The 461,373-nt window shown below is 57.5% G+C and carries 360 protein-coding genes, 14 tRNA genes and 7 pseudogenes (2 of these 381 running past the window's edge); 287 read left to right on the top strand and 94 right to left on the bottom strand.

What is annotated here, in order from left to right; translation table 11 throughout:
- The 5 genes from atpD to nucS form a co-directional block, all read left to right on the top strand.
- Positions 1-1,165, top strand: the 3' portion of a protein-coding gene (gene atpD / locus OZX71_RS07590) for a F0F1 ATP synthase subunit beta (RefSeq protein WP_277156820.1). 329 nt of this gene lie to the left of the window's left edge; the window shows 1,165 of its 1,494 coding nt (coding positions 330-1,494); its start codon lies beyond the left edge, outside the window; its stop codon occupies positions 1,163-1,165.
- Complete coding sequence (locus tag OZX71_RS07585; RefSeq protein WP_277159880.1) at positions 1,165-1,458, top strand: F0F1 ATP synthase subunit epsilon; 294 nt, start codon at positions 1,165-1,167, stop codon at positions 1,456-1,458. The genes atpD and OZX71_RS07585 overlap by 1 nt, the downstream gene beginning before the upstream one ends.
- A gap of 158 nt (positions 1,459-1,616) precedes the next feature.
- Complete coding sequence (locus OZX71_RS07580) at positions 1,617-1,889, top strand: type II toxin-antitoxin system RelB/DinJ family antitoxin (protein ID WP_277146165.1); 273 nt, start codon at positions 1,617-1,619, stop codon at positions 1,887-1,889.
- Positions 1,882-2,160 carry a type II toxin-antitoxin system YafQ family toxin gene (locus tag OZX71_RS07575; protein WP_277159879.1) on the top strand — a complete coding sequence of 93 codons (279 nt, stop codon included), beginning with the start codon at positions 1,882-1,884 and terminating at the stop codon, positions 2,158-2,160. The genes OZX71_RS07580 and OZX71_RS07575 overlap by 8 nt, the downstream gene beginning before the upstream one ends.
- A gap of 37 nt (positions 2,161-2,197) precedes the next feature.
- Positions 2,198-3,034 (top strand): endonuclease NucS, encoded by an 837-nt coding sequence (gene nucS / locus OZX71_RS07570; protein WP_277159878.1) that lies wholly within the window; start codon positions 2,198-2,200, stop codon positions 3,032-3,034.
- 229 nt (positions 3,035-3,263) lie between these two features.
- On the opposite strand, the gene OZX71_RS07565 is transcribed toward nucS, so the two are convergent.
- The gene (locus OZX71_RS07565; RefSeq protein ID WP_277159877.1) at positions 3,264-4,229 is read right to left on the bottom strand and encodes an FKBP-type peptidyl-prolyl cis-trans isomerase; all 966 of its coding nucleotides are present in this window, start codon (positions 4,227-4,229) and stop codon (positions 3,264-3,266) included.
- 307 nt (positions 4,230-4,536) lie between these two features.
- Here OZX71_RS07565 and OZX71_RS07560 point away from each other — a divergent pair, with 307 nt between their 5' ends.
- The 3 genes from OZX71_RS07560 to OZX71_RS07550 all read left to right on the top strand — a co-directional run bounded on the left by OZX71_RS07560 (position 4,537) and on the right by OZX71_RS07550 (position 8,413).
- A complete protein-coding gene (locus OZX71_RS07560; protein ID WP_277159876.1) occupies positions 4,537-6,300 on the top strand; it encodes a hypothetical protein in 1,764 nt (587 codons plus the stop codon).
- On the top strand, positions 6,297-7,304 hold the full coding sequence (locus OZX71_RS07555; RefSeq protein ID WP_277159875.1) for a hypothetical protein: 1,008 nt from the start codon (positions 6,297-6,299) through the stop codon (positions 7,302-7,304). Before OZX71_RS07560 ends, OZX71_RS07555 begins: the two co-directional genes overlap by 4 nt.
- 137 nt (positions 7,305-7,441) lie before the next feature.
- Complete coding sequence (locus tag OZX71_RS07550; RefSeq protein ID WP_277146171.1) at positions 7,442-8,413, top strand: tetratricopeptide repeat protein; 972 nt, start codon at positions 7,442-7,444, stop codon at positions 8,411-8,413.
- A 41-nt stretch (positions 8,414-8,454) separates the two neighbouring features.
- Here the strand turns inward: OZX71_RS07550 and OZX71_RS07545 are convergent, their stop codons facing one another.
- Positions 8,455-9,081 carry a hypothetical protein gene (locus tag OZX71_RS07545; RefSeq protein WP_277146172.1) on the bottom strand — a complete coding sequence of 209 codons (627 nt, stop codon included), beginning with the start codon at positions 9,079-9,081 and terminating at the stop codon, positions 8,455-8,457.
- A gap of 66 nt (positions 9,082-9,147) precedes the next feature.
- On the opposite strand from OZX71_RS07545, the gene OZX71_RS07540 reads away from it, so the two are divergent.
- Positions 9,148-9,221, top strand: a tRNA-Arg gene (locus OZX71_RS07540).
- Between the two features lie 51 nt (positions 9,222-9,272).
- Here the strand turns inward: OZX71_RS07540 and OZX71_RS07535 are convergent.
- Positions 9,273-9,626 (bottom strand): hypothetical protein, encoded by a 354-nt coding sequence (locus OZX71_RS07535; RefSeq protein WP_277146173.1) that lies wholly within the window; start codon positions 9,624-9,626, stop codon positions 9,273-9,275.
- A gap of 204 nt (positions 9,627-9,830) precedes the next feature.
- On the opposite strand from OZX71_RS07535, the gene OZX71_RS07530 reads away from it, so the two are divergent.
- The 12 genes and pseudogenes from OZX71_RS07530 (at position 9,831) to OZX71_RS07470 (ending at position 24,989) form a co-directional block, all read left to right on the top strand.
- Positions 9,831-11,033 (top strand): ATP-binding protein, encoded by a 1,203-nt coding sequence (locus OZX71_RS07530; RefSeq protein ID WP_277159874.1) that lies wholly within the window; start codon positions 9,831-9,833, stop codon positions 11,031-11,033.
- A gap of 189 nt (positions 11,034-11,222) precedes the next feature.
- Positions 11,223-13,925 (top strand): hypothetical protein, encoded by a 2,703-nt coding sequence (locus tag OZX71_RS07525; protein ID WP_277159873.1) that lies wholly within the window; start codon positions 11,223-11,225, stop codon positions 13,923-13,925.
- A gap of 45 nt (positions 13,926-13,970) precedes the next feature.
- A complete protein-coding gene (locus OZX71_RS07520) occupies positions 13,971-14,873 on the top strand; it encodes a hypothetical protein (RefSeq protein ID WP_277159872.1) in 903 nt (300 codons plus the stop codon).
- Between the two features lie 126 nt (positions 14,874-14,999).
- The gene (gene argS / locus OZX71_RS07515) at positions 15,000-16,877 is read left to right on the top strand and encodes an arginine--tRNA ligase (protein ID WP_277159871.1); all 1,878 of its coding nucleotides are present in this window, start codon (positions 15,000-15,002) and stop codon (positions 16,875-16,877) included.
- A gap of 120 nt (positions 16,878-16,997) precedes the next feature.
- Complete coding sequence (locus tag OZX71_RS07510; RefSeq protein ID WP_277159869.1) at positions 16,998-17,408, top strand: GNAT family N-acetyltransferase; 411 nt, start codon at positions 16,998-17,000, stop codon at positions 17,406-17,408.
- A 177-nt stretch (positions 17,409-17,585) separates the two neighbouring features.
- A complete protein-coding gene (locus OZX71_RS07505; RefSeq protein ID WP_277159868.1) occupies positions 17,586-19,256 on the top strand; it encodes a diaminopimelate decarboxylase in 1,671 nt (556 codons plus the stop codon).
- 307 nt (positions 19,257-19,563) lie between these two features.
- Positions 19,564-20,946, top strand: a complete 1,383-nt coding sequence (locus OZX71_RS07500) for a homoserine dehydrogenase (protein ID WP_277159867.1) — start codon at positions 19,564-19,566, stop codon at positions 20,944-20,946.
- Positions 20,947-20,999: 53 nt separating this feature from the next.
- On the top strand, positions 21,000-22,154 hold the full coding sequence (locus tag OZX71_RS07495; protein ID WP_277160691.1) for a homoserine kinase: 1,155 nt from the start codon (positions 21,000-21,002) through the stop codon (positions 22,152-22,154).
- A gap of 128 nt (positions 22,155-22,282) precedes the next feature.
- The gene (locus tag OZX71_RS07490; RefSeq protein ID WP_277159866.1) at positions 22,283-22,561 is read left to right on the top strand and encodes a type II toxin-antitoxin system RelB/DinJ family antitoxin; all 279 of its coding nucleotides are present in this window, start codon (positions 22,283-22,285) and stop codon (positions 22,559-22,561) included.
- A 164-nt stretch (positions 22,562-22,725) separates the two neighbouring features.
- Complete coding sequence (locus OZX71_RS07480) at positions 22,726-22,995, top strand: type II toxin-antitoxin system RelB/DinJ family antitoxin (RefSeq protein WP_277146177.1); 270 nt, start codon at positions 22,726-22,728, stop codon at positions 22,993-22,995.
- A pseudogene (locus OZX71_RS07475) lies at positions 22,988-23,266 on the top strand (type II toxin-antitoxin system YafQ family toxin). Before OZX71_RS07480 ends, OZX71_RS07475 begins: the two are co-directional and overlap by 8 nt.
- Before the next feature lie 85 nt (positions 23,267-23,351).
- Entirely contained in the window at positions 23,352-24,989 is a 1,638-nt protein-coding gene (locus OZX71_RS07470) for a Maf family protein (protein WP_277159864.1), read from the top strand.
- Positions 24,990-25,078: 89 nt separating this feature from the next.
- Here OZX71_RS07470 and OZX71_RS07465 read toward each other — a convergent pair whose 3' ends face one another.
- Positions 25,079-26,020, bottom strand: coding sequence for an AEC family transporter (locus OZX71_RS07465; RefSeq protein WP_277146180.1), 942 nt, complete (start codon positions 26,018-26,020; stop codon positions 25,079-25,081).
- Between the two features lie 251 nt (positions 26,021-26,271).
- Here OZX71_RS07465 and dapE point away from each other — a divergent pair, with 251 nt between their 5' ends.
- The 13 genes from dapE to OZX71_RS07400 all read left to right on the top strand — a co-directional run bounded on the left by dapE (position 26,272) and on the right by OZX71_RS07400 (position 41,763).
- Entirely contained in the window at positions 26,272-27,459 is a 1,188-nt protein-coding gene (dapE, locus tag OZX71_RS07460; RefSeq protein ID WP_277159863.1) for a succinyl-diaminopimelate desuccinylase, read from the top strand.
- A gap of 582 nt (positions 27,460-28,041) precedes the next feature.
- Entirely contained in the window at positions 28,042-31,146 is a 3,105-nt protein-coding gene (locus OZX71_RS07455; RefSeq protein WP_277159862.1) for an Rne/Rng family ribonuclease, read from the top strand.
- 228 nt (positions 31,147-31,374) lie between these two features.
- A complete protein-coding gene (rplU, locus tag OZX71_RS07450) occupies positions 31,375-31,683 on the top strand; it encodes a 50S ribosomal protein L21 (protein WP_277146183.1) in 309 nt (102 codons plus the stop codon).
- 43 nt (positions 31,684-31,726) lie between these two features.
- A complete protein-coding gene (gene rpmA, locus OZX71_RS07445) occupies positions 31,727-31,978 on the top strand; it encodes a 50S ribosomal protein L27 (protein WP_277146184.1) in 252 nt (83 codons plus the stop codon).
- 207 nt (positions 31,979-32,185) lie between these two features.
- Positions 32,186-33,883 (top strand): GTPase ObgE, encoded by a 1,698-nt coding sequence (obgE, locus tag OZX71_RS07440; protein ID WP_277159861.1) that lies wholly within the window; start codon positions 32,186-32,188, stop codon positions 33,881-33,883.
- A gap of 461 nt (positions 33,884-34,344) precedes the next feature.
- Entirely contained in the window at positions 34,345-35,478 is a 1,134-nt protein-coding gene (gene proB / locus OZX71_RS07435; RefSeq protein WP_277159860.1) for a glutamate 5-kinase, read from the top strand.
- 322 nt (positions 35,479-35,800) lie between these two features.
- Positions 35,801-37,006 carry a pyridoxal phosphate-dependent aminotransferase gene (locus OZX71_RS07430; protein WP_277159859.1) on the top strand — a complete coding sequence of 402 codons (1,206 nt, stop codon included), beginning with the start codon at positions 35,801-35,803 and terminating at the stop codon, positions 37,004-37,006.
- 669 nt (positions 37,007-37,675) lie between these two features.
- Positions 37,676-37,751 (top strand) — tRNA-Trp (locus OZX71_RS07425).
- 29 nt (positions 37,752-37,780) lie between these two features.
- Positions 37,781-38,008: a preprotein translocase subunit SecE gene (secE, locus tag OZX71_RS07420; RefSeq protein WP_277146188.1), complete on the top strand. Its 228-nt coding sequence runs from the start codon at positions 37,781-37,783 to the stop codon at positions 38,006-38,008.
- Between the two features lie 31 nt (positions 38,009-38,039).
- On the top strand, positions 38,040-38,936 hold the full coding sequence (gene nusG, locus OZX71_RS07415) for a transcription termination/antitermination protein NusG (RefSeq protein WP_277159858.1): 897 nt from the start codon (positions 38,040-38,042) through the stop codon (positions 38,934-38,936).
- 560 nt (positions 38,937-39,496) lie between these two features.
- Positions 39,497-39,925, top strand: coding sequence for a 50S ribosomal protein L11 (gene rplK, locus OZX71_RS07410; RefSeq protein ID WP_277146190.1), 429 nt, complete (start codon positions 39,497-39,499; stop codon positions 39,923-39,925).
- Between the two features lie 13 nt (positions 39,926-39,938).
- Positions 39,939-40,634 carry a 50S ribosomal protein L1 gene (rplA, locus tag OZX71_RS07405; protein WP_277159857.1) on the top strand — a complete coding sequence of 232 codons (696 nt, stop codon included), beginning with the start codon at positions 39,939-39,941 and terminating at the stop codon, positions 40,632-40,634.
- A gap of 451 nt (positions 40,635-41,085) precedes the next feature.
- Entirely contained in the window at positions 41,086-41,763 is a 678-nt protein-coding gene (locus OZX71_RS07400; RefSeq protein ID WP_277160690.1) for an HNH endonuclease family protein, read from the top strand.
- Positions 41,764-41,873: 110 nt separating this feature from the next.
- Here OZX71_RS07400 and OZX71_RS07395 read toward each other — a convergent pair whose 3' ends face one another.
- Entirely contained in the window at positions 41,874-43,706 is a 1,833-nt protein-coding gene (locus tag OZX71_RS07395; protein WP_277159856.1) for an MDR family MFS transporter, read from the bottom strand.
- A gap of 254 nt (positions 43,707-43,960) precedes the next feature.
- On the bottom strand, positions 43,961-45,700 hold the full coding sequence (locus tag OZX71_RS07390; RefSeq protein WP_277159855.1) for a sugar transferase: 1,740 nt from the start codon (positions 45,698-45,700) through the stop codon (positions 43,961-43,963).
- A 254-nt stretch (positions 45,701-45,954) separates the two neighbouring features.
- Here OZX71_RS07390 and OZX71_RS07385 point away from each other — a divergent pair, with 254 nt between their 5' ends.
- The 6 genes from OZX71_RS07385 (at position 45,955) to OZX71_RS07360 (ending at position 53,071) form a co-directional block, all read left to right on the top strand.
- On the top strand, positions 45,955-47,787 hold the full coding sequence (locus OZX71_RS07385) for a DUF4012 domain-containing protein (protein WP_277159854.1): 1,833 nt from the start codon (positions 45,955-45,957) through the stop codon (positions 47,785-47,787).
- Positions 47,788-47,828: 41 nt separating this feature from the next.
- Complete coding sequence (locus OZX71_RS07380; RefSeq protein WP_277159853.1) at positions 47,829-48,956, top strand: glycosyltransferase family 1 protein; 1,128 nt, start codon at positions 47,829-47,831, stop codon at positions 48,954-48,956.
- A 66-nt stretch (positions 48,957-49,022) separates the two neighbouring features.
- A complete protein-coding gene (locus tag OZX71_RS07375) occupies positions 49,023-50,117 on the top strand; it encodes an EpsG family protein (RefSeq protein ID WP_277159852.1) in 1,095 nt (364 codons plus the stop codon).
- 65 nt (positions 50,118-50,182) lie between these two features.
- A complete protein-coding gene (locus OZX71_RS07370) occupies positions 50,183-51,190 on the top strand; it encodes a glycosyltransferase family 2 protein (RefSeq protein WP_277159851.1) in 1,008 nt (335 codons plus the stop codon).
- Between the two features lie 187 nt (positions 51,191-51,377).
- A complete protein-coding gene (locus tag OZX71_RS07365) occupies positions 51,378-52,187 on the top strand; it encodes a LicD family protein (RefSeq protein ID WP_277159850.1) in 810 nt (269 codons plus the stop codon).
- A gap of 530 nt (positions 52,188-52,717) precedes the next feature.
- Positions 52,718-53,071, top strand: a complete 354-nt coding sequence (locus OZX71_RS07360) for a hypothetical protein (protein WP_277159849.1) — start codon at positions 52,718-52,720, stop codon at positions 53,069-53,071.
- A gap of 43 nt (positions 53,072-53,114) precedes the next feature.
- Here the strand turns inward: OZX71_RS07360 and OZX71_RS07355 are convergent, their stop codons facing one another.
- The 4 genes from OZX71_RS07355 to OZX71_RS07340 all read right to left on the bottom strand — a co-directional run bounded on the left by OZX71_RS07355 (position 53,115) and on the right by OZX71_RS07340 (position 59,237).
- Positions 53,115-54,347: an oligosaccharide flippase family protein gene (locus OZX71_RS07355; RefSeq protein ID WP_277159848.1), complete on the bottom strand. Its 1,233-nt coding sequence runs from the start codon at positions 54,345-54,347 to the stop codon at positions 53,115-53,117.
- A gap of 316 nt (positions 54,348-54,663) precedes the next feature.
- A complete protein-coding gene (locus tag OZX71_RS07350) occupies positions 54,664-55,611 on the bottom strand; it encodes a DMT family transporter (protein WP_277159847.1) in 948 nt (315 codons plus the stop codon).
- Complete coding sequence (locus tag OZX71_RS07345) at positions 55,608-57,383, bottom strand: phosphotransferase (RefSeq protein ID WP_277159846.1); 1,776 nt, start codon at positions 57,381-57,383, stop codon at positions 55,608-55,610. Before OZX71_RS07345 ends, OZX71_RS07350 begins: the two co-directional genes overlap by 4 nt.
- 81 nt (positions 57,384-57,464) lie before the next feature.
- Entirely contained in the window at positions 57,465-59,237 is a 1,773-nt protein-coding gene (locus tag OZX71_RS07340) for a phosphotransferase (protein ID WP_277159845.1), read from the bottom strand.
- Positions 59,238-59,386: 149 nt separating this feature from the next.
- Here OZX71_RS07340 and OZX71_RS07335 point away from each other — a divergent pair, with 149 nt between their 5' ends.
- A complete protein-coding gene (locus tag OZX71_RS07335; protein ID WP_277159844.1) occupies positions 59,387-61,537 on the top strand; it encodes a hypothetical protein in 2,151 nt (716 codons plus the stop codon).
- A 139-nt stretch (positions 61,538-61,676) separates the two neighbouring features.
- Positions 61,677-62,420, top strand: a complete 744-nt coding sequence (locus OZX71_RS07330; RefSeq protein WP_277146207.1) for an NUDIX hydrolase — start codon at positions 61,677-61,679, stop codon at positions 62,418-62,420.
- A gap of 12 nt (positions 62,421-62,432) precedes the next feature.
- On the opposite strand, the gene OZX71_RS07325 is transcribed toward OZX71_RS07330, so the two are convergent.
- Positions 62,433-63,371, bottom strand: a complete 939-nt coding sequence (locus OZX71_RS07325; protein WP_277159843.1) for a DMT family transporter — start codon at positions 63,369-63,371, stop codon at positions 62,433-62,435.
- A complete protein-coding gene (locus tag OZX71_RS07320) occupies positions 63,368-65,140 on the bottom strand; it encodes a phosphotransferase (protein ID WP_277159842.1) in 1,773 nt (590 codons plus the stop codon). The genes OZX71_RS07325 and OZX71_RS07320 overlap by 4 nt, the downstream gene beginning before the upstream one ends.
- Before the next feature lie 155 nt (positions 65,141-65,295).
- Between OZX71_RS07320 and rfbB the strand changes: the two genes are divergently transcribed.
- Both rfbB and galE read left to right on the top strand, forming a co-directional pair.
- A complete protein-coding gene (gene rfbB, locus OZX71_RS07315; RefSeq protein ID WP_277159841.1) occupies positions 65,296-66,318 on the top strand; it encodes a dTDP-glucose 4,6-dehydratase in 1,023 nt (340 codons plus the stop codon).
- Between the two features lie 248 nt (positions 66,319-66,566).
- Complete coding sequence (galE, locus tag OZX71_RS07310) at positions 66,567-67,586, top strand: UDP-glucose 4-epimerase GalE (protein WP_277159840.1); 1,020 nt, start codon at positions 66,567-66,569, stop codon at positions 67,584-67,586.
- Between the two features lie 142 nt (positions 67,587-67,728).
- Here the strand turns inward: galE and OZX71_RS07305 are convergent, their stop codons facing one another.
- Both OZX71_RS07305 and trxA read right to left on the bottom strand, forming a co-directional pair.
- Complete coding sequence (locus OZX71_RS07305; RefSeq protein WP_277159839.1) at positions 67,729-68,727, bottom strand: G5 domain-containing protein; 999 nt, start codon at positions 68,725-68,727, stop codon at positions 67,729-67,731.
- Positions 68,728-69,121: 394 nt separating this feature from the next.
- Positions 69,122-69,472 (bottom strand): thioredoxin, encoded by a 351-nt coding sequence (gene trxA, locus OZX71_RS07300; RefSeq protein WP_277159838.1) that lies wholly within the window; start codon positions 69,470-69,472, stop codon positions 69,122-69,124.
- Between the two features lie 159 nt (positions 69,473-69,631).
- Between trxA and OZX71_RS07295 the strand changes: the two genes are divergently transcribed.
- The 17 genes from OZX71_RS07295 to OZX71_RS07215 all read left to right on the top strand — a co-directional run bounded on the left by OZX71_RS07295 (position 69,632) and on the right by OZX71_RS07215 (position 91,986).
- Positions 69,632-70,264 (top strand): NUDIX hydrolase family protein, encoded by a 633-nt coding sequence (locus OZX71_RS07295; RefSeq protein ID WP_277146214.1) that lies wholly within the window; start codon positions 69,632-69,634, stop codon positions 70,262-70,264.
- A gap of 146 nt (positions 70,265-70,410) precedes the next feature.
- Positions 70,411-71,265, top strand: a complete 855-nt coding sequence (locus OZX71_RS07290; RefSeq protein ID WP_277146215.1) for an alpha/beta hydrolase — start codon at positions 70,411-70,413, stop codon at positions 71,263-71,265.
- Positions 71,266-71,324: 59 nt separating this feature from the next.
- Entirely contained in the window at positions 71,325-72,500 is a 1,176-nt protein-coding gene (nudC, locus tag OZX71_RS07285; protein ID WP_277159837.1) for an NAD(+) diphosphatase, read from the top strand.
- A gap of 181 nt (positions 72,501-72,681) precedes the next feature.
- A complete protein-coding gene (locus OZX71_RS07280) occupies positions 72,682-74,214 on the top strand; it encodes a L,D-transpeptidase (RefSeq protein WP_277159836.1) in 1,533 nt (510 codons plus the stop codon).
- A gap of 196 nt (positions 74,215-74,410) precedes the next feature.
- Positions 74,411-74,821: a glycine cleavage system protein GcvH gene (gene gcvH / locus OZX71_RS07275; protein ID WP_277160689.1), complete on the top strand. Its 411-nt coding sequence runs from the start codon at positions 74,411-74,413 to the stop codon at positions 74,819-74,821.
- A 348-nt stretch (positions 74,822-75,169) separates the two neighbouring features.
- The gene (locus OZX71_RS07270) at positions 75,170-77,701 is read left to right on the top strand and encodes a S9 family peptidase (RefSeq protein ID WP_277159835.1); all 2,532 of its coding nucleotides are present in this window, start codon (positions 75,170-75,172) and stop codon (positions 77,699-77,701) included.
- A gap of 327 nt (positions 77,702-78,028) precedes the next feature.
- Entirely contained in the window at positions 78,029-79,066 is a 1,038-nt protein-coding gene (locus OZX71_RS07265) for a 3-isopropylmalate dehydrogenase (RefSeq protein WP_277159834.1), read from the top strand.
- A 324-nt stretch (positions 79,067-79,390) separates the two neighbouring features.
- On the top strand, positions 79,391-80,167 hold the full coding sequence (locus OZX71_RS07260) for a TM2 domain-containing protein (RefSeq protein WP_277159833.1): 777 nt from the start codon (positions 79,391-79,393) through the stop codon (positions 80,165-80,167).
- A gap of 162 nt (positions 80,168-80,329) precedes the next feature.
- Positions 80,330-81,412 (top strand): lipoate--protein ligase family protein, encoded by a 1,083-nt coding sequence (locus tag OZX71_RS07255; RefSeq protein ID WP_277160688.1) that lies wholly within the window; start codon positions 80,330-80,332, stop codon positions 81,410-81,412.
- A gap of 74 nt (positions 81,413-81,486) precedes the next feature.
- Complete coding sequence (locus OZX71_RS07250; protein WP_277147538.1) at positions 81,487-82,206, top strand: Crp/Fnr family transcriptional regulator; 720 nt, start codon at positions 81,487-81,489, stop codon at positions 82,204-82,206.
- 207 nt (positions 82,207-82,413) lie between these two features.
- On the top strand, positions 82,414-84,681 hold the full coding sequence (locus OZX71_RS07245) for a transglycosylase domain-containing protein (protein ID WP_277159832.1): 2,268 nt from the start codon (positions 82,414-82,416) through the stop codon (positions 84,679-84,681).
- 317 nt (positions 84,682-84,998) lie between these two features.
- Positions 84,999-85,796, top strand: a complete 798-nt coding sequence (locus tag OZX71_RS07240) for a DeoR/GlpR family DNA-binding transcription regulator (RefSeq protein ID WP_277146221.1) — start codon at positions 84,999-85,001, stop codon at positions 85,794-85,796.
- 46 nt (positions 85,797-85,842) lie between these two features.
- Positions 85,843-87,096, top strand: coding sequence for a galactose-1-phosphate uridylyltransferase (gene galT, locus OZX71_RS07235; protein ID WP_277159831.1), 1,254 nt, complete (start codon positions 85,843-85,845; stop codon positions 87,094-87,096).
- 116 nt (positions 87,097-87,212) lie between these two features.
- Positions 87,213-88,478 (top strand): galactokinase, encoded by a 1,266-nt coding sequence (gene galK, locus OZX71_RS07230; protein WP_277160687.1) that lies wholly within the window; start codon positions 87,213-87,215, stop codon positions 88,476-88,478.
- A gap of 275 nt (positions 88,479-88,753) precedes the next feature.
- Positions 88,754-90,076 carry an MFS transporter gene (locus tag OZX71_RS07225; RefSeq protein WP_277159830.1) on the top strand — a complete coding sequence of 441 codons (1,323 nt, stop codon included), beginning with the start codon at positions 88,754-88,756 and terminating at the stop codon, positions 90,074-90,076.
- A 259-nt stretch (positions 90,077-90,335) separates the two neighbouring features.
- Positions 90,336-90,608, top strand: coding sequence for an ACT domain-containing protein (locus tag OZX71_RS07220; RefSeq protein WP_277159829.1), 273 nt, complete (start codon positions 90,336-90,338; stop codon positions 90,606-90,608).
- Between the two features lie 13 nt (positions 90,609-90,621).
- Positions 90,622-91,986: a PFL family protein gene (locus OZX71_RS07215; protein WP_277159828.1), complete on the top strand. Its 1,365-nt coding sequence runs from the start codon at positions 90,622-90,624 to the stop codon at positions 91,984-91,986.
- Positions 91,987-92,147: 161 nt separating this feature from the next.
- Here OZX71_RS07215 and OZX71_RS07210 read toward each other — a convergent pair whose 3' ends face one another.
- Positions 92,148-92,816 (bottom strand): tRNA (cytidine(34)-2'-O)-methyltransferase, encoded by a 669-nt coding sequence (locus OZX71_RS07210; RefSeq protein ID WP_277159827.1) that lies wholly within the window; start codon positions 92,814-92,816, stop codon positions 92,148-92,150.
- A 303-nt stretch (positions 92,817-93,119) separates the two neighbouring features.
- Here OZX71_RS07210 and OZX71_RS07205 point away from each other — a divergent pair, with 303 nt between their 5' ends.
- On the top strand, positions 93,120-94,007 hold the full coding sequence (locus OZX71_RS07205; protein WP_277160686.1) for an A/G-specific adenine glycosylase: 888 nt from the start codon (positions 93,120-93,122) through the stop codon (positions 94,005-94,007).
- Between the two features lie 156 nt (positions 94,008-94,163).
- Complete coding sequence (locus OZX71_RS07200) at positions 94,164-94,913, top strand: hypothetical protein (RefSeq protein WP_277159826.1); 750 nt, start codon at positions 94,164-94,166, stop codon at positions 94,911-94,913.
- Between the two features lie 223 nt (positions 94,914-95,136).
- On the opposite strand, the gene OZX71_RS07195 is transcribed toward OZX71_RS07200, so the two are convergent.
- Entirely contained in the window at positions 95,137-96,303 is a 1,167-nt protein-coding gene (locus tag OZX71_RS07195; RefSeq protein WP_277159825.1) for an FAD-dependent oxidoreductase, read from the bottom strand.
- A 368-nt stretch (positions 96,304-96,671) separates the two neighbouring features.
- Here OZX71_RS07195 and OZX71_RS07190 point away from each other — a divergent pair, with 368 nt between their 5' ends.
- The 5 genes from OZX71_RS07190 (at position 96,672) to OZX71_RS07170 (ending at position 107,120) form a co-directional block, all read left to right on the top strand.
- Positions 96,672-97,379 (top strand): TetR/AcrR family transcriptional regulator, encoded by a 708-nt coding sequence (locus OZX71_RS07190; RefSeq protein WP_348519538.1) that lies wholly within the window; start codon positions 96,672-96,674, stop codon positions 97,377-97,379.
- A gap of 5 nt (positions 97,380-97,384) precedes the next feature.
- A complete protein-coding gene (locus tag OZX71_RS07185; protein WP_277159823.1) occupies positions 97,385-98,365 on the top strand; it encodes a DUF5692 family protein in 981 nt (326 codons plus the stop codon).
- A 245-nt stretch (positions 98,366-98,610) separates the two neighbouring features.
- The gene (gene rpoB, locus OZX71_RS07180) at positions 98,611-102,177 is read left to right on the top strand and encodes a DNA-directed RNA polymerase subunit beta (RefSeq protein ID WP_277146231.1); all 3,567 of its coding nucleotides are present in this window, start codon (positions 98,611-98,613) and stop codon (positions 102,175-102,177) included.
- Positions 102,178-102,291: 114 nt separating this feature from the next.
- Complete coding sequence (locus tag OZX71_RS07175) at positions 102,292-106,365, top strand: DNA-directed RNA polymerase subunit beta' (protein ID WP_277159822.1); 4,074 nt, start codon at positions 102,292-102,294, stop codon at positions 106,363-106,365.
- 158 nt (positions 106,366-106,523) lie between these two features.
- Positions 106,524-107,120, top strand: coding sequence for an FHA domain-containing protein (locus tag OZX71_RS07170; RefSeq protein WP_277159821.1), 597 nt, complete (start codon positions 106,524-106,526; stop codon positions 107,118-107,120).
- 168 nt (positions 107,121-107,288) lie between these two features.
- On the opposite strand, the gene OZX71_RS07165 is transcribed toward OZX71_RS07170, so the two are convergent.
- From OZX71_RS07165 to OZX71_RS07135, 7 genes are all read right to left on the bottom strand, one after another.
- Positions 107,289-107,885 carry a hypothetical protein gene (locus tag OZX71_RS07165; RefSeq protein ID WP_277146234.1) on the bottom strand — a complete coding sequence of 199 codons (597 nt, stop codon included), beginning with the start codon at positions 107,883-107,885 and terminating at the stop codon, positions 107,289-107,291.
- 157 nt (positions 107,886-108,042) lie between these two features.
- On the bottom strand, positions 108,043-108,900 hold the full coding sequence (locus tag OZX71_RS07160) for a serine/threonine-protein phosphatase (protein WP_277146235.1): 858 nt from the start codon (positions 108,898-108,900) through the stop codon (positions 108,043-108,045).
- Positions 108,901-108,902: 2 nt separating this feature from the next.
- Positions 108,903-111,671, bottom strand: a complete 2,769-nt coding sequence (locus OZX71_RS07155; RefSeq protein WP_277159820.1) for a transglutaminase domain-containing protein — start codon at positions 111,669-111,671, stop codon at positions 108,903-108,905.
- Positions 111,668-112,954 carry a DUF58 domain-containing protein gene (locus OZX71_RS07150; RefSeq protein ID WP_277146237.1) on the bottom strand — a complete coding sequence of 429 codons (1,287 nt, stop codon included), beginning with the start codon at positions 112,952-112,954 and terminating at the stop codon, positions 111,668-111,670. The genes OZX71_RS07155 and OZX71_RS07150 overlap by 4 nt, the downstream gene beginning before the upstream one ends.
- Before the next feature lie 85 nt (positions 112,955-113,039).
- Complete coding sequence (locus tag OZX71_RS07145; protein WP_277146238.1) at positions 113,040-114,566, bottom strand: MoxR family ATPase; 1,527 nt, start codon at positions 114,564-114,566, stop codon at positions 113,040-113,042.
- Positions 114,567-114,741: 175 nt separating this feature from the next.
- Positions 114,742-120,789, bottom strand: coding sequence for an Ig-like domain-containing protein (locus tag OZX71_RS07140; protein WP_277159819.1), 6,048 nt, complete (start codon positions 120,787-120,789; stop codon positions 114,742-114,744).
- A gap of 84 nt (positions 120,790-120,873) precedes the next feature.
- Positions 120,874-122,325 carry a serine/threonine-protein kinase gene (locus OZX71_RS07135; RefSeq protein WP_277159818.1) on the bottom strand — a complete coding sequence of 484 codons (1,452 nt, stop codon included), beginning with the start codon at positions 122,323-122,325 and terminating at the stop codon, positions 120,874-120,876.
- Between the two features lie 255 nt (positions 122,326-122,580).
- Between OZX71_RS07135 and OZX71_RS07130 the strand changes: the two genes are divergently transcribed.
- The 20 genes from OZX71_RS07130 to OZX71_RS07035 all read left to right on the top strand — a co-directional run bounded on the left by OZX71_RS07130 (position 122,581) and on the right by OZX71_RS07035 (position 149,602).
- Positions 122,581-123,453, top strand: coding sequence for an aldo/keto reductase (locus tag OZX71_RS07130; protein WP_277159817.1), 873 nt, complete (start codon positions 122,581-122,583; stop codon positions 123,451-123,453).
- Between the two features lie 348 nt (positions 123,454-123,801).
- Positions 123,802-125,292: a U32 family peptidase gene (locus tag OZX71_RS07125; protein WP_277160685.1), complete on the top strand. Its 1,491-nt coding sequence runs from the start codon at positions 123,802-123,804 to the stop codon at positions 125,290-125,292.
- Between the two features lie 382 nt (positions 125,293-125,674).
- Positions 125,675-126,913 carry a polyphenol oxidase family protein gene (locus tag OZX71_RS07120; protein WP_277159816.1) on the top strand — a complete coding sequence of 413 codons (1,239 nt, stop codon included), beginning with the start codon at positions 125,675-125,677 and terminating at the stop codon, positions 126,911-126,913.
- 114 nt (positions 126,914-127,027) lie between these two features.
- The gene (locus OZX71_RS07115; protein ID WP_277159815.1) at positions 127,028-127,741 is read left to right on the top strand and encodes a pyroglutamyl-peptidase I; all 714 of its coding nucleotides are present in this window, start codon (positions 127,028-127,030) and stop codon (positions 127,739-127,741) included.
- Positions 127,742-127,938: 197 nt separating this feature from the next.
- Positions 127,939-129,747 (top strand): cell division protein, encoded by a 1,809-nt coding sequence (locus tag OZX71_RS07110; protein WP_277159814.1) that lies wholly within the window; start codon positions 127,939-127,941, stop codon positions 129,745-129,747.
- A gap of 213 nt (positions 129,748-129,960) precedes the next feature.
- Complete coding sequence (locus tag OZX71_RS07105) at positions 129,961-131,298, top strand: C1 family peptidase (RefSeq protein ID WP_277159813.1); 1,338 nt, start codon at positions 129,961-129,963, stop codon at positions 131,296-131,298.
- Positions 131,299-131,868: 570 nt separating this feature from the next.
- Positions 131,869-132,066, top strand: a complete 198-nt coding sequence (locus tag OZX71_RS07100) for a hypothetical protein (protein ID WP_277159812.1) — start codon at positions 131,869-131,871, stop codon at positions 132,064-132,066.
- 103 nt (positions 132,067-132,169) lie between these two features.
- Positions 132,170-133,309: a 3-deoxy-7-phosphoheptulonate synthase gene (locus tag OZX71_RS07095; RefSeq protein ID WP_277159811.1), complete on the top strand. Its 1,140-nt coding sequence runs from the start codon at positions 132,170-132,172 to the stop codon at positions 133,307-133,309.
- A gap of 280 nt (positions 133,310-133,589) precedes the next feature.
- Positions 133,590-134,855, top strand: coding sequence for a 3-deoxy-7-phosphoheptulonate synthase (locus tag OZX71_RS07090; protein ID WP_277146248.1), 1,266 nt, complete (start codon positions 133,590-133,592; stop codon positions 134,853-134,855).
- 139 nt (positions 134,856-134,994) lie between these two features.
- A complete protein-coding gene (mtnN, locus tag OZX71_RS07085) occupies positions 134,995-135,687 on the top strand; it encodes a 5'-methylthioadenosine/S-adenosylhomocysteine nucleosidase (RefSeq protein ID WP_277159810.1) in 693 nt (230 codons plus the stop codon).
- Positions 135,688-136,038: 351 nt separating this feature from the next.
- Complete coding sequence (gene pstS, locus OZX71_RS07080; protein ID WP_277160684.1) at positions 136,039-137,160, top strand: phosphate ABC transporter substrate-binding protein PstS; 1,122 nt, start codon at positions 136,039-136,041, stop codon at positions 137,158-137,160.
- Positions 137,161-137,420: 260 nt separating this feature from the next.
- Positions 137,421-138,482, top strand: a complete 1,062-nt coding sequence (gene pstC, locus OZX71_RS07075) for a phosphate ABC transporter permease subunit PstC (protein ID WP_277159809.1) — start codon at positions 137,421-137,423, stop codon at positions 138,480-138,482.
- A gap of 89 nt (positions 138,483-138,571) precedes the next feature.
- Positions 138,572-139,606 carry a phosphate ABC transporter permease PstA gene (gene pstA / locus OZX71_RS07070; protein WP_277159808.1) on the top strand — a complete coding sequence of 345 codons (1,035 nt, stop codon included), beginning with the start codon at positions 138,572-138,574 and terminating at the stop codon, positions 139,604-139,606.
- Positions 139,607-139,842: 236 nt separating this feature from the next.
- Entirely contained in the window at positions 139,843-140,622 is a 780-nt protein-coding gene (pstB, locus tag OZX71_RS07065) for a phosphate ABC transporter ATP-binding protein PstB (RefSeq protein WP_277159807.1), read from the top strand.
- A 236-nt stretch (positions 140,623-140,858) separates the two neighbouring features.
- Entirely contained in the window at positions 140,859-142,253 is a 1,395-nt protein-coding gene (locus OZX71_RS07060; protein WP_277160683.1) for an NCS2 family permease, read from the top strand.
- Positions 142,254-142,708: 455 nt separating this feature from the next.
- Positions 142,709-143,230 carry a 50S ribosomal protein L10 gene (gene rplJ / locus OZX71_RS07055; RefSeq protein WP_277146253.1) on the top strand — a complete coding sequence of 174 codons (522 nt, stop codon included), beginning with the start codon at positions 142,709-142,711 and terminating at the stop codon, positions 143,228-143,230.
- 126 nt (positions 143,231-143,356) lie between these two features.
- Positions 143,357-143,740, top strand: a complete 384-nt coding sequence (rplL, locus tag OZX71_RS07050) for a 50S ribosomal protein L7/L12 (protein WP_277146254.1) — start codon at positions 143,357-143,359, stop codon at positions 143,738-143,740.
- Positions 143,741-144,015: 275 nt separating this feature from the next.
- A complete protein-coding gene (locus tag OZX71_RS07045) occupies positions 144,016-145,782 on the top strand; it encodes an FHA domain-containing protein (protein WP_277159806.1) in 1,767 nt (588 codons plus the stop codon).
- On the top strand, positions 145,779-149,396 hold the full coding sequence (locus tag OZX71_RS07040) for a helicase (protein WP_277159805.1): 3,618 nt from the start codon (positions 145,779-145,781) through the stop codon (positions 149,394-149,396). The genes OZX71_RS07045 and OZX71_RS07040 overlap by 4 nt, the downstream gene beginning before the upstream one ends.
- Entirely contained in the window at positions 149,396-149,602 is a 207-nt protein-coding gene (locus OZX71_RS07035; RefSeq protein WP_277146257.1) for a hypothetical protein, read from the top strand. Before OZX71_RS07040 ends, OZX71_RS07035 begins: the two co-directional genes overlap by 1 nt.
- A 101-nt stretch (positions 149,603-149,703) precedes the next feature.
- Here OZX71_RS07035 and OZX71_RS07030 read toward each other — a convergent pair whose 3' ends face one another.
- The 3 genes from OZX71_RS07030 to OZX71_RS07020 all read right to left on the bottom strand — a co-directional run bounded on the left by OZX71_RS07030 (position 149,704) and on the right by OZX71_RS07020 (position 152,218).
- A complete protein-coding gene (locus tag OZX71_RS07030) occupies positions 149,704-150,456 on the bottom strand; it encodes an SAF domain-containing protein (RefSeq protein WP_277159804.1) in 753 nt (250 codons plus the stop codon).
- A gap of 459 nt (positions 150,457-150,915) precedes the next feature.
- Positions 150,916-151,119, bottom strand: a complete 204-nt coding sequence (locus tag OZX71_RS07025) for an FmdB family zinc ribbon protein (protein ID WP_277146259.1) — start codon at positions 151,117-151,119, stop codon at positions 150,916-150,918.
- Between the two features lie 457 nt (positions 151,120-151,576).
- Positions 151,577-152,218 carry a 5-formyltetrahydrofolate cyclo-ligase gene (locus tag OZX71_RS07020; protein WP_277159803.1) on the bottom strand — a complete coding sequence of 214 codons (642 nt, stop codon included), beginning with the start codon at positions 152,216-152,218 and terminating at the stop codon, positions 151,577-151,579.
- A gap of 137 nt (positions 152,219-152,355) precedes the next feature.
- On the opposite strand from OZX71_RS07020, the gene OZX71_RS07015 reads away from it, so the two are divergent.
- The 13 genes from OZX71_RS07015 (at position 152,356) to OZX71_RS06955 (ending at position 164,534) form a co-directional block, all read left to right on the top strand.
- Positions 152,356-152,946 carry a GNAT family protein gene (locus OZX71_RS07015; RefSeq protein ID WP_277160682.1) on the top strand — a complete coding sequence of 197 codons (591 nt, stop codon included), beginning with the start codon at positions 152,356-152,358 and terminating at the stop codon, positions 152,944-152,946.
- Positions 152,947-153,016: 70 nt separating this feature from the next.
- The gene (locus OZX71_RS07010) at positions 153,017-154,663 is read left to right on the top strand and encodes a hypothetical protein (RefSeq protein ID WP_277159802.1); all 1,647 of its coding nucleotides are present in this window, start codon (positions 153,017-153,019) and stop codon (positions 154,661-154,663) included.
- A gap of 242 nt (positions 154,664-154,905) precedes the next feature.
- Positions 154,906-155,199 (top strand): co-chaperone GroES, encoded by a 294-nt coding sequence (gene groES / locus OZX71_RS07005; RefSeq protein WP_277146262.1) that lies wholly within the window; start codon positions 154,906-154,908, stop codon positions 155,197-155,199.
- A gap of 127 nt (positions 155,200-155,326) precedes the next feature.
- Entirely contained in the window at positions 155,327-156,409 is a 1,083-nt protein-coding gene (locus tag OZX71_RS07000) for a histidinol-phosphate transaminase (RefSeq protein ID WP_277159801.1), read from the top strand.
- A gap of 310 nt (positions 156,410-156,719) precedes the next feature.
- Positions 156,720-156,801 (top strand) — tRNA-Tyr (locus OZX71_RS06995).
- Position 156,802: 1 nt separating this feature from the next.
- A tRNA-Thr gene (locus OZX71_RS06990) sits at positions 156,803-156,874 on the top strand.
- A gap of 4 nt (positions 156,875-156,878) precedes the next feature.
- A tRNA-Met gene (locus OZX71_RS06985) sits at positions 156,879-156,952 on the top strand.
- Positions 156,953-157,001: 49 nt separating this feature from the next.
- Positions 157,002-157,172 carry a 50S ribosomal protein L33 gene (rpmG, locus tag OZX71_RS06980; RefSeq protein WP_277143788.1) on the top strand — a complete coding sequence of 57 codons (171 nt, stop codon included), beginning with the start codon at positions 157,002-157,004 and terminating at the stop codon, positions 157,170-157,172.
- Positions 157,173-157,270: 98 nt separating this feature from the next.
- Complete coding sequence (locus OZX71_RS06975; RefSeq protein ID WP_277159800.1) at positions 157,271-158,491, top strand: UDP-N-acetylmuramate dehydrogenase; 1,221 nt, start codon at positions 157,271-157,273, stop codon at positions 158,489-158,491.
- Positions 158,492-158,604: 113 nt separating this feature from the next.
- On the top strand, positions 158,605-160,143 hold the full coding sequence (locus OZX71_RS06970; protein WP_277159799.1) for an amino acid permease: 1,539 nt from the start codon (positions 158,605-158,607) through the stop codon (positions 160,141-160,143).
- 93 nt (positions 160,144-160,236) lie between these two features.
- Positions 160,237-161,796, top strand: coding sequence for an amino acid permease (locus OZX71_RS06965; protein ID WP_277146266.1), 1,560 nt, complete (start codon positions 160,237-160,239; stop codon positions 161,794-161,796).
- Between the two features lie 258 nt (positions 161,797-162,054).
- Positions 162,055-162,378, top strand: a complete 324-nt coding sequence (gene fdxA, locus OZX71_RS06960; protein WP_277146267.1) for a ferredoxin — start codon at positions 162,055-162,057, stop codon at positions 162,376-162,378.
- A 755-nt stretch (positions 162,379-163,133) separates the two neighbouring features.
- On the top strand, positions 163,134-164,534 hold the full coding sequence (locus tag OZX71_RS06955) for an aminotransferase class I/II-fold pyridoxal phosphate-dependent enzyme (RefSeq protein ID WP_277159798.1): 1,401 nt from the start codon (positions 163,134-163,136) through the stop codon (positions 164,532-164,534).
- Between the two features lie 171 nt (positions 164,535-164,705).
- Here OZX71_RS06955 and OZX71_RS06950 read toward each other — a convergent pair whose 3' ends face one another.
- Positions 164,706-165,689, bottom strand: coding sequence for a hypothetical protein (locus OZX71_RS06950; protein WP_277159797.1), 984 nt, complete (start codon positions 165,687-165,689; stop codon positions 164,706-164,708).
- A 327-nt stretch (positions 165,690-166,016) separates the two neighbouring features.
- Between OZX71_RS06950 and OZX71_RS06945 the strand changes: the two genes are divergently transcribed.
- Positions 166,017-166,997, top strand: coding sequence for a type II CAAX endopeptidase family protein (locus OZX71_RS06945; protein WP_277159796.1), 981 nt, complete (start codon positions 166,017-166,019; stop codon positions 166,995-166,997).
- Between the two features lie 607 nt (positions 166,998-167,604).
- Here the strand turns inward: OZX71_RS06945 and dinB are convergent.
- Positions 167,605-168,771: pseudogene (gene dinB / locus OZX71_RS06940) on the bottom strand (DNA polymerase IV); the annotation flags it as partial.
- A gap of 506 nt (positions 168,772-169,277) precedes the next feature.
- Between dinB and OZX71_RS06935 the strand changes: the two are divergent.
- The 3 genes from OZX71_RS06935 (at position 169,278) to OZX71_RS06925 (ending at position 170,938) form a co-directional block, all read left to right on the top strand.
- Complete coding sequence (locus OZX71_RS06935; RefSeq protein WP_348519537.1) at positions 169,278-170,171, top strand: EamA family transporter; 894 nt, start codon at positions 169,278-169,280, stop codon at positions 170,169-170,171.
- A 181-nt stretch (positions 170,172-170,352) separates the two neighbouring features.
- Positions 170,353-170,439 (top strand) — tRNA-Ser (locus OZX71_RS06930).
- Between the two features lie 304 nt (positions 170,440-170,743).
- The gene (locus OZX71_RS06925) at positions 170,744-170,938 is read left to right on the top strand and encodes a helix-turn-helix domain-containing protein (protein WP_277159793.1); all 195 of its coding nucleotides are present in this window, start codon (positions 170,744-170,746) and stop codon (positions 170,936-170,938) included.
- Positions 170,939-171,013: 75 nt separating this feature from the next.
- Here OZX71_RS06925 and OZX71_RS06920 read toward each other — a convergent pair whose 3' ends face one another.
- Complete coding sequence (locus OZX71_RS06920; RefSeq protein ID WP_277159792.1) at positions 171,014-171,820, bottom strand: GNAT family N-acetyltransferase; 807 nt, start codon at positions 171,818-171,820, stop codon at positions 171,014-171,016.
- Between the two features lie 357 nt (positions 171,821-172,177).
- On the opposite strand from OZX71_RS06920, the gene OZX71_RS06915 reads away from it, so the two are divergent.
- From OZX71_RS06915 to OZX71_RS06890, 6 genes are all read left to right on the top strand, one after another.
- Positions 172,178-172,822, top strand: coding sequence for a YigZ family protein (locus OZX71_RS06915; RefSeq protein ID WP_277159791.1), 645 nt, complete (start codon positions 172,178-172,180; stop codon positions 172,820-172,822).
- Positions 172,823-173,166: 344 nt separating this feature from the next.
- Positions 173,167-173,844 carry an AbrB family transcriptional regulator gene (locus OZX71_RS06910; RefSeq protein WP_277160681.1) on the top strand — a complete coding sequence of 226 codons (678 nt, stop codon included), beginning with the start codon at positions 173,167-173,169 and terminating at the stop codon, positions 173,842-173,844.
- Positions 173,845-174,175: 331 nt separating this feature from the next.
- A complete protein-coding gene (gene rplM / locus OZX71_RS06905) occupies positions 174,176-174,625 on the top strand; it encodes a 50S ribosomal protein L13 (protein WP_277146276.1) in 450 nt (149 codons plus the stop codon).
- 21 nt (positions 174,626-174,646) lie between these two features.
- Complete coding sequence (gene rpsI, locus OZX71_RS06900; protein WP_277146277.1) at positions 174,647-175,138, top strand: 30S ribosomal protein S9; 492 nt, start codon at positions 174,647-174,649, stop codon at positions 175,136-175,138.
- A gap of 437 nt (positions 175,139-175,575) precedes the next feature.
- On the top strand, positions 175,576-176,580 hold the full coding sequence (locus tag OZX71_RS06895) for a zinc-dependent alcohol dehydrogenase family protein (protein WP_277159790.1): 1,005 nt from the start codon (positions 175,576-175,578) through the stop codon (positions 176,578-176,580).
- A 142-nt stretch (positions 176,581-176,722) separates the two neighbouring features.
- On the top strand, positions 176,723-177,121 hold the full coding sequence (locus OZX71_RS06890) for a VOC family protein (protein WP_277147553.1): 399 nt from the start codon (positions 176,723-176,725) through the stop codon (positions 177,119-177,121).
- Between the two features lie 233 nt (positions 177,122-177,354).
- On the opposite strand, the gene OZX71_RS06885 is transcribed toward OZX71_RS06890, so the two are convergent.
- Positions 177,355-178,485, bottom strand: a complete 1,131-nt coding sequence (locus tag OZX71_RS06885) for an ROK family transcriptional regulator (RefSeq protein ID WP_277159789.1) — start codon at positions 178,483-178,485, stop codon at positions 177,355-177,357.
- 253 nt (positions 178,486-178,738) lie between these two features.
- On the opposite strand from OZX71_RS06885, the gene OZX71_RS06880 reads away from it, so the two are divergent.
- The 32 genes and pseudogenes from OZX71_RS06880 to OZX71_RS06725 all read left to right on the top strand — a co-directional run bounded on the left by OZX71_RS06880 (position 178,739) and on the right by OZX71_RS06725 (position 197,068).
- Entirely contained in the window at positions 178,739-179,695 is a 957-nt protein-coding gene (locus OZX71_RS06880; protein WP_277159788.1) for a glycosyltransferase family A protein, read from the top strand.
- Between the two features lie 210 nt (positions 179,696-179,905).
- Positions 179,906-180,214, top strand: a complete 309-nt coding sequence (rpsJ, locus tag OZX71_RS06875) for a 30S ribosomal protein S10 (protein WP_003808013.1) — start codon at positions 179,906-179,908, stop codon at positions 180,212-180,214.
- A 13-nt stretch (positions 180,215-180,227) separates the two neighbouring features.
- Entirely contained in the window at positions 180,228-180,881 is a 654-nt protein-coding gene (gene rplC, locus OZX71_RS06870) for a 50S ribosomal protein L3 (RefSeq protein ID WP_277146281.1), read from the top strand.
- 6 nt (positions 180,882-180,887) lie between these two features.
- Positions 180,888-181,547 carry a 50S ribosomal protein L4 gene (gene rplD / locus OZX71_RS06865; protein WP_277146282.1) on the top strand — a complete coding sequence of 220 codons (660 nt, stop codon included), beginning with the start codon at positions 180,888-180,890 and terminating at the stop codon, positions 181,545-181,547.
- Positions 181,548-181,552: 5 nt separating this feature from the next.
- Complete coding sequence (gene rplW, locus OZX71_RS06860; protein WP_277146283.1) at positions 181,553-181,849, top strand: 50S ribosomal protein L23; 297 nt, start codon at positions 181,553-181,555, stop codon at positions 181,847-181,849.
- Positions 181,850-181,884: 35 nt separating this feature from the next.
- Complete coding sequence (gene rplB / locus OZX71_RS06855) at positions 181,885-182,715, top strand: 50S ribosomal protein L2 (protein ID WP_277146284.1); 831 nt, start codon at positions 181,885-181,887, stop codon at positions 182,713-182,715.
- 14 nt (positions 182,716-182,729) lie between these two features.
- Positions 182,730-183,008 (top strand): 30S ribosomal protein S19, encoded by a 279-nt coding sequence (gene rpsS / locus OZX71_RS06850; protein WP_091847714.1) that lies wholly within the window; start codon positions 182,730-182,732, stop codon positions 183,006-183,008.
- A gap of 15 nt (positions 183,009-183,023) precedes the next feature.
- Positions 183,024-183,383 carry a 50S ribosomal protein L22 gene (rplV, locus tag OZX71_RS06845; protein WP_277146285.1) on the top strand — a complete coding sequence of 120 codons (360 nt, stop codon included), beginning with the start codon at positions 183,024-183,026 and terminating at the stop codon, positions 183,381-183,383.
- Between the two features lie 2 nt (positions 183,384-183,385).
- Positions 183,386-184,219 (top strand): 30S ribosomal protein S3, encoded by an 834-nt coding sequence (gene rpsC / locus OZX71_RS06840; RefSeq protein ID WP_277146286.1) that lies wholly within the window; start codon positions 183,386-183,388, stop codon positions 184,217-184,219.
- A 6-nt stretch (positions 184,220-184,225) separates the two neighbouring features.
- A complete protein-coding gene (gene rplP / locus OZX71_RS06835; protein ID WP_277146287.1) occupies positions 184,226-184,645 on the top strand; it encodes a 50S ribosomal protein L16 in 420 nt (139 codons plus the stop codon).
- A complete protein-coding gene (rpmC, locus tag OZX71_RS06830) occupies positions 184,645-184,902 on the top strand; it encodes a 50S ribosomal protein L29 (RefSeq protein ID WP_277146288.1) in 258 nt (85 codons plus the stop codon). Before rplP ends, rpmC begins: the two co-directional genes overlap by 1 nt.
- A 2-nt stretch (positions 184,903-184,904) precedes the next feature.
- Positions 184,905-185,171 carry a 30S ribosomal protein S17 gene (rpsQ, locus tag OZX71_RS06825; protein ID WP_277143842.1) on the top strand — a complete coding sequence of 89 codons (267 nt, stop codon included), beginning with the start codon at positions 184,905-184,907 and terminating at the stop codon, positions 185,169-185,171.
- Positions 185,172-185,242: 71 nt separating this feature from the next.
- A complete protein-coding gene (gene rplN / locus OZX71_RS06820) occupies positions 185,243-185,611 on the top strand; it encodes a 50S ribosomal protein L14 (protein WP_091847708.1) in 369 nt (122 codons plus the stop codon).
- 1 nt (position 185,612) lies between these two features.
- Entirely contained in the window at positions 185,613-185,948 is a 336-nt protein-coding gene (rplX, locus tag OZX71_RS06815; RefSeq protein ID WP_277146289.1) for a 50S ribosomal protein L24, read from the top strand.
- Positions 185,945-186,517 (top strand): 50S ribosomal protein L5, encoded by a 573-nt coding sequence (rplE, locus tag OZX71_RS06810; protein WP_277146290.1) that lies wholly within the window; start codon positions 185,945-185,947, stop codon positions 186,515-186,517. The genes rplX and rplE overlap by 4 nt, the downstream gene beginning before the upstream one ends.
- A gap of 1 nt (position 186,518) precedes the next feature.
- On the top strand, positions 186,519-186,704 hold the full coding sequence (locus OZX71_RS06805) for a type Z 30S ribosomal protein S14 (protein WP_091847705.1): 186 nt from the start codon (positions 186,519-186,521) through the stop codon (positions 186,702-186,704).
- A gap of 88 nt (positions 186,705-186,792) precedes the next feature.
- Complete coding sequence (gene rpsH / locus OZX71_RS06800; RefSeq protein WP_277146291.1) at positions 186,793-187,191, top strand: 30S ribosomal protein S8; 399 nt, start codon at positions 186,793-186,795, stop codon at positions 187,189-187,191.
- 16 nt (positions 187,192-187,207) lie between these two features.
- Entirely contained in the window at positions 187,208-187,747 is a 540-nt protein-coding gene (gene rplF / locus OZX71_RS06795) for a 50S ribosomal protein L6 (protein WP_277146292.1), read from the top strand.
- Position 187,748: 1 nt separating this feature from the next.
- Positions 187,749-188,120, top strand: coding sequence for a 50S ribosomal protein L18 (gene rplR / locus OZX71_RS06790; RefSeq protein ID WP_277146293.1), 372 nt, complete (start codon positions 187,749-187,751; stop codon positions 188,118-188,120).
- Positions 188,117-188,902: a 30S ribosomal protein S5 gene (gene rpsE / locus OZX71_RS06785; protein WP_277146294.1), complete on the top strand. Its 786-nt coding sequence runs from the start codon at positions 188,117-188,119 to the stop codon at positions 188,900-188,902. Before rplR ends, rpsE begins: the two co-directional genes overlap by 4 nt.
- Entirely contained in the window at positions 188,902-189,081 is a 180-nt protein-coding gene (gene rpmD / locus OZX71_RS06780) for a 50S ribosomal protein L30 (protein ID WP_277146295.1), read from the top strand. The genes rpsE and rpmD overlap by 1 nt, the downstream gene beginning before the upstream one ends.
- Before the next feature lies 1 nt (position 189,082).
- Entirely contained in the window at positions 189,083-189,544 is a 462-nt protein-coding gene (gene rplO / locus OZX71_RS06775) for a 50S ribosomal protein L15 (RefSeq protein ID WP_277159787.1), read from the top strand.
- A gap of 238 nt (positions 189,545-189,782) precedes the next feature.
- Positions 189,783-191,114: pseudogene (secY, locus tag OZX71_RS06770) on the top strand (preprotein translocase subunit SecY); the annotation flags it as partial.
- 310 nt (positions 191,115-191,424) lie between these two features.
- Complete coding sequence (locus OZX71_RS06765) at positions 191,425-191,985, top strand: adenylate kinase (RefSeq protein ID WP_277159786.1); 561 nt, start codon at positions 191,425-191,427, stop codon at positions 191,983-191,985.
- Between the two features lie 199 nt (positions 191,986-192,184).
- Positions 192,185-192,403: a translation initiation factor IF-1 gene (gene infA, locus OZX71_RS06760; protein ID WP_003808114.1), complete on the top strand. Its 219-nt coding sequence runs from the start codon at positions 192,185-192,187 to the stop codon at positions 192,401-192,403.
- Between the two features lie 20 nt (positions 192,404-192,423).
- Positions 192,424-192,537 carry a 50S ribosomal protein L36 gene (gene rpmJ / locus OZX71_RS06755; RefSeq protein WP_043164480.1) on the top strand — a complete coding sequence of 38 codons (114 nt, stop codon included), beginning with the start codon at positions 192,424-192,426 and terminating at the stop codon, positions 192,535-192,537.
- A gap of 127 nt (positions 192,538-192,664) precedes the next feature.
- Positions 192,665-193,042 (top strand): 30S ribosomal protein S13, encoded by a 378-nt coding sequence (gene rpsM, locus OZX71_RS06750; RefSeq protein WP_277143870.1) that lies wholly within the window; start codon positions 192,665-192,667, stop codon positions 193,040-193,042.
- A gap of 105 nt (positions 193,043-193,147) precedes the next feature.
- On the top strand, positions 193,148-193,546 hold the full coding sequence (rpsK, locus tag OZX71_RS06745) for a 30S ribosomal protein S11 (RefSeq protein WP_277146299.1): 399 nt from the start codon (positions 193,148-193,150) through the stop codon (positions 193,544-193,546).
- 79 nt (positions 193,547-193,625) lie between these two features.
- Positions 193,626-194,621, top strand: a complete 996-nt coding sequence (locus tag OZX71_RS06740) for a DNA-directed RNA polymerase subunit alpha (RefSeq protein WP_277146300.1) — start codon at positions 193,626-193,628, stop codon at positions 194,619-194,621.
- A gap of 91 nt (positions 194,622-194,712) precedes the next feature.
- On the top strand, positions 194,713-195,366 hold the full coding sequence (gene rplQ / locus OZX71_RS06735; protein ID WP_277159785.1) for a 50S ribosomal protein L17: 654 nt from the start codon (positions 194,713-194,715) through the stop codon (positions 195,364-195,366).
- A 371-nt stretch (positions 195,367-195,737) separates the two neighbouring features.
- Positions 195,738-196,913, top strand: coding sequence for a tRNA pseudouridine synthase A (locus tag OZX71_RS06730; protein ID WP_277159784.1), 1,176 nt, complete (start codon positions 195,738-195,740; stop codon positions 196,911-196,913).
- A 70-nt stretch (positions 196,914-196,983) separates the two neighbouring features.
- Positions 196,984-197,068: transfer RNA gene (locus tag OZX71_RS06725), tRNA-Ser, on the top strand.
- 214 nt (positions 197,069-197,282) lie between these two features.
- Here the strand turns inward: OZX71_RS06725 and OZX71_RS06720 are convergent.
- The 3 genes from OZX71_RS06720 to OZX71_RS06710 all read right to left on the bottom strand — a co-directional run bounded on the left by OZX71_RS06720 (position 197,283) and on the right by OZX71_RS06710 (position 200,304).
- Positions 197,283-198,032, bottom strand: coding sequence for a hypothetical protein (locus OZX71_RS06720; protein ID WP_277159783.1), 750 nt, complete (start codon positions 198,030-198,032; stop codon positions 197,283-197,285).
- Positions 198,029-198,916 carry an ABC transporter ATP-binding protein gene (locus tag OZX71_RS06715; RefSeq protein WP_277159782.1) on the bottom strand — a complete coding sequence of 296 codons (888 nt, stop codon included), beginning with the start codon at positions 198,914-198,916 and terminating at the stop codon, positions 198,029-198,031. The genes OZX71_RS06720 and OZX71_RS06715 overlap by 4 nt, the downstream gene beginning before the upstream one ends.
- A gap of 185 nt (positions 198,917-199,101) precedes the next feature.
- Positions 199,102-200,304, bottom strand: coding sequence for a histidine kinase (locus tag OZX71_RS06710; protein WP_277159781.1), 1,203 nt, complete (start codon positions 200,302-200,304; stop codon positions 199,102-199,104).
- Positions 200,305-200,473: 169 nt separating this feature from the next.
- On the opposite strand from OZX71_RS06710, the gene OZX71_RS06705 reads away from it, so the two are divergent.
- The 4 genes from OZX71_RS06705 (at position 200,474) to OZX71_RS06690 (ending at position 202,636) form a co-directional block, all read left to right on the top strand.
- Complete coding sequence (locus tag OZX71_RS06705; protein ID WP_277159780.1) at positions 200,474-201,139, top strand: response regulator transcription factor; 666 nt, start codon at positions 200,474-200,476, stop codon at positions 201,137-201,139.
- 287 nt (positions 201,140-201,426) lie between these two features.
- Entirely contained in the window at positions 201,427-201,612 is a 186-nt protein-coding gene (locus OZX71_RS06700) for a hypothetical protein (RefSeq protein ID WP_277146312.1), read from the top strand.
- The gene (locus tag OZX71_RS06695; RefSeq protein WP_277146313.1) at positions 201,605-202,345 is read left to right on the top strand and encodes a Fic family protein; all 741 of its coding nucleotides are present in this window, start codon (positions 201,605-201,607) and stop codon (positions 202,343-202,345) included. The genes OZX71_RS06700 and OZX71_RS06695 overlap by 8 nt, the downstream gene beginning before the upstream one ends.
- Before the next feature lie 159 nt (positions 202,346-202,504).
- Complete coding sequence (locus tag OZX71_RS06690) at positions 202,505-202,636, top strand: ribbon-helix-helix protein, CopG family (protein ID WP_277146315.1); 132 nt, start codon at positions 202,505-202,507, stop codon at positions 202,634-202,636.
- 414 nt (positions 202,637-203,050) lie between these two features.
- On the opposite strand, the gene OZX71_RS06685 is transcribed toward OZX71_RS06690, so the two are convergent.
- Positions 203,051-203,965, bottom strand: a complete 915-nt coding sequence (locus OZX71_RS06685) for a hypothetical protein (protein ID WP_277159779.1) — start codon at positions 203,963-203,965, stop codon at positions 203,051-203,053.
- 83 nt (positions 203,966-204,048) lie between these two features.
- Between OZX71_RS06685 and nusA the strand changes: the two genes are divergently transcribed.
- From nusA to OZX71_RS06655, 5 genes and pseudogenes are all read left to right on the top strand, one after another.
- Positions 204,049-205,116 (top strand): transcription termination factor NusA, encoded by a 1,068-nt coding sequence (nusA, locus tag OZX71_RS06680; RefSeq protein ID WP_277159778.1) that lies wholly within the window; start codon positions 204,049-204,051, stop codon positions 205,114-205,116.
- A 183-nt stretch (positions 205,117-205,299) separates the two neighbouring features.
- Positions 205,300-208,128, top strand: a pseudogene (infB, locus tag OZX71_RS06675) (translation initiation factor IF-2); the annotation flags it as partial.
- Positions 208,129-208,620: 492 nt separating this feature from the next.
- Positions 208,621-209,103: a 30S ribosome-binding factor RbfA gene (rbfA, locus tag OZX71_RS06670; protein WP_277146319.1), complete on the top strand. Its 483-nt coding sequence runs from the start codon at positions 208,621-208,623 to the stop codon at positions 209,101-209,103.
- A pseudogene (locus OZX71_RS08710) lies at positions 209,081-210,190 on the top strand (hypothetical protein); the annotation flags it as partial. The gene rbfA and the pseudogene OZX71_RS08710, both read left to right, overlap by 23 nt.
- 502 nt (positions 210,191-210,692) lie before the next feature.
- Positions 210,693-211,982: a riboflavin kinase gene (locus OZX71_RS06655; RefSeq protein WP_277159777.1), complete on the top strand. Its 1,290-nt coding sequence runs from the start codon at positions 210,693-210,695 to the stop codon at positions 211,980-211,982.
- Positions 211,983-212,287: 305 nt separating this feature from the next.
- Here OZX71_RS06655 and OZX71_RS06650 read toward each other — a convergent pair whose 3' ends face one another.
- The gene (locus OZX71_RS06650; protein WP_277159776.1) at positions 212,288-212,914 is read right to left on the bottom strand and encodes a cupin domain-containing protein; all 627 of its coding nucleotides are present in this window, start codon (positions 212,912-212,914) and stop codon (positions 212,288-212,290) included.
- A gap of 415 nt (positions 212,915-213,329) precedes the next feature.
- On the opposite strand from OZX71_RS06650, the gene OZX71_RS06645 reads away from it, so the two are divergent.
- Positions 213,330-213,614, top strand: a complete 285-nt coding sequence (locus OZX71_RS06645) for a hypothetical protein (RefSeq protein WP_277159775.1) — start codon at positions 213,330-213,332, stop codon at positions 213,612-213,614.
- Between the two features lie 169 nt (positions 213,615-213,783).
- On the opposite strand, the gene radA is transcribed toward OZX71_RS06645, so the two are convergent.
- Entirely contained in the window at positions 213,784-215,208 is a 1,425-nt protein-coding gene (gene radA / locus OZX71_RS06640; RefSeq protein ID WP_277159774.1) for a DNA repair protein RadA, read from the bottom strand.
- Between the two features lie 446 nt (positions 215,209-215,654).
- Here radA and OZX71_RS06635 point away from each other — a divergent pair, with 446 nt between their 5' ends.
- The 3 genes from OZX71_RS06635 to tpx all read left to right on the top strand — a co-directional run bounded on the left by OZX71_RS06635 (position 215,655) and on the right by tpx (position 217,246).
- The gene (locus OZX71_RS06635; RefSeq protein WP_277159773.1) at positions 215,655-216,278 is read left to right on the top strand and encodes a hypothetical protein; all 624 of its coding nucleotides are present in this window, start codon (positions 215,655-215,657) and stop codon (positions 216,276-216,278) included.
- Between the two features lie 171 nt (positions 216,279-216,449).
- Positions 216,450-216,539, top strand: a complete 90-nt coding sequence (locus OZX71_RS06630) for an AURKAIP1/COX24 domain-containing protein (RefSeq protein ID WP_004268639.1) — start codon at positions 216,450-216,452, stop codon at positions 216,537-216,539.
- A gap of 200 nt (positions 216,540-216,739) precedes the next feature.
- Positions 216,740-217,246 (top strand): thiol peroxidase, encoded by a 507-nt coding sequence (tpx, locus tag OZX71_RS06625; RefSeq protein WP_277146328.1) that lies wholly within the window; start codon positions 216,740-216,742, stop codon positions 217,244-217,246.
- A gap of 96 nt (positions 217,247-217,342) precedes the next feature.
- Here tpx and rpiA read toward each other — a convergent pair whose 3' ends face one another.
- The 3 genes and pseudogenes from rpiA to pgm form a co-directional block, all read right to left on the bottom strand.
- Positions 217,343-218,041, bottom strand: coding sequence for a ribose-5-phosphate isomerase RpiA (gene rpiA, locus OZX71_RS06620; protein WP_277159772.1), 699 nt, complete (start codon positions 218,039-218,041; stop codon positions 217,343-217,345).
- Between the two features lie 1,181 nt (positions 218,042-219,222).
- Positions 219,223-219,831, bottom strand: a pseudogene (locus OZX71_RS06615) (ribonuclease H); the annotation flags it as partial.
- 113 nt (positions 219,832-219,944) lie between these two features.
- A complete protein-coding gene (gene pgm, locus OZX71_RS06610) occupies positions 219,945-221,621 on the bottom strand; it encodes a phosphoglucomutase (alpha-D-glucose-1,6-bisphosphate-dependent) (protein ID WP_277159771.1) in 1,677 nt (558 codons plus the stop codon).
- Positions 221,622-222,097: 476 nt separating this feature from the next.
- Between pgm and OZX71_RS06605 the strand changes: the two genes are divergently transcribed.
- Both OZX71_RS06605 and OZX71_RS06600 read left to right on the top strand, forming a co-directional pair.
- Positions 222,098-222,538, top strand: coding sequence for a DUF3290 domain-containing protein (locus OZX71_RS06605; RefSeq protein WP_277159770.1), 441 nt, complete (start codon positions 222,098-222,100; stop codon positions 222,536-222,538).
- A 9-nt stretch (positions 222,539-222,547) separates the two neighbouring features.
- The gene (locus OZX71_RS06600; RefSeq protein WP_277146334.1) at positions 222,548-223,183 is read left to right on the top strand and encodes a DUF421 domain-containing protein; all 636 of its coding nucleotides are present in this window, start codon (positions 222,548-222,550) and stop codon (positions 223,181-223,183) included.
- Between the two features lie 130 nt (positions 223,184-223,313).
- Here OZX71_RS06600 and OZX71_RS06595 read toward each other — a convergent pair whose 3' ends face one another.
- Positions 223,314-224,417 (bottom strand): diacylglycerol kinase family protein, encoded by a 1,104-nt coding sequence (locus OZX71_RS06595; protein WP_277159769.1) that lies wholly within the window; start codon positions 224,415-224,417, stop codon positions 223,314-223,316.
- 51 nt (positions 224,418-224,468) lie between these two features.
- On the opposite strand from OZX71_RS06595, the gene OZX71_RS06590 reads away from it, so the two are divergent.
- The 4 genes from OZX71_RS06590 (at position 224,469) to OZX71_RS06575 (ending at position 227,999) form a co-directional block, all read left to right on the top strand.
- Positions 224,469-224,738, top strand: coding sequence for a hypothetical protein (locus OZX71_RS06590; protein WP_277159768.1), 270 nt, complete (start codon positions 224,469-224,471; stop codon positions 224,736-224,738).
- A 141-nt stretch (positions 224,739-224,879) separates the two neighbouring features.
- Entirely contained in the window at positions 224,880-226,262 is a 1,383-nt protein-coding gene (locus OZX71_RS06585; protein ID WP_277159767.1) for a hypothetical protein, read from the top strand.
- A gap of 168 nt (positions 226,263-226,430) precedes the next feature.
- Positions 226,431-227,717, top strand: coding sequence for a serine--tRNA ligase (serS, locus tag OZX71_RS06580; RefSeq protein WP_277159766.1), 1,287 nt, complete (start codon positions 226,431-226,433; stop codon positions 227,715-227,717).
- A 197-nt stretch (positions 227,718-227,914) separates the two neighbouring features.
- Positions 227,915-227,999: transfer RNA gene (locus OZX71_RS06575), tRNA-Ser, on the top strand.
- 235 nt (positions 228,000-228,234) lie between these two features.
- Here the strand turns inward: OZX71_RS06575 and OZX71_RS06570 are convergent.
- The gene (locus tag OZX71_RS06570; RefSeq protein ID WP_277159765.1) at positions 228,235-229,476 is read right to left on the bottom strand and encodes a choice-of-anchor L domain-containing protein; all 1,242 of its coding nucleotides are present in this window, start codon (positions 229,474-229,476) and stop codon (positions 228,235-228,237) included.
- 388 nt (positions 229,477-229,864) lie between these two features.
- On the opposite strand from OZX71_RS06570, the gene OZX71_RS06565 reads away from it, so the two are divergent.
- From OZX71_RS06565 to OZX71_RS06540, 6 genes are all read left to right on the top strand, one after another.
- Positions 229,865-233,071 (top strand): BspA family leucine-rich repeat surface protein, encoded by a 3,207-nt coding sequence (locus OZX71_RS06565; protein WP_277159764.1) that lies wholly within the window; start codon positions 229,865-229,867, stop codon positions 233,069-233,071.
- 142 nt (positions 233,072-233,213) lie between these two features.
- Positions 233,214-234,953, top strand: a complete 1,740-nt coding sequence (locus OZX71_RS06560) for an isopeptide-forming domain-containing fimbrial protein (protein ID WP_277146341.1) — start codon at positions 233,214-233,216, stop codon at positions 234,951-234,953.
- A gap of 105 nt (positions 234,954-235,058) precedes the next feature.
- Positions 235,059-236,339, top strand: a complete 1,281-nt coding sequence (locus OZX71_RS06555; RefSeq protein ID WP_277146342.1) for a SpaA isopeptide-forming pilin-related protein — start codon at positions 235,059-235,061, stop codon at positions 236,337-236,339.
- Positions 236,340-236,342: 3 nt separating this feature from the next.
- The gene (locus OZX71_RS06550; protein ID WP_277159763.1) at positions 236,343-238,382 is read left to right on the top strand and encodes an isopeptide-forming domain-containing fimbrial protein; all 2,040 of its coding nucleotides are present in this window, start codon (positions 236,343-236,345) and stop codon (positions 238,380-238,382) included.
- A 194-nt stretch (positions 238,383-238,576) separates the two neighbouring features.
- Entirely contained in the window at positions 238,577-239,620 is a 1,044-nt protein-coding gene (locus tag OZX71_RS06545; RefSeq protein WP_277159762.1) for a class C sortase, read from the top strand.
- 504 nt (positions 239,621-240,124) lie between these two features.
- On the top strand, positions 240,125-240,277 hold the full coding sequence (locus OZX71_RS06540) for a hypothetical protein (RefSeq protein WP_277146345.1): 153 nt from the start codon (positions 240,125-240,127) through the stop codon (positions 240,275-240,277).
- Between the two features lie 88 nt (positions 240,278-240,365).
- Here the strand turns inward: OZX71_RS06540 and OZX71_RS06535 are convergent, their stop codons facing one another.
- Positions 240,366-241,811, bottom strand: a complete 1,446-nt coding sequence (locus tag OZX71_RS06535) for a hypothetical protein (protein ID WP_277159761.1) — start codon at positions 241,809-241,811, stop codon at positions 240,366-240,368.
- A 264-nt stretch (positions 241,812-242,075) separates the two neighbouring features.
- Positions 242,076-242,261, bottom strand: coding sequence for a hypothetical protein (locus tag OZX71_RS06530; RefSeq protein WP_277159760.1), 186 nt, complete (start codon positions 242,259-242,261; stop codon positions 242,076-242,078).
- 610 nt (positions 242,262-242,871) lie between these two features.
- Between OZX71_RS06530 and OZX71_RS06525 the strand changes: the two genes are divergently transcribed.
- From OZX71_RS06525 to OZX71_RS06510, 4 genes are all read left to right on the top strand, one after another.
- The gene (locus OZX71_RS06525; protein ID WP_277159759.1) at positions 242,872-244,578 is read left to right on the top strand and encodes a SpaH/EbpB family LPXTG-anchored major pilin; all 1,707 of its coding nucleotides are present in this window, start codon (positions 242,872-242,874) and stop codon (positions 244,576-244,578) included.
- Between the two features lie 200 nt (positions 244,579-244,778).
- Positions 244,779-246,518, top strand: a complete 1,740-nt coding sequence (locus OZX71_RS06520) for a SpaA isopeptide-forming pilin-related protein (RefSeq protein WP_277159758.1) — start codon at positions 244,779-244,781, stop codon at positions 246,516-246,518.
- Positions 246,519-246,579: 61 nt separating this feature from the next.
- Positions 246,580-247,731 (top strand): class C sortase, encoded by a 1,152-nt coding sequence (locus OZX71_RS06515; protein WP_277159757.1) that lies wholly within the window; start codon positions 246,580-246,582, stop codon positions 247,729-247,731.
- 493 nt (positions 247,732-248,224) lie between these two features.
- On the top strand, positions 248,225-249,382 hold the full coding sequence (locus OZX71_RS06510) for an ATP-binding protein (protein WP_277159756.1): 1,158 nt from the start codon (positions 248,225-248,227) through the stop codon (positions 249,380-249,382).
- A 408-nt stretch (positions 249,383-249,790) separates the two neighbouring features.
- On the opposite strand, the gene OZX71_RS06505 is transcribed toward OZX71_RS06510, so the two are convergent.
- Complete coding sequence (locus OZX71_RS06505) at positions 249,791-251,218, bottom strand: ATP-binding protein (RefSeq protein ID WP_277160679.1); 1,428 nt, start codon at positions 251,216-251,218, stop codon at positions 249,791-249,793.
- Between the two features lie 545 nt (positions 251,219-251,763).
- Here OZX71_RS06505 and OZX71_RS06500 point away from each other — a divergent pair.
- Positions 251,764-252,294, top strand: a complete 531-nt coding sequence (locus OZX71_RS06500; protein WP_277159755.1) for a LytTR family DNA-binding domain-containing protein — start codon at positions 251,764-251,766, stop codon at positions 252,292-252,294.
- A gap of 65 nt (positions 252,295-252,359) precedes the next feature.
- Here OZX71_RS06500 and OZX71_RS06495 read toward each other — a convergent pair whose 3' ends face one another.
- A complete protein-coding gene (locus OZX71_RS06495) occupies positions 252,360-253,094 on the bottom strand; it encodes a response regulator transcription factor (RefSeq protein WP_277159754.1) in 735 nt (244 codons plus the stop codon).
- Positions 253,094-254,629: an ATP-binding protein gene (locus tag OZX71_RS06490; RefSeq protein WP_277159753.1), complete on the bottom strand. Its 1,536-nt coding sequence runs from the start codon at positions 254,627-254,629 to the stop codon at positions 253,094-253,096. The genes OZX71_RS06495 and OZX71_RS06490 overlap by 1 nt, the downstream gene beginning before the upstream one ends.
- Positions 254,630-254,741: 112 nt before the next feature.
- Here OZX71_RS06490 and OZX71_RS06485 point away from each other — a divergent pair, with 112 nt between their 5' ends.
- Entirely contained in the window at positions 254,742-256,712 is a 1,971-nt protein-coding gene (locus OZX71_RS06485) for a PspC domain-containing protein (protein ID WP_277159752.1), read from the top strand.
- A gap of 38 nt (positions 256,713-256,750) precedes the next feature.
- Positions 256,751-257,449 (top strand): hypothetical protein, encoded by a 699-nt coding sequence (locus OZX71_RS06480; RefSeq protein WP_277159751.1) that lies wholly within the window; start codon positions 256,751-256,753, stop codon positions 257,447-257,449.
- Positions 257,450-257,521: 72 nt separating this feature from the next.
- On the opposite strand, the gene OZX71_RS06475 is transcribed toward OZX71_RS06480, so the two are convergent.
- The 3 genes from OZX71_RS06475 to OZX71_RS06465 form a co-directional block, all read right to left on the bottom strand.
- Positions 257,522-259,279, bottom strand: a complete 1,758-nt coding sequence (locus OZX71_RS06475) for an alpha/beta hydrolase (protein ID WP_277159750.1) — start codon at positions 259,277-259,279, stop codon at positions 257,522-257,524.
- Positions 259,280-259,354: 75 nt separating this feature from the next.
- Positions 259,355-259,951 (bottom strand): DUF4125 family protein, encoded by a 597-nt coding sequence (locus tag OZX71_RS06470; protein WP_277147557.1) that lies wholly within the window; start codon positions 259,949-259,951, stop codon positions 259,355-259,357.
- Between the two features lie 187 nt (positions 259,952-260,138).
- Positions 260,139-262,202 (bottom strand): DUF4037 domain-containing protein, encoded by a 2,064-nt coding sequence (locus tag OZX71_RS06465; protein ID WP_277160678.1) that lies wholly within the window; start codon positions 262,200-262,202, stop codon positions 260,139-260,141.
- A 480-nt stretch (positions 262,203-262,682) separates the two neighbouring features.
- Between OZX71_RS06465 and OZX71_RS06460 the strand changes: the two genes are divergently transcribed.
- Positions 262,683-264,974: a DUF6020 family protein gene (locus tag OZX71_RS06460; protein WP_277159749.1), complete on the top strand. Its 2,292-nt coding sequence runs from the start codon at positions 262,683-262,685 to the stop codon at positions 264,972-264,974.
- A 239-nt stretch (positions 264,975-265,213) separates the two neighbouring features.
- Here OZX71_RS06460 and OZX71_RS06455 read toward each other — a convergent pair whose 3' ends face one another.
- A complete protein-coding gene (locus OZX71_RS06455; protein WP_277159748.1) occupies positions 265,214-266,401 on the bottom strand; it encodes an MFS transporter in 1,188 nt (395 codons plus the stop codon).
- A gap of 179 nt (positions 266,402-266,580) precedes the next feature.
- Positions 266,581-266,657 (bottom strand) — tRNA-Pro (locus OZX71_RS06450).
- Positions 266,658-266,964: 307 nt separating this feature from the next.
- Here OZX71_RS06450 and lysS point away from each other — a divergent pair.
- The 3 genes from lysS to OZX71_RS06435 all read left to right on the top strand — a co-directional run bounded on the left by lysS (position 266,965) and on the right by OZX71_RS06435 (position 270,757).
- Positions 266,965-268,629, top strand: coding sequence for a lysine--tRNA ligase (gene lysS, locus OZX71_RS06445; RefSeq protein WP_277159747.1), 1,665 nt, complete (start codon positions 266,965-266,967; stop codon positions 268,627-268,629).
- A 120-nt stretch (positions 268,630-268,749) separates the two neighbouring features.
- Positions 268,750-269,796, top strand: a complete 1,047-nt coding sequence (gene menA / locus OZX71_RS06440; RefSeq protein ID WP_277146373.1) for a 1,4-dihydroxy-2-naphthoate octaprenyltransferase — start codon at positions 268,750-268,752, stop codon at positions 269,794-269,796.
- Positions 269,797-270,010: 214 nt separating this feature from the next.
- Positions 270,011-270,757 carry a phosphoglyceromutase gene (locus OZX71_RS06435; protein WP_348519524.1) on the top strand — a complete coding sequence of 249 codons (747 nt, stop codon included), beginning with the start codon at positions 270,011-270,013 and terminating at the stop codon, positions 270,755-270,757.
- A gap of 199 nt (positions 270,758-270,956) precedes the next feature.
- Here the strand turns inward: OZX71_RS06435 and phoU are convergent, their stop codons facing one another.
- Positions 270,957-271,634, bottom strand: a complete 678-nt coding sequence (phoU, locus tag OZX71_RS06430; RefSeq protein WP_277146376.1) for a phosphate signaling complex protein PhoU — start codon at positions 271,632-271,634, stop codon at positions 270,957-270,959.
- A gap of 182 nt (positions 271,635-271,816) precedes the next feature.
- On the bottom strand, positions 271,817-272,074 hold the full coding sequence (locus OZX71_RS06425; protein ID WP_277146377.1) for a hypothetical protein: 258 nt from the start codon (positions 272,072-272,074) through the stop codon (positions 271,817-271,819).
- A 118-nt stretch (positions 272,075-272,192) separates the two neighbouring features.
- On the opposite strand from OZX71_RS06425, the gene manA reads away from it, so the two are divergent.
- The 4 genes from manA to OZX71_RS06405 all read left to right on the top strand — a co-directional run bounded on the left by manA (position 272,193) and on the right by OZX71_RS06405 (position 277,176).
- A complete protein-coding gene (gene manA, locus OZX71_RS06420; RefSeq protein WP_277159746.1) occupies positions 272,193-273,854 on the top strand; it encodes a mannose-6-phosphate isomerase, class I in 1,662 nt (553 codons plus the stop codon).
- A gap of 354 nt (positions 273,855-274,208) precedes the next feature.
- Positions 274,209-275,099: a CHAP domain-containing protein gene (locus OZX71_RS06415; RefSeq protein ID WP_277159745.1), complete on the top strand. Its 891-nt coding sequence runs from the start codon at positions 274,209-274,211 to the stop codon at positions 275,097-275,099.
- Positions 275,100-275,298: 199 nt separating this feature from the next.
- Positions 275,299-276,012, top strand: a complete 714-nt coding sequence (locus OZX71_RS06410) for a C40 family peptidase (RefSeq protein WP_277146381.1) — start codon at positions 275,299-275,301, stop codon at positions 276,010-276,012.
- Between the two features lie 156 nt (positions 276,013-276,168).
- Positions 276,169-277,176, top strand: a complete 1,008-nt coding sequence (locus OZX71_RS06405; protein ID WP_277159744.1) for a universal stress protein — start codon at positions 276,169-276,171, stop codon at positions 277,174-277,176.
- A 250-nt stretch (positions 277,177-277,426) separates the two neighbouring features.
- On the opposite strand, the gene OZX71_RS06400 is transcribed toward OZX71_RS06405, so the two are convergent.
- Positions 277,427-277,843: an OsmC family protein gene (locus tag OZX71_RS06400; RefSeq protein ID WP_277146384.1), complete on the bottom strand. Its 417-nt coding sequence runs from the start codon at positions 277,841-277,843 to the stop codon at positions 277,427-277,429.
- A 473-nt stretch (positions 277,844-278,316) separates the two neighbouring features.
- Here OZX71_RS06400 and OZX71_RS06395 point away from each other — a divergent pair, with 473 nt between their 5' ends.
- From OZX71_RS06395 to OZX71_RS06385, 3 genes are all read left to right on the top strand, one after another.
- Positions 278,317-279,189, top strand: a complete 873-nt coding sequence (locus tag OZX71_RS06395; RefSeq protein ID WP_277160676.1) for a thymidylate synthase — start codon at positions 278,317-278,319, stop codon at positions 279,187-279,189.
- A gap of 220 nt (positions 279,190-279,409) precedes the next feature.
- Positions 279,410-280,069, top strand: a complete 660-nt coding sequence (locus OZX71_RS06390; RefSeq protein WP_277159743.1) for a dihydrofolate reductase — start codon at positions 279,410-279,412, stop codon at positions 280,067-280,069.
- A 265-nt stretch (positions 280,070-280,334) separates the two neighbouring features.
- The gene (locus tag OZX71_RS06385) at positions 280,335-280,844 is read left to right on the top strand and encodes a low molecular weight protein-tyrosine-phosphatase (protein ID WP_277159742.1); all 510 of its coding nucleotides are present in this window, start codon (positions 280,335-280,337) and stop codon (positions 280,842-280,844) included.
- A gap of 161 nt (positions 280,845-281,005) precedes the next feature.
- On the opposite strand, the gene OZX71_RS06380 is transcribed toward OZX71_RS06385, so the two are convergent.
- The 3 genes from OZX71_RS06380 to OZX71_RS06370 form a co-directional block, all read right to left on the bottom strand.
- Positions 281,006-281,081, bottom strand: a tRNA-Phe gene (locus OZX71_RS06380).
- Between the two features lie 46 nt (positions 281,082-281,127).
- Positions 281,128-281,201, bottom strand: a tRNA-Asp gene (locus OZX71_RS06375).
- 217 nt (positions 281,202-281,418) lie between these two features.
- Positions 281,419-282,141: a DUF4190 domain-containing protein gene (locus tag OZX71_RS06370; RefSeq protein ID WP_277159741.1), complete on the bottom strand. Its 723-nt coding sequence runs from the start codon at positions 282,139-282,141 to the stop codon at positions 281,419-281,421.
- Positions 282,142-282,205: 64 nt separating this feature from the next.
- Between OZX71_RS06370 and trmB the strand changes: the two genes are divergently transcribed.
- The 8 genes from trmB to cydC all read left to right on the top strand — a co-directional run bounded on the left by trmB (position 282,206) and on the right by cydC (position 293,371).
- Positions 282,206-283,003, top strand: a complete 798-nt coding sequence (gene trmB, locus OZX71_RS06365; RefSeq protein ID WP_277159740.1) for a tRNA (guanosine(46)-N7)-methyltransferase TrmB — start codon at positions 282,206-282,208, stop codon at positions 283,001-283,003.
- 274 nt (positions 283,004-283,277) lie between these two features.
- Positions 283,278-283,349, top strand: a tRNA-Glu gene (locus OZX71_RS06360).
- 625 nt (positions 283,350-283,974) lie between these two features.
- On the top strand, positions 283,975-285,147 hold the full coding sequence (locus tag OZX71_RS06355; protein WP_277159739.1) for an NAD(P)/FAD-dependent oxidoreductase: 1,173 nt from the start codon (positions 283,975-283,977) through the stop codon (positions 285,145-285,147).
- 504 nt (positions 285,148-285,651) lie between these two features.
- On the top strand, positions 285,652-286,833 hold the full coding sequence (locus OZX71_RS06350) for an NAD(P)/FAD-dependent oxidoreductase (protein ID WP_277146391.1): 1,182 nt from the start codon (positions 285,652-285,654) through the stop codon (positions 286,831-286,833).
- A gap of 46 nt (positions 286,834-286,879) precedes the next feature.
- Complete coding sequence (locus OZX71_RS06345; RefSeq protein WP_277159738.1) at positions 286,880-288,346, top strand: cytochrome ubiquinol oxidase subunit I; 1,467 nt, start codon at positions 286,880-286,882, stop codon at positions 288,344-288,346.
- Positions 288,343-289,413, top strand: a complete 1,071-nt coding sequence (cydB, locus tag OZX71_RS06340; RefSeq protein ID WP_277159737.1) for a cytochrome d ubiquinol oxidase subunit II — start codon at positions 288,343-288,345, stop codon at positions 289,411-289,413. Before OZX71_RS06345 ends, cydB begins: the two co-directional genes overlap by 4 nt.
- A gap of 195 nt (positions 289,414-289,608) precedes the next feature.
- A complete protein-coding gene (locus tag OZX71_RS06335; RefSeq protein ID WP_277159736.1) occupies positions 289,609-291,456 on the top strand; it encodes an ABC transporter ATP-binding protein/permease in 1,848 nt (615 codons plus the stop codon).
- Positions 291,457-291,523: 67 nt separating this feature from the next.
- Positions 291,524-293,371 (top strand): thiol reductant ABC exporter subunit CydC, encoded by a 1,848-nt coding sequence (gene cydC, locus OZX71_RS06330; protein WP_277159735.1) that lies wholly within the window; start codon positions 291,524-291,526, stop codon positions 293,369-293,371.
- A gap of 164 nt (positions 293,372-293,535) precedes the next feature.
- Here the strand turns inward: cydC and OZX71_RS06325 are convergent, their stop codons facing one another.
- The 3 genes from OZX71_RS06325 to OZX71_RS06315 form a co-directional block, all read right to left on the bottom strand.
- Positions 293,536-294,507: a polyprenyl synthetase family protein gene (locus OZX71_RS06325; RefSeq protein WP_277159734.1), complete on the bottom strand. Its 972-nt coding sequence runs from the start codon at positions 294,505-294,507 to the stop codon at positions 293,536-293,538.
- Positions 294,508-294,640: 133 nt separating this feature from the next.
- On the bottom strand, positions 294,641-295,360 hold the full coding sequence (locus tag OZX71_RS06320) for an MgtC/SapB family protein (protein ID WP_277146400.1): 720 nt from the start codon (positions 295,358-295,360) through the stop codon (positions 294,641-294,643).
- A 183-nt stretch (positions 295,361-295,543) separates the two neighbouring features.
- A complete protein-coding gene (locus OZX71_RS06315) occupies positions 295,544-296,413 on the bottom strand; it encodes a glycosyltransferase family A protein (protein WP_277159733.1) in 870 nt (289 codons plus the stop codon).
- Positions 296,414-296,469: 56 nt separating this feature from the next.
- On the opposite strand from OZX71_RS06315, the gene OZX71_RS06310 reads away from it, so the two are divergent.
- The 10 genes from OZX71_RS06310 (at position 296,470) to OZX71_RS06265 (ending at position 309,238) form a co-directional block, all read left to right on the top strand.
- Complete coding sequence (locus OZX71_RS06310) at positions 296,470-298,074, top strand: AI-2E family transporter (RefSeq protein WP_277146403.1); 1,605 nt, start codon at positions 296,470-296,472, stop codon at positions 298,072-298,074.
- A gap of 1 nt (position 298,075) precedes the next feature.
- Positions 298,076-299,299: a glycosyltransferase family 2 protein gene (locus OZX71_RS06305; protein ID WP_277146405.1), complete on the top strand. Its 1,224-nt coding sequence runs from the start codon at positions 298,076-298,078 to the stop codon at positions 299,297-299,299.
- A gap of 81 nt (positions 299,300-299,380) precedes the next feature.
- Complete coding sequence (locus OZX71_RS06300) at positions 299,381-300,817, top strand: D-alanyl-D-alanine carboxypeptidase (RefSeq protein WP_277159732.1); 1,437 nt, start codon at positions 299,381-299,383, stop codon at positions 300,815-300,817.
- A 14-nt stretch (positions 300,818-300,831) separates the two neighbouring features.
- Positions 300,832-301,953 carry a tRNA lysidine(34) synthetase TilS gene (tilS, locus tag OZX71_RS06295; protein ID WP_277159731.1) on the top strand — a complete coding sequence of 374 codons (1,122 nt, stop codon included), beginning with the start codon at positions 300,832-300,834 and terminating at the stop codon, positions 301,951-301,953.
- Complete coding sequence (gene hpt, locus OZX71_RS06290) at positions 301,922-302,485, top strand: hypoxanthine phosphoribosyltransferase (protein WP_277159730.1); 564 nt, start codon at positions 301,922-301,924, stop codon at positions 302,483-302,485. The genes tilS and hpt overlap by 32 nt, the downstream gene beginning before the upstream one ends.
- Entirely contained in the window at positions 302,482-304,617 is a 2,136-nt protein-coding gene (ftsH, locus tag OZX71_RS06285; RefSeq protein ID WP_277159729.1) for an ATP-dependent zinc metalloprotease FtsH, read from the top strand. The genes hpt and ftsH overlap by 4 nt, the downstream gene beginning before the upstream one ends.
- A 3-nt stretch (positions 304,618-304,620) precedes the next feature.
- Complete coding sequence (locus tag OZX71_RS06280; protein ID WP_277159728.1) at positions 304,621-305,619, top strand: hypothetical protein; 999 nt, start codon at positions 304,621-304,623, stop codon at positions 305,617-305,619.
- Positions 305,616-306,173 carry a DUF3180 domain-containing protein gene (locus tag OZX71_RS06275; protein ID WP_277146414.1) on the top strand — a complete coding sequence of 186 codons (558 nt, stop codon included), beginning with the start codon at positions 305,616-305,618 and terminating at the stop codon, positions 306,171-306,173. Before OZX71_RS06280 ends, OZX71_RS06275 begins: the two co-directional genes overlap by 4 nt.
- Positions 306,174-306,272: 99 nt before the next feature.
- Entirely contained in the window at positions 306,273-307,604 is a 1,332-nt protein-coding gene (locus tag OZX71_RS06270) for an MFS transporter (RefSeq protein ID WP_277159727.1), read from the top strand.
- Between the two features lie 188 nt (positions 307,605-307,792).
- On the top strand, positions 307,793-309,238 hold the full coding sequence (locus OZX71_RS06265) for an amidohydrolase (RefSeq protein ID WP_277159726.1): 1,446 nt from the start codon (positions 307,793-307,795) through the stop codon (positions 309,236-309,238).
- A gap of 159 nt (positions 309,239-309,397) precedes the next feature.
- Here OZX71_RS06265 and OZX71_RS06260 read toward each other — a convergent pair whose 3' ends face one another.
- Complete coding sequence (locus OZX71_RS06260; protein WP_277159725.1) at positions 309,398-310,324, bottom strand: acyl-CoA thioesterase domain-containing protein; 927 nt, start codon at positions 310,322-310,324, stop codon at positions 309,398-309,400.
- A 552-nt stretch (positions 310,325-310,876) separates the two neighbouring features.
- Entirely contained in the window at positions 310,877-312,553 is a 1,677-nt protein-coding gene (ettA, locus tag OZX71_RS06255; protein ID WP_277146418.1) for an energy-dependent translational throttle protein EttA, read from the bottom strand.
- Positions 312,554-312,895: 342 nt separating this feature from the next.
- On the opposite strand from ettA, the gene OZX71_RS06250 reads away from it, so the two are divergent.
- From OZX71_RS06250 to OZX71_RS06240, 3 genes are all read left to right on the top strand, one after another.
- On the top strand, positions 312,896-313,774 hold the full coding sequence (locus OZX71_RS06250) for a dioxygenase (protein ID WP_277159724.1): 879 nt from the start codon (positions 312,896-312,898) through the stop codon (positions 313,772-313,774).
- A 188-nt stretch (positions 313,775-313,962) separates the two neighbouring features.
- Positions 313,963-315,996 carry a DEAD/DEAH box helicase gene (locus OZX71_RS06245; protein ID WP_277159723.1) on the top strand — a complete coding sequence of 678 codons (2,034 nt, stop codon included), beginning with the start codon at positions 313,963-313,965 and terminating at the stop codon, positions 315,994-315,996.
- A 343-nt stretch (positions 315,997-316,339) separates the two neighbouring features.
- The gene (locus tag OZX71_RS06240) at positions 316,340-319,231 is read left to right on the top strand and encodes an excinuclease ABC subunit UvrA (protein ID WP_277159722.1); all 2,892 of its coding nucleotides are present in this window, start codon (positions 316,340-316,342) and stop codon (positions 319,229-319,231) included.
- Positions 319,232-319,409: 178 nt separating this feature from the next.
- On the opposite strand, the gene msrA is transcribed toward OZX71_RS06240, so the two are convergent.
- From msrA to OZX71_RS06220, 4 genes are all read right to left on the bottom strand, one after another.
- On the bottom strand, positions 319,410-320,387 hold the full coding sequence (gene msrA / locus OZX71_RS06235; protein ID WP_277159721.1) for a peptide-methionine (S)-S-oxide reductase MsrA: 978 nt from the start codon (positions 320,385-320,387) through the stop codon (positions 319,410-319,412).
- A gap of 161 nt (positions 320,388-320,548) precedes the next feature.
- Positions 320,549-321,562 (bottom strand): alpha/beta hydrolase, encoded by a 1,014-nt coding sequence (locus OZX71_RS06230; protein WP_277159720.1) that lies wholly within the window; start codon positions 321,560-321,562, stop codon positions 320,549-320,551.
- An 85-nt stretch (positions 321,563-321,647) separates the two neighbouring features.
- On the bottom strand, positions 321,648-322,889 hold the full coding sequence (locus OZX71_RS06225) for an MFS transporter (RefSeq protein WP_277159719.1): 1,242 nt from the start codon (positions 322,887-322,889) through the stop codon (positions 321,648-321,650).
- A 199-nt stretch (positions 322,890-323,088) separates the two neighbouring features.
- Positions 323,089-324,012: an AraC family transcriptional regulator gene (locus tag OZX71_RS06220; protein ID WP_277159718.1), complete on the bottom strand. Its 924-nt coding sequence runs from the start codon at positions 324,010-324,012 to the stop codon at positions 323,089-323,091.
- A gap of 314 nt (positions 324,013-324,326) precedes the next feature.
- Between OZX71_RS06220 and OZX71_RS06215 the strand changes: the two genes are divergently transcribed.
- Positions 324,327-329,054: a DEAD/DEAH box helicase gene (locus OZX71_RS06215; protein WP_277159717.1), complete on the top strand. Its 4,728-nt coding sequence runs from the start codon at positions 324,327-324,329 to the stop codon at positions 329,052-329,054.
- Positions 329,055-329,199: 145 nt separating this feature from the next.
- Here OZX71_RS06215 and OZX71_RS06210 read toward each other — a convergent pair whose 3' ends face one another.
- Together OZX71_RS06210 and OZX71_RS06205 are read right to left on the bottom strand one after the other, a co-directional pair.
- On the bottom strand, positions 329,200-330,048 hold the full coding sequence (locus OZX71_RS06210) for a nucleotidyl transferase AbiEii/AbiGii toxin family protein (RefSeq protein WP_277146425.1): 849 nt from the start codon (positions 330,046-330,048) through the stop codon (positions 329,200-329,202).
- On the bottom strand, positions 330,045-330,650 hold the full coding sequence (locus OZX71_RS06205; RefSeq protein ID WP_277146426.1) for a type IV toxin-antitoxin system AbiEi family antitoxin domain-containing protein: 606 nt from the start codon (positions 330,648-330,650) through the stop codon (positions 330,045-330,047). Before OZX71_RS06205 ends, OZX71_RS06210 begins: the two co-directional genes overlap by 4 nt.
- Before the next feature lie 399 nt (positions 330,651-331,049).
- On the opposite strand from OZX71_RS06205, the gene OZX71_RS06200 reads away from it, so the two are divergent.
- Positions 331,050-332,006, top strand: a complete 957-nt coding sequence (locus OZX71_RS06200; RefSeq protein ID WP_277146429.1) for a restriction endonuclease — start codon at positions 331,050-331,052, stop codon at positions 332,004-332,006.
- A gap of 101 nt (positions 332,007-332,107) precedes the next feature.
- Complete coding sequence (locus tag OZX71_RS06195; RefSeq protein WP_277146430.1) at positions 332,108-333,367, top strand: hypothetical protein; 1,260 nt, start codon at positions 332,108-332,110, stop codon at positions 333,365-333,367.
- Between the two features lie 28 nt (positions 333,368-333,395).
- Here OZX71_RS06195 and OZX71_RS06190 read toward each other — a convergent pair whose 3' ends face one another.
- A complete protein-coding gene (locus tag OZX71_RS06190) occupies positions 333,396-333,731 on the bottom strand; it encodes a nucleotide pyrophosphohydrolase (RefSeq protein WP_277146432.1) in 336 nt (111 codons plus the stop codon).
- 168 nt (positions 333,732-333,899) lie between these two features.
- Between OZX71_RS06190 and OZX71_RS06185 the strand changes: the two genes are divergently transcribed.
- The 4 genes from OZX71_RS06185 (at position 333,900) to OZX71_RS06170 (ending at position 341,398) form a co-directional block, all read left to right on the top strand.
- Complete coding sequence (locus OZX71_RS06185; protein WP_277159716.1) at positions 333,900-336,152, top strand: DUF2075 domain-containing protein; 2,253 nt, start codon at positions 333,900-333,902, stop codon at positions 336,150-336,152.
- 36 nt (positions 336,153-336,188) lie between these two features.
- A complete protein-coding gene (locus OZX71_RS06180) occupies positions 336,189-339,260 on the top strand; it encodes an SIR2 family protein (RefSeq protein WP_277160675.1) in 3,072 nt (1,023 codons plus the stop codon).
- 53 nt (positions 339,261-339,313) lie between these two features.
- Complete coding sequence (locus OZX71_RS06175; protein WP_277159715.1) at positions 339,314-340,264, top strand: zinc-binding dehydrogenase; 951 nt, start codon at positions 339,314-339,316, stop codon at positions 340,262-340,264.
- A gap of 534 nt (positions 340,265-340,798) precedes the next feature.
- Positions 340,799-341,398, top strand: a complete 600-nt coding sequence (locus OZX71_RS06170) for an NAD(P)H-dependent oxidoreductase (RefSeq protein ID WP_277159714.1) — start codon at positions 340,799-340,801, stop codon at positions 341,396-341,398.
- A 290-nt stretch (positions 341,399-341,688) separates the two neighbouring features.
- On the opposite strand, the pseudogene OZX71_RS06165 reads toward OZX71_RS06170, so the two are convergent.
- Positions 341,689-342,891 (bottom strand): annotated as a pseudogene (locus OZX71_RS06165) (CapA family protein); the annotation flags it as partial.
- Positions 342,892-343,144: 253 nt separating this feature from the next.
- On the bottom strand, positions 343,145-344,404 hold the full coding sequence (locus OZX71_RS06160) for a hypothetical protein (protein WP_277159713.1): 1,260 nt from the start codon (positions 344,402-344,404) through the stop codon (positions 343,145-343,147).
- A gap of 350 nt (positions 344,405-344,754) precedes the next feature.
- Between OZX71_RS06160 and OZX71_RS06155 the strand changes: the two genes are divergently transcribed.
- The 4 genes from OZX71_RS06155 (at position 344,755) to OZX71_RS06140 (ending at position 349,008) form a co-directional block, all read left to right on the top strand.
- On the top strand, positions 344,755-345,291 hold the full coding sequence (locus tag OZX71_RS06155) for an NAD(P)H-dependent oxidoreductase (RefSeq protein ID WP_277159712.1): 537 nt from the start codon (positions 344,755-344,757) through the stop codon (positions 345,289-345,291).
- A 384-nt stretch (positions 345,292-345,675) separates the two neighbouring features.
- Positions 345,676-346,314: a CE1759 family FMN reductase gene (locus tag OZX71_RS06150; RefSeq protein WP_277159711.1), complete on the top strand. Its 639-nt coding sequence runs from the start codon at positions 345,676-345,678 to the stop codon at positions 346,312-346,314.
- A gap of 231 nt (positions 346,315-346,545) precedes the next feature.
- Positions 346,546-347,967: an NAD-dependent succinate-semialdehyde dehydrogenase gene (locus OZX71_RS06145; protein WP_277159710.1), complete on the top strand. Its 1,422-nt coding sequence runs from the start codon at positions 346,546-346,548 to the stop codon at positions 347,965-347,967.
- A 396-nt stretch (positions 347,968-348,363) separates the two neighbouring features.
- On the top strand, positions 348,364-349,008 hold the full coding sequence (locus OZX71_RS06140) for a sugar O-acetyltransferase (protein ID WP_277159709.1): 645 nt from the start codon (positions 348,364-348,366) through the stop codon (positions 349,006-349,008).
- 195 nt (positions 349,009-349,203) lie between these two features.
- Here OZX71_RS06140 and OZX71_RS06135 read toward each other — a convergent pair whose 3' ends face one another.
- Entirely contained in the window at positions 349,204-351,162 is a 1,959-nt protein-coding gene (locus OZX71_RS06135) for a right-handed parallel beta-helix repeat-containing protein (RefSeq protein ID WP_277159708.1), read from the bottom strand.
- Between the two features lie 220 nt (positions 351,163-351,382).
- On the opposite strand from OZX71_RS06135, the gene OZX71_RS06130 reads away from it, so the two are divergent.
- From OZX71_RS06130 to OZX71_RS06115, 4 genes are all read left to right on the top strand, one after another.
- Complete coding sequence (locus OZX71_RS06130; RefSeq protein ID WP_277159707.1) at positions 351,383-352,687, top strand: extracellular solute-binding protein; 1,305 nt, start codon at positions 351,383-351,385, stop codon at positions 352,685-352,687.
- Positions 352,688-352,772: 85 nt separating this feature from the next.
- The gene (locus OZX71_RS06125; protein WP_277146445.1) at positions 352,773-353,714 is read left to right on the top strand and encodes a sugar ABC transporter permease; all 942 of its coding nucleotides are present in this window, start codon (positions 352,773-352,775) and stop codon (positions 353,712-353,714) included.
- 2 nt (positions 353,715-353,716) lie between these two features.
- Positions 353,717-354,547 carry a carbohydrate ABC transporter permease gene (locus OZX71_RS06120; protein WP_277146446.1) on the top strand — a complete coding sequence of 277 codons (831 nt, stop codon included), beginning with the start codon at positions 353,717-353,719 and terminating at the stop codon, positions 354,545-354,547.
- 29 nt (positions 354,548-354,576) lie between these two features.
- Positions 354,577-355,287: a TetR/AcrR family transcriptional regulator gene (locus tag OZX71_RS06115; RefSeq protein ID WP_277159706.1), complete on the top strand. Its 711-nt coding sequence runs from the start codon at positions 354,577-354,579 to the stop codon at positions 355,285-355,287.
- A 149-nt stretch (positions 355,288-355,436) separates the two neighbouring features.
- Here the strand turns inward: OZX71_RS06115 and OZX71_RS06110 are convergent, their stop codons facing one another.
- Positions 355,437-356,957: an FGGY family carbohydrate kinase gene (locus OZX71_RS06110; RefSeq protein ID WP_277160674.1), complete on the bottom strand. Its 1,521-nt coding sequence runs from the start codon at positions 356,955-356,957 to the stop codon at positions 355,437-355,439.
- 331 nt (positions 356,958-357,288) lie between these two features.
- Here OZX71_RS06110 and OZX71_RS06105 point away from each other — a divergent pair, with 331 nt between their 5' ends.
- The 3 genes from OZX71_RS06105 (at position 357,289) to OZX71_RS06095 (ending at position 359,864) form a co-directional block, all read left to right on the top strand.
- A complete protein-coding gene (locus OZX71_RS06105) occupies positions 357,289-358,512 on the top strand; it encodes an ROK family protein (RefSeq protein WP_277159705.1) in 1,224 nt (407 codons plus the stop codon).
- 496 nt (positions 358,513-359,008) lie between these two features.
- Positions 359,009-359,614 carry an ECF transporter S component gene (locus tag OZX71_RS06100; protein ID WP_277159704.1) on the top strand — a complete coding sequence of 202 codons (606 nt, stop codon included), beginning with the start codon at positions 359,009-359,011 and terminating at the stop codon, positions 359,612-359,614.
- A gap of 176 nt (positions 359,615-359,790) precedes the next feature.
- Positions 359,791-359,864 (top strand) — tRNA-Ile (locus OZX71_RS06095).
- 75 nt (positions 359,865-359,939) lie between these two features.
- Here OZX71_RS06095 and OZX71_RS06090 read toward each other — a convergent pair.
- Positions 359,940-361,151 (bottom strand): aldose epimerase family protein, encoded by a 1,212-nt coding sequence (locus OZX71_RS06090; RefSeq protein ID WP_277159703.1) that lies wholly within the window; start codon positions 361,149-361,151, stop codon positions 359,940-359,942.
- On the bottom strand, positions 361,148-362,008 hold the full coding sequence (locus tag OZX71_RS06085) for an AraC family transcriptional regulator (protein ID WP_277159702.1): 861 nt from the start codon (positions 362,006-362,008) through the stop codon (positions 361,148-361,150). Before OZX71_RS06085 ends, OZX71_RS06090 begins: the two co-directional genes overlap by 4 nt.
- Before the next feature lie 144 nt (positions 362,009-362,152).
- Here OZX71_RS06085 and OZX71_RS06080 point away from each other — a divergent pair, with 144 nt between their 5' ends.
- The 5 genes from OZX71_RS06080 (at position 362,153) to OZX71_RS06060 (ending at position 371,418) form a co-directional block, all read left to right on the top strand.
- On the top strand, positions 362,153-365,500 hold the full coding sequence (locus OZX71_RS06080; RefSeq protein ID WP_277159701.1) for a DUF5107 domain-containing protein: 3,348 nt from the start codon (positions 362,153-362,155) through the stop codon (positions 365,498-365,500).
- 160 nt (positions 365,501-365,660) lie between these two features.
- Entirely contained in the window at positions 365,661-366,998 is a 1,338-nt protein-coding gene (locus OZX71_RS06075) for an extracellular solute-binding protein (protein ID WP_277146453.1), read from the top strand.
- A 140-nt stretch (positions 366,999-367,138) separates the two neighbouring features.
- Entirely contained in the window at positions 367,139-368,071 is a 933-nt protein-coding gene (locus tag OZX71_RS06070; protein ID WP_277159700.1) for a sugar ABC transporter permease, read from the top strand.
- Positions 368,068-369,087 carry a carbohydrate ABC transporter permease gene (locus OZX71_RS06065; protein WP_277159699.1) on the top strand — a complete coding sequence of 340 codons (1,020 nt, stop codon included), beginning with the start codon at positions 368,068-368,070 and terminating at the stop codon, positions 369,085-369,087. The genes OZX71_RS06070 and OZX71_RS06065 overlap by 4 nt, the downstream gene beginning before the upstream one ends.
- Positions 369,088-369,111: 24 nt before the next feature.
- Positions 369,112-371,418 carry a beta-galactosidase gene (locus tag OZX71_RS06060; RefSeq protein ID WP_277159698.1) on the top strand — a complete coding sequence of 769 codons (2,307 nt, stop codon included), beginning with the start codon at positions 369,112-369,114 and terminating at the stop codon, positions 371,416-371,418.
- 66 nt (positions 371,419-371,484) lie between these two features.
- On the opposite strand, the gene OZX71_RS06055 is transcribed toward OZX71_RS06060, so the two are convergent.
- Positions 371,485-371,718, bottom strand: coding sequence for a hypothetical protein (locus OZX71_RS06055; RefSeq protein WP_277146456.1), 234 nt, complete (start codon positions 371,716-371,718; stop codon positions 371,485-371,487).
- Positions 371,719-372,028: 310 nt separating this feature from the next.
- Here OZX71_RS06055 and rpmE point away from each other — a divergent pair, with 310 nt between their 5' ends.
- The 8 genes from rpmE to OZX71_RS06015 all read left to right on the top strand — a co-directional run bounded on the left by rpmE (position 372,029) and on the right by OZX71_RS06015 (position 380,934).
- Entirely contained in the window at positions 372,029-372,241 is a 213-nt protein-coding gene (gene rpmE / locus OZX71_RS06050) for a 50S ribosomal protein L31 (RefSeq protein ID WP_277146457.1), read from the top strand.
- Positions 372,242-372,366: 125 nt separating this feature from the next.
- Positions 372,367-373,455, top strand: a complete 1,089-nt coding sequence (gene prfA / locus OZX71_RS06045) for a peptide chain release factor 1 (RefSeq protein WP_277159697.1) — start codon at positions 372,367-372,369, stop codon at positions 373,453-373,455.
- A gap of 109 nt (positions 373,456-373,564) precedes the next feature.
- Positions 373,565-374,635, top strand: a complete 1,071-nt coding sequence (gene prmC, locus OZX71_RS06040) for a peptide chain release factor N(5)-glutamine methyltransferase (protein ID WP_277159696.1) — start codon at positions 373,565-373,567, stop codon at positions 374,633-374,635.
- 191 nt (positions 374,636-374,826) lie between these two features.
- On the top strand, positions 374,827-375,489 hold the full coding sequence (locus tag OZX71_RS06035) for an L-threonylcarbamoyladenylate synthase (RefSeq protein WP_277159695.1): 663 nt from the start codon (positions 374,827-374,829) through the stop codon (positions 375,487-375,489).
- The gene (locus OZX71_RS06030) at positions 375,486-376,631 is read left to right on the top strand and encodes an MraY family glycosyltransferase (RefSeq protein WP_277159694.1); all 1,146 of its coding nucleotides are present in this window, start codon (positions 375,486-375,488) and stop codon (positions 376,629-376,631) included. Before OZX71_RS06035 ends, OZX71_RS06030 begins: the two co-directional genes overlap by 4 nt.
- Before the next feature lie 51 nt (positions 376,632-376,682).
- The gene (guaB, locus tag OZX71_RS06025; RefSeq protein WP_277146462.1) at positions 376,683-378,233 is read left to right on the top strand and encodes an IMP dehydrogenase; all 1,551 of its coding nucleotides are present in this window, start codon (positions 376,683-376,685) and stop codon (positions 378,231-378,233) included.
- A 493-nt stretch (positions 378,234-378,726) separates the two neighbouring features.
- A complete protein-coding gene (orn, locus tag OZX71_RS06020; protein WP_277146463.1) occupies positions 378,727-379,377 on the top strand; it encodes an oligoribonuclease in 651 nt (216 codons plus the stop codon).
- A 144-nt stretch (positions 379,378-379,521) separates the two neighbouring features.
- The gene (locus tag OZX71_RS06015) at positions 379,522-380,934 is read left to right on the top strand and encodes a PIF1 family DEAD/DEAH box helicase (RefSeq protein ID WP_277159693.1); all 1,413 of its coding nucleotides are present in this window, start codon (positions 379,522-379,524) and stop codon (positions 380,932-380,934) included.
- 85 nt (positions 380,935-381,019) lie between these two features.
- Here the strand turns inward: OZX71_RS06015 and OZX71_RS06010 are convergent, their stop codons facing one another.
- Positions 381,020-381,397 (bottom strand): XRE family transcriptional regulator, encoded by a 378-nt coding sequence (locus OZX71_RS06010; protein ID WP_277146465.1) that lies wholly within the window; start codon positions 381,395-381,397, stop codon positions 381,020-381,022.
- Positions 381,384-381,587, bottom strand: a complete 204-nt coding sequence (locus OZX71_RS06005; RefSeq protein ID WP_277159692.1) for a hypothetical protein — start codon at positions 381,585-381,587, stop codon at positions 381,384-381,386. Before OZX71_RS06005 ends, OZX71_RS06010 begins: the two co-directional genes overlap by 14 nt.
- 289 nt (positions 381,588-381,876) lie before the next feature.
- On the opposite strand from OZX71_RS06005, the gene OZX71_RS06000 reads away from it, so the two are divergent.
- The 3 genes from OZX71_RS06000 (at position 381,877) to OZX71_RS05990 (ending at position 386,080) form a co-directional block, all read left to right on the top strand.
- Complete coding sequence (locus OZX71_RS06000; RefSeq protein WP_277160673.1) at positions 381,877-383,691, top strand: proline--tRNA ligase; 1,815 nt, start codon at positions 381,877-381,879, stop codon at positions 383,689-383,691.
- Between the two features lie 263 nt (positions 383,692-383,954).
- On the top strand, positions 383,955-384,821 hold the full coding sequence (locus tag OZX71_RS05995) for a 3-hydroxyacyl-CoA dehydrogenase (RefSeq protein ID WP_277159691.1): 867 nt from the start codon (positions 383,955-383,957) through the stop codon (positions 384,819-384,821).
- Positions 384,822-385,429: 608 nt separating this feature from the next.
- Entirely contained in the window at positions 385,430-386,080 is a 651-nt protein-coding gene (locus OZX71_RS05990) for a single-stranded DNA-binding protein (protein WP_277159690.1), read from the top strand.
- Between the two features lie 140 nt (positions 386,081-386,220).
- Here OZX71_RS05990 and OZX71_RS05985 read toward each other — a convergent pair whose 3' ends face one another.
- Positions 386,221-388,299 (bottom strand): M13-type metalloendopeptidase, encoded by a 2,079-nt coding sequence (locus tag OZX71_RS05985; protein WP_277159689.1) that lies wholly within the window; start codon positions 388,297-388,299, stop codon positions 386,221-386,223.
- A 493-nt stretch (positions 388,300-388,792) separates the two neighbouring features.
- Here OZX71_RS05985 and OZX71_RS05980 point away from each other — a divergent pair, with 493 nt between their 5' ends.
- From OZX71_RS05980 to OZX71_RS05970, 3 genes are all read left to right on the top strand, one after another.
- A complete protein-coding gene (locus OZX71_RS05980) occupies positions 388,793-389,641 on the top strand; it encodes a DUF308 domain-containing protein (RefSeq protein ID WP_277160672.1) in 849 nt (282 codons plus the stop codon).
- A 217-nt stretch (positions 389,642-389,858) separates the two neighbouring features.
- Positions 389,859-390,635: a type I methionyl aminopeptidase gene (map, locus tag OZX71_RS05975; protein ID WP_277159688.1), complete on the top strand. Its 777-nt coding sequence runs from the start codon at positions 389,859-389,861 to the stop codon at positions 390,633-390,635.
- 283 nt (positions 390,636-390,918) lie between these two features.
- Positions 390,919-392,214: a citrate synthase gene (locus OZX71_RS05970; protein ID WP_277159687.1), complete on the top strand. Its 1,296-nt coding sequence runs from the start codon at positions 390,919-390,921 to the stop codon at positions 392,212-392,214.
- A gap of 88 nt (positions 392,215-392,302) precedes the next feature.
- Here OZX71_RS05970 and dapD read toward each other — a convergent pair whose 3' ends face one another.
- Entirely contained in the window at positions 392,303-393,307 is a 1,005-nt protein-coding gene (gene dapD / locus OZX71_RS05965; RefSeq protein WP_277159686.1) for a 2,3,4,5-tetrahydropyridine-2,6-dicarboxylate N-succinyltransferase, read from the bottom strand.
- Positions 393,308-393,443: 136 nt separating this feature from the next.
- Between dapD and OZX71_RS05960 the strand changes: the two genes are divergently transcribed.
- From OZX71_RS05960 to OZX71_RS05910, 11 genes are all read left to right on the top strand, one after another.
- Positions 393,444-393,575 carry a hypothetical protein gene (locus tag OZX71_RS05960; RefSeq protein WP_277146473.1) on the top strand — a complete coding sequence of 44 codons (132 nt, stop codon included), beginning with the start codon at positions 393,444-393,446 and terminating at the stop codon, positions 393,573-393,575.
- Between the two features lie 207 nt (positions 393,576-393,782).
- Positions 393,783-394,946, top strand: coding sequence for a peptide chain release factor 2 (gene prfB, locus OZX71_RS05955; RefSeq protein WP_277159685.1), 1,164 nt, complete (start codon positions 393,783-393,785; stop codon positions 394,944-394,946).
- Between the two features lie 94 nt (positions 394,947-395,040).
- On the top strand, positions 395,041-396,300 hold the full coding sequence (gene ftsE, locus OZX71_RS05950; protein ID WP_277159684.1) for a cell division ATP-binding protein FtsE: 1,260 nt from the start codon (positions 395,041-395,043) through the stop codon (positions 396,298-396,300).
- The gene (gene ftsX / locus OZX71_RS05945) at positions 396,297-397,220 is read left to right on the top strand and encodes a permease-like cell division protein FtsX (RefSeq protein WP_277146476.1); all 924 of its coding nucleotides are present in this window, start codon (positions 396,297-396,299) and stop codon (positions 397,218-397,220) included. Before ftsE ends, ftsX begins: the two co-directional genes overlap by 4 nt.
- Before the next feature lie 101 nt (positions 397,221-397,321).
- The gene (locus OZX71_RS05940) at positions 397,322-398,647 is read left to right on the top strand and encodes a CHAP domain-containing protein (RefSeq protein ID WP_277159683.1); all 1,326 of its coding nucleotides are present in this window, start codon (positions 397,322-397,324) and stop codon (positions 398,645-398,647) included.
- A 140-nt stretch (positions 398,648-398,787) separates the two neighbouring features.
- On the top strand, positions 398,788-399,267 hold the full coding sequence (smpB, locus tag OZX71_RS05935; RefSeq protein WP_277146478.1) for an SsrA-binding protein SmpB: 480 nt from the start codon (positions 398,788-398,790) through the stop codon (positions 399,265-399,267).
- 354 nt (positions 399,268-399,621) lie between these two features.
- A complete protein-coding gene (locus OZX71_RS05930; RefSeq protein ID WP_277159682.1) occupies positions 399,622-400,551 on the top strand; it encodes an ABC transporter substrate-binding protein in 930 nt (309 codons plus the stop codon).
- A gap of 368 nt (positions 400,552-400,919) precedes the next feature.
- Positions 400,920-401,909 carry an amino acid ABC transporter permease gene (locus tag OZX71_RS05925; RefSeq protein WP_277159681.1) on the top strand — a complete coding sequence of 330 codons (990 nt, stop codon included), beginning with the start codon at positions 400,920-400,922 and terminating at the stop codon, positions 401,907-401,909.
- Between the two features lie 23 nt (positions 401,910-401,932).
- The gene (locus OZX71_RS05920) at positions 401,933-402,793 is read left to right on the top strand and encodes an amino acid ABC transporter ATP-binding protein (protein ID WP_277159680.1); all 861 of its coding nucleotides are present in this window, start codon (positions 401,933-401,935) and stop codon (positions 402,791-402,793) included.
- 469 nt (positions 402,794-403,262) lie between these two features.
- The gene (gene glmS, locus OZX71_RS05915; RefSeq protein ID WP_277159679.1) at positions 403,263-405,152 is read left to right on the top strand and encodes a glutamine--fructose-6-phosphate transaminase (isomerizing); all 1,890 of its coding nucleotides are present in this window, start codon (positions 403,263-403,265) and stop codon (positions 405,150-405,152) included.
- A gap of 7 nt (positions 405,153-405,159) precedes the next feature.
- Positions 405,160-405,897, top strand: coding sequence for a pseudouridine synthase (locus OZX71_RS05910; RefSeq protein WP_277159678.1), 738 nt, complete (start codon positions 405,160-405,162; stop codon positions 405,895-405,897).
- 79 nt (positions 405,898-405,976) lie between these two features.
- Here the strand turns inward: OZX71_RS05910 and OZX71_RS05905 are convergent, their stop codons facing one another.
- Together OZX71_RS05905 and OZX71_RS05900 are read right to left on the bottom strand one after the other, a co-directional pair.
- Positions 405,977-406,963, bottom strand: coding sequence for a LacI family DNA-binding transcriptional regulator (locus OZX71_RS05905; protein WP_277160671.1), 987 nt, complete (start codon positions 406,961-406,963; stop codon positions 405,977-405,979).
- 236 nt (positions 406,964-407,199) lie between these two features.
- Positions 407,200-408,531 (bottom strand): sugar ABC transporter substrate-binding protein, encoded by a 1,332-nt coding sequence (locus tag OZX71_RS05900; protein ID WP_277146483.1) that lies wholly within the window; start codon positions 408,529-408,531, stop codon positions 407,200-407,202.
- A 145-nt stretch (positions 408,532-408,676) separates the two neighbouring features.
- On the opposite strand from OZX71_RS05900, the gene OZX71_RS05895 reads away from it, so the two are divergent.
- The 8 genes from OZX71_RS05895 (at position 408,677) to OZX71_RS05860 (ending at position 420,818) form a co-directional block, all read left to right on the top strand.
- Positions 408,677-409,747 carry a LacI family DNA-binding transcriptional regulator gene (locus OZX71_RS05895; RefSeq protein ID WP_277159677.1) on the top strand — a complete coding sequence of 357 codons (1,071 nt, stop codon included), beginning with the start codon at positions 408,677-408,679 and terminating at the stop codon, positions 409,745-409,747.
- Between the two features lie 108 nt (positions 409,748-409,855).
- Positions 409,856-411,979: a beta-galactosidase gene (locus OZX71_RS05890; protein ID WP_277159676.1), complete on the top strand. Its 2,124-nt coding sequence runs from the start codon at positions 409,856-409,858 to the stop codon at positions 411,977-411,979.
- A gap of 85 nt (positions 411,980-412,064) precedes the next feature.
- A complete protein-coding gene (locus OZX71_RS05885; RefSeq protein ID WP_277159675.1) occupies positions 412,065-413,378 on the top strand; it encodes an extracellular solute-binding protein in 1,314 nt (437 codons plus the stop codon).
- Between the two features lie 160 nt (positions 413,379-413,538).
- Positions 413,539-414,468: a sugar ABC transporter permease gene (locus OZX71_RS05880; RefSeq protein ID WP_277146487.1), complete on the top strand. Its 930-nt coding sequence runs from the start codon at positions 413,539-413,541 to the stop codon at positions 414,466-414,468.
- Positions 414,465-415,484, top strand: coding sequence for a carbohydrate ABC transporter permease (locus OZX71_RS05875; protein WP_277159674.1), 1,020 nt, complete (start codon positions 414,465-414,467; stop codon positions 415,482-415,484). Before OZX71_RS05880 ends, OZX71_RS05875 begins: the two co-directional genes overlap by 4 nt.
- Before the next feature lie 32 nt (positions 415,485-415,516).
- Complete coding sequence (locus OZX71_RS05870) at positions 415,517-417,598, top strand: beta-galactosidase (RefSeq protein ID WP_277159673.1); 2,082 nt, start codon at positions 415,517-415,519, stop codon at positions 417,596-417,598.
- Positions 417,599-417,892: 294 nt separating this feature from the next.
- Complete coding sequence (locus OZX71_RS05865; protein WP_277146489.1) at positions 417,893-419,248, top strand: extracellular solute-binding protein; 1,356 nt, start codon at positions 417,893-417,895, stop codon at positions 419,246-419,248.
- A gap of 160 nt (positions 419,249-419,408) precedes the next feature.
- Complete coding sequence (locus OZX71_RS05860) at positions 419,409-420,818, top strand: sugar ABC transporter substrate-binding protein (protein WP_277159671.1); 1,410 nt, start codon at positions 419,409-419,411, stop codon at positions 420,816-420,818.
- A gap of 49 nt (positions 420,819-420,867) precedes the next feature.
- Here the strand turns inward: OZX71_RS05860 and OZX71_RS05855 are convergent, their stop codons facing one another.
- Positions 420,868-421,644: a type III pantothenate kinase gene (locus OZX71_RS05855; protein WP_277159669.1), complete on the bottom strand. Its 777-nt coding sequence runs from the start codon at positions 421,642-421,644 to the stop codon at positions 420,868-420,870.
- Between the two features lie 191 nt (positions 421,645-421,835).
- Between OZX71_RS05855 and OZX71_RS05850 the strand changes: the two genes are divergently transcribed.
- The 5 genes from OZX71_RS05850 to OZX71_RS05830 all read left to right on the top strand — a co-directional run bounded on the left by OZX71_RS05850 (position 421,836) and on the right by OZX71_RS05830 (position 427,698).
- Complete coding sequence (locus OZX71_RS05850) at positions 421,836-423,668, top strand: ABC transporter substrate-binding protein (protein WP_277159668.1); 1,833 nt, start codon at positions 421,836-421,838, stop codon at positions 423,666-423,668.
- 311 nt (positions 423,669-423,979) lie between these two features.
- Complete coding sequence (locus OZX71_RS05845) at positions 423,980-424,951, top strand: ABC transporter permease (protein WP_277146493.1); 972 nt, start codon at positions 423,980-423,982, stop codon at positions 424,949-424,951.
- A gap of 173 nt (positions 424,952-425,124) precedes the next feature.
- Entirely contained in the window at positions 425,125-425,949 is an 825-nt protein-coding gene (locus OZX71_RS05840) for an ABC transporter permease (protein ID WP_277160670.1), read from the top strand.
- A 107-nt stretch (positions 425,950-426,056) separates the two neighbouring features.
- Entirely contained in the window at positions 426,057-426,845 is a 789-nt protein-coding gene (locus OZX71_RS05835) for an ABC transporter ATP-binding protein (RefSeq protein ID WP_277159667.1), read from the top strand.
- On the top strand, positions 426,838-427,698 hold the full coding sequence (locus tag OZX71_RS05830; protein ID WP_277159666.1) for a dipeptide/oligopeptide/nickel ABC transporter ATP-binding protein: 861 nt from the start codon (positions 426,838-426,840) through the stop codon (positions 427,696-427,698). Before OZX71_RS05835 ends, OZX71_RS05830 begins: the two co-directional genes overlap by 8 nt.
- 183 nt (positions 427,699-427,881) lie before the next feature.
- On the opposite strand, the gene OZX71_RS05825 is transcribed toward OZX71_RS05830, so the two are convergent.
- The 3 genes from OZX71_RS05825 to OZX71_RS05815 all read right to left on the bottom strand — a co-directional run bounded on the left by OZX71_RS05825 (position 427,882) and on the right by OZX71_RS05815 (position 429,595).
- Complete coding sequence (locus OZX71_RS05825; protein ID WP_277159665.1) at positions 427,882-428,874, bottom strand: NAD(P)-dependent oxidoreductase; 993 nt, start codon at positions 428,872-428,874, stop codon at positions 427,882-427,884.
- Positions 428,875-428,985: 111 nt separating this feature from the next.
- Positions 428,986-429,189, bottom strand: a complete 204-nt coding sequence (locus tag OZX71_RS05820; protein WP_277146497.1) for a helix-turn-helix transcriptional regulator — start codon at positions 429,187-429,189, stop codon at positions 428,986-428,988.
- Positions 429,176-429,595: a hypothetical protein gene (locus OZX71_RS05815; protein WP_277159664.1), complete on the bottom strand. Its 420-nt coding sequence runs from the start codon at positions 429,593-429,595 to the stop codon at positions 429,176-429,178. Before OZX71_RS05815 ends, OZX71_RS05820 begins: the two co-directional genes overlap by 14 nt.
- 412 nt (positions 429,596-430,007) lie before the next feature.
- Between OZX71_RS05815 and OZX71_RS05810 the strand changes: the two genes are divergently transcribed.
- From OZX71_RS05810 to OZX71_RS05740, 15 genes are all read left to right on the top strand, one after another.
- Complete coding sequence (locus OZX71_RS05810; RefSeq protein WP_277159663.1) at positions 430,008-430,382, top strand: type II toxin-antitoxin system RelB/DinJ family antitoxin; 375 nt, start codon at positions 430,008-430,010, stop codon at positions 430,380-430,382.
- Positions 430,379-430,888: a PIN domain-containing protein gene (locus OZX71_RS05805; RefSeq protein WP_277159661.1), complete on the top strand. Its 510-nt coding sequence runs from the start codon at positions 430,379-430,381 to the stop codon at positions 430,886-430,888. Before OZX71_RS05810 ends, OZX71_RS05805 begins: the two co-directional genes overlap by 4 nt.
- A gap of 97 nt (positions 430,889-430,985) precedes the next feature.
- Positions 430,986-431,609, top strand: a complete 624-nt coding sequence (locus tag OZX71_RS05800) for an isochorismatase family protein (RefSeq protein ID WP_277159660.1) — start codon at positions 430,986-430,988, stop codon at positions 431,607-431,609.
- Between the two features lie 260 nt (positions 431,610-431,869).
- Positions 431,870-433,879: a RecQ family ATP-dependent DNA helicase gene (locus tag OZX71_RS05795; RefSeq protein ID WP_277160669.1), complete on the top strand. Its 2,010-nt coding sequence runs from the start codon at positions 431,870-431,872 to the stop codon at positions 433,877-433,879.
- Between the two features lie 92 nt (positions 433,880-433,971).
- Entirely contained in the window at positions 433,972-434,442 is a 471-nt protein-coding gene (locus OZX71_RS05790; protein ID WP_277159659.1) for an ASCH domain-containing protein, read from the top strand.
- A 250-nt stretch (positions 434,443-434,692) separates the two neighbouring features.
- Positions 434,693-435,973, top strand: a complete 1,281-nt coding sequence (locus tag OZX71_RS05785) for an HRDC domain-containing protein (RefSeq protein WP_277159658.1) — start codon at positions 434,693-434,695, stop codon at positions 435,971-435,973.
- A 49-nt stretch (positions 435,974-436,022) separates the two neighbouring features.
- A complete protein-coding gene (gene tig, locus OZX71_RS05780; RefSeq protein WP_277146505.1) occupies positions 436,023-437,402 on the top strand; it encodes a trigger factor in 1,380 nt (459 codons plus the stop codon).
- A 415-nt stretch (positions 437,403-437,817) separates the two neighbouring features.
- On the top strand, positions 437,818-439,122 hold the full coding sequence (locus OZX71_RS05775) for a chloride channel protein (RefSeq protein ID WP_277159657.1): 1,305 nt from the start codon (positions 437,818-437,820) through the stop codon (positions 439,120-439,122).
- 52 nt (positions 439,123-439,174) lie between these two features.
- A complete protein-coding gene (locus OZX71_RS05770) occupies positions 439,175-439,798 on the top strand; it encodes an ATP-dependent Clp protease proteolytic subunit (protein ID WP_277146507.1) in 624 nt (207 codons plus the stop codon).
- Positions 439,799-439,802: 4 nt separating this feature from the next.
- The gene (locus OZX71_RS05765; protein ID WP_277146508.1) at positions 439,803-440,474 is read left to right on the top strand and encodes an ATP-dependent Clp protease proteolytic subunit; all 672 of its coding nucleotides are present in this window, start codon (positions 439,803-439,805) and stop codon (positions 440,472-440,474) included.
- A 275-nt stretch (positions 440,475-440,749) separates the two neighbouring features.
- Positions 440,750-442,171, top strand: coding sequence for an ATP-dependent Clp protease ATP-binding subunit ClpX (clpX, locus tag OZX71_RS05760; protein WP_277159656.1), 1,422 nt, complete (start codon positions 440,750-440,752; stop codon positions 442,169-442,171).
- Positions 442,172-442,281: 110 nt separating this feature from the next.
- Positions 442,282-442,355, top strand: a tRNA-Arg gene (locus OZX71_RS05755).
- A gap of 286 nt (positions 442,356-442,641) precedes the next feature.
- Entirely contained in the window at positions 442,642-443,643 is a 1,002-nt protein-coding gene (locus tag OZX71_RS05750) for an ABC transporter ATP-binding protein (protein WP_277160668.1), read from the top strand.
- 3 nt (positions 443,644-443,646) lie between these two features.
- Positions 443,647-445,329 carry an ABC transporter permease gene (locus tag OZX71_RS05745; RefSeq protein WP_277159655.1) on the top strand — a complete coding sequence of 561 codons (1,683 nt, stop codon included), beginning with the start codon at positions 443,647-443,649 and terminating at the stop codon, positions 445,327-445,329.
- Positions 445,330-445,491: 162 nt separating this feature from the next.
- Positions 445,492-446,370 (top strand): TIGR00730 family Rossman fold protein, encoded by an 879-nt coding sequence (locus tag OZX71_RS05740; protein ID WP_277159654.1) that lies wholly within the window; start codon positions 445,492-445,494, stop codon positions 446,368-446,370.
- Positions 446,371-446,379: 9 nt separating this feature from the next.
- Here OZX71_RS05740 and OZX71_RS05735 read toward each other — a convergent pair whose 3' ends face one another.
- From OZX71_RS05735 to OZX71_RS05725, 3 genes are all read right to left on the bottom strand, one after another.
- The gene (locus tag OZX71_RS05735) at positions 446,380-447,024 is read right to left on the bottom strand and encodes a methyltransferase (RefSeq protein WP_277159653.1); all 645 of its coding nucleotides are present in this window, start codon (positions 447,022-447,024) and stop codon (positions 446,380-446,382) included.
- A 113-nt stretch (positions 447,025-447,137) separates the two neighbouring features.
- Positions 447,138-448,217, bottom strand: coding sequence for a 2Fe-2S iron-sulfur cluster-binding protein (locus tag OZX71_RS05730; RefSeq protein ID WP_277159652.1), 1,080 nt, complete (start codon positions 448,215-448,217; stop codon positions 447,138-447,140).
- Between the two features lie 100 nt (positions 448,218-448,317).
- A complete protein-coding gene (locus OZX71_RS05725) occupies positions 448,318-450,285 on the bottom strand; it encodes an FAD-binding protein (protein WP_277159651.1) in 1,968 nt (655 codons plus the stop codon).
- 95 nt (positions 450,286-450,380) lie between these two features.
- On the opposite strand from OZX71_RS05725, the gene OZX71_RS05720 reads away from it, so the two are divergent.
- Positions 450,381-450,725: an MGMT family protein gene (locus OZX71_RS05720; protein ID WP_277146516.1), complete on the top strand. Its 345-nt coding sequence runs from the start codon at positions 450,381-450,383 to the stop codon at positions 450,723-450,725.
- A 59-nt stretch (positions 450,726-450,784) separates the two neighbouring features.
- On the opposite strand, the gene OZX71_RS05715 is transcribed toward OZX71_RS05720, so the two are convergent.
- From OZX71_RS05715 to OZX71_RS05700, 4 genes are all read right to left on the bottom strand, one after another.
- Positions 450,785-452,479, bottom strand: a complete 1,695-nt coding sequence (locus OZX71_RS05715) for a DNA-processing protein DprA (protein WP_277146517.1) — start codon at positions 452,477-452,479, stop codon at positions 450,785-450,787.
- Positions 452,476-454,008, bottom strand: a complete 1,533-nt coding sequence (locus tag OZX71_RS05710) for a YifB family Mg chelatase-like AAA ATPase (RefSeq protein WP_277146518.1) — start codon at positions 454,006-454,008, stop codon at positions 452,476-452,478. Before OZX71_RS05710 ends, OZX71_RS05715 begins: the two co-directional genes overlap by 4 nt.
- A complete protein-coding gene (locus OZX71_RS05705) occupies positions 454,008-454,682 on the bottom strand; it encodes a YraN family protein (RefSeq protein ID WP_277159650.1) in 675 nt (224 codons plus the stop codon). The genes OZX71_RS05710 and OZX71_RS05705 overlap by 1 nt, the downstream gene beginning before the upstream one ends.
- Positions 454,683-455,118: 436 nt before the next feature.
- Positions 455,119-455,994: a pyridoxamine kinase gene (locus tag OZX71_RS05700; RefSeq protein ID WP_277159649.1), complete on the bottom strand. Its 876-nt coding sequence runs from the start codon at positions 455,992-455,994 to the stop codon at positions 455,119-455,121.
- Between the two features lie 636 nt (positions 455,995-456,630).
- Here OZX71_RS05700 and OZX71_RS05695 point away from each other — a divergent pair.
- On the top strand, positions 456,631-457,953 hold the full coding sequence (locus OZX71_RS05695) for an O-acetylhomoserine aminocarboxypropyltransferase/cysteine synthase family protein (protein ID WP_277159648.1): 1,323 nt from the start codon (positions 456,631-456,633) through the stop codon (positions 457,951-457,953).
- Between the two features lie 202 nt (positions 457,954-458,155).
- Here OZX71_RS05695 and OZX71_RS05690 read toward each other — a convergent pair whose 3' ends face one another.
- Complete coding sequence (locus OZX71_RS05690; RefSeq protein WP_277159647.1) at positions 458,156-459,067, bottom strand: hypothetical protein; 912 nt, start codon at positions 459,065-459,067, stop codon at positions 458,156-458,158.
- A gap of 170 nt (positions 459,068-459,237) precedes the next feature.
- Here OZX71_RS05690 and OZX71_RS05685 point away from each other — a divergent pair, with 170 nt between their 5' ends.
- Entirely contained in the window at positions 459,238-460,233 is a 996-nt protein-coding gene (locus OZX71_RS05685; protein ID WP_277159646.1) for an ABC transporter ATP-binding protein, read from the top strand.
- Between the two features lie 54 nt (positions 460,234-460,287).
- Positions 460,288-461,373 carry the 5' end (the start) of an FtsX-like permease family protein gene (locus OZX71_RS05680; RefSeq protein WP_277159645.1) on the top strand. It continues 1,560 nt past the right edge of the window, so the window shows 1,086 of its 2,646 coding nt (coding positions 1-1,086); it begins with the start codon at positions 460,288-460,290; its stop codon lies off the right edge, out of view.

Raw genomic sequence — 461,373 nt, 5'->3', positions numbered from 1 at the left:
CGACGTGACCAAGGGACATGTATTCGATGTCACGGGCAACATTCTGAACGCAAAGCCCGACGAGCATATCGAGATCAAGCAGCGGTGGTCCATCCACCGCAATCCGCCGGCCTTCGACCAGCTCGAGAGCCGAACCAAGATGTTCGAGACGGGCATCAAGGTCATCGATCTGCTGACCCCGTACGTCGAGGGCGGCAAGATCGGCCTGTTCGGCGGCGCAGGCGTCGGCAAGACCGTGCTGATTCAGGAGATGATCCAGCGCGTGGCGCAGAACCACGGCGGCGTCTCCGTGTTCGCCGGCGTCGGCGAACGCACCCGTGAGGGCAACGACCTGATCGGCGAGATGGGCGACGCAGGCGTCTTGGAGAAGACCGCGTTGGTCTTCGGCCAGATGGATGAGCCTCCGGGGACGCGTCTTCGCGTGCCGCTGACGGCCCTGACGATGGCGGAGTACTTCCGCGACGTTGAAAACCAGGACGTGTTGCTCTTCATCGACAACATCTTCCGCTTCACGCAGGCGGGCTCCGAGGTCTCCACGCTGCTCGGCCGTATGCCGTCCGCTGTGGGCTATCAGCCGAACCTGGCCGACGAGATGGGCTCCCTGCAGGAGCGCATCACCTCGACCCGCGGCCACTCGATCACCTCGTTGCAGGCCATCTACGTGCCCGCCGACGATTACACCGATCCGGCCCCGGCCACGACCTTCGCTCACTTGGACGCGACCACCGAGCTCTCTCGTGACATCGCCTCCCAGGGCATCTACCCGGCCGTCGACCCGCTCTCCTCCACCTCGCGAATCCTCGATCCGCGCTATGTGGGCCAGGAGCACTACGACACCGCGAACCGCGTCAAGGCGATTTTGCAGCGCAACAAGGAGCTCCAGGACATCATCGCCCTGATCGGTATCGACGAGCTCGGCGAGGAAGACAAGACCACCGTCAACCGCGCCCGCAAGATCCAGCAGTTCCTGGGCCAGAACTTCTATGTCGCGAAGAAATTCACCGGCTTGGAAGGCTCCTATGTCAAGGCCGACGAAACGGTCGAAGCGTTCAAGCGCATTTGCGACGGCAAGTATGACGACGTGCCCGAACAGGCGTTCAGCGGCATCGGCGGTATCGACGACCTCGAGCACAAGTGGCACGACATGCAGAAGGAATATGCGTGATGGCTGGCTCGCAGATGAAAGTGAATATCGTCGCTTCCGACCGTCCCTTGTGGAGCGGCGTCGCGAAGTCCGTTTCCATCCCCGCCAGCGAGGGTGGCATGGGCCTTCTGCCCGACCACGAGCCGATTCTGACGGTGATCGACAAGGGCACGGTTTCGGCCATTGACGTTGGCGGCAACCGTCACAGCTTCGAGGTGACCGACGGATTCGCGTCCTTCGATTCCAACAAGCTGACTATCGCCGTCGAAACCGGCGTCGACACCAAGAAGGATCCGACACAAGCGGCAGAGTAGTTCGTCCGGTTCGTCGGCAACTTTCGTCAATAAAGCGGGGGCATCGATACGTTCGGTGCCTCCGTTTTTGCATATTCTCTGGTGATTATATTGTCTTAATTTGCTTATTATTGTTCTTTGCTGTAATTTTAGAGCTAAATAAACAAAGTGAGGCAATAATGAGCAACGCAGCATCATCTCCAGTATCTCGTGTGCAATTGCGTATGGATTCAGGACTCAAAGAAAAAGGTGAGCGCCTTTTCCGCAGCATGGGCCTTGATTTCAGCAGTGCAGTCAACATGTTTGTGGCCCAGGCCGTGCGTGAACAGCGTATACCATTCCAGCCCTCGGCTCAGACTTCGTTTGAGCGTTCTGTGTTGGCAACTGAAGATGAGCCGCTGAGTGAACCGATGAGTCTCGAGGAAGTGAAGTCGAGGATACGCCATGTATAGCTTTCGTACCACGAAACAATTCGATCGTGATATCAACAAGATGCGAAAGCTGCATCGAGACTTGACGAAGATGGATAAAGCTCTCGATGCTTTGACAAGCAATGACATAGATTTATTGGCGGGGCATTACCGTGACCATAAACTTACCGGGGCTTTGCAAGGGTATCGTGAATTGCATATCGAAGGCGATTGGCTTTTGGTGTACAAGAAAATAAAAGAGACGATTACCATAGTTCTCACACGCACCGGAACTCACGACACTTTATTGTGAGCCCTTTTCGCCTAGAGGCTCGGGTAAGGTAGCCAGCGTGCGAATTATTGTTGCTGACTGCTCCGCCGTCTACTCCGGGCGGCTCAACGCCTCGCTGCCCATGGCCAAGCGGGTGCTCATGATCAAGGCCGACCAGAGCCTGCTGATTTTCTCCGAACTCGGTTCCTACAAGCCGCTCAATTGGATGGCAGCGCCCTGTACGATCCGTGAGGTGACGCCCGAAAATGAGGCTGAGAACGGCGAGGAAGGAAATGCTTCGACTACACCAAAAGAAGCGACTGAAACCGAAGCGATGGCGGATTCGGATGAAGGCGCTGTTGGGGATAGCACCGTGCAAACCACCGTCGACGCGGCGATAAACATTGATGTAGCTGCCGAACCATTGCCCGAAAAGGTCTTTCGCGTCGCCTCGCAGAAGTCGACCGACGTGCTCGAAGTGACGGTGCAGCACGTCTATTCCGACGAGACCTACGATCTGGGAGAGGATCCGGGCCTGACCAAGGATGGTGTGGAAGACCATCTCCAGTATTATCTGGCCGCTCAGATTGAGCGGATCGGCAAGGGAGCGAAACTGGTGCGCCGCGAATACCCCACGCCGATCGGCCCGGTCGATATCATGGCCATCGACGGGGCCGGCCAGCACGTCGCCATCGAGATCAAGCGTCATGGCGGCATCGACGGTGTCGAACAGCTCACCCGTTACGTGAAGCTGCTCAACAAGGATCCGTTGCTCGCCCCGGTTCGTGGTATGTTCGCCGCCCAGACGATCACCCCGCAGGCCAAAGTCCTGGCCACTGCGCGTGGTTTTGATTGCCTTATCCTCGACTACGAGGACATGAAAGGTACTGACGACGACAGCCTGCGTCTGTTCTGAGGCAGACCAACGTCGGGCAGGCTTGCGATTCTATGAATTTGCATGATATGGATTCGTGCCTTGGTTTCGTGCGTTGGCATTGCGCTGATGATTTTGTCCGATTTCGCTGTATTTCAGCCGGCGCTTTGTTATGATATGAAAATTCCCGAACATCACACGATGGTGAATGCTCGGGAATTTCTATGGTCTGGTGTGCGCTCAGACTACTTGTCGAATTTCGGCGACCGACTCACTGAGCCGTCTGCGTGGCTCCGTAATCGTAGAGGATGTCGACCACGAAGTAGAGCGTCGAATTGGCGGGAATCTTGGCCTGTGCGGTCTTGCCGTAACCCAAATCCGGGGGGACGACCAGCAGCACCTGAGAGCCGACCGTCTGACCGGCAAGGCCCTTCTTCCAACCGTCGACGACCTGCTGCAGCGAGAACTGCGAGGACTTGCCGCGATCCCACGAGGAATCGAACTTCGACGGCTTGCCGTCCTTGTCCATCACCCAGCCGGTGTAATGCGCGTCGATGGTGTCTGTTTCGGCGACCTTCTTGCCCGTGCCGCGGATCAGCGGCTGGACGACGAGATCATTGCCTGGTTTGTAACCGTTGAAATCAATGGAAGGCGCACCCTTTTTGTCGAGCGTCACCTTCGGCAGGTCGGCAGGAACGTCGGTCACCTTGGTGCCTTTGGCCTTCGTCAGCGGCTTGGATTGCGAAACGAGAGTGATCGCCATGATGTACGAAGTGCTGGCTTTGTTGTGGTCGTTGACGCCGAAAGCGATGGTCGAGTTGATCTTCTGGTCTTTGAGCACGTTGTAATAGGTTTTGCCCGCGCCGTCCTCGTTCATCACCATCGAGCAGTCGGGCGTGTTCTTCTCCCAGGTGCTGATCATCTCGCTGCCGTCCTTGGCGTTCAGCGCGATGCCTTGGATGCAGACGTGATTGTCTTTTTTAATTGCGGCGCCATTCCCTTTTTGCAGTACGGCATAGGAATTATTGACCACGGTCATGGGGGTGTGGAAAGTGATTTTCGGCTTTTTGCCAAGCGTTCCGGTGGCCTTGACTCCGGCCATCTGCGTGTCGGAAGAGGAATCGGCGGATTTGCTGTTGTCGCTGCCCGACCCGCAGGCGACCAAGCCGAATGACAGGGCGATGGCGCAAGCCGCTGCGAGCATGCGGCCGAATGTTCGGGGGTGTTTGTTGCTCATGGTTCACCACATTAGCCCTGAACCTTGATTTAGCGCATAGTCGGAGATGGCTGAGCCGATATCGTCGGCTGGCTGATGGTGATTGGCCATGGTGGAGATGTGATTTTTTCTGTATCTATCCCTGCGATACAGAGTAAATCACAGAATTCGGCTCAAAAGTGTGATTTGCTTTGTATTCGTCGTGAGCTTACAGAGTAAATCACATAATCGGACCTAAAAGTGTGATTTACTCTGTATGCAATAATGTAATACCGTGATAATCGCTCACAGAATTCTATCGGATAGACCTTGTAGAATATAAGGCAATATGACTTCACAACAGGATAAAAAGAATAAGCGCAACGCAAAGCCGACCAGACACGCGGTGATCATGCGTGGCGTTGTCGCGCCGATTTTCGGCCTTCTTGCGGTGTTGTTCATCGTCTTGGGCACCTTGAACATGACCGTTTGGAAGCCGGCGCGTGAGGTCAGTGCGACTACCTCGGTTTCCGGAACCCGTTATGTCGTCACTGATTCCGGGATGTTGAATCTACTCGCCAAATCCGTCGATGTAGAAGTGAGCACTCACGGCGACCGGGCAAAAGCCGCATCCCGCTCCGATAAAACGAAGACAGCAAAATCTAGCGCGCGGACCTGTGTGGCCTTGGGCAATGCCAAAGACGCCGCCGGCTGGCTGGCCGGTCAGCAATATGTACGAGTGACCGGGCTGGATGGCTGGAAAGCGCTTTCCACCAAAACCGATACAGGGTCCAGGATCGACACCTCGAAAAGCGGCGATGAGGTCGCTTTCAAGGATTCGGATATGTGGACGAGCGTGAAGTGCGGAGACTCTGCCATCAAGCTGAACCTCAATGATGTGAGAAGCGATCAGGTGATGGTCGTGGACATGGGCGCGACGCCCAAGAAATCGGCGAAACCGAGTGCCATCATCACCATGCATTGGGTGCGCGATCAGGTGCCCAATCATGCGCTTCCGTTCTTCGTCGCGGCCGGCGTATGCGGGGTGCTGACCATATTGTCTGCTTCTATTTTTGCGATTATGGCCAACGAATCGTTCAAGCGCAAGCGTGCGAAGCGTCGTGAGGAGCGTGAGAAGGCGAAGGCCGAGGAAGTCTCGATTTCCGAGGCCATGACCGGAAGCATCGCTGTGCTTCGGACGAGTCTGACGCACTCGAGTCATAACCATCGTCCCTCTCATAAGATTCGTCCTTCCGACATTGGGGCTTCGGACGAGGCGTCGAGGGCCGAAGGCGGCGCTGACGCTGCGTCGGGTGAGGGGTCATTGTTATCTGGTACTTCGGAAACCGGACTTTCGGCGCCCAGTATCATCGATCCAACCAGACGCAATCTCGTCGCCGATATGCAGATGAAGAACGATACCGATGGAAACGACGACAGCACGGATAACGTTGACGACGCCGATGCCGACGGTAACGACGACAAAACGGAAACCGCTCGACCTCAGAGTTCTGAACCTGAGCGTTCCGGTGAGGGCGAAACGGTTGCAGGTACGGACTCTGAACACTTGGCTGAGGGTGCGAAAGCAGTCGATAGTGATGAAAAGAATCACGGCGTGAAACGGTCCGGGCGCCATTGCGGCAAACCGGAACAGGAAACCGAATCGGATGCCGCCGCGACCCCGGCCCATGTAGGAAGGCACGCGCGGCATACCACAGCAAGCCGTGTCGACGATAGTAGTGCCGGTAATCTCAATAATGGCAACAATACTGATGGCCGCAAGAAAGAGACCACTGACTTTAGAGATGCCAACGTATCCGTGTCTCTTCAACAGTCGGCAGGAAACGCCGGCTCTGATAATGCTGAACACTCTGATGCCCGCAATGGCGAAGGCCGCACGGCCTCAAGTGCCGATGAGCTGATTGACGAAGGCCACGCGCAAGCCGAAACCACGGTGATTTCAATGAGTGACCTGCGTGCGTATTTTGCCCGTCTCTCTTCGGAAACGTCGGAAACGTCGGAAACGTCGAACGGTGAGGCCGACGCCGCCAACGCTACGTCGAAGCAAACCAGTGAAACACCGACCGTGAATGAGGACGAAAAGAACGTATGAGTACGAAGAAACTGTTGAAAACATTGACGGCGGTGGCGCTCGCTGCAGCCACACTGGTCGGGGCGGCCGCGTGCGGCGAGAAAACCCCGCAACCGCAAGGGGCCGAATCGTCGACCCAGACTCCGGATATCACCGAAGCCCAGGAAAAAGCGATACGCAAGTCGATCCTGGACGTTCTTGACGCTTCGGACAACGCCAAAAAACCGGACGGACTGTCGGCACGCGTCACCGGGCCGGCCCAACAGGTGCGTACCAGCGAGCTGTCGATTGCCCAGGCCACCGGTGCGCTCGACCCCAAGGCCACCATTCCCAAAGACATCGCGCAGACGATTATTCCCACCCAGTCGGGTTGGCCGCGTTCGGTGTTCTCGATCACCACCACCACAAAGGACCAGCAGTCCAAGCGTCTTCTGGTGATGACTCAGCAGGGCCCGCGAAGCAATTACAAACTGTGGGGCGTGGTGAGACTGTTCCAAGGGGCGAAGCTTCCGGAATTCGCCATTCCTTCAATCGGTGCCAGTTTGGGTTCGCCGGATGATTCCGGATTGTCGATGACCCCGCAACAGGCGGTGGATGAGTATGCGGACGTTTTGACGCACGGGCAGCAGAGCAAGTTCGCGGCGAGATTCAGCAACGATTATTTCCGCCAAGATCTTGACAAACTTTCCGCAACGGTCCAGCAGGGCATGGAACGCAACCATGGCACGCAGACCCAGACGTTCACACCGGTCAAAAACGAAATCGCGGTGATGCGTTCCAGCGAGGGCGGCGACCTGGTGGTCTCGCAGATCAATTCGGAATGGACCCGTATCGCCGGCGAAGGACGCGAATCGCAGCCGGCCAGCGACGCCGAGCGCGCGTTGTTCGGTCAGGGCAAGGCCACCGGAACGATGAAGGTGACGTATGTCAACGTCTTGGCCTTCTACGTGCCGCCGGCCAAGTCAGGCAAAAAGGTGGTCGCGGTAGGTGCCGAACGTCAGCCGATCAAGGTCGAAGCGCTCTAGATCATCGGCCCCGGTCCGCCATCAGACAAAGCGGTGTCCTGCGGGGCGGGCGGCAGGTAGATTAGATGGTGTTTATACGCGTATCGGATAGATAGTGACCCCTGTGTCGAGCCGACGCAGCGAGAAAGAAGGCACTTTTGGCAGCAGCAAACAATTCAGGGACGAATCCGGGCATTTCATTGGCGGGTGCGGTTGATTTGAGTTCGATCAAGCATCAGGTGCAGGCCGAGCCGGGTCAGGCCGGCGGTGCGCCGAGCGCAGGTGGCTATGTCATCGACGTCACCGAATCCACGTTCCAAGCGGTTCTGCAGACCTCCGCCACCTATCCGGTGGTGCTGTTGCTGTGGATTCCCACTGACGACCGCCTGTTCGCGATGGCCAAAAAACTCGGGGATACCATCAATGGGATGAAAGGGCAGCTGCAGCTGGCCCGTATCGATATCAACGCGGAACCTGGTATCGCCCAGGCCTTCCAGATCAAGGGCGCGCCTGCATTGTTCGCGCTTATCGGAGGCCGGCCCATGCCGATTCTCGAGGGGCTGCCGAGCGACGAGGAATTGAGCCAGATCAGCGACACCTTGCTGCCGCAGATCGTGCAGTTGGCCCAACAGGCCGGAGTCACCGGCACCGCGCCGTATTCCGGCGATCCGGATGCCGATGCTGCTGCCGGTGAGGGAGCGGATGCGGCCGAGCAGGTGCCGCCGGAGCATCAGCAGGCCCACCAGCTCGCGGCCGACGGCGACTATGCCGGTGCCGCCGAGGCTTATGCTCAAGTACTTGAAGCGAATCCGAACGATACCCTGGCCGCCCGCGAACGTTCCAAGGCATTGCTGCTGGCGCGTTCCGGCAGCGCGGATGTGCGCGTGGTCCGCGCCGCCGCGGCCGAGCATCCCGACGATGTCGACGCCCAGCTTGCCGTCGCCGATATCGACATGATCGGCGGCCAGATCGAGGACGCGTTCTCGCGCCTGCTTGATTTTCTCGCGGCCGGTCACAAGGCCGATTTGGAGCCGGTGCGCAAGCGCCTGCTCGAGTACTTCGCCATTCCCGCGCCGGACGACCCGCGCTTGAAGGCCGCTCGCCGCCGCCTGTCCACGTTGATGTACTAATTATTCGTGCCGATTGCGGTCGTAAATGCCTCAGCGGTCGTCTATTCGTGCCGATTGCGGCCGTAGATCTGCTCAAAATGCGGGCCCTGCTTGGCCAGTTCTTGCTCGAAGTCCTCGCTCCAGGTCGCAAACGGCCTGCCGGCGAGCCCGTCGTTGGAGAACCGCGCCTGATCGGTGATTTCGGTGACGCAGAAATCAGGGATGATGAGGTTGGTGACCGGCCGCGAACGTTTGGCCTCGGCCACCACCAGCGGCGCGTTCAATCCGCCGAAGACGTCGATGTCCCAGCCGTCCTCGCCGATCCAGGCCGCAAAGCGGTTTTTGATGATGACCTCGCCGCCGCGTTTGATCAGCTCAGCGGCGATGTTGGCATCGATCTCGCGCTCCGCCTCGTAGCGCGTGCCGCCCACAGACGGGCCCTTGATGGCCACCGACGCCTCGGAGAAATCGTCACGATATTGGTCGAGCACCGCCATCGCATCGGTGTCGGCGTCCATCTCGATGCGGTTTTTCCGGCTCAACAGACGCACGCGCAGCGCGTAGTTGTCGGAGTGCACGTAGTAGCTCTGCACAATCAGTGTCGGCGCGCTGCCGTCGTCCAGTTCCGCAGGCATGGTTCGGCAGAAGAACCGCCGGTCGAATTCGAAGTCGTTCATTTCAGGAGCCATATATCAAGTCTAGACGGATGCCACGCCGTTTGGTCGGCTGCGGTGCTATGCTGAAACCTGTTGTTTGGGTCCGTAGCTCAGCTGGATAGAGCGTTCGCCTCCGGAGCGAAAGGTCGCGGGTTCGAATCCCGTTGGGCCCACAAAATTGCCGATGACTTACTGGCTGCGGTCTGCCTGCGGTCTGTCTGCGGTTATTGTGCGCAAATCGATGGTTCCAGCTTTTGATCAAGTTCGCTGAAGAACAGCTTGATGTCCTTTTTGTTCTTATGAATCTGGGTGAGCGGCGCGCGCTTCGTCTTGGAACGCACCAACGCGCTCACGCTCGATCCGCCTTCGGCCTCGTCCACGGTCGCCACGAGGTCTTCGCCCCACGCGAACGCGGTGACGCCGGTGGTGAAGATGCACGCCTGCTTCTCGTCGTTGCGGGCTTTCAACGTGAAGGTTTTGCTGCCGCGTAGCAAATTGAGCATAACGTTGTAGGTCTCTTCGGGCTTCGTTGCGTATGTGTGGCGTTCCGCTTTGATTCCGCCATTCAGAATTCCCATGATTCCTTCTTCTTGGAGGGTTGGTTGGATATCACGATCATGATATCTCTCGATTATGAAGAACGAGCCAAGGCTTTTACGAACATGCAAAAAATTATAAGTATAAGTGAAACAATCCCAAAAAAAAGAAAAGTTTTCAGTATACTTTAAACTTTTTGGATTATATAGTAAAGTTTAAAGTACAGGTGAAAGTAAAGAGGACTTATGGTCATTGAACGGCCCGCATATCTTGAACGCATCAAGCCGTACGTTGGCAAGAACATCATCAAAGTGCTTACCGGCGTCAGGCGCTCCGGCAAGTCGACGCTGTTGTATTTGCTGAAGCGGCACATGCTGTCGCAGGGTGCTGCCGAAGCCAATATGCTCCATCTGCGTTTTGAATCCGCGCAGCTGGCCGATGTCAAAAACGACAGGGACCTCACGCAATATGTGTATGAGCGCATCGATACCAAGAAACCTGTGTGCCTGTTCCTCGATGAGATTCAGGAAGTCGAGCATTGGGAACGTGCCTTGCGCGCGTTCATGGTGGATTGCGATGCCGACATTTATATCACAGGTTCCAACGCGAGTGTGCTCTCCAGCGATTTGGCGACGTTCATCACCGGCCGCTACGTGACCATCGAGGTCTTCCCGCTTTCGTTCAAGGAATTCGAGCCGGCGTATCGCGTTGCTCATCCCAAGGCGGACAAGCGGGAAGCGTTCCGTGCGTATGCGGTTCAGGGTGGGTTCCCTTTCCAGAATGAGCTTGATTTTGACCGGGATGCTTCGTTGCATTACTTGGATGATCTGTTCTCGACGATTCTGCTGAAGGATGTGGTCAAGCGTAATGATATCCGCGATGTGGATATGCTCGAGCGAATCGTGCGCTACGCCGTAGCCGAAGAAGGACATCTTTTGACGACCAAACGTATTTCCGATTACCTGAAAAGCGAGCAGCGCAAGGTCAGTGCGGCAACGGTGGCCAATTATCTTGAGGCTGCCGCGCAGGCGTATCTTCTGTATCGCGTCCGTCGCGAGGATACGGTCGGCAGAAAAATGCTATCGTTTAACGATAAATATTATGTCGTCGACCAGGGGTTGCGTCAGGCTCTTGGTCTTGACAATGCCGCGAACATCGACCAGGTGCTGGAAGGCATTGTGTACGTTGAGCTTTTGCGCCGGGGCTATAAGGTCAACGTCGGCAAAGTGGGAGATGCGGAGGTCGATTTCGTCGCACGTCGCAATGGCGAGACCGAATATTTTCAGGTCTCGTATCTGGTCGCCGACGAGCAGACGCGGAATCGTGAGTTCGGGGTATTGGCCAAGATGGATGACAACTATCGCAAGACGGTGCTTTCTCTCGACGAGTTCCCCTACAGCGTCGACGGCATCCGCGGCATCAATCTGGTCGATTGGTTGCTGGAGTAGGTAGGGATTGATTGAGTATGAGAATGATGGAAGTTCCATGACGGCTGGTATGCCACTCTATGGCAGCCGGAAGGTGTTGGTTTTGGTTGCTCGGTTTACGACATTTGTGAGTAGATGATGACGTTCCTTGTGTGTATTTGTCCGTTGTGCTGATAGGATGAAATACTTTACTCAAAGAAGCAAGGAGAAGTGAGCACGTTGGATTTTGATTCTTTGGTGGAAAGGCTTGGAACGGCTTCGACAATAAAAGATATCGAGGAGGCTGTCTTTTACGATTTCAAATGCGAGGCATATGGCTATTACGAGCCAAGACTTACCGCTGCTGCCAAAGACGGGCAAGCTATCTTGGACAAATATGCGTTCGTCGCCAACAACGGTCCATTTGACGACAATCAGTCGATACTCAATTGGCTGAAGAATATTACCCTTAGCGTGGAAGCCATCAAGCGAGGAGTTGATCCGTTTTTCTGTATATCGGCCCCTTCCGCGCTGCGTGCTTATTCTGTGCTTGGCTGGAACCGGGACGGATCCGGCAGTTCGCAGCTGATTAATATGTTTGGCAGGGCCTTATGGGGCGAGTTTTCCTCTGATTATCCGCATGCGAATATTGGGAAACCGTATTATCAGAATTTCATTGACCGATTTTCTGAGTTCTCGAAAGTGAACGACAACCGTCAACTCAAGAAATTTGCCAGATTGGTCCATACCATCGGCAATTTCATGGATGGGCCTCGTCAGGGGCGCCTCGAACGGTCAAACGAGTCCCTAGGCTATTTTTCAGCGCAAATGGATTGCTTTAATGGTCGTCCCGACATGTTGCTTTCCTGGCTTTATGGATACGGCAAAGGAAACGTTCCGGCCAGCTTGCACAATGAGGAGGTGCGCAAGCAGTGGCGCGACTGGATTGGGCAGCACAAGGAAGCCTATCTGCTCGATTGCTACTTCGACAGCGAAGGCAAGCCGATATCGCTGGATGGCCGTGGTTCGGGAAGCCGGGGGCAACAGCTTGATCGCTATCTCCGGACGGTCAATTCGCTGATAGAATTCCGTGGATTGCGCATTGTCGAACGGCTTAATCCCGCCTTGACGGGCAATAGGAATTTTCAGAAACGCATCAATGAACTGAGCCGGGAATTGCCCGGTGCCGGAAAGACGTCTGAGGCGCCGACTTCGCTCGCGTCGCCTTCAAAGCGAATGAGTGCTGTACCTCTGCCGCAGTCTTCGGTGAACAACACTCATGTTGTGCCAGCAAGCGCTGTTCCTTTGTCGCACACTCCAACAAGTAATCCGGTTGTGCCAGTGAACGCTGTTCCACTGCACACAATTCCGGCGAACAGCCACGTTATCTCGATGAATGCTGTTCCTTTGCCCAAGACTTCAACGATTAACCGTAGCGTGCCGTCAACTGCTGTTCCTTCATCGCCTCGTTCGGATATCCATTTGATTGATGAGCCTCCTATCGCCCAAGGGTTCAGCGGTGGCCGGTCGGCTCGGCAAAAGCATGAAGCGCAACCATCTAGGCAAAGCGTGCTGAAGCTCAACCCGAATGATATTGACTTCATGAAAGAGCCAGAACCTGATAAGGGCGTGAACGAAAATCCGCATACTGAACCGCGGATATTCGGACAGCGGAAGGCCGAAAATCGTCAATCGACGACAGTCAAAGCAAAGAAGTCCAAGCCGATATTCAGAAAAGCCAAGAAGCAACCGTCGATGGCGACTGCCCAGCGTGATGCTCGTTTGCAGGGTGAGCCAAGTGAATTTGCTGGTTTGCCGCGCTACGTCAAGGACGCCTTCCCGGATGTGGCGGATGGCTATGCGACTGCGTTCGGCGCAAATCCAATCGCCTGCTTGAGCGAGAGCTTTGCCGCGCTGGCCGTTGTAGTGGCTGCGTTTACGTTCCTTATCGGCTTTGTCGAGCTGTTCACATCCGGTCTTTTTGCCCATCAGATTTCGCACGCGACTTCAGAACTTTTCTCGATGAGCGGCTTTGTGAGCTCGTACAAAGGCGTGACTTCACCGGTGTATAGCAGCGCGGTTGTGCGTAATGCAACTTTGCTTCTGTTCCTGCTTGCATATCTGCTGGCGTACGTCGAATTCTTCCGAGCGGGCAGATACGACAGGAAGGGCAAGCCGTTGCGGATTATGGCGATTGTCCTTGTGGCGATTTTTGTGGTCCTAGCAATGATTCCGCTTGTTTTGGCTCTTTGGTATACGGACACGAATAAGCACTATCTTGCGGACAGGGCGACATTGAAATCCTCTGAATCCCGAGGGTTCCTGTCCGTGGTCAATTTGCTGTATAAGCAGAGAGGCCTTGTCGGGGCTTATATCGTTGCTTTGATTATCGTCCTGATTCTTCTGATTGTGTTCCCGCTGTTTCTCAAAGCTTCGCGGAAACTGGTCGGCTTCGTGCTGTTGTCTGCGGGCATTGTCTATGCGGCTGTGCCGTTGGCGTTTTTGCTGATTGAAAACCTGATCCCTCTGGTGTACACGGTTATCGCATTGGCGGTATTTGCGTTGATATTCTGGCTGGTGGTCAAAGTGGGGAATGTCAGTGATAGCCAATCGGAATCGTCGTCAAGTACCTCGCACGATGACCGGGCACGTAAGCCTTCGAAAGAGGAAATGGCTAAACAAGAAGCTAGTGCCAAAGAGCTTGCTAAGCACACATTCAAGTTTAACGAGCGTTGCGTTTGCAATAAAGATCTCTCGGATTTTGCGTGGGTACTTGTGCCAAAAGGTGCCCATGGCATAGTTAAGTCAGATTTTAAGAGCAGCAATGTAAGTTTGAAAACGGTATACGAAGTTGATTTCGGTAAGGCACGAAATGAACATGGTGAGCAAATCGGTAGACAGCACATTGTGGCAACCAACTTAGATAAGTGCTGATTTTTATAAACTCTGAAGGTTATTAAAAGTGTTGTGGGAGGAAACATGAATATTGATTTAAAAGATTATTTAGTTAGTGCGGATGCGCCAATCTCCAACGACTTGGAATCCATGTGGGCCCAGCAAGATCCCATCAAAAAGTTTCTCTATTACAAGGCAATCAATGACCAGAATGGTTGGAGCCTCGACGCCGATTGCTGGCCGACAGTGATGTCGGTCGAAAAGCGGTTGCTGTTGAAGTTGGGATTGGTCGATGAATCCGAGCTCACGCAGGATCGAGGCCGTACGATAAAGCTCAATGATCAAGACGGAAATATGGTCGAAACCGATACGTGTTTCTCGGCTTTCCAGATTATCAAGGGTTTTATCAAACGGTCTGGCGCAGACGCTGATATCAGGAAGAAATATGATATTCCAGCTACTGAGGATTCGGTGACCAACTACAAGCTACAGAAGTATGGCTTTGACTACGTGGATTTCGTGGTCGATTCGTTGGAATCTCGTCTCGATGAACATGACGATGTAACACGGACGGCGCTCGCTCGTTACGTCGGTCTTACCCATACGCTTGGCGATATTATTTTGATACCGTGCCACTGCAATGTGGCCAAGAACATGTTTTACCAAGAGAATATTCTCAATCTTTACGCCGCGCTCAAGACGGGTGTTGTACAAGTAAAGAACGCCGTTTTGAATGGTGATTTCTCTTGGTATTGCGAACCGTCTGATGCCAAGCGGCTCGGTTTCGGAACTGCTTTGGCCGACGAATCGATACAGGGTTTTGACCTTACTAAGGGTTGTGCCGAAGTCCCAGATTCTCAAGGTTCACAGAACGAGGAACCGCGACTAATGACAGCTGCGGATTTGGATGCCATATCTAAGCTCGTCGAAAATCGCAACAATCATCTCGAAGAATATGTGCAATCGGATTGGTTCAAGGTTTCCTGATGATTCGTCAATAGATTAACTATATAATACAATTAGCCGGTTGAAAAACCGCGATACTATAGACTTGGGCCCCAGCTATTTTGGCTGGGGCCCAGTTGGTTCACTCGACACGCTAGACTGAGGTGCATGAATCCTGAAGCGTTGAGTGAACTTATTTCTGATATTGCACATGGGCTGGTTGCGGCCGGTCAGGCCGGCGAGCTGAGCGACGAGCTGGTGCCGCCGGTCGAGAAGCTGGCTGTGATGCGGCCGAAGGACCGCGCGCACGGCGACTGGTCGTCGAACGTGGCGATGCAGCTGGCCAAGAAGGCTGGTATGAAGCCACGCGATCTGGCCGAGGCGTTCGCCGCCAAACTGCGTGACGCCGATGGCATCGCCTCCGTCGAGGTGGCCGGGCCCGGTTTCATCAATATCACGCTTGATTCGGCCTCCGCGGCCGCCGTGGTCTCGCAGATTCTGGACCAGGCCGTCGACGTCGATTCCGTCGATAAGGGCGTCGAGGTCTGGAAGGGCAAGGATAGCGATACCACCACTTCTACCGCGAAAACCGTACATTCCACCAAGTTCGGCCTGAACGACCATTTGGCCGGCAAGACGCTGAACCTTGAATTCGTCTCGGCCAACCCGACCGGCCCGATTCATATCGGCGGCGTGCGCTGGGCGGCGACCGGCGACTCCATGGCCCGCGTGCTCGAGGCCAACGGCGCCAAGGTCGTGCGCGAATACTACTTCAATGACCACGGCGAGCAGATCAATCGCTTCGCCAAGTCGCTGGTGGCTGCGGCCCACGGTGAGGAAACCCCGGCCGATGGCTACAAAGGCACGTATATCAACGAGATCGCCGACCGCGTGATCGCCGAGGCCAAGGCGGACGGCGTGGATGTGCTCGCACTGCCCCGCGTCGACGGCGGCAAGGACAAGGACGGCAATGCGCTCGGCGAGGGCGATTCCGAGCAGCGCGAGGAGTTCCGCAAGCGCGCGGTGCCGATGATGTTCGCCGAGATCCAGCAGTCGATGAAGGATTTCCGCGTCAATTACGACGTGTGGTTCCACGAGAACAGCCTTTATCAGGACGGCGCCGTCGAAAAGGCCATCGCCTGGCTGCGCGAGCACGGCGACATCTACGAAAAGGACGGGGCCACCTGGTTCGCCTCGACCAAGCACGGCGACGACAAGGACCGCGTCATTATCAAGTCCAACGGTGAGTATGCCTACTTCGCTGCCGACATCGCCTATTATTACGACAAGCGCCACCGCGAGGTGAATCCAGCTGACGTGGCCATCTACATGCTCGGTGCCGACCACCACGGCTATATCGGCCGCATGATGGCGATGTGCGCCGCGTTCGGTGACAAGCAAAACGTCAACATGCAGATCCTCATCGGTCAGATGGTCAACGTGATGAAGGACGGCAAGGCCGTGCGCATGTCCAAGCGCGCCGGCAACGTCGTCACCATCGACGACCTTGTGGAGGCCGTGGGCGTGGATGCAGCGCGCTATTCGCTGGCCCGAACCGACTACAACACCAGCGTCGACATCGATCTCGACGTGCTCGCCTCGCACACCAACGAGAACCCGGTGTATTACGTACAGTATGCGCACGCGCGCAGCTGCAACGTCGACCGCAACGCGGAGGCGGCGAAGATTGACACCAACGCCGCCGACCTGTCGCTGCTCGACACTCCTGCCGACGGCGAGGTACTGGGCTCGCTGGCCCAGTGGCCGTCCGTGGTCACCGACGCCGGCGACCTGCGCGCCCCGCACAAGATCGCGCACTACCTCGAATCGCTCGCCGGCACGTACCACAAGTGGTACAACCTCGAGCGCGTGGTGCCGATGGAACTGACCGGCTTGGACGAGCGCAAGATGGACGAGGCCGAGCGCGTCGCCAAGTGCCCGGAACCGGCCCGTGCCGCCGCACGCTTGCAGTTGAACGACGCGGTCCAGCGCGTGATCGCCTCCGGCCTGGCGATGCTCGGCGTCACCGCCCCCGACAAGATGTAGTACTGATTGGCGTTAAATCGGCCACGTTTTCCATTGTGGAATGACGCGGCCGATTTCTTTATACGGTATTTATCATTGTTTGCACGCGGATAGGCGATAGGGAAGAACAAAGGAGAGAATATGGCCGACGAAACCATCAAATTCACGGACGAAAAATGTTTCACACAGGCGCAGGTCGAGCGTCTTTTCCTTTCCGTCGACTGGGTTTCCGGAAAGTACCCGGAACGTTTGTACAAGGCCTTGATGGGTTCTTCCACGGTCTTTTCGGCGTGGGACGGCGATCGGCTTGCCGGGCTGGTGCGCGTTTTGGATGACGGGGCGATGATGGCCTATATGCATTACGTTCTGGTCGATCCCAAATATCAGGGCAGAGGCATTGCCGGTCATATGGTTGAAATGGTCAAGCAACGTTACTCCGATTACTTCTACATCGAAGTCATGCCGGAGGAAAGCAAAAACGCGGCGTTCTATCAAAAACACGGGTTCGAAATCATGCAAGATGGCGTAGCCATGCAGATTTGCAATGGATGAGTGGACTTGCCGTTGGTTCTGCCAAGTGCACAGGATATTGCGATTTTCGACTGATCTCTGTGCGAGCTCAATAGGTAAATCGCTGTGTTGAGATGATTCCACCATTTTCACCGCGATTCGCTATCGTTAGGTAGAGCTTCAAACCAGCGACAGACGAAGAAAAAGGGGACGAACGATATGGGTATCACTCCGATTTGGCCGGAAGCGACAGCATTCAATAGTGACGGCGAACTGACTTTCCACGGGCACAGCGCTGCATCGTTGCTCGACGAGTTCGGATCGCCGCTCTATCTGATCGACACCGACGAGGTGCGTGCCCGTGCGCGCAAATTCGTGCGTGCCGCCGCTGACGCGTTCAACACCTCGACCACCCACGTCAGCTTCGCGGGCAAGGCGTTCCTCTCCAAGGAGGTCGTGCGCATCGTCACGCAGGCCGGCATGTCCGTCGACACCTGCTCGATGGGGGAGATCAAAATCGCGCTCGCCGCCGGCGTCCCCGGGCGCCGTCTCGTGCTGCACGGCAACAACAAATCCGACGAGGAGATCGAGCTGGCCGTTCGTGAAGGATTCTCGAAGATCGTCGTCGACTCGGCCGACGAGCCCGCACGCATCGCCGCCATCGCGCACCGTCTCGGCAAGCGTGCCCGCGTCATGCTGCGCGTCACCTCCGGCATCCACGCCGGTGGCCACGAATACATCTCCACCGCCCACGAAGACCAGAAATTCGGCGTGCCGCTGCTGCCGGCCGGTGTCGGCCCGGAAGTGCTCGATATCTTGGGCTCGCTCGGCGATGTGAACGCCGGTAATGGTAATACCGATGATTCCACCGCGAATGCCGACGGTTCTGTTTCGCAGAGCCACGTAGGCTCGGTCGCCGCCGACGCGGTCGCAGCCGCAGCCAACGATCCCGCAAACGGCAGCGGTCGTAAGCTCGATTACTCCATCAAATATCCCTACGACATGAGCCACGTCAAAGTCTCCGATGCTGACCGCGAACTGGCCGAAGCCATGAACGCTGTGGCGGACGGGCCGGCGCTCGCGGTGCTCAAAGACATCTACTCCCGCCAGGACGATCTCGAGCTGGTCGGCATCCATTCGCATATCGGCTCCCAGATTCACGACGCCAACGCCTTCATCGAAGCCGCGCGGCGCATGATGCTCTTACGCAAGACCTTCTACGCCACCGATGCCTACACCCTGCCCGAGGTCGATTTGGGCGGCGGCTATTCCGTGGCCTACACCGACGCCGAGGATTCCATGGACATCGACGCCGAGCTCGGGCGCCTGGCCCAGGCCGTCACCTCGATCAACAAGGCGCTGGGCATGCCGGCTCCGGTCATCTCCTTCGAGCCCGGCCGCTGGATTGTCGCTCCCGCAGGCGTCACGCTCTACCGCGTCGGTACCATCAAGCGCGTCATGCTGCCAAAGGGCACGAAAGACGCAGCCGGCAATCCCATCGCCGAACGCACCTACGTTTCGGTCGACGGCGGTATGAGCGACAACATCCGCCCGGCGCTCTACGGCGCGGATTACACGGCCCTGCTCGCCAACCGCGACCGCGGCGGCGAACGCGACGAAAACGGCAATCTCAAGGATTCCATGCTCGCCCGAGTGGTCGGCATGCACTGCGAATCCGGTGACATCCTCGTGCACGAATGCCGCCTGCCCCGCAGTCTCAAACGTGGCGATATCCTCGCGATTCCCGTCACCGGAGCCTACGGCCGCACGATGGCCAGCAATTACAACCAAGCGCTGATTCCCGCCGTGGCGGCCGTCAGCAGCAAAGATGCGCATCTCATGCTCCGCCGCCAGACCATCGACGACCTGCTCGCCCTCGACGTCAGCTGACCCAGCTGCCATAGGCTGAATGCAACAGTCCGAAACGAAATTATTCGTTTTGTGTCGCTTTTTTACTTGCTTGCTGGTGCCAGCTAAGTAAAAAGCAACTTTTAGGGTGGCTAAGTGTGACTTTTTACTTGCTTAACGTCAGCAAGCAAGTAAAAAGCGACATCTAACAAGTTGCAATGATATCGGCGATATTCGAGTGTAGCGTGGCGACGAGGTTATGGGGACAGACTCCTGTCGGATTCATTTTCTAGGATTGATAAGGCTAGGCATGTTTGATGCAGTAAAAGCGGTTGAGTGGGAGAGTGGTATGGGCCAGGTGAACAGTTCGGCGCAACGGCGCGCTCAGGATGAAGACGGTCAGGTGGAAGTGTTGCCCAAAGGCATTCACGACAGCTCGACCCCGATACGCGTGGGGTTGCTCGGTGTGGGCACCGTCGGCTCGCAGGTCGCCAGAATCCTGACCGAGCAAAAGGAAGAACTCCAGCAACGCATCGGCCAGCCACTCGAAATTACGGGAATCGCCTGCCGCAATCCCGAAAAGGTTGCCTTCCCTTGGATCGACAAAACGCTTCTTACCACCGATACCAAATACGTCGCCACCCACAGTGACATCCTGGTCGAGCTCATCGGCGGCCTCGAGCCTGCCCGGTCGCTGGTCTTGAAGGCCCTTGAAAGCGGCGCATCGGTGGTCACCGCGAACAAGGCGCTGCTGGCGAAATACGGTCCGGAAATCTACCGCACCGCAGAGGAAGACGGCGTCGATATCTACTTCGAGGCTGCCGTGGGCGGCGCGATTCCGCTGGTCCGTCCCTTGCGTGAATCGTTGGTCGGCGACAAGGTCACCAGCGTTCTGGGCATTCTCAACGGCACGACCAATTACATTCTTGACGAAATGACCACCAAAGGCCTCGATTTCGAGGTGGCACTGAAGGACGCGCAGGCCAAGGGCTACGCCGAGGCCGATCCGACCGGCGACGTCGAGGGCGAGGATGCTGCGAACAAAGCGGCCATTGTCGCCTCGCTCGCGTTCCATACTCCGGTGAGCATCGATGATGTCACGACGGAGGGCATCACCAACATCACCGCCGACGACATCGCGTTGGCACAGGCCGAGCACAAGGTCATCAAGCTGCTCGCCGTCGTGGTCAATGGTGAGCATGGCGTGTCCGCGCGTGTCTACCCGGCGCTTATCCCCGACAATCATCCGCTTGCCAGCGTTCACGGCAGCTATAACGCGGCGTTCGTGCACGCGCAGGCGGCCGACGACCTGATGTTCTACGGTCGTGGCGCAGGCGGCGCTCCTACCGCTTCGGCGGTGATGGGCGACATCGTCACTGTCGCCCGCCATATCGTCCAAGGCGGCACCGGTCCGCAGATTTCGATGTACCAAAACCTACCCAAGGCTCCGTTGAGCACTTCGCGCGCCGCGTTCGCCGTCCGTTTCCGCATCTGCGACCGCCCAGGTATCCTCGCCGCGATTTCCAAGACGTTTGCCGACCACAACGTCTCCATCAACGGCATCAACCAGGATCTGAAGCCGACTCCGCACGATCCCGGCTATTCGGGTGAGCAGCAGACCCTGCGCGTGGTGACGCATCAATGCAACGAGACCAAGTTGCGCGAAACGGTCGAGGATGTTTGCAAGTTCGATTTCGTGATTGGCGAGCCCTCGATCTTGCGCGAGATGTGAGCGGATTCGCCGTTGAGCAACCATGACCAAGTGAGGGGAACAATATGGCGGGGATGATGCCGAAAGTCAAGCAGGTCAAGGTGCGGGTGCCCGCCACGAGCGCGAATCTCGGTTCAGGTTTCGATGCTGTCGGTTTGGCGCTGGATTATCACGACGAGCTCACTTTTACTATCAATGAAGATGAATTGGGCGATAACCAAACAGGCAATCAAAGCAGCCATGGTAATCAAGGCAAGTCAGACGGCTTTTCAAACACTGCTGCCAAGGTGATCATTCACGGCGAGGGCGAGGACACGTTGCCCCGCGACGAGACGCATCTGGTCGTTTCGGCCTTTCGTCGCGCGTGCGAGGCGTTCGGCCTGCGTCGTTTCGGGTTTACTTTAGAGGCGTATAACAACATTCCGCAGGCCCGTGGCATGGGTTCGTCGGCCGAGGCCATCGTCGCCGGCATCGCGGCCGCGGCCGCTTTCGCACAGGGTGACGCCGACTTCAACCGCGAGACGATTTTCCAGATGGCCGCCTCGATGGAAGGCCATCCCGATAACGTGGCCCCCGCAGTTTACGGCGGGCTCACGGTTTCATGGAATTTCAAGACGGCGGAAGGTGTGGGATCTGTAGGTATTCCCGGTGGCGAGCCGCTGCGTGCCGGGTTTCATACCGTCAACTACCCGGTGTCGAAAGCCATGACCGCTGCCGTCTTCGTCCCGGATTTCGAGCTTTCCACGCAAAAGGCGCGCGAGGCCCTGCCGCAGAAGTTGCCGTACGCCGACGCGGTGTTCAACGTTTCCCGCGTTGCGCTGCTTCCGGCCGCGATGAATCCGGTGAGTCTTGTGAACGATTCCGCTGGCCAATCGCCAAGTGTCGCCCCATCCGTTCATGATGCCGGCGATGATCTCGTCGATGATTCCGCCATCGCCTCGCGTTCCAACGCCATGCTGTTCGCCGCCACGCAAGACAGGCTTCATCAACCCTATCGCAAATCCTTGATGCAACCTTCCTGGAAATTGATCGAAACGTTGCGTACGCATGGTTTCGCCGCCGCGGTCTCAGGAGCCGGCCCGTGCGTACTAGTGCTTCACTACGGCGATGCCGCCGCGCAAATCGACAACATCGCCGCCGCCGAACTGTCAAGCGGTCACTGGCGCGTCCTGCACCTTCCCGTCAGCCCGCGGGGCGTTGAGGTCGAGGTTGAAATCGAACCGAACTGAATGTGGATTAGTGCAATCTCAGCATTGAAGGCTATTCTGCTTATATTTTGTTCTTTATGAGCCAAAATGACTCAATTCTGTCTATAATTAAACAGTAATTGGGTTTATTGATTAGGCAAGGAATGAACATGGCACAGGCTGCACAAGGTATCTCTCGTATTCAGATCAGGACAAAGAAAACCCTCAAGGACCAGGCCACGGAGCTGTTCGACAAACTCGGGCTTGACATGGGCACTGCCATCAACATGTTTCTGGCACAATCGGTGCGTGACGGCGGCCTTCCCTTCCGTGCTAGCCTGACACCGTTGGAGCGCGACATCGACGAAGTCGAGCCTTTTGCTTCCGAGTCCGAAGCGACGGATTTCGCTTCTCGAATGGCGGGAAGGATGATGGATGAAACGCGGTGAAATCTGGACGGTACGGGCTGACGGATACGCCAGCAAACCTCGTCCGGTTGTGATTGTGCAAAGCGACAAGGTGGCCGGTTTTCGAATTTCTAAATGATAATATGCTTATAATGGAGTCGTTTATACCGACAAAAGACTCCAATATCGTATATAAGGTGGTTATTATGGCTCACACAGCAGCACAGCAGACGCGTATTCAGGTGCGCACGGACAAGACGTTGAAGGAGCAGGCCGTCAAGGTATTCGCAGGTATGGGCATTGATTTGAGTGCTGCCATCAACATGTTTCTTTCGCAGGCCGTCAAGGAAGGTGGCATGCCTTTCCGCCCGATGTCGCTGACGCCGTTGGAAAAGGCGGTGCGTAAGGCCGAGAACAGCGGATTTGTTTACGCCGGGGATGCCGATGCCGCCCAAAGGATGATTGAAGATGTATGAGATCTCCCTTTCCAAGGAGTTTCTGCGTGATGCTAAGCGCCTGAAACGGAAACATTACGAAATGGGGAGGCTGTATAAGGTCTTCCACGTTCTTGCGCAGGGAGATACCGATACATTGCGTCGCAGATATCGTGATCACCAGCTCAAAGGGAATCTTCGATAGTACCGCGAGTTGCACATTGCCGCCGACTGGCTGCTGATTTATCGTATCGATGGTACCGAGCTTCTCATTACGATGATGCGTACTGGGAGTCACGACGAGTTGTTATAGCGTTTTTAACAGGCTAGGTAACCTCCACGAGGACGAGTAGCATGAAGGAACCGATTCTTTTGGGTTTCCGCAACTTTGGAGTGTTATGTCGATTCCGCTGATTCTTGCCTCGCAGTCGCCTTCGCGGCGCAATGTGCTCAATGCCGCCGGCATTTCTCCGATTATTCACGTCTCGCATGTCGATGAACCCGCTGCGGTGGCTGCCGAGGCAAAGGCGCGGGGGGTTGCGGTCGACGACCTCAGTTGCGAGCAGCGCGTGATGATATTGGCGCAGGCCAAGGCGCGCAGCGTCTATCAGGCCTATCTTCAGGTCGCCGAAGCCGCCCGAAACGCCGACGGCGAGCAGGTGACCGCTTTCCCGCTGCGCACCGAGGGTGCTGCGGATGCCGGATCGGGCAACGCAAGTGTCGGCAACGGTTCCGTCGCAGGTGACGGCAGCGCGGGTGCGGGCAACGGCAACACCGATCAATACGGTGAGAAGGTTTATGATCATCATTCGACCTTGACCCGAGATTTCTCTGGTGTCGAGGTGCCCACCGAGGCCGAACCGATGGAGCGGGCCCTGGCCGAGCATCCGGGATTTGCCGACGCCAAGGTCGGCCCGCTGATCATCGGCTGCGATTCCATGTTCCTTTTCGAGGGCGTCGCGTTGGGCAAACCGCATACGCCGGAGGTTGCGCGGGAACGGCTGAGCGCGATGCGCGGCAAGTCGGGGGAGTTGTGGACCGGCCATTGCCTCATCGATTTCGCCACCGGCCGGCAGAAGCTTGAATCCAGCCATGCCGTGGTGCGGTTCGGCGATTATTCCGACCGTGACATCGAAGCGTATATCGCGTCCGGCGAACCGTTGGAAGTGGCGGGATGCTTTACACTGGAAGGTCTCGGCGGAGCGTTCATCGCCGGCGTCGACGGTGACCCGAGCGGCGTGCTCGGCCTGAGTCTGCCGTTGCTGCGCCGCATGGTCGGCAACATGGGCGTGGCGTGGCCCGATCTGTGGAACGCCGGCCTCGGCAGGGTGGCTGCGGCGAAACTCAGTGCGCAAACCGCGTCGAGTGTTGCGAACGGCATGGCAGATGATGCCGAATCGGTTTCATCGACCGATACAAATTGTAATACTAACGGCAGGTCGTTGTCGGCAAAAAACAAGGCCAAAGCCGTTGCGGCAAAGGCGAAAGCAGATGCCGAAGCGCAGGCCGCGTCAATCGTGCCTCCCAAAGACAACGTTCACCAGCCCGGCGACGGCTGGGTGCAGTGCGCCTGCGGCCGTCGTCACTGGGGTCTGAACGGCGCCGCCGGCGTGTTGCTCGCCCGCCGCAGCGAGGAGACCGGCGAGGTGACGGACGTGGTGATGCAGCACCGTGCGATGTGGAGCGCGGAAGGCGGCACATGGGGCATTCCCGGCGGGGCGCTCGCGGACGGCGAAAGCCCGATTGAAGGTGCGTTGCGCGAGAGCTACGAGGAAGCCAATATCACCCCGGAGGACATTGAGGTGGTCGGCACGCATCGCGAGGAGCATGGCCCTTGGGCCTACACCACGGTTTTCGCCTTCGAGAAGCCGGGGTGCAGGGTCAGCCCGCATCCCAACGACGACGAGAGCATGGAGATTGCGTGGATTCCGGTTTCGGACGTGCCCAACCGCAAGCTGCTGACCGCCATGAACGCGGATTGGCCGCATTTCGTCGAGCGCTTGGGCGATTTGGCGCGCGAATATCGGCATATGTGATTTGTTCAGGTTGCAAAAGGCGAAGATATAAATGCAGATTAGCGCGATTCCGCGATTTGTAATTTGTATCTTCGACTTTTGTAACGCTGCTAACTCAACAGTGCGGCGATAATGGCGATGACGATAGGGCTGGAAACGGTCGAGATCAGCACGCCGTCGCGGGCGAAGGTCATGCCGACATTGTAGCGGGCCGCGTAATTATAGACGTTCTGGCCGGCAGGCAGCGCTGCGAGCACGACGCACGCGTAGAGCACCTTGCCGGTGAAGCCCATGATGAATTTGGCGATGAGGAAGGCGATGATCGGCATCACGATGTTCTTCAGAACGGTGACGGCGATGACCGCCGAGCGTGAGCTCTTGTTCTGCATCGGCTTGGTGCCGCGCAGCGACATGCCGAACGCCATCAGGATCATCGGAATCGCGGCCTGCCCGATCATGTTGACCGGGTCGTAGATGAATTTCGGAATGGGGTAGTAGCCGATCCATGCGGTGATGGCCGCGACGAGAATGCCGCCGAGCGAACCGATCAGCAGCGGCTGGTGCAACGGCTGCATCAGCGCTTTTTTCACCGACATCTTGCCGGTGGTCGTATAGTCCAGAACCGTCAGGGCGATGGGGGTGAAAATCGCTTGCTGCATCACCAGAATCGGTGCCACGAGCGCCCCATTGCCCAAAATGTAGGTGGCGATGGGCAGGCCGATGTTGTTGGAATTGAGATACAACGAGTTGAGCGCGCCCACCGTCGCATCGGCAGGTCCCATATGGTAGAAGATCTTGTTCAGGATCAGGAACAGCACACCCACGGCCAGCGCGGAGAAGAATGCGACGAAAATCGAGGGATGGAAAATCTCCATGATCGGCTCTTTGGAGAGGATCGCGAACATCAAAAACGGGTTGGTGACGAAGAACGCGTAGCGGTTCAGGACCATCTGGGCGGTCGGGCCGCCGATGTTGAAACGTGCCGCGACGTAACCGGTGCCGATGATGACGGCGATGACCACAAACCCTTGCATCGCGCTCAGCAAACCCATGAATCTCTCCCTTGGCCACGGCCTTAATGATCAACCACGTTTACCTTAGTATGATGCCTCGTTTTTGCCGGTTTGTGAAGATACGTCTCACGGCATAACACACGAAAACCGGTATGGGACCTTGACCACGATACCTACCGATTAATGGTGTCATGACGTTCATGGTGCATTCAATCGTGAACGCGCCATGCGAATCGCAGATGTGAGCAAACATGGAAGATCCGTATGCCGGTCCGCTAGGATAAGAAGCCATGAGTCTGACGATACAAGAGGGATCCGCGCGCGAGACCGCGCTTAACGGGCTGTTCGAGGAATTGATGAAGTCGTATTCCGTCTCCGACGACGAGACGGCGCTCGCCGATGAGGTCGAGACGTTCCTGCGCGGGCAGCCACATCTGACGGTTCACCGTCTGGGTGACACGGTGGTCGCGTCCACCTCGCTTGGGCGAGGGCAACGGGTCGTGCTCGCCGGACACCTCGACACGGTTCCGGTCATCGACAATTTCCCGCCGGTCTGGCTCGAGCCGGGAGACGAGCGTATCCGCGGTGACGTAGCGAAGGCGAATCCCGGAGAACGCGTGATGTTCGGCCGCGGCGCGACGGATATGAAGGCCAGCGACGCGGTGATGCTCTATCTCGCGGCGACGATGACCGCGCCGAAATACGACCTTACCTACGTTTTCTATGACCATGAGGAGGTCGTGGCCGAAAAGAACGGCTTGGGCAAGGTGGCGCGTGCCCACCCAGAGTGGATACAAGGCGATTTCGCGATCATCGGCGAACCCACCGATTGCGGCATCGAAGGCGGGTGCAACGGCACCATGCGTTTTGACGTGGTCACCCACGGCGTTGCCGCCCATTCCGCCCGCGCGTGGATGGGTGAGAACGCGATTCACAAGGCCGCCCCGGTCCTCGACCGGCTCGCCGCCTACGTGCCGCAGGATGTCGAGGTGGACGGTCTGACCTACCGCGAAGGTGTCAACGCCACCCTGATCTCCGGCGGCAAAGGCACCAACGTCATCCCCAACGAGTGCCGTATCCACGTCAACTATCGTTTCGCGCCCGACAAGGACCTGCCGACCGCAAAAGCACTGATGATGGGAGCCGATGCCGGCGCCGAGATGGGCAACGGCGAGCACAAGGCCACCGGCGGCATGTTCGAAGGCTTCGATATCGAGATGAAGGACGAATCGCCGTCCGCGCGCCCCGGCATGGATGCCCCGTTGGCGGTTTCTTTGGCCAAACTGGTCGAGGAGAAGACGGGACTTGCCCCCCAGGCCAAGCTCGGCTGGACCGATGTCGCCCGCTTCTCGTCCATCGGCGTCCCGGCCGTCAACCTCGGCGCTGGCTCCCCTCTTCTGGCGCACAAGGCCGATGAGCAGATACCATTCAGCCAGCTCATGTTGCTTGCCGACATCCTCGAGCAGTGGCTACGTTAGCGAACGTTTGCGTATCCGGGATTCCTGCGTTGCAATGTTGCCGGACTGTTGTAGCGCTTCCGGTTAGTTGTGGCGCTTATCGCGCACGACCTATGTTTGCCCCGCCATTTGTGAATTCTTCATTTTTTGGGGTATCTTGGTGCACCAAGTCCGCCAAAATTTGGGAATTGCCCATCAATTTTGCGTTTTAGCGTGTTCTTGGTGCACCAAGATACCCCAAAAATGGAGAATTGGCCGTAAATTGCGTGAATACAGGCAACTTGGTGGCACCAACAGGGTTGTTTTGGGTGGAATTATAAAATTTGGGTGCGTCGGTGATCACAGCATAGTGCATCTGTTGTCACTTCTACCCCAGTGGACGTATAATAAAAGCTGGTGATTCTGCAAGTTGCCGAATTCCGATGGCGTTGATCCCCTTGCGTGCTAATCCGCAAGTGCCGGTGTCCGCTGTGACGAACGTAATGACTTTTAGATTGCCGACTACGAACGCAACTGTTGCGTGGCCGCGGTGAGAGCGCGGTGTGAGAGCCGTAGACGGCCAAGATAAGCCGACATGATTGCAGCATGTCGACAAGGAGCATTGTGCCCAGAGTAACCCGAGGCGGGGTCGGTCAAACCGATGACGCCAAACAAAACGATACCAATTTACCTTCTTCATCCCCATCTGCGGATAGTGAGCCCGCAACGCGTCGCCGTACGGTTCGCCGCCGCGTAGTCCGTGGTGCCGGTGCCGCCGGTGCCGCCGTGGCATTGAAAGTGGAAGAGCGCGAAAGTGCTGAATCCGCTAGTGGCGAGAAGCAATCCGACGAAAGCGGAGTCGAGGCAGGTTCAAGAACGTCTGGAACGAGAACCGGCAGGAAGGCCGCTTCGTCGCGCGGCACGGATGACTCGTCATCCAGCACGACGAAAAGGACACGGACGCGTAGTCGTGCCCGTGACGATGAAGAGGCGGATGAGGGGCCTCAAACGTCTCGCCGAAACGCCCGAACTCGCAAGTCTGATGACGAGTCGAAGAAATCTTCCGCTTCAGGCCGCAGCCGCCGTACAGGTGTTGCAAAGTCGCGTGGCAGGTCCGACGATTCCGTATCGGCAAGCGAGGCAAAGACGGAAGTTGCCGTCGAAACCGCCGAGGAACGTGTCATTGACGCCGTCGAAGGCCTTCCCGAAGGCCACGAGAGCCATCACACCCCTCATCCGATGACATCGCTGCTCTTCCAGGAGCCTGTGCTTCCCGGTGAAGGCGAAGACGATGAAAACGATGAGCCTAAGACGACTCGGCGACGTTCTCGCGCTCGTGCGGACGAGGACGACGAAGGCGGCGAGCGCGGTTCACGCCGCTCGACGCGCAGCAACCGTTCGCGCCGTGGTTCCGAACGCGACGATGAACGGTCGGACGAGGAACAAGATGAGCGACGGAGCCGTTCGGGTTCCAGACGTGGCAGGTCGAATGACCGTGACCGCGATTATGAGGACGAAAGCCGGAATGCTTCGCGCACGACCCGTCGTTCGCGCCGGAGCGAGGATGACGATGACATCTATGACGAGGAAGCCGCCGAACGCAGCGAACGTCGCACCCATCGTCGTCGCAGGCTCAACGCCGAGGAGCGTCATGCGGCCGACGAGATCGAGCAGATCGAGGAAGACCTCGAAGACGACGACATCACCTATCGTCCCATCGACGATGTGGAAGCCGAGCAATCCAGAGCGAGGCGTCGTGGGCGTGGCAGTGAACGGGCGACACGCCGTGAGCGCAGTGGCCGTGGTTCTTCGCGAGCCGATCAGGACGATGCCGAATTTGATGAAGAGGACGAAAGCGAAGAGCACGGTTCTCGCCGCAGCCGCAAGGGCAATGGTGATCGCAACGATCGCAATAGCCGCAACGATCGTGGCGAGGCTGACCGCGGCGATTCCCGTCGGCGCCGTAGGCATGAATCCGAAGAGGACAGTGACGACCAGCCGCTGACCCGTCGCCGTCGTCGTCATCGCGGTTCCAAAGGCGAGGAAAGCGAAAGCGGTTCGTCTCGTTCCACCTCGCGCCGCAGTCGCAAGCAGCAGTATATCGACGAGATCACCGATATCGAAGGCTCCACCCGCCTCGAGGCCAAGAAGCAGCGTCGCCGCGACAACCGCCGCGAGCGCAGCCGTCAGAACCAGCTGATCGAGCAGGATTTCCTCGCCCGTCGTGAGAACGTCGACCGCCTGATGGTGGTGCGCGAGAAAGGGCAACATACCCAGATTTCCGTGATCGAAGACAACGTGCTCGTCGAGCATTACGTCTCCGATATCCAGGAGGTCGCCACCGTCGGCAATATTTACTTGGGCCGCGTGCAGAACGTGCTGCCCAGCATGGAGGCCGCGTTCGTCGACATCGGCCAGCCCCGCAACGGCGTGCTCTACGCCGGCGAGGTCAACTGGGACGCCACGCGCCTGGAAGGCCAGCCGCGCCGCATCGAACTTGCGTTCAAATCCGGCGATCCCGTTCTGGTACAGGTCACCAAGGATCCGATCGGCCACAAGGGCGCGCGACTGACCTCGCAGGTCACGCTCGCAGGCCGTTTCCTGGTGCTTGTCCCCTCCGGCGGTATGACCGGCGTGAGCCGCAAGCTGCCCGAGCGTGAACGTGGGCGCCTGAAGTCCATTGTCTCCAAGATCGCCCCGAAGGATATGGGCGTCATCATCCGCACCGCCGCCGACGGTGCCAGCGAAGACGCGCTGAAAAAGGACCTCGAGAATCTCAAGCGTCAATGGCAGAAGATCGAGGACAAGCGCAAGCTCTATCACAACGGCAAGCGCGCGAAGCTTTTGCAGGGCGAGCCCGACGTGGCCATCCGTGTGGTGCGTGATATCTTCAACGACGATTTCTCCAAGCTCATCGTCGAAGGCGACACGGTTTACGAGCGTATCGAGGAATATCTTGACACGATGGCCCCCGACTTGAAGGACCGCCTCGAAAAGTGGGATCCCGAGGAGCATCAGGGCAAGGACGTCTTCGATAAGTGGCAGATCGATTCCCAGCTTCGCAAGGGCATGGAACGTCAGGTCTACCTGCCCAGCGGCGGCTCGATCGTCATCGACCGCACCGAGGCCATGACCACCATCGACGTCAACACCGGCCGGTTCATCGGCAAGGGCAAGTCGCTTGAGGAGACGGTCACCCGCTGCAACCTCGAGGCCAGCGAGGAGATCGCCCGCCAGCTGCGGCTGCGCGACATCGGCGGCATGATCATGATCGATTACGTCGACATGGTGATGCCCGCCAACCGCGATCTTGTGCTGCGGCGCTTGGTCGAATGCCTCGCGCGTGACCGTACCAAGCATCAGGTGGCCGAGGTCACCTCGCTCGGCCTGGTGCAGATGACCCGCAAGCGCATCGGCCAGGGCCTGGTGGAGGCCTTCAGCGAGGAGTGCCCGACCTGCAAGGGCCGCGGCTTCATTCTCCATGACGAGCCCACGATTTCCGCCGATTACGCCGATCCGTACGCGATGAAGGGCGGCGACCCGTTCGTCCACACCAACAAGCACGGCCATGGCAGTGCTCCCGAGGTGCAGGCGCCGAAGGGTTCGAGCCCGGCGGTCAAGGCCAAGCTCGCGCAGATCGCCGCGGCGGCTGTGGCGGCCAACGACGAGGAGAAGGAAGAAGCATCCGATTCGGATTCGTCTGCTGATTCTTCGGCCGACAAAAGCTGAAATCGCGCTGAAATAATAAGGTAATAAATCTACGTTCCCGGTTTCGCTTTCACTTGTCTTTTGTGAAATCGGGAACACAACACCCCGACCATGCGCAACGTAGGGACATGCCGTTAGTATGGATTGACGTTAGTACGTGGGTCGGTGTACTCTAAAAGACTGGTGTCTGGCCGTGGAAGTCGAAGACGTGCTGGGCAGTTTAGCTTTCGAAATAGCAAGGAACGAGATATGTACGCGATTGTGAAGGCCGGTGGCCATCAGGAAAAGGTCGAGGTCGGTGACGTCATCCTGGTCAACCGTCTCAATGCGAAGAAGGGCGATACCGTGGAGTTCCCGGTCGCGCTCGTGGTCGACGGCGCCAAGGTGACGCTGAACGCCAAGGATCTTGCCAAGGTTTCCGTCAAGGCTGAAGTCGTTGACGATGAGGCCAAGGGCCCGAAGATCAACATCCAGAAGTTCAAGAACAAGACCGGCGTTGCCCGCCGTAAGGGCCATCGTCAGCCGCTTTCCGTCATCAAGATCACGGCAATCGCCTGATTTCGGTAGCGTAAGAGCAATCAAAGCCTGAAAGGAACAGACAATGGCACATAAGAAGGGCGCATCCGCTTCCCGCAACGGTCGCGATTCAAGCGCGCAATACCTTGGCGTCAAGAAGTTCGGTGGCGAGGCTGTCGTCGCCGGCAACATCATCGTTCGTCAGCGTGGCACCAAGTTCCACGCCGGCCAGAACGTCGGCACCGGCAAGGATCATACCTTGTTCGCGCTGTCCGACGGCAACGTGAAGTTCGGCGTTCGCCGCGACCGCAAGGTCGTCGACGTAGTCGCCGAGTGAGACTTCAAGCCAACTAGCTTTTCATCAAGAAGGTCGTACCTATGTGGGTGCGACCTTCTTGTATTTTTGATGATATGGCCGGCGGGAAGCGATTGCGATGCCGGAATGTGCTTGCGACGCGCCTCATACTTTTGCCCAAAACGATAATTTCGGGACTCGTCGCCAGGGTTATGGGAAGATGAATACCCATCGGTAAGGTAAGGAAACATGACAGACTTTGTAGATAGAGTGACCGTCCACGTCAAGGGCGGGGACGGCGGCAACGGGTCCGCAGGCGTCAAGCGCGAGAAATACAAGCCGTTGGCCGGGCCGAACGGCGGCAATGGCGGCGACGGCGGTTCCGTCATTTTCGTCGCCGACGCGAACGCGAACAACCTGCTCGACTATCGTTTCGTCCCGCATCGCCGGGCGGAAAGCGGCACGATGGGCCTGGGCGACACCAAGGACGGCTCGAAAGGCGCGGACGTGGTGCTGCCGGTCCCGCCAGGAACCGTGATTTTCGAAGCCAGGGGTGCGCAGGGCAAAGCCAAGCATCCCGGCCGGGAATTGGCCGACCTGCGTCACGCGGGCGATCGGTTTGTCGCCGCAGCGGGCGGCATGGGAGGCTTGGGCAACGCCGCGCTGGCCAACAAGACGCGTCGCGCCCCCGGATTCGCGTTGCTCGGCGAACCGGGCGAGGAACGCGACGTGATCCTGGAGCTCAAATCCATCGCCGACGTGGCGTTGGTGGGCTTCCCTTCGGCCGGCAAATCCAGCCTGATCGCCGCGATGAGCGCCGCGAAACCGAAGATCGCCGATTATCCGTTCACCACGCTCGTACCGAACCTCGGCGTAGTGAAGCTCGAGGAATACCGCTATACCATCGCCGACGTGCCGGGCCTGATTCCCGGAGCCTCGGAGGGCAAGGGGCTCGGCCTCGAGTTCCTGCGCCATATCGAACGCACCGAGATCATCGCGCATGTCATCGATTGCGCCACGTTGGAGCCGGACCGCGATCCGATTTCCGATTACCACGCGCTGGAAGACGAGCTGGCGAAGTACGCCGCGAAACTCAAGCTTCCGCTCGGCGTCATCCCGATTCCCGAACGCCCGCGCGTCATCATCCTCAACAAGGCCGACGTGCCCGAAGCCAAGGAATTGGCGGAATTCGTACGCCCGGAGTTCGAGAAGTTGGGACTCAAGACCTTCATCGTCTCCACCGCCTCGCACGAGGGCTTGAAGGAACTCGGTTACGCTCTAGGCGAGATGGTCACCGAGCTGCGCGCAAAGCTGGCCCGCGAAGAAGCCGAGCGCGACGAAGAGCGCGTGGTCATCAAACCGTTGGAGCAGCCGGCGCGTCGTCGCCGTCGTGCCGATGACGAACGCGGCACCTCGCTTGATTTCACTGTCGAGCGCGAAAGCAACCGCAGGGGAGCGGTGTGGTTCACCGTCACCGGTGCGAAGCCGGAACGTTGGGTGCGTCAGACCAATTTCGACAACGATGAGGCCGTGGGCTATCTCGCCGACCGTCTGGCCGGCTTGGGTGTCGAGGACGAGCTGCGTCGCCACGGTGCCAAGCCAGGTGACGAAGTGCGTATCGGCAAGGGCGAGAACGCGGTCGCTTTCGATTGGGATCCGACCATCGCCGCCGGCGCGGAAATGCTCGACGGCGCCCAGTTGGGTGCCCGCGGCAAGGACCTGCGGTTGGATGACGGGTCTGATGGTAACCGTGTCCGCCGCCGCACCAACGCCGAACGCCGCCGTCAGTATCACGAGATGATGGACGCCAAGACCGCCGTGCGCGAGGCCATGCGTCAGGAACGAACGGCTGGTCACTGGGCCGATCCGAGCGTTGACGACGACAGGCACGACGAGCACGCGATTCTCGGTGGCCACGAATCCGATGACGGCGACGATGACGACTAATACTGATTCGTGTCCTGCGAGACGGGCAAGCAGCGTCGACTGACGTTAGGCAGCGTGAGATATGAGCATCGATTTTGCATATCTCACGCTGTAGTTTATTTGGTTCTCTGTTGCCCTATTGGGGGAGATAGACTCCTTGGTCGTGTTCAAAATCAGTTGTAATATATCATGAAATGGCGGAAAGTGATTGCGGTCTTTCCAAGCAGTTCTTGAACGGTTTTAAGCCATATGGCAGAATGATTCCGGTGTTATTGTGAACATGTTTTTTGATCTATGGCCTTTTCGCTGGATTCCTGCAATGGGTTCCGACATGATGAATGTTGATCATATTGGTAAAGCCTCTTCGCTCACGTCGCTCCCGGCGTGTTTCCTATGGTTTATGAGGGCAAGGAAGTAGGCTGTTGCTGACTGGAATATCCGTCAACACATAAAGCGGTATAGGGAAAACAGGTGACAAGGCAATGCAGAGGGCGAGTGAGTCGCAGATTCGGCAGATGGTCGCGAACGCGCGGACCGTCGTGGTCAAGGTCGGCTCCAGTTCGCTGACCAAGCCTTCCGGCCATTTGGACGTCGGCAAGGTCGGCGCGTTGGTTGAGATTTTGGCTCAGCGTGCCAAGCGCGGCACTCGTATGGTCTTGGTGTCGTCCGGTGCCATCGCCGCTGGCTTCGGCCCGTTGGGATTCGACTCAAGGCCAACGGACGTTTCGACCCAGCAGGCCGCGGCTTCGGTGGGTCAGGGCGTGCTGATGCAGCATTACGAGATCGGTTTCGCGCGCTACGGTGTGCGCGTCGGTCAGATTCTCCTGACCGCCGATGATACGATGCACGCCTCGCGCTACCGCAACGCACAGCGCACGCTGCTTAGGTTGCTTGATCTCGGCGTGGTCCCGATTATCAATGAAAACGATGCGTTGGCTACCAACGAGATTCGCTTCGGCGATAACGACCACCTTTCCACGCTGGTGGCCAATCTGGTGCGTTCCGATGCGCTGGTGCTGCTGACCGACGTCGACGGTCTTTACACCGCTCCGCCTTCCAAACCAAATGCCAAACGGGTCGGTTTCGTGCCGAACGTAGACGGAATTCTGAACGAGGTAACGGTCGCCGGCAGCTCGTCGGGCGTCGGCAGCGGCGGCATGGTCACCAAGCTCGAGGCAGCGCGTATAGCAGTCGCTTCTGGCATTCCCGTGGTGCTGACCAGCGCCGGTAACATTGCCGGAGCCCTGAACGGCGAGCCCACGGGCACGGCTTTCGCCCCGTCGCAGCACCGCGATTCCTCACGTCGTCTATGGATCGGTTTTGCCGCGAACCCTCGCGGAACACTCGTCGGCGACAAAGGTGCAATCAAAGCCGTGCTCGGCGGCAAGGCGAGTCTGTTGGCGGCCGGAGTATTGGAAGTACACGGCGCGTTTTCGGCGGGCGATCCCGTCTGGATCGACGACGAAGACGGCAACCATATCGCCAAAGGCCTCTCGGGCTTCGATTCCGACGAGATTCCGCATACCCTCGGCCGCGACACATCCCAGCTCAAGCGCTTGCTGGGTGAGGAATACGCCCATCCGCTCGTCCACCGCGACAATCTGGTGCTGCTATAGACCAGAAACCAATTCCGCCAGCTGGCCGCCAGCCAATTATGCAAGAAACGTACCGCTGGGAGTATGCCAGTGGATTGAATCTTGCATGGCGTGTTAGCTGTGCAAGAAATGTGCCGCTGAGTGTGTGTCAGTGGCTTAAGTCTTTCATGATGCGTTGGTTGTGCAAGAAATGTAGCGTTGGGATGGCGTCAGTGACCCATTTCTTGCACAATTGTTGGCCCGGCGATGTTGCGCATTTCGTTATATGCCCATCTGTCTTGCCAATTCGCCACTGCGGTCTAATCTTGAGTTGGTAATTGCCAGCGAGATGCGGGAGACGAAAATGGCAGAGTGGCAGACGTTAAGTGATCGTGTGAATTCCGTGGCGCCGAGCGCCACCCTGGCCGTGGATTCCAAGGCGAAGGCGATGAAGGCCGCAGGCGTCAATGTCATCAGTTACGGCGCCGGCGAACCCAATTTCCCGACTCCCGATTACGTCGTCGAGGCGGCCGCCGCGGCGTGTCGCGATCCGAAGAACCATCGTTACACCCCGACCTCTGGTCTGCCGCAGTTGCGTAAGGCCATCGCCGAGAAGACGTTGCGCGACTCCGGTTACGAGGTCTCGCCCGATCAGGTAGTGGTGACCAACGGCGGTAAGCAGGCCGTGTATGAGGCGCTCCAGATCATTGTCAATCCCGGTGACGAAGTCATTGTTCCCGCCCCTTACTGGACCACCTATCCCGAGGCCGTGAGACTTGCCGGCGGCAAGCCCGTCATCGTTTTCAGCGGTGCGGAGAACGGCTTCGAGCCGACCGTCGAAGCGCTTGAGGCCGCGCGCACGCCACGCACCAAAGCCATCTTCATCAACACTCCCTCGAACCCGACCGGAGCGGTTTTCAGCGAAGAAACGTTGCGTGCCGTGGGGCAGTGGGCCTTGGAACATCACGTATGGATCCTGAGCGACGAAATCTACGAACATCTTACGTATGACGGCGAGAAGACCGCGTACATCGGCGCCGTCGTGCCGGAAGTGCGCGACCAGCTCATCGTCCTGAACGGCGTGGCCAAGACCTACGCCATGACCGGTTGGCGCGTCGGCTGGCTTATCGGCTCCGTGCCGGTGGCCAAGGCCGCCGCCAAACTGCAGGGCCATATGACCTCCAACGTTGCCGACGTGTGCCAGCAGGCCGCGTACACGGCGGTTTCCGGCTCGCTCGACGCGGTGGCGATGATGCGCAAGTCGTTCGACAAGCGCCGCAAGGCCATCGTCGCCGGCCTCAACGCGGTAAATGGCGTCACCTGCCGCACCCCCAAGGGCGCGTTCTACGCTTTCGCTGATGTCACCGCCTTGCTGAACCGTCCGATCGGCAACGCCGGAAAGACTGCCAAAACCTCCTCCGATCTGGCCGCGCTGTTGCTCGACGAAGGTCATGTCGCCGCAGTACCTGGAGAAGCGTTCGGCGCACCCGGTTTCCTCCGTTTCTCGTACGCGCTCGCCGACGATGATCTGGCCGAGGGCATGCGCCGTTTCAAGCAATGGGTTGGCTGAAATCCATAGATTGAGGCAAGGACGAGAGAAGTGAAAAGGCCTGAGCCTTTTAGTCTGTTGGCTCTCCCTGCCGATTACCCTATCGCGATCTGCTTAGCCTCCTGCCCCGGATGTAACTGCGCAAGATTCGTTGTTTTTTGGGGTTCTTGGTGAACCAAGTGGCTTGTTTTTGTGGGATTTGGTGGTGATTCTTCCGTTTTTGGGGTTCTTGGTGCACCAAGTGGCTTGTTTTTGTGGGATTTGGTGGTGATTCTTCCGTTTTTGGGGTTCTTGGTGCACCAAGTGGCTTGTTTTTGTGGGATTTGGTGGTGATTCTTCCGTTTTTGGGGTTCTTGGTGCACCAAGTGGCTTGTTTTTGTGGGATTTGGTGGTGATTCTTCCGTTTTTGGGGTTCTTGGTGCACCAAGTGGCTTGTTTTTGTGGGATTTGGTGGTGATTCTTTCATTTTTGGGTCGCTTGGTGCGCCAAGACCCCCGATTTTGGAGGATTTGATCATGAAGTTTCCGGCAACTATCGCAAACAGTAATTGAGCAGCCTCTGTATACTGAGGTGCCGTGAATTCGTTGCGACACGAGGAGTGGACGAAACCACGAAAAGAGGCTAGACTATTTCCTCGGCGGTTTATGTCGCATGGTCTCGTGCTTCGAGTATCGTAGACAGAGTTCACCTAGGGAAGTGGCGCAATTGGTAGCGCAACGGTCTCCAAAACCGTAGGTTGTGGGTTCGAGTCCCGCCTTCCCTGCCAAGTAATCACAAGCCAAACGAAGGACGGATATGGCGAAGGCACACGAGTCTGAAGAGAGCGTCAAGCCGAACATTTTCATGCGTATCGGCTTGTTCATCAAGCAGGTTATCGACGAGCTGCGCAAGGTCGTCACGCCGAGCGCCAAAGAGCTGGCCGGTTGGTCGGTTGCCGTGTTTGTCTTTGTGGTGCTGCTGATGGCCCTCGTTACGGGTATGGATTTCGGTCTCGGCAAGTTGACTCTTTGGATTTTCGGCTGAGCGTAAATAATTTTTAAAGGTGACTAAAAGCATGGATAATGAAGTGAATCTCGAGGGCTTGGATGCATTGCCCGATCTGCCGAACGGTGATCAGACTGCGGCAGAGGCGCAGAACGTTGATAATGCTGCGGTTGATGCCGTAGCGGGTATCGAAAATGCTGATGCAACTGAGCCGGCTTCCGACGATTCCGCAGATGCTGCTTCTGCTGAGGGCGCTCAAGACGCTGAAAGCGAGTCTGAAAACGCTGCCGAAGTCGCCGGAGACGCTGCTGCCGATACTGCTGCGAACACCGAAGGCGAGGATGCTGACGACGCCGGAGCCAAGGCCGTCAAGGAATTCTCCAAGAGCTTGCGCGGTTTGGACGGCAAGTGGTATGTGCTTCACACCTATTCCGGCTATGAGAAGCGCGTGAAGGCCAACGTCGAGTCCCGTATCCAGAGCTTCGGCCTTGAAGATCAGATCTTCCAGATCGAAGTGCCGATGGAAGAGGTCGAGAAGCATACCGACAAAGGCAAGAAGGTCGTCACCCGCGTGCGTGTGCCCGGCTATGTGCTCATTCGCATGTGGCCTGACGAGAACGCCCGCCGTATCGTTCGCGAGACGGAAGGCGTAACCGGTTTCGTGGGGCCCACCAAGGAGCCTGCACCGCTGAGCCGCAAGGACGTCGTCAAGATGATGGCTCCGATGATCGCCTCCGAGGCGCTCAAGGAAGCGGGCGACAAGCCTGCCGCCGCCAAGAAGCGTACGGTCGAGGTCTCCTACAAGGTCGGCGATCAGGTCACCGTCATCGACGGCCCGTTCGCCACGATGGCCGGCGCGGTTTCAGACGTCGAGCCCACCACGCAGAAGCTCACCGTGCTAGTTTCCATATTCGGCCGTGACACACCGGTCGAGCTCGGTTTCAGCCAGGTTGAGAAGATCGTCTGATACCGTTTCGGTCTAACCTTTTCAGTAATGATGCCGCAGGTCGCAAGGTCTGCGGCATCATTGGTATTCGTTGCCTGTCACAGCATATGCCCGTCGTCGCAAATGAGTCTTTACCAGCACTTCACACACATTGATGCTGGAAAGGTCCTAAAAAGAATTTCTAAATGCGGTGTTTCCAGCACAGCAGTGAAGGTTAGTGCTGGTAAAACCGCATTTTCTTCGACTAGGCAGGGATTCTTTGACAGCGCTGATTTCGACGAACATGCAGCTTATCGCGATAGAGTTCATTGTCTTGAAGGGCTGGAATAATAGAAAGGCTTGTGTCTGGAGGGGAGACCCGCTAGCACAGCAGAAGCAATATCAGTTGCGGGAGGAGACCCGTGACACTTGATATACCAACGGTTTTGCTGAGACTGACGATATGTCGGTTTCGGTATTATCAGCCTGGTGTGCGGCCATCGCAAGATGACGGCGCACAGAAACGGCCGAAACCGGATATATCGCAAAAGTGTCGTGGGCGACCGTAAGCACCGCACGGACAATGAAAAGGAGCCATTTCTATGGCTGGAAAAAAGGTCACTGCGCTGATCAAGCTGCAGATCGAGGCCGGCAAGGCTAACCCTGCGCCGCCGCTCGGTCCTGCTCTCGGTTCGCATGGCGTCAACATCATGGACTTCTGCAAGTCCTACAACGAAGCGACGAAAGACAAGATGGGACAGGTTGTTCCTGTCGAAATCACCGTCTACGAGGATCGCTCGTTCGATTACGTTCTGAAGACCCCGCCGGCCGCAGCGCTTCTGCTCAAGGCAGCTGGTTTGAAGAAGGGCACCGACAACCCGCTGACCCACAAGGTCGGAACTGTCACCTCGGCTCAGGTCCGTGAGATCGCCGAGACCAAGATGGCCGATCTGTCCGCTCGCGACGTCGAGGCCGGCATGAAGATCATCGCGGGCACCGCCCGTTCGATGGGCATCACGGTCGAAGGCTGAGGGAGGAACACAGATGGCTAACAAGCATTCCAAGAAATATCGTGAATCGGCCGAGAAGGTCGACGGCAGCAATCTGTACACCGCTTCCGAAGCTATCGCGCTGCTGAAGAGCATGCCCGAGCGCGGTTTCGATGAGACCATCGAAGCCACCTATCGCCTGGGCGTCGACCCGCGCAAGGCGGACCAGCTGGTCCGTGGCGTGGTCAACCTCCCGAACGGCACCGGCAAGACCGCCACGGTCCTCGTGTTCGCCCGTGGTCCGAAGGCCACTGAGGCTGCCGAAGCCGGAGCCGACATGGTCGGTGACGACGACATGGTCGCCAAGGTGCAGGGCGGCTTCCTCGACTTCGATGCCGTGGTCGCCACTCCCGACATGATGGGCAAGGTAGGCCGTTTGGGCCGCGTGCTCGGCCCCCGTGGCCTCATGCCGAACCCGAAGACCGGCACCGTGACCATGGATGTGGCCAAGGCTGTCAAGGACATCAAGGGCGGCAAGATCGAGTTCCGCGTCGACAAGAACGGCAACCTGTCGTTCATCATCGGCAAGAAGTCCTTCGATCAGAAGGCTCTGGAAGAGAACTTCCAGGCCGTGGCCGCGGAGATCAAGCGTCTGCGTCCTTCCACTGTGAAGGGCCGCTATATCTCCAAGGCGACGCTCACCTCGACGATGGGCCCCGGCGTTCCGCTGGATCTCGCCCCGCTTTCCTGAAGCGTGAAAAGCGTGTGAGTTGCGCAAAGCGTAGTTCATCGATAAGTTGCCCGGTACCTTTAAAGAGGTGCCGGGCAACTTTGGTTTTGTTGATGAATTCCTCGCTTGTTTGCCTTGAATATCCATTATTTGGTTTTCGTAATTGTTTATTATCGCTCAAACGTAATATCAAGAAATCTTGATTTTTCTGTAAATCGGTGTTCGGCTCTTGCTTTTTCCTCTGGCTTTTTGTATTCCTGAATCACCATCGACGTGATGATGCCGTAACGTTTTGCGGCAATAGGGGACACCGGGAAGGGCTAAAAGAAAAATGACGACTTGGCATACTGGAGGGGCGTATCGGCGGAAGCCCAACAACTATCGCCGTCGACCTGTTCAAGGCGGCAGGAGGGTCAGCAACGCCCATTTCCGACGTCGACGGGTCGATTTCGACAGCCTGCTGGTACGATTCCTGATTTTGTTGCTTGCGGCTTGCATTATCGGTGTCGGTTTCGGGCTGGTGCTGCCGAAGGTGAGCAAGCCACTTGCGCAGATGACCGGCCAGTATGTGGCGACCGGACCGGTGGCGCAGGTGCTGGCGACGTTGCCGGTGGACGACCATCCGAGCACTCGTGGTTACGACCGCGATTCGTTCGGCTACAACACCACCGACGACGACGGTGACGGTTGCACCATCCGTGACGACATCCTCAAGCGAGACATGACAAGCGTCAGATACAAGGCACCGAGCGCCTGCCAGGTCAAAACCGGCGCTTTGCAGGAACCGTACACCGGCAAATTCATCCGTTTCGTGCGCGGCAAGCGGACGAGCGCGGCGGTGCAGATTGACCATGTCGTGGCGCTGGAAAACGCCTGGCAGTCCGGGGCGAGCCAGTGGGATGCGGAGACGAAACAGGAATACGGCAACGATGCCTACAATCTGCTGGCCGTCGACGGTCCGGCCAATCAGCAGAAGGGTTCCGCCTCCGCTGCCTACTGGCTTCCCGCGAACCGCGGATTCCGCTGTGCCTACGTCGCCCGTCAGGTCGGGGTCAAGCAGAAATACAACCTCTCGGTGACGACCTCCGAAAAACAAGCCATCTCAAAAGTCCTGAAAACGTGCCCGGCCCAGCAGATTCCGAAGCGGTAAGAGCGTCTTCGGCTGGAGTGCCCCGAGAATAAGAAAAACGCCGATGCGCAGTTTGTGATGTGCATTTCAAACTGTGCATCGGCGTTTGTCGAACGTGGCGTGAATCCCGATTACTTGTGCTGATGAATGTGGGGGACGTGGGGCACATGGACGTGGCGCAGCGTGCGGTTGGCGAGGTCTCGGGCCGAACCGGCACCCTGGCCTTTGACGCCGAAGAACACGATCAGCACCATGCCCAGCGCGATGACCGAGCTGATGATCAGCGACATCCTGATGCCGAAGATGTTCGAGAGGATCGCGGCTTCGTGGCCCGAACCCATCGAGCTCTGCCGGATTTTGGTGAACTCCTCCATGAGGATGACCAGCACCGGTGCGCCGATGGCTCCGGATATCTGCCGGACGGTGTTGGTGACGGCCGATCCTGCGGACATCGAACGCACTTCCAGGCAGTTGAGCGACCAGGTGGTCACCGGCATCAGCACGAAGCCCATGCCGATCTGTCGGATGAACTGGCAGATGGAGACCCACCAGATCGGGATACCGGTGCTGATGAAACTCATCATGATGGTGCCGATCATGAGGATGGTCGTGCCGGCCAGAGCCACGGGGCGCGCGCCGTACTTGTCGAGCGCACGGCCGCCGAAGAACTGCGCGATGCACTGGCCGATGGCGCCCGGCAGCATCACCAGTCCGGAGATCGTGGCCGAATAGCCGCGGTCGTTCTGGATGAACAGCGGAATGATGACGGTGATGGAACTGAAGGCGAAGAAGCTCATAGCCGCGGTGATGGTGCCCATCATGAAGCTGTGGTTCCTGAGCACGGTGAGGTCGAGCAGCGGTGGCTGGATCTTCTTGATGCCATCGATGATCGAGCGGCTCTTGAAACTGGCGAAATGCTTCTTGAGCTTGTCCGCGTGGTCCGGATTGTCGGCGACATGCTTGACCATGGCGTGCACGGCCTCGATACTTGCCGGGTAGGCCGAAGCGCTGCCGGGTTGAGATGAAGCGGAATCGTCGGCTTGCTGCGTTGCGCTCTCCTTGAACGCCTGCATCTCGCTGCTTTCGAGATCGTCGATGGCCGCGTTCATTTCCTTCTTGTAACGCTTGGCGCCTTTGAGCTGACGGGTGACGAACCAGACGATGCCGACCAGTCCGACGGCCATCGGCAGCCAGACCAGAGGGTTGGTGAATGCGTAGGTCTCGATGTTGGTGAAGCCGAAGAGCAGACCGCCGAAGCCGATGATCGACAGGCATACCGAGAAGAAGTCGGCTTTTGCGTCATCGTCGTTCTCGCCGAAGTTATGCAGGCCGAAAATGGCGAGCACCAGGGCGATGGCGCCGACGATGGTCAGCGAGACGAAGATGGAGCGCCAGCCGCTGGCGTCGGTCTGCCAGCCGCCGAAGGTCGGGCCGATGGCCGGGGCGACGCTCATGGCCACGCCCACGGTGCCCATCGCCACGCCGCGTTTGGACATCGGGTAGACCGAGAAGACGATGATCTGCAGCACTGGCCACATCACGCCGGAGCCGATGGCTTCGAGCGTGCGGCCGGCGAGCACGACGATGAAGGTGGGGCCGAACCAGGCCAGCACAGAGCCGATCGTGAAGACGACCATCGAGGTGATGACGATCTGACGCGTGGAGAAACGGCGGGTGAGGTAGGCGGTCAGCGGCACCATGACGCCCTGGACGAGCTGGATGACGGAGGTCAGCCACTGGCCGGTGGTCACATTGATGTGGAACTCGGAGACGATGGTCGGCAATGCCGCGCTCAGCTGCAGCTGGGTGAAGTTGCCGACGAAGGTGATGAAGGTGAGGATGGCGATGGAGATGAAGGCCGCATGGCTCAAGTGCCCGTCGATGTAGGATTCCTCTTTGGTAAGGGCTTTCGACAAGGATGGTTTCGAAGGAGATTTTGCCGACGTTTGCGTTGGATCAGACACGACCGCCCGCTCCCTCTTGTTGTTGCACTGAGATGTTCATTAGTACCTGCATACGTTTATCACAATTTTCGAAATTCAAGGCGTTCAATTATGATTTCGGCGGAGGAAAGACGATTCCACTACGCTTGCTCACCCGGTTCAGATTACACCCTTAGCCGGATAGCGGGCATATATGATGTCACAGGTCGCAGACAAATACAACTACAAACACAAATACAAAGACAAAATTGAACACAAACTGGGTGGTGTGTGATTTACACGCCGGTGCCGCGGAAAACGGCCATGACGGTTTTGAGCAAGATGGCGATGTCGCCGGTGAACGACCAGTTCTCGACGTACGAGATGTCGAGCTGTTCGCTCTCTTCCTGGCTCAGTTCGTTGCGTCCGGAAATCTGCCACGGCCCGGTGATGCCGGGCTTGACCAAGAGACGTGCGGAATAGAGCGAGCCGTATTGGTCCACCTCGTACTGCTGTTGCGGCCGTGGCCCGACGAGGCTCATGTCGCCCTTGAACACGTTGAAGAACTGCGGGAATTCGTCCAGCGATGTCTTACGAATGAAGTGACCGAACTTGGTGATGCGCGGATCGTCCTCGGCCTTGAACAAAATGCCGTGTACGTTTCCGGTCTCCTCGGCCACCTTCTCGTCGTATTTGTCAGCATTCACGCGCATCGAACGGAATTTGTAGAGCGTGAACGGCTTGCCGTAAAGCCCGATACGCTGTTGGGAATACATCGCCGGTCCACCGTCTTCGCTCTTGACGCGGATGGCGACAAAGGCCATCAGCGGCGAAGAGATGATGATGGCGAAAGCAGAGCCGACGAGGTCGAAGGCGCGTTTAAGTATTCTGGTCAATGTGGAATACTGCGGCAGCCGGGCCGTGAGCATCGGCATCGACGGGTTGCTGCGCAGATGGAGCTGTGAGGATGCGATATCGGCGACGTTGGCCATGAACGCGAGCTCGATTCCCATGGACTCCACCGCCAACGAGAAGGTACGCATGGTCTCGGAATACCGGGACATGACGTCGGCGATGAGAATCGCCTGCGAGCCGAGTTCCCTCGCCTTTTGAGGCAAGTGAGAGTCCATCGGCAATATCCGCAGTTTCTGTTCTTCCGGGCAGGTGGCGCTGAACGGCACCGAAACGAGTTGCTGCGCGTCCGGAGAGTTTTGATTTTCAGAACTATCGGAGACGGAGACCACGGGACAGACCGCGACGGGCCTGTAGCCCATGCCCGGATTTTCCTTGAGTTGCGCGATGACGTTGTGGATTCCCTCGGGTGAACCGACAATCACAGTGTCATACATGTAGGTGTCTTTGCGGCGATGCCGATGCAAAGAACGACGCATGATCCAACGTTCCAGCAGCTCCAGCACGCAGGAGCAAAGCGGTATGAGAACGGTCAGAGAGCGCGGGATGCTGAGCTTGAAGATATAGCTGAACATGCAGATGATGACGAAATCGACCAACGTCGCGTTGAGGATCTCGCTATACAGCTCGTAGCCCTCGCCCATGGCGTGACGGTGATAGATGTGCTGCGATGCGAGGCTCACGATCCACGCGACACAGATGAGTACAAGAAATAGGTTGAGCCGTTTCGGGCTATAGCCGTAATTCCTTAAATTCGCGTAGGCAGGAGTATCGAGAAACAACACTAGAGCCGTAGCCAAAAGCGTCATGACGATATCGAGCACGATAAGGGTTGTGTTGAAGACGAAACTCCATTTCGGAATGGAATAGTTGAGCAGCTGATGATTGGAATCAGTGGCTTTGGAATGGAACTTGCCTTCGCTGTCCGAAAGAAAATACGAGCCGTCGAAAAAGCTGTTGCCCACGGGTGTATCGACGCGATGCGGGTCTGATGAAGCGGTGCGTTTCTTACGTTTATTGGTGAATGGGAGTTCTGGATTTCCTTCGATTCTCAAGGTCTTATCGTCAAGGTGCGCGGCTTCAGCGGTCAGTTGAATATGACCCGACTCAACTTTCTGTGCCACGATGTAACCTCTTCTTCTTAAAAAACCGTTCACACAATGATACATAACACATAGGCAAAGAAGACTGCTCTGTTGCAGTTCTCGGCGTGTGTCGGTCTCACTGTGCTGCATAGTCATGCTACTGCCTAGGCCCGTGTTATGTCTGCCAGGGTTACCTTACTTATACCGAATCTGTGCAGAATTTGCCTCAAAGTCGTGAAATCCAAGGTAATAGAGCATAATGGTTCATTGTCATGTCAGTGAAGGGAAGTTTCATGCGTCAACCACAAGGTAGGCATTTGGCGGCCGTCAGGCCTATGCGCCGGCATCGTGCCTGGCCGTGGGTCCTGCTGGTGATATTCGTGCTGCTTGTTGCCATGGCAGGGGTCGGAGCATATGCCGCCAAGACCATGTATGGCCAGGCCAAAGAGGTCAAGACGCACGAGCAGAACGCCGTAACCATGCTCAGCGGCTTCTCGAGCACCAACGATTTGGACTCGCTGGATCAGATTTCGCAGAAACTGCCGCAGGTGCAGAGCGAAACGCAACAGGCCAAGGAAATTGCACATGGCAAGCTCTGGAATCTGGCCGCCAAGGCTCCGTTCGTCGGCAACGACATCAAGACGGTGCAGGGTATGACGTCGAGTGTTGATGCGATTACGCATGATTCTGTCCCCGGCTTTTTGAACGTTGTCAATAATCTCAAAGGCGCACAATTGGGTGAGGGCAGTGGCCAAATAAATCTTCAGCCGATTTTGCAGTCACAGCAACAGATAAAAATTGCCAACGATTCCATGCAGGCCCAAGTAAATGCATTTCACCAGTTGCCTGCGCAGAAAGCAAAGTTAGGTGTGGTTCGCAACGCTTATGACTCTTCAGATAAGAAGCTTGATGCTCTGGCCGAGAAGATTGACGAAATTTCGAAAGCTTTCCAAATCGTCCCTGATTTTCTTGGTGTGAATCAGCCGCATCATTACGCGGTGATGTCCATGACCACTTCCGAGGTTCGATCCGGCGGTGGTCTTGTTGGTTCTATAGGAGACCTTACAACCGATAATGGGAAAATAACCGTTGGAGATTTCCTTCCTAACCTAACTTACGAACGGTACGGTGCGGTCGGCCCCACTGCCAGTGAACGAGCGATTTTTTCTGACTGGGGTCCGGAAAATATGTCGCTCGATATTCGCGATTCTGCGGTAGTTCCCGACACTGCACGTACTGCACAGATGATGCAAGTGGTGTGGAATCAAACTCCCTGGGGCACGAATGCTCCTATTGATGGGGTGATTACCATTGACCCGGTTTTCTTGCAGCAATTGATTGCCATAAACGGTAGCGTGAAGTTGTCGAATGGGCAGGTACTCGACGGCCAGAATACAGCGGAGTTTCTACTCAATACTATTTATAAAGTGTATAGTCCGGGGCAGCAGGATGTTCTTTTTGGCGAAGTGGCAACACAATCAATGAACAACATGTTTTCGAATATGAATTTTGATAAAATCTCTAAAATCGCTGGGGTTATTGGCAGCATGGCACGTTGGCGTCATTTTACGATGTATTCTTTCGATTCTCAGCTTGAGCAGAAATATATGGCGAATGGCTATACAGGACAGACACCGAACAGCGAGGAGAATCCTGAGGTAGGTGTTTATGTCAACGAGCAAAATGTTTCTAAGATGAGTTGGTACATCAAGCGTACTTCCAAAATTACCAAGACCAGTACCAATCCTACGGGTGCTCGAACTTATCATGTCGACTATAGTATGACGAATACTTTGAGCCAGGCAGAGGTTTCGTCTTTGCCTGACTACATCAAAGGCATGTATCCAATGAGCGTTCCGTTGGGATATGGCAGCGAGAAAACGCTGATTTATGCTCCCGCGGGAGGGAGTGTTACTAATCTTGTCATTCATGGGCAAGCAAGCGCGCCGAAACAGATGACTTTAAACGACAAGCCATTGCAGGCAAGCGTGGCCACTTTGCCGCCAGGCGCGACGGTGACTTTTTCCTTCGATGTAACCACATCAGCGAAAACCGTTTCCGATTTGGAGCTGGACCAAAGCCCGATGGGTTGGGAAGATCCGGGTGTGACAAAGATTGGATACTAATCGTTGATTGGGGAATTAACTTATAGAGAGGCGTTAGGGGTATGAGCAACAAGCCTATCCGTGTGATGCAGGTCATGGGCCACATGGCGGGTGGCGGCGTCGAAGCCACCATCATGAATCATTACCGGTTCATTGATCGCAGCAAGGTTCAGTTCGATTTCGTCGTTGATTCGGACTCCACTATGGTTCCTCATGATGAGATCGAGTCGCTCGGCGGGAGGGTGTTCGTGGTGCCTCCGTATAAGAATCTGCCGCAGTATATGAAGGCCTGTGAGCGGCTGTTTCGAGAGCAAAAGCCGGATATTGTCCATTCGAATATCAATGCGCTGAGCGTCTTTCCCCTGGCCGCAGCAAAAAGAGCCGGTATCAAGGTGCGTATTGCCCACAGCCATAGCACTGCTGCTCCTGGTGAAGGATTGAAAAACTTGGCAAAGAATGTCCTACGCCCTTTTTCTAAGCTGTTTGCGAGTCACTTGGTAGCATGTTCTGAGAACTCAGCGAAATGGTTGTTCGGTCGGAAGGCTTTTGAAGCCGGCCGAGTGCATATTGTCAAAAATGCCATTGATCTTCAGCGATTCCGGTTTAATCCAGCCATTCGTTCTGCTATGCGGCATGAGCTTGATATTTCGCCTGAGCAGCTGGTCATTGGTCAGGTAGGAAGATTCTGTTTTCAAAAAAACCAGTTATTCTCATTGAATGTTTTCAAGCGTTTTCTGGCAATACATCCTGATGCCGTGATGCTGCTTGTTGGTGATGGCGAGCTCTTATCTGATATTAAGAGGAGGATAGACGAACTTGGATTGAACGGGCAGGTACGGCTGCTAGGCCAACGGAATGATGTTGATAAACTCTACCAGGCGTTTGATTTGTTCATGTTCCCGTCGCGCTATGAGGGTTTGCCGCTTACTGTCGTAGAAGCTCAGGCTGCCGGTTTGCCGGTTGTTATGTCGACGGAAGTTGCCAACGAGGTCAGTATTATTCCCGATTTGGTATCAAGTTTGGATTTGGATGTTTCTGCTGATAAATGGTCGGATTACTGGAATACTGTGATAGTTCATAATAAGAATCGCAGCATTGATCAATCACAGTTCATTGAATCTGGTTATGAAATAAGATCAGACGCGGATAAACTAGGTCGATGGTACCGCTCAGTATTGCAAATACAATGAATTTGTACGGATGAAACAGTTCTATAAGAAATCAAGAGAAGAATCGTTTGAAAGGTAAAACTGGCTATGGGTGTATTTATTGCGGTATTTGGAGTGTTCCTCGTTTCCGAATTGCTAGGAAAATTCTTCTCGAATCATAAGCTGAATATTGGTATGCTTTGCCTTTCAATGGCGATTTTGATCTTGATTACAGGGTTAAGAAACTCGTCTGTAGGCACCGATAGTGAAATGTATGTAGGAATTCTTACAAATCCGTTTAAGCATTGTCCTACTGAAATTGGTTACTGTATAGTAAATAGAGGGTTGTTCGCGCTTGGATTACCGTATACAGTACTTTTCTTGTTGGAAGGCTTAATCCTCTATACTGCCATGGGGCTGTTTATTTATTGGTATATTGATGAACGTTGGTGGATGATTGCGAGTCTGCTCTTGATTGTGACTCATGTTTTCTTCTATGCCATGAATGCGTCACGTCAATATCTAGCCGTTGCTTTGGTGTGCCTTGCGTTGATGTTCTTTGAAAAAAAGCATTTGATTTGGGCAATTATATTGGTGCTAGGAGCAGCAACGATGCACAAGACTGCGCTGCTCGGCTTTATTCCGATGCTGCTTACCTATTTTGCCAAATCTGAGAAATTCAGAAGGTTCTCGATAATTGCTGTTGTTGCTTCTTTCTTTTTACAGTTTATTAATTACATGCCCATTTTTACTTGGGTTGGGCAGAGAATCGGGAAATACCAACAATATCAGCAGGGTAAAGGTATGGCCGCATATACCTCGTCATCTACCGCATATTGGATTGCATATAGTCTTGCTGTTTCGATTGTCTACGTTTTTTATATTGTTAATCAGTTGAGAAATAAAGAGATTGAAACCGATGCTTCTGCTTTACGACGCTCATCTTTCCTGATTTCTGGCTCTCTTTCTTATGTGGTTCTGATGAATGTGTTTGCAGCAAATTGGTTGTTGAACCGATTGTCTGAATACTTCATCATATTTTTCATCTGGTTGTTGTGTGCTTGTCTGCAATCATTGAGTAACCACACCTTTAGAATAACAGCTACGGTTACTGTGCTGCTGCTGTTTACTGTTGCGTGCTTTGTACAGGTATATATAAAAGGTAATTATGGTGTGTTGCCTTACTTGTTCTTTTTCCAGTAATTTATTTAGGTAAGTTTGTTGGACAATATATAAATTGAGAAATAGATATATAAAGGAAAGTTGTTATGGAAGATGATCCGTTGATAAGCATAGTAATTCCGGTATTTAATGCTTCTCGGTATTTATCTTTTACTTTAGATTCTGTACTTGCACAGACTTATAAGAAGTTTGAAGTTATAGTAGTTGATGATGGTTCGACCGATGACAGCGGAAAAATAGAAAAACAATATGAGTTAAAAGACAAACGAATCTGTATTGTTCAACAAGAAAATCATGGCCCGGCTTCAGCTCGTAACACAGGAATCAGATATGCGAATGCTGGTCTCATCACGTTTATGGATAGTGATGATGTAATTGGGCCGCAATATATTGAGCATTTGCTAATGCCATTTCATGATAACGGTATCGATATTTCAATTACCGATATTATGGAATTTCGAGATAACGGTTTGATACGAGTCGATTTGAATAGGATTGGCAATAAATCGCGGCAAAAAGGATTTATGGATAACTTATCTGGATCCGAAGCGCTGGGAAAAATGTTGTATCAAAGAGATATTGATCCCTCTGCTTGTGCAAAGATGTATCGTATTCAGTTGTTCGATGATGTTCGTTTTCCAGATAATCAGCTTTACGAAGATTTTGTGACCACTGTTCAACTTTTTAGTAAAACATCGAGAATCGCTCATTTAAGCTATACTGATTATTATTATCGCATACGGAATGGAAGTAGACAAAGATCGCATTATACTCACCGTAATATGGATTTGATAAAAGCATTGTATAAAATAAATGATTTGGTTATTAACCAATATCCCAACCTTTTACCAGCATTAAAAAGTAAGTATCTTTCAGCTGCTTTTAATCTAATTATGAAAATGGATAATCAGGATTTAAAGAAATATTCATGTGATCAAATAATTCTATGGAATATTATTAAAAGAAACAGAAAAGCTGTGTTTTTTGATTCCAAAGCGCGGCCGAGAGCAAGATTAGCCGCATTGTTTTCCGTTTTTGGCCTACGTCTTGTAAGCATTGTTTATAGCTGGTATGAACACTATAAGTATTGTTAATGGTGTATTTGTACATAGTGTAGGGAAATTGAGAATTGCTAAATCTAATAAGACTATTGCTAGCCTTTTACATGTTTAATAGAATTCTTTTTTGAGTTTTGGTGTTGTACAGCACTATTAAAATTTATACTACCTTGTTAAGCTGTTTTCTGTTTTGCTTTTGTGAGGTACTTAGGAGAGAAAAAATATGCAGTATTTAACACATGAAGAGGTTCATCATGAGTTGTTTAAACTTCTTTGCCAATTTGATTCCTTTGCGGTTGCGAATGGTTTGCGATATTCGTTGGATGCGGGAACGCTGCTTGGAGCTATTAGGCATAAAGGTTTTATTCCATGGGATGATGATGTGGATGTCGTGATGCCCCGTCCGGATTTTGAAAAAATGCTTGAGCTGTCGGATTCTATGCCCGTGAATATTAAAATGTTGAAACCCATTAGTGCTAACTTTCCGTATCCATTTGCAAAGTTTTGTAATAAAAATATTCGCTGTGTTGAAAATTATGGATTGGATGCGTTTGACGAATATCTTTGGGTAGACATATTTCCTCTGGACGGTGCTCCCGAAGATGAACGGCTTGCTCATAAACAATATATGAAAGCTAATAAATTGCTTAAACGGGCAACTCGGAAGATAGGGAATTCTACTGGTTGGAAGAAATACCCAAAAGAGATTTATCGGTGGATTAGTAAGCTAATGGTGGCAATGGGTATATTCCATTCTTCCAGGAGTGATTACGAAGAAGTAGAGCGCCTAGCTCGTAGCATTCCTTACGGGAATTCGGAGTATTGCCGTGGTTTATGCTGGGGGCCATATCCTGTTTCTTTTTATCATGTGAAAGATTTCGATTCTCCGATAAAGTTGAAATTCTGTAGCTATTCGTTCCTTAGTGTTGCACATTGGGATGAGGCTTTGACCGCAATGTATGGGGACTATATGCAGCTCCCTCCGGTTAAGCAACGTGAAACGCATGATCTTCATGCTTGGCGTGTCCAGTAAGAAGATTTCATTTTATTTAAGCTGAACGTTTATTACAGGCGCAAAGATCGGTTTTGATGCTATGGTTGTTTTGGATTTTAGATAACATTCGGTTTGTTGTGCATTTTCGTTTTTCAACTTTGATTGCGTGTGTGCGGCGTTCGATCATGTTGTTGGTGCGGATGAGTCTTCAGTGTTCCAATGGGGTATTCGGGCAGCTGGTGGTCCGTGGCTTCGGCGATGACTTCGCGCCTCCCGTCGTCTCCGATGCAGATGGCAATGAGAATGTTGACGTTCTCGATGCGTCCGCTCTACGAGCGTTTCAGCCATATCTCGTCCTATGAATGCGTACGGGAAGGTACGTTCCAACGCCTGTTTCGCTATGTGATGCCCTTGCAACTATCTTCAGGTCGTCACTCAGCGTCTGGGGTGGCAAGCGGTCGTCCCCAAACGTCTGTCTGATGTCGTTCGACCCGGCGCATGTTGGCTCCGCTGATGTACATCTCCATGAGTGCCGCTCGACGTTCGACTCGAGTGTACGGTAGCGCTGGATGACTGCCGATTTCGAACAGAGCCTTTTTCAGCTTGGGGATCCTGACGCCGGCCTTCCTTTCGTTGCTGCGTTCGTAACACGCGATGCCGGTGGCCTCGTCGGTCTCAGCGTTGAGGATCTCCGCAACTTTCGAGGAGATCCTCCGTTCGATGTCGGCCTTGAACTTGGGCTCGTCGACCTGTACGATTCTGTTAGAGGGTATGGTCCCCGTCTGCTTTTCAATCAGCGATTATTTGATTTGGTGATTGAAAATCGTACACAAGCAGTGCCACACCTCTATCAAATCCCAAAACCCAAAGTACGCAAACTACCGGACGCTACTGGATTCCAAGCTTTCTTTCTCTGTCCTTGATTGGTAAGAAAACTGAGTTACTATATTCAAGAATCGCTACTGATTATTGAATATTTACGTTACTGTTTTGGCGGATAGTGAGAACACTGAAATAGCTGCGAATGATGAGCATTAGCGCTTCGGTGCATGAACGTAAAACGGCAACGGCAGTAATAGAAAAATAACCGCTAAAGCCAAGAAATATCAGACCGATCATATGGAACAGTGCCGCAACAATTGTCGAGCAAGTCAGCTCTTTAATTTTTCCTACCGCAGCAAGGAAGGGGAAACCTATGAGCATTCCTGGGAATGAGAGCCACAAGACTGGGGTGAGCTGTGCGATAACATAGCTTCCACTCAGATACTGTTTGCCGCCGAGAATGAGCATGATAAGTTTCGAGCATAGGGCAAAAAGAACTGAGCCGATAGTCACAACTACCATGCCATAGTACAGGAATCTCTTCAATAGCTTGATATCATGTGATTTTACAATATGCGGATATAGCGTATTTATTATTGGATCATACAAAGACTGTACGGCTGTGATTGCAGTCATCGCCAATGACCAATACGAGATTTGTACAGGATCGGCGACATATATACCAATCATCATAGTGGTAAAAGCATTGAAAACTGTAGTTGCTGCGTTCGATAAGAAGAAGATGGTTGATTCTTTGAAGTTCAACCATATGAAGCTAAAATGAACTTTGACGAAATGAATGGAACGGACTCTAAGCACATTATCCCAAGACCAGATAAAGGCTATGAGTGAAGCCACACCTTCGAAAACAGGGACTAACAGTAAATCTGATGGTTTATGGATAAGAGTGAATATTAACAATGTTGAGACAGTTTGTGAACCCACAAAACGCTGAGTTATGATGCTCATATCTTCCAGACCTTGAAAGACGAAGTCTGGAAGTGAAGCTTTGAGACAAATGCCTAAATAAGCAATAATGACATATAAGGTATTGGATTTGAGAATAGGCATAAATGGCATAATGCAGAAAAGAATTATTGCACCCGCGATGCAGAGAAGTCCTCGAAGAATAACAATAGCTGAAGTATATTGGCGTAATTCTACGATGTCATCGGTTTTTTCTGCTATTGATTTCGTTCCTGAAAGAGTAAAACCGTAATCAAGGAACACCAGCATAAAATTCATAACAGCAAGCACGTAAGCACGTACAGCATATTGATGAGGTCCCAATACGCGGGTGAGATATGGCAGCGTTATGAGCGGGAATAGGTATTTGGCTATTTGTAGCCCATATTGCGATATAATATTCTTCCGCATGTTGTTCATAATTAGTTGCCAAATACACTAAAGTTATTTCTTAGATAAATGCATAACCTCATTGGACATTTCCTCCGCTGTTTTCGTGATTTACCTGAGATAATCGTATCTATACGGTGGTACGGGAGAGATCTTTGAGGATAATCAATGAACGTTATTCGCATATTTCATTTGTTAAGAGTCTACTGAGATGTAGTCTGTTTGTTGTTTTAATAGAATTGTGACGGCTAACAAACTACACTTGCTTCAATTTGTAGAACGTCAATTCAATCAGTAGGAGAAGATTTGTAATGTTTCTTGGTTGAATGAAGGATCTTCAGGCTATTTGCTTCTTTCTACCGTGAAACAGCTCGTTCCAGTCCGAAGCTGCTAGCGTCGTGCCGCCGAGAATCACTAGGCAGAGCAGGACCGTCGTTACGCTTGGTACAGTTCCTTGTAGGAGGAATGCAAAAAGTACCGCCCACGCAGAATAGGCAATGTTGAGCGTCATCGATTTTGAAGCCCCAATAACGGTGATGGCCTTGTAGTAGAACAGATATGATGCTGTTCCGGCAACGGCGGCTCCAAGAATAACGGCTGCTGAAACGTGTGTTATTGCACGTGCGCTCAGGCCCCACGCGCTGAACAATGGTACGACGATGATGGCGTATGTAACGGCTGATGTGGTCTCCCTGATTTGGAAGGCACTATCGTCATCAACGGAATCGTCTCGCATGCCCCATGCGCACAGCACGGCCTCGGATCCCCACCCCACGACAGTGATCAAGGCACCTATCAGGCCGAGTATAGGATTGGTCAGCTTTGTGTCGCCTGACGAGATGAAACCTGCTGCCATGACGCCGACAAGGGCCACCAGAAGTGCTACGACTTGGCCTTTGTGCATTCTTTCCTTGAGAACCACAAACGACAAGGCAGCTCCGAATGCCGGGAAGCAAGCCGTGATGATGGCGGTGTATCCCGCTCCGATATTGTTGATGGCGATAAGGTAGCCTGTCATGCCGATTGGCCCGCCTAGCAATCCGCCCAGCAATACTACGAGTCCGCTGCGGGTTTTGAGTGCGCGCCATGTTGCGCCCAGACGTTTACGGACACCCATATAGATGACAAGTAATATGGCGCAAAATGCATCATGGATAAAGGCTCCTGCTATGGCAACGGCCGATGCGTTTTGACCTGGAGCCGAAAATGGCAACATAGCAAGTGCAATGCCAAGGACAACGGTATCGAACCCCCATAAAAGACCAGCAGCTACACCAAATTTCATGATTCTTCTTTCTCCTCGTACAGCGCCAGTGTACGGTCAAGATATGTGTTGGCGTAACGGAAATAGATGTAAGGCCATTCATCCAACACATGGCCTTCGGCCTCCATGGCCAGCGCCCACAGGTACCAGCACCAACCAGCGAGCTCGATATGGGCGTAGTTGTGGCAACGTTCGTTGTGTGTCGGGGTCCGTCCGAAATATGCTGTCAACGCGGCGTCGATCTCATTCTGCTCAAGTTGTCCGCATACGCAGAATGTACCGAAGTCGTTAGCGTAGTCGCCCATGCCGGCAAATTCCCAATCGATGACCGAGTAATTGCCGTTCTTGTCAATCAGGAAATTCAGAGGCAGGAAGTCGTTGTGGCATAGGCATACCGGAGCGTTGTCGGCGCGGACATGTTCTTCGAGGCGCTCTACGCGAGTGGCCATCTCCTCGAAACCGGGGATGTCAATAGGACCCTTCTTGCGTAGCAATCCTTCGTAACGTTTGGCGTCCGTATAGAAGTTGAATTGCTGCTCGACGGTTGCACCGCTTTCGTGAAGCTTGCGTGCTATCTGCATGGCGTGTACCACTTGATCTGGATTGTGCGGGTCGACGTTACGCGCGTGATCGACGAAATGTGTGATTTTCCAACCGAGGTCAGGATCTTCGTGGATGAATGTGGGGTCGAGGCCTACTCGTTTGGCGGCCTCTTCGGCTTCTACTTCAGCGCGGCGGTTGATCATCTCTTCCGTGCCTGCACCTGGATGGCGGTAGACGTATTCGCCGCTGTTGGTTGAGAAGTGGCATGAGAGGTTGGTCAGTCCCTGCTTCAATGGATAGACGTCGTGGATTTCTTCTTTGTTGCAGTGCAGCACCTGTTCGATGTTGTCGAAGATATCCATGTCGACGTTCTGCAGGAAGTTTGGGTCGAAGGCTCGTACTTGGTCGAGTGAGTCGAATTCGTGAATGGTGCCGCTTTTGTATGGACGCAGCTCCATATCGAGTTCCTTGATGTGGTCGATATAGAGTGTCTCCCAGAGTTTGTCGCGAGTCTCGGGCAGGTCGTGTTCGGCTTCGAGGATGGCGCGGAACTTCTTCGAGAATGCCCGGTCGAAGTAGGCGTGGCCGATCATGTACCACGCATCGGAACCGCCGACCGTAACTGAGGTGATGCGGTCGTGCGCGCCTGTGGTCATGCACCATTCATCGGTTTGGCCTTTGGAATATTCGGCGGCGTAGTAGGCTTTCCATACGTATGGTTCGAATGGGTTTTCGGTGAAGTAGTCGTCGGAGGAGCAGATATAGGTATTGGCAAGTTTGTCACGTACGAGCCACAGCGACCCGTTGTTGTTACGCGTCGCATAGTCATCGTTGACCGCGATAGATACGCCGAATTTTTGTTCGAGGTAGAAGAAGAACTCCTTCTTATAGCCCACCACGACGGTGATGTCGTCGATGCCAGCTTCCTGCAACTGCCTGATCTGGCGTTCGACGAGGATCTCGCCCCGCACCTTCATCAGACCTTTGGGCTTTTCGTAGGAGATCGGTGCGAAGCGCGATGACAGCCCTGCCGCCATGATGATGGCGTTGTCCACCTTGTAGGGAGCGAGGGCTTCGAGGCCGGCAGGCGTGATGTTAGAGTCTGCGATGTAATTTGCATCGGCTAGTTCGCTTATGGCGGTGTTCACACTTCCTAAGGAAAGACCAGTCGCCGATGCAACCAGACGTTGCTGCGCATTCGGATGGGATTGCAAATATATGAGGGTTGAAAACTGCTTCTTTGACAGCACAGGGTCCTACTTTCTTGTATGCACGAACGCTCAAAATCATACCATGCTAGCATGAAAATGAACATTTTGAATATTCTATTGTCAAAACGAGGCTTTTTTGTACAGAGCGAGAGTGCGATCAAGATATGTCGTGGCATAGTGAAAATAGATATATAGCCACTGATTCACAAAATCGCCTTGCGCCTGCTTAACCAGCGACCATAGATACCAGCACCAGCCGGCCAATTCGATATGTGCGTAGTTGTGGCGTCGCTCAGCGAGGGTTGGTGTGCGGCCGAAGTACGCGGCTAATGCGGCGTCGACTTCATCTTCGTCAAGCTGGTCGCTGACGCAGAATGTGCCGAAATCATTGGCGTAGTCGCTCATGCCAGCGTATTCCCAGTCAATCAGAGAGTATGAGTTGTTCTTGTCGATGAGGAAATTGAGGGAGAAAAAGTCGTTGTGGCACAGGCATACTGGAGTGTTGTCGGCGCGGACATATGCTTCAAGGTGTGCTACTTTTGCGGCTATCTGGTCAAAACCCGGAATCTCAATCGGACCTTTTTGGAGTAATATTTTTTCATAACGCTTGGCCTCTTCATAGAAGTCGAACTTGCGTTTGACCTGCACACCGCTTTCGTGCAGGGCGCGTGCCATCTGCATGGCACGGTTGACTTGAGTAGGATCGTGTGAATCAAGGCTACGTGCGTGATCGACAAAATGCGATATCTTCCAGCCACTTTTAGAATCTTCGTAGATAAACGTGTTGTCGAGGCTGAGTTGCTTGGCTGTCTTGAGTGCCGCCGCTTCGGCATCACGGTCAACCAGTAAATCCGTGCCGACTCCTGGATGGCGGTAGACGTATTCGCCGCTGTTGGTTGAGAAGTGGCATGAGAGGTTGGTCAGTCCCTGCTTCAATGGATAGACGTCGTGGATTTCTTCTTTGTTGCAGTGCAGCACCTGTTCGATGTTGTCGAAGATGTCCGTGTCGACGTTCTGTAGGAAGTTTGGGTCGAAGGCTCGTACTTGGTCGAGTGAGTCGAATTCGTGGATGGTGCCGTTTCCATAACGACGCAGCTCCATATCGAGCTCTTTGATGTGTTCGGCATAGAGTGCTTCCCAAAGTTTGTCGGCGGTTTCGGGCAGGTCGTGCTCGGTCTCGAGAATATCGCGGAAGCGTTTTGAAAACGTTCGATCGAAGTAGGCGTGGCCAATCATATACCACGAGTTGGAGCCTTCCGTTTCAACGGATATGATGCGCCCGTGGGCGCCCGTGGTCATGCACCATTCCTTGGTGGGGCCTTCGGAATACTGGGCGGCGTAATAGGCCTTCCACACGTAGGGTTCGAAGGGGTTTTCGGTGAAGTAGTCGTCGGAAGAGCAGATGTAGGTGTTGGAGAGTCGGTCGCGTACCAGCCACAGCGACCCGTTGTTGTTGCGCGTCGCGTACTCGTTGTTGACGACGATGGAGACGCCGAACTTCTGTTCGAGGTAGAAGAAGAACTCCTTCTTGTAGCCCACCACAACGCTGATGTCGTGGATGCCGGCCGCTTGCAGCTGCCTGATCTGGCGTTCGATGAGGATCTCGCCCCGCACCTTCATCAGTCCTTTGGGCTTCTCGTAGGAGATAGGTGCGAACCTCGACGAGAGACCCGCCGCTAGAATAACGGCGTTGTCCACCTTGTAAGGAACAAGAGCGTCGGTGCCTGCCGATGTGACATGAGAGTTTTTAACGAAGCCTCGGTCCGTAAGCTCGCTTATGGCTGTGTTGACGCTGCCCAACGAAAGGCCGGTTATCTCTGCGATAAGACGCTGCTGCGCGTAGGGATGTGCCTGTAAATATGTAAGAGTCGAGAATTGCTTCTTGGATAGCACTTGGTCCTACTTTCTTTCAAACACCTCAATGTTCAATTATCTTACAACGTCCACAAGAAATGAACGTCGGGGTGCAATAAAAGCGTATCTAAATTTCTATCTGTCCCCTTGGTATTTAGACTTACATTACTTCTTCTAGACTTAGTATTATGGATAAATTTGAACAGACGACGATGGTCGCGAATTTCGACTCTATGGAACAGTTGAAGCAGTGGATGCGGATTTCCGATTCGTTGAAGATACCTGCCAACGGGGTATTGAACGGCGAGGCGGGCAAGATATCCGATTCTGAAGCGTCGAAACAAGCTCAACTCGCTAACGGACTATGGTCACAATCGGCCGGTAAAAGCAATTGTGAGAGGTTTCTGAACAGTTATCCGCAGTTCGCCTCTTGCTTTGCCGGCATCATCCGTACGGCGTATCTGTATGCGCCTAGGATTGTCGTCACTGTTGCCGATCTTTTTGACGGAGTGTTCTTTGTTGCGCTTGGGCCGAAAGCGGTTAACGGCATACTCGGAACCTCTTATAAGGACGGCGCGAAGCTGGTGGTTTCCGGAATGGAACACACTCTTGAACAAAGTCTGGTTTCATTTATTGCCGGGCCTGAAAATCGCAAGAATACGGATACGCAGGAAGGCGCCAGTAAAGCTGCAAAAATCCAAACCAAGGAGAAGACCTATTGTACGTTGGATGGCAGGTTGATCGGGCTGTCACCTGAATTTAAGGGGGCTTCGCTGGGGTGGGGAACCCATCTTAGTGCCAGATCAGTGAATCCGGATGAATCTCAAGTGTGTGATTTAGTGCAAAAACAAAAGGTGTGTGGCGAAACGGGGATAGGCTCCGGGGCGGTTGCCCGCACATTGGTTGGTGCGCTCCTGAAGACTCTGAGTATACAGGATTCCATTCGATCAAAACAATCCGGGATATCCATAGAGGATGCGCAAGCCCTTTACGGTGGCAAAACCCGTGCCTTGCAATGGTTCGATTTTCTGGCAATGCGCTGGCAGGAATGGCTTGATGCCGAAAAACGTGGGGAAATTATTTATCAGGAGCAAAAGAACCATCAGTTTGCAGAAAGATTCAAGAACGTGGTTCAATCCGCTCCGGTTCAAGAGGCTGCTAAAGGCTTTGTCTATGACGCGGATTCCTACGATGACGTTGGTGTAAAGATACCTGTTCTACCCAAAGATGTGAAAAAACGAAAGGCCGTTACCGATTGGATTTCCGAGTACGATTCTGATAAAAGGCGAGCGGTGACGGCGCGAATAGTGGTCGAAAACAATATATGCGCTCGCAGTCAGGCGCTGGAGCTTTTCAAGGATATTTACGAAAACGGTGACGGCACCAAAAACGAAAAAAATAAAGACGAAAAGCATAAGGAACAGAAATGGTTTGAGGGTTGGTATGAATACATCTATCAGAAAGCCATGGCTGACCATATTGGCGAATGTCTGAAAGCCGATGTTCAAGAAGCGCCGCAACGTGAACTTAATAGAGCTCAAACCGTTACTGGTAATGGGAAGGCAAACAAAAGCGATGATTCAGCGACAACACAAGAGCGTGAAGAGAGCCAATTCGGAGACGGCTTTTGCAATCTGATTTACGTCAGCAACAAAGAAGAGCGACCTCGGGAACAAAATGTTTCCTTCGTCGACAAGACTTGGAAAAATATCAAAAAAGGCGCTTGTGTTGCATGGTGCTGGTCAAAACGTCGTTTGGGATGGAAAACGATTCCCGAAGACATCGATACCGACGATCTTGACGGGCAAATCTATGTGGATAACTGTTTCCTCGATCGTGTCAGGGAATTGGCCAGGAAGGCTTCTAAGAGTATGGACAATGCAGAAAAAGGCGCGAACGGCAAAAATACAGAGAACGGTGGAGAAACCCAGACGAATGGTATTCATACCCTGTTCGGACCGGTAACGGACACGCTTCGTCACATGCCACATAGCAAGTTCCAAACATTCTGTTACGAATCGCGTGGGGCGATTGAAAGGTGGCGATTGAACGGCGCCGACAAGGGGAATACCCGTGATGTCGGGTACTGTATTCTGCAAGCCTGCAGTCAGCATACGCTTTCCAGTCAGGATATGGGGTTGAAGGAGGACACGGCGCTTGCATTGGTGCTTGCTCTTGTGGCAGTGCTGATTGATCTGGTTTTGCCTGGCAACGCGTTGCCTCTGGTCTTGATGGTTTTTCTTTCGTGGATTATTTCTACGCTTCCCAGTTTTATTAATCTTCATCGGTGGAAGAAAGAAGTGCAATCCAGCGGGGAAACGGTTCTTATCGATGGGTGATTAAATATGGGATCCGTCAATTTTTACCCGCCATGTCGAAAATAGTATGGCAATGTGTATTCCGCTATTCTTGTGATAAACATTATTATCCATGCATAGGTTGTGTGTTCAGAGGTATCTAGGATATGGAGGCTTGAATATGTCAGGAAAATCTGAGGTAAACGATGACGTATTCAGGGTTGAGGACGGCGAGGCGCCCCTCAAATTGAGTAACGAACGTCAGGTTTTCCGCGAGCAGGGCGGTGCGGATTTCACTGTGACGGCGGTGGGCGCCGTGGCCAAGCGGACCGGCGAAAAGATGACCCTCCATTTCGCTTCGGTCAAGGACGACCGGCCGGGAGCCGTGTGCGTTGCGGTAATCAAAGCTGCAGAAGGCCCTGACTTCGAGGACCGTTACCTTGTTGCACGTCACTGGCGGGCTTCGGTGGGACAGTGGGAGTGGGAGTTTCCGCGCGGTATGGGCGAGCCGGGCGAGACGATCGAGGAGACCTCGGTGCGCGAACTGCACGAAGAGACCGGGATTTCCTCCGATGTCGGGCAGATTCGGTTTTTGCAGATCATCCATGCTGATGCCGGCGTATTGCGAGACAATATCGCGGTCACTGCTGTTGAGTTTTCCAGTGACGAAGAGCGTCGGGAAGCCTTGGCCAAGGTGCCGGCAGAAAGCGGTGATGTGGAAAAAGTACCGGAGGAAAGCGGTGACGGCGGGCGTTCGCCGTCGTATGCTCGGCGAACGGAAACGGATTGCCGGCCTGGAATCGATTGGGAGCTTTCGCATATGCGCTGGGTCGCCGAGTCCGATCTCAAACGCTATATCGCGCAAGGCGGCATCGTGGACGGGATTACCTTGTCGTCGTTCTTCCTGTATTTATTGCGTCGGTGAATTCGTCGTGTGTTATCTGTTGCCGGCACGGAGCAGCTCGTTCCAATCCGAGGCTGCGAGGATGGTGCCGACGAGGATAAGCAGGCAGAGTATTATCGTCGCGACGTTTGGTTTGGCGTCTTGCAGGACGAATCCGAAGATGATGGCCCATGCGGAGTATGAGATGTTGAGGGCCATCGCGCGCGCGGCCCCGATGACCTCGATGCTTTTGTAGTAGCACAGGTACGACGCCGTTCCTGCGAGCGCGGCGAGGAGGATGACGGCGGTGGGGAGGTGTGGTATCGCGTGTGCGGTGAATTTCCACGCTCCGAACAGGGGCAGGGCGATCAGGGCGTAGGCGATTGCCGAGGTGGTTTCCCTGATCTGCAGGGCGGTGTCGTTGCTGACGGCGTTGTCGCGCATACCCCAGGCGCATAGCACGGCTTCGGACCCCCAGCCTACGACCGCAAGTATGGAGCCGATGAGGCCGGTTACAGGGTTCGCCAGTGTTGAATCTCCAGAGGAAAGGAAGCCGACGGCCATGACTCCGGCGAGGGCGACCAGCAGCGCGCAGATCTGCCCTTTGCTCATACGTTCTTTAAAGGTTACGTACGACAGTGCGGCTCCGAATGCGGGGTAGCACGCGGTGATGATGGCGGTGTAGCCTGCACCGATGTTGTTGATGGCGATGAGGTAGCCCGTCATGCCGATGGGGCCGCCGAGCAGGGCACCTGCCATGACCGCGAGCCCGCTGTGGGTTTTGAGGGCTTTTATCGTGGCACTCAGGCGCCCGCGTGCTCCCATATAGACGAGTAGCCATACGGCGCAGAGCGCGTCGTGGAGGAAGGCGCCGGCTATGGCGACTGCGGACGCGCTCTGGGACGGATCGGAGAACGGGAGCATGGTGAGTGCTATGCCGAGAACGACGGTGTCGAGGCCCCAGAGCAGGCCGCTGAATACGCCGAATCTCACGAGGCGTCCTTCTCGTAGAGGGCCAGCGTGCGGTCGAGGTATGCGGCGGCGTAGCGGTAGTAGATGTAGAGCCATTGGTCCACGAAGTCGCCTTGGGCCTGCTTGACCAGCGACCAAAGGTACCAGCACCAGCCGGCCAGTTGGATGTGCGCGTAGTTGTGGCGCTGTTCTGCTAGTGTCGGTGTGCGGCCGAAGTAGGCGGCCAGGGCGGCGTCGGCCTCGTTTTCGTCGAGCTGGTCGCAGACGCAGAAGGTGCCGAAGTCGTTGGCGTAGTCGCTCATGCCGGCGTATTCCCAGTCGATTAGCGAGTACGAGCCGTCTTCGTCGATGAGGAAGTTGAGGGAGAAGAGGTCGTTGTGGCAGAGGCATTTCGGGGCGTTGTCGGCGGTCACATATTGCTCCAAGCGTGCCACTTTTACGGCCATCTCTTCGAAGCCGGGGATATCGATGGGTCCCTTCTGGCGCAGGAGTTGTTCATAGCGTCTGGCTTCCTTGTAGAAATCGAACTCGCGTCTGACCGTCGTACCGCTCTCATGCAGTGTCCTCGCCATCCGCATGGCGCGGCCGACTTGGGCGTGATCCCTTGAATCGAGGTTGCATGCGTGGTCGATGAACCGTGAGATCTTCCAGCCGCGTTTGGGGTCCTCGTAGATGAAGGTGTTGTCGAGGCCGAGCCGTTTGGCGGCGTTGAGCGCGTCGACCTCGGCGCCGCGGTCGACCAGAAGCTCCGTGCCCACCCCCGGGTGGCGGTAGACGTATTCGCCGCTGTCGGTGGAGAAGTGGCACGAGAGGTTGGTCAGGCCTTGCTTGAGTGGGTAGACGTCGTGGATCTCCTCCCGGTCGCAGCCCAGCACACGTTCGATGTTGTCGAAGATATCCGTGTCGACGTTCTGCAGGAAATCCGGGTCGAAGGCGTGCACCTCGTCGAGCGAGTCGAATTCGTTGATGACGCCCTTCTTGTAGGGGCGCAGCTCCATGTCGAGCTCCTTGATGTGCTCGATGTAGAGCGACTCCCAGAGCTTGTCGCGAGTTTCGGGAAGGTCGTATTCTGCCTCGAGGATCGCGCGGAACTTCTTCGAGAAGGCGCGGTCGAAGTATACGTGGCCGAGCATGAACCACGAGTCTGAGCCTCCGACTTCTACCGAGGTGATGCGCCCGTGGGCACCGGTTGTCATGCACCATTCCTTGGTGGGGCCTTCGGAATACTGGGCGGCGTAATAGGCCTTCCACACGTACGTCTCGAAGGGGTTTTCGGTGAAGTAGTCGTCGGAAGAGCAGATGTAGGTGTTGGAGAGTCGGTCGCGTACCAGCCACAGCGACCCGTTGTTGTTGCGCGTCGCGTACTCGTTGTTGACGACGATGGAGACGCCGAACTTCTGTTCGAGGTAGAAGAAGAACTCCTTCTTGTAGCCCACCACGACGGTGATGTCGTGGATGCCGGCCGCTTGCAGCTGCCTGATCTGACGTTCGATGAGGATCTCCCCGCGTACCTTCAGAAGCCCTTTCGGCTTTTCGTACGAAATCGGCGCGAACCTGGACGACAGGCCCGCTGCCATGATGACGGCGTTGTCTACCTTGTACGGTGCAAGGGCTTCAATGCCAGCCGTGGTGATGCGAGAGTCGGCGACAAAACCCGCGTCAGTGAGTTCGCTCATGGCCTTGTTGACGCTGCCAAGCGAGAGCCCGGTCCCGGCCGCGATAAGACGCTGCTGCGCGTCCGAATGCGTCCGCAGATACGCAAGCGTCAAAAACTGCTTCCTCGACAACATAGCCGCCGCTTTCCTCTAACTATCGTGATGTTCAATTATTATATCACAATCTTTAAAATTGAACAACGATTGGCGTGATGATGTTTTCGCGGATTCATTTGACGGAGTTGGCCGTTTGGCGGTTTCACGGAAATCCAAGTTTTAGACTGGGATTTATGACTGAGGAAGTATTTCATCCTAGGAACATTATCGTGACCGGTGGCTGTGGGTTCATCGGTTCGAATTTCGTGCACTATGTGGCGGAACATCATCCGGAGACCCATGTCACCGTGCTTGACGCGCTGACCTACGCCGGCAATATCGAGAACATCGCCGGCCTGCCGGAAGACCAGGTCGAGTTCGTGCACGGCAACGTGTGCGACGCCGAGCTGCTCGACAGGATCGTGCCCGGCCACGACGCCATCGTGCATTACGCGGCCGAGTCGCACAACGACAACTCCATCATCGACCCTGAGCCGTTCATCCAGTCCAACATCGTGGGCACCTACCGCCTCTTGGAGGCGGCGCGCAAGTACGACGTGCGCTACCACCAGATCAGCACCGACGAGGTCTATGGCGACCTCGCGCTCGACGATCCGCACCGTTTCACCCCGGAGTCCCCGTACCGTCCGTCCAGCCCGTATTCGTCCTCCAAGGCCAGCGCCGACATGTTGGTGCGCGCCTGGCACCGCACCTACGGCCTCAAGACCACGATCTCGAACTGCTCCAACAACTACGGCCCCTACCAGCACGTGGAGAAGTTCATCCCGCGCCAGGTCACCAACATTCTTGACGGTATTCGCCCGAAGCTCTACGGCAACGGCCTCAACGTGCGCGACTGGATCCACACCGAGGACCATTCGAGCGCCGTATGGACCATCCTGACCAAGGGCAGGATCGGTGAGACCTACCTGATCGGCGCGGACGGCGAGCGCAACAACCTCGACGTGCTCCACGACATCCTGCGCGTGATGGGCCAGAGCGAGGATGCGTTCGACTGGGTGCGCGACCGTCCGGGCCACGACCGCCGCTACGCGATCGATCCGACCAAGCTGATGACCGAGCTGGGTTGGAAGCCGAAGCACACCGACTTCGCCGAAGGCCTCAAAGAGACCATCCAGTGGTACACCGACAACGAGAGCTGGTGGAGGCCCGCCAAGGCCGCCACCGAGGCCAAGTACAAGAAACAAGGCCAATAGGTTTGTCTCGATAACTGCTGTTTGGTTGTCTTGGCATAAAAGATTTGTGAGACATGGTTCCTAGGGCGATTTCGGCGTACGGAGTGTCGCGGAAACCTTAATTAAGTGGTTTTCTACGAAGTGTAAACAAGGTTTTCCAATGGTTATGAGACCTTTAGAGTGTCCTCGTGTCGAAGTGGTTTTGGTAGCTAATGTGTGCTAATGTTAAGTTTTGTTAGGTTACGACACAATCAAGGAGCATGAGAATTATGACAACTGTGTTGGTTACCGGGGGAGCCGGATATATCGGCACCCATACCGATGTGGAGCTGCTGAACAAGGGATACGACGTCATCAGCGTCGACAATTACGTCAATTCGGTGCCGGAAGCGCTCGATCGCGTCAAGACCATCACCGGCAAGGAAGTCAAGCGTTACGACGGCGACGTACGCGATGAAGAACTCATGAATCGCATCTTCGACGAGAACGACGTCGACTGGGTCATCCACTTCGCCGGTCTCAAGGCCGTGGGCGAGTCCGTCGCCAAGCCGATCGAGTATTACGACAACAACCTCACCGGTACCATGGTGCTCTTGAAGGCCATGCGCGACCACGACGTCAAGAAGTTCATCTTCTCATCGTCCGCCACCGTCTACGGCGCGGCCGAACACCTGCCGCTCACCGAGGAGAGCCCCGTCGGCGGCACCACCAACCCGTACGGCACCTCCAAACTCTTCCAGGAGCAGATCCTGCGCGATGTCCATGTCGCCGACGATTCCTGGACCATCGTGCTGCTGCGCTACTTCAACCCGGTCGGCGCCCACGAGTCCGGCTTGCTCGGCGAGGATCCGAAGGGCATTCCGGCCAACCTCACCCCGTACATCGCCAAGGTGGCGCTGGGCGAGCTCAAGGAGGTCCAGGTCTACGGCAACGATTACCCGACCCCCGACGGCACCGGCGTGCGCGACTACATCCACGTCGTCGACCTCGCCCGCGGCCACGTCGCGGTAATCGACCACATCAACAAGCCCGGCGTCTACACTTACAATCTTGGCACCGGCCATGGCTACTCCGTCCTCGAGGTCATCAAGGCCTACGAGAAGGCCGCGGGCCACAAGATCCCGTACACCATCAAGCCCCGTCGCCCCGGCGACATCGCGGCCTGCTATGCGGATTCCTCCAAGGCCGAGCGCGAACTTGGCTGGAAGGCAGAGCTCGGCATCGACGAGATGGCCTCCTCGTCCCTGAATTGGCAGACCAAGAATCCGAAGGGCTTCCGCAAGGACTGACGTTTTCTTAGCTAAGCTACTTGGCCGTCACTGTGTTTTACACATAGTGACGGCCAATTCAGTACTCAGATAAAAATCAGGGGCTTCCGGCGTGAACCGAAAGCCCCAAAACGATTACTTACAACGTCGAAACTCTAAGAACTCAGTAGCTATGGGCGCTCAGCCAGTGGTTGTAGGCGCCTTGCACGCTGCCGTAGGTGGTGTTGCAGTAACCCCAGAACCACTTGAGTTGCGTCTGGTAGTTGGTGGCCCAGTCCGCACCGGCGCTCACCATCTTGCCGCCGGGCAGTGCCTGGGGCAGGCCATAGGCTCCGGACGGATTCTGCGCGTTGACGCGCCAGCCGGATTCGTGGCTGATGATGTAGACGGTGGCGGTGAAGTCGGCCTCGGAGCCGCCGTTGGAAAGCAGATAGTCATGCGCCCACTGCTGCATCTCGCCGGCAGGAACGGTGGAACCGATGTTCGCGGCCGCGCTGGAAACGGAGGAGCCGGAGCCCGTGCCTACAAGGATGACCTTGTCGACGGGAGCTTTCTTTACGAATGAAGTGAAAACGTTGGAGGAGATGGTCTTCTTGCCGGCCTTGGTCACCAGGCTCGTGGTCTCCATGACGCCTTCCTGGCCTTCGGACTCGACCTTCTGCTGACCTTTGGGCAGGTCGGAGGTCTCCTTGGTCACGGTGTTGAAACCAATGGCCGCGTCCGAGGTCTCGAGATTCGCGTCGGCGCGCTCGATGGTGATGACGGTGGATTCGTTGACCTTGGTCTTGAGGCTGGGCTTGACGACATCGCCGGTCTCGAGGGTGATGTCGCCCTGGTCGAGCACGGACTTGACGTCGGTGAAGTGGGAACCGACGACTGCGCGGTTCTTGCCGTTGATCTTGACGGTGACGTAGGTGTCGCCGGCCTTGCCGCCGCGAAGGTCTTCTCGGTCGGTGCCGCGGGAGACGCTCAGTGCGTTGGAGTCCGTCGCGGAATACGAGGTGACCCGAGTAAGGGAATCCTGACGTGCATTATGGGAATGGACGACGATAGCGCTGCCGCCCACCAATGCCACAACCGCTAATGCGCCGGCCGCGATCTTCGTCCACTGGCGTTTGCTCAGCGACCTCAAGGTCTTGGTTTGCTTACGGTGGTCAGCCATATGCCTCTAATGCTCCTAGGTAGTCCTACAGTTCTTGGCACGTCGAATCAACAACGTACCGTTCAGTTCTCGCTCAACTCTTTCTCGCGTGTCTCTTACGTGCGAGATGCAACGTCGCAACTTCTCAATCCGCCTTCGCGGGTACATCACTACATCACAAAACAACCACAATTATAACGCACCGCCACGAAAACCACTCGAAAAATTGTCCATAACAGCGGTTTTGTTCTTGAAACGATTATGTATTACTCTGTGAAACGCAGTTATTTTGGCGTTTTGCCGACAGATATGCCGATAGCCAAACATGGTCGACTATCGGCATAATCGTTTTACGTGAAATTGCTCAAGCGCTGCCTGCGACGCGATTGCCGGTCCGAGCAGCGGCTTCCAGATTTCAGGCGTTGGTGCCTTGTTTGGCGTCGACATCAAGGGCGCGGGCCTGCTTGATGACCTCGTCGAGGTCGGAGGCGCGAAGGGCCCCGGCCTGCTTGAAGATGATCTGGCCCTTCTTGGCGATCATCAGGGTGGGGACGGCCTGAATCTCGGCCGCCGTGGCAAGCTCCTGGTTCTGGTCGATGTCGACCTTGCCGAAGACGATGTCGGGGTTGACCTCGCTGGCCTTCTCGTAAACCGGGCCGAAAGCCTTGCACGGGCCGCACCAGGTGGCCCAGAAATCAACGAACACCAGGTCGTTGTTGGTGATGGTCTCTTCAAAGTTTGTTGCCGTCAAAGTCTGCGTTGCCATGTTGTGGCTCCTTCCGCTTGTACGTTGCACCGTCTCGTGGTCGAAAGCCTGCGAACGATGTATCACTCAGTCTCGCAGTAAACCCCAACAAAGCTACGCCAGCGACGAAAAGGCCGTTCGTTTTGCGCATTCGTCAGCCAGAGACACGATAATGGAGCCATGGCAGTCTTGAATGATGAAGTGCCCGACGAGGGCGATTTCGATGCGGGGCGGCATCGTGGCGAATTCGATGGCATCACGCCCGAGGACTTTGTGCGTGGCGGCAGCAACGGCAACCCACCCGGGTGGCTGACGCCGCACGATATCGACGAGGCGCGCGCCAAACTGCCCATCGTCTACGCCGAGGTGGTTCCGGTGCGCACCGACGACATGGGCCGGATTTCGCAGGTCGGCTCCCTGCTGCGCGTACGCGACAGCGGATCCGTGGAACGCACGTTGATCACCGGCCGCATCCTTTTCCACGAGACCATCCGCGAGGCCATCGCGCGCAACATCGCCAAGGACCTGGGCGACCTCGCCCTTCCGATCCTGCCCGCGAGCCTGCAGCCTTTCACCGTGGCCGAGTTCTTCCCGACCCCGGGTATTTCCGAGTTCTACGACCCGCGTCAGCACGCCATCGCGCTGTGCTATGTGGTCCAGATCTCCGGTGACTGCAAGCCGCTCGACCCCGCGTTGGACGTGGAATGGTGCGATGTCGAAAGCAAGCAGCTCGACACGTTCATCGAGCAGATGTCGGGCGGACACGGCCAGATCGTGCGTCGCGCGCTTTCGTGGGCCGGAGTTGGCGAGTAGCCATTGGAATCACGATATCGGGCAATGGTGCAAGTGCGTGGTATCGCGTTTTCTCGCAGACCCGTTGCGTCGATTTGGCATGAGGGATATCGCATGGTACAGAATGTATTGACCGTGATCTTGCGGGTCGACCAGGAAAGAGTGGCATGAATATTCGTATTGGCAATAAAATCTACCGTTCCGGCAAAGGCACGCCGCTGATTCTGTTGCATGCCTTCCCCGTGGATGCCCGGATGTGGGATGATTGCGCCGCAAGCCTGATTCGGTTGGGCGGCGAGCGCGGGATGGCGCCGTTCCCGATCTGGGCGCCCGACACGCCGGGTGCCGGCGACGCGGCGATACCGGATGCCTCAGCCACCGGAGCGCTCGCCGACGACGGCGCTTATGTCGAGGCGATGGACAAGGTGGTCGAAGCCTATGTTTCGATGCTGCACGTCACCGGCCACGAAAAGGCCATTTGGGTAGGCCTTTCGATGGGCGGTTACCTGGCGATGGATATCCAGCGGCTGTTTCCCGGGTCTGTTGCCGGACTTGCCCTGTGCGACACCACCACCCTTGCGGACAGCCACGAGGCTCGCGCGAACCGCCTGAACATCGCCAAAACCTGCGAAGACGACAACACCGTCGAACCGGTGATGCATTTCGCCCGACCGCAGGCAGGTGATTCGAGCATCAAGCGCAGCCCGCATTTCGAGGATCTGCTGTCCGGTTGGATTCGCGATCAACGTCCGGAGGGACTTGCCTGGCGCGAACGCATGGCCGCCGGCCGTGCCGACACCACGGACCTGCTGCCGCATATCACCGCCCCGGCCGCGGTGGTCTGCGGGGAGAACGATCCCTCGAGCCCGCCGGCCAAGATGCGTCCGATCGCCGATGCCATGACCTCCACTTCCGTCGCGTTCACTGCGATTCCGGATTGCGGCCATTTCAGTGCCGTCGAACATCCCGATGCGCTCGCCAACGCTTTGCTGGACCTGGTTCAACGCGTAGAACGACGGTAATGGTGCAAAGACAGATACAGGTATAGGAATAGTCCCACCGGAAAGTTAAAGAGGTTGATATGGCTGCTTCGTTCTCATCGTTGGCGTTGACGCAGGTGCTGCCCTTCCTGCCGCTCGCGCAGGGCGATATCGATTACCAGACCGAACGCAGAAGCGACCCCGATCTGATTGCCGATGTATTGGCACAGCCTTCGACCACCGTCATCTTCGTGCGTGACGGGCTCGTGGCCGTTCCTGACGGGCAGGCGGCACGGGTCGATTTCGAAACCGCGAAGATGCGTTTGGCAGGTGTGCCGGGCCAATACATTTTGCGCGCGCTTACCGGGCAGCCCGGCGAAGGCGCTGACGATGCGAAGGCGCAGGCAAAAGGGGTTGCGGCCAGTGAAGGTGACCCCGGTATCGGCGAAAATATAGGTGACACTATCGATGAAACCGCGAACCGGCTTGGTATCATTCCCGTATTTCTCGGCAGCTACGGTGCCGGCAGCGAACATCCTCAGTCGGTTGTCGCTCTCGATGTCTCGGTTTTTGCCAGCAGGATAAGTGAACCGGATGATGGCGGGAATCCACAAGCCGAACGAAACCAGGTGCTTCAACGTGCCTTGCAACGTTTCGACTGGGTGTCGCTGATAGGGTTCGCCCCGCACGCCTCGGCACGCCAGGCGGGGGAGGCCACCACCGCGGTTGCTTTGAGCAACTGGCACACCTCCCAGAAATACTGCCCGCGCTGCGGTTCCCAGGTCGTGCCGGCCATGGCCGGATGGGCCCAGCGTTGCGTCAACGAAGGCTGCAAGGCTCATCTCTCTCCGCTGTTTGCCCGAATCGAGCCGGCCGTCATCGTCTCCATCGTCGATGGGCAGGGCCGATTGCTGCTGCAGCATAACCGGGCATGGAAGGATCCGTCGCACTATTCGGTGTGTGCGGGGTTCGTCGAGGCCGGCGAAAACCTCGAGCACGCCGTCAAGCGGGAGGTGGCCGAGGAAACGGGGCTTGCGCTCGGCGAGGTGAAGTATCTGGGGAGCCAGCCCTGGCCGTTCCCCGGTTCGCTGATGGTCGCGTTCAAGGCGCGGGCGCTCGGCACGCAGGTCTCGGTGGATGGCGGCGAAACCCTTGATGCCCGTTTCCTCTCCAGAGACGAATTCAGAGAAGCTCTGATTGTCGGCCGGATAGCGGCGCCCGGCAAGGCTACTGTCGCCCGTTATATGATCGAGGAGTGGTACGGGCAGGAACTGTAGTGCGAAAACCGATAATTGTTGTCATCGTAAGTATTTAGATACCGTGTGGTGATCTGTTTAGGCGTTTTGTTTTTCGCTATCTGGTGAACGGCTTCGTTTGACGCTTTCTGCAATGCCGTGACGTCATATCTTTAGGATAATCTTGTACGTCAGTACGCCGAGAAGGGTATGTGGAGGAAGAATGGACAACGTGAACAACAGCGGCAATGAGCCTGAGGCATTGACGAGCGAGCTCAGCCAAGCCGATATTGCCGCACTCGGCATCAGTGCTCAGGCGCAGCATGAAAAGCCGGATAAGCGCCGTCTGGCCATCATCATCGCAGCCGTGGTGCTGGCGGTGCTCGCAGTCGCGTTGATCGCATCGTTCTTCACTGCCCGCTGGTATTACAAAGACAAGGCGGCGCCGGGTGTTCGTCTCGGCAATGTGGCCGTGGCCGGGCAGAACGCCGCGCAATTGAAGCAGACCGTCGATCACGAGGTCCAGAACTCGAAGCTCGCCATCAGCGACGGGCAGGGCAAGAAGGCCACCGCCGGTTTCAAGGATCTGGGCGTGAACGTCGACGTCGATAAGACGGTGCGCAATCTCATGGACGCCAAGGGCGATGGGGCCGGCCGTGTCGTTCCCTTCTCCAAAGCCAGCGTCAAGCTTGTCGCCAAGACGGACGACCTGCCCATCGATACGTACTTGACCAAGACTTTTGTCAAAGACAGCGATCAGGCCGTTCCTTCGAGCGTGGCCTTCGATGGCAACGCCAACAAGTTCGTGGCCAATGCGGGCCATGGAGGGCGCGCCCCCGAAATGTCGGGCGTGAAGAACTCGATCAACACCTTGATCGCGGATCCCGGGCAAACCAAATCCGTCAAAGTGACCTATAAGACCATCGATACCCCCGTCTCCCAAAGCACCGCGGCAACGGCGGCGGACGCGGCGAACAAGCTTCTGGCCAACAAGATCGTCATCGGCAACGGCGACGCCACCCAATTCGAGGTGCCGGTGGCGCAGCTGGCGGCGTGGATCAAGCCCAATACCGATATTGAAAAAGGGCAGATCAGCCTCGGCATCGACAAGGACGCCATCACCAGCTACATCAACAGCGAAATGCCCAAGCAGCTCAACCAGAATATGGTCAGCCAGCAGGACATCGTCGACGGCACCGGCAAGGTGATGCTCACGATGACCAAGGGCGTCAACGGTGTCAAGGTCAAAGACGGCGCTGCGGTGGCCGATCAGGTATACAACGCCATGACCAGCGGCCAGCCGGCCACTATCCAGGAGGCCGCCGACATCACCAAGTTCGACGTCAAGCAGCAGAAGTCCGAGATGCGTATCGTGGTGGACCTCTCCAGCCAGACCGCGACGGTCTACAAGAACGACCAGCAGGTCAAGACCTTCCTCGTCTGCACCGGCGCACCCGGCGGCGACGAAACCGATCTGGGCAATTACTTCATCTACCTGCGTTATGCGGTTCAGACCATGCGCGGGCCGGGCTATGTCTCGCCGAACGTGCGCTGGGTCAGCTACTTCAACGGCGGCGAGGGCTTCCATACCGCCGACTGGAACCCGACGGGCATCGCCAAGGGTGACCCGGCCCACTACGGCTCGCACGGCTGCGTCAACATGAACGTGGGCGACGCTCAGTGGATCTACGACAACTGCCCGCAAGGCACGCTGGTGCAGGTCGTCGGCTCCCAGCCCTCCGGGCCGGTGCGTTAAGGCGGTTCCGTTCGATTCATTTCGATGAATGCTGTTACCAGGCGTCCTGTTTGCTGCTGCAAGCGGGACGCCTGATTGTTTCGCGACATGCAAAACCGGCAAGCGGATGATGCTGTAATCTGTGGGTATGAACGAAAACGATATGAACGATGTTGATAACGACGAGACCGGCAAGGTCGTCGATTCCGCTTCGCAGATGGCCGGTGCAGACTCCAAATCTGCGGCTTTGGACGTGCCCGATCACCTGCAATATTCCGCCGACCACGTCTGGGTCGACGATGCCGACGGGCTGGCCGTCATCGGGCTGACCGAATACGCGGCCTCGCAGATGGGCGAAATCGTCTACGTCGATCTGCCCGAGCCGGACACCCCGGTGCGTGCCGGCGACGAAATCGTGGAAATGGAAAGCGCGAAAACCGTACAGAACCTCATCTCCCCGGTCGAAGGCACCGTCAAATACGTCAACCAGGCCGTCTCCGACGATCCGCAGGTCATCAACAACGACCCGTACGGCGAGGGCTGGATTTTGAAGATCGAGCTGGACGACGACGAACCGGAGCTGATGGACGCGGACCAGTACGCCGCCATGGTTCGTCGCGCGCAATAGTTCCGTGGGTCGACGGCGGCAGATGATGCCGATCGCCGCTTGAATGTGGCTATCGCGCTGCCGTGATTGTGATGAAAATGAATCATGGTGTCGAATGTCGCGTCTTGTGTGCGTCTATTTGTCGCTTTCCCGTGCTTGTTTGGAAGCTCTAGGTAAAAAGTGACAAATAGCGGCCGTAAATGTCACTTTTTACGGAGAGCCTGAGGGCAAGCATGTAAAAAGGGACAAATAGAGGTGGCGGTGAGGGCGGAAAGCCGCTTGAGGCTTTTGCGCCTCGGTTCTTTCGGGCGGTCGTCTCTGGCTTCGCTGGGCGGTGTTGTTCGTTCGATGAGTATAGGCTGGATGCTTATGACTGACGAAACGAACGCTATGGCACGCTCGACGCAAGCCGCCGATACCCCGACCGTTCCGCAGGCCCCGTGCCGGCCGCACCTGCGCACGGTTCACGGCGATACCTTCCGCGATCCCTACGAGTGGATGCGCGACAAGAATTCGCCGGAACTGCAACGCTTCGTACGCGAGGAAAACGAATATTACCGGGCGAGGACGGCCGGTTTCGACGCTCTCAAGCACCGCCTGTTCGAAGAGCTGAAGTCACGGGTCGACGAGACGGACATGTCCGTGCCGACGCGGATGGACGGCTATTGGTATTTCGTGCGCACCCAGGAGGGTCTGCAGTATGGGGTGCAGTGCCGCCTGCCGATCGCCGGGCCGGATGACTGGGATCCCCCGTCGATCGAGGCTGGCGATGCGCCGGGAGGACAGCCGGGAGAACAAATCGTTTTCGATCCGAATATCGAGGCGAAAGGCCACGATTTCTTCCGTTTGGGCGGGCTCGACCTGACCCGTGACGGCCGTTGGCTGCTCTACGGCGTCGACACCGCCGGCAGCGAACGCTATGATTACCGCATCCGTAGCCTCGAGGACGGCCATGAGCTGCCTGAGGTATTCCGCGGCATCGCCGAGGCCTGCTTCACACCTGACGGCAAGTGGGTGTTCTACACGATGCTCGACCAATCGTGGCGACCTTGCGCGGTTCGGCGGCATCGGGTCGGCACGTCCGTCGACGACGACGTTGAGGTGTTCCGCGAAGCCGACGAACACTTCTGGATCGGCGTCGGGCTGAGCTTTGACGAGCGCAACATGGTCATCGGCTGCTCGTCCAAGACGACCAGCGAGGTGCTGATGCTGCCGGTAGATGACCCCGAAGGGGAATTCCGCGCGTTCATCCCACGGCGGGAAGGCGTCGAGTACGATGTCAGTTTCGCGCGGTTCGAAGGCGGCGGGGAAGCCGGGGCCGACATCCCGCTGGCGTTGGTCTATCACAATGCGAACAACCCGAATTTCGAGGTGGATGTGGTCGACCTGAGCGCCCACGAGCCGCCGTATGCGTTGGGCGAGGGCGTGATTGTCGCGCAGGGTTCGCCATACGGCTGCGAGCGCGGCGATGAGGTCGAACCGGGAGCGCGCGAAAAGCCGGTCAATACGCCGTACAACAATCCCGACAACCCCGAAATCCTGCGCGGCGCTCGCGGGCTGGGCATCGAGGGCATCGCGATGTACCGCGATTTCGTCGTGCTGAGTTATCGGAGCGACAGCCTGCCGCATGTGGCGGTGATGGCCAAAAACGAGGCATTGCAAGACTTTCTGGCCCGTCGTCCGTGGCGTTTCCGTGAGCTCAAGCCGGAAGCGGATGGCGAGAGCCGTCATCTGTATTCCATCGGTGCCGGTGGCAATCCTTCATACAACGTGCCGCGCCTGCGCTACTCGTTCGCAAGCTACACGCAACCCGGGCAGCTGCGCGAGCTGGACGTGGCCACCGGCGAGCACAGGCTCTTGAAACGCGCGAAGGTACATGGCGGTTTCGATGCCGCGAACTACCGCGAGCGCCGTATCTGGGTGCGGGTGCGCGACGGCGAGCTCGTGCCGGTTTCCTTGGTCTGGCGGCCGGATCGCTGCAAGGCCATGGCCGCGCTGGGCGAAGATTTCAGCAGGATCGACCTGCTTGATTGCGCGGGCGGGAAAGCCGATAGCCGCAGATCCGGTGGTTCTTCGACGTCCGGCTCCCCGATGTTCATCACCGGTTACGGGGCGTACGAGGCCGACAGCGACCCCGGTTTTTCCGTGGCGCGAATAAGTATGCTCGACCGCGGGGTGCTCTACGCCGTGGTGCATGTGCGTGGCGGCGGGGAGATGGGCCGAGCGTGGTACGAGCAGGGGAGAAGGCTGAATAAACGTAATACGTTTAATGACTTCGTGGACGCCACCAAAGCCTTGCAACAGGCGGGGCTGGCGGATCCGCGCCGCAGCATCGCCAACGGCGGTTCCGCAGGCGGGCTCTTGATGGGTGCTGTGGCGAATATGGCGCCGGAATGCTACGCGGGCATCGAGGCCGACGTGCCGTTCGTCGACGCGCTCACCTCGATTCTCGACCCGTCGCTGCCGCTGACCGTCACCGAGTGGGACGAGTGGGGCGATCCGCTTCACGACAAGAATGTCTACGACTATATGAAGTCGTATTCTCCCTACGAAAACGCGCCGTTCGGTCATTGGCAGGGTGAAGCGGAGGGTACAAGTTCGTCGGCGAATCGCAATAGCAGAAAGCCGGAAAACGACACACGACATTCCGGTGATCGCGAAACCGATGGTAGGGCTTTGCGCTATCCCAAGATTTTCGCCACCACTTCGCTGAACGATACCCGTGTGCTCTATGTCGAACCGCTCAAATGGATCGCCCGCTTGCAGTCGCGGGGTATCGATGCCATCGCGCGCATCGAGGTCGAGGCCGGGCACGGTGGCACTTCCGGGCGCTACAAACAGTGGCAGGAAGTCAGCGACGAGAACGCCTGGTGTCTTCATGCCATGGGAATCGAAGAGTAGCGAGATAATCTCATTCGCTCCCATATCGCTTTCTTGGTGGCACCAAGTTGCCCGAAATTTTGAAAATAGGGGTTGATTCTTTGAATTTCGGCCTGCTTGGTGCACCAAGATGGGTGGAAATGTGTCTTTTGGTGTTGATTCTTCGTTTTTTGGCCTGCTTGGTGCACCAAGTTGCCCGGAATTTTGAGAATGAGGGTTGATTCTTCGTTTTTTGGCCTACTTGGTGGCACCAAGAGCCTCCAGAACGGAAGAAATCGCAGAATCGTTGATGTCCATTTTCCGGACCAAATAGTGGACAGTGCCGAATTCGGGACTAACGTCGCGGCTATGAGCACAAAAAAAACATATCATATCGCCGTCATTCCCGGTGACGGTATTGGCAAGGAAATCATCCCGCCTGCGCAGCAGGTCATGGAGAAGGCCACGCAAGGTGTGGCCGATTTCGAGTACGAGGACTTCGACCTCGGTGCGGAACGCTATCTGCGCGACGGCGCGATCCTGCCCGACGAGGAGCTGGAACGCATCAAGAAGACCGACGCGATCCTGCTCGGCGCCATCGGCGACCCCCGCATTCACGCCGGCGTGCTGGAGCGCGGTCTGCTGCTGAAACTGCGGTTCTCGCTTGACCAGTACGTCAACCTGCGCCCGTCCAAGCTCTACAAGGGCGTCGAATCGCCGCTGAAGAACCCCGGCGACATCGATTTCGTCGTGGTGCGCGAGGGCACTGAGGGCATGTACTGCGGCGTCGGCGGCGCCATCCGCAAGGACACTCCGCAGGAGGTGGCCACGGAGGTCTCCACCAACACCGCGTACGGCGTCGAGCGCGTGGTGCGTTACGCCTTTGACCTGGCGATGAAGCGTCGCAAGCACGTCACGTTGGTCCACAAGAAGAACGTGCTGACCAACGCCGGCGACATGTGGCAGCGCATCGTCGACCGGGTGGGCGCCGAATACCCCGAGGTGAGCCACGACTACCTGCACATCGACGCGACCACCATCTTCCTGGTCACCGAGCCCTCGCGCTTCGACGTGATCCTGACCGACAACCTCTTCGGCGACATCATCACCGACGAGGCGGGCGCCGTGGTCGGCGGCGTCGGCTACTCGGCCTCCGGCTGCATCAACGCCAGCAACGAATACCCCTCGATGTTCGAGCCCATCCACGGTTCCGCTCCCGACATCGCGGGCAAGGGCATCGCCAACCCGACCGCCACCATCCTCTCCACCGCGATGCTGCTGCGTCACCTGGGCATGGATGAGCCAGCCGAGCGCATCGAACAGGTCGTCGAGGCCGATATCGCCGAAAACGCGCAGAAGCAACGCACCACCGACGAAGTCGGCCGGGATATCCTCGCAAGGCTCTGATCGCTGAAACGGGGGTGGTGTACTCGTCGAAACCTCCACGGCGTGATTACCGAATGCGGTAGTGCGATGGCTGAAACCGTTGCAGTCTGGTTGCCGAAATAAGGGTGACACGAGATGAACGCAACTGTTATGGCGTGACTGCCGAAAGATGCTCGGCAATCGCTGAAACCAACGTCTTCGGTCATGCCGTTATTCATGCATTTCGGGCACCTTCCATCAACGAAGGTGCCCGAAATTGCGTTGAAACCAACGGCGTCCGGGTTTCCAGCCGTTTCCCAGCGTTTTCATATGCCGGTCTCGACTCTTGGGGCTAGACTTGAAGACATGAACGATACACCAGATCCACAAGTCGGGCAATCCGGGGCACAAGGCCAGCAAGATTTCGACGTCTCCCAGGGCCAGAGCCAGCAAAGCCAATATGGCGGGGCTCGCGGCCAGTACGAGGGGCAGGGCCAACAGTACGCACAACCCGACTACGGCCGAAGCGGTGCCGCCCAATCCAACCCGCAGCCCGGTTTCGGCCAACAGAACCGCGGGCAACAGCAGTCGTCGCAGCAGCCTGATTATGGTCAGCCGAATTACGGCCAATCTGGCTATGCCCAGCCTAACTACGGCCAACCGGGTTCTGGCCGGTCACAGCAGCCGAATTACGGTCAGCCCGGTTATGCCCAGCCCAACTACGGTCAACAAGGTTACGGCCAACCCGGGTATTCCCAGCCCCAAACCGGCTATGGCTATGCTTCCGGCGGCTACGGCCAGCCCTATTCCGCGCGCAACCAGAACGGTTACCCGCAGGGCCAGCCGTACGCCCCGCAATATGGCCAGCCGCAACCGCTGCCTTACGGCTACCAGCCCAGAAGCAAGATGGCCGCGGGGCTGTTGGGCATCTTTTTGGGATGGCTCGGCGTCCATAATTTCTATCTCGGTTTCTATGGCAAGGCCGTCGCCCAGCTGCTGCTGACCCTGATCGGCTGGGTACTGTTCGGGCTCGGCCCCGTCGCGGCCTTCATCTGGGGTCTGATCGAAGGGGTGCTCATCCTCAGTTCCAACTACGGCTCGCCCTGGCACAGGGACGCCAAAGGCGTAGAACTGCTGGAATAGCAAGGATCCGGTTCCGCGTTAGGTCTTGAAAGAGGCCGAAACCGAACGACGGACATGGTTCCGGGGACGTGGTTGCGGTAGGCGGAGCTTGGTGATTGATGTATTTGTTTTTCATGCGGCGCGGAAACGTCCTCAACGTTTTCCGCGCCGCGCTTTGATATGGTGATTGTTATGCGTGGCGAATACAAGACCCCCGGCGGCAAGCTGGTCGGGGTCGAGGTTGTTGTCGATGAGTCCGGCAAACCGGTAACCTGTACGATCGATGGAGATTTTTTCGTTTTGGGCGACGATGACGCCGCCTGTGCCATGCTTGCGCAGCTGGAGGATTCGCTTATCGCGGGCAGGCCGCTGGCCGGTGTTTTTTCGCACTATCCGTCGCTCAAATTGGTCGGCGCGGACGGTGCTGCGATATCTGCCGCCTACCAAAGGGCTTTGCACAAGGGGCAAAACGGTGCTTCAGACGAAAAGGGCCGTTCAATTCGTGCAAAGGTTGGCGTTGTTGACGTTTCAGACAGATTGACGTCAAATAATGACGCTTTTCACCAACTCTATAAAAAACGTTGGGACGCATTGCGCCCATTAGTGGTGCATGACATTGCGCGAAGCCCTGCCGATCAGATGAAGACGGACGAGGATTGGGCGCGGCAGGTGGCCCGTGGCCAGAGGCCCGCCACACTGCGTTTCTGGCACTGGGCGGAGCCCGCCGTTGTGGTCGGCAGGTTCCAATCCGTTGAGCGTGAGGTCGATGTGCAAGCCGCCAAACAGGAGGGTTTCGACATTGTTCGCCGCAGCACCGGTGGCGGCGCGATGTTCATCGAACCGGGTGACGTCATCACCTACTCCCTCTACGCGCCCAAGGGGTTTGTCGCGTCTCTTGGGGTCAATGAATCGTTCCGTCTGTGCGACCAGTGGGTGATCGATGCGTTGCGTGGTCTCGGTATTGACGCGTTTTTCAGCGGTACCAACGACATCGCCTCGAGTCAGGGCAAGATCGGCGGGGCCGCGCAGCGTCTTTATCCGGCAGCTGACGGCGGGCCGGGAGCGTTGCTGCACCATGTCACCCTTGCCTATGACATCGATGCGCAAAAAATGGGAAGGATACTGAAAACCTCTCCGGAAAAGCTGAGCGACAAAGCCGTCAAATCGGCCGTCAAACGCGTGGCACCCATCAAACGGCAAACGGATGTCCCGTTTGAAACACTTTCCTCTTACCTCGAAACGTATGCCAAACTGAGCTACAATTAAGATAGATTTGAGTTTGACCAGTTTCTAGGCAATGAATTTCTGGTAGTACGGCAGTTAATTTTTTTTGGAGGTGCATTCTCGTGGTAAGTCCGAATGGGACAAGTGAAGCGGACAATGAACTTCTGCAGACGACCTTGTTCAAGCATGTCTCCCACGCTGATGCGGAGGAGCTCATGCCCTACATGAAGCGCGCGGAATTCGAGAAGGGTGATTACATCTTTCACGAAGGTTCCACTGACCAGCGCATGTATCTGCTGGAAAGCGGAAAAGTGAAGCTCACGCGCGAGGCAAGCGACAACCGTGTGCAGCTTTTGAGCATCCACACCCGCGGCGAGATCCTGGGCGAGATTCCGGTGTTCGACCCGGCAGGCGGGCCGCGCACGGCTTCGGCCATCGCGATGAACAACGGCACGCAGGTCGGCTGGCTCGAGCACGACACCCTGTTCTCATGGCTCAACAAGCACCCGCGCGTGGCCGTGGACATGCTGCAGGTGATGGCCAACCGCATGCGCGCCAACAACGAGCAGATTTCCGACTTGGTCTTCATGGACGTCCCCGCCCGCTTGGCCAAGACGCTGCTTGATCTGGCCTCGCGTTTCGGCGAGCCCGTCGAATCCGGCGTGAAGGTGCCGCACGACCTGACGCAGGAGGAGATGGCCCAGCTCGTGGGTTCCTCGCGTGAGACGGTCAACAAGGCGCTGATGGACTTCGCCAACCGCGGGTGGATCGCCCGTGAAGGCCGTTCCATCATCATCTATCAGCCTGGTGCGTTGATTCGTCGTTCCCGTCACTGAATCGCTGATCGCTGCCTCGTGATTGTAAACTTGGTTCGCGGCTCGTCGCCTTTGAGGCTTCGGGCCGCGAACTCGTATCAAGGCATGTATAGGGAATTCTCGGCTCGCTTCCCGCAAGTTTTCAGACTCTCCGGGCCGGTCTATGAATTGGGCGACAAGGCTACGCATTCGGCCGTTTCGGTAGAGGCGATATCCTAGAATGACACCATGCCTCAAATGAAGAACAACCTCACGGTACGGCGCGTGATCGCTTTGCTACTGACCTATGTCACCCTTTGCATCGCCGGTGGTGTGGTCGGCGGCATATTCTTCATTCCCGGAGTGCTCGGGCTCAATTCGGCGGCCCGTACCATCGCGCCGACGCTGAAAACCGAAGACATCGATTTCGACGTCACCAGCCTGCCGCAGAAGTCCACCATCTATGCCTCCGACGGCAAAACCGTCATCGCCTCCTTCTATGCGCAGAACCGCACCGTGGTCCCGCTGCGCCAGGTCTCCCAGCCCATGCAGCAGGCCGTGGTCGCCCGTGAGGACCGCCGCTTCTTCGAACACGCCGGCGTGGACATGCAGGGCGTGCTGCGAGCCTTCGTCCAGACATTCATCAAGCGCGGCGACACCCAGGGCGGTTCGTCGCTCACGCAGCAGTATGTCAAGAACGTATTGATTATCGAGGCGAAGGAAAAGAACGATCCCATCGCCGAATACCATGCCTCCGAAGACACCATCGCACGCAAGATTCGCGAGATGCTGATCGCCGTGCAGATGGAAAAGCAATACAGCAAGGCCGAGATCCTGCAGGGCTATCTCAACATCGCGCAGTTCGGGCAGCACAACCTTTATGGCGTCGAAACCGCAGCGAAGCGTTATTTCAACGTTTCTGCAGCCGATCTCAACATCGGCCAGTCGGCCACCATCGCCGCCATCACCAAGAACCCGGCGAAGTACGATCCTTCGGTGCCCGCCAACCAGCCTGAAACGCAAAAACAACGCAACATCGTCCTCGACCTGATGCTGCAGCAGCATTTCATCTCGCAGTCCGACCACGACAAGTTCCGCGCCGAGCCCATAGCGAACACCCTGAATCTGCAGGACAATTCCACGCAGGTCGGCTGCCAGGTCGCCGGCGACGCAGGGTTCTTCTGCGATTACGCCACCAAGCAGATTCTCAACTCCAAGGAATTCGGCAAAACCGAGGCCGACCGCACCAAGCTGCTCAATGAAGGTGGATTGAGCATCTACACCACGATGGATGTGCATGCCAACGCCGATGCCATGCAGGCGGCCCGCGACACCATTCCGGTCGACGATCCCAGCGGTTTCGAGGTGACCATCGCGGCCATCAAGCCCGGCACCGGCGAAGTGCTCGGCTTCGGCATCAACCGCATCTACGACCCGACGGATGCCGCCAAAAGCGATCCCACGCACACGGCGGTCAACTATGCGGTCGACGAGAAAGACGGCGGTTCTTCCGGTTGGGGCGTCGGATCGACGTGGAAGCCCATCAACCTCGTGGCGTGGATGCAGGCCGGCAAGTCGATTTCGCAGCCGCTGCGTCTGAGCAGCTATTACCCGGCGGGCTCGTTCGCCTGTGCCAACTATGGTGGCCAGCCCTCAGGCTGGAACGTGCACAACTCCGAGGGCGGAACGGCCAGCGTGGAATCCCCGCTTCAGGGCCTTGTCCGTTCGCACAACACCACGCAGGCCGGCATGACCCAGCAGATCGGGTTGTGCGCCATCGGCGAGGCCGCGAAAGCGGTCGGCTATCACAATGCGTCGGGCGACCCCGATCCGTCCACGCGTAAGAGTCTGGAACGCTTCAACGGTTCGATGACGATCGGTTCGGTGGCGGCCTCGCCGCTGACGATGGCCAACGTCTTTGGCACCTTGGGCGCCAACGGCGTCGAATGCACGCCGATTGCCTTGAAGAAGGTCATCAGCAAGTCCGGCAAGTCCATGAAGGTGCCTTCGGCCAACTGCCACCAGGCCATCGAGCCCGGTATCGCCCAATCCACGGCTTACGCGATGAACCAAGGCGTGGTCCAGCCCGGAGGCGAGGCGACGATGACGCAGCTGGACGGTGGGCGGAAGACCTTCGCCAAAACCGGCACCAACGAAGACACGTATATGACCACCGGCGGCTTCGCGCCCAACCAGGTCGCCTCGTTCGTCTCCGTCAACAACGCCGAGGTACCGGTCTCATTCACCGGCAAGGTCATCAACCACAAGGCCTACGGGCAGTGGTACGGCATGTACATCGCCACCCCGGCGTGGAAAGAGTTCATGAACAAGTACCTTGCGGACATCGGCGCGCCTAACGACGGCAACTACGGCAACCCGGACCCGAAGTATGTGGGTAGCACAAGCGCATCCACCAATACCAAGCAGCAGTCCACCACGGGCAATAACGCCATTCCCGACAGACAGGGCTATCAGCAGCCCCAGGAACAGCAGCAACAACAAGATACCCAACATTGAAACTGGACCGGCCTTGGGCTCTAAGATCGATGGATCGGGGATTGATAGGGAAGAGTCTTCAGGTTTTGCGGCATAGTGCTTAGAGTCGCTACTTGCTGTTTGATGTGGAAGGCTTTATGTCCCAACGGTTTTGAAGATCTCTGCTGGCGGTCCCGATAAATTGAAGGGAGTTGTCTGCTATCTGCTTGGAACAGCCTGATCGCAACGTGGGCAGAAGTCAAGCCGTGATGTCTCAAATTGTTCGGTTTTGGTAAAGTTACCGGATGAAACGCTCAAGTGGGTTTGTTTGATGCTCACATTTGTGCGATAATGTTCATATGATTTCGTCACAACGGCAGCATTTGATCTTAAGCAGGCTTCGTACCCGCGGCGCGGTACGGATCACCGCGCTTTCCAAGGAGCTCGGTGTCTCGGCCATGACGGTGCGTCGCGATATCGCCGACCTCGCCGACAAGGGGTTGCTCAAGCGCGTCCACGGCGGGGCGGTGACCACCAGCACGCTCTTGAGCGAGCCGCTGTTCTCCGTCAAATCTCAGATGGACATCGGGCTCAAGGACTCGATCGCGCAGGAAGCCGTCAAGTACGTCTCGCCCGGGGACGTGATCGCCATCGGCGGCGGCACGACGTCATACATCTTTGCCCAGCATCTGTTGGAAAGCCAACGCGCGAGCAATATCACCATACTGACCAACTCCATACCGGTGGCGGAACTGGTTCAGGCGCTGGAATCGAAGGACGTGGAGGTCATCGTCACCGGCGGCGTGATCACCCGCTCGAACTCGCTGGTCGGCCCGATTTCCGACAAGGTCATCGAATCACTTCGAGTCAACACCGTATTCCTGGGCACGCATTCTGTCTCGGTACCGCGTGGCTTCCTCATGCCGAACTCGCTCGAGGCCGCCACGGACATGGCCATGATGGATATCGCCGACAAGACCATCATCCTCACGGACCACACCAAATGGAGCTGCACCTCGCTTTCGCTTTTCGCGCGCTTCGACCAGGTCGACACGCTGATCACCGACGACGGGCTCGACCCGACTTCGGCCGAGGAGACGCGCAAGCTGGTCAAGCATCTGGTCCTGACCAAAGGCCCGGGGCAGATCGAGGACTGAAGCCGCAATCGGTGGCTCAATGACCAACCTATACAAAGGAACAGCAATGAAGCAAGAGCAATTCAAGTATTACAAACCAGGGGAATATGCATCCGAGCATATCCGCATCACGCCCACCAAGCTGGCGGACGGACGCGATTTCTTCTATCTGGACGACGACCCGGAGTACGTTTCCGGCGCCAAGACCCGCGAGCTCGTCGACCCGCGTCCGCTGGCCGACCGGTTTGCGCCGCATAAGGACGCCGACGGCAACGAAGTGCCGTACGCCGAGCCGATCATGCGCCGCGACCCGCTGACGGGCGATTGGATTCCGATGGCGGCGGCCCGCATGAACCGGCCGATCACCGCCGGTCCGGGGGCCACGGCCAAAGGCAACCCGCTCGCCGCACGCAAGCCCGGCGACCCCTATCAGGACGGCGAGGTGCCCGACACCGATTACGACGTGGTCATCTTCGAAAACCGCTTCCCCTCGATGGTGCAGGTGCCCGGCGTGCCGGACGTCGTCACCGACGTCGACGGCAATCCGCTGTGGCAGCAGAAGCCCGCGTCCGGGCGCTGCGAGGTCATCTGCTTCGACCCCAACGAAAACGGGCTGCCGGCCGACCTGCCGGTTTCGCGCCTGCGCACGGTCGTGGAGGCATGGGCCTTCCGTACTTCCGAGATCTCGCATATGGACGGCATCGAACAGATCTTCCCCTTTGAGAACCACGGCGCCGAAATCGGCGTCTCGCTGGCGCACCCGCACGGCCAGGTCTATTGCTACCCGTTCATCCCGCCGAAGATGGAAACCGAGTTGCAGCACACGCAGGCCTACCACGAGCAGAACGGCGGCAACCTGCTGCGCGATATCATGAACGCCGAGCTCGAGGCCGGCACCCGCGTGGTGATGCGAAATTCCAGTTGGGTCGCCTACGTGCCGGCCGCCGCGCGCTGGCCATTGGAGGTGCACGTCGCCCCGGTGCGCGATGTCTTGACCATCGACGAGCTCAATGATCAGGAACGCTGGGACTTGGCCTCGATGTATTCGACGTTGCTTAAGCGCGGCAACGCCTTCTTCGATACCGGCGACGGCAAGGGCATGGATCTGCCCTACATCTCCGCTTGGCATCAGGCCCCGATCCACGACAAGCGACGCGAGAACTACCGCCTCAACCTGCAGTTCTTCTCCTTCCGCCGCGCCGCCAACAAGATCAAGTATCTGGCCGGCAGTGAATCGGGCATGGCCGCATGGGTTTCGGACACGACGCCGGAACGCATCGCCGCCCGCTTCCACGAGCTCGGCCCGATCGACATCGACTGAGCCGGCGGGCTTCACTGCTGTGTCGTTACTGCGTCATCGTTGCGCCGCTGCTGTCAATATCGTTACCACCAGCATCTCCGTCACATTCATTTCATGGAGGAAATCAAATGAGCACTATCAGAGACGTCCAATATCTTGAGCCGCTTGATGCGAAGGAGGCTGTCGGCGAAGTCGCCGAGCTCTTTGTCGATACGTTTGGCGAGGCCCCCGCCGGCGTGTGGTCGGCTCCGGGGCGCGTGAACCTGATCGGCGAGCATACCGACTACAACGCCGGACTCTGTCTGCCCATCGCCCTGCCGCACCGCACGTTCATCGCCGTGGCGCCAAAGGAAAGCGGCGTGGTGCGCGTCGTCTCCAGCTTCGGCGACCGCAAACCGGCGACTGTCGACCTCGACGGGCTCAAAGCCCGGGACGTCAAGGGTTGGGCCGCCTATCCGATCGGCGTGGCATGGGCGCTGCGCGAGGCGGGATTCGACGCGGTGAAAGGCTTCGATGCCGCATTCGTCTCGTGTGTGCCGGTCGGCGGCGGGCTGAGCTCGTCGGCTGCGATGACCTGTTCCACCGCGCTCGCACTCGACGACATCTACCAGCTCGGGTTCGGCGGAAGCGATGAAGGGCGCGTCACACTGATCCAAGCCGCGATGAAGGCCGAAAACGACATGGCCGGGGCTTCCACCGGCGGCCTCGACCAGAACGCGTCCATGCGTTGCACCCCCAACCATGCGCTGCTGCTGGATTGCCGCCCTGAGCTTGACGCGCTGCACAGCGTTTCGCAGCAGCCGTTCGATTTGGATTCGTTGGGGCTCGAATTGCTCGTGGTCGACACTCAGGCCAGCCACCAGCTCAACGACGGCCAGTACGAGGCGCGCCGCAGTATGTGCGAAGAAGCTGCGAGGGCGCTGGGCGTTGAAAACCTGCGCGTGGTCGCCGACAGGATTTCTCAAAGCGCCGGTGACGATGCCGATGCCGCCCAGGCCGCGCTGCAGGAAGTGCTCGACAAGCTTCCGGGCGAGACGATGAAAAAGCGCGTGCGCCACGTCGTCACCGAAATCTGGCGTGTCCCGGAATTCGTTGGTGCTTTCGCGGCCGGGAATGTCAAGGAGGCCGGCCGCCTGTTCAACGCCTCGCATGATTCGCTGGCCAAGGATTATGAGGTCACCGTCCCCGAGCTGGATGTCGCTGTCGACGTCGCGCGCAGGCACGGCGCTTACGGTGCCCGCATGACCGGCGGCGGCTTCGGCGGATCCATCATCGCGTTGGTCGACAAGGGCCAGGGCCGTGCGGTGGCGCAGGCCGTCGCCGACGAGTTCGCGCACCGCGGCTTCCACGCGCCGCGTGCCTTGGCGGCTGTGGCTTCCGATTCGGCGCACAAGGAGATGTAGATTTCGCCGTGCCTGTTTGGTGGCATCCGCTGCCCGCGTTCGTAATACGTTTGTGAGAGGGCTTGTGGAAGTTTTGTGTCGCCATGTGAACGCTCAGTGATATATCGGTTTCCCGCCGTGATTTTCGATGTAAGGGAAATGCGTAGGGATGTGATGAAAACGGGCAGTGCGTATGGGGTTTGTATGGCTGTGTGAAGATGCGGCCACAGGCCATGTACTCGCCCTGCCTCGTGCTATAGCCTTCCAGTGGTTTTGATTTTGCTGGGAGGCTTTTCATGTCGTCGTCTCGACTTTCCGCAGCCCGTCCGTGGCTGGTGTTCGTAGGTTGCTGTGTGCTCTCACTGGTCGGATTCGGCATGGTCATCAACACGCCCGGCCTCTATTATGCCGTGCTGAGCCATGACCTCGGGGTCACGCGCGCACAGGTCGCGTTGGCGACCACCATCATGAACGGCGTGGGGGCGCTGACGATGCTCGTCGCCGGACGTGTGATGCGGCGCGTCGATTCCCGGCTGCTGATCAGCGGCTGTGTGGTGGTCTGCTCGGTGGTCTTCTTCCTCGGCTCCTATTTCACCTCGCTCTGGCAGTTCTACGTGGCGTTTGTCGTGCTCGGCGTGGCCTACGTCATCCCCGTCTCCCTGGCTCCCAGTGTCCTGCTCTCCAACTGGTTCGAGCAAAAGGTCGGCATGGTCATGGGCATCGCGCTCGGGCTCTCCGGCATCGGCGGCACGATCTTCAACCCTATCGTCTCCTCGTGGATCTCCGATTTCGGCTGGCGGACCTCCTACAAACTCACTGCGCTGGTGCTTGCCGTGTGCATCCTGCCGTTCTCGCTGCTGGTGCTGAAGTTCCTGCCCGACGCCTCGCGCGGCGAATTCGCCTACGGGCATCAAATTGCTTTGTCGTCTGCGTCGAACCCGGCGAAAAACGGGAAGAAACAAGCCGGCAAATCGAACGAACGTTGCGAGGAAGCCGGGATTATTGACGATGCGGAATCTTCGGATGCGTTGGCAGGTATGAGCGCTCACGACGCCTACCGCACCCTCACCTTCGTGCTGCTCGCGGTCATCTCCGTGCTCCTGCAGTTCACTTCCGGTCTGGTCCAGCACGTCTCCGGCTACGAGCAGACGCGCGGGCTGAGCCTGACGCAGGGGGCGCTGGTGGTCTCCGGCATCATGCTGGGCGCGGCGCTCGGCAAGGCGAGCATCGGCATGGCCCTCGACCGCTTCAAGGTCGAGCTGGTGTTGGCTGGCTACTCGCTGGTAGGGCTCGCCGGCTGGCTGCTGATGATGCTGATCGCCTCTCCGACTCCGGCCACGGTCTTCGGCTTCTTGGCAGGACTTGGCCAAGGCGTGGTGCTGGTCGCGGTGCCGTGGCTCGTGCGGCGTTGCTTCGGGCCGCGCGACTACGCCGAGATCTTCAGCGGCGTGCAGGTGGCCGGTACGATGGCGCTCGCGCTGTCGGCCACGGTGCATGGCGCCGTCTTCGACATGGCCGGCACCTACCTGCCCAGTCTCTTGAGTGCGGTGGTGTTCTTCGCCATCGCCGCGCTCGGCATGCCCGCGGCGTACCGGCTTCGTCCGAGTCTCAAAAAATAATCGTATATATTCGTCGCGCGCCGGCATTCGACAGCGAATATTGCGGCATACGGCTATACCGGACGTGTATCAAGGGTCGCTTTGCCGGTCGCATGTTTCGTCGTCCGGCCGGGCTCGCGTTTGCCGGTAGTAGATATAAACCGTTATCTGTTAGTATTCCGGACACTGACGCCTTTGCGGCTCACATTGCATTTATACTTGGGAATTGTAATGGCTTCGGTCGGCCATCGGCGTTTTCAAAATCGGGTAAGGGGTTGGCATGGATAAAGCGGTCATCACGGTGGTCGGGCAGGATACGGTCGGCATCATAGCTCTGGTGTGCACCTATCTTTCGCGGCATAAAGTCAATGTTCTCGACATCTCGCAGACCATCATCGACGGGTTCTTCAACATGATGATGATCGTGGACTACGCCAAGTGTGATGAGGAATTCTCCGAGCTGGTCGACGGCCTCGAAGCCCTTGGCGACGAGATCGGCGTGCGCATCCGCTGCCAGCGCGAGGAAATCTTCACGAGCATGCACCGGGTCTGAGGGGGAGCAAGCGATGCTGAACATTATGGAGGTCGACGAGACCAATCAGATGATCGAGCGTGAGAAGCTCGACGTGCGCACCATCACCATGGGCATCTCGCTGCTGGACTGCGCGGCCTCGGATGTGGAGACGGTCTGCGAGAACATCTACCGCAAGATCACCGACAAAGCGCGGGACCTCGTGAAGGTGGGCAAGGCCATCGAGCGCGACTTCGGCATCCCGATCGTCAACAAACGCATCACCATCACTCCGATTGCCTTGGTGGGAGCGAGTTCCTGCAAGTCCCCGGCCGATTTCGTGCGTATCGCCCATGCGCTCGACCGCGCGGCCAAAAAGGTCGGTGTCGACCTGATCGGCGGCTATTCGGCGTTGGTCTCCAAGTCGATGACGCCGGCCGAACGCATGCTCATCGAATCGATCCCGCAGGCACTGTCGCAAACCGATATCGTCTGTTCGTCGGTCAACGTCGGCTCGACCAAAACCGGCATCGATATGGATGCCGTCGAACTGCTTGGCCACGTCATCAAGGACACGGCCTACGCCACGCGTGACAATGACAGCTACGGCTGCGTGAAATTCGTGGCCTTCTGCAACGCGCCCGACGACAACCCGTTCATGGCCGGCGGTTTCCATGGCGTCACCGAGGGCGATGTGGTTGTCAACGTCGGCGTCTCCGGGCCGGGCGTGGTGTCAAACGCACTGGATGCCGCACGCGGCAAGGATTTTGAGTTTTTGTGCGAGACCATCAAACGCACCGCCTTCAAGATCACCCGTGTAGGCCAGTTGGTCGCTCAGGAGGCCTCGAAGCGGCTCGGCGTGCCTTTCGGCATCATCGATCTGTCGCTGGCACCCACTGCGGCCGTCGGCGATTCGGTGGGGGAGGTGCTCGAGAAGATCGGGCTGAAGCAGGTGGGTGCCCCCGGCACCACGGCGGCGCTCGCGATGCTCAACGACCAGGTCAAGAAGGGCGGCATCATGGCCTCCTCGTACGTCGGCGGGCTTTCCGGCGCATTTATCCCCGTTTCGGAAGACAAGAACATGATCGACGCGGCCGCCTCCGGATGCCTGAAGATCGAAAAGCTCGAGGCGATGACCTGCGTCTGCTCGGTCGGTCTCGACATGATTGCGATTCCGGGGGAGACGACTGCTTCCACGATTTCCGGCATGATCGCCGACGAAGCCGCCATTGGCATGGTCAATCAGAAGACCACCGCCGTGCGCGTGATCCCGGTTTATGGCAAGGGCGTGGGCGAGGTCGCCAATTTCGGCGGCCTGATGGGCTACGCCCCGATTATCCCGGTCAACCAGACCTCGTGCGAGTCGTTCGTCACCCGCGGCGGCCGTATTCCCGCTCCGATTCACAGTTTCAAGAACTAGAGACTCACATTTTCTTGTGGACCTCTGAAAAACGTGAGTCTGCCATACATTACGAATACTTTGAAAACGTTGGAAATCCGACGTTTCCAGCTATCGTCATATGTTCGAAGTTGTTCGTTTGACTCACATTTTTTCAGCGTCGAAAAAATCCGAGCCGTCCTTCACTCGCCGCCCTTGAATCCAAGCTGACGCCAAGCCTCGTAAATGGCGATGGACGCGCAATTGGTAAGGTTGAGGGAGCGCAGCGAAGGCCGCATCGGCAGACGCACCTGCTCGGCGACGTGAGGGCCTTCCATGATGTCCATCGGGTCGGGGATGTTGCCCGGCTCCGGGCCGAAGAGCAGAATGTCGGTCGGCTTGTACTCGATATCGGTGTAGAGCTTGGTGGCGTGCGCGGTGAAGGCGATGATGCGCGAGTTGGGCATGGAGCGCACCAGGTCCTCGAAGTCGGGGTGCAGCACGACGTGGGCCATGTCGTGGTAATCCAGCCCGGCGCGACGCAGCTTCGTATCTTTGAGATTGAAGCCGAGCGGCTCGATCAGGTGCAGGATGGTGCCGGTCACGGCGCACAGGCGGATCGCGGAGCCGGTGTTGCCGGGGATGCGCGGGGAGTAGTAGCACAGGTGCGGCGTCACTGTCTTGGCCTCGCTGGCGTCCTTGGCGCTCATCATCGCGTCGACCACGCTGATCGGGTTGCCGTGCGCGTCGGTCACCAGCTCGTCCGGTCCGTAATTGGACTTGCGGTAGCCGTATTCGTACATGTCGGTGACTTTGTTTTCGGGATTCTCGGATTTTCCGGCGTTTTCGGCCGCTTGCGCTATGTCTGTCATGGTTCAAAACTATCCCCGTGAAGCGACACGGCGTAATCGGTGTGAAGAATATCGTGACGGGATATGCCTGCGGATAGTGTATCGGGCCTGCCCCGGAAGCCGGTACGATGACGGTATCTCGGCTTATACGGCAGACGGCGCGAACTGTATCGGCGTCAGGGCACAATGGTTCGGATGGCTCAGAACGATATTGATACGACGGAATCCGGCAAAACCACGCGAGAAACGAACACCGGTTCATCCGTTACGTCCGAGAATCCGCATGAGGGAATCGAAGGTTTCGGCGCCGGCGAACTCGAGACGATGAAGCAGGAGCTGTTCGCTTGGTGGGACGAAAACGCGCGCGATCTGCCATGGCGATTTGGCCGTACGACGCCTTGGGGCATTCTGATTTCAGAGGTGATGAGCCAGCAGACGCAGATGAGCCGCGTGGTGCGCTACTGGACCGATTGGATGGACGTCTGGCCGGATGCCGCAAGCCTGGCGAAGGCGAGCACCGCCGAGGTCATCACCGCGTGGGGCAGGCTTGGCTACCCTCGTCGGGCCCTGCGGCTTCAGGAATGTGCGAAGGTCGTCGCCGAACAATATCACAACGAGCTTCCGAAAACGTACGATGAGCTGGTCGCGCTCCCCGGCATCGGCGACTACACGGCCAGCGCGGTGATGAGTTTTGCGTTCGGGCGTCGCATCGCCGTGCTCGACACCAACGTTCGCCGCGTGCTCTGGCGCACGTTCAAAGGCGAGGAGTCGTTCGGCGGCGCCACCAAACCCGCGGAACGCGAGCTGGCCAACGCCGTCCTGCCGCAAGACGCCAAGGAGAGCGTGACGTGGAACGAAGCGCTGATCGAACTTGGCGCACTGGTCTGCACTGCCAAGAATCCCAAGATCGATGAGGATCCGTGGGCCGCCCACAGCCGTTTCTACGCCGCCGGCTGCCCGCACATGGGCGAGAAGCGCACCCGCCCGCGCCAGAGCTTCAAGGGCACCAACCGACAGGTGCGGGGTATCGTCCTGAACGCCTTGCGTGCGCTTTCGAGTGCGGGATCCGGCGATAAAGCCGTGTCGCTTTCGCGCGACGATGTCGAAAAACTCTGGGGCGACCACATTCAGCTGGACCAATGCATCGCCAGCCTCGACGAAGACGGTTTAATAGAAATCGGCCCAAACGGTTCGCTGCATTTGCCGCGCTGAGACGTCGATGGTCGGCATCGTTGGCCATCGGCCTTTCACTGCGTTGTGTTGGCTGGTGCAACGGATCTGTAAGGCGGTGAAGCCGTCATGTGTTTCTTCTCGTCGGAAAGTATCGGTAGGCGCCTGAATTCAGCAAGGTCGTTTACACTTGAAGGCATGACCACTCAGCAACCGCAGAAGCGCCGGGGAAAGCGCAAGACAACCAAGGAGATGCAGCGCGTCTATCTTCGCCGCCGCATCGTCGTGGGAGCGGTTGCGCTGGTGCTTCTGGCGTTGATCGGGTTCGGTATCTACAAACTCGCGACCAGCGTCTTCGCGACCTATCATGATCACGGTGGGGCGGCGGCTTCGAACTCGTCCGTCTCCGGTAATCGCAAGAAGGCCACATCTTCCAAGAAATCCGATAATAGCGATCAAGATAAGGCCAACCAAAGCAGTGTCAAGAAATGCGGCGCCAAGGACGTGAAGCTTGAACTGACCCCGGTCTCGCAAAGTGTAGGTGTCGGCGGAACGCTTGATTTCAAGGCGACCATCCGCTATGAAGGCGGCGATTCCTGTCTGGTCGATGCCTCGAACGATTCACGCATCCTTACGATTTCCAACGTTTCCGGCGCGGGCTCGTCTTCCGACGCCGGTGCGGGTTCAGGCAACGGCAAGACGAAGGGCGGACAAGGCAATGACGTCATCTGGAGTTCGGCCGTTTGTCCTGCGGACCCTCGCAATCTCTTGATGGCCAAGGGCGACAAGGACGTACAGAAAATCACCTGGCCGGCCGACAGCACCGGATCCACCTGCGTTCCCGACGAGCAGCTTCCGCGCGTGGAGCGCGGCACCTACCTGGCCCAGCTCAATCTCAAAGGCCATCCGGGCGTGAAAAGCGAGAAAGTTCCGATTACCGTCGAATAGACGGTTGAGTAAGCGGAGTCGGACAATCGGAAATCTGTCGCTTCTGGAATCCAGAGTCCTCAATGCTTGTCTAGGCCGTGTCTTCGGGAATTCTTAATAACCGCGCAAGCCGTGTCTTCAGGAATCCTCAATAACCGCGCGAGCCATGTCTTCGTGGACCGCGAATGGCTACGCAGACTGTGTCTTCGGCAATCTCGAAAAAGCCCGGGCTCTCAAATGATTCCTATACGATGGAGTCCCTGAAGTACTTGTTCATCCTATTGATGAGCAGCCGCACTTTGGCGCCCTTGAGCCGCGTGTAGTTTCCCCTGGAGTCCTCAAGCTGGGCGACGCCGGAATGGGGGCCGAGCGGCAGAATCGTGCCGTATGGCTTGAAGACGAACCTGAATGTGCGTCCGCCTTGCATCAGCGAAAGCACGTTGGCGGCGGCGCAGTCGGCTTGCTGGATGGCGAGCTGGGCGCTGGCCGGGTAGACGCGGCCGTTCTGCGGGTTCGGCACGGCGGAAACATCGCCGATCACGAACTCGCGTGGCCAGCCGCCGTCGGCCTCCACCACCGATAGGTCGTCGCGCACGATGACGCGGCTGAATTTCTGGGCATAGCCGGAAACCGGGACGACCTGGCTGCCTCGGATTCCCGTCGCCCAGACGATGGTGTTGGCATGGAACGTCTGATTGCCGACGAAGACGGCTCCCGGCTCCACACGCGTGACGCGCGAATTGGCATGAAAGACAACGCCTCTGCTGCCCAGATACTCCATGATCCATTCGGTGAGTTTCGGGTCGAAACGGTAAAGGGGTTTGGGATTGGAGGCGAAGCAGTGGACCTCCATGCGTTCGGCCGGTACGCCGAATTGCTTCGCAAGGCCGGGAAGCTGGTAGAGCAGCGCGGCCATGAACGCGACGGACGAGAACCCGTCTCCGCACACCGCGATGCGCAGGTCGTACGGGTTTTGGGTGAGGTGGTAATCCGTGAGCACCCGCTCGATATGGCTTCGCGCGCTCATCGCGTCGTTGAGGGTGATCAGAGGCAGCACGTTGCCGGTGGCTCCCGGAACGTCGGGCGTGGAGGACGCCCCGCCCAGTGCGTTGATCAGGTAGTCGTAGAAGACCAGTCCGTTGCGGCGCAGCTCAACGGCTCGGATGTCGTGGTCGATCCTCGTCACCTCGTCGATGACGACGGTGACTCCGGGATTGACCGTTTCACGAAGATTGAAGCTGATTTCGGACGGGTCGGTTCTGCCGACGGCCACTTCATGAAGCCGTGCGGTGTCGTAATGGTAAGCGTCCCTGTTAACCAGCATTATTTCCGCGTTGGGATTCTGGGCGACGAGCTGCTTTACTGCGTGTAGGCCCGCGTAACCTGCGCCAAGTACCATGATTCTTCTCATGAGCTCTTCCGATGCAATCTAGGATTCTCAGTAACAACCGCTTAATGTCATATGTAATCTTACTATGATACGCGAAGTTTCCAAGACGGCAGCGCGGCCCTGAGGGTTCTTGCCTTTTGATTGTTCGGTTATCCGTCGCTTCGTGGGCGTGCTGGTTGTCTCATTGATTGTGATCGGTGAGCCAACAAAACGTTAACTCTACACTCATTTTTTATACGCCACTTTACGATTTGACACATCGTCAATCCTGGTATTACACTATGAAGATAGAGATTGACAATGTGTCAACGGCATCTATGGGGATGCCGGCGAATGCGGTTTGGCGCCGGCCATGCAAGACAAGGGTTTCAACGATGAGTACCGTTTCAATGGAGAGCAAGCAGGCGGGTACGCTCTTGCACTCCGGCATCGAACAGGCGAAAAACAAACGCGATCAAATCGTTCGCGCCGCCCAGGAAATGAGTTTGAAAAAGGGCTTTACCCACATCACCATCAAGGACATCGCCAACAAGGTCGGGATGACCCGCTCGCTGTTCTACCATTATTTCAAAAACAAGGATGCCGTGGCCGAAGCGGTTCTCGACGAAGCCGTCGACCGGATCATCGCCCGGATCGACACTTGGAACGAGACCAGGCAAGCGGGCAACGTCGATAAAGCGATGAACGACATCGTCCGCCTGATGCGCGATATCCTGAACGACGAGGGACCCTTCAGCCAGCACCTGGTCGCGTCGGGGAACGGCGAGCTCTACATACGTTTCGTCGACCAGGTCTCGCAGCGCGTAGCGGACTATATCGAACACACCGCGGCACAGGATTTCGCGCGGCTGCATGGCGGGCTTCCCGTGCGTCATTTGCACGAGACCTTGGCCATGTTGATTTCCGGTCTGATCGCCATCCTGCGCGAGCATCCTGATACGCCGGACGAAACCATCATCGAAATCCTGGCGCAGACGCTCCATCTGGAGTCTTATCTCAACCCTCGCAGCCTGGACTCCGGCGCTCTCGGGTCTGTGTCTGCGCCGCAGCAATGTAAGCAACTCAAAGCACAACAAAAAAGGAAAGGAAGTCAGTAAATACCATGTTATTCCAAGTCTATGGGGGCAATGCCCTGTATCAATGGCTGGGATGGGCGCTGGTTTTCGTGGCCCTCATCATCGCCAATGAAATCTCCCGACGCAGCAAAATCGGCGGTCTGTTGTGCTTCGTGGGTATCCCCGCCGCGCTGACCGTCTATTTCGTCGCCATCTACGTGGGCGCGGCCATGGGTGCCAGCTGGGCCCTGAACAACCCCACCTACACAGAGATGAACGGCTGGTTCCACTATGCCAAGCTCTACGCGGCCACGGCCGGCTGCATCGGCTTCATGGTTTTGAAGTATGGCTGGGGCAAGCTGGGCAAGGTCCACTGGTTCAAGTGCTTCCCGTTCGTCATCGTCGCCATCAACATTTTGATCGCCGTCGTCTCCGATTTCGAGTCGGCGTTCCGCGGCTGGGGGACCACCTTCGTCTCCAGCGAAGGCGTGACGCTTATGGGCGGCTGGTTCAACGTCTTCAACGGCGTGGCAGGCCTCATCAACATCTTCTGCATGACCGGCTGGTTCGGCATCTACGCCTCCAAGGGCAAGCAGGACATGCTCTGGCCCGATATGACCTGGGTTTTCATCCTGGCCTACGATCTGTGGAACTTCTGCTACACCTATAACTGCCTGCCTACCCACGCCTGGTACTGCGGCCTGGCGCTGCTGCTCGCCCCGACCTTCGCCAACTTCCTGTGGAACAAGGGCGGCTGGATCCAGAACAGGGCGGCGACCCTGGCCATGTGGTGCATGTTCGCCCAGGTCTTCCCGCTCTTCCTCGACTCCAGGCACTCCCGTTTCGCGGTGAATTCGGTCAACAACTACAACGTCAACCTGGCCGTTTCCGTCGTCGCTCTGGCGGTCAACATCGGCGCGCTCGCTTACATTCTGTACAGGGCGAAGAAGCTGGGTGTCAATCCTTGGATGAAGGAAGTCTTCAAGGGCACGCGCGACTACGACCAGGCCATGGCCCGCGCCGAGTAACTCTGCTCGAACTCAACCGCACCCCGATTATTGAACAATGGGAATTCTGTTCTGATGATCGGGGTGTTTCGATGGTGAAATAGTTGCTATTTCGTCTTCCTTTCGTGTATAATGGATATTTTGCATAAGGTGTGTCATATTGCGGGCATGCTCTAACGACGAAGCGCCCGCGTAGTGTAGCCGTTTGCGGCGCGTTTCCTCGGTGAAGAATAGACAAAGATCAAGCGAGCGATAAGGAACGTCCATTGGCTGAAAATAAGCTCAAGACGAACACCACACAAGTCATCGCACGCGCCGATGAGCACGACATCAAGTTGCATAAGGCGTCGGACCGTGTGAATTTCGGTTCCATCAGGGAACCCATCGATGTGCCCTACCTTCTGGGGGTGCAGACCGATAGCTTCGATTGGCTCATCGGCAACGCACGCTGGAAGAAGAAGGCCGAAGCCGACATCAAGGCCGGCACCAACAACGTGGCCCATACCTCCGGCCTGCAGGAGGTCTTCGAAGAGATCTCCCCGATCGAGAACTTCGCGCAGACCATGAGCCTGACCTTCTCCGACCCGTACTTCGAGGAGCCGCGTCACACGGTCCAGGAGTGCAAGGAGAAGGATTACACCTATTCCGCCCCTCTCTACGTCAACGCCGAGTTCGAGAACGGTGACACCGGCGAGATCAAGAGCCAGACCGTGTTCATGGGCGACTTCCCGCTGCAGACCCCGCACGGCACCTTCATCATCGGCGGCACCGAGCGCGTCATCGTCTCGCAGCTCGTGCGTTCCCCGGGCGTCTACTTCGACCGCACCCCCGACCGCACCAGCGACAAGGAGGTCTTCGGCGCGAAGATCATCCCGTCGCGCGGCGCATGGCTCGAGTTCGAGATCGACAAGCGTGACGTTTTAGGCGTGCGCGTCGACCGCAAGCGCAAGCAGTCCGCCATCGTCTTCCTCATGGCCATCGGCATGACCAAGGACGAGATCGCCAAGTCCTTCAAGGATTACCCGCTGGTGCTCGATGCCCTCGAAAAGGAGACCATCAACACGCAGGACGAGGCCCTGACCGACCTCTACCGCAAGATCCGCCCGGCCGACACCGCCACCCCGGAAGCCGGCAAGAACCTCTTGGAGTCCTTCTACTTCAACAACCATCGTTACGACCTCGCACGCGTCGGCCGCTACAAGATCAACCGCAAGCTGGGCCTCGAGGCCGAGCCGACCGATCGCAGCCTCAGCCGCGAGGACATCATCGCCACCATCAAGTACCTCGTGGCGCTGCATGCCGGCGACAAGACCTTCCCGGGACGTCGCAACGGCGAAGACGTCGACCTTCGCGTCGAGACCGACGATATCGACCACTTCGGCAACCGTCGTATCCGCCAGGTCGGCGAGCTCATCCAGAACCAGCTGCGTACCGGCCTGAGCCGTATGGAGCGCGTGGTTCGCGAGCGTATGACAACCCAGGACGCCGAGGCCATCACCCCGCAGTCCCTGATCAACATCCGCCCCGTCAACGCGACCATCAAGGAGTTCTTCGGAACCTCCCAGCTCTCGCAGTTCATGGACCAGAACAACCCGCTTTCCGGCGTGACCAACAAGCGTCGTCTCTCCGCGCTGGGCCCCGGCGGCCTTTCGCGCGACCGCGCCTCCATGGAGGTCCGCGACGTCCACCCGTCCCACTTCGGCCGCATGTGCCCGATCGAGTCCCCTGAAGGCCCGAACATCGGCCTCATCGGTTCGCTGGCGACCTTCGGACGCGTCAATCCGTTCGGCTTCATCGAGACCCCGTACCGCAAGGTCGTCAACGGCCACGTGACCAACGAGATCGAGTACATGACCGCAGACCGCGATGCCGAGCACGTCATCGCCCAGGCCAACCAGAAGCTGGACGAGAACGGCAACTTCGTCGAGAAGACCGCGCTGGTCCGTTCCGGCGAGGACGAGGCCGTCGATGTGCCGGTCAGCGACGTCGACTACATGGACGTCTCCCCGCGCCAGATGGTCTCCGTCGGTGCTTCGCTGATTCCGTTCCTGGAGCACGATGAGGGCCACCGAGCACTGATGGGCACCAACATGCAGCGTCAGGCCGTCCCGCTCGTGCAGTCCGAGCGTCCGCTGGTGGGCACCGGCGCCGAATGGCGCACCGCCTACGATTCCGGAGACACCATCCTCTCCGAAAAGGACGGTGTCGTCAGCTATGTCTCCGGCGACATCATCCGCGTGGCCAACGACGACGGAACCCAGTCGAGCTACAAGCTCGCCAAGTTCCAGCGCTCCAACCAGACCACCAACTACAACCAGCGTCCGCTGGTCCATGACGGCGAGCGCGTCGAGCGCGGCAGCGTTCTGGCCGACGGCCCGGCCACCCAGAAGGGCGACCTGGCGCTGGGCAAGAACGTGCTGGTCGCGTTCATGCCTTGGAACGGCTACAACTACGAGGACGCCGTCATCATCTCGCAGCGCCTGGTGAAAGACGACACCTATTCCTCCATCCACATCGAGGAATATGAAATCGACGCCCGCGACACCAAGCTCGGTGCCGAGGAGATCACCCGCGACCTGCCGAACGTCGGCGAGGAAGCGGTGGCGAACCTCGACGAGCGCGGCATCATCCGCATCGGTGCCGAGGTCGAGGCCGGCGACATCCTGGTCGGCAAGGTCACCCCGAAGGGCGAGACCGAGCTCACCCCTGAGGAGCGTCTGCTGCGCGCCATCTTCGGTGAGAAGAGCCGAGAAGTGCGCGACACCTCGCTGCGTGTGCCTCACGGTGAGACCGGCACCGTGATCTCCATCAAGGAGATCACCCGCGACGAGGCCGAAGAGGACGGCGACGAGCTGCCCAACGGCGTCAATTCGATGATTCGCGTCTACATCGCGCAGCACCGCAAGATCACGGTGGGCGACAAGATGTCCGGCCGCCACGGCAACAAGGGCTGCATCTCCCGCATTCTTCCGGAAGAGGACATGCCGTTCCTGCCCGATGGCACTCCGATCGACATCATGTTGAACCCTCTGGGCGTCCCGTCCCGTATGAACCTGGGTCAGGTCCTCGAGCTGCACTTGGGCTGGATCGCTCACGCAGGCTGGGACATCAAGCTCGACCCGGATCTCGAGGCCGAATGGAAGAAGTACGTGCCGCAGGGCGCCGAGCACGGCGAGCCGAACACCCCGGTGGCCACCCCCGTCTTCGACGGCGTGCGTCCCGACGTGATCCAGGGCCTGCTGCGTAGCACCCTCCCCGACCGCGACGGCAACAAGCTCGTGGGCGAAGACGGCAAGGCGACCCTCTTTGACGGCCGCACCGGCGAGCCCTTCCCGAAGCCGATCTCCGTGGGCTACATGTACATGCTCAAGCTGCACCACCTCGTGGACGACAAGATCCATGCGCGTTCCACCGGCCCGTACTCCATGATCACCCAGCAGCCGCTGGGCGGCAAGGCCCAGTTCGGCGGCCAGCGCTTCGGCGAGATGGAGGTGTGGGCCCTCGAGGCCTACGGCGCCGCCTACACGCTGCACGAGATGATGACCACCAAGTCCGATGACGTCGACGGCCGCGTGCGCGCCTACGGTGCCATCGTCAAGGGCGAGAACCTGCCGCCGGCCGGCATTCCCGAGTCCTTCAAGGTGTTGCTTAAGGAGATGCAGTCGCTGTCGCTCAACGTCGAAGTGCTGAACGCCGACGGCGTGGCCATCGACCTGAACGACGCCGAGGACGACCCTGTGGGCAACTCGAACGATCTCGGCTTCAACATCGGCGCCCGCCCGGACGCCTCGGCCAAGGACGATCAGGCGGCGCCTCAGCCGGAATACCGCTAGAGGCAACGCTTCAACAAACGGCTTGAGCCTGGGCTTGGCGAATAAAAACACCAAGCCCGGCAGGCCGCCAGAAAATAATCGTGATTGTTATCAATTGGAAGACAGGACAACATAGTGCTGGACGTCAACGCATTTGACAAACTGAGGATCGGACTCGCCACTACTGAGGACATCCACAAGTGGAGCTACGGCGAAGTCAAGAAGCCGGAAACCATCAACTATAGAACTTTGAAGCCTGAGAAGGACGGCCTGTTCGGAGAGCAGATCTTCGGACCGACCCGTGACTGGGAGTGCGCCTGCGGCAAATACAAGCGCGTGCGTTTCAAGGGCATCGTCTGCGAACGCTGCGGCGTGGAGGTCACCAAATCCCGCGTCCGCCGTGAGCGCATGGGCCACATCGAACTGGCCGCACCGGTCACGCACATCTGGTTCTTCAAGGGTGTGCCGAGCCGTTTGGGCTATTTGCTCGACATCGCTCCGAAGGACCTCGAGAAGGTCATCTACTTCGCGGCCTATATGGTCACGAGCGTCGATGAGGCGCAGCGCCAGCAGGATCTGCCGGATCTGCAGGACGAATTCGACACCGAGATCGCGCAGCTTTCCAAGCGCCGCGACAATGAGATCGAGGAACGCGCCAAGAAGCTCGAAGCCGACATGGCCGAGCTCGAGGAGAGTGGCGAGGCCAAGGGCAGCGCCAAGTCCAAGATGCGCAACTCCGCCGAGCGCGAGATGGCGGCGATCCGTCAGCGCTACGACGATCAGGCACAGCGCTTGAACGCTGTATTCGACCGCTTCAAGACCCTGAAGCCGGGCGATATGGAAGGTGACGTCGACCTGTGGCAGGAAATGTGCGACCGCTACGGCGACTACTTCGAAGGCTCCATGGGTGCCGAGGCCATTCAGAAGCGCCTGCGCGACTTCGATCTTGAAGGTGCCGCCAAGCAGCTGCGCGAAGAGATCGACACCGGCTCCGGCCAGCGCAAGGCCCGTGCCCTGAAGCGTTTGAAGGTCGTCAACGCCTTCCTCACCACGGACAACAAGCCCGAGGCGATGGTGTTGAACGCAATCCCGGTCATCCCTCCGGATCTGCGCCCGATGGTGCAGCTCGACGGCGGCCGTTTCGCCACCTCCGACCTGAACGACCTCTATCGTCGTGTCATCAACCGCAACAACCGTTTGAAGAGGCTCATCGAGCTCGGCGCACCCGAGATCATGCTCAACAACGAAAAGCGCATGCTGCAGGAAGCCGTCGACTCCCTGTTCGACAACGGCCGCCGCGGCCGCCCGGTCACCGGCGCCTCGAATCGTCCGCTGAAATCCCTGAGCGATATGCTCAAGGGCAAGCAGGGCCGTTTCCGCCAGAACCTTTTGGGCAAGCGTGTGGATTATTCCGGCCGTTCCGTGATCGTCGTCGGTCCGTCGCTGCGTATGCACCAGTGCGGTCTGCCGAAGCCGATGGCGTTGGAGCTTTTCAAGCCCTTCGTCATCAAGAAGCTCGTGGACCAGAACTACGCGCAGAACATGAAGAGCGCCAAGCGCTTGGTCGACCGTCAGGACTCGTCCGTCTGGGACGTGCTCGAAGACGTCATCAGCGAGCACCCGGTGCTCCTGAACCGTGCGCCTACGCTGCACAGGCTCGGCATCCAGGCCTTTGAGCCGATTCTGGTCGAGGGCAAGGCCATCCACCTGCCGCCGCTCGCCTGCGCCGCATTCAACGCGGACTTCGATGGCGACCAGATGGCAGTCCATCTTCCGCTGAGCGTCGAGGCACAGGCCGAGGCCCGCTCCTTGATGATGGCTTCCGACAACATCCTGAAGCCGGCGGACGGCCACACCGTCACGATGCCGAGCCAGGATATGATCCTGGGTCTCTACTTCCTCTCCACGGTGGTGGAGGGTGCCAAGGGCCAGGGCCGTGTGCTCGGCAGCCCCGAAGAGCTGCGTATGGCCGTCGATCGTCACGACGTCGACGTACAGGCCAAGGTGCTCGTGCGTCTGCCGAAGGATTTCGTGCTTCCCACTGATTGGGAGCCGGCCGAACTCAAGGTCGTGGACCCCGAGCCGGGCAGTCCGGACGTGGTCAAGGAGGAGCGTTTCAAGGATGGGTCCATCCTCTTCGCCACTTCCTACGGCCGCTTGAAGTTCAACGAGACCCTGCCTGTCGACTATCCGTTCATCAACGAGCAGGTCGCCAAGGGCAAGCTCTCCGGCATCGTCGACGACATCGCCACGCGTTACTCCACCGCCCAGGTGGCTGCGACTCTGGACGCCCTGAAGGATCTCGGCTTCACCCGCGCTCCTTGGTCGGGCGTCACCATGTCCTTCTCCGACATCGTCGAGCCGCCGGAACGTCTTTCGATCATCCATGACTACGAAGGCCAGGCCGACAAGGTCAACGACCAGTACGACATGGGTCTGTTGACCGAAGAGGAACGCCGTCAGGAGCTTATCAACCTGTGGACCGAATGCACCGACAAGGTCGCCGACGCCATGCGTGATAACTTCAAGGACGACAACAACGTCAACATCATGGTGCAGTCCGGAGCCCGAGGCAACTGGATGCAGATTCGCCAGATCTCCGGTATGCGAGGACTCGTGGCGAACCCGAAGGGCGAGATCATCTCCCGCCCGGTCAAGTCCAACTACCGCGAGGGCCTCTCCGTCCTGGAGTACTTCATCTCCCAGCACGGCGCCCGCAAGGGTCTGGCCGACACGGCACTGCGTACCGCGGAATCCGGCTACCTCACCCGTCGTCTCGTGGACGTGGCCCAGGAGGTCATCGTACGCGAAGAGGATTGCGGCACCAAGCGCGGACTGACGATCAAGATCGCCGACCACGATGAGGACGGCAATCTCGTGCTTGTGCGTGCCGCTGACGGTGGCCCGTATTCGCGTCTGCTGGCCGAGGATGTCATCGACCCCAAGGACGGCAAGACCGTGCTCTACAAGCGTGGAGACGCCATGAGCATGGACGTTCTGCGCGATATGGTCGCCCACGGCGTCGAAGAGGTCAAGGCACGCAGCGTCTTGACCTGCGAGTCCAAGCGCGGCGTGTGCGCGAAGTGTTACGGCTGGTCGCTGGCCACCAATCGCTTGGTGGATGTCGGCGAAGCCGTCGGTGTCGTCGCGGCACAGTCCATCGGCGAGCCTGGTACGCAGTTGACGCTTCGTTCCTTCCACTCCGGCGGCGTCGCTTCCGCTTCCGACATCACCCAGGGTCTTCCCCGTGTCACCGAGCTCTTCGAGGCGCGTACGCCTAAGGGCGAGGCGCCGATCACGGAATATCCCGGTACCGTCAAGGTCGAGGATTCCGATCACGGCCGTCAGGTCACGCTGACCCCGGACGATAGCACCATCGAGCCGATCACCTACCCGGTGACCCGTCGTGCGCCGCTCTTGGTCAAAGACGGCGACCACGTCGAGGTCGGCACTCAGCTGATCGAAGGCTCCGTTGATCCGAAGAAGATCCTTCGTATCCTTGGGCCCCGTGCGGCTCAGGTCAGTATCGTCGAGGGCGTGCACGACGTGTACCGCTCCCAGGGTGTGGATATCCACGACAAGCACCTCGAGGTCATTGTCCACCAGATGCTTCGCCGCATCACGGTCATTGATTCCGGTACCACGAACCTGCTGCCCGGCCAGTTGGTCGATCAGTCGAGGTTCCGTGACGCCAATATGCAGGCGGTCAAGGAGGGTGGCAAGCCCGCTGCCGGCCGTCCCGAAATGCTCGGCATCACCAAGGCGTCTCTGGCCACCGATTCCTGGCTGTCCGCCGCTTCGTTCCAGGAGACCACCCGTGTGCTTACGGAGGCCGCGCTGGAGCAGAAGTCCGACGAGCTCAAGGGCTTGAAGGAGAACGTCATCATCGGCAAGCTCATCCCTGCCGGCACCGGCCTGGCGCGTTACCGCAACGCGACGGTCGAGCCCGACAAGGCCATCCGCGACACCATCTACCCGAACTTCGGCTTGGGCGGCGACGCGTCCTCCGAGTTCGGCGAAGGCGGCATGGACGATATGGACTTCTCCAATATCGATTTCGGCGACCTGAAACTCGGCGACGACTTCAACCCCGATGACTTCCTCAACGATCAGGGCGGGGCCAGCGAGCTCGGTGGCGATACCGACTTCGGCATGGGCTCCGGCACCGACGCTGATGGCGGTTCGGACAATTCCGCCTCGCAAGCCTGAGTCGGTAGGCTTTAGAGCCTCAAAAAGCTAAACGGCTGTATTTGTCCCGATGCGTTACGGCGCACCGGGACAAATTCGTATCTGCCGTCGCTTTTGCCTCAGTGCGTCCGTGACCTCAACAGCTGAAAATGTTGCGGTTCCGCGGTAATATGACAGATATGAGTAATTTGCCTTTTCCGCCGCCACCGGAGCTCGGTTGGTATGACGACGACGCCACAGTTGTATCCGCGACCACGGCCGATGAGCCTCAACAGGGTTCAAGCGTAGTTCAGACTCCTCAGACGTTGGCCGACGAGGCCGCGCAGAAGCCTGCCGCGGACGCCTCGTGGACGTCTTCCGCCCCGCAGACCAACAGCGAGGGCGACATCGAGGACTGGGACGGGACGGTGCTGTCCACCGCTTTCATGTCCGAAAAGCCCAAGAAGCGCTATCGTCTGCACAACGACGCCACAGGTCAGGATATCGTTCTCGACAAGAGCGCCCTGCTCGGCCGCAATGTTTCGGCCACCGTGCCGGAAGGCGCGATGTCCATCAAGCTCGCCGACCCGACGCGTACGGTTTCGCGCAACCATGCCGCCGTCAGCTACGACAAGGACGGCACGTTGTGGCTTGAGGATTACGGCTCACTCAACGGCACGTATATCGTCACCGACGACCACGAGCAGCAGGTCAAGGACAGTCCTGTCCGGCTTTCGCCTCCCACGACGTTGCGTATCGGAGACCAGTTCTTCAAACTCACGGAGGACGAAGGCTGATCCATGCTTGCAGCGTGAAGCGGATTTCTGAAATTTAGGAAATACCCAGTAACGAATAATGTCCCGCTATCCGGCGAAAGGCTGGATAGCGGGACATTCGTTTTGTTCGATAGCGGTTATGAGACGGCTTGGCTATGATCCGACGTATTGCCGTGCTCGTTGCTGCGTCTATTGCCGCGTGGCAAGAGCTGCGTCAATAGCGGGGTCGTGCAGCTGGGCAAGCCAGTTCAGCAGCTCCGGGTAGGTGTTGGGGTTGCGGGCGAGGCACGGGCGCAGCTCGGGGGCATATTGGGCGATGCTGGCGATGGTCATCTGGTCGGTGTTCGGGTCCAGGGCCTGCTCGGCGGTGTAGCCGTAGGCGTTGGTGGCGACGGGCGTCTCCTGGCCGGTGGCTGTAGCAGGTTGCGCCGCGTATTGGTTGGTGGCAGCCGGTTGCTGGGCATACTGATTGGCGGCGGCATACTGATCGCTTGCAGCCTGCTGGTCGGCGATATAAGGCATCGAAGCCTGTGCCGTAGCCTGTTGCGCCGGATCCTCTTGCGCGACGACACCCTGATCGGGAACCTCGAATCCCATGGATTTGAGCGTTTCACGGGCACGGTCGTCGCCGAACTGGGCCAGCCAGCGCTTCAGCCCCGGGTAGGCACGGGGGTTCGCGGCCACGTTCGCGCCGAAATCGGGGTTTTCGTAAGCGACTTTCGCCAGCATGACGGGGTCCGCTTCGGAATCCTGGACAATGGCGACGGCGGTATCGTAATCAACCATCTGCTTCACTTCTCTTTCTTATCGGATGAATCGCTCGGCGTTCATCGGCTTGTATTTCGATTATTTACTGCCTTATTGACAGATTATATTGGCTGGTTCCCGTTCTGTCGTCCCGGGCAGTATGCGGAAGATGTGGAAACCCGCGGATTGGCGCTATCTATGTATGCAGGCTGTCGAGGGTGACGTCCCCGATGGTCTCCAGCTCCTCTCCGTCGTCCAGCTTGCTGGCGTGCCAAGGCTCCTCGGTTGGCGTGTTCGGCCATACGTCGACCACGACGATGGTGATGTTGTCGTTTCCGCCTGCGTGCAGGGCGGCCTGGATCAGTGCTTCGACGGCGCGTTGCGGGTCGGGGTTCGCCTGGCTGATCGCCGCGATTTTCTTGTCCGCGACCTCGGAATACAGCCCGTCCGAGCAGACGATGAATCGACCGCACGGCACTACCGCGTAGAAATCCGGCTTGATGCCCTGAGGGGCGCCGATGCACTGGGTGATGACGTTGCGCGGGATGGTGGCGTTGGCCATCTGCGGCGACATCAGACCGGAATCGATGGCCTGTTGACGCTGGGAATGGTCCTTGGTGATACGGCTGATCGAGGACGCGATAGCGTTGCCCCGAACGTCGAAGTCGAAATGATAGGTACGGGAATCACCGACGTTGATCACATACCAGAGCGGGGCCTGCTCGCCGCCGTCTTCGCCGGGGCGTGCAGGGAGGATGATGCCGGTGGCCGTCGTTCCGGCCACACCGCCCAAGTCATGACCCAGTTTGTAGACATCTTGTTGTGCGGCGTCCAAAGCGGATTCGATGATTTTGCGCGACCTCACCGGCTCGCCGGCGACGGACTTGAAGTGTTGTGCGGCAAGAGCGCTGGCACGTTCGCCGCCGACACCGCCGCCCATGCCGTCGCACACCACGTAGACGCCGGGCTCGTTGACCCCGGTGTCTTGGTTGTTGCGTCGTTTTTTGCCGATATCGCTGCCCATGGCCGCACGAATGTGTGGGTGATCAGACATAATCAACGACCTTTCCGTGCGGTGGACTTGCGTTTTGCGTGCACATTAGCCAGTATAGACGCGTCTTTTGTCGTATTCGCTTTCGACGCCTTGCGTGACGTCCTTTTGCCGGCTTTGGCCTTTGAGGTGTCTGCGGAACCTGTACGATTCGCGGCACCTGCGGCACTTGCCTTCTTGAATCGTTTGAGATTGAAGTGCGGCATATGCAGGACGCCCTTGAGTGAAAGCCGGGTGCGCAGACGACGCATGAGAGGCTGGTCGGCAAGGATGGCCTTGCGTATGGCCTTGACCCGCTTCCAATAATCCGCTGAGGCCATCTCGTCGGGCTTCTTGCCGGAGAAAGCGACCCAGTCGGCCTCGCGCGAGAGCAGCCGGAGCTGGTCCATGTCAATCGAACGGCCCTTGAAGGTCTTCTTCTTTTGCGCTTTGGCTGCCTTCCTGGCTGCTTTTTCTGCGGCTTTTCGAGCCTTGGGGGTTGCGGCTTGTGCAGCCTCGGGGACCATGGTCGCGGCGTCGTTCGCTTCCTTGATCGCCGTGCCGATCTGGGCGGCCTGATGCCGGCGGGTGCCGGAGGTCTTGATGCCGCTCTGGTCGGCGAGCATGCCGATGGCCCTCCAGCCGGAGGCGATGCGCTGCCCGGAACTGCCGCGGCGGGCCATCACGGCCAGCTGGATGGCTTTGAGCAGAAGAATCAGAGCGCAGATGATGAGGATGATCCACACGGGGCTGCCGTAGACGGCGACCTTTTCGGTGATGGCCAGAATCTTCATCAGCGTGGCGTTGCCGTTCTGATCGCCGGCATCCGCGCCGTCGAGCGAGGACTGGTCGCGGGCCTGGTTCTGGTCGTGCAGCGGATCGACCAGCGGCACCGGCGGCTGACGGACTAGGGTCTTCGGATTGGGGGGCGTCAGGTCCTGGTTCTTGTTCGGGACCTTCGTCTCCTTGGGCGTGGGATAGAAGGGAACCCAGCCGTAATCCTTGAAGTCGATCTCGACCCAGGCCTCGATGTCGTTGCCGGTGAAATCGGTCTGTGTCTTGCCGTTCCTGCCGTGCGAGGTGCGGGACTTGGAGATATTGCCGTCCTTGTCCTTCGGCACGAAGCCGAGCACCACGCGTGAGGGGAGGTTCAGCTCTCTGGCCATCATCGCCATCGCCGAGGCATATTGCTCGCTGTCGCCGACCATCGCGGTGCCGCCGAGCATGGAGTCGATGCGGAAGTTGCCGTGGCCGGGCAGCGAAGGATAATCGCCGGCGAGACCGTGCGAGAACCAGCCCTTGGTCTTCAACGCCGTAGCCAGCGTCTGCGCGGTCGCGCCGTCGCTGGACTGTTTGCCCGTCAGTGCCGGGGCAAGCTTGCTGGCACTGTCGGGGATGTCCTTCGCCGCAGGTTGTGTAATACGCTGAGCGTGGGCGTGAGTCACTTGTTGCTGGACCGGTACTTCGGGGATGATACCGGATTCGGTATAGGTCTGTCCGCCAAGTGGTGTATTCGGCACGATGGCGGAATCGGTGCCCATGTTGTAGTAGAAATTCTCGCCGTTCAAGCCGACTGACGTTGCGGCGCCCGCCAACGGCAGCCATTGCTCGGAGAAGCCTTTGTGGACCTTGAAGGTGGCCTTGAAATGCTGGCCTTGCGCGGTGTTGGCGATGCCGCTGCCAACCTTGCGATAATCCGAGGAATCGCTGGCGTCGCTGGAATCCGAAAGGTTCCAGACATTGCCGTCGAAGCGGTCCATGACGGCCAGACGCACCGGCGTGCCGGCAGGGAGTCCGGAGACCGAAAGCAGCGTTTCCTTTTTGTGGTATTTGACGTAGGAGCGCATATCGCTCAGCGGGCTCGTGTATTGGTGCGGGTCGAGCGGCGGGTTGTAGCGGTCGCGCAGGGTCAGGCGATGCTGGGGGACGATGAGGGTCGCGCCGAAGGCCAGGCCGACGGCGAGGACGATGATGATGATCATGCTCACCGGCCGGCGGATATCGAAGGACTGCCAGCGCCAGGCAAGCCAGATGACCAGTGCCAGCATGGCGATGATGCCGCAGACCGGGCGCAACGTGCCGTAGGCGGTGCCCAGAAGCGCGCTGACCGCAAGGTTCAGCGCCAACGGGAAGACCGTGATGAGGTTCAATTTGGAACTTACCGAAACCGCGAAAACGCCTGCGAGGAACGCCGTCCAGAGGTTCAGCGTCCACAGCGCCATCAGACTGCCGTTGGCGGACCCGAGCGGGGGAATGACGGCGATGACGTATTTGAACGAGCCGAAGGTCTGCGTGAAGCCCTGACTTAAAGTATCGAGACTCGGCACGATATGCGCGATGGTCGTGTCATTCAGCGCGATGACGGGGCCGACGAGGAACTGGGAAAGCACCAGGAAGACGATCTGCCACCAGAGTTTGAGCGCTGGATTGACGCCGGCCAAGGCGATCAGCGCGCCGAGCAGCGCTGCCGGAACGGCTGTGAAAGCCCAAGTCAGAACGTTGCCGTAGACGTCGATGAGATTGGCGGAATTGAGGCAAATCGCGACCAGGACGAGCAGGGCTCCGATGGAGGCGGTGGCCCAGGGACGGCGTACGGCCACGAATATCTGGCGTTGGCCGTCGCTGGTCGCGGTCAACGCGATCGGTGCCCGGGTCGTGCTCGCCCATGTGCCGGTGGTGTTGGTCGTGCCACTCGTGCCGGTGAAATCGGGCAGGGAAGCCGCAGCCGACGCAGTGGTGTTTGATTGGTCTGCAGAAGTATTGAAGGTGTTGCTCATAGGGTTGTTGCCGCTCATTTCAGCGCCTCCATGATCAGAGGCAGGTCGTCGAGCGCCGAAAGCGTGGCCAGGGTGAAGTCGTCGTATTGGTGGATGGCGTTGCCGGCGATGGGGTCGATCTGCAGCATCACGCAGATGGATTCTCGGCTCAGCGCGGCGGCGATGCGACGGAGGCGTTCAAGTCTGGCGCCCGATCCTACCACGAAGAAATAGAAGGAGGCGCCGGGGCTTGTTTTCAGCGTGGCAACGGCGAGGTTCGGGTTTTCGTCCATATCGGGCTTGACCCCGCTCATCCAGTCGAGGAACGGCATTGCCCCGTGCGGGATCAGGGAATTGTCGGCGGCCTGGACGGCCAGCGGGCGGTCTTCGACAAGGCATTCGGTGCCGATTGAGGAGGCGACGCTCACGGCGAGCTCGAACTCGTCTTCGGTCGAGTAATCGGTCGGGTTGACGCCGAGGGTGATGGAAGTATCGGTACGTTTGGTCGCCTCGTACTGCCGGACCATCAAGGTGCCGGTTTTCGCCGAGGAAAGCCAGTGGACGTTACGCATGTCGTCGCCGGGACGGTATTCGCGCAGGCCGTAGAAATCGAGGTCGTCGTCGACCACCTGGCCGGAAGGGCTGCCCTCGAGGTCGCGGAAAATGCCGGAATCGAGCGTGTTGAGGAAAACGGTTTTCGGGTGGATATAGACCTTCGCGGACTGGGAAAGCGATTGCTCGTGACGTACGATGCCGAAGGGGTCGCCCTTGCTGATTTTCAGCGGACCCACGTCAAGGACCGCGCGTGAGGTGGCACGGAACTCGACCTGTTCGTCTTTGACCTTGCCGGGGGCCAAAGCGGGGATGCGGAAGCGCTGATGCATCTCGCCCATCGGCAGGTCTCCCTGAACGCCTACGGTCGGGCTTTTGCCGGGGTTGGAGACGTTGACATCGACCTTGACGCTATCACCTACGGTAATACGGTTATCTGAAACGGATAACGCCGCGTGGAATTTCGTGTTGCCAAGCGACATGGCGATGCCGAGTGCCAGCATGACCAGACCGACGATGCCGCAGACCAGCAGCTCATGCCATCCCAACGCCGGGAATGCCGAGAGGCAGACCACGGCGATGCCCGTCACCGACCAGCCGAGCGGTGAAACGTAGGCGGTAAGCCATTCGGGCAGCTTCTTGCGCAAACCGGCTGCTTGATGCCGCACTTTGAGCGTGAGGTGCGCAAAACGGGTGTTGCCTTGTATCAGGCTGGGCTTACGGCCTTTGAAGCCGCGATGGCTTTTTCGTCCGCGGGTGCCTACCGCCATGGTCCCGTTTCGGGCGGATACGGGGAAACCGGGTGGCGTTGTAGGCGTTTGGTGTCGGGTTTTGGAAAAATGCATGGCGTTACTTTCAGACTCCCATGGCAGGTGCCGGAACGGATTCGAGGATTTCGGCGATGATCTGTTCGGCGGTTTCGCCCTTGAACGCGGTTTCGGCGTTCAGGATGATGCGGTGGGCGAGCACCGGCACGGCGAGGTCCTGCACATCGTCGGGGAGCACGTAGTCGCGCGCGTCGGCGGCGGCCCAGATGCGTGCGCAGCGGGTCAGGGCCAGCGCGCCACGCATGGAGGAACCCACGCGAAGCTTCTCGCTGAGTCTGGTGGCCTCGATCAGACGTTCGATGTATTCGAGGATTCGTTCGTCGACGCGCACGTCCTTGGCGGTCTTGCGCAGCCTGATGATGTCGTCGCCGCTCAGGACGGCGGAAACGGTGTTGGCGCGGTCGGTGATGTCGATGTCTTTGAGGATGCTGATCGATACGTCGTGGCCGGGCGCGCCCACGGAGGTCTTGATCAGGAAGCGGTCCATCTGGGCCTCGGGCAGCTTGTAGGTGCCGAGTTGTTCCAGCGGGTTCTGCGTGGCGATGACGATGAAGGGCTGCGGCATTTCGTAGGTCTTGCCGTCGACGGTGGTCTTCTGCTCTTCCATGACTTCCAGCAGCGCGGACTGGGTCTTCGGCGAGGCGCGGTTGATCTCGTCGGCCAGCACGATTGAGGCGAAGATCGGGCCCTCGCGGAACTCGAATTCGCCGGATTTCTGGTCGTAGAAGGTCACGCCGACCACGTCGCTGGGCAGCAGGTCAGGGGTGAACTGGATGCGCTTGAACGAGGTGTCGATGGAATTGGCCAGGCCTCGGGCGAGCTGCGTCTTGCCGGTGCCCGGGTTGTCTTCCAGCAGCACGTGGCCGCCGACCATCAGGGCCGTGACGCACAGTTTGATGGGTTCGGGTTTGCCGACGACGACCTTGCCGATGTTGTCGACCAGCGCGTCGAAGGAACGCTTGAAGTCGAGGATGGAGTCGCTGGGCGGCGCGATGATGTTGGAAACCGGCGAGGCCGAGGCGTATGGGGCCGAAAGCGACTCCGGGCTGACGGAAGGTTCAGAGGAGGCCTGTGGGCTTACGCTGCTGGTCGAAGTGGCGGCTGCTGGAGACGTATATGACGTCGAGGGCGCGGATGCGGTGTTCCGGCCGGCCGGTGCGGCGGCTGCGGGTTGCTGGGCATAGGCGTTGCCGGTGTAATCGTTGACGTTTGCGCCTGCGTTGTCGGACACGTTCGAACTGCCTGGATTTTCGGCGGGAATGGCCGGTGATTCGGTGTTGCCGTTGGACGCCGAGGTGCTCAGCACGGTTTCCTCGGAGATGGCTTCGCCTTCACCGAGACCATTAAGGGAACCGAGTACGGTACTGTCGTCGCTTGGATCGGTGGCGGTGTGCTTGGCTTTCGACTTGCCTTTGGACTTCGAGCGTTTCGGCAGCGAGGGGAACGCGCTTTTGCCGCTGTTCGTGGTGTCGTCGGCGGCGCCGAATGTCGACAGATGCGTGGCATCCGAAATCTCCGTCTCATCGTTTGACGGTTCTGCCTTGTGCGTGCTCATAGATTCTCCTTTATGATTGCCGGATGAGCCGATTGATGGGTACTGATGTATGGATTGTTACTGATGTATGGGTTGATTTTGCCGTGGTACTTTTCGGGTGCGCGAATGTTGCCGTGCAAAGGCATGGCCGATTTTGCGGCAACGTCGTTCGTTTCGTTCGTTTTCCTGGTCGTGATCATCGCGTCACTTCCTGTTGTTTGGCTGCGGCAGCGAGATTACGCTGGATGACCATCCTCTGCAGGGTGGGGAAGTAGTCGACGAGGCTCTGCGATTCGGCGGATTTGTCTTCACCTTCGCCTTTGTCCGTATCGTCGTTTCCCGTGGTTGTGCTCTTGCGTGTTTTTTGCAGGCTCATTGAGCCGCTGCTCTTGCTGGCATTGTATTTGTCCGGTTCATGGATGCTGTTGTCGGCTGTAATCCTGACTTCCCAGGAATAGCTTGCGTTGGTGCTGGGGTAATCCGCAGGAACCTTACAGGGTGTGCCGGAGCCGGCTTTCCACCCATCGCAAGGCAGATCATTTTTACCTGAAACGTGAATGATCAGCTGTGAGGTGCCGTGGCCATAATCCGTCACTTTTCCGCCGGTCGCGTCGATGACATTCGGATCCGTGTCGGACCATGACAGCGTCGGCAATTCGTCGACCTTTGCCGGTTCGGAATCATATACGTCGTCCGATGAGGCCGTGGTTGCTGTTCCGTCGGCACCGTTCAATGTCTCCACCACACTAATCGGCGGGCATGTGTCCCAAGGCTTGATGGAAGCGTACGGTACTGGGCTTGTTTCCCCTACGTCTGAGCCATTGAGCTTGAACGAACTGTATTTTCCGTTGCCCGTAATGTAGGCGTTGCAACTCGCCCCGTCCCTTTTGATGCTGACAGTCGGCGTCTGAATGTCGTAGGCGGGAATGATCGAGGTTTCGGCGCTGACCGTCTTCGCCGACTTCTTCGGATGGACCGTGATTTTCAGGGATTGGGTCTTCTTGTATTGGCTATCGTTCAAAGTGACCGTATCATCCAGATCGGTACAGCTGAGCGTAGGCGAGATATCACCTGATGTCTCAATGGAACCGCAACTTGCATGATGCATGTCGCCCAAGATGACCGAAACCTTGACTTTGTCGCTGTTCGGCGTCTGGGACATGGACACACTCGGTGAATCGGGATCGCCCCAAGCGTTGTTGTTACCGGCTGAAGCGACCTCGCTCGTCGGTCCGTCTCCTGCCCGGTTATGGCCGCGTACGGTGGCGGTGAACGTTGAATTGTCGGTGGTTTCCCCGTTGGTGAGTTCAAAGGTCTGGCTCAAGCCGCTCGTGTGCTTGACCTTGCCGTTCATGGTCACGGTGTAATCGTCGGGCTTGGTGCCGGTGTAGCTGGGTGCGTCCCAGCTGACGGTGACCTTCTGGTAGTCGCCCTTGACCTTGATACCCTTGGGTGCGTCGGGCACCTTGTCGGGCATGGCGTCGACCTTGTTCGACGGCTTCGACCAACCGGCCTCGTTCTTGGCCTTGACACTGAAGCTGTAGGTCTTGCCGTTGGTCAGGCCGGTGACGTTGCAGGTGGTCACGGCGCCGCACGACTTGCTCTGGCCGTCGTAATCGACCTCGTAGTCGCTGATGGGGCTGCCGTTGGCCGAGCCGGGTGTCCAGCTCAGGTTGACCGCGCCGTCGGCGGGCTGGCCGGCGACCGGAGAGAGCAGCGGCGGGGCGGGCTTGTCGATCACCGAGATGGTGATGGTGGCGCTGACCTCGCGTTCCTTGGTCTTGGTGGCGTCCTGGACGTTGACCACCACGGTGTTCGACGAAGCGCCGATGTCGGCGGCGGCGTGGATGCCGATGGAACCCTTCGAGCCGCAGTCGACCTTGAGTTTCGAGGTGTCGTCGGCCTGGCAGCTCACCACGGTCAGCGACTTGTCGGGGAACGGGTTGAAGGCGCCGTCGAGGATATTGACGGTGGTGGAATCTCCGGCGTTCATCCGCTTGGACACCCCGGAGATCTTGGCGAGCGGCCGTGTGGATTGCACCACTTGCGCCGTAATTCCCGCGGAAACGGTTCCGGCGGAATATTTGATGGTGATCGGGATGCTCGACATCGATCCGACGGTGGCGTCGGTCGGCGCCTTGACGGTGAGCTTGCCGTTGGAGCTCAGATGAGACTCGATGGCTCCGGATGCCGCGCCGCCGGAATAGGTGTAGTCCTTTTCATCCTCGTCCAGGCCGCTGGGGGCGTGGGTCAGGGCCGTCAGATCGATGGTCTTGGCGTCCTCGCCTGCCGCGACGCTGATGGTGGAGGAGGAGAAGGTCGGCGGCGGCACGTTGCGGCCGATGACGGTGATGGGCAACGTCAGCACGGATGAATTGATGATCCTGGCCTGCTTGGAGCCGTTCTTGTCTTTGCTGTTGTCTCGTTTGCCGTCGGAGACCGTGAAGGTGATGGAGGCCGGGCCCGCATAGTCCCTGGGCGCGGTGAACTTCATGGTCTGGTCGTTGACGTAGTAATCCGAATTGGCGCTCTTGGTGGCGCTGATCGAATCCTTGTCGACGTAAGCGGTCTTACCGGGACCTACGCGCACGTAATCCGCGAGATTGATATTGACGCTGCGCTTCGCGTTGACCCTTATCGGCGGTGCCTTCGGGCGCAGCATCGGCGGGAAGACGCCGTACTGCGGCACCTGTACGAAGGCGGTGGAAGTGACGTGATAGGTGGTGTTCGTCACCGTGTAGGGCACGCTTCTGGCCTCGTCGGTCAGATCGATGGTCACCGTGGTGGATTTCGCGCCGCCTTTGAGACGGGCGTGGTCGGTGGCTGTGGGGTCGATGTCGACCTTGAGCTCTTGGGTGGTGCCGGAGGGGTTGGCGATCCATTGCGAGAGATCGACGTCGACGGATTTCTTGTCGAGCGTCGCTGCGGAGGGGACGCGGTAATCGTAGGCGGTCGGCGGTTCGATGGACGCGTTCGGATCGGTGACCACGGTCAATGTGGCCGTGTCGGAAAGGCCGGCTTTGTCATGCACAGTGTAGACGATGTATGACGTTCCTGCGGTAGCCGGGGTCTTGAAGGAGATCATGTTGTCGGCGACGCTGGCGCCGGTGATGCCTTGCGCCTGGAGGTTTTTGTCGACGCTCAGGTCGGTGTTGTCGCCGGAGATGTCGTTCTGCGCCACCGGTACGTTGGCTTCGGTATTGGGCCGCAGCGTCACCTGGTCGTCGCGCGCGTATACGCCGGAATCCGAGGTGCCCTTGTAGACGCCCACGCGGATCTGGGCCTGGGCTCGCTGGCCGGTCCAGTCCTCGACGGCGTAGGAGAAGGTGTCGGTTCCTGAGGAATCGCCATAGGCCTCATAGACCATATAGTTGGCGCCGACCTCATCGATGCGTCCCATCTTCGGCGATTTGTCGCCGAGGCCGAGCAGGGTGTCGTCGTCGCCGTCGGTGTCGATGCCCGTTAAGGTGATAGGGATACGCACCTTCTGGCCGGCGGCCACCTGCGCCTGCGCATCCTGCGGGGTGGGGGCGGGCTTGTTGTTGGCGTCCTTGGCGTGCACCGTGATGGTGATGACGCCGGAGGCCGCGTTGCCGAGATTGTCGCGCACGGTGTAGGTCACCGGATAGACGCCGGGGGTGTTCGAGGCCTGGTAACGCACGTTGTCTCCGGAGACGAAGACCAGGCCCTTGAAGGTCTTCTTGCTGAACTGCAGGGAATTCTGCAGCTTCACCGTGGTGCCGTCGGCGTGGGAGACGTGGTCGATCACATCGACGCTGACGATGCCGCCCGTGCGCACGTTTGCGGTGATATTGGCGGCTTTCGGGGCCGCGTTGGCGGTGGTCAGGGCCGGTGGCTGCAGGACTATCGTACCTCGGGTCGAGCCGGACGCGTTGGCCACGGTGTAGGTGAGACGCACGGGCTTGGTAGGAATCTGCCGGGCGGTCATATAGACGCGCTTATGCGCCACCAGGCCGGTTTTGATGCCGAGCTTCGGGTCGACGTTGACGGAGGTGACGGAAAGTACCCCGCCCATCGGATCGGTGTCGTTGTTCAGCGGTTCCACGATGGCGGTGCGGTCCGCTCCCAGAAGGGCCACGTCATTGGCGGCAACGGGCTTGGCCGATTGGCCGGCCACCGGCTGTACCTCCATACGTGCCAGCCCTTGCGCCTCGATGCTGCCTTGGCTGATGGTGTAAGGAACGTAATACGTTCCAGGGTTGCTGGCTTTGAAGGTGAAGGAAAGGTCGGAGGAATTGGTCGAAGTCGTGGTGCCGGTCGGGGTGTTGACCGCGGAAAGCACTGGTGGCTGCGCGCTGGTGCCGTGGACGTATTGTTTGAGCTCGACGGTGGTGGAGGTGTCGGGCGTGGTGTTCTTGGTCACTGCGTCGATCAGGGCCGGCAGCGTATTCGCGGGGCGTATCGAGAAATAGATGAGTCCGGTTCCGGTATGTTGTCCGTCGGAGACGGTGACTTCCACGCCCACGCGGCCACCGGTCAGCGACCCGGTGTTGAAGACGAGCTGGCCATCGGCGCGGGTGGAGATGGCGACCTGGTCGTTGTTCTGCGCCACGGCGGAGACCAGTGTCATCGCGTCGCCTTCGGGATCGGTGAAGCTGCCCAAGGCGTTCACGGTGAAGGTGGCTCCCTGCTCGACGTCGTATTCGGGAGGGGTGTCGGTTTGGGCCGGAGGCTGGTTGGCCGTGCTGCCGGTGATGTTGAGGTTGACCGTGGCGGAGCTGGACTGTCCGCGTCCGTCGTTGATCTCATAGGTGAAGCTTGTCTTGCCTGCGGTGGCGCCGGTTGTGTCGAGCTGCAGATAGCGTCCGGAATAGATGGGGGCCACGGTGATGCCCGCACCGGAAACGGGGCCGACTTTGGTGATGTGCAGCACCGAGCAGTCGCTCTGTTCGTCGTTGCGCAGCACATCGAGAATCTGCTGATCGCCCACGCGTGCGCCGAAATTGTCGTCCTCTGCCTTGATCTCGCCGGATTTGGCGGAGCAGGTCGGCTTGAACTGTGTCTGATTGTTGGCGGAGTCGGAGTTCTTCTGCTGGTTGGTGGTCTTCTTGGTCTCGATTTGACGCCACTGGATCTTGATGACCTTGTTGGACTGGTCGGGGTTCCACACGTTGCCGTTGGTCACGTCGTTCAGGACCACGAGACGATGGTTGGTGCGGAAGACGAGCTGAGAGGTGGGGGAAATGGATTGCAGGGTCTGCCATTGCGCCTTGGAAGTGCTGCCCTGGTTCGCGTCGGCCGCGCCGTCGGCGGAGCACAGGCGGATATAGTTGTGCGCCTGCTGCGACCACGCCGCATACACGCAGCCCTTGGATGAGACCGGCTGCGCGGCTTCGGCCGTGCCTTTGCTCATAAACGCGGCGGTTTTGTTGCCATGTTTGAAATCGATGGTGAAGACGCCGTTGCGTGCGCTTGCCGCCACCCAGTCGCCTTGGGCGTCGTCGACGGCCGGGGCCTGCAAGCTCACCGGTCCGCGCGAATCGATCTGCGCGCTGCCGCCTTGCCACATGATGTTCTGTTTGACGGCGATGACGGGGCGGTCGCCGATGACGGTGAAGCTGTCGGCGTTGGTCTGCTTGCCTCCGGTGATGGATTTGAGCGTTTTCGGGGTACTGTGCGCGTCGTCCATTTTGAGGACGGTTCCGTCGGCCGGCCGGTATCCGTATACCGCGCCGTTGCGGTCGAGAGCAAGCAGTCCATGGGCTCCGAGCTGCATCTGCGGGGCCGAGGTCTTGGGGGTGACGGAATCGAGGTTATTGGAATCGCCGACCCACACGTTGCCGGTCTTATGGTTCAAAAACGCCGCGGTGGCCCCACCGATGAAGGTCGAAGTGGAATTGCGGACCTCGGCCTTGCCGTGGATGCCGAGGTTCGAAGCGACGATGCCTTGCGCCTTCGCTGCGTCGGACAGGATCACGTCGTCGTTGTGCTGGCTGACGTCGAAGGCCGGGGTGGTCGGCGCGACGGCCCCGTTGGCCTGTTGCAGCTTGACGTTGAAACGCGCGGCCTTGCGGTCCTTCAAGGAGGTGACCCAGACCGTGCCGTCGTCGAGGTGGACGTGGGTGCGGGTCAGGGTGTTGATGATGATGGCTCCGGCCACGATGCCCAGCAGCAGGAGCAGCACGAGTACCGGTGTGAGCCAGCGGCGGTTCGTCTGAGAGTTCAGGCGTCTCAAGGCAAGACGAACACTGTGCTCACCTTGTGGTTTACGGGATGCCTTCATCAGCTGCTTCCTTACTCTTCCTTTGGACGGTCTTGGACGACCGACCTAAAATCTTGTCTCTCTTGTTCGCCCGGTGTTGCCTGCTTATTGTTTGGTGGCCGCACAGGCCATCGTAGGGCTTGCGGACATGCGTCCGTCGGCTCTTACGATACTCACTTGGATACAGGTCTGGGGGTTGCCGCTGGCCACGTTCAACGTGACCTTGGGGTCTTTGACGATGGAGGTCTGGGTGCCCGGCGCGGCCGACCCGTCCTGGACTTCCGACCAGGCGTAGGTGTCTCCGGCTTTCGGTGCGGGGTTGCTCCATGTGAAGGTGACGTTTTGGCCGTCCGAGGCTCCCGCGAGGTTCGTGGCCTGCGGAACCGCCGCTCCCGCGTCCTCTTTGGTGATGTCATCCTTTTGGGCGTCGTCGGTGCCGTTCTTCTTGTTTTCCTTGGTATTGTCGGAATCGTGACCTTTTGAACGCATCGTCTGCATCGTATCGACCTGCGTGCGCTCGTCCGATTGTTTGGAATCCATATGAGGTATCACCGCAAAAACGAAGACAGCCGCGACGACGGCCACGGCGGCCAACGCAGTAATGGCGATGACCAGCGGTTTCTTCGAACGTTTCCGCTTCGGTACCGCCACTTTCGCGCCGAAACGACCCTTGCCCGATTGCGGCATCGTATGATGCGCGGGGAATTCGTCGCAACCCTCCGCCACAAACGGCGTCATGTTGAGCCCGCAGGTCTCCTGTGCCTCTTGCAGGGCGCGGCCGAACTGCTGCGCCGAAAGGTAACGGGCGTCCGGATCCTTGCTCATCGCCTTCAAAAGGATCTGTTCGATTTGCCTGGGTACATTCTCGATGGCGTTTTTCGGCAGTCGGTCCGAGACGATATGCTGTGCCAGCTCGTTTTGCGTACGCGGGTGGAAGGCGTATTCAAAGGGCGATTTGCCGACCAGAAGGCCGTACAGCGTGGCCGCCAGCGAGTAGATGTCGGAGGTCTCGGTGCCGCCGCCTTTGCCGGTCAGCACTTCCGGCGGCGCCCACGGCACGGAGAAGCCGGTGCGTGATTTCGACTCGTAGATGCTCGTCGAGATGCCGAAATCGGAAAGGGCCGGCTGCCCCGCGGAAGTGATGAGGATATTGGCCGGTTTGATGTCGCGGTGGACGATGCCGTGTCGGTGCGCGGTCTGCAAGGCCCCCGTAAGCTTTACCCCGAGGTCGAGCATCTCGGCGACGGTGAGCCTGCGGTTGCGCATGATTTCCTTGTAGGAGCCGTGCGGCGCGTATTCGAGGACGAGGTACGGCAGGTGCGTTGCGCCGGTCAGTCCTGAGCCGTAAATGGAAACGATGTAGGGATGGGCCGAAAACTTGGCCATGATCTTCGCTTCTTTTTCGAACGCTTCGTCGAAATTCCGGTCCTGCCTGGACTTTCCTACTTTGACGGCGACCTCGCGGTTGAGGTTGTGTTGACGATAGAGATACACGTCGGCCGTGGAACCGGATCCCAATTCCCGGATAAAATCACAATCTGGTATCGTCGGCGCCATCGCGACCTTTCTCCTATTCAACGTTCGCAAAGAGACTGTCTGTATTTTAGCTTGTAAGGCGAACTTTGCATAGCTCGATTATTTATTTGCTCGTTAGAGAAGCAGTTCGTCTTTTTGCTGCTGGTAGACGGCATATGATTGTGGCTTACGTGCCGTTTGCCGGCAGCAAAGTGTCTTGGCGGCAATGAGGTGGAGAAAATCCGCTTGGTTCCGTAGGCTGGGAGCATCGATAATAAATACTGACAAAGGAATAATATGGTATTACATCGTAATCTCGGTCCGCTCGACACCACCGCCATCGGGTTGGGCGAGATGCCGCTGACCATCGAGAACAACCTCGGCGAGGCCAAGGGCATCGAGACCATCCACGCCGCGCTCGACGCCGGATGCCGTCACATCGACACCGCATGGTCGTATTACTGCTCCGGCGGCGAGGAACAGACCGGCGAAAAGCTGGTACGAAAGGCCATGGCCAGCTGGGACGGCCCCAAGGACGAGGTGACCATCGCCACCAAGGTCGGCCATTTCCGTAACTTCGCCGAAGACGGCACCACCCCGACCTGGGGCGTCAACGGGCAGCCCGAGCATCTGGTCGAGGCCGGCAAGCAGTCGGCGCTCGCGCTCGGCGTCGACACCATCGACCTGCTCTACCTGCACCGCCCGGACCCGAACGTGCCCTACAACGAGTCCGTCGAGGCCATCAAGCAGCTGCTGGACGAGGGCGTGGCGAAGCTCGCCGGCATCTCCAACGCCTCGGTCGAACAGATCGACATCGCGCGCAAGATCCTGGGCGACAAGCTCGTCGCGGTGCAGAACCAGTTCTCGCCCACCTACCAGTCCACCCGCGACACCCTCGACTACTGCGAGAAGCTCGGCCTGCCGTTCGTCTGCTGGAGCCCGCTCGGCGGCTACCGCAAGGCCAAGGACGAGAGCAAGTACGATCCGTTCCGCGAGGTCGGCCGCGCCCATGGGGTCAGCCACCAGCAGGTCGTGCTCGCCTGGGAATTGAGCCTGGGGCGTCATGTCTTCGTCATCCCCGGCGCCCATCGCCCCGAAACGATTCTCGACAGCCTCAAGGCCGGCGACCTCAAGCTCAGCGCCGAGGAGCTCGCCAAGCTCAACGCCTGAGTCGGGCTCGTGTTCGTCGTCGCGGATAGCGGTTCTGCGTCTTAAATGGGTTGTTTCCAGCAGTATATCCATGATAGGTGCTGGAAACAACGCAAAAATTGTCGCAGAATGGGTTGTTTCCAGCACAATAGACGCAGTTGATGCTGGAAACAACGTATTTGATTCCTACTCGTGTGTACGACCTCCACGGTCGGTGTATGACAGGATGCTTCTTGAGGTTGTGACGTTATATCGCATGTTGCCGTGGCCTCGTTGGTCTAGACTGAAACGGTGCGGTTGGGCGAATATGAGAATAATGAGGATGATGTAATGGCCGGAAACAATGGAAACAAGCCGATCCAGACGAGGATGGTGCGGCGGCGCAGGCCAGAGGTGCTGGCGCCGGCAGGCAGCCTCAGAAGTCTCAAGACGGCCATCGACTTCGGTGCGGACGCCGTCTATTGCGGGGGCAAGGAATTCGGCATGCGTTCGGCCCCGAAGAACCTTTCCATGGATGATCTGAAGGTTGGCGCCGCCTACGCCCACGAGCGTGGGGCAAGGGTGTATGTGACCTGCAACGTCCTGCCGCACAACAGTGAGGTCGAGGATATCAAGACCTATATCGCCCACCTCGCCGCCACCGGCATCGACGCGCTGATCGTCACCGACATCGGTGTGTTGATGGCCGCCCATTCCATCGCCCCGCAGCTCGAGCTGCACGTCTCCACCCAGGCCGGCGTGACCAATTATCTTGCCGCCAACGCGCTCTACGAACTGGGTGCGCGCCGTGTGGTGCTGGCCCGCGAGCTCGATCTGCAGGCCATCCGCGACATCCGTGCCAACATCCCCGAGGATATGGATATCGAGACCTTCGTGCACGGCTCGATGTGTATGGCATTCTCCGGGCGCTGCCTCATCTCGAACTACATGAACGGACGCGACGCCAACCACGGCGAATGCTCCCAGCCCTGCCGCTGGAAATACAGCGTCGTCGAGCAGAAGCGCCCCGGCCAGTTCTTCCCGGTCGAGGAGAACGACGAGGGCACCTTCCTCTTCAACTCGCAGGACATGTGCATGCTTGAGCATGTCGACGATATGATCGACGCCGGCGCCTCGAGTCTCAAGATCGAGGGGCGGGCCAAGAGTGCGTATTACGTAGCGGCAATCACCAATGCCTACAAGTGCGCGGTCAATGAATATATGGTGCAGCGCGGTTTCGAGGACGCTGACGGCAATCACTTGAAGCCGTTGCACGACATGGTGCGTCGTTCCGACGTTGTACGCGTTACCAAAGCGGTCGGTCAGCTCGAATCCAGCGGTTCCATCGGTTTCCACGGTGTGCGCAGTGCCGGCGCCGAGGCCGCGGCCAAGACGACGGTAACCGCGGTCGTACCGGCATTGGTGGGTGCTGAGGCGACGAAAGCGCAAGGGGACGGCGAATCCGAGCACGTCGAACTGCCGCAATGGCTCAAGGACGAACCCTATAAGGTCTCGCACCGCGACTATTCCACCGGTTTCTACTACCCGGAGCACAAGGCCGGCCAGAATACGGATCGTGGTGGTTACTTCCGCGATTGGCTGGTGGTCGGCGAGGTGATCGGCTACGACGCTGCCGCGCGGCGCCTCACCCTGATGAGCCGCAACAAGATCGAGCCCGGCCAGCTCATCGAATTCCTGATTCCGGGACGCGAGCCGGTCGATTATACGGTCGCGGCAGGTGGCATGGAAGACGCCGACGGCAATCCGGTCGAGGAAATCAACAATCCTGCGCACGTCTTTTCGATGCCGTTGCCATTCGCGGTGCCCGAACACTCGATGCTTCGCTCGCGTGCCAAGCAGCGCACGCTCAAGGCTGAATAGAGAATTTCTTCTCCTCTGGCTGTCGCTAACGTGTGCCGCTGAAACTGTAATGAACGCTTAACCCTCGTTATTGGCCATGTTGGTGCCACCAAGTTGCCGGTTTTGGGACAATACGGTATCAATTCTCTCGAATATTCGTATCTTGGTGCACCAAGATGGGTCTTTAAGGGGGAAATTCACATTTTTCTGTTCATTTGGGGCATCTTGGTGCACCAAGATGACCTTTTAAGGGAGAATTCACACTTTTCCACTCGTTTGGGGTGTCTTGGTGCACCAAGATGGTCGAAATGGGGCGATTGAGTGGTGACATTCATGAGGAGGACCGTGAGGTTGGACTTCAACTGCATTGATATCGGAGTGTGTCTTGCGATAAAGTGGCGGCATGAGTGAAACTGCAAACCAAGATGGCACGATTCTCAATAGCAATGCCATTCCATCGACGGATACATTCGGCAATCCCATTCCCGTCACGATTCCCATCGACCTGGCGCCAGGTGTCAAGGTCGTCTACACCACGCGGCTCGGCGGTTTGAGCGCCGGCGATTGGGGCAATCTCAACCTTGGCGGCAAATCCGGAGACAGCCCGTCCGCAGTTCAGGCGAACCGCGTGGCGTTGGCCAAGGCCGTCGGGGCTCCGCTTTCATTGGTGGCGCAGGTTCATTCGGGCAAGGTCGTTGATGTCGATACGTTTTTCGAGCGCAACGCACCGTACGGTTGCGATTTCTCCGGCACGATTATCGACTCCGGTCAGCGCCACGGCAACGTATCCGCGGCGGCTACCGGTGAACTGACGGTGGAACAGGATGCTGAGGAAATCGACACCGTTGACGGCGCTGAAATCATGGGAACCCAGACGTGCGTCGAAATCCGCGAATCCGTATCCGGCAATGGTTCCACAATGGTGGCAAAGGCTGAAACATCAAACTTTGATATCGCCAACAATAATCAATCTTCTTCAAACGCAGCGAAAGCCGGTGTGAACTCTCCGACCGCTTACCCGCGTCTTGAAGCCGACGCCGAGGTCACCGCGAAAACCGGTGTGGCGCTTGGCATGTTCGCGGCCGACTGCCTGCCCGTGCTGCTGGCCGACCCGCAGGCGGGTGTCATCGGTGCGGCACATTGCGGGCGGAAGGGCTTGCAACGCGGGGTCATCGGCGCCGCGGTCGATCTGATGGTGGCCGAAGGTGCGCATCCGAACCGCATCGTGGCCACGCTCGGCCCTTGCATCTGCGGCGACTGTTACGAAGTGGGCGAAGCAATCGCCGACGAATTCGACGCGCAGTTCCCGGGGACCTTCACCCTGACCCGCTTCGGCGGCCCCGGCATCGACATCGCCAAAGCCGCGCTGCAGGAGCTCGCCAAGGCCGGCATACCGGCGGACAATGTCATCAGCTCGACCCCACGTGTCGGCGCCGCCACGAAATACCTCGATCAGGACGCGGAACTTGCCGCCTTGTGTGCCGTCGACGGCGAGGGCAGCCCCAAACTTTCGGAGCGTATCGGCCAGGTGCGCCACAGCCTGTGCACGCTCGAAAACCCGCTTTTCTACTCGCATCGTCGTGCGAGCCTTGCGCATAAATCGCACGAAGGCCGTCTGCTCGCGCTGATCGTACGGGAATAATCTTTGTGGAATGAACCCTCACGGGATATCCGAAATCTCTTGATGCCAGAATTATAAACGGATAGAAATCCCTATAAAATAACCAGCGCCACACTCCGCGCTAGACTGGAGAGCATGGAACACTTGAACGTTGTCATCTCCGGTTTCGACCCTTACGAAGGGATCAAAAGCAACCCTTCGCATGTGGTGCCGCATGCGCTCGCGGACGATGGGCTTGGCGACGCTTCCGGCCTTGAGGGCGATGACCTCTTACGGGACGTGGATATATCGATCAACGCCGTCGATCTGCCGATCAGCGTCGACGAGTGCTGGCCTCTGCTCAAGGAAACGCTTCAGGCCACGCATCCCGATATCGTCATTGCCACGGGGCTCAAAGCCGCGGCTCGCGGTATTCTGCTCGAACGCTGCGCCAACAACATCATCGACACCGCCCGTACGACGATTTCCGGCGAGATGACGGGCCTGCCGTTCGAACCTGCGGACGAGGCTTCGCGCAAGCCGATCGCTTCGAACGGCCCTGCCGCCTTCTGGACGAAACTTCCGCTGCGTTCCATCCTCGATAATTTTGCCTCGGAGGAAATTCCCTCGGCCTTGAGCTCGGACGCGGGCACGTTCGTCTGCAACTCCCTTTTCTACAATCTGATGAAATGGACGACGGGCCAGCACAAAGTGCTTTCCGGATTCGTCAGCCTCCCGATCATCAACGAGGAACCCCATCCGCAACATGGTCTGACATTCAACCAGCAGGTGGAGGCATGCCGTGTGGTGGTGCGACAGACCGCTCGTTACTTCCTCGAGCCGACGTCATCGAACATCCTCATGGCCTGAAGATTTTCAAGTGGCTGCCGCCTTGGGCCCATCCTCGATGGCAGCCGTTAGAATCCGGACACTCCGAATCGCGTGGTGTCTGTGTGGATTAGCGACGTTTCGGCATAAATCTCTTGAAAAATACACTACAATGAGCCAATAGTATGTATCGGCTTTCAAAAACTGTGGCTTTAGGTCGCAAGGCGAAAGGAATCACTATGGCGGACGACCGCTTCACGACAGAATTGCGCGGGTATAACAAGGAGCAGGTAGACCAGGAGTTGGCTTCGTTGCATCAGACGCTCGATCGCATGCGTGCACAGGTCAATTCCAGTGACCAGGCGATTCTGCAACTGCGTGCGCAGCTTGAAGAGGAAAAGAAGAACGCGAAGAAGGCGTCGCAGGGCAATTCATTCGCTTCGTTGGGAGCCAATGCCCAGCAGATGCTCGCCAGCGCCGAGCAGACCAGCACGGAACTGGTCAACCGCGCCAAGCAGGATGCCGCAAGCACCCGCGCTGCGGCCCAGCATCAGGCGGAAACCCTGATCAACAACACCAAGCTCGATGCGCAGCACATCACCGACGAGGCCAATTCGAAGGCGGCCACCATCCTGGCCAAGGCGCAGACCGAATCCGAGTCGATCACCACTTCCGCCAAGCAGGATGCCACCAGACTGCGTGAAGAGACGGCCAAGAAGGTCACCGAGCAGCGCGACACCATCGAAATCGAACTGACCAATTCGCGCGAGGAGCACAACAAGCGTCTCGCCAGCGAAAAGGCCAAGCAGGACCGCGAAATCGCCGAGCTCAAGGCCAAGGCCACCCAGCAGGTCGCCGAACAGCGCAAGGCCGCGAACGACGAAGTCGCCAAGCTCAAGAGTGACGCCAGCGATCAGATCGAGACCGCTCTGGGCGAAGCCAACAAGAAACTCGCCAACGTGCGTGAGCAGGTCTCCCGCATGACCACCGAGGCCCAGCGCAAGGCGACCGAAATCACCGATGACGCGAAGGCCAAGGCTCAGGGCATCGCCGATGAGGCGGAAGTCCAGCGCACCAAGACCTTGAGCCAGGTCAATGCCGAAGTCGAGCAGATTCGTTCTGATATCTCCAAGCAGCAGGAAGAGGCGACCAGCAAGGTCAACGATCTGTTGAAGCAGCTGGAAGAGAGCCGCGCCGCGGCCAAGAAGGAAGCGGACAGCCTGGTCTCCAAGGCCAAGGATCTGAGGGACGAGGCCGACAGCTATACGGTTTCGAAGCGTCAGGAAGCCGACGCGCAAGCCGAAGAGATTATCTCCAAGGCCAAGAAAGACGCCGAGGCTCGCGTCGAGGAACGGCGCAAGGCCGCACAGGGCGAGCTTGATGGGCTCGCCAAGCGCATCAAGGATCTCCAGGAGCGCGAATCGACCATCACCCAGCGCGTCACCGAGCTCCGCTCGATGTTCACCAATGCGTTCTCCGGATTCGGTTTTGCCGATGACAAGAAGTCCGGGGTCAACGTTCCGGTGGTCAATGCCGTAGCCAACGATCTCGACGATGCCGCGCAGGCAGACCAGCAACAAGACCAAAAGTGCGAGCCCGAAGACCAAGGCGAGGCGCGCCCGAACTCGGGCAACGCTACCGGTGCAGGCCAGGCTCCTGCTGCGGCTGTGCAGATGCCGGCCTCTTACGCGCCTAGTAATCATGCGGTCAAAGCCCCGGTGCAGCAGCCGGCCCAGGTCCCGCAGCAACATGGTGGTCAACAGGCTCAGGCTCAGGCACAGGCGCAGGCGCGCAATGCTTCGGATTCCGAGCAGGATCCCGCTCCCAGAAGCGGTATGCAACAGCTTTCCAATTTGGTGAATAACGCTTCGAAAAAGAATCCTTCGGTCGGTGATGCGCCTGCCGCACCTGCTGCCAATGCGCCGATCAATGGCGGGGTACCGGCCAACGCAAGGTTTGCGGCCAATAATCAGAACCGTGTCAACAGCGATGATGTCATTTTCCCTGAAGGCGGCGAGCCTGCCGGCGGGGCTCCTGCGAGGCGGTAGTCTTACCCGTTTTGCATAACGGTTGGGTGCGCTGTGGCGATTGGGTCATGGCGCACTTTCGTATTTTCTCGACCAGATTTCTTGTCCAGTTCCTTCATATGTATTGATGACGTTTGATTCCAAGGCTTCGCGATACCTCGGATTGCAATTCGCGTGTCGGATACAGCGCATGGAATATGGTGGAAAGTAAACCAACCAAAGGAGCATTGTCTAATGAGTGAAATGAAGCCGCTGAGTGCCGACCGTCTGGGGCAGTTGCAGGACGATTTCGAAGCGAAACCCGTCAACACGCTGGCCATGAATGCCGTCACCACTTCCGGCATCAACCCGGTGGCGCACAATTACGACCGCGCCCGTAGGCTTCAGCGTCGTTTCTCGGTGACCGTCGACAACGGCGAAGTCACCAACCAGAACCGTTCCGGGCGTTGCTGGCTCTTCAGCTCGCTGAACGTGGCGCGTTTCGTGGCCAAGCGCAACCTCAACCTCGAGCAGTTCGAGTTCTCGCAGAACTATGCGATGTACTTCGACAAGCTCGAGCGCATCAACTACTTCCTGCGTGACGTCGCCGATCTGGTGCGCGCCGGCGAACCCGCTGACTCCCAGCTTATGCAGCACCTGCTTGCCGACGTGATGGGTGACGGCGGCCAGTGGACGATGGCCATGAACATCTACAAGAAGTACGGCGCCGTGCCGAAGGACTTCTTCCCGGAGACCGCCTCGTCGACCAACACCAGTGAGATGAACACGCAGCTGCGCCGTATGCTGCACACCGCCGTGGCGCACATGTACGCCGATCCGTCCGCGATCGACAAGATCGTCAATGAGGGCGTCGAGGCCGGCCATCGCATGCTCACCATTCACTTAGGCGAGCCGCCGAAGAGCTTCGACTGGGAGTGGAGAGACAAGGATGGCGCGTTCCACCGCGATGGCGAGATCACACCGGTCGAGTTCTGGAAGAAGTATGTCGGCCCGGCACACCTCGAGGACTATGTCTGCCTCGTCGACGACCCGCGCGCCGAGCACGCCAAGGGCAAGAAGATCGGCATCGAGCACTTGGGCAACGTCGTCGGCGGAGATGCGACCGAGTACCTGAACGTGCCTAACCAGTTCATGAAGGACTGCGTGCGCCGCATCCTCTCCGAGCAGGGCACGCCTGCTTGGTTCGGCGCGGACTGCCATCCGATGATGGACCGCGACAACGGCGCCTGGGCCACTGACCTTTACGAGTACGGCAAGGTCTACGACGTCGATTTCGATATGAGCAAGGAAGACCGCGTGCGTTACGGCGACTCCGCGATGAACCACGCGATGGCGTTCGTCGGCGTCGACGTGGCCGACGACGGCACGACCACCAACCGTTGGCGCGTCGAGAACTCCTGGGGCTGCAAGGTCGCCGACAAGGGATACTTCACCATGGCCGACGACTGGTTCACCGAGTACGTCTACGAGGTCGCCGTCCCGAAGTCGATGCTTCCCGCCGACTACCAGGCCGCCCTCACCGAGCCCGCCACCATGCTCCCGGCATGGGACCCAATGGGCGCATTGGCCTGAGGAAAATAGCCCTGTGGGCTATTTTCGGCCAATACGCGCCTGAGGCCAGGGATTTCTGGCCTCAGGTAACGAGTTGGCTCAAGACTGAGTCGCTTTTTTCTTAATGATTAGTATGGGCGCGTTAGCTTGAGGCAAACAGCCCTGTGGGCTGTTTGCAGCTAACACGCGCCTGAAACCGGCACCTGCCGGTTTCAGGAAACCAGTTGGCGCTTGGTTGAGTTAGATATGATTGTTGACTAATTAGGCGCTCTCGCGTAAGAAAAGCCCTGTGGGCTTTTCGTGCGAGAGCGCTGGAGGTCGCTTCACAGCGGCCTCCAGTAGAATTGAGTATCGAGCGTTAGCGAGATTCTCTAATTGCAGGTCTCGGAGAGCGTTGGCCTGCGCGTTAGCCTTAGAGAAACAGCCTTGTAGGCTGTTTCTGGACAATACGCGCCTGAGGCCGGAGATTTCCGGTCTCAGGTAACCATTCGAAGGTCGTTGAATAAGTTTTTGTTTGACGATTATATGTACTCGGAGAGCGCTCGCATAGCGCGAGGCCGCCTAACATTGAGCAGACAAAGGAGTAGGTCAATGAGACATTATTTTTTGAATCATCCGATTGTTTGGGCGCTTGTTTTCGCGCTGATTATGTTTGTCATCGATGTCATCGGCGTGCTTGCCGGCATCGAGGATGCCAATGTACTCGTGCCGTCTGGTGTCAAAGCAGTGATAGCCGGGATTATTTTTTATGCGCTGGTACGTTGGACCGGAGCCAAAGTCAATAAGTGACTATTCGGCGGTATTACACTGTTCAATCGATTATAATAAGCACCCTGTTGCGGCATAAGGCAGCAGCGGAATAATATTCACATCAAGCAAGAGGAGGGGAATCATGGCGATTATGCGAGGGCCTGGAAGTTCTGAGGACGCACGGCGATTTAGCGAGGAAGCCGTTTACCCCGAAACCGTGGATGTCAATATCCGCCAGCTTGACCCGATTCCCGCACCGCGCGCATTTCTGAAGGAGACGCCGCTGACCAAGCCGATGAGCGATCTGGTCCTGAAATCCCGTCAGGAGATCCGCGATATCCTGCACGGCCGCGACGACCGCCTGCTGGTCATCGTCGGTCCCTGCTCGATTCATGATCCGAAAGCCGCGAAGGATTACGCTGGGCGTCTGGCCAAGGCCAATGAGGAACTCAAAGACCGCCTGATGATCGTGATGCGCGTCTATTTTGAGAAGCCGCGCACCACCGTGGGCTGGAAGGGCCTGATCAACGACCCCGACCTCGACGGCGAATTCAATATTCGCAAGGGCATGGATCTGGCCCGCAAGGTGCTTGCCGACGTGCTGAACCAAGGCTTGCCCGCCGCCACCGAATGGCTCGATCCGATCACCCCGCAATATATCTGCGATATGGTCAGCTGGGGCGCCATCGGCGCTCGCAACACCGAAAGCCAGGTCCATCGCGAGCTGGCCAGCGGCATGTCGATGCCCATCGGTTTCAAAAACTCCACCGACGGCTCGGTGAAGGTCGCGGCGGATTCCTGCTATGCGGTCGCCAGCGAGCATCATTTCCTTTCCATCAACCTTGACGGACGTGTGATTTCCGCGGAGACCAAGGGCAATCCCGATTGCCATATCGTCCTGCGCGGCTCGAATTCCGGGCCCAATTACGACGCCAAGTCCGTGGCCGAGGCGCTGGAGACGCTGAAGCAGTCGAAGGTCACCGGCCCGAGCGAGCACGGCCTGGTCATCGACGCCGCCCACGGCAACTGCGGCAAGGACGAGGTGCGTGAGGCCGAGGTCATCGAAGAGATCGCCGCTCGCTTGGCCAAGGGCGAGCCCGGCATCTTCGGCGTGATGATGGAGAGCAACATCCGCGGTGGCCACCAGTCGCCGGCTCCGCTCGACCAGTTGGTCTACGGCCGTTCGATCACCGATTCCTGCATCTCCTGGGACCGCACCGACGAGCTGCTGCACACTCTCGCTGATGCCGTGACCGCCCGTCGCAAGCTCGATGGCGAATGACGGCTTAGATGCGATGAAAATCAGCGTTTTGACGTCGTTTTGCTGATTTTCATCGCTTGTTCGATTGAACATGCGAGCATAGTCACGATTTAAAGCGCTTTTCGCTGATTTTCATCGCATCGTTATCATGGCGAGTGGCTTATAGGCGTAGGCTGTGGTGTGGCCTATTCTTGAAGTCAGGGATGATGAAACCGCATATGCCACCGTCGATAGTGGTTATAGTGCGATGCGGGAACGCGAATAACGCTTAACCGGCAATCAATAAGTGGGGGGAATGAATATGGGTTCGACTTTACACGACGCTGAGGGCGCGTCGACGTCCGACAATGGTAACGGACTTGATTGCAATGCAGAGGCTCAGACTGACCAAAGCATCGGCGACGCCAAAAATCGCGCCGCCTTCGAAAAGGCGCTGAAAAACGGCGAGAACCCGCTGAAGGTCAAAGGCATCAAACGCTGGGAGGACGAGGCCGGGGTCAACCGCATCGTCAACCGCCGCGTCTTCGAACTCGAGCCGTTGCCCACCCCGGCAGACGTGCTTTCCAGCATGCCGTTGAGCGACGAGGCCACGGATCTGGTCGTTCGTTCCCGCAATGAAATCCGCGATTGCCTGTACGGGAAAGACGACAGGCTTCTGGTCATCACCGGCCCCTGTTCCGTCCACGACCCCGCCGCCGCGCTGGATTATGCCCACCGTCTGGCCAAGATGAAGGACGAGCTCGGCGACCGTCTCCTTATCGTCATGCGTGTCTACTTCGAAAAGCCGCGCACCACGGTGGGGTGGAAAGGTCTGATCAATGACCCGGACCTCGACGGCAGCCACAACATCAAGAAGGGCCTGTTGCTGGCCCGCAAGACCCTGATCGGCGTGCTGGGTGAAGGCGTGGCCGCGGCCACGGAATTCCTGGAGCCGACCAGCCCGCAATACATTTCGGACGCGGTGAGCTGGGGCGTGATCGGCGCGCGCAACACCGAGTCGCAGATTCACCGCCAGCTGGCCAGCGGCCTGTCGATGCCCATCGGCTTCAAAAACGCGACCGACGGCTCGGTGAAAGCCGCCATCGACGGGTGCTATACAGCTACCCAACAGCACACGTTCTTCGGCATCGACCACCTCGGCCGCGCCAGCGCCGTCGAGACGCTCGGCAACCCTGATTGCCACGTCGTGCTGCGTGGCTCCTCGCACGGCCCCAACTACGACACCGCTTCCGTCAACCAGGCCATGCATTCCATCCGCAGCGAAATGCCGGCGGATTCCGCCGCCTGCCATGGACTCATCATCGACTGCTCGCACGGCAATTCCGGCAAGAACGAGATTCGTCAGGCCGAGGTCGCGCGCGAGTTGGCCGGACGCATCGCGGTAGGCGAGCCCGATATCACCGGGCTGATGATGGAGAGCTTTATCGCCGGCGGCAACCAGCCTGCGGCCCCGCTTTCACAGCTGGAGTATGGCAAGTCGATTACCGACAAGTGCATCGCCTGGCCCGAGACGCAACGGCTGCTGCGCGAGCTTGCCAACGCCGTGGACGTCCGTCGAGGTGCCTGAACGGTACAATCGTGAGGGAGTAGGATATGGCATTTTGTGGCACACAATCCCGTCCGCAATGTCATATCCGTGTCTGAATATATTGAAAACAGCTTTATACGAAAATAACGTCGCTCAAAAACACAGAAACCGAGGAACTATGAAGACCGTTGCCATCATTGGAGCCATGCCGGAGGAAGTCGCGCTGATCGCCAAGTCCCTGGACGGCGTGAAGCACAACAAGACCGCGAGCCTCGATATCAACGTCGGCACGCTCACCTCCAAGTCCGGCGAGCCAATCACCGTCGCCGCGACGGTGGGCGGCATGGGCCTGGTCAACGCCGCGGCCACCACCCAGGCGCTCGTCGACGCCTATCATCCCGACGCCGTCATCTTCTCCGGCATCGCCGGCTCGCTCAACAAGTCGATGCACATCGATGACATCGTGCTCGGCGGCACGCTGCGCTACCTCGATTCCGATATGCGCATGATCGCCCAGTGGAAGCCGGAAACCGAGGAATTCCACAGCGACCGGCATCTGCTCGACGTAGCCGACAAAGCACTTGACGAGATGGGCATCCACCACATGACCGGGGTCATCGCCTCCGGCAACAATTTCATCGGCACTCCCGAGGCTGCGGCCGTGGTCGCCGAAAAGACCCACGCCGACGCGGTGGAGATGGAAGGCGCGGCCGTGGCCCATGTCGCCGCCCGCAACGATGTGCCCGCCTTGGTCATCCGTGCGCTTTCCGACGAGGCCGACACCGATTACGAGCAGTTCAAGGAATTCGATATTTCCGAATACGCCGACACCGCCGCCCGCCTCGCCGTCGACATCGTCACCAGGCTGTAATCGTTCGTCAATCATTCCGAGCCTTGTTCGCCCAATGAGAAAAGCAAAGGCTCGGATTTCCCGTATTCGAAGGATTCCGGCGAGAAAAGGTCGGTGGTTTACCGGATGGTTGGTCGGCTGTGGCTCAATAATTTGGCCGTTATGTAATACGATAAAAATAACATAATGCCACTATTTACGGTCAATAAATCCCTACCAAAAAGCGAAAAGGTCGGTTCTGATTTCAAAGCGAGGTCGGAGGCCCAACTTTCGATTGGTCGGCGACCAAAGCCAAAAGCCCAACCAAGCATCACGCAAGTGTCTAATGGCCCTCGGCAGACCATCTGTCATAATAAAACCGTGAGCAACATCATGCACAGCACCACGTGTAAGCGCCTCATCGCTGTTGTTTCCTCGTTTGCGATGATGGCGGCATTTTCGGCTTGCGGTGACAATACCCCAGCTGATACCACCGGAGCCACCAAAGGCAAGAATTCCGGCATTTCCGGCGAGTTTCATGGCGCCGGTGCCTCTTCACAGCAGGGTGCCGTGGAAGCGTGGATCGCCACGTACCAAGGCAAAAACCGCAATGCGAAAATCGCCTATAACCCTTCCGGTTCCGGTGCCGGGGTCTCCACGTTTTTGACCGGTGCCATCGCTTGGGCGGGGACCGACGCCCCGTTGAACGAAGAGCAGGTGGAGCTCTCCAAAAGCGTCTGTAAATCCGGCAGCGCTTTCGACGTTCCCGTTTACGTTTCCCCGATTGCGGTGGTATTCAATCTCAAAGGCATTTCAGGGCAGGGCAAGCACCTGAATATGGACGCCGGCGTCATCGCGCGTATTTTCGACGGGAAGATCACCCAGTGGAACGACGAGGCCATCAAGGCCGAAAACCCCAAGGTGAGCCTGCCTGCCACGCCGATCACCGTGGTCCATCGTTCCGACAAGTCCGGTACGACCAATAATTTCACTTCCTATCTCAAGGCCGCCGCGCCGAACGACTGGGGCCACGATCCGCAGGAAAACTGGCCGAACGAGGTCGGTCAGGCCGCCAAAGGCACCGACGGCGTGGTCAGCAGCATCGGCCAGGCCGACGGCACCATCGGTTACGCGGACCTCGCCAAGGCCGGCAATTTCGGCACGGTCAGCGTCAAAGTAGGTTCCGATTACGTCGCGCCCGCCGCTGATGCCGCTGCGAAAACCGTCAACGCCTCGCCGTTGCGCGCGATGCCCAAGGGGAGCAAACGCGTGGTGGTGAACGTGGACTATGCCACGGATAGTGCAGGCGACTATCCGGTGGTCTCCTCCTCGTACGTAGTGGCGTGCCCGGCTTACAAAGACGCGAAAACCGGCTTGTTCGTGCGTGACTGGTTGGGTTATGTCTTGAGCGACAGCGGCCAGAAAGTGGCTGCGGACAACACCGGCTCGGCCGCTCTTGGTGGAGCATTGACGCAGAGGGCTTTGAAATCCGTCAATACGATACAGACAAAATAGTTTGGTACTTGTAGATGAAGAATTGAATATACGAATAACTGAATAACGGAATTACGGAATAACGGAATAATCGAAATAGCTAACAATTAGTCCAAAGATATTATCAAGCAGACAAATACATAGCTTACTGGACGAGATTATCACGAGATCATTCGGTAGACGAAACAATCCGACCCAACGATTCACTTTTTCCGGAAACCGGTTGGTTGCAGGATTGCAAAACCGATTCGGCTCGCTTCAAACTTCGAGTAAGGAAAAGCATGGCGAATATATCTGAAAGTAGCAGCGTGGGGCAGGTGGTGTCTGCGGCCACGGGCCAGGTCAGCGCGACTTTAAGCGCTCCGGCCGGTGGTGGTGCAGGCGGTCGCCGAGACGGCCTTGATTTCAGCAATGCCAAACCGTCCAAACACAGCCAAGACAAGGTTTTCCACGCCCTGGCCGTCGGTTGCGGCGCTTTGATCCTGGTGGCTTTGGGCGCTGTGGTGCTCTTCCTGCTGCTGCGTGCCTGGCCGATTTTCGCTGGCCCGCAAGACCGGACTGCTGCGGTTTTCGCCTCCTTGAGCGGCGGCAAAGCGCACGGGTTCTGGCAATACGTCGGGCCTCTGGTTTTCGGTACGGTGGTGATTGCGGCTCTGGCGCTGGCAATCGCCTTTTTTGTCGCGCTCGGCGTCGCGCTGTTCATCACGTTTTACGCGCGCAGGCGCATCCAAACCCTGCTTAATTACGTCGTCGACCTACTGGCCGCGATTCCTTCGGTCATCTACGGCCTGTGGGGAGCGCTGGTACTGGTGCCTGCGATGTACCCGTTCTGGGCCTGGGTCTCCACACATTTGGGCTGGATTCCGCTTTTCGCCGGTCCCGCCGCCAATCCGCCGCGCACCGTCGCCAGCGCCGCGGTGATTCTGGCCATCATGATCATGCCGATCATCACCTCGATGACCCGTGACATTTTCGCGGCCACCCCACGGCTGAACCAGGAGGCGGCGCTCGCGCTCGGAGCGACCAAATGGGAGATGATCAAGCTGACTGCCCTGCCGTTCGCGCGTTCGGGCATGGTGTCGGCCTCGATGCTCGCACTCGGGCGTGCGCTGGGGGAGACGATGGCGGTGATGATGGTGCTTTCGCCGGGCATGACCTATTCGTGGCACTGGTTGCAAGCCTCCAAAAGCCAGACCATCGCCGCCAACATCGCCGCGCAATACCCCGAAGCCGATTCGCTCGGCGTCTCCGCGTTGATCGCCACCGGTCTGGTTCTGTTTGTGATCACCTTCATGGTGAATCTCCTTGCCAGACGTATCACGAAGAAGGGAGGTGTGCGATGAGCTTGGAAAGCGATAAGAACGACGATCAAAATATCGTGAAAACGGCGGATTTTCAGGGTTCTAAATCTGAATCAACCACGGATGAACAAATGATGGAAGTCCCGAATGCTGCAGGCACTGCCGCTGGTGTCTCCGCTACAGCAGTCGACGAAACTACGGAATCCGTTCACCCGACGCCTGACTTCTCGAAATTCAAGTCCTCGGAAGCGCTGCTCAAACAGCGCGAGTGGAAGAGTCGCATCATGGCCGGTGTGATCGGCCTCGCGTTCGTCGTTGCCATGATTCCGCTGATTTCTCTGCTTTATACCACCCTCGCTCGTGGCATCAAACGGCTCAACTTGAATTTCCTGACGTTCAACATGTCCGGTGTCATCGGCGGTATGCCAACACCAACCGGTGGTCACGGCGGCATCGAACACGCGATCATCGGCACGCTCGAGGTCACGCTCGGCGCAATGCTGATTTCCGTGCCGGTCGGTCTGATGTGTGCGATTTATCTGGTCGAATATGCGCGTGGCGGCAGATTCGCCAAGGCCATCATGCTTCTGGTCAACGTGATGAGCGGCATCCCCTCGATCGTCGCGGGCCTGTTCGCCTTCTCGCTGTTCGCGATTCTGATGGGTCCCGGGGTTTCCAATGGATTCGAAGGTTCGGTGGCGCTTTCGATCCTGATGATTCCCACCGTCGTCAATTCCAGTGTCGAAATGCTGCGGATCGTCTCCGATGACCTGCGCGAGGCTTCGTATGCGCTGGGCGTCACCAAATCCCGTACCATCGTCAAAGTCGTCTTGCGCACCGCACTACCTGGCATCGTCTCCGGCATCATCCTCGCCATCGCCCGCGTAATCGGCGAGACGGCGCCGCTTCTGATGACCGCAGGGTTCATCGCCACCACCAACTGGAACCTCTTCGCCGGGCAGATGACCACGCTGCCTGTCTTCGTCTATCAGGAATACAGCAAGATGTCCGTCACCTGTCCGCCGAGCGCCGGCCCGGGCTGCGTCGCGTCGATCCCGTCCGAACGTTCGTGGGCTGCAGCGCTGGTGCTCATTGTCATCGTGTTGGTCCTGAACCTCATCGGCCGCCTGGTGCAGCGCCTGTTCAGCACGGAGGCGTCTAAGTGAAGGACTACATCGTGCAATCAATAACGTATTACGTCTCATGGTCCTCGATACGACGCACTTTTTTCACAGGGATGTGTAAAAAGTGCATGTTAGCTACTCCAAAGCGCACTTTTTTCACTGGGATGTGCGAAAAGTGCGCTTTGGGTCCCGTAAAACGCACTTTTTGCACGATTGCGTCTGTTGGGTAAGAACGACACGTATTCCGATATAGGTATCAACAATGAAAGCGAGACAACATGGGGCAACGCATCGATGTCGAACATCTCAACGTCTACTACGGCGATTTCCTGGCCGTTCAGGACGTCAATCTCAACATCCGGGCCAACAAGGTCACAGCGTTCATCGGGCCTTCCGGCTGCGGCAAATCCACGGTCCTGCGCACGCTCGACCGCATGCACGAGATCACGCCGGGAGCACGGGTCGAGGGCAAGGTGCTGCTCGACGGGCGCGACCTCTATGGCAAAGGGGTCGATCCGGTGGCCGTGCGCCGCGACGTTGGCATGGTCTTCCAGAAGGCCAATCCGTTCCCGACGATGTCCATCCGCGAGAACGTCCTTGCCGGTATTCGTCTGAACAATCGACATATTTCCAAAGCCGACGCCGACGAGCTGGTGGAATGGGCCTTGCAAGGCGCGAATTTATGGAACGAGGTCAAGGACAGGCTTGACAAGCCGGGTATCGGGCTTTCCGGCGGCCAGCAGCAGCGCCTGTGCATCGCCCGCGCCGTCGCCGTCCATCCCCAGGTGCTGCTGATGGACGAGCCCTGCTCTGCGCTAGACCCGATCTCCACGCTTGCCGTCGAAGATCTCATCAACGAGCTCAAGCGCGACTACACCATCGTCATCGTCACCCACAACATGCAGCAGGCCGCCCGCGTGGCCGATTACACCGCCTTCTTCAACTTGAAGGCCGTCGGCAAACCCGGCCATCTCGAGTATTTTGCCGACACCACCACGATGTTCAACAACCCGCAAAACGAAGAGGCCGAGCGCTACATCTCCGGCCGTTTCGGGTGATCGAGTTTTTTAAGTCAATAAGATATCAGACACGCTGGAACAGACGTAGGGGAGGACCGGTGTTATATTCGAGATGTCCGCGGGAACGCGGGCGAGTCGCAGCAACCTCCGTATCGTCAATTCATCTATCAACAGCTAGTGAAGTCGTCGGTTTCGTAGTGGTAACGCCTTGAACGCCGACCGCCCCTTTCTCTATAGCTCTGACTTGGCGGTGCAAAACCAAGGAAGAGAGAATGATGGACAGGTTCTTCCATCTTAAAGAAAATCACACCACAGTATCCACTGAAATTACAGCAGGTATCACCACCTTCTTCGCGATGAGCTATATCATCGTCGTCAATCCGCAAGTGCTGAGCACCACCGGCATGCCATGGGGCGCCGTGTTCCTCGCCACCATCATCGCCTCCATCGTCGGCACGCTCGTCATGGGCCTCTTCGCCAACGTTCCCTACGCCCAGTCCGCCAGCATGGGCCTCAACGCCTTCTTCGCCTACACGGTGTGCGCCGGCCTCGGCTTCACTTGGCAGGAGACGCTGTGTATGACATTCCTGTGCGGCCTGATCAACATCCTGATCACCGTCACCTCCATCCGTAAGCTCGTCATCGCCTGCATCCCCGAGTCCCTGCAGCACGCCATCGGCGGTGGCATCGGCCTGTTCGTGATGTACGTCGGCATGTTGAACGTCGGCTTCATCTCCTTTACTCCCGGCGACCCGAAGGCCGCGGCCAAGGGCGGCCCGATCAACGCCACCCCTGGACTGGCCACGCTCAACACGCCGACCCTCTGGGTCTTCCTCATCGGCCTGGTCATCGCCATCGTGCTCACCCTGCTCAAGGTCCGCGGGTCGCTGCTGATCGCGATCATCGCCGCCGCGCTTATCGGCATCCCCTTCGGCATCACCAACATGAGCCACGCGGTCTCCATCTCCGACACCTTCGCCCAGCTGCCCACCACCTTCCTCGCGATCTTCAGCCCGCAAGGCTTCCCGGCGCTGTTCGGCAACCTCGGCCGTCTGCCGCTCGTGATCGTCACCATCTTCGCCTTCTCCATGTCCGACACCTTCGACACCATCGGCACCTTCGTGGGCACAGGCCGCAAGACCGGCATCTTCTCTGATGAGGACATCAGGAACATGGCCAACGGAAAGGGCTTCAGCTCCAAGATGGACAAGGCCCTCTTCGCCGATTCCATCGCCACCTCCATCGGCGGCCTGTTCGGCACCTCCAACGTCACCACCTACGTCGAGTCCTCCGCGGGCATCGCCGCCGGTGGCCGCACCGGCCTGACCTCCGTCACCGTCTCGGTCTGCTTCTTCATCGCGATGTTCCTTTCACCGCTGGTCTCCGCCATCCCGTCAGCTGCAACGGCTGGCGTCTTGGTTGTGGTCGGCTGCATGATGGCCTCCAGTCTGAAAGAGGTGCAGTGGGGCGACCTCGCCGAAGCGATCCCGGCCCTCTTTGCCTCCGTGTTCATGGCGCTGGCCTACTCCATCTCCTATGGCATCGCCGCGGGCTTCATCATGTACTGCCTGGTGAAGATCTGCAAGAAGGAGATCAAGGACATCCACCCGGTGATGTGGGTGGTCACCGTCCTCTTCATCCTCGACTTCGCGCTTCAGGCCGTGCTCTGATCGCTCGCTGACCATGAGGATGCGATGAAAATCAGGATTTTATGCTCATTATCCTGATTTTCATCGCATCCTCATTTTGAGTTGCGAGCAAAATCAGCGGAATGGGGCTATATCGCTGATTTTCATCGCATCCTCGTAGCGAGTTGACGTCGCGCGTGTCGCGCAGTCGGGCGGGTTCCGTATACTAATCATCTGTAAACCACAGACTGTTGGTTAGAGGCTGCAAGGTCTCTCGAAGTTTGGTTCGCCAAGCCAGCATAGGTTGAACGATATGAACGTTCCTTGTATAAGGGAACAAGCCATGAAAATGGCGTGATTGTTGCTCTGCCTGTGCGCAGGGCATTTTTTGTAGAGATACAGTTATTGCTGAATGCGTTCGTCGCATTCGCGATATCGCCCGAAAAGCTGAAGCATTCCGATTTCCTTAATCAATGGTCGACTCAGGAAGGAACGCCATGAAAAGGCCCGATAAGGCAAAGGTGATCGAGGAGCTCACGGAGCAATTCCGTGACGCCGACGCGGTCTACCTGACCGAGTACCGCGGGCTTACCGTTCCGCAGATTTCCGATCTGCGCGAAAAGCTAGGCCGCGATACTTCCTACTCAGTGGCTAAGAACACGCTCGCTCGCATCGCCGCCAAAGAGGCTGGATACGAAGGCTTCGATGAAGTCCTCGCCGGCCCCTCCGCAATCACTTTCGTCAAGGGTGATTACGTCGAGGCTGCGAAGATCCTGCGTGACTTCGCCAAGAAAAACAAGGCCCTCGTCATCAAGGGTGGTTTCGCAGACGGAACCATGTACGACGCCGAAGGCTTCATGAAACTCGCGAGCCTCAAGTCCCGCGATACGCTGCTTGCCGAAATGGCCGGAGACCTCAAGGAATCCATGGCCAAGGCCGCTCGCACCTTCGCCGCTCTGCCTACCAAGGCCGTGCGTACGATCGATGCGCTGCGCGAGAAGCAGGAAAAGGCCGCTTGATTTTTCCCGCGGTTGCGGCCGTGTGAATGTCAGGCAGTTTTGCAGTAGTCAATAATTAAAAAATTTCAAAAATTTAGGTGACGGAACCAATAAACATCCGTCATCGGAAAAGAAAGGAAGCCTATTATGGCTAAGCTCTCAAGCGATGAGCTCCTCGACGCGTTCAAGGAAATGACCCTGGTTGAACTCTCCGACTTCGTCAAGAAGTTTGAGGACGAGTTCGATGTCGAAGCCTCCGCTCCGGCCGTTGCCGTTGCCGCCGCTCCTGCCGCTGGCGCAGGCGATGGCGCTGAAGAGAAGACCGAGTTCGACGTCGTGCTCTCCTCCTTCGGCGACAAGAAGATCCAGGTCATCAAGGCCGTCAAGAACATCACCGGCAAGGGTCTGGCTGACGCCAAGGCGCTCGTCGACGGTGCTCCTACCACCATCCTCGAGAAGGCCAAGAAGGACGACGCCGAGAAGGCCAAGTCCGAGATCGAAGAGGCCGGCGGCACCGTCGAACTCAAGTAGTTCTTTCTTCTTTGCGGGTAGCGACGGCCGCGGCGGTTTAGAACCGTAGCCGTTTAATCCCGAAAATTGTTGCAGACCCTGCGTGTGGAATCTCCACTCGCAGGGTTTGTTCATTTTGTCGGCTATCGTAGTACCTAAGGTATGTCCTCTACATAAAAGGCGAGGGCAGACTCATGCGTGAGTGTTGTCAATGTCTGTCATTTTCCTTCTCGGCTCAAGGTAAACATGGCAGAATGGAACGAGCATGAACAGAAGTGTATATGGGAGGCCGCAAGGTGTCTGATCCGCGAACGACGAAACATTGGGTCATCAAGGTCAATGGCTCTACGAAAGTCGATGTCGGCCCCGGCGAAAACGTTGAGATCGGACGCAGACCTTTGCGCCCGCTTGCCGATGACGGGCATCGTCGTTTGGAGATCGACGACGATACGCGTTCGATGTCGAAGAGGCACGCGGTATTCACCGTGGCGGCCAATGGCGGGGCGTCGCTCACCGACTTGAATTCCACCAACGGATCGTATGTGGTCGATGAAAAAGGGCTGCGGCCGTTGACGCCGAATCAGGATTTCATCCTTTCGGATTCGCCCATGAGATTGCAGTTCGGCGATGTCCCGGTTGACTTTGTACGCGTCGAGGTGGATGAAAGTCCTGAGAGCGGCAACCAGGTTACCGATTTGTTCGACTATGCCGCAAGCGGTGGTGAAAACACCGATATAGAGCCCGATCTTAACGAAATGTCCGTCGATGACATTCTGAACTTACGTGCCGGGGAACCGACCACGGCTTTCAGCGCGGCGGATGTGGCCAATCGTATCGGGGTTTCGGCAACCGCCGGGAGAGACGGCAAGACCGATTCCCACAATATCAGCGGGCAGGCGGCGAACGACAATGGTGCGAACGCAGACGATCTTGCTGGCGAAAATCCGCTGCCTGTCGAGGCCGGCGCAGGCCAGAAGGTCGGAGAGCCGCAAGTCGATCACGCCATCGACCAGATTTCATTGAACGTGATGACGCCTGATTCGCAAGCCGAGGACTCCAAGGCTCGTGACCTGTTCAAAGACGCCATGACGAGTGTTGCCGAAGACAAGGCCGAAAAGCCCGGCAGGTTCGCCGATGCCGGCAACAAGGTTTCGCAACCGGCAACAAGCGATACTGAGGTCCCGCTCGAGAATATATCGTCGTCGGCCGGACCTCAGACGCGACAGGTCTCTTTGCCTTCCCGCCGAAATAACGGACAGCGTTCCCAGAAGACTGGCAACGAGCAGCAACCGATGGGCTCGCCGATGGCGGCGCAGTCGCAGCCCAATATGAACGGAGCTGGGGTTCGCGCTTCCAACGATCACGGCAATCTCCGTGCCGGCGCTGGTAACAACATCAACGGCGACGCCGATAACGCCGACGCCGACGGTAACGGAACCGTTTCCGCAGACGAAGCAAGGCGGCGGACGGACAATGGTATAAACGGTTTTTCCGCATTCGGACAGCCCCCGGTCGATCAGGACACCCCGGTATTCGTCGCCATGGATGGCGATCCTCGTCAAAGTGAGGGTGGCGGCGCTCGTCCTCGTTTGGATTTCAGTGGTTCGCAGAATTCGCAGAACGATTCGGCGCAGGGCAAGACCGCTGAGGAACGCAACAAGTTCATGCCTCCGATCAGAGACGTTACGGACTCGCCAATGATCTCCGGAGTCGTGAATGGCGATGACGGCTTGTCCGAAGCGCAGCAGGGCTTCAAACCCGCTTTCGAACCTGGATCGGTTTTCGAAAAGGTATCAAACGGCGAATTTGACCAGCCGCAGCCCGAAGTCGAAGTGGAGGGTATGAGTTCGCAGGACGCCAAGGCGACCACGGATTTTTCGCTCCAGTTCGAAATGGCGAAACACCCCGAGCTTCTGCCGTTCCTGGCGATGAACCCCTCGCTGTATGACGATTTGTATGCATGGCTTTCGGCGGTGGGCAACGATGATATCGACGCCGCGCTTTCATATAATTCAGGATATATCGAATACTGTAAAGAGGTTGGGGAGGGACGTAAACAATGAGCGAAACGAACCAGACAATGAACGGCATCCAACGGATGCGCAAATGGTATGACAGCTATCGCAACGGGCTTGTGCCTTCGCCTTTGGAAGACGTCGGGCAGCTCACCGCACAGCTCGATTTGACCCACGCCCACCCCTCCGGCATCGCGCAGCTCTTTGCCAGCGGGCACACCACCCTTGATTCCATGTTCCGTGACGCTGGAATGTTGCGTGCCGCCGGCCGCAGGCTTGAGCGCGTTCTTGACGACAGAGCCGCCAAAACCAGGTCCGCCGGAGTCGCCGAGCTGTCGTTGGTGGTCGGTGTGGCCACCTGGATTGGCAATTCGGTCCCCGTTCTGCTCTATCCGGTTGAGGTCCACCATAAGCCGGATGGCCGTGAGACCGATGCCGTCATCCGTTTCACCGGCCATGTCAGTCTCAATCCCGCGTTTACGACGGCCATGCACGACCAACATCTTGACATCGACGAGGTCGCTCTTTTCGATGGCAGAAACTATGCCAGCGGCACCCCCGATACTTCTTCCGTGTTCACCGCCATCGTCGATGAGGTAAAGCCGACGATTGCGGATTTCGACATCGAGCGCAACATCATCCTGGGCTGCTTCATGGATCCCGCCACCAAGATGCTCGCCGAAAGCCGTCGCATCATCGATGCTCTGGCCAGCAAACCGAGCGGCAACGCCGCCCTTGACGCGTTGGCCGGTGCCCCTGACGCCATCGGCGCCTTGAAAGATACGAAATTGCCGAGCTTCAGCCCCTTCGATGCCGATCCGCATAGCGAGCATGAAGCCGGAGATGTCGACAATATTGTGCGTTATGCCGCGAATATGGCGGCACAGGGACATTCGCTGTTTGCCGACGTCGCGCCGGGCAACGACACGGCGCAGATATCCGCGGCTATCGCTTCCCGTTGCATCAGCGCCGGCAGAACCGTGCTTTACGTACCGGCGGTGGCAGGGCAGAAGAAACGTTTCACTCACGAAATGGAAACCTGCCATATGGGCGGCCGCGTGGTCGATATGGCCGATTCCAAGGCGGCGTCGCAGATCGATAAGGAACTGATCGCAGCCGTTGGTTTCAAGCCGGGTGCCGCCGTCGCCCGCTTCGATCAGGTTGCCGATGAACTCGTCGGGGTGCGCTCGCGTCTGACCCGTTACCTCGGAGACCTGCACGGGGTGAGCAAGGAATGGGGTGTCTCCGCTTACCAGACCATTCAGAATCTGGCCAGCATTTCCGCGATGCCGACTCATCCGGCCACCCATGTCCGTCTTTCCAATGAATCCGCAAGGGCCATCGCCCCCCACATGGACGAATGGATCAAAAAGCTTCGTAAGGCCGGCGAATACGGTGAATTCACCGTCGGCCCGCAGACCACACCGTGGTATGGCGCCTCGCTGTTCACACAGGGCGAGGCGGTCAACGCCTATCAGAAGGTCGAGAACCTGCTTCAGCGCCTTCTTCCCGCCACGCGCGAGCAAGTGGCGTCGGTCGCTGAAACCTGTGGTTTCCCTGTGCCGTCGACAGCGCAGGAATGGGGCCGTCAGGTCACTGTCCTGAAGAACCTGCGTCGCGTGCTCGACGTGTTCCAGCCCGAGATTTTCGAACGCGATATCGATTCGATGATCGAAGCCAGCAAGCCAAAGGCCCAACGTAAGGCCGAGGGGACGAGCATGGGCTTCTGGGAGCGTCGTCGCCACGTCAAGGAGGCCAAGAGCCTGCTGCGGGCCGGCTCCCAGGTGGAAGATCTGCACGAGGCGTTGCAGGTTGTGGACAAGCAATCGCAACAGTGGCATGAAATCGTGCCTCATGGCGGTTGGCCTGTGCTTCCTGCGAAGTTGGATACGATCGTGGAAACGCAGGAAGCACTGATGCACGACATTACGGCGCTCGATACCGTGCTCGCCACCACGCTCGAGGGCGGAGATCTGCAAAGCGTCGATTTGGCGAGACTCGAAGAAAGGCTCAAGGCACTGTATTCGGATCGCGTGGCGCTGGACACCTTGCCGGGACGCGCCAGCCTCGAACGTGAGTTCCATTCCGTGGGACTTGACGCGTTGATTGAGGACATGCGCAACCGCCGGGTGTCCGTGGACGCCGTGGAAGGGGAGCTTCAGCTCTCCTGGTGGACGACGGTCTTTGAAGATATCGTCCGGTCTTCGGCGATTATCTCCAACCAGGATGGATCCGCCTTGCAGTCCGCAGCCGATCGGTTTGTGCAGGTCGATGTCGACCACGTCAACTCCGTAGGGCCCATGCTTGAGCAGGAGGCCATGCGCCATCTGTGCGATATGCTCTTCTCTCACACGCAGGAAGCCAACCAGCTGCACACGTTGCTGGCCAGCAATATGAATGTGCCGTTGAACCATATCATCCGCGAATATCCTCGGATTCTTGCGGCGGCGAAGCCGGTCATCATGGCCACGCCTTTCACGCTTGCCGTGTTGAGCGACCCCCAGCCTCTGGCCGATGTGGCCATCATCGATGCGGCCTCCCATATTCCTTCCCTTGAATTGCTGAGCATACTGAGCCGCGCCAAGCGTGTTGTTCTCATCGCCCACCAATCCACCATCACCTCCGAATCGTTGAACGCTTTGGTCGCTTTGCTGCCCAAGGTCACCATTGAAACACGGCCGGTATGCCGCGATCCGCGTCTCTCGTCGTTCCTTTCCGCCCAAGGTTACGGTAGCGCCCGCAAGGATGTGGCCACGGAATCGATGCAGGGCAAGGTGCGTTTCCACAGGGTCGAAGCCAACGGCGTGCCCGTGCTTGCCACTGGATTGGTGGAAAGCAGCCAACAGGAAATCGATGAGGTCATTGCCGTGATCAAGCAACGTGCCGGGGCCTTTACCGTCGTGCCGACCGGTTATCTGCTCGCGGTGGTCACGCTGACTCCGGTTTTCCGCACGAGGCTCGGCGCCGAGTTGAAGTCGTTGTCGTTGAAGGACGAAGCCATGGGACGCTTCCTTCGCCACGTACGTCTGGTCGATCTCGATGAGGTGACCGGGGTGCGCGCCACCGATGTCATCCTTTCGCTGTGCTTCGCCAAGACCTCGCACGGCCGTCTTCTCCAGCAGTTCGGAACGTTGGAAGGCGAGGGCGGCGACGGCAAGTTGCTCGATGCCCTCGCCCTGGCCGATCGCAATGTCGACATCATCTCTGCGTTCGCTTCTGCGGATATGGAAGATGACCGTCTCCACCAGCCAGGTCCAAAGCTGTTGAAGGTCATGCTCAAGTGGGCCGAGGGGCTGGGCAGGGAAGTGGTGCGTCCTTCGGTGTCGCTTAAAGGCGACAACGTCCTGTTCAACGATCTGGCCGATCGCATCCGTGCGCGCGGGCTCAAGGTGGCCGCCAATTATGGTTTCGATGGTGGTACCTCCATTCCTTTGGTCGTCGGTCTGAAAGACAAGCCGTTCTCGCTGGCGGTGATGACCGATGACGCGCAGTTCATGGGCGTCCAGTCAACGCGCAAACGTCACCGTGTGCTGATGCAGGACCTGACATCGCTCGGCTGGTCGGTCATGACCGTTTGGAGCGTGGCCGCGTTCGTCAATCCGGACAAGGAAGTTGACCGGATTGTCAGCCGTATCAGCGACCTGTATCGAGAGGTCCGCTGATGGCGGTGGCCTACGATCCGAATCGTCGGTCAACCCGAACCCACAAGCGTGTGGTACGCAAAGGCAACGAACGCTTCGACGTCGACGGCGTTGAGCTCGATCCGTCGGACCGCCGTCCGAAAGGCAGCAAACAGGCTGATGACGACAGCCGCATCCTCCGTGAGCTGCCGCCGCACTGGGGTATTTTCAGCGAGCGTGACAAGTAGAATTCGTCAGTTTTATCGGTAAAGGATGATGGTGCTAGCAGGCCGTCATCCTTTACTGTTGTCGCCTTAGAATCGGTTGTTTCTGGGAATCGCGTGCTTTCCTAGAGTTTGGCGGCCAGAATCGGCATACGCTCCTGCGCCGCCATGATTCGTGCGGCATCCCGCGGTGGCATGGCCAGCATCGTGGTGACATTGCCGCTCTCGTCGCGATGCGGGTTGCCCGTGACCGTCGCCTGACTCGCCAATATACAGGTTTGTCCATCCGATTGCGTTGGAGGTGTTGCCGTGCTCGGCGCTGTACCGACGTCGGTGTCCGGTTCTTCGACCTGCTCGGTCGGTGTCTGCCCGTTTGCCGGTTCTCCGGTTCCTGTTGTGCTTGCGTCAGACGCATTTGCCGGTTCCGTATCGGCTTCCGTCTGCCGGTTTGCGGCAGGGTTTTGATCTGGTGCATCCGGCAGGGATGCGCATCCGCCGCTGCCGACAAGCGACACCTTGTCGCCGGGAATCAAGGCCTTTGACGACCCGCTGATTTTGACGTCTATGGTGGTCAGTCCGTGTCCGATCACTGGCGAGGCCCGCGCCATGGGCCGGGAGATGACGCTGCCGTTTTCGATGTCCACTTGCGCCACGAGTCCTTTTACGTCGCCATCCGAGCTGAAAACGTTGGCCAATGCAGGGCTGTCGGCGATTTGTACGGTTTTGAGATCATCGGCGCGGATGGTCTGCCCGCGTTTGATGGCACGCGTGGCCGTGACGGCGGTTTTGGTGGCGACGCTGCTGGAAATAGACTGTAATGCAAAGAAAACGGCAAGCCCGACACACAGCGCCGCGAGTGCGGTACGTGTCTGCCGCATCGTGCGTCGTTGCCGAAGCGTCGGTTTCTTGATGTTTAAGCCTTGTTTGCTTCCATGGTTAAAAAGGTTCATGATTCCATGATGGACCAGAACGCAAAATTACCGAGGCAAAAACGGGTACTGTGGTCGAATGCTACGGCTTATCAACATTCGAGGCGTGTCGTGGTGGAGAAGCAAAACGAGTTATCCACATCGGAAATGCCGTTTTGCTGATTCCCGCACCGTGCGATGGATGATACAACGCTTGCGTCGTTGCGACTACAATTTCGCCAGGCTGCTTTGTTGCTGTGTCAACGCCCAAAATGCGTGAATATCAATGCAATAGTGCATCATTGCGCCATTTAAAAGTGCCAAAACCCATAAACCGATAATCCGTAAACGATAAAACATGAAAGCCGGCGCTCGCGTCAAGGCAAGTTCCGGCTTTCTTGGAATCTCTAAAGATCAAGCTGACAGCAGTCATTTCTTGGATGAAGACGACGAACCGCCCTTGTCGGTGCGGTAGAAGCCGTGCCCTTTGAACTCGATGGGCACCGCCGAGTAGACCTTGCGCACCTGTTCTTCGCCGCACTTGGGGCAGACCGTGATGGGATCGTCGGAGAATGACTGCTGTTCGGTGAAATCGTATCCACAATTCTTGCAACGATAGTGATAAGTAGGCAACGGTCCCTCCAGGAAAATAAACACTCAACAAGTCAACTGTTCATATCCTAGTCCCAGCCCTGACGCTCGTTCGTTTCCGGTGAAGTCTGCGTATTCGCTCAGAAGTGAGGACTGCATCAGAAGGTCAGCACGAAACCGTTGGCGCAAGAACCGGAAGAACCGTGATTATGCGTGCATTCGTTTCAGCCGTGCAGAGATAATCACGAAAATCAGGATGAAAGTGTGATTATCTCCGTAGATAACGCGTTGATGCGCAGATAATCACAGATTTGCGGTTCAAAGTGTGATTAACATCGTAACAAATGTCTGGATGCGCGGATAATCACAAAAAGCGGGTCGAAAGTGTGATTTTCAGCAGTACGAACGCCTTCATGCGCAGAGAATCACGTTTATGTCGGTTTGATTGTTTAGCGCGTGGCGACGGCCTGCTGAAAATGTCTGCAGCGGTTGTGTCGCGTTATAAGGCGATGACCCGCTTATCCGTCATCACCGCGTCGACCGGAATATCGTGGGGTTCGCAAGGTACGGCGCCATGGCGATCGATGAATTCGAAATCCCAGCAGACGCCGACTTTCAGCGCATCGGACCGGCAAAGCTTCAAAACCTGGTCGTACCAGCCGCCTCCGCGACCCAACCGAGTGCCGTCGAGGTCGATGGCGAAAGCCGGTATGAAGACGATGCTCGCGTCGGCGATGGCGTTCGGCTCGAGTACTTTGCCGTCCGGTTCCGCCGGTCTCAGCCCACCCGTTGCGGTGTGCGGCATCTCGCGCAGCCCGGATTCGCCGTAATATTCGCTCCAACCGATATCGCGCCCCTTGCCGAGCCGTGGAACCAGCACCCGCAGCCGACGCTCGGCCAGTTCGTCCAACAGCCCCAGCGTCGGCACTTCCGTCCACATCGAAACGTAAGCGGCAACAGTGTCTCCGGGCTCCAAACCCATGGTCTGGCCATCCGTGCCATCCAACAGCGATGCGCCAAGTTTTCCCAGTCGTTTGCCGGCTGCGGTCCGTTCGGCCCTGCTCGCTTGCCTTCGCCTGTTGATGGCCTCGCGTCGCATGTCGCGTTTCAGCGCATCGATGTTTTCGCATTTCTCGCCCATGCCTTCATACTACCTGTCCATTTTGCGTCGAAGATCGGCAATGCCCACGCAAGTACGGTGCAAATGGGTAATATAAACGTGTGTCTGTCTTTCGTTCGCTGTGCAACGCGCTTGCCCCCAATCCCAACGCCATCGTTATGCCGGCGCAGCTTGTGCCGCCGGAAGGTGCCATTCAGATCCGCTTGCGCCCGATGGTCGCGGAGGATGAGGCAGGCTGGAATGAGACCAGACAGCGCAATGCCGCATGGCTTGCTCCTTGGGATTCCAACGATCCGATGCACGGGCCGGCCTTGACGTTCAACACGTGGCTGCAACATCAACGCAGCGATGAGGCGGCGGGTAGTGGCGCGCTGTTCGTCATCGAGTACCAGATGGCGATCATCGGCCAGATTTCCGTGGGCGCCATCAGCTATGGATCGTCTCGTTGCGGCAATATCGGTTACTGGGTCGATCAGGGGCATGCCGGTCACGGCGTCGCGCCGTTGGCGGTGGCGATGCTTGCCGATTGGGCGATGTTCAGCCCCAACGGGCCTCGGCTCCATCGCCTGGAGATAACGATGCTGCCGGAAAACCAGCGTTCCCGCAGGGTGGCGGAGAAACTGCAGGCCCACCACGAAGGTATGCGCTTGAAAAGCATGTACATTCACCATCAGTGGCGTGACCACGATGTCTATAGCCTGTTGGCCGAGGACGCGCCGCACGGTTTTACGCAACGTTTGCTCGCATGAAACACGCGAATTACACGGATGTAAAAAGTCACTAACTCTCTCTATCCTTAAGATTATGGATTATGCGTGGGTGAGCGGTGTTGTTGTGCTGGTCATTCTCGCCATTCTGTTACTCGGCTGGCTTCCGCGGCGTACTGCGGATAGTATGAAAAAGGTGGTCGAGCATCGCGAGGACAAGTACTCGCCGTCGTTGCATCTGGTGGATGCCGAAAGCGGTACTCGTTTTAGTGATGAACGCCAGCCTTCGGCGAAAGGGATTGTCATGCAATCGGAGCGAAAAGATATTGTCGCAGGTCCTGCGGGAGCATCGGTTGCACGACCCACGAAGGCCACGAAGGAACGCGCCAGGGTCGCGCGCATACGCAGGCTTCGGCGCGAGGCGGCACGCAGACGTGCCATCATTTCCGCTGTGCTGCTTGCCGTTACGATTGTGGTTCTTGCCATTTCGTTCCCATTGAAGTTCAGCCCATTGTTCGCTTTGATTCCTGCGGTATTGCTCGCGCTGGTCGTGGCGTTGGGCGCGCGTACGGCCAATCATGCCAGGGCTTGGGAACGCGACCTTAAGGCGAAGCGTGCTGCTCGGGCCAAGGCCAATCAATCTCAGCATGACCGTTCCGCTGCTGCCAACAATCAAGCGGCCAAGGCCGGTGCGCAGGTCGCGGACAACAATTTCGCGGGCTCGGTTTCCAGTGACGAGCAGCCGACCGGCTTGATGGCCGAGCAGGAAATCCAGAAAGCCATGGCCCAGACCAAGGCCGAAAAGGAACGTATCGAAAGCCGCCGTTTAAAGGCGCGGGCCAAGACCGGTCAAAACGCCGCCAAGTCGTCAAAGCCTGAATCACGCGCGAGGAGCGAAAAAGCTGCCGAAGTCTCCAGGCACGTGGTTAAGGATGTGAAGGTCGCTAAGTCCGAGCGTGCGGCAAAGCGGCAGGAGGGCAAGGCCCGTGCCGCGGCTCAAGTCAAGTCGCAGCGCCAATCGCCGTCGGCTTCCGCGTCTGGTGCGAAAGCGAAGACAGGGGATGTCTCCGCGTCGGCGAAGAAGGCTCCCAAGGCATTCAAGCCCTCAAGTAAGCGTCGCCCCAATGCGGCTAAAGCCGCTCAGGGTTCCGGTTCTCTCGATTCCGCCACGAAGAATCGAACGGTCGAGGCGAGTGATGCCACCAACGAGTTGAAGCAGGTGCATCCGGCGCAGGCTCTGGATCTGGTTGACCTGGCCCCGAACCAGGATCTCATTTCGTTCTCGCTCGGTGCGCCGCGCAATGGCGTGGAAGTCAAAAGCGAGGAGCCACAGAGCCTTGAAATCAAGTCCACCCGTCAGGTCGCCAAGGCCAAGGTCGCGGCGAAAGACGAAGATGCCTCTTCCTCGGCAGCAAAGCGCACGGAGAAATCCGCGGATCGAAGCTCTGAGGCTAAGCAAGAGGATCCGGGCTCGTCGCTTTCGTCCAGTGCCGCTGTCGAGTCTGTTGTTGCTCAGGCGAAAGGTTCCGCAGGCAAGTTGATTTCGAAGAAGAACCGCAAGCGCGTTCGTGCCGCGGCCAAGCGTATGCGTGCCGCTGCCCAGCGCAACGGCAGGGCTGCGGAAGAGAAGACCAGCTATACGAGCGATCCCGAGAAGTTCCACGCCTCGGAAGTCTCGGCGGACACGGAAGCCCCGGCGCTGTCGTCGGATTCGCTGGGAACCGGGTTGGAGAAGATCCTTGAACGCAGGAACGTCTGAGCCCGGTTCAGTTTCGATAGTGAATTTGTTATCAGCGAAATTCGCAGGAATTCCGGCAGTGTTCGGCTTAAATGTGAAGGTTTCACTCTCAGCGTTAGCACTCGGGTTGGCAGAGTGCTAATTTTCGCGCTACGATAGACAGGTAAGCGCAAAGGGACGGTGCCGAAAGTGATCGTCAGCCTCTGAAAGCGGTGTCCTCGCGCGAGAAATAAAACTCTCACTTAAGAAAGAGGAGGTCCACAGTGTCGATCTCACTTACACCGTTGGAAGACAAGATTATTGTGAAGCAAGCCGAAGCGGAGACGCAGACGTCCTCCGGCCTGTATATTCCGGACAACGCCAAGGAGAAGCCGCAGCAGGGCGAAATCCTGGCCGTCGGCCCGGGTCGTCGCGACGACAACGGCAAGCGTATCCCGATGGATGTCAAGGTCGGGGACAAGATTCTCTATTCCAAGTACGGCGGCACCGAGGTGCATTACAACGGTGAGGATTACCTCATCGTCGGCGCCCGCGACGTGCTCGCAATCCTGAACTGATTGCGCTTTCGCGCAAGTTTTCTAAGAATGCGTTCCAGCCTCCAAACGGCTGGGGCGCATTTTGTATATCGTCTTAAAACCAGACGTACAATGTGCAATATCTTACGCCGCGGCTTACAATGCCGTTATGACTTTCAAACATCGTGCCATCGTTGATACCATTCCCGCATACAAGCAAGGCAAACCGGCCCCCGCGCTCGCGGGCCAGCGTTCCTTCAAGATTTCCAGCAACGAGAATCCTTACCCGCCGCTGCCCTGCGTCCAGAAGGCCATCGAAGACCAGGCGCTCGACCGTATCAACCGTTATCCGGACATGTCCGGCTGGCAGGTCGTCAGCAGGCTCGCCAAGGATTACGAGGTCGATCCTGCCGAAATCGTGCTCGGCTGCGGTTCCACCGAAGTCATCACCCAGCTGGTCGACCTGCTCGCGGGCCCCGGCGATGAGGTGATCTATCCGTGGCGCAGCTTCGAGGCGTATCCCATCATCGTCGCTGGCGCGGGAGCCACGAGCGTGCAGATTGCCAACCGCCCGGACGGCGGGCACGACATCGACGCCATGATCGCCGCGATCAATAGCAGGACCCGCCTGATCATCGTCAACAACCCGAACAACCCGACCTCGACGTCGGTCTCCAACGCCGACGCGCGCCGTCTGATGAAGGCGGTCCCCAGCGACGTCATTGTGCTCTTCGACGAAGCCTATATCCACTTCAATACGGCCGCCGACACCAGCGTGGCCATGGACCTTTATCGCGAATACCCGAATATCGTCGTGGCGCACACCTTCTCCAAGGCCTACGGTCTGGCCGGCTTGCGTATCGGCTACGGCATCGCCAGGGCCGACGTGGCTGCCGGCATGCGCAAGATGTCGATTCCCTTCGGCGTTACGCAGACTGCCCAGGTCGCGGCCGTCGCTTCCCTTGATGCCAAGGATGAACTGATGAAGCGCGTGCAGGCGCTGATCGGCGAACGCGGCCGCATCGTTAAGGCGCTACGCGCTCAGGGCTGGGACTTCCCGGAGCCGTATGCGAACTTCTTCTGGCTGCCGTTGGGGGAGCAGACCGCCGAAGCCGAGTCCCGCTTCAAGGCTGCGGGCCTGTCCACGCGTGTTTTCGACGGCGAGGGCATCCGCATTTCCATCGGCGAGACCGAGGCCAATGACAAGGTCATCGAAGTCTGCCAGTCGCTGAAGGACGACGGTATCGCCTGAACGTGATGGATGGCTGGCTGCGCCGTTGCATTGGAGACGCAACTGTTGGTTTCAGCGTCACGTCTGCAAGGTTTGGTGAGGTTTGGTTGCGTTGGTGACGCAGACGCCGGTTCTGGCGTCACGTATGCAAGATGCCGTTGGATTGGTGACGCTAAAAAAGACCGTTTTCGCCGGAAATGCAACGTTTTTTCGGTGCGATGGCGTTGTTTTCGACACACTAGGCGTGTCGCGGGCTTGCATAGGTCTCCGGTTCATGGCATTATAGTCAAGTTGCCTGCTTCAAGGCTTTCAAAGTTACGAAGCAAGTAATGGCGGATTTCCCAAGCGGTCAAAGGGAGCTGACTGTAAATCAGCCGCTGATAGCTTCAGTGGTTCGAATCCACTATCCGCCACGCCTCGATAGCTCAGTGGTAGAGCACTTCCTTGGTAAGGAAGAGGTCGTGAGTCCGATTCTCACCCGAGGCTCTCTGGCGGGATAGCTCAGCTGGCTAGAGCGTACGACTCATAATCGTAAGGTCAAGAGTTCGAGTCTCTTTCCCGCTACAAACTACCGACAGAAGTCGGTAAGAAACAACACGCAGAAGGTGAACCAATGGCAAGCAAAAGCGCCGCAGTCCGTCCGGGCATCACGCTGGCATGCACGGTGTGCAAGGAGCGTAACTACATTACGACCAAGAACCGTCGCAATACTCCCGATCGTCTCGAGCTGAAGAAGTTCTGCCCTCGTTGCGGCAAGGAAACTGTGCATCGCGAGACTCGTTGAGTTTTAGCGGTTTTGAAGCCTGACTTCGGTCGGGCTTTTTTCATATTCGAGGACAAAAATACCGGCGGTAGACACGAGAAAAAATGGATGACCACGTCATGATTACGCAGAAGGATTCGCGACAGACAGCAGCAACAATGTCACCAGCACCGACGCTGGCGCAACTGACCACCATCGGCGTGGGCGGAGCAGTCGATCGGTTCGTCGAACCCGAAAGCGAAGAGGCGTTCATCGCCGCTGTGCGCGATGCCGATGCAGCAGGGTTGCCGCTCCTGGTCATCGGCGGCGGCTCGAACCTGCTGGTTGCGGACGCACCGTTCCATGGCGTCGTGGTGCGCGATGCGCGACGCGGGATTTCGGTAGTGGACGATCAAGCCGAAGCCGATGGAGGCTCCGTCGTGATCACGGCGCAGGCCGGGGCGAGCTGGGATGATTTTGTTGCTTTCTGCGTCGCTTCGGGCTTTTCCGGAGTGGAAGGCCTGTCGGGCGTGCCGGGAACCGTCGGGGCTTCGGTGGTGCAGAATATCGGCGCGTATGGCCAGGAAGTCGCCTCGGTAGTGACTTCGGTTCGAGTTTTCGACCGTAAGAACGGCAGCGTTTGCCGGCTTGAACGTGAAGACATGCGTTTCGGCTACCGTAATTCCGCCTTGAAATCCAGTATGTATAGCGCTCCGGCGACCCCTGCCGGCAACTATTTCCCGACACCTCGCTACGTGGTGCTTTCCGTGACGTTCGCGCTGCGGCGAAGCGAGAGCGACGAAGTGGCATTCGGTCAGCTGGCCAAGGCGCTCGGCGTCGAGGTGGGGGAGCGAAAGCCCATTGCTGCGATTCGTGCGGCCGTGCTGAGCGTCCGTGCTGCCAAAGGCATGTTGGAGGATCCGAGCAGATACGCCTTGCCCTCGATGCGCGGTTGCAGGGATGAGCACAACGTGGCTGCGGCCACGCTTCAAGACCAGCCTGATTTCAATCGTCACAGCTGCGGCAGCTTCTTCATGAACCCGATACTTGAACCAGCGCAGGCGGTTCATCTACCCGCCGATGCTCCGCGCTTTGATGCGATTCTGCCTGATGGACAACCCGGCGTCAAAACCTCCGCCGCATGGCTGATCGACCATGCCGGTTTCCACAAGGGATTCAAGGTGAGCCCCGACGCCAAGGCCGGCCTTTCGACGCTGCACACGCTGGCGCTGACCAATCGGGGAGGGGCCGGCGCGAAGGATATCGCCGAGCTCGCGCGCACGATTCGGGATGGTGTCGAGGCGGCGTATGGCATCCGTCTGGTGCCGGAACCTGTCGTGGTGGGCATGGATCTGCGGTGAGTGCGTCGCCAATAAAATGTTCACGATACGGATGGAATGACCATATCGTGATTTCTTGCTCTTATGCTTTCCGTTGATGCTATTGCACCGCTGCGTGCAAGAGGGGGAAGAGAATGAATCTGTTCAGAACAAAATCCGTGGAGCAGACGCTTGCCGAAACCGCCACCGGCGACCGCAAGCTGGTCCGCAACTTGGGTGCTTGGGATCTTGCCGTCATGGGCGTGGCCGTCGCCGTCGGCGCGGGCATCTTCTCCGTGGGCGCGCAGGCCATCGCCTATCACGCTGGCCCGGCCGCCATCATCAGCTTCCTGATCGCCGGCATCATCTGCGCTGCGGCGGTGATGTGCTACGCGGAGTTCGCTTCGATGATCCCCGCGGCCGGTTCCGCCTATACCTTCACCTACACCACGGTCGGTGAGCTGATGGCTTGGGTCATCGGCTGGGATCTCATCCTCGAAATGTTGATGGCAAGCTCGGTCATCGCGAAGTACTGGAGTGTCTACCTCAACGATTTCCTGCATCTGATGGGCGTCAATTCCAGCACTGAACTTCATTTCGGCGGATTCACGTTTGATTGGGCGCCGCTGATCGTCGTCGCGTTCTTCACGGTCTTGCTGGTACTGGGCACGAAGATCGGCGCGCGTGTGGACGGCGCGTTCACGATTCTGAAGATTGGCATTGTCGTCTTCGTGGTGGTCGTGGGCTTCTTCTATGTGAAGGCCTCCAACTACACGCCGTTCATCCCGCCGTCCCAGCCCGCAAGTTCGGTTCCCGGCGCGGCCTCGCAGGGCATCATGACCCAGCCGCTCTTCCAGTGGGTCATCGGCCAGCAGCCGACCATCTACGGCGTCTCCGGCATCATTTCAGGCGCGGCTCTCGTCTTCTTCGCCTTCATCGGCTTCGACGCGGTCGCCACCGTCAGTGAGGAGACCAAGAACCCGGCCCGCAACGTCCCGCTCGGCCTGGGGATCGGCATGCTGCTGGTCATCGTCATGTATGTGCTCGTTTCGATTGTGACGGCCGGTATGGTCTCCTACAAGGACTTGGCAAAGGCCAAGGACCCGTCGCTGGCCACCGGCTTCGAGCTGGTCGGTGCGACCTGGGCCGCCAAGATCATCTCGTTTGCCATCGTGCTGGGCCTGACCACCGTGGTCATGGTCATGCTGCTCTCCCTGACCCGCGTGGTCTTCGCGATGAGCCGTGACGGCCTGTTGCCGCGCAGCTTCTCCAAGGTCGGCAAGCACGGCACGCCCGCCAAGCTGCAGGTCGTCGCCAGCGTCGTCGTGGCTCTTGTGGCCGCCTGCTCCGATATCGGCGTGCTCTCCGACATGATCAACATCGGCACGCTTTCGGCCTTCACCCTGGTCGCCATCTCCGTGCCGATCATGCGCAAGAAGCGCCCCGACCTGCACCGCTCGTTCAAGATTCCCGGCAACCCATGGCTGCCCATCCTGATCGCCATCGCCAACCTCTGGCTGATGGTGAACCTGTCGGTCTTGACCTGGATTCGTTTCGTGGTCTGGCTTCTGGTCGGTTTCTGCATCTATTTCGGCTATTCGTACCGTCATTCGCGCTTGGGCACCGGCGAGCTGGACGCCGACGTCAAGAAGATCATGGACGAAAAAGCGGCTGCCAAGGACCGTGCAAAGTAACACCGTGGTGATGACCCTCGTTTATCCTGTTGAGGGTAGACGGAGCGATTCGTCGATCGGGTCAAAGATCGGCTAAAAAGGAGACATACCGAAATGGAGCTGTTCAGGACGAAGTCGGTGGAACAGGCGCTCGCGGAGACCGCCACCGGTGATCGTAAGCTGGTCCGCAGCCTTGGCGCTTGGGATCTGGCGATTATGGGGGTGGCGGTCGCCGTCGGTGCCGGTATCTTCTCCATCGGTGCGCAGGCATCTGCCTATCACGCGGGTCCGGCCGCGATTCTGAGCTTCCTGATTGCCGGCGTGATCTGTGGGGCCGCAGTGATGTGCTACGCGGAGTTCGCCTCGATGATTCCTGCAGCGGGTTCGGCCTATACGTTCACCTATACGACGGTCGGTGAGATTGTCGCGTGGATCATCGGCTGGGATCTCATCCTCGAGATGCTGTTTGCCGGCTCTGTGGTCGCCAAATATTGGAGCGTCTATCTCAACGATTTTCTGCGTCTTATGGGTTTCCACACCAGTACGGAGCTGCATTTCGGCGGTTTTACGTTTGATTGGGCGCCGCTGATCGTCATCACGTTCTTTACGGTGTTGCTGGTACTCGGCACCAAGATCGGCGCGCGCGTGGATGGCGCGTTCACGATTCTGAAGATCGGCATCGTCGTTTTCGTGGTGGTCGTCGGTTTCTTCTATGTCAAGGCATCGAATTTCACCCCGTTTATCCCGCCGAGCGAACCTGCCAGCAAAGTGCTCGGGCCCTCGTCGGGCGGGGTGATGACCCAGCCGCTTTTCCAGTGGCTCACCCGCCAGCAGCCCACTGTCTACGGTATTTCCGGCATCGTTTCCGGTGCGGCATTGGTGTTCTTCTCCTTCCTCGGTTTTGACGTGGTGGCCACCGCGAGCGAGGAGGCCAAGGACCCGAAGCGCAACGTGCCTCTGGGCATCGGCATGGGTATGGTGATGGTCGTCATCATGTACATGCTCGTCGCCATCGTCACCACCGGCATGGTCTCCTACAAGGATTTGGCGAAGGCCAAGGATCCGTCGCTGGCCACCGGCTTCGAGCTGGCGGGCGCGACCTGGGCGGCCAAGATCATCTCCTTCGCCATCGTCATCGGGCTTACGACGGTGGTCATGGTGTTGCTGCTCGGCCTGACCCGCGTCATCTTCGCGATGAGCCGTGACGGTCTGCTGCCGCGCGGGCTTTCCAAGGTCGGCAAGCACGGTACTCCGGCCAGACTGCAGATCGCCGTCGGCGTGCTCTTCGCCATCGTCGCTTCTTCTTTCGATGTCTCCATTTTGGCGGATATGGTCAATATCGGCACGCTTTCGGCGTTCACGCTGGTCGCGATTTCCATCCCGATCATGCGCAAGAAGCGCCCCGACCTGCCGCGCGCCTTCAAAATCCCCGGTAATCCCTGGGTGCCGATCTTGATCGCCGTGGCCAACCTGTGGCTGATGATCAATCTGTCGGTGTTGACGTGGCTTCGTTTCCTGGTCTGGCTGCTGATCGGCTTCTGCATCTATTTCGGCTACTCTTATCGTCATTCGCTGCTGGGCCGTGGCAAGCTCGACGAAGCCGTGAAAGAGGCCGAGGAGGCCAAGACCGAGGCAGGCATCGTCGAGACGGATACCGAGACCCGCCGCGCCTAGCGGACCGTATTTTTCGGTGTCGTGAGATGTTGGGGCAGGTCTGGCCTGAATCCGTCGCTTGCCGTACCTGCGTTGCCGATGTGTTCTGGGGGTGCAGCATTGCATTGAAGTGGAATGGCCCTGGCTATTGTTGCCGGTAATGGTCTTGGTATATTTCTGTGGCAGCGATGAGCAGAAAGTTTGGTCTTCGCGTAGGGCTGTGCCGTCGTTGCGTCCACGTAATCTTAAGAAAGTTTAGGTTGTAAGGAGGCCTCCTCGATGGCTTATGTGATTGCTCAGCCCTGCATCGATGTCAAGGACAAGGCGTGTGTGGATGAATGCCCGGTGGACTGCATCTACGAGGGCGACCGTACGCTCTACATCAATCCCAACGAATGCGTGGACTGCGGCGCCTGCGAGCCCGTGTGCCCGACCGAGGCCATCTTCTACGAGGACGACGTGCCCGAAGAGTGGTCGTGGTACAAGGACGCGGCCGTCACCTACTTCAACGATCTTGGTGATTTGGGCGGCGCGCAGGCGGCCGGCCCGTCGGGCAAGGACGAAGCACGTATTGCCGCGCTTCCCCCGCAGAACCAGGACTGATTTTTTCTTTTCAGACCGTCGAACTTCGCTTTTTGCTATGGAGTTCGACGGTTTTAGTGTACCTATATTGACAGCTCCGCATCTTTTCTGTACTCCGGTCTACTGAGCCCTGTTCTCGCCTAGAGGTTTAACGATTGGTGATTCGGATATGGTTCTGGCTGATTCCAGCGTGCATTTCTAGAAGATCTGAGTGCTGTTCATCCAATATGGGGGAATTCTGATTTCCTGTTTTCCGATTCCAAAAATGTGTTAAGACCGCTTCTGGAAACGTTTCGTTTTGAGTTATAGGCCAAAAAGTTGGTTTAGCGTCGATATTTTGGGTCTATAACCCCAAACCACGGATGTTGGTATGCTGCCATTCTGATTGCCGGTAAAGTGGGATAGCTCTTTTTAAGTGGTCTCACGAGTGTTCTGTGTACCGTTTCGTCTGTCCCGACCTGTTCCTCATAGCCCAGGAACCGGCCCGATGGCACTCCGACTTTTCGGAAACGGGGAAAGAGCGGCATGAAACGTTACTCCCACAAGGTTAAACTACGGTCATAACCAACTCTTTTTGGCCTATAACCCTTCGTTTTTATTTTTATGTAGTTTCGTTGTTGTGTCGGTCATGATACTCAATCAGTCGTTTGTCAGCTGTTGAAAGATGCAGAAGTATTGGTTTTCCATGTGATATTTTGCATGTCGTTTGGCGTCGCTGCCGGTATTATCGCAAGTAGACTTTTCTTACGAATACAGCGACGCGAAAGGCGACGGCAATGGGTTTTTACAGGTTTGATTCTCCCTACGACTGGAATCGTGTCACGCCGTACAAGAAGATTGCGGCGCAGGCCGGCGGCGGCATGATCGATTTCTCCGTCGGCTCTCCTGTCGACCCCGTGCCAGCGAGCGTGCAGCAGGCGCTCGCCGATGGTGCTGATGCGCCCAACGCCCACGGTTATCCGACCGTTGCGGGGACTGAGACCTTGCGCAAGTCTGTTTCGGAGTGGTTCCGGGCGAACCGCGGTGTCGATTTCGCGGCGATCGACGCTGATTTCGTGCCCACCGTCGGCTCCAAGGAAGCCGTCGCGCTCATGGCCTCGCTGCTGCATTTCGGGCCAGGCGACGTCATCGTGCAGCCCGCCGTTTCCTATCCGACCTACGATATCGGCACCCAGCTGGCCGGTGCCAAGACCTACAAAGCCGCCGACATCGCCGATGTGGACTCGTGGTGTTCCATCCCCGGCGTCAAGGCCGTCTGGGTCAACTCGCCTTGCAACCCCACGGGCGAGGTGCTATCGGCCGAGGAATTGCACGGTATCGTCAAGGCCGCCCGCGAGATCGGCGCCGTGGTGCTTTCCGACGAATGCTATGGCCTGCTCACTTGGGCGGGCGATGAGAATGGTGGCGACGATTCTCGGACGATCGGTACCCAGAACATTGGCCAGCCCAACGGCCATGCGGATGCGGGCAAGGGAAACACCGCTGCTGTGGCCTCTGCCGGAATCCAGCCAGTTGCGGATATGGCTGTTGCGGCGGAACCGGCTGATTCGCGAACGGCTTGTGATACATGCCGGAGGAGCCAAGACCGTGCCACTGCCGTGCCCCAATCGTCTGATACGCAGGTGCCATCTGATGCAAGTGGGCGGGTTGGAACCGTGGCATCGGCAGAGCCCGCGCCTGCGCCCTGCATGCTGCAGCCGGATGTCTGCGACGGCAGTGCAAGGGGCATCCTCGTGCTCTACTCGCTGAGCAAGCAGTCCAACATGGCCGGCTACCGTACCGCGCTCATCGCCGGCGACCCCGAGCTTGTCCGTCCGATGACCGTCTACCGCAAGCAGATCGGCGAGATCATCCCTGGCCCGATCCAGGCTGCGATGGCTGCCGCGCTGCACGATACTGATGCGGTCCGCGCCCAGCATGCCCGCTATTCCAAGCGCCTGCGCCAGCTGGTCGGCGGACTGCGTGCCGCGGGCTACGACGCGCGCATGCCCCAGGGCGCGCTCTACGTCTGGACGCGCGCGAGGTCCGGCGACTGCTGGCAGGACATGGACGATTTGGCGCGTCTGGGCATCATCGCCAGCCCCGGCGAGTTCTACGGCGACCCAACGCACCTGCGCTTCTCCGCCACCGCCCCCGACGCCGCCATCGTCGAAGCAGTAGCTCGCCTGAGCCGCTGAGCGACTATCTTCGAAGCCGGTTCGCTCGTTCCTGTCGGTCGGTCTGTTCCTAAGTTGCGATGAAAATCAGCGTTTTGCCTTCCGAATCTTGATTTTCATCGCATGTTCGATTGAACATGCGAGCATAATCAGCGTTTACGCTTTGATTTGTTGATTTTCATCGCAACTTCATTATTGGTGGCCGGATAATCGCATACGTGATATTCCTGCTGTGGTCAGTTTCTTTACCAATGGGACGCGCTGCAAAGCTTCTTTAAAATCGATTCTGACAATTTGCCGGATAGGAGTTTTGGCGAGCAAGAGGTTCTCCCTCTCCTTCTCCGCATGAACGACTTGGCGAATGGTGTGTTGGCCTGTCATCGTCGGGTTCGTGTATTTGTCTATGCCGTCGAATTCAATCGCCACCAATCCATTGCCTGGCGGGTGATATAGCATGTCCACTCGGTATGTTCGTATTTTGCCGTCGGTACCGGGGATTCGAAACTCGTGTTGAAGTTGAGGTTTGCCGAATCCTTCTTCGATCATGATGCCTCGGCATAGTGATTCTCCTCCATTCTCGCTTAAGGAATCGGCGTATCGGAGTAATCGTGTGACTTTGCTACTTGCCTGATGCGATCGCTCACCGATACGTCGTATGTCATCGGCGTCGACCAGATGCTTTCTCAGTGCCGAATCAAACATCGGCAATACCTCATGGAATTGATATCGTGCAGCACAGTCGCAAAGTGCTTCTGACACAGAAGTTATGGATAGATTGGATTTCCGGGATTGTAAAAGATCTTGCTTATGGATGTACTGGATACCTTTTGGTGAAAACGCACCAGAGGATTTATCGGTGGCAACGAAAACTTTGTCGTCGTCGTGCAGCCAGTAAGGATGTTCCACTTCGCACGCGCTGATGACGCTTATGCCGGCAAAGATCCACTCCGGATGCCAGTTGTGCAGCCCTCTGATTGTCCAAAGATAGCGTTCATTGGGATCAAGGCTTTGCCAAATGACAGTTCTGGCATAAAGGCCGTGCCGCACTCGGGTCACTTCGCCGGATTTGGCCAGTTTGCTGAGCGTCTGCTGTTCACAGTGGTTCGTCGTGTGAAGGCAGCGGCGTTGTGACTCTGCTTTGCTTAGGCTGGTCTGCAGTCGTGGATTGATTTTCATACTGTTACGATACGATGTCTTATAGGGGTGATGTCAACTGTATCGAGGTCATGTGGTCGGATGATAGCCTCTTTCGCCATTGCCCGAGCGTTTTGTGGACAAAGTATGGCATATGCTTGCTGAATGTGCCTAACCCTGTGGATAAAGGGTTTGGATTTTTTTATCACGGCAAGAGGCTGCGAACCTGCGATGAAAATCAGCATTATGGTTCAGGAATCTTGATTTTGCTCGCATGTTCAGTTGAACTTGCGATGAAAATCAGGGAAAGACCTATAAAATCTTGATTTTCATCGTACCGGCTTCAACGTGTCTACTATTCTGTTGAATATGCACAAGTACTATGGGCTGCGTAATGTCGATTTGTTGACTGACGATCATCCAGAGCGGCTGCATGCCGCAGACAACGCATCCGTCGGGCCCCGCAGGATGAATCCGTTGCTGCGGGGCATCGTGTTCCTCGCCATATTTTTCGTGGCCATGGTGGTTATCGCCATGGTGCTGATGGGATCATATGCCGCCGTCACTGGTGCCGGCATAGGCGCATTGTCGCAGCAGGACGTGCATTCACCGGTGACGTTGCTGGAGATGCTGAGCGAGATGATCGCGGCTATCGTGGGGTATGTGATCGTTGTCCGTTTCATGGAGCGTCGTCGCCATCCGCTTGAGTTGCGCGCTTCACGTTGGCCCGGCCTGTTTGTTGGGTTTGCCATCGGTCTCGCGGCAATCGGTATATGCATTGCCGTCCTTCTCATCACTGGCAATTACCGCGTGATCGGCTTCAATACCCACTACAATCCGTGGATTGACATTCTGGCTATGGGTGTGTGCGCCGGCGTCGCAGAAGAGATCGTCATGCGCGGCATGTTGCTGCGTCTGGTTGAGGAATGGCTTGGCTCGTGGGGAGCTGTAGTCGTCTCCGCTCTGGTGTTCGGGCTGCTGCATGTGACCAATCAGGACGGCACGGTGTGGGGCGGCGTCGCCATCGCCATTGAAGACGGTATACTGGCCGCGGCGCTCTACTTCGTCACGCGTTCGCTCTGGGTGTGCATCGGCGAGCACATCATGTGGAATATCGCTGAAGGGCCGATTTTCGGTTCGATCGTCTCCGGCAACGGCAAACAGGATTCGTGGCTGGTACCACAATGGTCCGGCTCGGGCATCATGACCGGCGGCAAGTTCGGCCTCGAAGCCAGCATCGTCCCGGTGGTTCTCATGGGCGTCGCGGGAATCGCGCTACTGGTCTATGCCCGGCGCAAGGGACTGTTGGTGAGGTCATCCTGGACGCGTAGGCAGATGGTCGCGTGCTGAAGATGCGATGAAAATCAGCGTTTTGCTCCTCAAATCTTGATTTTCATCGCAGGTTCGATTGAGCATGCGAGCATAATCAGCGTTTACGCTTTGATTCGTTGATTTTCATCGCATCCTCAGGCGAACTGGGCTAGTGGCTGGGGTCTGGGCACAGTACAAGGGCAAGCTGCGCGGGCCTGCATTACAGCTCGGGTTTGCTGCTGTTGGCGATCTGCTTGGCCTTCCATTCGCCATGTTCGAGACCGAGGCTGGCCGCGCCGGTTCCATAGCGCTCGCGGACGGCGTCGAGTACGGTTTCGGCGCTGCGGATGCGTTCGTTGCGATTGTCTCGGTTTATAGCTGGTTTTTGAGCATGATGCGTGTCTTTCTTGTCGCAAAGATCGGCGCTTGGCGTATCTGAAGGATTATCGAACGCATGACGCATATTGTCGGTTTTCATGGATTCACCGGTATGGTTGTCACACTGGTTGTCCCGCTGATTATCACGCTGTGAGGTGGGCTCGGCGTGTGCGTTTTCATTCGCGCCATTGGTGTTGCCGTGTGCCGACGTGATACGGTCGTGGCCGTTGCCGTCTTCGCTGCCAGGTTCGACTCCGTCTGCCCGATTGTCATCTAGTATGTCATCGAAGCTCAGCTGCACCGGGGTGGTGTCTTTGGCGCTCAACGAGCTGGCGCTCACCCCGGCCAGGCGGATTTCGCGGGGTAGGGGAGTATCGTCGGGTGCGTCGGCCGGCATCTTGAGCATGGCTTTGAGCAGTGCCACGGCCTCGGGGTACATGGTGGCGGCGGTGTCGATGGGCCGTTCGAGCGTATGCGCTTTGGTCGAGTAACTCATGTCGGCGAACCGCAGTTTCACGGTCACCGTCCGCGCGACAAGCCCTTTGGAACGCAATGCGTGCGTCACTTCGTTGCTGCAATGGTGCAGCAGTTCCCGCACCTTTGAGGCGTCGCGCGTGTCCTGTTCAAACGTGATTTCCGCACCGATGGATTTTTCCGGCGCGTGCGTGACGATGGGCCGCTCGTCCTGCCCGCGGGCGGCAAGATAGAGGTTGTGTGCAGTGATCTTCGACCGTGTCGCCTGGAGCATTGCCGTTTCGTCCATTTTGGCAAGGTCGGCGACGGTTTTGACTCCCCATTCGTTGAGCCGTTTCTCCAGCGACGGCCCGATGCCGGGAATGCCGCGCAAAGGCATCATCTGCACGAACTCGGCGTGCCGTGCCTTCGGAATCAGCAGCATCCCGTCCGGTTTGGCGTTGGTCGAGGCCATTTTCGCGACCAGTTTGTTGGCCGCGATACCCACTGAACATGTAATATGGAATCGCGCCGCGACCTGCGCCCGGATCCACGCTCCGATGATGCTGGGCGACTTCCAGCGCAGCAGCGCGCTTGAAACGTCCATATAGCCTTCGTCCACCGAGACCTGTTCGATCTGGTCGGTGACCTGCCGGAAGACTTCGTCGAAGATGCGTTTCGACATCATGCGGTAATACGTCATATCGACGCGCACGTACGCACCGCCCGGGCAAAGTTGCTTTGCCCGTACCATCGGCATCGCCGAATTCACCCCGTATTTGCGCGCCTCGTAATTTGCCGCTGAGACCACGCTTCGCGGCCCTGGCCATCCGATGATTACTGGACGCCCGCGCAGTTCCGGATGTCGCGCGATTTCCAGCGAGGCGTAAAAGGCGTCCATGTCGATATGCAGCACCGTGCAGCCACTCTCGTCGTGGCCCCAGTCGCGTTTCGCGGCGGCGTTCCTTGGTGCTGTACTCATGTCTCCATTCTAATTGCGGACGGTCACGGTTCTCTCCGGCCGTGAAATTCGGCGTGTGGCGAATGAAATCGCATTGTCTTTGATCTGGAGAGTCGCAGGATTGCGGAGAATCGGCATTGTCGTCGCTCGGTTTGTCGTTGATAGGTGTTGCTGTTGGTTGGTATCGCCGTTGAGCTTAAGGGATGTCGGCATTGCGTCAATAAAACTGGCGCCGATTGAGTGTGCTTTCGTGATTTTCAGCTCAAAGTCCGGAAGAGCGTCGTGTGCTTCGCAAGAATATCCACGCACTGTTGATCGCTCGTATTCGCCGTCGTTTCAACCTGCAAAAACTCCCTTCAACTATTGGGCAACGAGGTGTAGTTTAGATAATTATGCCTTCGTCTTCATCGTCTCCCCGCAACCGGCTCGAACAACCATCAGATCAACAATCGCGTTCGCCACGCGCCAAGGCACCGGCCTCCCGTCTGGACGCCGTGTTCAACCGCATTCCGGTGGTGCTCATCATCATGGGCGAGGGCCTGATGATCTATCTGGCGACATCGGTCGCGAAGCTGGCGTTCACCCAGCTCGACCCGCTGCTCGCGGCTTGGTACCGCGTGGGTTTCGTGGCGATTCTGATGCTGGCCTGGCGTCGTCCGTTCGCTAAGGCGAAACGTGCCGGCCTGCCGCATGGTTCCCGCGACTGGTGGATCGTCGCGCTCGCGGGCATTTCCGTGATGCTGATGAACACCCTGTTTTACCTCGGCATGAGCAACATGGACATGGGCATCGCCGTCTCCATCGAGTTCGTCGGCCCGCTCGGCGTCGCCGTCATCACCGGCCACAGCTGGCGCGAGCGTGTCGGCATCGTACTCGCGGCGTGCGGTGTGGTGCTGCTGGCCGGCGTCTCGTTCTCGAATCCCGCCAAATACCCGCATTTTCTGATTGGTCTCATCGCCATCCTTATCGACGGTGCGATGTGGGGCTGCTATATCGTCTTCGGCCGCATGGTGGCCCGGCGCGCGAATCCGCTCGATTCCCTGAGCGTCAGTATGCTGATCGGCTGGCTGGTGCAGTCGGTTTTCCTTGCGGTTCCGGCTCTCAAAGGCGTCGCCAGCCCCAAGCCGAGCGCGACTTGGGCCCGCGGGCAATTCGGAGCGTTGAAACTGCTTGGCGTGATGCTGGTGGTTTCGGTTTTCGCCTCGTTCCTGCCCTATATCATCGACCAGATCATCATGCGTCGCGTCAGTTCCGCCCGCTATTCCGTCATCCAGGCCATCAATCCCGTCATGGCGCTGCTGGTCGGCCTGATTATCGGCGAAATCCCGACGTGGGGCGATCTCGCCGGGGTCGCGTTGGTCATTGTCGCTGTCGTCATCACATTCTCCGGCCATCGCAGCCCTGACCCGGAAACGATGTAGAAAGCAGGAATGCGCCACCGTATCCGTTTCGGCCATGCTGCCGATGGTGTTTGTTGTTCTCTCGAGCTGAAGGCCGTGTTGCATACAAGCGACGAAGACACGGGTGGGATTCCGAGTGGCGTGCGTCGCCGGATGCTGTTATAGTAATGAAACGTTGCGCTCGCGAATGCGTACGCAGCTCGGAGCTGTGCCTGAGTGGCCGATAGGGGCACCCTGCTAAGGTGTTAACTGCGCAAGCGGTTCGAGAGTTCGAATCTCTCCGGCTCCGCTTTAGAGGTATAAATAAAGACTGATCGGGAGTAGGCTTGAGTCTACTCCCGACTTGCGTTTCGGGGTATCTGGCAACGTTGCCGATTTCACTGCAAATCAAGTCAAATCGTCTCTTCCAAAAATAACGAAGGATTGAACTCAAAACGAACCTGTAGGTTAGGGGTATCAACCGAAATATTGGGTTATAGGTCGAAATATTTCGGCCATGGTTCTTATCTACAGGTTCACCGACCGATTATTACGAAAGCGATGCGATGGTGATGAGGCAATCAAGAAAAACAATCCCGTTGGACAATCCCGGTATGCCGGATTTTGCGGATTTGCCACAATTGCTCACCTTGAAAGAAGCTTGCGAAGTACTGAGATGCTCGCGTTCGAGTGTGTACCGTCTTATCAATGGCGGTGAAATTCTTGCGTTTCGTCCTTCAAAGCGGAAAGTGCTGATTTCGGCGAATTCGATCAAATGTCTGTTTGCCCATCCGTTCAATAAATGGTGAGTGACAGGCAAGTAATTGAGATAGGACTGGCGGGACTGACTTTGGTCGCCGGCAGTATGGTTTGTCGGATTTATGTTAACCGCGTTCCCATTCTTCTTTGGTGATCACCCGCAAAATCGCATCGTAGTGCCGGTCGATAAGTGGGAAGTAATCGTTGTCCTTGCGGCATACCGCGCGCATGCCGCAGTGCTCCATCACCTTACCGGAAGCGGGGTTTTCGGCGTAGTGTCCGCCCCAGACGGCGTTGCAGCCGAGGTCGACGAACGCGTGTCGGAGCATCGCCCGTAGTGCTTCGGTCATCAGACCTTGCCCCCAGAACGGACGACCGACCCAGTAGCCAAGCACCCGGTCGCCGTCGTAATGGGCCAGCGCGCGTTCCAGCGGTGCCGGGTCGACGCCTTCGAACAGGGCATGCGCGTCGATGGCTTCGCGCACGAATTCGCCGGCATGGTCGCCCGGCTCGGCCTTCTTGAGCTCGATGGCACCGATCGGGCTGTCGTCGCCAGGCTTGGCATCCGCAGCTTTGTCGATAACCTGATCGGTCGTGATATCGGTATCTAGATTGCCGTGGCGATTGCGATGTTCTTCGTTGTCGGCATCACTTGTCGAGCGCTTTCCGGCTTTGTCGGCAATGCCGTTGTCGGTTTGTTGCGCGCCGTCTGCTGTGCCATTCCCGTCGCCCCGCAATGTGATGGCATAGTTCTCGTCGCCGGTGAAGACGTTGTCGAGAGTATTCATGCTCTCGGCGACGCTGCGATGCGGCATCCACCCGCAGCGAATCCCGATTTCCGGGTCGGAGGCATAGCGGAACAGCGATTCGGCCTCGTGTTTCTTGCCGTGTTTCCAAGGCCGCAGAATGAGTCGTTCGGTAGTGATTTGCATAACACCAATATAATGTCGGTCGCCGCAATGATTGCCGTTGTGTTCAATGTGTGGTCGAGCTGTATGGGGAGCGCAGGAACGTCCTTGTCCCTTGCTCCTTAACCGGCAGTCTAGCAGAGAAAAAGACGTCGCCAGATTCAAATTCCGAGGTTTGACATTCCGTAGTAGAAATTTTCACAATTTAGCACTTTCTCCTAGTGTGTGCTAAATCACACAAATGGCGGAAGCCTGCCGTTTTCGTCGTTATAAAGTCATGCAATCGTCGTAATCGCGATATTGAGCCTGTAGCCGAAAGTAGAATTGAAAACCGATACGGTTGTCACGGAGTCGTTTTCACAAAAACTGGAGGGTGCGTCAATGGGTAGTGAACGCAACGATGTCATCGATGGGTTTTCCACGATCGTCAATCCCGCAGCCGCTCCCGCGCACGATTCATTCATCGAGAAGAAGTCCGAATTCATCGGCGATGCCTGCCATATCAAGACCCTGGACGAGGCGCTCGCGTTCGTGCAAACCGTGCGTGACCAGAACCCGAAAGCCCGTCATGTCGCCTTCGCGGCGATTTTCGGGGCGGCGCAAGGGTCCGCCAAAGAGCGGATGAGCGATGACGGGGAGCCGAGCGGCACTGCGGGCAAACCGATACTTGACGTGATCCGCATGGGCAGGCTCACCGATTGCGTCGTCACCGTCACCCGCTATTTCGGCGGCATCCTTCTGGGTTCCGGCGGTCTGATCCGCGCCTATTCCACGGCCGCGTCGATGGCGGTGAAAGCGGCGGATATCGAACGGATCGTGCCGATGCAGCGTTATCGCATCATCTTGGAATACCCGTGGTTGGGCCGTTTCGAACAGCTGCTTGAGCAAGTCGGCGGCAAGGAAGAGTCCAGGGAATTCACCGACCGCATCACCATGCGGCTTGCGGTTCCGTCGGCAAATGCGGAGGATTTCGAGACACGCGTCCGCGAGGCGTTCAACGCGCAGGCGAGGTTGTTGCGTCTATAACGTCGATATTTCATACCGTGTCCGGATTTGCGATTTTGTGCGTCTGCTGTTGACTCTCCGGTTCGCGTTAAGCTGGAACCATGAGCGAAACGCAACAGGACGAAACGAACGAAAACCAAGATGCCATGCCCGCCGGCGAGGTTGGAATGGACGCTGCTAAGGCAGATGCTTCTGATTTCGCTTCTTCGAGTGCGGAAGTTGGCGTTGCGTGTGATGCTTCAGATGGTTCTGAGATTTCGGAAACCGCTGAGAAGTCCGACGCTGCTGAAAGTGCGGATACCGCTGAGACTTCCAATACCGCTGAATCTTCTAAAACCACGGATGCGAACGATGACTCTGTCGTCGTGAACGACGATTCCGACAACGATGGCGATGGTGATTCATCAGCCGCCTCAGCCGTTGATTCCGCCAGCGACCCAGCCGCTGCAGACACCGACTTCGAGCCATTGACCGACACCTACGAGGAGCTTCGACATACCGAGGATTCCGCCGAGCTGAGCGCCGCCGCCCGCAAACCGTTGCCCGACAGGTCCGACCAGGCCGCTTTCTCGCGTGCCACGGCATTGTTGGAGGCGGTGGCCGGCAACCAGCACACCCCGTTGGAAGACCGCGTTTTCCTGGCCGAAACCATGCCGTTCCCGAACATTCTGGTCAAGCTTTCCGAGGACGGCAACGACGAGGTGCGCAAGGCCGTCGCCGCCAATGCCGACGACAAGAACTGGCTGGTCGGCAGGCTTACCAAAGACAAGGTGGGAGAGGTGCGCGAGGCCGCGCTGCGCAACCCGCAGACCTCATGGAAGATGCGTCTTGAGGGTGCCGAGAATCCCGAGACCACAGCCGATACGCTTGACTTCCTAGCCAAGTTGGGCGTCGAATCCGAGCAGAAGGCCCCGGCGGTTCTTTCGGCGATGGTCCGTCGCGCCGTTGCACTCAATCCGAACTGCGGGCAGGCCACACTGGGCCGGCTCGCGCAAGACGCTTCGAGAGACGTCGCCCACGCCGCTGCAAGTCGTCTTGGCTGAAGAAGATGTATTGCCTAGTGTCTTCAACTTGTGCCATAAACCGGTCATTGGCGCCTCTTGACGTATGTCTTGGGTGCAAATAAACAACGTTGGGTGGCATGAGCGGCCGATTTGTGGCACTCAGCGTATGCAAAGGCGGTGTCGTGTTGCGATTAGTCGGGGGAGTAGGTACAATGGTGAGTTGTTGTGTTTCCCTAGAGGGGTCCTTCAAAGCGCTTTCCCACTCGCACTAGGACTTTCAGGGAGCCCACGGATAAAGCGGTCGGAAAGGCATCATCGTCAAGGTTTTGCCGATTTGGCCGGGAACACAATATAAAGAAAAGGTACACTCGTGAAAACTTTCACACCGAAGCCAGCTGATCTGACTCACGACTGGTACATCATTGACGCCACCGACGTGGTGCTGGGTAAGCTTGCGACCAGGGCAGCGCTTTTGCTGCGCGGCAAGAACAAGCCGACCTTCGCTCCCAACGCCGATCTTGGCGATCACGTGATCATCATCAACGCCGAAAAGATCGCGTTGACTGGCAAGAAGATGGACAAGGTGCTCTATGCGCACTCCGGTCGTCCCGGCGGCCTTCGTGCCGACAGCTACGCCGATCTCTTGAAGCACAATCCTGAGCGCATCATCCGCGAAGCAGTCAAGGGCATGATGCCGAAGAACCGTCTGTCCAAGGTCGAGCTCGATCGTCTCCACGTTTTCGCTGGTCCCGATCACCCGCACACCCCGCAGAAGCCCCAGCCGATTGAGATCGCTGCGGTTTCGCAGCAGGCCAAGTGAACCGAGAGGAGATAACGAATCATGGCTGAAGAAACCAATAACTCCGCGGCTCAAGAGACCGAAGAGGAACTTACATCATTCACCACTGAAACCAACGCCGGTGCTGGCACCGGTGCTTCCACGATTGCCCCGGGCTACGGCACGGGTCGTCGTAAGGAAGCCATCGCCCGCGTGCGCTTGGTTCCCGGGTCCGGCAAGTGGACCATCAACGGCCGCACCCTGGAGGAGTTCTTCCCCTCCCGTCTGCAGCAGCGTGAGGTCAACTCCCCGATCGTTCTGCTGAAGCTTGAGAACAAGTTCGATGTCATCGTCCTCGTCGAGGGCGGCGGCATCACCGGTCAGGCCGGCGCCATCCGCCTCGGCGTTGCCCGTGCGTTGAACGCCATCGACCGCGACGCCAACCGCGCCGCGTTGAAGAAGGCCGGCTTCCTCACCCGCGACGCCCGCGTCGTGGAGCGCAAGAAGGCAGGTCTGCACAAGGCACGTCGCGCGCCTCAGTTCTCGAAGCGTTGATTTTCGCTTTCAAGCTGTTACGAAATCCCTCCCAGCCGATTGGTTGCGGAGGGATTTCCTGTATTCGGACGATTCTTTGCTGGTCCCGTCGCATATGACGTCCGTCGGAAAAGTGTACATGCGATGAAAATCAGCTTTCTGGATACATTTTCTTGATTTTCATCGCATGCTCAATCGGACATGCGAGCAAAATCAATATTCAGTGTTGATTTTGTTGATTCTGCTCGCACTGATACGAGAGCGGACATATAACGTGGATAGCCCAATAGGTAACAGACCGCAAAACTTTTAGAAAGTCGATTTGCATAACTTATTTTCAAGAGCTATAGTGACTTTGTTGCGGCGCCAAGCCGATGTCGACTTTCGTTGAGAATCAACGCAGAACTCAGCGGCGGGCGGGTGCAAATCAAGCAGTAAAACATGCGAAAGGAACAGCCATGAAGGCGCTTGTATTAACCGGTGTGAAGCAATTCGAGATCGAGGATCGGCCGACTCCCGCGCTCAAGGCGGGCGAGGTGCTGATTAATACCGCGTATGCGGGCGTATGCGGCACCGACCACGATCTGTATGCCGGACGCCCGGGTTCAGCTTCCGCCGTACCGCCGATTGTGCTGGGGCACGAGAATTCCGGTGTGGTCGAGGCCATTGGCGAAGGTGTTACCAACGTGAAGCCGGGAGACCGTGTGGCCGTCGACCCGAACATCTACTGCGGCCAGTGCGAATACTGCCTGACCCAGCGCCCTGAGCTCTGCGATTCGCTGAGCGCTGTCGGCGTCACGCGCGACGGCGGCCTCGAAGAGCAGTTCACCGCTCCCGCGACGGTGGTCTACAAGTTGCCGGATGCCGTCAGTCTCAAGGACGCGGCGACCATCGAGCCGATTTCCTGCGCGGTGCACGGCGTTGATCTGCTCGACATCCATCCCTATCAGAAGGCGCTGGTGATCGGCGACGGCTTCATGGGCCAGCTGTTCGTCCAGATCCTGCAGGCCTACGGTATCCATCAGGTCGATTTCGCCGGCCTGTTCGACGAAAAGCTCGAGCTCAATCAGCGGCTCTTCAACGTCAAGAACATCTTCAACACCAACAAGGTCGCGATTCCCGAGAACGAATATGACATCGTCATCGAGGCCGTCGGTCTTCCGCAGACGCAGCATAGCGCGGTTCTGGCCACCAAGAAGGGCGCTCAGGTGCTCATGTTCGGCGTCGGAGCGCAAGAGGCGAGCTTCGAGATGAACACGTATGACATCTACAAGAAGCAGCTGACCATCCAGGGCTCCTTCATCAACCCGCTGACTTTCAAGGACGCCATCAGCCTGCTGGAAAGCGGCAAGGTCGACGTCGACCCGCTGATCAGCCACGAATTCAAGCTCGAAGATGTGCAGGACTTCCTCGACGGCAAGATCGAGGGCGTTTCCAAGGCCGTGGTCAAGGTCGGCAAGTAGATAATTTCGAGCCGCGTGTCTTTCCTTCGCTGACACGAGTCGTCCGAAGGGGATACAGGTTTTCGGAAGGTCGTCAATAGGGTTGCCGCCAGCCGCATAAAACGACCTCCGCTACAGTACATAAAGCATTACAAAGGAGTTCATTATGAAGCCAATGTCTGATTTCACCACAGATTTCCAGCATTCCGGCATGCCCGCCAAGGACTTGGACGAGACCATCGAGTTCTATACCAAGAAGCTCGGTTTCGAGCTCGCCGGTCTCTTCCCGAACGGCAAGAACCGTTGCGCCTTCCTGCGTTACGGCCACCTGACCATCGAGACTTGGGAAGGCGACCCGGTGGCGATGAAGGACGGCGCCATCAACCACTGGGCGTTGGATACCCCGGATATCGAGGCCGCGTTCGAAAACGCCAAGGCGCTCGGACTTGAGCTCAAAGACAAGGAGATCCAGTCCATTCCGACGTTCTGGGACAACGGCATCCGCTTCTTCAACGTCTACGGCCCGAACCGCGAGACCATCGAGTTCTGCCAGATCGTCTGAGTCTAACTGACTGCTTAATGCACAAGCATGCGAGGAAAATCAGTGAAATCCGTTTGAAATCCTGATTTTCCTCGCATTTTTGTTTCCTTTACAGAGATAATCACAGAAATCAGCGTAAAAGTGTGATTATCTCTGTATGAAGGGCCGGAGTGCAGAAGCAATCACGAAACGGCTCACTCGCCCGATGCATAGATGATGGAGCCGGCGGCTGTAAAGCAGGGGGGGGAGAACCGTTATCTGCAGATTGCCTCTACATATGGGGCGATATAGTGCAGCGCGGCCCCCACGATTTCCTGATTCTGCCCGCAGATGCTCTTGCGGATCTCGTAGGTATCCGATTGGAAGGTGTTGAGCCTGTCGCATTTGGCCTTGAGCCGTTCGAAATCCTGCGTTTCAAGATATTGCGTCACGGTGCCGCCGATGATGATGTCGCAGGCGAGGACGTTGCGCACGTTGTTGATGGTCTGCGCGAGATAGCCCAGCCACGTCTCGAAGCGTCGGCAGGTTTCCTCGTCTCCGGAGCGGACGTGTTCGAAGAATTCGTCAAGGTGTTCTTTGCCGCGCGAAGTCAGGAATTCCGTGGAGCAGTAAGGGTCCATGCACCCCTTGTTGCCGCAGTAGCAGGGCAGGCCGTCGGGCACGAGCGTCATATGCTCGATGGTGCCGTTGCGCCGGTTCGGGCCGAGGCTGATCGATCCGTCGACGATGACGGCGCCGCCTGGCCGTTGACCCAGATACAGGCATATTGCGTCTTGCAAAGTTTTATCAAACCATAATTCAGCCGACGCCGAAGCCATGGAGTCGTGGATCAGTGCGCACCTGAGTCCCGTCGCCGTCTCGAGCGCTTTGACCTGAAGACCGGTGTTGTTCATGATGTTGCCGTAGATGACTTCGCTGCCGTCCTCGGAGATAAGCCCTTTGATGGCGAATGCCGCGCCCAGTACGTGCGATCCTCGGCCTTCGAGGTCGGCGGCGAACCGCGATATTTTCCCTCCGAGATCTGCGATGAATCGTGGGGCGGCGCTAAACGTGGCGTCATGGCGTTCTTCGGCGATGACATTGCCTTTGAGGTCTACCGCGCAAAGCGTGACTTGGTCGCTCGTCGTTCCCACGCCGATTGCGCAACGTGTCTGAGGCTTGAAAACGTAGGTGCGCGCCCTGCGCCCGCCCGTGGAATCCAGGGTCTCGCCTTTGGCGATCAGCCCGTTGCGTTCAAGGCTTTGCAGGTTCTGGCTGATGGTGGGCAGGCTCAGCCCCAGCGTTTGCTGCAGGTTCTGCTTGGTCACGCCGCTATGCGTATAGATATGCGCCGTAACCGCGTGCAGGTTCTGCGTTTTGATCGAAGCTGTGGTTGCTTTCGGCATGGCCGCCTCCCGTATGTATCTTACATTTGGCAAAGAAATTGGCAAAAGTGGATGGAGGCGGTACCGGTAGCAAACATGCGGCGTGCGTCGTTGCGTGAACCCCTGCGTCAACGGCATACTCCATGATCTCAGACGATATTCGCGTTATTGCCGAGTGAATGGGAGGGACAGGTTGGCCAGTGCCGGAAAGCAAATTTATGAAGTCGGGCGAATAAGGTGGGAGCGCATGCACACGAATACGTAGAATAGATATATGAACGATACGGCGAACGACGTGACGGTGGTGATCACCTGCTTCAATCAGGCGGGCTCGATCCAGCAGAGTGTCGAATCCGCCTGTGCCCAGACGTGCCCGTCGGCCCGTGTCATCGTGGTCGATGACGCTTCGGATGACGAGGAAACGCAGAAGACGTTGGCCGTATTGGCTCATAGGCCCGCGCTCGAAGTCGTGCATCGGGCCCGCAACGGAGGCCCGAGCGCCGCCCGCAACACCGGTATCAAACGGGTTTCTACGCCGTTGGTAGTGGTGCTTGACGGCGATGACTGCTTCGAACCGGAGTATATCGAGGCGACGCGGACCGAGCTGATGGCGGACGAGCGAGTATTCGCGGCCTCGTCGTGGATGCGCACGTTCGGAGTGCTGGGCGCCACGGTGAGGCCCAGCGGTGGAGAGGTAGAGAAGTTCCTGTGCCGTAATGCCGCACCGGCGACCTGCATGTTCCGTGTCTCGGCTTTGCGGCGAAGCGGCGGCTACGACGAAAGCATGCGCAAGGGGTTCGAGGATTGGGATTGCTACCTGTCGTTGTTTGAGACGTTGGCGCAAGACGAACGACCCAGCCGCGTCGCGATGGTTGAAAAACCGCTGATCCGTTATCGTACGGCCCCCGCTTCTTCGAATATCGTGAGCATGAATTCGCGTTTGGAATTGCTGCGTTACCTGATCGGCAAGCACCGTGATTTGTATCAGGAGCATCTTGAAGAGGCGATTTTAGGCTTTGAGAAAACAGGTATCCATCGTTTGTCATTATTCGAAGCAACGGTGAAAAGCAACCCGGAACTGATCGAGCATTGCGAGGATGTGAAAGGATTCATGGCATCCCCGTCCTTTGGCGATGGAGGAATGGCTGCGGCGGTCAGAATCGAAAGTCAGTTCACGGCTGAAAGCCGCGCAAAAACGGGCAATATCGCCGACACGCCCGAATTTTTCTAGTAGCCCCCCGATGCTTTAATAGAACAGTTGCCTGTTTTGGGCTCGCAAATTGTAAGAAAAAGAGCGAGTGCAGCCCGGTGCCGTCCTCTCGAAGGCGCTGTAGTGCTGCACACTGATGTGGTTAGGCCACGGGATTTCCCGGGGGTCGTACGCGCCGGTGTCCCTGAATAGGTTGGTAATGTCAACAATCGCTAGAAAGGGCGGACGGCAATGGCGGGACAGAAAATCCGCATCAGGCTTAAGTCCTATGACCATGAGGTCATCGACCAATCGGCGAAGAAAATCGTCGAAACGGTCACGAACGCGGGTGCCACTGTGGTGGGCCCGGTTCCTCTGCCTACTGAGAAGAACGTCTTTGTGGTAATTCGTTCTCCTCATAAATACAAGGATTCTCGCGAGCATTTCGAGATGCGCACTCATAAGCGCCTCATCGACATCGTGGACCCGACCCCCAAGGCCGTGGATTCATTGATGCACATCGATTTGCCTGCGGATGTCAATATCGAGATCAAGCTGTAAGGAGGGGAGAAGCATGTCGTTGCAGAAAGCAAATCGTTCTGCGCTGCTGGGCCGCAAGCTCGGTATGTCGCAGGTTTGGGACGAGCAGGGTTTCTTCGTTCCCGTGACGCTCGTTGATGTGTCCACGAACGTGGTCACTTGCGTCAAGACCGAAGAGAGCGACGGCTACAAGGCCGTTCAGCTCGGCTACGGCCAGATTGATCCCACCAAGGTGACCAAGCCCATGGCTGGTCATTTCGCGAAGGCGGGCGTTACCCCGCGTCGTCATCTGGTCGAGGTCCGTACGGACAACGTCGACGAGTTCAAGCCCGGTCAGGAACTGACCGCCGACTTGTTCGCCGATGGTTCGGAAGTGGACGTCACCGGTACGACCAAGGGCAAGGGCTTCGCCGGAACCATCAAGCGTTGGGGCTTCAAGTCCTATCGTCGTACTCACGGCTCTCACAAGAACGAACGCCGCCCCGGCTCAGTCGGTGCATGCGCGACTCCGAGCCGTATCCTGAAGGGCAAGCGTATGGCCGGTCGTATGGGCCATGTCACTTCCACCGTGCAGAACCTTGAGGTCGTTTCCTCCGACGTGGAGAACGGCGTCATCGCCATCAAGGGCGCTCTTCCAGGGCCCAAGGGTGGCATCGTCCTGCTTCGTTCGGCTGTGAAGGGAGCCTGATAAATCATGGCAAAAGTAACACTCAATGTCACCGACGCCAAGGGCAAGTCCGCCGGCACCGTCGAAGCGCCGGTCGAGATCTTCGGCATCTCCAATGAAGAGGTCGAGGCTCACGTTCCGCTGATTCATCAGGTTGTCATCGCTCAGCTCGCCGCTGCTCGTCAGGGCACGCACGCGGTCAAGAGCCGTGGCGACGTCTCCGGCGGCGGCAAGAAGCCGTGGAAGCAGAAGGGCACCGGTCGCGCTCGTCAGGGCTCGATCCGCGCTCCTCAGTGGGTCCATGGTGGTATCGCTCACGGCCCGGTGCCGCGCGATTACTCCCAGCGCACTCCCAAGAAGATGAAGGCCGGCGCACTGCGCTATGTGCTTTCCAACCGTGCGAACGCCGGTCACGTCGCTGTTGTCGACTTTGGTATCAAGGACACTCCGTCCACCAAGGCCGCCATCGCCGCGCTGACCCCGGTAAGCCAAAACGAGTTCACCACTGTCGTGCTTTCGCGTGACAACGTCAACGAGTGGCTTTCCGTTCGCAACATCCCGACGGTGCATGTGCTCTTCGCAGATCAGCTCAACACCTACGATGTGGTTACCGCTCAGTATGTCGTCTTCAGCAAAGAGGGCTTTGATGCCTTCGTCGCTGCCAAGACTGAGCCCAAGGAGGCCTGAACGATATGGTAGCTATTCACAACCCAGCCCATGATGTCATCATCAAGCCGGTAGTCTCCGAAAAGAGCTATGCCGCCGGTGACCGTGGTCAGTACACTTTCGTGGTCGCTCCTGATGCCAACAAGGTTCAGATCAAGCAGGCCATCGAAAAAATCTTCAATGTCAAGGTGACGAACGTCAATACCCTCAACCGCGCCGGCAAGCGCCAGCGCACCCGCACCGGTTTTGGTCGCCGCGTCAATGAAAAGCGCGCGATCGTGACTGTTGCCGAGGGCCAGTCGATCGACATCTTCGGCAACTGAAGCAATAGCCGAAAAAGTCAAAGGAAGAACTCATTATGGCTATCCGCGTTTATAAGCCGACGACTCCGGGCCGTCGTGGTGCGTCTGTGTCGGATTTCTCCGACCTCACGCGCTCCACGCCTGAGAAGTCGCTGGTACGCAAACTCAACAGTACTGGCGGTCGTAACTCATACGGCCGTGTGACCTCGCGCCATCGCGGCGGCGGCCACAAGCGTCAGTATCGTCTCATCGATTTCAAGAGGTGGGACAAGGACGGCGTTCCCGCGCGTGTTGCTGAGATCGAATATGATCCGAACCGTTCCGCCCGTATCGCCCTCCTGCATTATGCAGATGGCGAGAAGCGCTATATCGTAGCGCCCAAGGGCATCAAGCAGGGTGACGTCATCGAGACCGGCGAGAATGCCGATATCAAGCCTGGCAACAATCTGCCGCTGCGCAACATCCCGACCGGTACGATCGTCCACGCTATCGAGCTCCGCCCCTTGGGCGGCGCCAAGATCGCGCGTTCCGCTGGTGCAGGCGTTCAGCTCGTCGCCAAGGACGGTGCTTACGCCCAGCTGCGTATGCCGTCCGGAGAAATCCGCAACGTCGACGCCCGCTGCCGCGCCACCATCGGTGAGGTCGGCAATTCCGATCATGCCAACGTGCAGCTCGGCAAGGCCGGTCGCGCTCGTTGGATGGGTCGTCGCCCGATCACCCGTGGTGAGTCCATGAACCCGGTCGACCACCCGCATGGTGGTACCACTCGCGGTGGCAAGCCGCCTGTGTCGCCGTGGGGCAAGGGCGAAGTTCGTACTCGCCGTCCGAAGAAGGCTTCGAACAAGATGATTGTTCGTCGTCGTCCCAATGGCAAGAACCGTAAGTAAGGAGCGTCGAATAGATGTCACGTAGCATCAAGAAGGGCCCCTTCGTCGACGCCCATTTACAGAAGAAAGTCGACGAACAGAACGAGAAGGGCACGAAGAACGTCATCAAGACGTGGTCGCGCCGTTCGATGATCACTCCGGACTTCATCGGTCACACCTTCGCTGTGCATGATGGTCGCAAGCATGTTCCGGTCTTCGTGACCGAGTCCATGGTGGGCCACAAGCTCGGTGAATTCGCACCGACGAAGACGTTCCGTGGTCATGTTCATGACGACAAAAAAGCTCGTCGCTAAAGGAAGAGAAAGATTATGGAAGCTAAAGCAATCGCACGTCACGTCCGTGTGACGCCGCGCAAGGCTCGCCGCATGGTCGACCTCATCCGAGGCAAAAAAGTGAGCGAAGCCGTCACCATTCTGAAATTCGCACCGCAGGATGCCTCCGAGCCAGTGCTCAAGGTTCTGCGCAGCGCCACTGCGAACGCACGCGTCAAGGCCGATAAGGCCGGCGAGGCGTTCCGTGAGAACGATATGTATGTGAAAGAGACCTATGTGGACGAAGGCGTGACGCTCAAGCGTTTCCGCGCTCGTGCACAGGGCCGCGCCGGACGCATCAACAAGCGCACCAGCCACATCACCGTCGTTGTCGCCAGCAAGGAAGGAGCCCGCTAAAGATGGGTCAGAAGATCAATCCGTTAGGCTACCGCCTGGGTATCACTGAAGACCACCGTTCCAAGTGGTTCTCCGATTCCAACAAGCCTGGTGAGCGTTACAGCGACTTCGTCCTCGAGGACGACAAGATTCGCAAGGCCATGAACAAGGACCTCGAGCGTGCGGGCGTGTCCCGTATCGTCATCGAGCGTACCCGTGACCGCGTGCGTGTGGACATCCACACCGCTCGTCCGGGCATTGTCATCGGTCGTCGCGGAGCCGAAGCCGAGCGCGTTCGCGCCAAGCTCGAGAAGATCACGGGCAAGCAGGTTCAGCTCAACATCTTCGAGGTCAAGAACGCCTCTATCGACGCCCAGCTTGTCGCTCAGTCCATCGCCGAGCAGCTGACCAACCGTGTCACGTTCCGTCGTGCCATGCGCAAGGCTCAGCAGGACGCGATGCGCGCTGGCGCCAAGGGTATCCGCATCAAGCTCTCCGGCCGCCTTGGAGGCGCCGAGATGAGCCGTTCCGAGTTCTATCGTGAGGGTCGCGTTCCGCTGCAGACCCTTCGCGCTCTCATTGATTACGGCTTCTTCGAAGCCCGTACGACCTATGGCCGTATCGGCGTGAAGGTCTGGATCTATAAGGGCGACATGACTGAACGTCAGTTCGATGAGCAGCAGGCCCAGCAGGATAACAACCGTGGACGCCGTGGCGGCGATCGTCGCCCGCGCCGTGGTTCTCGTCCGTCCGGCGCTCGTGGTTCCAAGCCAGAAGCCAAGGCCCCGCAGGCCGCGGCCCCGGCCGCCGAGCCCGCAGCAGCCGCAGCGCCTGCCGCCTCGGAAGCAAAGGAGTGAGCAGATATGCTTATCCCAAAGAGGACTAAGTACCGTAAACAGCAGCGTCCGAAGCGTCGCGGCATGTCCAAGGGCGGCAACGAGATCGCGTTCGGCGATTATGGCATTCAGGCTTTGGCCCCTGCCTATATCTCCAACCGTCAGATCGAGGCTGCTCGTATCGCCATGACCCGCTACATCAAGCGTGGCGGTCGTGTGTGGATCACGATCTTCCCTGATCGTCCTTTGACCAAGCACGCGCTCGGAAGCCGAATGGGTTCCGGCAAGGGCACCCCGGAGTCCTGGATCGCCAACGTGCATCCCGGACGCGTGATGTTCGAAATCGGTGGCGTCGAGGAAGCGACCGCGAAGGAAGCCCTTCGCCGTGCTATCGACAAGCTGCCGATGAAGTGCCGCATTATCGCACGTGAAGGCGGTGATCTCTGATGGCAGTCGGAACAGCAGACTACAGCATCAAGAATCTCAACGAGAAGACCAATGACGAAATCGAGGGCTTCCTCAAGAAGTCCAAGGAAGAGCTCTTCAACCTGCGCTTCCAGAACGCCACTGGTCAGCTTGACAACTCCGCTAGGCTCAAGGCCGTGAAGCACGACATCGCCAGGATGTACACCGTCCTGCGCGAGCGTGAACTCGGCATCAGCGAAGAGCCTGAGTCGGGCGACACGAAGACTGAGGAGAAGTAAGCATGGCTGAAAAGCAAGAGCGCAACTTCCGTAAGACTCGTAGCGGTTACGTCGTGTCCGACGCAATGGACAAGACCATCACCGTCGAGCTCGAGCAGCGTTCGACCCACCCGCTCTACGGCAAGGTCGTTCGTTCCACTCGTAAGGTCAAGGTTCATGACGAGCACAATGACGCCCACAACGGCGACTTCGTGCGTATCATGGAGACTCGGCCTTTGAGCAAGACCAAGCGTTGGCGTCTCGACTCCATCGTCGAACGCGCCAAGTAATAAGTTCGGCAAGGCTCCGCTGCTCACCTTCACGGGTGGCAGGGGAGAACCAGCGCGGCTAAGGAGAATCAATGATTCAGCAGGAAACGCGGCTTCATGTCGCCGACAACACGGGTGCCAAGGAGATCTTGGCCATCCGAGTGCTCGGCGGATCGAAGCGACGCTATGCCGGCATCGGCGACGTCATCGTCGCCTCCGTCAAGGACGCGATCCCTGGCGGGTCGGTCAAGAAGGGCGACGTGGTCAAGGCCGTTGTCGTCCGCACAGTAAAAGAGCATCGTCGTAAAGACGGCTCATACATCAAGTTCGACGAGAACGCTGCGGTTATTCTTGGCTCCGGCCATGAGCCCAAGGGCACTCGTATCTTCGGACCGGTCGGCCGTGAACTGCGCGACAAGCGCTTCATGAAGATCGTGTCCCTCGCCCCGGAGGTGATCTGAGATGGTAGCCAAGATCAAGACCGGCGATCAGGTCAAGGTCATCCGCGGCAAGGATCGCGGCAAAGAGGGCAAGGTCAGCAAGGTACTGCCCAACGATCGTCTGATCGTCGAGGGTGTGCAGATCGTCAAGAAGCATGTGCGCGCCACCCAGCAGGGTCAGCAGTCCGGCATCGTCTCCGTTGAGGCCCCGATTCATCGCTCCAATGTGATGGTCATCGACCCGGAGACCAAGGAACCGACCCGCGTGGGCGTCAAGGTGGAGACCAAGGCCGTTGACGGCAAGGTCAAGACCGTGCGTACCCGCATCGCCAAGAAATCAGGAAAGGAGCTGGCATGAGCGATACAACAGTCGAAGCGCCGGCAACACCGCGCCTGAAGCAGCAGTATATCGATAAGATCGTGCCTGAGCTCGAGAAGGAATTCAAGTATTCCAACCCGATGCAGGTCGCCAAGGTCAAGAAGGTCGTCGTCTCCATGGGCGTCGGCGCTGCGGCCCGCGACTCCAAGCTCATCGAAGGCGCCGTCAAGGACCTCACCGCCATCACCGGCCAGAAGCCGAAGATCACCAAGGCCAAGAAGTCCGTCGCACAGTTCCATCTGCGTGAAGGTCAGGCCATCGGTGCATACGTGACGCTTCGCGGCGACCGCATGTGGGAGTTCCTCGACCGGCTGCTCGTTCTGGCTCTGCCGCGTATCCGCGATTTCCGCGGTATCAGCGATCGTCAATTCGATGGCCAAGGCAACTACAACTTCGGTCTCACCGAGCAGTCCATGTTCCACGAGATCGATCCTGACGCGATCGATCATCAGCGTGGTATGGATATCACCGTGGTGACCAGCACCAAGGATGACAAGGAAGCTCGGGCTCTGCTCAAGCACCTTGGCTTCCCCTTCAAGGAGAACTGAAATGGCAAAAACCGCTCTTAGAAATAAGGCTGCTGCCAAACCAAAGTTCAAGGTACGCGGCTATACGCGCTGCCAGGTTTGCGGCCGTCCCCACTCCGTATATCGCAAGTTCGGCCTGTGCCGCATCTGCCTTCGCGAGAAGGCGCACCGCGGCGAGCTGCCCGGAGTTACGAAGTCCAGTTGGTAAACATCGACGCTGAAGGTCCTCGGCCGGAGCAGGTTGCAAATACCTGCTCCGGCGGAGGAAACCACGGCGAGAAAGGGCGTTAGCCCACATGACAATGACAGATCCAATCGCAGACATGCTTACGCGTCTGCGTAATGCGAGTGCGGCGAAGCATGAGACCGTTTCCATGCCGTACTCCAAGTTCAAGGCGGCGATCGCCGAGATCCTCAAGCGTGAAGGCTATATCAAAGACTTCACCGCCACGGATGCTCGCGTCGGCCAGAATCTTGAGATCACGCTGAAGTACGGCCAGAATGGCGAACGTGCCATCCAGGGTATCAAGCGCATCTCGAAGCCCGGCCTTCGTCGTTATGCAAAGTCGGACGCACTGCCGATGCCACTCGGTGGCATGGGTGTCGCGATCATTTCGACCAGTGCAGGATTGTTGACCCAGAAAGATTGCCTCGACCGGGGCATCGGCGGCGAGATCGTCGCCTTCGTATGGTGAGGAAGGAGAGCTAAACATGGCATCACATATTGGTAAGCTCCCCGTCACCATCCCGGCAGGCGTGGAAGTAAAGATCGACGGACAGAACTTCAGCGTCAAAGGCGCCAAGGGTTCTGATTCCTACACTATTCCCGACGGCATCACCGCCCGCGTCGAAGACAACACCATTTACTTCGACCCGGCTGATGACCAGCTGCAGACCCGTGCAGACCACGGTCTGGCCCGTTCCATCGTCGCTTCGATGGTCGAGGGTGTCCACGTTGGTTTCACCAAGACGCTGGACATCGTCGGCACCGGTTATCGTGCGCAGATGAAGGGCAAGGGCATCGAGTTCTCGCTCGGCTATTCGCACACCATCACCGTCAACCCGCCCGAGGGCATCACCTTCGAGCTGCCGAACGCCAACCAGGTGGTCGTCAAGGGTATTGACAAGCAGGCGGTCGGTCAGGCCGCGGCCAATATCCGTGCGCTTCGCAAGCCGGAACCCTACAAGGGCAAGGGCATCAAGTACTCTGACGAACACATCCTGCGCAAGGCTGGAAAGGCTGGTAAGTGATATGACAGTCAAGATTTTCGGTAAAGGCAAGAAAGTCGCAAGGCTTCGTCGTCACGCTCGTCTGCGCAAGCACCTGCGCGGCACCGCGGAGCGTCCGCGTCTGGTCGTCACCCGTTCGAATCGTCACATGGTCGCTCAGATCGTCGACGACACCAAGGGCATCACTTTGGTCAGCGAGTCCACCATCACCCATGATTTCGATGGGTTCAAGGGCACCAAGACCGAAGCCGCACAGAAGGTCGGCGAGCTGATTGCCAAGAAGGCCAAGGACGCGGGCATCAGCTCCGTCGTCTTCGACCGTGGCGGCAACAAGTATCATGGTCGCGTCGCAGCCGTAGCTGAGGGCGCCCGTCAGGGAGGTCTTGCACTGTGAGCGACAACGAAAAGGAAACCCAAGTGACTGAAGAAAATCAGAACACGCAGGCGTCCAACGATAGCAAGCAAGGTCAGCGTGCCGCCGGTGGCCGTGACGATCGTCGCAATGATGATCGCCGTGGTGGCCGTCGTGGTGGACGTGGCGAGGGTCGTCGTGACGACCGTCGCGGTGGTCGTCGCGGCCGTCACGAGGAAAATCGTGGCGATGAGCTGCTCGATCGCGTCGTGACCATCAACCGTGTTTCCAAGACCCGTAAGGGTGGCCGCTCCATGAGCTTCGCCGCTCTGGTCGTGGTCGGAGACGGCAACGGCACCGTAGGTGTTGGCTATGGCAAGTCCCGTGAGGTTCCTGCCGCCATCGCCAAGGGCCAGCTTGACGCCAAGAAGCACATGTTCAGCGTGCCGCGTGTCCGTGGCACCGTGACCCACCCGGTCATCGGCCATGACGCCGCAGGCACCGTTCTGCTCCGTCCCGCCGCTCCCGGCACCGGTGTAATCGCCGGTGGCGCCGTTCGCGCCGTCATGGAGTGCGCTGGCATCTCCGATATTCTCACCAAGTCCATGGGCAGCGCCACCGCGGTCAACGTGGTTCGCGCCACCGTGGATGCGCTGAAGCAGCTCGAGGAGCCGGAAGAGATCGCGGCACGCCGTGGCTTGACCGTTGAACAAGTCGCTCCCGACACCCTGCTTCGTGCTCGCGCCGAAGGCATCGCAGCGGCCCGCAAGGCCCGTGAGGACGCCAAGGCCGAAGCCGCACAATCCAAGGACGGTGAAGAGTAATGGCAGATCTGAAGATCACACTTACCAAAGGTCTGGTCAACCGCAAGCCCGCCCAGCGCGACACCGTTCGCACGCTCGGCCTGCACAAGATCGGTCAGACGGTTGTCCGTGAGGACACTCCTGCAACCCGCGGTCTGATCAATGCGGTTCGCCACTTGGTCACGGTTGAGGAGGCCTGATATGGCAGAACAAGAAGAAAACACGATTTTGCAGATGCACGATCTGCGTCCTGCGCCGGGTGCTAAGAAGAACCGCATCCGCGTGGGTCGTGGTGAGGGTTCCAAGGGTAAGACCTCGGGACGTGGCGCCAAGGGCACTTTGAAGCGTTATCAGGTTCGTCCTGGCTTCGAAGGTGGCCAGCTGCCTCTGTATATGCGCCTGCCGAAGCTGCGCGGCTTCAAGACCCCCTTCAAGAAGGAGTTCCAGGTTGTCAACGTCTCCGCTCTCTCCGAGTTGTTCCCGAAGGGTGGAGAGGTCAGTGTCGAGGACTTGGTCAAGGCCGGTGCCGTTCGCGCCGGATACCCTGTCAAGGTCCTGGGCGACGGCGAGACCAAGGTCGCGTTCACGCTCAAGGGTGTGAAGGCTTCCAAGTCCGCTCGTGCCAAGATCGAAGCTGCAGGCGGCTCTATTTCCGAAGAGTAATTCGGATGTCTTTGCGCTTTTCGGCTTAGGCTCGAAACGCGTTGTATCTGGTCCTCCTTGCAATCAGCGAGGAGGACCACTTTATTGGTTTACGACACGGCATGAAATCCAAGATTGATGGAGAATGATGGATTTTGTCGTGTAATCAGTGGCGTTTGGTAGATGCTTGACGCTAGGATTATCATTTAGTGTGTTTGCATCGGTACATCAGTTGTGCCGAATAGGGAAGGAAATCCAGGTGAGGACGTTAATCCAGGCCCTGAAGACGAAGGAACTTCGCCACAAGATCCTCTTCGTGCTCGGCATCATTATCATCTACCGTATCGGTTCGTTTATCCCGACTCCGGGTGTGGACTACAAGGTAGTGCAGCAGTGCGTCGGCACAATGAAGACCACGCAGGAGAACTTCGTCGGGTTGGTCAACCTCTTCTCCGGCGGCGCCATGCTCCAGCTCTCCATCTTTGCATTGGGCGTGATGCCGTACATCACGGCATCCATCGTCATCCAGCTGCTGCGTGTGGTCATTCCTCGTTTCGAGGCGCTGCACAAGGAAGGCCAGTCCGGCGAGACCAAGCTGACGCAGTATACGCGTTATCTCACCATCGGCCTGGCGATTCTGCAGTCCACCACCATTCTGGTCACCGCACGTTCCGGTGCGCTGTTCAACTACCAGTGCGGCCAGGTCGTTCCTGACGGATCGGTGTGGAACCTCGTGGTCATGGTCCTCATCATGACCGGCGGCACCGGTCTGATCATGTGGATGGCCGAGTTGATCACCGACAAGGGCATCGGCCAAGGCATGTCCGTCCTGATCTTCATGTCCATCTGCTCCGGCTTCCTGCCGCAGCTCTGGCAGATCGGCTGGGGCACCAACGGCAAGAACGGCAATTGGATCTACTTCGGCATCGTTGTCGCGGTCTTGGTCGTCATTCTCATCTTCGTCGATTTCGTCGAGCTGGCCCAGCGCCGTATCCCGGTGCAGTACACGCGTCGTATGATCGGCCGCAAGATGTACGGTGGCTCTTCCACCTATCTTCCGCTGAAGATCAATATGTCCGGTGTTATCCCGCCGATTTTCGCTTCCTCGATTCTGGCGATCCCGACGCTTATCGCGCAGTTCGGCAAGTCCGACCAGAAGTGGGTCAAGTGGATCAACACCAACCTGGCCAACACGACCTCGATCTGGTACATCGCGCTCTACGCCGTGATGATCGTGTTCTTCTGCTTCTTCTATACGTCGATCACCTTCAATCCCGACGAGACGGCAGACAACATGAAGCAGTACGGCGGCTTCATTCCCGGCATTCGTGCCGGCAGCGCCACCAGCCGTTACCTGAGCTATGTGATGAACAGGCTCAACACGGTCGGTGCCGTCTACCTGCTCTTCGTCGCGTTGATTCCTACGATGCTCATCATGATGCTGAAGCTCAACAACCGGCTTCCGTTCGGTGGCACGACCATCCTGATTATCGCGGGCGTCGGCCTCGACACCTTGCGTCAGGCGAAGGCCCAGACCGAGCAGTTCCAGTACACCGGCTTCCTGCTTGAAGACACCGATCACGTCGAGGGCGAGGATGTCAGTACGTCCAAGAAGTCCGAGGCAACGACCGCGGTCCTGGAAGGCACCGAAAGCGAGGCTACCGAGGAAGACGGTACCGAGACGGTAAATACCGAGAATACCGCTGCGGCTGACGATTCCGAGGTCAAGGACGCCGACAGCGCTTCTTCCGAAGACGATCAGGACACTGACGATAAGTCCGAGTGACCTCACTTGGCCTGAGCGTTGATAATGTTTGAACAATAATGAAATGATGCTTGTCTGTAGATATACGGGCAGGCATCATTTTGATAACGACAACAAAAAGAAAGTGGATGTTGATATGCGTCTATTGATCATGGGCCCGCAAGGAGTGGGCAAGGGAACGCAAGCCAAGCTGATCGCCGATCACTATGGCATTCCGCACATCTCCACCGGCGACATCTTCCGCTACAACATGAAGAACAACACCCCGCTCGGCCAAGAAGCCAAGAGCTATACCGACAAGGGCAAGCTTGTCCCCGACGAACTGACCAACAAAATCGTCAAGGATCGTCTCGCCATGGACGATGCCAAGAACGGTTGGATACTCGACGGCTACCCCCGCAACGCGGCCCAGGTCGAGGCGCTCGACACGATGCTCGAAGAGCTCGGTACCCCGCTTGATAAGGTCGTGGCGCTCGATGCCGACCGTGACATCTTGATGGCTCGCATCGCCAAGCGTGCCGCTGAAGAGGGCCGTGCCGACGACAACGCCGAGGCCATCGCCCAGAGGCTCAAGACCTATGACGAAGAGACCGCTCCGCTGCTCGACACCTACAAGTCGCGCGGCTGCCTTGTCTCCATCGACGGGCAAGGGGAAATCGACGACATTTCCAAGAACATTTTCGCAGCTCTGGATTGATGGAAGCCTTCGGTATATGACATGCTCGTTATTGGATAGTCAATTGACCTCGTAACGTACAAATCGTTCATTACCACAAGAAGGGATTGAATGCAACACGCCGTGTCGCATTTGGTCCCTTCTTTTGATATAGTAAGAAGTTGGTGTGTTTTCGGATGCGCCATACATGTAATATCAGCCAAAGAACGGAATGAGGCTCATGGCTAAAGACGGTGTGATTGAAGTTGAAGGTCAGGTAGTGGAAGCACTGCCGAACGCGATGTTTCGCGTCGAACTTGAAAACAAGCACATCGTGCTGGCCACCATTTCGGGCAAGATGCGCAAGAATTATATCCGCATCCTTCCGCAGGACCGTGTGGTCCTCGAAATGAGTCCTTACGACCTGAACCGCGGCCGTATTACGTACCGTTATAAGTAAAGGTACAGAAAAGGAAAACCATGAAGGTCAGCCCTAGTGTGAAGAGGATCTGCGAGAATTGCCGCGTGATCCGTCGTCACGGTCGCGTCATGGTGATCTGCTCCAACCCACGCCACAAGCAGCGTCAAGGCTGAGCGGAAAACCTCCGACCAGATAAAAGGTACTGAGTCGCAGCCCAAAAGCTGAACCCCGGGTACGTAGGCCCGAGCCGGGAAACCGGGTGACTTGGTACAAACCTACGGAAACATAGAAGGAATCGCAATGGCACGTCTTGCCGGAGTCGACATCCCCAATGAGAAGCGCATCGAGATCGCCCTCACCTATATCTTTGGTGTCGGTCGTACTCGCGCGAAGGAAACGCTTGCCGCCACCGGAGTCAATCCGGATACCCGCGTCAAGGATCTGAGCGACGAGCAGCTTATTACGCTGCGTGACTATCTTGAGGCCAACTACAAGATTGAAGGCGATCTGCGTCGTGAAGTCGATGCGGATATTCGTCGCAAGATTCAGATCAACTGCTATCAGGGCCAGCGCCATCGTCACGGTCTGCCCGTGCGCGGTCAGCGCACCAAGACCAACGCCCGTACCCGCAAGGGCCCGAAGCGTACCGTCGCTGGAAAGAAGAAGGCCGTCAAGTAAGGCCTCAAGCAGTTATGAAGAGGGACGGGGCGTCGCAAGTTTGTTGTGTGCGTTCCAGGCTCTTCGTGACGTAGGAATCATTCGTAAGTAAGGAAACGAGGATCAATGGCAGCTGCAAAGCAAGCCGCGCGCAAGCCCCGTCGCCGTGACCGCAAGTCGGTACCGGTCGGCCAAGCGCACATCAAGTCCACTTTCAATAACACCATCATCTCCATCACGGATCCTTCGGGCGCTGTCGTGGCCTGGGCTTCCGGTGGCGATGTCGGTTTCAAGGGCTCGCGTAAGTCCACTCCCTACGCCGCAGGCATGGCCGCTGAATCGGCCGCCCGCAAGGCGCAGGAGCACGGCGTCAAGAAGGTTGACGTCTACGTCAAGGGTCCGGGCAGCGGTCGCGAAACCGCCATCCGCTCCCTGCAGTCCGCAGGTCTTGAGGTCGGTTCGATCACCGATGTCACCCCGCAGGCTCATAACGGTGTGCGCCCTCCGAAGCGCCGCCGCGTCTGAAGCACTTCATTTAACCATCCGTCCAACCCGCTTATGACCAGTGAGTGCACCACCAGTCAGAAGCTGAAAGGATAACACAGTGCTTATTGCACAGCGTCCGCAACTTACTGAGGAATCACTGAATCCGCAGCGTTCTCGTTTTACCATCGAGCCGCTCGAGCCGGGATTCGGCTATACGCTCGGTAATTCGTTGCGTCGTACTCTGTTGAGCTCCATTCCCGGGGCTGCAGTCACTTCCGTGCGTATCTCCGGTGCCCTGCACGAGTTCACCACTCTGCCAGGCGTCGAAGAGGATGTCACCGAAATCCTGCTGAACATCAAGGGAATCGTGCTTACCAGTGAATATGACGAACCGGTTGTCATGTATCTGCGTAAAAGCGGCAAGGGCGAGGCCACCGCGGGGGATATCACCCCTCCGGCCGGCGTCACCATCGCCAACCCGGATATGCATATCGCCACCCTCGCCGAAGATGGGGAACTCGAGATCGAGTTCACCGTCGAGCGCGGCCGTGGCTATGTCCCCGCGCAGATGAACAAGCAGGACAACGATGAGATCGGTCGTATCCCGGTCGATTCCATCTACTCCCCGGTGCTCAAGGTGAGCTACAAGGTCGAGGCCACCCGTGTCGAACAGCGCACGGACTTCGACAAGCTCATCCTCGATGTGGAGACCAAGCCGGCGATTTCGCCGCGCGATGCCGTCGCCTCCGCTGGTTCCACCCTGGTTGAGCTCTTCGGCCTGTGCCGTGAACTCAACACGCAGGCGGAAGGCGTCGAGGTCGGTCCTGCTCCGGTTGAAGAAGAAGTCAACCCGGAGATGTCGATTCCGATCGAGGAACTCAATCTCACCCAGCGCAGCTATAACTGCCTGAAGCGTGAAGGTATCCACACCGTCGGTGAATTGGTGTCCCACACCGAGCAGGATCTGCTCGACATCCGTAATTTCGGTATGAAGTCAATCGATGAGGTCAAGGAGAAGCTCGAAAGCATGGGTCTCTCGCTGAAGGCCTCTCCGCTGGGCTTCGATACCAACAACCTTGAAGGTGGCACCTTCTTCTCGCCCGAAGACGAGTAAGAGCCAACTTCATTTTAAGCTTCGGTGCCGTTCGGATGTTCGGGCGTATGCCCACCTGAACGGCGTAAAACCGGGGCGTTAAGGAGTAATAATGCCTACACCTAGAAAAGGGCCGCACCTGGCTTCAAGCCCGGCTCATGAGCGTTTGATGCTCGCGAACATGGCCACCAGCCTGTTCGAGCACGGCCGCATCGTCACCACATTGCCGAAGGCCAAACGCCTCCGTCCGGTGGCCGAGCGCCTGATCACCTTCGCCAAGAAGGGCGACCTCGCTCATCGCCGTCGCGTGATGCGTGTCATCCGCAACAAGTCCATCGTGCACAAGCTCTTCACGGAGATCGCCGAGCAGATGAAGCAGCGTGAGGGTGGCTATACCCGCATCGTCAAGATCGCCGCGGCCAAGGGCAACAACGCGCCGCGCGCCATCATCGAGCTCGTCACCGAGCCCGTGAGCGCCAAGCAGTCCGTGGTCAAGGAAGCGGAAGCCTCCGCTGCGGCAGCCGTCGACAAGGCTCAGGTTGAAGAGACCGAAGCCAAGGCTCAGAAGAGCGCCGCCAAGGCCGCCGAGACCAAGACGGACAAGGCTGTCGACGAGACCGAGGCCAAGGAGACTGAGGTCAACGCCGATGTCGCCGCCGACAAGGCCGAGGTCAAGAAGACCGAAGCCAAGGACGCCGATGCGAAGGCCAAGAAGGCTCCTGCGAAGAAGTCCGCTGCCAAGAAGGCTGACAAGGAAGAGAAGTGAGTCGTTAGGATTCACTGAGTTCTTTTCATAAGAAGGTCGGAGATGCAAGTCTCCGGCCTTCTTTTCGTCTAGTACGATGGTGCGCTCCCTATCATGACGGTTTGCTCTCCAACTTGTCTAATGCTGTCATTTGTTCTTCATGTTCAGGCGCAATGCAGAGATAATCACAGTTTTCTCCTGTTTTCTGTGATTTATTCTGCATATTTGCGGATTTGCAGAGATAATCACGTTTTCGCTGGTCTTTCTGTGATTTATTCTGCATGTTCGTGAACGATACAAAGTTAGTCACACTTTTCTTCTATTCAGCGTTTTTTGCTGTTGGTTCTGATGTACCGGGTTCGCAAGACGGTGCGGCACGTATACTGGCAACGATGAGACTACGAATTGACTTGGCATACGACGGCGGCGGCTTCCACGGTTGGGCGAAGCAGCCCGGCCTGCGTACCGTGCAGGGGGAGCTTGAGGAGGCACTCGGTAAGATTCTGCATGTGTCAGGCCGCTCCGGGCGAACGGTTCAACCAAGTGATGCCGCTTCTGGCGGAGCAAAACACGATTGCCGGCTTGAGGCGCGGCCTGGAGCCGATGAATCACTGCAATTGGTGGTTGCCGGCCGAACCGATACGGGAGTGCATGCTGCGCAGCAAGTCTGCCATCTTGACGTGTCGGAAGAGACCCTGCAGCGTTGCGTCGGACATATGGATGTTCCCGCTACGGTGGCCCTTGAACGGCGCCTAAGGCACGCGTTGCCGGCCGATATCGCTCTGCACCATGTGTCGGTGGCACCGGATGGCTTCGATGCCCGTTTCTCGGCTTTACAACGTACGTATGTCTATCGGATTTCGGATGGGTTGAGATCGGCCGATCCGAGGTTGCGCGGTTTCGTCTGGAATATCGAAGATACGCTTGACATTCAGGCGATGAACCGGGCCGCGGCCATGACTATCGGCCTGCATGATTTCGGCTCCTTTGCCACCCCCAATCCCGGCGGCACCACCATCCGCGAGGTCAAGCAGGCGGTGTGGCGGCGTGTGCCCGTAACAGGGATGTATGGTGATGCCCTAGATTCTTATCATGATTCGGCTGAACTGGATACTGCGGCAATTGGCGACGCCGCCCTCGGATCCACGTCAAAACCCGAGGATTCGGCGGCCGCGGACGCGACAGGAGCAATGGATGGCCAAGAATCGGATCATCACTCAACCGTCCGATTGGCTGAATTGACGTCCCCGGTGGCGTTTCAGGCAACGGCTGAAGCCAATCAGAACTACATCGTGCCGTCGCTTGAGTCCGGGCTGGTGTGTTTCACCATCGTGGCCGACGCCTTCGCGCACAATATGGTGCGTTCGCTGGTCAACGCCTGCGTACAGGTCGGCCGGCACCGCAAGTCGCTCGAATGGTTCGCGCACAAGATGGCCAAACCCGAACGCGAAGGCTCGACTGGCCCCATCGCTGCCTGCGGTCTGACGTTGGAGCACGTTGCCTACCCGCCGGACTCCGAACTTGCTGGCCGGGCGCGATCCATCCGCGCCCGCCGCACGCTCGATTAAGTGCGCCACGCCCGCTTGCGCCGGTTGGCACGTTGCCTTATACTAGAAAAGTTGCGTTTTCGCAGCACATGGATAAGTGTCCGAGCGGTCTAAGGAGCACGCCTCGAAAGCGTGTGAGGAGAAATCCTCCGCGAGTTCGAATCTCGCCTTATCCGCATTACAAAATGGGTTCCGGGCGTATGCTCGGAGCCCATTTGTTTTGCCGAAAAGCCAGTGACGGCAACGATCTCGGCGTTGAGATGACAAGATTGACGATGGTGTCTACCTCATCATCGGCCTGCTCATGGAAGCTTTCGGCTATGGCATCGCCTACCGGCGTGGGCGGGGAGGTCATAGCCTGTTGATTCCGTCGTGCCGGTCTGTGTGGTTCTAGTATTCGAGTGTCTTGTAGGCGTGGTTGCCCCATGCCAGCAGGATTGCGCTGTAGATGATGAACAGGGCTGTCGCCGCGCCCATCGCGGGCGTGAATCCGAGGGTGTCGACCAGCGCGCTGTAGGCGTTGGGCAGAAAATAGCGCAGGGTGTCGAGCATCGGGGCGATCTGCGAGGTCAGGATGTAGAGGATGGAGGCGAGCATCGTGATGCCCGTGCCGAATCGTTGGGAGACCAGGGCGGCCACCAGCAAGCACAGCAGCATGGCGAACATGGTGCCGATGATGTCGAACGCGGCGCTCTGTGCGGTGGCGGCGTCGATGGGCAGGAACGTGTCCGAGGCGTAGGGCTGGCTGGCCATGTAGAGGTAATAGACGGCCGTGCTGACAATGAACAGCAGGATGGCGTATATGGCGACCACCCCGGCCAGCGCGGCCGTCTTCGCCATGAAGACCTTGCGCCTGCTGATGTCCTTGTAGAGGAACAGGGTGCCTTCCCGGGCCTCGGTGTAGAAGGTCGTGGCGACCAGGTAGATCAGCACGATCATGGGCAGGATGGTCTGGTAGTTGACGTTGAGCACGGCCCCGAAGAAGGAGAGGCAGTCGGTCGAGCCTTTGTCGCCGCTGAACTGCATGAATTTTGTGCTGAACTGCGCGGCGATGGGCAGCAGCATGGGGAAGAGGCTGAAGCAGAGGAATATGATGGCTTCCTTGGTGCGCAGCAGGTTCCTGAAGATGAGGCGTGTCATTGTTGTTCCTTTCCGAAAAGCGTGTCGAGTCCGTTGTGTTGTACCGTGATGCCGGCGACGCCGCAGGTGAGGGTCAGTTCCGAGAGCACGTCGTTGAGCGTGCCTTTGGAGGTGTTGATGCTCAGTGACGTGCCGTCCGCGGAGATGGCGGCGACCTGCGGGTGCATGCCTTTGAAGTCCTGCGGGTCGTCCAGCGGCCGGGTGAGCCTGATGACGGTGAGCTCGTTGCCGGTCCCGGCGAGCTGGCGGGCGAGTCTGCCGTTGTCGAGGAACAGGTAGCGCGTGCAGATGGCCTCGAGTTCCGCCAGCTGGTGGCTCGAGATGAGGATTGTGGTGTCGCGGTCGGCCGCCCAGCGTTTCAGCACGCCGATGAGTTCGTGCACCCCGTCGGGGTCCAGGCCGATGAACGGCTCGTCCAGGATCATGAATTCGGGCTCGTCGACCATGCACATCGCCAGCGCGAGCCGTTGCTTCATGCCGAACGAGAACCCGCTTGGCTTCCGCTCTCGCTTCCTCCACAGGTCGACCAGTTCGAGGGTGGGGCGGATGTTCGGCTCGTATCTGGATTTGCCGTGCAACTTCAGGTAGAAGGACAGGTTGTCCTCGACGCTCAGGTACGGCAGGAATATCGCGCCGATCATGATGCCGAACGGTTCCAGTACATTGTCGCTGCCGAATATATCGGCCCCGTTGTAGGACACGCTGCCGGACGAGGGCCTCTGCGCCTTCGTGATCATCTTCATCAGCGTGGTCTTGCCCGCGCCGTTCTTGCCGACAAGCCCCACGATCTCGCCTTTGCCGACCTCGAAACTGACGTCGTGCAGCGAATCGAAGTCGTTGCCCCGGTAACGTTTCGTCAGATGGCTGACCCGCAAACCCGTCATCGTCTTTCCTTTCCCGTTGCCCGCCTTGTCGCGGGGACTGGAATGACGATACGTCGGCTGGCCGTTGCCGAGGCTGGAAACCGGAAAGGACTGCACGTTTGTGCAGTCGCGGGCGGAAAGAGTGCACGAACATGCAACGGAGGGTGAGGGCGGTTGCGGACGGGCGGTCGGAAGGTGGGCCGGTGTCAGTCTGTCTGGCTTTCTTTCAGGGGTATCTCGATATGGATGAACCAGCCGTCGTCGTCCGCCCGCGAGCGTACCACGCCGCCGGCGTCCTCGATCTCGCGCCGGTGGGCTTTGAGGCCCAGGCCGTGCCGTACATGGCCGAGCGGAATGTCGCCGGTCTGCGGACGCGATATGGTGTTCGTCTCGGTCAGCGTGACCCTTTCGGCGTCGACCGCGGCGGACAGGGCGAAGGTGTCCTGTCCGGGAATGGTGTGCCTGATGATGTTGGCGTACAGCTCCCGGATGCAGTCCGTGACGATCGCCGCCTCGTCCTCGCCGACGGGAATCTCAGAATCGTAACGGCCGACCGCCGACCGGCCGCGGTAGCCGAGCCCGTCCATCGACCGCTGCTCCTTGCCGACCAGTTCGCGCACTGCCTGATTCAAGTCGACGGGACGGGAAGTATCGTCATTGCTCTCCGCTTGTGGTTCCGTCACGTCGGATTGGTCTAGTTTCAGGACGTCCACGACCTCGTGCATGTTGTTGAGAGCGGATTGCGAGGCCTTGTAGATGGCATCCAGAGCCTTCTTTGGCTCTTCCGGGATCGTGTCGTCGTCCTTCCACTGCCACGACTGGACCGCGATGGCCGAGATCTCCTGCGTTATCGAATCATGGATCCGCTTGGCGAGCCGCTGGTTGCTTTTGATCTCGTCGAGTTCCCGTTGCGCGCGTCGCGCCTCGAACAGCCGCTCCCTCGCGGCTATCGCGTCCCGCCTGTTGGCCAGGATGATGCCGACCACGGCGACGGCGAGATAGAACATGCCCGCCGCCAGGCCGCTGGTTACCGCACCCTGATAATGCTCATGGACGTTGAAGAGCATGTTGGCGGCCGAAAGCAGGCACACCCCTCCAATCGCGTAGAGCGGCATGGCCTGGTAGGCCAATAGGCCGATCACGGGAAACATGACGAAAGCGGATTGCGCCACCGGCAGCCCCAACGCTTCGACAACGCCATAGAACAGGATGTGGGCGATGCACGCCGGCACCGGGAAAACCGCGATGGCCATGCTGAGCAGGAACTGGACCAGAAGCGAGGCCCACGACCACAGGCCATGCGGATGCCAGAACGGCGCCTCGGCGCACACGACGAGGCAGCACGCCGCGGCCCAGATGCAGAGGCCTCGTTTCCCGGGAGCCTTCACGTATCCGAGTATCTTTGACATGCAATCCCTCCGAAACCCGCCTTGACATGCGGCGACGCCACCGCCGGCACTCCTCGGATTCTACCTCACCGCCGCAACCCGTCCACGGTGCGACGCCAGCCTTATACGGGGGAGCGTCGTTCCGGAATGTAGAATTGGCATGGGATAGGCAGGCGAGGATTGGAGGGGCATGAGACAGGCATTGAAGACGGGGATACTGGACAACGACAGGCTCTCGCTGGACCGGATCACGTCGGTGCTGCCGAAACTGCTGCCGGGTCTTGTCGTCGCGTGGAGTACGACCAGCGCTGACGAGGCCGTCCGTCGCTGTCTGGACGAGCAATGGCGGCCCGATCTTTTCATCACCGACGTCGAGCTCGACGGGACCACCGGCATGGAGGTCTGCCGCCGTATCCGCCGCGGACGGTGCGCGGTGCCCATCCTGGCGATGAGCTCGTTCAGCCCCAGAAAATACGCCCGACAGCTTTCACAGGCCGGCGCGCAAGGATTCATGGTCAAAGGCAACATGCAGCAAATGGTCGCGGCTCTCAACAACGTCGCCGCCGGAGATACGTTCTCGCCGGAAACCGACATATCGTTCCCCAGCCCGGAAGACGCCTGCCAGGCCGCAGAGGCCACCCCGGAGCAAAACGACATCTTCGACTCCCTGAGCGACCTCGAGCAACAGATTCTCCAACAGACCTCGGAAGGATTCACCAACGAGGAAATCGCCGAATCCCTCAACACCGCCCCGGCCACGATACGCTCGCACACCCGCACGATCCGCAAGAAACTGGGCGCCAAGACTTTGAGCCATGCCGTGGCCCTCTGGCTGACCCACAACATCACTGGCTGAGAAGAAGAGCAAAAATCCGTTGGGCCGGCATCCGATTTGATTCGGATGCCGGCCCGCGGCGTTAGTAGAGGGACGATTCAGGGACGCCCCGTCGGTTTCGACGCCATCCGGTGAAAAGCTTCTTGCCCGCCTTTTATGGTCCGGATGGGTAACGCTGCCGTACCCGACATGCTCCAAGTATACCTATCTGTGGAGATTGTTCTTGAGGTCAAGATTTTCGTTTATATGGCGCGAATGCGTTATGCTGAATATAAGTCAATTCCTATTGCCCATGAAGGAGGCCGGCTATGACTGGTGTTGAGAAGCGCGCGCAGGATGTGTACCAGGCTGTGCACTCCACGGAGATGGAGGGGCAGCATGTGGATGGGCGGTTCATGGCGGATGCGAAGGAATATATTTTCGGTGGCATAGATTTCGATGAATGGGGCAGGCGCGTTAGGAACCGAGTTCGTTTAGAGATGTCTCATGCCTGATGACGGTGGGTTTGTCGATCCGTATCTTATAAGTGGCACGGATGTACTCGTCAATCTGGTCGGAGCGAAAACACAGAAGGATCTGCTGCGTGCGGAGAGCATGCTCGTCACTTATTCCAGTGCCGGGTTGCGGCGAGAGCGGCTGCGGGCTGATGGGACCATCGGCCAGTTGTGTTTTATTCATCGTTCATTGTTTTCCGAGGTGTATCCATGGGCGGGCGAGTTTCGTAGAGTGGATATCTCCAAGGGCGGTTCGACATTCCTGCCGGTCGCGTTCCTTGAGACCGGAGCGCAATATGTAGAGTCCGTGTTGCGTGAGGATGGCATGTTCAGGGGCATGGACCGTAGGACGTTCGTCGAACGGCTGAGCGTCAGCTACGACAACCTCAACAACCTGCATCCCTTCCGGGAGGGTAATGGTCGTGCGCAGCGGTTCTTCTGGGAGCTGGTCGCCCATGATGCCGGTTGGCATTTCGATTGGGGATTGGTGACCAAGGAATTCAATGACCAGGCGTCGATCGCGGCCATGCGTGACGATGACCTGTCGTTGCTTGAACGGATGTTCGACACCATCGTCAAACCGTTGGATGAGCCGCTCGTCGCTGGCCCTGATCCCAAGGCGCTGGGCAGAGGGGAGTATGTTCCCTCGAACACCAGCGGCATCAGACTCGATCCTTCCCAATACGCGGCATTGTATAGGCGATATATCGGCTCAGGCAAGAAAACTCATTAGGTTTAGCGAGGAGCGGATTATGTGCGACGAGGAACTGTACAGGCTTTTTGGGACGACCGAGGGCGATGTGAATCGTACGGTCGACAAGGTGGAAGCCGGCGATTATTCCGATTTTGATTTTTCGCAGGTTATGCAGAGGCGTCCCATGGAGAAGGAACGATGGAGACGGTTTCCGCACCGGTGGCGGAGTCCCGTGTGAAGGCGATGAATCGTGTGGCCAAGGGGCAGGGCATCTCCCGTAGCGAGTTCATCCGTCGTGCCATCGATCGTGAGCTTATGGCTCTGTCATGAGCAGCGCGGCAAACGCGACCGATGAATATTCTGTTTTCAAGTTGGCGGTGTGTCGTATAGGCCCGTATGTAACCGTAAGGAAACATTTCTAACGGGGCGAGATGCGGGGCGCGGGCGCTTCGGGTGGACATGCAAAGGCCAATGATTCCAACGATTCCGGCCATGCTTTTGACGGAATCTCGCCTTATCCGCGTCAAGCCTCCGGAGCCTCGGTTTCGGGGGCGTTTTCGTAGCAGCTCACAGCCCAAGTGCCGGGCGGCTCAAAGGTGCTGGGCTTGAAGCCGTATCAGGCGGCCGTATTGTGAGACATTCGTCACGGTGGGGAATGCCTATACCGTCGTCTACGGTTTACTTGCAACGTCGTCTACCGTTTGCCCGCGCGCCGTGCCGCACCGAGCAGGAATCCTCATACAATCACTCGTACAAAGCGGCATCAAAGGCCGGATATCCCAGCGATAGTGCCAAATAAATACGCGAGGAAATGAGCTCGGAAAGCACGGCCAACGATTTGCTGCTGCTTTCGGTCCTCGGATTGTTGGGGTTGGAACCGGTGCCCGCAGCGGAATCGTCGGATTCGGACGCTTCCGGCAACGCCTGCGAAAGCGCGGTCAGCGATTCCCTGGCACAATTCATCTCGGCAACCGCGACAGTTGAGGCCCGTAGTCCGGTGCTCGGGTCGGTTATGGTATCAGGATGAGCGACGAGGTTGGCCACGTCGTAGACTTTCTCGCGCGGGTCGTTGGGAGCGTTGGCAGCACCGGCGTCCCGCGTTTCCAAAGAGATAAGGCGCGAGGCGATGGCTTTGTGGTCGTCGCTTAATTGCAGGGTGGCATTGTCAATGCCTTTGGCGGCGAGAAGCTCGATTTCAAAGCCCGCTCTGTCTTCCGCCAAAGCCAACGAGCCGAGGGTGTCGTTGCCGATATTCAGCGCGACGATATTGTCGAGACTGGCAAGTGCGGCGTCGGGTTGGGCCGCAGGTGCGTCGACGAGTGAAGAGAGATTGCGCTGCAACCATTGCATTTGTGCGCTTTTCATGGTGTATACGCTGAATTGCGAGGGGCAGAGCGTGGCCGCTTCACGCCAGGATTTCGCCGCGTTGCCGGCGGAGAGATAGCGGTCGATGAACGGGTTGCCTGCGATGGCATGGGCGTTGTCGATAACGGCATTGGTATAGGCGACTTTGCAGGGCCCTGCGGACTCCACGGGTGATTCGATTCTCGGTGCGTTGCAGGCCGAAAGAGGAATGACGAAAGCGGCCACGGCAACCCCCGGAAGGACACGCCGACTGAGGAAATTGCGCAAAGAGGAAAAAACGCGACGTGTCTGCATAAAACACTAGAATACTGAATGATTATGACTTCATAGAGCTTGCAGAGCTCGGCAGATAATTTCATATAGGAGGTCTTGCGACCATGGAACTGGACCTGACAGGTATTCATCAGCTCGCGGCAGGGCAGGGAATCGATTCTGAAACACTTGACAACGCACTTTCTGAAGCGTTGCTATTGGCTTACAGCAAAACACCACATGCGGCGAAACACGCCCGCGTCGAACTTGACGATCGCGCCGGCACCTTCACCATCTGGGCGAGGGACGAAAAGCCTGTGGAACCCACCGAGGAGGACCCGCATCCGCGCCCTGAACTCGGTGAGGAATACGACGATACGCCGCACGATTTCGGTCGTCTGGCCGCTTCGACGGCCCGCCAGGTGATTCGTCAGCTCTTCCGTGATGCGGAGGACGAGCGTGTGCTCGGCGCCTTCGCCGGCCAGAAGGGCAAGCTCATCACCGGCGTCATCCAGCAGGATACGAAGGATCCGGCCAATGTGCATGTCGCCGTGGGTGATGTCGAGGCGATTCTTCCCAAGCGCGAGCAGGTGCCGGGCGAGCATTATCGCCACGGCGACCGTCTGCGCGTCTATGTCGTCACCGTCGGCCGTGGCCTGAAGGGTCCCGAAATCGTCGTGTCGCGTTCGCATCCTGAGCTGGTACGCAAGCTTTTCGAGCGCGAGGTGCCTGAGCTGGTCAGCGGCGCGGTCTCGATCATGGCCATCGCCCGTGAGGCCGGCGCCCGTACGAAGATCGCCGTTCGTGCCAACACCGAAGGCGTCAATCCCAAGGGTGCCCTAATCGGGCCCGGCGGCGCTCGCGTGCGTGCGGTGATGGAAAATCTCGGACCTGAAAAGATCGATATCGTCGACTGGTCGAAGGATCCGGCCAAGTTCGTCGGTTCGGCGCTCTCGCCGGCCGTCGCCACCGGTGTCGACATCGTCAGCGAGAAGAACAAGACGGCCATCGCCTACATCCACGACGACCAGCTTTCGCTCGCCATCGGCAAGGAAGGCCAGAACGCCCGTCTAGCCGCCAAACTCACCGGTTGGAAGATCGGTATCGAGTCCAGCGAGGCCCATACTACAGCTCTGGCTCAGGCCGCGGCAAAGGCGGCCGAAGAGGGCAAAACGGCAGGAAACGAACAATAGTCTGCAATCCAGCATCACGAGTATGCTGGAAATCAGCAATCCGAGTGCGGGCACGCAGTGTGTCCGCATGTCGGCGGAGACGAGGTAACACAATCATGGTCGCACGATGAGTCTGGGTAAGCTCGCCGTAACAATACATTGACCGTGCATGTACGCGCGGTCACAATAGTAGGAGAAAACTGAGTGGCAAAACAGCGCGTATATGAACTCGCTAAAGAGTTTGGCGTAGATAGTAAAGCCGTCCTTCAGAAGCTGAAGGACATGGGGGAGTTCGTCAAATCCGCATCCTCCACAGTGGAGGCGCCGGTCGTTCGCAAATTGCGGGCCGCGTTCCCTCAAAATGACAACTCCGGAGCCGGCAGCGCTTCGGCAAAGTCCAAGCCTTCCGCCCACGGCGCCAAGCCGGGCAGCAATCACCAGCGTCAAAACCCGGCCAGTGCAAAGCCGGGGGAGCAGGCTCATTCGCATTTCCCCGCCAAGCCCGGCGCCGGTTCCCATCATGAGTCTTCGCGTGGTGGCCAGCCTCATGGAACGCGCCATGAGGGAGGAAACCATGAATATGAGGGCAATCGTGGGCATAATGAACACGGTGGTCGCGATCATGGGCGTCGTCAGGGTGGTATGCCCGGGCCGCGCAACAACCAGCGTTTCCATGGCAACAATGGCGGCATGAGGCCGGGTGCGAATGGTTCGCACAACGGCGGTTCCCCGCGTCCCGGCAATGGTGGGGCGCAACCCACCCCGCACTCGGCGCATGCAGGGAGCGGGCCTCGTCCGGGCAACAACCCGTTCAGCCGCAAGCAGGGCATGCATGTGCCTATGCCCAGCGGCATCCCGCGCCCGCATCCGATGGCTCGTCCGACGGTCAACAACAGCCGTGGAGGACGTAACGGTGGTCGTGGCGGGTTCCGCAACGGACGCTCGTCCCAGGGTGCACGTCCAGGGCAGTGGGGACACAACCGTCCTGGTCAAGGCCAGGGCGAATCCCAAGGTCGTGGCGGCAGCCGCTTCGGTGGCGGCAACGGCAACGGCGGCGGCTATCAGGGCGGTGGCCCGTCGCGTGGCGGCGGTCGCGGTCGCGGCGGTGCAGCAGGTGCGTTCGGTCGTCAGGGCGGAAAGTCCTCGAGGGCTCGTAAGAACAGGCTCGCGAAACGTCGTGATTACGAGGAGATCAAAGCTCCTACCATCGGCGGTGTCCGCATCCCCGCCGGCAATGGTCAGACCGTAAAGCTCCGTCAAGGAGCCACGCTCGCCGACCTCGCCGAAAAGATCAACGTCAATCCTGCCGCTTTGGTGACGGTCATGTTCCACTTGGGCGAGATGGTTACGGCCACCCAGTCCCTCGATGAAGCCACGTTCCAGATTCTGGGCGAGGAGATCGGCTGGAATGTCAAGATCGTTTCCGCCGAAGAGGAGGACAAGGAGATCCTGCAGCAGTTCGACATCAACCTTGATGCCGAAGAACTGCAGGACGACGAGGACCTGAAGCCGCGTCCGCCGGTGGTCACCGTCATGGGCCACGTCGACCACGGCAAGACCCGCCTGCTCGACACCATCCGCAAGACCAACGTCTCCGCGCGAGAGGCCGGTGGCATCACCCAGCGTATCGGCGCTTACCAGGTAACCGTCGATCTGGAAGACACGCCACGCAAGATCACCTTCCTCGATACCCCTGGTCACGAGGCGTTCACCGCCATGCGTGCCCGCGGTGCCGAGCTCACCGACATCGCAGTGCTCGTTGTCGCGGCCGATGACGGCGTGATGCCGCAGACGGTCGAGGCCATCAACCACGCGCAGGCGGCCAAGGTGCCGATCGTGGTCGCGGTCAACAAGATCGATGTCGAAGGCGCGAACCCCGAAAAGGTGCGTGGCCAGTTGACCGAATTCGGCCTGGTCCCCGAAGAATACGGCGGCGACACCATGTTCGTCGACATCTCCGCGAAGCTCGGTACGAACGTCGACAAGCTGCTTGAAGCGATTCTTCTTACCGCCGATGCGGAACTCGACCTCAAGGCCAACCCCGATATGGACGCTCGTGGCGCGACCGTCGAGGCAAGGCTCGACAAGGGACGCGGCGCCGTTGCGACCGTGCTGGTGCAGCAGGGTACGCTCCATGTGGGCGACGCCATCGTGGCCGGCACTTCATACGGCCGCGTGCGTGCCATGCTCAACGAGGATGGCAAGACCATGAAGGCCGCAGCGCCTTCCACACCTGTGCAGGTGCTGGGTCTGACCAGCGTGCCAAGCGCCGGCGACCTCTTCCTGGTCGCCCCCGACGACCGCACCGCCCGCCAGATCGCCGAGAAGCGTCAGGCCTCCGAACGTGCGGCCCAGCTGGCCAAGCGCCGCAAGGTCGTCTCGCTCGAGAGCCTCAAGGAGCAGTTCGCCAAGTCCGAGGTCGATATGCTCAACATCGTCATCAAGGGCGATTCCTCCGGTTCCGTCGAGGCGCTGGAAGACTCCCTGATGAAGATCGAGGTGTCCGACGAGGTCGGCATCCAGGTCATCCACCGCGGCGTCGGCGCCATCACGCAGAACGACGTCAACCTGGCCACGGTCGACAAGGCCGTCATCATCGGCTTCAACGTCCGTCCGAACCGTCAGGTCGCCGATCTCGCCGACCGCGAGGGCGTGGAGATCAAGTACTACTCCGTCATCTACAAGGCCATCGAGGACATCGAGGCCGCCTTGAAGGGCATGCTCAAGCCGGAGTACGAAGAGGTCACCACCTCTCATTCCGAGATCCGCCAGATCTTCCGTTCCTCCAAGTTCGGTAACATCGCCGGCGTTATGGTCCAGGACGGCGAGGTCAAGCGTGGCACCAAGGCGCGTATCCTGCGCAATGGCGTCACCACGGTCAACGATCTGGAGATTACCTCGCTGCGTCGTTTCAAGGACGACGTGCAGTCCGTCAAGGAAGGCTACGAGGCCGGTATCAACCTCGGCACCTTCAACGACATCCAGGAAGGCGACATCATCGAGACCTTCGAGATGAAGGAGATCGAGCGCAAGGATGGTCAGCCTTCTAAGAAGGAAGACAAGGGCTCCGGAAAGTCCGAAGGCGATCTCAAGGCGCCTGAACCGAAGACCGAATCCAAGAAGAAGTGAATAAGCCGGTCTGTATCAGACCGACTTGATGATTGAGCGTTAGTCGCCCGTCGTGCCATTGGTTGTGCGCGGCGGGCGACAGCACTATGTGGGTCGGAAACGAAAACGCGTTGTTTACAGCAGTAAACCCTATTGTTGTGCGGGAAACGACGTATTTGGCTCCGTTAGATTCGTTGTTTCCAGCACCTTAGGGATAGTTAGTGCTGGTAGAAACCTATTGAGCGCCGTTGACGGTGCCGCTTTGTACTATAAGCGAATCAGTGCAGAAACCTCGTATGGGATGATTTGGAATGTATCGTTTCCGATACTGTAAGACAAATGCCGTTCGAAACACGTATTCGAGTCGGTCTGTATTATGAAACGTAACAGCCAGAGTAAGTAATAAAAGGAAACGTTATGGCAACAACCAATCCACGGGCCGCGCGTATCGCGGCGTTGATTCAGCGCGTTATCGCCTCGTCGATGGAACGCACATTGCATGACAAGCGCCTCAATGGCGTCACCATCACCGATGTGCGCGTTACCGGCGACCTTCAGATCGCGCGCGTCTACTGGACCCAGCTCGGCCAGGAGGGCAAGGCGCAAGGGGAGCGCAAGCGTGCCGAGCAAGCGCTGAAGCAGGCCACCGGCAGGCTCCGTTCGCTGGTGGGCGCCAAGGCCGGGTTGCGGCTGACTCCGCAGCTGCAGTTCATCTATGACGAGGTGCCGAGCGAGGCGCACGAGATCGAGGACATTCTGGTCACCGCCCATAGGCGAGACGAGGAGCTCGACAAGGCCCGCGAGACCGCGCAATATGCTGGCGAGGCGAATCCGTACGTCGAGCCGCGCAAGAAGAAGACCGCCGCCGACTTTGAGGATGATGGTGTCGAAGAAGAATAAGCAGCCGGAACTTTCCGGGCTTCTGGTGGTCGACAAACCGCTTGGCGTGACCAGCCACGACGTGGTGGCGGCCGTACGCGGGGAACTGCACATGCGTCGCGTCGGCCACGCGGGCACGCTCGATCCGCAGGCCTCGGGCGTATTGGTCATCGGTTTTGGCCACGGCACGCGGCTGTTGAACTATATCGTCGACCACACCAAGACCTACGAGGCGACCATCCGGCTCGGCCAGACCAGCACCACCGACGATTCCGAAGGCGACATCACGACGGTTGCCCCCGTGAAACTGGCCGATGATTCTCGAAACGAAACCGTGCAGGCCATACCGGCGGAATCGGATGATGATGCCACCGATAGCGGCGTGAATATGCATAGGGAAAGCAATATCGTAGCCGTGTCGGATGGAGATCGCGACGCCGATGGAAGCTTGTCCAAGACTTCTTCGGATATCGAAAAGGCCGACGACTTGCTACAGGTTTTTGATGGTGGAACGTCTTGTACTGACGGACACGACAAAATCCGTATACTGACACTTCAACAGATCAAGCAGGCCATCAACGAGCATCTGACCGGTGATATCGAGCAGGTGCCGAGTTCCTATTCCGCCGTTCGCGTCAACGGCCGTCACGCATACGAGCTGGCCCGTCAGGGTAAGGCCGTGGAACTTGCCGCACGTCCGGTCACCATCAGCGAATTCACCGTGCTTGGCGCTCGCAACGCCGAAATTGTGAACCCCAAGAAAGTCGGGGAAAAGTCGGGAACACAGACGGATACCGAAACAGCCAATGGGCCGACGGGAGCCGCGACAAATGCCGAAATGGCAGATGGATCAGCGGAAACCACCGATGCAATGGGAGAAACGAAGCCAGTTGAGATGGCGACTCCGTCTCCAATCGCGCAAACCGATGCGCCCGATTCTGCAAGTAACGAGAATGAGCGGGCAGCGATCTCTGTCGTGGACGTGGACGTACGCATCAGCTGCTCGACGGGCACGTACATCCGTTCGCTGGGCCGTGATCTGGGCCAGCTTCTGGGCGTCGGCGGTTACCTGACAAGGCTGCGGCGTACGCGGGTCGGCAGATTTGACTTGGCGGATCCGCAACTGGCACAACGCGTGGTCACCGCCCACGCCAAGCCGCATACCTTCACCAATCGTGAAGGCGTTACCCTGACGTTGAACAAGGCCGTGCTGGATGTCGACGCAGACGAACTCAAACGCCGCTCCCTGACCATGCTTGAGGCCGCGCAGCGTACGATGCCAACCGTTCCCATCACCGATGCCGACGCCCGGAACCTGCGTTTCGGTCGCAGACTGCCGATGCCGATGGCGGACAATGCAGACTCCAATACGCTCTCCGGCGCCGATTCTTGTGCCCAAAACGACAGAAGCAACGAGACGAATACCATCGCTGCGGTATTTCTGCCGCAAACCGGTGAGATTGTAGGCATCGTGGAACCGGCCAATGCCCATGAGCTCAAGTCCGTAGTGGTTTTCCCGCCAACTGTGTGAAGGCTCAAAAGAAAAGGGGCTTTCGCGCAGGCGGCTTGGCTGATAAGATGGCTTGCGGCAGACAAGACAAAGGATTTTGATGAAAATCACCAGGTTGACACCCGACGATAACGGATTGGTGGATTGGCCCACCCTGAGTTCGCACAAGCGCGTAGTGATGACGATTGGCGTGTTCGACGGCATGCACAAAGGGCATCAGGCCGTTGTGCGCCGCGTGGTGGAGCTGGCGAAAAAGACCGATTCCCTGTCCGTAGCGATGATTCTCGATCCGCGGCCGGCGCTTGCGCATACCTATGCCAACGAGCACGACGGCATGGACTTGCCGGTGGATTTCGTGGACACGCAGGCTCTGAGTTCGGTCGAGCAGCGGGCGCGGGTCATGGACGAACTTGGGGTGGACCGCGTGCTGGTGCTGCACTATACAATGGCGTTTGCGGCCAAATCGTTCCGTTTCTTCCTGGGCCAGATGGTCGGCAAGCTGGGCATGCGTACGCTCGTGCTCGGCCAGGACGCGGCAATGGGTGCGAACCGCAAGGGCGATATCAAGGCCATTCAGGAGCTTTGCGAGGCCACGCGCGTCTTCGAGCTCGACGTGGTCGACGATCTGGGGCCCGGCTATACGTGGGTGCCGTCGCATTTCGAGCCGAAGATGCCGGAAGGCACCGGCGAGCCGCAAGACCCGCGAGAAGCCATGAACAAGGCCGAACTGCGCGGGTGGAGCAAGCAGAACAATTGCCGCAAGGTGCGCGTCTGGAGCTCGTCGAACGTGCGCTATCTGCTTTCGCAGGGGTGTGTGAAGGCCGCCTCTGAGATTCTGGGGCGCGACCATGCGGTCGAAGGCGCTGTGGTGCACGGCGAGCAGCGTGGGCGCGAGATCGGCTTCCCGACCGCGAATCTGGCGCAGAGAGTCGAAGGCTATGTGCCCGTCGACGGGGTGTACGCCGGTTGGCTGGTCGATTTGGGGCCGATTGACGATGATGCGAATAACGATGGCGGTACTTCTGATGGCGGTACTGCCGCTAGCAGCGCGAACAACGCCGCACAAAGCACTGCGTCCAGCGGTGTGAACGCCGCGAATCTGGCATCTCCCTCGGCGCAGATGCGTATGGCCAAGGGTTCGCCGTGGCGTTGGCCTGCCGCGATTTCCATCGGGACCAAGCCTACGTATAGCGACGAGACCGGCATCAACGAGCGGGTCATCGAGCCGTATTGTGTCACCGACGATTGGCTGGATCTTTACGACCACAAGGTGCGCGTTGAATTCACGCAATTCCTGCGCGGCCAGGTCAAGTTCGACGGCACCGACGAGCTCAAGGTCGCACTGAAGGACTACGCCGATCAGACGCTGGAGATTGTTGACGCGAAGTGAGACCGGTGTTGGCTGGATTGTTATTGGCTGTTTGATGAACGGATTCGGGCGTCGCGATCGAGAGTAGACCGTAGACCGTAGACTGTAGACTGTAGACCGTAGACCGTAAACCGGTGTGTCCCGCTTATATGAATGCTTGGTTGTTACGTGTCATAGCGGGTTTGGCTTGTATAGATAGGCCGTAAAAGAGGGTCTCTGCAGATTTTAGGCAGGGACCCTCTTTGATGCTTCGTTGTTGTGCCGTCGCCGTTGTGCGACTTGGTGTTCTGTCGTTCGGACGTGATGAGACTGAAACCAGGATTGTCCTATTCCAGCGTGAAGCCGTCAAAGGTGAAGCCAGGGCTCACCACACAGGAGACCAGAGCGTCGCCCTTGCCGGGCACGGTGCGTTGCCAGCAGCCTTCGGGTATGACCACTTGGCCTACCGGCGTCGATGACGTATCCACATCGGCCGAGGCAAGTCCCTGTCCGAGCGTGTAGAGTGTGCGTCCGGATTCGTCGGCCGGTGCGTCGCCATATCCGCCCAGTTCAAGGCCGACGGTGGCCGGTCCGTGCCAAAGCCAGATTTCCGTGGCGTCCACCTTGTGCCAGGCGCTCGCATCGCCCTGTGCCAAAAGGAAGTAGATCAGTGAGGCCAGCGGCCGGCCTTCGGTCGCTTTCATCGATTTCAGATCGGCGGCGGTGGCGGCGTAGCTCTCAGCCGAATACGCCACGTCGGTTGTGACGGAACCTGCCGAAGCTGCGGCATTGCCGGTGCCGGTAGTGCGCAGCTCTTCGCCGCGCTGTGCGGCCTGCTTCGTTGCCGTACCGGCCGCGGCCTGCAGGCTCAGCCAGGTCTGACGGTACCAGCCGCCCTCGGGATGCGCCTCAAGACCCAGCGTCTTGACCATGTGCTGTGCATACTCGCTCATATTCTCAAATGCAACGCTCATCGTTGTCTCCCCTCCCATAATGAATGTTCTCGAAAACACAGACCCGGCTTTTGCCGACATTATGTTTCCTGCCGGGTTCATTCTACCAATTCCTTGGGAATCGGCTGCAGATGAGATTCTTTGATGCGAAGTTTTAGTTGACGGGTTTAGAAATACGTTATTGAGAGAAATCCATTTTCCGGCTTGTACTTTCCTTGACTGGAGTCGCTCATACTCAGGGCTTTCAGGGTTGATAAATCAGGGATGTTTCAGGGTGTTCACCGATACGGTTTTCGGATTTCGGCCCGTAGGGTGGAAACGTAAACGGCATTGTCGGTGGCAATTATGCCGGTCAAAGGAGAACGAAGATGATACCAACCCTTGAAGCGCCATTGGTGGCGCAGCACGTTTCCTATCAATGCGTCGGTGAATCTGCATGAGTGGCGTCAACATTTCCTCGCCGGTCTCTCGGCTGGCACAGCACGGCGTGCAGAAGACGGCGACAACCGTTGCGGACGCGCAACCGGGTGAGCCTGCGGGCACCAACACGGGTTCGATATGGAACATGAATTCATGGTCGAGTTTGAGTGAGGTCATGCCGGTACCGCATCGAGGCCATCGTCTGCGCCGGCTTCTTTGCGTGGGTGTCATCATCCTTGTCATCGCGGCACTGATTTCGGCAATCTGTTCGTCTTATGATTCCGTGAGTGACGAAAGCTGAGGGAGTAATGTAATGATTATGTCAGAAATGATAAGTCGTGATTGGTAATATGTTCGGTTTATCGATTTGAGAAGTCATTTAAATGACTTCTCGGTTATATGAGATTGTAGGTCAAAAAGCTTGAATGTTTTCCTACCTACAATCTCGTGTTTTGATGACGATTAAAGCACTATCTCCCTTTCGAAACGCTCAGTGCCTCAAGCGCGTCGCGCAGGGACGAGACCTCGATGATTTCCAAGCCTTTGACGGCTTTGAGTTTGCGACGGCTGCGGTTGGTGGGGACTACGGCGCGGGTGAAGCCCAGGCGTGCGGCCTCGTTGAGGCGATGGCTCAGCTGGGGGACGGGACGCACCTGGCCGGTGAGGCTGATCTCGCCCATCGCGCAGGTGGTACGGGCGATGGGTTTGCTGGTGGCGGCGCTCGCCAATGCGGCGACGATGGCGAGATCGCAGGCCGGTTCCTTGGCCAGGCCGCCGGCAATGGTGGAAACGTAGAGGTCATTGGCCAGAAGATTCACGCGCCCGTGACGGTACAGCACCGCCGAAAGCATGGCCAGGCGATTCGAATCGATGCCGTTGGTGTTGCGGCGGGGCGTAGGCAAAACGGATTTGGTGACCAATGCCTGCACCTCGATCGGCAGACTGCGGTGACCGTCGAGCGTGAACGTGACGCAGGTGCCCTCGACCGGTGCATCTTCGGTGGAAAGGAACAGGCCGGAGGGATCGCTGACCTCTTCGATGCCTTCGCCGCTCATGTCGAAACAGCCCACCTCGTCGGTCGGGCCGAAACGGTTCTTGGCGGCGTGCAACATACGCAGTGCGGTGACGCGATCACCCTCGAACTGGCAGACCACGTCGACCAGGTGCTCGAGCGTGCGCGGACCGGCGATGGAGCCGTCCTTGGTGACGTGGCCGACCAACATCACCGGGATATCAAGCGTTTTGGCGGTGTCGATCAGGGCGCTGGCCACCTCGCGCACCTGCGTGGAGCCGCCGGAGATGCCATCGACGTCCTGCGAGACGATGGTCTGCGCCGAATCCACGATGGCGAGGCTTGGCTTCTCCTGCTCGATCAGCCCTAGCACTGTGGCCAGGTCGGTGGTGGCGGCCAGCAGCAGGTTGCTTTCGAGCGCGTTGATGCGGGAGGCCCGCATACGCACCTGCGCCTGCGATTCCTCGCCCGAAATATACAGGACGGATTTCTTGGCGTTGCCGCGTGCCACGTTTCCCGCGGTTTCCAGCAGCAGCGTCGATTTGCCGATGCCCGGTTCGCCGGCGACCAACACGACCGAGCCCGGCACGATGCCGCCGCCGAGCACCCGGTCGAACTCGCCGAAGCCGGTGGGGATACGCTTCACTCCATCGGTGGAGATTTCGGTGATTGGCTTGGCCGCGGCGCTGCCCGCGATGACCGCGGAACTGGCCTGCGTGCGCGAGGTCCGTCCTGGCGCGGCCGTGCGTGATGCGGCGGCCGGACGTGCCTCGTGGAATTCCTCGATGGTGCCCCACGCGCCGCATTCTGGGCAGCGCCCGTACCATTTCACGCCGTTCCATCCGCACTCCGAGCAGACATACTGTGTCGCATTCTTTGCCATGATGCCGACGCTAGCCAATTTTGCCGACAAGGGCAAGTCAGTCGGAGGAAAATCATGAAATCGGGAAATCAGGAAATCGGGAAATCATGAAATCATGAAATCAGGAGAATGTTCAATTCCCCGTCAATGATTCTTTCACCGACCAAACATGAGAGTCCTGAAACCGTTATATTGCGGAATAATAGGTATCTTGGTGCACCAAGTCCGCGGAATCGAGGCAATTGAGTGCCGATTCTTCATTTTTTAGCCCTCTTGGTGCACCAAGTACCCCAAAAAATACAGAATTCATATCAATTCTTTGATTTTTGCCCTTCTTGGTGCCACCAAGAATATGAAAATACGGGAATTGGATGGAGATTGACGGCTGAAGTTGTGTCGTGAAGTCGACATTGTTATTGAATTTCCCCAATTGGCCAGCGTCAGCCCGATGTGAAATAATTGCGGCTATGTCGACTCAACAAAGGAATTCCTCTTCTTCTCATGGCAAATTGATCGCCGTCGTGATTGCGGCTGCGGTGGTAATCGTCCTTGCCCTGCTTTCCGCGTTCGTATGGCCGGGCTGGGCGATGAACAAAAGCGCCAGCGAAGAACAAAAGCAACAGCAGACGACATCCGCCAAGCCCCAGCCCACCACGCCAAGCATCAAGGCCAAGGAGCTGCCGCAGGACGCCACGCCTCTGCTGAAGGTGATGCCCGACACGGTTGTCAATTTCGCGCGTACGGAAGCCGCTCCCAGCGCAAACTGGACGTCCGCCTCCCCGCTGGAGGAATACACGCTCACGTATTCGACAGGAAACATAGCCAAGGACGTCACGCTTGTGGTGGCGCAATGGTCCGGCAACGATACGGCGAAAACGCAATATGACACGCTGGTCGGCGCGCTCAAAGGTACGGATGTGGCCAGTGGCGACGTCAAGGTTTCCGGCAATGCCACGGGCAAATACGTGGTGAAATCCAATGGAGACAAGGGTAAGACGGCTACGGCGGTCTGGCAGAACGATACCGTCGTCTTTCAGGCCACGGGTCCCAAGGATTCGATCCAGCGCTTCTATTCGAAATTCCCGCTCTAGGTCGAATCTCCCGGCGTTCGTGTTTAATGGATCGAGGCAATGCTGAGGTGACGCGTTCGTTGTGTGATTTGCGCTGGTCTGGTGGAAATGGGAACAACAGCGTTTTAAGTCGGCAAGAGCGAGTAACATAGGTAAAGTTGCAAACTTATAGTCAAGGATTGGAGGCTTCAGATGGGTTCTGTCATCAAGAAGCGCCGCAAGCGGATGAGCAAGAAGAAGCACCGCAAACTGCTGCGTAAGACTCGTCATCAGCGCAAGTAGTAATAAAGCTTTTTACCAAGGTTCGGGATCGCAAGGTTCCGAGCCTTTTTGTTGTTTATGTGCGTCCCGTTTCGCTGCGTTTATGTCTCGCTGCGTTTCCGTTTCCCGATATGGCCGGATTGTTTGCGCCAAAGCGCGTGAATTGCTATCAGGTAGCGTAAAACGCTGGCGCATCGGCGCGTTTCGTGAAATCATGAGGTATGGCACAAATTACTTTGGGTGGCGTGGCCACCAATACCGTAGGAAATCTCCCCGCCGTCGGCTCTGCAGCTCCGGCTTTCACGCTCGCTGATGGCGATCTCAACGACTTCGACTCGTCGAAATTCGCGGGCAAGAAGGTTGTCATCAACATCTTCCCGTCCGTCGACACGGACGTCTGCTCGATGTCGGTGCGCAAGTTCAATCAGATGGCCGACGAGCTCGAAGACACCGTCGTGGTCTGCGTTTCCAAGGATCTGCCGTTCGCGCAAGGCCGTTTCTGCGGGGCGGAGGGCATCAAGAACGTCGTCACCGGTTCTGCGTTCCGTTCCTCGTTCGGTGAGGATTACGGAGTGACCATCGCCGACGGTGGCATGAAGGGACTGCTTTCACGCGCCGTGGTTGTCGTCGACCGTGACGGCAAGGTCGCCTACACGCAGCAGGTTCCGGAAATCGGCACCGAGCCGGATTACGACGCCGCTCGCAAGGCGGTCGAAGCGCTCAAGTAGCGCAAACATGGAATTGCGCCATATTCGAGCCGCTTACAAGCAATTAGCGGCGCAAATATGGCGCAATTTTTTATTTGCTAAAATCCGGGCCCGGAATCAGTTCTCGGAAACGGTCAGCACGCGCGGGCCGTTCGGGTTGCCGACGATGACCTTGTCCACGCGGTTGAGGAAGAGGCCATGCTCCACCACGCCGACCGTGTTGATGAGGTCTTCGGCGAGATCCTGCGGGTGGTCGATGCGCTCGAGATGCAGGTCGACGACGTAGTTGTTCTCGTCGGTGCGCACCTCGGTGCCGTCGGCGTTCTTGCGCAGGGTCGGCTTGTAGCCCTTGTCCTCGAACTTCTTGATGACGTGGGCGGAGCCGTAGGGGATGACCTCGACGGGCAGCGGGAACGCGCCGATGGTATCGACCACCTTGGAGGCGTCGACGATCCAGATGTTGTAGTTGGCGTTCTCGTTGACGATCTTCTCCCAGAGCAGGGCCGCGCCGCCGCCCTTGATGCCGTTGAAGTTCTTGTCGACCTCATCGGCGCCGTCGATGGCGAGATCGATATGGTCCACGTCGTCGATGTCGACGATCTTGATGCCGTAGCCCTCGGCCTGCTTGGCGGTGCGACGCGAAGTCGTCACGCCCGTGAACTTGAGGCCTTCCTCCTGGGTGCGACGGCCGAGCTCGTCGACCAGGAACCGCACGGTCGAGCCGGTGCCGAGGCCCGCGATCATGCCGTCCTTGATAAACTTGGCCCCCTCGATGCCAGCTGCCTTCTTAAGCGCGTCTTGTTGTTCCTTATCCATTGATACTCCTTTTAACAGGCCAGCTCAGTCATATAGTGACGAGCGTCACTGTCCATAGTATCGGTGTTCCGATACTTTTATTTGTGTTCATGTTTTGTTTGTTTCTGTTACTTTTTGTGTTTCTCGTTGGCGATGAGGAACGGAACATTATTCAGTACGATGGTGCCATCTCCGGCCACATATCCGTCGATGGCGATAATGCCGCGGATGTGTCGCGGCCGACCGTTGTATGTCGGGCTGGTCTGCGGTGCCGGCGAAAAACGCAACGTGCCGTTCACGCTCAGCCCGTTGTGGATATATCGAGGTTCCGGATTCGTTTCCGGCTTCGGGCTGGAACCGGTGGCGCGTGGCGTGTCGCTGCTCTCGTCGTTTTCGACCGCGGCGGCATCGTCGTTGGTGACGATATCAACGGTATCGTTATCGGCGTTGGCGCCCGCACTGACACCAGCATCGGCGTTCGTGTCGTCATCGGTGTCGGTGTCGTCATCATCGTTTTCAATGGCGGTGGCGTCGATATGGCTTTCGTCGTCTGTGTCGGTATCGTCGGATTTGTGGCCGTTGTCGGCGTCGTCACTAGTGCCGTTCAATCTGTCATCGGTGTCATCGTGATTATTGGTGATGTCGTGATTGTCGGCGTCATCGTTATTGTTGGCTTTATCGTCGCCGCCAGTGCCGTTGGCATCGGTGTTCTCGGATACTGGAGATGTATTCGTTTCAGCTGAGCGTTCGGCCTCGCCAGCTGCTGCGGAGTTGCCCGCTTCAGCAGGTTCACCGGATTCGTCCGTCTCATCCGAGACCGGCAACTCGGTTTCGGTGGGGGTCTCGCTCCGGTCAGCAGGAATGGTGACGTCGTCTCCTACAGGCGAACCGCTGAAATTGGGATGAGAACGTACGGTTCGGCCGATCGTATCCGGCTTCTCTTCGTCTTCGTCGTGACGGACGTTTTCATCCGCCGTTTCGTCGTTCTCGGCCGCTCGATGATGCGCGACTACCGGCTTGCGCCCGCTGAAATCGTACTCGGGCACGCCTTCGGGCTGAGCAAGTCGTTCGGCGAGTGTCGGTTTGTGGGAAGCCGAAACGTCAGTCTGACCGGTCGTGTTTTCGTTCTCTGCGTTCTGGCTGTCGCTATCCTCGGAACCGTCCTCGTTTCCGTCATCAAGCCCGCCGCCCGACTGTGTGCCGCGTCCGAGATGATACTGTTCCTCGGTGATTTTGCCGTCGATAAGCATGCGTGCGTCGGCGGGAATATCCACGCCCTTGGCATAGGCCGAGGCGAGCAGCGACTGCCAGCCTTCCAGCGGCAGGTAACCGTCCTTGACCCCGCTGCGCGCGTCGCCGGAGTAGGTGTGGGCCAGGTCGTCTACTTTTTCATTGCCTGGATTGCCGTTGTGTCCCTTGACCCAGACGAACTTCACCGGGCCGGGCCGGGCGGCGATTTCCGCGTCGATGGCCTTGATCAGCGGGGCGTTCTTCACGGGCTTGTGCTGCGAGTTCTTCCAGCCGTTCTTCTTCCATCCCTTGACCCAGGTGGTCGAGCAATTGATGGCGTACTGCGAGTCGGTTTCGATGGTCAGCGGTTCAGCGCCACGGTGCGCCCGCAATGCCTCGAGCACCGCGCAGAGCTCTCCGATCTGGTTGGTGCCGTTGGTGGCGCCGCCCGCGTCGCTGTCGCCGTCGTGCTGGTGGCCGTCGGTCCGTGCAGCATTCGCCACATGGTCCGCCCAAGCCCATCCCATCGGCCCGTTGGGGTTGCCCAGCGCGCTGCCGTCCGTAGAAACCGTAATAGTCATGTTTCCAAGGTTACGTGCCGGCGGCGAAAACACAAAGGTCGGTCGGTAGGATTTTTGAAACCGCTTGATTGCGCTGTTTCAACTTTCCTGTCGGCCGACCTTTGTGCTATTGGTTATTCGTCCAACGCCTTGTCGACCACATCGGTGGCCTCGGCGAGGACCTGGTCGAGCGCCTCGGGGGAGACGAACGACTCGGCGTAGATCTTGTAGATGTTCTCAGTGCCGGAGGGGCGGGCGGCGAACCAGTTGTTCTTGGTGGTCACCTTGATGCCGCCGATAGGAGCATCGTTGCCGGGCGCGCGCGTGAGTTTGGCGGTGATGTCCTCGCCGGCCAGGGTGGTCGCCGAGACCGCATCGGGGGTGAGATCCGCGAACTTCTGCTTCTGCTCGAGTGTGGTCGGTGTATCGACGCGCTTGTACCAGCTTTCGCCGAATTTGGCGACCTGCTCCTGATGCAGTTGCGCCGGGTTCTTGCCGGTCTTGGCGGTGATCTCCGCGGCCAGCAGGTCGGGGATGATGCCGTCCTTGTCGGTGGTCCACACGTGGCCGTCGCGGCGCAGGAAGCTCATGCCGCTGCTTTCCTCGCCGCCGAACGCGACCTCGCCGGTGAAGAGCGGGTCGACGAACCACTTGAAGCCGACCGGCACCTCGACCAGCTTGGCGCTGATGGAGGCGGCCACGCGGTCGATCAGGGAGGAGGAGACGAGCGTCTTGCCGATGCCTGTGCCGTTGGGCCAGCCCGGGCGAGCCCCGCCGAAGAGATATTCGATGCACACGGCGAGGTAGTGGTTCGGGTTCATGACCCCCCAGTCAGGGCAGACGATGCCGTGGCGGTCGGCGTCGGGGTCGGTGCCGCCCACCAGGTCGTACTTGCTCCACGCTCCGGCGTTGAGCTCGTCGACCAGCCCCTTCATCGCATACTGCGAGCTGGGGTCCATACGGATCTTGCCGTCGTGGTCGATGGTCATGAATCGCCAGGTCGGGTCGACCTCGGGGCGCACCACGCCGATACTGAGGCCATACTTTTCATTGATTAGCGGCCAGTAATTCACGGAAGCGCCGCCCAGCGGGTCGATGCCGAGCCTCACGCCGGAGGAACGAATGGCGTCGAAGTCGATGACGTCGCTCAGGTCGCTCACGTAGTGGTCGCGGTAGTCGAAGCGTTCGACCAGCGGGGACTTGATGGCCTCGTCGTAGGGCACACGCTTGACATCACGGAAGTGGCCTAAGAGCTCGTTGGCGCGGTTGGCGATGGCTTCGGTCGCTTCGGCAGGGGCCGGACCGCCGGTGACCGGATCGTACTTGAAACCGCCGTCGGTGGGCGGGTTGTGCGAAGGGGTCACCACAATGCCGTCGGCCAGGCCCTCGCCTTCGAAGCGCTGTGAGCCGTCGGCGGCGCGGTTGTGGGTGAGGATGGCGTGCGAGACGACCGGAGTGGGCACGAAGTCATCGCGCGAGTCGATGCGCACGGTCACGCCGTTGGCGACGAGCACTTCGATGGCTGTCTTCATCGCGGGGCCGGAAAGCGCATGCGTGTCGCGGCCGAGATAGAGCGGCCCGGTGACGTTGGCCTTCTTGCGATATTCGGCGATGGCCTGGCTGATCGAGACGATATGCGCCTCGTTGAACGAGGTCTTCAGCGACGAGCCGCGGTGCCCGGAAGTGCCGAACGAGACGCGCTGTGCCGGATCGGCGGGGTCGGGGATGGCGTCATAATATTTGCCGATGACCTCGTTGACGTCGATGAGGTCGGCTTGTGTGGCGGGTTTGCCCGCATTATTTGCAACCATGCTTCCATTGTGCCACAGTCGCGCGGCGAAAGCGCGAAATTTGTGCGCTGTCACAACCAATCGCACAAGGCGATTGTGCGAACTGAGATATCTGATGTATAAAAAGTGCGTTTTACATGCGTCAATATGCACTTTCTTAACGCTAGCGTCAAAAAAGTGCATTTGGAAAAGTCCAATATGCATTTTTCTCACGGTGCCGTCAAAAAAGTGCGTTTAAACGGGGGCTAAAGTGCACTTTTCGCACAGTTTTGTGTTGCAGCAGCTGAGACGCGTTGAAACACGATAGTGCGTTGATGGCTGGAAATGCGAAGCGAAACGAGCGGGTCAATCCTGCGAGATCTGGTGCCTATAGCGGTCAGTCGGCTGGAAAATGTCATATAAATTCTTCTATCAGCGCCAAAGCCGACCTACGTATTGCGACGCCCTTACGATGAAACGGGAGAAATAACCTGTCAACCTACGTTTGAGGCATTTCCATGACATTTTACGGTATCAATTACCTGCAGAACCAGCACGGCATCAACCAGGTCGTCCGATTCGTCATCATCATCGCGCTGTGCGTGGCGCTGGTCGCGTTCTTCGTGCTCTATCTGCGGCACCGGCTCAAAACGAAATACCGGGACTTGGGCATCATCGCGCTGCTGCTGGTGGTGCTGGTGCTCGGCAGCGGCTTCACGCAGTTCCAGCAGAGCGAGACGGCCAGCGCCAAAGCCACGCAGATGGTCAGTTTTGTGCAGCACGTCGCCAAGGAACGGCATGTTTCCGAAAACGACGTGCTGGTCAATTCAAAATACCTGAACCAGGACGTCATCGTCAAAATCGGCGACAAATACTATACGGTCAACCTCAACACGGACTACACCGCCTACAAACTCACCGAAACCCACATGCTCGCCGACGTCAAAGAAGAAAAGTAAGGAACCGCCATGCTTATCAGCACCACACTCATCGTCAAACTCGTCGTGGGCATCGCCTTCCTGATCGTCCACATCAACCTCTTCGGCAAATCCAACCTCGCACCCACCAGCGCCATGGACCAGATCCAGAACTACGTGCTCGGCGCCATCATCGGCGGCGTGATCTACAACGAGCAGATCACCGTGCTCCAGTTCGTCTTCGTGCTGATCACGTGGATGCTTTTGTGCATGCTCATCAAGTTCGGCAAGGAGAACAGTCGGCCAATCAAGAAACTCATCGATGGCAGCCCCGTCATGCTCATCTCGCACGGCAAGGTCGATGTCGCCACCTGCATGCGCAAGGGCGTTTCGGCCAGCGACCTGATGCTCAAGCTGCGCTCGCAGGGCGTCTACGAGATTTCCAAAGTGCTGAAGGCCTACTTCGAGCAGAACGGCCAGTTGACCGTCATCTGCTACGGCGACGAGACGCTGCGCCTGCCGTTGATCGTCGACGGACAGGTCGATACGGATGTGCTGGAAGCCATCGGCCACGACAAGGACTGGCTTGAGGACGAGGTCAAAAAGCAGGGTTACGACGGCACCAGCGGCGTGTATATCGGCGAGTACGTCTCCAAGAAGCTGGAACTGACCGGTTACGCAAAGTAGGCGGGAAGTAGGCGGGAAACAGACGCGAAGTAGGCTGGGAAGTGGCCGAAGCGATTGCGAAGTAATCGGGAAATGACCGGGAAATAACCGTGAGATGGCTGCGAAAATAGTCGAAGAGTAGTTGTGATACTTATATCTGCTCGAGCTCGGCCTTGGCCGGGACGCGCACGCGCAGCGACTTGGGCTCGACGCTGAAACGGATATGGCTGGTCGAGCCGAGCATGTCGCCGTCGACCTGAGCCAGCGCGGGCTTTTCGAGCTGGATCTCGGCCTTGATGCCCTGGATCTGGTCCATGGTCGAATTGGTGGAAAGCGGGCTCTGTTGCGCGCGTCCGGTGATGGTCTGATGCATTACGTCGCCGAAAAGGTTCATCCATCCGAGGATACCGCCGGAAGTATCGATGATTTCGAAATCCAGCAGTCCGTCGTCGAACGAGGCGTCCGGCATCAGCGAGAACACGGGAATCTGGCCGCAATTGCCGGCCATGAACGTACGGAAATGCAGCTCGCCGACCGTGTGAGAGCTTCCGTCAGTGCTGGTGATGGTGACGGCCCCGCGGTATTTCGGCGCGAACAGATGCTTCATGCCGCCGGAGAAATAGGCGAGCCAGCTGATGCTTTTCTTCAATTCCGGATCGGTGTCGTTGATCATGTCGGCGTCGAAACCGATGCCTGCGATAATGAGGAAGGCGTGGGCATGGTCGTCGTCGGGCCGGTCGAGCAGCGCCATGCGTCCCATGTCGACCATGCGTTCGCCGTGCGAGGTGGCGATGGCCAGTGCCGCGTTGATGTCGTCGACGGGGATGCCCATGTTGCGGGCGAAAAGGTTGCCGGTGCCGATGGGGATGATGCCCAAGGTGTGCCCGGTGCCGCTTATGGCGCTGGCCACGGTGCGCACGGTGCCGTCGCCGCCCACAGCCACCAGGACGTTGGCGCCGTGTTCCAGCGCTTCCAGCGCACAAACGCGTCCGTCCCGTTGAAGCGTCGTTTCGATGAATTCGATCTCGGCGATGTCATGGTCTTTGCAGAATTCCTCGATGTGCAGGCGTGCACGCGCGGCCTGGGGTTTCGAAGGGTTGATGATGAAGGCGTACCGGACCTGATCGTCGTCACGTTGGTTGAGTCTCTGCACCCTACGCCACCGCCACCAGGCGCGCCGTGCCAGCGCGGCGGCAACGGCGAGAACGCATACCGCAACCACGGCGATGACGATGACAAGTACGGTTCGAGACATGGCTCTATTGTGTCGCGATACAGTGACGTTGCGCCCGAAAGTCGAAAAAAGATGAACGAATCCTACACGTTGGTTCGCCTGTTTGCTTGGTTTGCCTTGGAAACGGTCACGAAACAATCCCGTCTCACTATTTGTCACCGGACGGTCGAGCGCGAACCGGCTTCAATATACTTGGGAACCATGCTAGGTAAAGGAATTGAAGCAGGCATCACGGCCAATGCTGTGTGCCGCTCTTTGATTGCCATGAACGCCAGCATTCTCGCTTCGACCCGTCGATCGCATTCGTCGTCGACCGCCGTCTGCAGCGATATTTCGGATTGATGTATCGGTTTCGTTCCATTCAAATATTGCGTGATCGCAACGGCATAGCTGCCCGGTAACGTGTGTTTTTGCTCCGTCTTGGGCAGTGACTTATAAGAAGTGGTTTGAAAAATCCAGCAAAATATGAGGGAAAGTGGATTCATGACGAGTGAAGAAGAGCAACCGGTACAAAAACTGGCGCAAAGACGGGCAGAGAGCGCGCAAGCCGATACGTCCGGAAACAAACAAGCAAAAAGCAAGGATTATCAGGACGACAGGGACTCCGCGCTCAAATGGCACGGCCAGGACGTGCGTTGGATGCTGAGCCTGTTCGGTACGGCGATCGGCGCGGGCGTCCTGTTCCTGCCGATCGACGCCGGTGGGGCGGGCGTCATCGGCATCGTGCTCATGCTGCTTGTGGCCTATCCGCTGGCCTATTTCGCGCACCGGGCGATGTGCCGGTTCGTGCTTTCGGCCCGTAACCCCGACGACGACATCACCGACGTGGTCGAGCAGCATTTCGGCTTCGGTTTCGGCATGGTCTTCACCATTATCTACTTCGTCGAGGTATTGGTCATTCTGCTGATGTATTCGGTCTCCATCACCAATACGGCCGAAAGTTTCATCGTCAATCAGTTGCATATGCAAACCCCGCCGCGCTGGCTGCTTTCCCTCGTGCTCGTCGCGGTGCTGATCGCCATCATGGTCTGCGGCACCCGTACCGTCACCCGCGTGATGAGCTGGCTGACCTGGCCGGTCATCGCCGTGCTGGTGATTTTCGCGCTCTACCTCATCCCTCGCTGGAACCCTTCGATGCTGACCAGTATCCCGCGCAATGCCGCCGGCGGTTTTGATTTCGGCGCGCTTCTGCTCAGCCTGTGGCTCCTGGTCCCCGTCATCGTGCTCACGTTCGACCATTCCGCCATCGTCTCGTCCTTCTCCGTGAACGTCCGCAGGCGGTACGGCAAATATTCCGACGACAAGATCGGCAGGATTTTGAAGGTCGGGGAGCCCATGATGGTCACCGTTGTGCTCTTCTTCGTCTTAAGCAGCGATCTGGCGCTCACTCCCGGCGATGTGGCGCGCGCCAAAGAGCAGAACGTCTCCATCCTGAGCTATCTCGCCAATATGCTGGGCACCCCGGCCATCTCCTGGATCGCCTCGATCACCGCGTTCGTCTGCATCTTCAAGGCGTTCCTCGGCCATTATCTTGGGGTCGAGGAAGGGCTCGGCGGCATCATCCGCAAGGTGGCGCATACCAAAGGCGTGGTGGTAGAGCGGAAGAAACTCAACGTCCTCGTCAGCGTCCTCATGTTCTTGGCCTGCTGGTTCGTGGCCTGGGCCAACCCCTCGGCCATCGGCATGATCGAGACCATGGCCGGCCCGCTGATCGCCTTCATCCTTCTGCTCCTGCCGATGTACGGTGTGCACAAGGTGCCGGCGCTGAAGGAGTACGCTCACAAGATCAGCAACGTGTTCATCGTGGTCGTCGGCGTTGTCGCGGTCAGCGCCATCTTCTACAACATCGTCGGGTTGTTCCTGTGACCCGGTTGGCCGGTCGCTATGTCGTCTTTTGTTCTTCACTCGGTTTCATGACAGGACGATGGTGAAACCGATGGCGGAAATTGACAAAACAACAATACGAATATCGACGCTTACGGGTGGGCCGCAAAACCGCCGTAAGTGTCCCTTTACGGAAGTAGGCTTGAGGATATGCTAGATATCCAATTTATCCGTGAACATCCCGACGTCGTGCGCGATTCCCAGCGCAAGCGCGGAGAATCCGTCGAACTCGTCGACGAGGTTTTGAAGCAGGACGAAACCCGCCGTGCCGCCCTGAAATCCTATGAGGAGGCGCGTGCCAGCCAGAAGGCCATGGGCAAGAAGGTCGCCGCCGCCGCTCCTGACGAGAAGGCCACGCTGATCGCGCAGACCAAGGATCTGGCGGGCAAGGTCGCCGAATACAAGAAGACCTCCGACGACGCTTCCGCGGCCTACACCAAGGCCATGTGGCAGTTCTCCAACATCGTCGAGCCCGAAGCGCCCGAAGGCGGCGAGGACGATTACGTGGTGGTCAAGAAGGTCGGCACGCCGCGCGACTTCAAGGCCGAGGGCTTCGAGCCCAAGGACCACCTGACGTTGGGCGTCGGTGTGGCCGGCATCGACATGCGTCGTGGCGTCAAGGTCTCCGGATCGCGCTTCTACTTCCTGCGCGGCGCTGTGGCCCGCATGCAGATCGCGATGCTCACCATGGCCGTCGACCAGGCTGAGGAGAACGGCTTCACGCTCGCCATCACCCCGACGCTGGTGCGTCCCGAGGTCATGGCCGGAACCGGCTTCCTGAATTCGCACGCAGACGAGATCTACCGTCTGCGCGAACCTGATGACCAGTACCTCGTGGGCACTTCGGAAGTGGCGCTCGCGGGCATGCACGAAAACGAGATCCTCGACCTGTCCAACGGGCCGCTGAAGTACACCGGCTGGTCCAGCTGCTACCGGCGCGAGGCCGGTGCCGCGGGCAAGGACACGTCCGGCATCATCCGCGTCCACCAGTTCGACAAGGTGGAGATGTTCGTCTATTGCAAGCAGGAGGACTCCCGCGCCATGCACAAGCAGCTGCTGGGCATGGAGGAGCAGATGCTGGCCAAGGTCGAGGTGCCCTACCGCACTATCGACACCGCCGCCGGCGACCTCGGCTCCTCCGCCGCACGCAAGTTCGACAACGAGGCTTGGGTGCCCACGCAGGGCCGCTACCGCGAGCTCACGTCCACCTCGAACTGCACCGAGTACCAGGCCCGTCGCCTCAACATCCGCGAGCGTTGCGAGGACGGCTCCACCAGCCCGGTCTCCACGTTGAACGGTACACTGGCCACCACGCGCTGGCTCGTAGCCATCCTCGAGAACCATCAGCAGAAGGACGGCTCCATCGAGATTCCGAAGGCCATGCGCCCCTACATGGGCGGCCGCGAGGTCATCGAGCCCACCAAGTGGGAGGCGTGAGCGCCGTAGCTGTAACGTTGAAAGCGTCGCGGTCCTGCCCAATGTGGATGCATGGCAGAAGCCGCGGCGCTTTTGTTTTGGCATCTTGGCATTTTGGCAGTTTATAAAGCAGCGGTTACGTCGGCGTGTGAGTGTCTGCGGGCGGCTGTTATAATTTCATACGTTGCGTTTGCGGTGCGAGCCGTTAACCGCAACATGGACAGGTGTCTGAGCGGTCGAAAGAGACGGTCTTGAAAACCGTTGAGGAGCAATCCTCCGCGAGTTCGAATCTCGCCCTGTCCGCATTACAAAAGTGGGTTCCGGATACGTTTAGCATCCGGAACCCACTTGTTTTTTGGAGTCCTGATTGGCTACCGAGCTAGCCGGTACGCCGTGGCGATTGCCCATTTTGGCGTGTTGCTGTTAAGAGACAGGCCAAAAATGTGTAGCTGGCGGTACCGGCCTTCGGCTCGAGCCGTAGACTTGCCGCAACTTCAGCCGTAGACTTGCCGCAACTCGAGCCGAAGGGGGAAGGCGCTCAACTGTTGCGGCGCTTGCCTAACAGCATTCCGCAAGCGGCCGTCAGCAGAAGAGACATCAGACCAACCACGGGAAGTACCGTCGCTCCTGTTTCCGCAAGTGTAGGCTTGGGCTGGGTGCTCGCGGGGGTTGTAACGGCCGAATAGACATAGGTCACTTCCTGCGTTTGATTGACAAAGGTCCCATGCTCATTGCCCTGCACGCGCTGGAACGTGTATCCGTTGAAGCTCTTTTTCTCGCTTGTATATGGGTCGCCGATATTGCCGGTAAGAGCCACGTCGTCTGACAGATGCTTGCCTGTGGTGTCTACATAATGAACGTTCACGGTACCCAGGGATTTCATGCTGTTCTTCTGAATCGCGACAAATGAATTGAGCACTTGGTCTCCTGCATCGGCAATCACGATTTTGATGTGGTTTGTTTGGCCCTTGGTGACCGGGGCGTTTACCGGCATCACCTTGGTAAGCCCGCCGAAACCGGTTCCTGGAAGGGAATTTATTGTGTAATCGGAATTATCGACGAAATATTCGCTGTTCTTGTCGGCGTTGACGTTATTGATGCTTACGGGGTCATTCGATCCGGGAATCAGCGCAACGTTCTTGCCGTTGACCAGGAAAGCGAAGGTGTCGTTATAGTCGCTTCCTACAAATTTCGGATATTCCTCTGATCCGAATACATAGTTGAACGACAGCGTGGAGCCTTTGGGCACGAAATCGAATTCCAATGAAATCGCGTCATGGGTCTTTGGGCCGCCAAGTATGGCATCCAAGTCGGGGTCGCCGTCAGCATTGAGCGACGACTCCATATTGTCGGTCAGGTTGCCGGTGGAGAAGAGGATGCCGTTGTCGATTCCCAACGTTGTCTGTCCATGAGCAAAGGTTCCGGCCGCTTCGGGGGAGCCGGTCAGCTTTACATTTGAAACCGAGAGGGAATCGTCGGCAAGCAAAACCTTCAGCAACGCATTGGCGTCTGCCTTTGTCACGCTTACGTCAGAATCGGTGTCGTCTTGGGCATTGGCGTGCTGGGGTGCTTGCCGCGTTAGCGAATGCTGTGACGGATCCGCGGCGACTTGTGCGTTTGCCGTGGATGCCGTTGCCGATGGGGAGGCTGGCGTAGCCGGTTCAAGGGCCTGGGCTCCGGTCGGGGCAAGCATGAACGTGGCCAGGATGGCCGCTGTCGCGCTTGTTATGCCTTGTAAAGTCCGTTTTCCGAAGCGGCCTTTGTGTTGTTTTGCTGCCATTGCCAATCTTCCTCTCTGAAATGCCGTTGATTTCCTAAGTAGTGATAAACATTACTTTCGGTAACAAGTATAGACAGTACCTGGTATTTTGTGGAGTCAAGGCCGAAGCGCTCAACCGGCTTGATCCTGGGTCGCTTTTCTTGTTTCCGACGGTTTCTAGGTCGTCCTTTTTTACTGGATGAAATTTTTATTTGGTGGTTGAAATTCACCGTTGAATAGACGCACTTCACATGGCATTTTCGACCGCTTAGCAGTAACTCCACTTTTATCTAGCCAAATTGCGTAATACTTATATATAGATGGCGTAGCTATGTCCGTTGGGTCCCACGACAATTCAACGGCTGTGGCGAGGTCACAAGGCAAGTGAAGGAAGGAAGACGCAGAGGTAATGGGAAAGCGGCAAAGAACACTCGTCGGCGCGGTTGTTGCGTTGGCGTTCTTTGTTTGCCCGATTATCGTGTCGGCCAATGGCGAGGAAACCGTTCAAAATTCGAGTATCTCGAATATTTCCGAAACCAATCAGTCAACCCAGCTTGACGGCACCGGTACGAAAATTGGGCAAGGTTCAGCGCTTGAGGGGCAGAAAAGCCCTGTCGGCGCGACTTCCCAGCAATCTGCGCAACCTGGCATTTCACAATTGCCGTCTTCCGACAAACCGAGTTCGCAAGCGACTGATACTTCTTCTGCTTCCACAGTGTCAGCGCAGGGCGACGGGGCGAGTTGCGGAGATTCCGGCAATTGGGGCGGTTCGTCCGGTCAGGCTTACTGGTCTTCTTCACGCAATGGGGCCGATTGCGTAGTTACGATTGGCCCGGGTTCGATCGATGGTTCCGCTGGTGCTCCTTGGTCGATAAACAATCCATTGCATAATGAGGTCTCCGCCATCCATTTCGCAAACACCACAGGCGTTGTCCGTCTCAGCGGCAACATTGCCGGAATGTTTTCCTCAATGACGAAGTTGAAGGAAGTCCGGATCAGCAATCAAGCCAATTTTGACGTGCGCAACGCCGGTGGTGATTTCTCGCAGTTGTTCGCCGATTGCCCGAATCTTCAAAACATCGATCTTGCGGTGTGGAAATCGGCCCATCCTCAAAAAATGACGATGATGTTCCATGGCGACACCTCGCTGACCAATCTTGACCTTTCCGGCTGGAACACGTCGGAGGCCACGGACATGTCTGCCATGTTCCAAGGCGATGGCGCCCTGCAAACCGTCAATGTCGCCGGTTGGGACGTCTCCCAGGTCGCCGATATGTCCGATATGTTCAACGGCGACAGTGCCCTGACTTCAATAGCCGGCATGGACGCTTGGCACGCCGCGAAGCTCGTCGGCATGGCCCGTATGTTCTGCGGCGACGGTGCGCTGACGCACCTGAATCTTTCGGGCTTCAACACCTCGCTTGTCAAAGACATGTCGAAGCTCTTCTACCTTTGCAGGAACCTCAAGACCATCGACGGCTTGGCCAATTGGGACACCGGCCAGGTGGAGCTGATGCCGTCCATGTTCTCCATGGTCGAGCAGGTGCCCAACCTCCCGCTTCCGGGCAACCCCGCTTACGCGCAGCAGGTAGGCCCCTCGAATCTTTCGGGTATCGCCCATTGGAACGTAAGCAAGGTCCGCGGCTTCAGCCGGATGTTCATGGGCCTGAACTCGGTCTCTTCTCTCGATCTTTCCGCGTGGAAGACGTCTTCGGCGGTTTCCATGCAGGCGATGTTCGCCGGTTGCTCCACGCTCAACGAGGTCAAGGGCCTCGGCGGCACCAAATGGAACACGGTCCACGTCAATGATATGTCATACATGTTCTATCTCGATGAGGCCCTCACGCACTTGGGCGATCTTTCGCGTTGGAGCACCGGCAACGTGCAGAACATGGAAGGCATGTTCCGTTACGACGAAGCCCTTTCGGACGTTCGCGGCATGAGCAAGTGGAAGACGGAGCGGGTCACCTCCATGGCCGCCATGTTCCAGCGCAACCGCGCCCGCACCGACCTCAAGGACGTTTCGATGTGGAAGACGCCTCACGTCACGCTGATGTGGGATATGTTCGGCGGCGACAGCAACCTCAAGTCCCTCGACGTCTCCGGTTGGGATACGTCCAAGGTCACCAGCATGACCTATATGTTCCAGGGCACGGGCATCACCTCGCTCGATCTTTCCAGCTGGGACACCACCCACGTACAGGCCACCAAGGATGCCGCCGCCTGCTCCAACGGCACGGTGAAGGCCGACGCCGGCACCTGCCGTGTGCTGCCCGAATACCTCAACGAACTTTCCGTCGGCCCCAAGACGAAGCTGACGCCCGAGTTCTTCAGCGGCGAGCCCATGAACACCAAGGGCTACACCGGCCGCTGGGCTCGTGATGACGACAGCTGGGCCAGCGACGAGGGCAGCGACGCCAACGAGCAGCTTGCCGAGCGTTGCCCCGGAACAGGCACTGCCGGTCAGAAGCCCCAAACCTACCTTTGGCAGCAGACCGCGCAGATCAGCTTCGACGCCAACCTTCCGCTTAGCGATTCCAAACTTTCCGGCGGATTGCCGAGTGCGATCCAAGTGACGGGCGCCGAGGTCTCGAAGAAACCGCAGACGGTTCCGCAATCCTCGATGGCGACGCAAGGCTATAGCTTCACAGGTTGGAACACCGTCTGGAATGGCGGCAACGACCAGAACGGCAAGCCAGGCAAGGCCTATAAGGCCGGCGACAAGATCACGCTCGATCGCGGTGAAGTGGTCACGTTGTATGCACAATGGAAGTCCACCGGCGGCGCGGCAGGTTCCGAGCAGCCCGTTGACAACGAGCAGTACACCGTGCGCTATATGGCCAACGAGCCTGAAGGTCTCAAGGCCGGCGGCACCATGAACGACGACGTGTTCACCGCGAATGCGGCGGCTATGAGCGCCTACAAACGTGCGCTCGCCGATAACGCGTACACGGTTGCGGGCTATACGTTCCGCGGTTGGAGCCGTGTGCCGTCTTCAAACACTGCCTGGGCTCCGGGCGTCGAGCTCAACATGAAGCCCGGCATCAACATCATGTATGCCCAGTGGGTCAAGCAGGGGGCTGAGGTTTCCGGCAACGGCGAAGGCGCGGTTGCGGGCGCTGGCAACTCCAACGGCATCAACGTCATTATGCAGCCTGCCACCATATTGGCCGGCGCTCCTCAGTTCGGCGCGTCACCTACGGCGGTCGCCGGTCAGACGGTGCCTCTGGCTGCCGGCACAGGCAATACCGCCAACGGCAACGCGCTTGCAGGCGGTACGCTGCAAGACCATCGTGATTCCCTCGAGAAGACGCCTCAGGAAGACCAGCACAGCGTGCCTAAGTGCGTGGAACGGTCTACCGGAAGGGTCCGCAACAGTGCCAACGGCATCAGCTACGTGACGGGAGTCTCCACGTTGCCTTACTGCGAAGGCGAAGACGAAAGCCAGGGGGCAACCCAGTCGAACACGGCGATCACCAAGACATCGACGCTTCCGGCCTGGTCGTGGCTGGTCGTGCTGGTCGTGGCCGCAATAGCGATGGGCGCTATCGCGTTGCGTCAGCGCTTTGCTTCCCGTGCGGTGGCGACATCGCAGCACAGGAAGGGAGGCAAGTGATGAACGGACGTTCGCGTTGGTACGTCTCTGCCGACGGCAGTGTGGTACGGCCGTCCATCCGCGGCCCCGGCTAGTCGGGAGATGTGCAAAACGGATTTTGTAATTTGCAATGTTTGAAAATGTAAAAAGAAAAGGAATGACAATGAAACAAGGAAGAGTAACGAAGCTTATGGCTTCCCTCGTCGCTTGCGTGGCCGGCGTGGCCATGATGGGCTTCGGCGTCACCAGTGCCTCGGCAGCGGATCCCGATCCTGACGAAAAAGTGGATCTGACTATTACCGGTGATGCAACGACATTGGATGGTCATAAGTTCAATGCGGTGAAGCTTGCCGACTATATCAATCAGACCACGGATTCAGTCGGTATTCAGACTGTTGCTGATATGAAAGCTGCGATTAAGGCTGCTGCTGTAGCTAGCGGTACCTCACTCACTGATAATCAAGATGCCATGGCTACTTTGGTCGCCAAGTGGGGGCCTGACACCACCGACGAAACCGCTTCTCCGTATGCCGGCGTACGTCGTAATTTCGTCAACGAGCTGGTAAAGCAGAGTGACATTAAGACCGCTATCGCTGGGGCGACCACTCCCAACACCGCGACCTTTACTGCTGGTGGAGCAAGCTTCAGCATTCCCAATGGCATTTATCTCATTGAAGATGTCACTGGAGGCAAGGTTGAGGTTTCTATCCCGATTTTGGTTAGCACTAAGGGCTATATCGATCAGAGTGTTGGTACCGGCGAGATTGAGGCCAAGATTGAGCCCATCACGATCACGAAGAAGCGTGAGCATCCGACCTATGACGTTGGTGATTATGTCAAATACACCATTAAGAGCCAGGTTCCGGTGTACACGAATCTTACGAGCATGACGCTGGATGTCATCGATAACCTTGGTAAGGGACTTTCTTACGATCTTGCCTATGGCACCAAGCCGGTCGTTAAGATCGGTGGCACGACACTTACTGCCGCTGATTATGATTTGACCGTGGGAAAGGCCAATACCACTGGTGGTTGGGATACGGTTACCGGCAATGACAAGGTAGCCGGAGCTCAGATTACCTTCGGCCTCGGCAAGTATATCAAGAAGAAGATTGATTCTGATCCCAAGGACTACAGCTTGGCTGGTAAGGATATCGTCATCACCTTCTACGCGATGGTCAACAAGGACGCGCTGACGCTTGGTAACCCCGACGGGAATAGCGGCGTCGATGGGAACGGCATCATCAACAAGGCCAAGATTCAGTACACCAACGATGACCACATCGTTACCACCAACGCTCCGAACGTTTACATCTACACCGGAAGCTTCAGCGTTGAGAAGTACTCTGAGACCAACAAGGCTGAGAAGCTGACTGGTGCTAAGTTCAATATCTTCCGTGGGAAAGATGCTACCGGAAATACTCTGAAGTTCGTCGATGAAGGCGCTGACGCCAATGGTGTGCATCAGTATCGTACTGCTGAACCGGGCGAAACCACCACTGATCTTTTGGAGGCTCCGTTCAAAGTCAACGGTCTGAGTGATGACACCTATGCTATCAAGGAGAAGGAGGCTCCTAGCGGTTACAAGCTCCTTGATTTCCACTTCAATGCCATAATCACGCACACTACCCGCTCCAACGATCCGGATGGTGTAGGTCAGCCGACCAGTGACGTGGAGTACTCGTTCGGTGAGGACGACCAGTTCGGCCTCGCTGAGCAGGTCGGCAGCACGGCTGTATACAAGGTCTACAACATCCAGTCCTTCACGCAGCTGCCTGCTGCAGGTGCCGTCGGCATCCTGATGCGCGTGGCTCTGGGCGTGGTGTTGCTTGGCGTGGCCGGAGTGCTCTATATGAGCATGCGAAAGGGCAAGAACGCCCGCAAGGTTGTTCGCCGTCACTAAATGATGGTGTGTCGCTTGTGGGTTGTCTCGTTGGCCGGTTGGCCGGCAGAGCAGCCCACACGCGATGCATGCTGAGCAACATCCAGTAACAAGAAAGAACAAACAATGAGAATGAACGGATTGGCTAAGGCGTTGACCTCGCTGGCCGCATGTGTGGCCATGCTGGCCATGGGTGCTACCAGCGCGTCCGCGCTCGAGACGAGTCCATCTGCCGGAGTCGTCGACGCCAATCCGTTCATCTCCTCTTCCGATGTCGCTTCCGCCACGGGCCGTGTCGCCCCCGCCGCGGACACCACAGGCATCAAAACCACGCAAATCGTGGAAAACAACACGAACACCTACGACGTGGGCAGTCCGATCGTATTCACCGTCGGCAGCAAGGTACCGATCTACACCTTCGCCACCGACTTCACCCTCAAGGTCAACACCACACTCAGCAAGGGCCTGACCTACGACCCCGCCAAGGCGCACCCCACCGTCACCATCGGCGGCCAGGAGCTCAATAAGGCCTCGTCCGGCACCGGCTACCAGCTGACTGCCGACACGAGTTCGTCGGCCACGAAGCTCACCTTTGATTTTTCCTCATACGTCAACAGCAAGATAACCAACCTCGACTATTCATTGGGTACCGAGCCCATCAAGATCACGTACACGGCCTACCTCAACGCAAAGGCCTTCACCGGCAACGACGCCGATGCCACCACCAGCAAATCCGAGACCGAATACAACGACACCACGGGAGTCACCTGCAAAGACGTCAAACTCGAAGGCCCGACCGTCAAGCTTTACACCGGCGGCTTCACCGTCGACAAGATCTCGAAGACGACCGGTAAGGCGTTGCCCGGTGCCAAGTTCCAGATTCGTCGCAAGGATGCGGCGGATCCTCTGAAATTCGTGCGTTCCGGCGGCGAGGGGACTGCCAGCGCCGACTATATTCTTCCTGAAGCGTTCACCACGGCAACCACCACTGATACGTTGGTCGTGCCGCAGTCCGGCCAGATCGAGGTAGAAGGGCTGGCCGATGGCGTCTACACCGTCAAGGAGACCCACGCCCCGAACGGCTACATGCTGCCTACGGGCTTCTCCTTCAACGTCACACTCACTCACAACTTCGACGCCAGCAATGCGCTGACCGGCGTTTCCTACTCGCAGACCGGCGACCTGTACGGCCTGGTCAAGCAGAAGGAGAGCACCAACGGGTTCACCGTCTCCAACGTGCAGTCCTTCAAGGAACTGCCGGCCTCAGGCGCAGCGGGCATCCTGATGCGCGTGGTGATCGGCTTGGTGCTCCTCGCCATAGCGGCAATAGGCTACGCCCTCATGCACCGCAACAAGAAGCATTCGAAGCCCGGCAGATTCAAGGACACCGGATACGGGAGGCGATGACCCATGCGCAAACAGCATTTTCGAGTCGGCGCCTTAAGCGCACGGCACGCATTGAGTGCCGATGGTCACAGTTCGGACTTATACGAGTCACAGGAAAAGCAAGGACAGGCGATTTTGTCGGGGACAGGACACATGAAAAAGAAGCAATGGAAACGCGCTCTCGGCGCCCTAGTCTCATGCCTGGTGGCCGCCGCCACCCTCATGTCCGGCGCCGTCAGCGCCAACGCCAGCCAACCCGACGCCGAACAGACACCAACCCACGGACCACAACCATACGTCACACTCAAAATAAAAAGCTTCCATGAGTTTCCAGACCACAATGGTGGTGAAATTTATGGAACAAAGCTCGCCGATTATACAAATCAGGAGCGTGACAAGAATACGCTGGATGCAACTACTGTTTCCAAGATTCATGGCGGTAATTATACCTATAAGGATCTCTGCGACGCCTCCGGCTACGGGGACGCCTGCTCCGCGGACGACCCGATGCGCTGGCTCGTCGACAAATGGTCGGCGGAAGGGGACGCGGACGAGACGACTGGGACCTATACGGGTCACGTCCGTGATTTTGTGGACAATTTAAAACCATCTTCTTCGGGTGGATTTAATTATTCAGGCAGTTTCGATTGGAAGATTTGGAATTATGGTGATGGGTATAAGCATGTTGGTGGTTGCCGCAATGTGCAAGTAACGCGCAATGAAGCCAATGATCCGATTTATAGCATTGACATTACCAACGGGATTTATCTGATTGAAATTGGTGGCCAAAGGTCCATCGTCAGTACGGTCGGCGGTTATCTTGACACATCTCGTCCCGATTATCTGGGATCAAAGGAAATCATACGGAAAGGCGGGAGTGATTCGCAGATCACCAAGACGGTTAAGAACAAAACGTACAACGTCGGTGATTCGGCCGAATACACGATCAACGTCGCTTTGCCCAAGAATCTTACGGATCCTGGAGTTTACTATCTTAAAGTCGTCGATAAATTCTCTGCAGGGCTTTCGTATGTGAAGGATAAATTCGATCCAACTGTCACACTTGATGGTGTGAATATTCCGAGAGCGACAAATGCGAATCCTGTGGGTTATAAATTGTATGTTTATGACAAGACTTGTAATAGAGAATGGGATAATTGCCAAATAGTTTATTTTAATTATAAAAATCTTGTCGATTCGTCTGATGAAGTTCCAGAAGCTCGGATATATTTTGACTTATGGCCATATATACACAGCAAATTCGGTAACGGAACACCCGGTAAAGATGATATTATAGGAAAATCCCTCAAGATTGTCTATCATGCTGTCGTCAACAGCAACGCAGGTAAGGGAGATCCTGTCGATAACAACGCAAAAATGTGGTACGACGTTGATACATGCGGTTGTGGGAAGCCGACGGAAATTTCGGGTATGCATTACTACCTTCTCGCGAGTCGAGTCCGCATCTATAGTGGCGGTTTTTCTCTGCAACAGGGTTCTGAGTGGAAGGATGGGATTATGGAAGGCGCGACGTTTAACGTGTTCCATAAGGAGGATCAGGACCATCCGATTCGATTCAACGAAGTCTCCAAAGGCAGCGCTACTGAGCCTTCGCAATATTGTGCGGCTTCGGCCTCTGCGACGAATTCGACCGACAAGATCACCATCGGCCCGTCGGGCAAGGCGAATGTCACCGGGCTGGCGGACGGCACCTATATCGTCAAGCAGCTCACTGCAGCACATGGGTGGACTGTGGTGCCCGACTTCGCGTTCGAAATCACTATTCAGCACGACGATAACGGCGATGGCACGGAGAAGCTCACACAGTCGATCGGGAGCAACCCGTATGGTATGGCCAGCCTCGGCGGTGGAGCCGGAGGCAACAACGGCCGTGTGGTGAATGTGCGGTATATCCAGTCGTTGAGGGATGTGCCGGCGACGAGCCCGGTGGGTATGGGTGCGCGCGCGCTGCTGGGCGTGATGACGGTGCTGTGCGGCGCGGGCATCCTCGTGGGCGCGCGGAAGCTGAAGCGCAGGAGCGATATGAGCGGCCTTAACGTATGATGAAGTATGCCTGTTGTGGTGTGGCGACGGTCTGCGGTGTGCGGCCGTCGCCGCATCGGCAATAGGGGAATCTGCTGGGGACGCTGCGCGATGAAGAAGAAACAGGACGAACCGCCTGAGGAGCGGTATGCGGGTTCGGTGTCCTATGTTGTCGCCACATCGGCAATAGGGGAATCTGTTAGGGACGTTGCGCGATGAAGAAGAAACAGGACGAGCCGCCTGAGGGGCGGTATGCCGGGCCGGTGTCCTTTAGCGCCGTCATCGCCGATGATGAAGGACTGGATCAGGGTGCCCGTGGCAACGATCTGGCAACCTTGCTAAAGAAGCTGGTCCTCGTCCTACTGCTCGTTGGCGGGCTGGTGTCGATCGGCTATCCATTCGTGCTGCAAGGGGTCAACGCGTTCAGGCAGGCTTCGGAATCTCAGGACCTTGAGTGGCGGCTGGACCACGAGACCAGCGCCGAGGAGCTGCAGGACCTGGCCGCCGCCGACCAATACAATCAGGAACTCGCCAAGTCCGGCCAGTCAGTGATGGGTGACGTCGCCGATCCGTTCAGCAACGATGCCGACGGCAGCAACGCCGACGGCAGCGGCGGTGATGATGATAATGCCGACGACAACACCGTGGAGGCGAAAGACAAACGCTACCAAAGTCTGCTGAACGAAGGCGGTGGCGTGATGGGCATGGTGGTCGTGCCGAAGATCGCCGTCGACCTGTCGATCTACCACGGCACGTCCTCGGGCACGATGGACATCGGCGCCGGGCACATGTACGGTACCTCGTTGCCGGTGGGCGGCCCGTCGACGCACACGGTGCTCGTCTCGCACAACGGGCTGACCAACGCCCTGATGTTCACGCGTCTCGACGAGATGAGGAAGGGCGACGCGTTCTTCATCCACGTGCCCGGCCGCAGGATGGGCTACCGTATCGACCGGATCGTCGTGATCAAGCCGACCGACACCAGCAAGCTGCGGGTCGAGCCGGGAGCCGACCGCGCCACGCTGATGACCTGCTACCCCTACGGCGTCAACGACCACCGCCTCCTGATCCAAGGCCACCGCGACCCCTCGCTCGACAAGCAGTACCCGAGCGATTTCGGCCGTCAAGTCATGGCCGCGATTATGGCCGCGGTGACCGCCCTGTCCGTTCTGGTCATCGGTGTCTCCCTCCTAATCATCCTCAAGTACCGCCACCCCAACGAGCCCCCAGCAGGCCACGCCCAAACGCAGGATAAGTAGACTAGCAACCCACCCAGTGCCAAGATGCCCATACACGGGCGCGCCGATAGGCGTACCCGCAAGCTATGGCTGTCAGCCCAAAGAGATATACCGCATCGATGCGTTGAGCTGCCGCTTGGAAGAAAACTCGTGCGGGCCGCCAGCCTAAGCCGGCGACCCGCACAAATCAATTACGAAATAAGGACGATGATAACCAAACGCCCTACGGCGAAAATCAACGGGTTAAAAGATTTAAAGACCCAGACCTTAGACCCGCAGTGGACGATTCCGCCGATACAACGAACATACCACAAACCCTCAAGGAATTGCAAGCACATCAAGGAACCTTGAATTTTCATGGATTTGCCCGTTTTAATTTGCAAATCCGTTTTGAATGTGAGACGTTGGTAATGCCGCACGCACATTGAAGGCAATTCCGATTGGACGTCGGGGGGCGGATAAACGTGCGGGCGACCGACCGGGACCATAAGGCCGGCTGAAATTACGAAATATTGGAGGCCAGAAATGGTTTCTCATAACGATAACAATCCCGGAAACTCCGGGCTCTGCCGGCTCGCGGCGGTTGTATTGCTTGCGATGGTGGCCAGGGTGGATCCCCTCTGGGAGGCTGCGATACTTGCGGGCTGCCTGCTGTTGGTGGTCTGGAAGTTGGAGTAGCGCCGGTACCGAGCCGCCCCTGACGGGGTAGCAAGGCGGGTCCGGCGGTGGAGCGATTTACCGCCGGATTGCACCTATATGATTACCCTTACTGCTTGTCGCGCTTCTTCTTTTCTGCGACGAGGTAGATGCCGAGCGCCAGCGCCACGATGGCGACTACCGTGACCACGGTGATGGTCGCGCCGGTCGTGACCAACGAATCATGCGGCTGGGCGGCCGGCTGCTGCGCCACAACGACCGGTTTCGGCTTCACCAGCGTCGGCTTCTTGTGGTCCGGCGTCTTCGGATTGTCGAACGGCTGTGGCTCGGGATCAGGCGTCGGGTCCTTCGGCGTCGGCTTTTGCGGTGTCGTCGGCTTCGGGCGCTCCGGTTCCTGTGGCGTCTTCGGCGTGGTCACCGGGTCTTGCGCCTGGACGTTCGGGCTCGGGTCGAGGCTGAACGTTTCAGGCGTGAACGGCAGTTTGCGGCCTACCGTGCCGCTATACGCGTTGCATCCGTTGTCGGCGAAACAGGGGAAATGCGTGGTTTCGAAGCCGACGGAGACATCGTTGACGTATTCAAGTTCGAGATTGTTCCACGTCACCGTGCCGGTCGTGGGGTTGTAGGAGCCGGAGCTCGGCTGGATGCTGCCGGGCGTCGGCGCGAGGAAGGAGCCGTCGGTGGTCTTGGGCACGTTGATGGTAACGGTGCTGGTCGATTCCGCCAAGCCGGTAGGACGCTGATTGGTGATGGTGAATTGCGTCAGCGGCAGATGTTTGATCGGCTGCAGGTCGGTGACGCCGTTGCCCTCCACAGACGCGGGAAGCTCCGGGTCGTTCTGCAGGTACAGGTACGTGAGGTTCGTCAGGTTTTTCAAGGTCGAGATGTCGGAGACGTTGTTGTCAATCATGCTCAGGCGCATCAGTTGCGTGAGCCCGTGCAGAGGGGTGATGTCTTTGATGGCGTTGTGGTCGAGCGACAGGTAGATGAGGCTGGAAAGTTGCGAGAGATTCGGAAGGGGCTTGCTGCTGCTGTCGATACCGTCGCCGTTAAGGCTCAGGTTGACCAGATTGCTCAGCCCTGCCACGGGCGTGAAGCTCGCGACATTCGGGCTGTTGTTGATGGTGAGGTCGATCAGGTTGGTCATCCCGGCGATGGGGGAGATGTCGGTGAGCTGGCTGCTTGGAATGTGGAGGATCCTGAGGTTGGTCAGCAGGTCAATACCTTCAAGGCTTGCGAGGTTATTGCTGTCCGGGTTGATGGAAATCTGCTTGACGTGCGAGGCGACGGTGGTGTCGAACTTGCTTGCGGTGGTGAGTGGATGCCCGCTGGTGCTCCCGGCCGCAGCCACAGTAGCAGCGAGCACCGGGTCGGGGAAGCATTGCGCGATGGAGCTGCTGCCGGTGGCGCAGCCTCCACTCCGGGTGATGGGCTGCGCGGCCGAAGCCGTTGGGGTGACGCATTGTGCGGTGATGAGGATGGCGCCCAACAGCGCGGCAAAGAAAATCGCGACGCTACGAACCAGCGTTCTACGTATCTTTGCCATATTCGTCATTGCCTAATCCTCGTTCTTTGTATTACAGCAAGCCCAGTTATACCGTCACAATTATAAGTCATACAATATAAGAATGAGCGAGCAAAAGCGCCAAGGTGCCAAAATCGCCGCTGACTGGTAGAAATCCGCCGTTAACCGGTAAAAATCGTCACGTTTTTGCTGCGGGTGACGTTGTATATATAAGGAGTGAGTTCAGTTTCTGCGTGTGTCTTTGTGTGAATTGGCGGGCAGACAGCATTCGTGATACTTACCCGGCGATGGAATTCACTGAGACGCTTGTTGCCGGGCCAGCTTGGTGGCGGCGATACGGCAGTGTTCCCGCAGCTCGAGGGGGAGGCGCGCGTCGTCGAGCACCGTCCCCGAGCTTGCGGCCTGCCCGGTATCGGTGTCGCAGTCAAAAGCCAGCACCGGCCGCGTGCGGCACATCAGTAATCTACGTTCCATCGCCATTCACACTATTCTAGGCGCTTGGTTTGCGCAATTCCAGCATGGGCAGGAGATGACTGCCGGTTTGCACTGCTGGCGTTTGCGCCTTGTGTTTCGGACGACGGGCCAGGGTCGGCGTGCAAAAATGGTGACCGCGCCATCTAAAACGCACTTTTCGCGCGGTGCCGTGTAAAAAGTGCGATTTAACATTGCTAGAACGCACTTTTCGCACGGTGCCGTGTAAAAAGTGCCTGGGGCTCAGCCCTGAACCATGCCCTAGCCCCTGACGATGACGTCGGCTTGGTATGGCAATGAACGATGGTGGCTGCGGTCTGGTCTGGGTCGTCGCCAAGTCGCGTCAAATCGTGTTGATGCGACTTGCTGCGTGCGTTTTGTCGGTTGACGCGCGGGTTATGAACAGCATTGTTCATTTAACGGCAGTAATTCGTGGGCCGAATGACGCAGGTTACCGGCGATTTTCGACCGCTTAGGGATTGAGGCACATTGAACTGGGCAATGAGCGTAATACTAGAAGTATAAACAGGACATTTATAGCTGGAACTATGCCACCAATGGCGAAAAGCTGTAGTCGCGCCAACGGGCCATGTCGTTGACGTGCAAGGAAGGATAGTGGATGAAGAGCGGAAAGCTGATGAAGCTACTGGCGATGGTGACTGCATGCGTGGCGAGCATGGCCACGATGGCAGCCGGTGCCGTGAGCGCTTCCGCTGACGACTCTAGGGATAACAGCCATGTCAACCTAACTATCAAGGGTAGTGAATACACGATCGCCGGGCATAAATTCACGGCGACGAAGCTTGCAGATTATGTTAACGTCGACGCCGTCGGTGGGACGTTTGGTGTTTCCACTATTCAAGACAATCCAGCTTTGGTGAAAGCCATCAATGAAGCCGGCGATGTTCCTGCGGGGTCTAAAAGCGATCCGATGGCATGGCTGGTTCAGCAATGGAACGGGGAACAGGAGCTGACGTCTCCGTATACTGGCAGTATACGTACGTTTGTCACCAAGCTTTCGAAGGAAAGTGAGGCTTTGGATGCAACGGCGCTCCAGCCGGTGGAGGGTGCCAAAGGCGATACTTCTGTTACCATGGATCTGGTTAATGGCATTTATCTTATTCGCGATATAACGGATGTGGTGGCGAATAATAGATTGTCCAGAGCCGTACCGATGTTGGTCTCCACTACGGTAAACAAGATTCCGAACAAGGGCAGCAGTGAAATCGATGTAAAAGCCTTAAACGTCAAAGTCACGAAGCATGCCGATAAGAATACGCATAAGATTGGCGACACGGTCCCGTTCACGATTGAAAGCCATGTTCCTTTATTTACTGCTACGAATGTATATAGTGCTGGTTTGGAGATTGATGATCAGCTTGATGATGGGTTTACGTATGATAATTCATCCACGCCTGTGGTAAAGATCGGTGATACTACGCTTATCAAAGACACGGATTATACGTTGAAAGTCTATACCAGGTATGGCCACAGTCCGGTTGCGGCTGATGCCAAGGTGGCTGGTGCGGAAATGTATTTCCTGTTGACGCCTTATGTCCAAGCTCAGATACAGCAGGGAAACTATGATATAGCGGGAAAAAGTATTACGATTACCTATGATGTGGTTCTCAACGAGAACGCAAAAGTTGACGCTGATGGCAATGTCAACGACGTTCAATTGGATTATAAACCCGGGTGCAATTGGACAACTGTACCGGGCAATAAAGTATATGTGTTTACCGGTTCCATCAAGCTGATCAAGAGGTCTCAAGGGACCGGGGAGATGTTGCCTGGCGCAAAGTTCCAGGTGTTTGAAGACCCGGACGCGACTACGCCGCTGAACTTCGTATACGAGGGGCAGGCAGATGACGGGAAGACCTACGACGTATACCGTACGGCTAAGGCCGGTGAGTCGGGCAGCAGCGACGTGTTGACAACATCAGCTCATCCCTTCTGGCTTAAGGGATTTGAGGATGGTACCTATACGTTCAAGGAGACTAAGGCACCTGATGGTTATCTGCTTCCTATGGGCTTGAGTTTCAAAGTTAAGGTGTCTCATACGGTCGATGATGCTGCTCCGTCGAAGGCCACGTACAAGTATGAGCTGACTCCTGACGCTAATAAGTTGACATCTATCGCGGACAACATGAATGAGCTGACGGTGGTGAATACCAATTCGGTGCTTAAGTTGCCTGCCACTGGTGCTGTCGGCATCATCATGCGGTTGGTGGCTGGCGCGCTGGTGATTGGTGCTGCGCTCGCCATATACTTCGGCGTGCGTCACCTGCAGCGTGTGCGCAAAGCCGCTAAAACGGCAAGCCGCTGATACAGCAGCTGCAATTCACTGTGGAATTGATGCATTTCACCTGCGAATTTCGACCGCTTGGGAAGAACGTCTTATGCAGCTAGGCAATGAGTGTAATACTGGAATAGTAAAGCGATAGCTATGCCTCGAATCGCGGAAGCGGCGGTGAAGGCTGTAGTGATACCTGAAAGTCTTGTGGGTGAGTGAAGGAAGGATTGTCGATGAAAAACGGAAAGCTGATGAAGCTGCTGGCGATGGTGACTGCATGTGTGGCGAGCGTGGCCACGATGGCCGCAGGCGCCGTCAGTGCCTCGGCAACGCCATCGTATTATCGTGATCCGCATAGAGTCGATTTGACGCTTAGTGGAGATAAGAAAAGCATCGCTAACCATACATATCAGTTAGTGAAACTTGCTGATTATATCAATGTCGATGGAGATAAAGGAACTTTTGGCGTATCTACGGTTGAGGGTGACGATGTAAAGACTGCTATCCTTAATGCTGCGAAAGCTGCTGATATTAACATTCCTGAAAAGAGTCAAAGCGATCCAATGGCCTGGCTCGTGTGGCACTGGGGTCAAGATTTCGACAACGGTAGTGAGCTGATTTCTCCCTATGAAGGTAATGTACGCAAGTTTGTTAAGAAACTTGCTCCAAAGGTCAATAATCTCGGTGAAGAGAAGGGGCCTGCTGGTGATGAAGCGACTTCGTTCAAGCTTAATGTTGTCAATGGAATCTATCTTATTTGTGATGTGACTAGCTTCCCATCACCTACAGAAATGGTTAGACCCGTACCGATGTTGGTGAGTACTTCGGTAAATTTGATTCCTGGAAAAGGAACAAGCGAAATTCATGTGAAAACTTCAGAGGATGTTCCGCATAAAGCAGTAGATAAAAAAACGCATAAGATTGGCGATAATGTTCAGTTCACTATTACCGATAAAGTCCCGCTTTATAATCTCCATGATAAGGAAGATAAGGGGAAATATGTATTGGAGCTTGTTGATCGATTCTCAGAAGGGTTTACATACGTTCCCGATACTTTTGGAGCGGTTGCAACCATCGATAATGTGCCTCTTACATTAGGAACAGATTATACGATAAGAGTTCAACATTATAACGGAGATGCAGTAGATTCTAATACTAGTGTTGCGGGAGCCATGGTTATTTTTGATTTCTCAAACTATATTACGAATAAAATAAATGCTGAAGATTACACTGCGATTGGTAAAGAAATCAAGGTTGTGTATTATGCGTTGCTTAATGAAAACGCGAAGACTGATAGTGATGGGAATGTTAACGGGGTTGACGTTTATTACGGACTATGCTCCGGAGAGACTCGGATACCCGGCAAGGATGTATATGTCTTTACCGGTTCCATCGAACTGACCAAGAAGTCTCAGGAGACCGGGGATGTGTTGCCTGGCGCAAAGTTCCAGGTGTTTGAAGATCCGGACTTGACCACGCCGTTGAACTTCGTGTACAAGGGAGTCCAGCTTGTTGACGGCAAGGTCTGCGACGTATATGCTATGGCTAAGGCCGGTGAGAAGGGCAGTAGCGACGTGTTGACGACTTCGGCGGATCCCCTCTGGATTAAGGGATTTGACGATGGTACCTATACGTTCAAGGAGACTAAGGCGCCTGATGGTTATCTGCTTACGCCGGGGTTCAACTTCAAGGTTGATGTGTCGCATACGGTCGATGATGCTGCTCCGTCGAAGGCCTCGTACAAGTATGTGCTGACTCCTGACGCTAATAAGTTGACATCCATTGCCGATAATACCAATGAGCTGACGGTGGTGAACACCAAGTCGGTGTTTAGTTTGCCTGCTACCGGTGCTGTCGGCATCATTATGCGGTTGGTGGCCGGTGCACTGGTGATTGGTGCTGCGCTCGCTCTGTTCTTCGGTATGCGTCACTTGCAGCGTGTGCGCAAAGACGCTTACTCGGCAGGCCGCTAGGCCTGCGCTGATTCGGTAGTAATCAGCAATAGCCGGTAGTTATTGGAGATATAGTAAGGCCATGCGTTCCAAAGCCAAGCAATCGAGAAAGTCCGTTCCGGAGCGTCTCGAAGGTGTTGGCCGGGAGCGCATGGCCTCTTCTTTTTCGCAGATTGTCGCGGCTCCGAGGCGGCCCAAGGGCGCGAAGTCGATTGATCTGATGATCGCAGGCATCAAGGCGGTGGCGGTGCTGATGCTGCTGGTCGGGGTGTGCATTTTCGGCTATCCGTTCGCCGCCCAGACGGTCAGCACCTACAAGCAGGCCGAATCTTCCAATGTCTTATCCGGGAAAATGGACGCGAATCCGGACGCGGCCAAGGCGCTCGCCGACGCCGACGAATACAACCGCGAGCTTGCCGCATCGGGGCAGCAGACGATCGGTATGCTTAATCCGTATACTGACGCAGAGAACTTCGGTCAAGGCGTGTCTAATAATAGAACGTCGGGCAGCGGAACGTCCCGTAATGGAACGTCTGATAACACCGCTTCGGACAACGGAGAGAGGCATAACGGAACGTCTAATAATGCTATGAATGACGCTGCGTCGGACAGCGGTGAGAGCGACGCCGCTGCGACGAACGACAAGCGCTATATGAGCCTGCTCAACGAGGGTGCCGGCATGATGGGCGTTGTCGTCATCCCCAAGATTTCCGTGGATCTGCCGATCTATCACGGCACCGCCCTGCCGATACTCCAAATCGCGGCGGGGCATCTGCACGGCACCTCCCTGCCCGTGGGCGGGGCTTCGACGCACGCCGTCATCGCCGCGCACAACGGCATGACCAAGGCGTTGATGTTCACGCGCCTGGACGAGATGAAAAAGCGGGACGTCTTCTACGTCAAGGTTCCCGGACGAAAGCTGGGGTACCGCGTCGACCGCATCAGCCTGATCAGGCCGGACGACGACAGCAAGCTCAAGGTCGAGCCTGGCGTCGACAGGGTGACGCTCATGACCTGCTTCCCCTACGGCATCAACGACCACCGCCTTCTGGTCTCCGGCGTCCGCGACCATGCGCTCGACAAGACCTACCCCAACGACTACGGCAGGCGCATGATGGCGGCGATCGCAGCCGTTCTCACCGCCCTCGCCCTAGCCGTCATCGGCATCGCCGCATCCATCGTCCGCCAGCACCGCCATCGCGTCGCACGCTCCCGTCACGCGGCTCGCCACTGATGAACAAGGAGGGGCGGAGCCATCCGTTCTTGTCTTTCAATTGAGCTGTTTGCCCAGTGCCTTGCGTTTAAAGATATCGTCTTGCTGACTACTTCGTCTCTTTTCATTGGCATTGCTGGGTTGGTATTGCTGGGTTTTGCACGAAATCAAGAGTTTCTGAGTATCCTAAAATACATGGAATCAAGGGTAAACGTTCTAGTGCAGGGTAAATAAAAATGAACGTAATTCCGGGATGTTTCCCCGGCGAGAAGTCAAGGCAAATAATCTCTACTTTAAGATTATGGTATTTTCTACTTATAAATTATGGTTTTCTTTACTTGCAGATTATGGTAATTGCTACTTAAAGATTATGGTAATCTCTACTTAGAGGTTATGGTATTTTCTACTTGCAGATTATGGTAAATCGGCCGTTCCGGCGAACGGCACCAAACCGTCGTGGCGAATGCCCACAAATCTACAGAGAGCAAACATAAACCCGGAAAGGAAGTCTGTTATGACGCCACGAAAGCTGGAACCGCTCTTGAAGAAAATGGCGACGTGGTTCCCGGTGGTCTCCGTCACCGGCCCGCGGCAAAGCGGAAAGTCGACGTTAGTCAAGGCCGCGTTCGGCGACTATGAGTACGTGAACCTTGAGGACCCCCAGCTGCGGCAGGAAGCGGCCAGCGACCCGGTGGGCTTCATCCGCAACCGGCCGAACCGCTTGGTCATCGACGAGGCCCAGTACGTCCCCGATCTGTTCTCGATGATCCAGGTGGTCTCCGACGAGCACGACGAGCCGGGCCAGTACGTCATATCCGGTTCGCAGAATTTCCTGATGCTGCGCAACATCAAGCAGTCCCTGGCCGGACGTGTCGGCATCACGAAGCTGCTTCCGTTCTCATTCCCGGAGGCCCTTAAGACGGATGTCTCGCCCGATGCGGACGAGTTTATGCTCCGCGGCGGTTACCCGCGCCCCTACGACAACGGCATGCCGCTTGGCTTGTTCTTTTCCAGCTATATCGACACCTACGTCGAGCGCGACGCCGCCGATTACCTCGGCGTGCGTGACCTCGACGTGTTCCGCAGGTTTCTGCGGCTCTGCGCCCTCAACGTCGGCAGCCTCGTTAACTACACGCATATGGCCAACGAGCTGGACGTTTCGCTGGCGACGGTGAAAGGCTGGCTTTCCATACTCGAGTCGAGTTACCTCGTCTTTTCGCTGATGCCGTACCATTACAACGCGCGCAAGCGGCTGGTCAAGACCCCGAAGCTGTATTTCTACGACACCGGGCTGCTGTGCTATCTGCTGCGCATCGGCTCCATGGACGACCTGCGGTTGAGCCCCATGCTGGGCAACGTGTTCGAGAACCTCGTGATCGCGGAGACGGCGAAACGGCATCTCAACGAAGGCAAGGAACCTGAGCTGTATTTCTATCGCGACGACAGCAAGGTGGAGGTCGACCTGCTCGATTGCACCGGTTCTGCAATCCCGGATCTGGTCGAGGTCAAGTCGGGGCAGACCTACCACGAACGTTTCGCCCGACACGTTCGCAGCGTCGCCGCCGACCTCGGCGTTCCGCAAGAGCGGCAATGGGTCGTTTCTCGCGTGGAGTCCAGCTATACGAGCAACGGCATCAACGTGTGCACGGCGAAGGACTGGCTGCTCAAGTAGGCGGCCTGAACCGAAAGAAGGACGGCTGATGATGCATAAGTCGGCGCTGATCTCGATTGTCAGTCCTGTTCGGTGAGCCATTTCGGCGCGTGAGGGATGCGAATGCCGTCGTCGATGACGCTTTGGGTCTCGGCGTTCGGTGGGATAGCGGGTGACGCGTGACATCTGCCGCACGTCTGTGCCTGTCCCGGCTTACCGGCCAAGGCGGTACGCGGTCTTGGGGCCGGCCTATCAGATGATGTGATAGGATAGCGCTGGAGTGCTGAAATATGGAAGAGAGCACTGTAATTGCAACGATTTATCTATCCTATCAAATGATACGATACGATAGATTGGTAATTAAGCCTGCCGAGTTTTGTGCTGCTAAAGACTAGGAGTCCCGGTTCTCGACGCCTCTGAGTTCCGCCGTCATCGGTAAAGGTCGTCGGTGGAGACGAACCGGATGCGGCTGTCTTCCGCGTATTGGCCTACGGACCGGCTGCTGATCCGTTTCTTGCTGAAGAGCATGAAGTCGGTTTTCCCGGCGGGGAATCCTTTGACCAGGCCGGCCCGTCCCTGCAGCTTGTCGATGGCTTCGGTGACGTCGAACGTGTTGCGCCACTTGCATTCACCGATGAGCAGACGCTTCTCCTGGGGGTTGGCGGCCACCACGTCGATGTCGGTCTGTTCGTGCTCTGCCGGGTTGTTGCCCCACCATTTGCCGAATTTCGTGGCGAGGAACGGCAGCGTGTCCGTGGTGTCGTTTCGGATGATCCATTGCAGGCAGATGTTCTCGAACTGCTGGCCGACGTAGGTGGAAAGCGCCTCGCCCGACGTCGCGCTTTCGACCAGTGCCCCGCCTCGTCCGCTTTCGATCGAGTCCATGTTGGTGCCCACGAAACGGAACCAGTAGGCGAAGAACGGGTCGTCGATGACGTACATCCCTTTGCGGGATTTCAGCGGATTCTCGCCGAACGGCAGCTTGCGTTTGATGATTCTGAGGCTGATAAGAGTATTGAGATAGCCTGATATGCTCGAGATGTCGACTCCGGCATGTTCGGCAATGAGTTTCGGTGTGGAATTGCCGTTGGCCACAGCCTGCATTACAGAAAAGTATATTGCCGGTTCTCGGGTCTCTTCCCTAAGAAGCATCATCGGTTCCTCATACAGCATTCCTGCTTTTTGGAACATGAGATTTGAGACATTTCGCTGAAATCCTTGTGAAGGTCGTATCTGGGCCAGATAATATGGTGTTCCTCCGAACGCCGCATAATACCGAATTCGTTCCTCGTTGGAGGCGTCCGGCAGGAATTTGGCGGCGTCATAATAGTCCATTGCTTCAAGCCTGATTTGTCCGGTTCGCCTGCCGTATAGCGGGCTTCTGCCTCCCAATACCTCGCTTTCCATGAAGCCTTGGTTGCTTCCGGAAAGAATCATCATCATGTTGTCTTCTTTAAAACCGTGATCAATGGCGATTTGCAGGATTGAGGGTAGTGAGGGATCGGCTTGGGCCGCATACGGAAATTCGTCAAACACGAACACGAAACGTCCTTTGCCGTTTGCTTGCTCGCTCTTGACTTTTTCGACCAAAAAACGAAAAGCGGTCGACCAGTCGGGGAAGGGTACCGGCAAAGGTTCTCCGATGAAAGAGAAAAAATCTCTGGAAAAAACTTCGAGATTCAGCTTCGTGCTTTTTGGGGAGGCCGTGAAATAAAGTGTCTTTTTGTCCTTGGTGAACTCGTCGATGAGCGAAGTCTTGCCGACACGGCGACGTCCGTAAACCACCATCATCTCGAATTTGCTACTCTCATACATGTTTTCCAGAGCGTTCAATTCAGATTCACGGCCGATGAACATTATTGTGTCTCTCTTCTTGTACGTCAACTGCTGAGATTGATGTAACAACTATAACAAAGTATTATTATTGAAGCAATATATCTAACTTAATTATAGTCAAGTTAGGTATACTTAACTTGATTATATATAAGTTAAGTATAAGTAGAATTCTGATGGTGATGTGGCGGACGGATAACACGAAGGTCGGCAGATACTGATCCAGAACGGCTATTGTCCGTCGATTCCTGTTTTGTGTCTGCCGACCTGTTCCGAGGTTGGGGATTCACGCCGGCTGCGGGCCGGGTGCCGGGAAGCGTTGCGTCGGGGTAGACGAATCTGAGGTAGTCGTCGGCGTTGATGACCGCGTACTACTCGAGCTGCATCGGTCCGGGTTTCGTCGATATGTCGCGTTTTTCGCATTGTTTTCAGTTGACTGTCAATACCCGGATTCTATCGGTATATCGCGTTTCATTGCATTTGCGCGAAACGAGCGTAGACAATTATTTAGACATAGTGATACAATGAACGTATTGTGCTTTAGGAGACTGTGAGGGGAGGAGAGCCGGATGAACGTTGATTTTCAGTCGGATTCGGATTTGCGCAACGACCAGATCCGCGTGGTCGTCCATGCCGCCAAACCCACAGGAGAGGTGACCAGGCTGCTTCGCGGCATCGCGGCGTTGGAGCAGGAGGTTTCCTCGATCGTCTCGGTGCAATCCGGGGGCAGGCTGGAGGTCGTTCGTAAGAACGATATCGTTGCCATCGAAATCGATGGCGAGTTGCTGCTGTTGAAGATTTTTGATTCTGACGCCCAGCAGTATAGAGACAACGCGTCTGCGGAACCTGTGTCCGAAGAGCCGGTCAGCAGCCCTAGAATCCGCACGTTGGCGATAAAGGACGGGCTTGCGCATTTTGCAAAATGCCTTTCCAAGGCCGATTTCGTGCGGGTCTCGCGTCAGGTGATTATCAATCTGCGATATCTGCAGTCGTTGGAGATTTCGTATTCGGGAAACATGATGGCAAAGCTCTCGGGCGGGGTCACGGAAACGGTGAGCCGCCACTACGTCACCAATCTGCGTAAGTTGCTCGGGGCTTAGGGCAAGCAAGGGTAACCTGCAGGCACCCGATATCGGATTCGGATTCCAACTCTTTTCAGAATATCTCATACGATTCGGCGGTCGGCGGCCCAGCGGGTCAGCTCGGTGCGGTTCGAGAGCTGGAGCTTTTTCAGCACGGCGCTGACATGGGTCTCTACCGTCTTGATGGAGATGAACAGTTCCGCCGCGATCTCCTTGTAGGTGTAGCCGCGCGCGATGAGGCGCATGACCTCCTGCTCGCGATGGGAGAGTTTGTCGAGCTCGTCGTCGTGCTCGGCCGCCCCCGCGCCTTGGAAGGTCGAAAGCACGAAACCGGCCAGTTTTGGCGAGAAGACGGCGTAACCTTCGTTCACCTGGATGATCGAGGAGATCAGGTCGCCGCCGCTGATGGTTTTGGTGACGTAGCCGCGTGCGCCCGCGCGGATGACCGCGCCGACATCTTTCGGCGAATCGGAGACGGAAAGCGCGAGGAACGCCGAATCGGGGGAGAGCGGGTGCGATTTCAGCAGGATTTCCGCGCCACCACCGCCCTCGCCGCCGGGCACGTGGACGTCGAGCAGCACCACGTCGGGTTTGGTGGCCGCGATCATCGCCACCGAACCCTCCACGTCCGGCGCCTGGCCGACGATGGTGAAATGCGGGCTCAACGTGGCGATGACCCCAGCGCGGAACATCTCGTGGTCGTCGACCACGGCTATGCGGATGGTATGGTGATCGCCCTCGGCCTTATTCCTGTTGGCGGAAGCTGGGTCCGTACCTGCGTTCTGCCTTGTCTGGATGTCATCGTTCGTTGCGTTCATTACCGGTATGCCTCTGTATTCGTCTCTTCTGCCATTGTGCCATCAGCGCTGCCGTTTTCCTTCGGTATCGGCATGGTCATATGTACTTCCGTGCCCCAATGCGGCCGAGAGACGATCTTGACACTGCCGCCGCGTCGTTCGATGCGGCCGATGATGGATTGGCGGATGCCGAGCCTGTCGGGCGGAATGGCGTCCTGATCGAACCCGTCGCCGTGATCGCGCACGAAGACCTCGGCCTGCGCTCCTCCGACCTCGCAGTAGACCGAAATCGGTTCCGAGCCGTGCTGCACGGCGTTGAGCATGGCCTGTTCGCTGGCGTTGAGCAAGGCGTCGGTTTGGGCGCTGGGCCGTGTATCACCGACGCTCACCACGTCGATTGGTTCGCCGAATTCATCCTCGATATGCGCCGCGATCTCTTTGAGGCCCGAACTCACCGAACGGTCGGAGGGAATGCGTTCCTGATAGAGCCACCGGCGCAGCTCGCGCTCCTGCTTGCGGGCCAGGGTGAAGACGGTTTTGGGCTCGTCGCTGTGCAGCTGGATGAGGGCGAGGGTCTGCAGCACGCCGTCGTGCAGGTGGGCGGTCATGTCGGCGCGTTCCTCCTCGCGCTCCTTCAGCGCGTGCTCGTGGCTCAGTTCGTGGATGAACCGGTTAGCCAGCGGGATGATGGCCAGCGCCACCCCGGCCAGCAGCGCCACTCCGGCGATTGCAGCGGAAAACGGGAGATGATGGCTGAATGTCTCGGAATCGGCGCAAACGAAATAGCCCAGAGCCATCAGCGCCACGCCGATAAGCAGATAACGTATCTGCCCGTCCTCGGCGTTGAAACGGATCCAGGCCACGCCGATGCCGCAAAGGGCCATGAAGATGCCGAAGGTGAGGTCGCTGGGCAACGGGCTCAATTCCAGGATTACGGCCAATGCGATCAACACGATTCCGGCAAGCGCGATAATCGAGGGTTTTGAAGCGTTCTTGAATGCCTGGGCGAGGTTTTCCGGGCCGTTGCCCGATTCGTCGCCTGGTTCGCTTTCGGTGCCGGCGTTGTCGTTGGTCGTGACGGATGCGGCGGAAGGCGATGAGAAACGTTGGGCCGTCTGTCGCGAGATGTCGGCGGGGCCGGTCGTATTGGATGTATTGAAATCATCGAAAGATTCGTGTTGCCCGTTTGTCGTATGGTCGATATTCCCGTATGACAATGGCGCATGTTCGTTCTTCCATGCTGCCTCGCGCTGTTGCTGTTCGGCGGTAAGCGGGTCTCCGGCGGGAACGAACGCCCACAAAAAGATATAGGCCGCGATGCCGGCGCCGAACAGGAACGTCGCCGCTATGAACACGAGGCGAATCCAGGCCACCGGCACGCCGAGATGAAGGCTCAGCCCCCGGCATACCCCGCAGAAGATGCGTTTCTTTTTGGGCCTGAGCAGGGGCAGACGTCGCTTCGGAGTCACAGGGAATCCGCCGGACGGCGCATATCGATTCCACGCGTAGGTCTGCTGGCGTGGTCGGTTGTCCGGCTCGTGATTCGATGGCTTCATACCTCCATTGTGCATGGTTTTGCGGATTTCGGGGTGCGTTACGGAAAAAATCAGGGTTAAATCAGGGTGTTCCCTGACCCTTTTGAGCGTTGCGGGATGCTGTAATGGAACCATGAGCAACAACATGTACGGCGGCTACCAACAGCCTGCCAATATGAGCAATCCCGTGCCTCCTCGGCACGACAAGGTCGACCGTTTCTTCGCCTGGATTCGTGGCAGCGGTCTGATGCGTGGCAACAACCGCTGGATCGCCGGGGTATGCGACGGCATCGCGGTGCGCTACGGGCTGAGCCCCGTTTTCGTGCGTGCCGTCGTCGCCGCCTCCACGCTGGCCTTCGGCTTCGGCGCGGCCTTCTACGCGGCGGCGTGGGTGCTGCTGCCGGATTGCCGTGACGGCAGGGTCTCCGGCGAGGAACTGGTGTACGGTCATTGGCAATGGTCATTGCTCGGCCCGATTATCTTCATCCTTATTGCGGTCGTCTCGCCTGGGGTCGGCGTGCTGCTATCCCTCATCGCCGTAGCGGTGCTGTTGATCATGATCAACAGTCTTGCCAACAAGGCGCAGAGGCAGCGCGGAGCGACGTTTGTTAACAACGGTCGGGAAACGCAATATCAAGGTCCGCATCAAGGTCCGTATCAAGGCCAGTGGCAGCAGCCTTCGCAGGGCCAATATCGTCAGCCGGGGCCGATGCCCTATAGTCCATCCGGCAACGTAAACCAGACTTTTTATGCGAATGCGCAGCCCTCTCCGTATGCGCCGCAGCCTACCGACCAAAGCCAGAGCAACGCGCGAACCCAATCCCAAGGAACCAACGAGGCGACGTTTCGCGAACCGGGAGGCATGAATTCGGGCGACCGTTTTGACGGTGCTGCTGGTGCCAATGCTGCTGGTGCCAATGCGTATCAGAACGATTCAAGCGTGAATCCGGATACCTCGCGAGGCACGGCCGGTGATGCCGGTTCCTCGCGCCGGCCGACTTCGCCTTTTGCCAGCGGCCCGTCGCAGGCTTATGCCGCGCCGCCCACATATATGGCCGAACCGGCGCAATCGTATCGGGAAAACATCGCCCAGAACGCCGCGAAAACGTGGGGGTCGAGGCGGGCGAAACGCAAGCCGGCCGGTTTCGTGGTCGTTCTGCTCGCTCTTGGCGGCATCCTGCTCTCGGGTGCGCTGGTTGCAATACAATGCTTCAGCAACGGCGGCTACATGGGCACGATTTTCCAATACGGGACGTTCTGGATCGGCGGGGTGCTGATAGCGCTCGGCGTGCTCATTGCCATACTCGGCTTGGCCGGGCATCGTGCCGGAGGTCTGCACCCGATGGTCTGGATTGCCGCGTTTGTGGCGGTGGTCTTCCTTATCGGCGATATCGGATATTCCGCGGTACTGACCGGTTCGGAGCAGCAAAGCCAGGGCTATCACCAGATTGATGTCAGCGGTTTCAAAGCCATCGATGCCAGTAACGACCGACAATTGAAAAAACTGGCGCAGGGGACTGCGGTTAAAGGCCGCCGGCTTGATGACGATGCGGTCAATATCGACTTCAGCGATTACGCCAAAACACATGGCAAGCACGAGGTCACGTTGAGAGACGGCAGCACCGTTCAGTCCGGTTGCCCGACCGGGACCATTCACCTGACCGACAGGCAGGCGACGGTTTTCGTCACCTTGCCTGCGGGGTGTTCCTACGAGCTCAGCCATGAATCCGACGCAAGAGTCGATGGCAGCGTGATGGGTGTTGATGTGGATGACGGGGAAATCATCATCAACGGGGTGTATGCAGGCAGCGAAATCGGCACAAGATCGCTGGGCAGTGGCTATGTCGCCATCGGCCGCAATATGCAGGTCGGCATCGGTGGGATGAGCTATCAGCGCATCGGTTACGGCAGCGGTTATGGCAACGATCAGGACTACCAATGGTTCGCCCTCAACAAGAAAATGCCGAAGAACGGGCCGGAACTCACGATTGACGCCCCCTATATCGTCGAAGGACGCGTCACGGTGCAGTACCCCGTCGAAAGCACGGTGCCGAGCTATGCGCAGTTCGTCAAAGGCAAGACAACGGGAGCGTGGATGCGATGACAATGAGCGACGAATCGAATGCGAACGAGGAGAACGACATGACGGATCCTGCAATCGACAACGATATTACCGAGACTGTCGCTATGCCAGCCCAGAATGCCAGCGCTGACGCTGCTGCCGCCGATACCGAAGTCATGCCGAATCAGAGGGCTGATAATGACGTGACAGAGGCCATCCCGGCTTCGGTCAATAGTCTCGATATGGCTGAAGCTGAAGATGATAATCACACAAACAGGGATAATCCTGCAAATGATGCGTCGACGGAAGCGGAAACTGAAACCGTAGACGAAACCGGAGCTGGCAGCGAGGCCGGAACGAAAACATGGACAGGAGCCGGGACGGAAGCTGGTGGCGCTACCGCGAAGATGCCGCGACAGGGCGGATACGCGCCGCCGTCGAACTTCGCCACCGGTGGCCCCGCTCCCGCTGGCGCCTACGTGCGTGTGCCGCGCGACGTGCCGCCGCAGATGCCGAAGCCGCAGCCGCCTGCCGGGCCGAGCAAAGCGACCATTGTGCTGAGCCTGCTGCCGCTGTTTCTGGGAGCGTTGATGCTGATTGTCGGCTCGGCGTTTCCGATGGTCTTCGCGCCGATACCCGGGGGCGTCGATGTGCGCTCGCTGATCGCCATCGGCATCGTTGCGCTGGGCGGGTTGCTGATTGCGCTGGCGGTGCTGCTCGGCTTGGCGTCGCTGATTCATCAAGGCGCGGCAAAATGGAGGGCCAGAAGGCGGCGATAAGTCGTGGTGAATCAAAGCCGATATATTGAATGCCGGTGCAGCGAGGGTGACGTTGCGCCGGCATTTTGTGGGTTATAGGGCATAAAGCCCGAAGAACGCCATCAGTATCAGTGAAGCCGCCGATGCGATGACGCACAGAGCTGCGGCGACGAAGTGTGCGGGAGTCCAAAAATCTTGGGGTTGCTCGCCTCTCGGATTCCTGCTGCCGCGCGAACGCCAAAGTTCCATAATCAGCCAGGTGAGCAGAGCGACGTTTACCAGGGCGATGATTTGCAACAGCACCCAGCCCCAGCTGAGCAGCGTTCCGCGCGAAGTCAATGTCAAGGCTGATTTTGCCGCGATCATGACGTACGTGAAAAAGGCGGCGATCCCCAACACCGCGCAGCAGCCATTCAAGGCCAACGCTGCTGTGAGCTGATGCGGGAAACGGCTATGGGCAGCATTGCCTTGAGAGGGCCGAGCCTCCGCGGTTTGCCTCGAAGATCGGTTGGTAATATTCCTGTCGGTCAGGCTCGAGGAATCTCGCTTGTCGTGTTTGTTCAAATTCCTTAATGTAATACAAATTCCGATGATTCCCGCCATCAAGACGCACAGCGCAATCGCTGCCAGCAGCACCAATATCGTGCTCAGCGACCCGATAAGTCCTGGCTTGACGCTGGATGGAACGCCGAAGCGTTGGCGTGGCTGGCTTCCGGCGACCTGTGGCGTAGCCCAATCGCTCGCTTTGGTGCCGGCGGCGATGGCGTTGGTCCAATCCTCGAGGTCGTGTGTATAGTGCGTGTCGAGCGGCAGGCCAGGCACGGAAGTGTGCGCGCCGACGCGCATCTGGTGATTGGCGTGGTAATAGCGCACGAGCACGTTCTTGTTGCCGGCGGCGCCCGCGCCGTCGATGATGTCGGCGGCTCCCTGCTCGATGGGCATGGAAAGGTCGTCGGTGCCGAAGCTGATAAGCAAGGGCATCGTGAGGTCCTTCAAGTAGCGTTCGGCGGGAAAATCGGCATATTGCAGCCCAAGCGGGACGAAATCGAGACTGACGAACTTGTCGACGTCGCGGTTGAGGCCCTTGGGTGCGCCGATATAGTCGACGTAGGTGTTGGAGGCCATGGCCATCTGCCGGCGCCCCGAAACCGCCGGCGGCGAGGTCAACATCATGAAGGGGATGGCGCCGGGGTGGCGGTGCGCCATGGCCTCGGCGACCCACGTGCCTTCGGATTCCGCGTAGACGCCGGCGTGCGTAGGGTCCACGTCGGGTTGCGCGCGCAGAGTCTTGAGCGAGGTCATGTAGTCTTCGGCCATCGCATAATAGTCGCGGTGAAAGGTGGTGTAGGTGTCGAGGCGTTTGTCGGGCACGAGCGTGACGATGCCCGCCGAGCTCATGGCCGAAGCGATGTCGCCGTAGACCTCGCTGGCTTTGCCGGTGCCTGCTCCATGGATGAACAATGTCGCGGGCCGTAAGCCGGGTGCACCGATGGGGGAGCGCAGGATGGCGTTGATGGTGACGTTCGGGGCGAGCCTGATGCGCAGGTTTTCGGCTTTTACCTGATAGGTGCCTTCCTGATCGGTGTTGAGAACGTTTTTGGGATCGGTGCCGATACCGGTTTTCCCGGCTTGAATATCAGTATTGTGGGCGTTGCCGGTATCTTCTGCCGATGCGTTCGCTTCTGCCGTGTCACGGGCCTGTATGGCGGAATCTGCCGAAGCCACCTTGATATGTTGTGTCAGCGGTTTCACGCTCCACGGTGCCGTCATTGCGGTGCCCAGTGCCGTCAAAATGGCGACAAGGGCGACAAAGACGGCCAGAGAGGGCAGGAATCGTTTCAGCAATCGCATGCGTGCCACTCTAACGCACCGCTCATATCTTTACGCCTACTGTCGCAACCCGCTCCATGCAACTCTATGCAACGCTTACTGCTGCAACGCCTCGGCGTCGTCGAGCGACTTGAAACCTCCGAGCAGCACGGTGTTGCGGATGGTCTCTTCGGTGAGGTTTCGCTTGGCCGTGGCGAGGCTGGTGATGAAGTCCTGATAGAGGCCGAACGTCTTGTCGGAATACGTGCCGAGCTCACCGCGCAGGTAGGTCTCGAACGACGTGTTTTCGTGGGTGTCTTCGGCCGTGCGCAGCACGCGCATCTCGCGGCCGAGCTTGGGGTAGCGGCCGCGGAAATCGTCGGCCCACGCCACCTGCTGCGCGATGACCTTTTCCTGCGCCGCCTTGCGTTCGGCGGAACGCGCAGGAATGTACGGCTCGATGTTGGCGTGGTATTCCTCCGGCCAGGTCGAAATCATCATGCGGCCATATTTTTCGGTGATGAGGTTGCGGCCGATGCGATCCGCTTCGTCGAGATCGTCGGCATAGCTTTCCAGCAGTGGCACCGGCCAGGTGGCGAACTGGCTGAGACGCATCTGGTGGAAGGTCGGCCAATTGCCTTGGCAGGCCGCGCGTCCGCCCTCGTTGTCGGTCTTCTGGAACTGGTTCCACTCGTGCTTCACCACGCGTTCCATCAACTCGATCCGAGCATGGTCTTCAGCTGAAACGTTTCCCTGCGTCTCTTGTCTCGTTGCGTTTTCCGTCATCGTTGCTCTTTTCTTTGATATGCTCGTCTCGCATATCGTTGTTGACTCATTCATTGATGTGCTGCCATCAACTCTAGTGGTTTTACAATGTATTGCGTTCAGCGCGTTTATGGGTTTACAGGCTGTGCAATACCGGATTGTCGCTGCCGATATGGGCCTCGACGTACGGTCGCTGCCATTCCAGAAATTCCTCGTCGCTGTTGGTCAGGCCCTCGGCCTTGAGCTCCGCGACGATTTCGGTGCAGATGTGTTCGACAGTGCTCTGCACCTGCTCTTGCGCGGGGGCCGATCCCTTGCCGCCCTCGCCGAATCCGGCGCCGCCGAAGCAGGCTGCCGACGAAAGCCGCAGGATGGTTTCAAGCTGTTCGCAGACGTCCGGCAGCACAGTCGACATACGCCCGGAAAGCCGGCGTAGCGCCGCGAACTGCCATTTGTAATACGGCATGTATCCGGCGCGGATTGGCTCGTTGATCAGGAAGATGAACGAGCAGACGTTCGTGGTGAATTCACGGATGGAAAGCCATGCCGCCGCGCCGTCGCCGCGCCCCAGCATGCGGGGGAGGTTGTACTGCCCGGCTTGAGCGATCATGCCGAGGCGGCGCGAAATCAGCGAAAGCCGCACATCGTCGGGCATCATCTTGAAGCCCTGCCGCGTCTTGGAGACGGCACCGAGCGGATCGGCGAAGATCTCGCCGTTGGTTGCCGCAGCAAGCGTCGGTTCGTCCAGCAGCAGCCATTCGTGCGGTTTGCTTTCGCTGGGGGCTTGTGGGTAACCGGTGATGGACGCGAAGAAATCGCCGATGCGGAAGACGCCGGTACGCCGTGAGCCGCCCTGCGCGCGTGCCGTGGATTCACGCGGCCCGAAGCCCATGAACTCCTGCGGCAACGCCTCGTAGTCGGCCTGCAACTGTTCGCCGATCGCGTCGTAATCCTCGTCGGTGAGCCACAGGCAGAAGCCGGGGCCGAAATCGTGGTCCTGTGAATACCGGTCGTCGAATCCATAGCATTCCGAGCCGTGGCCGACCAGGCCGGCGGCGATGCGCCCCTGATATTCCGGGTATTTCTGCGCGATCATCGGTTTGCCGTACTGCTCCCAGTAGGCGCGTGCGAGCTTAAGCCCCGAGATCGCCGGCTTGGTTGCTGCGGTTGTGCTGCCAAGGGAGGTCGATTGGTTATTGCTTGAAGTTGCCGGGGCTTCTTTTTCGGTCTGCGAGGCCGCTGTGGGAGGAGTGGTGGCATTGGCATTATTGGCAGTACTGCCGGCCATGCCAGAATCTCCCTGCCGACCGGCGTTGTTATCGGATTGTGATTCGTCGCTCTTTTCGGCCGTTTGCTGTGCCGCGCGCGCGGTTTCCTCCACCTGGGCGAGATTCCCCGCGGTGATGCGGTAGTAATCGGTGTCGGTGCCGTAGCATTCTTCGATGACCCTGAGTGCCTGACGGTAGGAGTCGATGGACTTGTCGAACAGCCCTGCCGCGAAGCAGGTCTGCGCGTATCCAGCCAACGCCGAGGCGAAATGGGCGCTGTGTTCAAGATGTCCGTTGCGGTAGATTTCCAGCGTTTTCGAGGAATGCTTCATCGCTTGGTCGAGGAGTGTTTCGACGGTTGTGGTCGAAACCTTGTCGGTTTGTGATGAAGGCTCATCGGTTTGGGTCGAGGTCTTGTCGGATTCCGGCTGATTCTGCGTCTGCCCGTCCTGCGCCGCTTCACTCGCCCGTTGCAGCAGCACCAGCGCCAGGTTGGTATGTGTGGAGGCCACGTCGATATCGGTTTCCGGATCGGTGCTTGAATCTTCGAGGATGGAAAGCGCCGTTTCCAGCTCGTGCTGCGCCGCCTCCAGCTTCCCGGTCTCGCTATAGAGCATGGAGATGTTGTTGTGCAGCGCCGCCATCCGCCGGTCGGTGGGTTTGAGCGTCTTCTGTGCCGATGCCAGCGCCTGTTTGTACAGGTCCTCGGCCTGGTCGTACTGCTTGGCCGCGCGCATCCCGGTCGCCGCGTTGATCAGCGTGGTCGTCCACGCCTCGGTGCCTTCGATGCCCATCTTCAGCCCGAGTTCCAGCGCCCGCTGAATGACCCACTGGTTCTCCTTGTGCTTGCCGTGCGAACGGTAGAAGCCCATGGTCTCGTTCAAGACGGTCAGCAGCCCCGCATCATCCCCGGCGTTCTCGGCGTCCGCCATCGCCTGCTTCAGGTACGGTTCGGCCTTGTCACGTGCCTCATGCGCGTCGAACAAGGCATCGAGCCCCTTGAGGAATTCGTCGGTATCGAATGTCGCGTTGGTGGCGGGCGCGGCGGCGTTGTTCAGGTCGCTTGCGTCGTTTTCCTGCTGGCCGGGAATCGAGGAATGTGCCTCACTGAAGGCCTTCAACAGGTCTTCTGGCGTCGTGCCTTGCGCGTTGTCGTCCATGACTGCTCCTTTGTCGTGTGCTGGTTCCCAGTCTATTGCCGGTTGCGATATCCACAGGCCTTGTTTTGATGTGAGCTATGTCACAGATATATCGGGTTTTCGTGTAGCCTCGCCAGGCGCTGCAATTTCCGGCCGGTCGAAAGCGCGGGTGAGGTGTCCGATGATATTTCGACAAACCGGCACGCTAGACTGACCATAGATATTCGATAGGTTTCGGAGTGGCAATAGCCGATACAGCGTAGGGGAGCAGCGGTGGAAGATAAGGTGATCGGTCGTTCAGTCGATACGTCGGCGATGCGAAAAGTGACCGCGGGCGCTGCAACCGGCTCATGTGCAGGTGGTCCAGATGATCACGATGCCTCGCAGCTCTCGTCGTACACGGCCGAATCAAAAGGCGGCGGCGTGTGGCCAAAGCTGCGAGTCTTCCTGCGTCCTTCGAAAACCGGATTGCTGATTCCCGCTGTTCTGGGATTTATGGTCGCCTGTTCAAGTCAGGCCGCACAGTTCGGCTGGGTTCCTTTCGACCACGTTTACCTCTATCTGCAGGCGATCGGCTATGCCGTGCTTTTTGCTTTGCTCTATATGATCGCGTTCCGTGGTGTTCAATTCGCGAGAACCCGCGTATTCGATGGTTCCAATGTCAATGTTGCTGGCGATGAAGCGGCTTCGACAGGCCTTTCGAATGCCGATGATTGCAGCGATGATTCCGTAACTGCGATGACTGGAAAGCCCGCGCTTGCCGGCAAAATTACTTCTTGCGAAGGAAGACTTCGTGGGAATCCCGAGAATCCAGGTAATGCGGATGTGACATCGACCTCCTCTGCGAACATGTCGCACAGATGTTTCGCCGCTGTCCGTCGTTATTTCCACTTCCGCTACGTCGAACGTCCCTCCGCCATCGCCGCCGATGCCTCGATACTGTTGTGCTGCTGGCTGCCGTATATCGTTCTGCTGTTTCCCGGCGTCATCCATTTCGACACCGGCGACCAGATCGCCGAATATTACGGTATGCCGCTCTATGGCATGAACGCCGGCAAGATCTGGGACCATCACCCCTTCCTCGATACCTACCTTTACGGCTGGTTCGCGGCGCTGGGCAAAGCGCTGTTCGATAATTACAACATCGGCATGTATATATACGCTTTGCTGCAGGCCATAGGCTTTGCGTTCGGCATAGCCTGGCTGCTCGCGTATCTCGGCCGAACCAGCCTCAACCGCAAGCTGCTGCACGGTTTCGCCGCGTTCTTCTGCTTCTTCCCGGTGGTGCCGATGTGCGTCATGTCGATTGCCAAAGACACGACCAGCGCGATGTTCTTCATTCCGTGGGCGGTAATGTATTGCAAATTGGTCGATACCAGCCTCGGCCTCCTGCGCAACCCTTGGTTTGTCACCGCGTTCGCGCTGGACGGGCTGCTCGTGGCGCTGACGCGCAAACTCGGACTCTATATCATCGTGCTCTGCCTGCTGGTGCTGGTCATCGGCAGGTTTGCAGCGAAATTCAAGGCGGCTGCCGTGGCGTTTGCGGTGGTGCTGTTCGTCATCGTGGACATGGCGATACCGAAATTCGTTTTCCAACATATCAACGTGGTGCCGGGCACGCCGGAAGCCGCGCTTGCCTTGCCGATTCAGATGATGGCGCGGGCCGCGCACGACCATCCCGACGATATCAGCGATGCTGATCGTGCCGCCGTCAACGACTACCTTGAATATTCGTGGGAGCGGATCGGTCGGGACTACGACCCGTGGCTTGCGGTACCGGCCATCGGCTGGACGGTGAAGGGCAAGGTCCCGGTTTCGCGCCTTGCCAAGGCCTGGCTCGACGTCGGTCTGCGCCATCCCGATTCCTATTTGCAGGGTTTCTTCTGCCTTGAGGCGGGATGGATGACTTTCGATGCGTTCAGCGTCAAATACCAGCCGATTCCCAAGCCGGTTTCCGTGGTGATGCTGCCGATGACCACCTCAGACACGGCTGCTTACACCTACGGCGTGCTCCAGCCGCACACCCCGCCCACCGAGGCCAGCGAGACGGTCAAGCAGCTCTACCGCACGCTCGTCGATACGCCGGGCGTCAATATTCCGTTCTTCATGGCGCTGTGGACGTCGGTTTTGCCCGGATTCATATTGTATTACCTGTGGCGACGCAGGAAAGAACGCCGGCAGACGATTCTGATGATGAACCGGAATCGTCGTACTGACAGTGACGCTCGCCTTGGCCAGGCTGTGCAAACCGACCGGACCGTCGGAACCGATGGAGAGACGAGCCGGTTCAACGCAATCGACACAGATGACCTTGCTGATAGGCCGGCCGCTGATCTCATGGCTCGTGCTTCCGCCGCCGGTCGGAACCTGTTGCTCAAATGCCTACCCTGGCTGCTGAGTGCCGCCAGCCTCTATGTGTGTGCCGAAAGCCTGTCGCGCCCGGGCCGTCCTTCGCCCACGCGATTCGTCTTCCAGCTGGTGCTTTTGACCCCGATGGTGATCGGTTTCCTGTGCTCTTCTCGAGGGTCTCAGACGTCAATTGACGAAGATCCGGCTGAGGTATAGCGCTGATTTTTTGACGGAAACAAGTCGGTAGGTTTTTGATGCTGCTGATGCGACCTTATGACCTTAAACATTATGCGATGCTCGGCTCGTTGATCGGCCCTGAGATATGACGATATATACTCCGATATTCTCCTTGAGCAATTAGGGAATGCTGTTGATATCCTCACGCGAAGTTGTTATCCGGTTTGTTCCAACGGCCGGCTATCGACCGGTTTCAAGAGGATTGATGCCGGCGAATCTCAGACGTCGACCGGCTGCAGACGCTCGAAGGCCGAGGTGCGGGTTTCGTAACGCAGCGAATACACGGCAAGCAGGATGGTGGCCGCCAACGCGAAGGGGATGCCGCCCAACGCGGGGAAGTGGTAGTTCATGTGCGAGATGGTGAGCATGCCGCCGCCCACCGCCGAACCGACTGCGTTGCCGAGGTTGAACGCGACCTGCACCGCCGCCCCGCCGATCAGTTCTCCGCCGCCCTGGCCAGCTTCGGCCATCAGCAGCTGCTGCGGGGTGTTGATGAAGAACAGGGCGAAGGCGATGATAAAAGTGAAAACCGCCGTATCAAGCCTGTTTCCGGGCACGAAAAACACCAGAACCAAGCCGATGACGCTGAAGCATTGGCCAAGAGAGGCCGTTCCTGCGGCACGCCAGTGATCGGTCAAGTGCCCGCCGAGGAGTCCTCCGATCACCATCGCAAAGCCCGCGAGCATCATCAGCAGCGGCACCGTGCCGGAGGCGTAGCCGCCGACTTTCTGCAGCCACGGCGACACATAGCTCCACCAGGTGAAGATGCCGGCATTGCCGGTGAACACCGCGATGAGGATGAACCAGGGCCCAAGCTTGGTCAGGAACCTGAACTGTCCGAGAATGCCGGCGTCCTTGACTGGCGCGATGTGCGGTATCCATGCCGCCACCAGCACCACCGTCAGGGCGGCGATTCCTGCAAGGATCAGGAAGGCGAAACGCCAGGAAAAGTGCTCGGCGATGAAGGTGGCGGCCGGCACGCCCAGCATGTTGGCCACGGTCTGCCCGGTCATGCTCAGTGAGACCGTTTTGGCTTCTTTTCCCGGTTGCGCCAACGTTTTGGCCACCAATGCCGCCGTGCCGAAGAACGCGCCGTGGGGAAGCCCGGAGATGAAACGGCCGATGGTGAGCAATGTGGCGGTCGGCGCGAGCGAGCTGAAAAGATCGCCGGCGAAGGCGATGACCATGAACATGACGATAAGCTTTTTGGGGCCGGCCTTGCGCCCGAAAATCAGCATCAGGGTCCCGACGCACACGCCGATGGCATAGGCCGAAATGAAGTTGCCGGCTGACGGGATGTTCACACGCATGTCCCGCGCCGCCTGGGGCAGGACGCCCATCATCATGAATTCCGCGGCTCCGTATGCGAATGCGCCGCAGGCCAGGGCAATGATGCTTTTCTTCAACTTGGTTCCTTGCAAGTCGGTTCCGTTTCTTTCGTGATGTCGTATCGTGTTTTCGGCGTCCGGTGAAGACGCGCGTTCTGAGACTCCCGCTTCTGCTTAATACCATGGTAATAACATAAAAATGCTTTTTCAGTGTCTCAGACATGACGAAACCCCTTGCAAAACAAGGGGTTTCTAGTTGGTCGGGCTGGCGAGATTTGAACTCGCGGCCTCTTCGTCCCGAACGAAGCGCGCTACCAAGCTGCGCTACAGCCCGATGAACAACAGAGATATGATACAACGAACCCGGGGACGAGTCCAGCGTGCGTGTCGAATGTGAATATCGCCCGTCGCTGTTGTCGAGTTCTCACGGAGAATACTGCAGATGGTTACGATGTCGGCTGATTGGTCTCATTTTGCGTTGTTTCCAGCACTAGGCAGTGTATATGTGCTGGAAACAACGTATTCAGCGCTGCAGGATGCGTTCTTTTTAGCATAAATGTGTGTGGAGTGCTGGAAACAACGCAAAAAATTCCATAAGAATGCGTAACGTGTGTATCGGCTGCTCGGTACACTCATTAACTATGAGCGAAACCAATGAGACCGGCGAAAACCGGAATGAAGAAGAGGCCGAGGCCCCGGTAATGTCCACCGTCGAGCGTGCGGAGCTGCGGCTTAAGCAGGACGAGGCCATCGCAGAGAATATCAATGAAGGCAAATCCTTCGATGAGGCCATCGATCCGACCAACAAGCAGTTCGGCCCGGAAGGCCAGCCCGAGCAGGTGCAGATGCGCGTGGCCAAGCGCGCCCAGATGTTGAAGGACGGCGTTAACCCGTATCCGGTCGTCGTCCGCCCGAGCGACACGATTCCCGCCGTGCGCGCCAAATACGACGGCAAGCTCGAGGCCGGACAGGAGACCGAGGACGTGGTCTCCATCGCCGGGCGCGTGCTGTTTTTGCGCAACGGTGGAGGTCTGTGCTTCGTGCAGCTTTCCGCCGGCGACGGCACCAAGATCCAGGGCATGATCTCGAAGAAGGAGATCGGCGCCGATTCGCTGAAGGCATTCAAGCAGTTCGTCGATCTGGGCGACCACCTCTATCTCAAGGGGCGCGTGATTGCCTCCAAGACCGGCGAGCTCTCCATCTTCGCCAGCGAGTGGAAGATCGCGTCCAAGGCGCTGCAGCCTCTGCCGGCCCTGCACAAGGAGCTGACCGAGGACACCCGCACCCGCAAACCGTATATCGGCATGATCGCCGACGAGAAGATCCGAGACATGGTACGCAAGCGCTCCAAGGTCGTCTCCTCGCTGCGCAACACCTTCGCCCAGGATGACTTCCTCGAGGTCGAGACTCCGATGCTGCAGACCGTGCACGGGGGAGCGGCGGCCCGTCCGTTCACCACCCACATGAACGCCTTCGACATCGACCTCTACCTGCGCATCGCGCCGGAACTGTTCTTGAAGCGCTGCCTGGTCGGTGGCATCGAGCGCGTCTTCGAGATCAACCGCGACTTCCGCAACGAGGGCGTCGACGGCACGCACGCCCCGGAGTTCACCATGCTCGAGGCCTACCAGTCCTACGGTAACTACGACACCATCGCGGACCTGACCAAGAAGCTCATCCAGCGCGCGGCCATCGACGCCTTCGGCTCCACCAAGGTCACCCTGCTCGACGGCAGCGAATACGACTTCGGCGGTGAATGGAAGAAGATCTCCATGTACGACTCGCTCTCCGAATCGCTGGGCGAGGAGATCACCCCGGAGACCAGCGTCGAGCACCTGGGCGCCATCGCCGACAAGCTCGGTGTGGAACGCGACGAGGTCGAGAACCACGGCAAGCTGGTCGAGCATCTTTGGGAGCACTTCTACGAGGCCGATCTGGGAGCCACGGTGCCGACCTTCGTGCGCGACTTCCCGGTGGAGACCAGCCCGCTGGTCAAGGCCCACCGCTCCAAGCCCGGCATGGTCGAGAAGTGGGACCTCTACGTGCGCGGCTTCGAGCTGGCGACCGGCTATTCCGAGCTCAACGACCCGGTGGTGCAGCGCCAGCGCCTGGTCGACCAGGCCAAGGACGCGCTCGCGGGCGACGTCGAGGCGATGGACATCGACGAGGACTTCCTCGAGGCCCTCGGCGTGGGCATGCCCCCGACCGGCGGCATGGGCATGGGCATCGACCGTCTGCTGATCGCCCTGACCGGCGCGACGATCCGCGAGACCATCACCTTCCCGTTGGTCAAGCCGCTCAACTGATAGGTCGTTGATTTGAGAAGAGGCATCAGGTCGGTCATCTAACCTGATGCTTCTTTGTATGGACGCTGCATTCGCGGGAACCGAAAAGACAAGGAAGCAGGAGTACAGGGAATGAAGAACATGTCGTTGTGGGTTAACGGGCTGCGGCCCAAGACGTTGCCGGCGTCTATCGCGCCTGTGCTGGTCGGCATCGCCGCAGGTTATCCTCTGCTGGAAGCGCAGGCAGCCAGTTGCAGCACCGGAGCAAAAGAGCTGGTCGGCTGTGTGGCGGAGCCCAGCGGTTTGAGCGCTTCGCCCGCAGGTGTGTCATGGGGGAAGTTCGTGTTGCTCGCGGTGCTCTGTGTGGTCGTCGCGCTGTTCATCCAAATCGCCGCCAATTTCGCCAACGATTATTCTGATGGTATTCGTGGCACGGATGCCGGGCGTGGGGACGCGGAAGTGAAGACGGCCAAACCGCAACGTCTCACCGTCTCCGGCCTTGTCAAGCCCGGGCAGGTGCTCGCTGCCGCCGGCGTCAACGCCTTCATCGCCTGCGTGGCGGGCCTTGCCATCACCATCATTACCGGCCACTGGTGGCTTATCGCGCTCGGTGTGCTGTGTCTGCTTGCCGGATGGTTCTATGTCGGCGGCAAACATCCGTATGGCTATGCCGGTTTCGGCGAGGTCGGCGTCTTCATCTTCTTCGGTCTGGTGGCCGTTTTGGGCAGCGAATATGTGTTGGCCGGCCGCCTCGATATCTGGGGTGTCTATGGTGCGGTCATCTGCGGGCTTTATTCCTGCGCCATTCTCATGGTCAACAATCTGCGTGACGTCGACGAAGACAAGGTCAGCGGCAAGATGACCCTCGGCGTGCGGCTTGGCAAACGCGGGGCCAGAAGTGTGCTGCTGTTCGTCTATTTCGTGTGCTTGGCGGCGACGGTCGTGCTCGGTTTCGTGGGGTTGATCGATTTGTTCATCGCCACTCAGAGCGTTCATTTTGCCGGCATCATACTGGCTGTTTTGGCGCTTGTTCTTGCGGTTCTGGCGGCAATGGTCGGCTTTGGCATGATCAACGGCGTGCTCGCCGGCAACTTCGTCAAGGCATTGCCGATGTGCAGCATGACCTTGCTGGTATTCGCCGTCCTGTTCGTCATCGTCAAAATTGAGCAGGTCCTGCTCGGCGTTTGAGCGACGAAAGGGAATACGCCGCAATCTGCCGCAATGCAAGCGGTTGCTGGCAACCAGGACCGCTGAAGAAGGGATTCTTGGCCTAGCCGGTGTCTGGTGATAGCCGCAATCGACGATCCGTTGCCACGGAGGATGAAACAATTGGCAAATGGTATATTGTGAGCGTTCACAATATTACCGTCCGCCCGTCTTATTTATCGCCTATCATTGAATTATGTCTTATAGATTAGTATTGCTCCGGCACGGCCAGAGCGCATGGAATAAAACAAACCAGTTCACCGGCTGGGTGGATGTTCCGCTCACCGATAAGGGCGTCGAGGAAGCCAAGCACGGTGGCCAGCTGCTGAAGGAGAAGAACGTCCTTCCCGACATCGTCTTCACCTCGCTGCTGCGTCGTGCGATCAACACCGCCAACTATGCGCTGGACGAGGCCGATCGCCTTTGGATTCCGGTGAAGCGCAGCTGGCGCCTGAACGAGCGTCACTACGGTGCGCTGCAGGGCAAGAACAAGTCCGAGATCCGCGAGAAGTACGGCGACGAGAAGTTCATGATCTGGCGTCGTTCCTACGGCACCCCGCCGCCGGACATCGATCCCAACGACGAGTTCGCGCAGAACAACGACCCGCGTTACGCCGGCGATCCGGTGCCTGAGGCCGAGGCTCTGTCCAACGTCGTCAAGCGCGTCACCCCGTACTGGAACTCCGACATCGTTCCCGAGCTCAAGAGCGGCAAGACCGTCCTGATCGCCGCGCACGGCAATTCCCTGCGCGCCATCGTCAAGATGCTCGACGGCTTGAGCGAGGAGGAGATCTCCAAGGTCAATATTCCGACGGGCATCCCGCTGGTCTATGAGCTTGACGAGGATATGAAGCCGATTAAGCCTCGTGGCGAGTACCTTGATCCCGAAGCCGCGAAGGCGGGCGCTGCCGCTGTGGCTGCGCAGGGTCAGGCCAAGAAGTAAGTCTCGACTTTACTGTTAACGACAAAAGGCGAACCGCGTGATGTTGCGGTTCGTCTTTTCGTATCTTCATAGCTGATATGTCAATCGCGGAATGCTGTATCTTGTGATGACATATCTTGGTATGACCTATTTTGCAATGGCGGTTTATATGAGCCGGTTTATATGAGCCGGTTTATATGAACCGGCAAATATTCGAGGCTCAGTCCTCGTCCAGGTCCCGGGGCTCCTTGCTCGGGTCGAAGCCGGAAACGATATAGACCACCTGACGGGCCGTGGAAACGGCATGGTCACCGAGACGCTCCATGAACCGTGCGGTCAGCACCACGTCGATAAGCTGCTGCTTCGTGCCTTCCCATGAGTCGTCGAGCACCAGTTCGAAGCTTTCCTGGTGCAGCTCGTCGAGTTTGTTGTCGTCGGCGATAATCTGCTGGGCCAGCGTCGTGTCGCGGTCGGCGAGCATTTCCGGCAATCTGTCGGCGGTGACGTCGAGCAGGGCGCGCATGCACCAGAAAATGTGACGCGTCTTCTCGTCTTCCGGCAGCGCCGAGGCGGGGTAGGCCCGGTACGCTGTTTGCGCGATGTGCTGGGCCAAATCGCCCATGCGCTCGATGGTGGAGGCCAGGCGCAGCGTGGCGACGACCACGCGCAGGTCCGTGGCCACGGGGCTTTGCTGGGCCAACAGCTTGACGCACTGGTCGAGAACCTGCTTTTCCAGCGCATCGATGGCCGCATCGCCGTCGATCACGGATTTGGCCGCGTCCGCGTTGCGGTCCATCAGGGCTTTTCCGGCACCGTGAATCGCGGCGCAGACACCGTTGGCCATGCGCTCCAGATCGTCGGCGACCGCTTTGAGTTCCTCGTTGTAGATGACGCGCATATGAGCTTCTTTCGTAGTGGTTGGATATGCCGGGTATGCGTTGGTGTTCTTAAGGATATTGGTAAGTGTTGATTATTGGTAATTATTGATTGTTGATTATTGATTATCGCCAGTCGATTGAACGCCGAATCAGTGTCTAATTTCCGGGATCCAAAAACAGTCCAATTGATCGTATGGTGGCTTCAGTTGGCTCCGAGCCTGCGATAATCCCAGCGGTCAAAATGCTCCCAAATCAGCATCAGTACACCGATGATGACGCCTGATGAACACAGGATGATCGCCTCGACGACGTGGAATCCGCAGACGAGCAATACGGCGCTGACCGCAAGGGCGATGAGCCACCAGCTGGTGATGATCAGAAACGTCTTGCGCAAATCGACCTGAACGGGCTTCGGCGCGGGCTTACAGACATCCGGGTTGATGATCGGTGCGAACTTCATGCGTCCGATTTTAGTATCCGGGGTTAACCTTAAGTTGGCTATACGCTGATTCTGTTAGCGAATCGGTATGAGAGACGTGAGAGCATGGAGTCAACGTTACCTACAAGGAGTTTTGCAAGTGTATTCGATCCACCCGGTTGTCAAGCGGTATGCCTGGGGTTCCTATACCCATTTGCAGACGATGTTCGCCTCCCAGCTCTCGTCTCAGGACGCGCCTTCGTCTTCGGAAAGCGAGAATCCCGCGTCTCGGGGCGGCGAGGGGCAATCATTCGTCGGCGAAAGCCGGCTGCCTGCAGCGGGAGCCCGGCGGCCCTGGTCTGATGCCGGTGCGATCAACGATGATGGCCCGCTTGCGGAGATGTGGTTCAGCGGTCACGTCCAGTGGCCTTCGCGGGTGGACCTGAATCCGGAACAGGCCTTGGAAAATTGTTCTGAAGGTAAGAAGCATAAGCGGGACAAGGCGTTGGCGAGGTTGCGCAATTCGCGTGTCGTCGGCACGCAAGCGACCGGGGAGCACCGTGATTGGATGACGTTGACCGATCTCATCCGTGCCGACCCGGAAGACATGCTTGGCGCTCGCTGCTCCGATACATTCGGTCCGGTTCTGCCGTATCTCTTGAAAGTCATTTCCGCGCGTATCCCGCTTTCCCTGCAGGTCCATCCCGTCGATTTCCAGGCGCGTGCGGGTTTCAACGCCGAGAACGCGGGGCGTGTGCCGGTTCAAGCGCCGGAACGCTCTTTCAAGGACCCGGTGGCGAAGAACGAGATGGTCGTCGCTCTGGAGCCCTTCGAAGCGTCCGTCGGTTTCGCGACGCCGACGTTCATGCTTTCCAATCTGACGTTGGTGGACCATCCCGTCGCCCGGCGCATGGTGGAGGCGCTGACCCCGCAGCCGCACCACGGCATGCATGTCATGGGAGGCATGCACGGCATACATGCAATGTTCAACACGCCCCAGCGTTCGCCGGAATCCGAAAACGACGATTTCGGACAGGCCGATGCGTTGATGCCCATAGCCTCCAAGGTCTGGCAGCCGACCCATAAACGCATTTTCCGCGCCTTTCACGCGGCCGTTTCGGCCGGTCCTGTCACAGGTTTGCGCGAGGCCTTGGCGAATGCGGCTTCCCAGGTTTCCAGTGAACACTCCAAGCTGGCCTTCCACCACGCTCTTGTCGCCGAAGAAGCTTTTGGGGGCGATCCCAGTGTATTGGCGCTGTTGATGATGAATCCCCTTGCATTGCAGGAAGGCGAGTCCGTCTTTATCCCGGCCGGAACCCCACATGCCTATATCCATGGCACCGGTGTGGAAATCATGACCAATTCCGATAACGTATTACGTGCTGGCATGACGGTGAAGCACAAGGACATCCCCGACTTCCTGCAAAGCCTTGATTGCAATTCGTCGCTGCCTGTCGACCCGAGCGTCAGCTGGATGGCCGATTGGGGGGCGGTGTTCGGCAACCGGGTCATCTACCGGCCGAAAATCGATGAATTCATGTTGAGCTATGGCAGAGTCGGCACCGGCCAGCGTCCTTGGCCGATGATGGAGCGGCTGTCTCGCCGATACGGCAGGCTCATGACCGGGGTGACGCTCACCAACAGGCATGTTGGTCCAAGAATCGTGGTGTGTATAGAAGGTGCGGTAAAGGTCGTCACCTCGTACGAGTCCAAGGTCCTTCATCAGGGCGAGGCGGTTTTCGTTCCGGCCGCCGACGGCCGTGTGCGTCTGGAGGCGGATGGCGAGGCAGGCACGTTCATCATGGCTTCCACGCAGGTATGAGCCTTGCCGTTTCGTTGATTTTGCAGGGGTTTGCGGCGGATGCTACGGCTTGGCCGGCGTGTGGCGCCGCCTTGGAATCCGGCCTGTTTCGTCGGTATGTTTTTGTGAAGGAAATGTGACACGCCGACAAACCGATAGGATTCTGCGGTTTTTATACAGTATCTGTTTGATTGTGTTTAAAAAAATCAGGGCTTGAAGTATTCTTGTAGCAGAAATTAAGAAATGGTAGATGCGTTTTGCGATGTCTTATTGATACGGTGTTGTACCTGTAAAGTTCGTTAAGGCATTTCTGCTGGAATGTTGTCCGCAAGGAGTTGGTTTATGGTTCGCGCTGCGCACAAGGCACGGAGAGGTATGAAGCGGTCTGTCGCCGTTTCGTCCCTTTTCGCTCCCGCAAAGGGGACGCACTCGTTGAAAGCGGTGCGGCAGGCGCAGGCTGTGGCAACCAATGGCGCCATGGTCGGATTGACCCCGGAGGTCGTCGACAAGCTCAACGAGATCGCACCTGAAACGCGTCGTTCCATTCGTCTGGCCCGTGAATCAGAAAACCGTCGGCATGCCGCCGTCGTTTCGGCTTCTCTGGCGGCATTGGTCGGTGCCACTGCCACCGCTGTAATGGCCGGCAATCCCAGCAGGCCGAGCTTGGGCGCAGGCGAGGAAACCACTACTACCTCTACGTTGAAGCCTGTTCATGCCGCTTCGCGTTCCGAAGACCGCGTTCCCTTGCGGTCCGCCGGTTCGCAGGGCACTTGGAACCTTGGGGAATCGAATACCTCGCTTGACGTTTCGGCGATGTCGAAATCCATCGCCAACAATCCGCAGATCGCCAATCTGATGGATCAGGATTACAAGGCATTGCCTGCCGGTTTCAACCCGAACCATGCGACGGGGGACGCCGGCAATGCCTATGAGTTCAGCCAATGCACCTGGTGGGTCTATGTGCGCCGGCATCAGCTTGGGCTTCCTGCAGGTTCGCAGATGGGTAACGGTGCCCAGTGGGCGGATTCGGCTCGCGCTTTAGGTTACTGGGTGGATAATTCGGCCCGTCACGTAGGCGATATTATGGTCTTCGCACCCGGCCAGGATGGCACCGACCCGAGCTATGGCCATGTCGCCGTCATCGAGCAGATCAATCCGGACGGTTCCGTCGTCACTTCCGAATGCGGTTCCGTAATGCAGGGCAAGACCTATTCGAAGACCTATTCGGCTAGCCAGGTCGCCGCGCACCAGATCATTCATTACTGAGGCCGCGGTCTTTTTTGGTTTTGCTTTCATAGAAATTTGTGAAGATTACACAGGCGACGACTACGTTACGATTTCCTGCGATTCGTGCTGTAATCGAGGAAACCGGCTCATTCGACCGGGCGGGGATTCGGTCGGTTTCATTGTTCCGACAGGTTGTCGCCGATTCATAATGTAGAAGTTTCATGGTAATCTGATAGACATGATAAAAGCTTCGAAGATCTGTGCATCATTGGCTGCGTTCGCATTGAGCGCCTCGGCCCTCGCTGCATTCTCTCCATCCGCCTTCGCTGCCAATGAAGGCAACGATCCGGTCACTTCTTCTCGTTCGTTCCGCAAGGTCAATACCGTTCGCAAAGACCTGCTGAAGGAATCCACCTCCACCAGTGTCGACGCCAAGTCGGATTGGGGAGGCATCGAATCGTTGGATGTTCCTCAGACTCAATCGCAGGCCGAGAAGGATGCCGCTGCCGCCAAGGCACGTGCGGATCAGGCTGCGGCCGCTTCCCGTTCCGCTGCGAGGGATTCTTTGTCGGCACCCCAGAATTTCACCGTCACGCCTCCTAACGGGCAGTCGGTTTCCAGCCTGCTCACCTTTGCCAATCAGTTTATCGGCAAGGTTCCGTATGTGAGTGGCGGCACCTCTCCGGCAGGTTGGGATTGCTCGGGGTTTGTGCAGTATGTGTTTGCCCAGATAGGCGTAGCATTGCCGCGCACCTCCGGTGCTCAGGCGACCGCCGGCAGGCCTGTGGCCGACTTGAGCCAGGCAATGCCGGGCGATATCATCGCCAATGCCGGTCATGCAGCCATATACGTTGGCAACGGCATGGTGGTGAACGCCCAGCTGAACGGAACGCAGTATGATTCGGTGCCGGTCGTGTTCAGCGGTGGTTACTCCATTCGCAGGGTTCTCTGATACCGCTTAAGGCAGGGTCAAAGAAAGCCGTGTTCAAGATGCGCTCCTTCGGGGGCGTTTTCTTATATAACGAAGAATTCGGCAGCTGGCTCTTAAAGCTGGTATTCTTGAGGTAGAGCCGTTATCAACGGTGTCACGTATGTCAAGGAGGTAGTCATGGTAAACGACAAGGCTATTCTGGTAGGTGTGGATGGTTCGCAAGCCAGCTACAAGGCGACCTGGTGGGCCGCAAACTATGCCAAGCATGCAGGGCTGATGTTGCAGATTGTCTGCGCCTATTCGCTGCCAAGCTATGCGGCGGTCTCGTTCGATTCCACCTACACTTCCATGGGCGATGACAACGCGGCCCATATCGACGCGCAGGAGATTCTTTCCAAGGCCAAGGCCATCGCCGACGAGCAGGGTGTCGAGGCGCAGACGCTGATCGTCACCGGCGATCCCTCTTCGGTCTTCGTCGAGCTTTCCCGTAATTACAATCTGATCGTCATCGGCAACCGTGGCAAGGGCGGCCTCGCCGAGCGCCTTCTGGGAACCACCAGCTCGTCGCTGCCGGCCTACGCCTATTGCCCGATCATCGTGGTGCCCTATACCGACGACGACGGCAAGACGATGCATCTGAACAACACCATCAAGCGCGTGGCCGTCGGCATCGACGCCAGCGCGTGGGGGCTGAAGGCGCTGCAGATCGCCGCGGATCTTTCCGCGGACCGCGGTGCCGAGCTCGATGTCATCGACGCGGTGGCAGGCTTGCAGGGCGTCAGCGATGAGGACGGCGTTTACGATTCCTATATGGAAGACCTCGAAACGCAGATCGCCCCTGTTCGCGAGGCCCATCCGGAGCTCAAGATCACCAAGACCATCGTTCCGGAATCCGCTGTCAGCGCCTTGACCAAGGCCAGCTACGATCACGACATCGTGGTGGTCGGTTCCCGTGGCAAGGGAGGGTTCACCGGTCTCTTGGTCGGTTCCACCAGCCAAGGCCTTATCCAGCACGCGGCCGGCCCGGTCTATGTGGTTCCGCGCAAGTATGTCGAAGCCGAGAAGTCCCGCTCCGACGGTGCCATCGAAGGCATCGAAGGCGTCGAGCAGATTTCCGTGAAGACCGCCGACAGCTCTGCGGCCGAAGCCATCGAGTCCTCCATCGATCCGGAGCACGAGGCCTGAAAGTTTTTATGTAAAATGCGGGTGTGAATCCCATTCAAGGGTTCACCCCGCATTTTTCGTATCCGTGCCAGCGCGTCTGAATTCGTTGATTTGTGCGGTATTGTATTACACGCATGATGGATTACTATAGACATCAGATTTTGAGTGTTGTAGATGTGCGGTTGTCGCTGCCGTTGAAGCGTGCGGATATGAAAATGTGGTGCATTCCTTGGGGAGCGCACCACATTGTTTATTTGTAATGGAATCACCTTTACTTGGTGAGTACCTTGATTTCCATCGTCACCGGCGTGGCGCGCTCATAGGTGTGCATCACCGTGCAGGACTTCTCGATGTGCTTTTCCACACGGTCCTTGAGCTTCTCGACGTCCTCGCCGTGGATGCCGGCGCTTTGTGCGTCAACGACCACCTGCTCGTGGAAAGCGGTGTAGACGTTGGCGTTCGGGTCGGAGTCGCCGTCGACGACGATCTTCGCGCCCTTGCCCTCGCCGAGCGAATTCTCGATGGTCATCTGGCTGGAAAGCGCGCCGCAGGCCGCCAGCGCCACTTTCATCAGGTCGCCAGGGTTGAACTGGCCCTTGCCGTGTCCGAACTTCAAGTGTGCGCCCTCGTCGCTGAACGCGTCCCAGGAACCGTCCTTGTTGCGCTCCACCCACAGTTTCTTTGCCATTGTGTACCTCCTTGCGTACGGCCTTGCGATAATCCAAGGCATATCCCTACCAATCTATCCCAGAGTCCCGCCGAACGTATGAAACATTGTGGCAATCGTATCCTCTGATTCTAGAAAACGTACCTTCAAATTGGTGTTTTTGACCCTACTTGGTGCACCAAGTCCTCGTTTTATCTTCAAATTGATGATAATTCTGTATTTTTTGGCGGTCTTGGTGCACCAAGTACCCCCTTTTTTAAAGAATGAGGAAGAATTATATCAATTTTGCCTCACTTGGTGCCACCAAGACCGCCGAAATCCGAACATTATCTCGTGGATGAGTGGAGAGCAGCCATGAATAATACGGAAAGTGGTTCGAAGGTTTAATGGATATCGGGATTCGACCAGTTATCGCGTTGTGCCTTGCAGAAGAAGATTGGGTTTTACGGTATTTCCCCTCTATGAAGAAATCGCTGAGGTTGCTAGAATGAATGATTATGCTGAACCAAGAACAACTTGAAGACATTCGCCGTAAGATTCCCGCGCGTCCGAACACCGACATCCCTATGCCTTACGAGGATTTGGTACGTGACATCCTCACCAACGGAACGCTCAAAACCGACCGTACCGGCACGGGCACGATTTCGTTGTTCGGCCGACAGATGCGATTCGACCTTTCCAAGGGTTTTCCACTGCTGACCACCAAGACGGTCTATTTCAAGGGCATCGCCTACGAGCTGCTGTGGTTCCTCAAAGGCTCCAGCAACGTGCGTTGGCTGCAGGAACATAACGTGCATATCTGGGACGAGTGGGCCGATGAGAACGGGGACTTGGGCCCGGTTTACGGCGTGCAGTGGCGCAGCTGGCCGGCACCGACCAAGGACGACCCGAACCGCACCATCGACCAGATCTCCAATGTGCTGGGCCTCATCAAGACGCATCCCGATTCCCGTCGGATGATCGTCACCGCATGGAATCCCGCGGAGGTCGAAGAAATGGCCCTGCCGCCCTGCCATGCGCTCTTCCAGTTCTATGTGGCCGACGGCAAGCTTTCCTGCCAGCTCTACCAGCGTTCCTGCGACATGTTCCTGGGGGTGCCGTTCAACATCGCCTCGTATTCTCTGCTCACGTTGATGATGGCGCAGCAGACCGGCCTTGAGCCGGGAGAGTTCGTCTGGACCGGCGGCGACTGCCACGTCTACGACAACCACATCGAACAGGTCCTGACCCAGCTTTCGCGAGATCCGTACCCCTATCCGCAAATCGAGATTAACAAGGCCGCCTCGATTTTCGACTACCGGTACGAGGATTTCAAAATCGTCGATTACCAGCACCATCCGGCCATCAAGGCGCCGGTCGCGGTCTGAGGCGGACTTCTGGTAAAAGTGCGGATAAGCGATGGATTCGGCACGGATGTCTGTCTGGTCAAGGCTTGCATGTCCGTGTTAGATCTGTATTCGTAGACATTCCCGTTCACGTTCTTATGGTTGCGTATACCTTTGGATTTGTTCTGTTTCAATCGGCGCGAAATCGCGTCTGAGGCGTTCGTTAGACTAAAAATATTGCCTAATTCAAGGAGTACATGAAATGGAGCATGACAGTAGCCGAACCGGCTATCACGAACCCGAGCCCGGACCTGCCGGGCAAAAAGTCACCGAGGACTGGGGAGACGATGTCGTCAAGACGTTCTCGGTCAATCTCATCTGGGCGTGTGCGCAGGATATGCAAGGCCGTCCTGATGCGATGGGGTTCAAAGGCGGGATGCCATGGCATTTGGCCGAGGATATGAAGCGTTTCAAGGAACTGACTGTTTCGCACCCGGTCATTATGGGGCGCAAGACATGGGATTCGCTGAATCTGAAATATCGTCCTCTTCCCAACCGCGACAATATCGTCGTCTCGCATGACCCGAACTGGCATGCTGCCGGGGCGACCACGGCCAACGACATCGACGCGGCGCTCGATTTTGCCCGTCAGGAAGCCATTCCCGACGACGGTCTCGACCGCAGCGAGATCTGGGTGATCGGGGGAGCGCAGCTGTTCCGCTCCATCATGCCTTTTGCCAACAAGGCCTATGTCACTTATATTCGAGGCCGTTTCGACGCGGACACGTATGGGCCCGATATGGATGAGCTGGTGCGTGCCGGGGCTTGGAACGTGCAGGACGACGGGCCGTGGATGTCGCCGCGTAAGCGCGAAGGCGCCGTCGAGGCCTATCGCTTCGTCACCTATCAGAAGAACCGGTGAAGTCAGGTAAACGCAATCGTCGACGCAGATACAGTTATACAGTTGTTTTAGCTGTGTCTGCGTTATTTTTTAAGTTGCGGCGATACCTGATACCCGTTTGAAATCTATCCGATTGGTTATGGACGATCGCCGTGCCGGTTTCTTTTGCTTTGTTTGCATTGCCGGCAATGTCGCTATTTGGTTGTCGGATCCGGGCCAGTTACGGCCGAGTCGTTATGATGGCTGTATCGATAGTTCCATTGTTATAGAGGAAGATACTGCAACCATGTCCAACCACCTGTACACCGTCATGACCGTCTGCACCGGCAACATCTGCCGTTCCCCGATGGCCGAGATCATTCTGCGTGTCAACTTCGAAGAGCGCGGGTTGGGCGACCGGGTGCGCGTGATGTCCAGCGGCGTCAGCGACGAGGAACACAGCCACCCCATCGACCCCCGCGCCGTGCGCGTGCTGCGCCAGCGTGGCTACGAGATTCCCAAGCATCATTTCGCGCATCGCATCACCGCCGAGGAGATCGATGAAAGCGACCTGTTCCTGCCGATGACCGCATCGCACGAAAGGGGACTGCTGCGCCTGTTGCCGGCCGATAAGAAGCCCGAGGTGCATCTTTACCGCAGCTTCGACCCGAACCTGCCCAAGCCCGCGCCAGGGCACGAGTCCGACATTGACCTGGTCGACCCGTGGTACGGCGGCCCGCGCGATTTCGACATCGCCATCGACCAGATCGACGGCGTCGCCCCGTATATCGTCGATTGGGTAGCCCAGCAGCTTTAAGTGCCGATAATAGTTGAAGCGGGCTTGGCGCGGAGCCAACCAGGCCAAGCCTGCTTCCTGCCAAATCCGCTGGGTAAACGCTGGGTTTGGACGATATCCACTTGCCAGCGTGAAATGAAAAAGCCTCGAAACCTTGCAATTACTTGGTTTCGAGACCTGAGTGGTGGCTCCGAGCGGCATCGATCCGCTGACCTAACGATTTTCAGTCGTTCGCTCTACCAACTGAGCTACAGAGCCATGAATAAATCAAAAACCCGGCGAACCGGGCTTAAGACCATTCGAGCGACTCCGGCCAGACTTGAACTGGTGACCTCCGCCGTGACAGGGCGGCGCTCTAACCAACTGAGCTACGGAGCCGTGGCTTGCTTTCATCAAGCAGCCGAGTGTTAATATTACTCAGAATCAGGCAGAGCGCAACCCTGCTGCCGTTTCAGCGTGTCGCCACGAAAACAGTGCACCTGATGGAAGCCATCGTAGCGCCGAAATACCAACGCTTGCATATACATCCTAGCCATGGTGAAAAGGACAATCCGAAACGAAAAGACGGTTGAGTTTGTTGTCTGAGTTTCAGGATTTATTCGCACATGTGATCGGCAGAAGGCCTATGCTGCGGGCCATGATAATGGTCCATCATCCTCCATCCCTGGTGAGAGCGATCGTGGCCTTCGCCTCCGAAATCGTCACAACGGTAATAGGTGTCATTGTGGTCCTTGTTTTGATAGGACGCGTTATCATTATCGTCGTCGAAGGGATTGCCGTACTCGCCGTCCGGATTGTCTTCATCGTCCGGGTCGTCCGGGTCATCGCCGTCGTCATCGAATGGGGCGGAATAGCAGTCCGAGCCGTGGCATTCCGGATAATCCGAATCCATATGGTTGAACGCGTAACCGAATGCCGAAACGATGGCGACGGCGACGATGATGTCCAATACCGTCAACACCGCGCCGATGGCGATTCCGGCAATGGACATGCCCTTGCTTTTTTCGCCGCTTCGATTGATCTGTACCAGCGCGATCACAGAAAGTATGAGCCCGATGAACGGCATAAAGAAGGAAAGCGCGAAACCGACGATGCACAGGGTGTTCCATTTCTGGTTCGGAGCCGGCGCGTAGTAGCCCTGAGGGCCCATGGGCGGCATTGGACCTGGGCCCGAAGGAGGCATTGGACCTGGGCCTGAAGGCGGCACCGAGCCGGGACCTGCGAAGCCGTATGGTTGGTAATTCGGCGTCTGTGGGTTTACGCCGCTGTATTGGTAGGGTGCCTGATTCGGGCTTGCATTGAAATCATTGTCATTCATAGCCAACAGTCTACGCGGGCCGGGTGAAGGTTCCGGGGTCTGCCTTCCGTTAGACTTGGGGTTCGTGCAGGAAAACGACAAAAGAATCCATCATGTGCTCTCATACGTCCGGAGAAAGGGGCGTCTCGATGATCGCTACAAGCGGGCCTGGCAGCGGTATTCGCCGGATTTCCTGCTTGACGTCAACGCGGGGGAGGGCTCGCTTGATTTGAGGCAGGGATTTGTGTTCGACCGTGATTTCGTGCGCAAGACCTGGGGCAACGACCATCCGTTGGTCATGGAAATCGGCACGGGGCAGGGCGAAAACATCATCGCCGCTGCGGGCGAACACCCAGAGGTCAATTTCCTCGCGGTTGAGGTCTACGACCCTGGTGTGGCCCATACCATGTTGCGTGCCGGCAAACTCAACCTCGCCAATCTGCGCGTCGCCCAGATCAATGCCCCGGAGCTTTTCAGCGCGTGCGAACCGGGTGTGGCCGCCGAAGTGTGGACGTTCTTTCCCGACCCGTGGCCCAAGATGCGCCATCACAAGCGGCGTATCGTTCAGCCCGCGCTCGCGTCCGACATCCGCAAGGCGCTGGGCGAGGGGAAGGTGTGGAGGTTGGCCACCGATATCGAGGATTATGCGCTTCACGTTCATGAGGTGATGGACGGGCGCAGTGATTTCGCCAATATCGGCACCTTGACCGTTTCGTTGCCCACTGAGCATGTCGGCAAGGGCACGGCGGATGAGGCCGAGTCATTGCCCCACGCCGATTTCAGGGAATCGGAACGCTTCGAAGGCCGTGTGCTCACGAATTTCGAGAAAAAGGGCTTGGCCGCGGGTCGCGTGATCCACGACTTCACCTACCGGGCTGTTTGAAGTTCCTGCTGTTTGAGGCTGCGGGAAGCGAAGCCGAGGCGGGATGCCTCTGATTCGCTGTGTCTTTTCGATGTTCGGCCTATGCCGCTGCCCGCCTGTCTCTGCTTTTCAACGGTTGAGCCGCATGGGATGGCCCTGCGTGACTTGCCGTTCAGTTCAATGCATTGCAGTTTTGTGGATCCGCAAATGTTTGCGTATTGCAATTAGTTGGCGTTTGCCAACACGCCGAGGCTTGCTCGAGTCGAGTTCGTATTTTATGATGAATAGGTTGTTAGCCCCCCTCGTCTAACGGTTAGGACACCAGACTTTCAATCTGACAACAAGAGTTCGACTCTCTTGGGGGGTACTTTTTCAAGGTTTCTCAAACATCAATCAACAGTAGGCTCAGGCTTACTCCCAATTGACGTTTCAGGGTGTTCGGCACCGTTGCTGTCTTCATCGTAATCACGCCAAATCATCATGAATAATCTCAAGTCGAACTCAAAATGAACCCGCAGTGACTCACCGTGAAGCGCAATGATGTCGAGCTTTTAGGGAGGATATGAAACGACGAGCTTTCAGCAAATTGTCATCACGATAGTTGTTGACGGAGCCGCGTTCAGCGTACTGTGTGCGCTGAAGAGAAGTGAACGATTGCCGGTATGGCTGCTGCTCCGATATGCCCCGGTTCCGTCCCTGTGCCGTAAACCACTCTTGAACATCTTATAAGGAGAATTGCCGGCCGGTGCCGGGTGAACGCTGTCTGTCTGATCGAACGAAGGCAGTCGTTTTCCCGGTTTTTATTTCGTCACACTTTGTGAAATATGTCATATTGGGTAGTCGCTTCGTGCAGAAATGTATCTGATTCTGCAATTTAAATCGTTTTTCATTTTTTAAAAGGATAGTTTTAATTTTGTAAGTATTGGACGAGGGCTGATACGCAATGTATGCGTATTTGCCCTTACTATGATTCCCAACGAAGGGGGTTTACGATGACTGCAATCGTTATTATTGGCGCAGGTTACGGCGGAATGCGTACAGCGAAGCAACTTGCCAAGTCCAACGTCGACGCCGACATCATTCTGGTCAACAAGAATCCGTATCACTATCAGTCCACCGAACTGCACGAGGTCGCCGCAGGTACCAAGGAACCGGACCAGATTTCGTTTGACGTGCGCAAGGCCGTTGATCCCAAGGTCAAGGTGATCATCGATGAGGTCACCAAGGTCGATCAGGACGAAAAGAAGGTCGAGCTGAAGAATTCCAACCCGCTTTCCTACGATTACTTGGTCAACGCGTTGGGCTTCGAGTCCGAGACGTTCGGCATCAAGGGTGCGGACGAGAACGGCTGGCCGATCATCGACATCGATACCGCGCTCGCGGCGCGCAAGCATCTTGAGGACACCCTGAAGAACTACAAAACCAGCCACGACGAAAACGACTTGCATATTGTGGTCTGCGGCGCCGGCTTCACATCCATCGAATATTTGGGCGAGCTGGTCTATCGTCTGCCTGAGCTGGCCAAGGAATACGATTTTCCGCTTGATTTGGTCAAGATCGACTGCATCGAGGCAACGCCGAAGATTCTGCCGATGTTCGATCCGAAACTGGCGGATTGGGGCGTCAAGTACCTCGAGGACCACGGCGTCACCTTCCATGCCGGCACCCCGATCACCGAGGTCAAGCCCAACGCCGTGATGAGCAATGACACCGCCTTCCCGGCCAACACCATCATCTGGACGACCGGCGTGCGTGGCAGCCACGTCATCGCCGATTCCGGATACGACCAGAAGCGCAACCGCGTGGTCGTAGAGGACGATCTGTCGGTCAAAGGCCATCCGGAGGAGTTCCTCGTCGGCGACGTCTCCGCCGTCCCGAACCCGGACAACGGGCGTCTCTATCCAACCACCGCCCAGATCTCCATCGCCCAGGCCGATACGGCCGCCGATAACATCGTGGCGCGTATTGCAGGCAAGGAGGCGAAGAAGTTTGTCTACAAGTCACTTGGTACGTTGTGCTCGCTCGGGCCCAAGACCGGCATCGCCGAAGTCGATATGGGCGGACATTGGAAGCTCAAGGGGGCCAAGGCGTCCGTCGCCAAGAAGGCCGTCGCCGATCGTTCCGTCACCGAACTGACGGATGTCTCCGGCATCATGAAGGAGTAGTCGTCTCTAGTGTCGATGCCTGCTTTTGCTAGGCGTCGGCACCAGACTGGCCTGTGGCGTTGGCAGGCGACAATATCGAAAAGGATATGAGCAGGCGCTGGCCATGTGCAAAAGGCCAATCGGGAATCTTGAGGGTGTATCGGGAGTGCCAATCTTGCGATACGCCCTCGTTTTGTTTCAAGGTACGCGTATCGAACGATATTTCGGACCATAGGCCATGCCCCGGTCGTAACGAACTCTTTTTGGCTTATAGGCCCGTTTTAACATTTTATGCGACAAAATAATCGTTCTGCGTCGCGAAAAATGCTGCTCCATAACAAAAAGCGTCTTGAGAAGTGACATATGCCATAAAAGAGCGGGAAAATGCTTGTTTAGCCTATTATTTGCAAGGTTTTAATCGTTTTTTGTTCAGCTTTTCATATATTGTTGAAGTGTGTTGGCAATGATGAAGTCCGATAAGACTTCATCTTTTCTGTGATTAAGCTATAAGGAAAAGTGATTGGAATGAAGAGAATCGTCGTTCTTGGAGCAGGATACGCCGGGATGCGTATCGTCAAGAAATTAGCTGGTTCAGGCGTGGATGCACAAATCGTGCTGGTCAACAAAAACCCGTACCATTACCAGTCAACCCAGCTCCACGAAGTCGCCGCAGGGACCAAAGAACCTGCGGATATTACCTTTGACGTCAGTCAGGCCTTCGCCGGTAAGAACAATGTTCAGGTGATCATCGATGAAGTGGTCCGCATCGACCAGGACGCCAAGAGCGTCGAGCTCAAGGACAATGCGCCGCTCCAATATGATTATCTGGTCAATAGTCTGGGCTTCGAGTCCGAGACGTTCGGCATCGCTGGTGCCAACGAGAACGGGTGGCCGATCATCGACATCGATACCGCGCTGGCTGCCCGCAAGCATCTTGAAGACACGTTGAAGCGCTACAAGGCCAGCCACGACCCCAACGACCTGCGCATCATCGTCTGCGGCGCCGGCTTCACCAGTATCGAATATCTCGGCGAGCTCGTCCACCGCCTTCCCCGTCTCGCCAAGGAATACGGTTTCCCTCTCGGCGAAGTCAAGATCGACTGCATCGAGGCCGGGCCGAAGATCCTCGGTATGTTCGACCAGAATCTGGCCCAATGGGGGGTCAAGTATCTTGAGAAGAAGGGCGTCACCTTCCACGTCTCCACTCCCATCACCGAAGTCAAGCCCAATGCCGTGATGAGCAACGACCAGGAGTTCCCGGCCAACACCATCATCTGGACCACCGGTGTTCACGGCAGCCATGTCGTTGCGGATTCCGGCTATGACCAGAAGCGCAATCGTGTGATCGTCGCCGATGACCTGCGCGTCAATGGCCAGCCCGATCAATTCCTTATCGGCGATGTCTCCGGGGTCATGAATCCGAGCAACGGGCGTCTGTACCCGACCACCGCCCAGATCTCCATCGCCCAGGCCGATTGCGCGGCCGACAATCTCATCGCGTTGATGAACGGGCAGCCCACCAAGAAATTCGTTTTCAAGGCTCTTGGCACGGTTTGCTCGTTGGGACCGACTGCAGGGATTGCATCGATTGACATGTTTGGTCACTGGAACCTCAAGGGTTGGATTGCCAGTGTCGCCAAAAAGATGATTTCCGATCGTGCCGTCTTGGAGTTGACCAATATTGGTACTATGCTGGAAAGTGATTGATTCCGTGCTTTTATGAGTAGGGAATACTTGGGAAGAAAGGATTAAAATGACTGTTTTAGGGTTATCGCGATTCCAGTTCGCGATGACGACGGTCTTCCACTTCTTCTTCGTACCGTTATCCATAGGCTTGGCATTTACAGTGGCTGTAATGGAAACGTTATACGTAGCGAAGCGGAAATACATTTATAAGCGTATGGCACAGTTCTGGGGGAAGATTTTCCTCTTGAGCTTTGCTGTTGGTGTAGTGACCGGCATCATCCAGGAATTCCAGTTCGGTATGAACTGGTCGAACTATTCGCGTTTCATGGGCGATATCTTCGGAGCTCCTCTGGCCATCGAGGCCCTGCTGGCGTTCTTCATGGAGTCCACGTTCATCGGTGTCTGGATGTTCACCTGGAACCGCTTCAAGCCGGGTGTGCATGTGATTTTCATCTGGCTGACCTGGTTGGGCTCCACGGTTTCCGCCATCTGGATTCTCGCGGCGAACAGCTTCATGCAGAACCCTGTGGGCTTCGGCATCAACAAGAAGACGGGCCATGCCGAGATGACGAATTTCGCTGCTGTCATCAGCAACCCCCAGCTTTGGCGTGAGTTCCCGCACATCGCTACGGGCGCGTTGATGCTCGGCGGCATGGTCGTGGTCGGCATGAGCGCCTTCGGCTTCATGCACAAGAACGCCGACCGCGCCTTCTTCACCCGTTCGATCCGCGTCGGCGCCATCATCGCGCTGATCGGCTCCATCCTCGTCATCATCACCGGCGACCTGCAGACCCTTGAGATCATCAAGGATCAGCCGATGAAGTTCGCCGCCACCGAAGGCATTTATGAGGACCTCAAGAGCCCGGCGCCTTGGATGGTCGTCGGCTTCATGAACGAAGGCAGCCACACGGCCGCTGGTCTCGAGATCCCGGGCATGCTCTCCCTGCTTGCTTTCCACAAGCTCTACGGCGGAACCATTCAGGGCATGAACACCCTGAACCAGCAGTTCCTCGGTGAGCGCGGCAAGATCATCAAGAACGGCATCGAGCATCCTGAGATTTCGAACTACTACGTGCCTGCCAACGTGCTGTTCTGGAGCTTCCGCTTCATGGCCGCCGTCGGTTTCGCCGTGCTGATTCTCGCCATCTGCGTGCTGTGGTTCACCCGTGCCTCCAAGAACACTCTGGCGGACAGCCGCTGGAAGCTCTGGGTCCTGGGCGTGTGCACCTATCTGCCGTTCATCGGCACCACCGGTGGCTGGCTCATCACCGAGCTCGGCCGCTATCCGTGGATCGTCTATGGCCTGCAGACCATCGCCGACGCTGTCTCGCCGACGGCTACGGTGACGAGCCTGCTGATCACCAATATCGTCTACTTCCTGCTCTTCTGCCTCATGGGCGGCGTGATGATCTTCTACTCCCGCCGCGTGCTTCATCAGGGACCGGAGCCGGATGTTGAAGGTTCTGCACAAACGGCTACCGCGGGTGCACATGTTGGCGCCCATGCGGCCAATAGAAAGGTGGCGTTGGCATGACTGCATTTCTCGCTAAGCCATTGATCGATGGCAACAATTTCCTGCAATTGCTGTGGTTCTTTGTGATTGCTTTGGTATTCGCCATCTTCCTTTTCCTTGACGGCATTGATTTCGGTGTCGGCATGGCCACCCGCGTGCTGGCCCATAACGGCGATGAGCGTGCGCTGTACATGCGTGCGGTCGGCCCGCACTGGGACGGCAACGAGGTCTGGCTCATCACCGGCGGCGGCGCCATGTTCGCTTCCTTCCCGCTGTGGTATGCGAGCCTCTTCTCCGGCTACTACCTGCTGCTCTTCATCGTGTTGGTCGGCCTGATTCTGCGTGGCGTCTCATTCGAGTTCGCCGCACACGCCATCACCGATCGTGAGCGCAACGTGTGGCAGTGGGCCAACTTCGCCGGCAGCGTCATCGCGCCGTTCGGCCTGGGCATGATGCTCACCAGCGTCATCCAGGGCGTTCCGATGGATGCTCAGGGCAACGTTCACGCCGGTTTCTTCGACGTGGTCAACCTGCTCTCCATCGTCGGTGGTGTGGCTGTGGTGTTCTTCAGCTTCCTGCACGGTCTGCACTTCCTGAGCCTCAAGCTCGACGAAGCGACGTCCGAGAGGATGCTCAACACCTCCAAGAAGACCTACTGGATCGCCTACCCGGCGCTCGTGATCTTCGTCATCCTGGCGTTCATCTTCACTGATTTCTATCAGCGTCGCACCAAGTCCACACTGCTGATCACCGTGGTCATCCTGGCCGCGACGATCTGTGGACATCTTGCAGCCTACAAGAAGCGCGGAGGCTTCGCCTTCCTCGCTTCCGGCGTCACCCTTGCCGGTATCATCGCCTTCATCTTCAACGGGCTTTTCCCGAACGTGATGATCGCGACCGATCCGTCCAAGAGCCTGGCTGTGTCCACCGCCTCGTCTTCGCAGTACACGCTGGAAATCATGACCATCGTGCTTTGCTGCCTCCTGCCGATTGTCCTGATCTACTTCAGCTGGTCGTATTTCATCCAGCGCAAGCGTTTGCTCACGGACAACTCGCCAGAAGCCATCAAGGCGGCTTTGGCCGAGTGACGGACTGATGTTCGTTCTTTCGCCTGAAAGTTAGATCAATGCCCGATGCTCTTATCCCGCAGCGATGAATGTGCAATAATGTTCATTGATGCGGGGGAGTATCGGGCTTTCTTTGTCTTAAAAAATATCCGTTAGTAGTTGGGACTGGTCGTGATCGATAAAAGTCTATTCAGGTTCGACGGGGTGCGGCAGCGTATGGGGCTTTTGGCCTTGCTTTCGCTTCTGCAGGCGCTGTCCATCGTCGGCCAGGCCCATGGCTTGGCGCGGGGACTGGTAGAGATATGGAAGCTTCATGCGGTTTCCGCGCTCATAGGCCCGTCTCTGGAATTCCTCGCTTTCTATGCCGTGCGTCATTTGTGCGATGTGGCCAAGCAGCATATTTCCAGCAAATACGGCAAATACGTGGCCGGGCAGATCCGCCCCCGGCTGCAGCACAAGATCTTCCGGCTTGGTCCGCAGGCTCTGGCCTCACGCGGCACCGGTTCGACGGTGACGATGCTCATCGACGGCCTCGACCAGGTCGAGCACTACATCGAGATCCTCCTGCCGAAAATGACCGACATGATGCTGATCTCGCTGGTCATCCTGATCGCCGTATGGTGGCAGGACTGGGTGAGCGGCCTGGTGCTGCTGCTGATGTACCCGCTGATCATTTTCTTCATGGTCATTCTGGGACTTGCCGCACGTGACCGCTCCAACAAGCAATATGCCCAGTTCAATATCCTCAACACCAAATTCGTCGACAGCATCCTCGGCCTGCCGACTCTGAAGATGCTCGGCGTCGACAAGGAATACGAAGGCGAGATCTACAGCGTCAGCGAACGGTTCCGCAAACGCACCATCGACGTGCTCAAGGTCGCGATGACCTCGACCTTCGCCCTCGACTGGTTCACCACGCTCGGCATCGCCATCATGGCCGTCTTTCTTGGCCTGCGGCTGGTCAACGGCACCATGCCGCTCTTCCCGGCCATGTTCGCGCTGATCATGGCCCCCGATTACTTCCTGCCCGTGCGTCAGTTTGGCGACAACTACCACGCCACCCTCGACGGCAAGAACGCTCTGCACGATATCATGAGCTTCATCGACGGCCCGGAGACCCCGCAGGACACCGAAACCAAGTGGGACGGCTGGAAGGCCGACAGCGAGCTCAAACTCGAAGACGTCGACTTCGCCTATCCGGCCGGTAGCAAGCCGGAAGGTGAAGACGAAGGCCAGAGTGTGGCAAGTCACAGCGTCGCGATGAACGCTGTGGAACAGCAGCGCGAAGGTCAAGGCGATCAAGACACAAAGCAGGCTCAAGCTGAAACCGGCATTTCTGGAATCCAGGCGGCCGCCCAGCCGGATGCCTTGCATCATGTCTCCATGAGTTTCAAAGGCTACGGCAAAATCGCCGTCATCGGCAAGTCCGGTGCCGGCAAGTCGACGCTGATCAATCTGCTCGCAGGATTCAATATTCCCCATGCTGGTTCCATCGAGCTGGATGGCAAACCGTTGAAGAATTTCAACGTCGAGGCATGGCAGCGCCATATCAGCTACATTCCTCAGACTCCATACATTTTCAGCGGCTCCATTGCCGACAACATCCGTTTCTATGTCAACGATGCCAGCGAACAGGACGTCAAGGCGGCCGCCCATGAAGCCGGACTCGACGAGTGGCTGGACGAACTTGCCGAGGGGCTCGGCACCTTGATCGGTGAAGGCAACCGCGGCATCAGCGGCGGGCAGGCCCAGCGCATCGCGCTTGCACGAGTCCTTCTCGACAAGTCGCGTGAGGTACTGCTCTTCGACGAGCCCACAGCCCACTTGGACATCGAAACCGAATACGACTTGAAGAAGACCCTGCTTCCGATTATGGACAACCACTTGGTCATCCTGGCCACGCATCGACTGCACTGGCTGGCGAACGTCGACCAGGTGCTCGTCCTCGACGAAGGCAAGATAGTCGAATCGGGCACGCCCAAGGAATTGATCGGTGCCGGTGGTTCCCTCGACCACCTCATCAGCGAGATGGGAGGCAACCAGATTGACCAGTACCTCGACTGAAACGGCAAGTAAAGCAAGTATCGACACAACCGAAACCAAGAATATGAACGGTTTGAGTGGCACGACAATGAGCGAAACCAACACAACCAGCAAAGCCCCCGTTTCCGCCTCCGATGCTCCAAGTTCGCAGCCGGGCGGAAAGAAAAGCCTGCGCGACTACCTCAAGATATGGGACAACGACCATTGGTTCTGGCCATACCTGAAGGAGAACAAGCGCACGCTCGCCCTGATCTTCTTCCTGGGGTCCATGACCTTCGTCTGCGCCGCCGCCCTGATGTTCACCGCCGGATACCTTATCAACCGCTCGGCACGCATGCCCTACAACATCCTTCTGGTCTACGTGCCGATTGTCCTCACTCGTGCCTTCGGCATCGGCAGGCCCGTCTTCAAATACGTCGAGCAGCTCAAAAGCCACGACTGGGTGCTTCACGTCATCTCCAAGCTGCGCGTCCAGCTCTACCGCACCCTGTCCAAGGACGCCGCGTTCCTCAATGAACACGAACGCACGGGCAGCGTGTTGAGCCTGCTGGCGGACGATCTCGACCACCTCGAGAACTTCTACCTGCGCACCATCTTCCCGACCGTGGTGGCCTATATCCTCTGGATCGTGGTCACGATAGCCATGGGCATCTTCTCGTGGTCCTCCTCGCTGCTGCTGTTCCTGATGCTGGCATTGGTGCTGATTCTGATTCCATTGGTCTCCCTGAGTTTTTCCACCGGCCATTTCGAGCTGGAAAAGCAGCAGCAGGCACAGGAATACACCAAGGTCACCGAAAGCTACCTCGGCCTGAGCGACTGGGTGATCACCCACAAAGACAAGGACTTCGTGGCCATCGGAGCGGACGAATACCGACGCATCCAGGAGAGCAAGGACCAGCAGAAGGCCTTCGAACGCTGGCGCAACTTCGCCATCCAGATTGTCTTCGGTGTCATCGCCATCGGCCTGATGGTCGGGGCCGGGCTGACCATGACCGGGTCCAAGTCCATCGCCGACTGGTCCGCTTCCATCGTGCTGGCGGTCTTCCCGCTGGTCGACTGTTTCATCAACGTGGCTCAGGCCACTGCCGAGATACCGCTGTACAGCGATTCCCTCGAGCACCTGAACGACCTGACCAACCGCGTCGAAGCGCGTCAACAGGCCCCGGTGGCGCAGCAAAAGCTCGACGGCCTTATCAAATCCATCGATTTCGACCATGTCACCTTCGCCTACGGTCCCGGCCAGCCGACGCTGCTCGACGACTTCACCCTGCATATCAAAGCGGGGGAGAAGGTCGCGCTGCTCGGGCCCAGCGGTGAGGGCAAGACCACTATCCTCCAGCTGCTGCTTGGCGACTTGGTCCCGCAGCGGGGCAACATCACCATCAACGGCATTCCCGTCGCGGCGCTGCAGGACGAACGTGCCCGCATCTTCGGTTACCTGAACCAGCAGGCCTTCCTCTTCAACTCCACCATCGCCGAAAATGTGCGTCTGGGCGCTCCCGACGCCACCGATGACGACGTGTGGGCGGCGCTCAAGGCCGTGCAGCTCGACGAGACGGTACGTGCCCTTCCCGACGGCATTGACACTTCAGTGGACGAGGCCGGCCAGCGCTTCTCCGGCGGCCAGCGCCAGCGCATCGCCTTGGCGCGCATCGTGTTGAAAGACACTCCGGTGATCCTGCTGGACGAACCGACCATCGGCCTTGACCCGATCACCGAGCGCGAGCTGATGTCGATGATCTTCTCCGCCGCCGGTGAGCGTACGATGCTCTGGGTCACCCACCATCTGCAAGGGCTCGAACAGTCCGACAAGGTCATTTTCCTCGACAACGGCAAGATTGCCATGCAAGGCGCTCCCACCGAACTTTACCGCACCAACGAGCGATTCCGTGAGCTCTACCGCCTGGACGTCGGCGAGCTGGAAACGGCGCGCTGAACGACAGGAACAGCAGGAACGACAGCAGCGACAGGTCGGAAGGAGCATCCGGCAATATAAGGCTACGATATGAGGCTCTATGAATTGACTGGCAGATAGCTTACCAAGCATCCGCCCGTCAAATGCATTGCCATATGTTGTATGCGAAATCGCTGATTCGGAATTCAGATGGTCTTGATGAACCTGTCGATGACGTCGGTCAGCGCCTTGGCGGTGCCTGCGTTGATTGGCGGGTAGGCATTGTCCGTGATGGCGGCCTTTGCGGCCTGTAGGTGATTGCGTGCCTCGTCTTTGGCACCCTTGATGAACTGCGGATGGGCCTTGAAGTAATCGAGCACTTGCAGCGGGTCGTCGCGTTTGACGATATCCGTGAACGCCGGGTCGGACGCAATCGCCAGAATGACGGGCAGCGTGTAGATGCCGTCGCGAATGTCCTCGAGCTTCGGCTTGCCGGTGTCGTGGGCGACGTTGAAATCCTCCACGTCGTCGAGAATCTGGAAGGCCATGCCCAAGTGCAGTCCGAATGTCTTGGCTTGCTCCAGAGCCTGCGCTGTAGGCTCGCTGACGCTGAGTTTGATGCCGGTGATGGCCGCCAGGCGGAACAGAGCCGCTGTTTTGCCCGCAATGGCCTTCTCATAGTATTCCTTGGTGGTGCTGGTATCGTGTCGCGCGCATTCCTGCAGCAAGTCGCCGGAAACGATCTCGTTGACGGTGTGGGCCTGCTCGGCGATGAAGGCCTTGTCCGGAGAGATGATGGACATGATCTCCATATAGCGCGAAAGGATGAGATCGCCGAGATAGATGGCGGCCTTGTTGCCACGTACCGTTTGCACCGTCGGCTGATTGCGTCGTACCGAGGCGTTGTCGAGCACGTCGTCGTGCACCAAGGTGGCCAGATGCAGCATCTCGATGGCAGCCGCCCCCGTGACCACGTCCTTGGCTGCGGGTTGCGGGCTGCCCGATTGCGTGGCGTAGGAAAACAGCAGGACCACAGAAGCCCGGATCATCTTGCCGTGGTTATCGAGCAAGTGACGGTAATCCTCGCGATACGGGGTGACGTTGTCCTCTTCGGAGTGCAACGTTTCCACCACGCGTTTCAGATCATCGCGCAACAGGAGCCCCTGTTGATTTGGCATACCCAACCTGGCCTCTCGAAAATTTAGTAATCAGACGAACGTACCCAATATAGCATCTGTCCGATATTAACCCATCACGGTAATTGCCGATAGTGCCAGATGAAACGATCAGGAAGGGACTATCGGCAGAACGTCAATCGTTATTATTGATTCTTGTGACGGAAATCACTCCGTCGATATTACTCAGGTCGCCGATCAGCTCCTTGCTGTCACGTCCACGCACCTCGAGGTCGGCTGAAACCACATGACCGCGGCTGCCGGGCTCTTCGTCATCGTCGTCCTTTGATTTTCTGGTGGAAAAGCCTTCGACGGAGACACTGTGCTGGGCGCACACCGAAAGAATCGAACGCAATATGCCGTGTCCGTCGCGATACCTCAAACGTAGGATGTCATCGTTGCCGATTCCGGGCGCGATCAGCCTGGTGAGGAAAGGCAGCAGCGTCACCGCCAGGAAGTAGAGGGCCGTGCAGGTCAGTGCCGGCACGAACTGGCCGGCACCGCAGGCCGAGCCGATGGCCGCGGTCATCCAGATCGAGGCGGCCGTGGTCAGCCCCCGGACGTGCGAACGCTGGGTGAAGACGACGCCCGCGCCGATGAAGCCGATGCCGGAGACGATCTGAGCGGCCACACGTGCCGCATCCACTCGGATGTTGGGTGAGGCCGTGAGCACGTCCAGGAAGCCGTACTTGCTGATGATGACGAACAGCGCCGAGCCGACGCCCACCAAGGCGTGGGTGCGCGTACCGGCGTCTTTGTGCTTGGCCTGGCGCTCGAGACCTATGGAGGTCGAGAGGACCAACGCCTCAAAAAGATAAAGGGCCTGCCAGCCCCACGCCACCAGTTGCGTTTCCATTTGCACTCCCCATCTTTGGTATACGATCCATGGCTATCTGCAATGCAGCATCTGCAGTAATCGCCGTTGTCGTGAGGCCAAGGGTATATTTCGCGACCATGCTACTGAGCTACTGAAGATGCAAGCCATACAGCTTACACCCTGACGGCGAACTTTTTGATTGCGCGGCGAAATACATTCAATTCAGCGGTGGTTGCTTATTTCGTGCTGTTCCTTGCTCCAGATGCGCCGTGCCGGATTGACGTTCCTGTGATTGAGGTATTTCTGGTAGACCGGGTAGAAGGCCCGCAGCGCCGGATAGAGCGCGTACAGCGTCCGTTCGGTGTCGTGCGCACGCGTATGGTTCGGGTGTGCGTCGAAGGTGTTCTGAAAGCGCTGCATATACTTGCGAAATGAAGAGAACGAGGTGTCCATGCGACGTGCGCTGACCCCGGTGATCATTGTTTCGCAATAGACGGTTTTCAGCCCTTGGTCAAGCAGGTGCAGGGAGATGTCGATGTCCTCGTGCATGATGTCCGCCTTGTCACGGCACACGTTGTCTTTGATTTTCTCCCACGCGCTGGCCCGTACCGCCATATTCGAGCCGAACAGCAGCACCTTGTCGTCGTCCGCGCGATAGGTGACCTTGCGTACTTTGTTGTCGCCTTCCAATCCGAGTCGTTCCGCGGGCATGTCGTAATAGACCGCAGGGCCGGTGGCGCCCATGGCGCTCGGGTCACGCTCGAAGATATCGGAGACGACCTCCACCCAGTCCGGTTTGAGCATGCAGTCCGCATCGATACGGCCGTACACATCGCCAAGCGCCGCGGAAAAACCGAAATCGCGCGTGGGGATGAGCCCTTGTTCCTTGTCCTGGTGGACTAATTTGACCGGCGAAGGGCTGGGCTGATGGTCAATGAAGCGTTGCACCAGTTCACAGGTTTTATCGCTTGACTTGTTGTCGACGACGATGACCTCGTAGGGTGCAACGGACTGGCAGACGGCATTGCTCAGACAGCTGACGATGCGCTCCTGCTCGTTGTACGCGGGTATCACGATGGAAACTTTGACCATGATATATGAGGATATTCCAAGTCGTCTACACATGGGGCGGGGTAGGATTGAAAACCATGAAGAAACGTGGACAAGAAACTGGTGGCAGCGAAAGCCAAAAGATAGATTTCGCCTCGGTTTTCCCGCAGAAGGGCGATTCCCGCAGGCCGCCGGACTGGTGGGGCCGCGCCTTGCTCTATACCGCAATAGCCGTGTTCGTCTGCATCTTCATCTTCAGGTCGTGGGGCAAGGTCGCGTTCATCGTCCTCGACATCGTCATCTCGATTTTTGTGGCACTCGCCATGGAACCCCTGGTCGTTCGTCTCGTGCGTCACGGATGGAAACGCGGGGCCGCGGCAGCCGTGTGCCTCATAGGACTTATCGTCATCGTGATCGCATTGTTGGGTCTGTTCGGCAACATGTTCGTCGTCCAGATGATTTCGATGATCAAAGGCATCCCCGATCTCTACGCGCAGGCGCAGCATCTGGTGGCCCAATACACGGATTTCAAGCTCCCGGAGATATCCAATCTGGGAAGCGAGATCGCCAAGAACGTGCAGACCTCCTGGGTCACCGATTTCGCCGGACAGGCGTTGAGCACCACGATGGGCGTGTTCAGCGCACTGCTCAACGTACTGACCATTGTCATGGTGACCTACTACGTCTCCGCCGCCGGCCCCAAGATGCGCAGAAGCCTGTGCCAGTGGCTCGGGCCGGTCACCCAGCGCCGCTTCCTGCTGGCCTGGACCATCGTGCAGGACCAGATCTCCGGTTTCCTCTTCTCGCGCACCATCCTCGCGGCGTTCAACGCCTTCTTCACCTCGATATTCCTGATGGCCATCAAGGTGCCCAACTGGCTGCCTCTGGCTCTCTTCTGCGGCATCGTCTCGCAGTTCGTGCCGACCATCGGCACCTATATCGGCGGCGCGCTTCCGGTCATCTTCGCCTGGAGCTCGCGCGGGTTCGTCTACGGGGTGGCCGTGGTCGTCTTCATCGTCATCTACCAGCAGATCGAGAATCTGATCATCTCGCCGAAGGTCTCGCAGCGCACCATGGACCTGAACCCGGCCATCGCCTTCCTTTCGGTGCTGGTCCTGGGGGCGGTGTTCGGCGCGCTCGGCGCCTTCCTCGCTCTGCCCATCACCGCCAGCCTGCAGGCCCTGTTCAAGGTGTATACCAAGCGATACGAACTGGTGGAGTCGCCGTTGATGAGCGACCCGGAGCCGGTCAAGAAATCCAAGGTCGTTGCCGGGGCCGAGGCGTTCAACGAGCATGTGGTTCAGCCGGTCGCCGAACATATGCCGCGTGCCGCCAAAGGCACGAGCGCACGTGTCCCCGTCGACGACAACCTGCGCAACCTGCGCGACGAGATGTATCGCATCTCAGTCGAGTCCAATGCCAAAGCCACCAGCCACGACCTCGACGAATCCGAGACCATCGCCATCCCCAAGGGAGTGCTTGCCGGATCCGAAAAGACCAAGCGTAAACCGCTTAAGGGCAGCGACTCGGATGGTGCCGACGACCTTGACACCCAGGAGCTGCACCAAGACAAGCCCAAGGGTGCGCGCGATGCGAAGGGCGGGAACCGTGTGCCGAAAGGCAAGGGCGCGACCTCGGGTAAAGTGGTCAACGATACGGTAGATGACACAAAAACGGATAACCCGAGGGTCAGGTGGCGCTGAAATGGTATTGCTCAATATCCTGGACATCCTGATGTTCATTCTGGGTGCGGCGAGCCTCGGTTATCAGGCGGTCTGCATCGTCGCGTCGTTGTTCCATCACCGTATTACATTTCCTGAAGCTCCGATGGACAAACGCTATGCCGTGTTGATTTCGGCGCGCAATGAGGAAAATGTCGTGCCTCATCTCATCGATTCCATCAGAGCCCAGACCTACCCCTCGCGTCTTGTCGACATCTGGCTGGTGGCCGACAACTGCACCGATAAAACCGCCGAAGTGGTACGGGCGATGGACTGCCACGTCGTCGAACGCCACAATCTGCAACAGGTCGGCAAAGGCTACGCGTTGACCTACCTGCTCGATGCGATGATCGAGCAGGGCGTCGCCGGCGACTACGACGCCTTCTTCGTCTTCGACGCCGACAACCGGCTTGACCGGCACTATATAGAGGAGATGAACAAGGCCTTCCAATCGGGTTTCAAGATTTTGACCAGCTACCGTAACTCCACCAACCTTTCCGACAACTGGGTCTCCTCCGGTTCGGCGCTCTGGTTCATCCGCGAGTCGCGCTTCCTCAACAACTCGCGCATGCTCTTCGGCTCCAGCTGCCACGTCGGCGGCACCGGATTCATGTTCTCGCGCGAGGTGATGCAGCGCAACAACGGCTGGAAATTCCATCTGTTGACCGAAGACCTCGAGTTCACCATGGACTCTGTGCTGCACGGCGACCGCATCGGCTACTGCGGCACCGCCATCCTCTACGACGAGCAGCCCGATTCCTTCGGCCAAAGCTGGAGGCAGAGGCTGCGTTGGAGCAAGGGCTTCCTGCAGGTATTCCGCTATTACGGCCCCCAGCTGATCCGCCGCGCAGTGCGCGAACGCGATTTCTCCGCCGTCGATTTCACCATGTTGATCTGCCCGTTCACGGTGCTCGGGGTTTTGCGTGTGCTGCTCGGGCTGCTGTTCGCCGCGTTCGGTTTCGTCTCATGGCCAAGCCAGCTCAATTCGCTGTCCAGTTGGCTGGTCGGCGGCGGTCTGGGTCTCTTGGGCATGATGTTCCTGGCGGCGCTCACGGTCTTTGCCGAGCGTGGCCAGATCGGCGCTTCCAACAAGGAGCTTCTGGCTTATGTGCTGAGCTTCCCCATCTACATGGCCAGTTACGTGCCGATCTCCTTCCAGGCCATCTTCTCGAAGGCGCAGTGGAAGCCCATCGAGCACAAAGGCTAGATTGGCTTTTGGAGCATAGGGGAGTAGCAAGTGGATACTGCGCAATCATCTCATCTTAGACACGGGGCGCACGCGCGCAAGATGGTTCATGTGCAACGCAACCGTGCGTGGCGCATCGTCGTTTCCGTATTGGGGACGTTGCTGGTCGCGGCGGGCTATTTCGCCGCTGACATCAACGGGGTGATGCCCGGTCCGCTTACGATACTTCCCGCAGGCAAAACGTCTCCTGCCTTTTCCGGATCCATCATTGACGCCAAATCCATCGCAGGCCCGGCGGATTTGGACAAGCCGATCGACAAAAACGCGATGGAGGCGGTGATCAACGCCTTTGCTTCAACCGCCGGTCTGGGAAATGATTTTTCGCTTGCCGTCGCCGACGCCGACGGCAAGATCGTCGATTCACGCGCCCCGGATACGCCCCGTGAACCGGCTTCGACCATGAAAACCCTGACGGCTTTGGCTGCTTCTTCGAGCCTCGATATGGGTTCGGCCTTTCATACGGACGCCCTGCTTGAACCGGTATCCGCAGGCGCGGGCGATGCCCGACAGACGACGTTGACGCTCAAATCGGACGGGGATATGCTGCTGGGCGCAGGGGCAAGCGACCCCAACCACATCAACGGCAGAGCCGGTCTCGCCACCCTTGCCGACCAAACCGTGGCCCAGCTCAACAAGCGAGACATCAGCCGGATTCATCTGCAATACGACGATACGCTTTTCGGCGCTGTTCGTTCCCCGGCTGCCATCGCCTCCAACAATGTGGGCAACACCAATTTCACCGGCATCTCCTCGATGGCCGTCGATGGAGGGCGGCAATGGCAAGGTGCAGAGCACGACCCTGACCTGTACACTGCCTATCCGGAAATGTCGACCACGCCGGCCCACGATGCGGCAACAGTGTTCGCCTCTCTGCTCGGCCAACGCGGTATCGGGGTGGACGGCGATATAACAGCCGGGAAAACGGCGAAGACCGCCAGACGCGTCGCCACGGTTGCTTCGGCGAGCCTGGCCGAGGTGATGGCCTTCACGCTGCGTCATTCCGACAACACCCTGATCGAGGAGTTCGGCAGGCTTCTGGCCCTCAAAACCGGCGAGGCCAACAGCCCGGAAGGTGCGACGCAGGCCGTCAAGGCCAGACTCGGCAAGCTCGGCGTCGATACGACGAACCTCACTATGGCCGATTGCTCAGGTCTCTCCGAAGGCTCCTCGCTTGAGGTCAAGACCTTGGTCGAAGTGCAGACCCACAATCTCAAAGCCGGACCTGGGGCGGCCGCCGCCGAAGGGCTGTCCGTTCCCGGCTTGGTGGGTACTGCCAAAAACCGTCTTGAAGACCCGGACGCGGCAGGTCTGCTGCGCGTCAAAACCGGTTCCCTGGATCAGGTCACGTCAATCGCCGGCAATGTTTCGCGTAGGAACGGCGGTGTGCTCGCCTTCGCGGTCATCGTCAACAACCCGCAGGACTATCTGGCCGCCAAAAACGCGGTGGATGCCTTCATCTCGGCGCTGGCCGGGCTCTAAGAGAGGGGAAGAGGATGGCATATTCGGCGATGATGAAAAAAGCCGTCGGTCAGGTTCGCGCCGCCCTTGCAGAGGCGGGAATCCGGCGTCAGGATTCCCGTTTCGCCGAACACGGCGAACACGCTCCCGCCGCCGACGCTCCGACGGTCCTGGTGGCGTGCTCGGGCGGACGGGACTCGATGGCGCTCGCGGCCGTAAGCCATATCGTTTGCGCGATGTTGGGCGTGCATTGTGGGGCCGTCATCGTCGACCACCGGCTTCAGCCCGGTTCAGGAGAGGTCGCCCGGCTCGCGGCAGCGCGTTGCAAAGGCCTGGGACTCGATCCCGTTATCGTGCGGGTCGTCGACGTCAAGGCAATCGAAAGCGGCAGAAGTGTCGAGGATGCCGCGCGGCAGGCGCGCTATGAGGCCATCGTAGAGGCCGCAAGTGATCTGCGCGCTTCCGCGGTTCTGCTGGCGCACACCCGTGACGACCAGGCGGAAACGGTGTTGATGGATGTATTGACCCGTTCGGCCGGTATCGACGCGCTGGCCGGTATGCCTTCCGCATTCGTGCGCGGCGACATCCGTTTTATCCGTCCGTTCCTTGACGTCACACGTGCCCAGACCACTGCTATCTGCAGGGAACTGGGAATCGAATGGTGGGATGACCCGACCAATGGTGATGCCTTCGAACCGGATGAGCCGTTGCCGCAGCATTACCCGTTGCGCTCCCGCGTGCGACACACCCTGATGCCCTACCTGTCCGGATTCTTCAACGGCGACGTCCCGGCCCATCTGGCGCAGGCGGCGCGCGTGGCAAGCGCGGACAGGGATTTCCTTGAGCTTGAGACCGACGATTTGTATCGTCAGGCCGTTCGTTTTAAGGTCGATGGGGCGGCAGCCGTGATGCGGGTCGATGCGTTGTTTGAAGCCCATTCGGCGATTCGTCGTCGCACCATCGCCCGGGTGCTTGCGCGGCTCGATGTACCGTTTTCCTTGCGGCACGTATTATCGATCGAGGCGTTGGTGACCGACTGGCACGGGCAAGGTGCTGTTTCACTTCCCAGCGGATATTCAGTCAATAGGCAGAAACACGTCATTCGCGTGTGTAAAAATGGTTTTTATGCAAATTGCGGATGTACAGGACAAGATTGATCATGAACTGGTGTCAAAAGCACAGATCGGGCGCAAGATCAAAGAAGTGGCAGCGCAAGTGAGCAAAGATTACGCAGGCAAGGATCTCTTGCTTGTGGCCGTGCTCAAGGGGGCTGTCAACACGCTGGCAGCGTTCTCACAGGCTTTGAGCATCGATGCGCAGATGGACTTCATGAGCCTTTCCACCTATGGGGAGGGGACTGAAAGCAGCGGGAAGATCACCGTCCGTCAGGATTTGTCCTGTGACGTCAAAGGGCGCAACATCCTGATCGTCGAAGACATCATCGATTCAGGCTTCACGCTGCACTGGCTGACCAATGAACTCAAGGAACGTGGGGCGGCGAGCGTCGAGGTGTTTGCGCTGCTGGAGAAACCATCCCGCCGAGAGGTCGAGGTGCCGCTGAAATATAAGGGTTACGAAGTACCAGATGAGTTCGTGGTCGGTTTCGGGCTTGACTATAACGAGCATTTCCGCAATCTTGATTCCATCGCGGTTTTGAAGCCGTCAGTCTATGAAGGAGCAGCAGTATGAGCTATCCTCAGAATCCCCGTAATCCCTTGGGGCCGATGGGCAACCCAAATGGGCCGAACAACAATAACAACAATCCTTTCAACCCCTTCAACAGGGGCAACAATCCCAATAACGGCAACAAGAACAACAACCGCAACAACAAAGGCGACCGGAACCCCAACGAGAAGCGGCCGTTCTGGCAGTCACCTGTGCTTTGGATCGTGGTTTTGGTCATTCTGGTGTTCGCGGGTTTCGAGCTGTTCAACTCCAACAGCACGCAGACCATCGATACCAAGGACGGTATGGAGCTCATCCAGCAGGGCAGCACCAACCGCATCCAGATCATCGATAACAAACAGATGGTCAAGTTGAAACTCGACCAGAACTTCACCAAGACCGACCCGAACACCAAGTCCAACCACGATTACGGCCGTGACGTCCAGTTCTATTACACCCTGGCCGAAGGGCCCGAGGTACTGAAAGCCGTCAAGAAGGCCGATCCGAAGAACGGCTGGAGCGCGGACATGCAGTCCGATTCGATGATGGCCTATCTCATTTCCACGTTGCTGCCCTTCGTGATTCTGCTGCTGCTGTGCTGGTGGCTGTTCAGCCGGATGAGCGGCGGCATGAACGGCATATTCGGCATGGGCGGCAAGAAAGACAACGGCAAGCTGCTGGACGGCAAGACCCCGACCACCAAGTTCTCCGACGTGGCCGGTGAGGAAGCGGCCGTGGCCGAAGTCGAGGAAATCAAGGACTTTTTGAAGGATCCCTCGAAATACAAGGCGCTCGGCGCGCGCATTCCGCGTGGCGTGCTGCTCTACGGCCCTCCGGGAACCGGCAAGACGCTGCTCGCACGAGCCGTTGCCGGTGAGGCGGGCGTGCCCTTCTATTCCATGGCTGGTTCCGACTTCGTCGAGATGTTCGTCGGCCTTGGTGCCTCGCGTGTGCGCGACCTCTTCGAAGAGGCCAAGAAGAACGCCCCGGCCATCATCTTCATCGATGAGATCGATGCGGTGGGCCGCAAGCGTGGCTCCGGCATGAGCGGCGGTCACGACGAACGCGAGCAGACCCTGAACCAGCTGCTCGTCGAGATGGATGGTTTCGACAACGACACCAACCTCATCATCATCGCCGCCACCAACCGTCCGGATGTCTTGGACGAGGCGCTGCTGCGCCCCGGCCGTTTCGACCGTCAGGTGGCCGTCGAGGCCCCCGATCTGGAAGGCCGCGAGGAGATCTTGAAGGTGCACGCCAAGGGCAAGCCGTTCGTCCCCGACGTCGACCTGCACACCGTCGCGGTCCGCACCCCCGGCTTCACCGGTGCCGACCTGGCCAACGTGCTGAACGAGGCGGCGTTGCTCTGCGCCCGTGTGGGAGCGCAGCTGATCGACAACCGTGCCATCGACGAGGCCATCGACCGCGTCCAGTCCGGCCCGAAGCGCCAGTCGCGTGGCATGGCTCTGGACGAGATGCGCAACACCGCCTATCACGAAGGTGGCCATGCGCTGGTCGCCGCCGCACTTCACCACACCGACCCGGTGACCAAGGTGACGATTCTGCCGCGAGGCCGTGCCCTGGGCTATACCGCCGTCATGCCCACCCAGGACCGCTACTCCCAGTCGCGCAACGAGCTCTTGGACCAGATGGCCTACGCCATGGGCGGGCGCACCGCTGAGGAGATCGTCTTCCACGACCCGACCACCGGCGCCTCCAACGACATCGAGAAGGCGACGCAGATCGCCCGCAAGATGGTCATCGAATTCGGCCTGTCCTCCAAGCTCGGCGCCGTCAAGTGGGGCGATTCCGAGCACGGCGAGGATTCCGCCAACAACTTCATCCACGATTATTCCGAGCGTACGCAGGACATCATCGATGAAGAGGTGCACGGCATGCTCGAGACCGCGCACACCGAGGCGTGGAAGATCATCACGGCCAACCGTGACGTGCTCGATGAGCTGGTACGTCAGCTGCTCGTCAAGGAGACCTTGAACGAGAAGGAACTGAAGGTCATCTTCGCCAATCTGAAGATGTCTCCGGAACGCGGGCTCTGGCTTTCCGACGCGTCGCGTCCCGATTCCGATATCCCGCCGGTGCCGATTCCCGACTCGCTCAAGCGTTCCGTGGGTATGAAGACGGAAGAATCCGAGTGAGCTATGTCGGATTCGTTGATTGATGATTCGCAAGGGTCGAGGGGCGTGACAGCTGATGGCACGCCCCTCGGCGTAGGAGCGCGGCTTTCGCTTTCGTTCGACGAGACAAGAAGCGAGGATGTCGCGGCCGGCGCCGAGGTATGGCAACGCTTGCTTGAAGCCGTCGCCCAAGGCACGGTACATGCCGAAGTCACGCTGAAACTCGAAGATTCGGCCGATACACAGGATAATGAGGTCGAAAACGAGGACGATAAAGCCATAACAAGGCTTACCATCGCCGATGTGCCCGTGACGGTTGGTACGGGCGGGACTTCCGAGGGCAATGATACCGCGGTGACGGGTTTGCTCGGCGGTGCCGCTCCTACCAAGGCCTCGTTGGCGGGCGCGACGATAGGTGAGCAGCAGCGCCAGGATGAAGCCCAAAAGTCACAGGCTCTCCAGCGAGACCAAGCCGAGGACGTCTACGCGGTCCCGCGACGTGCCATCATCGCCATGCGCAGCAAAACCAGCGATGCAGCCAAGCGGTTCCGCGCTGTTATCGTCTCGCTTGACGCGGTGCCGGGCAATCAGATCGAAGGGATCTCACCGCTCTACCATGTCATGGGCGTCGACAGCTCCGACGCCAGTGCAGCGGTCATCCAACTGACCACCAAATTGAAGCCGCAGGCCATCGTGTCGTTGCTCGATTCTCTTTCGGCAGCCCACGAAGGGGCCGTCGCGTTGCGTTTGGTCGATGTCGAGGGCGAGACCATGAGCCTCAAGGACGTAACCGGATCAGACGGCGGCGGTGCGACTGAAGACACTGCCGAAGCCATCGCACATGCCATCGAACTGCCGTTGGCGGCGGCGAAAAAGCAGGCCGAGATCCTCGCCCCCTGGCTTGATATGGATCCAGACGCGAGGCTCGACGGCGACCCGGTCTCCTTCCTGCTGGCCATGGCACCCGATGCAGCGCGCGTCGGCAAGGTGGACGACCGCTGGATCTTGGAGGAGACGCAATGAGTGCGCGACGAACCCCATGGTGGTATTACGTAATAGCAGCGTTGATCGGTCTGCTTTTCGGTGCGATGCTGGTCAAATCCGATGAAGTGAGCGGGCTTTCGCTGATTGGCGCGCCTTGGTTCGTCGCCTTCATCCTGGTATTGCTCGGTGCGGTGGTTCTGATACTGGCCCTGCAGGTTCACCAATATGCCATCACCGACCCGGCCAGGCGCAAAAGCTGGATCGACCCCACCAAAGCCGTCTACACGCTGGTGCTGTGCAAGGCGCTCGGCATTGCCGGAGCCGGGCTGGCCGGCTGGTATTTTGCACAGTTTCTGTTGTGTCTTGGTCATTGGGGCATCCCGTATTTCCAAAACGTGATCATCCAATGCTCGGTGACCACGATCATCTGCCTCGCCGACATGGTGGTTGGCATCATCGGAGAATGGCTCTGCCAGCTGCCGCCGAGCGAAGGCGCGGAGAACCCGAAGATCAAGGCCGCCAAGCGCCGTGAACGCCAGCGCAAGCTCGCCGCCGGAAGCTCCATGAGCAAAGACGATATTTCCAAGCAATAATTATTCTTCGGTAATTCGAACATTTCTCGTTGTTTCCTGTTTTCTGGCAGTACTATGTCTTGTGTCAGAGCTGTTAGATCTACTCCAAAGGTGGGGCATATGGCAGGAAATAAGGGAATGGAGCAAACTCGCGCTCAAAAGCTGGAAGCGGGTTCAAAGACCGGCGGGGTCATGCTCATCGCGGCCTTGATGACGGGTTATTCCGTGATCTACATGGACAAGAACATGATCTCGACCGCGATCATCCCGATTTCGTTGCAGTTCCATTTGGACACCGGCCAGACCGGGCTCATCATGTCGATGTTCTTCCTGGCATACTCGATTATGCAGGTTCCCTGCGGTTGGCTGGCCGACAAGTTCGGTGCCAGGCGGGTGCTGATGGCCTCCATGGTGTTCATAGCCGTTTTCTCCTACCTTTTCGGGGCCGTCAGCGGTCTTGCGCTGTTCATCGTCATCCGTTTCGGCGCCGGCCTCGGCCACGGCGGCTATCCGCCTAGCTGCTCGAAGGCAATAGCCGAGAACTTCCCGCGCAAAAAACGCACGTTCGTCCAGTCGCTGATTCTGTCGACAAACGGTATCGGAGCCATCCTCGCTTTCACGCTGGGAGCCCATCTGGTGGTCCGCAACTGGCGTGTGGCCTATGCCGTTCTGGGCAGCCTTTACCTCGTCGCGTTCCTGATGATATGGATATTCGTCACGGACGGCAAGAGAGAGGACGCAACTGAAGTCGAGAAAGCTGAGGAAGTCGAGAAAGCCGATGCGGCCGATGAAGTCGAACAGGTCGAGCAGGTCGAGCAGCCTGCACAAGTTGCTATCGCAGAGCCGGAAGAGAAGCCGAAATTCACTCAGGTCATCAAAAACCGCAACGTCATCGTGTTGTTCATCGCCATGTTCCTGGTCAACGTCATTTCCTACGGCAATATCTCCTGGCTGCCTTCCTACATCACCAAGACGTACGGCATGTCTATGGGCAAGATGGGCTACATTCTGGCCTTCAATGCGATTTTCACCACCGTGGCCACGATTTTCTCGGGTACGCTGCTTTCCAAGTTCTTCCTGCACAAGGAACGCCAGACGACCGTCGTTTCGGCTCTCCTTGTGGCCGTGCTGATCGTGGCGTTCGTGCTCTCGAAGAATCTTGTGGTTTCCATCATCATGCTCATTCTGCTGAGCATGATCTGCGCTTTGGTGTTCACGAGCATCTTCACCTGGCCTCATAAGATCATGGACGCACGCGTCATCGGCTCCGTCATCGGCATCGTCAACACCGGTGGCACGCTCGGAGGATTCGTGGCGCCGGCGGCCATCGGCTACCTCGTCAAAGCGATGGGAGGCTCGTTCGTCCCGGCCTTCCTGTTCCTCGCAGGCGTGGCGGTCTGCGTGGCGATCACGGTGCTGTTCGTGAAGGTTCCGGAGCAGAGGAAAGACTGAGACGTCGCGATTGTGTAGCGGGGATTTCGGTTTTCGCTGTTGAGGATCGTATATCGGTTTTCGGTTTGCTCATCGTGCACAGACTTTGGTCTCAGGTAATCGGGACATCGATTCCCGGCTTTCGTGCAACAAGGCACGGATACCGATATCCAATGATTATTTGTGGTAATTATTAGAAAGGAAATGTCATGGTTGACACTGACAAGCAACGCATCATGGACATCGTCGACGAAAAGAAAGACGAGTTCATTGCGGCGTCCGATCATATTTGGGAGACCCCGGAAACCCGGTTTACGGTTCCCAAATCCGTAGAACAGCACTATCAGCTGTTGGAAAAGGAAGGCTTCAGGATTCAGAAGGGCGTTGGAGGCATGGATTATGCCTATATCGCCACCTACGGATCGGGCAAGCCGGAAATCGGCATCACCGGTGAGTATGACGCTCTGGGCAATTCCAGCCAGGAAGCCGGCAATCCCAAGCGCAAGCCCGTGGTCGACGGAGGCCCCGGTCAGGCGTGCGGGCACAACCTGCTCGGCATGGGCGCCGTGGGTGCCGCCGTGGCCATCAAGACGTTCATGGAAGAGAAAGGCATGAGCGGAACCATCAAGCTCTTCGGCTGCCCGGCCGAGGAAAGCGGTTACGGCAAGGCGTTCCTGGCCCGTGCGGGCGTTTTCGACGGGCTCGACGCGGTGTTCACCTGGCATCCGCAGGATGTCGGCGGCATGGTGGCCTGCGCGACTCTGGCGGTAATGCAGGCGAACTTCTCGTTCAAGGGCATAGCCGCCCACGCGTCCTCGGCCCCTGAGCAGGGCCGGGATGCGCTCGACGCCGCCACGCTGATGACGGTGGGCGTCCAGTTCCTGCGTGAGCATGTCATCGAGGAAGCCCGCATCCACTACGCATACCTCGATTCCGGCGGCGAATCCGCCAACGTGGTCCATCCCACCGCCAAGCTCTATTTCTTCGTCCGTGCCCCGAAGCTCAGCCAAGCCAAGGATATCTACGAACGTGTGGTCAATATCGCCAAAGGCGCCGCGTTGATGACCGGTACCGAAATGTCGATCGATTTTGATTCCGCATGCGCCGACTACCTGCCTAACCATCCGCTCACCGAGATGATGGACAAGAACCTCCGGCTCGTCGGCCCCCTGCATCTGAGCGATGAGGAGGAGAAGTTCGAAAGGGCTTTGACCAGCAACAACGCGCCGAGCATCCGGCAGAATGTGATTGCCCGCAACAAGGCTGCGTTCCCCGAAAAATCCGATGAAGAGATCAAGCGGATTTCCGAGGCGGGGGTGTGCCCCGAAATCAGCCCGATCGTCTACACCACCAGCACCAAGGGCATCGGCTCCACCGATGTCGGTGACGTCAGCTGGTGCGCGCCCACCGCGCAGTTCGCCTATGCCTGCGAACCGCAGGGCTGCTCGCCGCACACCTGGGAGTGGGTCGCCAACGGAAAGTCTTCGGTCGCGCACAAGGGTCTGATCAATTCCTGCAAGATTCTCGCGCTTACGATCTACGACGCATTGACCGATCCCGAACTGCTGAAGCAGGCGCACGACGCCTGGGTCAAGGACCTCAACGGCGAACATTACGAGTCCGTGATTCCGCCCGAGACTCAGCCCCACGGCTAACGTTTTTCGGTTATCTCATACTGCTGCTGCCGGCGCGATTGACTGATTGTGCCGGCAGCATTTGTTTTTCGTTTTATCGTCGGGATTGGCCGATTGCTTTGGCTTGGGCTGTTCCGTCCGCCGAATTGCCGGATTACCGGTCTTGCCGGTCGGCAGGATTTATTTCTTTTTCTCGTCTTTCTTTTCGGGCACACGGATGGTGGCTTCCTGTGTCATCGCGGCGAGCATCCTGCCGTCGACGGAGTAGACCTTGGCGATGCCCAACGCGCGGCCGTGACCGGCGACCGGGGCGTCCTGCACGTAAAGGTGCCATTCGTTCATATCGATATCGTCGTAGAACCACATCGAATGGTCGATCGAAGCATAGAAAATGCCGGGCGTGGAAATGCTCAGGCCCGCGCGGCGAAGGTCCGGTTCCATCATCACCTGGTCGCATTCCAGCGCCAGCAACGCACGATGGACGTTGCGCGAAGCCGTGACCGGGCTGGCCATGCGCATCCACACCATCTGTTTGCCAGAGTCGGCATTAGCGCTCTCCTTGTCGGGGGCGAGCATGACGGTTGAGCCGATGTGACGGATGTCGAACGGCGACTGCGAAGCATAATATTTGGCGAATCCGGATTTGTCGGCGTAAGGCTCCATCAGGTCTTTGGCGCTGGTCAGCGTCTCCGGGTCAGGAAGGTCGCTTGGCATCGCGTCGCTGAACTCAACGCCCGACTGGCCGGCCTTCTGCAGGCTCACCGTGGCCGTGAACAGCAGTTGTTCGCCCTGCCTGGCGTCCACGCGGCGGGTGGAGAAGGAACGGCCGTCACGCAATGATTCGACCTCGTATCGGGTCTCTTCGTCGAGCTTGCCGACCTTGATGAATGTGGCGTGGATGGAGTTGACGACTTTGCTTTCGTCGGTGGTGTCGGCCGCGGCGATCATGGCCTGCGCGGTCATCTGGCCGCCGTAGATGCGTTCGGTGGGGTAGTAGAGGTTCGTGGCGTCGCGGAAGACGGTGCGTCCGCCCTGCTCTTGACTGGCATTGAGCTTGAGTGCTTCCACCGCCTGCTGTGCCGCGTTGCCCGCCTTGACTTCCGCCATATCACTCCTTATTTCTGTCGAATAAACGCTTATGCGAGTCTATCCGCGCCGCCGAACTTTCCGTCCCCATTTTTTTTATCCGCTTATTTTCCCCCAAGCGTATCAATTATCCCTTACTCATGACGCATGGAGGGTGGGGATATACAATGCTCGGGACGCTCCTTGGCCGCTCGGCCGTGTCTTACGCCCGATCATCGCATATCCCCACCCTCCATACTCAGCACGGCTAACTCGCTAGAGAATTAGTTCATTTATACTACCTTTAACAGTAAAAACGTTGAGTGGTGGGGTGGGGATATGCGATGCTGAGGCGTAAAGCTTGGCCTACCGGCCTTGAGGGTGCCGAAGCATTGTATATCCCCACCCCACCACGTCATGGGCAACCCATCAAGCCGAATAAACTTCCAAGTCAGTAGAAATAACTAACTGGGCGACAGGTCGGCCGAGTTGGAAAGCGGATAGGGCTTATCAGCGGTGAAAACAGCTGTTTTCACCTTCGCGCTCGATACTTCGCGCTCACTGACGCTGCAGACAGTCCACTGGACTGTCTGCTTAGCGCGTCAGCTTGCGATGGATGCGGTGGGGGCGGGAGGCCTCTTCGCCCAAGCGCTTGACCTTGTCGTCCTGGTAGGCCTGGAAGTTGCCTTCGAACCAGTGCCACTTGGCCGGATTGTCGTCGTCGCCCTCCCACGCGAGGATATGCGTGGCGATGCGGTCGAGGAACCAGCGGTCGTGGGAGATGACCACGGCGCAGCCAGGGAATTCGATGAGCGCGTTCTCCAGCGATTCCAACGTTTCGACGTCGAGGTCGTTGGTCGGCTCATCGAGCAGGAGCAGGTTGCCGCCCTGCTTCAGGGTCAGCGCGAGGTTCAGACGGTTGCGTTCGCCGCCGGAAAGCATGCCGGTCATCTTCTGCTGGTCGCTGCCCTTGAAGCCGAAGCTGGCGACGTAGGCGCGGGTCGGCACTTCGACGCCGGCGACCTCGATGAAGTCGTTGCCGTCGGAGACGGCCTCCCAGAGGTTCTTGTTCGGGTCGAGGCCCTCGCGGTTCTGGTCGACGTAGGAGATCTTGACCGTCTCGCCGATGGTCAGCTTGCCGCTCGTGAGCGGCTCCTTGCCGACGATGGTCTTGAACAGGGTGGACTTGCCGACGCCGTTAGGGCCGATGATGCCCACGATGCCGTTGCGCGGCAGGGTGAAGCTCAGGTCGTCGATCAGCACGCGATCGCCGAAGGCCTTGTGGATATGCTCGGCCTCGAGGACCTGAGAGCCCAGACGCGGCCCCGGCGGGATGACGATCTCGGAGAAGTCCAGCTTCTTGGAGTTGCGCGCCTCGTTCTCCATCTCGTCGTAGCGTTCGAGCCTGGCTTTGTTCTTGGCCTGACGCGCCTTGGGCGAACTCTTGACCCACGCGATTTCGTTCTTCAATCGCTTCGCGAGCTTGGCGTCCTTGGCGCCTTGGATCTCCATACGCTTCTCTTTGGTCTCCAGATAGGTGGAGTAGTTGCCCTTGTAGGGGTAGAGGTGGCCGCGGTCGACCTCGCAGATCCACTCGGCCACGTTGTCCATGAAGTAGCGGTCGTGGGTTACGGCGATGACGGCGCCCTTGTAGGTATGCAGGAACTGCTCGAGCCACAGGATCGATTCGGCGTCGAGGTGGTTGGTCGGCTCGTCCAAGAGCAGCAGGTCGGGGGCTTCGAGCAGCAGCTTGCACAGCGCCACGCGACGGCGCTCGCCGCCCGAGCAGACCTTCACTGGGGTGTCTGGGTCGGGGCACTGCAGCGCGTCCATCGCCTGCTCGAGCTGGGAGTCGATGTCCCAGCCGTTCGCCGCGTCGATCTCCTCTTGCAGCTTGCCCATCTCGGCCATCAGCGCATCGTAGTCCGCGTCCGGATTGGCCATTTCCTCGCCGATCTGGTTGAAGCGGTCGACCTTGTCGGTAATCTCGCCGAACGCGGCCTTGATGTTCTCGCCGACGGTTTTGGTATCGTCCAGCGGCGGTTCCTGCTGCAGGATGCCGACGGAGTAGCCGGGAGTCAGCTTCGCTTCACCGTTCGAGACGGTCTCTTGACCTGCCATGATTTTCAAGAGGGTGGATTTGCCCATGCCGTTGGGTCCGACGACGCCGATTTTCGCGCCCGGCAAAAAGCTCAGGGTCACGTCGTCAAGGATCACACGGTCGCCATAGGCCTTGCGAGCATTGATCATCTGGAAAATAAACTCAGCCAAGTATTCGTTCCTTCGTTGTTAATGTGTGCTTTGTCTCATTGCGTTTCAACCATTCCGCCGGGTTTGACCAACCCGCGGATTCAAGCCAATTTTGGCATATCGAGTAGACGTTTGAAGGTTTCTCGGCTCTCCGTTTAATGTCGCTTTTGTGCGTTTTGTCTAGAAATGACGTTCATGCGGGAACAAATGGACTCAGCGATATGTTGGGTCTGGTAATGTGCTCATTTCAACCTGCACGTTGTGACGTCATACGATTATGCTTGATTTGATTAAGCCGACCGCGACTGGCGGATTGAAAAGTATTTGGAAACCCTTGAAGGGAGCGGCGCGATGGAAGCGAATATGACCAACTTGCCGGCTGGTCTGCCGGAGGCTTTGCCTATCGAGAACCCGCTGAGCTCGGCCGATGCCCGCGTGCCGGCCGAAATCGAGCAGTCCTCGGGTCTGCTGTTGCAGGGCAGGCGCCTGCGTTCGTTCGCCTATACCACCGATGCCGCCGTGATCCACAACACCAACGCCGACGCCATCCTCGCCGTCTACCCGTTCACCGGTCAGCCGGTCATCAATCAGGCCGTGCTTTCCGTGGCTCAGGCCCCGGTTTTCGTAGGGGTCGGTGGAGGTACCACCACCGGTACGCGCGTGCTTGAACTCGCTGTGTTCGCCGAGATGCAGGGGGTTGCCGGCGTCGTGCTCAACGCTCCCAGCGAGGTCGAGATCGTGCGCGAGGTCGCCATGACCGTCCACGTTCCCGTCATGGCGACTGTGGTGCAATGGGACGATATGGTGGCGCGCAAGATCGAAGCGGGCGCGAAGATCATCAACGTTGCCGCCGGCAGAAACACCGCCGAAGTGGTCGCACACATCAAAGACCGGTATCCCGAAATCCCTGTGGTCGCCAGTTCCGGCGGGTCGGCCGAATCGATACGCGAGACGATAGAGGCCGGTGCCAACGCCCTTTCCTGGACGCCGCCGAGCGCCACCGACCTGCAGAAACGGATGATGGAACGTTACCGTCGCGGCGAAACCGGACATCCCGATGGCGCCCCAAACACCCCCAGCTCGCCGTTGTCCAATGTCAATGCAAATGGCACGACGAAGAGCTTCTACACGTCCACGGCCAGCATGGGCCATCCATACACGGATGTTCCTCAAGCCAAGCAGCCGAGTCCGCGCCACAAGAAGCAGGCCCCACCGAGCGGTGCCGTCGTGGAATCGAACTGAGGAATCGTTCACGGATAATGTGGGGCGCGTCTGATATAGTGAATTGTCCATTACGAAGCCGGGGTCCGCATATGAGAGACAGGTCGGCTTCAATCTTTTGAAAGGCTATTGTGCCGAAGCGTCGTACTCATAAAAATAATTCAGACGACTCTGCCGATTTTAGCGGCGAGCGGCATGCAGAATACGAAATGAATAATCCTGATTCCCATAATTTCAAATCGAAAAAGGCCGAAGAAGCGGCCGAAAGCGCGGCTGCGTACGCCAAGAGCGGAGACCAGCCCGAGCGCACTTTCGCGCAGCTCGGTGTGCCGGGGCCGCTGGTAAGCGTCCTCGCTCGCGACGGCAAGAGTGTCGCTTTCCCCATTCAGGCCGACACCCTCGGCGACTCGTTGGCCGGACGTGACGTGCTCGGCCGCGGTGAGACCGGCAGCGGCAAGACCTTGGCGTTCTCGATTCCTCTGGTCGCTCGTCTAGGCGAAACGGGCGAAGGCGAGGCGGTGATGCGCGATTTCGAGCGTATGGGCCGCGGCGACCGGAACGCCCGCAAGCGCGCGATGCTGCCGCATCCGCACGGCATGATCCTTGCACCCACACGTGAACTGGTCAACCAGATCAACGAGGTCGTGGCCCCGCTCGCTGCCGCCTACGACATGCAGACCGCCACCATTTACGGCGGCGTCAAATACAGCCGTCAGATCAACGAGCTCAAGGCCGGTGCCGAAATCATCGTCGCCTGCCCCGGACGCCTGGAGGATTTGCTGCGTCAGGGCGCGCTTTCCATTGAGGACGTCGAGGTGGCGGTGCTCGACGAGGCCGACGAAATGGCCGATATGGGCTTCCTGCCCGCGGTGCAGCGTCTGCTCGAACAGGTCGATTCGAACGGCCAGCGTATGCTCTTCTCCGCGACGCTCGACCACGGCGTCGACAAGGTCGTGAAGCAATTCCTGCACGACCCGAAGATCCATGAGATCGCGCCCGCCGACGCGCAGGTCGACACCATGACCCACCACGTTTTCGAGGTCTCGCAGGGCAACAAGTACGAGGTCATCCGCGAGCTCGCCAGCGGCAAGGGCAAGCGCATCCTCTTCACGCGCACCAAGTACCAGGCCAAGAAGATGGCCGACAAGCTTGTCAAAGAAGGCATCCCCGCCGTCGATCTGCAGGGCAATCTTTCGCAGAACCAGCGTGACCGGCACCTCGCGGCCTTCACCTCGGGCGACGTCAACGTGCTGGTGGCCACCGACGTGGCCGCGCGCGGCATCGATGTCAGCGACGTGGAAATGGTCGTGCAGACCGAGCCGCCGGAGGATCCGAAATCCTTCCTGCACCGCTCCGGCCGCACCGCACGCGCCGGCGAATCCGGCGACGTAGTGACCCTCGTGCTGCCGCAGCAGCGTCGCGACGCCCGTCAGATGCTGCGCCGTGCCGGTATCAAGGCCAAGAGTCAGAAAATCGTTCCGGGCGCTCCCGAACTCGAGGAACTGGTGGGGGAGCATGCCCCGCTGGTCGAAGGCTGGACGCTCACGGTGCCGGTCGTCAACCGCAGGGCCGGGCGCACCGGTCGCGGCGGACGCAACGAGGGCCGTGGAGGTCGTGGCGGCTACGGCCGCAAGGACCGTGGCGGACGTCGTGACCGCAACAACCGTCATGAAGGCGCGCATCGTTCCCTCGATAAACGTGATCGCCATGAATCCCGTGACGATTTCAACGAGGGCGGCTACGACGGCAGACGTGGGGGATCGCGCAAGCATCGCGATTTCGACGAGTCGTCTTCTCGTCGGGACGGACATCGCGGCCACGGCAATCCCCGTTACGATGACGGGCAAGGCCCCATCGACGGACGTTCGTCGCGCGGCCGTCGCGATGACCGCCGTTCGCGTGATTTCTACGATGACGGTTATCGCAAGAACGGCGGCAAGCGTTCGCGTCATTCCGATTTCGATGACCGCGGCAAGCGTGGCGGCAAGAAGCACTATGGCGACAAGCGCTCCGGCGGTCGCGACGGCGGCTATGAGGGTGGATATGGGCGCGATGCCTACTCCTCCCGTGGAGATCGACGTCACAACGGGCACGGCAAGTCCGAAGGATACGGGCACGGCCATGGCCGCAACGAGGGCTATGAGGGTCGTTCCGGCAACCGCGGCCAGCGTTCGCGTAAGGCCGAGGGCTTTCGCCACGGGCACGGCAAGCGTCATTCGACCCCGTTCCGCCGTTCGCGCTGAAGCGCGTTAGACGGCGTGAGTGACGAGTCGGATGGCAGATAGCCGTTGGATTCGTCGGAGGTAATAGTCAATGGTGTCGCGGGTTATCGCGGCACCATTTTTGTATTTCGTCGCCATAGTCCGTCCAAATGTGAACAGCTAACGAATCTGCGCCAGTTATGGAGCTTGCTGGCACCGGGCACTCGTCTAAAACGCACTTTTTGCACATCAGGGTGAGAAAAGTGCGAGTAACGCGTCGTATATCGCACTTTTTACGTGTGCATGTGCGAAAAGTGCGTTAAGTGCGTCGTAAAACGCACTTTTTACATAGCCGTGTTAGGGCGCGGTGAATACAGTGGATGCTATGAGTGACAACAAAGGCATGAGTGATATCGGCGTTGGGAATTCTTCTGTCCCGCGGGCCATCGAGGTGCGCGGTGCCCGCGTCCACAACCTCAAAGATATCGACGTCTCGATTCCGCTGAACGAGCTCGTCGGCATCGCCGGGGTCTCAGGTTCCGGCAAATCGTCGCTGGCGCTGGGCGTGCTCTATGCGGAAGGCTCGCGGCGCTATCTTGACGCGCTTTCGACCTACACCCGCCGACGGATGACGCAGGCCGAGAAACCGCAGGTCGATTCGGTGCGGTTCATTCCGCCGGCCTTGGCCTTGCGTCAGCGGCCGGGCGTGGGCGGCATGCGTTCGACCTTCGGCACCTCCACCGAGACGCTGAACGTGCTGAGGCTGATGTTCTCGCGCCTCGCCTCGCATCGCTGCCCGAACGGCCATTACCAGAAGCCGACGCTCGACGTCGCCGCCGAGATTCCCATCCATTGTGCGGTCTGTGGCGCACTCGTCGAACCGCCCAGCGCCGAACAGATGGCGTTTAACTCCACCGGAGCCTGCCCGAAATGCCAAGGGACCGGAACCATCCACGAAGTCAACGATGCCGCGCTGGTCCCAGACGAAAACCTCACCATCGACGAAGGCGCCGTCGTGCCGTGGCGCACGTTCGGCTTCAACGTCCAGCCGGATATCGTCCGCGAATTCGGGGTGCGCACCGACGTACCGTTCAAGGAACTCACCGAGCATGAGCGCGACATCGTCTTCAACGGGCCGGAAGAGAAGAAGCCCATCACCATCACCTCGATCAAGGGTGTCCATCATCTCGATTTCACCTTCCGCAACGCGAGACTTACCGTGACCAAGGAACTCGACCGTGCCAGCGACGAGAAACGCATGGCCAAGGTCGCGAAGTTCCTGGTCGAGCGCGTCTGCCCGGATTGTGGCGGCTCGAGGCTGAATGAGACCGCAAGAGCCCCGAAAATCGGCAAATACAATCTGGCCGAAGTCACTTCCTGGCCGTTGCGCAAGATTCTTGAATGGGCCAAGGCGGTTCCGGATTCGTTGCCGCAGGATATGCGGCAGATGGCCGAAAGCCTGGTCGACACGTTGGAGGATATGGGACGCAGACTCATCCAGCTTGGTCTGGGCTATCTGACGCTCGACCGTGCCAGCGCGACGCTTTCCACCGGCGAACGGCAGCGTGCCCAGCTTTCGCGTGCCGTACGCAACGAGACCACCGGCGTGCTCTATGTGCTCGACGAGCCTTCCACAGGCTTGCATCCGGCCAATATCGAGGGGCTTATCGGCGTGATGCACGATCTGCTGGCTTCCGGCAATTCGGTCGTCTTCGTCGACCACGACGTCCATGTGCTTGCCGCCGCCGATTATTTCATCGAAATGGGCCCGGGCGCAGGCAGTCGGGGAGGACGTATTCTCGCTCAGGGCGCACCCTCCGAGATATTGCGTAATCCGAAATCATGCATTGCGGGTTTCCTCGATGGTTCCCAGCCTGTGGTCATCCGCGAACGCCTTACGTTGCCGCCGATTTCGCGGGATTTGCGCACATTTATGGCAGTGACGAATCCTGATGATGAAGTGGTCAATCATCGTGGACAGGGCGGCTATCAATCAAAGCAGGTCAACGCAGAAGCGACTTCGGCCAAAGCTGTAGCTGCACCAACGATCGGCGATAAAGTTGATGGTTCGGCAAGCGTAGCGGTGGCGGACTCCCCGTGGATCACGATGACCACCGATGCCATCCATACCGTGCACCCGCTGCATGTCGCGATTCCGCGTGGGCGGATGACCGCTGTCACCGGCGTCTCCGGCTCCGGCAAGACCACGATGGTTCTGGAATCGCTGATTCCCGCGTTGCAGGCGCAGGAAAGCCATGAGCTCTTGCCGTCCCATGTCTGTGCTCTCGACGCCGCTGGTATCACGCGCGTGCGTCTGGTCGATTCCACGCCCATCGGCATCAACGTGCGCTCAACGGTCGCCACCTACACCGGCATCATGGATATGCTGCGCAGGGCTTTCGCCTCGACGTCCGCGGCCAAGAAACGCGAGCTCAAGGTCTCCGCGTTCTCGTATAACACCGGTACCCTGCGCTGCCCGCAATGCGACGGCACCGGCCAGATCAGCCTCGACATCCAGTTCCTGCCTGACGTCACCATCACCTGCCCGACCTGCGAGGGACGGCGCTATCGCCCGGAAGTCAACGATATACGGCTTGCGACACCGACGCATCCGCAAGGACTGACGTTGCCGGAAGTGCTCGATCTGGAAGTCGACGATGCGTTGGACGTTTTCGCACTCGATGAAGATTCCGGCTCAACCCATGGTTCATCTGCACACGGTTCCGCCAACCGTCGACAGTCCGGCATTTCGGTAGGTTCCGTTCGTCATAACCAGCTCAGCGCCTCGGTAGGTTCCGTAAATTCCGCTGGATCGCTGGGCCAGGTTGAATCCGGCGATATGATTACCTCTTCTCTGCTCAAACGCATCCATAAGGCACTCGAAACATTGCATGACCTTGGCCTCGGCTATCTCACGCTCGGCGAGGATACCCCGAACCTGTCGGGCGGCGAGGCGCAGCGCCTCAAGCTTTCCAACGAACTCGGCAAGAAGCAGGGCACATCACTGTTCGTGCTCGACGAGCCAACGACCGGCCTGCATCCGCTTGACGTGCGCACCTTGATCGACGTGCTGCAGCGATTGGTCAGCGGCGGGGCCACGGTGGTCTTCATCGAGCACGACCTCGACATGATCGCCAACGCCGACTACGTCATCGACATGGGCCCGGGCGGCGGCGAGGAAGGCGGCAGAATCGTCGCCACCGGCACCCCCGACGAAATTGCCGTCAATCCCTCCAGCATCACCGGCCGTTACCTCGCCAAGCATCTGAAAGGCTAAAGGACGCGCTTTGACCGAACGTCCTATGGAGAACCGAGAATCGTTGGAATAATACGGATTTTGGTATCAAAAAGCGGTATGGATATCACAGTAATCCATACCGCTTTCATATAGCAAAGGCCTCGGTCACAATCAGGATGATTTGGGCCGATCGGTACCCGCTTCGCTTGCGTACGGTTCACTGGGCCTTGTCAAGCAAACTCAGATACTTGCCGTAGCCCTGCGCTTCCATCTTCTCGCGCGGTACGAAACGCAGCGAGGCGGAGTTCATGCAGTAGCGAAGCCCGCCGCGATCGCGCGGTCCGTCGTCGAAGACGTGGCCCAGATGGATCTGCGTGTCGGCGGTGCGGATCTCGATGCGCGGCCGTCCGGGGATCCGGGTGTCGCGATGCTCGGTCAGCGACGAGCCGTCGATGGGTTTGGAGAACGCCGGCCAGCCGCAGCCCGCGTCGAACTTGTCGGTGGAGAGAAACAGCGGTTCGCCGCTCACCACGTCCACATAGATGCCCGGCTCGAAGTTCTGATCGTACTTATTGGCGAACGGGCGCTCGGTGGCCGCCTCCTGCGTCACCGCGTACTGCTCCGGGTCGAGCCGCCAGATGCTCTCGATATAGCGCTGTCGCTTGCCCACGTTCATCAGCTTGGCCACCGAAATATGGCAGTAGCCGCCCGGGTTCTTGTCGAGATAATCCTGGTGGTAGCCCTCGGCGGGGTAGAAGTTGTGCAGCGGCTCGACAATCACCGCTGCCTCGCGCCCCTCACGCGCGGCAAGCTGCTGCAAAGCCTTGTCGTATATGGCTTTCTGCACTTCGTCGAGATAGAGCATCGCGGTGCGGTACTGCCGTCCGGTGTCGTTGCCTTGCCGGTCCACCGAGAACGGGTCGATGACGTCTAAGAGCAGCAGGGTCAGCGTCCGCAGGGTCACACGCTTCGGGTCATAGTCGACGCGTACGGTTTCCGCCGCGTCCGTCGCTCCGCTGCAGACTTCCTCGTAGCTCGGGTTCTCCTTGCGCGACTGCGCGTAGCCGACCTGCGTGTCGGTGACCCCGTCCACGCCTTGGAAATAGCGTTCGACGCCCCAGAAGCAGCCGCCCGCGAAGTAGGCGGTCTGTGTCTCGGCTCCGGCCGTAGAAAGATTTTGCTCGGTATCATTCATCAGTTTCGTCCCCGTTTTCTTCAATTGACATATCGCAGTATGACATATAATCTACCGTTCATGTGTGTCAAGATGAAGGAGCATATGCGGCAGGCGTAGCGCCGGAGGTTCGCCACCACGCCTGCCGCATATGCATGTTTGAATGCCGAAGCCGGATAGGCCTACACTCTCGTGCTCAGCCAATCAAGCACGATGCCGACGGCCCGGGTCGAGCGGAACCCTCGGCAGGCGTGGCAGGCATTGTCGAGTTTGATGAAGGTCACGTCCTTGCCGAGCGCCTTCATGGTCTCGTAAAGACGGCAGCTTTGGTTGAACGGGACGAGCTGGTCGCGTCCGCCGTGCATGATGAGCGTCGGCGGGGTAGGGCGATCCGCCGAAAGATACGACATCGGTGAGGCCTTGCGGTTCCGGTCGAGGTTTTCAAGCACGTTGACGTGCCCGATTTCGAATCCTTCGGGGCTTTCGGCGTCGGAATGGTTTTGCGAGCTTGGATAGTAGTTCATCTTCGCGAAGTCCGTCGGGCCATACCAGTCGACGATGGCCTTCACCTGGGCGCTGACGCCTTGGTATTCGTCGGTATCGGGCTTATGGTCTCCCGTGAACCCGGCCATCAGCACGGTGTGGCCGCCTGACGAGTCGCCCCAAAGGGCGATGCGCTCGTCGTTGGCGTGGAAAAGCTTGGCGTTCTTGCGGATGAAACGTACCGCGGTCTTGCAGTCCTGCATCTGCGCCGGGAAGGGGGCGATGTCGCTGTGACGGTATTTCACCGAGGCCACCACATAGCCCTGTTCGGCGATGCGCACGCAGAGATTCGAGTATTTCAGCATGTCCTGCTCGTGGAATGCCGATCCTCGAACGAAAACGATGACCGGCCAACCGCCTTCCGGCAGTTTCTCCTCGGGATTGTTGTCGAATCCGGGCTCGAACACCCACAGAGGCAGGTCGATGCTGGAACCGTCCGCAAGCGTCCGGGTCGCATAGGTCATTTCTTTGATGTCGACTTCGTAGCCGAAATCGTCCTCGTCGAGGTCCGAGATCACTTGGCAGCCTTCAGGGCATTCGTCGGTATGGTTGAAATAGCCGTCCTTCATGGCGAACGTCGGTAATGGCTTCAACGGGAAGCTTGAGGCTGGTGCGACAAGCTTGTCGACGTCGATGGTTGTTGGATTGTTCATAATTGCTTCTTTGCCTTTCTTTGGACAATGATAATGAATTGTAGTCCGACGGCGTTTCTCGATATGCCGTCGGTCGGCCTGTTGCCTACTTGGCCGCCGCAACTTCTTTCGTGTGATTCGTCTTGTTGAACACCACGATCATGACAATGCAGACCACCATGAGAATCGCGGCCTCATTGAAGGACTTCTGTGTGCTGGTGATCCCCGTGACGGCACCGATTCCGGCGAAAACATAGGACGGCAGGAAGGCGCCGATGCTGTTGCCGAAGAACGCGTAGGAAGTAGCCTGTGCGGAAAGCGTGGCGTCGGTGTGTTCGTTGACCAGGAAATTCACATACGGCATGAACCAGCAGAAGCCGAGGCCAAGCAGAACGGCGGCGACATACCAAAGCGCCAGCGAACCCGTATTCGCCCAAAGCACGAACGCCACGGCCTGCAAGGCAATGGCGACAATGCCGATATGCATGCCGAGGAAACGCTTTGCGTAGCCGAAGACCAGGCCTCCGAGGAAGGACGCCACCGATACCACGGTTATGACGGTCGCCGCCTGCACCGCGGTGATAGTCTTGGTCTCTTCGGCCGCCAGAGAAAGATTGACGGTGTAATAGCCGTAAGCGGTCGCGAACACGATTTGCAGGATCATGCCAAAGTAGGCCGAAAACGGCATCTTGCGCTTGGGCTGCGAAGTGTCCTTGCTGCTTTTGTGGATGCGTCCGATTTCATTGACACTGTTGGGGATGAACAGCCAGACCAGGATGGCCACCAAAAGGGCGATGAAATAGACGCAGTAGAAATAGCGCCAGTTCACCGTCATGATTCCGGCGATGGCCGAGGAGAAGATCGTCGCCCCAAGGCCCACCATCGCGGATTGCACGCCCATCATGGTGTCGGCTTCATGGCCTTTGAAACAATCGATGATCAGCGACGCCGCCAGGGGCTGGATGAGGCCTACGCCGAAGCCGCAGAGCACGCGGATGGCCGTCTTCAGCGTCAGGTCGGGGATGAACATCGGCAAAAAGCCGCCGAGGAAACACAGCAAGGTCCCCGCAAGGCAGATGTTTTTCTTGCCGACACGCGCCGCCAGGTAGCCGCCGATCAAGGTCGCTACGATGTCGCCGATGACGGGGATGTTGACGAATCCCTGCAGTTGCATGGTGGAAGCGTGGGGATAGTCCTGTTTGAGGCTGGAGACCACGGCCATGGTCACGCTCACGCTGCAGAGAATCAGCGAAAGCGCCAGTATGGCGGTTTTCAGCAGGGTTCGTTTTGCTCCGGATTGGGGCAGTCCGGCAATGGCGTCGGACGATGTATCGATGGATTCGCTCATGATGCTCCTCTTTCTCCTTTGGCAACTGTGCCAAGGTTCTATATTTCAAGAGGCTCGACGCTGAGGATGAGTGTCTACGGCGAACCTCTTGTGAGTGAGCTTATATGATAATTTTTGTCTTCCGACGGTCAGATTTTGACAGTGCCGGACATTTTTTAATGGATTATCGATGAAATGCTGTATGGATTCCAGCCGAGCGTCACGGTTTTATCCGGTTTTGCTGGCGGAATTGAGTAGGCGAGACGTGGAAGCGTTTCTGGACCGCGCGGACCAGGGATTTCGTCGAAAGTCCGTTGTTCGCGGCGATGGTTTCAATCGTGTCGTCGGTCATCAGCAACTCGTCGATGCAATGCCGCAAACGAATGCCGGTAAGGTATTGTTTGGGGCCGATCCCCGCGTGCTCGCTGAAGAAACGGGAGAAGTATTCCGGGCTGTAACCGAATTTCTCGGACACTTCGGCGATGGATGACGTGGCGGAATAATGGTGTTCCATGTAACTGACAACCGGTTTGATGCGGTCGTCAACATTGTCGGCCTGTCCGGGATCGTCCGATTCGTCTTTGACGGAATAATTGGAATAGATATGTCCGAGAAGGGTGAACAGCAGACGGTTGACGTTGATGAGGCTGAGGTCGGAATCGGTGTCGTCCATGGCTTCGATGAGGTTTTCGCATAATTCGAGCATGGTCTCGTCCGGGTAATCCGTGCCTTTGCCAAGTGGGGTGCATTGCATGATTTTCGTATTGCAAATATTGGGGTTGATGGCGTCAAGCCTGCGGTCGTCAAACGTCACCGAGAGCACGCTTTGGGTGTTGGTGCGCGGAACGGGATGGATGGCATGAAAGGCGTCCGAACTGATCAGGCAGCATTGGCCGTCGGTGATATGCGTGGAATATCCGTCGATGAGCATCTGTACGCAACCATGCCGAACAAACAGGAATTCGGGCCCATGATGCCAATGAAGCGGTACGTCCTGGGCGGGAATCTCCTCATGAAGCTGAACCACTGCGGGGTAGGCGGGTGAGAATGCCAAATCCTGACGGTTGTTATGCTCCAGCATCGGCGCATAGTCCAGGTCCTCGGAGATGTGAAATGTCGACGACTGTGCCGCAAGTTTAGCCATACCTCGTTATGCTAGTCGTTTGAGCGTTGGACGGCCAGTTTGTTTTTCTTGACATGGCGCAATTGCGGATCGGCTTCGTATATGCTGCAATCGTGGGTCGGCCGTGGCTTGCGGAATATCTAGGTTTTCAGGCTTTGCTCGTTTCGCGCGAGCCGTTGCTGTTTGTGTAACGTCATGAATTCGCGGACAGAGCCGGAGCGTGTAGAATGAAAGTTTGCGGACTTTGATATCGGACGGTGATATCGGCGATATCGGAGCCGGCGATCAGTTGGGATTGAATCGGCTGCGGCAGACAGCGAAAGAGGGAACGCGATTTGGATTGGCATGCGTCGGTGTATGGGTCGAGGACCGGCAGCTCGGGGGGATTCGGGCTTGGAGCGGGTTCCGGCGACGATACGTTCGGCGGGATTGCCGACCCTGACGGCGGTGTGACCTTCGGCGCCAACGAACCGGCCGTGCCCGAAAAAGTCTTGCGGCAGCGTGGCGGCAAGAGTTTCTATCGCGCTTATGAAGTCATTTCCAGCGGACGCATGCACAATCTCACCTGCACACCGGGCGAGGACGGGACGCTGTTGGCCGCATCCGTGGAGCCTGCCGACGAATTCGCGGACGATTACGCCGTGAGCGCTCGCATCGACGAGAATCACGGCGAAATCATCGATTCGGACTGCACGTGCCCGGCGTTCGGCCGTTTCGGCGCGATCTGCAAGCATGTCATCGCGCTGATCATGCAATACAACGATACGCCGCAGAAGTTCGAGGAACTCGGCAACGGCGTCGTTGCTACGGGTTCTCGAGGGAGTGTGGAGCTTGGCGCTCGCCGGCAGAGGGTCGTTCGTCGTACCTCGCGGGTGTTGCGCTCTTTTATGGAGCAGGAGGATTCGGCGCTCGCCGAACAAGCCAAGAATCGGCAGCTCGATCTCTTGAAGGAGGTCAGCAGCCGCGCTTCCGGCGACATCGGCAGCGGGGTTGCGTTGAGCCGCCACATGCCCATCGGTTCGGTCGTGCTGCGTCCGATGCTGGAGAATTCGGCGCGCGACTGGTACCTGCGTCTGCATATCGCGGTGCCGTCCAAGGGCATTTCCTACGTGGTCAAGGACGTGCGTGCGTTGGTCGAGGCCGTGCAACGCCGCGAATTCGTCACTTACGGCAAAAAGCTTGCGTTCGTGCATTCCCGCGATTCGTTCGACGAACGTTCGCGCTCGATTCTGGCTATCCTTGGCCGTGCCATCGAGATTCGCAAAAGCGTTTCCGGCGATTACGAGTTCTACCAGAGCAAGGCGGAAGCCCAGGAAATGCGGCTGAGTGACGATGAGACCGCGGAATTGCTCGATCTGTTCGTCGACGCGGACGCGACGTTGGACTATGTGCCGGTTCATGGCAATTTTGGTTCGGCCGTGCCTGTTCGTGTGGTCGATGGTGATCCTAATCTGGGTCTGGAAGTCGTTCGTGTCGATGACGAGGGTGACGACGCTGGGAATAGCGGGAATCCGCAGGATCGGCAATCTTTGGGACAAAAAGATAATAATCAGTCTCAAAAATACGGTTACGTTATCCGTCATGCCCTTAATATCCAAAAATTCATTATCGGACGCGGCTCGTCATTCGTGGTGGTAGGCAGCCCTGCAGCCGGCCATTCTCTCGCTTTGGATACTCCCGAAATTCACCGCTGTTCCAGCGTGATGACCACGAACCGGAACTTGCTCGGGGTGCTCTGCGCCGGCGACGAACGCGGGGATTTGTATTTGAGCAGCGATGATATCGAAGAGTTTTCGCGTACGGTGCTGCCCGCGCTCGACCCAGTTCCTGCAGACGGCGGGCATGGTGGCGAGAAGGTCAGCGATGCCGGCCGTGCTGGCGATGATGACAGCGCTGATAACGCGAATGGTGCAGGTAACGCTGGCGATGGTGATAATGAAAGCGAAACGGGTCATGCCGGAGAAGTCGCCAATCCCGGTAGCGGCGTTAACGGTGATGGCCGTGTTAACGACGGTAACGATGCTGACGATAATCGGAATAACAAGAGTTCCGTATCCGACGGAACCGATGCCGGCCAATCGTTGCAAGGAGCGACAGCTGGACCTGTTGCATCTGGTTCATCGCAAAACTTAACAGACGCAATCCCCGGTTCGGCATCCGTGGTGAGCGACGACCTGACGCCGGCCACCTCGCGTGGCACCTCGCATCACGGCATTGCCGTCAAACTGCCTCCTGAGCTTATCAAAATGCGCCGCGTGCCCTGCCATATCGAAACGTATCTCGACCGCGACCGCAAGGGCATCACCTGCGACGTGCAGGCCAGGTACGGCGACGAACGTTTCCATGTCTTTTCCGGCATCGGCCCGAACGAACCGGTCGCCCGCGATCGCGAAACCGAGCGCTTGGCAGTGGAGGCCGTGCGGCAGTACTTCCCGATGCCCGACGGCCCGATAGCCCGCATCGCCGAAGACAACGACAAGGCAATCTACAAGCTGCTGAACGAAGGACTGCCCGTTTTGCGCGGGCTGGGCGAGGTATTCTCCACGCCGAGTTTCGACGGACTCACCTCCTCGCCGCATCCCGTATTCAAGATCGGCCTGTCCATCAAATCCGGACTGGTCGAGATCTCGCCGATCGCCGACGAAATCGACCCGTCCGAAGTGCCGGCGCTTTTGAACAGCTATCGCAAGCGCCGCAAGTTCCACCGCCTGCGCAACGGCGCGTTCGTCAACATGGCCGACGTCGACACCAGCAAGCTCGACGAGGTCAGCAGCGACCTGGGCCTGAAGCCGGTCGATTTGGACTCCGGGGCCGTTTCCGTGCCCGCTTATGAGGCTTATTACCTCGACAACGAAGCCGACGACGAGGATAAAAGCGACGAATTCCGCAGTTATCTGAACGATCTGCGCGTCATCGATCCGAAGACCTACAAGGTGCCGAAGTCGCTCGCACACGTGCTGCGGCCCTACCAGGTCGAAGGGTTCCGCTGGCTCAATGCCGTGGCCGACAAGGGGTTCGGCGGCATCCTGGCCGACGAGATGGGCTTGGGCAAAACCGTGCAGATGCTTTCGTATCTGGTTTCGCGGCGCGACGAGCAGCGTGATATCGGCCCGAACCTCATCGTCTGCCCGGCGTCGCTGGTCTACAACTGGGCCGCGGAATGTGCCAAATTCGCCCCGGAGCTCAACGTGCAGGTGCTGGCTGGCTCCAAGGCCGCCCGTCGCGCGACGTTGAAGAATACCAAGGCGTGGTACGAGGGCAGGGAAGCGGCTGGTGCTAGTGCTGGTGTTGGTAAAACCGGAACGGGAACGGGAATCGGCTATGATGAGTCTCATGATTCCGGCTCGAAAACCAGCAAGAGCGAACGTCTGACTGTTAAGCAGCATGTCTTTAGTCAGCATGTCTCCGGGGCACAGCAGACAAGTCTCGATATTTCGATGGATGATACCGACCTTCTGAACCACAATCAGATGCTCCGTGGATCTGACGGCGAGCTACTGACTTCTAATCTGCAGGTCGCGGGAAAGAAGTCGAATCATAGTTCATCTGTTTCCATCGCGCGAGCTAATGATCCTGTCGTATCCGCATCGAGCGACGACGGCTGGCAAAGTGCTGATAGTCCGCAACCGGCCGATGATGATGAGACCGCACAGTGGGTTGCGCCGGACGTATTGATTACCTCGTACGACCTGCTGCGCCGCGATATCGACGATTACGATGGCCTCGAATGTTACTGTATGACGCTTGACGAGGCGCAATATATCAAGAACCACGCCACCAAGTCCGCCCGTGCGGTGCGAACTGTGGCCGCGCGGCACCGTTTCGCGCTGACCGGTACGCCGATTGAAAACCGGCTTTCCGAGCTGTGGAGCATCTTCGATTTCCTGATGCCTGGCATGCTCGGGGCCTACAAGCACTTCCGCGACCGCTTCGAAATGCCGATCCTCTCCGGAGACGAGAACGCGCAGCGCAAGTTGCAGGCGTTCGTCGGACCATTTATTCTGCGGCGCTTGAAGTCGCAGGTCTTGAAGGATCTGCCCGACAAGATCGAGAACGTGCTCACCGTCCAGCTCGAGGGGGAGCAGCGCAAGCTCTATGCCGCGCTCGAGCAGCAGCTGCGCGCCACCTTGAACAAGCAGCGCGACATCGAATACAAGACCGGCAAGATCCAGATCCTGGCCCAGCTCACTCGGCTGCGCCAGGCATGCTGCGATCCGCGGCTGCTGTTCAGCAACGTGGGCAGCAACGTCGTCAAGAAGGACGCGCATGTCTGGGGTATGCCCAGCCGAGAGACCGAGCGCGCCGATGATGAGCCGATCGATGAGTATATTGACGAGCTCAGCGAGACCGCCGATGCCTCGGCGAACGCGATTGTTGGGAATGACGGTTTATCCGGAGCGGGTAGAGGCTCAGCCAGTGGTTCGGATGCATCGATGGCATCGAAGACCGATGCCTCCGGCAAAGCTGTTGGTGACGGCGATGTGGCAACTATCGCAGGTAAAGCCGCAGGTAAGGCGACTGCCAAACCACGTAAGGTCACGTCTGCCAAGCTTGACGCCATCGAGGAACTAGTCGCCAGCTGCCAGGACGCCGGCCGCAAGATGTTGATTTTCTCGCAGTTCACCAGCTTCCTCGACCTGATTGCCGAGCGCCTGCGCAAGAACCACGTGGCCTACAACGTCATCACCGGAGCCACCCCCAAGCGCAAGCGCCTCGAGCTGGTCGACCAGTTCAACGCCGACGACACCCCGGTGTTCCTGATTTCGCTGAAGGCCGGCAACACGGGTCTGAACCTCACCGGCGCGTGCGTGGTCGTGCACGCCGACCCGTGGTGGAACGCCGCCGCGCAGGAGCAGGCCACCGACCGTGCCCACCGCATCGGCCAGACCCAGGACGTCAACGTCTACCAGATCGTTGCCAAGGACACCATCGAGGAGCGCATCCTGAAGATGCAGCAGTCCAAGTCCGACCTGGCCCACCGTTTCGTAGACAAGGCCGGCACCGGCTCTGCCACCGGCATCTCGAACCTCACCAAGGACGATCTGCTGCAGCTGCTGGGGTAAACGTATGATACCGGGGTACGCGAGCGAACTGCTGCTAGCGTACCTCGTGTTGTTTTTGGAATTTTGCAATTAGCATAAAAACATTAATAGTTGTGTCTAAATATGCCTGAGTTTCTTGTTATTCAGTGTAAGGCCGTTATCTAGATTATAAATTGGCCAGATTTCCTAAGGCAAGAACACTGTTGATGGTGTCTTCGAAGCTTCTGCCGATTGCGTAAGGATTCGCCTTAATATAGGGTTTCCAGATGGCCTGTCGAAGGTACTCCGAGCTTTGAAGCGTGGAGCAGATTTGCCGGTAATTATTGATTTCCGCCAAGGATTCGCGATGGTTGGCTGTATTGGTTATTGCTTGGCGGAGGGTAAGGGGATTGAGGTTTTGGCCATAACGACGATATAGAATGTCCAGATCGTAGAAATCTCGAGCTCGTCCATTCTCTGTGCCACGACGCATGATAGTTTCGAATTTCTCAGCGATAAGGGTTTCGATGGGATAAGCCTTAAGTCGGATTGTCTTGTTCTCGAATAGCGTTTCATACCCATAATCGATAGGTTCGGGAGTAATGGCATCTCCGGTTGTTAGGTCTAATTTCAGAGGTGCGTCAATACGACCGAATTGTGCGCGCAGATGTGCTCTGAAGTCGGCATACATATCCTTCTGTCGAATGGGGTCCAATCGTTCGAACGAGAATGAGAACCCGTCACCCAAGTCAATGTCGCAAATCTCTTTGATGACTTGTGTGAGATGTGTTCTTTCCATCTTGATTCCAAGGATGGTTGCGTCCAGATCCATGGTCGTACGGCTGGAAATTCCCGATAGGGAGGAAACAAGCAAGCCGCCCTTGATGATGAATTTATTCGAATAAACGCTACGGGACAGGCGTTCAAGAAAGTGGTCGAAGATGACCATTTGCAGCACTTCCTGCGCCGACAGATGGTTCTTCTGTGCCAGATTTCGTACTTTGCCGCGTAGGCTGGCGTCCTTGATTTTGGTCATAGCAATACCTCGGTGTATCTATGCAGCTCTTTTTCTACTTTTAACAGTTTCGCATATTGTGACAACTTTTTCATGTTGAGTTTTGGATCGGAAAAGTAACGTTTCAGAGCATCGGTAAAAAGCTGGATGTCAATGCTGTTTGAGTTTCTCGCTTTGAGGGCGTCGCAGATACAGCGTTCTTTGTCATAGGTCGGTACCATATTCCCTGCAGGCGTTTTTGCTTTGCTCAGCCCTATGGAATATTTTTCTTTATTTACTGTATGGAAATTGATATTCGGGAATTCTTTGTGTGCGGTGCGTGGCATATATCCTTCGGGAACGGTCAAATCGATGGTGTGTGGCGTGCGGTCGCTGAGACCATGCAACCAGAGTGCCGTGCCGTAAGAGATGATGCATCGCTTCCAACGTTTGGTGATTGTTGCTAGATCATCGATAGGGGTTTCTGGAATCGACCAGATTCCACGAGTCTCGTTGACTATTTCGCCTTTCTGGGCCAAGTAAGTCAGAAATCCTGGCGAAAATCCGGCGTTGACTATCTCGGAAGTGGAGAGGGTACCGCCTCTGGCGTTCAGCATCCTGAGTAGTTTATCGGTACGTTTCATGAGTTCCTTATTGTAGTTTGTACAAGAATAATAAAAATTTATTGTATATATTATAATATCAAACCTACATGATGATGAAATTAGTGTTGACAACATGGACCTCAACCTGACGAGCGTACACGGCTGACCCGTGGTGGAACGCCGCCGCGCAAGAGCAGGCCACTGACCGCGTCCACCGTATCGGTCAGACTCAGGACGTCAACGTTTACCAGATCGTCGCCAAGGACACGATCGAGGAGCGCATCTTAAAGATGCAGCAGTCCAAGTCCGACCTGGCCCATCGTTTCGTAGACCGTAGACAAGGCCGGCACCGGCGCCTCCGCCGGCATCTCGAACCTCACAAAGGACGATTTGTTGCAGCTGCTGGAATAGGGATTATCTAAAGGTATTATTTCATTTATGACTGATTCCGACGTTAGTGACAAGCTCATCAAACTCATACCGGTTTTGAAGGCGCATGCGATACCGTTGGCGATAGCTGTTGCCGGCATTATTCTGGTTGTCCTGTTGCTTCGCGAATTTTGGCAGCTATGGCTGAGGGGAAGAGTGCGCAAAATCTGCAACGTTGAAGTGCCTAAAGGAGTGAGAATCAGCCATTCGCGGGACGCTAATGAAATCGGCAGTTTTGTTTTGAATTACCCATTCTGGCGATTCGCCAAGAAGAATGGCACCGCCGATCGGCGGCATTCAAACAATAAAATCTGCAAGCCGAAGAGCACGCTCGAAGTAGCCGGGTTTTCATTCAAATCCAAGAATCCATTGACCTTGTACGGCCTTGTACTCGACATGCGGCGTAACGGGAATTCGATTGGTTATTCGCGTTCGGAATCTTTTAAGCGCCAGCGGGCAGTCCAGCGGGTCAAGGTGCGGCAACGCGCCACTTCGGTTCAGGCGATTGTCGACAGTTTCTCGTCGCAGCCTACCGATTTCGAGCTGTTCTGTGCTGATCTCTATCGGCATTATGGTTACCAGGTTGCGGTTACCCAGTCCAACAACGATGGTGGTTTTGATTTGAAAATGACCAAAGATGGTCACTCATACATTGCGGAATGCAAGTGCTTCGAGCCCTATCGTCATGTCGGTCTGCCGCTTTTGCGCAAGCTTGCAGGTGCCAATGAAATACAACATGCGCAAGGTCTGATTTTCATTACGACAAGCACCTATACCGCCCAAGCTGTCAAATATGCGAATGAAGCCGGTATCCAACTTGTCGACGGCAGCACTCTGGTCCAGATGTGTCAGCAAGCCTGGGGCAACGCTCTCCCACAGCAAGCCATAGATCCGAGATCTTTCGAGCTGACAGAAGGCGATTTGCTAGCCAATATTCCAGCGGATATGCAGTACAAGTTTGCATGACAGCGTTTGTTTGACGTTTAAAATACGCTTTTGCCAATTAGACAGAGATTTTATCAAATTCTTAAAAGATTATGACAGGTTAATATAGAGGAGCTTCGATAATGGCGGAAGATAATGTTCAAAATTATGACAATGCGTCTGATTTGCCTTCTGTAGTGGAGCTGCGAGCTCAAGTTAAAGCAATGCAGGTATTTGAATTATGTCCAGGAAAAGCTGGACGAATTGTCAGGGAAACGATTAAAAACACTGAGAAAAATATTGATGAACTAGTACATTTAGTAGATAAGTTTTATAATCTTCTTGGAAACAGGAACTGGATTTTTAGTGATTCGTTCCCCATCAGTGATGTAAAAGAGATTATTAATACAGATAATCCCGATGTTGCAGAAAAACGATTAATTGATTGGTATTCTTCACGCGAGCATATCGAATTACAACTGAGAATGGTACAGTCGAATCTCAATGTTAGAGAACGAATGCCATTGATTAGAAAAGCAGTAGATGATTTCTGTGATGGCAGATATTACAGTACAGTTTTTATACTTATTTCCCAGGTCGACGGTTTAGTTAATGATACTGATCCTAAAAAGCGGCGTGCCTTGTCGGCTCGTGAAAGTGATGACATGAAAGCGTATGATAGTGCGACTGCGGTTACAGAAGCGTTGCCAAGGATAAGTGAAATATATAGAAAAGGGTTCCATAAATTTTCTGGTGATCAAGTGCATGATTTATATAGAAACGGAATCATGCACGGTGAATTGATTGATTTTGACAATGTTATAGTTGCTACAAAAGCGTGGAATTTGCTATTTGCGGCTACTGATTGGGCTAAAGCTCAAAAAGAGCGAGCTCAACAATTAGCGAAACCTGCTCAAGACCCTGTAACTTTCCAAGATTTAATAAAGCTATTTGAGAAAAGTAGAAAAAATCAAGAGAGTGTGGACAAATGGAAACCCTATGAGACAGGTACTGAGGAGGAAAACCCTGATCCCAGTGGAATTAGGAAAGATAGTCGTTATTTCTTTAGTGGTTGGGAACAGAAAAACTATCGGAAAATAGCAGAACATGTAGCTAATCCTACAGAGAGAAGTATTGGTCGATTGACTTTGGAAGTTAAAGAAGAATACGCGAGTCATCCGATTCAATCGACTCATATTTTAAAAATTGAAAATGTGGCTGGAGCTTCTGCGTTTGTAACTGTGGAGCTTGAACCAGGAAATGGTGATAAGTATCAAACTCGGCTTCAATGGATTCGTGTTAAATCCATAGAGGATTATGATACGGCTTTTCCTTATGAGGATGGCACTTGGATGCTTATTCGTTGGAAAGTCGATCCTTTTAAACCGAATGCAAATATGTGATTAAGTAAAATCTTAATGAATTATTGTTTTACTGGTGTAATTGGCGATATCTTTTAAAGTTATTTTTTACTTTTTTGACGGGATATTTAGCTTTTGTTTTCTCAAGTTTATCTATGATAATTTCATCCATGTCGCAATCCAGCTTTTCGGAGAGGTCAATGCAATAAGTCAGAACGTCGGCCAGTTCCTCTTTGACGTGGTCGATATCAGGATTTGCGACATCCGGCGACCATTGGAAGCATTCGAGCAGTTCGCCGGCTTCGATACTGATGGATTTGGCGAGGCTTTCGGGTGAGTGGTATTGGTCCCAGTCACGTTTGCGATTGAAATCTCGGATTGCTTGAATGGTGAATTCACTGATCATGCTTAACAAGCGTACTCGGTTTGCTTTGGAACGACGACAAAGAAGTCCTGATGGAATTACCTTTTATAAGCTGGCGTAGAGAGTTACGCACATTTTTAAATATGAATAATTCTTTTGCATCGGAGTGTCGCGACGGAAAAGCTAGCAGTATTGCGCAATAATTGATACATGAGAAATGATGTTCAAGAGCCGATCATTGTGAAGTTGCCATATGGCGATGCGGATTCCGAAGATTTCAAAGCTGCGACTGTGCTGCATAAGGATTCTCGCGATTCCATAGTTGAAGGCATGTTTTTACAGCAGAAGCCTGAGCTGATGCACTTCGTGCTTGGATATCCGACGGTTTATGTAGTAAGTTCCAATCCTGAAGACAAAGCCGTCTGGGAGAATAAACACACAGGGAAACTCGAATATACCGTTTACGTAGGTGAGACGAACGACATTGTTCATCGTACTTCTCAGCATCTTAACGACGATCCGAAAACGCGAGAAGATTGGGAGTCGGTTGCCCAGGCTGTAGAGAAGGATAGCGATTCGTATTTGCAGTATGTCATCGGGCATCCGGAATTTAACAAGTCGTTGACACTGGACGTTGAAAATCGTTTCATGCACTATATGTCGAGCACGGATTCGGTTAAAAAACTTATTAATGGGCGAACGAACGCACAGGGCGATTATTACACGGAGAAGGATTTCAACAAGATTTTCTCCAAGATCTGGCTTGAGTTGCATGATGATAATCCGGAACTTTTCCCGGCAGAGCAGATTATCCGTGATTCTGCTTTGTTCAAGGCTTCGCCGTTTCATAAGCTCAGTCATGAACAGATTGAGGCTGAGGAATCAATTTTGGCACAGCTTTCGGCGATTTTGGCGGATAAAAGCGTTGAGGCCCAAGGCAAGGAACAAAAGCCGAAACTTATTTTTGTGGAGGGTGCTGCAGGTACCGGAAAGACAGTGTTGCTGAGCCATTTGTTCTATCGCATTTATACGGAAGTCGAGGATGCGCGGGCTCAGCAAGCCGATGTAGAAAACAAGCAGGCTGAATCACAGCGGGCAGATAAAGACTATCCTGCGTATATTTTGGTAAATCATAACGAACAGGTCACTGTCTACAATCAAATTGCTACCAAGCTGGGTTTGCAGAAGAAGTTTGATCAAGTAGTGATGAAGCCGACCAAGTTCATCAACCGTTTCAGTAAGCCCATGCATGGCAGCAAGGGTCGTGGCGATCCCAATAAGCCTGACGGTAAGGCCGATATCGTATTGGTCGATGAGGCGCATCTTCTGTTGACGCAAGGTGACCAGGGATATTCGGGTAAGAACCAGCTTTATGATTTGTTGCGTCGAGCTAAAGTGGTCATCGCTGTTTTCGACCCGAAGCAGATTCTTCAAGCCAAGCAGAAGATGAATGCCGCGACTTATCAGCAGCTTTTTCCGAAGAAAGAAATTGAGAACGGAAGCCAGACGCATACTGGCAAGATTGAAGCTGCAAAAGTTGTCGAACTCGGGCCGGATGAAGATTTACCGCCTCTGAAAACAGATGTTGCGCATATTCGTATGGAGCATCAGTTCCGTATGGCTGCCAGTCAGGAAATGATTGATTGGATTGACGATTTTGCCGACAACGGGCATATTGGCAAGCTGCCGGTCGATCCAGGTGAACGTGATCTTGAGGCAGAAGCTAAAGCCGGAGATGGAAAGATTCGTTGGAAGCGTAAGCCTTATGAAGTCAAGGTTTTCGATTCGCCCGTTGAACTATTCAAGGCTATTCAAGAGAAGGCCGAGCTGAAGCCCGATGGATGGAATGGTCAGGGTCTTTCACGTGTGCTTGCGACATACGACTGGAAGTATTCGTCTAAATCTCCTAATAGCACCGACCCAAATGGCTTCTGGAATGTAGAAATGTATAGTGACGCTGATGGTCTTTGGAAGTATGGTTCAAAGCCGGGTCTGCCGAAATTCAGTCCGATCGAGTATACCGAAGACACGGATACGTTCACCAAGAATGGTTATTACAAGCATTGGAAAAGCAGAACGACGGAGGATTACTTCTGCCAGCCGTGGAATTACCAGCTCACTGATCTGACCGAGTCAAAGCGAGTGGGCAATGAATTGGCGTGGGCCGAGCAGCCGCACACCATCAATGAGATAGGTTCCACCTTTACCATTCAAGGTTTCGATCTTAATTACGCCGGCGTCATCATTGGCCCGTCAGTAGGCTACAAGGATGGCCACATCACTTTCGATCCAGACGAGAGTGCCAACTACTTGGCGAAGCCCGATCGCAAAGATTTAGGCGATACGTCAGCCGAAAATCTCTTCCGAAATGAGTTAAGTGTCCTCCTTAAGAGAGGTGTTCATGGGTTGTATTTGTTTGCAATGGATAAGTCGATTTATAAGGAATTAAGTCAAAAAATTTAGTGTCGTATTCGTTTAACGGGGAAGGAACTTTCGGTGATGGTCAGAAAAATTATGAATGAAAAGTTAAGTCGTGATGCATGTTTTGTTGTTGGGGCAGGACTAACGTCAGCTGCTGTGGGCAAGGATTCGCCCTTAGCCTCATGGACGAACCTTATTCAAGACGGTATAAACCATTTAGAAAAAATGCGAGACTTAGACAAATCTGGTGCCGCTGCACTTAGAACTCTGCTCTTTGAGGCTGATGACAGCTCGTCTCTATTAGCTGTAGCTGATTTATTAAAAGATTCCTTTAACTCACAACAGGAATTTCGGAACTGGCTTTCAGCATTGTGCAAAAATGAGAAGATAAACAATAGTAATCTCATTGACAAGTTGCTTTACTCGGGAAAGATTATTATTACAACAAACTATGATGACATCCTTGAACGACGGGCAATCGATATTGGAATAGATGTAGTGAGTTTGACTTGGCGTGATGTTGGAAAAGTTAAATTGGCTTTTTCTAATGAAGAAATGTGTATTTTCCATATTCATGGATACTATAAAGATCCTGCGTCAATTATTTTCACTTCTGATGAATACGAGAAATTAGCTTCGTCAAACGGAAGCGAAATTTTCCAATCTCTTTTGATGACACGTCAGTTGATTTTCTTAGCGGTTGGCGAGGGGATACGAGATTTAGATTTTACTTCACAGTTTGAGACTTTCATGATTTTTGCTGAAACCGGAGAAAATAACGATTTGTTTTTGTGCAGTTCTCGTGATTTAGGAAAAAGCCAAATTATATGTAAAGATTATCAACTTCAAGTAGTCCCGTATGGAAACCGTTATACTGAATTGCCTCAATTCATAGATAATTTACTGTTACAGAGTCAGCGTGAACAGCAGGATCTAAATATAGAAAAACGATTAGAAAAAGGTACAGGTGATTATAAAGAGATTTTTTCAATTAAAAATGGGGCTGACTTAATATGTCCTTGTGGGTTTATTCGGAAGCGACCTACGCTTTTTTCTACTGAAAAAGAAAGAAAAAAAGATTACGAAAGTGGTGCTTTTAATCGAATATCTTCGAAGGAAATAATCAAATGTAAGCCTTCGGTAATTCTGATTTCTGCACAAGGGGTTAATTCTGGTCTGACAACAGCACTTTTGACTATTGCAGCTGAAAATCATGATAAAACTAAAAATGACATTATCAATTTATCATACAAAACTTGTTCTAATGATCTTGAGTCAGCGATTAATGAAAGATTGGCAAGGCCTGGTGTCGACCCTAAGTCGCTTCTTATTACAATTGATGATGTATTAACTACCGATAATCAGAAAAAGGCTTCAATTCGTACAGCGAAATCGTTTCTAAAAAGTTTAAAGAGTATCCAGCCTTTCAAATGTTTTCTTGGCTGTAGAGACAGTCAGCTTCAAGAAATTTTTCAGTTATTAAATGAGTGTGGCATCGAATATTCAACATATTATCTAGATTCAGTACGTAAAAAAGATATCAATCGCTTGGCTAAAGTATGTTTGCATGAATCCACTGAAGATGGAGATAACTATGCACAGATTGTATACGACACAATGGGAAGAATGAATCTCCCTAGAACCTATATGAATGCAGAATTATTGTTGTCTATTGTTAAATCAAGTCCAGATATTGTTGCTACTGCATCGTCCCAAGCAATTCTTCTGCAAGCCTTTTGTGATAAGTTAGCTAAACTTGTTGGGGATCGTATTCTAGGGACTAATATAACGCCTAGAGATATTCATAGGGTTCTTGCTAAAATTGCTGAAACAATGATTCGTAAAGATGTACAAGTAATCGAAAAAAGTGAAGTTAATCGAATAGTTGTAGATTTTTTCAAAAAGCAAAATATCGAGACCAATTCAGACGACTTTCTCAGTCTTCTTACACAAGTTCATATTTTTTCAGAGTTTAACGATAAAGCTACTAAACATGACATGTTGCTTTTTTCCAGGGCTTCGTATCTTCTGTTATATGGTGCTCTTTTCGTAAAACCATATAACATAGGTAAATCAGGTGAAGAATTTTTGGATTATTTATTATCCAATAGTTTGCATTATGCAAATGTGATTGAAATGTTCACCGAACTTGATGGCACAAGTAGTAAAGTTCTTAAAAACGTGGTTGTTGAATATGAAAAAGTTGAGAAAGAATATTTGGGGAAAGTAAAAGTTGATTTTTCTGAGATAGCTCCATCTGACATTTCTGATAACGCGGAGATGGTAGATGGTCGTGCAATGGATCCAATAGAGGCTGAAGCCGAAGCTGATTCTTTATTGGATATTTCGAATGGTTCCCAATTTTTAGTTGATCAAGTTTTTCAAGCCTCTGACTCCGATGATTTTAGTCAAAAGGGAATTTACATTTCTACTGAAAAATTTAACGATTCGTTGGAAGATAAATGGTTTTTTGTTCTAAATTTTTTATCTTTGATAACGAAATGGTCAAACTATCTTGATGAACAGGATGACTGCTGGAGAAACGTTGCTTTACAAGAAATTGTATACGGCTGGGGAATGTTCTTTCTGCTTTATCGTAATTCCCCAGAGGCGAAGAGGGCTCTTTTATCTGCTATTAAAAAGATAAGTGCTGATGAAAAACCGATTGATTATACAGATTACCAGCTTTATTCGTATATAGAAGCGTCTTATTGGTCCTTTCTTTGTATGGAGATTTCAAACAACCTAGCTACTGAGAGGCTTGGTTCCTTAATAAACGATATTATCTCTATAAACCAAGAGTGCTCGGATTATAAAACTCGCTGTCCCAATATTCTTTCTTGTTTTATCTTTATACTTGCGACTCGGCCAAATAAATGGAAGGAAATATGTAACTCTCTAATTAAAAGTATGTCTTCCATATTAAATCAACCTATTTTATTTAAACTGATTAAAAATTTATTGTCGCAAATGTACATAACTGGTTTTGATTTGCAGAATCGTTTAATGGATGATCGAGATCTTAACGGGATTCTTTCTCTATTCGATAGTTTGCAACTACCGTCTGATAATGAGAACCGTGGGTTGGATTTGAAAAATTTGAAACTACAAAGGAAGAGATATCAGTCCAAAAAACCTATGGAAGAATGATATAAAATATTAAGAGCAGCTTTCTTCAATAAATGATTATATTATCTATGTCTATGAAAGCATGGAGATTTTACGGGACTAACAAGCCGCTGAAGCTGGAAGAGGTGCCGGAGCCGCGTGCCTTGGCCGGCGAGGTCATCGTCGACACGAAGGCGGTTGGGTTGTGCCACACGGATGTCGGGTTCCTCACCGATCCGGGCTGGATGAAGGGCCACACCGTTCCGTTCACGCTCGGCCATGAGGACGCGGGCGTCATCAGCGAGGTCGGCGAGGGCGTCGAAGGCTTCAAGGTCGGCGACCGTGTCGCAATCTGCCCGACCACTTCGGCCGGCACTCCTGGTGGTGGCTTCGACGGCGGCTATGGTGAGAAGATCGCGATCGGCGCGCAGGCGCTGGTGCCGATTCCCGCTTCGGTCGACTTCGTCAAGGGTGCGGCGGCGACGGACGCGGGCATGACCTCGTACCACGCCGTCGCCACGCGCGCGGCCGTCAAGAAGGGCGAGGACGTCTGCATCATCGGCGTCGGCGGGCTGGGTCAGATCGGCGCTCGCGTCGCGTACTTGCTCGGCGCGAACCTCTACGTCGCCGAGGTCAAGGAATCCGCGTGGCCGATGGCCAAGGATCTGGGCGCCATCGACGTGAAGAAGTCCATCGACGAGTTCGCGGTCGAGGGCGTCAAGTTCGACAAGGTCATCGATTTCGCCGGCTTCGGTACCACCGCGGCCCAGGCGGTCGAGGCGTACAAGACGCACGGCACCGTCGTGCTCGTGGGCATGGGACGGCTGGAAAGCACCATCAACACCAAGGCGCTCATCATGAGCCAGGTCAACCTGCTCGGCTCCAACGGCGGCACGAAGGACGACATCGCCGGCGTCTACAAGCTCATGGAGTCCGGCGACCTCGACCCGGTCACCACCAAGATCTCTTTCGACGAGATTCCCGAAGGCTTGAAGAAGCTCCAGGCCGGTGATGTCCGCGGTCGCTTGGTCGCGGTCTACGAGTGAGCGAGTTGATTCGTGGTTCCAGGCTCTGCTAAAGTTGTTAACTGATTAAGCTGGGCAGTGTCCAGTTCGCGAAGCCGCCGGTCGATGCAGCCGGCGGCTTCGTGCTTTTTGGCCCGGGGCCGCAGACGGATTAAGGATCTGAGGTTTTATCGGTTAAGTAAACGGCAGTGATTGAGGCAGAGCAAGAGTGCGTTGCGTATCAGACGAGAAATCGATACTCCATTTGTGGTCTATAACACGATTAGTGAAGTATCTAAGAAACATATTCCTCGGCAGATAGTGAGACTGACTTTTTGTAACCTTTAGCGCGACAACTGAAGCACTGAGATAGTGTATTTCGCATCAAATGGTGAAGCCGATACTTCGTTTGTAGCATATAGCGCAACAAACAAACCCTCAGGTGAAGGACATTTAATATCTAATAGTGCTTGTTGATGCCGCATCAGTAACGTATGGCGTTACAAACGCGGCACGTAACCGATATCACTGGTAATTCGCCAACATTGTTAGTGGGCTTCTTCTACAATAAGAATCATGACCAATTTCTTAGCATTTACCGCGAATCCGGAACCGGCATCACTCACACAGACTATCGGCAAGGCGTTTCTCGAAGGTGCCGCCGAAAAAGGCGCGACGACCGAGTTCGTCGACCTGCACGCCATCGGGTTCGACCCGACTTATCGCATGTCCGACCGCAAGCAATACCTCGACGAGGCGCCGATGCCCGACGACGTGGCCGCGCTGCAGCAGAAGATCCTCGACGCCGACGTGATCGCGCTGGTCTTCCCGGTCTACTGGTGCCAGATGCCTGCGATGATGAAGGGCTTCACCGAGCGCGTGCTCTGCCGCCATTTCGGCTACAACCCCGACGGCAGCAAGTCCGCGATCGCCGACAAGAAGTTCCGTGTCATCATGCTCACCGGCAGTTCGGAGCAGTGGTACCGCGAGTCCGGCATCCACGACGCCATCCACAAGCAGGTCATCTATTACATGTTCCACCACTATTGCGGCGTGGACGACGCCGAGCTGGTCTACGTCGACAACCTCGAGATGGGTGACGATTCGCCGAAGGCCCGCGCGGCTGTGGCCAAGCAGATCGAGCATATCAAGCAGCTTGGCGCTTCGATGGCGTGAGCGTCTAGGCGCGCGAGTCCTTTGAATGCATGCCAATAAAGGATATGAGTAAAGGCCGCAGAAAGCTGGATGAATCAGTTTTCTGCGGCCTTTTGTTGTCGAGGTTGCTTACGGTGCAGCACCTACCGAGCTGTAATCGAAGTCCGCTTGTTGCAGCCGTGACCGCAAAGCTTCGCAAACGATGCTTGTAGCTGTTGTTCCTACTTCTTCTGTTGTGTTTGCTGCTGTGTTTGCTGCTGTGGTTGCGGCTGTTGCTGCGGCTGTTTCTGCGGCTGCGGCGGTTGCTGCTGTTGCTCGTCGGTCAGCCGCCACTCGTGCACGACGTTGTTGTCGGCGCCGAGCGAATAGATGATGGTATTGATGCGTTGCTCCTGCTGCGTGTCGGTCTGCTGGCTCCAACAGTAGCCGTCGGGATGGTCGCCCGAAATCGGACACCATCGGTATTGCCCCTGCTGCATATTGGCCGTCGGCACCCAGTCGATGCGGTTGACCCGCCACGTGCCGGGCTTGCCGCGCTTGCCCGCGAACTGGATACGTGCGCTCACGCCCTGGTTGTTGACCTCGTTGCCGGGGATGTAGGAGGTGACGGTCACCGCGTTGCCGAGTCCGTACACGATCCACGTATTGTGATACTTTTCAATCGGTTGCGCGCAGTGGCAGCCGGCGCCGTAGATGACGTCGAACGCACCGGTATCCGCGAGTTCGTGCGCTTCCGAGATCTGCCAGGAATCGGCCTTCGTCAGATATTCCTGCACCGAATGCATCGCGATCGCCACCACGTCCGCGCCCTGCTGCCGTGCCGCCTTGGCCTTGGCGACGGCTTTCTGAATGTCGGCCTCGTGATTGGGGTCGCCAGCCTCGCGCAGCCGGTCGACTTGCCAGTCGTGGTCGGCGGTCATCCCGTTGAGGGAGACCGTTCCAGTGATCAGCCCGAGCTTGCCGCCGCCGGTGGGGGAGTTGATGACCAGCGGTTTCTTCGAATCCTCTTCGGTCTTGTACGATCCGGTCTGTGCGATGCCGTCAGCAGCCAGCGTATCCCACAGTCGCGCGATGCCGGCGCTGCCCTGGTCCCAGGAGTGGTTCGTGCCGTGCGTGCACGCGTTGTAGCCCACATGCGCCGCGGCGTCCGCGACTTCCGGGGGAATGTTGAAGATCGGGTAGGCGGAATACGGCCCGCCGCGAGGCGCGATGGGCGTCTCGAACTCGCACACCGAGATGTCGGACCGCTGGATATACGGCTTCATATTCGCGAAGAGCGGGTCGAAGTTGAAGGCCGTGCCGTCGGTCGCGCTCGGGTTGTTCTGGAAATGCTCCCACAGTCCCTCGTGGAAGAGCAGATCGCCGTTGACGAACAGGGCGATGCAGTCCTGGTCCGGGCAGTCGGGGGAGTTGCCGTGGTGCGTGGTCACCGGCTTGGGTGTGGTTTTCCTGCTGACGGCGACGTTCGATGTCGTGTTGTCGCTGGCCGTCGTGGAGGCGCTGTGGCTGCGCATGCCGAAGAACAGCGCTGCGCCCATGGCCGCCAGAACGACCAGCACAAGAACGCCCGCCCCCACGAGCCGAAGCGCCGATGAGCCTCCGTGAGCTGAGGCGGTGCCTGCAGAACCGTTGATATGCCTTGGGGCGTGTCGGGGATTGGACTTCATCGTGTCATTCTCTTTCATCTGCTTGTTACTGCTTTTCTCTGCCTTCAACAATACACTTTCGACGGTTGCACAAGGATTTGCCGTGTTCTGTTATCGGTATTCAGAAGCGATCATAGCGATGCGCGGCGTGACGAGCCATCCACGGGTCAGGAGCAAAGATGTCGGTCTTCCGTATGCTTTGTCCGTTCCGGTTTTTGAAGATACCGTCATCGCTTTCGTATATTCGGCTATCCGAAATCGCTTTCAAAAAGGCGTTGATTTCCTCGGTGGTTTCGTAAGGATATGGGGTGGTGCACCACGTCGGATCGGCTTCGATGATGATAGGTTCAATCCCTGGAATCGAGAGGCGAGGATTCACCGGTTCTGGGTTTGCTGGCTTGACGTTTGCTGGTTTTGTATTTGCTGATTTTGGATTCTCTGACTTTCCGTTCGTGCGTTCCATGTTCCCTGGCGTCACGTTTGCCGGCTCTGTGTCTGGCGATTCTGCATTCGAGGATTCTGCGTTAACGGATTCTGCATTTGCTAATTCCGCATTTTTGGCGACACCGCTGGTATTCCGGAATCCGACGATGATACTGGCATTATCCAGATGGCTTGCCTGCGCAGCCTGCGTCGCGAACGATTCGGCAACCATTCGCAAGGATTCGTGGAATCGCGCGCCGTCGAACACGGTGAGAACGTCGTGGCTGTCTTCGTCAAGAGAACGATGAACGCAATATCCGCAGGATTCCACGGCCTTGCCGCCGCCGACGATGACGCACCATTCCTCGCCGATGCCGTCGATATGGGTATTGACGGTAATCAGGGAATCGTCGGGAGCCCGGCGCAAGGCATCCTGCAGTTCACGAAGATTTCGGCGTGCGGCCCTGAACTCGGGCACCCGTCCGCCGCTCAGTTGCGACCACGGGCGTTCACCCAGGCCGTCCGGAAATTTGTTCCAAGAACGAATTTGCGAAACCGGTGCGGTAAGTACCTTTCGTCGTGTGAACTCCCAAGGCAACGTTTCGAGCCAATCGGCGGCCGGAGTCTCAAAAAGCAGCGGCGGCAAACCCTTCCGCTCCCGCCACGCATTGTTCGCAATCAGCAGGTCGGGGGCAATCCACACGGCGGTGCCGTCTTCGACTCCACGAGCCGGTTCGAATCCGTAATCGTACGTAGCCTTCCAATAATCGGTAGGATTTCCCGATTGCGGGCGTATTGCCGACGTTGCTGTCGGCTTTGGTTCGTTGTTTTTGGAGTTAACTCTTGCGGAAGCCATACGCGATTGTGAGCTATCAGTCATGTGAGCTTTGTCGAAATAGTCTCTGAAGGCCTCCTGAACCCAGGAAAGCGGGCTGATGACGGTCAGATCGGCGCTCAATTGTCCTCGTTTCGGATAGATGTTGCTCGATGACTTAAAGTCTAGCGACGAGGTTTGAAGAGTGCTCATCCATTGTGGCGGTTGGGGTTGGAGGCGGGATTGCCACGTATGTTTCGGGAAAATAATTAGACACTTTGTCTTCCTTCGATTTATTCCCGCTTATCCCGTGGCGGAATATGACAGCTCTTCGATAAGTGCTTAGTATTGCCAGTAACAAGCTCACGTATTGCAATATGGTACGCACGGCCACAAGGTGGCTGGGCTTGAGATATGTGGAGAGCCGACTTGGGCAACCCGGTTTCGGCTCGTGGAAACGATAACGAACAAATGACAAGAACCAAGGAGCAACAATGACCAAGATCGCCGTTTTCGTAGGATCCCTGCGTGAAGATTCCTATAACAAGAACCTCGCCAAGAACATCGAGCGCCTGTCGCCCGAAGGTGTCGAGTTCGACTACATCGACATGAACCTGCCGCTTTATAACCAGGACCTCGACGAGAACCTGCCTGCCAAGGTCGTCGAGATGAAGCAGACCGTCGAAGCCGCCGACGGCGTGCTCTTCGTCACCCCGGAATACAACCGCAGCTTCTCCGGCGTCATCAAGAACGCCATCGACTGGGCCTCCCGTCCGTGGGGCAAGAGCTCCTTCGCCGGCAAGCCCGCCGCCATCATCGGCGCCTCCATGGGCGCCCTCGGCGCGACCCAGGCCCAGCAGGCCCTGCGCAACGTCGTTCTCTTCCTCGACATGAAGCTCATGGGCCAGCCCGAGCTCTACTTCAACGCCATCACCGGCCTGGACGAGAACGGCAAGGTCGTCGAGGCTTCCGAAGACTTCCTGCGCGGCTTCGCCGAGGCTTTCGCCAAGCACGTTGAGGCCAACAAGTAAGCGTGATTTCAAGGTATCGTTTCGTCACGTTGCCGGCGTTCAGGCGTCGTGACGAAACCGGGCATTCGAAACCGTATGCCCACAACCGGATTCCGCAATCACGTATGTGGATGGTGGATTGCGGAATCCGATATTGAATATGCAGCTTCTATCAAGTGTCTGATGCTTTGTTGCGCTATAATTTGCATGTGACGGCGTAATGTGAACACAATCACGTTTTCCTTTGTGTTGCCTGATGTTTCGGCCTCGCTTTGGACATATGAACGTGGTACGTTAGCAAGTAGTTATCGGGTACTTGAATTGCCGGGGCGTGCCTTTGCGGTGCGCTTGCAGGGTTTGAAGCGAAGAACAAAATTGAAGTTGTCAGGTGTAGGGAGGAAAACCGTGAGTCCTGAGGAGACGACAGACATTGTGGCACTGGCCGCCAAGGCTGAGGCTGGTGTGAAACAGTACCGCTTGACGGTGGTCAATGCCGGCATTTCGGAACCTTCCAGCACGCGCAGGCTTGCCAAGGAAATCACCGGCAAGGCTGAGGCGTATCTTGAGGCCCGTGGCAAGGTTGTTGCTGTTGAAATGGTCAATCTCAAAGAGATTTCCGAGGACATCGCGAAGGCTTCGGTGACTTTTGAGTCCAGCAACCGTCTTAAGGAAGCCATAGCCGCGGTTTCGGCAGCAGATGGCCTCATCGTGGCCTCTCCGATTTACAAAGCCTCCTATTCCGGGCTGTTCAAGGCGTTCTGGGATCTTGTCCCGCGCGATGCCATCACCAATATGCCGATGGTTTTGGCGGCGACCGGCGGTTCGAACCGCCATGCCTTGGTGCCCGACGTCGTGATGCGCGGCTTGTTCGCGTTCTTCCGCGCCGTGCCGACGGCCACGAGCCTGATGGCCACCAAAGAGGATTTCGATACCCCGGAACTGGAAAATCGCGAAAGGCGTGCCGCCACGGAGTTGGGTGCGTTGATGCTTTCCGGCGTGCGCCATGAGCCCGTCGATGAGCCCAGCGAAGGTTTGAATTGGTGATTTCGGCAAGCTTTAGGGGTTTGGCCTGAATCCCGATATTTTTCAATGATTGATCGGCCTGTTGTCTGTGGATGACAGGCCGATCAATCTGTTTGTGCGGCTTGTCCGTGGAGGATTTCCGGCATTTCGTTCGATGATTATCGACTGGATTTACGTTCGATTTACGCTGGACGATTTTTCTCTGAATGCACCTTTGTAGTATGATGAATAAACACCTACAAGGAGGTAGCTATGGTTTATCAAACCGTCAATCCATATACCAACGAATTGGTAAAGGAATATCCGTTCGCAACCGATGAGGAGTTGCAGGACACGATCACACTGGCCGACAAGACCTTCCATGACATGCTGAGTCAGCCGATTGCCGAGCGCGCCAAGATCCTGCACAAGGTCGCGGCTCTCTTCCGCGAGAAGTCCGACGAACTCTCCGAGATCTGCACGGTCGACATGGGCAAGCTGGTCAGTGAGTCGGCGGGTGAGGTCGAGCTGTGCGCGATCATCGCCGACTGGTTCGCCGATCACAGCGAGGATCTTTTGAAGCCGGACAAGCTCGACAGCATCGTCGCCGGAGATGCACAGGTGCTGCACCAGCCGGTTGGCGTCGTGGTGATGGTGGAGCCTTGGAACTTCCCGTACTATCAGATCATGCGTGTGTTTGCGCCGAACTTCATGCTGGGCAACACGATGATCCTGAAGCATGCTTCCAATACCCCGACCTCGGCAAAGCGATTCTGCGAGGTCGTCGAGGAGGCCGGAGCTCCCAAGGGTGCGCTGACCAACATGTTCCTGACCTACGATCAGGTCACCAAGGCGATTGAGGACCCGCGTGTCCAGGGTGCGGCGCTCACCGGTTCCGAGCGTGGCGGCGTCGCCGTCGCAGGTGCCGCAGGAAAGGCGCTGAAGAAGAGCACCATGGAGCTGGGCGGTATGGATCCGTTCATCGTTCTGGGCGACGCGGACATGGACGCTCTCGCCGACATCGCGTGGCGCGTCCGCCTCTACAACGCCGGCCAGGTCTGCACCTCGGCCAAGCGCTTCATCGTCATGGACAACGTCTACGACCGCTTCGTGGACGACATGGTCGAGGCGTTCTCCAAGGTCACCCCGGGCGACCCGATGGATCCCAAGACCACCATCGCTCCGATGAACTCGAAGCGCGCCAAGGAGAAGCTGCAGAACCAGTTCGACGAGGCCGTGGCTGCGGGCGCGAAGATCGCCTATCAGTTCCCGGAAATCGATTCGAAGGGCCAGTTCTTCCGTCCGGCCGTCCTCACCGACATCACCCCGGACAATCCGGCTTACAAGACCGAGATGTTCGGCCCGGTGGCGGCGATCTACAAGGTCCATAGCGAAGAAGAAGCCATCGCGGTCGCCAACGACAACCCCTACGGGCTGGGCGGCATGCTCTTCTGCGGCGACAAGGACCATGGTGCCGAGGTGGCCGCGAAGGTCTACACGGGCATGATGTTCGTCAACACCCCGCTCGCTTCGCTGCCCGACATCCCGTTCGGCGGTGTGAAGCTCTCCGGCTATGGCCGCGAGATGTCCCGTCTGGGCCAGATGGCGTTCACCAACGACAAGCTCCTGGTCACCGCCGACCACTTCGACAAGGCCAATGCCCCCGGCGCGCTCTTCGCCGCGCAGGACCTGTGAAGTGACGTCAGTGTGCGTCGGGTGATAACGATCTGATTGAGACAGTTCCAAGAATTTGGGTACCGAGTGAATTCTGCTCGGTACCCAAATTGTTTTATACCAATTCAATCGTTGGAATTTCACCTAAATTGATGCCTGAGTCGGGGCATTCTCAGCTTGATTCCCCCATGCGGCCATGACTTGCGTTCGGTCGAGAGGGGTTTAGGCAAGTCGGAGTTCTCTGTGAGACCAGGCGTCTAGGGCATTTCGTATATAATTAATTCGTTTGACTTAAAGGATGAAAAACAATATCATATTGGTGATGCCAAGAAGAATCAGGACTCGCATGGGCATGGCAAGTACCTATTGCGGCAGGATGTCCGTGAAGAGATAACGATTGCGAGGAATCAAGGCGCCATGGAAGACGAAGTCGAAGAGCTGAAAGCGAAACACCCTGACTTTGCGAGACTGTTCGACGATGAATGGCTGCAATATCGCAAGTCCGAGATTCTGCCGAAGCTGACCTGGCAATCGCAATCGACCTGCGCGAAGATCAACCGGATCTATTTCGATGACCCGGACGAGGCGATGCGGCTGTTCCGCAAGCTGGTGCCGGGGGCGGAGGAGGGTGTCGACTTCCGGCCGCCGATTCATTTGGATTACGGGCTTGGGCTGAAAATCGGAGCGCGGACGTTCATCAACATGGATCTGCTGATCGTCGGGGGAGGGCCGATATCCATCGGTTCCGACTGCCTGATCGGCACGCGGTGCAGTATCTGCACGCCCAATCACGCGGTGCCCATCAAGCCGCGGCTGGAAGGCTGGCAGCACAACGAGGACGTGACGATCGGCAACAACGTCTGGCTCGGCAGCAATGTGGTGGTCTGCCCGGGCGTGACGATCGGCGACAACTGTGTCATCGGTGCCGGTTCGGTGGTCGTCCGCGACATTCCCGCCGACAGCGTTGCGGTCGGCAACCCCTGCAAAGTGATTCGCCAGGTGCCTCGGGACTGGAGTGCAGCTGAATGGAAAGCGGCCACAGGCGAGACGGACGAAGCGTGATTATGGCTGCGGCAGTAGAATGAATCAAACGTGATTATGGCTGCAGCGGTTGGATGAATCAAACGTAAAGAGCAAGCGTAAAGAGCGCGGTGCATTTTCGGTAGAGGAAACAGATTCGCCTCGTTGATAAGAAAGCCGGCATCTGGACTAGACCAGATACCGGCTTTCCCGACGTTCAACCCTGATTTGTCGGGATCAGAACACTCGAATTCCGGTTTTTGCGGTATCCAAATTCGCAAACGGCCCCGGAACCGGATGTTCGCCGCGAGGATTGCCGGCTATGTCGGTATCGATTTTCAACGGGCTTCCGTCCGGGTTCTCGTAGGCTTCGCCTGTGATACGCGGTGTGCCCAGTAGCTGTGTATCCACAATCGAGGTTCGGACGTTCGGCGTCTCCGGAACGGAAAGCGAGCACCACACGCTTCCATCGTCCTTTTCTTCGATGGCGATGTCGATTGCTTCGCTGCTACTGTAGCAGTGCTCTTCACGGTTGTAATGTTTGGTGCCGTTGTAGTAGGCGTTGCCATCGATATAGGCAGGCTGCGGGACCTGCTCGAATATATCGACGTCTCCGCCGCCCATGGCGTGCACCCGCTCGATGAATTCCTGCGTGCTGGCCGGTGCGCCGTCGTAGATTTCCGTGCCGCGGGTATCGGTACCGGGTAGCACGGCAGATCCGGCGAACACATTCTGATAGAAGCGGTCATCGTTGCCGTAGACGCAGGCGGTTCCAAGCAGTTTTGTCGAATGCGGCAAATGATAGGGCGTGAAGCGGTCCGGAACGGTGATTTTTCTGGTCGATCCGCAGAAAATGTTGTGGACGAAGGCGCTGCCTTGCGCCGCGTTGTCGAAGTTGTAATCCGAGGCGAAGATGTTGTTGTCGAACAGGCACGGGCCGTGCGTCACCTCGATCATGAAGTCGCGGACGTTATCGTGGTAGACGTTCCTGGTCACCCTGGTGCCCTGGGCCTGCCAGTCGAGCCAGGTGCCGAGGATGCAATCGTGGATATCGTTGTTGATCAGGCGCACGTCGATGCCCGCATGAAGCTTGATACCCGCGATTTCGTGGCCGAAATACTCGTATTTGATGCCGATGTTGTAGATTTTGTTGTGCTCGATGGTCGAGAACGCCCCGCCCATGTTGCCGACCACGCCGTTCTGCCCGCAGTCGTGGATGACATTGTTGCGTACGATATGAGACCCGACTGTCTCCTTGTCCCAACCGATATGGCGGCCGCGGAACACGCCTTCGAGCTGGCATTGGTAGCCGGGTTTGAGGCCTCCCAGATACGATTCGTTCTCGCCTGTGGAGGCTTCCTTGCCAAGGCTTACGGCGCTGCATTTGGCATCGTGGATGTCGTTGTCTTCGATGATCCAGCCCTTGCTCCAATGCGGTCCGATGAGCCCGGGCTGGTCTGCGGTCGGCGGGGCCCAGGGGCATGCCGCCTGGCACAGCTCGAAGCCGCGAACGGTGATATAGCCGATGCCTGTCTTGTCGGGGTAGAAGCACTCCTTGCGGACGTTGAATTCCGTGGATTCCTTGTTGGGGTCAAGCTGGTGGAAATTGCCCCAGATCGTCGTTGTGTCTGCGTTGACTTGCGCATACCACTGATAAACGGTGTCGTCGGCGTGAGGGATGGGCAGGTCGATCTTCACCCAGTCTGGCCCGGGGCCGTATGCCCTACGTTCTGCTTTGGCCATGTCTTCATAGGTCCGGGCCTGATACATTGACTTGCCGTTGATATAGACGTCGCCGAGGCTCAGCTGCCAATCGTCCGGGTCCGGGCTTACCAGCCAGTCGCCCTCCAAAGGTTGTGCGTAGGGGTTGAAGTCGCCAAACAGGGTGTTCGGAACCTCGATGTGCCAGATACCTTCGCCATCGGCCTGCCAATTGCTGGCCTTTTCGGCACCGGAAATGACTGCGTGCTCGCCTTTCGCCACTTCGTAGGTGATGCGCGCGGTGCTGGTCCCGGCGTTTCGGGGATTGACCCTTTCGCGGTACATGCCGCCGTGCACCAAGACGGTGTCGCCCGGCAAGGCGATGTCTGCGGCTTCCTGGATACGGGCAAACGGATGAAGTTCCGATCCGTCCGCCGGCGATCCGGCGTCGGCCGAAACGTGGAGAGTGGTCGGGTGAGTTGCTGCGGATACCATATATATTCCTTTCGATAATCTGCACTTCGTTGTGGGATGTTCCATCTAGGACGGAAGTCATGCCGGTGCATCTCTATACGACGATTACATCATACAACATATCACTTATTAATTTGCACTTAATAACCATTAAGTATATACTGTTTTTGTGCTCAAGGTGAGCGCGACCCCATCGTTGTGGGGGTCTAAAGCAGTTTGTTTTGACTCGAGGAGGAGCAAGATGAAGACAACGGGTAAAATTACAGCTCTCATTGCAGCGGCATCGATGCTGGTCGGCATGGCCGGTTGCGGATCGACTCCGGGAGGGGGATCCGCTTCCAGCGATGGCGCGACCATGTGGGGCATCAGCGACAACAACTTCGGCCCGACAAAGCAGGCTGTCGAGCAGTGGAACAGCAAGCATTCCGACCAGAAGATCAATGCCGAATACTTCGCCAACGATTCCTATAAAAAGAAGATCCGCACCTCGGTCGGCGCGGGTAATGCACCAACGATGATTTACAGTTGGGGCGGCGCGACCTTGAGGGATTATGCCAAAGCCGGCGAGATCACCGATGTCAGCAAGGATCTGAATTCGACGGTCAAGTCGAAGGTCTTCAAAGCCGTTGCCGACGAAGGCTATATCGACGGGAAACTGTACGGCATCCCCACCCAAGGCGTTCAGCCCGTGGTGCTTTATATCAACAAGAAGGTGCTTGCCGACGCGGGCGTGAAACAGGCTCCCAAGACCTGGGACGAACTGCTTGACGCCGTCGCCAAGCTCAAGGCCGCCGGCAAGACCCCGATCGCTTTGGCTGGCGGAAGCCAATGGCCGTATCTCATGTGGGCGTCGTATCTTGTCGATCGCATCGGTGGCCCTGAAGTCTTCCAGAGGGTGGAAAAGGGTGAAAAAGGGGCTTGGAGCGATCCCGCTATCACGCGTGCGATGACCATGATTCAGGAACTGGTCAAGGCCGGAGCCTTCGGCAATGTGTATTCGTCGATGACCGCGGACGATCGCAAGGATACTTCGATGATCGTCAACGGAACCGCCGGAATGGAGCTGATGGGTTCGTGGACTTTCCCTGATTTCAAGGCCCTTTCAAAGGACTTCGCCGATACCCAGCTTGCCTTCGCTCCTTTCCCCTCCGTGAAGGACGGCAAAGGCGATCCCAAGGATTTGACCGGCAATCTCACCAATTACTGGTCGGTCTCTTCCAAGGCGAAGGCCTCGCAGCAGAAGAGCGCCATCGCCTTCCTCAAAGACACCACCTACAGCAGCTCGATGGTCGATCAGATGCTCAAGATCGGCGCTGTTCCACCGGTGAAGAACATCGAAAGCAAGGTCAAGGCCGCCGATGGCAAGATCGGGTTCTACACGTGGGTCTATGACGCCATGGCCAACACCCCTGCGTTCCAGCTTTCCTGGGATCAGGCGTTGCCCAGCGCCCAGGCCGAAGCGGTGCTCAACAATCTTGAACAGGTGTTCCTGCTTTCGCAGACCCCTGACCAGTTCGTCGACAAGATGAACGCAACCATCAAGTGACGGACTTCGGTTCGTGTTCCGGCGGGTATGGCAGTGATGCCCGCCGGAACGTCAATCGATGATGATTCCGATTGAAGGAGAAATTTTGGGACGTAAAAAAATATTGGAGGACGGCGACACCGCAAGAAGCACCGGGAAAACCAAACACCGTTCGGGTGTGAGGGTCGGTCCTTCCATGTGGTACGCGGTTCCGGCATTGGTCTTGTTCGGCATTTTCGCGGTCATTCCGCTTTTTGGCGTGGTGATTCTTTCGTTTATGAATTGGGACGGTTTGGGGGCTGTGACTTTCAACGGATTGGGCAACTGGAAACGCATGCTGGCCGATCCGTTGGTGTTCAGCGGTCTGAAACTCACGATTATCCTGACGGTGGTCAGCTGGGTGCTCCAGACGATTCTGTCGGTGCTTTTAGGCGTGTTCATGGCTGGAAAACAACATTATCGTTCCTTCCTTGCCGTATTCTATTTCCTGCCTCTGCTGTTCAGCTCGACGGCGGTCGCGATTTCGTTCAAAAACCTGCTCGATCCGCAATACGGCATCGGCAAGGCCTTCGGGTGGCCATGGCTTCAGCAGAATTTCCTGGGTAACCCCAAAACCGCGCTGTGGGTGCTGATCCTGGTCGTCTCGTGGTGCTTCATTCCGTTGCACTCGCTGCTCTATCAGGGTGCGGTCCGCCAGATTCCCGCGAGCCTTTATGAAGCTGCGGAAATCGATGGAGCGGGAACATTGAGGCAGTTCTTCAATATCACCTTGCCGCAGCTGAAATACACCTTCGCCACGGATTCGACGTTGATGATCGTCGGCTCGTTGACCTACTTCGACTTGGTCTATGTGATGACCGGCGGCGGGCCTGCCAACTCGACGCGAATCCTGCCGTTGGACATGTACATCCGAGGGTTCAGCAGCTATGACATGGGTGGTGCAAGCGTGGTCGGCGTCATCATCCTGGTGCTGGGCATTGTGATCTCGCAGTTGCTCAACAAGATTTCAGGGTCCGACAAAATGGAAAGTCAAATGGAAGGCGTCTGATCATGATAACCATTGGACACAAACGTTACAATATCATCGGCGGGCTGCTCGGCTGGATCTGGCTCTTCATCATCATCGTGCCGATCTACTACATCGTGATCACGTCTCTGCGCGACCAGATGGCCATTTTCAGCGACAATCCGCTCTCGATTCCCAAACATGTCACCTTTTCGGCATACCAGCGCGTATTCCAGAACAACTTCCTGCTCTATGTGCGCAATTCGGTGATCGTCACGCTCGTGACGGTGATCCTGATTCTCGCGGTGACCATCCCGGCCGCCTATCTCATCATCCGTCGTACGGATGTATGGTCTCGCAGAACGTACAAACTGGTCATTTCCGGCCTTGCGATTCCCATGCAGGCCACTATCATCCCGATCTACTACATCATCATCAAAATCGGTCTGTACGACACCTTGTGGGCGTTGATCTTGCCGTCGGCGGCCTTCGCCATACCGATTACCGTCATGATCCTGGTCAATTTCCTACGCGACATCCCCTCGTCCCTGTTCGAAGCGATGGAGGTCGACGGAGCCTCTGAGTTCTCGATCATGGTGCGTCTGGCCATCCCCATGGTCAAACCGGCGCTGATCACCGTTTCGATTTACGATGCGCTCAATGTGTGGAATGGGTTCCTGTTCCCCTTGATTTTGACGCAAAGTGCCAAGAACAGGGTCATACCGCTTTCGCTGTGGCAGTTCCAAGGGCAGTTCACCGTCGACGTCCCGGGTATTCTGGCCGCTGTCGTGATTTCCGTCCTGCCGATTCTCGCAGCCTACATTGTGGGCAGAAAGCAGATGGTGGCAGGCCTCACCGCCGGTTTCACTAAATAGTTAGTGGGGGAAAGGTACGATAGAGGGGTTTGAATGTCGGTGTCATTCATTCCCCTCTATTCTCATCTGATGGGGAGAGCTACTATGGCACTAATATTTCACTATTGAAAGGACTCGGCATGCCTCGGCGTAGTTCAGCCCAAAAAATGACAAAGGAACAGCGCAAGACCAGTATCTTGCGCACTGCAAGCTCTCTGATATCGAATTATGGTTTTTGGGGATTGACTATACGCGAGGTGGCGGAAGCGGAACATATCACGGAAGCCGGAGTCCTCTATCACTTCGGATCCAAGGAGAAACTTCTCCTTGCCGTAGTGGAATACAACGACAGGATGGTCAGCAACGACATCGCGAAGCAGCTGGGGATCAAGAAGGATTTGTATGAAGTGCATACCATCGGAAGGGAATATCCGGTAGGTATCCACGATCTGACCATCGCTACGGCAAAGGTGAACACCAAACGGGTTGAATTTGTGCGTCTCTATACCTTGCTTCAGGCCGAGTCCCTTAACGAGAACCATCCGGCCCATGAGTTCTTCATGAATCGTGAGCAGAGCGTGCTTGAAGAATATGCGATAGCCAGTAAACGCGACGGTGCGCAAAATCCGGAAGAGACGGCCAGGCAGGTTTTGGCTGCGATGGATGGCCTGCAATTCCGTTGGCTGCACAACCTGGAAGGTATGGATTTTGTGGTCGAGTGGGAAAAGATACTGGAGCTGATTCTTCCGAGCAAGGGCTGATAAACCCGCAACGGAGGGGACGGGTATGTTTCTGTTTCCTGGTTTTGGCGAACGTTGTTGAAGTTCTTCTATAGTTCAGGATTGCCGTGGTCTTCCAAAAGACGAGAACGCGACAATCCTGTTTGCTTATGGTGTCTGATGAAGAGCTTTTAGTTTCGTGCCTTCACGTAGGCCTCATAGACCTGCGGGGTCGGCTCGGCTGTTTCGGTGCCGTCGATCTTGAGGTTCCATTGCGGGGGATTCTCGTCCTTGCCCAAGACCCACGCGGCCTGGCGGGCGGCGCCGATGGCGACATACTCGTCGGTGGCCGGACGGGTGACGCTCATGCCGAAAATCGCTGGAGCCAGGGTGCGTACGGCCTCGGACTTCGCGCCGCCGCCGATCAGGAGGATGCGCTTGACGCTGCCGCCGAGCCCCTTGATGATTTCCAGGCAGTCGCGTTGCGAGCAGAGCAGGCCTTCGACGAAAGCACGGGCGAAATTCTGTTTGGTGGTGTTGGCGAGTGTCATGCCACTCAGTGTCGCATTGGCGTCCGGACGGTTCGGGGTGCGCTCGCCGTCAAAATAGGGGACCAGGGTAAGGCCGCCCGCACCGGGTTCGGCCTCAAGGGCGAGCCGTCCCAGCTCGTCGTAATCCACGCCCAGCGCCGCGCAACCGGCGTCGAGGATGCGTGAGCCATTGATGGTGCAGGCCAGCGGAAGATAGTGTCCGGTGCAATCGGCGAAGCCCGAAACGGCGCCGCTCAGGTCGTAGACCGGATTTTCGGCGATGGCCGCGGCCACACCCGACGTGCCCAGCGATACGCTCACATCGCCCACCGACATGCCCAAGCCAAGCGATGCCATGGCGTTGTCGCCGCCGCCGGGCCCGATCAGGCAGCCGCCATCGGCGGACGCGCCGGCGACGGCGGAAGCCGCCTTGACCGGTGCGCTGTCGCGGGGGCCAAGGACCTTGGGAAGGATGACATCACGACGGCCGAGAACCATCTCGATCAGGTCGTAGCGGTAGATGTTGTTGGCGGAATCGAAGTAGATGGTGCCCGAAGCGTCGGAACGGTCGGTGAAGAGAGCATCCAGATGGGCGTCCTCGCCAGCCTCCACCGGTCCGAAGCCTGCGATGCGCCAGCTGAGCCAATCGTGCGGCAGACAGATCGCCGCGATTCTTGCCGCGTTTTCCGGCTCGTTTTCGGCCACCCAGGCCAGCTTGGTCAATGTGTATGAGGCGACGGGCGACGAACCCACGGCTTTCACCCAACGTTCGATGCCGCGGGCCTTCACGTCTTCCGGCTCGTCCTCGCCGGTACGTTCCGGCGCTCCAAGCCGCGTGATGAGGTTTTGCGCCTGCGGCGCCGAACGCGTGTCGTTCCAAAGCAGCGCGTCACGAATCACCCTTCCGCGTTTGTCGAGCAGCACCATGCCATGTTGTTGGCCGCCGACAGCCAAGGCCGACACGTCGTCAAGGCCGCCGGCCTGTTTGCTGGCTTCAAGAAAAGCCTGCCACCAGTATTCCGGATCGACGCTGGTGCCGTCGGGGTGTTTGGCCTGCCCGAAGCGCACGAGTTCGCCTGTATCGGCGTCGGTGACGCGGACCTTGGTCGATTGTGTCGAGGTGTCGATTCCCGCCACCAACGTCTGGTGAACGGAACCGCTTTGTGATTGTTGCTCGATCATCATTCCTGCCTTTCTGGTTACGCCGGACACCGCTACGTGCCTGTACTGCCGCGTTTGAAACGAGTCTACTGACAATCCATTTGTGGATTATACCGGTCATATTAGTTAAATCAATAGATTATTTCAATGGTACCGTGTGTTTGTCTCTTTGACCAATTGCGTATTCAGGAAGTCAATCTTCAATAGAGGCGACGAAACAAGAAAGGAAATTCGGTCGGAGAAGAACTGGAAAGAGATGAAATGTAACGTATCGTAATGGTCCTGGCCGATACGCTGCGCAGTATTTCGTCCCGGCTGATACAGTGAACATATTGTTTAGAAAGAGGCGGTTATGGCGCTGAAAAGTATCAATCAGGATGATTTGCGTAATCACAATCTTTCGGTGGTCCTCTCCACGCTGCTCCAATCGCCCAAGCCGATGAGCCGTGCCAAGCTTGCGAAGGCCACGGGGCTGACGAAAGCCACGATGTCGCTTCTGGTGCCCATGCTGGTCTCTTCCGATGCTCTCGAGGAGGGGACGCCGGTTTCCGCGGGCACGACCTACGGCAGGCCCAGTACTCCGTTGAATATTTCCGGGCATCGCTTCTGCTCGATTGGGCTGCAGATCAATACCGATGGATATGGCTTCATCGTGCTCGCGCTTGACGGTTCCGTGGTGGCCGAACGTTGGGTGAGCCGGTCCATGGAGGCCAGCGATCCCGATGAGGTCTTCGCCCAGCTTGACAAGCTCGTGAGCGTCGGCGAGCAGGAAATCGGCAAGAAGGGCTTACGTCTCGTCGGCACGGTTTTGGCGCTTCCCGGACTCGTCACCGACGATATGATGCTGTTGTCCGCCAAAAATCTTGGTTGGAAGCAATTGGAGCTTTCGCGCTTCAACGTGGTCAAACGGCTGGATGCGCTGGTCGACAACGAGGCGAATCTGGCCGCTTTGGCGCAGATACCGGGGTATGCCACACCGCGAAACAAGAAAAGCGTGGTTGGCCCGACCGACTCGTTCATCTATATCTCCACGGATATCGGCATCGGCGGAGCCGTGGTTCGGCATGGCCAGGTCGACCGCGGTGATTCCGGGTTCGCCGGCGAGCTCGGCCACGTCTCTGTCGCGCTTGACGGGCCGCAATGCACCTGCGGACGTTGCGGATGCTTGGAAATGTACGCAGGGCGCAAGGCCTTGGTGGAGGCTTCCGGCGTCGCCGATCCCGGGGTCTCGACACGAATGGAAGCGGTGGACGAGGTGCTTGCCCGTTACAAGGCGCACGACGACCGCACCGTAGCCGCGGTCGACCGGGCGGTGCGTGCTTTGACGTCCGTGCTTGCGTCGGCCATCAATATCCTTGATATCGATACGGTCGTTCTGGGCGGTCTCTGGGACAGGTTCGGAAAGACGCTGACCCGTAGGCTCAGTCATGAGCTTGAATTGCAGATATTGAGTTATCCCGAGGTGCAGCCACGGGTGTTGCTGCCCGACGTCAATACCCGGCCCGCGCTTTTGGGGGCGGCGAAAGTGGGATTGCGCCGGTTCATAGACAATCCGCTTGCGTTCATGAACTCCTGAAGGTAGCGTCAGCCGTTCTGCCATGGCTCGCTTGGTATGTATACATGCTTACTTTTCGATTCTTGGTTTCCGTGATTTTCCAAGAAGGGCCAACGATTTTGGGTAGGCCATAACCAGCGTCGATAGCATGGAGGGTGTGCCGGCAAAACCGATGCTGATAGAGTGGCGGTTGGCGTCTCCGCCCGAACTGTGCAGGTCAAGGGGCGTCGAGGTTAACACGCTGTGCACAGTTTGAATGCAAGGAACTACTGTGGACGACTCTGCCCCCAATACCAAACTCCCGAATGATGCGGACCGATTCGCGAATAAAAACAGACCGAAAACGGATCAGAAATCGAACGGACAAACGGATTTCGGACGATACGTTTCCGCGCAATCCGAAGCCCCCTCGTCGTCGGATTCTTCTCGAGCAGATGCAACTGTTCGCTCGTCTTCGGCGTATTCTCAGCCGGCGGAGGTCCCATCCCAGCCTGCATCCAAACCGGCGTCTCGGCCTATGGTGATTCAGGTTTCGCGTTTGCGCTGGCGTGCTGCGGACATCGCCCTTGGCGCGGCACTTGGTGTGGCTTGTGGCGTTTTCTTCTGGGGATTTAATTTCGCCTATGCGTGGATCGCCCCGCTGCTTCGCGCCGTCCTTCCCGGCATCACCAGCCTGTTTCACGCGTTTTGGTATTTCTCCGGTCCGCTGGCGCTGCTCATCATCCGCAAACCCGGTGCCGCGATGTACGTCGATATCATCGGCAGCCTGACCGAAACGCTGTTCGGCAATCAGTATTCCTTTACTTTCGTCTTTCTTTCGGCGCTTTTACAGGGATTGTTTGCGGAGGTCCCCTTCGCGATTTTCCGTTACCGGAAGTTCAATCTGCCCCTGAGCGTCGCCTCCGGTGCTCTGACGGCGGTGGAGTATGGCTTTTACGTTCTGTTTACGCGTTTGCAGGGTGTCGCTTTGGTCAGCCCGCGAGGCCTGACCCATATGACCTGCGAAATCATCGGTGGCATACTCATTGCCGGGGTGATGAGCTGGTTCCTCTACCTTGCCATCGCCAGAACCGGTGCGTTGGACCGTTTTGCCTCCGGACGCGCGGTGAGAAGCGGAAAATAGGATTCGGCGCATCTGGTTTTGCTTCAGCGATACAGTTCTTGTTGCCGCGGCGGAAGATGGCATGATTCGCTGTTTTGGCTCATTGCCTCACTGATGTCCGATACGGATGTTCGAACCCGCCGGCGAATCACTGGTCAGAGCGTTTGATAAAGTAGATAAGTTGGTTTTGCCAACGTGGGGCTTTAGCTCAGTCGGTTAGAGCAGCGGACTCATAATCCGTCGGTCCAGGGTTCAAGCCCCTGAGGCCCCACTCATTGCCTTTATGTAATTATTATCGTTTTACAATAACTCCCAGTCGGAGCGTCGGCTTCTGTTTTGCTGTCTGCTATTCGTCGAAAAATTGGTATCTTACATTGAGCCGGTAGTGTTCTTGGGCTTGGAGAATCGGGCTGATTTGGGTCGTATCGTTGATTGCGTTCGGAGCGAAGCCCGGTTCGAGGCATAACCCGCTTGCGGCTTGATAGTGGTGTCCGTCTCTGCCGAGCATGGGAGGAAGAAAACCGGCGGTATAGAGCAGAATGCATGGGGAATTGGCGTAGACGTTCATGCCGATTCCTGATTGTGGTGCCCGGACCTGTGCCAGAAGACGTTGCGCGGGAATATCGTGGGATCCTTCGCGCACATATTCGGTTGCAGCCGGGCGGATGTTTCTTTTCTCGGCCCCTGTATCGGTCTCAGCAGTCTGATTCGATTTCCGTGTTTTCCGCTGCCCCTTATCTGCGGCTTGCTCGAATACGAACGTATGATTGTATCCGTGCCCGATTCGCAATTGCTTGTTACGGGTTTCGCGCTTTTGCGCCTTCCCTATGGTGATGGGTGAACGGAAATCCATCGTCGTTCCGGCGACGGGCCGCGCGCCGCCAGCCAAAGGCACGAACTGTGCGTCGGTCGGCAGATATCCTGTGGCCGGAATATGCAACAGATGATTATCGATGGTTCCTTGTCCTTCCCCTTCCAGATTCCAGTAGATGTGGGTCGTGAGGTTTGCGATGGTCGCCTTGTCGGCGACGCCTTCGATATCCAGTCGCAGTTCATTGTTGTCCGTCAGGGTATAGCATGCCTTGATACGGAAGTTTCCCGGGTGACATTGATCCATATCGTGGCTGAACAAACTGAAGGTGAGAGATCGGCCATCTGCTTTCGTGCAATCCCAGATTCTGCGTTCGTATCCGTTCGGCCCGCTGTGGTTGCTGTTGCGGTTTTCATTGGCATCTAGAACGTATCGATGGCTGCCTATCGAATATTGTGCGTCTTTGATGCGATTGGCGTTTCGGCCGATGATAGCCCCCATACAGCTTTCGTCGTTTTCATACTGTTTGGCATCATCCAGCCCAAGCGCGACGTCGACCGGTGTTCCGTCACGGTTCGGCACATACAGGGCCATCAATCTGGCACCGTAATCCGTCAGCAGGGCCTTCATCCCTGTGCTTGCGTTGGCGATGATGAATTCCTTCGGCTCCGGCTGGACATCGGTATCATCTGCGCCGCTGAAAGTGTGATTGCAGTCGCGTTGTGATTTTGCGATTTGGTGGCTCATTTTTTGATCATGCTCCTGTTGCGGAATTCCATGGGCGACATTCCCGTTTTCCGTTTGAACAGGGCGCAGAATGCGCTGGTGTCCGAGAATCCGCACTCCGCGCACAGCTGTTTCAAAGGGATGTTGGAATTGATCAGCCGGTATTTTGCGGCATGCATTCTTGCGTCGAGGAGATAGGCGTGAGGTGTATAGCCTGTTTCTTTTTTGAATACACGTATGAAATGGTATTCGCTCATGAACGCGTTCTGCGCGAGTTGTGTGACGGTGAGCGGTTTTTCGAGGTTCGAGGCGATGAACGTGAGTACGTCGTCGATATCGTGCGGCTTGCGTTGCTTCGTATTTTTCTGTTCTTCGGTGCCGATGACAAGTTCGGTAAGGATATCGGTGATGTATTTCGACATTTGCGCTTCAGAAATCCTGGATTGAGAATGAAAGACATCGATGATATTCGACATCCTGGTCAGCGCACGGTTTGGGTTTTTGATGATGAAAACAGTGCCGAGTCTTGAGTGAATGAGATCGAAATATGGCCTTGACATGGTTCCGTCGAAATGGAGCCAAAGAACCTCGCATCCGGTTCTGGTCTCATAGGAGTGGAATCGGTAGCAATCCAGCAACACGAAATCGCCTTTTCGCGCAATCTGGGTTCCTTCGTGCGTCGAGATGGTGAATGTGCCGTCTCTGATATACATCAGCAGGAAACTGTCAAATGAGCTGCGTTCCTGCCGATATCCGCTTTCGTAGCGGAACAGGCCGATGCGCAGCGGATAGAAGAAGGTCGACGTCGCCGTTCTGCTCGGCGTGTAGATGTAAAAGTCCGACCTATTGTTGTCGATGTTGCGTTCAGCTGGCTTCATTGCGGCTCCAAGATGCTGGTTTTAATAGCAATTATTTTATATTCTAGGACAATTTTTAATGTTTACAAACCATTTCTCGACTTTATACTGGAGCAAGTTCGTAAATACAAAGAAGTTACGGATATACAGGGAAGCGGGATAGAAATGTCAGTGACCATTGAAGATACGACGCTCATCATTCCTACTTATGAAGTCGGCCAACCGGACAGGAACCCGGAATTCATAGAGAAGCGTGTCTATCAGGGCAGCTCAGGCCGTGTCTACCCATATCCCGTCATCGAGACGATCAGTGACGAATGCCATGACAAGACGTACAAGGCCGTCATCATCGAAAACGAATACCTCAAAGTGACCGTGCTGCCCGAACTTGGCGGGCGGATTCAGTATGCGACGGACAAGACCAACGGCTACGATTTCGTCTATCGCAACGAAGTCATCAAACCTGCTTTGGTAGGGCTGCTTGGCCCTTGGATTTCCGGGGGAATCGAGTTCAATTGGCCGCAGCACCACCGTCCCACCACATATCTGCCTGTCGATTACTCAATCGAGGATCTGGCCGACGGGGGCAAAGCGGTACTCTGCCACGATACCGATCAGATGTACGGCACGCAGGTGACGGCAAAAATCGCATTGCACCCGGGCAAGGCCTATATCGAGATATCGGCTCAGCTTTATAACGGTACGTCGCTTCCCCAAAGTTTTCTGTGGTGGGCGAATCCTGCGGTTCCCGTCAACGAACATACCAAGACGATCATGCCACCAGACGTCACGGCGGTGATGGATCACGGCAAGCGAGCCGTGAGCCGCTATCCGATTGCGACCGGTGTCTATTACAAGCACGATTATTCCGACGGTGTCGATATCGGCCGTTACAAGAACATTCCCGTCCCCACAAGCTATATGGCCGCACACTCGGATTACGACTTCGTCGGCGGTTACGATTTCGGCAAAGGTGCGGGCATCCTGCATGTCGCCGACCATCATATTTCCCCAGGTAAAAAGCAATGGACATGGGGATGCGGTGATTTCGGACAAGCTTGGGACCGCAACCTGACTGATGCCAACGGCCCGTATGTGGAATTGATGACCGGCGTGTTCACCGACAACCAGCCGGATTTCAGCTGGCTGAAACCTTTTGAAGGCAAGACGTTCACGCAGTATTTCATGCCGTATAAAGCCGTCGGCCAGGTCAAAAACGCCAGTGTCGATGCGGCTGTGAATCTCGAGGTCGGGCCCGAGGATGTTCTGGGTGCCGCCGGTGAGAAGGAGGGCGTTGAGGCCCAAGGGCTCTCCGGCTCGCAAGGCAGGGTAACGGTATACGCGACGCAGGTTTTCAAGGATGCCACCGTAACGGTGAGAAGCAAAGGCGGGGAAGACTTGTTCTTCCGCCGTGCGACCCTCGGCCCCAACGATGTGCTCACCGCGGAATTCAAGACGCAGGGCATGGCCAAAAGCGAGATAACGGTTCGCGTGTGCGATGCGGGCGGACGGGAATTAGTGTCTTACACCCCGCTTCCGGAAACGATTGCGAAAATGCCCGCTCCTGCCCAGGCCGCCGACCTGCCGGAGAAAATAGCGACCAATGAGGAGCTGCTGCTCACGGGTCTGCATCTTGAGCAGTACCGTCACGCCACATATAGGCCGGATCCGTATTATCTTGAAGGGCTCAAACGTGATCCGATGGACGCTCGTATCAACAACGCCTATGGCCGTCTGCTCCTTCGCCGTGGTGATTTCAGTGACGCCGAGCGTCATTTCCGCAAGGCGATCAAACGTCTGACCTTGAGAAACGCCCGGCCTTACGATTGCGAGCCATACTATAACCTTGGGGTTTCGCTGTTTTATCAAGGTGATTGCGACAAGGCGTTCGATGCCTTCTACAAAGCGACTTGGGACGATGCCCAGAAGGAACGCGCGTTGTTCTATATGGCTGCCATCGCCGCCAGACGCGGGGATTTTGCTCACGCCTTGGAATATGCGGACTCGGCGCTGACCCGAAACACCATGAATATCAAGGCTCGCGCGCTTAAGACGTACACGTTGAGAAAGCTGGGTCGGCAGGAGGATGCCTTGCGGCAAGCCGAGGCCAATCTTAAACTCAACGAATTCGATTTCGTCTCTGGCTACGAGGCGGTCCTGCTTGGTGCGGATTCCACGAGGCTGGCAAATTCGATGAGGGGCTTCTACCAGAATTATCTGCAGACCGCGCGCGACTATGCATTTTTCGGCGCATTGGACGAGGCTTTGGATGTGCTTGCACACAGTGATAAGAACCAGCCGATGGTCAGATATTATCAAGGTTATTATCTTCAGCAATCGGGTCGTACGAAAGAAGCCGAAAAAGCATTCCGTGCCGCGCAGGCCGCCCCGAGTGACTATTGCTTCCCGAACAAGCTGGAGGACATCGCCCCGCTTTCGGCTGCCATGCAGCCAACCGACGAAAGCAAGGCCCCGTACTATCTCGGCTGCCTTTACTATGACAAGACGCTGTCGGAGAAGGCGATCGGACTTTGGGAACATTCACGGGATTTGGACCCTGCTTTCCCCACCGTTCACCGCAACCTCGCGCTGGCCTACTTCAATAAACGGGGCGACGCCCAATCGGCACAAAAGGAGATCGAGGAAGCCTACAGGCTTGATCAATCCGATGCCAAGGTGTTTTTGGAATGTGACCAGCTTCATCGCAAGATTGGTTGGACATACGGCCAACGATTGGAGGACTTTGAACGGCATCCCGATGTTGTCGCCAGTCGCGACGACCTCACCATCGAATATCTGACGGTTTTGAATCAGACCGGTCACTGTGACTTGGCCTACCGGCTCATGGGTCAACGTCGTTTCCACCCGTGGGAAGGAGGCGAGGGCAAAGTCACAGGCCAGTATCGTATCTCGTTGACCCTGCTCGCCAAAGACGCCATGGCGGCGGGCCAATGGCAAAAGGCGAAGGAACTGCTGGAACAGGCCTTGACCTACCCCCATAATCTGGGTGAAGGCAAGCTTGAGGGGCAGAAGGACAACGACATCCATTACTATCTGGGAATCGTCTCTTCGCATTTGGGCGATCAAAAGGCTTCGACTTGCCAATTGCGGCAGGCAACGGTCGGTCCCGATGAGGTGAAAGGGGCCATGTATTATAACGACCAGCCGGCCGAAATGATCCTTTTCCAAGGACTTGCGCACAAAAAGCTTGGGGAGCGGGGAGCTGCCAACGCCCGGTTCTACCGTCTGCTCGACTACGGTGAGCAGCATCTTGACGATGAGTTCACCATGGATTACTTCGCGGTTTCCCTGCCTGATTTCCTTATCTTCGACAACGATTACCAGAAGATGAACCGTGTCCATTGCCTCTACCTTATGGGGCTGGCATATATAGGCCTTGGCAATCAGCAAAAGGCCGAAGATTTCCTTTCGCAGGCTTTGGCTCTCGACCCGAGCCATATACAGGCGAATTTGTTTGCTGACGATCTTGAGCGTCGGCATACATTGATCTGACGTGGACCGGTTTGGCATTTGATTCAATGCTCAATTGATCGGATAGAGCAACTTTTCACTATGTTAGAGCAAAATTTAAGGAGGAGAGAAAACAAATTCGAGTTACAGTAAATGGGAGATACGGGAGTTGTCCAGCTCCCGCAACTACAAGGAGGTAGAAATGAAGAAGATGGTAAAGGTGATGGCGATTGCCGCTTCGGTTGCCATGTTGGTGCCGATGGCAGGTTGCGGAAATTCCAGCAAGGGATCGTCTTCCGGAGCGAACGACAAGGATGTTTCCGGCAAGATCACCGTTTGGGGCTGGGGCGAAGGCATGGATCAGCTCGTCAAAGGCTTCGAAAAGGCGTATCCGAAGGTCAAGGTGAAATACACCAGCACGGGAACCGCATCGGAAACGGCGACAGGCCTGCAGAACGCCGTTGCCGCTGGTAAGGGCATCCCCGATGTCAGTATGCTGCAGGGCACTGATGTGGCCCAGTTCGCCATCGGCAAGAGCATTGATGATCTGAGTGCATACAAGGCAGAGAAATTCGCCGATGACTATTCCCAAGGAGCCTGGCGAAAACTGCAGGTGGAGGGCAAGCCGTTCGGCATGCCCATCGATTCCGGTCCTATGGCGTTCTTCTATAACAAGGCAATTTTTGACAAAGCCGGGATTTCCGATCCGCCGCAGACATGGGATGAATATTATGAGGATGCTCAAAAGATTCATGCGCTCGGCGATCAATACTTCATCACCAACAATTCTGGCAATAAGGACAGCTACAGCGAATTCAACGCGATGATATGGCAGGCCGGTGCCAACCCCGTGAAGGTGGATGGTGAGAACCTGACCCTCAATCTCACGGTCAAGGACAAGGCGATCAAGAAAGTGGTCGACTTCCAGCAGAAGCTCATCGATGAAGATCTGGTGAACACCAAGGTCGGCAATTGGACCGACGATTGGAACCGTTCGCTCAACGACGGAAGCGATGCTTCTCTGGCGATTGGCGGCTGGATGCCCGTCAACCTTGAGAATGGTGCTCCCGACCAGAAGGGCAACTGGCGTGTGGCGCCAATGCCGCAATGGGAGAAGGGAAGCAAGATGGGTGCCGAGGACGGCGGTTCGGCACTTGTAATACCAACCAAGGGCGATAACAAGAACAAGGCAGCCGCATGGAAGTTCGTGGAGTTCGAAACCCATGGCAAGGGTGCGCAGATCATGGCCGACACCGGCACGTTCCCGGCATTGAAGTCGATTCTTGATTCTGATGCGTTCAAGAACAAGAAGGATGAGTTCTTCGGAGGCCAGCAGGTCAATCAGGTGCTTTCCGAAGCCGCTGGCTATAAAGTGAGCGATTTCACCTTCCTGCCTTATAGCGCCTATGCCCAGTCGATTTATGGCGACTTCATCGCCAACGCATATTCCAAGAAGGACAAGCTTTCCAATGCTCTGCAGCAGTATCAGGACAAACTTGTCGAATATGGCAATGGACAAGGGTATTCGGTCAACAAGTAGCCGAAACTACTGTTGAAACGAATTTGCACTGGCTTCGGAAGCGTGAATCCTATGGTATTCGGTAGGTTCGCTGACGAAGCCAGTTTTCAAATACGATTGGTTGTAGCTGGTTAGGGTTTGTGGGCAAAGGTGGGAGAGATATGAGCTTTGAAAACGATTCGGTTCCAAAGCAGGATGGAGATTCGGTTTCGGTGCCGGTGAATGGTCATCGTGTGGATTGGCGTGGCTGGAAGTTTTTGTGGCCGTTTGTGGTGGTGTTTTTGTTTGTGTTCATCGTGCCGATCGTGTATGCGGTGTATCTGTCGTTCTTCCAGACGAGGATGATCGGGGGGACGGTGTTCGTGGGGTTCGCGAACTATCTGCGTCTGTTCCGTGACGGGCAGTTCTGGGGTTCGGTGTGGCGGGTGACGCTGTTCACCCTGGTGCAGGTGCCGATCATGCTGGCCTTGTCGGCTTTGCTGGCGCTGGCGTTGGATTCGATGCGGCTGCACGGCACGCGTTTCTTCCGTATCTCGACGTTCCTGCCGTATGCGGTGCCGGCGGTGGTCTCCACGCTGATCTGGGGGTTCATGTACGGGGCGAAGTACGGTCTGGTGGGTTCGCTGAACGGCTGGCTGGGCACGCACTTGGACGTGTTGCAGCCGGGTGTGCTGCTGGCGTCGATCGGCAACATCGTGACGTGGGAGTTCACGGGCTACAACATGCTGATCTTCTATTCGTCGTTGTCGACGATCCCGCATTCGCTCTACGAGGCGGCGTCGATCGACGGGGCCTCGGAGTGGCAGATCGTGCGGCGGATCAAGATGCCGGAGCTGAAGGGGAGCCTGGCGATCACGGTGATCTTCAGCATCATCGGCAGCTTCCAGCTGTTCAACGAGCCGTCGATCATGCAGAACATGGTGCCGGGCAACGCGATCACGACGTATTACACGCCGAACATGTACGCGTACAACCTGAGCTTCACGGGCGGGCAGTCGAACTATGCGGCGGCTTTGGCGATCGTGATGGCGATCATCACCATGGCGGTGGCGTACGCGGTGCAGCTCAACAGCATGAAGGAGCAGATGAGATGAGCGGGGTTACTGGCTTGCAGACCGAATCGGGTGTCGGCCGTCTGACGGCCGCGGAGCTGAGGGCGCAGGAGCGTGCCGCCAAAAAGGCGGAGCGGGTGCGCCGGCGCCGGGTGGCGCGTGACGAGGCGGCCGAGCGGAAGAGGAGCGCGCGCAGCGGGTTCAGCAACCCGGACAACCCGCGCCGCAGCTGGCCGCTGACGGTCGTGGTGGCGGTGTTCGCGGTGTACTGCCTGTTCCCGTTCGTCTACCTGCTGGTCAACGCCACGAAGACGCAGGCCGACTTCACCTCGACGTTCGGCCTCGGTTTCGGCCATACGTTCGCCTTGTGGGACAACCTGCGGGAGGTGTTCGCCTATCAGGACGGGATCTTCGGCCGGTGGCTTTTGAACACGCTGCTCTACGTGGTGGTCGGCGCCGGCGGGGCGACCCTGCTGGCGATCATGGGCGGCTACGCGCTGGCGAAGTTCCGCTTCCCGGGGCGCAAGGCCGTGTTCGCGGTGGTGATCGGCGCGATATCGGTGCCGGGCATCGCGCTGGCGGTCCCGCAGTTCCTGCTGTTCGCCAAGCTGGGGCTGACGAACACGCCGTGGGCGATGATCCTGCCCAGCCTGATCAGCCCGTTCGGCCTGTACCTGATGTGGATCTTCAGCGAGCAGGCCGTGCCGACCGAGCTGCTGGAGGCGGCGCGCGTGGACGGGGCGGGCGAGATGCGCACGTTCTTCACGATCGCCCTGCCGCTCCTGGCGCCGGGCATCGTCACGACGGCCCTGTTCACGATCGTGGCGACGTGGAACAACTACTTCCTGCCGCTGATCATGCTCAAGGACGCGGACTGGTACCCGCTCACGATCGGCCTGAACCAGTGGAAGGACCAGGCCTCCACCGCGGGCGGGCAGGCCATCCAGAACCTGGTCATCACCGGGAGCCTGGTCACCATCGTCCCGCTCGTGATCGCGTTCCTGCTCCTGCAGAAGTACTGGCAGTCCGGCCTCGCTGCAGGCGCCGTCAAAGAATAAACCTCTGAAGGAATGACGATCAATATGAGTATCCATTTTCATGACCTGAGTGGGTTTGAACCGAATCCCATCGTTGCATTGCAATTGGCGCGAAGCGGATATGATACCGCTCCGGATGGTTGCTCCATAGGTTTTACCAACGGCTATATGACTGTTAACGGTAAACCCTTCTTCGCGATTTGCGGAGAGTGCCATTACTCTCGTCTTCCTGAAGAACGATGGGACAGGGAGTTGGCAAAAATGGCAGCAGGAGGCATCAATATTGTCTCCACCTATATCTTTTGGAATCACCATGAAGAGCACCATCATGAATGGGATTTTTCGGGAAGGCGCGATTTACGGCATTTTGTCGAACTTTGCGGTTCACACGGGCTCAAAGTGATTGTTCGGCTGGGACCGTTTTGTCATGGAGAAGTGCGCAACGGCGGCCTTCCGGATTGGCTTTATGGCAAGCCATATGCAGTCCGTTCAACTGATCAAGGCTTTCTTGAAGAGGTGCGGGATCTATATCGGCATATTGCTCTGCAATTGGAAGGATTGTATTTCAAGGATGGCGGTCCCATCATTGCCGCTCAGCTTGATAATGAATATATGCACTCTGGTGCTCCCTGGGAGCTGACGACGGGAATATCGGACGAATGGGTTCCCGTTGGCGCTGATGGAGCTGATTACATCAAGGCGTTACAAGCCATAGCTGAAGAAGAGGGAATCGATGTTCCTTTCTATACCTCGACGGGCTGGGGAGGTTCGCCGGCTCCCAAAAGCGCCTTACCCTTGTGGGGAGGATATCCGTATCGGCCTTGGTTGTTTTACAAGACGGTCGGCGAACATCCATTGACCGATGAATATCTATACCGTGACTATCATTCGCCTGATTGTCCGCGTGGTGAGGAATTTGACCCGTCCTATGATCCCGGAACCATGCCCTATGCCTGTTGTGAAATGGGTGGTGGCATGTTCAGCTCGTATAAGTACAGATTCATTTTGCCAATGAAATCCGTTGATGCCCTGGCGAATGTAAAGATGGGGTCGGGATGCAATTTCCTCGGGTACTACATGTACCACGGCGGTTCGAATCCGGTTGATAATAATGTGTATCTCAATGAAAGTCAGGTTCCGAAAGTTTCCTACGATTTCCAGGCTCCGTTGGGAGCTTTCGGACAGGTACGCGAATCTTATCGACGTCTGAAGCCGTTACATTATTTTGCTCAGGCATTTGCTGATGAACTTTGCCCTCTGCAGACGGTGATTCCTTCGGATCAGTACTCGATTCGGCAAGATGATATGGAATCATTGCGGTGGTCTTTGCGCACTGATGGTTACAGAGGCTTTGTCTACATCGATAACTTCCAAGATCATGCCCGGATGGATCCTGTCAAAGACGAAAACATCAGGCTTGCTCTTGCTGATGGATCAACCGTCACTTTTGAGCATATCGGTCTTGCCTCGGGAGAAAACTGCATTCTGCCATTCAACATGGATTTGGATGGTGTCAAATTGGTGGCTGCCACCGCCCAACCTGTTACCGTCGTTCACTCCGGGTTCGAAGAAAAGCCCACGTTTGTTTTCCTTCGTCCTGAAGGCATGAAAGATTGCTGGTTCCGTTTCAGTGACGGAAAAACCGTTCATTGCGACAGCGAACCCGCGATTCAGCGTTTTGAGATTTCAAATGGTGCTTCACAGGTATCGATACTGTGTGTGACACGTGCCGTTGCCGAAGGAATGAACGTCGGTGATGGCGATTTGCTGGTATTTGAAGATGCCTGTGATTCTGTGGCCGAAGATGGCTCCACAATCGTCAACGATGCAACGGTAATCTACCCGTATCGGGGAAGGATTGTTGCGGAATCGACGTATAGGAATCCCTCGATACAGGTGTTGTCTGAAGGTTCTTTGAACGAAATCATTGCAGAGAGGTCTTCCGAGCGTCTTGACGGGTTGGCTGACAGGGTTGTCGTGAATCGGAAAAGCAACACGCGTTATGTCATCACTGTGTCCAGTTGTCGGCAAAGCGAAGAAATCGCGGATCTGCGGTTGATAATTCGATATCGTGGAGATGTTGGCTGGCTTTGGTGTGGTGATACATTGGTTGACGACAACTTTGCCAATGGAGATTTGTGGGAGGTCAGTCTTAAGGATTACGTTTCATTGCTTGAATCCAACCATAACCAACTCGTACTGACGATAACGCCTTTGAAAAAAGGATTATCGGTCAATGCCCAATCCGCGATGGCCGCACGCTCCGAACATGTCGAGGAAGAGGTCGCGGATTTGATCGGTGTAGCGCTCAAGCCCATCTACCGATCCGTATATCGCCTGCCGGGTAAGTAGTGTGACCGGCGCATGGAGGATGTTTGCATGAAACCGCCGTGCCTGCGGTGTATCGCCATCCGTTTCTCAGTAGCTTGGCGCGACCTTGAACCCGCCTTTTGTCTCGAGGAACTGCCAATAGCTCCATTCCTTGGGATTGATGTAGAGCGTATAGGTCTTTTTGCCGACGACAATTTCGATGGGGAATATGCCGGACGGGTTGGCCATGATGTCGGCTTCGATCTCCAGGGCACGTTCGTGGCTGGGGAGATACATCGTGTGGGTTTTGCCGTGCGTTTCAAAATACAGCATATCGGTCATTTCTGGCTCCTTTGCGTGGATTTGTTGATAGCATCAAAGTATCAAGGGAATCCGACGGGCATACGGTCGAATTTACGGCGTGTTATAAAGGTCGGCAATCAGCCCAAAGACGAAATCGGGATGAAAGGCTGTCGATAATTGTTGTACATTTCAGGCGTCGTATGACTCAGATTGTTCTTTTTCTCACCTGTGTTTTGGCAGATTGAGAACGAACCAAGTCAATGCTCGCTGATAGAATATCAAAGTTCCGGTTCACGTCTGGCCATTGGGGTTAGGCGACCCGGGTCACCTGAATTCCTTAGGAGACATTATGAAGCAGGGTATTCATCCCGATTATCACGCAGTGCAGGTCACCTGCTCTTGCGGCAATACTTTCGTCACGCGTAGCACCGCCAAGGGCGATCACATGACGGTTGATGTGTGCGCAAACTGCCACCCGTTCTACACGGGCAAGCAGAAGATTCTCGATACCGGCGGCCGCGTCGCCCGCTTCGAGAAGCGCTACGGCAAGAAGACCAAGTAGCATTCTTCATTCGCCAGCCACGCTGGTTCGGGTTTGCGGACCCGGATCCGGGCTGGCGTTTTTCATACCCAATTGCTGTATAGATAATCGTTACTATTCCGAATAGTGTATCAAAGGACTTTTGCATGGCAGACGAGCAATTCCCGGCGGCGCAAAGCGCGTTGGAGGAATACCTGGACATCGAGCGGCAGATGAGCCAGCCCGAGGTCGCCTCCGACCCCAAGGCGATTCGCAAGTTGGGGCGTCGCCATGCCCAGTTGGGCAGCATCGTCGAAGCTTATCGTGCCTGGCAGCACGCCAAAGAGGATGCCGAAGCCGCCAAGGAAATGGCTAAAGAGGACGCCGACTTCGCCGATGAGGCCAAACGGCTCGAAGCCTTGGTTCCCCAAGCCGAAGAGAAGCTGCGTGGTGCACTGATTCCGCGCGATCCCGACGATGTTCGCGATACCATCATGGAGATCAAGGCCGGCACCGGCGGGGAAGAGGCCGCGCTGTTCGCCGGCGACCTGTTGCGCATGTACACGCGTTATGCCGAAAAACGCGGCTGGTCGACCACCATCCAAAGCGAGAACAGCACCGAGCTTGGCGGCGTGAAGGATGTGCAGGTCGCCATCCGTGCCAAAGGCAACCCGGCGCCCGAAGATGGCGTGTGGGCGAGTCTCAAATACGAGGGCGGCGTGCACCGCGTGCAGCGCATCCCCGTCACCGAATCGCAGGGGCGCATCCAGACCTCGGCGGCCGGTGTCATCGTCTTCCCGGAGGCCGATGAGGACGACGATGAGATCGAGATCGATCCCAAAGACCTCAAAATCGACATTTTCATGAGCTCCGGCCCCGGTGGCCAGTCCGTGAACACCACGTATTCCGCGGTGCGTATGACCCATATCCCCACCGGCATCGTGGTGAGCATGCAGGACGAGAAGTCGCAGATTCAGAACCGTGCGGCCGCCCTGCGTGTCCTGAAATCGCGCCTGTTGGCGATGAAACACGAGAAGGAAGCCGAGGAGGCGGCGGATATGCGCCATTCGCAGGTCCGCTCGCTCGACCGTTCCGAACGTATCCGCACCTACAATTTCCCTGAAAACCGTATCGTCGACCACCGCACCAACTACAAGGCCTACAACCTCGACCAGGTGCTCGACGGCGACCTGCAGGCCGTCATCGACAGCGACATCCAGGCCGACGAGGCCGCGCGGTTGGCCAAGACGGACTGAGTCAATACGCCGTTGACTTGCCATCGTGGCAGACTTGCGCACAAGGCTTGATTGTCTAATGAACCACAGGTACACGGTGAATCGTGCGAGCGGCAATGAAGGGGCGAAAATGGCGGATACGCAGGCAAAACGTGATACTGATGCCATGATTCGGCTGGCCAGCGAGGAGCTGGGCAAGGCCGGCGTGGAAACGCCTCGCAACGATGCCAAATTATTGCTGGCCGAGGCGTTTGGGGTCAAGCCAGGCGACGTCGAGAAATCGATCTTGTTGGATATGCCGTTGCACAGCGTGGCCAAGTCGGATACCGAAACGGGAACGTCCGGCAATCCAGATGTAATACGAATTGACGGTGATTCGAAGAACGGCGAAAACGACAAAGCGCTTCAGCAGAACGAATCCGCCGATAATCGTGACGCCCAAGACGCGGGAGATCGACAGGCCGAGGCCGACGATGCGGCCGTCCGTCGTTTCGTCGTGATGCTCGCGCGGCGTAAACAGCGCGAGCCGCTGCAATATATCGTCGGCCACGCCCCGTTCCGATACCTCGATCTGGACGTCGGCCCCGGTGTCTTCATCCCGCGCCCTGAAACCGAGACCGTGGTGCAGGCCGCCATCGACTGGCTGGTGCGCAACCATATCAAGCCCAGCCGTCTGGTCGATTTGTGCGCGGGAAGCGGGGCGATCGGACTTTCGCTGGTCACGGAGCTGAGCGGCAGCGAGGTCTGGGCGGTAGAGATGAGCGAAGAAGCCCTGAAATGGACAAAACGCAACCAGCAGAAGGTGTTCAAAGACCATTCGCTGGCCGGTTACCACTATCATCTCTTCCATGCCGACGCAACGAACGCCATGATGCTGGCGCGATTGGACGGAACGATCGACGCCGTGGTCACCAACCCGCCTTACGTCCCGTCCTCCCAGATCCCGCAGCAGCCGGAAGTGCGCGACCATGACCCGCAGATGGCACTTTACGGCGGTTCGGCCGACGGCACCTATATCCCGGAACGGATCATTCTTCGTGCGTCGAAGCTCTTGCGCAGCGGCGGGGCGCTGGTGATGGAGCACGACATCTCGCAGGCGCGTCTGCTGGCCGATTTCGCCATGGCCCACGGTTTCCGCACGGCGCATACGGGTGATGATCTTACCGGTAGGCCGCGTTATCTTTTTGCCGTCAAGGGATAGTTTTCTTCATCTGCTCGCCGAGCTGTATTGCAATATTGGCGCATTGACGAAGGGCGATTCGGCGGTATCTGCCAACCGGTAAGACAAGACTGACTGACGGATATGTGAGGATTGGTAACGGTTCTATGGTTCTGCTCGGTGAAGTCGGGGCGCAATGATGCAATGAAGGCATACTTTGTGTTGGAGGCAATATGAGCGACGTGCGTGCGATTGATGAAGAATCCCTGGCTTTGGCGGCCAAGATCGTCAACGATGGGGGGCTCGTCGTATTGCCGACCGACACCGTCTACGGCGTTGCCGCCAGCCCGTTCAGTGCCGAGGCCGTAAGCCGCATCTATGAGGCGAAGCGTCGTCCGCGCAGCAAGGCGTTGCAGGTGTTGCTCTCCTCGGTCGATGATTTGAAAGGGCTTGATCTCCATCTTCCGGTGCCGCTTGACCGACTTGCCAAGGCTTTTCTGCCCGGTCCGTTTTCGCCGATCGCCGTGGCTTTAGCCGGCTCGAAACTGGTCACGTTGCGTGACGAGCTGAACGGCAGCAAGACCCAGGCCGTGCGTGTGCCCGATTCCGCGGCCTGCCTCAAGACGTTACGTGCCGTCGGGCCTTTGGCCTGTTCCAGCGCGAACCGCAGCGGCGGCCAAAGCCCGCAGACGGTTGAGGAAGCCGTTGCGGCGCTCGGTGACGACGTCGACCTCTATCTTGACGGAGGTCCCACCACGAGCCATGTCGCGAGCACGGTGGTTGCCGCCGATCCAAACGAGCGTGACGGGATTTCGATTGTTCGTGAGGGAGTCATCAGCGTGGCGCAGGTGCGTGCCGCGCTCCAAGACGCCGAAAGCGGGAGCCCCAACGCATGAGAGTCTACCTGTTCATCGCCGCGATTGCGGGAGGGGCCACATGGCTGGTCACCCCTCTGGTCCGTCATCTTGCCATAGAAGTCGGAGCGGTGGGAGAGGTCCGCGCCCGTGACGTGCATAAGGTGCCGACCCCGCGTATGGGTGGAGTGGCGATGCTGATTGGGCTGGTGGTCTCGATTGTGTTCGCCAGTAAGATGCCCTTCATTTCAGGCCTTTTCGTCGGCTCGTATCAGGCTTGGGTCGTCCTCGCCGGCGCGGTGATGATCTGCCTGCTGGGGGTGGCGGACGATCTGTGGGATCTGGATTGGATGCTCAAACTGGCCGGTCAGCTCCTGATTTCCGTGTTCGTCGCGTGGGGCGGTGTGCAGATCATCTTCCTGCCGTTCGGCTCTCTGGTCACGGCCTCGCCGAGCATTTCCATGGCCATTACGGCTTTTCTCATCGTCGCCTCGATCAACGCAGTCAACTTTGTCGACGGCCTTGACGGTCTCTCTTCCGGCATCGTCGCCATCGGCGGCATCGCGTTCGCGATTTATTCCTACGTCATCGCGCGGGCCACACCCAGCTACGCCTCGATGGCCACCCTGCTTGACGTGGCTTTGGTCGGCATCTGTGTCGGCTTTTTGCTCCATAACTGGCATCCGGCGAAACTCTTTATGGGGGACTCCGGTTCAATGCTGCTGGGCTATATGATCACCTGCGCCTCGATTATCATGACCGGCCATCTCGACCCGGCTTCGGTGCACACCAGCCTCTACTTGCCTGCGTTCATGCCGATTCTGCTGCCGATTCTGGTGCTGTTCCTGCCCGTGCTCGACATGTGCCTGGCCATCGTCCGCCGCCTGAGCAAAGGTCAGTCGCCGATGCACCCCGATCGTATGCATCTGCATCACCGCATGCTGCGTATCGGTCACAGCGTTCAAGGTGCCGTGCTGATTTTGTGGGGATGGGCGGCGCTGATTTCCTTTGGTTCGATCATGATCTTGTTCTTTAAATGGCAGTATGTGGCTATCGGCATGGTTGTCGCGGCCGTGATCCTGACGATTTGCACGCTGTCGCCGTATCTGATGCGACGGTGGCTTGAATTACAAAAAGAAGAGGGTCTGGACGTACGAAACGCGCGACACCACCGAAAACAGTAGTAATCGCAACCAATGTCGGCGCTCGTCAGCCCGCGCCCATATAGTTGTGATATGGCTATTAACTCACAATCTGATATCCAGTCATCCTACAATCCTCTACCTCCTATCTTTGCGAAGATGGGTCTGGCATATGACGATGTCTTGTTGCTTCCCAACGAGACTGATGTCATTCCCTCACAGGTCGATACGACAACGCATCTGACCCGCGAAATCACCATGAAGGTTCCCGCCATCTCGGCAGCCATGGACACGGTCACCGAATCCGACATGGCCATCGCCATGGCACGAAACGGCGGCATCGGCGTGCTGCACCGCAACCTTTCCATCGACGATCAGGCCTCGCAGGTCGATATCGTCAAGCGCAGTGAGTCGGGTATGATCACCGATCCGCTCACCGTCAACCCTGAGGCCACCCTTGCCGATCTCGACAAGCTGTGTGGCCGTTTCCATATTTCGGGCCTGCCCGTCGTCGACAGCGACAACAGGTTGCTCGGTATCATCACCAACCGCGACATGCGTTTCATCGCTCCCTCGGATTACGACAAGCTCAAGGTTCGTGATGTGATGACCAAGGACGGGCTGATTACCGGACCGGCGAACATCTCACGTGAAGACGCCCACGACCTGCTTGCGCGTCACAAGGTCGAGAAGCTGCCGTTGGTCGACAAGGACGGCAAGCTCGCCGGTCTGATCACCGTCAAGGACTTCGTGAAAACCGAGCAGTACCCGGACGCCACCAAGGACGACCAAGGACGTCTGCGTGTGGCCGCAGGCATCGGCTTCTTGGGTGACGCGTGGCAACGCGCCAGCGCTCTGATGGAGGCTGGTGTCGACGTGCTCGTCGTCGATACCGCCAACGGCGAGGCCCATCTGGCACTCGACATGATCAAGAGGCTCAAGTCCGACCGCGCCTTCAACGGTGTGCAGATCATCGGCGGCAATGTGGCGACCGCCTCCGGCGCGCAGGCCATGATCGACGCGGGTGTGGACGCGGTCAAGGTCGGCGTCGGCCCCGGCTCCATCTGCACCACGCGTGTAGTCGCGGGCGTCGGCGTTCCGCAGCTCACCGCCGTCTATGACGCGGCCCAGGTCTGCCGTGCGGCCGGCGTGCCCTGCATCGCCGACGGTGGCATCCACTATTCCGGCGACATCGCCAAGGCCCTTGTGGCAGGCGCCTCGACGGTCATGCTCGGCGGCGCGCTCGCCGGCTGCGACGAGACCCCAGGCGAGAAGGTCTTCCTGCACGGCAAGCAGTACAAGCTCTACCGCGGCATGGGCTCGCTGGGCGCGATGGCCCCGCGTGGCAAGAAGTCCTACTCCAAGGACCGCTACTTCCAGGCCGACGTCACCAGCAACGACAAGGTCATCCCGGAGGGCGTCGAAGGCGAGGTGCCGTATCGCGGTTCCCTGAACGCGGTGCTCTACCAGCTCATCGGCGGTCTGCACCAGTCGATGTTCTACATTGGCGCGCACAATATCAAGGAGATGGCCGAGAAGGGCCGCTTCGTGCGCATCACCGACGCCGGACTGCGCGAATCGCACCCGCACGACATCGTGATGACCGCCGAAGCCCCGAACTACAGCGGTTTCCACAATGACTGAGTTTCAAATCTGATTCCAGTTAGACCAACTGACGTGCTTGGGGCTGGGATATACGATGTCCGACACGCTCCGGGCTGAGCCGTTAAGCGGCCAATCCAGTGGATTGGCCGTAGGCGAAGTGAGTGCTCGCCAAGAGCACGAAGGCAAAATCTTCGATTTTGCACAGGCCGAGTCTTTACGGTCTGACATCGCATATCCCAGCCCCAAGCACTCAACGGGAAAGTGGTAAAGCAACCGAATGGTATGGTGTTATTAAAAGATTATGGCGTTCGGGGCTCGGCTAAGAAGCGAATAAAAACAATTTAAGGTTGAGTGGTTGGGCGGGGATATACAATGCTGTGGCGTAAAGCTTGGCCTACCGGCCTGGAGGGTGCCTCAGCATTGTATATCCCCGCCCAACCACGTCAGTTAGTTTTTTAATAATCATTAACGCCGTCACACATGTGAGATAATCTGTAGTGTTCTGTGGTCAAAGATAAAAGGGGAACGAATTATGGTGAATGCTCAGGATGACGAGACGTATACGGCCGAGGGGTCGCGGCTGATCTGGATCGACTGCGAGATGACCGGCCTCGATATCTTCGGCGGCGACGAGCTGGTCGAGGTCTCCGTGGTGCCGACCGATTTCAATCTGAACGTGCTCGACGAAGGCGTGGACTACGTCATCAAGCCCTCGCAGAAGGCCGTCGACCACATGGGCGACTTCGTGCGCGCGATGCACACCCGCTCTGGGCTGATCAAGGAATGGGAGCATGGCCTGAGCCTTGCCGATGCCGAAAAGAAGATCACCGAGTACGTCGCCCGCTTCACGCCGGACGGGGTCAAGCCGCTGCTTGCCGGCAACACCATCGGCAGCGACAAGAAGTACCTCGACCACTTCATGCCGAACTTCATGAGCCATTTGCACTATCGCAGCATCGACGTCAGCACCATCAAGGAGCTGGCCCGTCGCTGGTACCCGGCGGTTTATGTGAACCGTCCGCCCAAGAACGGCGGCCACCGCGCCCTCGCCGATATTATCGAGTCGCTCGACGAGCTGCGCTACTACCGCGAGGCCTTTATGGCCCCGGTTCCCGGCCCGGACGAGGCACAGGCCAAGGCCATTTGCAAGCACATTGTGGAAACGAGCCTCAACGCCGAGTGATGCGGCATCTGCGATGAAAATCAGTGTTTAGATCGGTTTTCGGTGATTTTCATCGCAACTCAAAACGATGAAGCGATGAAAATCAGGATTATCGCATGGATTCGCTGATTTTCATCGCAACCTGAATAAGGAAGTGGGAACGGCATGAAGCAGGCGGAGGCGCTGACGATTCTCGGCGCGGGGGCGAACGCGTTCATCACCGGTGCGCCAGGTGCCGGCAAGACCTACGTCTTGAACGAGTTCATCCGCGCCGCCCGTGCCCATGGTGCTTCTGTCGCCGTCACCGCCTCCACCGGCATCGCCGCCACGCACATCAACGGTCAGACCATCCATTCATGGTCCGGCGTTGGCGTCTCGCAGGTGATGACCGAGACGCTGATGAAGCGGATTCGCTCGCGCCGCAAGCGCAAGATCGAGGCAGCCGATATCCTCGTCATCGATGAGGTTTCCATGCTGCCCGCGTGGCTTTTCGACATGGTCGACGACGTCTGCCGGGCGTTGCGCCACAGCCCCGAGCCGTTCGGCGGCCTGCAGGTCGTGCTTTCCGGTGATTTCTTCCAGCTGCCGCCGGTCAAGAAATCGTTCAGACGCGATGACGTGCCGCCGAGCCCCGAATTCCTCATGTCCCGTCAGCGGTATGCCGATGCAGGCAAGGACGCCGATGGCTTCGTCACCGAATCGCTGGTCTGGGACGAACTTAACCCAGTGGTCTGCTATCTCACCGAACAGCACCGTCAGGACGATGGCCAATTGCTCACCGTCCTTACCGATATCCGCGAAGGCAGCGTGACCCAGGAAGACCACGATGTGCTTGCCGGGCGCATGGGCAAATCGCCGGCCGCGGGGGAAGTGGCCGTTCATCTGTTCCCTGTCAACAAGCAGGCCGACACGTTGAACGACCTGAGGCTTTCGCAGATTCACGATGAAACCCACGAATATGTTGCCGAGTCGGCAGGGCCGGCGGACTTGGTCAAACGGCTCAAAAAGAATATGCTCGCTCCTGAAAAGCTTGAGCTCAAGACGGGCGCGGCCGTGATGGCCTTACGCAATGACACCGATCATCAGTATGTCAACGGTTCGATCGGCAAAGTCGAAGGATTCGTCTCGCAGGCCAAGGGCGGTTGGCCTATCGTCGCTTTCGAAAACGGCAACACCGTGACCATGAAGCAGGCTTCGTGGGACATGATGGACGGCGAAACCATACTGGCCAGCGTCAAGCAGGTTCCATTGCGCTGCGCGTGGGCCATCACCATCCACAAGTCACAGGGCATGACCCTCGACCGTGCCGTGATGAACCTGCGCCGCACCTTCGCGCCGGGCATGGGCTATGTCGCGCTCTCACGTGTGGAGAATCTCGATGGGCTCTATCTCGACGACATCAGCGAACGCGCGTTCCTGGTCTCTCCCGATGCCGTCCTTCTTGACGGCAAGCTGCGCGACAATTCCAAGGCCGCCTGTGCCCGCCTCGCCGACGAGGGCAGCGTTGCCTTCACCAAGCAAGCTGCTGGCCAGCTGCCGGCCGACGAGGACGAATTCGCCCAGGACGAGCTGTTCTAGCCGAAATCAGAGGTTATGACTATTTTCTGTCTGATCCGGACTTGCTGCTTTGCCTAAGCGTGCGCTATTTGTTTCAGTAGAGGATTCACGAATACTGCAACGCGCTGACCCGTTGGATAGTCAACCCGATGATTCGGGCGATATCCGCAAGTTTGAAGCCGCGTTTGCGTAATGAGGCGATGGTATGGCGAGTGAGGGTTGAAGCCCTTTCCTGCGCCTTTGCCGCCTCGTCTCGAGCCTCACGTAACTCACTGATCATCTCATCATCCTGCGCGTCGCCGAGCCGGATTTCAAGATGAACCGCACCGACCGGTTTTCCGAGCGATTTCGCGGCGTCGTGAACCATGGCATCAACCTGGTCGAGCCGTTTGACTTGGGTGAACAATCCTGGCCGTTGCGGAACTTCGATGGCCCACCATTTGCCGGAACGTGTCGCGATGGCGGTGACTTCACTGTTGACCATTCAAATTCCTTTCGAAATATCTGTTGACTTCGTTTGCCGTGATTTCATTGATTTCGCGATGGCGGGGGATTGTGCTTTGAACGCTTCCGATAGACACGATCGTATGATTGCCGCCTTCGTGGAATGCGATATCGAGACAGTGTTCGCGAGCGAGCCCCCGTAATTCTCTTTCCAACTTCTTGCGTTTCACATTATATTCCTTATCTATTGATATTTCAATTCAATATCTATTGTTTTTCATTTTTGCTTACTTCGGTTTATTGGGGAATGAACGTCGAATTCGTCGATTGCGTATCATTTACGCTAAAGTCTGAATGCTAAACAATGCAAGCTTGAACGGACACTGTGGTCGAATGCTCGGGGTTTCGGTGTGTTGTGGATGGAATGTGCATGGTTGGGCGCTTATCCACATTTGTTTTTTACCGCCGCCAATGTCGGCTCGCGCGAATAATTTAGGAACCATGACAAAAGCACTTCGTATGTCCACCATGTTCCTGCGCACGCTGCGCGAGGACCCCGCCGACGCCGACGTTGATTCGGCTCGTTTGCTCCAACGTGCGGGCTATATCCGCAAGGCTGCGCCCGGCATCTGGACCTGGCTGCCGCTGGGTCTGAAAGTTCTCAATAAAATCGAGGCTGTGGTCCGCGAGGAGGTCGACGGCATCGGCGGTCAGGAAGTCCATTTCCCGGCCCTGCTGCCCAAAGAGCCGTACGAGGCCACGCACCGCTGGGAGGAATATGGCGAGAACATCTTCCGCTTGAAGGATCGCCACGAAGCCGATTATCTGCTGGCCCCGACCCATGAGGAAATGTTCACCCTGCTGGTGAAGGACATGTATTCCTCATACAAGGACCTGCCGGTCACCCTCTATCAGATCCAGACCAAGTACCGCGACGAGTTCCGTCCGCGCGCAGGCCTCGTGCGCGGCCGTGAGTTCATCATGGAGGACGGCTATTCCTTCACCATCGACGAGGACGGGTTGAAGAAGGCCTACGTCGAGGAGCGCGACGCCTACGAGCGTATCTTCCAGCGCCTCGATCTCGGCTACATCATGGTCCACGCGGTTTCCGGGCCTATGGGCGGTTTCGAATCGCAGGAGTTCCTTTCCCCGATGGCTATCGGCGAGGACACCTTCGCCAAGGCGCCGAGCGGTAAGGCGTGGAACGTCGAGGCGCTGACGACTCCCGAAGTGCCGGCCGTGGACTGTTCCAAGACCCCGGCGATGAGCTTGAAGGATCTGCCTGAGGCGGGCAGCGTCGACGAGATGGTCGCGCAATGCAACAAGCTGTATCCGCGCAAGGATGGCCGCGAGTGGGCCGCCACCGATATGCTGAAGAACGTGGTCATCGCGGTCAAGCACCCGGGCGAACCCGATGACGAGAACGAAGAGCATCGCAAGCCGTGGCGCGAGGTCGTGGTCGTGGCGCTGCCCGGCGACCGCCAGGTCGATATGAAGAGGCTGGAGGCGCAGTTCGCCCCTGCCGAGATCGAGGAGGCCAACGAGGCCGACCTCAAGGCGCATCCGGAACTGGTCAAGGGCTATATCGGTCCGAACGTGCTCGGCCCGCAGGCGCGCGTCGAGGGCTCCGCCATCAAGGACCCGGTGCGTTACTTGGTCGACGCGCATATCGCGCAAGGTTCCGCGTGGGTCACCGGCGGCGACAAGGCTGGCGTTGATGCCTTCGACATGGTCTACGGCCGCGACTTCAAGGCCGACGGCACCGTCGAGGCGACCGAGGTGCGTGACGGCGATATGAGCCCCGACGGCTCTGGCCCCTTAAGCTTCGAGCGTGGCGTGGAGATCGGACAGGTCTTCCAGCTCGGTCTCAAGTATTCCGAGGCGTTGGGTCTGAAGGTCCTGAACCAGAACGGCAAAGCGGTTCCGGTGTGGATGGGCAGCTATGGCATCGGCGTCTCGCGCGTCATGGCATGCATCGCCGAGACCCATCACGACGAGAAGGGCCTGGCCTGGCCGGTCAACATCGCTCCTGCCGCGGTGCACGTTGTGGCCACGGGCAAGAAGGACGAGGCGTTCGGTGGCGCCGAGAAGCTGGTCGAAGAGCTTGAGGCCAAGGGTCTTGAGGTCATCTACGACGACCGCAAGAAGGTCTCGCCCGGCGTCAAGTTCAAGGATGCCGAGCTGCTCGGTGTGCCGCTGGTGGCCGTGGTCGGCCGCGACTTCTTGAACGACGGCACCATCGAGGTGCGTGATCGCAACGGCGAGAACGCGGTGAAGGTTCCGGCGGACAAAGCCGCCGAGACTCTGGCGCAGCGTTACGAAGCGATGCTCTGAATCGTAGAGCGTTGCCAAAGCTGATGTGGCCGTCTTCTATTGCGAAGGCGGCCACATGTCGTTTTCGGCGACGAGAAGTTTAAGGAACGGTTCGGACCATGCCGGAATCGTCCTATTACTATCCGCATGATGAGTATAATGTGATTTAGGCCACATTTTATGAATATTTGAGTAGGTAAGGTTCGGGGTGCCACCGTAGTTCAGTGCCGCTCCGGCGTACGCAGGTCGTTGCGGATGGTTGTGTGGCAAGCGCGGCGGCAATAATGAAAGAAGAACAATCGATGCAGAATCTTACGGTTTTGGGTACAGGTGTCTTGGGCTCACAGATTATTTTCCAGTCAGCGTATAAGGGCAAGGACGTGGTCGCCTACGATATCAGCGACGAGATCTTGGCTAAGCTCCCACAGCGTTGGGAATACTTGAAGAAGCAGTACAAGCGTGATATCTCCGATGCCACCGACGAGAAGCTCGACGCGGCCGTTTCGCGTATTCGTGCCACTGCCGACCTGAAGGACGCAGTCAAGGATGCCGACATCATCATCGAGGCCATTCCCGAGCGTCTTGACATCAAGCAGAGCACATGGGAGAAGGTCAGCGAATATGCGCCGGCCAAGACGATCTTCTGCACCAACTCCTCGACGTTGCTGCCGAGCAAGATCGCGCCGTTCACCGACCGTCCGCAGAAGTTCATGAGCCTGCACTTCGCCAACGAGATCTGGAAATTCAACACCGGCGAGGTCATGGCCCAGCCGAAGACCGATCCCGCCGTCTTCGAGCAGGTCGCCAAGTTCGCCGAGGAGATCGGCATGGTGCCGATTCGTGTGATGAAGGAACAGCCGGGCTATCTGCTCAACTCGCTGTTGGTGCCGCTGCTCAACGCGGCCGCCGACCTGTGGGTGCGTGGCGTGGCTTCGGCCGAGGATATCGACAAGACCTGGCGAATCGCCACCGGCGCGCCTTCCGGCCCGTTCCAGATCTACGACACCGTCGGCATGATGACGCCCTACAACCTCTCGAAGGACAGCAAGGATCCGGTGCAGCGCGAGTTCGCGGAACGCATCAAGAAGGACTACATCGACAAGGGTAAGCTGGGCAAGTCCACCGGCCACGGTTTCTATGACTATGAGTGAGTGATTCCGTCACTTTCGCCATACGTTTGCTTGGCAGGGCCGAACAAACGGCGTTTTTCTGCGCTTGTGACGCTGAATGACGCGGATGGAAAGTAAAGTGATCGATGCCTTCAAGAAGGTTGGCGGCGCTGCGTACTGATTGGTATGCGACGCCGCCAACCTTCTTTGTGTGGTTGGCCGTATTCGCCGTAGTGATTTGCATAGGGGAGAGGAGGGCTTTGCGGCTCCATTATTGGTTATATGCTGCTATTTTCGGTTCGTTATTCGGCGTTTTGATATTCCTGTTTCTGATCCTCTTATTGTTATCTCGTTTTTCCGACGATGGGTTTGCGCCTGCTTTTGTTATGCACATTTCGGATTTTGCGGTGGATAGCGGCTTGTTCGTCCACATTGCATCCACAACACGCCGGAACCCCGGGCATTCGACCACAGTGCCCGTTTCGGCTTGAAAATCCTTGGTTCCTACCCTCATACTGGAAGAACCGCGGGGTTCGTCGATGGCCGTTTCAGCGCTGGGGCTCAATCGCGAACGTGTGTGAATCTCATAGGCCGTCTGGCGGGCTCCGCAGTCCACAAACAGGCAGACGTTTTTCAAAGGAGCAGAGTCGATGACACAGCAAGGTACGGTGACGATTTCAGGATTCATGGGTGCGAACCCTCAAAGTTTCGGTAAGGCGGGAGGTCCGGCTGCCGTGTCGTTCAGAATCGGCTGTACGACACGATATTTCAATCCTGCGGTCAATGAATGGCGGGACAGGCCGACGACATGGATTACCGTCAAGGTGTTTCGCCAGTTGGCTGAAAATGTGCTTTCCAGTCTCAAAAAGGGTGATCCGGTTATCGCCACAGGCAATCTGGCGACCGAGGAATGGACCCGAGACGGCACGAGACACAGCAAAATGGTCATGGAGGCGACCAGCGTAGGTCATGACCTGAGTTTTGGCATTTCGGTATTCCAGCGCGTCAAACCGGGCACAAAAGAGCAGGGGAACGGGCATGACCCGTTCAATGCGGAGCAGGAGCGAGCCGAGGATGCGGCGGCTGAAGGCGGTGAATCGCAAGCCCATGTTCCCGCAGAGAATCAGAATCGTGCTTCTGGCGAGGGCGGAAATACGGAGGCAGGCAGTGGGCCGACGGCGAATCACGCTCAGCACGATGAACATGCCGCAGACGATGAAACCGACGACGAATCCTGGGATGCCACCGAAGTGTTCGAAGGGCATGAAACTGCCGACCGGTTGGTGGCGTCGGTGGGATAGAGCTCGGGGCCGAATGCAGAAGTGGCCGAAACGTAGTGAATGCGTTCCGGCCACAGGCTTTCAGACAATCCGTTCGGTTCAATCTCCACACGCATAATCTTCTTGCGGTGAACCGTCCAAAGAGATCGAACGAAGGTTTTCTACCAGATGGATACGCGCGATTCCGGCGCAAGCCACAGCTTGTTTTCGGGCTTGACGTCGAAGGCCTGATAGTAGAGGTCGACGTTGCGCACGATGCCGTTGGTGCGGAATTCTGCGGGGGAGTGAGGATCGATCTGCAGATACTGCTCGGTCAGCTCCTCGCGTTGCGCAGTGCGCCAGATCGAGGCATAGCTCAGGAAGAAACGCTGCAGGCCGGTATATCCGTCGATTTCGGGGGCGCTCGCCAGCGACGCTGCGACCGCTTCCGGCGAACCGTCGATTGCGCGGCCCGCGGCCTTGTCCAACGCGAAGGCATAGGCCTTGAGGCTGATGTTGACACCGCTCAGGTCGCCGATGTTCTCGCCGATGGTCAATGCGCCGTTGACATGCGGGGCCTTGCTCAAGTCATCCCCATACTTCTCCTGAAGCTGGGAGGGGATGAACCCGTTGTATTGGTCGATCAGTGCCGTGGTGAGCTTCTGGAAGTTCGCCTTGTCTTCTGCGCTCCACCAGTCGTTGAGTTTGCCGTCGCCGTCGTACTGGCTGCCTTGGTCGTCGAAACCGTGTCCGATCTCGTGGCCAATGACCGCGCCGATACCGCCATAGTTTGCAGCATCGTCGGCATCCGGATTGAAGAATGGGGGCTGGAGGATGGCGGCGGGGAAGACGATGACGTTCATGGACGGTTCGTAGTAGGCGTTGACGGTCTGCGGGTTCATCAGCCATTCCTCACGGTCGACGACCTTACCGATTTTCGAGAACTGGAAGCCCGTCTCATAGGCGACCGCCGCGTTGAGATCCTCCATCAGGCTCATTTCGGGCTTGATGTCGAGGGCGGTGTAGTCGCGCCAGTGGTTGGTATATCCGATCATCGGAGTGAACTTCGAGAGCTTTTCAAGGGCCTTGGTCTTGGTCGCCTCGCCCAGCCAGCTGCTGGTAGAAATGGAGACGCGATAGCCCTCGATAATGTTGGAGACCAACTGTTCCATTCGCGTTTTCGAACTTTCGGGGAAATGAAGGCGGACGTATTCGCGCCCGACCTCCTCGCCGCAGATACCGTTGACCAGGGAAACGCCGCGCTTCCAACGGTCACGCTGCTGCTTGGCGCCTGAGAGCACACGGCCGTAGAAATCGAACTGGGTCTTGTCGAAGTCGCTGCTCAGTGTGCTGGCGGAGCCGCTGATCATCGTCACACGCGCCCAAAGCTTCAGGTCCTCGAGTTCGCTGCGGTCCCAGAACTTGTCGAGGCCGGAAAGGAAGCTCGGCTCATGCACGATGGTGCGGCTGAACGCGGCTTTGAGGTCCAGCGGCTGTGCCTTTGAGGCTGGCAACGCATTGTAGGCTGCCTGCCAGGCTTCAAGCCACGAAGCGATGTCGAAGTGGGAGAGCGTCGAGCCGAGACCAGCGAAATCGGTCGGGTTATAGGTTTTCTGAGAGTCTCGGGTGACCACGTTGTCCCAATGGTTCGCGGCGATCTTGGTTTCGATCTCAAGGAAGTGTTCGGCGTCGGCTTCGCATGTTGCGCGCTCGCCGTAATCGGCGAGCATCAGTAGCTTGGTGACCATGTGTACGTACTGTTCACGAATCGGTGCGTAGTGGTCTTCGCGATAGTAGGCTTCGTCGGGCAATCCGATGCCGCCCTGCTCGATGTGCAGGATGTTGTGTTCAGGGTCGCCGGGGTCGCCGTAGACACCGCAATCGAAGAGGTCAGGGCCTCCGAGCGTGCTTAATGCTCCCAAGACCTTGGTGAGTTCAGCCTTGTCGGCAGCGTTGTCGATACGGTTGAGCGCGTCTTTGATTGGAGCGATGCCGGCCGCTTCGATGGCATCGGTGTCAAGGAAGGCGCGGTAAAGGCTTTGGGACTTGTGTGCCGGGCAGTCCTCGTCTTCGAGGATGTCGCGAATCTGGCTTTCGGAGTCTTCGGCGAGCTTGTCGAAAGCGCCGTAACGCGAACGGTCGTCAGGCAGCTCGTAGGTATCGATCCACGGGCCGTTGACGAAACGGAACAGGTCGTCGCCCGGGTTGATGGTGCTGGAGAATGAGGTCGTATCAAGGCCTGAAATCAAAGGTGTAGACATGGCTCTACTGTATCGGCGTTCGCTGACAAGAAGTTATACGTAATAAAAGGAAAATCGGGTGTAATCGGGATAATCTCATCCGGACTTGGGGTTACCTTAAGAACGCTAAATTCAATTATCAAGGAATAGATTCCAGCTTTATTCTGTTGAATCTTTGTCGGTCGAAGTGAACGCCGTTATACGTTTTGATGGCGACGGAAACCATGGAAGGGGAATCCACATGTCAGACGACAATACGAATGATAATGGTTCGAATATGAATGACAGCAACGACAACAATCAGGAGAATCCAAACGGCCAGCCGAAAGGTCAGCCGGAATATGGGGCTTATGTGCCAGATACCAATACCATGAACGGTAACCGGAACCAGTACGGCAACGCCGATCAGTCTTCGCGCAATGATGGAAATGCCGGGCAAGGCCCTCAGAACTACGGGCCGTACGCCGGTAATCAAGGTGGCGCTCCGCAGACAGGCCCCAACGCCAACCCGTACGTGTATAACGGCCGGGGCGGGAATCAGAACCAGCCTCCGTACAACGGTTATGGCCCAAACGGCTATGGCCCGTATGCCGCAGATCCGAACCAATACAATCGGCAATACCAAAATGGCAATCCTTACGTCAACGGCAATCCCTATACAAACCCCTATGCCGATCAAAACGGTCAGGGCCAATACGGGCCGAACGGCCAGCAGCCCAACAATGGCGGGCCAACGGCAGGTGGCACCCGTTTCAACGCCCACTCGGCTCAACCCGGCAGCAACGAATGGTGGCGTCTGAACCCCTTCAAGCTCGCCGAGAATTGGCTGCCGAACCAAGCGAAGAGGACCATCCGCATCGTCTACGGCGTCGTCGGCGTCGTCGCCCTTTTGCTTGGCCTGGCATTGCTGATCTGGCCCGGCAAAACGTTGGTGGCGGTAGCCATTGCGTTGGGCATCTATTTCGTCGTTTCCGGTGTCATCCGTGTCATCGGCGCGATTGTCGAGAACGGACTGCCGGGAGGCTGGCGTGTGCTTGATATCATCGTCGGCATCATCCTGGTGATCGGCGGCGTGGTCATGCTCAAGAACACCGTCCTTTCGACGGCCATGCTGACGATTCTGGTCACCCTTACCGTCGGCATCGGCTGGATCATGGAAGGCGTGATGGCGTTGGTGGAAACGTGGCGCCTGCCGAAATCGGGCTGGGCCATCTTCTATGCCATCATTTCGATCCTTGCCGGCATCGTCGTGCTCTTCTCGCCGTTCGCGTCGGTGATCATACTGGTCATTTTCGCCGGTGTGGCCATGGTCGTCATGGGCATTCTGGCCATCATCCGTGCCTTCCGTTTCGGCAAGAACTGATACCGGCATCGGCAGATAATCGTGTCACGAAACCTTCGTGACACTTATTGGTGGCAAGGTTTTTGCTTCGATTACGTCCCGATAGTGCGAGCAAATGCTCGGTCGTCGGGACGTTTTCATATGTGGCATTCAACGATATTGCCGGCTGAGGGAAAATCCAAGCTGCGAATCGAAAGAAAGCCCCAATATTGTTGGCCTGACGAAGTAGGGTGAAGGCATGATCGAATTGAAAACGCCAAAGGAAATCGCTTCGATGAAGGTGGCCGGCCGTTTCGTCGGCAGCATCTTGAAGGAGCTGCAGGAAACCACCAAGGTCGGCACCAACCTCCTGGAGATAGACGATCTTGTGCGCCGTCGCATCGAAAGCCGCAAGGGCGCAGAATCCTGCTACGTGGATTACGCCCCTGATTTTGGCACAGGGCCCTTCAAACATTACATCTGTGTCTCTGTCAATGACGCCGTGCTGCATGGCGTGCCTTATGACTACAACCTCAAGGACGGCGACTTGGTTAGTCTTGACCTGGCCATCAGCGTCGATGGATGGTGCGGCGACTCCGCGGTCAGCTTCGTGGTCGGCAAGGACCCGGATCCGGAGGACATCGAGCTGATCAAGTGCACGGAAGAGGCGCTCGCGGCCGGTATCGCGGCGGCGCAGCCCGGCAATCGTCTGGGCGATGTTTCCGCAGCAGTCGGCGACGTGGCGCACGAGCACGGCTATACCGTCAACATGGAATTCGGCGGCCACGGCATCGGCCACGTGATGCACGGCGACCCGTTCGTCCCGAACGACGGCAAGGCCGGCCACGGCTACAAGCTTCGCCCGGGCCTGACGATCGCCATCGAGCCGTGGTTCATGAAGACCACCGACGAGATCTATCAGGACGCCAAGGACGGATGGACCCTGCGCAGTTCCGACGGTTCCAACGGGGCACACAGCGAACATACCATCGCCATCACCGACAACGGTCCGGAGATCCTGACCGTCCGCGAGTAATCGCTCGTAGGACTCAGGTGTCATCGACCTGATTCGATACCACCGTTGAGGCGGCATCCGCAATTCGAATGCGGGTGCCGCTTTTTGTCGTTACGCTGGACCGGATTCATAGCTGCGAATCGTCGGAAATGTACGGAACGTGGACATCGGCCGCTGCAGTTTACATTCATGAAATAAGGTGTGTTCAATCCCTGATGGGTTGCGGTGGTGCTTTCGGATTTGTCTGATTCATGCCTCAGTGCCGCTGACAACCTCAACCGGGCCGCAGAGGAAGGTGGAAGCCATGGTAGAGGCAAAACTCAATGTCGATGCGAGCAAGTTCGATTTGCCCGTGGTCAAAGCCACGGAAGGGGCGGACGGCATCGTGGTCTCCAGCCTTAAGAACGACGGGTTCGTCACTCTCGACCCCGGCTTTCTGACGACAGCCCAATGCGAGTCGAAAATCACCTTTATCGATGGGCAGAAGTCCATTTTGCGTTATCGCGGCTACCCGATCGAGCAGCTGTGCGAACAGTCCGATTTCCTTGAAGTGGCCTGGCTTCTGCAACACGGCGAGTTGCCGACAAAAGCGCAATACGATCAATTCTGCCTGGACCTGAACCACCGCACGATGGTGGGCGAGGATTTCCGTAGTTTCATGGCCTCGTTCCCGCACTCGGCCCAGCCGATGAGCGTGCTTGCCTCGGCCATCAACGCGCTCGCGGCGTTCTATCCCGATACCACCGATATCAGCGACCCCGAGCAGCTGGACGAATCGGCGCGCATCATCATGGCCAAGGCCCGCACCATCGTCAGCTATATCTACCGCCGCCGTCGCGACGAGCCGATGCTCTACCCGGACGTGGCGCGCGGCTATGTCGACGATTTCCTGCGCATGTGTTTCGCCGTGCCCTACGAACCCTATGAATCGGACGATCTGTCCATCCACGCGCTGGGCCGTCTGCTCATCATCCACGCCGACCACGAGCAGAACTGCTCGACCTCGGTGGTGCGTATCGCGGGCAGCGCCCATGCCAATCTCTACTCGGCGGTGGCGGCTGGAGTCAATGCGCTTTCAGGTCCGCTGCACGGCGGCGCCAACGAGGCGGTCTTGAAACAGCTTGAGGTGATCCGTGACTCCGGCGAGTCCGTCGGCCAATTCGTCGAACATGCGAAAGACAACGGCGCCCGCATTTCAGGCTTCGGCCATCGCGTCTACAAATGCCATGATCCGCGTGCCGTGGTCGCCAAACACTATTTGGAGCAGCTGATGGCGCGAGGCGACGTCGACAGGCGTCTTCCAGCAGACGAGCGCGCGCTGTTCGATATCGCCACAGAACTTGAGGATATCGCCACACACGACGATTATTTCGTCTCGCGCCACCTCTATCCCAATGTCGATTTCTACACCGGCCTGCTCTATCGTGTCATCGGCTTCGACACCCCGATGTTCACCCCGCTTTTCGCACTTGGACGCATTCCCGGCTGGATTGCGCAATACCGCGAGATGCTGGCCGATCCGCAGACCAAGATCGGCCGGCCGCGTCAGGTCTATACCGGACAGGTCGAACGGGACTATGTGCCGATGGACCAGCGCTAGGTAGCACAAAGGTCGGCCGGTAGACGCTGGACAGTGTTGATATTCCGCCACTGTCACAATGCTACCGGTCGACCTTTGTGTTGGGGATTCAGTTCTTGTGCAGCTTCTCGTTCAGCGCGATGCCGACCTTGCGGTAGCGGGCCTCAATGGCTCCACTCACCGAATTGCGAATGAAGAGGATGTTGTCTTTGCCGGAAAGTTCCGAGCCTTTGACGACCTCGAGCGGTTGCCCCGCGGCGATCTTCGCCTTGTCGTGGATGGTGATTTTCGTGCCGGCGGTGACGTAGAGGCCCGCCTCCACCACGCAGTTGTCGCCGAGCGAAATGCCGATGCCGGCGTTCGCTCCCAAGAGGCTGTGCTCGCCGATGGAGTTGCGGAGCTTGCCGCCGCCGGAAAGCGTGCCCATAATCGACGAGCCGCCGCCGACGTCCGAACCGTTGCCGACCACGACGCCCTGCGAGACCCTTCCCTCGATCATGCAGGTGCCGAGCGTGCCGGCGTTGAAGTTGACGAAGCCGGCGTGCATCACGGTGGTGCCGGCGGCCAGATGTGCACCGAGACGTACGCGGTCCGCGTCGCCGATGCGCACGCCGGAGGGCACCACGTAGTCGACCATGCGCGGGAACTTGTCGACGCCGAGCACGTTAACATCGACATGAGGCGCGGGTATGCCGCCTGCCACGCTGCCGGACTTTGCGATCGTGTTCATCACATCCAACTTGCGCAGCGCGAAGTTTTCGGCGGAGAATGGCCCGTAGTTGGTCCACACGACGTTGGCGAGTACCGCGAAGATGCCGTCGAGGTTGATGGTGTTCGGCTCGGCCATGCACATGCTCAGCAGGTGCAGACGCAGATAGGCGTCGGCCGCATCGACGATGGGGGAGTCGAGCGATGAGATGGTGAACACCGGTTCGCGGCGTACCCCGCGTGCGTCGGCGGTGGTACTTACAAGCGCGCCGAAACCGTGGCGGGGACGGTCGGCCTCGATCGGCGCCGCGCCCATTTCCAGTTTCGGATACCACACATCCAGTGTGTTGCCAGCCTCATCGATCGAAGCCAGCCCCCAGCCCCAAGCCGTCCGTTCGTCGCTCATACTTGCTCCTTTTCGTCGCATCGTCGTAAATAAATATGTCTCTAATCTAGCGCACGCTGTCTTGTTTGTCTTTTTGTGGTTCAGAAGTCAAGGTTTCAAGACACTAAATCCCGCAGGACCGATACAATGAAGGATTGTGAGTGATTACAGGAAAGAACGCGAACGCCGCGAGAGCCGTCGCCGCAACATCGTGCGGGCGATCTGCATCGTCGTGGCTGCGGCCATGCTGCTCGCTCTGGTGATTCCTGCGATCTATGCGGGTCTTTGACGGCCTTATCTATGTGGTAACGGCAAGGTCGCGTCGGTCAAGGTGATTGGTTTTTCGTCTGGCAATGTGTCGAAGGCAATGAAAGACATACTGGCAATCAGACGGGTCGAAACAACCGCGGGAATCGGTATCGGGTTTCCGGCGACGACCTTGCGGTGAGAACGACGGTCAGAAAATTTTCAGTGAGTGAAGTTAAGGTGGAGTGCAATGGCAGAATTTGATTTTTCCCAGTCGTTGGGCGAGGCGCGTAGCAAATACGAGACGATTGAAAAGGCGCTGGACGTCGAGCGTCTGAAGTCCGAGATCGCCGAACTCGAGAAAGAGGCATCGGCGCCGAATCTTTGGGACGACGTGGAGAACGCGCAGAAGGTCACCAGTCGGCTTTCCAACAAGCAGGGGTTGATCAAGAAGCTCGATTCGCTTTCGAGCAGGCTTGACGACATCGAGACGTTGTACGAATTGGGGCAGGAGGAAGACGATCCCGATTCGATGAAGGAGGCGCAGAAAGGCGTCGACGAGCTGCAGAAGGACCTCGACGAGATGGAGATCCAGACCCTGCTCGACGGCGAATACGACGAGCGCAGCGCCGTGGTGACCATCCGAAGCGGAGCCGGCGGCGTGGACGCGGCCGATTTCGCACAGATGCTGTTGCGTATGTACCTGCGTTGGGCCGAGCGCAACGGCTACAAGGCCAAGGTCATGGACACCTCATACGCCGAGGAGGCCGGCATCAAATCGGCCACGTTCGAGGTAGACGCGCCTTACGCCTACGGCAGGCTTTCCGTCGAAGGCGGCACGCACCGTCTGGTTCGTATTTCCCCGTTCGACAACCAGGGCCGCCGCCAGACCAGCTTTGCCGCCGTTGAGGTGGTGCCGCTGGTTGAGGAAACCGATCATATCGACATCCCCGATTCCGATATCCGCGTGGACACCTACTGCTCTTCGGGCCCCGGCGGCCAGGGCGTCAACACCACCTATTCCGCGGTGCGCATCACCCATTTGCCCACCGGTATCGTCGTGACGATGCAGGACGAGCGCAGCCAGATCCAGAACCGCGCCGCCGCCATGGCCGTGCTGCAGTCCCGACTGCTGGTACTTCGCCATGAGGCTGAAGCCAAGAAGAAAAAGGAACTGGCTGGCGACATCAAGGCCAGCTGGGGCGACCAGATGCGCTCGTATGTATTGCATCCTTATCAGATGGTCAAGGATTTGCGCACCGGTTATGAGACCAGCCAGACGCAGGCCGTCTTCGACGGTGACATCAACGGGTTCATCGACGCCGGCATCCGTTGGCGCCATGAGCAGCGCCGTCAGGCCGCGCTTGAGGCGGAGCAGAGCGAGGCCGACAGCAAAGAGAACAATAAAAAGTAAAGACTTTCAACCATTTCGGCGCAATCGGGACAATCTGCGATACTGATGTTCCTAGACTTATAACTTGAGCGGCAAACAGTAAGGAAACGGCATCATGGCGTTGATCACATTGGACAAGGTCTCCAAGATCTATCCCAAGGGCACCAGGCCCGCACTCGACCATATCAACCTCGACATCGAACGTGGAGATTTCGTCTTTTTGGTGGGCGCTTCCGGTTCCGGCAAAACGACGTTGCTGAGCCTGCTGCTGCGCGAGGAAGAGGCCACGGACGGCGAAATCCGCGTGGCCGGTAACGACCTGCGCCGATTGACCGCCCGTCAGATTCCTCAATATCGTCGTTCGATCGGATTCATTTTTCAGGATTACAAGCTGCTGAACAACAAAACGGTCTGGCAGAACGTCGCCTTTGCGCTCGAAGTGATCGGCACCCGCCGTTCGACCATCAAGTCCCTGGTGCCCAAAGTCCTTGAGACCGTAGGACTCACCGGCAAGGAGAAGAACTACCCCCACGAGCTCTCCGGCGGCGAGGCCCAGCGCGTGGCCATCGCCCGGGCCTACGTCAACCATCCGCAGATCCTTCTGGCCGACGAGCCGACCGGCAACCTCGACCCGACCACCTCGCTGGGCATCATGGAGGTGCTCGATGCCATCAACCGCACCGGCACCACCATCGTGATGGCCACCCACAACGAGGAGATTGTCAATTCCATGCGCAAGCGCGTCGTGGAGCTGCACGCCGGAAAAATCGTGCGCGACGAAGCCAAGGGTAGCTATGATTCGGCCCGATACTTCCCGGATGCCGAGGTCGAGTCGAAGGCGAAACAGGTCATCGACCCCGCCGCCAATAAATTCAAGCGCCCGCAGACCGTCAAGGCGATTGGCAGCGTCTCTGCGTCGGGCAAGTCCGCCGATGCGCCAGTCAGCGACCGGTCCATCGTCGCTACCCAGGCCATGGACGCCGTCGCCGACGCCGTAGCGAACGGCACCGGCGAAAACGAAGGCATCGCCCGCCTTGCCAATGCCATGCATTCCGGCAGAACGGGACGGTACGGCGAGGCATTCCAGTCGGCCGAAACCACGATGACATGGGGCAAAGGACTCACGCCCGAGGAAATGACCAACGCACGCAAGCCGGTATCGGATTCCGGACAAACCCGGCAGGCCGGAAAATCGGAGAAGACTGCAAAAACCGCCAAGACGAAGGCCAAGGCGCCGTCTTTGCCGGCACCCCCGGTTCCGCCGTCACAAGCCAATTCGAAACGCGAGCCGATGGCCAAAGGCAGCGGGCAAACCAAACAGGTTCAGGACGCACAAGGCCGTAACAATGCAAAGAACGCGGGGGAGCGGAAATGAGAGCACGGTTTATCCTTTCTGAAACATGGACGAGTCTGCGGCAGAACGTCTCGATGATTCTTTCCGTGCTTCTGGTCACGTTCATTTCCTTCCTCTTCATCGGTGCCTCCGGCCTGATGCAGGCGCAGATCACCCGCGCCAAAGGAGACTGGTACAAAGAGGTGGAGGTTGTGGTCTGGCTCTGCCCCGACGGCACCAGCCAGGCAGCCAATTGCTCGGCGGGCAAAGCCCCGACCCAGAAGGAAATCATCGCGCTGCAGAACAAGATCCATAGCGAACTCGGCAATGTGGTCTCGAAGATTTCATATGAAAGTCGCGAGGATTTTTACAAGAACACCTTCCTCAAGCAGTATCCCAACGGCATCTATCAGGGGCGTACCCTGACGGCTGCGGACATGCAGGATTCATTGAGGCTTAAGCTCAAAGACCCCACCAAATACCAGGAGGTCTCGGAGACGCTTTCGGGCAGCCAAGGCGTTGAGGAGGTGCTCGACCAACGTCAGATCTTCGATCCGGTTTTCGCAGTGCTCAACAAAGGCACGGTGGTCACCTTGGTTCTGGCGGCGGTGATGGTCGTTGTGGCCGTTTTGCTTACGGCAATCACCATACGTATGAGTGCGGCCAGCAGAAAAAACGAAACCGAGATCATGCGTCTGGTCGGAGCCTCGAATTGGACGATTCGATTGCCGTTCGTGCTCGAGGGGGTTTTGGCCTCGCTTCTGGGTTCGTTGCTCTCGTGTGCAGCGTTGAGCGCCATCGTCAAATTGTTCATCACCGATTGGCTCGCGAAGACGGTGCAGTGGATGCCGTTCGTCAACCAGACCACGGTGTGGCTGATGGCCCCGGCGCTGGTTGTCGGCGCGATGCTGCTTTCCGCGATCGTCTCGACGGTATCCCTACGGCGATATCTCCAGGTCTAGAATTCAGAACCTATTATCATGCTGTAGCAGGCTTGCTTCTTGTTTTGATGGCAGGTGTTTGTTACAATGCTAATATTGCATTACTTAAGGAAGGTGTTGTCGTGCTGAAAGTCACTCGACGTTTACGTGCGTTTGCGGGGATGGTGCTTGCCGTCGCCACGCTTCTGACTTGCGCCGCTGCGGTGTTCACCGTCGATCCGAAACAAGCCGAGGCCGCCACATGGGGGGAATATCAGCAGAAGCAACAGGAAACCAGCAATCTGCGTAGCCAGCTCGCCGGTGTCAACTCGGACTTGGCGAACAAGATCATTGAGCTCAACGACTTGACGGACAACCAGATTCCTGCGGCTCAGCAGGCTGCGGATGCCGCGCAGGGCAACGCCACGCAGGCCCAGACCGCAGCGCAGTCCACCACGGATCGTCTCAACGCCGCCATCAAAGACAAGGACAACCTCGAAGCCAAGATCAAGCAGACAGGCATCGATTACGATGATGCGAAGGCGGGCGTAGCTGAAGTGGCACGAGACAGTTTCCACGCCACCCAGGCCACGCAGGTCATGGATGTGGTCACCAAGTCGTCCACTACACAGGATTTCGTGGACAAGATGCAGTCCCAGGCGGCTGTCAAGCGCAGCGAGGCCAATGCCGCGGATGAAGATGCCAACACGTTGAATTCCTCCATGAACCGCAAGCAGCGTCTCGAAGCGATTGAGGACCAGATTTCCAAACTTAAGGTCCAAGCCGACAGCGATGCAGCTGCCGCCCAGCAGGCTGCACAGACCGCACAGGCCAAGCAGAGCAGTCTGCAGGCTCTGCTTCAGCAGGGTATGAACCAGCGCAATTACTTGCAGAGCCAGCAGAGCCAGCTCACCACGGATTCCGCAAGGGCGGCAGCGCAGATGGTCTCATTGAAGGCTCAGATCGATGCGCAATCCCAAGCCCAGGCGGCTGCCTATAACAACAACTACAATGCGCATTCCAGCGGGCAGACGTGGAACGGTGGCTCGTCGGGCGGCGGCAGCTACACGCCTCCCGCGTCGGGAAGCACCAACGTTCCCATTTCTACCAATACCGGTGGGTACGCGCCTTACCCGCCCCGTCAGTGCACGTTGTGGGCGTGGATGCGCCGCAACCAGCTGGGCAAGCCGGTCACCGGAACCATGGGCAATGGCGGAGACTGGGCCAATTCCGCGCGTGCCTTGGGCTGGTCGGTCGGCCGCACCCCGGCCGTCGGTGCGGTCGTCGTCTTCGCCCGCGGACAGAGCGTCGGCGGACACTGGATCTCCGACCCCACGTACGGTCATGTCGCGGTGGTCGAGTCGATCAACGGCGGCATGATGATGATCTCAGAAGGCGGGACCGGATTTGCCACGTTCCCGGCCTACGAGACCATCGGCGCTTCAAGTGCTTACGAATACATTTACTGACGGCCGCAGGCCGGCGTCGAGCCGACGTCGCCGATAGCCCGGAACCGTGAACGCGTCGCCCTTGCCGGGTGGCGCGTTTGTGCTATGGTCGGCATATCGAAACGAGCGAATGGCAGTGGCAACAGACAAAGGGGAGAGGCATGGCGAAGGAACAAGGTACGAAACTCATCGCGCAGAACCGCAAGGCGCGGCACAACTATACCATCGAGGACCATTACGAGGCGGGGCTGGTGCTCACCGGCACCGAAGTCAAGTCACTGCGTGAAGGCCGCGCGTCCCTTGCCGAATCGTTCGTCTCCATCGACCGCAATGGCGAGATGTGGCTGGAAGGCGCGAACATTCCCGAATATCTCAACGGTACGTGGAACAACCATGCCCCCAAGCGCAAGCGCAAGTTGCTCCTGCATGCCTCGCAGATCGCCAAGCTCAGCCGCCAGACCGAGGCCAAAGGCTATACGATCGTGCCGCTGAGCCTCTACTTCAAAGACGGACGGGTCAAGGCCGAAATCGCCTTGGCTCGCGGCAAGAAGGAATACGACAAGCGTCAGGCGCTGCGTGAGGCCGAGGACAAGCGTGAAGCGCTGCGTGCGATGCGCTACAAGAACAAGTTGGTGCGCTAATACCCTCCTGTCTTGGTTGTCTGGACTCGCGTAGCCGAGATGGTTTTGGTGTCTCCCGGCTGCCCTCTAGTCGCTGATGCACGGGCTTTGTATGCGTCGTTTCCTGCAGTTCCCACACATTTATGCTGGTAACGACTTATTTTGATCTCATATTTGCGTTGTTTCCAGCACAAAACTGTGGGGAGTGCTGGAAACGTCTTATGTTGCCGACTCCCGTCACCGTGAACATTGAACAGAATCGTCTTATGTCCATTTATTGAGACGGCTTATTTGCATAAATGCAAGGGTTAGTATATTATACATTTATAAGCACAAGGCGGAACGCACGGGTCCGCCCCGAAGAGAGGATTCAAGATGACGTTCCACATTTCCAAGACGGTCAAGGGCATTCTGGCAGGCGTTTGCGCCACGGCGATGCTGGCCAGTGTGGCCGCTTGCGGTACGACCGACGAAAGCGACCAGAGCGCGACTCCGAAGAGCAGCGCCTCCAACACCAGCTCGGTGAAGAAGGACGACAAGATCGCCGCCATGCTGCCGGATTCGATCAAGAAGGACGGCAAGTTCACCATCGGTGTCTCACCGGATTATGCTCCCGCCGAATTCCTCGACAAGGACGGCAAGACGCCGATCGGTTACGAGATGGATCTGGCCAAGTCGATTTCGGCCATTTTCGGTTTGAAGTTCGAGGCGACCACCGCCGAGTTCGATTCCATCCTGCCGGGCATCGGCTCGAAATACGATGCCGGCATCTCAGGTTTTACCGTCACTCCGGATCGTAAGGGTGCCGGCGAATTCGTCTCGTTCCTCAACGTGGGCTCCTCCTTCGTCGTTCAGAAGGGCAACCCGAAGAAGCTGACGACCGACAACCTGTGCGGCAGCAGCGTAGCGGTGCTGACCGGCACCGTCCAGGAGACCACGGTCAAGAAACTCAATGCCCAGTGCACCGCCTCCGGCAAGAAGGCCATCGACGTCCAGTCGATGAAGGACCAGACGATCGTGGCCACCAACGTCGCCACCGGCAAGGCCGACGCCTTCTGCGCCGATTCGCCGGTCTCAGGCTATGCGGTCAAGCAGAACGGTGAAAAACTCGAGCTGATGGGCAAGACCTTCGACACGACTCCCGAGGCCGTGGTGCTCAAAGCGGGCGATACCCAGACCGCAAAGGCAGTGCAGGCCGCCATTCAGAAGCTTATGGACGATGGCACCTATATGAAGATCCTCAAGTCCTGGGGCAATGAGAGTGGTGCCATCAAGGAATCCAAGATCAACGATTTCGCGGCCTGATCGGCATTGGTTTTAAGCTGAAGCGGTCCGATCGATCCCGTTTGTATGGGTGTCGATCGGACCTTGTCTTTTCGGTAGATCGACGATGGGTGGATTGTATCGGCTGGTGGTTATTGCTGCCGGCCGTGTAGCTTGCAAGTGCTTATATCGGGACAGACCGGCTGCGACCGGTCGGTGTTTGGCGGTCGATTCGCCTCGCCCTGCAACATAAGTGGATGGGTTTCGCCCTTTGGATTCTGTATATGAGATAAAATGGCAATTATGCATAGCTTCGTATAATATACAAGTAGGTTGTGTATATGGTCGAATCTCAATAAGATAGGCGCCGGGTGCCATTGAATGTGCCAGGTGTTAAAGGAAGGTGTGTTATGACGCGTAACCATGAATCGGATGGGCTTGACATCCCCAATCGGATCCACGCAAGGCCGGTGCATCGTCCCGGTTCGCTGATTGCGGGCATCATCGTCGCGCTCCTCGCGGTGCTGCTGGTGCACGGCATGATCACCAACCGCAACTTCGAATGGCCGACCGTCTGGAAATACCTGTTCAACGAGCACGTCTTGAACGGCATCGGCTGGACGCTCATCCTCACCGTCACCTCGATGCTCATCGCCATCGTGCTGGCCGTGCTGCTCGCGGTGATGCGCAAGTCCGTCAACCCGGTGCTGCGCGGGGTCAGCTGGTTCTGGATCTGGTTCTTCCGCGGCACTCCTATCTACACACAGCTGGTGTTCTGGGGCTTGTTCGCGGTCCTGATTCCGACGCTTTCGCTCGGCATCCCCTTCACCAAAATCAATTTCTGGCAGATGAAAACCGAACAGCTCAACAACCTCATCGCCCCCGGATTCCTCGCGGCGATGTTGGGATTGGCTTTGAACGAATCCGCGTATCTGGCCGAAATCGTGCGTGCCGGGCTCGAAGCCGTGGATCCCGGTCAGAGCGAGGCCGCGGAAGCGCTCGGCATGCCGCGCACCATGATCATGCGCCGTGTGATTCTGCCGCAGGCCATGCGCATCATCGTGCCGCCCACCGGCAACGAGGTCATCAGCATGCTCAAAACCACTTCGCTGGTCTCCGCGGTGCCGTTCAGCCTCGAACTCCAGTTCGCTTCCGACGCCATCGCCCACCGCATCTACAAGCCGATTCCGCTGTTGATGGTGGCCTGCTTCTGGTACCTGGTCATCACCTCCATCCTGATGGTGGTGCAGGCGCGGATCGAACGGTACTTCGGCAAGGGGTTCAACGAACGTTCCAATGGCAACGTCACCGACGGCGGCGATACCAAAGGCGAAAAACCGGCAGCCAAAGTGGCCGAAGGCCATGAAGGCGCGACGACCTTCCTTGGATTGAACGCTTGAGGTACTTCACGGAGATGAACGATATGACGACGAACGAAATGAAAACGAAGACACAGACCACGGCGAGCCAGCAGGAGTCCGACAGTGCCGTGAAAGCCGCGGCTGGCAGCGCCACGGTTCCTGCCGTCAAGGCGACGCAGGTGCACAAGGCCTTTGGCGGCCTGCACGTGCTCAAAGGCATCGATATGACGGTGATGCCCGGCACGGTGACCGTGATCCTCGGGCCTTCCGGCTCCGGCAAATCCACGTTCCTGAGGCTCATCAACCAGCTTGAGACCCTGACCGGCGGCAGCATCGAGGTCGATGGCGAGCTCATCGGCTACAAGCACGTCAACCACGGCGGCAAAGACGAACTGCAGACCCTGAACGACAAGGAGATCGCCAAGCAGCGCGAGAAATTGGGGATGGTTTTCCAGCGTTTCAACCTCTTCCCGCACCGCACCGTCTTGGAGAACGTGATGGAGGCGCCCGTACACGTCGCCAAGGTGCCCAAAGCCAAGGCGAAGCAGGAGGCCATGGCCGAGCTCGAACGCGTCGGCTTGGCCGACCGTGCCGATTATTACCCGATGCAGCTTTCCGGCGGGCAGCAGCAGCGTGTGGCCATCGCCCGCGCTTTGGCGATGCACCCGGACATCATGCTTTTCGACGAGCCGACCTCGGCGCTCGACCCTGAGCTCGTGGGGGAGGTGCTCGGCGTGATGCGCTCGCTGGCCGACGCCGGCATGACCATGATCGTGGTGACCCACGAGATCGGATTCGCACGCGAAGTGGCCGACCAGGTCGTCTTCATGGACGGCGGCGTGGTCGTCGAACACGGCGGCCCCGACATCATCGACCATCCCCAGGAGCCCCGCTTCAAGGATTTCCTGAGCCACGTGCTCTGATTTGTTTTCCTTCTAAGTGTTTGTAGGTAGCTTACTGACGTGGTGGGGTGGGGATATACGATGTCCGACACGCTCCGGGCCGCTCAGGCCAAGTCTTTACGGTCTGACATCGCATATCCCCACCCCACCACTCAACCGAACTTATATTTCATAGTTTTTTTAATTGTTGAGTCTTGGGGTCTGGGATATGCGATGTTCGGGCGTAAGACACGGCCTGTGCAAAATCGGAGATTTTGCCTTCGCGCTCGATAGATCGCGCTCACTGAGCCTACAGGAAGTCCACTGGACTTCCTGCTTGACGGCTCAGCCCGGAGCGTTCCGAACATTGTATATTCCAGCCCCCAAGCACGTCAGTTGATACTCATGGCAAATTAAATAAATGCAGAAGCCGAGCTGCAAGGGTGAGGGATGGTGAAACTTTCGCGGGGGTGGTGTTGCGTTTCGGGGTTGTCACGTAGACTGGGTTGCTATGTGTGGAATCGTTGGATTTGCTGGAAACAAAACAGCTTGCGGAAAACCGTTGGAAGTGTGCATGCAGGGGCTTCAGCGCCTCGAATACCGTGGCTATGACTCCGCGGGCGTCGCTTTGGCGGCCCCGGGGATGAATACCGTCGCCGTACGCAAGAAGTCCGGTCGTCTGAGCAATCTGGCCGGCGACCTTGAGCGTAGCCCCATGCCGGACGCGACCGTAGGCATCGGCCACACCCGTTGGGCCACCAACGGCGAGCCGAGCGATGTCAACGCCCACCCGCACTTGAGCCAGGACGGCAAGATCGCCATCATCCACAATGGCATCATCGAAAACGCCGAAAAACTGAGAATGGACCTGCAGACCGAAGGCTACACCTTCCTTTCCGCCACCGACACCGAAGTGGCTGCGAAACTGCTGGGCAAAATCGCCAACACCATCATCGAGGAGACCGGCAAGCCCGACCTGTTCGAGGCGTTGCGACGCATGGCCCGCATGCTTTCCGGAGCGTTCACCATTCTGGCCGTCGACGTACGCCAGCCCGATATCGTCGTCGGTGCCCGCCACGACTCCCCGTTGGTCGTGGGTCTTGGTGAGGACGAGAACTTCCTGGGCTCCGATGTGGCCGCATTCGTCGCCTATACCAAAGAGGCCATGGAGCTTGACCAGGATCAGGCGGTCTGCATTTCCGGCGATACCGTCACCGTCACCGATTTCGACGGCAATCCGGTCACCGATTCCAAGCGTTTCACTGTAGACTGGGATGCCAGCGCGTCCGAAAAGGGCGGCTGGGATTCCTTCATGGACAAGGAGATCCACGAGGAACCCGCAGCGGTGCGTAATACATTGATTGGCCGTTTCAATGAAAACGGAGAAATCAAACTTGATGAGCTGCATATCGATCCGGAAGCCTTCAAACAGATCGACAAGATCATCGTCGTGGCTTGCGGTACCGCCAGCTATGCCGGAATGGTGGCCAAATACGCCATCGAGCACTGGGTGCGCATCCCCGTCGAGGTCGAGCTGGCGCACGAATTCCGCTATCGCGACCCGATTCTCACCCCGCGCACGTTGGTGGTCGCCATCTCGCAGTCCGGCGAGACCATGGACACGCTGATGGCTCTGCGCCACGCCCGCGAGCAGGGTTCGAAGGTCTTGGCGATCTGCAATACGCAGGGTTCCACGATTCCCCGCGAATCCGATGCGGTGCTCTATACCCACGCCGGTCCGGAAATCGCGGTGGCCTCGACCAAGGCGTTCGTTGCCCAGATCGTGGCCGCCTATCTGCTGGGGCTGTATTTCGCACAGGTCAAGAACACGCTATACCGCGACGAAATCCATCAGATCCTGGACCAGCTCAAAGCCATGCCCGCAAAGATCCAATGGGTGCTCGACAACGAGGCCGCCTCCGTTTCCGATGCCGCGAAAAAGCTTTTGAATGCCAAATCGTTCCTCTTCCTCGGCCGTCACGTGGGGTATCCGGTGGCCCTGGAAGGTGCGCTCAAACTCAAGGAAATCGCCTATACCTTTACCGAGGGCTTCGCCGCGGGAGAGCTCAAGCACGGCCCAATCGCGCTGGTGGAGCCGGGCGAGCCGGTCGTCGTCATCGTCCCGTCTTCGCGTGGGCGCAATGTGCTGCACCAGAAGGTCATTTCCTCAATCGAAGAGGTCAAAGCGCGTGGTGCCTTCACCATCGCTGTGGCCGAGGTAGGGGATCCCGATGCGGAGAAATACGCGGATATCGTGTTCTGGCGTCCCGAATGCGCGACCCTTTTGAGCCCGTTGGTTGATGTGATTCCGCTCCAGCTGTTCGCTCTTGACGTGGCCACACTCAAGGGTTACGACGTCGACAAGCCGCGCAATCTCGCCAAGTCCGTCACCGTCGAGTAGAGGGATTTTGCAGTCCAAGCATCGTTTCGTGCTCGATGAACCGGAAGTGCCGTTCGAGCTGACGGTTCTTTATGAGGATACCAACATCATCGTGGTCGACAAGCCGCATTTTCTGGCGACCACGCCGCGGGGAATGTGGTACCGGCAGACCGCGCTCGTTCGGTTGCGCGAGCGGCTTGGTGAGCCTCAGATCACGCCGGCGCATCGGCTTGACCGCCTGACCGCCGGAGTGGTGCTTTTCGTGCGCAACCCTGAGCTGCGAGGCGCCTACCAGATGCTCTTCCAGAACCATCAGGTCAAGAAAACCTACGAATGCCTCGCTCCCGCAAAGTCGATCGTCCGGCCGCAAACCGGGACGGTCGAACGCTTGGATTCGCCTTCAGTCTTCCCTCTGAAACGACGTTCGCATATCGTCAAACATCGTGGCCGGCTCCAGGCCTATGAGATTCCCGGTGCCGTGAACGCCGAAACCGTCATCGAGTTGGGGGAGACCGATGGCAATATCGCGGCTCCTGGCTACCGTCGTTATATCCTTCGTCCGAAAACCGGCAAGACCCACCAATTGCGTGTCCATATGAATTCGCTCGGCTTGCCGATCAAAGGCGACGATCTGTACCCGGAAATCACACAACCGGATTACACTGATTTTTCCAATCCGCTGCAACTGGTGGCTCGTTCGATGAGTTTCATCGATCCGGTCAGCCACGATCCGCGCACGTTCGTCTCGCAGGTTCCGCTTGGCTGATCCGAGCGAGCCCAAACCAAACGCAGAATGTAATACGTACGTCAGTCGATGTCTATTCGAAATCGGCAGAGGGAAGCTCCTAGCCGATCGAACGTACGGATTTGCGTTCGATGAGTTGAGTGGGAATGACGGTTTTCACACCCGCGGGCACGTGTTGGCCGTTGCATTGCCATTTGACCATGTCGAAAGCGGTGCGTCCGATCTGATCGAACGGCATTCTCATCGTCGTCAGATTGAGACGGGGTACAAGGCCGACCAATGAATCGTCGACGCCAACGATGCTGACGTCCCCTGGCACTTTCTTGCCCTTACGTTCGTAGGCTTGGATGACGCCATAGGCCATCTGGTCGTTCGCCGCATAAATGGCTGTGCATTGCGGATTGTTTGCCAAGGCCAATCCTGCCTGATAACCGCTGTCTGCGTTCCAATCGCCGATAAAGGTCTGCGGTATCGGGGCTCCGACTTGTTCAAGGGCATCCCTCCAACCCCGTTCGCGGCTCTGTGCCGCTCGCGAGGAAGTCGGGCCGGCGATGTGATAGACGGTGGAATGGCCATGACTGAGCAGATAGTCGACGATGGCGATCGAGCATCCGTATTGGTCTGCGTCAACGGTGGGGCAATGGTCTGAAGGCTCCTCGCTGATGAGGACGACAGGCAGATCAGGCAATGGCACATACGAATTGACATCCGGAAGATTCTTTTCAAGGATGACGATCACTCCGTCAACCGGCAGTTGTTTCATACGATTGATCGCTGCCTGAAGGGTGTGGATGCTGTCGTACCTGATTTGGTGGAGAGTCACGGCATAATCATTGTCCAGGGCAGCGTTGGTGATGCCGTTGAGAATGCGGGCATTGCCGTACGAGGTCATATTGAAGAGGACAACGCCGATATTGTTGAAATGTCCGTGTTTTAACGCGCGTGCCGCGTAATTCGGTCGATAACCGAGTTTTTGCATGGCTTCTTCGACGCGTATGCGTGTAGCGGGCTTCACCGCACTGCTGTGATTGGCCACCCGTGAGACCGTCTGTGGAGAGACTCCTGCCTCTTGGGCGACATCCTGCATTGACACTACCCGGTTGGTTGACATGGATTTACCTCTTCGTGTATCTATGTTTACGTTACCATTCTATGCCATATTGTATAAATTTTTTCTTCCTGCCGTCGTATGGCTTGTAAACGTCGCTAAAGGCCCGTGTCGGAAGAAGGCAAAACCTTGTTTCTTCTGACACGGGCCTTATCGTATTGGTGTCGTTAGGAAATACCGATCGAAAACAATATGTTAGACGTCAAAACGGGAATCTACTTGACGGTAAATCCTTGTTCCTTGGCATATTTGACAAGAACATCCTGCCACGCGGCGATGCCCTTCGTCAGTGGAATCTTCTTACGATAGGCATCACCCACAGAGTCGCCGAAAGTTTTGCGGGAATAGATTTCGAAAGGCAGGAAGGTCCACTTTGAAGTGACATCTTTGGCTGCTTGTTCGAAGACGCGATTATATTCCTGGCCGCCGAAATACTGCATTGGCTTGCCGTCAGAACCATTCAGGTTGGTCGCCGACAGGAACTTTTCGCTTTGCAGAATCTTCTTGGTGGCTGGGAATGAACCGCCGTCGACACGGGTTTGGATGGCTTTGCTGTCGGTTGCGGCATACTTGATGAATTGCCATGCTGCATCTTGTTTTTCCTTGGGGCAGGTCTTCAGCAGTGCCAGTGAAGATCCACCCCATTCGGAGTTGGACTCTCCGGAATATCCCCACTTTGGCATTGTGGCAACGCGCCATTTGCCAGAAGCCTGAGGTGCTCCCTGGGCGAACTTCAAAGCCATCCATGCGCCATTCGGCAATGAGGCGATTGAACCATCGCCAAGAGCGCGGTTCCATTCGTCGGTCCACATGGTGCTGTTCGTATCGATGAGATCTTCGTCGATGAGTTTCTGCCAGAGCTTGATGAAGCGCTGTGAACCGGTGTCATCAGTCAAGTCGATTGACACTTTGTCTCCATTGACTTTATAGGGATGGCCGCCGGCTTGCCAGACCATGCTGTTGTAAAAAGCTCCGTCGCCTGAATCGGCGGTGATATAGGATCCTGTGGCACGTATCTTTTTCGCGTCCTGATAGAATTCGTCCCAGGTTTTCGGTGGCTCCGGAATGCCGGCCTTGTCGAAGACCTCTTTATTGTAGAACAATGCCATAGGGCCGGAATCTATCGGCATACCGTAGATTTGATTATTGAAATTGACTGAATTCCAAGTGCCTGGCGTGAACAGGTCTTTGTATTTGTCGGCACCTTTGCCCTTGAGGTCGACGAAAGCGTTCATGTGCGAATATTGTGGAAGCACCATGTATTCCGCAAGTGTGATGTCGGGTGCGCCTTTACCTGCCTGGATGGCATTGTTCAGAGCCACATATTGTTTCACCGCATCGGAAGCCGGGTTGACGTACTTGACATGAATTTTTTTCTGAGAGGTGTTGAATTGCTTGGTCATCGCTTCTACGGTCTGGTCCCATGACCATAAAGTCAGTTCCGTCACCCCGTTTGATGATGTGGAGTTGGACCCGCAGGCGCCCAGAGGCACGATGCAAGCAGTAGCTACAGCGAATGAAAGCATTTGTTTGGTGATTCTTTTCATTGCTGTCCCCTTTCTTTAAATCTCATCGTTGAGAAGGCAGAAAAATGAACGTTCACTTTTTAAGGAGCTGCCTTTCATGTCTGATTATGAACGTTCATCTTGAAGATGTCAAATCAACTTTTGGAATTGGTCACCTTCAGGCAGTATGGTTAAAGACGATTCAATGTATGACTCACGGCTGTTAGGGGAAATCATGGCTCTTAGAAAAGGCAAGCGTCCGGCGTCCATAGTCGATGTTGCCAAAATCGCCGGTGTCTCTCACCAAACAGTCTCGAGAGTCCTCAATAATCCTTCCTCCGTACGCGAAACGACTTTGCAATCTGTTCGTGATGCGATTCGTATCACCGGCTACCAGCGTAATGAGAACGCAAGAATGCTTCGTAGCTCGAAACCCGACACCATAGGCATTCTGGTTCCTTCTTCCAGTAAGACAGGTCCGATCCAAGTCCTGTGGTCGCTTGAAAGGGCCGCTTCGATCAACAATTATTCCATCAAAGTCGCGATGCAGGAAAACAGCATGAAGGAATCCAGCGTAAGGGCAATCAACAAGTTGCTCAGTTTCGACGTTGCCGCCATTATCGTCGTGGCTGAACAAAGCTGGCAGGAACCGATGGTGCGTACGATCTCGGATTTGCCCATTATCAGTGCGGGTGGTTCTTTCACCAATCTTCCGGATGTGTCGTACGTTGACATGGATCAGCGTCAGGGGGTTTCTTTGCTGATGTCGCATCTTGTCGATCAAGGCTGCAGGAGCATAGATTTTGTCAATGGCCCTGAAGGATGGTATTCGACGGTCAAGCGTTTTGAGGGATGGTCGACATTCCGCCATGATGGCCAGGCTGTGGCAGGCCACCTGTATCAAGGAGATTGGAGTGCTCAATCCGGGTACCAGGCCGGTATCTCAATTGCGCGTAATCTTCCCGATGGCGTTATCGCAGCCAACGATGAAATGGCTTACGGTGTGATTCGTGCTTTTCGAGATCGGGGGATTCGCGTGCCTGATGATGTTAAGGTCTGCGGCTATGACGATCTTCCTGTGGATTCATTCGTCACACCCAGTCTCACTTCAATTCAGCAAGGGTTTGACGAGATGGCTGCCTTGTCGCTGGACGTCGCTATCAAGAAAATCAAGGATCCCGACATGGACCCCGTTCGTCGCGGCATCGCTCCCAAGCTCTGTATCCGCGAATCCTCGACGTCGCTTGGACATCGATAATTACGTGAAGTGAACGTGCTCAAAAAAATGTGATATACTTGGTTTAAATTTTTAGACAGGTTTTTAAACGTTAAAAAAGTGAACGTTCACCATCAAGGGAGAGGGACAATGTCGAGTAAAAAAATCCTGTTCGGTGCGGCGTATTATCCGGAGTATCAGCGTTCCTCGCATTTGGATGAAGACATAAGGCTTATGCGTGGGGCGGATGTCAACATTATCCGCGTTGGGGAGGGCAGCTGGTCGCATTGGGAGCCGGAAGACGGTGTTTTTGATCTCGATTGGCTTGAACCGACTCTTGACAAAGCGTACGAGAACGGGATATCGGCCATTATCGGTATGCCCACTTTTGCCATCCCGCAGTGGATGGCCCGTAAGCATCCCGAAATCGCTTTGCGGAATCCGGACGGCTCGCCGATGCCCTATGGCTGGAGGGAAGAACATAACTATTCTCAGTCCTCGTATGTCTTTTATGAGCACCGTATCATTGAACAGATAGTTCGGCGTTATGCTTCGCATCCGGCAGTCATTGGTTGGCAGCTGCATAACGAGCCGGGATTGCGCATCGATTACTCGGTTTCGAGTTTTGAGGGATTCAAAGATTATCTGCGTCATAAGTATCGGAGCGTGGAAAATCTCAATGAGCAGTGGGGATTGGTGTTCTGGTCGCATGAGTTGAGCACCTGGGACGATTTGTGGAAGCCCGCCGGCAATTGTCAACCGCAATATGACATTGAATGGCGCCGGTATCAGGCTCTGCTTACCGATGAGATGCTGGGCAGGCAGCGTGCAATCGTCGAACGCTATCGTCGTCCCGATCAAGTCATCACCGTCAATGCTGCTTTGGGGCGTGATACCTTCGACGAAGGCCTTTCGGCGCAAAGGCTTGATGTAGCCGGAAGTGATATTTACTATCAGATGCAGAATTCCATGAGTCTCAAGGATCCGGAACCGATTGATATTGATTGGGTGCCTGCCGGTGCGTGGCAGACTGCTTTGCTTTCGGATCGTACGTATGCGATGAAACAGGAGCCTTTTTACGTGATGGAGACTGATGGCGGGGCCATCGGCGGCTCGGCCGATAAATTCCCGTCGTTTCCCGGCCAGCAGCGTTTGGGCGCTTGGCAGATGGTAGCCAGAGGTTCCCGGATGATTGAGTACTGGCATTGGCGGCAGACCCACTTCGGTACCGAAATGTATTGGGGGGCCATCCTTCCCCATGACGGCAAACCGGGAAGGGTATATAAAGAGACCGCGGCGTTGGGGCATGAGCTCAGGGCGGCATCCGCCGATCTCGAGGGGCTGGTTCCTGACGCCGATGTGGCCATGCTTTATTCCGTGAATTCCAGGTGGGCGCTGTCATATGAACCACCCATTGCCAACGATTATTCCCAGGCTGCTCATCGTACGCGAAATCCAAAGGTGTACGACGAAATCAGTGAGGCCTTTTATAAGGGAGTATTCCTGACGGGCCATCAGGCACGTATCGTCTTTGACAAACAGCTCACGGGGGAATTGTCGACGCCTCAAGATTTTGCCACTGGCCCCGACGCATTCGCAAAACGCTATCCCGTTCTTATTGCTGTAGCCCAATATGTGTCCGACGACGCTTTGTTGCAATGGCTTCGCCAATATGTTTTGGCCGGCGGTCACCTCATCCTTGGCCCTCGTTCAACGTATGCCGACGATTTGGCGCGTGCAAGGGAGGAGACGATGCCGGCCATGCTCGGCGATCTGGCCAAGACGAGTTATCAGGAATTTTCAGCATTGCCTCACGATCTTAAGGTGAAAGCCGAGAACGGGGCTCCGATACGGCAGGGTTCGTGTGCCACCAAGTGGCTGGATTATCTGTGCAGTGCGGGATCGACGGTTCTGGCTCGAGTCAGACAATCCGCTGCACTGGATGTGCCTGTGGTTACTACTGCGGCTGCGGGAGCGGGTAGGGTCACCATGGTGGGGACGGTGCCTAATGCGGACCTTGCCGCTTCCATCCTTGATTTTGCCTTGCCGGCTTCTCCATGGCTGCCCGAGCATGATTTCGTAACCCATAATTCTGCGGTCAATGCCAAGGGGGAGCGACTTCACTGGCTTTTCAACTTCAGTGATATGCAAGTTCATGAGCAGCTTGCCGTTCCTTGTACTGCGTTGGACGGACAGCGGGTTGTCGTCGACTCTTTGCGCGGCATCACGCTGAGGCCTTGGGATGTCGCTGTTTTCAAGGAGGTGGCTATCTGAACTCGAATTTTAGAAGATGATGCCCTTTCGGGAACAGTTGAAGGACATTAAAAAGCAATAAAAGCTATCATGGAAAGTGAATACGATGAAGTATTTGAAGAAAATATCCGCTGTTGTTTTGGCCGCCGCGACTTCGATCTCACTGGCGGCTTGTGGCAATGGTTCCAAACAAGCCCAAGATGAGAGTGACAATGGGGTTGTCACGATTAACGTTTGGACTTGGGAGCCTACAATCACAAATGTCAAGAAGAAATTCGAGAAGAAAAACCCGAAAATCAAGGTGAAGATTACGAATGCGGGAACCGGTGTCGAACAATACAAGGCGCTCAACAACTCAATTTCGGCAGGGAAAGGTGCTCCTGATGTTGCTCAGGTCGAATATTATGCGATTAACCAATATGTCATGGGCAAGTCGCTGAAGAATCTTTCTGATCTGGGTGCAGGCAAGTATTCGCACTTCTATACGCCTGGCCCGTGGAAATCGGTGAATATCAACGGTGGCGTCTACGGTTTGCCGATTGATTCAGGGCCTGTCGCTTTGTTCTATAACAAGGCGGTTTTCGATCGTGCGGGCGTCACGCAGGTTCCGCAAACCATGGATGAGTATTATGAGGCAGCCAAAAAGATCCATGCTCTTGGGCCGGACTATTTCATCACTGCCGACGCTGCCGACCCGGCCATTGCTGAAATGATGCTGTGGTCTGCCGGCGGGCACCCGTTTAAAACGAAGGGGAACCATGTCAGCATCGATTTGTTGAATGATTCCGGATATAAGAAGTATAAGGCCATCTGGCAGAAAATGATTCAGGAAGGTCTGATCGATACCAAAAGCGTGGTGTGGTCGGACGATTGGGCCCATGCTTTGAATGATGGGAAGCTTGCGTCGTTGACGCGAGGCGCATGGATGGTCTCCATGCTTGATGATTATGCGGCCAAACAGGCCGGCAATTGGAGAGTCGCAAAGAATCCTGCTTTTACAGCCGGGGTGAAGTCGAATGCCGAGGATGGTGGGTCGACGTTGGCGATCCTTGCCAGCTCGAAAAAGACCAAAGCCGCATGGAAATTCATTGATTTTGCGTCCCACAACGCTGAGGGCATAAAAACCCGTATAGATCTGGGTCAGTTCCCCTCGGATAGGGCAACTCTCAATTCCCAAGCGTTCAAGGAACGGACGGATCCCTATTTCGGCGATCAAAAATTCAACGAGGTTCTTTCTCAATCCGCAGCCGAGGTCAACACCAAATGGCAGTTCCTGCCTTATGATGTCTACGCTCGTTCCATTTACGGAGATACTGCCGGCCAGACAGTCACTGGCAAGGTCTCGTTCGATCAGGGCTTCAAAGGCTGGCAAAAGCAGCTCATCGACTATGGCAAACAGCAAGGGTACGAGATGGACTGATTTGATGATGGGCTATGGCGTTCCCTGCTAGCAAGATGACACGCTTGAAAAGAAAAATAGATCTCTTGCTGGCGGGAATGCTATAATGGTAACGTAACCATTTTTGGTTGGCGAGCGGTAAGGCTTGCCGCCGAACCTTCTTCGAAGGAGAAGATGCAAAATGAGTGCAGTAGAGGTTTCTGCCGGGCAAAGTCGAGACGCCGACTCGGTGCCGGTGAATGGTCATCGTGTGGATTGGCGTGGCTGGAAGTTTTTGTGGCCGTTTGTGGTGGTGTTTTTGTTCGTGTTCATCGTGCCGATCGTGTATGCGGTGTATCTGTCGTTCTTCCAGACGAGGATGATCGGGGGGACGGTGTTCGTGGGGTTCGCGAACTATCTGCGTCTGTTCCGTGACGGGCAGTTCTGGGGTTCGGTGTGGCGGGTGACGCTGTTCACCCTGGTGCAGGTGCCGATCATGCTGGCCTTGTCGGCTCTGCTGGCCCTGGCGCTGGATTCGATGCGGTTGCACGGCACGAGGTTCTTCCGTATCTCGACGTTCCTGCCGTATGCGGTGCCGGCGGTGGTCTCCACCCTGATCTGGGGGTTCATGTATGGCGCGAAGTACGGTCTGGTGGGTTCGCTGAACGGCTGGCTGGGCACGCATCTGGACGTGTTGCAGCCGTCGGTGCTGCTGGCGTCGATCGGCAACATCGTGACGTGGGAGTTCACGGGTTACAACATGCTGATCTTCTATTCGTCGTTGTCGACGATCCCGCATTCTTTGTATGAGGCGGCGTCGATCGACGGGGCCTCGGAGTGGCAGATCGTGCGGCGGATCAAGATGCCGGAGTTGAAGGGGAGCCTGGCGATCACGGTGATCTTCAGCATCATCGGCAGCTTCCAGCTGTTCAACGAGCCTTCGATCATGCAGAACATGGTGCCGGGCAACGCGATCACGACGTATTACACGCCGAACATGTACGCGTACAACCTGAGCTTCACGGGCGGGCAGTCGAACTATGCGGCGGCTTTGGCGATCGTGATGGCGATCATCACCATGGCGGTGGCGTACGCGGTGCAGCTCAACAGCATGAAGGAGCAGATGAGATGAGCGGGGTTACTGGCTTGCAGACCGAATCGGGTGTCGGCCGTCTGTCGGCCTCGGAGCTGAGGGCGCAGGAGCGTGCCGCCAGGAGGGCGGAGCGGGTGCGCCGGCGCCGGGTGGCGCGTGACGAGGCGGCCGAGCGGAAGAGGAGCGCGCGCAGCGGGTTCAGCAATCCGGACAATCCGCGTCGCAGCTGGCCGCTGACGGTCGTGGTGGCGGTGTTCGCGGTGTACTGCCTGTTCCCGTTCGTCTATTTGCTGGTCAACGCCACGAAGACGCAGGCCGACTTCACCTCGACGTTCGGCCTCGGTTTCGGCCATACGTTCGCGTTGTGGGACAACCTGCGGGAGGTGTTCGCCTACCAGGACGGGATCTTCGGCCGGTGGCTTTTGAACACGCTGCTCTACGTGGTGGTCGGCGCCGGCGGGGCGACCCTGCTGGCGATCATGGGCGGCTACGCGCTGGCGAAGTTCCGGTTCCCGGGTCGCAAGGCCGTGTTCGCGGTCGTGATCGGCGCGATCAGCGTGCCGGGCATCGCGCTGGCCGTCCCGCAGTTCCTCCTCTTCGCCAAGCTGGGGCTGACGAACACGCCATGGGCGATGATCCTGCCCAGCCTGATCAGCCCGTTCGGTCTCTATCTGATGTGGATCTTCTCGGAACAGGCCGTGCCGACCGAGCTGATGGAGGCGGCGCGCGTGGACGGGGCGGGCGAGATGCGCACGTTCTTCACCATCGCCCTGCCGCTGCTGGCGCCGGGCATCGTCACGACGGCCCTGTTCACGATCGTGGCGACGTGGAACAACTACTTCCTGCCGCTGATCATGCTCAAGGACGCCGACTGGTACCCGCTCACCATCGGTCTGAACCAGTGGAAGGACCAGGCCTCCACCGCGGGCGGGCAGGCCATCCAGAACCTGGTCATCACCGGGAGCCTGGTCACCATCGTCCCGCTCGTGATCGCGTTCCTGCTCCTGCAGAAGTACTGGCAGTCCGGCCTCGCCGCAGGCGCCGTCAAAGAATAGCGTCCGATGAGACAACATAAGGGATACACAGCATGAGTGCACGGAGAACGTATCGTTGGCCACAACCGCTTGACGGGCAAAGGCAAAGGCTCTGGTACGGCGGCGACTATAACCCCGAGCAGTGGCCTGAGGAGATCTGGGACGACGATATCCGGCTGATGAACAAGGCCAGGGTCAATCTGGTCTCGCTTGGCATCTTTTCCTGGGCCAAGATCGAGACCAGCGACGGGGTCTATGACTTCGGCTGGCTCGACCGCATCGTCGACAAGCTCGGGCGTGCCGGCATTGCGGTGGATATGGCCTCCGCCACGGCCTCGCCGCCGATGTGGCTGACGCAGGCGCATCCCGAGGTGCTCTGGCGTGATGAGCGCGGGAACATCTGTTGGCCGGGCGCCCGCCAGCATTGGCGAGCGACCTCACCGATCTTCCGGAAATACGCCCTGAGGCTTTGCCGCAAGATGGCCGAGCATTATAAGGACAATCCCTACGTGGTCTCCTGGCATGTCGGCAACGAATATGGTTGCCACAACCGCTTTGATTACTCCGATGATGCCATGCGCGCTTTCCAGGAATGGTGCAAGGCGCGCTATGGCACCATCGAGGCGGTCAACGACGCCTGGGGCACCACGTTCTGGGCGCAGAGGATGAATGATTTCAGCGAGATCATCCCGCCGCGTTATATCGGCGAGGGCAACTTCATGAACCCCGGGAAACTGCTTGATTTCAAGCGGTTCAGTTCCGACGCCCTGAAGGATTTCTTCATGGCGGAACGGGATGCCTTGGCGCAGATCACGCCCGGCAAGCCGCTGACCACGAATTTCATGGTGAGCGCCGTCGGTTCGAATCTTGACTATGACGACTGGAGCGACGAAGTCGATTTCGTCTCCAACGACCATTACTTCACCCCGGGCGAAGCGCATCTGGACGAGTTGGCCTATTCGGCTTCGCTGGTCGATGGCCTGTCGCGAAAGCGTCCGTGGTTCCTGATGGAGAATTCGACGGCCGCCGTCAACTGGCGTTCGATCAACTATCGCAAGGAACCCGGGCAGACCGTGCGAGACGCACTGGCACATGTGGCCATGGGCGCCGATGCCATCTGCTATTTCCAGTGGCGGCAGTCACGTGCCGGAGCTGAGAAATTCCACAGCGCCATGGTGCCGCACGCCGGCGAGAACAGCCAGATATTCCGTGATGTCTGCGAACTCGGCGAGGATCTGCAGCGGCTTTCGGACGCCGGTCTCGAGGGGACCGAGCTGAAGAAATCCTCTGTTGCCGTCGTCTTCGATTACCAGAGCGAATGGGCCACGGAACACAGCGCGAATCCGACGCAGAACGTTCGCCATCTCACCGAGCCCCTGGACTGGTTCCGTGCGTTCGCCGATTTGGGCATCACCGCTGATATGGTGCCGATGAGAGGCGATTGGGACAGCTATGAAGCCGCGGTGCTTCCGTGCGTGTATCTGCTGAGCCAGACCGATTCGCAACGTGTCCGTGATTACGTGTCGAATGGCGGAAAGCTTTTCGTCACCTACTATACGGGGATTTCGGACGAACGCGACCATATCTGGCTGGGCGGCTATCCCGGTTCGATTCAGGATGTCGTGGGGGTGCGAAGTGAGGAGTTCACGCCGATGGGCGATGATTTCCCCGGCGCCCTCGACCATCTGGACCTGAGCAATGGGGCAGTGGCCCACGATCTGGCCGATTGGATCACCTCGACCGCTCCCGATGCGAAAGTATTGGAGACCTATCAGGCGGATCCGCGCACCGGCATGAATGGCGTGCCGGCTATTGTGGTCAATCCATTCGGTTCGGGCCAGTGTGTCTATATCGGCGGCAAATTGGGTCGCGATGGTCTGCGGATTTCCCTGCCGAAAGTGCTTGATGATATGGGTATCAGGCATTCTTCCGCTGCGGATGTCGGTCAAGTCCTTCGCGTAGAGCGAAGCGGCGAAGATGGCCAGCATGATTTCGTATTCTATTTCAACCGTGGCAGTGGTGACGTAACGGTCAGGTTTGACGGAGAAGTCGTGGTATCTTCGCTGGCGCAATATGCCGAGACGGGGGATACGGCCTGTATTTCGCCGAATGGTTTGATCATAGTGAAAGGATGACGAAAAATCTACAAATAAAACAACGTTCTTGCGGGCTTTGACAGGGGCTGGTCATCTATCAGGCTTTGTAGAGGAAGCTCATGGGAAGAAAAAGAAAAACGCTCGTATATAGCTTTGCAAACTGCATATGTGTGAAGTATAATTAAAAATGTTATCGCAATCATTTGAACAATCGATTGTCGAATATCCGGTTTCGGCCTTTATCGGTTTGAAGGGATATCGAGATGAGTGAAGATTGGTTACGTTAAACAGGATTTCCATTTGCCTAACGCATTTGGGGAAGGAGAAAGAACGATGAAGTTCACTAAGCAAGTGATCGCAATGGTCGGAGCGGCTGCCATGTTGGTACCGCTGGCCGCGTGCGGCGGTTCCGGCAATTCCTCTGCAGATTCTTCGAAGGGGGGTAAGACCTCGATTCTGGTGTGGTCTTGGGATTCCACACTGCCTCGCACCGTCAAAGGGTTCGAGAAAGCCAATCCCGATATCACCGTCAAGGTGACCAACGCGGGAACGAACAAGAAGGAATACACCGCGCTCAACAACGCCATGTCTGCGGGCAAGGGCGCTCCTGACGCCGCGCAGATCGAATATTACGCATTGCCTGAATACGTCATTCGTGGCAATGTGACCAACCTTTCGGATATGGGTGCCTCGGGCTACAAGAGCTTCTACACTCCGGGCACGTGGAATTCGGTCAACGTCAACGGCGGCGTCTATGCACTGCCGATGGATTCGGGCCCCATGGCCTTCTTCTACAACAAGGAGGTCTTCGACAAGGCCGGCGTCACCGAGGTCCCGACGACCTGGGACGAGTTCTACGAGGCCGCCAAGAAGATTCGCGCCACCGGAAACTACATCACCTCCGATTCCGGCGATGCGGGCTTCTTTGATTCGATGACCTGGCAAGCAGGCGCGACGCCGTTTGAGACCAGCAAGGACGGCAAGACCGTCACCATCAATCTGGCCGGCAACGACAAGGTCAAGAAGTGGACTGATTTCGAGCAGAAGCTCATCGATGAAGACCTGATCGACACCAAGACCGCCGGCTGGTCCGACGATTGGAACAAGGGCTTGGGCGATGGCTCCATCGCCTCGTTGCTCACCGGCGCATGGATGCCCTACAACCTGCTTTCCGGCGCTCCTCAGGCTTCCGGCAAGTGGCGCGTGGCGCAGATGCCGACCTGGGAGAAGGGCGGTACCGAGAACTCCGAAAACGGCGGTTCCTCGCTCGCTCTGATCAAGACCAAGGACAGCGCCAAGGCCAAGGCCGCTTACAAGTTCATGGAATATGCCTGCCACAACAAGGAAGGCATCAAGACCCGCGTCGATGGCGGCGCTTTCCCGGCCGACAACGATACGCTTTCCTCCAGCGACTTCCTGAACATGACCTCGATGACCGACGACAAGGGCAAGCCCAACGAGTACTTCGGTGGACAGAAGTTCAACGAGGAGCTCGCCAAGGCCGCCAAGAACGTGATTCCCGGCTACAAGTTCCTGCCGTTCGAGGTCTATGCCCGTGGCGTGTTCGCCGATGACGCCGGCGGTGCCTTCACCGACAAGAAGATCACCCTCAACAAGGGTATCGAAGCCTGGCAGAAGAACATGGTCAACTATGCCAAGCAGCAGGGCTACACCGTCAAGGAGAAGTAACTGCCGCCGATGATCGGCCAAAACGATAGATGATGTTCCGCGGACCCGAATGATTGTTCAGTTGGGTCCGCGGAACATTTTTTATGTCGAGCTTCCGACGGTTCCCAAGGTGACGGTAGACTTGTCGTTGAATGAACGACGGATTGACGACAGGGGCACAATGAGCAGGGTTCGGCGGCATCTGAGGCTGCTTGCGGCGATGTGCGCTTCGCTGATGCTTGCGGCGACGGCAGCCTGCGGGACTCAGGACAACCGCACCGTGATCACGGTCTGGTCGTGGGAACCGAGCATGCAGTCCGAGGCCAGGGATTTCGAAAAAGCCAACCCCGATATCCGTGTCGACATCAAGTCCACGAGTGGTTACGACAACCTCAATTCCGCCATCCAGGACGGCTACAATATGCCGGACGTGGTGCAGCTCGAGTATTTCGCCCTGCCGCAGTACGCCGTGAGCGGCCAGCTGCGTGACATCACCGAGGCGACCCAAGGTTACGGCGACAATTACACGCCCGGCACATGGTCGAGCGTTCACGTCAACGGACAGGTTTACGGGGTGCCGATGGATTCGGGGCCGATGGCGTTCTTCTACAATGACGACGTTTTCCGCCAGGCCGGTGTCGACGCCTCGCAGATCCACACATGGAACGACTATTACGAGGCGGCCAAAAAGCTCAAGGCGATAGGCGTCTATATCGCCGCCGATTCCGGTGACGCAAGCTTTTACAATGCGATGATCTGGCTTAACGGCGGACGGCCGTTTCACACCACCGGCGACGGCAAAACCGTCACCGTGAATCTCGCCGACGACAAAGGCACCCAGGATTTCACGACGTTCTGGCAGAAGATGATCGACGAAGGGCTTGTCGACACCCAGCTCAACACGTGGTCGGAAGGCTGGAAGAACGCACTGGCGACGGGCAGCGTCGCCTCCGTGTTCACCGGGGCGTGGATGCCTTCGCTGCTGCTCTCCGACGTGCCGGGCAGCGCGGGGCTCTGGCGTGTCGGGCAAATGCCGACGGCCGATGGCTCGCGTGCCAATTCGGAGAATGGCGGTTCGGCTCTCGCGGTGCTGCATCTGACCCGTAAGCCCGAGGCGGCGATGCGCTTCATCCGTTACGTCTGCCTCGACCGTTCCGGCATCGCTAAACGTGTCGACGGCGGAGCATTTCCCGCGGACAAAGCGACATTGAACAGCCGCGCGTTTCTGACGAAGACCACGGTTCGGGACTCGCGTGGCATCGACATACCGTATTTTGGCGGACAGCAGTTCAACCGTGTGCTTTCGCGCGCCGCCGAGAACGTGTCGGTCGGCTATCAGTATCTTCCCTTCGAAGTCTACGCGCGAGGCGATTTCAAGGGGACGGTCGGTCAGTCCTATAAGTGGGCGAACGCCGCACGTTCGGTGCAGAAGGTACAGGACCGGATCGACGCCGGGCAGACCAATCCTGACGGCAGTCCGCTGACCTTGCCGCAGGATCCCGGTCCCAAGATCACCCTGATGCAGGGAATCGGGCTATGGCAGAAGGACATCAAGGAATACGGCACGAATCAGGGCTTCAGCCTGCAATAAGGATGCGTGCTATGCACCTTATCTATACATCTTATTCGTCTCATCCGTGCTAGGCGTTGAGATGATAGATGACGGACATGCCTTTGAAGATGAGGCCGGGGTCGTAGACGTCGATGGCTTCGGTGTCGTCTTTGAACACCGAGCCGAGGCCACCGGTGGCGACCACCTTGAAATCCTCGTCTATTTCGCGGTGGAACTGGCTGATCGTGCGTTCGATGCCGCCGAGGAAATTGTAATATAGGCCTGCCTGCATCGCTGTTTTGGTGCCTTTGGCAAGAATCGAGGCCGGCCGTGTGATCTCGACTTCGGGCAGCTGGGCCGTACCGGATACCAAGGAGCTGATGGAGGTCTGCAGTCCCGGGCTGATCAGCCCCGCCGTGATCGCCTTGTTGCCGTCCACATAATTGAAGGTGGTAGCCGTGCCGAAATCAGCTACCAGCACCGGGCCGCCGTATATCGCGTATGCGCCGACGCAATCCGCCAGGCAGTCCGAACCCAAAGATTTCGGGTCGTCCATGCGGATGGACAGTCCTGATTTGACGCCGGGGCCGACGATGATCGGATCGATATCGAGGAACTTGACGATCGAGGAACGGAAGGAATGCATGATTTGAGGAACGACGGAAGCGATGATGACATCCTCGACGTCATCCGCGGCATATCCGCCTGAATCAAGGAATTGAAGCAGCAGCAAGCCGTATTCGTCGCTGGTCCTGAACGTTTTGGTGGTGATGTGCCAGGTATTGGTGATGGTGACGGCAGGGGAGTTGTCGTCTACAACGCCGATTTCGATGTTCGTGTTGCCGATGTCAATCGCGAGTAGCATTTTCGTCCGTTTCCCTTGGAGTTTACCGGCGTATGTTGCGGCGCTTGGTTCGTGCGCCGTATCGCCTTTCGTCTTGGGTTCCATCATACGCTGCCGGCGGCGTAAATCTATCGGTATTCGTATGATGTTCAATTGCAGTCGACCTGTGAAGGCGGCTAGCGAATTCAATGATTTCTATCAAAGAGGAATGTATGCCTACCAATCCAGGTGCGTACGGCGAAAACGACGCAACCGACAAGAACGTAACAGGCAACGACACCAACAGGACGGCGGCGAACGCTCTGGATGGTTCGGTTCATGCTGTTGGCGACAGCGTGAATGTTGCAGGCGGTTCTGCTCACGCTGGGGGCTCCGGCGTGAACGCAGAAGCGTGCGATAACTCGAGTGTCAAGGTCAATGCGAACAACGCGGCCAGCACCGATGAGACGCTCAACGCACATGTCAAGGGGGCCGCTGGTGGCATCGGAGGAAATAGCAGCGGCGGAAACGGCAGGGGAAAAGGCTGGATCTGGGCGATTGTCGCGGCGGTCATCGTGGTGGCATTGATCGTCGCCTTTGCGGTGATCAGGAATCGGAAAGCTGACACCGGAGTGGCAGAGATGCACAAAGCCGAAACCGTCACTATCGGGCTGAAGCTTGCGCCCACGAACCTCGACATCCGCAACCAGTCCGGCTCCGCGCTCGATCAGGTGCTGGTCGGCAACGTCTACGAAGGGCTCGTCGCGCGCGATTCGAAGAACAAGGTCATCCCCGGACTGGCCAAAAGCTGGGAGAAGAACGCTGACGGCACCAGTTATATCTTCCACTTGAACAAGGGCATGGCCTTTTCCAACGGCGACAAGCTTGACGCCGATGACGTGGCGTGGTCCATCAACGAACTGGTCGCCAAGCACTATCACGATTCCGAATCGCTGATGAACTTCAAATCCGTGACCGCCGTGGACGCCGATACCGTCAGGCTCGACCTGAGTGCGCCCAACGCCGAGCTGTTGTGGGAGCTGGCCTGCCGGCCGGGACTCGTGTTCGATCGCGACGCCCACTATGACATGAAGACGCAGGCCGTGGGCTCCGGGCCGTATACCGTCGCCAAGTTCGTGCCGAACGATTCCATCACGCTTAAAGCCAATCCGAACTACTGGGGCAGCCACAAGGCCAAGACCCCGAGCGTCGTGCTGCGCTATCTCAACGATGACAACGCGGCCGTCAACGCGCTGAATAGCGGGGATGTCGATGTGCTGGCGCCTGTGACCGAAAATCTCGCCGAGCCGTTCGAAAAGGACGCTGCGCATTATTCCGTGGCCGCGGGCGACGACACCGACAAGTACGTGCTCGCCATGAATTCCAAAGGCGAGAAGACCTCGGACGTGCGCGTGCGTCAGGCCATCCGCTACGCCATCGATCACCAGCAGCTCATCGCCTCGCGCGGCGGGGCCGATAAGCCGCTGGGCGGGCCGATTCCTTCGCTCGACCCGGGCTATGAGGACCTGACCGGCCTCTACCCGCACAACGTCGGGAAGGCCAAGGCGCTGATGAAACAAGCCGGCTACTCGCCTGACCATCCGCTGACGCTGCGGCTGACCTACGCCAACACCTACGGCACCGAGCTCGGTGACCAGCTGCGCAGCCAGTTGAAACCCATCGGCATCGATCTGAAGGTCAACGTGGTCGAGTTCTCGACCTGGCTGCAGGACGTGCTGAAGAACAAGGACTACGACCTTTCCCTGGTCGACCACAACGAAAGCCACGATTTCGCGCAGTGGGTCAACGACGCGTACTACTACAACTACAGCAACCAGAAGGTCAAGGACTACTACAACCAGGCGATGGCGGCTTCCAGCGATTCCCAGCGTGATGCGTTGCTGGCTCGTGCCGCACGGGTCGTGAGCGTCGACGCGCCGGCGGATTGGCTGTTCAACTACCGCATCACCACCGCGATGAAAAAGGGCGTGCACGGTTTCCCGCTCAACCTGAACCAGACGCTGCTGCCGCTCTATGGGGTGACGTACACGCCGGAGGGCAAGTAGCGGGCTGTATAGGGTGTGCGACAAGTGGTTCATGATTCACGATGAGAATGGGACGAAAATTAGGGCATAGAGAGCGGAATCGTGATTTTCTCTGCAAAATGAGTGTTCATCTAGCGATAATCACAGAATATGCCGCAAAAATGTGATTATCGCTGTATCTGCGATGTATATGCAGAGTTAATCACGGAATGTGACTTGTAAACGTGATTATCGCTGTATAGGAAAGATATGTGCAAAGTTAATCACAGGATCCGAGAAAAGATTGCAGATGTTTGTTTCGAAATGTGATCCGGGAAGGAACAGGTGAGTAGATGCGATTCGTCATTCGGCGTTTCCTGCTGTTTGTGGCGGCGCTGCTCGCCATTTCGGTGGTGATCTTCGCGGCGCTGCGCATTCTGCCGGGCGATGTGGCCAGCGTGATGGCAGGTCTCAACGCGCCGCCGGAGCGTGTGGCGCAGCTGCGCTCGCAGATGGGACTCGACCGGCCGCTGACGGTGCAGTATTTCAGCTGGATGGGCGGTTTGCTGCGCGGCGACTTCGGCACGTCACTGCTCACCGGCCGTTCGATCAGTTCGATGGTCGCCATGCGCGCCGCCGTCACCTTCCCGTTGATCGTGCTGGGGCTCATCGTGGCGCTCGCCATCGGTCTGACGCTTGGGGTGGTGGCCACGCTGGCCACGCGACCGGCGTTGCGTTCGGTCTTTCATTTCGTCGCTATCGTCGGCGGTGCCATTCCGGCGTTGTGGGGCGGTCTGCTGCTGATTCTGCTCTTCGGGCGCGGCACCGGATTGCTGGGTATCTTGCCGTCGCAAGGATTTCCGGAGACGGGTTGGGGCAGTTTCGGAACGGCACTGGTCTCGCTGGTGCTGCCGGCGTTGACGGTCGGCATCATCGACGGCGCAAGCCTGATGCGCTATACGCGTTCGGCGCTGGGCGACGTGATGCAAAGCGGGTATATCGACCAGGCGATGGCCTGCGGCTATACGCGACGTCAGGCCGCGCTCAAAGTCGGGCTGCGACTGGCGACGCCGCAGCTGGTGAGTGTGGTCGGGCTGATGTTCGCCGGCATGATCACCGGCGTCATGGTCATCGAGAACCTCTTCGCGCTGCCCGGCATCGGTGCTGGCTTGGTCACCGACCTCGGCAACCGCGACCTGATCGCGGTGCAGAGCGAGCTTTTCATGCTGGCCGCGTTCTTCCTCTTCGTCGGCTTCCTGGTCGACCTGCTGCATCGTCTGCTCGACCCGCGCTTGAAGCACGCCACGCAGAGAGGTGCGCAATGACAGGAAACGACGAATACGACGCGCACGATACGAATCGAATCAGCGAGGAACCGATGGATACGCAACAAGACCGTACTGATTCCGGCGAAACAATGGCGATCCGGTATTCGCAGAACGTATCGACCGATTCGGAAACGCACCATTCCAGCAAAGCCGGTATTGTATTGCGTTCTATGTGGCGACGCGGCGAAGGCAGGTTCGCGCTGGTCGTGTTGGCGTTGTGGGTGGCGGTTTCGCTGGTCTCTCTGATCTGGACCCCGCAATCGCTGTGGGCGACGGACGGCTACCACGTCTGGGCCAAGCCGTCCTCGGCGCACTGGCTCGGCACCGACGGCACCGGGGCAGACGTGTTCAGCTGGCTGATGGCCGGGGCTCGCACAAACTTGTTCATCGCTGTCCTCGCGGTGGTTGTTGCTGGAGCGCTCGGCACCGTGCTGCTCGGAGCGATGGTCTCACGCAGCACGGCGCTCTCGAACGTCTCGGTGGTTGCGGTGGATGCGCTGATTTCCATTCCGACCGTGTTAATCGCCCTGATTCTCGCGGTTCCGATGGGGGCTTCGGTGGCGGTTATCGTCATTGCCTGCGGCATCGGTTATGGTCTCAATCTGGCACGTATAGCACGGCCGCAGGCGTTGCTGGCGGCCAATTCCGACTATGTAGGTTCCGCGCTTTCGTATGGTGCATCGGGATTATCGGTGATGCTGCACCATATCCTGCCCAATGCGATGCCGACCATCATGGTCCAGCTTTCGCTCTCCGCCGGCACTGCGGTGCTCGCTGAAAGCGGGCTGACCTACCTCGGCGTCGGTGTGCCGAGCGGTGTGCCGAGCTGGGGCCATTCGCTGGCCACCTCGGTCAAGTTCATCAACGTCTATCCGCTGACCGTGCTTTGGCCGGGCCTCATCGTCACGCTCGTGGTGGTGGCGCTCAACGTCTTCGGCGACGTGCTGCGCGACGCCCTCGATCCCGTTGCGAATCCGGAATTGCGGAGGTCCTGAAATGGCGGTTTCCCAAACAGAGGTAACGGCATCGTCTCGCTTTGTTGCTGGCATATCTGCAGATTGCGGCAGGAACGGTGCCGAATTTCCCGACGGAAAGGCGAACCATGAGCGTTGAAGTCAGGAACCTTGGCGTTGCCATCGGCGGCAAACCGATTGTGCGCGGTGTCGATCTCGATATCGGCGACAGCGAGCGGGTGGGCCTGATCGGCTCCTCCGGTTCCGGAAAATCGATGATTTCCAAGGCGATGCTCGGTCTGTTGCCGGCGAATGCAACCGCGAAAGGTTCCGTTACGCTCGACGGCACGCAGGTTGTCGGGTCGCCTGAAACCGTACTCGCCGATTTGCGCGGGCGCTATGTCGGCGTGGTATTCCAGAATCCTGCGACGTCCCTGAATCCGGTCCTGACCGTCGGCAAACAGATCGAGCTGCCGCTGAAACTCCATTACGATCTGGACAAGGTCGATCGGCAGGAACGCGTGGCCGCGATGCTCGGCAAGGTCGGGCTCGATGAGGCGACAGCGAGGAAATATCCCAGCGAACTTTCCGGCGGCCAACAGCAGCGCGTCGGCATCGCCACGGCGCTGATCACCTCGCCGCGTCTGATCATCGCAGACGAACCCACGACGGCGCTCGATTCCATCACCCAGCGTCAGATCGTCGACCTGCTGGTAACGCTCGTCGACAAGGCCGGGGCCTCGATGCTCTTCATCACCCACGATTTCTCGGTGCTCGCCCGCGCCACCACGCGTTGCTATGTGCTCGACGGAGGTCGAATCATCGAATCGGGGAAGACCGCCGAACTGTTGGAAAATCCACAAGCCGGGCAGACGAAGAAACTGGTCGGCGCGGCACGAGAGCTGACATTGCAGCGAAAGCAGGATCGCGATGACTGAACGGGAGATATTGCTGAGCGGCCACGCCATAAGCCGTACTTTCGGAAAAGGTAAAGACCAGCAGACCGCATTGGATCGTGTTGACGTCGAGGTCGAACCGGGGGAGTGCCTTGCGTTGATCGGAGGTTCCGGTTCGGGCAAGTCTACGCTGACGCGGATTCTTTTGGGGCTCGACAAGCCGACCTCGGGAACGGTGAGCTTTGAAGGCAAGCCGGTCGAAGGCCGAAAATCCGCGGGATACCAAGCTTTGCGACGTGAGTCAAGTCTGATATTCCAAAGTCCGTTCTCCTCGCTCGACCCGCGTTGGACGGTGGCGAAGTCGGTGGCCGAGCCGCTGAAAATACAACGCAAGATACGGACGGACAGTGCGAACAACGTTAACAGTGCGAACAACGTTAACAGTGCGAACAACGTTAACAGTGCGAACAACGTTAACAACGATGGTGCGGATATCGATGTAAAAGTGCGCGAGTCCTTGACGCTGGTCGGTCTCGATCCCAACGAATTCCTGAATCGATACCCCGTCGACCTCTCAGGCGGGCAAGCTCAGCGCGTCGCCATCGCCCGTGCGCTGGTCACCGATCCCAAGCTCATCGTCGCCGACGAGCCGATGAGCGCCATCGATGTGGCGGCCCGTCTGCAGATTCTCGAGGCGTTTGCGGCCATCCGCAAGTCACGTCCGGAAACGGCCGTCGTCATGATCTCGCACGATCTGGGCGTGGTACAGCACATCGCCGACCGCATCGTCGTGTTGCACAACGGCAAGGTGGTGGAAAGCGGCGCCACCGATGACGTGCTCAACTGCCCGAAAGCCGACTACACCCGCGAACTGGTGACTGCCGCGTCGCTGTAGACGCCAAAATCGCAACCTACGATTAGAACAATGCGGTTGACGATTGATGCGACCAAAAGCATGTAAACGTGTGCTTTTGGTTGCATCGAAACTGTCAACGCGACCAAAAGCATGCAGATTCGTGCTTTCGGTCGCATCAACCGTTGTATGGGCCGCCGAACCGAGACGCCGGCTGTTGCACGCCTATTCGACCACGTTGAAGCGCTCGCCGTTGCAGAAGGCGAGGATGGAACGAGCCATCTGGCGCGAGAGGTCGCGGTAGGCGTCGTCGGCACGCCAGGCGACGTGCGGGGTGAGGACGGTGTGGGGCGTCGAGCGCAGCGGGTCATCTGCCGGCAGCGGTTCCTTGTCGTAGACGTCGATGGCGGCCTTGATGTCGCCGCGGTCGAGTCGGGCTGCCAGCGCGCCGGGTTCGATGACTTCGGCTCGGGCGGTGTTGATGAAGTAGCTGCCGGATTTCAGCTGGTCCAAGTCGTCGGCGGTGATGACCGCCCGCGTTTCATCGTTCAGGGGCAGATGGACGCTGACGATGTCCGAATGCGCCATGAGCTCGCCGATGCTTTCGATTCTGGTTGCACCCAACGAGCGCGCGGTGGCGGCGTTGACGTGCGAATTCCAGACCAGGGTGTGCATGCCGAAGCCGTAGGCGATGCGGGCGACCGTCTGGCCGATGCCGCCGAAACCGATGAGGCCGATGGTCTTGTCCTTCAGCGACGTGCCTTCCAGCCCGCTCCAGTTGCCTTCACGGATGCCGCGATCCATCGCGCCGACGGAGCGCGCGAGCTCGAAGATCAGCGCGAACGTATATTCCGCAACGGTTTCGTCGCCGTAGTGAACGGTGTTGCACACGCGAATACCCAGTTCCCGCGTACGTTTCAGGTCGATGAAATTGGCGACGCCGGTGCCTCCGAAGACGAAACAGCGCACGTGGCTGCCCAATCGCTCGAGCAGGTCGCCGGTGACGTGGAAGCCGATGACCACGACGATATCGGCGTCTTTGCAGCGTTCGAGGATGGTTTCTGGCTCGATGTTGAAATCGTGGTAGGTGCGTACGCGGGCGACGTTGCGCAGGATACGCATGCCGGTGGCGAGCGGCTGGGCCATGGCCGCGAACATCGAGGGGATGACGACCAGAGGCAGATCGGTACGTTCGGGTTGGGTTTCGCGGTAGTTCATATTAACAAGGATAATTCCGCCTCTGACCGATGGGAATGGACACTATCGATACCAAGATGATGCTGAAGGTTTGTTATCGTCGCGTGTTGCGTCCGTGCTCTTTGGCGTGTTTCATTCGTCGAAAGAGAATAGTTTTTCAACAGTGGTATCGAAGACGTGGGCGATGTCAAGTGCCAGCTTCAGCGATGGGTTATATGCGCCGGCTTCAAGCCGGATGATGGTCTCGCGCCGTACACCGACCAACACGGCAAGTTCTGATTGTGTCATGCCGGCGTTCTGCCGTACCTGTTTGAGTGTGGTATTAAGCCTTGGCATCGGCGGCCTTCAGGTCTCGGTGTTCGAGATAGAGATAACAGCCTAGCTGCAACGTCGCCATCAATGAGACAAGGAAAAGCAGAAGATAAACGTTGAAACGCAGCCAGTTGTTCAGCACAAACTGGTTGATCATGGCGATGCAGATGAGCACTAGGAACAGAATGAAAATGGATATGGTATTCGCCTGATTCTCATGGAGCAGCGCGCTCTCGTCTTTCAGTCTGTTTTCCGCGGAGTCGTGCAATCCCATGGTGAACATGCCGTTTGGGCCGCGTGAAATGAGTTTGTTGAGGGCGGCATCGATTCCTGTGGGAATGATGAACCCGAGCATACAAAGAAAGTGTTGCCAGATCCAAGTGTCGGGGAAGAACACCGCTGGAAGCGAGATGATGGTGGCCGTGAGCATGCAAACGAATTGTGCTCGGCGTATCTGGTTGAGCGACCAACTGTTGGGATTGCAACGATGTGACGGTATCGGCATCTTCGGTTCCTTTCTCGCGGTTATGGACTGTCCATGTCTGCAAAACATAGTGATGTATTTATCACTATGTTGCAAATATATCACATTAATAATTCAGCGTTGGTGGTGGTTCGCGGTTCGGTTATTGATTTCGACTACTGGTTCTTTGTCTATATAAAGTCAGATTGGTCTGTGGGAGGGATTTGTATATTGCGTATAGCTCATAACTTTTAGTGGATAAAATACAATAAAAGCAAGTGAAGATGATGTCTTCTTTATTAGTTTGACTTTTATAATGCTATACGTTAATATATTATATAGCAATGAGGATTGATTGTCTGATGCAAAGGGGATTGGCATGACGATGGTGCAGATGAACATTCGTATCGATGCCGACTTGAAAGACGAAGTCGACGAGATACTGAAGCGTATTGGCAAGACTCCGAGTTCCGTGATCCGCGAACTGTGGGACTTCATTCAAGATTCTGGAGAGATTCCCGATTTGAGCACGGCTGCTGAGAAAGAAGATCGGGAGCTCGAAAAACGCAAGAAACTTCAGAAGATCGACAATATGAGCGGAATAGTTCCGCGAACGTTGCAAGACATGGGGCTTATCGGACGTGGCGACGATCCGTTCAAGTTGATGTCCGCCAAAAAATTGCATGATTATGCGGATGAGCAACGATATGAGGATTATATTCGAGAGAGTGTGGCAGAAAGCGTGGCGGTATGATGAAGGAAACCAAACACAATATTGTATTTGATACCAATATTCTTCTCGATATCGTCATGCATCGTTCGTTGCGGGAGTCTGCAGCGTTGAAGCTCATGGACGCATGTGCCGATTTGAATTTGAATCCTATGTGTGTGTCATTGTCGCTCAAAGATGTCGATTACATTGTGAAAGTGAACACCAAACGGGAGTTCAAAGATGCCATGGCAGGTGTTGAGCAGGCCACCGTCCAGCAGCTTGTCTCCCAGATTGGTTGGTCGAGTGTCGAATCGATTCTGGAGGTGTGTGCGGTCGCTGCCGTCGACGGTGAGGTTTGCGAAAACGCGCTGAAATTGCGTTCTGTACATCCTGATTATGAAGACAATCTCATCATCGCCGCGTCGCGTCAGGCCGATGCCGACATGGTGGTGACCGGTGACCGGGATTTGATTAGGGATTTCCCCGATTTGTGCGTCAGCGTCGAGGATGCGCTGAAGCAGATCGATGGCGATGATTCTGAGAGCTGAACGGCGCGATTCGCGTTTGGTTGTGCAAACGGGGCATTCTTTGTAGGGTTGTTTGAGAATTCGAAAGTTTCGGATTCGTGTGACGACAGGAGTCGATATGGCAGGCAAGGCATTGATCATCGTGGATGTGCAGCCCACGTTCTGCGAAGGAGGGGAGCTCGGTGTCGAGGGCGGCACCGCGGTGGCCGAACGCATCGCGCAATATGTGAAGGCGCATGGCGATGATTACGCTTATATCGCCACTACGCAGGATTGGCATATCGAACCAGGCTCGCATTTCTCCGACCACCCCGATTTCGTGGATTCCTGGCCGAAACACGGCGTGGCGGGCACGCCGAACGCCGAGCTGATGCCGCAGATCGCCGCACTGGGCGTCGCTCATCATTTCAAGAAAGGCCAATACGCCTCGGCCTATTCGGGTTTCGAAGGTATCGAAGACAATACCGACCGAGTGCAGACCCGCGAGGAATTCGCCACGATTCAGAAGGACGGCAAGACGCTGGCACAGGGGCTGAAGGATGCAGGCGTCGAACACGTCGATGTGGTCGGGTTGGCCGAATCGCACTGCGTCAAGGAGACCGCGCTCGATGCGAAGAAACTGGGCTATAGCGTCACGGTGTTCGAGGACATGACCGAACCGGTGAGCGAGGATCAGGGCGTCAATGCACGTATGGAAATGAGGAAAGCCGGTGTCGAGCTCAAGAACGGACTGGACGGCTGAGCGTCGAAAGCCGGCGATGGTATGCGCCGATCTCTCGGCAAGTGACGGGATTGTCGGCTGATTGCCGCAACTAAAAGGATAATGACGAACAGAAGGATGATGGATTGGTTGATATGACCGAAGACGGCTATCCGGCTGAGGGCGATTGTTTTGCACCCACTGATGACGAAACACAGTGGCGAATGCAAGAGGCGGATCCGTCTGAAGAGGACGAGGCATGGGCCCTGCATCTTCAGGATATGCAAGGGGCTGCTGCGGGTATGTCTGCGGTGAAGCCAGCTGTGGATACCCCGAAATTCGACCAAGGCGATGCGCTCGCGGCGCTGAAGCGTTATTTCGGTTACGATTCGTTCCGTGAAGGGCAGGAAGATCTGGTCGATGCCGTCCTCGCCGGACACGACGTGCTGGGCGTCATGCCGACCGGTGCCGGCAAATCCATCTGCTACCAGGTGCCGGCCACGATGTTGCCGGGGCTGACCATCGTCATTTCGCCGCTGATTTCGTTGATGCGCGACCAGGTGGACGCGCTGAATGACGCGGGCATCAAGTCGGCGTTCATCAACACCACGCAAGGGGCCGACGAGCAGGGTATGGTGTTCGCGCAGGCCAGGCAAGGCGACGTGAAGATGCTGTATGTGGCGCCGGAACGTCTGGAGACGCAGCGTTTCCGCGACTTCGCCTCGCAGGTGAACATCTCTCTGATTACGGTCGACGAGGCGCACTGCGTGTCGCAATGGGGTCAGGATTTCCGCTCGTCCTACTTGGGCATCGGCGAGTTCATCGACTCGCTGCCGGTGCGGCCGACCGTGGCCGCGTTCACCGCGACAGCGACGCAAAAAGTGCGGCGTGATATCGTTCGTTTGTTGCGGCTGAAAGCGCCCAAGGTCACGGTCACAGGCTTCGACCGGCCGAACCTGTATTTCGATATCATCAATATGCCTACCAAACGCAAGAACCTGTGGATTGCCGATTATGCGTCCCAACATGCCGACGAGTCGGGCATCGTCTATTGCGCCACCCGCAAGGAGACCGAGACGCTCGCCGATGAGCTGAACCGACACGGCATCGGGGCCGTGGCCTATCACGGCGGCATGTCCGCCGAGGCGCGCGAGGCGGCGCAACGCGATTTTGTCACCGACAAGGTGCCGGTGGTCGTGGCCACCAACGCCTTCGGCATGGGCATCGACAAGTCGAATGTGCGCTATGTCATCCACCACAATATGCCCGAAAGCATCGAGGCCTATTACCAGGAGGCCGGCAGGGCCGGGCGTGACGGGGAACCGGGACGGTGCACACTGCTCTGGAACGAGTCGGATATCGTCACCCGACGCAGGCTGCTGGACATGGATTCCGACAACGAGCGTATGAGCGAGGAGGAACAGGCAATCGTCCGCCAGAACCATCGTCGACTCCTGAACGCGATGATCGGCTATTGCCGAACCACCGAGTGCCTGCATCGTTACATCGTCCGCTATTTCGCCGATCCGAACAACGTGAATGCCGCCGGCAATGTCAACGGAAACGACGAATCCGAATCGGGCACGAATGAGGCAGCCGATTCGGCGCCAAGCAAATGCGGCAACTGCGCGAATTGCGAAAGCACGTTCGAGACCATCGATGTCTCTGCTGTGGCCCGTTCCGTCAGCCGTTGCGTCCACGATCTCAACCAGAGCTTCGGTATGGGCAAGATCGTCTCGGTGCTGCGTGGCTCGAAGGCGCAGGATCTCATCAGCCGCCGCTTGGACCAGGTGCCGAGCTATGGGGCGCTGCACGATGTTCCGGACGCCCGGATTCGTGACGTCATCAACCAGATGGCGACCGATGGCTATCTGTTCATCTCCGAGGGCAGGCTGCCGATCATACGGTTCGGAGCGCGCGCCAGCGAGACCGTCAGTCCTGATTTCCACTATGAGATCAAGCGGATTCAACGCAAGAAACCGATGGTCGCCGCCTACGGCAAGGCGTTTGGTTCCTACGACGCCGATACCGCCAATGGCGCAGGGGCGTCTGGCTCGGTTTCCGGATCGTTCGGCGACTACGAGCCAAGCGAAGAGGACGAGGCGTTGTTCCAGAAATTCCGCGAGCTGCGGCGCACCATCGCCCAGGAGATCGGCAAACCTCCCTATATCGTCTTCTCCGACAAGACGCTACGTGACATGGCCCGCATCAAACCGGTCACCGACGCGCAGTTCCTCGCGGTCAATGGCGTGGGCGAAAACAAGCTGCATCTTTATGGCCCTCGTTTCATGGATGTGGTGCGTGCGCAGTAGCCGATGAACACCAATGGCCGCGGCTGGATATTGACCGATAACATCGACTGGGAAATAACATCAACTGGAAGATAAAAGAAAGGAGAATGGCGATGAATGCTGAAGCAGAAACGAACGATAACGCGGATATCGATCTTGAAACCATTGATTTGGACACCCTTGAGCGTGATGAATATGCCTTCCCTGGGCCATTGCGTGACCAGCTGGTCAAAGCGATACTGGAGGGGCGCAAAACCACGACGAGCTCGCTGCTTGCCGAGTACGAGCATGACCATGAACCGTTGCCGCAGGTCGGGAAGCTGGCTGTGGTGATTGATTCCGATGACAAACCGGCATGCGTGACTCGGCTGATGGAGGTCAAGATCGTCAAGTTGCGCGATATCACCGATGAGCATGCCCGAGGTGAGGGCGAGGAATACGACGATGCCGCCGGCTGGCGCAAGGCCCACGAACGGTTTTGGGGAAGCCCCGAGTTCCTCGAGGAGATAGGGGACGATTCGTTCACCGTGGACGACGACACCAAAGTGGTCTGCGAACGGTTCGCTGTCATTAAGCGGTTGTGAGTGGAGAGACATTCCAAGCATTGCTACTCAAAGAAAGACGGCAAAGAAGTCGCTTGTCGGAAGCGAGCGAAGCGTGTTTGACAGACTTCCGTTTCGAGAATAAACCGTATAGGCTCTGCTGCCCAAGGCTCGCGATATGGTGGACGCCGGATTTAGTGTATAGCGGTGTCCATCACGGTGAAAAGTCAGCAACGCTTGGGATTTGAGGTGTGGCGTTAAGGCTGCGTGAAGGCGGAGTAGGAGTTCGGTTTTGAGCGAGCCACGGTTGCAGTCTGAGCCACGTGGGGGCGTCCCCGAGGTCATTGATACCCTCGACGGATTCCATGAAGCCTGCGACAGGCTGGCCGCGGGCAGCGGTTCGCTGGCTGCCGACGCCGAGCGCGCCTCGGGCTATCGCTATGGCCACGAGGATTGGCTGGTCCAATTCAAACGTACCGGCTCCGGCATCGTCCTTTTTGACCCGATAGCGCTCAACGAGGTCGGCGTGGACTGGAATGAGTTCAACAAGGTCGTTGGCGACGCGACATGGATTATTCATGATTCGTTGCAGGACCTGCCCGGATTCACCGATTTGGGCATGAAGGTGCATGCGCTCTTCGACACCGAGATCGCGGCGAGGCTGCTTGGTCTCAAACGTTTCGGCCTGGCCGCCGTCACCGAGCATTACCTTGGCATCACGCTCGCCAAGGAGCATTCCGCGGCCGACTGGTCGTACCGGCCGTTGCCGCGTGACTGGCGCAATTACGCCGCGCTTGACGTGGAACTGTTGATTGAGCTCGAGCAGCATATGCGCGCCGACCTCAAAAAAGCCGGCAAGTCCGAATGGGCCGAGGAGGAATTCGACCATGCGCTCGCCCAAGGGACAGGACCTCAGCCGGGGCATCCGGTGCCGTGGATGCGCATCTCCCATTTCACCGTGCTTGGCCATGACAGACGCGGCCAAGCCGTGGCCAAGGCGCTCTGGGAAAAGCGTGACGAACTCGCCCGCGCCGATGACATCGCGCCGACGTTGCTCTTAAGCGACGCGGCCATCATCGAGGCGGCCCAGAAGAAGCCGCACAACACCCGCCAGTTCCGCGCCATCCGCAGCCTGAACGAACGTGTGCGCATCCACATGGGCAACGAGCAGGACAAGATGTTCGAGCGTTACGCGCCCATCCAGCGTTCGGTGCGCCCCAATGTATGGAAGGAAACCATCCAGGAGGCCCTCGAGCTCAAGCCCAGGGACTGGCCGGAACCGCCGGCGCCGCCGCGAGAAGAGCAGGTCAATGCGCCGCGTTCCATGAAATATTGGTCGGTACATCATCCCGACCGGTTCGCACGTCTCAAGAAGGTGCGCGCCGTCATCTCCCAGATTGCGCAGGATACCAATACTCCGCATGACGTGCTCATCAAGCCGCAGATCATTCGCAACCTTTGCTGGCGTGACGACGCGGCCGATCTCGACATCCCGGAATTTCTGTGCGAGCAGGGTGCCAGAAAATGGCAGATTGCGCTTATTGCAGAGTCCGTGAGGCGCGTTATTATATGAGGGTTGCCTTTAGGCAGGAATAGTAGGAATAATCGTCAGGAGCACTAGCGTGAAAATCAGCGTGAGGAATCTCGAGCCCACCAAGGTGAAGCTCACCGTCACCGTCGACCCGGAAGAGTTCGACCCGTATCTTGTTGAGGCCCGCAAGGAGATCGCCAAACAGATCAGCGTCCCGGGCTTCCGCAAGGGCCACGTACCCGGCAAGATCATCGACCAGCGCGTCGGTTTCGGCGCCGTCGCCGGTGAAGCCGTCAACAGCGCGGTCCCGGAGCTCTACTCCAAGGCCCTCGAGGAGAAGAAGATCCGCCCGATGGCCCAGCCCGAGCTCGATGTCAAGGAACTGCCGACCAGCGAGAAGGATGACACCAAGGTGAAGTTCATCGCCACCGTCGAGCGCCGCCCGGAAATCGAGCTGCCGAAGCTCGACGGCATGACCCTCGATGTTGCCAAGGCCGAGGTCACCGATGAGGACGTCGACAAGCGCCTTGACAACCTTCGTCAGCGTTTCGGCACCCTCGTGGGCGTCGATCGCCCGGCTAAGAAGGGTGATTTCGCCAATATCGACCTCACCGCCTCCATCGACGGCGAAGACGTCGATTCCCAGGAAGGCGTGAGCTACGAGCTCGGCAGCGGCAAGCTGCTCGACGGCATCGACGAGGCGCTCGACGGCCTGTCCGCAGGCGAGGAGACCACTTTCGAAGGCACGCTGGAAAGCGGCGACCACGAAGGCGAGAAGGCCCAGATCAAGGTCAAGGTCAATTCCGTCAAGGCCGAAGAGCTGCCGAAGCTCGACGACGACTTCGCTCAGGAAGCCTCCGAGTTCGACACCTTGGATGAGCTCAAGGCAGACATCAAGAAGCAGTGCGAGCGTGACGGCGAAGGCAAGCAGGCCAACGAGGCCCGCGATGCGTTCCTCGACGCCCTGAAGAAGGACGTGGAGATCCCGCTGCCCAAGGGCGTTCGTGACGAGATGATCGAAGACCACCTGAAGCAGGTCACGGCCGACCCGAAGAAGGCCACAGACGAGCAGAAGAAGGAAGCCGAAGAGGCCACCGACAAGGAGCTCAAGGACCAGATCGTGCTCGACACCCTCGCTGAGCAGCTCGACGTCAAGGTCTCGCAGATGGACGTCACCAACTTCCTCGCCTCCATCGCCCAGCAGTACGGCATGGATCCGAGTGCTTTCATCAACGCGATCGTCCAGAACGGCCAGCTTGGCAGCGCCGTCCAGGAAGTCGGCCGTTCCAAGGGCCTCTTGGCCGGCATGCGCGCCGTCAAGTTCACCTGCGACGGCAAGGATCTCGATCTGACCCCGTTCCTTGGCGATGACGAAGCCGCCGAGGATGCCGAAGAGAACGAAAGCGTCGAGGCCGCGTCCGCCGCTGCCGCCGTCGCCGACGAGCTCAGCGATCACGACAAGGCCGAGTGAGTCTTTGCCGTCTGATTTGACTGTCTGATGTGGGGTGTGGAAGAATTCTTCCACACCCCACATTTTCATATTTTCTTTAGATATGTTTTTATAAAGTTAAAGATAATCTCGTCATTTTATTGCTCTTGGTGACACCAAGAACCCCATTTTTTGCAGATTAGGTCTTGATTTGCTGATTAAACGCCATCTTGGTGCACCAAGACGCTGGTTTTTTGAAGATTGCGACTTGATTCTTAATAAAAAGGGTAACTTGGTGGCACCAACATGATGGAATCTTGAGGAATTGTTGGTAATGACCGTTTAGGATGTCCGCGAGATGATGTTTGCTACCATTACGTCAGATTAATTTGCCTGCTCAAAATTGGATATGGGATTAAAGCCGCAACAGAGGTGATGGTATTGGAGAGGAACGTCGATGAGAATGATTGACGGGCGTCGTCGTAAGATTTGGGCTTTAGCGACGGTTTTCCTGCTGGGCGGTGCTGTCGGCGTGAGTTCCGGGCTGCTTGGCCTGATGCTGAGCGGTGTCGAACGGCTGATGCTGGGGTATGTCGAGAATCCGCAGAATCCGAGTCCGTATCAGGTGGTGCCGGGGCGGCGCGTTGCCTCGGTCGTGGCCGGATCCGTGTTCGCAGCGATCGTCTGGTGGCTGCTGCGCACCAAAACCACCAAGGTGCCCTCGGTCAAAAAAGCCGTGGCGGGCGAGCGCATGCCGGTTTGGCAGACCATGGTGCATGTGTTGCTTCAGATTTTCATCGTGGGTGCCGGGTCATCGGTCGGCCGTGAGGTCGCGCCGCGCGAGTTCGGTGCGATGCTCGGGCAACAGTTCTCTGGATTGGTCCATTTAGATGTGAGGGACCGGAAGATCGTTGTGGCCTGTGCCGCTGCAGCCGGCCTTGCCGGAGTCTACGACGCCCCTCTTGCAGGCGCGTTCTTTGCCATTGAGATTCTTCTGGCCGATGTCAGTATCGAAACCGTAGGCATCGCCCTGGGCACTTCCGTGGTCTCTGCTTATGTCGCCTCGATGATTCGTGGACGTGACACGTTCTACAGTATGGCCGCGATGGGCAAGGACGTGGTACCGACGTGGAGTCTGTCTCTTTTTGCTGTTCTCGCCGGTGTGATTTGTGGATTGGCCGGGGCGATGTTCAGGAAAGGCTCGCAGTGGGCCGAGGGAAACAAACCCAAAGGTACTGGTATTCTCTGGATGATGCCGTTGGCCGCCTTGGCGACGGGTGTCGTCGCGATATGGCTGCCGCAGATCATGGGCAACGGTCGTTCGGTGGCACAATACGCCTTTGCCTCTGTTGCCGGCAAGGCCGGCAGCCTGATACCGGTTCTGCTGGCTCTGTTGGTTGCGAAAGCCGTGCTGACGCTGGGTACCATACGTGCGGGCGCGTCGGGCGGCGTGTTGCAACCTGGCATCTCCCTCGGTGCCACTTTGGGTGCGTTGCTTGGTTTCGCATGGGTTTTGGTCAGTCCCCATGACACCATCACCGCATGCGCTCTCGTGGGGGCCACCGCGCTGTTGGCGGCCTCTCAACAGGCTCCTCTGATGGCGATGTGTCTGGTGATGGAACTGACCCGCGCGCCGATGGCGTTTTTCGTACCGGTGGGCATCGGCGTCGCGGTCTCGGCTTTGGTTTCCAAGGTTTTCTTGGATGCTCTGAAACGCCGTGTTTCCAGCGCTGAGCGCAAAACCAGAAAAAGTGTCGTATAAGTGCGGGTAATATCGTAAACGGTAATAAACACGTGAATATCAAGGAGATACGGTGGCAGGATTGCTGACATCTACGCCGTCGATGGACGAAGGGGATTCGGCCCCGTCCATGACGGACCCGATTTTCAATAGGTTGCTCAAGGAACGCATCATCTGGCTTGGCGATGAGGTCAAGGATTCCAATGCCAACGTCATTTGCGCACAGATGCTGATGCTTGCGGCCGAGGATCCGAAGAAAGACATCTGGCTTTATATCAATTCGCCCGGCGGCTCTGTGACCGCAGGCATGGCCATTTACGACACCATGCAGCTCATCGAGCCCGACGTGGCGACCGTCGCCGTCGGCATGGCGGCCTCCATGGCCCAGTTCCTGCTTTCCAGCGGTACCAAGGGCAAGCGTTTCGCCACCAGCCACACCCGCATTCTGATGCACCAGCCTTCGGGCGGCATCGGCGGTACAGCCACCGACGTGCGCATCAACGCCGAGCTGATCATGGATATGAAGAAGACCATGTCGCAGCTCACCGCCGACCAGACCGGGCACACCTTGGAAGAGATCTACCGCGACAACGAGTACGATCACTGGTTCACCGCCCAGCAGGCGCTGGACTACGGGTTCTTCGACAAGATCGTGACCACGCCGGGCAGCATGCGCACAGCGAAGGCAGGGGAGTGAACAGATGGCAAGTGAAGAAGCGAAGTTTGTAGCTCGTGCCGAGCGTCTCGCCGGCCCGCGTGGCGTGGCAGGGTTCAGGCCTGAAAGCCGTTACGTGATGCCGCAGTTCAGCGAAAAGACGCCGTATGGTATGAAGACGCAGGACGCCTACAGCCGCCTGTTCGAAGACCGCATCATCTTCATGGGCGTGCAGGTCGACGACACGTCGGCCGATGACATCATGGCCCAGCTCTTGGTCCTGGAGAGCCAGGACCCCAACCGCGACGTGATGATGTACATCAACTCGCCCGGCGGCTCGATGACCGCGATGACGGCCATCTACGACACGATGCAATACATCAAGCCGGACGTGCAGACCGTCTGTCTCGGTCAGGCAGCCTCGGCCGCCGCGGTGATTCTTGCCGCCGGCACCAAGGGCAAACGTCTGATGCTGCCCAACGCGCGCGTCTTGATCCACCAGCCGGCGATCGATCAGGGGGCCGGCAAGGCCACCGAGATCGAGATCCAGGCCAAGGAGATGCTGCGCATGCGTGAGTGGCTCGAGAACACGCTGGCCAAGCACACCGGCCAGTCCGCCGAACGCATCCGCAAGGACATCGAGGTCGACACCTTCCTGACGGCCCCCGAGGCCAAGGAATACGGTATGGTCGACGAGGTGCTCGCCAACCGCAAGTAATCTCGTGGCAGGTCGCAGATAACTTGCAAAATAGCTTGCAAGTAACTTGCGCTTCTCTTGAGGCCACGGCTTCGTCAGGTAGACAAATCGGTTGATTTGGTAACGATACCCTTCACGTTCGCGCGTGAGGGGTATCGTCGTATACGGACCAGTTGGAAGAGCGTCGATTGCCGTTTGGTGTGTTGCTGCATTGGTGCGGCACGCAAACGGCTTTGGCGTAACGGGCGTCACCGTGTCAAAAGGCACGGGAGCGCGAATGCGTGTAAGGAGAAGGCATGGGCGACGTGGTGGATTATAACGACTCCATCCCGCGCTGCGGGTTCTGCGGCAAAAGCGAGCGTCAGGTGCGTAAGCTCGTCACCGGCCAGGGTGCGGCGATCTGCGACGAGTGCATCGCCCAATGCGTCGACCTGATCAACGACGACAATGACAAGGACGTCAAGATCAACGCGCTGAATCTGCCCAAGCCTTCCGAGATCTACGCCTATCTCGACCAGTATGTGGTCGGACAGCCACAGGCCAAGCGCACTCTTTCCGTAGCCGTCTATAACCATTACAAGCGCGTGAATATGGAAATGGGCGAGGGTGTTCATGGCTCCGGGGCCGGCATGGGCAAGGCCGCTGCGGCTTCGGGTGCGTCGCATAGGTCTGGCACTGCAGAGGATGCCAAGGCAGGTCCCGGGAGGCGTTCCGGCAGACGGGTGGCCGATCCACTGGCAGACGTGCAAGTGGCCAAATCCAATATTCTCCTGCTGGGGCCGACCGGCGTCGGCAAGACCTATCTGGCTCAGACGCTGGCCCGGGTGATGAACGTGCCGTTCGTCATCGTCGACGCCACCACCTTGACCGAGGCCGGATACATCGGCGACGACGTGGAAAGTGTGCTGCAACGGCTTCTGCAGGCCGCTGACGGTGACGTGGAACGTGCCCAACACGGCATCGTCTATATCGACGAGATCGACAAGATCGCCCGAAAAAGCGGCGAAAGCGCCTCGCTGACCCGCGATGTAAGCGGGGAGGGTGTGCAGCAGGCGTTGCTGAAAATCCTCGAAGGCACCATCGCCTCGGTGCCGCTGGAGGGGGAGGGCACGCGCAAGCACCGCGACCAGAACACCGTCAAAATGGATACGCGTGACATCCTCTTCATCTGCGGCGGCGCGTTCGTCGGCCTCGACGCGATCGTGCGCAAGCGGCTCGGGGCGCGCGAGAGCGGCTTTACCGCAACCTTCGACGAGCGGGACGAGAGCACAGCCGACCTGCTGCGGCAGGTCGACGCGGACGATTTGGGCGATTTCGGATTGTTGCCGGAGTTCATCGGGCGTCTGCCCGTGGTCAGCGTGCTTGACGAACTCACCGAGCAGGACCTGCGCGACATCCTCGTGCGTCCGGCCAATGCCTTGGTCAAGCAATACCGCAAGCTGTTCGCCGTCGATGGGGTCAAACTGACATTTACCGATCAGGCGATCGCCGCCATCGCCGCCAAGGCCATCAGGGAAGGCACCGGTGCACGCGGACTGCGTTCGATCATCGAAAAGACGTTGGAGGAGACGATGTTCCAGCTGCCGGAGATGGATGACGTAGAACAGGTCATCGTCGACGCCACGGCCGTGCGCGGCGAGGGCGTGCCGAAGATGGTCGTCTCGTCGGCAACGGCCGGGCGTTCGTCGCGCCGGGGCAAGATACACGCGTTTGGTTAAAGATGTGCAGGGCAGTCTCTTTACCGGGGTTGGCACGACACGCCATGCTTGCGCGAATCGGCAACCTACGTTATATTAGATGAGTTGTCAAAAACAAGGTTCTTGACACTGCGCACGTAGCCCAATGGATTAGAGCAGCTGACTACGGATCAGCAGGTTACAGGTTCGAATCCTGCCGTGCGCACAGATTAATCCGCGAAATCGCAAGGTTTCGCGGGTTTTTTGATTTTCGGGTGTCCATGAGGTGTCCGGCCGGGGTACGCTGGTCCGCGGTGTCGGGAGGCGGCGACCGAGCTGCTGGTTTCCGGGTGACGGCAAGCGGACCATGCGTCTGTCCGGAAGGTCGCGTGTATCCTTGAATTTGGACGAAGAAGTGACCGATAACAGGAAAATGAGGGATGATGGACGAAACCACGATACCGCGTTATCCGAGTGGCACCAATACCGCTGAATCCTTGAATACCGGCGGTATGTCAACGGCTGGTGGCGAGGCGGCGATGGCGGTGTCGATACGGGGGCTGGTGAAGCGCTTCGGCGACAAGACGGCCGTCGACAGCCTTTCGCTCGACATTCCGGTCGGTTCGTTCTACGGGCTGGTCGGGCCCAACGGGGCGGGCAAGACCACGACGCTCAACATGGTCACCGGGCTTCTGATGCCCGACGGCGGGGCTATCAGTATCCTCGGTTTCGATGTGTGGAGCGACGTCAACCGGGCCAAGCGGTCCATCGGCGTGATGCCTCAGGCCGACCAGATCTTCAACCGGCTCACCGGCCGGCAATTGCTGATCTATTCCGGCATGCTGCGAGGGATGAAGCGCGCCGAAGTCGCCAAGCGTGCCGACGACCTACTGCGGGCCTTTGACCTGGCCGAGGCGGGCGACAAGATGGTTTCGGGTTATTCGGCCGGCATGACCAAGAAAATCTGCCTCGGGACGGCGATGATCGCCAGTCCGCGCATCCTTGTGCTCGACGAGCCGTTCGAGTCCGTAGACCCCGTGTCCAGCGCGAATCTGAAGGACGTGCTGGTTGAATATGCGGCCACGGGCGGCACGGTCATCATCTCCTCGCACGTCATGGCGCTGGTCGAGAAGATGTGCACGCACGTCGCCGTCATCGACCATGGACGTGTGCGCGCGGCCGGCACCGTCGCGCAGGTCGCGGCAGGAGAGGATTTGGAGGACCGGTTCCTCGATTTGGTCGGCGGGCGGCACGGCGCCGCGCACCTCGATTGGCTCGACGGCGGCGGTAACGGTGCTGCGGCCAGTTCATCGAGCATGGTGAACCCAGCTGGTCAGGCAAACGTCGCTGGTCATATCAATCCAAACGGCCATGCCGGTTCCGCTGGTCAGATTGCTCCAACCAACTTCGCCAGTCGAGATAAATCAGGTAATCCTGCCGGTTCGAGCCCGGCCAATCCCTGCCTGGCCAACTCGGTCAACCCCAATCCAGCAGGCCTCAACCCGGAGGCGTGAACGATGGGCGAGATAGCAACCATGGTGCGCCTGAAGTGGGCGCTGACGTGGGCGACGATGCGCAAGTCGGCTTGGCAGACAATCAGTTTCGTCCTGACCGCGCTGATCGCTCTGGCCCTTGTCGTCGGTGTCGGCATCTTCGCCTGGCGGTTCGGCCCGGACCCGCATGTGCCGGGCGACATGGCTCCGGTGGACGCGATGCGCTTCGCCATGGTCCTGTTGGGCACATTGCTGACGTTGATGGTGGTCATGCTGCAGGCGATGATGATCGGTGGCGGCACGGCGATGGGTGTCAGGCGTTTTGCGCTGTTCGGCATTGAAGACAAAACGTTGCAGACCGGTCTTATCGCCTCGAGCATGGCCGGTATTCCGGCGATTGTGGGTATGGTGGCGCTCGCCGAATGGGCGATGGCCTACCGCCGGCTCGGCGCGGGAATGGTTGTCGCCGCGCTCGTGTCGGCGCCTCTGGCCATCCTCACCATCTGCATGCTCGGCCGTATGGTCACCTCGCTGCTCGACGCCCTGGTGCGAACCAAGCACGGTCAGACGGTGCTCTATATCGTCATGTTCCTGATTTTCCTGGCGATCGTCGAAATCCCGGCCATGCTGGGTGGCGGAGCGGCGGGCGGAAGCCTGTCCGAGAACGGAAGCGTCGAAATCACCGCTGGGACGGAAGCGCAGATCTCCGAGGCGATGCGTTCGTTGTCCGACGTGACGGCGGTGCTTTCCTTCACGCCTCTGGCCGCGGCCTTCGCGCTGCCTTTCGACGTGGCGAGCGGGGCGTGGGGCGCGCTGCTGTGCCGTCTGGTCGTGCTTGCGGCGACATGGGTGCTCTGTTTTGCGGTCGGTTTGTGGTGCCTGAAGCACGAGCGGCTGATGTCCGGCAGTGAAGACAGCCACTCCGCCACGATCAAAGGCATCGGGGCGTTCGGCTGGATGCCGGATTCGCCGTCCGGCGCGGTGTCGGCACGATTGGTCACCTATCTGCGGCATGACCCCCGTCAATTCATGTTCCTGCTGATGCCGCTGCTGTTTGCGGTCATCATGCTCGTGACCGCCCACGGCCACGCCCTTGCCGCTTTTCCTGCCCTTATCCTCGCCGGCCTGTTTATGAATTTCGTGGAGAGCAACGGCTTGGCCTACGACGGACAGGGATTCGCCATGCAGGTATTGGCGGGGTTGAAGGGCTGCGACGACAGGCGAGGCCGTGTGCGCGTCTACGCAGTCTTTTCGCTGGTGTATCTGGCCTTGATCGCCTTGGTGCTGATGGTGTTCACCGGCAGCTGGGCCAACGCCGGTGACTGGCGGCAGATGTCCGTCTTCTTCGGTTTCGGCGTCGCTTTCGACCTGGTGGGGCTCGGTGTCGCGGAGGTCATGTCGTGCATGGCCATCTATCCGGTGCCGTCGATCGACAAGCCGTTTGCCACGCCGCAGGGCCGTGCGCTTGCGCAGCTCGTGATGCCGCTGCTGTATATGCTTCTGGTGGTCGTGCTGGTGCTGCCCAGCGGGCTGATGATGTTGGTTCCGTTCTCGCGGTTCTGGCCGTTCTGGGCCTTGGGCGTCTGCGCCGTCATCGACGGGGTGGTGGTATTGGCCGTCGGCACATGGCTGGGCGGCAAACTGCTGGACAGACGTCAGTTGAAGGTATTGGCGACACTCGATTCGATGGCGACGTTGCAGCAGTGAAAACGCGTCATGATCCGCGCTTGACGATTCGCCATAGGGCTTGAAAGCTGGGATCGGCGTGATTCAGTGGTACATCATGCAATAGACGCTGTGGACTCGGATATGCGTTCGGGAGGTTGCGATAGCCTGAAAACGCTTGATATTCAGAGGAATGAGGCATGTATGGGGCAGACAGAAGGCAAACATTCACCGCTGGGCGAGACGCATCGCAGCGGGTCGGTGCTGATGCGCGGGTCGATGATTCCCGAGCAGACCCCGGATCAGGCGCTCCTGTCGTATCCTGATGGCGAAGACGATCATGGGCAGACGGACGAAAACGATACTGTTGTTACGTCAGGTACGGCCAATCAGACTTGCAACGACGGGAATATCTCAAAAGCCGCTTCACGCGTGGCGAAAGCTCGTGACGGCAAGGATTGGCGGCACGGCGACCCGTGGCGCGTGCTGCGCATCCAGTCGGAATTCGTGGAGGGCTTCGATGCGCTCGCGGACCTGGGGCGGGCGTTGTGCGTGTTCGGTTCGGCGCGCGTCAAGGAGAACGAGCCGGAATACCGTCAGGCCATGCGCATGGGCGAAATGGCCGCGCAAAGTGGGATCACGGTCATTACCGGCGGCGGCCCGGGCATCATGGAGGCCGCCAACCGTGGGGCGGCTGAGGCCGGCGGCGTCTCGGTCGGGCTCGGCATCGAATTGCCGCACGAGGAGGGGCTCAACCAATGGGTGAATCTCGGCATGAATTTTCGCTACTTCTTCGTGCGCAAGATGATGTTCGTCAAATATTCCTCGGCGCTGATCGTCTGCCCGGGCGGCTTCGGCACGCTTGACGAGATGTTCGAGATCCTGACGCTGGTGCAGACCGGCAAGACCTCGCCCAAGCCGGTGGTGCTCTTCGACACCCAGTATTGGAAGGGCCTGTTCGACTGGGTGCGCGGGCCGATACTCGAGCGTGGGCTGATTTCGAAGGAGGACCTTAAAAAGGTTCAGTTCACCGATGACCCCGAAGAGGCGGTGAGGCTGGCGATCGGCGGGATGACGAAATAAATGACGGCTTCAACGTTTTGCGGCAATCAACATGCCGGTTCCCGTCGGTGTAAGCGTCGCTTCGAAACGATCGTCGTCCTCGACGTTGGTGAGCAGTGCGCGCATGGCCTCCGCCTTGCCATTATCGGGATAGGCCAGGCCCGACATATCCGTGAAAATGATCCTGCCGCCGGTTTTCAGCAGATTGGCCGCCTCCGCGAAGGAAGGCTCATAGTTCGAGGCAACGCCGGAGACGACGATGAGGTCGTAGGTTCCGGCATTCAGACGGGGAAGGAAAACGGCCGGAGAGGTATTGACCGCACGTAACGTGGTGCGGTTTTCCGCAGAGTCCGAGATATCGGCGAAGAGGCTGCGGATCATCGTGATGCCACGCGCCGAGGAATCCACTGCCGTCAGCTGTCCGGCGCCGCCCAGGCCTTCCACCAGTTGCAGCGCTTCGACGATCGAGCCGGTGCCGATGCTGATGATGGAGGTAGCGTTCAGACTGCGGGTGATGAAACGCAGCAGATTGGCCTGTGCGGCGGAACCCTGCGGGAGCTTGGCTTTTTCGGCGTCGGCGCGGGCCTTGCGCAGCACGTCGTTTTCTTCGCTTAATGCATGGGTTTCCGCGAATTCCCAAACCTTGGCCATATTGGTGTATGTTGTCTTGTTCATCTTCCACCCTGCACTTCTGCTGTCATCGGCACGTATAGCACCATCGATTACCGATTTTATGATACGGCTAGCAATCGCCAAAGCGGAATCACGATGAGGCGGGAGGGGATTGATCACCGGCCCTGTCGGCTTTTGACGCGTTCCGTAAGCTGCCACATCTCTTCGCCCACGTCGATGCCGCGAGGGCATTCGCGGCTGCAGGCGCGCACGGATTGGCAGGCGGCGATGCCGTCGGCGGTGGCGATGGCATCGAGCCGCTGATTGGTGGCCTCATCGCGCGAATCGTTGATGAACCGGGAGGCGGCGATCAGCGCTGCCGGGCCGATGAACGCCTCGCCTCCGGCGTAGACCGGACAGCTGCCTTCGCACACGCCGCACGAGATGCAATTGCTTAAGAGTTCATAGCGTTTCAGCTCTTCGGGATTTTGCAGGTATTCGAACATGTCGATCTTGCCGTCTTCGGTGGTGGCCAGCTTGCCGTCGGCCTTAAGATAGGGCTCGAGCTTTTTGATCTGGTTCATCATCTGGTCGATGTCGACGATAAGGTCGTGCAGCACCGGGAAGCCGGGCAGCGGCGCGATTTCGATGACATGGGGATTCGAGAGGGCGCTATGACTCTCTGTGGTGGCGCTGGGATGATCGGCGTCGCTGGTGTTTTGCTGATTGTCTGCATCAAGACCGGTGAGTGAGCGGGCGTAACGGTCGGAAGAAACGGCGGAACTGTTGGCAGTAGTGCCGTTGCCGGCAACATCGCTGGCCAACGTTGCGGTCGAGCGGAATCCTTCGTCGGCTGTGTTTGCCTGACGGCTCTGGATTGAATTCGATTTGGCGTATTCCTCGACTTTGGCGGTGCACAGCAGCGTCGGCGTACCGTTGATGGACACCGCATCGGAGCCGCAGATACCGTGGCCGCACGAATAGCGGAAGGCCAGCGTCGGATCGAGGTCGCGCTTGATGGCGAGTAGGCAGTCGAGCACGGTCTGCCCGGCACGCGTCTCGATGGTGTAATCCTGTGTGAAATGCCTGCCGCGGATACGACGCCGTGACGGCGAGGAGCCGAACGGGCTGCCGCCTCGTGCCCTGCCGCCGAACGGGCTCGAAGAATGGCGGCGTGCGTGCTCGGAATCCGATTTCGGGGTGAACCGATGGACTCGGATGGTCACCGTTGTGCCGTGTATTGTGTTTTCACTCATTGCCGCTGCCTTCATCGTTGCTTTCGTCTGTCAGTCTGCCACGAACCGTGGCCCGCAGGACGTCTGGACGTTACATGGATTATTGGATTCGTCGTCTTGATCAGTAGGCTCGCGATTTCGGCGGCATATCAACGATATGGACCGGCTGCCAGGATACGTTGCCGGCGGCGTCGGACATGGAGTGGACGAGGAAATGTTCATCGTCGCGCTGCGGGAAATCGGTACGGGCGAACGCGCCACGAGACTCGTGCCTCGCGGCCGAGGCGTCGAGCATCGCCTGAGCCAGCTCGATGAGGTTGCGGACCTCCCATATCGCCGTGAGCTCCTGGTTGAAGGCGGTGGCGCTTGAATGGGTGCGAAGGGCCTTGGCTCGGGGCAGCAGTTGTTCGGCGATGATGCGCTGCGCCTCGGCGATGCTCTTGGCGTCGCAACGCACCGCCGCCGCATGCTCCATGGTCGTGCCGAGGTCGGCCAGCAGCCGGTAAGGATTATCGAGGCCGGCATCCGGTTCATGGTCGGAAACATCCGTCGTGGAAGATGAAGCGGCTTCGCCTTCGGGCAGTGAGATGGACGCGGATACGTTGCTAGCAACTCCGGTGGTTCCAGCAAGATCATTGTCAGTGGATGATGTCAATAACGTTTTGATTGACGACTGACGTTTGTCGGCCGCCAGTTGCGTAGTATTCCGGTTTTCGCTATCGCAGGATTGTTCGTCGCTGCTGCCGGTATCGTTCGCTTCGTCGCCGATGGCCTGGGCGATGGATTCGCCGGAGCGTGTGCCGAACAGGCAGGCGTCGAGCAGGCTGTTACCACCCAAGCGGTTCGCGCCGTGGACGCTGACGCACGAGCATTCGCCGGCCGCATACAGGCCTTCGACGATATCGCGTTTGCCGTCGTTCCACTGGTAGACCTGACCGTCCGTGGTGATGGGGATGCCGCCCATGGTGTAATGCGCAGTCGGCTTGACCGCCACCCAGTCCCGGCTCGGGTCCAATCCCGCGTAGTCACGGATGGTTTCGACCACTTGGGGCAGCACGTCCAGCATATGCGCCTTGTCGATGCCGGTCATGTCCAGCCACACGCAGTCTTTCGGGCCATTCGGTTCCTTCGGGTCGGCTACGCCTCGTCCTGCGTCGACTTCGGCCATTATGGAACGGCTGACCACATCGCGTGCCGCCAGATCCTTGTGCTCCGGGGCGTAACGGGCCATGAAGGCCTCTCCGTCGGCGTTGCGCAGGATGCCGCCCTCGCCGCGGGAGGCTTCGGAAAGCAGGATGCCGGTGTGCGCAAGCCCGGTGGGGTGGAACTGCACGAATTCGCAATCCTCAAGCTGTAATCCGGCCTTGAGTGCCAGCGCCATGCCGTCTCCGGTCAGATCCCAGGAGTTCGAGGTCGTGTGGAAGAGCCGTCCGGCTCCGCCGCTCGCCATAAGGACGTTACGGGAGGCGATGGGGTGGGTCTTGCCGGTGTGGGTGTCGAATGCGACCACGCCGCAGGCCCGATCCTTGGCATCGTTCAAGACCAGATCGGTGACGTACCATTCCTCGGCGAACTGTACTCCTGCGCCGATGCACTGCTGCCACAGCGCGTAGAGGATCTGGTGACCGATCCGGTCGGCCGCATAGGCCGCTCGTTTTATCGGCGCCTTACCATAATCCTTGGTATGTCCGCCGAACTTGCGCTGGGCGATATGCCCGTCCGCCGTACGCGAGAACGCAACGCCGTCGTGCTCAAGATTGACGACGGTCTGCGGGGCATATTGCGCCAGTATCTTCGCTGCGTCCTGATCGACCAGCCAATCGCCGCCCTTGACGGTGTCGTAATAATGCCAGTGCCAGTCATCGTGCTCGATGTTGCCGAGGCTTGCCGCGATGCCGCCCTCAGCGCTACCGGTATGCGAGCGCAACGCCTGCAGTTTCGAGATCACCAGAAGTTTCGGGCGATGGCCCTTGGCGGCCATTTCCTTGATCTTGTCGTTTCGTAAAATTCCCAGTGCCGCCGACAATCCGGCCGCCCCTGCGCCGATGATTACCGCGTCGTACATATCTTCAACTTGCTCTGGACTCATACCCCCGATTATGGCACAAGGCCAGCAAGAGCATATTGCAGGAACGTGGTAGGTGAGCTCTTCCCAAACGGGAGTGGCACTCGTACCATGGGGGTATGAGCGAATCTTTCAATGCACGTGTCTACGATGTCGTCAAGCGCATACCCGAAGGCAAGGTGGCCACGTACGGCCAGGTGGCGGCGCTCGCGGGCAATCCGCGCAACGCCAGGTTCGTGGGCTATGCGTTGCATTCCAATCCTGAGCCGGGCGTGATTCCGTGCCATCGTGTCGTCTTTCGCGACGGTTCGCTGGCTCCGGGATTCGCGTTCGGCGGTCCTGACCGTCAGCGGGCGTTGCTTGAGGACGAAGGCGTGTCGTTCCTGCCTCCTGCGCCGAAACATGAAAACGCCGGTGAAGAGGGTTGGGTCGTCGATCTGAAGCGTTGCCAGTGGCAGCGCTGACGCTTTCTCGTGCGGTTTGATGTGATCGCATGTGTCGCCCTTTCGTTCGCTGTGCTGGACTAATCGGTCGGGCGCCGCCTTGGGCTTTTGGCGCTGTGGGTGACGATATGCACGGTGCCTGCTTCCAGACGTAGCATTCCGTAGAGTTCCATTTCACCGAGTTCGCCTTCGAGCCTTCCGATATTCCACGATTCGAGTTTTGGTGCCGCGCCATCGGCAGAGCCTCGTGTCTCGGCCCGATGTCTGCCGGCAGGACGGTGCGTGTTGAGCATCGCAAGGATGGTCTCATGTGTGGCCGCGCCGCCTTGTCTGCGGCAACGACGGATGGCGGTCAGCACCTCCTGTTGGGCGGAGGTCGGTTCTCTCGCGGATGTCGCAGTGTGAGACGCGGTCTGCTCGGGCCCGTCATGCTTGTTCGCGGTGCTTTTCTGCACGGAAAGAAGGATCTTGGCGCCGCCCGGCAAGGGGACCTGACTGGGAGGGCATTCCCGGCCGCCGCTCGGATGGCCGGATTGGCATTGCTGGTGATCCAAGACTCCATGGTTTTCCTTTCCGCTTTCGGCAACGGGTTCGATTGCCGGCGCCGCTGTTTGGCTTTCTGTCGTGGCATTGTTTTCTGTGATCGGATGCTTCGTTTCGTCGTACAAGGTGAGCGGGGCATGGCCTTCATGGCAGATCTCGTCGACGGCGTTGACCGAGGTGAGGATGGTGGCGCGATGGTCTCGGATCAGCCAATTGCAGCCGGTGTTGCCGGGGATGTTGATATTGCCCGGAGCCGCATAGACCTCCCGTCCCAGCTCTGCCGCCCAATTGGCCGTATTGAGCGCTCCCGAGCGACTGCGTGCCTGGGCGACGACGACTGTGGAGGCCAGGCCTGCGATGATGCGGTTGCGCAACAGGAACCGTCGTGCCTCGGGGATGGTGTTCGGGCACAACTCGCTGATCAGAGCCCCGCCGTTGGCTTTGATGCGCTCGAACAGGGGTTGGTTGCGTTCGGGGCCGATATGGTTGAGACCTCCGGCGAACACCGCTACGGTTCGTCCGCTTTGTTCTGCGCCGATGCCGCTCATGGCGTCGAGTGCGCCCCAATGCGCCGCGGCGTCGATGCCGAATGCGCCTCCGGACACCACAAGGTGCCCTTGTTCTGCAGCCTTTTTCGCAACGGTTCTGGCCACGTATCGTCCGTAATCGTCGGCACCGCGCGAGCCGACAACGGCCAGTGGCTGCGGGCAGCTGGTCAACGCCGCCGGGTCGCCGACGCCCCATAGGCACAGCGGTGAGGCCCAGTCTTTTCTGATGGAAAGGTCGTCGAGCTGAGTCGGCCAGTAGGGGCTGGCCGGTCCGATGATCCACTGTGACCCGCCTTGCGTGAAAAAGTCCCGAAGCTCCTTTTCGGCGTTTGAAGGCAGCTGGTGCAGGCGTTCCCGCCAGCGTTCCAGCCCGTGGTGGAATGAGCTCATGCCTCGTGCGTTGACTTTTCGTCCCCATTTGGCGGTTCCGATGGCGAAGACCTCATCGAGCCGGTTGCGGTTGGCAGTGCCGCCTTTCTCATCGGCGATCAGGTGCAGGGCGGTGACGGCATCGCCGGCCCCTTTGATGGTAGCGAATAGCAGCGCGTCGGCGCTGTCGATGCAGAACGTCAGGATGGCCCGGGCCAGCGTATCGTCGTCGACGGCTGGTGTGCCGGTTGTCTTTCTTCCCGTTGCCGTAGCGGATGATGTATCAACAGCTGTCTGTGCGATTGTGTCCATCATGATTCCTTCGTTCGCAAGGCGATGCCCTGCATCATCTCTTCACGGCCCGGTGAAGGCTTGCCGCCCAGATCCGCAAGAGTCCATGCCAGCCGCAGCGTCCGGTCGGCCCCACGCAGACTCAGCCGCTCGTTTTCCAACGCTTGGTCGATGAGGGTGAGAGCTGCCTCCGAGGTGTTCTTGCGCAGCCACGTTCCTGAGGCCTGCGCGTTGCAGGTCCAGTGATAGGCGGCGAAACGCTCCTGTGCTGCGTGGCGGGCATCGGTGACTTTGCGCCGCATCTGCTCGCTGGTGGTCTGCGGTTGTGAGCTCTGCGTCATCAGGTGCTCCACCGGCGGGACTTCGACCTGGATATCGATGCGGTCGAGAATCGGGCCGGAAAGCCTTGAAAAATAGCGGATGCGGTCTTTCTCCTTGCAGGTACAGCGCGAACCGTCGCCGTATCCGTACCCGCAAGGGCAGGGGTTGGCGGCCATGATCAACTGGAAATTGGCGGGATAGTAGGTGGTCCCTTTGGAGCGCGAAAGTGCTACATAACCGGATTCCAGAGGCTCTCGTAGCGTTTGCAACGAACGCGGGGAGAATTCCGGTGCCTCGTCCATGAACAGCACTCCGCGATGGGCGCGAGTGATGGCCCCAGGGGTGGCGATGCCCGAACCGCCGCCGACCAGTGACGCCGTGGAGGCCGTGTGGTGCGGAGCCTCGAACGGAGGCACGTCGCTGATCCCGTAGTTGGGCAAGGTTCCACACAACGAGCGTATCGAAGCCACTTCGAGCTGTTCCTGCTCATTCAACGGGCACATGATGCCGGGCATACGCGAGGCGAGCATGGTCTTGCCTGAGCCGGGAGGCCCGGTCATCAGCAGATGATGGCCGCCGGCGGCTGCCACTTCAAGTGCCCATTTGGTTCGTTCCTGCCCGATGACTTCGGCCATGTCTCCGACCGATGGAGCAAGGTTTTCGTCTTCGCTGATTGGCTGATCGTCGGGGATACGGGTTTCGCTGATCCGGTATTTCGCTTCGCCTCCCATCAGTTCGATGAGTTCGCCCAAGTGACGGATACCGATGACGCTGAGGCCCTCGATAAGCTCGGCTTCCTCGACATTGCGCTGTGGCACGATGATCTGATCGATGCCGTGTTCCCGAGCGTACAGGGCGATGGGCAGCACCCCGGTGACCGGCAGCACCGAGCCGTCAAGGTTGAGTTCGCCGAGTACTACGGTGTCGGCCAGACAGTCGTGGGGGATGACGCCGGCTGCGCTCAGCACGGAAACGGCGATGGCCGTGTCGTGCGAAGAGCCGCGTTTGGGCAGGGATGCGGGGGAGAGATTGACCGTCACACGCGTCTCGGGCCAGTTGAACCCGCTGGCTTGGCAGGCGGACTTCACCCGTTCGCGCGCTTCGCTCAGCGAGGCATCCGGCAGGCCGATGATGGAGAAATAGGGCAATCCCGGCGAGATGAAGGCCTGCATCTGGATGGCGTTGGCCTTGAGCCCCACCAGTCCGACCGACATCGCCGTCCCGATGGCCATCAGAATGCCCCCGGTATGTGCTGGACCCTAGGGCGGTTGCCTTGAAGGAGGATCGACATGGCGTCAAAGCGGATGCCGGACCGCCGTATCGATTTTCCGGGTCCTGCGAGCCACAGGGAGGCGGCGTGATGAAGATTGGCCTGCTTATGTGGAGTGATGGCCTCCTGCGGGGTGCCGTATCGCTGTGTCCGCCGCGTTTTCACCTCGACGAACACCACGATGTGCTCGGGGGCCATCATGATGATGTCGAGCTCGCCGAACCGCGTGCTCCAGTTGCGGGCCAGGACGTGCCAGCCGAGTTGCGCCAGCCATGCCGCCGCATACTGCTCGCCGATGGTTCCAAGCTGCTTGGCCGAAAGATCGGGCATGACCAGTTGCTCTTCGAGCTGTGCCAGCAGGCCTTCCGAGGAGAGGTCGTCGAGATCGGTGCCACACCCGAAACAAGTGGCCGATCGATTCTTCTGTGCTGCTGAAATATTGGTGTTCATACATTTCAGTGTTGCATGGTTCGCGTTGTTATCGGGCGAAAAACGGGCGCTGTGGTCGAATGATGGCCGTTTGCGTTTTTCACGGCGTTTCTCTGGATAACTTTGTATTTGCGTAATGCAATTGTGGTTAATGTTGTGGACGGTTTCGGCGGCCTGTGCGTAAGTCGTGGTGTCGGTGGTGGACAATGTTGCGCCTGTCAGCGTCGGCGGTGGAAAACCCTGTGAAGAAGGTCGGGAGTGTACACAAATTCATCCACATCCAAAAATGCGTATCTGTTCTTATCGGTGATCGTCGTCGATGAATTGCTGCCGGTTCTGTGCCATCGCGCTTTGAATATGGAACCGGGCTTCCGACTGGTGTGATACTGAAACGCAATGCAATGTCGGGAATCGTCAGTTTTCGGAGGCGATATGCCGGCTCTGTTTCAATGACTTGTTGTGATGGCTTTGATGAAACAGAGCGGACACAAAAATGCCTCTGTTTCTTGGCAAAACCATACGCAATGCCAAGAAACAGAGACGATATCTCGATTCCGAGCCGATGCCGTGCGGAGGTTTCAGAACAAAAGCGAAAATGAAACCCACACCACAGCAACGGTCAGGCGAACCGCAGATGAAGCTCTCAGCCGACGAGCCCGGTCAGCTCGCCCAGGTTGAGCTCGAAGCTCACGCCGCGCATTTCGAAATCAGGCTGGTTGCGGGTGGATTCCATGGCGTGACGCACGAACTCGCCGGCCACCTGGGCCGATTCGCCGAGGCTCTTGCCGGCCATCACCGCGCCGCACAGTGCCGAAGCGAAGGCGTCGCCGGTGCCATGGATCATATACGGCAGCTTCTCGTGCGCGAGTTCGACGCGGGCGCTGGCCCCGGCGCTCGCACTGCCCACGAAATTGCGCAGCTTGCCGTCGCCGCGGTCGATGCCCTTCAATACAACGTTCTTCGCACCCATGTCAAGCAAGGCGCCGACCCAATCGGTGGCCTCGTCGTCGCTGAGGCTCTGTCCCGGGTAGTCGCGACCGGTGAGGATTGAGGCCTCGGTGAGGTTCGGCATCAGCACGTCCGCCCCGTCCACCAGCGTCTTGACCGCGTCGCACATCTCCTGCGAATAGGTGGGATACATCTGCCCGCCGTCGCCCATCACCGGGTCGACCAGCCGCAGCGCCTTCGGATATTCGCGATAAAGGCGCTTGATGATGTCCACCTGCTCGGCCGAACCGAGGAAGCCGGAATAGACGCCGTCGAGCTCGACGTTGACCTTCCGCCACGCGTCAAGATAGCCGGAGAGGATATCGGTGGTGTCGTGGAACGTATAGACCGGGAACTTGGTGTGCGCCGAAAACAGGGCCGTCGGCACCGGGCACACGTCGCAGCCGCACGCCGAAAGAATCGGGATGGCAGCGGTCAGCGAGCATTTGCCGTAGCCGCACATATCGTGCACGGCGGCCACGCGGGGGATGTATTTGGGGTTGCGCTCATAGAGCGTCGTATCTTCTTGCATTTCATGACCTTTCAGAAAGTCTATGAATAATATCGGCGTCCGTCGCGGGCGGGATTGCCTGCGGCGTCGCTGCTAACGACTCTAGCCGTGCCGAGGACAGACCCGCTTGCTCTGTCCGCCAGATGACGTGGCGGGGAGAAGTTCATCGGGCAAGAATAGGGGAATCCTGGCTTTGTGTCATTCGCCGTGTGCTTTCGTTGTTAGGTTTTGCGCGATGATGGCTGAATTTGCCTGAATCGAGGCATCTTGGTGCCACCAAGTCACCCGAAATCGGTAGATTGCTATCGATTTCACGAAAAATAGGTGGTCTTGGTGCACCAAGATACCCGAATCCGAAGGATTGGGTATCAATTCCGTGAAAAATGAGGGTCTTGGTGCCACCAAGATGATCGTCAAACTGAGAATTTGGTATCGATGGCGTCTGCAGCAGGCGCGGGGTGGGGCAGGGCATGGTTATCCACGATTGGCAGTAGTCGGTTTTGGTTTATTTATCGCATGAAAATGGCGGAATTCCTAAGAGTTTCAAGGCGTTATAGATTACCGGGATAGCGTCGCGCTTGCCGTGCGTGTCCTGCCGGTTTACGCTCAAACTTGGGATAACCATATTGTGCATTCACGTATATCAAAGGAGCCGTTATGAGCGACGAGACCACACCGAAGAAGTATCATTTCGAGACGCTGCAGCTGCATGTGGGTCAGGAGGAGGCCGATCCCGCCACCGACGCGCGTGCCGTGCCGATCTACGCCACCACCAGCTATGTCTTCCACAACTTCGACCACGCCGAGGCGCGTTTCGCGCTCGAGGACCCCGGCAACATCTACGGACGTCTGACCAATTCAACCGAGGACGTTTTCGAACGCCGCATGGCCGCACTCGAAGGCGGCACCGCGGCGCTTGCACTGGCCAGCGGGGCGGCGGCGGTTGAGGCAGCGCTGCGCAACATCACGCAGACCGGCGACCACATCGTCTCCTCGTCGCACATCTACGGCGGCACGTTCAACCTCATGCGTCACACCCTGCCGCGCGACGGCATCACCACCACCTTCGTCGATCCGGCCGACCCGAAGAACTTCGAGGACGCGATTCAGGAGAACACCAAGCTCGTCTACTTCGAGACCTTCGGCAACCCCAACGCCGACCTGCCCGACTTCGAGGCCATCTCGGCGATCGCGCACAAGCATCATCTGCCGGTCTTCGTCGACAACACCTTCGCCACTCCGTATCTCTTCCGCCCGCTCGAGCACGGTGCGGACGTCGTGGTGGAGTCGGCCACCAAGTTCATCGGCGGCCACGGCACGACGCTCGGTGGCCTGATCGTCGAAGGCGGACACTTCAACTGGGCCGAGGTGCCGGGCAAGTTCCCGACTCTGACCGAGCCGGACCCCTCCTATCATGGCATGAATTTCTACGAGGCGCTGGGCCAGACGGCTTTCGTCACCCGCGCCCGCGCCATCTTCCTGCGCGACACCGGCGCCTGCATCAGCCCGTTCGCCGCGTGGCTGCTGCTGCAAGGCACCGAAACGCTGTCGTTGCGCGTCGAACGCCACGTCCAGAACGCGCTGAAGGTCGTTGAGTACCTCCAGACCGTCCCCGAGGTCGAGTCCGTCTCACATCCCTCGATCCCCGGCCGCGTCGACCATGAGCTCTACGAGAAGTACTTCCCGAACGGCGCCGGCTCGATCTTCACCTTCGACATCAAGGGCGGCAAGGACGCGGCGCGCGTCTTCATCGACAACCTGCACCTGTTCAGCCTGCTGGCCAACGTCGCCGACGTCAAGAGCCTCGTGGTCCATCCGGCCTCCACCACGCACGCTCAGGAGACGCGCGAGGAACTGGAAAGCCAGGGCATCCACCAAGGCACGATCCGCCTGTCGATCGGCACCGAATACATCGACGACATCCTCGACGATCTCAAGGGAGGCTTCGAGGCGGTGCGTGCCTCCGGCCTGGCCAAGTAGCGACGGGGCCGGCAGCCACCAGCCTACAGAATTGCGCCATCAATAAGCCATTGAGCAAGTATCACAGGCTTATTGATGGCGCAATATACTTTCCCACCATTTTGAGCCGTTGGGTGTGTGTTAGCGGCTTATTTATGGCGCAACCGTGGATGTAAGTCGTCGTCGGCTATCGAGACGGATGCGGCGCGTGGCCGGCGTTTGCCTATTTGTCGCGCTCCAGTAGGAGATGCTCGGCATTGTAGAACGCGAGGCCGAGCAGCACCCGGTCGTCGATGGCCTCGGTGTCGAGCCCGAATTGCCAGATGTGGCCTTGGACCGCTTGCATGCGCCATACCCCTTGAGCGAACCACCAGATTGCCTGACGGTAGTCGTCTTCGACTCGGCGGTATATCTCGCCGTGCGGTGCGGTGTATTCCAAGGCGTAGCCGCCGTGCCTGCGCAAGACGCACACCTTGCCCCGCTCGCGCCGCCCCACGCTGTAGAGCGAGGGGCTCACGTGTCTGGTGATAATCGCCGGCAGTTGCCATGGCCTGCCGTATCCCCGGCATCCCGGGTCTTCGGTACAGAAGTCATGAAGGTCGTCCAGTTCTTTTTTGCGTTCGGATGTGGGCCGGTCTCGCCAAAACAACAAATTGTCGGTCTCATCGAATTTTTGAGCGAGCCATAGGGCCGCTTCCTGCGGGGTGGTCAGCCGCGCTTCAAAGTCGAGAACGTAACTGCGTTCGATGCCGGCTGAATATACGGAATAACCGCCGCGCGTCGCCACGAATCCGTAGGCCTCGCCCCGGTTCTTCCAGCAGGTGATGCCTTTGAACCAACAGGCGTCTTCGGGGTATTCGTGGTCTCCGACGCCGGGAACGTGGAGGAACACCACGTCCTCACATCCCTCATCGATGTTCAGTCGTGCGCCATACTGGTCGCAGACCAGCTGCAGGAGCTTTTGCAGGTGCTGCAGCCGCTTGATTCCGGTTTCGTCGATTCTGTCGAGGCCTTTGGGATCTTTCAATATCTCCTCGGTCACTCCCTGGCCTAGTCGGGTCGTGATTTGAAGCCCGTATTCCTCAGCCATCCTCTGCTCTCTTCCGTGGTTGTCGCCTACGCATTTGTCAACCATTCTATCCATTTTGGCAACTGTCTCTTCTGAATCATCCTCGAGAATGATTTGCAGGATGCTATCTGCTTGGTGACGGTGATAATTCATTCCTGAGCACGATGGGGGAGACGGACGGATTCTTTTAGTATTTGAGGTAACAGACAAGCAATGACCTCAACAAAGGAGTCCACATGAACCCCAGCAATTTCTACGGCGGCAACGCACGCAACGATTTTCGCAGCATTATCAATCCGAACGCAGGCGGCAATGGTAACGTGAATACGAACGCCGGCAATCTCGGCGCCGACGCCAATAACGCCATTACGGCGCCCTCGTTCATTCCGCCGCAGCCTGGGCAGCTTCAACCGCAGCCCCATCAACGTAAGGAATTCGCGGTGGAGGCCATCGATTTGATTAAGGACTACGGCAAGGGCGAGAACGCGGTACACGCGTTGCGCAATGTCAACGTCGGCTTCGAGCAAGGCAAGTTCACCGCGATTATGGGGCCTTCCGGCTCCGGCAAATCGACCATGATGCATACGCTCGCCGGCCTCGATTCGGTGACCAGCGGCCGCGTCGTCCTCGGCGGACAGGATATCACGAAGATGAACGACAACCAGCTCACCATGCTGCGTCGCACCAAGATCGGCTTCATTTTCCAGTCCTTCAACCTGCTGCCGATGTTTACCGCCGAACAGAACATCGTCATGCCCCTGACGCTGGCCGGTGCCAAGGTCGACAAGCAGTGGTTCGCCACGCTGGTCGAAACCCTTGGCCTGACGCAACGTCTCAAGCACCGCCCGAACGAGCTTTCCGGCGGCCAGCAGCAGCGCGTCGCCATCGCCCGCGCCCTGATTTCCAAGCCGCAGGTCGTCTTCGCCGACGAGCCGACCGGCAACCTCGACTCCGTCTCCAGCGCCGAAGTGCTGAGTTTCCTCAAGCGCAGTGTGCGCGAGTTCGGACAGACCGTGGTCATGGTCACCCACGACGCGGTGGCCGCCTCCTACGCCGACCGCGCCATCGTTTTCGCCGACGGGCGGATCGTGGCCGACGAACCGCACCCCACCGCCGAACACATGAGCCAGCTGCTGATGGAGGAGAGCGAACGCGCCGCCCGACAGGGTGCGATGCCCACGATGAGCCAGCTGATGGATGGCAAGCCCAGGCACGCGCGGGCTTCGCGATGAAGCGAAACGTATCCCATCAGGCAACCATACCTGCAGCAGACTAAGGAACCAACAATGTTTTCGGTAACACTCAAACTGATGAAAAAGAGCGGGAAGATGCTCATCCCCGCCGGCATCGCCATCCTGATCGGCACGGCCTTCATCGCCGCGACCTTCCTGTTCGGCAACGCGATGGACGATTCGCTGCGCACGCAGATGACCTCGCGCTTCATGCAGGCCGACTACGTGGCGTTGATGGATAATTCGAATGAGGCTGACAGCAACACCTCGGGCGATGACGCGTCGCCGACCGTCCAGGCCTTGAAGATGGACGAGGTCAAGAAGGTCGATGGCGTCACCGGCGTGCAACCACTGGTCTACGGCGACGGACACGTCAAGAAGGGCGACACGACGACCACCACCATGTACAGCCTGGGCTCCAGCAATACCAGGCTTCAGCCGGTCGAGGTGGTCAAAGGCCATAGCCCGACAAAGGCCGTCGAAGCCGCCTTACCCGAAACCATGGCTGACAAGCTGCACCTGAAGATCGGGGACACGGTGAAACTCACCCTTTCGATCTACGATTCCAGCAATGCTCCAATCGTCAAGGCGAAGTTGGTCGGCCTTACCCACGACCAAAACGGCAGCTACACCGTGTACGGCGGAGCGACATTGGTCTCCCCGCAGGCGCTGGCGGATCTCTATCATGTCGATTCCTTCAACGACGTTCCTTCCAACGGCCTGCTGGTCAACGTGGATCCGTCCAAATCGGCCACGGCCATCCCGCAGATCAAGCAGATCCTCGGTAAGAAGATGACCGTCGATACCCGTCAACATATCGGCGACCAGGAAATACAATCGCTGAGTTCCAACGGCAGCTCGCCGGTGAAGATCTTCCTGATGGTATTCGCCATCCTCGCCATGTTCGTGGCGGCCCTGGTCATCGCCAACACCTTCCAGGTCTTGATCGCCCAACGTCGCCGCACGCTCGCCCTGCTGCGCACCATCGGCGCGAAGAAGGGCCAGCTTTATCGTTCCGTGCTTTTCGAGGCCGGCACCTTGGGACTCATCGCTTCGGCGCTGGGAATTGTGGTCGCCATAGGCCTTATGGCAGTGATGACCAAGGTCGGTATGTCGTTGGGCGACCAGGGCGACAGGATG

The organism is Bifidobacterium sp. ESL0764 (assembly GCF_029395515.1).
Lineage (GTDB): Bacteria > Actinomycetota > Actinomycetes > Actinomycetales > Bifidobacteriaceae > Bifidobacterium.
Note: the sequence above shows the minus strand (reverse complement) of the source record. Positions and strands in the feature narration are given on the sequence as shown.

Coding starts and splice junctions, on each gene's coding strand:
- OZX71_RS07585 (WP_277159880.1), top strand. CDS start 1,165: ATGGCTGGCTCGCAGATGAAAGTGAATATCGTCGCTTCCGACCGTCCC.
- OZX71_RS07580 (WP_277146165.1), top strand. CDS start 1,617: ATGAGCAACGCAGCATCATCTCCAGTATCTCGTGTGCAATTGCGTATG.
- OZX71_RS07575 (WP_277159879.1), top strand. CDS start 1,882: ATGTATAGCTTTCGTACCACGAAACAATTCGATCGTGATATCAACAAG.
- OZX71_RS07565 (WP_277159877.1), bottom strand. CDS start 4,229: ATGAGCAACAAACACCCCCGAACATTCGGCCGCATGCTCGCAGCGGCT.
- OZX71_RS07560 (WP_277159876.1), top strand. CDS start 4,537: ATGACTTCACAACAGGATAAAAAGAATAAGCGCAACGCAAAGCCGACC.
- OZX71_RS07555 (WP_277159875.1), top strand. CDS start 6,297: ATGAGTACGAAGAAACTGTTGAAAACATTGACGGCGGTGGCGCTCGCT.
- OZX71_RS07545 (WP_277146172.1), bottom strand. CDS start 9,081: ATGGCTCCTGAAATGAACGACTTCGAATTCGACCGGCGGTTCTTCTGC.
- OZX71_RS07535 (WP_277146173.1), bottom strand. CDS start 9,626: ATGGGAATTCTGAATGGCGGAATCAAAGCGGAACGCCACACATACGCA.
- OZX71_RS07530 (WP_277159874.1), top strand. CDS start 9,831: ATGGTCATTGAACGGCCCGCATATCTTGAACGCATCAAGCCGTACGTT.
- OZX71_RS07520 (WP_277159872.1), top strand. CDS start 13,971: ATGAATATTGATTTAAAAGATTATTTAGTTAGTGCGGATGCGCCAATC.
- argS (WP_277159871.1), top strand. CDS start 15,000: ATGAATCCTGAAGCGTTGAGTGAACTTATTTCTGATATTGCACATGGG.
- OZX71_RS07510 (WP_277159869.1), top strand. CDS start 16,998: ATGGCCGACGAAACCATCAAATTCACGGACGAAAAATGTTTCACACAG.
- OZX71_RS07505 (WP_277159868.1), top strand. CDS start 17,586: ATGGGTATCACTCCGATTTGGCCGGAAGCGACAGCATTCAATAGTGAC.
- OZX71_RS07500 (WP_277159867.1), top strand. CDS start 19,564: ATGGGCCAGGTGAACAGTTCGGCGCAACGGCGCGCTCAGGATGAAGAC.
- OZX71_RS07495 (WP_277160691.1), top strand. CDS start 21,000: ATGATGCCGAAAGTCAAGCAGGTCAAGGTGCGGGTGCCCGCCACGAGC.
- OZX71_RS07490 (WP_277159866.1), top strand. CDS start 22,283: ATGGCACAGGCTGCACAAGGTATCTCTCGTATTCAGATCAGGACAAAG.
- OZX71_RS07480 (WP_277146177.1), top strand. CDS start 22,726: ATGGCTCACACAGCAGCACAGCAGACGCGTATTCAGGTGCGCACGGAC.
- OZX71_RS07470 (WP_277159864.1), top strand. CDS start 23,352: ATGTCGATTCCGCTGATTCTTGCCTCGCAGTCGCCTTCGCGGCGCAAT.
- OZX71_RS07465 (WP_277146180.1), bottom strand. CDS start 26,020: ATGGGTTTGCTGAGCGCGATGCAAGGGTTTGTGGTCATCGCCGTCATC.
- dapE (WP_277159863.1), top strand. CDS start 26,272: ATGAGTCTGACGATACAAGAGGGATCCGCGCGCGAGACCGCGCTTAAC.
- rplU (WP_277146183.1), top strand. CDS start 31,375: ATGTACGCGATTGTGAAGGCCGGTGGCCATCAGGAAAAGGTCGAGGTC.
- rpmA (WP_277146184.1), top strand. CDS start 31,727: ATGGCACATAAGAAGGGCGCATCCGCTTCCCGCAACGGTCGCGATTCA.
- obgE (WP_277159861.1), top strand. CDS start 32,186: ATGACAGACTTTGTAGATAGAGTGACCGTCCACGTCAAGGGCGGGGAC.
- proB (WP_277159860.1), top strand. CDS start 34,345: ATGCAGAGGGCGAGTGAGTCGCAGATTCGGCAGATGGTCGCGAACGCG.
- OZX71_RS07430 (WP_277159859.1), top strand. CDS start 35,801: ATGGCAGAGTGGCAGACGTTAAGTGATCGTGTGAATTCCGTGGCGCCG.
- secE (WP_277146188.1), top strand. CDS start 37,781: ATGGCGAAGGCACACGAGTCTGAAGAGAGCGTCAAGCCGAACATTTTC.
- nusG (WP_277159858.1), top strand. CDS start 38,040: ATGGATAATGAAGTGAATCTCGAGGGCTTGGATGCATTGCCCGATCTG.
- rplK (WP_277146190.1), top strand. CDS start 39,497: ATGGCTGGAAAAAAGGTCACTGCGCTGATCAAGCTGCAGATCGAGGCC.
- rplA (WP_277159857.1), top strand. CDS start 39,939: ATGGCTAACAAGCATTCCAAGAAATATCGTGAATCGGCCGAGAAGGTC.
- OZX71_RS07385 (WP_277159854.1), top strand. CDS start 45,955: ATGCGTCAACCACAAGGTAGGCATTTGGCGGCCGTCAGGCCTATGCGC.
- OZX71_RS07380 (WP_277159853.1), top strand. CDS start 47,829: ATGAGCAACAAGCCTATCCGTGTGATGCAGGTCATGGGCCACATGGCG.
- OZX71_RS07375 (WP_277159852.1), top strand. CDS start 49,023: ATGGGTGTATTTATTGCGGTATTTGGAGTGTTCCTCGTTTCCGAATTG.
- OZX71_RS07370 (WP_277159851.1), top strand. CDS start 50,183: ATGGAAGATGATCCGTTGATAAGCATAGTAATTCCGGTATTTAATGCT.
- OZX71_RS07365 (WP_277159850.1), top strand. CDS start 51,378: ATGCAGTATTTAACACATGAAGAGGTTCATCATGAGTTGTTTAAACTT.
- OZX71_RS07360 (WP_277159849.1), top strand. CDS start 52,718: ATGACTGCCGATTTCGAACAGAGCCTTTTTCAGCTTGGGGATCCTGAC.
- OZX71_RS07355 (WP_277159848.1), bottom strand. CDS start 54,347: ATGCGGAAGAATATTATATCGCAATATGGGCTACAAATAGCCAAATAC.
- OZX71_RS07350 (WP_277159847.1), bottom strand. CDS start 55,611: ATGAAATTTGGTGTAGCTGCTGGTCTTTTATGGGGGTTCGATACCGTT.
- OZX71_RS07335 (WP_277159844.1), top strand. CDS start 59,387: ATGGATAAATTTGAACAGACGACGATGGTCGCGAATTTCGACTCTATG.
- OZX71_RS07330 (WP_277146207.1), top strand. CDS start 61,677: ATGTCAGGAAAATCTGAGGTAAACGATGACGTATTCAGGGTTGAGGAC.
- OZX71_RS07320 (WP_277159842.1), bottom strand. CDS start 65,140: ATGTTGTCGAGGAAGCAGTTTTTGACGCTTGCGTATCTGCGGACGCAT.
- rfbB (WP_277159841.1), top strand. CDS start 65,296: ATGACTGAGGAAGTATTTCATCCTAGGAACATTATCGTGACCGGTGGC.
- galE (WP_277159840.1), top strand. CDS start 66,567: ATGACAACTGTGTTGGTTACCGGGGGAGCCGGATATATCGGCACCCAT.
- OZX71_RS07305 (WP_277159839.1), bottom strand. CDS start 68,727: ATGGCTGACCACCGTAAGCAAACCAAGACCTTGAGGTCGCTGAGCAAA.
- trxA (WP_277159838.1), bottom strand. CDS start 69,472: ATGGCAACGCAGACTTTGACGGCAACAAACTTTGAAGAGACCATCACC.
- OZX71_RS07295 (WP_277146214.1), top strand. CDS start 69,632: ATGGCAGTCTTGAATGATGAAGTGCCCGACGAGGGCGATTTCGATGCG.
- OZX71_RS07290 (WP_277146215.1), top strand. CDS start 70,411: ATGAATATTCGTATTGGCAATAAAATCTACCGTTCCGGCAAAGGCACG.
- nudC (WP_277159837.1), top strand. CDS start 71,325: ATGGCTGCTTCGTTCTCATCGTTGGCGTTGACGCAGGTGCTGCCCTTC.
- OZX71_RS07280 (WP_277159836.1), top strand. CDS start 72,682: ATGGACAACGTGAACAACAGCGGCAATGAGCCTGAGGCATTGACGAGC.
- gcvH (WP_277160689.1), top strand. CDS start 74,411: ATGGCCGGTGCAGACTCCAAATCTGCGGCTTTGGACGTGCCCGATCAC.
- OZX71_RS07270 (WP_277159835.1), top strand. CDS start 75,170: ATGACTGACGAAACGAACGCTATGGCACGCTCGACGCAAGCCGCCGAT.
- OZX71_RS07265 (WP_277159834.1), top strand. CDS start 78,029: ATGAGCACAAAAAAAACATATCATATCGCCGTCATTCCCGGTGACGGT.
- OZX71_RS07260 (WP_277159833.1), top strand. CDS start 79,391: ATGAACGATACACCAGATCCACAAGTCGGGCAATCCGGGGCACAAGGC.
- OZX71_RS07245 (WP_277159832.1), top strand. CDS start 82,414: ATGCCTCAAATGAAGAACAACCTCACGGTACGGCGCGTGATCGCTTTG.
- OZX71_RS07240 (WP_277146221.1), top strand. CDS start 84,999: ATGATTTCGTCACAACGGCAGCATTTGATCTTAAGCAGGCTTCGTACC.
- galT (WP_277159831.1), top strand. CDS start 85,843: ATGAAGCAAGAGCAATTCAAGTATTACAAACCAGGGGAATATGCATCC.
- OZX71_RS07225 (WP_277159830.1), top strand. CDS start 88,754: ATGTCGTCGTCTCGACTTTCCGCAGCCCGTCCGTGGCTGGTGTTCGTA.
- OZX71_RS07220 (WP_277159829.1), top strand. CDS start 90,336: ATGGATAAAGCGGTCATCACGGTGGTCGGGCAGGATACGGTCGGCATC.
- OZX71_RS07215 (WP_277159828.1), top strand. CDS start 90,622: ATGCTGAACATTATGGAGGTCGACGAGACCAATCAGATGATCGAGCGT.
- OZX71_RS07210 (WP_277159827.1), bottom strand. CDS start 92,816: ATGACAGACATAGCGCAAGCGGCCGAAAACGCCGGAAAATCCGAGAAT.
- OZX71_RS07205 (WP_277160686.1), top strand. CDS start 93,120: ATGAAGCAGGAGCTGTTCGCTTGGTGGGACGAAAACGCGCGCGATCTG.
- OZX71_RS07200 (WP_277159826.1), top strand. CDS start 94,164: ATGACCACTCAGCAACCGCAGAAGCGCCGGGGAAAGCGCAAGACAACC.
- OZX71_RS07195 (WP_277159825.1), bottom strand. CDS start 96,303: ATGAGAAGAATCATGGTACTTGGCGCAGGTTACGCGGGCCTACACGCA.
- OZX71_RS07190 (WP_348519538.1), top strand. CDS start 96,672: ATGGAGAGCAAGCAGGCGGGTACGCTCTTGCACTCCGGCATCGAACAG.
- OZX71_RS07185 (WP_277159823.1), top strand. CDS start 97,385: ATGTTATTCCAAGTCTATGGGGGCAATGCCCTGTATCAATGGCTGGGA.
- OZX71_RS07170 (WP_277159821.1), top strand. CDS start 106,524: ATGAGTAATTTGCCTTTTCCGCCGCCACCGGAGCTCGGTTGGTATGAC.
- OZX71_RS07165 (WP_277146234.1), bottom strand. CDS start 107,885: ATGGTTGATTACGATACCGCCGTCGCCATTGTCCAGGATTCCGAAGCG.
- OZX71_RS07160 (WP_277146235.1), bottom strand. CDS start 108,900: ATGTCTGATCACCCACACATTCGTGCGGCCATGGGCAGCGATATCGGC.
- OZX71_RS07155 (WP_277159820.1), bottom strand. CDS start 111,671: ATGAGCGGCAACAACCCTATGAGCAACACCTTCAATACTTCTGCAGAC.
- OZX71_RS07150 (WP_277146237.1), bottom strand. CDS start 112,954: ATGGCGGTAGGCACCCGCGGACGAAAAAGCCATCGCGGCTTCAAAGGC.
- OZX71_RS07145 (WP_277146238.1), bottom strand. CDS start 114,566: ATGAGCACGCACAAGGCAGAACCGTCAAACGATGAGACGGAGATTTCG.
- OZX71_RS07140 (WP_277159819.1), bottom strand. CDS start 120,789: ATGAAGGCATCCCGTAAACCACAAGGTGAGCACAGTGTTCGTCTTGCC.
- OZX71_RS07135 (WP_277159818.1), bottom strand. CDS start 122,325: ATGGCGCCGACGATACCAGATTGTGATTTTATCCGGGAATTGGGATCC.
- OZX71_RS07130 (WP_277159817.1), top strand. CDS start 122,581: ATGGTATTACATCGTAATCTCGGTCCGCTCGACACCACCGCCATCGGG.
- OZX71_RS07125 (WP_277160685.1), top strand. CDS start 123,802: ATGGTGCGGCGGCGCAGGCCAGAGGTGCTGGCGCCGGCAGGCAGCCTC.
- OZX71_RS07120 (WP_277159816.1), top strand. CDS start 125,675: ATGAGTGAAACTGCAAACCAAGATGGCACGATTCTCAATAGCAATGCC.
- OZX71_RS07115 (WP_277159815.1), top strand. CDS start 127,028: ATGGAACACTTGAACGTTGTCATCTCCGGTTTCGACCCTTACGAAGGG.
- OZX71_RS07110 (WP_277159814.1), top strand. CDS start 127,939: ATGGCGGACGACCGCTTCACGACAGAATTGCGCGGGTATAACAAGGAG.
- OZX71_RS07105 (WP_277159813.1), top strand. CDS start 129,961: ATGAGTGAAATGAAGCCGCTGAGTGCCGACCGTCTGGGGCAGTTGCAG.
- OZX71_RS07100 (WP_277159812.1), top strand. CDS start 131,869: ATGAGACATTATTTTTTGAATCATCCGATTGTTTGGGCGCTTGTTTTC.
- OZX71_RS07095 (WP_277159811.1), top strand. CDS start 132,170: ATGGCGATTATGCGAGGGCCTGGAAGTTCTGAGGACGCACGGCGATTT.
- OZX71_RS07090 (WP_277146248.1), top strand. CDS start 133,590: ATGGGTTCGACTTTACACGACGCTGAGGGCGCGTCGACGTCCGACAAT.
- mtnN (WP_277159810.1), top strand. CDS start 134,995: ATGAAGACCGTTGCCATCATTGGAGCCATGCCGGAGGAAGTCGCGCTG.
- pstS (WP_277160684.1), top strand. CDS start 136,039: ATGCACAGCACCACGTGTAAGCGCCTCATCGCTGTTGTTTCCTCGTTT.
- pstC (WP_277159809.1), top strand. CDS start 137,421: ATGGCGAATATATCTGAAAGTAGCAGCGTGGGGCAGGTGGTGTCTGCG.
- pstA (WP_277159808.1), top strand. CDS start 138,572: ATGATGGAAGTCCCGAATGCTGCAGGCACTGCCGCTGGTGTCTCCGCT.
- pstB (WP_277159807.1), top strand. CDS start 139,843: ATGGGGCAACGCATCGATGTCGAACATCTCAACGTCTACTACGGCGAT.
- OZX71_RS07060 (WP_277160683.1), top strand. CDS start 140,859: ATGGACAGGTTCTTCCATCTTAAAGAAAATCACACCACAGTATCCACT.
- rplJ (WP_277146253.1), top strand. CDS start 142,709: ATGAAAAGGCCCGATAAGGCAAAGGTGATCGAGGAGCTCACGGAGCAA.
- rplL (WP_277146254.1), top strand. CDS start 143,357: ATGGCTAAGCTCTCAAGCGATGAGCTCCTCGACGCGTTCAAGGAAATG.
- OZX71_RS07040 (WP_277159805.1), top strand. CDS start 145,779: ATGAGCGAAACGAACCAGACAATGAACGGCATCCAACGGATGCGCAAA.
- OZX71_RS07035 (WP_277146257.1), top strand. CDS start 149,396: ATGGCGGTGGCCTACGATCCGAATCGTCGGTCAACCCGAACCCACAAG.
- OZX71_RS07030 (WP_277159804.1), bottom strand. CDS start 150,456: ATGCGGCAGACACGTACCGCACTCGCGGCGCTGTGTGTCGGGCTTGCC.
- OZX71_RS07020 (WP_277159803.1), bottom strand. CDS start 152,218: ATGGGCGAGAAATGCGAAAACATCGATGCGCTGAAACGCGACATGCGA.
- OZX71_RS07015 (WP_277160682.1), top strand. CDS start 152,356: ATGCCGGCGCAGCTTGTGCCGCCGGAAGGTGCCATTCAGATCCGCTTG.
- OZX71_RS07000 (WP_277159801.1), top strand. CDS start 155,327: ATGACTTTCAAACATCGTGCCATCGTTGATACCATTCCCGCATACAAG.
- rpmG (WP_277143788.1), top strand. CDS start 157,002: ATGGCAAGCAAAAGCGCCGCAGTCCGTCCGGGCATCACGCTGGCATGC.
- OZX71_RS06975 (WP_277159800.1), top strand. CDS start 157,271: ATGATTACGCAGAAGGATTCGCGACAGACAGCAGCAACAATGTCACCA.
- OZX71_RS06970 (WP_277159799.1), top strand. CDS start 158,605: ATGAATCTGTTCAGAACAAAATCCGTGGAGCAGACGCTTGCCGAAACC.
- OZX71_RS06965 (WP_277146266.1), top strand. CDS start 160,237: ATGGAGCTGTTCAGGACGAAGTCGGTGGAACAGGCGCTCGCGGAGACC.
- fdxA (WP_277146267.1), top strand. CDS start 162,055: ATGGCTTATGTGATTGCTCAGCCCTGCATCGATGTCAAGGACAAGGCG.
- OZX71_RS06955 (WP_277159798.1), top strand. CDS start 163,134: ATGGGTTTTTACAGGTTTGATTCTCCCTACGACTGGAATCGTGTCACG.
- OZX71_RS06950 (WP_277159797.1), bottom strand. CDS start 165,689: ATGAAAATCAATCCACGACTGCAGACCAGCCTAAGCAAAGCAGAGTCA.
- OZX71_RS06945 (WP_277159796.1), top strand. CDS start 166,017: ATGCACAAGTACTATGGGCTGCGTAATGTCGATTTGTTGACTGACGAT.
- OZX71_RS06935 (WP_348519537.1), top strand. CDS start 169,278: ATGGGCGAGGGCCTGATGATCTATCTGGCGACATCGGTCGCGAAGCTG.
- OZX71_RS06925 (WP_277159793.1), top strand. CDS start 170,744: ATGCCGGATTTTGCGGATTTGCCACAATTGCTCACCTTGAAAGAAGCT.
- OZX71_RS06920 (WP_277159792.1), bottom strand. CDS start 171,820: ATGCAAATCACTACCGAACGACTCATTCTGCGGCCTTGGAAACACGGC.
- OZX71_RS06915 (WP_277159791.1), top strand. CDS start 172,178: ATGGGTAGTGAACGCAACGATGTCATCGATGGGTTTTCCACGATCGTC.
- rpsI (WP_277146277.1), top strand. CDS start 174,647: ATGGCTGAAGAAACCAATAACTCCGCGGCTCAAGAGACCGAAGAGGAA.
- OZX71_RS06895 (WP_277159790.1), top strand. CDS start 175,576: ATGAAGGCGCTTGTATTAACCGGTGTGAAGCAATTCGAGATCGAGGAT.
- OZX71_RS06885 (WP_277159789.1), bottom strand. CDS start 178,485: ATGCCGAAAGCAACCACAGCTTCGATCAAAACGCAGAACCTGCACGCG.
- OZX71_RS06880 (WP_277159788.1), top strand. CDS start 178,739: ATGAACGATACGGCGAACGACGTGACGGTGGTGATCACCTGCTTCAAT.
- rpsJ (WP_003808013.1), top strand. CDS start 179,906: ATGGCGGGACAGAAAATCCGCATCAGGCTTAAGTCCTATGACCATGAG.
- rplC (WP_277146281.1), top strand. CDS start 180,228: ATGTCGTTGCAGAAAGCAAATCGTTCTGCGCTGCTGGGCCGCAAGCTC.
- rplD (WP_277146282.1), top strand. CDS start 180,888: ATGGCAAAAGTAACACTCAATGTCACCGACGCCAAGGGCAAGTCCGCC.
- rplW (WP_277146283.1), top strand. CDS start 181,553: ATGGTAGCTATTCACAACCCAGCCCATGATGTCATCATCAAGCCGGTA.
- rplB (WP_277146284.1), top strand. CDS start 181,885: ATGGCTATCCGCGTTTATAAGCCGACGACTCCGGGCCGTCGTGGTGCG.
- rpsS (WP_091847714.1), top strand. CDS start 182,730: ATGTCACGTAGCATCAAGAAGGGCCCCTTCGTCGACGCCCATTTACAG.
- rplV (WP_277146285.1), top strand. CDS start 183,024: ATGGAAGCTAAAGCAATCGCACGTCACGTCCGTGTGACGCCGCGCAAG.
- rpsC (WP_277146286.1), top strand. CDS start 183,386: ATGGGTCAGAAGATCAATCCGTTAGGCTACCGCCTGGGTATCACTGAA.
- rplP (WP_277146287.1), top strand. CDS start 184,226: ATGCTTATCCCAAAGAGGACTAAGTACCGTAAACAGCAGCGTCCGAAG.
- rpmC (WP_277146288.1), top strand. CDS start 184,645: ATGGCAGTCGGAACAGCAGACTACAGCATCAAGAATCTCAACGAGAAG.
- rpsQ (WP_277143842.1), top strand. CDS start 184,905: ATGGCTGAAAAGCAAGAGCGCAACTTCCGTAAGACTCGTAGCGGTTAC.
- rplN (WP_091847708.1), top strand. CDS start 185,243: ATGATTCAGCAGGAAACGCGGCTTCATGTCGCCGACAACACGGGTGCC.
- rplX (WP_277146289.1), top strand. CDS start 185,613: ATGGTAGCCAAGATCAAGACCGGCGATCAGGTCAAGGTCATCCGCGGC.
- rplE (WP_277146290.1), top strand. CDS start 185,945: ATGAGCGATACAACAGTCGAAGCGCCGGCAACACCGCGCCTGAAGCAG.
- OZX71_RS06805 (WP_091847705.1), top strand. CDS start 186,519: ATGGCAAAAACCGCTCTTAGAAATAAGGCTGCTGCCAAACCAAAGTTC.
- rpsH (WP_277146291.1), top strand. CDS start 186,793: ATGACAATGACAGATCCAATCGCAGACATGCTTACGCGTCTGCGTAAT.
- rplF (WP_277146292.1), top strand. CDS start 187,208: ATGGCATCACATATTGGTAAGCTCCCCGTCACCATCCCGGCAGGCGTG.
- rplR (WP_277146293.1), top strand. CDS start 187,749: ATGACAGTCAAGATTTTCGGTAAAGGCAAGAAAGTCGCAAGGCTTCGT.
- rpmD (WP_277146295.1), top strand. CDS start 188,902: ATGGCAGATCTGAAGATCACACTTACCAAAGGTCTGGTCAACCGCAAG.
- rplO (WP_277159787.1), top strand. CDS start 189,083: ATGGCAGAACAAGAAGAAAACACGATTTTGCAGATGCACGATCTGCGT.
- OZX71_RS06765 (WP_277159786.1), top strand. CDS start 191,425: ATGCGTCTATTGATCATGGGCCCGCAAGGAGTGGGCAAGGGAACGCAA.
- infA (WP_003808114.1), top strand. CDS start 192,185: ATGGCTAAAGACGGTGTGATTGAAGTTGAAGGTCAGGTAGTGGAAGCA.
- rpmJ (WP_043164480.1), top strand. CDS start 192,424: ATGAAGGTCAGCCCTAGTGTGAAGAGGATCTGCGAGAATTGCCGCGTG.
- rpsM (WP_277143870.1), top strand. CDS start 192,665: ATGGCACGTCTTGCCGGAGTCGACATCCCCAATGAGAAGCGCATCGAG.
- rpsK (WP_277146299.1), top strand. CDS start 193,148: ATGGCAGCTGCAAAGCAAGCCGCGCGCAAGCCCCGTCGCCGTGACCGC.
- rplQ (WP_277159785.1), top strand. CDS start 194,713: ATGCCTACACCTAGAAAAGGGCCGCACCTGGCTTCAAGCCCGGCTCAT.
- OZX71_RS06730 (WP_277159784.1), top strand. CDS start 195,738: ATGAGACTACGAATTGACTTGGCATACGACGGCGGCGGCTTCCACGGT.
- OZX71_RS06720 (WP_277159783.1), bottom strand. CDS start 198,032: ATGACACGCCTCATCTTCAGGAACCTGCTGCGCACCAAGGAAGCCATC.
- OZX71_RS06715 (WP_277159782.1), bottom strand. CDS start 198,916: ATGACGGGTTTGCGGGTCAGCCATCTGACGAAACGTTACCGGGGCAAC.
- OZX71_RS06710 (WP_277159781.1), bottom strand. CDS start 200,304: ATGTCAAAGATACTCGGATACGTGAAGGCTCCCGGGAAACGAGGCCTC.
- OZX71_RS06705 (WP_277159780.1), top strand. CDS start 200,474: ATGAGACAGGCATTGAAGACGGGGATACTGGACAACGACAGGCTCTCG.
- OZX71_RS06700 (WP_277146312.1), top strand. CDS start 201,427: ATGACTGGTGTTGAGAAGCGCGCGCAGGATGTGTACCAGGCTGTGCAC.
- OZX71_RS06695 (WP_277146313.1), top strand. CDS start 201,605: ATGCCTGATGACGGTGGGTTTGTCGATCCGTATCTTATAAGTGGCACG.
- OZX71_RS06690 (WP_277146315.1), top strand. CDS start 202,505: ATGGAGACGGTTTCCGCACCGGTGGCGGAGTCCCGTGTGAAGGCGATG.
- OZX71_RS06685 (WP_277159779.1), bottom strand. CDS start 203,965: ATGCAGACACGTCGCGTTTTTTCCTCTTTGCGCAATTTCCTCAGTCGG.
- nusA (WP_277159778.1), top strand. CDS start 204,049: ATGGAACTGGACCTGACAGGTATTCATCAGCTCGCGGCAGGGCAGGGA.
- rbfA (WP_277146319.1), top strand. CDS start 208,621: ATGGCAACAACCAATCCACGGGCCGCGCGTATCGCGGCGTTGATTCAG.
- OZX71_RS06655 (WP_277159777.1), top strand. CDS start 210,693: ATGAAAATCACCAGGTTGACACCCGACGATAACGGATTGGTGGATTGG.
- OZX71_RS06650 (WP_277159776.1), bottom strand. CDS start 212,914: ATGAGCGTTGCATTTGAGAATATGAGCGAGTATGCACAGCACATGGTC.
- OZX71_RS06645 (WP_277159775.1), top strand. CDS start 213,330: ATGAGTGGCGTCAACATTTCCTCGCCGGTCTCTCGGCTGGCACAGCAC.
- radA (WP_277159774.1), bottom strand. CDS start 215,208: ATGGCAAAGAATGCGACACAGTATGTCTGCTCGGAGTGCGGATGGAAC.
- OZX71_RS06635 (WP_277159773.1), top strand. CDS start 215,655: ATGTCGACTCAACAAAGGAATTCCTCTTCTTCTCATGGCAAATTGATC.
- OZX71_RS06630 (WP_004268639.1), top strand. CDS start 216,450: ATGGGTTCTGTCATCAAGAAGCGCCGCAAGCGGATGAGCAAGAAGAAG.
- tpx (WP_277146328.1), top strand. CDS start 216,740: ATGGCACAAATTACTTTGGGTGGCGTGGCCACCAATACCGTAGGAAAT.
- rpiA (WP_277159772.1), bottom strand. CDS start 218,041: ATGGATAAGGAACAACAAGACGCGCTTAAGAAGGCAGCTGGCATCGAG.
- pgm (WP_277159771.1), bottom strand. CDS start 221,621: ATGGTTGCAAATAATGCGGGCAAACCCGCCACACAAGCCGACCTCATC.
- OZX71_RS06605 (WP_277159770.1), top strand. CDS start 222,098: ATGACATTTTACGGTATCAATTACCTGCAGAACCAGCACGGCATCAAC.
- OZX71_RS06600 (WP_277146334.1), top strand. CDS start 222,548: ATGCTTATCAGCACCACACTCATCGTCAAACTCGTCGTGGGCATCGCC.
- OZX71_RS06595 (WP_277159769.1), bottom strand. CDS start 224,417: ATGTCTCGAACCGTACTTGTCATCGTCATCGCCGTGGTTGCGGTATGC.
- OZX71_RS06590 (WP_277159768.1), top strand. CDS start 224,469: ATGAACGAATCCTACACGTTGGTTCGCCTGTTTGCTTGGTTTGCCTTG.
- OZX71_RS06585 (WP_277159767.1), top strand. CDS start 224,880: ATGACGAGTGAAGAAGAGCAACCGGTACAAAAACTGGCGCAAAGACGG.
- serS (WP_277159766.1), top strand. CDS start 226,431: ATGCTAGATATCCAATTTATCCGTGAACATCCCGACGTCGTGCGCGAT.
- OZX71_RS06570 (WP_277159765.1), bottom strand. CDS start 229,476: ATGGCAGCAAAACAACACAAAGGCCGCTTCGGAAAACGGACTTTACAA.
- OZX71_RS06565 (WP_277159764.1), top strand. CDS start 229,865: ATGGGAAAGCGGCAAAGAACACTCGTCGGCGCGGTTGTTGCGTTGGCG.
- OZX71_RS06560 (WP_277146341.1), top strand. CDS start 233,214: ATGAAACAAGGAAGAGTAACGAAGCTTATGGCTTCCCTCGTCGCTTGC.
- OZX71_RS06555 (WP_277146342.1), top strand. CDS start 235,059: ATGAGAATGAACGGATTGGCTAAGGCGTTGACCTCGCTGGCCGCATGT.
- OZX71_RS06550 (WP_277159763.1), top strand. CDS start 236,343: ATGCGCAAACAGCATTTTCGAGTCGGCGCCTTAAGCGCACGGCACGCA.
- OZX71_RS06545 (WP_277159762.1), top strand. CDS start 238,577: ATGAAGAAGAAACAGGACGAGCCGCCTGAGGGGCGGTATGCCGGGCCG.
- OZX71_RS06540 (WP_277146345.1), top strand. CDS start 240,125: ATGGTTTCTCATAACGATAACAATCCCGGAAACTCCGGGCTCTGCCGG.
- OZX71_RS06535 (WP_277159761.1), bottom strand. CDS start 241,811: ATGACGAATATGGCAAAGATACGTAGAACGCTGGTTCGTAGCGTCGCG.
- OZX71_RS06530 (WP_277159760.1), bottom strand. CDS start 242,261: ATGGCGATGGAACGTAGATTACTGATGTGCCGCACGCGGCCGGTGCTG.
- OZX71_RS06525 (WP_277159759.1), top strand. CDS start 242,872: ATGAAGAGCGGAAAGCTGATGAAGCTACTGGCGATGGTGACTGCATGC.
- OZX71_RS06520 (WP_277159758.1), top strand. CDS start 244,779: ATGAAAAACGGAAAGCTGATGAAGCTGCTGGCGATGGTGACTGCATGT.
- OZX71_RS06515 (WP_277159757.1), top strand. CDS start 246,580: ATGCGTTCCAAAGCCAAGCAATCGAGAAAGTCCGTTCCGGAGCGTCTC.
- OZX71_RS06510 (WP_277159756.1), top strand. CDS start 248,225: ATGACGCCACGAAAGCTGGAACCGCTCTTGAAGAAAATGGCGACGTGG.
- OZX71_RS06505 (WP_277160679.1), bottom strand. CDS start 251,218: ATGTTCATCGGCCGTGAATCTGAATTGAACGCTCTGGAAAACATGTAT.
- OZX71_RS06500 (WP_277159755.1), top strand. CDS start 251,764: ATGAACGTTGATTTTCAGTCGGATTCGGATTTGCGCAACGACCAGATC.
- OZX71_RS06495 (WP_277159754.1), bottom strand. CDS start 253,094: ATGAACGCAACGAACGATGACATCCAGACAAGGCAGAACGCAGGTACG.
- OZX71_RS06490 (WP_277159753.1), bottom strand. CDS start 254,629: ATGAAGCCATCGAATCACGAGCCGGACAACCGACCACGCCAGCAGACC.
- OZX71_RS06485 (WP_277159752.1), top strand. CDS start 254,742: ATGAGCAACAACATGTACGGCGGCTACCAACAGCCTGCCAATATGAGC.
- OZX71_RS06480 (WP_277159751.1), top strand. CDS start 256,751: ATGACGGATCCTGCAATCGACAACGATATTACCGAGACTGTCGCTATG.
- OZX71_RS06475 (WP_277159750.1), bottom strand. CDS start 259,279: ATGCGATTGCTGAAACGATTCCTGCCCTCTCTGGCCGTCTTTGTCGCC.
- OZX71_RS06470 (WP_277147557.1), bottom strand. CDS start 259,951: ATGGAACGCGTGGTGAAGCACGAGTGGAACCAGTTCCAGAAGACCGAC.
- OZX71_RS06465 (WP_277160678.1), bottom strand. CDS start 262,202: ATGGCGGACGCCGAGAACGCCGGGGATGATGCGGGGCTGCTGACCGTC.
- lysS (WP_277159747.1), top strand. CDS start 266,965: ATGAGCGAAACCAATGAGACCGGCGAAAACCGGAATGAAGAAGAGGCC.
- menA (WP_277146373.1), top strand. CDS start 268,750: ATGTCGTTGTGGGTTAACGGGCTGCGGCCCAAGACGTTGCCGGCGTCT.
- OZX71_RS06435 (WP_348519524.1), top strand. CDS start 270,011: ATGTCTTATAGATTAGTATTGCTCCGGCACGGCCAGAGCGCATGGAAT.
- phoU (WP_277146376.1), bottom strand. CDS start 271,634: ATGCGCGTCATCTACAACGAGGAACTCAAAGCGGTCGCCGACGATCTG.
- OZX71_RS06425 (WP_277146377.1), bottom strand. CDS start 272,074: ATGAAGTTCGCACCGATCATCAACCCGGATGTCTGTAAGCCCGCGCCG.
- OZX71_RS06415 (WP_277159745.1), top strand. CDS start 274,209: ATGAAGCGGTCTGTCGCCGTTTCGTCCCTTTTCGCTCCCGCAAAGGGG.
- OZX71_RS06410 (WP_277146381.1), top strand. CDS start 275,299: ATGATAAAAGCTTCGAAGATCTGTGCATCATTGGCTGCGTTCGCATTG.
- OZX71_RS06405 (WP_277159744.1), top strand. CDS start 276,169: ATGGTAAACGACAAGGCTATTCTGGTAGGTGTGGATGGTTCGCAAGCC.
- OZX71_RS06400 (WP_277146384.1), bottom strand. CDS start 277,843: ATGGCAAAGAAACTGTGGGTGGAGCGCAACAAGGACGGTTCCTGGGAC.
- OZX71_RS06390 (WP_277159743.1), top strand. CDS start 279,410: ATGGAGCATGACAGTAGCCGAACCGGCTATCACGAACCCGAGCCCGGA.
- OZX71_RS06385 (WP_277159742.1), top strand. CDS start 280,335: ATGTCCAACCACCTGTACACCGTCATGACCGTCTGCACCGGCAACATC.
- OZX71_RS06370 (WP_277159741.1), bottom strand. CDS start 282,141: ATGAATGACAATGATTTCAATGCAAGCCCGAATCAGGCACCCTACCAA.
- OZX71_RS06355 (WP_277159739.1), top strand. CDS start 283,975: ATGACTGCAATCGTTATTATTGGCGCAGGTTACGGCGGAATGCGTACA.
- OZX71_RS06350 (WP_277146391.1), top strand. CDS start 285,652: ATGAAGAGAATCGTCGTTCTTGGAGCAGGATACGCCGGGATGCGTATC.
- OZX71_RS06345 (WP_277159738.1), top strand. CDS start 286,880: ATGACTGTTTTAGGGTTATCGCGATTCCAGTTCGCGATGACGACGGTC.
- cydB (WP_277159737.1), top strand. CDS start 288,343: ATGACTGCATTTCTCGCTAAGCCATTGATCGATGGCAACAATTTCCTG.
- OZX71_RS06335 (WP_277159736.1), top strand. CDS start 289,609: ATGGGGCTTTTGGCCTTGCTTTCGCTTCTGCAGGCGCTGTCCATCGTC.
- cydC (WP_277159735.1), top strand. CDS start 291,524: ATGAGCGAAACCAACACAACCAGCAAAGCCCCCGTTTCCGCCTCCGAT.
- OZX71_RS06325 (WP_277159734.1), bottom strand. CDS start 294,507: ATGCCAAATCAACAGGGGCTCCTGTTGCGCGATGATCTGAAACGCGTG.
- OZX71_RS06320 (WP_277146400.1), bottom strand. CDS start 295,360: ATGGAAACGCAACTGGTGGCGTGGGGCTGGCAGGCCCTTTATCTTTTT.
- OZX71_RS06315 (WP_277159733.1), bottom strand. CDS start 296,413: ATGGTCAAAGTTTCCATCGTGATACCCGCGTACAACGAGCAGGAGCGC.
- OZX71_RS06310 (WP_277146403.1), top strand. CDS start 296,470: ATGAAGAAACGTGGACAAGAAACTGGTGGCAGCGAAAGCCAAAAGATA.
- OZX71_RS06305 (WP_277146405.1), top strand. CDS start 298,076: ATGGTATTGCTCAATATCCTGGACATCCTGATGTTCATTCTGGGTGCG.
- OZX71_RS06300 (WP_277159732.1), top strand. CDS start 299,381: ATGGTTCATGTGCAACGCAACCGTGCGTGGCGCATCGTCGTTTCCGTA.
- tilS (WP_277159731.1), top strand. CDS start 300,832: ATGGCATATTCGGCGATGATGAAAAAAGCCGTCGGTCAGGTTCGCGCC.
- hpt (WP_277159730.1), top strand. CDS start 301,922: ATGCAAATTGCGGATGTACAGGACAAGATTGATCATGAACTGGTGTCA.
- ftsH (WP_277159729.1), top strand. CDS start 302,482: ATGAGCTATCCTCAGAATCCCCGTAATCCCTTGGGGCCGATGGGCAAC.
- OZX71_RS06280 (WP_277159728.1), top strand. CDS start 304,621: ATGTCGGATTCGTTGATTGATGATTCGCAAGGGTCGAGGGGCGTGACA.
- OZX71_RS06275 (WP_277146414.1), top strand. CDS start 305,616: ATGAGTGCGCGACGAACCCCATGGTGGTATTACGTAATAGCAGCGTTG.
- OZX71_RS06270 (WP_277159727.1), top strand. CDS start 306,273: ATGGCAGGAAATAAGGGAATGGAGCAAACTCGCGCTCAAAAGCTGGAA.
- OZX71_RS06265 (WP_277159726.1), top strand. CDS start 307,793: ATGGTTGACACTGACAAGCAACGCATCATGGACATCGTCGACGAAAAG.
- OZX71_RS06260 (WP_277159725.1), bottom strand. CDS start 310,324: ATGGCGGAAGTCAAGGCGGGCAACGCGGCACAGCAGGCGGTGGAAGCA.
- OZX71_RS06250 (WP_277159724.1), top strand. CDS start 312,896: ATGACCAACTTGCCGGCTGGTCTGCCGGAGGCTTTGCCTATCGAGAAC.
- OZX71_RS06245 (WP_277159723.1), top strand. CDS start 313,963: ATGAATAATCCTGATTCCCATAATTTCAAATCGAAAAAGGCCGAAGAA.
- OZX71_RS06240 (WP_277159722.1), top strand. CDS start 316,340: ATGAGTGACAACAAAGGCATGAGTGATATCGGCGTTGGGAATTCTTCT.
- msrA (WP_277159721.1), bottom strand. CDS start 320,387: ATGAATGATACCGAGCAAAATCTTTCTACGGCCGGAGCCGAGACACAG.
- OZX71_RS06230 (WP_277159720.1), bottom strand. CDS start 321,562: ATGAACAATCCAACAACCATCGACGTCGACAAGCTTGTCGCACCAGCC.
- OZX71_RS06225 (WP_277159719.1), bottom strand. CDS start 322,889: ATGAGCGAATCCATCGATACATCGTCCGACGCCATTGCCGGACTGCCC.
- OZX71_RS06220 (WP_277159718.1), bottom strand. CDS start 324,012: ATGGCTAAACTTGCGGCACAGTCGTCGACATTTCACATCTCCGAGGAC.
- OZX71_RS06210 (WP_277146425.1), bottom strand. CDS start 330,048: ATGACCAAAATCAAGGACGCCAGCCTACGCGGCAAAGTACGAAATCTG.
- OZX71_RS06205 (WP_277146426.1), bottom strand. CDS start 330,650: ATGAAACGTACCGATAAACTACTCAGGATGCTGAACGCCAGAGGCGGT.
- OZX71_RS06200 (WP_277146429.1), top strand. CDS start 331,050: ATGACTGATTCCGACGTTAGTGACAAGCTCATCAAACTCATACCGGTT.
- OZX71_RS06195 (WP_277146430.1), top strand. CDS start 332,108: ATGGCGGAAGATAATGTTCAAAATTATGACAATGCGTCTGATTTGCCT.
- OZX71_RS06190 (WP_277146432.1), bottom strand. CDS start 333,731: ATGATCAGTGAATTCACCATTCAAGCAATCCGAGATTTCAATCGCAAA.
- OZX71_RS06185 (WP_277159716.1), top strand. CDS start 333,900: ATGAGAAATGATGTTCAAGAGCCGATCATTGTGAAGTTGCCATATGGC.
- OZX71_RS06180 (WP_277160675.1), top strand. CDS start 336,189: ATGGTCAGAAAAATTATGAATGAAAAGTTAAGTCGTGATGCATGTTTT.
- OZX71_RS06175 (WP_277159715.1), top strand. CDS start 339,314: ATGAAAGCATGGAGATTTTACGGGACTAACAAGCCGCTGAAGCTGGAA.
- OZX71_RS06170 (WP_277159714.1), top strand. CDS start 340,799: ATGACCAATTTCTTAGCATTTACCGCGAATCCGGAACCGGCATCACTC.
- OZX71_RS06155 (WP_277159712.1), top strand. CDS start 344,755: ATGACCAAGATCGCCGTTTTCGTAGGATCCCTGCGTGAAGATTCCTAT.
- OZX71_RS06145 (WP_277159710.1), top strand. CDS start 346,546: ATGGTTTATCAAACCGTCAATCCATATACCAACGAATTGGTAAAGGAA.
- OZX71_RS06140 (WP_277159709.1), top strand. CDS start 348,364: ATGGAAGACGAAGTCGAAGAGCTGAAAGCGAAACACCCTGACTTTGCG.
- OZX71_RS06135 (WP_277159708.1), bottom strand. CDS start 351,162: ATGGTATCCGCAGCAACTCACCCGACCACTCTCCACGTTTCGGCCGAC.
- OZX71_RS06130 (WP_277159707.1), top strand. CDS start 351,383: ATGAAGACAACGGGTAAAATTACAGCTCTCATTGCAGCGGCATCGATG.
- OZX71_RS06120 (WP_277146446.1), top strand. CDS start 353,717: ATGATAACCATTGGACACAAACGTTACAATATCATCGGCGGGCTGCTC.
- OZX71_RS06110 (WP_277160674.1), bottom strand. CDS start 356,957: ATGATCGAGCAACAATCACAAAGCGGTTCCGTTCACCAGACGTTGGTG.
- OZX71_RS06105 (WP_277159705.1), top strand. CDS start 357,289: ATGGCGCTGAAAAGTATCAATCAGGATGATTTGCGTAATCACAATCTT.
- OZX71_RS06100 (WP_277159704.1), top strand. CDS start 359,009: ATGGTGATTCAGGTTTCGCGTTTGCGCTGGCGTGCTGCGGACATCGCC.
- OZX71_RS06090 (WP_277159703.1), bottom strand. CDS start 361,151: ATGAGCCACCAAATCGCAAAATCACAACGCGACTGCAATCACACTTTC.
- OZX71_RS06085 (WP_277159702.1), bottom strand. CDS start 362,008: ATGAAGCCAGCTGAACGCAACATCGACAACAATAGGTCGGACTTTTAC.
- OZX71_RS06080 (WP_277159701.1), top strand. CDS start 362,153: ATGTCAGTGACCATTGAAGATACGACGCTCATCATTCCTACTTATGAA.
- OZX71_RS06075 (WP_277146453.1), top strand. CDS start 365,661: ATGAAGAAGATGGTAAAGGTGATGGCGATTGCCGCTTCGGTTGCCATG.
- OZX71_RS06070 (WP_277159700.1), top strand. CDS start 367,139: ATGAGCTTTGAAAACGATTCGGTTCCAAAGCAGGATGGAGATTCGGTT.
- OZX71_RS06065 (WP_277159699.1), top strand. CDS start 368,068: ATGAGCGGGGTTACTGGCTTGCAGACCGAATCGGGTGTCGGCCGTCTG.
- OZX71_RS06060 (WP_277159698.1), top strand. CDS start 369,112: ATGAGTATCCATTTTCATGACCTGAGTGGGTTTGAACCGAATCCCATC.
- OZX71_RS06055 (WP_277146456.1), bottom strand. CDS start 371,718: ATGACCGATATGCTGTATTTTGAAACGCACGGCAAAACCCACACGATG.
- rpmE (WP_277146457.1), top strand. CDS start 372,029: ATGAAGCAGGGTATTCATCCCGATTATCACGCAGTGCAGGTCACCTGC.
- prfA (WP_277159697.1), top strand. CDS start 372,367: ATGGCAGACGAGCAATTCCCGGCGGCGCAAAGCGCGTTGGAGGAATAC.
- prmC (WP_277159696.1), top strand. CDS start 373,565: ATGGCGGATACGCAGGCAAAACGTGATACTGATGCCATGATTCGGCTG.
- OZX71_RS06035 (WP_277159695.1), top strand. CDS start 374,827: ATGAGCGACGTGCGTGCGATTGATGAAGAATCCCTGGCTTTGGCGGCC.
- OZX71_RS06030 (WP_277159694.1), top strand. CDS start 375,486: ATGAGAGTCTACCTGTTCATCGCCGCGATTGCGGGAGGGGCCACATGG.
- guaB (WP_277146462.1), top strand. CDS start 376,683: ATGGCTATTAACTCACAATCTGATATCCAGTCATCCTACAATCCTCTA.
- orn (WP_277146463.1), top strand. CDS start 378,727: ATGGTGAATGCTCAGGATGACGAGACGTATACGGCCGAGGGGTCGCGG.
- OZX71_RS06015 (WP_277159693.1), top strand. CDS start 379,522: ATGAAGCAGGCGGAGGCGCTGACGATTCTCGGCGCGGGGGCGAACGCG.
- OZX71_RS06010 (WP_277146465.1), bottom strand. CDS start 381,397: ATGGTCAACAGTGAAGTCACCGCCATCGCGACACGTTCCGGCAAATGG.
- OZX71_RS06000 (WP_277160673.1), top strand. CDS start 381,877: ATGTCCACCATGTTCCTGCGCACGCTGCGCGAGGACCCCGCCGACGCC.
- OZX71_RS05995 (WP_277159691.1), top strand. CDS start 383,955: ATGAAAGAAGAACAATCGATGCAGAATCTTACGGTTTTGGGTACAGGT.
- OZX71_RS05990 (WP_277159690.1), top strand. CDS start 385,430: ATGACACAGCAAGGTACGGTGACGATTTCAGGATTCATGGGTGCGAAC.
- OZX71_RS05985 (WP_277159689.1), bottom strand. CDS start 388,299: ATGTCTACACCTTTGATTTCAGGCCTTGATACGACCTCATTCTCCAGC.
- map (WP_277159688.1), top strand. CDS start 389,859: ATGATCGAATTGAAAACGCCAAAGGAAATCGCTTCGATGAAGGTGGCC.
- OZX71_RS05970 (WP_277159687.1), top strand. CDS start 390,919: ATGGTAGAGGCAAAACTCAATGTCGATGCGAGCAAGTTCGATTTGCCC.
- dapD (WP_277159686.1), bottom strand. CDS start 393,307: ATGAGCGACGAACGGACGGCTTGGGGCTGGGGGCTGGCTTCGATCGAT.
- prfB (WP_277159685.1), top strand. CDS start 393,783: ATGGCAGAATTTGATTTTTCCCAGTCGTTGGGCGAGGCGCGTAGCAAA.
- ftsE (WP_277159684.1), top strand. CDS start 395,041: ATGGCGTTGATCACATTGGACAAGGTCTCCAAGATCTATCCCAAGGGC.
- ftsX (WP_277146476.1), top strand. CDS start 396,297: ATGAGAGCACGGTTTATCCTTTCTGAAACATGGACGAGTCTGCGGCAG.
- smpB (WP_277146478.1), top strand. CDS start 398,788: ATGGCGAAGGAACAAGGTACGAAACTCATCGCGCAGAACCGCAAGGCG.
- OZX71_RS05930 (WP_277159682.1), top strand. CDS start 399,622: ATGACGTTCCACATTTCCAAGACGGTCAAGGGCATTCTGGCAGGCGTT.
- OZX71_RS05925 (WP_277159681.1), top strand. CDS start 400,920: ATGACGCGTAACCATGAATCGGATGGGCTTGACATCCCCAATCGGATC.
- OZX71_RS05920 (WP_277159680.1), top strand. CDS start 401,933: ATGACGACGAACGAAATGAAAACGAAGACACAGACCACGGCGAGCCAG.
- glmS (WP_277159679.1), top strand. CDS start 403,263: ATGTGTGGAATCGTTGGATTTGCTGGAAACAAAACAGCTTGCGGAAAA.
- OZX71_RS05905 (WP_277160671.1), bottom strand. CDS start 406,963: ATGCAGGATGTCGCCCAAGAGGCAGGAGTCTCTCCACAGACGGTCTCA.
- OZX71_RS05900 (WP_277146483.1), bottom strand. CDS start 408,531: ATGAAAAGAATCACCAAACAAATGCTTTCATTCGCTGTAGCTACTGCT.
- OZX71_RS05895 (WP_277159677.1), top strand. CDS start 408,677: ATGGTTAAAGACGATTCAATGTATGACTCACGGCTGTTAGGGGAAATC.
- OZX71_RS05890 (WP_277159676.1), top strand. CDS start 409,856: ATGTCGAGTAAAAAAATCCTGTTCGGTGCGGCGTATTATCCGGAGTAT.
- OZX71_RS05885 (WP_277159675.1), top strand. CDS start 412,065: ATGAAGTATTTGAAGAAAATATCCGCTGTTGTTTTGGCCGCCGCGACT.
- OZX71_RS05880 (WP_277146487.1), top strand. CDS start 413,539: ATGAGTGCAGTAGAGGTTTCTGCCGGGCAAAGTCGAGACGCCGACTCG.
- OZX71_RS05875 (WP_277159674.1), top strand. CDS start 414,465: ATGAGCGGGGTTACTGGCTTGCAGACCGAATCGGGTGTCGGCCGTCTG.
- OZX71_RS05870 (WP_277159673.1), top strand. CDS start 415,517: ATGAGTGCACGGAGAACGTATCGTTGGCCACAACCGCTTGACGGGCAA.
- OZX71_RS05865 (WP_277146489.1), top strand. CDS start 417,893: ATGAAGTTCACTAAGCAAGTGATCGCAATGGTCGGAGCGGCTGCCATG.
- OZX71_RS05860 (WP_277159671.1), top strand. CDS start 419,409: ATGAGCAGGGTTCGGCGGCATCTGAGGCTGCTTGCGGCGATGTGCGCT.
- OZX71_RS05855 (WP_277159669.1), bottom strand. CDS start 421,644: ATGCTACTCGCGATTGACATCGGCAACACGAACATCGAAATCGGCGTT.
- OZX71_RS05850 (WP_277159668.1), top strand. CDS start 421,836: ATGCCTACCAATCCAGGTGCGTACGGCGAAAACGACGCAACCGACAAG.
- OZX71_RS05845 (WP_277146493.1), top strand. CDS start 423,980: ATGCGATTCGTCATTCGGCGTTTCCTGCTGTTTGTGGCGGCGCTGCTC.
- OZX71_RS05840 (WP_277160670.1), top strand. CDS start 425,125: ATGTGGCGACGCGGCGAAGGCAGGTTCGCGCTGGTCGTGTTGGCGTTG.
- OZX71_RS05835 (WP_277159667.1), top strand. CDS start 426,057: ATGAGCGTTGAAGTCAGGAACCTTGGCGTTGCCATCGGCGGCAAACCG.
- OZX71_RS05830 (WP_277159666.1), top strand. CDS start 426,838: ATGACTGAACGGGAGATATTGCTGAGCGGCCACGCCATAAGCCGTACT.
- OZX71_RS05825 (WP_277159665.1), bottom strand. CDS start 428,874: ATGAACTACCGCGAAACCCAACCCGAACGTACCGATCTGCCTCTGGTC.
- OZX71_RS05820 (WP_277146497.1), bottom strand. CDS start 429,189: ATGCCAAGGCTTAATACCACACTCAAACAGGTACGGCAGAACGCCGGC.
- OZX71_RS05815 (WP_277159664.1), bottom strand. CDS start 429,595: ATGCTCACGGCCACCATCATCTCGCTTCCAGCGGTGTTCTTCCCCGAC.
- OZX71_RS05810 (WP_277159663.1), top strand. CDS start 430,008: ATGACGATGGTGCAGATGAACATTCGTATCGATGCCGACTTGAAAGAC.
- OZX71_RS05805 (WP_277159661.1), top strand. CDS start 430,379: ATGATGAAGGAAACCAAACACAATATTGTATTTGATACCAATATTCTT.
- OZX71_RS05800 (WP_277159660.1), top strand. CDS start 430,986: ATGGCAGGCAAGGCATTGATCATCGTGGATGTGCAGCCCACGTTCTGC.
- OZX71_RS05795 (WP_277160669.1), top strand. CDS start 431,870: ATGTCTGCGGTGAAGCCAGCTGTGGATACCCCGAAATTCGACCAAGGC.
- OZX71_RS05790 (WP_277159659.1), top strand. CDS start 433,972: ATGAATGCTGAAGCAGAAACGAACGATAACGCGGATATCGATCTTGAA.
- OZX71_RS05775 (WP_277159657.1), top strand. CDS start 437,818: ATGAGAATGATTGACGGGCGTCGTCGTAAGATTTGGGCTTTAGCGACG.
- OZX71_RS05765 (WP_277146508.1), top strand. CDS start 439,803: ATGGCAAGTGAAGAAGCGAAGTTTGTAGCTCGTGCCGAGCGTCTCGCC.
- clpX (WP_277159656.1), top strand. CDS start 440,750: ATGGGCGACGTGGTGGATTATAACGACTCCATCCCGCGCTGCGGGTTC.
- OZX71_RS05750 (WP_277160668.1), top strand. CDS start 442,642: ATGTCAACGGCTGGTGGCGAGGCGGCGATGGCGGTGTCGATACGGGGG.
- OZX71_RS05745 (WP_277159655.1), top strand. CDS start 443,647: ATGGGCGAGATAGCAACCATGGTGCGCCTGAAGTGGGCGCTGACGTGG.
- OZX71_RS05740 (WP_277159654.1), top strand. CDS start 445,492: ATGGGGCAGACAGAAGGCAAACATTCACCGCTGGGCGAGACGCATCGC.
- OZX71_RS05735 (WP_277159653.1), bottom strand. CDS start 447,024: ATGAACAAGACAACATACACCAATATGGCCAAGGTTTGGGAATTCGCG.
- OZX71_RS05730 (WP_277159652.1), bottom strand. CDS start 448,217: ATGAGTGAAAACACAATACACGGCACAACGGTGACCATCCGAGTCCAT.
- OZX71_RS05725 (WP_277159651.1), bottom strand. CDS start 450,285: ATGAGTCCAGAGCAAGTTGAAGATATGTACGACGCGGTAATCATCGGC.
- OZX71_RS05720 (WP_277146516.1), top strand. CDS start 450,381: ATGAGCGAATCTTTCAATGCACGTGTCTACGATGTCGTCAAGCGCATA.
- OZX71_RS05715 (WP_277146517.1), bottom strand. CDS start 452,479: ATGATGGACACAATCGCACAGACAGCTGTTGATACATCATCCGCTACG.
- OZX71_RS05710 (WP_277146518.1), bottom strand. CDS start 454,008: ATGGCCATCGGGACGGCGATGTCGGTCGGACTGGTGGGGCTCAAGGCC.
- OZX71_RS05700 (WP_277159649.1), bottom strand. CDS start 455,994: ATGCAAGAAGATACGACGCTCTATGAGCGCAACCCCAAATACATCCCC.
- OZX71_RS05695 (WP_277159648.1), top strand. CDS start 456,631: ATGAGCGACGAGACCACACCGAAGAAGTATCATTTCGAGACGCTGCAG.
- OZX71_RS05690 (WP_277159647.1), bottom strand. CDS start 459,067: ATGGTTGACAAATGCGTAGGCGACAACCACGGAAGAGAGCAGAGGATG.
- OZX71_RS05685 (WP_277159646.1), top strand. CDS start 459,238: ATGAACCCCAGCAATTTCTACGGCGGCAACGCACGCAACGATTTTCGC.